Raw genomic sequence first — 461,373 nt, 5'->3', positions numbered from 1 at the left:
ACGATCAGGATGTCGCCGAGTTTGAGGATGGGAACGCGATCCATCAGCCCTCCACCGTCCGCACGGCGATGCGGGACGCCCCGCCCTTGACGAATTTGACGCCGCTCGCCCGCAGCGTGTGGGCCAGCGCGTCGGCGAGGGTGGCCTTGGTCACGATGTCACCGAACTCGATGCCCAGGGTGACGATGGTGTGGGCGATCTGCGGGCGGATACCGGAGATCACGCACTCGGCACCCATCAGCCGGGCCGCCACCACGGTCTTGAGCAGGTGCTGGGCGACCTCGGTGTCGACGGCGGGGACCCCCGTGATGTCGATGACCGCGTGCTCGGAGCCGGTGTCGACGAGCGTCTGGAGCAGCTTCTCCATCACGACCTGGGTCCTGGCGGAGTCGAGCGTGCCGACCAGCGGCACCGCGACGATGCCCTCCCAGAGCTTGACCACCGGGGTGGACAGCTCCAGCAGTTGCTCCGCCTGGTCAATGATGATCTTCTCCCTGGCCGCCGCGTAGCTCTCCATGGTGAAGAGGCCGAGGTCGTCGATTACCCGGGAGAACCAGATGAAACCACGAATGGCCTCGGGGGAACCGTCATCCTCGACGACCTCGTAGAGGGCCTCCTTCAGACCGAAGACCAGGGTCGCGGTCTCGGTCGGGGTGAACCCCTGGCGGGCACGGTCCCGGGAGAGTTCGGAGAGCAGGCCGCGCAGGTCACTGAGGTCTCCGGAGTCCCCGAAGGACTGACGCAGCGCCTGGGAGAGCTCGCGCAACTGATCGGCGAGCTTTCCGCTCTCCGCATGGTCCCCGATGGACGAACGGGCGATCTCAAGCCAGCGCTTGAAGACGCGTGCCTCGTGCTCCTGGAAAAGTTCTTCGATGCGACGCCGACCGGCGTCCGCGTGGACGGACAAGGCAACTCCCATGCGTACGACCTGAAGACAACTCGCACGAAAGGCTACATGGAACGTCCTGCTTACGACCTTTTTTGGGGGTTTGGTGGGCCGCTTGTGGTCAGATCTTCGAGGGAGAGCGACCAGGTTGGACGGCCTGTGCGTTGTATCACATCGCGCGGTCCCGAGAGGTCCTCGGACGTCATCCTGGGGCGTGTGCCCATCGAGGGCGGGGGGCGTGCCCACCGGGAGCGTTGGAGGCGAGGGTGTCGGAGCTCGCGGGTGACCGTGGGATCGCCGTCACGCCGCGGTGCAGGCCCGCGGGCAGGTGGGGCGGGTCGCCGGAAGGGCGCGGTTTGAGTCTTTCGAGTTCCAATCTAGAGTGGTGGCGAACCGCGTTTCAATGGCAGAACTTGCGCCCGACGGCCTGCGGTGGCTGCACTGTGAGAGTGCGAAAACGTACAAAAGCCTCAAAAGTTGCAGTGGTCGCCCAAGGTTTAGATTGCTACCATAAGGCAAATCTAGCGAGATGTTATGACGCAAGTTGCTCTGGTGACTACTGTTACGAGCGATGAAGAAGTAGTCTGAGCTGTGGAAAGTTGTTCGACGCCACGCGTGACCGTCGAGCCGGCGGGTGAGGTGCGGTCGCGGAGGGGCGGCGTTCTTCCCAATTAGCCTGTACAGCGGGCCGACTTGTGAAATAACGTAACTGAACTGAAATCGCCCGATCATGATCCCGGCGATACTGTCGCCGCACAACAGACACGCGGATGAGAGCAGGAGACCCCCGATGCCGTCCGGACTCACAGCGGGCTCGAAGGGTGCGGTGCTCGGCGCCGCGCGGAGCGGCCCGCCCCGTCCGGGTGCGGTCCTCCTCCAGGTGTCTTCCCCTGAACACAAGGCGGTGATGCGATGACGGTCCGCCTCCTGACCAACATCGGCCGGCTCTGGACCGGAAACGACGTGTTCAGCAACGCGGCGATTCTCGTCCACAACGACCGGATCGCCTGGGTCGGTCGCGCCGCGGATCTTCCGCAGAGCGTGCCCGGTGTCGTCGACGACATCGTCGACGTCGACCACGTCGAGAACCTGGGCGGCGCGCTGGTCACCCCCGGTCTGATCGACGCGCACACCCACCCGGTCTACGCGGGAAACCGCTACGCCGAGATGGCGATGCGCTCCAGCGGTTCCACCCCCTCCGCGATCACCGCGGCGGGCGGCGGCATCGGCTCCACCGTGACGGTCACCCGAGGCACCGACCCCTGGACGCTCTGCAACGGCGTCCGTGAGCGACTCCGTGAATGGCTGCTCAGCGGCACCACCACCATCGAGGCCAAGACCGGCTATCACCTCACCCGTGACGGTGAGCTGGCCGACGTGCGGCTCCTGCGCGAGCTGGAGAAAGAGCCGATGATGCCGCGGGTCCACGTGACCTTCATGGCCGCGCACGTCGTCCCGCCCGAATACTTCGGCCGCCAGCGCGACTACGTCGAGGCGGTGGGTTCCTGGTGCGCCGACGCCGCCGCGGCGGGAGCCGACGGTGTCGACGTCTACTGCGACGAGGGCCACTTCACCGCGGAGGAGGCCCGCTGGGTCCTCGCCTCCGGGCGCAACGTCGGCCTGCTGCCGCGCGTGCACGCCGGCGCCTACAGCCGACGCGGCGCCGTTCAGCTCGCCGCCGAACTCGGTTGCGCCTCCGCCGACCTGCTCCACCACACCACCGACGAGGACATCGCGATCCTGGCCCGCTACGGTGTCCCCGCCGTGGTCTGCCCCGGGACCGCCCTCCAGCGTGGCAGCCTGCCCCCGGTCCGCCGGATGCTCGCCCAGGGGGTCACCGTGGCTCTCGGCAGTGACCACAATCCGGGCCACTGCGGCATCACCTCGATGTCCCTGGTCATCAGCCTCGCCGTCGCGGCCTTCGGCATGAGTGTCGGCGACGCCCTCCGAGCCGCCACCCTCGGTGGCGCCACGGTCCTCGGCGCTCCCGACCGCGGTGTCCTCGCTCCCGGACGCCTGGCCGACATCGTCCAGTGGGACGCCGACCACGAGGGCGCCTTCGCCTGGTCCTTCGGCCTCAAGCCTCGCCGGGTCTGGCGCGGCGGCACCCCCGTCCAGTAGAGCCCTCCCTCCTCCGGCGGGTCCGCACTCGAAACCCTCACCCGCCGGGTCCCTCCTGGGCATCGACCCCGTCTCCTTCGCGTGATCTCCTCCACGTAGCCTCTGGACATGCCCGCACCGGTCGCCGTCATCACGGACTCCACCGCCTACCTCCCGCAGGAGGAGGTCTCCCGCCTGGGAGTCGTCGTGGTGCCCCTCCAGGTGGTCGTCGGCGGCAGGTCGTTCGACGACATGGCGTGGACCGACGGCGCGGGCGGCGAGGACGTGCTGGGGGAACGAGGCCGGGTGACGACCTCCAGGCCCGCCCCACGACGTTTCACCGATGTCTACCGCGAAGCGGCGGCCCGGGGCGCGAGCGGTATCGTCTCCGTCCACCTGTCGGCGGAGTTGTCCGGTACGGTCGAGGCCGCCCGCGCGGGAGCCGAGGACTCTCCCGTTCCCGTCGACGTCGTCGACAGCAGGTCCATCGCCATGGGTCTCGGATTCCCCGTCCTCGCGGCCGCGAGCGCCGCCGCGCGGGGCGCGCCCCGGACAGAGGTGGCGGACGTCGCCCGTCGCCGGGCGGAGTCGGCCCGCAGCCTCTTCTACGTCGACACCCTGGAGCATCTCCGCAGGGGAGGCCGGATCGGCGCCGCGGAGACCCTCCTCGGCTCGGCGCTGATGATCAAACCGATCCTGCACATATCCGGCGGGATGATCGTCCCGTTGGAGAAGGTCCGTACGGCGAGTCGTGCCATCTCCCGCCTCGAAGACCTCGCGGTCGAGGCCGCGGGCACGGGCCCGGTGGAGATCGCCGTCCAGCATCTCGGCGCACGGTCCCGCGCGGAAGCCCTGGCCGCACGCCTGCAGGGACGTATTTCCGCACTCACCGAGGTCGTCGTCGTCGAGGTCGGCTCGGTCATCGGCGCCCATGTCGGCCCCGGCATGCTGGGCATCACCGTCTCCTCTCGTGAGCCTCTGACGTCTTCGGGGCCCTGACGTCTCCGATTCGGAGCCGACGTCTCCGAATTCGTGACAGCGACAGCGGGGACACACGGGACACCCGCGGATGTCTCGCGCCCGTGACTCTCTGCGCTCGCACCTCTCTGCGCTCGCAGGTCTCCGGGCCTTCGGTGTCCCACACGCCGATCAGATGACCGGCGTCCACCCCCTCTGTCGCGCGATCTTCCGGTTATCCACAGAACCAGATTCGGTGAAAGTTCGCTCGCCGCCGCCACCGTAACGTCCTGCGGGTGCGGACCACAGGCCAGAACATCGAGCGGTTCCGAGCCGAGTCGCGGCTGAGGATCCTGACGGGGTGCGAATCATCCGCCCCCGACCCCCTGCTCTCGCCACGCCGTCCGGGCGGCATACCGCGCCGGGGCCGGCACGCTCGGCCCGGCGTTCATGACGGGATGGAGGATGTCGTCCACGACAGCCCCGCCTCGCGCTTGCGTTCGGCACCGATCCCCCCGTCCTTCGAGGCGCTTCGCAAGGTCGTGGCCATCCAGAGCCCCGCGCTCGTGCCCGGCCGTCCCGGGCCGCGTCTCCTGCTGCTTGTCGCCCTGATCGCCCTCGTCATGGGAGGCGTGTACGCCTGGCGGTCCCAACCGGAGCCCGAGCCCCTGGCACCACCTGTGCCGGTCTCCGGGCCACCGCTGTCGGCGCCCGCCATCGCTCCACGTCGGCAGTCCGCGCCGCTCACCGGACTCACCGTTCACGTGACGGGTAAGGTCCGGCGTCCCGGAGTGCTCACGTTGCCGGACGGTTCCCGGGTCGCCGACGCGGTCAAGGCAGCCGGGGGCATCCGTGGGGCGGCCGCCACGGGATCCCTCAACCTCGCGCGCAGGCTCGTCGACGGCGAACAGATCGTCGTCGGACCCTCCGGCGCGGCCGTCGTCGCGGCGGCGCCCAACCCGGTGAATCCCGTGGATCCCGCCACCGCCGTCGTCGACCTCAACACGGCCACCCCCGAGCAGCTTGAGCGGTTACCGGGCGTTGGTGAGGTGCTCGCCCGGCGCATCGCCGAATATCGCGACGCCCACGGTGGTTTCCGCACCGTCGAGGAGCTTCGCGACGTGAGCGGGATAGGCGACCGTAAGTACGCCGAGATGCGCGACAAGGTCCGTGTCTGACGCGCCGACGGCGAGGGAGGTCGTGACACGGCTCGTCACGGTCATCACGGCAGCCGGCTCCGGTGGCCCTCCTCGCCGCGATGTCGCCGCTCTTCGGAGTCTCGGGGGAGCGTGCGGACCGGAGGAGTCCATCGGCTCCGGCGGTCCCCGATGGTCCGCCGACCCCGGTCATTCCCGAGGTGCGGCAGGCTCGGGCGGGCAGGGAGGCCCGGAGGGTTCCGGCAAGGGGAGGCGCGCACATGCCGCTCAGCTGGTGCTGCCGGCGGCGGCCTCATGGATCACCGCCCTCGTCCTGCTGGGCTGCTCGGCTGTGACCGGTGCCGTGACGGCCGGTCTCATGGCCGCAGGTGCCCTGGCGATGGCCGTCCTGACCCGGCCACCGGGAGTGGCGGGCCGACGAAACGCGATGATCGCGGTCCTTGGGTGCGCGGCCGCGGTGGCGGGATCGGTGGCCTTCCGGGTGCACGCGGTCGGTACGGGGCCGGTCGCCGAGCTCGCGGGAGGAAACGCCCTGGCGGTGGCCGAGGTGGTGGTGACCGACGACCCGCGGGAGACGGGCAGGAGGGGAGGGCCTTCCCTCCGGGAGAGCTTCGTGGTGCCCGCCAGGGTCGAGTCGGTCGGTACGGGAGCGGGCAGGGTGGTGCTGCGGGCTCCGGTGGTGCTGTTCGTCTCGGGCGCCGAGTGGCGCTTCCTGCTGCCCAGCCAGCGAGTGGAGGTCACCGGTCGCTTCGGCCGGGCCGGCCCCGGAGAGTTGCTCGCGGCGGTGGTGCTGGTCAGAGGGGCACCGCGAGTGTTGAGCGGGCCGTCCTGGGAGCAGCGCGCGGCCGGGGCACTCAGGTCGGGATTGCGGGAGGCGGCCGACGTGTTGCCTCCGGCGCAGCGCGGACTGCTGCCCGGCCTGGTGGTCGGTGACGTGTCCCGGATGGACGAGCAGGTCAAGGCCGACTTCAAGGCGGCAGGCCTCAGCCATCTGCTCGCGGTCTCCGGCGCGAACCTCGCCGTCGTGGCGGGGGCGGCGGTCGCGCTGGCCAGAATGGCCGGGCTGCCCCTCGCGGCGCGGGCGGTGCTGGCGATGTCGGCCATGGTCGCCTTCGCGGTCGTCGCCCGGCCCTCGCCGAGCGTGCTCAGGGCACTCCTGATGGGTGGAGTCGCCGCCCTCGCCCTCGGCACGGGCCGCTCGCGTGACGGTGTCGCCGCCCTGTCGGTGACGGTCCTGGGGTTGATCTTCTTCGTTCCCGGTCTCGCGCGTTCCTACGGTTTCGCCCTGTCGGTCGCGGCCACCGCGGGCATCCTGGTCCTCGCTCCCGGCTGGCGCGACCGGCTCTCGGCCCGCATGCCCCGATGGCTCGCGGAGGCGACCGCGGTGGCCGCCGCGGCTCAGGCCGCTGTGACCCCCGTCCTGGTCCTGATGTCGGGGCAGCTCGCGCCGGTGGCGATTCCCGCCAACCTGCTCGCGGGACCGGCCGTCGCCCCCGCCACCCTGCTCGGCTTCGTGGTGGCCTTGATCGCCCCGCTGCACATGGGGCTCGCCCAGTTGCTGGTCCGGCCGGCGGGGCTGGCCACCGGATGGATCATCGAGGTGGCCGCGCACGCCGCCGGACTCCCGCTGGGCGTGATCCCGTGGCCGGGCGGCGTCACCGGCCTGCTCCTGCTGGCCGCCGCCGTCCCGCTCGCGGTGCTGGTGCTGCGACACCGGCGGTCACGCCTGATCGCCCTCGCGGCACTGGCCGGGCTGGTTCTCGCCGTGACGGTGGCCGTGCCGATCGTGGCACGCTGGCCGCCTCGCGGATGGTTGCTCCTGGCCTGTGACGTCGGTCAGGGAGACGCGTTGCTCGTCGCGGCGGGACCGGGGCGGGCCGTGGTGGTGGACGCGGGCCCCGACCCGGTGCGGATGGACCGCTGCCTGCGCTCCATGGGGATCAAAGAGGTGCCGCTGGTCATTCTCACCCATCCGCATCTCGACCATGTGGGAGGGCTCGACGGGGTCTTTCGCGGACGCGTCGTGGGGGCGGTGGTGGTGACCCCACACGATGCCGGAGGGCACGAGGGGAGGAGGCTGAGCGACGCCCTCGCCCGTCGCCATGTGGTCGAGTGGGCGGCGAGGCCCGGTGTGAGCTGGTGTTTCGGGCCTTCCGAACTCACCGTCATCGGCCCGGCGGCCGAAGCGCCCCCGCCCGGCGCGGGGGAGGGGGCGGCCGTCAACAACGCGAGCGTTGTGGTGCACGTCCGCTGGGCCGCGGGGGCGGCCCTGCTCAGCGGCGACATCGAGACCGAGGCCCAGGCGGAGTTGCTCCGGCGCGGTCTGCCGTCCGCCGAGATCCTCAAGGTTCCGCACCACGGATCGGGCAGGCACGACCCGGGCTTCCTCGCCGCCTCCGGTGTCCGCGCCGCTCTGATCAGCGTGGGGGCGGACAACGGCTACGGCCACCCCGCCCCGTCGACCCTGGCCGCGCTGCGCCGACTCGGCGCCCGCGTCTACCGAACGGATCTGTCGGGAGACCTCGCCGTGGTGGTCCGCGAGGGGGCTCTGGCCGTCATCGCGAGGGGGGCGGAGACTCGTTCGCGGGCGGCTCGGGGCGTCCGGGCCGAGGTGGGCAGGCTTCCGGGTCCGGTCGCGCCGGTGCGGATCAGTTCCCGCTCCCGGCCTGGCGGCGGAACTCGGTGTCCACATCGGCGGCGTAGACCGACCGGCTGCAGCGCGCGCAACGGTACATGATCGGGCCCTCGTCGAGGGATGTTCCGCAGCGAGGGCAGGCGTGCCGGCGAATGGTGGAGTTTGTCATGGTTCTCACCTCCTCTGGTGTTTCCCAGGGTGCCCGGTGGCACCTGCATTTCGATTGCGAACGGCTTGCCGACGGCCCAGCCGGTCACCGGGACGTGGCATGCTGCTCGACATGGCGGCAATCGATCCGGCACCTGTGATCCTCATCCTCGGCGACGAGGAACTCCTGGCCGACCGCGCGGTGAGCGAGGTGACCTCGGCGGCGAAGGCGGCCGATCCGACCGCCGAGGTGCACGACCTCCCCGGCTCGAAGATGGAGCTCGGGGAGCTCACCCGCATGACGTCGCCCTCGCTGTTCGGCGAGAGGTCCGTGGTGGTCGTCCGCTCGGCCCAGGACCTCGGCAAGGACGTCATCGCCGAGGTCGTCTCCTACGCGGCACACCCGGCGGACGAGACCGTGCTCGTCCTCGTCCATCCGGGAGGAGTGAAGGGCAAGGCCCTGGTCGACGGGGTCAAGAAGGCCGGTGCCCAGGTGGTCTCCGTCACCAAGGTGACCAAACCGGCCGAGCGTCTCGCGTTCGTCAAGGCGGAGCTGAAGCGGGCCGGGCGCACCATCGGGGCCGACGCCGCCTCCGCCCTCCTCGACGCCGTGGGCAACGACCTGCGCGAGCTGGCCGCCGCGTGCAGCCAGCTCGCCTTCGACACCCCCGGCAAGACGATCGACGAGGCCGCCGTCGCGCGCTACCACCGGGGCAGGGCCGAGGTGAGCGGTTTCACCGTGGCGGACTCGGCGGTCGAGGGGCGGCTGGGCGATGCCCTGGAGCAGCTGCGCTGGGCGCTCTCGACCGGTACGGCCCCGGTCCTGCTGGTGAGCGCGCTCGCCGGGGGCCTGCGCTCGCTGGCCAAGGTGGGAGGCGCTCCCCGCAATCTCCGGGGTGGTCAGCTCGCCAGCCATCTCGGCATGCCGCCCTGGAAGATCGACCGGGTCCAGCGGCAGCTGAACGGCTGGGGGCCCGAAGGGCTCGCCCGTGCCATCCAGGCGGCCGCCACAGCCGATGCGCAGGTGAAGGGCGGCGGGGCCGACCCCGCGTACGCGCTGGAGCACATGGTCCAGACCGTGGTCGCCAGTCGCACGGGGCGTTAGGCGGATACGGGGGAGAGGAGCCCCTCACGGGACCGCCGGGAACCGAAGCCGCCGGGGCGGGACGGCGGGAAACGCAGAAACGCCGCATCCCAAAGGGATGCGGCGTTCGCGGAACCTGGGACTACTTGGCGGCCGACAGGGCGGCGGTGCGCTGGGCGATCGCCGACTTGCGGTTGGCGGCCTGGTTCTTGTGGATCACGCCCTTGCTGGCAGCCTTGTCCAGCTGGCGGGAGGCGGCGCGCTGCAGCGCGACAGCCTCTTCGACGTTACCCTGGTCGGCGGCCTCGCGGAACTTGCGGATGGCCGTCTTCAGGGAAGACTTGACAGCCTTGTTGCGCAGCCGGGCCTTCTCGTTCTGCCGGTTGCGCTTGATCTGGGACTTGATGTTCGCCACGAAGAAGCCTCGGTGAATGTCGTTGGATGGGGCGCGCGGGCAGAGAGGGCGCGCCACACGCAGTTGACTAGGCTACCAACTGCCGTGGTCGACACTCAAATCGACAGGCCGGGCAGAGGGATGCCTGATCAGTCTAGCGTGTGGTCCCGATGGCTCGGGCCGGAATCCTCATGGCTTGAACCAGAACTTCTCGTACTCCGCCCAGTCCTCCTTGGTGGCGGCGAAGTCGACGTAGAGCGCCAGGCCGAACCGTTCGCGCGGCTTGCCGTACGAGGTCAGCGCCAGCCGGGCGCCCGTCGCCGCCTTCTCGACGCTCTCGGCCTCGTCGGCCCAGGAGACACCGTGGTCGTGATAGGCCGGGGCGCCGATCAGCACCGTCTTCTCCTCGGGGACGATCTCCAGCGCGAGCGAGGTCTGCCGTACGACGTAGCCGCCGTAGACGGTGGGGAAGGGGAGGTAGGAGTCGTAGGTCATGATCGCCACCTGGTCGGTGAGCTTCGCGACCTCGCGGAAGTAGGCGGGCGACCAGTACTTGTCGTGGCCGAGGGCCGCGCGGACGGCCGGCCGGACGAGCGGGAACGGCTCGATCTGCGGGGTCGAGGTGGAGAGCAGGCCGTCGCCCACGATCGCCCGGGTCTGGGTGAGCAGGTCGAGGAAGTCGGTGTCGCCGTCGCCGATCGGCTCGAAGTTGTAGTGGACGCCGTCGAAGCCGAGCTCCGTGATCGCACGGGCCCCCTCCAGCACGCGCTGCCTGGAGGCGGCGTCGTCGAGATCCAGGACGCCGTCGACCTTCTGGCCGAGCCAGGCGGACACCCTGACCTTGGGGAGTTCCTCGCGCCACCACTTCAGGAAGTCGGCCGCCTTCGGATACGCGCCGGCGGGCAGTGTCCCGTCCGAGTCGAACGGGCCGGAATGGACGTACACGTCCTTGATCCCGGTCTTTCGCAGCCGGGCGGCGAGGGTCCGCACGTCGTCGGCCGTCTTGCGGCCGTCGACCCACGCGTGGCCCAGCCACAGGGCGTCGTGGCCGGTCGTCTTCGCCCATGGGGCGGGTGTCCCGGTAAACTGCAGGGTGAGGATGGCCACGGCCACCCCTGGAAGCGCGAGGAGCAGGGCCGCCACCGTAGCGAGGAACCGCAGGCCGCGCCGTGCTCTGGTCCGGGCAATCACCCGGACATGTCACCATGGAAGACGGCTGGCATGCCAGCCGTATGATCGTCATCAATCTGTTGAAACGGATCCCGGTGCGCATTCAGCCTGGCCAGACCGACCCCGCTGTGCTCCGCAACTTCTGCATCATCGCGCATATCGACCATGGCAAGTCGACGCTCGCCGATCGCATGCTGCAGATCACCGGAGTGGTCGACGACCGTTCCATGCGTGCCCAGTATCTCGACCGCATGGACATCGAGCGCGAGCGCGGCATCACGATCAAGTCGCAGGCGGTCAGGCTTCCCTGGAAGGTCGGCGACACCGACTACGTCCTCAACATGATCGACACCCCCGGGCACGTCGACTTCACCTACGAGGTCTCCCGGTCGCTCCAGGCGTGCGAGGGCGCGATCCTGCTGGTCGACGCCGCGCAGGGCATCGAGGCGCAGACGCTGGCCAATCTCTACCTGGCGATGAACAACGACATGACGATCATCCCGGTGCTCAACAAGATCGACCTGCCCGCCGCCCAGCCGGAGAAGTACGCCGCGGAGATCGCCCACCTCATCGGCTGCGAGCCGGAGGACGTGCTGAGGGTCTCCGGCAAGACCGGCGTCGGCGTCCGCGAGCTGCTGGACCACGTGGTCTCGAACGTTCCGGCCCCGGTCGGCGACGCCGACGCGCCCGCCCGTGCGCTGATCTTCGACTCGGTGTACGACACCTACCGCGGCGTGATCACGTACGTCCGGGTGATGGACGGCCACCTGGGCAAGCGTGAGCGCATCCTGATGATGTCCACCACCGCGGCGCACGAGACGCTGGAGATCGGTGTCATCTCGCCCGAGCCGAAGATCGCCGACAAGGGGCTGGGCGTCGGCGAGGTGGGTTACCTGATCACCGGGGTGAAGGACGTCCGCCAGTCGCGGGTCGGCGACACGGTGACCTCCGTGACGCGTCCGGCCCTCCAGGCGCTCAGTGGTTACGAGCACCCCAAGCCCATGGTCTTCTCGGGTCTCTATCCGATCGACGGGGACGACTACCCCGACCTGCGCGAGGCCCTGGACAAGCTCCAGCTCAACGACGCCGCCCTGGACTACGAGCCGGAGACCTCCGCGGCGCTCGGCTTCGGATTCCGCTGCGGCTTCCTCGGCCTGCTCCACATGGAGATCGTCCGCGAGCGGCTGGAGCGCGAGTTCAACCTCTCGCTCATCTCGACCGCGCCCAACGTGGTCTATCGGGTGATCATGGAGGACGGCAAGGAGGTCGTCGTCACCAACCCCTCGGAGTTCCCCACCGGCAAGGTGGAGAAGGTCTTCGAGCCGATGGTCAAGACGACCGTGCTCGTCCCCTCGGAGTTCATCGGCGCGATCATGGAGCTCTGCCAGAACCGCCGGGGCAACCTGCAGGGCATGGACTACCTGTCCGAGGACCGCGTCGAGATCCGCTACACCATGCCGCTCGGTGAGATCATCTTCGACTTCTTCGACCAGCTCAAGTCCCGTACGCGCGGCTACGCCTCGCTGGACTACGAGCCCTCGGGCGAGCAGGAGTCGGATCTGGTCAAGGTCGACATCCTGCTCCAGGGCGAGGCCGTGGACGCCTTCAGCGCCATCGTCCACCGGGAGAAGTCGTACGCCTACGGGGTCGAGATGGCCAAGAAGCTGCGCGAGCTCATCCCCAGGCAGCAGTTCGAGGTGCCGATCCAGGCGGCGATCGGCGCCCGGGTCATCGCCCGTGAGAACATCCGCGCCATCCGCAAGGACGTCCTCGCCAAGTGCTACGGCGGCGACATCTCCAGAAAGCGCAAGCTGCTGGAGAAGCAGAAGGAGGGCAAGAAGCGGATGAAGATGGTCGGCCGGGTCGAGGTGCCTCAGGAGGCGTTCGTCGCCGCGCTGTCCACCGAGTCCTCCACGGACAAGGCCAAGAAATAGCTGAAACGTGCGGGCGAGGCCGCTGGTGACCCAGATCCTGCGGCCTCGCCCGGTATGAGGGGGATCGCTCAGCGCAGGACGCTGTGGAGCGCCGAGGTGAGCGACGCCCGGGTGTCGTCCTGGTCGATGGACCACATCATCGAGCCGCCGAGGCCCTTCAGGCGGATGTAGGCCGCCTTCTGCAGCAGCGTGGCCGGGTCGTCGTAGGACCAGAACTCGTTGCCGTCGTAGAGCCACACGGTCCCGGTCAGCAGGTCGCGGTGGCGCTTGCCCGGCTTCTTCACGAGGATCTTGTAGTCCTCGCTTCCGGCGGCGTAGGTGGCGGGAGCGGGGCCGGTGGCGGTGCCGTACAGGCCGTTCTTCCCGCCGGTGACGCCGGTCCAGCCCTGGCCGTACGCCGGTACGCCCACCACGAGCTTCTTGGCGGGTGCGCCGCGCGTGAGGTAGTCGCGGACCGTCTGGTCCACGCTGTACTTCACCGGGTGGGGGTCGCGCCGGTCGTTGAACAGGTTGCCGTTGTGGCCGGTGACGGTCTCCCACGAGCCGTGCAGGTCATAGCCCTGGATGGTGGCGAAGGTGAGCTGCTTGAAGACGTCGCGGACCTCGAAGCCCGCGTCGATCTTCGCGGCGGCGGCGGGCAGGAAGGCGGTCAGCTCGGTGCGCTGGTCGAACTGGTTCATCTGGCGGCGGATCTCGGCGACGAACAGGGTGAAGTTCCGCTTGTCCTCGGGGCGGATGATGTTGCCGACCTCCCCTGAGGAGCCGGGCCACTCCCAGTCGAGGTCGATGCCGTCGAACACACCGGCCCCGGTGCCGGGGGCGGTACCGGGCAGGTTGCCCTTCAGCCACAGGTCGATGCAGGAGGAGGCCAGCTTGGCGCGGCCCTGGGGGGTCAGCACCGCGTCGGAGAAGTACTTCGAGCCGGTCCAGCCGCCGAGGGAGATCAGGGCCTTGAGCCCGGGGTGCTTGGCCTTGAGCTTCTTCAGCTGGTTCAGGTTGCCGTTCAGCGCCTGCCCTTCGACGTCGGCGACGCCGTCCACGCTCTGCTCGGCGGGCACCGGGCGCTGCCAGTCGGCCCACGGGTCGGGGGAGTAGCAGGAGCCCTCGGCGTTGACGAAGCCGAAGGCGTAGTTGATGTGGGTGAGCTTGGCCGCGGCGCCGCTGGTGTCCATGTCCTTGACGTGGTAGTTGCGACCGTAGATGCCCCACTGGACGAAGTAGGCGACCCGCTTGTAGCGGTCACCGTGTCCCTGGAGTCCTTGAGATGCCTGAGCCTGGGCGGGGGCCGGCGCGGCCACCGCCACGAGACCCGCGGCGAGGGCTGTCGCGATCACTTTACGGAGGAGTCTCTGCACGGGCTTCTCCACTGCTTGGAATAGTAACTTATAGGAAACTTTCCTTTAAGTTTTCCCGGATCGTAGACCTGCGCGATCTGGCCGTCAACGGCCATCGGCGTTTTGACCGGTGGACGGCAGGACGCTTCGACTACCTTGGTAAGGCATGGAGCAGCAGGCGTTCTGCAACCGATGTGGCACCCCTGTGCGTGGGCTGTCGCGATGTCCCGGGTGTGGGGCGTCCACAGGGGGCCTGCCCTCGGCGAGCCGGTCCTCGCCGGCCGGGTTCCCGCCGCTCCAGGCCCCGTCGGCTCAGACGCCTTCGGTGCGGGCGGCCGGGGGCGTCCCTCCGGGCGGGAGCAGGATCCCGCCCGAAGAGTGGCGGCAGGATCCCGCCGACTGGCAGCAGCATCTTCCACCGGACGAGCGCCCCCGGCCGCCCGCGCCGGACGACCCGGCCCCGAGGGGCCGTGCCCGGTCGCCTCGCCAGGACCGCAAGGTCTGGCCCCCGCCTCCGCCGGCCGCGGTCCTCGCCGACGGCGGCGACTCCGGTCGATAGGCGAGGGCCGAGGCTCGAAGCCGACGGCCCTGGCTTCGAGCCGGTCGGTGTCCCTGAGCATCGGATCTTCGGCGTACCGGGCATCGCGGGGAAAGCGGCAGACTTGGGGCGTGCCATCCACACTTCCCGACGGGGATCCCGTACCCTCCTCCGGCGAGCTCCCGGAGAGCGCGCTCGCCGGACTCGGCGAGCGGCCCTTCGGCTTCTACGTCCACGTCCCCTTCTGCGTGACCCGGTGCGGTTACTGCGACTTCAACACCTACACGGCGTCCGAGCTCGGCCCCGGCGCCTCGCAGAAGGACTACGCGGACACCGCCGTCGAGGAGGTGCGGCGGGCGCGGGCCAACCTCGGCACCGCGCGTCTCCCGGTCGAGACCGTGTTCTTCGGCGGGGGAACCCCCACCCTGCTCCCCGCCGGGGATCTGGTACGGATCCTGAAGGCGATCGAGGAGGAGTTCGGGCTCGCCCCCGGCGCCGAGGTGAGCACCGAGGCCAACCCCGAGTCGGTGGATCCCGCCTACCTGGCGGAGCTGCGCGCGGGCGGGTTCAACCGGATGAGCTTCGGGATGCAGAGCGCCCGCGAGCACGTGCTCCAGGTGCTGGACCGCCGCCACACCCCCGGCCGCCCCGCGCGGGCGGTACGGGAGGCGAGGGAGGCGGGGTTCGACCACGTCAACCTCGACCTGATCTACAGCACGCCGGGGGAGAGCGACGACGACTGGCGCGCGTCGCTGGCCGCTGCGATCGAGGCGGGGCCGGACCACGTCTCCGCGTACTCGCTGATCGTCGAGGACGGAACGAAGCTGGCCGCCAGGATCAGGCGCGGCGAGCTCCCGATGCCCGACGACGACGTGGCCGCCGATCGTTACCTGATCGCCGACGCCATGCTGGCCGAGGCGGGGTTCGAGTGGTACGAGGTGTCCAACTGGGCGACCTCGGAGGCCGGGCGCTGCCGGCACAATCTGCTCTACTGGACCGGCGGCGACTGGTGGGGCGTCGGTCCCGGGGCGCACAGCCACGTCGGCGGCACTCGCTGGTGGAACGTGAAGCACCCCGCCGCCTACGCCCGGCGTCTGGCCGAGGGCACCTCGCCCGCGCACGCGCGCGAGGTGCTGGACCCTCAGGACCGGGCGGTGGAGCGGCTGATGCTGGAGCTGCGGCTAGCCCGGGGTTTCCCGCTCGGCGAGCTGGAACGCCCGCCCGTGGTCGCTCGCGCGCTCGCCGACGGCCTGCTGGAGGTGGAGCCGTTCAAGGCGGGCCGTGCGGTGCTCACCCTGCGCGGTCGTCTCCTGGCGGACGCCCTGGTCCGGGATCTCACCTGAGAGCTCCGGGGCACCGGCCGGTCCGCCGGGCGGGTCAGCCGACGAAGCGGATGTTTATCGGATAGCGGTAGGTCTCTCCCCGGTTGGCCGCCAGCGCGGCGACGATCGCCATGACGATCGATCCGACCCAGAGGAAGAACATCAGCAGGAAACCGATGAACACGAACGCCAGGACCCAGCAGACGGCGTAGGCGATCAGCACCGTGAGCTGGAAGTTGAGCGCCTCGGCGGCCTGGTCGCGCGCGTAGGGCGACTCGTCCTTCTTCGCCAGATAGAGCACCAGCGGCCCGACGAAGGAGGTGAGCAGGCCCAGCAGGTGGGCGAGCATCGCCATGGTGGTGTCGTCGCTGCCCGGTCGCGGGCCGTACGTTCCAGGGGGCGCCTGGTGGCCGTATCTCGGCGGGGGGCCATACGCCCCGTATTCGGGGTATCCGTGCTGGTAACCACCCGGGTAGCCGTCGGAGGCGTACGGGGAGGTGTACGGCGGGTAGCCCCCGTACCGCTGGTCCGGTTGCCCGTGGGATCCGTATTCCTGGCCCGGTGGGGGGTGACCCTGGCCGCCGGGCCCGTATCCCTGGTCCGGGGGCGGGGTGCTCTGCCCCGGCCAGGAGTGGTCCGGCGGAGGGTTGCCGACCCGCCGCGTCGGGTCGTCGGCCGATGGGCCTTCGGGGTTCTCGCTCATGTCCTCTCCTGATGGGTTGACGGCCTATCCGTCCTCGTCCGGAACCGTCACGAAGTCGATCAGCTCCTCGACGGGGCCGAGGAGCTCTGGCTCCAGATCGGCATATGTCGTGACCGATCCGAGAATGCGGCGCCATGCGGCGGCAGGCTCCACATTCCAGCCCAGCGCGGCGATGACACCCTCCTTCCAGGGCACCCCGCGGGGCACCGACGGCCAGGAGGGGATCCTGAGCACCTGCGGTCTGACCGCCTGCCAGACGTCCACGAACGGGTGCCCGACGATCAGTACGTGCGGTGAGGAGATCCGCGCGGCGATCCGGCTCTCCTTGGAACCGGGGACGAGGTGGTCGACGAGCACACCCAGCCGCCGCCCCGGCCCCGGGCCGAACTCATCGACGATCGAGGGCAGGTGGTCGACCCCCTCCAGATACTCCACGACCACGCCCTCGACCCGCAGGTCGTGCCCCCAGACCTTCTCCACGAGCGCGGCGTCGTGCACGCCCTCCACGTAGATCCGGCTCTCCATCGCGACCTGGGCCCGCAGGCCCTCGACCGCGATGGAACCCGACGCGCTCCGCCTCGGGCCGCGCGGCGCGGCGGCGGGTCGTACGAGGGTCACGACCCTGCCCTCCAGAAGGAAGGCGGCCGGCTCCAGCGGGAAGACCCGCCGGCGCCCGAAGCGGTCCTCCAGGGTGACGGCCTCCTTGTCGCAGGCCACCACGGCGCCACAGAAGCCGCCGTCGGCGTCCTCGACGACCAGGTCGAGCTCCGCGGGCACCTGGGGGATCGTCCCCCTGCGCGGGCGCCGCCAGTCTCCCGCCAGAACGTCACGCTCGTACATCACCGACCGCCACCCTCTCTCGCCGGGGATCAGGTGGGACGCTAGCAAACACCGGCGTCACCTGCCGTAGGGTCCCGGCTGTCCCCACTGCCCCATCGACGACGCGGCGGCGGCCTGGCGCTTGCGGGCGCCGCTGCGCTTCACCAGCACGACGATCGTCACGACGATGGCGAGCAGGATCCCGATACCGGGGATCAAGAACAGGGCGGCCACCCCGCCCACCAGCGAGTCGGCGGACAGTTCCCTGCCCACGCCGAAGGTCGTGCCGTCGGCGGGGTCGGCGGAGCACTGGACCTGGTAGTCGCCCGCCTGGTCCACGCCGACCCGCAGGCCCATCTCCCAGGTGACGCCGTCGGATCCCGCGACGGTCTGCTGGATGTCCGGCTTCTGCAGGCGGGGCGTGCTCGTACCGCCGGTGAGCGTGCACTCGAACTTGGTGGGCCCGCCGGTGGCGACGTAGATCGCCGGCTTGTCCGCCGGGTCGAGCGCGACCGTCGCGGTCTCGCCGGGGGCGAACGTCCGCGTCGGGGCCGCGTCGGTGACCGCGCCGAGGATGCCACCGGCGAAGCCGCCGATGCCGACGACGATGCTGACCAGGGCGAGCAACCAGACCCCGACGATCCACCCGATGCCAGGCTTGATCTTTCCGCTGGGAGGCGGTCCCTGCGGGGCGCCGTAACCGGGAGGGGCGTAACCGTACGAGGGGGGCTGCTGGCCGTACGGCTGCTGACCGTATTGCTGGCCGGGCTGCTGCTGGCCGTACTGCTGACCATACGGCTGCTGAGGGCCGCCGTGACCGGGGCCGCGGGAGGCGTCGCCCGGATAAGAACCGAAATCGTTGGACATGTGCAAATTGTGGTGGGTATCGCTTGGATCGCGATAGCAGTTGACTTGACAAAGGCTTGCCGTCATCATCCACCGCTTTCGCTTATCGCGCCTTCCGTGCGGGGGCCGTACACTTGGCACTCGGGAACACAGAGTGCCAAGCCTCGTGTTTCCCTCTGAACGCAGGCAGGGAGGTGACCACGTTGGTCGACGACCGCAAGCTCGCCGTGCTCCGCGCCATCGTCGAGGACTACGTGTCCACCAACGAACCGGTGGGGTCGAAGGCTCTCGCGGACCGGCACAACCTGGGGGTGTCCCCGGCGACGATCCGTAACGACATGGCGATGCTGGAGGAGCAGGGCTACATCGCCCAACCCCACACCAGCGCCGGCCGGGTGCCCACCGACAAGGGCTACCGGCTCTTCGTCGACAGGCTCTCGCAGGTGAAACCCCTGTCGAGCGCGGAACGCAAGGCCATCGAGAGTTTCCTCGCGGGCGCCGTGGACATCGACGACGTCGTCATGCGGACGGTGCGGCTGCTGGCCCAGCTCACCCGGCAGGTCGCCGTGGTGCAGTATCCGACGCTGACCCACTCGACGGTCAGGCACGTCGAGCTGGTGCCGCTGAGCGAGCGCCGGCTGATGTTCGTGCTGATCACCAACACCGGCAGGGTCGAGCAGCGCGTGATCGAGGTGCCCGACGTCATCGACGAGCAGCGCGTGGCACACCTGCGCGCGATGCTCAACGCCTCCCTCGACGGATGCGGGCTCACCAGCGTTCCCGACCGGGTCGCCGATCTGCCGGAGCGGTTGCCTGCGGAGGATCGACCGCTCGCGGCGACTATCCTGTCCGTACTGCTCGAGTCCCTGGTGGACAGGCATGATGAGAAGATCGTTTTTGCCGGGGCCGCCAACCTCGCGGGAGCCGACTTCACCGTCGGGCTCCGCGACGTGCTGGAGGCCCTGGAAGAGCAGGTCGTGCTCATGCGACTGCTCGGTGAGACCTCGGACCTTTCCGCGCTGACCGTGCGGATCGGCTCGGAGAACCCCTACACCGGACTCCAGGGCACATCCATCGTCGCCGCTGGATACGGTTCCGGGGACAAGCAACTCGCCCGGCTCGGTGTGCTGGGCCCGACGCGAATGGACTACCCGGTCACGATGGGCGCGGTGCGCGCGGTGGCACGCTACGTCAGCCAGATTCTGGCTGCATCATAAGAGGTCAACGAAAAGTGGCTAAGAGCGACTACTACGGCACCCTCGGGGTGCGCCGTGACGCCAGTGCGGAAGAGATCAAGAAGGCGTACCGCCGCCTGGCACGCGAGTTGCATCCCGACGTCAACCCCGATCCTGAGACTCAGGAGCGCTTCAAGGAGATCACACAGGCCTACGAGGTCCTGTCCGACTCCGGCAAGCGGCAGATGTACGACATGGGTGCCGACCCGTTCGCCGCGGGCGGCGGTGCGGGCGCCGGGGGCTTCGGCGCCGGCTTCCCGTTCAGCGACATCATGGACGCCTTCTTCGGCGCGGCCGGTGGAGGCGGTGGCCGAGGCCCCCGCTCCCGTGCCCGCCGCGGGCGCAACGCGACCATCAGGGTCGAGCTCGACCTGCGCGAGTCGGGCTTCGGCACCACCCGCGAGCTGGTCGTCGACACCGCCGTGGTCTGTGAGGTCTGCACGGGCTCAGGGGCCGCGGCCGGCACCCACCCCGACACCTGTGACATGTGTCACGGCCGGGGAGAGGTCTCCCAGGTCACCCGGTCCTTCCTCGGCCAGGTCATGACCTCCCGCCCCTGCCCCCAGTGCGGCGGCTTCGGATCGATCATCCGCAACCCCTGCCAGGAGTGCTCGGGTGACGGCCGGGTCCGCACCCGGCGGACCATCAAGGTCCGCATCCCGGCCGGTGTCGAGGACGGCACCCACATCCAGCTCGCCGGCGAAGGCGAGATCGGCCCGGGCGGGGGTCCGCCCGGAGACCTGTTCCTGGAGATCGTCGAGCGTCCCCACGAGATCTTCGAGAGGCGCGGCGACGACCTGCACTGCACCGTGCAGATCCCGATGACCGCGGCCGCGCTCGGCACCATCCTGACCATGGAGACGCTCGACGGCGCCGAGGAGCTCGACATCCGTCCCGGCACGCAGTCCGGGCAGACGATCCCCCTCTACGGGCGGGGCGTGCAACGGCTGAACGAGACGGGCCGAGGCGACCTGCTGATCCATGTGAACGTGGAGACCCCCGCCCGCCTCGACGCTGAGCAGGAGACCCTCCTGAAGGAGCTCGCCAGGCTCCGCGGCGAGGAGCGCCCGCCCGGTAAGTTCGCCCCCGGGCAGCAGAGCTTCTTCTCCCGCCTGCGGGACGCTTTCAATGGCCGCTGACCAGGTCTCAACGGCCGCTCCGCCCCGCTTCCGGTCGCGTCGTCACGGTCCGGCCCGCACCCTGCCCGGTGCAGGTTCCCGGCCGGGGCGTCGGGTCCGTCCCGAGGCATCGTCCCGGTCGCGTTGCCGGGGGCACCTCGGGGCGGTCCGCCCGGACGGCCCATGACCGTCCCGGTCTTCCTGGCGGACCCGGCCGACCTGGCCAGGCCGGAGTTCGTCTTCGGCGGTCCCGAAGGACGCCACGCGGCGGCCGTACGGCGGCTGCGGGCGGGTGAGCGGCTCGACCTGACCGACGGGGCGGGCTCCGTCGCCGAGTGTGTGGTGACCGAGGCGGGCAGAGACTCACTCCGGGTCGAGGTGCTGCGCCGCCACGACGTGCCCGTGCCGTCGCCGCGCCTGGTCGTGGTCCAGGGCCTGCCCAAGGGCGACCGGGGCGAGCTGGCCGTGGAGATGATGACCGAGGCGGGGGTCGACGTGATCGTCCCCTGGGCCGCGGCGAGGTGCGTCACCCAGTGGAAGGGCGAGCGGGCGGCCAAGGCGCTGGCCCGCTGGCGCTCCACGGCGCGCGAGGCGGGCAAGCAGTCGCGCCGCTTTCACCTGCCGGAGGTGACGGAGCTCGCGTCCACCGCGAAGGTGGCCAGCCTGTTGTCGGCGGCGGCGTTGGGCGTCGTACTGCACGAGGAGGCCGCCTCCCCGCTGTCCGGCCTGCCTCTCCCCGCGGGCGGCGACATCGTCGTGGTGGTCGGACCCGAGGGCGGGGTGTCGGGGGAGGAGATCGCCGCGTTCCGCGAGGCCAAGGCGGTGCCCGCGCTGCTCGGGCCGACGGTGCTGCGCACCTCGACGGCCGGCGTCGTCGCGGCGGCGGTGCTCCAGACGCGCAGTGGCCGCTGGTAGGGCGCCCCTGCCGACGCGCCACCGATCGCACGGCGACCACGGGGCCCGGGGGATCCGCGCCGTGAGGTCTCGGCAGCCGTGAGACAAAGAACCGGTCACGGCTCGCCGTGACCGGTTACCGCGCTAGTTCTGGATGGGGGCCGGAGCCAGGGTGTTCGCCTCCGTCGGCATGGGGGGCGACACGTCGCTCGAGGGGGCGCACTCGTCGGGCGAGCACGGGCTCTCCGAGGGGGCCGGTGGCCTCGATCGCGACGGCGTCGGGGTCGCCTCGATCTCCTCGCACTTGCTGATGATCCCGCTGGGCTCGACCTCAGGGCTGTCGGGGGGAGTGGGGCAGGTCGGCGTCGGCGTCGGCGCCGCCCGGGGCGTCGGCGCCGAGTCGGTCCTGGACGGCCGGGTGCTGGACGCCGCGCTCCTGGACGGTGTGGGCGTCGGCGGGAGCATGGTGGCGCCGGAGCCGCCCGACCTGTCGAGAGTCGGAAGCGGGGCGTGGGCGGACGGTGGCTGCGAGGAGGCCGCAGGGGGGCGCGAGGTGGCGGACCCGTCGACGGGAGGAGTCGACTCGGCGTACTTGACCCCTTCGGTGCTCACTTGAGGGATCACCTGTTCGCGGAACTGGGGAACCACCATGACGACGGTCGCCGCGACGAGGACCGCACCGGCGACGGAGGCTCCGGCACGCCACCACATCAGCCCGCGGAGTCCGCGCCGCTCGATGCGGCCGCGGATTATCTCCAGCCCGTCCGGGGAGGGAACGACCGAGTTCGCCTCCGCGCTGAGCGCGCGGCGAAGCAGCTCGCCGTACTCATCCGGGGAGTCGGTCATGACAGTTGCTCCAGTGAGGTTCGTAGGGCGGCCATGCCACGAGCCGTGTGGCTCTTGACCGCGCCTTTGCTGATGCCCATCGCGTGGGCGATCTGCGCCTCGGACAGGTCTCCGTAGTAACGCAGGACCAGGGCCTCCCGCTGGCGTGCGGGCAACCCGCGCAGCGCTTCGATGACGGCGGAACGCTCGAACTCGCCGATCGCGCCGTTCTCGGCGCTCGGCGCGTCGGGCATGCCCTTGGGCGCGTACTTCTCGACGACCGCTCGATGCCGAAGCACCGAACGTGATCGGTTGACGACCGACTGACGCAGGTAGGCCAGTGCCTTGTCGGTGTCGCGCAGTCGGCGCCAGGCGCCATGGATGGCGACGAACGCGTCCTGCACGACCTCCTCCGCGGTTGCCATATCGCGGACGAGCAAGACGGCGAGACGGACAAGAGACCGATAGTGCGCGCTGTAGAGCGCGGTAACGGCCATGTCGGCGTCCCATCCGACGGGCACCGCCCCGAGCGACCTGTCGGCCACGAGGGTCTCGGTGGTCACATCAGTGGGACGCTTGGCCTTCCCAGAGGGTTTACGCTCTTCCGGTTCATTAGGGGGCATGACCCAGTCGTGTCCTCGCCAGGCGGCCATATATTGCTGTGCGCAAAGGGCTGTCGTGGTTGAAGTTTTGCACACCCACCATATCCGGGCGGATCTTTGTTTGCGGACGGGAACCATCACCGATTCACAACGTCCTCAGCGGTATGGTGCCTGTCATGGTGAGCGAAGCCGACTGCCTGTTCTGCAGGATCGTGGCCAAGGAGATTCCCGCGGAGATCGTCTACGAGACCGATCACGCGCTGGCCTTCCGCGATGTCAATCCCCAGGCGCCGACCCACGTGCTGGTGATCCCCAAGGACCATTACCGGGACGCGGCGGCCCTCGCCGCGGCCGACCACGGCCTGGCCGACGAGGTGATCAAGGCCGCGCACGAGGTCGCCCTGCTGGAGGGGGTCGCCGAGTCGGGCTACCGGCTGGTGTTCAACACCGGGCCCGGTGCCGGCCAGACCGTCTTCCACGTGCACGGACACGTGATCGGCGGGCGGGGCCTGAAGTGGCCGCCCGGCTGAAAACCGGTAGGCGTGATCTTGACGATCGCGGATAGCATGGCGTTGAAGTTCCGCGCCTATATCTGGAGGCGAACAGGCCGTAAGGCCCGCTCATGTCCGAGACAAACGATTCCAGCAGAACGCCGCCGAGGTCCCGGGGTGCCAGCCGGACCCAGGCGAAGGTGGTTATTCCGGACGATCAGTCGATGGTCAGCCTGCTGGGCTCGCGCGACGAGTTGTTGCGCGTCATCGAGGGCGCCTTCCGCGCCGACATCCACGTCCGGGGCAACGAGATCACCGTCACCGGCAGCCCTGAGGAGAGCAGCACCGTGGTGCGGCTCTTCGAGGAGATGTCCGAACTCGTCCGCGGGGGCGCGCAGCTCACGGCCGACGCGGTCGAGCGCAGCATCGCGATGCTGCGGATGACCTCCGACAGGCCCGCCGAGGTGCTCTCCCTGGACATCATCTCCTCGCGGGGCCGGACCATCCGCCCGAAGACCGTGAACCAGAAGCGTTACGTCGACGCGATCGACAAGTTCACCATCGTCTTCGGCATCGGTCCGGCAGGCACGGGCAAGACCTACCTCGCCATGGCGAAGGCCGTGAAGGCCCTCCAGGAGAAGAAGGTCAACCGGATCATCCTCACCCGCCCCGCCGTCGAGGCGGGCGAGAGGCTGGGCTTCCTGCCGGGCACGCTCTACGAGAAGATCGACCCCTACCTGCGCCCGCTCTACGACGCGCTGCACGACATGCTCGACCCCGACTCGATCCCCAGGCTGATGGCCGCGGGCACGATCGAGGTCGCCCCCCTGGCCTACATGCGCGGCCGTACGCTCAACGACGCCTACATCATCCTGGACGAGGCGCAGAACACCTCGCCGGAGCAGATGAAGATGTTCCTGACGCGGCTGGGCTTCAACTCGAAGATCGTTGTCACCGGAGACGTCACCCAGGTCGACCTGCCGAACGGCACACAGAGCGGCCTCCGGGTCGTCCAGGACATCCTGGATGGCATCTCCGACATTCACTTCAGCCGCCTGACCAGCGCTGACGTGGTGCGGCATAAGCTGGTGGGAGACATCGTGGACGCGTACGGGCGCTACGACGAGACGCAGCGCCAGAGCAGCGCGGTGGAGCAGATCAAGGGCGTGGTCAAGCGTCCCCGAGGGAGATCATGAGAACGGCCGGTCGAGAGGCGATGAGCGTGGAGCGACTCCGGCGCGGAAAACCGATCGGGGCGCGGGGCACGAGCCGGCCGCGTGGCGAGCGGGGAGCGAGGAGCGCCCGATGAGCGTCGAGGTCAACAACGAGTCCGGTGTCGAGATCGACGAGGGGCTCATCGTCTCGCTCGCGGGGCACGTGCTGGAGCGGATGGGCATCAACCCGCTCGCCGAGCTGTCGATCCTGGTCGTCGACGAAGAGGCGATGTCGGTGCTGCACGAGCAGTGGATGGGCGAGCCCGGCCCCACCGACGTGCTCGCCTTCCCGATGGACGAGTTGCGCCCCGGGCCCGGCGCGGGGGCGAGGCAGGAGGGCGACGCGCCCACCGACCCGGCGCTCCTCGGTGACGTGGTGCTCTGCCCGCAGGTGGCCGCCAAGCAGGGGGCCGAGGCCGGGCACGGCACCGAGGCCGAGCTGGAGCTGCTGTGCACGCACGGCATCCTCCACCTGCTCGGATACGACCACGCCGAGCCTGAGGAGCACAAGGAGATGTTCGGCCTTCAGGGCGAGCTTCTGGAGTCGTGGCGGGAGGTGCGCCCCCAGCGGTGAACCTCGCCAACGGGTGGTTGTTCGCGGCCGTCGTCCTCGTCGTGGTCGGCGGGTTGATCGCCAGCGCGGAGACGGCCCTGACCCGCATCTCAAGGGTTCGCGCGGAGGAGTTCTGCCGCGAAGGCCGCCGGGGCGCAGAGCGCCTGCAGGCCATCGTCGCCGACCCGCCGCGCTACCTGAACCTCCTGCTCCTGCTCCGGCTGAGCTGCGAGCTGGTCGCCACGGTGATCGCCACGCTGCTCTTCATCGACTGGCTCGGCGACCGGGGCGGTGCCTACGCCGCCGCCGCGGCCGTCATGATCGTCATCAGCTACGTGATCGTCGGGGTCTCCCCGCGCACGCTGGGGCGTCAGCACGCGGAGCCGATCGCGCTCGCGAGCGCGCCCCTCGTCTACGGGCTGACCCGGATCTTCGGCCCCCTGCCCAAGCTGCTCATCCTGCTCGGCAACGCCGTGACGCCCGGCAAGGGCTTCCGCGAGGGGCCCTTCACCTCGGAGGCCGAGCTGCGCGACCTGGTCGACCTGGCCGAGGAGCGCAGGGTGATCGAGCCCGACGAGCGGGAGATGATCCACTCGGTCTTCGAGCTCGGTGACACCCTGGCCCGCGAGGTCATGGTGCCCCGCACCGACATGGTGTTCATCGAGCGCGGCAAGACGCTGAACCAGGCTCTGTCGCTCGCTCTGCGCAGCGGTTTCTCGCGGATCCCCGTGGTCGGTGAGAACGAGGACGACGTCATCGGTATCGCCTACCTCAAGGACATCGCGCGCCGGGTGCAGGACACCGGTGACGAGGGGCGTGCCGAGCCGGTGGAGTCCCTCATGCGTCCGGCCACCTACGTGCCGGAGAGCAAGCCGATCGACCAGCTTCTCCGTGAGATGCAGGCCCGCCAGATCCACCAGGCCATCGTCATCGACGAGTACGGCGGCACGGCCGGTCTGGTCACCATCGAGGACATTCTGGAGGAGATCGTCGGTGAGATCGCCGACGAGTACGACCAGGAGGCGCCCAGGGTGGAGCCGCTGGAGGGCGGCGCGGTCCGGGTGACCGCGAGGCTCCCGGTGAGCGACCTGGAGGACCTGTTCGGCATCGAGCTTGAGGTCGACGACGTCGAGACCGTCGGAGGGTTGCTGGCGCACGCGCTGGGCCGGGTGCCGATCGCCGGTTCCCACGCGGTGGTGGAGGGTCTCAGCCTGACGGCCGAGAGCCTCGCCGGGCGCCGCAACCGGATCGGCACGGTCCTCGTCACCAGGGCCGTTCCCGCCGAGCCCGACTCGGTCTCGGCCTCCGCCGACCAGTGAGGGGTCCCGGGCCGCCGCGGCGGCCCGGGGAGGCGCCCCATGCGTTTTGGGTGGGTTATCCGTTTACAAGCCATTCGCAAGCCTCTCGCAACCGGGACACGCGACTCTTCTCTCACGGCACCCGGTCGCGCGGGAGCCGGTGGGGAAGGTCCCGGTGCCCGGAGGGGTTCGCGGTGCGAGGGATCTACCTCAGGGGAGACAGGGTCACGCAGAGCTCCGAGGCTGTTCTGCGTGACTCGCGCAAGGGTGTTCTCGACCGTGAAGTGCGGTTGAGGGCACCCTTAGGCGTTTATTGAATGATTGCCGCTTTTGCCGATGGGGAAGAAAGCGGGTCGGTGGGGACAGGGATGCCTCGCACATGACATCGGGGGATTGGTCATGACACGGGGGATGAGTTTTGTCGTTTTTGTAGTGTTGTGTGGACTTTTATCGGGTGTTTTGGTCGGGTGCGGCGAGCAGGAAAAGGGCGGGGTGCCGGATCGCGCCGCAGAGCGGGACCGGCTGCGGGCGGTACTCGGCGAGGCGCGAGGGCTGCCTGACGGGTTCACGGCACGCCCGCGCGCCGGCTGGCGCGCCCCCTTCAAAGCCGTCGACGAGGACTGCAGACTCGTCCTCGACGCCGCCGGAGGCAGGCCGCCGAAGCGGGCGCTGGAAGCGCGGGCCGCCGTGACCTACCAGGGCGACGGGGTCGGGGAACTGGCCGGGTTCGGCCTGGCCTCCTACGACGGCGACGACGCCGCACTCCACTTCGGCGAGCTCGCCGAGGCGCTGGGCGGCTGCCCTGTCGTGCGCACGCCCATGGCGGGTCGCGGCACCGCCTTCAGGGTCTCCGACCTGGACCTGGATTTGAGCGGGGTCGGTGACGGGGTGCGGGCGAGGCGGTTGAACGGCAGGCTGGACGGATACCCGTACGAGATCCACCTGGTGTTCGCGCTCAGCGGTCACACCCTGATCTCGCTGGTGCACGCCGGGGTGAGGGAGGTCGACGCCGCGCGTACCGGGCAGCTCGCCCGCCTGCTGGTCGACGAGGCCGGCACGTGAAAGGGCACGCCGTACCGGCGGATGCGCCGGCAGGATGCGGCCCGCGGTTCGCCGGGAGAACCGGCCTCGCCCCGGCGGGGTTCGCCGGGAGAACCCCGCCGGGGCGAGGCCGGGTCGCGGTGAGGGGTGATGGCTGAATACCCTTGTGCCGTGAGTGACGCGACCCTCGATCCCGAGGACAAGAAGATCATCGTGCTGGCCCGTTCCGCCCGTGCCCGCAACGGCGCCGCGGAGGGGGCCGCCGTGCGGGACGAGACGGGCAGGACCTACTCGGCGACCAACGTGGCGCTGCCGTCACTGACCCTCTCCGCGCTCCAGGTCGCCGTGGCGATGGCTGTCTCCAGCGGAGCGGAGTCACTGGAGGCCGCCGCGCTGGTCACGGCGGGTGAAGGCCCCTCGGATGCCGACACGCGGGCGGTCCGCGATCTGGGCGGTGAGACCGTGCTCGTGGCCGGCCCCGACGGGACACCGCGTCAGAGCTGAGTCCGGTATCGGGGACAATGGTGGACGTGAGTTCCTCAGCTGCTGATTTCCATGCCGGTTTCGCCTGCTTCGTCGGCCGGCCCAACGTCGGCAAGTCCACGCTGATGAACGCGTTGGTCGGCACGAAGGTGGCGATCACCTCCTCCAAGCCCCAGACGACCCGCCGGGCCATCCGTGGCATCGTGCACCGCCCCGACTCCCAGCTCATCATCGTCGACACTCCCGGGCTGCACCGGCCCCGCACGCTCCTGGGCGAGCGGCTGGACAGCCTGGTGCTCTCCACCCTCACCGAGGTCGACGTGATCGGCTTCTGCGTGCCCGCCAACGAGCCCATCGGCAAGGGCGACCGGTTCATCGCGGAGAAGCTCGCGGGCATCAAGAAGACCCCGGTGGTCGCCGTGGTGACCAAGTGCGACCTGGCGACCCGCGAGCAGATCGCCGCGCAGCTGCTCGCGATCTCCCAGCTCGCCGACTTCGATGACATCGTCCCGGTCTCCGCGCAGTCGGGCGAGCAGCTCGACGTGCTCGCCGACGTGCTGGTCCGGCGCCTGCCACCGAGCCCGCCGCTGTACGAGGGAGGCCGGCTCACCGACGAGCCCGAGCAGGTGCTGGTGGGCGAGCTGATCCGCGAGGCGGCCCTGGAGGGCGTACGCGACGAGTTGCCGCACTCGATCGCGGTCGTCGTCGACGAGATGATGCCCAGGGAGGGCCGCGACGACCTGCTCGACATCTACGCGCACATGTTCGTCGAGCGTCCGTCACAGAAGGCCATCGTGATCGGGCACAAGGGCTCCCGGCTCAAGGACGTCGGCAGCCGTGCCCGCGGGCAGATCGAGGCGCTTCTCGGCACCCGCGTCTACCTCGACCTGCGCATCAGCGTCGCCAAGGACTGGCAGCGCGACCCCAAGCAGCTCCGCCGCCTGGGCTTCTACGACTGAGAGCGGCACCGAGGCACTTCGAACCCGGCGAGAGCACGACGGGTGCCGGTCCGTCTTTGAACGTTGACCGGGTATCACCACCTGATGACGGCCGGATCCGGTTTTTCCCGCAAGGTCGTTGTGACGGCCCGGTGGCTCCGCCTGCCGGGTCTCTACGAGCGAGGATTCGTCATCGTCGCCTCAAGGGCGGTCGCCTCCTCACCGTGCCCGAGCCGCCGCCGCAGCTCGACGGCGTCCCGGCCCAGCGCGGAGACCAGGGTGGCCGGGCCGGCGAGCGGAAGGACGGCCCAGCCGTCCCCCACCGTCGTCTCCGGCGCCCGTCCGGTGATCAGGGTGCTGCCCACGCAGCGGGCGTCACCGTAGACGGCGGAGCTGCCGTCGATCTCCGGATCGCCGACCACGAACTCCTGCCGCAACAGCGGCACCCCGCCGAGAACGGCGTCGAAGCGCGAGTGGCAACGCCCGGGCCGCTCGCCGTACCGGCCGAAGACGATCTCCTCGCGCCAGAACACCCGCGCGTCCTCGGCCAGGTCCAGCCGGACGGCCGTCCGGTGCAGGCAATCCGCCGCGAGCACCGTCGGTTCCGGCGCGAACCGCAGCGAGGCGCCCGCGCCGACCCTGGCCGTGATCGTCATCAGCGACTCGGCCCCCGTGAAACCGGGCAGCACCAGCGTGCTCGCCACCGACCGCACCTCAAGCGCGGTGCCCGGTGCCACCTCGATGTCGAGGGCGAGGTCGTCGCCGCCCAGCGGACCCGCGGCGGTGGACACCAGGTGCACCCGGCCCGGCGCGGTCGCCCGCACCGTGAGCGGCGGTCCGGAACGCATCGTGGCCAGGACGGTCCGGCCGCCGGAGTCCCGCCGGGTGACGATCTCCGCCCGTGCCCTCATCGACCGCCGCCCGGCCCGCCCGGGCTCGGGTCGTAGGGATCGTGCGGACCATGCGGTGGCGTTGTCGGCGGGTGCGGGAGCGGAGTCGGTGACGGACATGAGGTCAGACGCCGGAGTGTTCGTGGGCCCAGGACGAGACCAGGCCGGTGACCCATTCCGAGACCGCGTGCGCGCTCGGGTCCTCCCTGATCGAGGTGAACAGCACGGGCCTGCCCTCCCGTACGGCCGCCGCGTCGCGTGACATCACCGTGAGGTCCGCGCCGACCATCGGCGCCAGGTCGGTCTTGTTGACCACGAGCAGGTCGGCCGTCGTCACGCCGGGGCCGCCCTTGCGCGGGACCTTGTCGCCGCCCGACACGTCCAGGACGAAGATCTGCCGGTCGGCCAGGCCCCTGCTGAAGGTGGCGGTGAGGTTGTCCCCGCCACTCTCCACGATCACCAGATCGAGCGGGCCGAACCGCTCCTCCAGGCTCTCCACCGCGTCGAGGTTGGCCGCGATGTCGTCGCGGATGGCGGTGTGCGGGCAGCATCCGGTCTGGACGGCGACGATCCGCTCGGGATGGAGCACGCCCGCTCTGCGCAGGAAGTCGGCGTCCTCGGTGGTGTAGATGTCGTTGGTCACCACACCCAGGCGCATCGAGGGGCCGAGCGTCCGGCACAGGGCCGCGGTCAGCGCGGTCTTGCCGCTGCCGACCGGGCCTCCGATGCCCAGGCGTAATGCTCGTCCGTGAGGGTCGGCGGCGTGGTGGTGGTCGTCGTGGTTGGCGCCCATGGGGGTCACCGTCCTTCCAGATGGTCGTCAGGAGACGAAGAGCCTCAGATCTGCGCGGATGTGCTGTTCGGCGAGCAGGTCGAGCGCGGGGGCGGCGTGCGCGGGCAGTGACTCCCACGATTCCCGCGACTCCCATGACATCCCGGGCCCTCGGGACTTTCCGGTTTCTCCGGACTCCCGCGTCTTCTCGGGTTCTCGGGGTTTTCCGGCTCCCCAGGACTCCCGGGATCGGGACGCAGGCCCGGTGGGGACGGCGGCCGCGACCCTTTCCAGGGCCGGGGCGAGTTCGGCGAGCAGGCGGTGGACGGCCACCGGGTCGAGTCCCAGCAGCCGTACCGCCGCCGTGGCGGGTCCGGTGACGGAGGTGTAGGCCGCCGCGAGGGCGGCCTCGGCGGGGGAGCAGCCCGCCACCGCCGCCACCGCGCCGAGCGCGAGAGGGTGGTGGACCCCCGAGGTGACGGCCCCGGCCGGCGCGTCGAGCATCGGGGAGGGCCAGATTCTCCGCGAGGTGCGCAGCAGCAGCCTGCCCTGCGTGCGGCTCGCCTCCCGCTGGGCGGGCGAGGAGATCCTGGCGTCTGCCTCCGCGTCCAGCCGTACCCAGAGCGAACGGCTCGTCTCCGGATCCGGAGACGAGCCGTTCGCGGGCGTGAGAGCCGGACCGTTCGCGAGAGCGGCGCCGTCAGCCGGGGGGAGGCCGTTCGTCCGCGTGGGAACCTCCGCCGGAGGGCCGCCCGCCGGAGGCGAGAGGCTCGCGGAGAGGTGGGCCGTGCCGAGCTCGCAGGCCGCGGCGGCGAGGGCGGCCGTCACGAGACCCGCGGTGGCGAGGCGGCCCCGCAGAAAGGCGGCGAGGCCGGGAAGGTCGTGGATCGCACCGATCCTGACCGCCTCCTCGACGCCTCCGGAGTGACCGTGACCCCCGGCGGGCAACCGGGAGTCGGCCAGGAGCAGCAACGCGGCGTTCATGCGCTACGGGGCCTCACCTTCGCTTGGACGGGACAGCGGGGCGGTCGATCGGGAACCGGTCAGAACAGGAAGTAGCGCTGGGTCATGGGCAGGGTCTCGGCGGGGGCGGGTTCGATCACCTCGCCGTCGACGCTGACGGCGAAGGTGTCGGGATGGACGTCGATCCTGGGCATCGCGTCGTTGAGCGGCATGCTCTCCTTGCCCCTGCGACGCACGTCGGCGACAGGCAGCAGGCGCCTGCGTACGGCGAGCCGGTCGGCGAGGCCGTCCTCGATCGCGAGGGGGGCGACGAAGTGGACCGACGTGGCGGCGGCGGTGAGCGGGGCGGCACCGAACATCGGGCGCGGCATGACCGGCTGCGGTGTCGGGATGGAGGCGTTGGCGTCACCCATCTGGGCGTACGCGATGACACCACCCTTGACCACCAGGTCCGGTTTGACGCCGAAGAAGGCCGGATCCCACAGGACGAGGTCGGCCAGCTTGCCGACCTCCACCGAGCCGACCTCGCCGTCCAGGCCGTGGGCCACGGCCGGGCAGATCGTGTACTTGGCGACGTAGCGCCGGGCGCGGAGGTTGTCCGCGGGGCCGTCACCGGGAAGCGCGCCCCGGCGGCGCTTCATCACGTGCGCGGTCTGCCAGGTGCGGATGATCGTCTCGCCCACCCGGCCCATCGCCTGGGAGTCCGAGCCGATCATCGAGATCGCACCCATGTCGTGCAGGATGTCCTCGGCCGCCATCGTGGACGGCCGGATCCGGGACTCGGCGAACGCCAGGTCCTCGGGGATGGACGGGTTGAGGTGGTGGCAGACCATCAGCATGTCGAGGTGCTCGTCGAGCGTGTTGACGGTGTGCGGGCGGGTCGGGTTCGTCGAGGACGGCAGGATGTTGCCGTAGGAGGCGACTCGGATGATGTCCGGCGCGTGACCGCCGCCCGCCCCCTCGGTGTGGTACGCGTGGATCATCCGGTCGCCGATCGCCGCGAGCGTCGACTCCACGAACCCGGCCTCGTTGAGGGTGTCGGTGTGGATCGTGACCTGGGTGCCGGTGTCGTCGGCGACCGAGAGGCAGGCGTCGATCGCGGCGGGGGTGGTGCCCCAGTCCTCGTGCAGCTTGAACCCCGAGGCCCCGGCGCGGAGCTGTTCGAGCAGCCCTTCGCGGCTGACCGTGTTGCCCTTGCCGAGCAGCGCGACGTTGATCGGGTAGGAGTCGAGCGACTCCAGCATCCGCGCGAGATACCAGGTGCCGGTGACGGTGGTGGCCTTGGTGCCCTCGGCGGGTCCCGTGCCGCCGCCCACGATGGTGGTCACCCCCGCGGCGAGGGCCTCGTCGAGGATCTGCGGGCAGATCAGGTGGACGTGGGAGTCGATCGCCCCGGCGGTCAGGATCTTCCCGTTGCCCGCGAGGATCTCGGTCGAGGGGCCGATGACCAGGTCGGGGTGGACGCCGTCCATGGTGTCGGGGTTTCCCGCCTTGCCGATCGCGACGATGCGGCCGTCGCTGACCCCGATGTCGGCCTTCACCACGCCCCAGTGGTCGAGGATCACCGCGCCGGTGATCACCAGGTCGGGCGAACCCTCGGCCCTGGTGGTCCTGGCCTGGCCCATCGACTCCCTGATGACCTTGCCGCCACCGAAGACGGCCTCGTCACCCGCCCCGGAAGGGCCCATCGACAGGTCCTCGGTGACCTCGATGAGCAGGTCGGTGTCGGCCAGCCTGACCCGGTCGCCGGTGGTGGGGCCGTAGAGCGCGGCGTAGCGCGATCGTTCAATGAACACCGGGGCTCCCGTCGAGAGGTCCGGCCCACTCGGGGCGGAGGCCGGGGACGATCCGCAGTCCGCCGATCGGTACGAGGGTGACGTCGCGCTCCACACCGGGCTCGAACCGCACCGCCGTGCCGGCGGGGACGTCGAGCCGGGTGCCCCAGGCCGCCTCGCGGTCGAACTCCAGGCCGGGGTTGCAGGCGGCGAAGTGGTAGTGCGAGCCGACCTGGATCGGCCGGTCGGCGGTGTTGACGACGCGGACGGTGACGCGCTCGCGGCCCGGGTTGAGCGGGATGGGCGCGTCGCCGTACTGGATCTCACCGGGTGTCATCGGCGCTCACCGTTCCTGGGATGTGAGGGGCCGGTGGAAAGTCGTGGGCTCTCATGAGATCGGCCGGGGCTCACGGGATCGGGTGGTGGACGGTGACGAGTTTGGTGCCGTCGGGGAAGGTGGCCTCGATCTGGACCGACGACAGCATCTCGGGCACCCCCTCCATGACGTCGTCGCGGGAGAGCACCTTGCGGCCCGCGTCCATCAGCTCGGCGACGGTGCGCCCGTCTCTGGCGCCCTCCATGAGGAAGGACGCGATGATCGCGGTGGCCTCGGGGTGGTTGAGCCGGAGGCCCCGTGACCTGCGGTCGCGGGCGACACCGGCGGCGACGTGGATGAGCAGGCGTTCCTGCTCGTGTGGTGTGAGCCGCATTCCCGGACCATAGGAACCAGCGGTTTCCATGATGTTGCACGTCGATGTCGTGCTGGTTTCCAGGTGGTGCGGATCGTACGAACGGGGGAGAAGCGGCCATCGGTGTCCCCTTTCCTGCGGGTATACCGACGCGTTCCGAAGTGAATATCACGAAATTTGCTGATTTGTCAGGATAAAAAGTGGCGCGGTGTCCGCGCCGCCACGTCCTGTCACAGCGGTGAAATCCCGGTAAAGCGCAATTAACAACTGCGAACTAGTCGGGAAACCTCACTCAGTCACCTTGACGGCAGATAGCTCGGTGCGGGGGCCGTACCGGCAAGGAGGAAAGTCATTGAGGAACACAGTGTGGCGCTCCGGAGTCGTCGCCGTGGCGCTGGCCATGGCACTGACCGCATGTGGAGGCGAAGCCCCTGCGGACAAGAACGCGGCCAGTGCCGGTGGCGGTGAGGACGGCATCAAGGTCGGCATCCTGCACTCGCTCAGCGGGACCATGGCCATCAGCGAGGTGACCGTGCGGGACTCCGAGCTGCTCGCGATCGAGGAGATCAACGCCGCCGGAGGCGTACTCGGCAAGAAGCTGATCCCCGTCGTGGAGGACGGCGCGTCCGACTGGCCGACCTTCGCGGAGAAGGCCACCAAGCTCATCCGCCAGGACAAGGTGGCCACCACCTTCGGTGGATGGACCTCCGCCAGCCGCAAGGCGATGCTGCCGGTGTTCGAGCGGAGCAAGGCCCTGCTGTGGTATCCGGTCCAGTACGAGGGCCTGGAGAGCTCGCCCTACATCTTCTACACCGGCGCCACCACCAACCAGCAGATCATCCCTGGCCTGGACTACCTCAAGGAACAGGGCAAGAAGAAGATATTCCTGGTCGGCAGCGACTACGTCTTCCCCCGCACCGCCAACAAGATCATCAAGGCGTACGCGGCGGCGAACGGGATGGAGATCCTCGGCGAGGAGTACACCCCCCTCGGTCACACCGAGTACAGCACGCTGACCAACAAGGTCGTCCAGGCCAAACCGGACGCGGTCTTCAACACCCTCAACGGTGACAGCAACGTCGCCTTCTTCAAGCAGCTCAACAGTGCGGGGGTCACCGCCGAGAAGATGCCCGTCCTGTCGGTGAGCGTCGCCGAGGAGGAGGTCAAGGGCATCGGCGTCGACAACATCGCCGGCCACCCCGTCGCCTGGAACTACTACCAGACCACGGAGAACCCGGCGAACGAGAAGTTCGTCGCCGCGTTCAAGGCCAAGTACGGCGCCGACAAGGTGACCTCCGACCCGATGGAGGCCGGATACAACGCCGTCTACCTCTGGGCCGAGGCCGCCAAGAAGGCCGGAACCGTCGAGGTCGAAGCCGTCAAGAAGGCCGCCGGGGGCATCGCCCTGGAGCGCCCCGAGGGCCTGGTCACCATCGACGGCGAGAACCAGCACATGTACAAGACGGCGAGGATCGGAGTGATCCAGCCCGACGGCCTCATCAAGGAGGTCTGGAACTCCGGCGAACCGATCAAGCCCGACCCCTACCTCAAGGGCTACCCCTGGGCGAGCGGCCTGGCCAACGGCTGACCCCCTCTCAGACCGGCTCCGGACCGGGCCGTGACCAGATCACGGGCAGCACCGTGGCGCACCCACAATGCGGCACGGCCCGCTCCGGAGCCAGACACTTCTAGGAAGGGGATTCGGTGGAGGCCTTCCTCAACCAGCTCCCGATCGGCCTGTCCATCGGCGCCGTACTGCTCCTCATCGCCCTCGGCCTGACGTTCACGTTCGGCCAGATGGGCGTGATCAACATGGCCCACGGTGAGTTCATCATGGCGGGCGCGTACACCGCCTACCTGCTCCAGGACCTCACCGGCCGGATGGCCGTGATCGTCGCCCTGCCCGTCGCCTTCCTGGTCGCCGGGCTGATGGGGCTCATCCTCGAACGGACCGCGATCCGCCACTTCTACGGCCGCCCGCTCGACACCCTGCTGCTCACCTGGGGCGTGAGCCTCGTGCTGCAGCAGCTCGCCCGCGACCTGTTCGGGGCGCCCAACGTGCAGGTACAGGCACCCACCTGGCTGCAGGGCGGCATCGCGTCCCTGCCCTACAACCGGCTCTTCATCTTCGCCCTCGCCATCGTCACCGTCGTCGGCATCTGGGCCTACATGAACCGCACCGGCCAGGGGCGGCGGATGCAGGCGGTGATGCAGAACCGCCAGCTGGCCGCGGTCAGCGGCATCAACACCGCCCACGTGGACCAGCGCACCTTCTTCATCGGCTCCGGCCTGGCCGGGGTCGCCGGAGTGGCCCTCACCCTCATCGGCCCCGTCGGACCCGCCCTCGGCACCTACTACATCGTCGACGCCTTCCTCGTGGTCGTCGCCGGAGGCCTCGGCCAGCTGCGCGGCGCCGTCATCGCCGCCGCCGGCCTCGGCCTGCTCAACTCCTACGCCGAGTTCTGGAGCGACGCCAGCCTGGCGAAGGTGATCGTGTTCGCCGCGATCATCGCCTTCCTCCAGTTCCGGCCCCAGGGCCTGTTCGTACTCCGATCGAGGGCGCTGACATGAATCTCGCACGTCTCAGGGGGCCCGGGGTCTTCGCGGTGGTGGCCGTGCTCGCCCTCGTGGTCGCGCCGCTCCTGCTGGAGCCCTTCCGTCTCGGCCTGCTGGCCAAGTATCTCTGCTTCGCGATCATCGCCCTGGGCATCGGCCTGGCCTGGGGGCAGGGCGGCATGCTCACCCTGGGCCAGGGCGTGTTCTTCGGCCTCGGCGGCTATGCCATGGCGATGCACCTGAAACTGGTGGACGCCCAGGGCGACCTGCCCGACTTCATGGTGTGGAGCGGGGTCGAGCAGCTGCCCGCCCTGTGGAAACCGTTCGCGAACCCGGTGTTCGCGCTCGCCATGGTCGTCGTCGGGCCGATGGCGATCGCCACGGTGCTCGGCCTGCTGGTGTTCAGGCAGCGGGTGCGCGGCGCCTACTTCGCGATCCTCACCCAGGCGCTCGCCGCCGCGTTCGTCATCCTGCTCGTCGGCCAGCAGGGCCTGACCGGCGGCACCAACGGCCTGACCAACTTCTACGACCTGTTCGGCCAGGACCTGGCGGCCGACTCCACCCAGCGCGGGCTGTACTTCGCGGTCGCGATCGTCACGGGACTGCTCTATCTCGGTGCCCGCCAGCTGGTCAAAAGCCGCTTCGGGCGGCTGCTCGTCGCGATCAGGGACGGCGAGGACCGCGTCAGGTTCCTCGGCTACGACCCCGCCAGGATCAAGACCGTCACCTTCGCGCTCTCAGCGGGCATGGCCGGGCTCGCGGGGGCCCTGTTCGTGCCCGTGGTCGGCATCATCTCGCCCGCGCTGCTGGGAGTGGTCCCCTCCCTCGAACTCGTCGTCGCGGTCGCGGTGGGCGGCAGATTCGCGCTGGCCGGGGCGATCCTCGGCGCGGTCGTGATGGGGTACGCCAAGACGTCCTTCAGCGAGCAGTTCGCCGACGGCTGGCTCTACCTGCAGGGCGCGCTGTTCATCCTCGTCATGACCCTGGCCCCCAAGGGGATCCTCGGCGTGGCGGCGTCGGCGCGCGACGCCTGGGCGCGCAGGTCGAGACGTCGTACGGACCCGGAACCGCCGCCCGCGGACGCCCCCGGAGTGAGAGTCATGGAGGAGGTCGGATGAGCCCGATGATCGAGGTGCGCGGGCTGTCGGTGGTCTTCGACGGCTTCCGCGCCATCGACGGCATCGACCTCACCGTCGAGAAGGGGGAGCTGCGCTTCCTGATCGGCCCCAACGGGGCGGGGAAGACCACGCTCATCGACGTCATCACCGGCCTCACCCGCCCGACCACCGGCGAGGTCGTCTTCGACGGGAAAAGCCTGGTCGGGCAGCGCGAACACAAGATCGTACGGCTCGGCGTCGGGCGGACCTTCCAGACCTCGGTGGTCTTCGAGGAGCTGACTGTCCTGGAGAACCTCGACCTGGCCGCGTCGTTCCGCAGGCCGCTCTGGTCGCTGACCCGGCGCAGGCGGGGCATCTCAGACGCCGTCGCCGAGGCCCTGGAGACCACCGGCCTCAAAGAGCTGGCCGACCGGCCCGCGGGGGTGCTCTCCCACGGTCAGCGGCAGTGGCTGGAGATCGGCATGCTGCTCACCCAGAGTCCCAAGCTGCTCCTGCTGGACGAGCCGGTGGCCGGTATGTCCAAGGACGAGCGGGAGCGCACCGGCGAGCTTCTCACGTCCGTGGCGAACGACCACACGGTGATCGTGATCGAACATGACATGGAGTTCCTGCGCAGGTACGCCTCGCAGGTCACTGTCCTGCACGAGGGCAAGGTGCTGATCGAGGGGTCGGTCGACGAGGTTCGCGACGATCCGCGCGTGCAGGAGGTCTATATCGGAAGGAAACGCAGCGATGCTGTCGGTACAGGAACTTGACGCCGGGTACGGCAGGGCCCGGGTGCTGTTCGGAGTCTCCCTGGAGGTGGAGCCGGGGCAGCTGATGTGCGTGATGGGCCGCAACGGGGTCGGCAAGACCACCCTGCTCAACACGGTGATGGGCGTGCTGCCCGCCACCGCGGGATCGGTCACCTTCGAGGGCCGCGACGTGACCCGCATGCCGCCGCACGAGCGGGTCCGGCTCGGCATGGCGTACGTCCCCCAGGGGCACGAGACGTTCCCGCAGCTCAGCGTGCTCGGCAATCTGCAGGTCACGCTGGAGGCCGCCAAGGGGTCGCAGGAGGCGCTGGAGGAGGCCCTGGAGACCTTCCCGCGTCTGAAGCCGCTGCTCAAACGGCGCGCCGGATTCCTGTCCGGCGGGCAGCAACAGCAGCTCGCCATCGCCCGCGCCCTCGTCACCCGTCCCAAGCTGCTCATCCTCGACGAGCCCACCGAGGGCATCCAGCCGTCGATCGTCATCGAGATCGAGGAGGCGATCGAGCGGCTGCACGCCACGGGTCTGTCGGTTCTGCTGGTCGAGCAGTATCTGGATCTGGCGCTCCGCCTCGCCGACCGTTTCCTCATCCTCGACGCCGGGCACGTCGTCCACTCTGGCGCGGCCGAAGAACTGCGCGGGGAGGGAATTCACCGTCTTCTCGCCGTCTGATCCGCAGAAAATCCGAATCGGACTTCCAATATCAAGAAGGGCCCATTTGATCACTTCTTGATGAAGAGCCTCCCGCGGCGGGTGACGACGACATAATCTGCCCAGAAAAGCGGAGTCCGGGGGTGTCATGGCGAAGGAACCTGCGGACGGGGAGACGGGCCCGGAAAGGGCTCCCTCACCTCCCGAGAAGCAGCGCCGGTCTTCCCCGGGAGAGAGTGGCGGCTTGGCCGCGGGCTCGGGGGAGACCGGCCCTCCGGCCGTCGGCGAGCGCGAGACACCGCCCGGCGGGGCGATCGGCGAGCCGGACGGTGGTGCCTCCGGTGCCCCCGCCGCCCCCGGCTCGCGAGGCGACGAGGGACGCGACCGGCAGGGGCGTGATCCCGATGACCGCCACGACCGCGATCAGAGGTCTGATGACCGCTATGACCGTGACCGGCGGGGCGACGATCGGTATGAGCGTGACCGGCGGGGTGGTGATCCCGATGACCGCTATGACCGGGACCGCTGGAACGATGACGGGTACGGACGCGACCGGCGCGACGGCGGACGATATGAGCGCGGCCGGAGGTCCGACGACCGCTATGACCGTGACCGACGGGACGATGACGGGTACGGACGCGACCGGCGCTACGACGACCGCCACGATCGCGCTCCGCGATTCGACGACGCGGACGTCAAGGGCTTCCAGCCCGGGCCGCCGACCACCCCGGCCGGAGCGCCGGGGCCGCCCCGCAGGCGCCGTTTCCGACGTTTCCGGCTGGCCGCCTGGATCGCGCTGGTCCTCGCCGCGGTCGTGGTCGGGGTGTCCATCGCGTGGGTGAACGGGCCTCCCACCGAGGCCGAGCTGCGGGAGAAGGCGGGACTCCTCAACAAGGACAGACTGTTGATCGGGGTGAAGGAGGACACCCCCGGCATCGCCCTGCGGGAGCCGGGCGGGACCGGTTTCACCGGCTTCGACATCGACATCGCCTACATGATCGCGGCGGATCTGGGATTCCGGCCCGACCAGGTCGACTTCCTCGCCATCGAGACCGAGGACAGGGCGCGTATGCAGGCCCGCGACACGGACGACACGTTCGTCAAGGTCGACCTCGTGGTGGCGACCTTCAGCGTGACGCCGGAACGCAGGGCCGACCCCTCCGTCGGTTTCTCCACGCCCTACCTCTACACCGAGCAGTCGGTGGTGACCAGGGCCGACTACCCCGACGACAACGTCGCCTCGCTGGGTCAGCTTGAAGGCAGGAAGGTCTGCTCACTCGGCACCTCGACCTCCCTGGCCGAACTGAGGAAGGCGATCAAGACCGATCCCATCGCCGAGCTCCTGATCAGCAAGTGCGTGGACCGTCTGGCGGACGGTGTGCCGAGCGACAGGGCGGCCGAGGCGGTGACGACCGACGCGGCCCTGCTGGCCGGGTTCGTCGCACAGCCGGAGAGGAAGCTGCGCCACCACGACATCGCGCTGGAGAAGACGGAGATGTGGGCGGTCAACGCGGGTTCCAACCGCGCGCTGCGTACCCTGGTCGATCTCGCGCTCTACCGTTCCTACGCCGATCCGGGCAACAAGATGTGGGAGGAGGCGTACGAGAAGCACATCCGGCCGTTGCTGGCGGCCAACCCGGGGGTGGACGTGGCGCAGGCGCAGCAGCCGTGCGCGCTTCCCCCGGACGTACGCCGCTGGCCCTGGGAGCGGACCCTCCCCGTGCGGGATTGCCCCTCCGCGCCTTGAAGCCCAACGCGCGGTTGAGGGACGCGCCGAGGAACCAGGAGTGGTTCCTCACGCTGCTGCCGGTGTTCCCGATCGTCCTGCTGGTGATGCGGCTGTGGTACGCCAGCAGGCAGGACACCCAGACGCTGCTCCTGCTCGTGCAGACCATCAGCCCGCTGGGCCTGCTGAGCGCGGTCCTGCTGACCACGGTGTGGGTGCTGCCCGTCGTCGTGGTCGGGGGCAGGCTTCTCGGCACCCTCTACTGGATCAGCACCGGCCGCTTCTCGTGGCTGGTGCACAGCGCCCAGCGGCTGCCCGGCTGGGTCGTGGTCCTCGCCGTCGCGATGGGTGTGTGCACCTGGCAGCTGCGCTTCCTGCCGACGCTCGCGATGATGTCACTCGCCCTGCTCGGGCTGACCGTGCGCGAACGGTTCCCGGATCACGAGGAGCTGCGGACGACGTTCTGCTACGCGCTGCCGGTGATCGCCGCCGTGCTGTCGTACGTCATGCTGTGGCCGGCGATCGTCTCGGCGTTCACCGCGCGGGACGTGGCGACCGCGATCCTGCTCACGCTTCCCCCGGTGTTCGCGGCGCTGCTGACCGGTCCCGTGCCCGAGGCGCCGGCCAGGGTGCTGACCCACGGCATCGCGATCGGGATGGCGGTGTTCACACCGTTCCTGGTCGGCGTGGTCGTGATGAGGGCGCCGATCCTCCCGTTGATCGCCATACAGATCAGCGTGGAGAGTCCGACCGCGAAGAGGCCCGCCGAGGTGGTCGTGGGTTACATGGTCGCCAGCGACGACCAGATGACCACCGTCCTCAAGCGTGACGGTGCCGTGGAGTTCATCCAGAACGACAGGCTGCAGTCGAAGGTGCTCTGCCCCGATCCCGGTGAGGTGCCCAGGACGTGGGTGAACCTGCACGGCTGGTACGTCGAACAGAGTGTGATCTCCTGGCTCGCCCCGGCGTCGCAGCGGACTTCGGCGGACTCGCGCTGCGAGGGCCGTCCGGAGAAGGCGACCGGCCCGCTGCCACCGTCCTCCGACCGGTCCCCGGATCCGTCTCCACATCCGTCTCCGAGTACGGAGAAGTCTCCGACCCCCGCCAGGTCTCCGACTTCCGCCGAGTCTCCGTCCGTGACCGAGCCGCGCGCCGGGTGAGTGCGGCGGAGCGGCAGGGGCGGGCGAGCGGGAGTGACGGGTCAGCTCGCGGGGCGGCCGACGCACTCCCTGTGACGACTTTCCGGGTGAACGGTCACTGACGGTAGTCTTCGACCTCGTCGATCGGGCGGGGGGCCGCCGAGTCGGGGTCCTCGCCGAACTCGCGGAGCGCCCGGCGCTGCCTGAGCAGGTCCCAAGCCTGGTCGAGAGCCTCCTCCAGCTGCCTGATCCGGTTGTTCTCCTCGTGTGAGGAGATCGAGTGCGAGCCCAGCTTCGCCCGGAGCTCCCGCTCCTCGGCGATCAGCTCGTTGATGTGGGCGAGGATGTCGCCGTCCTTCATGGCCGTTCCCCCTGTCAGAGTATTTCTGGACTGTATCCGATCAGTGGATCGTCGCACCGGGGGAATCGGGCGGCCTCGCGCGGCGGCCGTCGTGGGCGGCGCCTCCCGTACGGACGGGATCTGGAAGATCTTCGAAGTCCCGCGATGTGAGACCGAGGCACGGGGATCCTGAGACGTCTGCTAACGTGCTAGGCATGCTGCGCGGTCTGCTTCTTAGCTGCCGCGACGAGGGCCTGTAGAGGCCGGCTCCCTCGTCGCGGAGCGAGCCATGCGCGTCGGCCACGATTGTTTTCCCAGTCGAGGAGCCTTGCATGTATCCGCAGCAGCAACCCAGTCCCATGCCCTTCACGCGTTACCAGTCCTTCGCGCCGATCCGGCTGGACGACCGCACCTGGCCCGGCAAGGTCATCGACCGAGCCCCCCGATGGTGTGCCGTCGACCTGCGTGACGGTAACCAGGCACTGATCGATCCCATGGACTCCCACCGCAAGCTCAAGATGTTCGAGCTGCTGGTGAAGATGGGATACAAGGAGATCGAGGTGGGCTTTCCCGCCGCCTCCCAGACCGACTTCGACTTCGTACGGCAGATCATCGAAGAGGACCTGATCCCCGACGACGTGGTGATCCAGGTCCTCACCCAGGCGCGGGCCGAGCTGATCGAGCGGACCTTCGAGTCGGTGCGCGGGGCCAAGCAGGCGATCGTCCACCTGTACAACTCCACCTCCACCCTCCAGCGGCGGGTCGTCTTCGGCCAGGACCGTGAGGGCATCACCGCGATCGCGGTCGAGGGCGCCAAGCTCTGCAAGAAGCTCGCCGCCCAGATGGACGACACGGAGATCTACTTCCAGTACTCCCCCGAGTCCTTCACCGGCACCGAGCTGGAGTACGCGGTGGAGGTCTGCGATGCCGTCAACGACGTCTGGCAGCCCACCCCCGACCGCAAGGTCATCATCAACCTGCCCGCCACCGTCGAGATGGCCACGCCCAACGTCTACGCCGACCAGATCGAGTGGATGCACCGCAATCTCGCCCACCGCGACTCGATCGTGCTGTCCCTGCACCCCCACAACGACCGAGGCACCGCCGTCGCCGCCGCCGAACTTGGCTACATGGCGGGGGCCGACCGGATCGAGGGCTGCCTGTTCGGCAACGGTGAGCGCACCGGCAACGTCTGCCTGGTCACGCTGGGCATGAACCTGTTCTCGCAGGGCGTCGACCCCGAGGTCGACATCTCCGACATCGACGAGATCCGCCGGGTCACCGAATACTGCAACCAGCTGCCCGTCCACCCGCGCCACCCATGGGGCGGCGAGCTCGTCTACACCGCCTTCTCCGGCTCCCACCAGGACGCCATCAAGAAAGGCTTCGAGCACCTGGAGCGTGACGCGGCCGCCGCGGGCGTTCCGGTCGAGGAGTTCACCTGGGCGGTCCCGTACCTGCCGATCGACCCCAAGGACATCGGCCGCACCTACGAGGCGGTCATCCGGGTCAACAGCCAGTCCGGCAAGGGCGGCGTCGCCTACATCATGAAGGCCGACCACCACCTGGACCTGCCGCGCCGCCTGCAGATCGAGTTCTCCCGCGCGGTCCAGGCCCACACCGACACCGTCGGCGGCGAGGTGAACGCCACCCGGATGTGGGAGGTCTTCACCGACGAATACCTGCCCAACCCGGCCAGCCCGTGGGGCCGTCTGGGTCTGCTGGCCCACCGCACCACCTCCAGGGGTGACGGCAAGGACGCCATCAGCGCCGATCTGCGCCTCGACGGTGAGATCCGCGAGGTCGAGGGGGTCGGCAACGGTCCCATCTCCGCCTTCTGCGACGCCCTGGCGAGGGTCGGCGTCCAGGTGCGCGTCCTCGACTACGCCGAGCACGCCATGAGCGCGGGGACCGACGCCAAGGCCGCCTCCTACATCGAGTGCGAGATCGCCGGCCGCACCCTGTGGGGTGTCGGCATCGACTCCAACACCACCACCGCCTCGCTCAAGGCCGTCATCTCCGCGGTCAACCGCGCCGGCCGTTAGCGAAGGACCGTACGGCACGATCTGCCGTAGGAGGTTTCGACAGAGGCCCACAAGGCATCGACGTCGCTCACCCGACCGCGCCCACCGCGAAATCCGCCCGGGCGCGGTCGAGTCGTCTCCGCTCGCCTTCCGGTGCCGGAGACGCTCGTGACCTCAGGGCGAAGACGGTGTCGCGGTCGTCCTGGGTGGCTCCGAACAGTTGGCCGTGTGTGGTGGGTGACTATCTGCCTTCATGGTGTTCGGGGGGCTTCAGGCGCACTGCCTCGGTACCACTGGCCTGAGCGGGCGACGGGGCCGGCTGTGGTTCTGGTGAATCGGCGGGCGAGGTGTTCGAAGGCGCCGGCGAGTTCGTCGGGGCCGACGATTTCGAAGTCGGCGTCGTAGCGGGCGATGGCTGCGGCAAGGCTGGGCCAGGACCAGGATCCGAGGGTGAGCCGGCAGCGGTAGGGGCCGATCTCCTCGACGACTCCGTCGCGGGTGTAGAGGGCCACGGTGGCGGCGGGCAGGTCGAGGATCACCGTGCCCTGGCAGGGCCAGTTGCCCGAGGAGTCGCCGGAGCCGCGGAACGTGCCGGTGACGAAGGCGGCGACGTCTCCTCCGGGCAGTACGCGTGGGGTGAACCGGGGCCCGTTGGGGGTGTGCGTGGTGATCCGGTCGGCGCGGAAGGTGCGCCAGTCGTCGCGGTCGAGGTCCCAGGCGATGAGGTACCAGCGTCCGTCCCAGGTGATGACGTGGTGGGGTTCGACGCGGCGCGGGGGTTCGTCCGCGGCCCCGGCGGCGTAGTCGAAGCGCAGGATCTCGCGGGCGTGGACGGCGGCGCTGACAGTCAGGAGTACGTCGCCGTCGACCGGGGCGGCCGGTCGGGTGGCAGGGGGTTCGACGGCGGTGACGCGCACCGCGTCGACGCGGTGCCGGAGCCGGGAGGGCATGACCTGCCGGATGGTGTTCAGTGCCCGTTCGGCGGGTTCGGCGAGGCCGCTGCCAGAGGTGGTGGCGGCGATCTGGAGGGCGATGGTGAGGGCGACGGCCTGTTCGTCGTCGAACAGCAGCGGGGGGAGGTCGGTGCCGGCGCCGAGCCGGTAGCCGCCGTCGGGACCCTTGACGGCGGCGATGGGGTAGCCGAGCTCGCGGAGCCGGTCGACATCGCGGCGCACGGTGCGCAGGCTGATGTCCAGGCGAGCGGCCAGCACCGTGCCGGACCAGTCCCGGCGGGTCTGCAGCAGCGACAGCAGGGCCAGCAGTCGGGCGGAAGTCTTCGGCATGAACCTGATTCTGTCCGAAGTAGGTGCCACATACTGTCACCTACCCCTGCGAATCTTCGTTTCGAGCCGGTCGGCCACCGCGACCCGGACACCCCTTTTTTCGCCGGTGCTCTCAAATGAGGCTTACCACCCCATACAGGCCGTACCGCGCCTGGAAAATCAACAAGGAGTCACCCACATGGCCATTTCCACCACCACCCACCTGAACTTCCGCGGCGACGCCCGCGCGGCGCTGGAGTTCTACCAGACCGTGTTCGGCGGCCACCTCACCACCATCACCTACGGCGACTTCGGCATGCCGAAGGACATGCCCGACGCCGACAAGATCGTCTTCGGCCAGGTCGCGGCCGACAACGGTTTCGCCGTCATGGCCTACGACGTGCCCGGCCAGGCACCGGCCGCCGCCGTGCCCGCCGCCACCACTCGTGAGCACGGCATGACGCTGACCGGCGAGCGGTTCTTCGTGTCCGTCCGCGGCGAAACCGCCGAGGAGGTCGGCGCGTTGTGGGACAGGCTCGCCGACGGCGCCGACCTCATCGAGAAGTACGGTCCCTCGCAGTGGGCGCCGGGCTTCGGGATGCTGACCGACCGCTTCGGCGTCACCTGGATCCTCGATGTCGCCGCCCCCTACGCCGGCTGACCACCGCACCCATCCGGTCCGAGTCCGGCCCGAGGCGGCCTTCCCGGGCCGCCTCGGACCACCCGGCCTTCAGCCCCGGGCCCCGGCCTTCGTCATCAGCCATCCCGCGGTCACCTCGGCGATCATCGGAAACCCACGCCCTCACCGCGGACGGTGCCATCTGCGGTGTGATCGATCATGCTCGCGGACCTTTGCCCCGAGCGGCCGTTCGGAGACGCCCTCGACCGGTGAATTCATGGCATTCCGTGGCGAGTCACTGCGAGACATCCCCGCGTTATCGACGTAGCCTCTTCGCAGCTCAGGGTACGACTCGCTCCCCCCGAATAAACCGAAAACGACTTATCGGTTATATGCGAAATTTGTATTTATCGGGGGAAACTATGCGATGTATTCTCGGCCTGGCCACCGCCGGGCTCGTCATCCTCAGCGGTACCGCCACCGCGGACACGCAGTCACCACCGAACCACATACCCGACCCGCCCGTGGCCCAGTCGGTCGCCGATCCGCCCCCGGTTCCGCCCAAGCCCATCGCGACCCCGCCCGTTCCGATGCCGCTCTGGCCCACTTCGATCCCGCGCCCGCCGTGGGGTCAGCCCATCCCGCCTCCGCCGATTCCGGCCCCGATGCCGCCCCGCCCGCCGTGGCCGACGGCCGGAGGCCCGTACGCCAAGCACCTCACGCTGACCGTCTCGCGCATAGGCAGGAAGCGGACCATCCGCCTCGGATGCGCGCCGCCCTACGGCATGCACCCCGAGGGAAGCCAGGCATGCTCGCTACTGCTCAGGGCGCAGGGCGACCCCGCACGCATCAGGCTGCCCTGGAGGGCCTGCCCGCAGTACTACGACCCCATCACCGTCACCGCGACAGGCACCTGGAACGGCCGCTTCATCAGATACCAGCGGACCTTCAGCAACCAGTGCGAGCTGCGCACCGCGACAGGGCCGATCTTCTCCTTCTGACACCCGTCCCGTGAAACACGCCGCTCCGGGCACGGGGCGGCGTCCGGGACACGGGAGGGCCCGCTGATCGGTGCCGGAGAGGATCGAGCGTGCCTGCCGTGGAACGGCGGGCCCGGTCCCCGGTCCCCGTTCCCGCGAAAGGCTCCTACGGCGGCGAGGGTGCCCACGTCGCCGTACGGGCCGTTCCCCCTCACGCGCCCTGAACCGGGGGAAGGACACAGGTCGGTGGCCTCATGACATGGGTCGACGATGCTCACGGCCAGGAGTGGATCCGCGACAGGACGGGGGAGACGGCGATGGGCGAGCGGCCCGGGAAAACCGTGCTGTCCTCCTCCCAGCGGGCGGCGATGCGAGATCTGCTCGCCGAGGACCGCGAGAGGACGGTGGCCCAGATCGCGGCGCTGATACGTGACTGGGACGACCTCGTCGAGGCGTCGGCGCTGGTGGGCAATGACGACGAGCACGACCCGGAGGGGGCGACGATCGCCTTCGAACGGTCCCATCTCCAGGCCCTGCTCGACAGGGCGCGAGCCCATCTCGACGATCTCGACGAGGTGGCGGGGCGACTTCGGCGGGGCACCTACGGCGTGTGCGACGACTGCGGGCGCCCCATCGCCCTGGAGCGCCTGAAGGCACGCCCGATCGCCAGGACCTGCATCGAGTGCGCGGCCCGCGGCCGATGAAGGCCCCCGGTGATGTCCAGACATTTCTGAACTAACCTGGGGGCGGCAATGCCCGCCGTCGCGTCTCGCGCGATCACCGGTCATGAGCCGTGCTCGCGCACGGCCACGACCGCGACCGCCCGGCCGCGATCCGTGCCCCCGCCCGGTCACCCGAGTGAGTCCGTGTCCCGGCACGATCACCGCGTGTGGCGCGCATCCGCCGCGTACGGCCTGGCGTGAGGCGTGGAGAGGGCACATCGTGACCAGAGGGTTGCTGAACTGGGCGGGCAACATCACCTACGGCGCCGCGCGGATCCACCGCCCCGGCGACGTCGAGGAGCTCCAGGAGGTGGTCGCGGGCAGCGCCGCCATCGGGGCGCTCGGCACCCGCCACTCCTTCAACGAGATCGCCGACCGTCCCGGCGGTGACCTCGTCTCGCTGGAGGGCCTGCCCGCCGCCTTCGAACTCGACCCGGAGCGGGGCACGGTCACGGTCGGCGGCGGGGTGCGCTACGGCGAGCTGAGCCGGTGGCTGTACGGCGAGGGCTACGCGCTGCCCAACCTCGGCTCCCTGCCGCACATCTCGGTCGCCGGCGCCTGCGCCACGGCCACGCACGGTTCCGGCGTCGCCAACGGCAACCTGGCCACCGCGGTCTCCGGCCTCGAACTCGTCACCGCGGACGGTGAGATCACCGTCCTCAGCCGCGAGAAGGACGGCGACCGCTTCGCCGGGGCGGTCGTCGGCCTCGGCGCGCTGGGCGTCGTCACCAGGGTCGTCCTCGATGTCGTCCCGGCCTTCGAGGTGCGGCAGTACGTCTACGAGAACCTGCCGTGGGCGCGTCTGGAGGAGCACTTCGAGGAGGTCCTCTCCGCCGCGTACAGCGTGAGCCTGTTCACCGGCTGGATCGGCCCCCGGATCGACCAGGTGTGGGTGAAGCGCCGCGAGGACGAGTCCGGTCCGTGGGAGGCGGCGCCGCGCTGGCTGGACGCCACGGCGGCCACGGCCGACCGGCACCCGCTGCCGGGGATCTCCGCCGTCAACTGCACCGCGCAGATGGGCGTCCCCGGCCCCTGGTACGACCGGCTGCCGCACTTCCGTCTGGACTTCACCCCGAGCAGCGGGGAGGAGCTCCAGTCGGAGTATCTGTTGCCGCGCCGCCACGCCCTCGCCGCGCTCCGCGCGCTGGACGCGGTCAGGGACGTCATCGCCCCCGTCCTGCAGATCTCGGAGATCCGTACCGTCGCGGCGGACGACCTGTGGCTGAGCACCGCCTACCGCGAGGACGTCGTCGCCGTCCACTTCACCTGGAAGAAGGACTGGCCCGCGGTGAGCCGGGTGCTCGCCGTGGTCGAGGAGTCGCTGGAGCCCTTTGAGGCCCGCCCACACTGGGGCAAACTCTTCCTCATGGGACCCGATCGCCTGAACTCCCTGTACGACCGGCTCCCGGACTTCCGGCGCCTGGCCGCCGACCTCGATCCCACGGGCAAGTTCCGTACCCCGTTCCTCGACGCCCGTGTCTTCGCTTCCTGACGGTTCCCAGCCTCAACCTTGATCCGGACATCAACTCACAAGCGGATCTTACGATCGGATCAGGGTAGTCAACTCCCATCACAGTGATAACAGTGCGATATCCACCGTTAGAGCTCGTGAATCCAGCGCTGGTGATGAGGGGGAGAGCATGGAACGCAATACGGTCGTGCGCGCGATGCACGATGTCGGGCTGGCCGCCTGGTTCGGGGGATCGTTGATGGGAGCGATCGGCCTCAACGGTGCCACCGCCGCGGTGAGCGACAGGAGCGAGCGCCTGCGGGTCGCGAACGCGGGATGGGGCAGGTGGGCGCCGGTCAGCGCGGCGAGCGTCGGCGCCTTTCTCGTCGGCTCGCTCGGTCTGCTGTCCGCCAACAGGCGGCGCGTGGCGTACCAGCGCGGGGTGGGGGCGAGCACCGCGGCCAAGGCCGTGCTGACCGCCGGGGCGCTCGCCGCGACCGCCTACACCGGGGTGCTCGGTGCCAAACTCGCGGACGCGGGCGACGTGCCGGTGGAAGGTGCCGTGAAACCGGAGAAGGAGACTCCGGAGGACGTCGCCAAGACACAACAGCAGCTGCGTCTCATGCAGTGGGTCGTCCCCGCCGTCACCGGGGTGCTCGTCGTGCTCACCTCCCTGCACGGAGAGCAGCAGCGGCCGGGCCAGGTCATCCGGGGAGCCGCGCGCAAGAAGTTCTCCCGGTAGAGGGCCTGCGGCCCTTCACACGGTCTCACGTGGACCGTCGTCCCACGGCCCCTCGGGGCCGTGGATCGCCGGGTGCCCGTCTGACCGACGCCAGGAAGACCCTGGAATTCAATACCTTGAGTACGGCGCGATCGCCCCTCTCTCTGCAACCTGGTGTGACATGTGACGACAAATAGCGTCCATGCCGAGGCCCTGCTGTGCGGGGTGAATTACCCGGCCAACTCGTGACGTATCAGACAGACAGCCCGAGGGTGCGGGCCTGACAGCGCATGGCGTGGTCGAAGGCCGACGCGGGATCGAGGATCGCGTTGTCGAACTGGCCGAACACCTCGAAGTTGATCCAGCCGAACAGGCCGGTCCAGGAGATCAGACCGCGGACGACCACGTCGTCGGGGACGTCGGGTATCAGTTCGCGCACGCGTGCGGCGTCCTCGTGGAAGGACGGCGGGACGGGCGGGTGGGTGGTGTCGGGCGGGTTCAGCGCTCCGGCGCGGTGGGCATCGGAGACGATCCGGCCGTAGACGGCGGTGTCGCGGACCGCGGCCGGGACGGTGTCCTGGGGGGCGCGGTAGCCGGGGACGGGTGAGCCGTACAGCAGGGCGTACTCGTGCGGGTGGGTGAGTGCCCAGTCCCGCACGGCGTGGCAGACCGCCATCCACCGCCTCCCGTGGTCTTCCGGCGGGACGGCCGCGTCGGCGTTCTCCACGGCCTCGCCGATGGCGTTGTAGCCGTCGATGATCAGGGTCGTGAGCAGGTCGTCCCTGGACGGGAAGTAGCGGTAGATCGCCGAGGAGGCCATGCCCATCTCGCGGGCGACGGCGCGCAGGGACAGGCCGCTCGCGCCGTCGACGGCGAGCTGCCTGCGGGCGACGTCGGTGATCTCGCGGGTCAGCTCGGCCCTGACCCTCTCGCGTGCGCTGAGGCTCGAACTCATGTCGCGACCATATCAGAGCACTGGCAAAAAACGAGAGCACTGCTCTTGACGAGCAGTGCTCTCTAGCGAGAGCATTGCTCTCAGAATGGAACGGGTAAGCCACCGCACAGGAAGAGGAATCATGGCCAAGCACGTCATCGCCGGAGCCGGACAGGTCGGCTCGGAGGTCGCCAGGCTGCTGACCGGGCAGGGGCACGAGGTCGTCCTCATCAGTCGCTCGGGCTCGGGCCCCGACCTGCCGGGTGTCCGCAGGGTCGCCGCCGACGTGAGCGACCGCGAGAAGCTGACCGCCCTGACCCGGGGCGCCGCCGTCCTCTACAACTGCGTCAACCCGCGCTACCACGAGTGGGCGCGCGACTGGCCGCCGCTCGCCGCGTCCCTGCTGGGAGCCGCCGAGACCACCGGCGCCGGATACGTCATCCTCGGCAACCTGTACGTCTACGCGGCGCCCGACCGGCCGATGAGGGAGAACGACCCCCTCGACCCGCCCAGCGCCAAGGGCGCGATCCGGGTGAAGGTGTGGCGGGACGCCCTGGCCGCGCACGAGGCGGGCCGGGTCAGGGTGACCGAGGTGCGCGGATCCGACTACTTCGGCCCCGGCTGCCTGGACCAGTCGCACCTCGGGGAGAGGTTCGTCCCCGCACTGCTCGCCGGCAGGACCGTCCGCTTCGCCGGAGACCCCGACCAGCCGCACAGCTGGACCTATGTGCCCGACGTCGCGCGGACCCTGGTCGCGGCGGGTGAGGGCGAGGACGCCTGGGGTCGCGCGTGGCACGTCCCCACGAACGAGCCGATGCCGGTGCGCGAGGTCGCCGAGCGCCTGTGCGCGCTCGCGGGAGTGCCCAACCCGGAGGTGAAGGCCCTGCCCCACTGGATGCTGCGCACCGGCGGGGTCTTCTCACCGATGCTCAGGGAGCTGGAGGAGTTGCGTTACCAGTTCGTCCGTCCCTTCGTCCTCGACTCCGACGTCTCCCAGGCGGCCCTCGGTCTCGCGCCGACCCCGATGGGCGAGGCGCTGGCCGCGACGCTCGCGTGGTGGCGCGGCCGCCTGGCCGTGGCGGCGTGACGGCGCGCCTTCGTACGCGGGGACGGGTGCCACGACGCTCTGAAGGCGGGCGCGGACCATCGGGCACACCCGGTACGCGGGACGGGGGAACGCCGGTTCCCGCCGCCGGGGAGGGCCGGTATGTCCGGGCCGGTGTGCGGCACGTCCCCGACGGTCTCAGGAATGCGGCGCGCGTGCCCGGTGGGCGTCGGCGACCCGGCCGACACCGATCACATGGGCGGCCTCGCGCAGGGTGATCCCGCACTCGGCGGAGACCGCCGCGGTCGTGTCGAACGCGTCCCGCACGATGCCGCGAAGCCTCGCGTCGACCTCGCGCGCGCTCCAGCGACGCGCCTGCATGTCCTGGAGCCACTCCAGGTAGGAGACGATCACACCTCCGGCGTTGGCCAGGATGTCGGGGACCACGGTGACGCCCGCGTCGGCGAGGACGCGGTCCGCACCGGGCGTGGTGGGGGAGCTGGCGCCCTCCACGACCAGGCCGGCCCTGATCCGGGTGGCGTTCTCCTCGGTGATCGCCCCCTGCATGGCGGCGGGGACGAGCACGTCCACGTCGAGCTCCAGCAGTTCCTCCGCCGGCAGTGCGTCCGCCCGGCGGTAGCCGCGTACCCCGCCGGTCTCCTCCGACCAGGCCCGCAGGTCGTCGATGTCCAGGCCGGAGCGGTCGATCACGGCCCCGGTGCGGTCGGAGACCGCGATCACGAGGCAGCCCGCGTCGGCGAGGTAGCGTGCGGCGGGGGCGCCGACCTTGCCGAAGCCCTGGATCGCGACGGTACGGCCCTCGGGGGAGCCGCCCAGAGCCCTGAGCGCGGCGATCCGCACGCCGCGGGCGGTCGCGGTCCCGGCCGTGTCGGGCACGCCGCCGGGGGAGACGGGGCCGCCGATCGTCACGCCGGGCACCGGGTAGCCCGCGTTCACCGAGTAGGTGTCCATGATCCAGGCCATGGTGCGCTCGTCGGTGCCGACGTCGGGGGCCGGGATGTCCCGCTCGGGACCGATGACGGGCAGGACCTCGTTGACGTAGCGCCGGGTGACCCGTTCCAGCTCGCGGGCGCTCAGCGAGGCCGGGTCCAGGGAGACGCCGCCCTTGGCGCCCCCGTAGGGGATGCCGGCCAGCGCGCACTTCCACGTCATGCCCATGGCCAGGGCGGTGACCTCGTGGACGTCGGTGCGGGGGTGGAAGCGGATGCCTCCCTTCGCCGGGCCGCGGGTAGTGTTGTGCTGCACCCGGAAACCCTGCACGACGTCCATCCGGCCGTCCTCGCGGCGGACCGGGACCGAGACGGTGAGCGAGCGGCGGGGGGTGGCGAGCATGGTGCGCAGGCTGTCGTCCAGGTCCAGCCGGTCCGCGGCCCGGTCGAGCTGGAAGAGCGCGGAGTCGAGGGCCTGTCGGCCGGGACTGACGGGAGCGGTGGCGGCCGGCGTCGTCGACGGCACCGTGAGCGTTCTCAAGGGATACCTCCGTACGGTGAGCGAAGCGCCCTTGCTCCGCTCGGGGCACATGGTCACGATCAGACTAGGCGCGGTTTTTTGCCCGCAGGGTCGGGCCGTGTTTCGTTCTCATGACTGATTCGCGGATCGGGTCGCGAGCCTGCGAGCAGGAGGTGTGTTGTTATCTGCCTGCTCCCCTGGGCAATCTGGGAGTAAAACATAGATTTTCCAGAATCCGGTCAGGATTCCTACCGTTGTGCAGCCGAGGGGATGAAAGTGCCGGAACTTGTGGTCGGGCCGATGTTGCGTTACGTGGACGAGACGAGCGCGTCGGTGTGGATGGAGACGAGCGAGCCGTGCGAGGTGACGGTCGAGGTCGGCGGCGTGCGCTCGGAGGCGAGGACGTTCACCGTCCACGGTCACCACTACGCGATCGTGGACGTGGAGGGCGGAGGCGCCTACGAGGTGCGCCTGGGCGGGGAGACCGTGTGGCCCCTGCCCGATCAGCCGCCGAGCCGCATCCGCCTGCTCGGCCCCGACGGTCCGAATCGCGTCATGTTCGGCTCCTGCCGGACCAGCGTGCCGCACGACCTCGTGTACACGATCTCCCACGGGGTGGACGTGCTGCGCGCGTACGGTGGCACGCTGCCCGAGACGCCCGACGAGCGCTGGCCCGACCTGCTGCTGCTGCTCGGTGACCAGGTCTACGCCGACGAGCCGTCCGCGGAGATGCTGGAGTTCATCGCGGGCCGCAGGGACACCGAGCCGAAGAAGGAGATCGCCGACTTCGAGGAGTACGCCGAGCTGTACCGCCTGGCGTGGACCGACCCGGAGATCCGCTGGCTCCTCTCCACGGTGCCCAGCGCGATGATCTTCGATGACCACGACCTGCGCGACGACTTCAACACCTCCATCTCCTGGCGTACGTCGATGGAGGAGGTGCCGTGGTGGCGGCACCGGGTGATCTCCGGGATCGGCGCCTACTGGGTCTACCAGCACCTGGGTAACCTGTCGCCGGCGGAACGCGCCTCGGACGAGCTGCTCAGCAAGGTGTGCGCGGCCGAGGGGGACGGCGCCGAGGTCCTCGACGCCTTCGCCGAGCACGCCTACGACGTTCCCGCCGACAGCCGGTGGAGTTACGCCCGCGACCTCGGCGACACTCGCCTGATCATGCTCGACTCCCGCTGCTCCCGCCAGCTCGACCCCGATGACCGGCGCATGATCGACCCGGTGGAGTGGGAGTGGCTCACCGAGCAGCTGCACAAGGGGGGCGCGAAGCGCTTCGTGATCGGCTCCTCGGTGCCGTTCCTGCTCCCCGCGGGCATCCACCACATCCAGAACTGGAACGAGGCCCTCGCCCAGGGGGCCTGGGGCAAGACCGTGGCGCGCTGGGCCGAGGCCCTGCGCCAGGCCGTCGACCTGGAGCACTGGGCGGCCTTCCGCCGCTCGTTCGAGGACCTGTCCAAGCTGCTGGCCGGGCTGGGAAAGCCGGTGATCATGCTCTCCGGCGACGTGCACTACTCCTACGTGGCCAAGGCGCGCGACCTTCCCGTCTACCAGCTGGTCTGCTCCCCGATCCGCAACCCGCTGAGCCGCACCCTCCGCCTGGCCAACATCGTCGCCCAGTTCGGCATCGCGAGCCTGGTCGGCCGCACACTCTCCCGCACGGCGAGGATTCCCAAGCCGCCCTTCAAGTGGCGGATCACCGACGGCCCGTGGTTCTCCAACGCGGTCGCGACCCTCTCCCTGGACACGGCCCCCACGTCGGTCCGCTGGGACACCGCCACGGGAACCGAGGTATCGGAGATCACCGTCGTGAAGCTGGAGGAGGGCTAGCGAAGCGCCCTCCGTTCCCCCGCGCTCCGAAGAGGGCCGGGGGCCGTCGCGATCTTCCGGCCGGGGGCCGGTCGGCGGACCGCGGCGCTCTTCTCGCGCGCCGGGAAGTATGTGAGGCGTGCTCACCTGGGCGGATGCGGAAATCGCTTACCGGGGGCCGCGGGCGTGCTCGTTTTGATCATAAAAAACGTTGACATCGAACGTCACTCGGTTTTACATAGTGATCATCAGCGCTGATTTGCCCCTTTTCTACCAGGTGACACAGCTTTGTGCTGCCGTCATCTCTTTTTCTGGTGAGGCGCATGTCAACGTTACGGGGCCTGGCGGCCGTACTGGCCGCCGGGGTTATCGCTACGGGGTCAACAGTTGCGATCGACGTTCATGGAGGGGCTCCGAGAGCCGTCGCCTCCTCGGCGGAGCCGGTGGCTCCGACGGATGAGCAGGCCGGCAGGATCGCCCGCGAGACGGGCCGCAGTACGGAAATCCTCGCCAAGCGAGGTGAGAGCAGGGAGGTCTTCGCCAATCCCGACGGTTCCTTCACCGCGGTGGAGCACCTTCGCCCTGTCAGGGTCCGGCAGGACAGTTCCTGGGTGGCGCCGGACGTCACCCTGATCCGCAGGCCCGACGGGTCCATCGGGCCCAAGGCCTCCACCGTCGACCTGACCCTCTCCGGGGGAGGGGACGAGCCCATGGTGCGGATGGCGCGCGCCGGCCGGGAGATGTCGCTGAAGTGGCCGGAAAAGCTGCCGGAGCCGGAACTGCAGGGCGACTCGGCCGTCTACCGCTCGGTGCTCAAGGACATCGACCTGGTCGTTCGGGCCGACACCGACGGGTTCGCGCACACGCTCGTCGTGAAGACCAGGGAGGCGGCGGAGAACGGAGCCCTCGCCCGGCTCGGCTTCGACCTGGGCGAAACCGAGCTGGCGGTGCGCGCCGAGCCGGACGGGCGACTGCGTGCCGTCGACACCGAGGGAGGGGGCGCGGTCTTCGAGGCCCCGTCGGCGATCATGTGGGATTCCGGCACGCAGGCCGGGAGCACGCCCGCAGAGTCGGCGCCCGCTGAGACGGCGAGGCGCACGACGGCCGAGCCGGAGGAGGACCTCGCCAGGGGCCCCGCCCCGACCTCGAAGGTGGCCGATGTCGGGACCGCCGTCGAGGACGGTTCGCTCACCCTCACCCCCGAGACCACGCTGCTGACCGCCCCCGACACACGGTTCCCCGTCTACATCGACCCGGTGTGGAAGACGGTCAAGGCGTCCGCCTGGGGATATGTCTCGCGTACCTACCCGAGCACGTCGTACTACAAGTTCAGCGGCAAGGCCGACTCCGGCATGGGCTACTGCTCGGGTGACGCCAGGTGCGCGCCCTCGGACGTGAAGCGCATCTTCTACCGGATGCCCACCAGCGCGTACGCGGGCAAGCACATCATCTCCGCGGAGTTCGTCGCCAAGGAGACCTGGTCCTACTCCTGCGACGGCCGTACCGTGCAGCTCTGGCGGACCAAGGGGTTCGTCGAGGGCTCGACCTGGAACTCCACCAAGGACAACTGGCTCGAACACCTCGCCACCCGGGACGTGGCGAAGGGCTGGTCCTCCGACTGCCCGGGTGGCGACGTGGAGTTCAACGCGACCGCGGCGGTGAAGGACGCTGCGGCGGGCAAGTGGTCGACCACCACGTTCGGACTCAGGGCCGGGTACGAGACCGACCCGAAGGGGTGGAAGCGGTTCGCCGACGACGCCTGGCTCCGGGTCAACTACAACACCCCGCCGCCGCAGCCGAAGATGTCCAACCTGACGATGGACCCGGGCGGCAAGTGCGTCTACTCCCCGGCCCCGGCGGTGCGGGTGCCCCCGACGCTCTCGGCGGTGCTGCACGACTCCGACTCCGCCGACGCCAAGAAGGTGTACGCCGAGTTCCAGGCCAGCTGGGACGGCGCGACGAAGTGGACCTCCGGCAGGATCGGCCCCAAGACCACCGGATCGACGTTCCAGGTCAAGATGCCCTCGACGATCCCCGAGAAGAAGACGATCGCCTGGTCGGTACGCACCTGGGACGGCTACCAGTACAGTCCGTGGAGCTACGCGGGCGACGCGACCGGCTGCTACTACACCTATGACAAGAGCGTGCCGGCCGCCCCCGCGCTGACCTCGACCGCCTACCCCAAATCGGATCCCGAGGACGAGCTGGACCCGTGGTACGACGGGGTGGGCCGCTACGGACGCTTCACCGCCACCTCCACCTCCACCGACGTCGTCAAGTACTGGTTCGGGATCAACGGCAACCCCACGCAGGCCAACGAGCGCAAGCCCGCCACCAACGGCGGGCCGGTGACGATCGACATCGCGCCCGAGCACGCGGGACTGAACTACGTCACGGTCCAGGCCTTCGACGCGGCCGGCAACGTCAGCGAGATCGGCCGTCACGCCTTCAGGGTCAAGACCGGGGCGCCGGCGAAGGCGGAGTGGCCGCTGGACGAGCCCATCGACTCCCCGCAGGTCACGGATGTCGGGGGAACCTTCCCCGCCACCGTCACCGGCGGCGTCACGCTGGGGGTGGACGGCGTCTCGAAGAGCGCCGCGCAGTTCAACGGCTCCACCGGGTACGCCAGGACGACGGCCCCGGTGGTGAACACCACCACGAGTTTCTCGGTGTCGGCGTGGGCGAGGCTCCCCGAGGTCAAACCCACCCACGCCGGAGTGATCGCCACCCAGGCGGGCACGGCTCGACCGGGCTTCGAGCTGTACTACTCCTCCTCCTACGACCGGTGGATCTTCAACAGGTTCAGCACCGACAGCACGAGCGCCACGATCGTGCGGGCGATAGGGGCCACCGCGCCGCAGGGCGGGGAGTGGGCGCACCTGGTCGGCGTGTACGACTCGGTCGCCAAGCACATCAGGCTCTACGTCAACGGCAAGCTCGCCTCGACCACCGCGTTCACCACGCCGTGGAACGCCACCGGACCGGTACAACTCGGCGCGAGCCTGTACAGCACGGTCCCGGACGCGTTCTTCCCCGGTGAGATCGACGACCTGCGGATCTTCGACCGGATCGTCACCGCGGAGGAGGTCGGCAACCTCTTCAGCCAGCACCCGGTGGTGAACGCCCGCTGGAAGCTGAACGACTCGGCCTCGGCGGTCCGGGCGAGCAAGGCGTACTGGAAGCTGGACGAGGCGGCGGGCGCGACCCGCGCCGAGGAGGTGGGCGGCGTCCACCCGGCGAGCAAGGTCGGCACCGTCACCTTCGGGACGACCGGGAAGTCCGGCAAGGCCGTCACCCTCAACGGCACGAACGGGTACCTGAAGACCACCGGGGCCGTGCTCGACACCACCAAGAGCTTCTCGGTGTCGGCGTGGGCGAGGCTCCCCGCCACCAAACCCACCCACGCGGGGATCATCGCCACCCAGACCGCGTCGGTGAAACCGGCGTTCGAGCTGTACTACTCCTCCTCCTACGACCGGTGGATCTTCAACCGTTTCAGCGCGAACAACGCCTCCGCCACGATCATCCGGGCGCAGTCCACCTCGGTGCCGCAGGGCGGGGTGTGGACGCATCTGACCGGGACCTACGACGCGGCGGCCAAGCAGATCAGGCTCTACGTCAACGGCAAGCTGGCCTCGACCACGGCGTTCACCACGCCGTGGAACGCCACCGGACCCGTGCAGCTGGGCGCGGGTTCCTACGACGGCGCGGCCGGGTCGTTCTTCCCCGGCGAGATCGACGACCTGCGGATCTTCGACCAGGTCGTCACCGACTCCGAGATCGCCACGCTGGCCTCGGGATCCCCGCTGACCATCGCGGCCGACGACGGCACCGCGGGCCGGCACGTCACCCTGTACGGCAACGCCCGCATCGACCAGGGCGCGGGCTGGGTCGGCACCCCGCCCGGCGCGCTGGTCCTGGACGGTGACGGCGACTACGCGGCCAGCGCCGGTCCCGTGGTGCGCACGGACGACAGCTTCACCGTCGCCGGCTGGGTGACCAGTGCGGGCCGTCCCGGCCGGCCGGCGACGGTCTTCAGCCAGGAGGGCGCGGTCAACAGCGCCTTCACCCTCCGCTACCGGCCGGACCCGGCGGATCCGGTCAACGCGGGCGGCTACCAGATCGAGATGCCGGACTCCGACGCCACCGGAGCCACCCGCCCCACCTCGGAGCACTCGGCCTTCCAGTCGGGCTTCGAGTGGGACCACGTGGCGATCGCCTACGACGCGCTCCAGGACGAGATGCGGCTCTACGTGAACGGGGAGCTGGAACAGACCGAGGAGCAGGTGTCGTGGCGGTTCAACGTGCTGGGCTTCAACGCCACGAAGGGATTGCAGCTCGGCCGGACCAAGGGCGACGGCGCCTGGGGCGAGTACTGGCCCGGCGTGATCGACGACGTGTGGGCCTTCCAGGGAGTCGCCACACAGGAGCAGATCCAGATGCTGGCCGCGGGCAACGAGCTCGACACCGAGACCGGCCCCTGACCTGAGGAACGGGATCGCGGGCCACGGCCCGCGATCCCCTTCCCATCCCCATTTCCCGAGGTGCCCCGGCCGCCGCGTACGGCGGCCGGTGGCCTGCGCCTGTGCGGAGGATTTTCATGAAGGGGTTATACGAATCGGGTACCCGGCGTTGGCTGGCCGTGTTCACGGCACTGGTCACCGCCGCGGGCCTGCTGGTGGCGCCACCGGCGCACGCCGGGGCCGGGCCGGACGGAGAGCGTCCCGAGGTCGAGAGCGCCGAGCGCGTGGTGCCCGGCAGGGCGGAGACGGTGAGGCCGCGCAAGCCCGACCCCGCGGCCGCCGAGCCAGACCCGGCCCCGGCGGGCTGGCCGGAGCCGGGAGTGACCGAGGCGAAGGTACCGGCGAGCGGGGAGGCGGTCCGCGCCGGGAAGCTGCCGGTCCGGGTACGAGCTCCCCAGTCGCGGGCCAGGGGGGCGGCGCCCCCCGTGGAGGAGGTGAAGGTCCAGGTCCTGGAACGGGCGGCGGCCCGGCGGGCCGGCGTGGACGGGGTCGTGCTGACCGTGGGCGGTCCCGGGACCGGCCAGGTCGGTGTCGAGCTGGACTACTCCGGGTTCGCCGGAGGTTTCGGCGGGTCCTACGGCAGCCGGCTGCGCCTGGTCCGGCTGCCGGCCTGCGCGCTGACCACCCCTGACGCGCCGCAGTGCCGTACCGGCACCGAGATCCCCTCGCGCAACGACACCGAGGCGAGAACGCTGTCGGCCGAGGTGACGGCCGCACCGCAGGCGACGGTGCTCGCCGCGGTGGCGGGGGAGTCCAGTGAGAAGGGCGACTACAAGGCGACGGCGCTGTCGGCCTCGTCGACCTGGGCGGTCTCCGAGCAGTCGGGCGACTTCGCCTGGTCGTACCCGATGCGGGTGCCGCCCGTCCCCGGTGAGCTCGCGCCCAAGGTGGAGATCGGCTACTCCTCGGGTGCGATGGACGGCCGCACGTCCAACACCAACAACCAGCCGTCCTGGGTGGGAGAGGGATTCGACTACTGGCCCGGCTACATCCAGCGTGGCTACAAGCCGTGTGCCGACGACGGGGCTCCCAAGGACCAGTGGGGCACCCCGCCGGGCGACCAGTGCTGGGCCTACGACAACGCCACGCTCAGCTGGAACGGCAAGGGCGGCGAGCTGGTCCAGGCCGCGGACGGCACCTGGCGGATGAAGAACGACGACGGCACGCGTATCGAGCGGGTCAAGGACACCGGGAAGGCCAACGGCGACAACGACGGCGAGTACTGGAAGCTGACCACCACCGAGGGCGTGCAGTACTTCTTCGGCATGAACCGCCTGCCCGGCTGGAGCACCGGCAAGGAGGAGACGAAGTCGACGTGGACCCACCCGGTCTTCGGCGACGACGCCGACGAGCCCTGTCACGGTTCCACGTTCGCCACCTCCTGGTGCCAGCAGGCCTACCGGTGGAACCTCGACTACGTCGTGGACCCACGGGGCAACGCCATCTCCTACTTCTACACGCAGGAGGGCAACCGCTACGGCCGCAACCTCAAGCCCGCCGACGACACCCCCTACGTGCGGGGCGGCTGGCTGGACCGGATCGACTACGGCCAGCGCGCCGCCACCCTGTTCTCGGCGAAGCCGTCGGCCAGGGTGGTCTTCGGCCTCTCGGAGCGCTGCCTGTCGGCGACCGCCGCCGACTGCGCGGAGGACAAGATCGGTGACCATCCGACCAGGTGGCCGGACGTGCCCTGGGACCTGAACTGCGCCGCGGGCACCGAGTGCAAGGGCACCAAGGGCACACTGGCGCCCACCTTCTGGTCACGCAAGCGGCTGACCAAGGTCACCACCCAGGTGCTGAAGGCGGACGGAGCCTACCGGGACGTCGACTCCTGGAAGCTGGACCACCTCTGGGGCGACGCCGACATCGACCGGGCCCTGCTGGTCAAGTCGATCCAGCACACCGGTCATGCGGCGTCCCCGGCCGTCACGCTGCCCCCGGTGACGTTCAACCACGTCCAGTTGCCGAACCGGGTCGACAAACTGGGCGACGACATCGCGCCGTTCGTCAAGTACAGGGTCGGGGCGATCTACGACGAGTCCGGTGGCCAGATCGACGTCAACTACTCCGACGCCGACTGCACGCTGTCCTCGCTGCCGACGCCGGAGACCAACACCCGGCGCTGCTTCCCGGTCAAGTGGACACCGGCCGGTTACGCCGACCCGATCCGGGACTGGTTCCACAAGTACGTGGTCACCCAGGTCGTGCAGAGCGACAGGACCGGCAAGGCGCCGGACATGCTCACCACCTACGAATACCTCGACGGCGCCGCCTGGCACTACGACGACGACGACGGCATGACCAAGGAGAAGTACAAGACCTGGTCGCAGTGGCGCGGTTACGGCCGGGTGCGGATCAAGACGGGAGGCTGGAACGACCTGCGCTCCCAGAGCGAGCGCCTGTTCCTGCGGGGCATGGACGGTGACCGGCTCGACGCCGACGGCGGCACCAAGAAGGTCTCCGTCGCCGACGGCGAGGGCGGAACGCACGTCGACCACGAGGCGCTGCAGGGTTTCGAGCTGAAGCGGACGGAGTACGAGGGGGTCGGCGGCGCGGTGGCCGTCAAGACGGTCAACACCCCGTGGCGCGAGCAGACCGCCAGCCGCACCAGGAGCTGGGGGACGGTCACCGCGAACCTGACGGACGTCGCCAAGAGCCACACCTGGACCGCGATGGACGGAGGGAAGTGGCGGGAGACCGAGATCGTGACCTCCTACGACCCCGACACGGGTCTCGCCACCCAGGTCGACGACAAGGGCGACCTGGCCACGGCGGCCGACGACCGGTGCGTCAGGACCACGTACGCGCAGGACAAGACCGCCTGGATGCTGAAGTTCCCCTCGCGGGTGGAGAGCCTCTCGGTGGCCTGCTCGGTCACGCCCGACCGGTCCAAACACGTGATCGAGGACGGGCGCTCCTTCTACGACGGCAAAGCCTTCGGCGCGGCGCCGGACAGGGGAGAGGTCACCAGGGTCGAGAAGATAGCGAGCCACAACGGCACCGCCGCGACGTACGTTCCCACCGAGATCTCCACCTACGACTCCTACGGCCGTGAGCTCACCACCAAGGACGCCGCGGGCAACGTCACCACCGTCGCCTACACCGACACCGCGGGCCTGGCCACGCTGGTGAAGACCACCGGGCCACCGGTCACCCCCGGCGACCCCGGTACGGCCCACGTCACGAGCGAGGAACTCGACCCGGCCTTCGGCTTCGAGACGGTCAAGGTGGACGCCGGAGGCAAGCGGACCGACCTGGAGTACGACGCGCTGGGCCGCCTGCTCAAGGTGTGGATGGCAGACCGCTCCAAGGCGGCCAAGCAGACACCGAACCTGGAGTTCAGCTACCGGGTTTCCGACGGTCAGATCATCGCGATCGGCACGAAACGGCTGACCGCCGAGGGCGGCCAGACCGAGCCCACCTACGAGCTGTACGACGGCAGGCTGCGGCTGCGTCAGACCCAGGACCCGGGGCCGGACGGCGGGCGGCTGATCTCCGACAAGCTCTACGACTCCCGGGGCAACGTCGCGCGCGAGTACGGGCAGTACTACTCGACCGGGGCGCCCTCGACCACCCTTTTCGGGGCCTTCGACGGCAACGTCGAGTCGCAGAAGGTCTTCGAGTTCGACGGCCGCAATCGGGTGACCGTCGAGCGGTTCCTCGTCGGCAACGGCGAGACCCAGGAGAAGTGGCGCACGATCACCTCGTACGCGGGAGGCCGGGTCACGGTCGACCCGCCGACCGGGGACACGCCGGTCACCACCTTCACCGACGCGCGCGACCACATCGTCGAGCTGCGCCAGTATCGGGGGGACTCGCCGACCGGCGACTTCGACCGGACCCGCTACACCTACACCCCGCTGGGCAAGCTCGCCACGGTCGAGGACGCGGCGGGCAACACCTGGACCCACCACTACGACCTGCGCGGCAGGGAGATCCGGGTGGACGACCCGGACAAGGGCACGACCAGGTCCACCTACGACGACCTGGACCGGGTGACCTCCACCGAGGACGCCAGGGGCGCCAAGCTGTTCACCACCTATGACGCGCTCGGCCGCAAGACCGAGGTCCGCGAGGGGTCCGCGACCGGCAACGTCCTGACGGCGTGGACCTACGACACGGTCCGCAAGGGGCAGCTCTCCAGCTCCACCAGGAACGCGGGCGGCCAGGCGTACACGACGACCGTCAACGCCTACGACAACCTGGACCGGGCGATCCGGACCACCATCACCGTCCCGGAGACCGAGAAGGAGCTGGGGGGCAGCTACCAGTTCGACACCCGCTACAAGCTGGACGGCACGGTGCAGTCCGCCACCTTCCCCGCCTCGGGGGGCCTGGCGGCCGAGACCGTCGTCTACTCCTACGACGAGCTGCGGCGGCCCACGGCCACCTCCGGTCTCACCTCCTACGTGACCAGGTCGATCCACAGCCTCACCGGCAAACCCGAGCAGTACGAGCTCTCCACCGGAGGCAAGAAGGTCTGGCTCACCAACTCCTACGAGTACGGCACACAGCGGCTGAAGTCGGCGCGGGTCGACCGTGAGGACGTCGCCGGTGTGGACCGCCACGCCACCTACACCTACGACGCGGCGGGCAACGTCACCGCGGTCTCCGACGTCTCCCGGTCCGGCACGGACACCCAGTGCTTCTCCTACGACCACCTGCGCAGGATGACCGAGGCGTGGACGCAGGGCACCCAGAGCTGCGCCACCACGCCCGCGGCGAACCTCGTCGGAGGGGTGGCACCGTACTGGCAGTCGTTCGGCTACGACGCGACGGGCAACAGGACGAAGGAGGTCGAGCACGGCGTCGGCGGGGCCGCCGACACCCAGCGTGTCTACGGCTACCCGGCCGCGGGGTCCCCGCAGCCGCACGCGCTGGCCTCGGTGACCCAGACCGGGGCCGCGGGTGCTCGCGTGGAGAGCTACGGCTACGACGCCACCGGCAACACGACCAGCCGTAAGATCGGCGCCGTCGACCAGAAGCTGGACTGGGACGTCGAGGGACGGCTGAGCAAGGTCACCGACGGGGCCAAGGTCACCTCCTATCTCTACGACGCCGACGGCAACCGGCTGATCCGCAGGGAGCCGACCGCCACGACCCTGTACCTGCCGGGCATGGAGCTCCGGCTGGACACCGCGACCGCGAAGGTCGCCGCGACCAGGTACTACGTCCACGACACGGTCGCGGTCGCGGTCAGGACCACGGCGGGGGTGACCTTCGTCGCCAACGACCACAACGGCACCGGTGAGCTCGCGGTCAACGCCGCGACCCAGGCGGTCTCCCAGCGCCGCTTCAAGCCCTTCGGCCAGCTTCGGGGGGCACCACCGGGGTCATGGCCCTCGGAGAAGGGGTTCGTCGGCGGCACCGTCGACTCCTCCACCGGCCTGACCCATCTGGGCGCCCGCGAGTACGACCCGGCGACCGGCCGCTTCATCAGCGTCGACCCGATCATCGACCCGCAGGACCCCCAGCAGATGAACGGGTACGCCTACGCGAACAACAACCCGGTCACCTTCACCGACCCGGACGGCAAGTTCTGGGGAAGCTGGATCGCCGCCCTGCTGGCGATCATCCGGGCGCTGGCGGCGCTGCTCAACGGCGGCGGTGGCGGCCACAAGGGCGGCGGCGGCAACGGTGGCGGTGGTGGTGGCGGTGCGCCGCACCGCCCGGCGCCGAGCGGCGGCGTGAGCACCTCCTACGGCAAAACCGTCAAGACCAACACCCTCAGCAGCGTCGATCCCCGCAAGTTCACCGCGCTCGGCTGGCTCGCCTACGGCTTCGGCGGCCCGTCCGACATGCTCAACACCTGGGGAACCAACGTCGCCGAGAAGGGGCGGGTGATGGGTGGCATCTACGCCCTCAAGGCGGCGAGCTACCCGCAGGGAAACTGGAAGTCCAGCTGGTTCTGGAACGGGCTGCGCAAGTGGTACGACGCCAAGTCGGTCAGGGTCGAGGCGCGCGGCATCAAGTGGGGCGGACGCCTGGCCAAGGCAGGGAAGTTCCTGGGCCGGTTCGGACTGGTGACCACCTTCGCCGACGGCGCGCTGACCCAGTGGAACTCCGACAAGGGAAAGGACATCAACAAGGGCGAGAAAGCCCTGCGAGCCGGTATCCGCGGCGCCGCGGTGGCCGGCGGCGCCTACGCGGGTGCCACCATCGGGGCCGCGGCGTGCAGCCCCGGAGTGGTCCTCGCGGCGGTCTGCGGTGCGGCCGGCGCCTACATCGGAGGTATGGTCGGCGGAGTCGTCGGTGACACCGCCATCGCCGCCTACGACAAGGCGCGAGATCCGGTGGTGAACACCGCCAAGTCCATCGGTTCCGGGATCAAGAAGGGATGGAACAAGCTCTTTGGATGAGACAGCCGTGCTGACGGGGTACCCGCACGCGCCGGTGTGGGCGGTGCTCGCCACCGCCCTCATGGCGGTCCTCGGGTTCGTCAACCATCGCCGGTTCCGTGGAGCGGACGCGCAGAGCGTGTGGGCCGAGCGCTACTTCGACGAGGCCAAGCCGAAGGAGTGGCGCAACCTGCCCTTCGCCCAGGTCCCGGGGGCGATCATGTTCTCCCTCTGGGCGGTGCTGCTGGCCTACACCTGGGTGTCCGGGCAGGAGATCCTCGACGCGCTCGTCGGGCTCGGCTTTCTCGGGTCCTTCGTCTTCGGCGGGATCGCCGTCAAGCGGCTCTACCGGCCTCCGGCCAAGGCGAGGCCGGCCTGGCTGGTGGCGGAGGAGGAACGGCGCAGACGGCTGGGCCTGACCACCCGCGACGGCTGGACCACCTAGGAGTTGCCTTCCGGTCCCCGCTGCTCGGGGACCGGGAGACGGAAACGTGAGGAGCCGGTGCGGCTCTCCCGTCCAGGACGGGAGAGCCGCACCGGCTCCGTCATGCCCGGGCTCGGCCGGGGTGGTTCACTTCGCCAGTTCGGCGAGGGCCGCGCCGAGCTGGTCGACCGCCCAGAGGAGGTCCTCCTCGGAGACGACGATCGGCGGGGCGAGGCGGATGGTCGAGCCGTGGGTGTCCTTGGCCAGCACGCCGTGGGCCATGAGCGCCTTGGAGACCTCACGCCCGCTCGCCAGCGACGGGTCGATGTCGACCCCCGCCCACAGGCCGCGCCCGCGCACGGTGACCACGCCGTGGCCGATCAGCCCGCGCAGCCTCTCGTGCATGACCTCGCCGAGCTCCCTGGCCCGCGCCTGGTACTCGCCGGTGCCGAGCATCTCGATGACCGCGTTCGCGACCGCGCAGGCGAGCGGGTTGCCACCGAAGGTGGAGCCGTGCTGCCCCGGCCTGATCACACCGAGCACGTCCTCGTTCGCGGTGATCGCCGAGACCGGGACGACGCCGCCGCCCAGGGCCTTGCCCAGCACGTAGATGTCGGGGACGACGCCCTCGTGGTCGCAGGCGAAGGTCTCGCCGGTACGGCCGAGACCCGACTGGATCTCGTCGGCGATCATCAGGATGTTCTCCGCGGTGCACAGCTCACGGACCTGGGTGAGGTAGCCGTCCGGCGGTACCAGCACCCCGGCCTCACCCTGGATGGGCTCGAGCAGCACCGCGACCGTGTTGGCGTCGACGGCCTCGCGGATCGCCTCGACGGAGCCGTACTTCACGATCCTGAAGCCGGGGGGGTAGGGGCCGAAGCCGCCCCGGGCGTCGGGGTCGGTGGAGAAACCGACGATCGTGGTGGTCCGGCCGTGGAAGTTGTCCTCCATCACGATGATGTTGGCCTGCTCGGCGGCCACGCCCTTGACCTCGTAGCCCCACTTGCGGGCCACCTTGATCGCGGTCTCCACGGCCTCGGCGCCGGTGTTCATCGGCAGGACCATGTCCTTGCCGGTGAGGTCGCCCAGCCCGGCGGCGAAGGAGGCGAACTGGTCGTGGAAGAAGGCGCGGCTGGTCAGGGTGAGCCGCGACAGCTGCTCCTGCGCCGCTGCGATGATCTTCGGGTTGCCGTGCCCGAAGTTCAGGGAGGAGTAGCCGGACAGGCAGTCGAGGAACCGCCTGCCCTCCACGTCGACGACCCAGGCGCCCCGTGCCTCGTGGATCACGATGGGCAGGGGGTGGTAGTTGTGCGCGCTGCGGCGCTCGCTCAGCTCGATGAACTCGTCGGTGCCGGTCATCCGATGATCCGCCCCTCCCCGATATGCCCGGTCCACCCGGTACGTCTGGTCTGTGGTTGTCATGCCCCGCCCTGTCCCCGGATCTCCAGCGTGCAGCACTTGGGGCCGCCGCCCGCCTTGCGAAGCTCCGACAGGTCCACCGCGATGACCTCGAAACCCCGGCGCTTGAGTTCGAGCTGCAGGTCGGCGGCCTCGGCGTTGATCACCACGTTGACGCCGTCGCTGACGGCGTTGAGGCCCAGCACGGCCGCGTCGTCCTCGTTCGCGATGACGGCCTCGGGGAAGAGGGTGCGGAGCACCTCCTGACTTCCAGGAGAGAAAGCCTCCGGGAAGTATGCCACGTTATGTCCGTTAAGCGGGAAGAGTGCGGTGTCCAGGTGGTAGAACCGGGGGTCCACCAGCTGCAGCGTCACCACCGGGCGGCCGAGGAACTCCTGGGCCTCCTTGTGCGCGGTGATGTCGGTACGGAACCCGGTCCCGGCCAGCACCAGGTGGTCGAGCGTGAGGAAGTCCCCCTCGCCCTCGTTGGTGAAGGCCGCCTCACGGACCCGCCGGTAGCCGTTGTCGACGAACCAGCGCAGGTACGCGGGCCCCTCGGCCGCGCGCTGCGGGTGGGTGAACCGCGCGCCGTACACACGGCCGTCCACGACCAGCGCGCCGTTGGCGGCGAAGACCATGTCCGGCAGGCCCTCCACCGGGTCGATGAGGCTGACGCGGTGCCCGAGCTCCTCGTAGACGCTCTTGAGCGCCTCCCACTGACGGATCGCCACCTCGCGGTCGGCCCCGGCCTCGGGGTGCATCCACGGGTTGATCGCGTACTCGACCGCGAAGTGGTCGGGCCGACACATGAGGTAGTGCCTGGTCATGGATAACCCCCGCGTGTGAAAGGTCGTGGTGACAGCCGCCCATCACGGTCCCGATGGCGGCGTCATCAGCCTAGGAAGCGCGTTCTCGCAGGCCAAGAGCCTGCTTTTGCGCGTCGGCGCGGGTTTCCCGCGTGCTTCAGGTCAGAAACGTCGATTCGTTGTGCGGGGCGATGAAGGGCTCGCTGCGCGAGGTCACCAGGGGTGCCTCGATCAGCCGGGAGAGCACGATGGAGCTCTTGGTCCGCACCACGAACGACTCGGAGGCGATCCGCTCGATCACCCTCTCCACGTGCCGCACGTCGGTGGCCCTGATGTGCAGCAGCGCGTCGGCCTCACCGGTGATGGTGCACGCCGAGACCACCTCCGGATGGCGGCCGATGGCCACCCCGATCTCCGACGGCGAGGTCTTGCCCGCGCAGAACAACTCCACGTAGGCCTCGGTGGTCCAGCCGAGCGCCGCGGGCTCCACCCGGGCGGTGAACCCGGTGATGGCGCCGGTCTCGCGCAGCCGGTCCACCCGGCGTTTCACCGCCGACGCCGACAGGCCGACCCGCTGCCCGATCTCCGCGTACGTGGCGCGGGCGTCCTCGACGAGCGCCCCGATGATGTCGCGATCCAGCCTGTCCAGTTCCACGAAGACCTGTATACCGCTTCGGACGGGCGCGGGTTCGCGACGGGCGCCGGTGGCCCGCGCCCGGAAGACACGAACGCCGCCGGACGGATGATCCGTCCGGCGGCGTTCGCCGTTCGTGCAGCCCCGATCAGTCCCGATCAGCCCTGATCGATCTTGATCAGGTCCGGTCGGACCGGGCCGGAGCAGCTCAGGTCTGGTCGGCCTCGCCGGTGGCCTGCTCCTGGGCCTCCTCGGGGGAGGTCTCCAGGTCGTCGCTCGCCTGCGCGGCGTTCGCCGTCTGCTTGTCCAGGCCGACCCAGCTCGTCACGCTCTCCACCGCGAACAACACACCGAGATAGAGCGTGAGCGCGGCCAGCACCCACGTCATCACGCCCAGCACGGCGCCGACGCTGATGATCAGCAGCCGGAGCTCCCAGCCGAGCCCCGCCCTGAACACCCAGGGGGCGGGCCAGATGCTCTGCCGCGTCCGGTACACCGTGTCGTAGGTGTGGTAGCCGATCACGTAGATCAGCACGTAGAGCAGCCACTTGGGCGCGTCGACCGCGAGGCCGACGAGGATGATCGTGAGGAACTCGGTCCCCCGGATCAGCGGCGGCGCGAGCCAGTCGAGCTTGCCGAGATGGTCGCGGGCCGCGGTGGGCAGCACCAGGACGATCATGACCAGTGCCGGGACGAGCAGGATCGGCCCCTCCACCAGTATCCCGGTCACGGCCATCGCGATGATCGCCAGCAGCGCGGCGAGCGTGGCGGGAACCGGGGGCAGCCCCGGCCCCACCTTGTCGCGGAGCAGCGTCACCAGCGGGCCGTCGTCGCGGTAGGCGAGCAGCCGCGCGGTCTGCACGCGCAACCGCTCCTCGTATGGATCCGGAACGGGGGTGGTCTGCGGCTGGGTGATCATGCGAGAGACCTCATCAGGCGTCCGGTGAGCGAGTAGGCGGCACCGATGCCGCCCCAGATGATCAGGGTGAGGAAGGTGATCCTGGCGTCGAACAGGGCGCTGACGATCGCGATGGCGGCGAAACGCTCGCCGATGGGGAACACGATCATCTTGCGGGCCCAGTGTACGGCGCGGTATCTGCCGGCCCTGCCCCACATCTTCAGCAGGCTGCGGATCCCGCCGGTCACCGCGTTCTTGCGCTCCTCCAGCGCCTGGCGCAGCCCGGTGTCGGCGCTCACCGTGAGCGGGACCGACGGCAGCGGCGACGGGGGCTTGCGCCGGTTCGCCGCGCCGTAGGAGAAGTCGAGGAGGTGCCTGATGGACTGCACGCCGAGCGCGATCAGCGCGAGCGTCCAGACGTCGCCTACCCCGGAGACCGCCGCGCCGACCGCCAGGCCCGCGAAGACCACGTATTCCTTGAACCGGTCGAATGTGGCGTCCAGCCACGCCCCGAGCACGCCGAACTTACGGGCGTATCGTGCGACCTGGCCGTCCACGCAGTCGAACACGAACGCGAAGTAGATCAGCACCCCGCCCGCGACCATCCCGGCCCGCTCACCGGTGGCGAAGCACAGCGCCGCCGCCACGCCCAGCGCGATGGAGATCAACGTGACCTGGTTGGGGGTGAGCCCTCGCCTCGCCGCCCATCGGGCGATGAACCGGGAGTAGGTGCTGACGAAGTACGTGGTGAAGAAGCCGTCGGCGCCCTTCACCGCGTTGTCCAGCCGCGCCCTGTCCTCGTTGAACGTGGACATCTCGGCCAGCGCCTCCGCGGCCTGCTCGGGAGTGGAGACCCGGCGGAAGAACAGGTCCCGGCGGCCGCGGATGCCGACGGAGACGCCCTTGCGCACCAGACCCAGCACCAGCAGCTGGACCAGGTCGTCCTCGGGCCCCAGCAGGTGGGCCATGTCGGCCAGCTCGCGGGCGGCCTCCGCCAGGACGGGCGCGTGCTTGTGGTGCAGGTGCAGCGGGCCGAGCAGGACCGAGTTGGGCCTGGTCACCCCGTGGAAGGCCGAGCCCACCGAGATGACCCGGGACCTGCGGGCGCGCACCCTGACGGGCAGGCCCTCCAGCGTCCGCGCGCCGATCTCCGGCAGCGCCTCCTCGATCGGGACGTCCGGGACGACGACGTCGCCGTTCTCGTCCTCCTCGCGCGGCTCCTTGGCGATCAGCGCGAGGGCTCCGCGCTTCGACTTGGTGATCTGGTAGATCAGCTCGTCGTGGATCAGCGAGTTGGCCGGAAGGAGAAGCAGGTTCTCGGTGGCGTTTTCGACCGCGTCGGCCACGGCGCGCAGGTCACCGGCGAGGTCGGAGGTCTCGACAAGGCTGCCGGGGAAGCCCCGGTGGGCGGCGGCGTCGCCCGAGCGGACGATGGTCACCGGCTCGGAGTCGAGTGAGGCGAGCTGGCCGTGCAGCTTGCCGATCACCGTGGGGCAGCCGGGAAGCGCGGGCAGGGGCAACGCGGCGGGCGTCACCTGGCCGGGAGCGGCATCGGGGCCGGGCGATGAGCCCAGCAGGACCACGCGGGGCATGGCACCCTTTCGTGCGGAGACGGTGTGAGGCGGTGTAACCGGGGGCGGCATTTCGCCAGGGGCCAAAGTTTAGTGAGTTTTAGGTGAACAACACGCACCAGTGATCTATCCGTGTCGTTTGATCATGGTTCCACCTCTGCCAAGTGGACCGTCCCACTAGACTGTGCGGGTGAGTCTGTACCGTGACGACGGCATCGTGCTGCGCACCCACAAGCTGGGAGAGGCCGACCGTATCGTCACCGTGCTGACCCGCCGGATGGGCAAGATCCGGGGCGTCGCCAAGGGGGTCCGGCGGACAACATCACGATTTGGCGGACGGCTCGAACCGTTCACCCACGTCGATCTCCAGCTCCACACCGGCCGCACGCTCGACATGATCACCCAGGCCGAGACCATCAGGCCGTACGGCGAGTCGCTCGTCTCCGACTACCCGCGCTACACGGCGGGCACCGCGATGCTGGAGACCGCCGACCGCCTGGTCATGGGGGAAAAAGAGCCGGCGCTGCGCCAGTTCCTGCTGCTCGTCGGCGGTCTGCGCACGCTCGGCTCAGGTGATCACGAGGCCAGGCTCGTCCTGGACGCCTACTTCCTGCGCTCCCTCGCGGTGGCCGGTTACGCCCCCGCCCTGGAGGCCTGCGCCCGCTGCAAGGCCGTCTCGGTACGGGCCTTCGCCATCGTGGCCGGTGGCGTCGTGTGCGGCGCCTGCCGCCCCGCGGGAGCGGCGGTGCCCGAGGGAGAGACGCTCGCTCTGATGGTGGCGCTGCTCAAGGGCGACTGGTCCACCGCGGACGCCTCCGTCGCCCGGCACCGCGCCGAGTGCAGCGGCCTGGTCGCCGCGTATCTCCAGTGGCACCTCGAACACGGCATACGCTCTCTTCGACACGTAGAAAGGGAGCACGCCACGTGAACGTCCGCCCACCCGTCCCGCATCCCTCCGGTGCCACCCCGCCTCCGATCCCGCGTGACCTCGTGCCCCGGCACGTGGCGATCGTGATGGACGGCAACGGACGGTGGGCCAAGCAGCGCGGCCTGCCCCGCACCGAGGGCCACAAGGCGGGTGAGGCGTCGCTCTTCGACGTGATCGAGGGCGCGATCGAGCTCGGCGTCCCCTACCTGTCGGCCTACGCCTTCTCCACGGAGAACTGGAAGCGCTCCCCTGACGAGGTCCGCTTCCTGATGGGTTTCAACCGCGACGTCATCCGCCGCCGCAGGGACCAGCTTCACGCGATGGGCGTGCGGGTCCGCTGGGCCGGTCGTCCGGGACGGCTGTGGAGGAGCGTCATCCAGGAGTTGCGCGACGCCGAGGAGATGACCAAGGACAACTCCACGCTGACCCTGCAGTTCTGCGTCAACTACGGAGGCCGGGCCGAGATCGTGGACGCCGCCCTGCGTCTCGCGCAGGACATCGCCGACGGACGGGTCAAGCCGGGCCGGGTGAAGGAGGAGACCTTCGCCCGCTATCTGGACGAGCCACAGATTCCCGATGTCGATCTGTTCGTGCGGTCCTCGGGGGAGCAGCGCATCTCCAACTTCCTGATCTGGCAGACGGCGTACGCCGAGATGGTCTTCCTCAACCGCCTCTGGCCCGACTTCGACCGCCGCGATCTGTGGGAGGCGTGCGAGACGTACGCCAAGCGCGACAGGAGATACGGAGGAGCGGTGCCGAACGTGGTCGCGCCCGCACGGGACACCTCGGATGGCGCCGCGGGATGAGGCGACACCGGCCCCGGCGTTGGTCGGCGCCGGCCGGCTCAGGCTGAGCTGCCTGGCCGGCGCCTCGGGCCTCGCGGGGCCGGCACCCCGGTCGTCAGGCCTTGACCTCGCGCAGACGACCGGTCTCCACCTCGTAGACGAAACCACGTACCGAGTCGGTGTGCGGGATGAAGGGGTCGTTCCTGATCCGGTGGAGCGACTGGACGACGTCCTCGTCGAGGTCGGTGAAGGCCTCGGCCGCCCACTCGGGCTTCACCCCGACCTCGGCCTGGATCTGCCGCTTGAAGTCGTCGTCGGTGAAGGTGAGCATGCCGCAGTCGGTGTGGTGGATGAGGATGATCTCCCTGGTGCCGAGCAGACGCTGGCTGATGGCCAGGCTGCGCCGCTCGTCGGCGGTCACCACGCCGCCCGCGTTGCGGATGATGTGCGCGTCACCCTCCGAGAGCCCGAGCAGGGCGTACGGATTGAGACGGGCGTCCATGCAGGCCAGCACGGCCACCCCGAGCGCGGGCGGCATGGGCAGGTGGCCCTTGCGGAAGGTCTCCGCGTAACGTTCCGCGTTGGCGAGCAGGTCGTCGGTGACGCTCATGAGCTCTCCTCGGGGGTAGGCGACATCACGTCATAACCTACCCGCATTACCTACTCAGTCAATAGGTATTAGCGGAGAGTGACATCAGGCTCGGCGTCTTGCGCGGTAGGCGGCGACGTGCATCCGGTTTCCACAGGTGCGGCTGTCGCAGTAGACCCGCGAGCGGTTGCGTGACTCGTCCACGAAGACGTGGTCGCAGTCGGGGGCCGAGCAGGTGCGCAGGCGCTCCCACTCGTCCTCGACGAGCAGGTGGGCGAGCGCGACCCCGATGTCGGCCGCGAGGTGGTCGTGGAGCGAGGCGTCCGGCGCGAAGTAGTGGACGTGCAGGGGGTGGCCGTCGTGCTCGGTCAGGCGCGGGGTGATGCGGGTCCCGCTCAGCAGGGTGTTCAGCCGGATGACCGCGGTGGGCTGGTCGGGGGCGGTGAAGACCTTGTGGAAGGATTCGCGCAGCGCGCGCACCTGGGCCAGGTCGGCGGCGTTCAGCTCGCCGATCCCGCTGACCTCCCAGCGTGCCACGAAGTCGCTGAGTTTCCGCAGGTCGGTCAGGGTGTCTTCGCCTCCGGTGGAGGGGGAGGTGTTGACCAGGTCGACCGCGGTGGCGAGTGAGTGCACCATGTCATGTCCGAATGGCATGTTGACTCCCGTATAAGCGATTGCAGCGTGAGGGCGCGTACGGCGGCTCGCCGTGTCGGAAGCGTATCTCTCCGGTGAACCTCCGGTGCCCTCTCGCGCACGCCCGTCGCGGCGGCGTGCCCCGTGTTATAAGGCATTCTATGCAATTATGTCCTGCTATTGCATGATATGTCCGATGGGTTAAGAATCGCTTTCCTCGCACGCGCGGCCTCCCGGGCCGTCCGCTCAGGCGCGGCTCGGCGTGCGCAGCGGTTTGGCGGCGGTGGAGCAGGAGGCGCAGGTGCCGAAGACCTCCACCGTGTGGGTGATCTCGGTGAAACCGTGCTCGGAGCCGATGGCCTCGGCCCACCGCTCCACCGCGGGCCCGGCCACCTCCACCGTACGGCCGCACCTGCGGCAGACCAGGTGGTGGTGGTGGTCGCCGCTGGCGCACGCCCGGTACACCGACTCGCCGTCGTCGGTTCTCAGCACGTCGACGTGGCCGGTGTCGGAGAGCGCCTGGAGCGCCCGGTAGACGGTGGTCAGTCCGATCTTGGCGCCTTCCGCGCGCATCTCCGCGTAGACGTCCTGCGCGCTGCGGAAACCCTCGCTCTGCCGGAGGATCGCGTGGACGGCATCACGCCTGTTGCTCATGACTGAACTCCTGAGATCGGCTTCGACGTACGAATCTACCGAGCCCGAGGGCGAGGACGAACCCCGCGAGAGCGACGACGACGATGATCGCGCCCGGTGGGACCTCGACGTAGAAGGAGGAGGTCAGACCACCGACCGTGGAGATCATTCCGAACAGCATGGAAAGAAGCATCGTGCTCACGAACCCCCGGGTGAGCTGCTGACTGGTCGCCACCGGCACCACCATCAACGCGCTCACCAGAAGCAATCCTACGACGCGCATGGCGATGACCACGGTGAGCGCGGCGGTCACCGCGATCAGCAGGCTGAGGAAGCGGACCGGCAGGCCGCCGGCCTTGGCGACCTCCTCGTCCTGGCACAGCACGTAGAGCTCCCGCCCGAAGACGGTCACCACACCGAGCACCGCCACCGCCAGCAGGCCGATCACCCACACGTCCTCGACGGTGACGCTGCTGATCGAGCCGAACAGGTAGGACATCAGCGTGGCGTTGCTGCCACCGGGAGCCAGTGAGATGAGCAGCACGCCTCCGGCGATACCGCCGTAGAACAGCAGCGCGAGCGCCACGTCCCCGCTGGTCCTGCCGCGCGCGCGAACCAGCTCGATCGCCACGGCGCCCAGGATCGAGACCACCACGGCCGTCAGCACCGGGGCGGTTCCCGTCAGGAAGCCCAGCGCCACCCCGGTCAGCGCGACGTGCCCGATGCCGTCACCCAGCAGGGCGAGGCGGCGCTGCACCATGAACGTGCCGATGGCGGGGGCGGCCAGGCCGACCAGGAGGGCGGCGATCAGTGCCCGCTGCATGAAGTCGAACCGCAGAAGCTCGATCACGGGATCGGCCTCCAGTCGAGCGGGCTCACGGGCTCCTCCTCGCCGTGCGGATGCACATGGTCGTGGCCGGGCAGCGCGTGCGTGCCGACCGCCCGGGGCGGCGGGCCGTCGTGGCACACGTACCCGTCCCTGAGGACCACCGCGCGGGTGATCAGGGGTTCCAGCGGGCCCAGCTCGTGCGCGACCAGCAGGACCGTCTTGCCCTGGTCGACGAGCGTGGACAGGGTCTCCGCGAGGAGCCGCTGGCTCTCGGCGTCGACGCCCGCGGTGGGCTCGTCCATGACGAAGGTGTCCGGCTCTCCGGCGAGGGCGCGGGCGATCAGCACCCGCTGCTGCTGCCCGCCGGACAGCGCCTGCACCGGGTCGGAGGCACGGTGGGCCATTCCGACGGACGCCAGGGCCCTGCCGGTCGCCTCGCGGTCGGCCGCACCGGTCGGCCGCAGGCGTCGCTGCCTCGCGATCCTGCCGGAGGCGACGACCTCGCGGATCGTGGTCGGCACGCCCCCGCCCACCGAGAGCCGCTGGGGCACGTAGCCGATCCGCCACCAGTCGCGGAACCGGGCGGGGGTTTTGTCGTACAGGAAGGTCTCGCCGCCGGACAGGGGGACGAGGCCGAGCAGGGCGCGGATGAGGGTGGACTTCCCCGATCCGTTCGCACCGAGCACCGCCACCGCCTCACCTGGCTCGACGGACAGGTCGATGCCGCGAAGCACCGGACGGCGGTCCAGGTTGACCTGGCCGCCGTTCATGGTGAAGACCGTTTTAGTGGATGTCACGTGTGACCTTTACGAGCAGCTGAGTGCTTCCTGGAGTGTGGAGAGGTTCTGGCGCATGGCGGACAGGTAGTCGCCGTTCGCCGGCTGGCTTTCCACGGGGTCGAGGACCGCGGTCTTCGCACCGACCTCCTGGGCGAGGATCTCCGCGACCTTCGGGCTGACGAGGGTTTCGGTGAAAATCGTAGTTACTTTCTCCTGCTTGGCCACTTTTGCCACTTCGGCGAGGCGGGCGGGAGAGGGCTCGGCATCGGGATCGAGGCCGCTGATACCGATCTGGTGCAGCTTGTAGCGATCGGCGAGATAGCTGAACGCGGCGTGGGCGGTGACGATCGCGTCCGAGGAACAGGTCGCCAGGCCCTTGGCCAGCTCCTGGTCCAGGGCGGTGAGTTCGGTGGCGGTGGCGGCGGCGCGGTCCCGGTAGCCCTGCGCGTGCGCGGGGTCGGCGGCGGCCAGCCTCTCGCCGAGCTTGGTGGCGACCGTCGCGAAGCGGGCCGGGTCGAGCCAGAGATGGGGGTCGTGGTCGACATCCCCGTGCTCGTGTCCCTCCTCGTCGTGGTGTTCCTCCTCCGCGGCCGCGGGAAGGGGGGTGATCGCGGTGGCCGCGTCGAAGGCCCGGTCGGCGGCGTGCTGCTCGACGGCCTCGTCCACCGCGGGCTGGATCCCCTTGATGTAGACGACGAGTCCCGTCTTCTCCAGCCCGCCCACCTGCACCGGGGACAGCTCCAGGTCGTGCGGCTCGACGCCGGGTTTGGTCAGGCCCGTGACGGCCGCGTCGGGGCCGCCCACCCGCTCGGCGAGCCACTGCAGGGGATACATGGCCGCGGTGACGGTGGGCTTCCCGTCCGCGGAATCACTTGAGGCCCCCCCGGGTGAGCCGCTGGCCGGACCGGCTTCCGTGCCGCAGGCGGCGGTGGCGGCGAGGAGGACGGCGGAGGCAGCCAGGCTGACATTACGTATGCGGATACGTCGGGAGGACTCGGACATCATGCCATCTAGTATGCGCGCAAATGAAAACGATTGTCAAAATCGAGCGCGAAGGAGTTCGCGGAAGGAGTCGGCACATGTCCCGGGGGAGTTGCCGCGCGACGGCCGAGAGGGCCACCTCCGGCAGGGAAGGACTCCGCTGCCCGACGTTGCCCGGCTCGTTTCGGATGCCCCCGCGTGTCCGGCACCGGATAACGATGCCGTACGTCGCGGCGGTAACCGGGAGAGGGGGCGGGGAACGGGGGTGACGGCCTCGGCGAGGTGCCGGCCAGGCCGTCCTGTACGCGTCCCGCCGTAGCCCCCTGCGAAGACCCTGGAGACCGAAGAGTTGGTAAGGGTTCCGGAAGAGGCGAAGGCGGCGTCAGAAGGCGCCGAAGCGGTCGGCGGCGAGCAGGATCAGGAAGGTGAGCAGCGCGACGCGCAGGAGACGCCCCCCGGCCCCCAGAGACGGCCACGACATGTAGGCGAGCCAGCCGACGAACCCGATCACCGGAAGCACGGCGAGACCGCCCCAGAAGGACGGCACCGCGAAACCGGCCAGCAGGAGGGCCACCAGGACCACGGGGACGATCCAGCGGGGGAGCTGGAACAGGAAGACCAGCGGGGCCGCGCTGTGCCGCTCGACCTTCCGCCTCAGCCCGGTCGCCCCCGGCGTGAAGAACTGCTCACCCGGGGGCAGCGGGCGCCTGCCCTGCCTGGGGCGGGGCTGTGCCAGCGGGTGTGCGGGCCGTTCCTCACGCTTTTCTGCCACGGGTCGAGCCTAACGCCACCACGCCCGCCATGACATGCCCCGCCCCCGACCTCTGCCCCCGCTCTTGGACCCGCTCACCATGCTCGGACCTCGGGCCCGCCGGCCGTGCTCGCCCCTCGAACCCCGGACGGATCTCGGGTTCCGGACCCGTCCACCGTGCGCGGCCCCGGGAAGCGTCCGCCGGGCCGGGAGCCGGCTCTGGCATGCTGGGCGGGTGCTTGCTCTCATCCGCTACTCGGTGCCATCCGGCCAGACCGAGGAGTTCACGCTCCGGGCCCACGAGATCGTCGACACCCTGGCCGGGCAGCCGGGCTACGTGAGCGGCCGGGTGTCGAGGTCGGTGGACGAGCCGGAGCTGTGGGCGCTGGTCAGCGAGTGGGAGGGCGCGGGCTTCTACCGCAGGGCGCTGGGCGCGGCGCGGATGGTGATGTATCCGCTGATGACACTCATGATCAACGAGCCGAGCGCGTTCGAGGACGTCGAGCGTCCCTGACCTTTCGCCCGGCGTCCAGGAGAGGCTTTGCCGGGGGCGAAGCGGGCGGCGTGGTTTATCCGCACGTCCCGTGAGCCCGTCTCCCCTAAGCTGGGGGCTCAATCAATTCCTCGCCGACCTCCAGCCGGATGGAGATTCTCCCTTATGGCACGCCGCACCGACATCATGGACACCATCGTCAGCCTCGCCAAACGGCGTGGTCTTGTGTATCCCTCCAGCGAGATCTACGGCGGCCTGCGCGCGTCGTGGGACTACGGTCCGCTGGGCGTGGAACTCAAGAACAACGTGAAGCGGCAGTGGTGGAAGACCGTGGTGCAGGGGCGTGACGACGTGGTCGGCCTCGACTCCTCGGTGATCCTCGCCCGAGAGGTGTGGCAGGCCAGTGGTCACGTGGAGACCTTCACGGATCCGTTGACCGAGTGCCAGTCGTGTCACAAGCGCTACCGGGCCGACCACCTCGAAGAGGCGTACGCCGAGAAGCACGGTAAGCAGCCGGCAGGAGGCCTCGCCGACATCGCCTGCCCCAACTGCGGCACCAAGGGCGCCTTCACCTCGCCGAAGCAGTTCAGCGGCCTGCTGAAGACCTACCTCGGCGCGGTCGAGGACGAGTCGGGCCTCGCCTACCTGCGTCCCGAGACCGCCCAGGGCATCTTCATCAACTACCTCAACGTGCAGCAGTCGGCGCGCAGGAAGATCCCGTTCGGCATCGGCCAGATCGGCAAGTCGTTCCGCAACGAGATCACCCCGGGCAACTTCATCTTCCGCACCCGCGAGTTCGAGCAGATGGAGATGGAGTTCTTCGTCAAGCCGGGCAGCGACGAGGAGTGGCACCAGTACTGGATCGACGAGCGCTTCCGCTGGTACACCGACCTGGGCATCAACAAGGACAACCTGCGCATCTACGAGCACCCGCAGGAGAAGCTCTCCCACTACTCCAAGCGGACCGTCGACATCGAGTACCGCTTCAACTTCACCGGCACCGAGTGGGGTGAGCTCGAGGGCATCGCCAACCGCACCGACTTCGACCTGACCGCGCACAGCAAGGCCTCCGGCACCGACCTGAGCTTCTTCGAGCAGGACACCGGTGAGCGCTACGTCCCGTACGTGATCGAGCCGGCCGCCGGTGTCGACCGCGCCACGCTCACCTTCCTGATCGACGCCTACACCGAGGACGAGGCGCCCAACGCCAAGGGCGTGATGGAGAAGCGCACGGTCATGCGCCTCGACCACCGGCTCGCGCCGGTCAAGGTCGCGGTGCTCCCGCTGTCGCGCAACGCCGACCTGTCGCCCAAGGCCAAGGATCTGGCGGCCCAGCTCCGCCGCCGGTGGAACGTCGAGTTCGACGACGCGGGGGCGATCGGCCGCCGCTACCGCCGCCAGGACGAGATCGGCACGCCGTTCTGCATCACCGTCGACTTCGACACCCTCGACGACCAGGCGGTGACCATCCGCGAGCGCGACTCGATGGCCCAGGAGCGCGTGGCTCTCGACCAGGTCGACTCCTACCTTCGTCAGCACCTCAACGACTAAGGCCCGCCCCACCCGACCGGTCACGGCCGGCGACCCCGTTCGCGGGGTCGCCGGCCGTTGTCGTTCCCGCGCGGCGCGGTTCTCCCCGCGAGGCTTCCCGGTGCGGCTCTCCTCCCGCTCGTCCCGCTTCTCCTCCCACTCGTCTCCCAACGGCCCGCCTCCGCCCTGGCGGCTCCCGGCAGGGGCTTTTCCCCAGGGTGAGCCGGGCGAAAGACGAGATAAAAAGCGGGCTTACGGCGGTTTTCGGGTCCTTTTGATGACATCAGGGTGATCGTTCGTTCAATGAAGGGGGAGAACGATGGCGCACGTATCACCCTGGAAAGCCGTCCCCGGGGTCGTGGCCCTCGCCGGGGTCGTCTTCCTGCTCACCGGAAGTGCCGCTCACGCCGACCCGCGACCCACGCATGACGCGGTCGAGTTGCGGCTGCTCGTCGACGACTGTCCCGCCTCGACCTCCGCGACCGCCCGGTGACCGGGTACGCGGAGCACGTGCGGGAGATCCCGTCCGGCATGGACGGCGGAGCGGACAGGGCGCCGGAGAGCACCGTGCTCGGGCGGGCGTTGTTCGAGGTCAAGCGGATGATCGTCGGACAGGACCGGATGGTCGAGCGCCTGCTCGTCGCGGTCCTCGCCAGGGGGCACTGCCTGCTGGAGGGGGTTCCCGGCATCGCCAAGACGCTGGCGGCCGAGACGCTCGCGGGCGTCGTGGGCGGCTCGTTCGCCCGGATCCAGTTCACTCCCGACCTGGTGCCCGCCGACATCGTCGGCACCCGTATCTACCGGCCGTCCACGGAGAGCTTCGACACCGAGCTGGGCCCCGTGATGGCCAACTTCGTGCTCGCCGACGAGATCAACAGGGCTCCGGCCAAGGTCCAGTCGGCGTTGCTCGAGGTGATGGCCGAGCGCCAGGTGAGCATCGGCGGTCGCACCCACCCGGTGCCCGCCCCGTTCCTGGTCCTGGCGACCCAGAACCCGATCGAGTCCGAGGGTGTCTACCACCTGCCGGAAGCCCAGCGGGACCGCTTCCTGATGAAGATCGACGTGGGATACCCGAGCGAGTCGGAGGAACTCGCGATCCTCTACCGGATGAGCATCGGCCGGCCGGTCTCCCGGCAGGTGCTCGATTCGGAGCGACTGCTTGAGCTCCAGAGGGCCGTGGACGACGTCTTCGTCCACCACGCCGTCGCCGAGTACGCGGTCCGGCTGGTGTACGCGACCCGGGAGCCCGCGCGGTTCGGGCTGGCGGACGTCGCACCGCTGCTGGCCTACGGCGCGAGCCCTCGGGCGACGCTCGGCCTGGTGGCCGCGGCCCGCGCGCTGGCGCTGCTGCGCGGCCGTGACTACGTCCTGCCCGAGGACGTCGCGGACCTGGCCGGCGACGTGATCGCGCATCGGCTGGTGCCGTCGTTCGACGCGCTGACCGACGACGTCCCCCCGCGCCGGATCGTGGACCGGGTGGTCACGGCGATCCCGATGCCCAGGATCGCCCCCGGGCAGGGAGAGGCGGCCTGATGCGGCACCTGCTGTCCGAGCGGGTGCTCAGGCGGCTGGAGCTGACGGTCGTCAGGCGTCTCGACGGGCTGCTCCAGGGAGATCACCGAGGGCTCACCCTCGGACCCGGTGGCGATCTCGCCGAGGCGAGACCGTACGCGCCAGGTGACGACGTGCGCCGGATGGACTGGAACGTCACCGCCCGTACGGCGGAGCCGCACGTACGCGACATGATCGCCGACCGTGAGCTGGAGACCTGGGTGTTGCTCGACGCCAGCGCCAGCATGGACTTCGGCACCGCGCTGATGGAGAAACGGGAACTCGCGCTCGCCGCCCTCGCGGCGATCGGTTTCCTCACCGAGCGGACGGGCAACCGCGTCGGGGCGCACATCCTGCACGGCGGCGAGGTTCGGCGGTTCCCCGCCAGGAGCGGGCGCCCGCATCTCATGGCGCTGCTCGGCGCGGTGTTCTCGCTGCCGCGCACCGAGCCGGGCACCCCGGCGCCGCGCCTCGGACCGGCCGCCGACGATCTCCGCCGCGTGGTGCGCCGCCGCGGGCTCGTGGTCGTCGTCTCGGACTTCCTCGACCCTCCGGAGACCTGGGAGAGGGCGTTGCGCCACATCGCGCTGCGCCACCAGCTCCTCGCGGTGGAGGTCGTGGATCCCCGGGAGCTGACGCTGCCCGACGTGGGGGTGCTCACCCTCGTCGACCCGGAGACCGGCCGCCGCAGGGAGGTCTCCACGGCCGGTGGTCGTCTGCGTGAGCGCTACGCCGAGGCCGCCGCGAGTCAGCGGGCGGCGATCGCGACCGCGCTGCGCCGCTCTGGAGCCGCGCACCTGCGGCTGGACACCGATCGGGACTGGGTCCGCGACCTGGTCTGTCATGTCGTGCTCCAGCGCCGCCTGGCGCGGGCCCGTGGCGCGAGTGGTTCGAACGGTGCGAGAGGTGGTGTGGCATGACCTTTCTGTCCCCTGTCTGGTTGTGGCTGCTGGTGCCCGCGCTGATGATCGCGGTTCTCTACGTGGTCATGTATCTGCGGCGCAGCCGCTACGCCCTGCGGTTCACGAATCTGGACCTGCTGGACAAGCTGGCGCCCAGGAGGCCCGGGTGGCGCAGGCACGTGCCCGCCACGGCGTTCATGGCGATGCTGGTGCTCCTCGTCGTCGGGTTCGCGCGGCCGACGGCCGAGGTGCGGGTCCCGAGAGAGGAGGCGACGATCGTCGTGGCGTTCGACGTCTCGGCGTCGATGCAGGCCACCGATGTGGCGCCCGACCGGTTCACCGCGGCGCGGGAGGCCGCGCGGCGGTTCGTCGAGGACCTGCCCTCCCGGTTCAACCTCGGCCTGGTCACCTTCTCGTCCTCGGCCTCGGTGAGCGTGCCGCCCACCGACGACAGGGCGGCGGTGCTGTCCGCGATCGACCGGCTCACCACGGACGCCGGTACGGCGATCGGCGAGGCGGTGTTCTCGTCCCTGGACGCGATCGACGCCCTGGAGGCCCAGGAACGGCCGCCCGCCCACATCGTGCTGATGTCCGACGGGTCGAGCACCATGGGGCGGTCACCGGAGTTGGCGGCACAGGAGGCGACCTCCAGGGGCGTGCCGGTCTCGACCATCGCGTACGGCACCTCCGAGGGCACGATCCAGCTGGGCGGCAGGGAGACCCTGGTGCCGGTGGACGGCCCCGCGCTGCGCGAGCTGGCGGAAGTCACCGGCGGGGGTTTCTACGAGGCGGCCTCCGGTGACGAGTTGCGGGCGGTCTACGACGACATCGGCAGCTCGGTGGGCTACCGGACCGAGCGGCAGGAGATCTGGCCGTGGTTCGTCGGGGTGGCCCTGCTGGGGGCGGTCGTGGCGGCCGGAACCTCCCTGTTCTGGTTCTCAAGGATCCTGTGAGGAGTCGGCCATGGTGACATCGCACGATCGGCTCTCGGGTCTCGGACGGCCTCGCGGACCGGGTTTCACACCGGGGGACCCGCCCCTGGCCGCGCCACCGGAGGAGCCGGGGCCGCGCCCCGGTCCGGCGGCCACCGCGCGGAAGGCGGGGGCCGCACGCGTCCTGGTCGCCGCGGCGCTCGTCGCCGCGGTCACCGGCGGCGCGGCGGGCGTCGCGGGGGCCCGGCTGGCGGGAGACGGGCAGGCGGCCCCGGCGGCGCTGCCCCGGTCCACCGCGGGCCCGGTCGGCTCGTCCGGCCCCGCGGGGGCCGCGGGCGGCCTCAGCGGTACGGCGGCCAAGGTGTTGCCGAGCGTCGTGTCGGTCGAGTCGGGGCGGGGCTCGGGATCGGGCTTCGTGATCGACGGCTCGGGGCACCTGCTCACCAACGCGCACGTCCTCACCGGTGGCGCGGGCGTCACCGTGGTGCTCAACGACGGGCGGCGCCTGCCCGCCACCGTCGTGGGCACCGACGCGGCGTACGACCTGGCGGTGCTCAGGGTGAACGACACCCGCGCTCTGGTCCCGGCGGAGCTGGGGAGGTCCGCGGACGTCGCGGTGGGCGATCAGGTGCTGGCCATCGGCTCCCCGCTGGGCCTGGCGGGTACGGTCACCGGCGGCATCGTCAGCGCTCTCGACCGCCAGGTGAGGCTGGGCGGGAACGGGAGCGGGGGCGGGCAGACCGCTCTGCAGACCGACGCCTCCATCAATCCCGGCAACTCCGGAGGCCCGCTGGTCAACGCCAGGGGCGAGGTGATCGGGATCAACACCGCGATCGCGACGCTCTCGCGGCGGGGGAGCGGGTCGATCGGCATCGGGTTCGCCATCCCGATCGACCGGGCGGCCCCCGTCGCCGAGCGGATCATCCGGGGGTGACGGGGTGACGGGGTGAACAGAGGTGGACGAAAGCGAAGGGAAGGAAATGCGAGGGAAGAGAAGCGCGGTATGGCGGTGGCATCCGCGTTTCCGGCCGCGCACGACCTAGGTTCGTACCATGCGACTGCTCGTTGTCGAAGATGAGGAAGATCTGGTCGACGCCCTGCGGGTGGGGCTCGTCCGGGCCGGATACGCGGTCGACGTCGCCTACGACGTGGCCCAGGCGCGGGAGAAGCTCCAGGTCAACTCGTACGACCTGGTCCTTCTCGACCTCAACCTGCCCGGAGGGGACGGTTTCGAGGTGTGCAGGGCGCTGCGCGGCACCGACCAGGGCCAGGCCGTGCGGATCATCATGGTGACCGCGCGGGACCGGCTGGACGACCGGGTCAGGGGGTTGGACGAGGGCGCCGACGACTACCTGGTCAAGCCGTTCGCCTTCCCCGAACTCCTGGCCCGCGTCCGCGCGCTGCTGCGCAGGGAGCCCGGCGGTGGGACGGCGATCCTGCAGGTGGGTTCGCTGCGGCTGGACACCTCCCGGGTGGAGGCCCACTCGGCCGGACGCGAGCTGGGACTCACCCCCAAGGAGTTCGGTGTCCTGCACTATCTGATGACCCGTCCCGGGCACGTCGTCTCCGCCGAGGAGCTTTTGGAACACGTCTGGGACGAGCACACCGACCCGTTCACCAACACCGTGCGGGTGACGGTGGGAAACCTGCGGCGCAAGCTCGGAGCCGACGCCGTGATCGAGACCGTGGTCAGCAAGGGCTATCGGCTGAGGGAGGACACGTGAGGTTCTCCTTCGTGCAGACGATCCGCTTCCGGCTCACCGTCCTCTACTCGAGCCTGCTGTTCCTGCTCTGTGCCCTGGTCATCGGCGTGCTGTACGTCGCCGTGGCCAGGAGCGCGGAGGAGCGGCCCTACACCGTCCAGCAGGCCAAGCTCTACAGCGTCGACACCGAGCGCTACGTGGGCAAGGCCCCCGTCGTCGAACTCGCCGAGGTGGAGAACGCGGTCAACCTGCTCACCCTGCGGACCCTGCGCGACTACTCGTTCCTCACCCTGGGCGGGCTCTTCCTGGTGAGCTTCGGCATCGGCTGGGTGCTGTCGGGCCGGGTGCTGCGTCCGGTGCGCTCGATCACCAGGGCCGCCGCCGAGATCCAGGGCACCGACCTGTCGCGGCGGATCCTGCTCACCGGTCCGAAGGACGAGCTCCGCGACCTCGCAGACACCGTCGACACCATGCTCGGCCGCCTTGAGGGCGCCTTCCTGGCGCAGCGGCAGCTGATCGACGACGCTTCCCACGAGCTGCGCAGCCCGCTGGCCATCATCCGGGCGAATGTGGACGCCGTCCTCGCCTCGCCCGACAGCACCGAGGAGGAGCGGATGCGGGCGGTGGCCATCGTGGACCGGGCCACCACCCGGATGACCCGCCTGGTCGAGGATCTGCTCGCGACCGCGCGCCGGTCCGCGCCCGCGCTCGCCGACGCCGAGGTGGACGTGGGTGCGCTCGCCGCCGAGGCGGCCGAGGAGTTCACCACGCTCGCCGCGGGACGCGGGCTGTCGATCCGCAAGGCGCTGCCCGCCGGACTGCGCGGGGTGGGGGACCACGACGCCCTGCGCCGGGCCGTGGGCAACCTGCTCTCCAACGCGGTACGGCTCGCGCCGGGCGGGAGCGAGGTCGTCGTGGCGGCAGGTCGTACCGGGGGCCGCAGGGAGGGCTGGATCTGGGTCGCGGTGCGCGACGCCGGCCCGGGGGTGCCCGAGGACGACCAGACGCGGGTGTTCGACCGTTTCTGGCGCGGCCAGACCAGCCGCCGCGACCGGCACAGCGGACTGGGCCTGGCGATCGTCCGCCAGATCGTGGAGTCGCACGGCGGGCACGTGCGGCTGTTCTCCCGGCTGGGCGAGGGGAGCGTGTTCGTGCTGTGGCTCCCGTCGGGAGAGGGCCCCGCGGAAGGCGATGTCCCCGACCTGAACCCTCTCGTGGAAGTGGGCCTGGCGGGTCGCTGAACCGGCCGTGAACGGGGTTGAATGCCGGAAAAATTGGTTTATACCAATTGGTGTAAACCAATTTCCCAGGTGATCGATATCCTTACGCATTTGGCCGTGATTTGAATTGGATTAGACCGGTGTACGTGCTCTGAGCTGCGATAATGCTGTTTCACGTGGTGGGTGCCGTTTCGTTGCCTTGTTCGTCGGTAGAGTCCGGATGGAGGCGGAACCAGACATCGTTCTGAAGTCGCAGAAGGAGCAACCGTGCCGAAGTACGTTTACGACTTCACCGAGGGCAACAAAGATCTCAGGGATCTGCTCGGCGGTAAGGGAGCGAACCTCGCCGAGATGACCAACCTCGGGCTGCCGGTTCCCCCCGGCTTCACCATCACCACCGAGGCGTGCCGGAGCTTCCTCGCGAACGGGACCCTGCCCGAGGGGATGCAGGAGGAGGTCTCCGCGCACCTGGCCGCCCTGGAGGCCGCGATGGGCCGCCGCCTCGGCCAGGCCGACGACCCGCTCCTGGTGAGCGTGCGCTCGGGGGCCGCCTTCTCCATGCCCGGCATGATGGAGACCGTTCTCAACATCGGGCTCAACGACGACTCGGTTCACGGACTGGTCAAGCAGGCGGGCGGCAACGAGCGCTTCGCCTGGGACTCCTACCGGCGCCTCATCCAGATGTTCGGCAAGACCGTCCAGGGCATCGACGGCGAACTCTTCGACGGCGCCCTGGAGGAGCTCAAGGACGGCCGCGACGACCTGGAGCTGGAGGCGGCCGACTTCAGGCGCCTGGTCGCGACGTACAAGGAGATCGTCTACGCCAAGACCGGCGAGGACTTCCCCGCCGACCCTCACCGGCAGATGCGCATGGCGGTGGAGGCCGTGTTCGCGTCGTGGAACGCCCCCCGCGCGGTGCTGTACCGCCGCCAGGAACGCATCCCCGCCGACCTGGGCACCGCGGTCAGCGTCTGCTCGATGGTCTTCGGCAACTGCGGCATGGACTCGGGCACCGGGGTGGCCTTCACCCGCGACCCCGGCAGCGGCCAGCAGGGCGTGTACGGCGACTACCTGCAGAACGCCCAGGGCGAGGACGTGGTCGCGGGCATCCGCAACACCATGCGGCTGCAGGAGCTGGAGAGCCTCGACAAGCCCGTCTACGACGAGCTCATGCGGACCATGGAGACGCTGGAGAACCACTACCGCGACCTGTGCGACATCGAGTTCACGGTCGAGCGCGGCAAGCTCTGGATGCTCCAGACCCGCGTGGGCAAGCGGACCCCGGGCGCCGCGTTCCGCATCGCCGTCCAGCTCGTCGACCAGGGCGTCATCGACCTGGACGAGGCCGTGACCCGCGTGTCCGGCGACCAGCTCGCCCAGCTCATGTTCCCCCGCTTCGCCGACGACGCCGGCACCAAGATGATCGCGAGGGGGATGAACGCCTCGCCGGGCGCGGCGGTCGGCAAGGCCGTCTTCTCCACGGCCAGGGCCGTCGAGCTCGCCGGGCGCGGAGAGGCCGTCATCCTGGTCCGCCGCGAGACCAACCCCGACGACCTCGCCGGGATGATCGCCGCCCAGGGCGTGCTGACGAGCCGCGGGGGCAAGACCTCGCACGCCGCCGTGGTCGCGAGGGGCATGGGCAGGACCTGCGTCTGCGGCGCCGAGGAGCTGGAGGTCTCAGCCAGGGACCGCACGTTCACCACGGCCTCCGGCCTCGTGGTCTCCGAGGGAGAGGTGATCTCCATCGACGGCACCAGCGGGGCCGTCTACCTCGGGGAGGTGCCCGTGGTCCCCTCCCCGGTCGTGGAGTACTTCGAGGGCTCGGGTGACCGGGGCGACGAGCTCGTCCGCGCCGTGCACCGGATCATGTCCCACGCCGACGAGGTACGCAGGATGGCCGTACGCGCCAACGCCGACACCGGCGAGGACTCCGCGAGGGCTCGCAGGTTCGGCGCCCAGGGCATCGGCCTCTGCCGCACCGAGCACATGTTCCTCGGCGACCGTCGAGCCCTGGTCGAGGACCTGGTGCTGGCCGTCTCCGACGAGGAGCGCGAGCGGGCGCTGGCCGCGCTGGAGCCGCTGCAGCGGGCGGACTTCACGGAGATCTTCCAGGCGATGGAAAGCATGCCCGTCACGATCCGCCTGATCGACCCGCCGCTGCACGAGTTCCTGCCCGACTACACCGAACTGTCGGTACGGGTCGCCCTCGCCGGTGACGCGGCGGAGGAGAAGGACCGCAAGCTCCTCGCCGCGCTCAAGCGGCTCCACGAGGAGAACCCGATGCTGGGCCTGCGCGGCGTGCGGCTCGGCCTGGTCATCCCCGGCGTGTTCGCCATGCAGGTCCGGGCGATCGCGGCGGCGGCCAAGGCGGTGCCGGGCAGCCGCCCGGAGATCATGATCCCGCTGGTGGCCGCCGTCCAGGAGCTGGAACACGTGCGGGACGAGGCGCGGCGGATCCTCGCGGAGGCCGAGGTCGAGGCGCTGATCGGCACGATGATCGAGGTGCCCCGCGCGGCGCTCACCGCCGGGCAGATCGCCGAGGCCGCCGAGTTCTTCTCGTTCGGCACCAACGACCTGACCCAGATGACGTGGGGCTTCTCCCGGGACGACGTCGAGGCCGCCTTCTTCTCCAAGTATCTGGAGCTGGGCGTCTTCGGGGTCTCCCCGTTCGAGACCCTGGACCGCGACGGCGTCGGCAGGCTCGTGGAGATCGCCGTCGAGCAGGGCCGCGCGACCCGGCCCGACCTGAAGCTGGGCATCTGCGGCGAGCACGGCGGTGACCCGGACTCGATCCACTTCTGCCACCAGGCCGGTCTCGACTACGTGTCCTGCTCGCCGTTCCGCATCCCGGTCGCCCGTCTGGAGGCCGCCCGAGCCACCCTGGTGTGCGAGGGCTCCGACACCCGCTGACCCTCGCGGTCGGCACCCTGACTTCGCGGGAAGTCGCCTCCGGCGCCGCCGGGGCGACTCTCCGCGGAGCCGGTCCCCGCGGCCCGTCCCACCCTCACCCGGGGCGGCCGCGGGGACCGGTACACCTCACGCCCGCGACGCCCGCGCTCCCGGCGGGCGGGAACGGTGGCCGCGGGTCGCGCTCCCTCGGTAGCGCTCCCGAAGGAGCGCGCGAACGGGCGGGGAACGGCGCCGCATACCCGATAACCTGGTGTTTTCTCGCCGTTCCGCATAGCAGGTGCCTTTCGCGGATAAAATCAGTGCACTTATGCATGGTTATGACGAGCACGATCAGGTCAGGTGGGTGCCGGAACCACCCGGCAACCCGGAAAGAAGCCCGTTCGAGCGCGATCGGGCGCGGGTGCTGCACAGCGCCGGGCTCCGGCGGCTGGCCGCCAAGACCCAGGTCGTCGGCCCGGGAGAGACCTTCGGCAGCGGCCAGCACATCCCCCGCACCCGGCTGACCCACTCCCTGGAGTGCGCGCAGATCGGCCGTGAGATGGGGGAGACCCTCGGCCGCGACCCGGACCTGGTGGAGACCGCGTGCCTCGCCCATGACCTCGGCCACCCGCCGTTCGGCCACAACGGGGAGACGGCGCTCAACGACCTCGCCGCGGGGTGCGGCGGCTTCGAGGGAAACGCGCAGAGCCTGCGCCTGCTGACCCGGCTGGAGGCGAAGGTCGTCACCGAGGACGGCCGCAGCGCCGGGCTCAACCTCACCAGGGCCTCCCTGGACGCCGCCGTCAAATACCCGTGGACCCGCGAGAGAAGCGCCAAGTACTGCGTCTACGACGACGACATGCCGGTCTTCGAATGGATCAGGGAGGGCGCTCCGGAGGGGCAGGTGAGTTTCGAGGCGCAGATCATGGACTGGGCCGACGACGTCGCCTACTCCGTGCACGACCTGGAGGACGCCCTGCACTCCGGCGGCGTGCTGCTGGAGGCGATGCGCGATCCGGCGGAGCGCCGCGAGGTCTGCGCGACCACCCGCGAGTGGTACGCCCCCGACGCCGAGCCGGGCGAGCTGGAGGACCTCTTCCACCGTCTCATCACCCAGCCGCTCTGGCCCCGTCACTTCGACAGCTCGTTCGCCGACCTCGCCGCGATCAAGGGGCTCACCAGCTCGCTCATCGGCCGCTTCTGCAGGTCCGCCGAGGTCGCCACCCGCGAGGCGTACGGACCGGCGGCCGGACGCTACAGCGCCGACCTGATCGTGCCCAGGGCCACCCGTCTGGAGTGCGCGCTGCTCAAGGGGGTCACGGCCCACTACGTGATGAGCAGCGACGCGCACAGCGCCAACCAGGTCAGGCAGCGCGAGCTGATCCACGACCTGGCCCACCACATCATGCTGGGCGCCCCGGGGACCCTGGAGCCCGCCTTCAGGCCCGCCTTCACCAGGGCCGCCGGTGACGCCGGCCGGCTTCGCGTGGTCGTCGACCAGATCGCCTCGCTCACCGACACCTCCGCGGTCGCCTGGCACCGCGCCCTCGCCGGCCGCTGACCGGGCCCTGTCGCGTTCCCGGCGCGCCTTCCGGCGACGGGGACGACCCTCCTTCGTCAGTGGCCGACTGTCAGGGGCCGACCGGTGGACGGGCGAGCCCGCCCTGTCACGTTCCCGGTGTCAGGTGCCGCCGTTCAACGGGATCTGCACCGGCTCCTGCGACGGCTCCGACCTCCTCTTGGTGGGCTTCTTCGTCGGCGTGGGCTGCGGTTTCGACGCGCACAGGGTGAAGCAGCGGGGAGCCGCCCCGGTCTGCTTCATCACGGCGAGCATCTCCTCCCTGGGGGAGAGCGTGGGATTGCCCTTCAGCCAGGCGTCCAGGTAGTCCCAGGGCTTGACCATGCCCCGGCGTACCCACCACATCGAGGGCGAGGTCTTCCAGGAGATCGCGAAGTAGAGGTTGCTCGCGGTCGAGCGGGCGTTGCCCGAGTTGCCGACCTGGCCCAGGACCTGACCGGCTCTGACGCGCAGTCCCGGCCGTACCCCCAGGGCGATCTTGTCCAGGTGGCCGCCGAGGTAGCGGACGCCGTCGTCGCCGATCACCGTGACGAACCGGCCCTCACGGTCGGCGCCGCGATCGGTGGAGGGTTTCCACCGGTTCTTGGTGTTGACCTCGTCGACCACGCCGTTCACCGGGGAGACGAACGAGCAGCCCTTGCCCGCCCAGATCGTGGTCTTGGGCAGAACCAGGAGCCTGCTCTCGTAGGTGACCGAGCAGCCCTTCACCGGGAAGACGTAGGTGTGCTCGGAGACCTTCGGCGGCGGAACCTGCACCGGGGAGTCGGCCTTGGGGCGGTCGACGGCCGTGGGAGGGGGAGCGGAGGTGGGAGTCGCCTGGGGCATGGTCGCGGTGACCGACGAGGCCGGCGCTCCGGCCGCGGACTCCGCTCCGGGGGTCGGGGCCGCAGTACCGATGCCCGCCACCCCGCCCGGCGGCGCACAGGCCGCGGTGACGAGCGCCGCGCCGGTCACGGCGGCCAATCGTGCTATATGCCCCGATCGCATGATCTCCACCCGCGTACATTATCGAGAATCCGCCTTTACCTTTGTAACCGACGTCCTGGTTGGTCAGGACCAATTCGGGAAAGTCATCGTTCCTCCTGTCCCTCCCGTCCCGGTGGTCCCCCTGGCCTGCCGGAAGATCGAAGCGGGAGCGGGCCCGGCTCCCCGCCCCGATCTGTCGGGAGGCCGGACTAGACTCGCGGCGTGGCAAGCCGGATCAGTGATGAGGACATCGCGCTCGTACGGGAGCGCTCGCCGATCGCCGACATCGTGGGTGAGCACATCCAGCTCCGCAACGCCGGCGGCGGCAACCTGAAGGGGCTCTGTCCCTTTCACGAGGAGAAGAGCCCGTCCTTCAACGTGACCCCCACCCGGGGTTACTGGTACTGCTTCGGTTGCGCCGAGGGCGGTGACGTCATCACCTTCGTCCGGCGCCTGGAGCACCTGTCGTTCGGCGAGGCGGTCGAGCGGCTCGCCAACCGGGCGGGCGTCCAGCTCCGCTACGAGCAGGGCGGCTACGTCCCCGGGCGCGAGCAGGGCGAGCGCATCCGCCTGATCGAGGCGCACCGGGCGGCGGCCGAGTTCTACGCCTCCAAGCTCTCGGCCCCCGACGCCGCGATCGGGCGCAGGTTCCTGTCGGAGCGCGGGTTCGAGCGGGTCGACGCCGAGCGTTTCGGCGTCGGATACGCCCCCGCCGAGTGGGAGGCCCTCTCACGGCACCTGATGGCGAAGGGCTTCACCACCGCGGAGCTGATCAAGGGCGGGCTGGCGAAGGAGGGGCGGCGTGGCCCGATCGACCGTTTCAGGGGACGGCTGGTCTGGCCTATCCGCGACATAACCGGAGACGTCATCGGTTTTGGCGCACGGAAATTGAACGATGCCGAAGACGGGCCGAAATACCTGAACACCCCGGAAAGCCCGCTTTACAAGAAGAGCGAGGTCCTCTACGGGGTAGACCTGGCCAAGCGCGAGATCTCCAAGCGCTCCCAGGCCGTGATCGTCGAAGGCTACACCGACGTGATGGCCTGTCACCTGTCGGGCGTGCCGACGGCGGTGGCCACCTGCGGCACCGCGTTCGGCGAGGAGCACATCAAGGTGCTCCGGCGGCTGCTGCTCGACCAGTCGGGGTCGCGGGGTGAGGTGATCTTCACTTTCGACGGCGACGCGGCCGGCCAGAAGGCGGCCCTGCGCGCCTTCGCCGACGAGCAGAAGTTCGTCACCCAGACCTTCGTCGCCGTGCAGGCCGACGGCCTCGACCCGTGCGATCTGCGCGTCAGGCAGGGCGACGCGGCCGTGCGCGACCTGATCGCCGGGCGCGAGCCGCTGTTCGCCTTCGCCATCCGCAGCGTGATCTCCCGCTACGACGGGAGCACCAACGAGGGGCGGCTCTCCGCCCTCGACGCCGCCGCCCCGATCGTGGCCGGCATCAAGGACAGGTCGCTGCGCCGGCTGTACGCCGTCGACCTCGACCGGTGGCTGGGCTTCAACAACGAGCAGTTCGTCCTCGACCGGATCGCCGAGGTCTCCGCGGCGGCCCAGCCGCGCGCCCAGCGCCCCGCGGGACCCCGCAAGGTCGCCGACCTCACCGACCCCGGGGTGCGGACCGAGGCGGAGGTGCTCCGGCTGGCCGTGCAGCGTCCCGCGCTGCTCGGCCCCGGCTTCGAGGCGCTGGGAGCGGAGGCGTTCACACTCGCCGAGCACACGGCCCTCTACCGGCTGATCGTCGACTCCGGCGGCACCGCCGCCGCGGGGCAGGGCGGACGCGAGTGGGTCGACCTGTTGCTGCGCGGGGCCGAAGACTCCCTGCGCGGGGTCGTCACCCGGTTCGCCGTCGAGGAGCTGCGGGCCGACCTGGCGAGCGAGGAGCGCTACGCCTCGGCGATGCTGGCGGCCCTGGAGCTCGTCTCGGTGACGCGGGCCATCGAGCGGCTCAAGTCGAGGATGGAGCGGACGAACCCGGTCGACGAGCAGCAGGAGTACAACCGGCTGTTCGGAGAGCTGGTCGCGCTGGAGCACCAGCGGCGCGTGCTCAGGGAGCGCGCGGCCGGGAGCTGACGGCCGGGAGCTGACGGCCGGGAGCCGATGGCCGGGAGCCGACGGCATAAATGGCATTAATATCCGCGCACTGATTACACCAAACCCGAATAAGGTCTCGATCCGATAATGATCGTCGCCTTACCTTCGGTGACAAAAATAGGTCTGCCATTTAGGGGACCCAATACAGCAGACTGTCTCCCGTGGGTGCATCGGTGCTGCCAAGTGGGCCGCCATCGGTAGACCAGGTGGCCGACCTCGTCACGAAGGGAAGAGAGCGCGGAAGCGTCACGGTCGATGACGTGGCCGCCGCTCTCGACAAGTCCGAGCTGCCGTCCGACGCGCTCGAACGCGTCGTCCGGATGCTCGCCGAGAACGGAGTGGAGGTTCTTGAGCCCCAGGGCGATGAGGAGCCCGCCCGGGCCGATGAGGAGGATGTCGGAAAAAGGGCCCCGACCAGCGATCTTGTCCGCATATACCTGCGGGAGATCGGTCGCGTCCCCCTGCTCACGGCAGAGGAGGAGGTGGAGCTCGCCAAGTCCATCGAGGCGGGCCTGTTCGCCGAGGACAAGCTGACCAGCGTCGTCTCACGCATGGTCTTCCCGGAGTTCAAGGAGCTCGCCTGGCAGGGCACGCGGGCCAAGCAGCGGCTGATCGAGGCCAATCTGCGGCTGGTCGTGTCAATCGCCAAAAGATATGTGGGACGCGGGATGCTGTTCCTGGATCTCATCCAGGAGGGCAACCTCGGGCTCATCCGGGCGGTCGAGAAATTCGACTACACCAAGGGCTACAAGTTCTCCACATACGCCACCTGGTGGATTCGCCAGGCGATCACCAGGGCCATCGCGGACCAGGCGCGCACCATTCGAATTCCGGTGCACATGGTCGAGACGATCAACAAGCTGGTACGGGTCCAGCGCCAGCTCCACCAGGATCTCGGCCGCGAGCCCGCGCCCGAGGAGATCGCCCTGGAGATGGACCTGCCGATCGACCGGGTGATCGAGATCCAGCGGATCGCCCAGGAGCCGGTCTCGCTCCAGTCGCCGATCGGCGAGGAGGACTCCGACCTCGGAGACTTCATCGAGGACGCCGACGCGGTCGTGCCGATGGAGGCCGCGGCCTTCATCATGCTGCAGGACCAGCTCGACGACATCCTCGCGACCCTCTCCGATCGCGAGCAGCGCATCATCCAGCTGCGCTTCGGGCTCGCGGACGGACATCCCCGCACGTTGGAGGAGGTCGGCAGGGAGTTCGGCGTGACGCGCGAGCGCATCCGGCAGATCGAGTCGAAGACCCTCGCCAAGCTCAGGCACCCGACGAGGGCGCAGATGCTTCGCGACTACCTCGACTGAGGAGCCACACGGCGCGGGCCCCGGGAACCTCCGTTCCCGGGGCCCGCGCCGTTCGGCCGACCTCACCACCGCGGCCGTCAGGGCGCCCTCTCTCCGGGCCGGTGCCGCTCTCGCCGATCACCTGGAGCTCGTTTTCCCGGGCAGAACCTTTCCGGTGGTCCGGTACCGGTCACCTGGAGTCCTCGCCCTCCCGAGGGAATCTTTCCGGTGGTCCGGCGCGGATCACCCGGTCTCCCCGCTTCCCCGGTTCGTGCCGGTGCGGTGGTCCGGCGCCGATCACCAGGGATTCCTGTCGTGGTGATCACTCCAAAAGCCCCGGTTTTCCGGGGCGTACGGCGTTCCTGTTCGGCGCATTCGGGGGGCCGGGCTGTTCTCCTGGGCGATACAGGCGCAGACTGGGCGGATGGAGTCGCGAGCGGCGGTCGACGACGCCGCGCTCGGGCGCGAGGCGTGGTCCGTGCTCGACGCGAACTGGACGGGGTCCGCGACCGTCCCCGCGCCCGGCCTCTACCCCCACCAGTGGAACTGGGACTCCACCTTCGTCGCGATCGGCCTGGCCCGCTGGGACACCCGCAGAGCGGGGACCGAGCTGATCAGCCTGCTGGCCGGGCAGTGGGCGACCGGAATGGTGCCGCACATCGTCTTCCATCCCGTCCACGCGGACGGATACTTCCCCGGCCCCTCGGTCTGGCGATCCCGGGAGCACCCGGCCTCCCCCCGCACCGTGTGCACCTCGGGGCTGACGCAGCCACCGCTGCACGCGCTCGCCCTGTGGTGGATATGGCGGCACGCGGCCGACCGCGACACGGCCGTGGCCCTGGTGCGGCGGCTCTATCCGATGCTGGTCGCCCAGCACGACTACCTCGCCACCCGCAGGGACCTCGGCGGGGGAGGGCTCGCCGCGATCGTGCACCCGTGGGAGTCGGGGATGGACGACAGCCCCGCCTGGGACGCGCCCCTGGAGGGGCTCCCCCCGGTCCGTCCCGCCTACCGGCGGCGCGAGGAACTCCCCGAGTGGCGTACCGACAGCCGCCACGACCGCTACATGGCGCTCGCCCTGGGCTGCCGGGACTCCGGCTACGACCCAGCCTATCTGCGGGACGAGCACCCGTTCGCGGTCGAGGACCCGATGTTCAACGGGATCTGGCTCGCCTCCTGCCAGGCCCTCACCGAGCTGGCCCCGGTGGCGGGCGCGGACGCGGGCCCGCACCGGGAGGCGGTGGAGCGGATCCGCGCGGCGCTGCTGGAACGCCTCTGGGACGGCGGGGTCTTCCGTGCCCGCGACCTGCGCGGCGACCGGCTCAGTCCCGTGTGCACGGTCGGCTGCTTCGGGCCGATGCTCGACGAGGGGATGCCCGGTGAACGGGTCGCGGATCTGGTGAGTGTGCTGGAGTCGGCCCGTTTCATGGGGGCCGCCGGATATCCGGTGCCGAGCTGCGAGATCCGCGCACCGCAGTTCGACCGGTCCTGCTACTGGCGCGGGCCGTCCTGGGTGAACACCAACTGGCTGCTGCGCCGGGCGGCGGCCGTGCACGGCCTGGAAGGGCTGGTGCGGGTGCTCGGCTCGGGCACCCTGCGCCTCGTACGGCAGGCGGGTTTTCGCGAGTGCTTCGACCCCTTCGACGGCAGCGGGCGCGGCAGCCGGGACTTCTCCTGGTCGGCGGCGCTCACCCTCGACCTGCTGGCGGATACCGTGGAACGGTGAAGCTCTTCAATCGCATGCCCCCCGAGGTCCGCGCGGCCGCCGTCCCCGGCGACCGGGTGCTCGCCTACGCGGAGGGCCCCGACGGCTACGTGATCGCCGCGGACAAGGCCCTCTACCTGGGCGGCGAGCGCGTGCCCTGGTTCCAGGTGGATCGCGGGGTGTGGGACGAGGAGGGGCTGACGGTCACCACCACCGACGGGCGCTCGCACCGGGCGCTGCTGCCCGAGCCGGGCCGGATCCCCGAGGCCGTGCGGGAGCGGGTGATCGCCTCGATCGTGGTCAACCACTACGTTCCGCTGGACGCGCGCGGGGGAGTGCGACTGGTGGCGAGGAAGGCCGACGCCGACCGGCTGATCTGGGAGTTCGTCTTCGACGTCGGCCTCGACCCGGACGATCCGGGCCTGCGTGCCCTCGCGGAGCAGGCGCTTGAGGAGACACGCCGAAGCTTCGGCGTCTGAGATATCGGCCTCCGGACACGCGAAAGGCCCCCGTAGGGGCCCTTCGCACCGGCGGGCCGTGCTCGGCCCGTGGCTGCCGACGGAGCGGCGGCAGGAAGATCAGTAGGGTGCGTTGGTCTTCTGGTTCTCCGGCCAGCCGGTGCCCGTGTCGTCGTGCTGGTCGCTGTGCCAGCCGTTGGTCGAGCGCAGGAACGGCAGCCGGTTCTTGGCCACGTCGCTCACCTTGGTCCTCGCCACATCCGTCGCCTGGGAGACCTTGGCGCCCATCAGGCCGGCCGTCTCCTGCACGGCGGGGTTGTCGGAGACGCGCTGGGCCAGCCGCTTGATCTGCTCGTAACGTTCCCGGCCGGCGCGGCTCCCCAGGATGTAGCCGACCGCGAATCCCACTCCGAGCATCAGTCGATAACGCATGTCCACCTCCACAAACATGTTCCGCGGACCCTGTCCTGTGATCACTCGCGGATCGCCTCGTCTCGCCCCTACCCCGGAGTATCGATGCGACACACACCCACGGAGTGCGCTAATCTATTCCTGCGCCGCAAGGAACGGGGGACACCCGGTCCGACCAGCGCGAAGCGCAATCCCGTGTAGCTCAATCGGCAGAGCAGCCGGCTGTTAACCGGCAGGTTATAGGTTCGAGTCCTATCGCGGGAGCCAGTTGAAAGGCCCCGGAAGCCCAGCTTCCGGGGCCTTTGCCGTCTTCTGTCCTGATTCAGTCAGCCTCCCGCGTTCCAGTTCGCCGGACAAACCACTGTGAATCCCAGAAAATAGGGAACGCCACGCCCGGCGCCGCCATGATCTTGGCGGGCGGACCGGTGCGCGGCTGCCGCGGACAACAGCGATCGCAGCGGGGAAGGGCCGCCGCGTCGAGGGCACCGCGCCGCCCGGAACGGTCGCCGTGCCCGTGAGCCACAATGGGTGGTTTTTCTGTGCTGACCTGGCGAAGGTCCCGGCGGAGCACGCCGGATTCGATGCGCGACGTCCCCGGTGTACTCGGGCCCGTGGGCATTTCCGACGGTGTTCCCGGCGGTGTCCCTGACGGTGTTTCCAGGGGCGTTCCCGAGGTGCCCCCGGTCGACGTGGCGGCGGCCGAGGATTACCTCAGGCTTTTCCACGCCGAGAACCCCGGGGCGGGAACCCTGCGGGAACGCCTGCGTGAGGTCCGGCAGGAGATCGCCGGGACCGGAACGTACACGCACACTCCCGGCGAGCTGATCTTCGGTGCCAGGGTGGCCTGGCGCAACAGCGGCAGGTGCATCGGGCGCCTGTACTGGCGCTCGCTGCGGGTGCGCGACCGGCGACACGTCACCACGGCCGAGGGGGTCGCCGTCGAGTGCGTGAACCACCTGCGGGACGCGGCGCCGAACCGCAGGATCCGCCCGACGATCACGGTGTTCCCTCCCGATCGGCCGGGGGCTCCGGGGCCGAGGATCTGGAACGAGCAGCTCATCCGCTACGCCGGATACGCGACGAAGGACGGTTCGGTCGTCGGCGATCCCCGCTACACCGATTTCACCGCGATGCTGCGCGAGCTGGGCTGGGCAGGGGGGCCGGGAAGTCCCTTCGACGTCCTCCCGCTGGCGATCTCGATGGGGGACGGGCCTCCGCTGCTGTCCACGATCCCCGGCGACGCCGTGCTGGAGGTCGCGCTCTCACACCCCGCCTATCCGTGGTTCGAGCAGCTGGGACTGCGCTGGCATGCGGTTCCGGTCATCTCGAACATGTGCCTGGAGATCGGCGGGATCTGTTACCGGGCGGCCCCGTTCAACGGCTGGTACATGGGGACCGAGATCGGCGCCCGCAACCTGGCCGACGCCGACCGCTACGACCTGATGCCGGTCATCGCCCGGCGGATGGGCCTGGACACCGAGAGCGACCGCTCACTCTGGCGGGACTACGCGCTGGTGGAGCTGAACGTGGCGGTCCTGCACTCCTTCGAGCGGGCCGGGGTGACGATGACCGACCACCACACCGAGTCCAGACATTTCCTGATGCATCTGGAACGCGAGGAGAAGGAAGGACGGGTCTGCCCAGCCGACTGGTCCTGGATCGTGCCCCCCATCTCGGCCTCGGCCACCCCGGTCTTCCACCGCTACTACGAGGACCGGCAGCTGTCACCGAACTTCGTCCACCATCCGGACTCCCTGGAGCGTGCACTCGGTCACCGGACTGCAACGGGGGGTTAATCCGGGGGAAACGTACCGGCGATGCACTTGCAGTGACCCACCTCATGGTGGGGCGCACCTAGGGTTCCGCCGCAGCCGACGCCGGATGTCACGACCGTGAGGTCGTACGGCGTCGGCGCGGGACTGGTCCGAGAGGTGCAGGCGGCCGCGTGGCCGTTCCACGGCGGGACAAAAGCCCGGGAGGCCGGCCGATCCCGGCTGCCCTCCGGCCGGGTTCCGAGCTGATCGGAGCTCCATGCACTGGCACCCGTCCGCATCCGACCCCGCCCGCCAGGGCCCCTCGTCCGCGGCACCCTCGGCGCCCGACAGGTACGGCCCCGAGGCTCGCTTCGCCGTCGACCGCGAGGCCGAACTGCCCACCACCAACTGGGAACGCGAGGTCGCCTGGGCCCTGGAGGTGGGCCTGCAGGGCGCCGACTCCATCGTCGACCGGCGCATCCCGACCTTCTCCCGAGGAGAACTCCCGCACTTCGCCGGGATCAACACCTTCCTCAAGGCCCCGTACGTCGAGGACGTGCGGCGCTGCGGGGAGTACGACGTGGCGATCCTGGGGGCGCCGTTCGACGGCGGCACCACCTACCGCTCGGGCACCCGCTTCGGACCGCAGGGCATCAGGAAGATCTCCGCCCTGTACGGCCCCTACAGCTTCGAGCTGGGGGTGGACCTGCGCGAGTCGATCACGATGGCCGATCTCGGGGACGTGTTCACCATCCCCGGCAACATCGAGAAGACCTTCGACCAGATCTCCAAGGCCGTCTCGCACGTCTACTCCAGCGGGGCCTTTCCCGTCGTCCTGGGCGGCGACCACTCCATCGGGTACCCGACCGTGCGCGGCGTGGCCGAGCACCTCTCGGGAAACCTCGGGATCATCCACTTCGACCGGCACGTGGACACCCAGGAGACCGACCTCGACGAGCGCATGCACACCACGCCGTGGTTCCACGCGACCGACATCCCCAACGTGCCGCCGCAGAACCTGGTGCAGATCGGCATCGGCGGCTGGCAGGCGCCCCGGCCGGGGGTGAAGGTCGGCCGCGAGCGCGGCACCACGATCATGACGGTCACCGACTGCGTGGACATGGGCATCGAGGCGGCGGCCGAGCGCGCGCTGGAGGTCGCCTGGAAGGACGCCGAGGCCGTGTGGCTCTCCTTCGACGTCGACTGCCTGGACGCCGCGTTCGTCCCCGGCACCGGCTGGCCGGAACCTGGCGGCTTCCTGCCGCGCGAGGTCCTGAAATTCATCCAGATCATCGCCGACGCGGCGCCGCTCGCCGGGATCGAGGTCGTGGAGTGCTCGCCGCCCTACGACAACGCGGAGATCACCTCGTTGATCGCCACCCGCGTCATCTGCGACACCCTCGGCTGCCTGGTCCGTTCCGGGCACCTGCCCACGAGGAAGGGAGCCTCCTGATGCTCCGCCGCCCGCCTCTCACCCTCCGCCGGTCTGTTTCGTCCAGGCCGCCCGGCCGGACCGGGTCGCTCGGGTCGTTTCGTTCGTCCCGCGCTCCGTTCTCGCTCCGCCTGCTCGTCTCGCTCTTCCTCCTCGCCGCCTGCGCGGCGTGCGCCTCCACCCCGGGCGGAGCCGCCGAGCCCGCCGCCTCCGGCGGCGAGAAGACCCTCACACTGGGCTTCTCCGCCTGGCCCGGCTGGTTCCCCTGGCAGGTCGCCCAGGAGAAGGGACTGTTCGCCAAGAACAACCTCGACGTCGAGCTGAAGTACTTCGACAGCTACACCGACAGCCTGACGGCGCTCGCCACCGGCAACGTCGACGCCAACAGCCAGACGCTCAACGACACCATCGCCTCGGTGTCCGGCGGGGCGAAGCAGACGATCGTGCTGGTCAACGACAACTCCACCGGCAACGACCAGATCATCGCCAGATCCGGCATCTCGACGGTGGCCGACCTGAAGGGCAAGACCGTCGCGGCCGAGCAGGGAACGGTCGACCACTACCTGCTGCTGCTCGCGCTGCGGAAGGCGGGGCTCACCGAGAAGGACGTCACCTTCAAGCCGCTGCCGACCGATGCCGCCGCCGCGGCCTTCAAGGCAGGCCAGGTGGACGCGGTCGGGGTCTTCGCACCCTTCACCACCACCGCGCTGGAACTGCCGGGTTCCACGGCCATCGCCACCTCCAAGGACTTCCCCGGCGCCATCCCCGACCACCTGGTGGTGGCCGCCTCGCTCGTCGCCGAACGGCCGCAGGAGGTGCAGGCACTGGTGAAGACCTGGTTCGAGACCCTGGAGTGGATCGCCGCCAACCGGGCCGACGCCACCGCGATCATGGCCAAGCGGGCGGGGGTGAGCGAGGCCGACTACACGAGCTACGACGCGGGGACCACGATCTTCTCCCTGGAGGACAACCTCGCCGCCTTCGAACCCGGCGACACCGGTGACCACCTCGACAACCAGGCGTCCCTGATCGCGAAGTTCCTCGTCGACTCGGGCCTGGCCGACACCGAGCCGTCGCTGGACGGTCTGTTCGAGCCGAAATTCGTCAGGAGCCTCAAACCGTGAGAGCCGTGGGAGCGGTGAGAGCCGTGCGGGCTGTCAGAGCGGTGAGAGCGATCAGAGCGGGAGCACCGACATGGAGACGCCGACATGGAGACAACGCCGGGTGACGACCGGCTGTGGCCGGGGCGGGTCCAGTTCGCCCTGCTCGCCACCCGGAAGGTCGAGGCCCTCATGAGCGCGCGGACCGTGGAGCCCGCCGCACCTCCCGACGAGGGACGGCGGGACTGGGAGCCGCTGCCCCGGCGCTCGGACCGTCCCGGACGGCTGAGAAGACGCACCCCCGGCTCCGGCACGTTCCTCGGGAAGGACCGATCCGGAGCGGGAGGTCCGTCCGTCCGGGCCCGCTGGGGCCTGCGGGCGGCCTCCGTGCTCGTCCCGCTCGCCCTCTGGGCGGCCGTCAGTACGGCAGGGCTCGTCGATCCCACCTTCCTGCCCTCCCCGCTGGCCGTCCTGGAGGCGTTCGCGGAGATGCTGGGCAGCGGGCAGCTGCTCGACGACACCCTCGCCAGTCTCGGCAGGGTCGGGGCCGGCTTCGGGCTGGCGGTGCTGATCTCGGTGCCGCTGGGCGTCGCGATGGGCACCTCGGCCGTGGCGCTGGCCCTGCTGGAACCGGCCGTCGGCCTGCTCCGCTACATGCCGGCCGCCGCTTTCATCCCCCTGCTCATCATCTGGCTCGGCCTCGGCGAACCCTCCAAGATCGCGATTCTCGTGCTGGGCGTGGTGTTCTTCAACACGCTGATGGTCGCCGACGCCGTACGGCGGGTGCCCGGTGAGCTGGGCCAGGCCGCGGCCACCCTCGGCGCCAGGCGCGGCGAGATCCTCAGGAAGGTGACCTGGCCGTACGCGCTCCCGGCGGTCGTGGACGCGGCGCGGATCAACGCCGCCGCCGCGTGGAACTTCGTGGTGGTGGCCGAGCTCATCGCCGCCGAGTCGGGGCTCGGCTACCGGATCGTCCGGGCGCAGCGGTTCCTGCAGACCGACAAGATCTTCGCGGTGCTCGTCGTGATCGGGGTCGTCGGCCTGCTGATCGACGTCGCGCTGCGCCTGCTGCGCGATCGCCTCGGGAGGTGGGTGGCGTGAGGTGCGTGCCGATCGGTGTCATGCCACGGGTTCCGGGTGACCGCTTCGGGAGGTGGACGGCATGACCCTTGTACTGCGCGGCGTGGCCAAGGACTACGGCGCCACGCGCGTCCTGGACGGCATCGACCTGTCGATGGAGCCAGGCGAGTTCGTGTGCGTGGTCGGGGCGAGCGGCTCGGGCAAGTCGACGCTGCTTTCTCTGATCGCCGGGCTCACCCCGGCGAGCGCGGGATCCATCTCGCTCGCCGGGGCGCCCGTCACCGGTCCCGGTCCCGAGCGCGGGCTGGTCTTCCAGTCGGGCGCGCTGTTCCCCTTCCTCACCGTCGCGGAGAACGTGGCCTTCGGGTTGCGACTGCTGCCGATCTCCAGGGCGGACCGGGAGCGGCGGGTCCGCTGGTACCTCGGCGAGGTGGGACTGTCGTCCCTGGCGGGCGCGCTGCCCCGGCAGCTGTCCGGCGGGCAGCGTCAGCGGGTGGCGATCGCGAGGGCGCTCGCGTGCGAGCCGGCCGTGCTGCTGCTCGACGAGCCGTTCGGGGCGCTGGACGTACAGACCAAGGAGGACATGCAACTCTTCCTGCGCCAGGTGTGGCGCGACACGGGCACGACCGTGCTGATGGTCACCCACGACGTGGAGGAGGCCGTCCTGCTCGCCCAGCGGGTGCTCGTCTTCGCCTGCGGTCCCGGCAGGGTCGCCGCCGAGGTGCCGATCGACCTGCCCGCCTACCGGGCGCTCACCGTCAAGCGCACCTCCTCCTTCCTCGGCCTGCGCGCCACGGTCGAGGATCTGGTCCGCTCGCACATGCTGACGCCGGAGAGGGAGAAGGTATAGAACGATATTCTGTGGCTCTCCGGGCGGGGAGCCCCCGGCGGACTGTCGAAGGGGATGCGCAATGGCCGATCCGGTGTTGTCGTCGATCGAGCGGGGCGTGCTGACGCTGACCCTCAACCGCCCGGACCGGCTCAACGCCTGGACCGACGAGATGGGCCGTCGCTACTTCGACGAGCTGGCCGAGGCCGAGAAGAACCCCGAGGTCCGGGTGATCGTGGTGACCGGCGCGGGGCGGGGATTCTGCGCCGGTGCGGACTTCCAGACGCTCACCGCCCTCCAGGACGGCTCCTACGCGGGGCGACCCGACCCGCGTCCCACCACCTTCCCGACCACGATCCGCAAACCGGTGATCGCCGCCGTCAACGGCGCCTGCGCCGGGCTCGGCATGGTCCACGCCCTGCTCTGCGACCTGGTCTTCACGGCCGCCGAGGCGAAGTGGACCACTGCCTTCGCCCGGCGCGGCCTCATCGCCGAGTACGGCATGTCGTGGATCCTGCCCCGCCTGGCCGGTCAGGCGAGGGCGATGGACCTGCTGCTTTCTGGCCGCACCTTCACTGGCGCCGAGGCGTACGAGCTGGGCCTGGCCGGCCGGTCGGTGCCGGGGGAGAGGCTGATGGAGGAGACGCTGGCCTACGCCCGCGAGCTCGCGACGCACAGCTCCCCGGCCTCGATGGCGGTGATCAAGCGTCAGGTCTGGGGTGACTGGCAGCAGAGCCTGGAGGCGTCGGAGTCGGCCGCGAAGCGCCTGATGGCCGACTCCTTCGCCCGGCCGGACTTCGTCGAGGGCGTCGCGAGCTTCGTCGAGCGCCGCGCCCCTGACTTCCCGCCGCTGTAGCCCGGCAGGCTCGTGGGCTCCGATGGCGTGTCCGGCGGCATTCGGCTCACCGGGCAGGAACGCCACCGGGTTTCCGGCGCGCACGGGGGCGTGACGTGGGCGGCCTCGGAGGGCGCGGGGTGTCGGTCACGGCGTGGGCGGTGTGCGGTCGCCGACGATCAGGTGGGTGGCTTTTCGGTGACGAGCACCGCGAGGCCGTCGAGGATGCGTTCCATGCCGAAGGCGAACTCGTCGTTCTCGCCGCCCGGCTTGTCGAAGACCCGGGCTTCGAGAAGCTCGTGGATCTCGGGGAAGCGCTGGGCGTCGGTGAGCCTGGCGAGTGACCTGCCGTAGCCGGACAACGCCTCCTCGTCGGTGACCTGGGAGGTGCGGTGGGCGTCCTGGAGGTCGGCGAGGAGCGCCACCTCGGTCCTGACGAAGCCGTTGACCAGCAGCAGCGCCGCGAGCTTCGTGTCCGCGTCCAGTCCGGTGCCGCGCAGGCAGCGCAGTCCGGTCTCCAGCCAGGCGACGTGGTTGGGCATGATTCCCGGCCCGGTGATGGGGATGCGCAGCGACCAGGGGTGTCGCTGCAGGGCGACGCGCATGGCGGCGCCCCATCGGTGGACGCCCTGACGCCAGTCGTCGCCCTGCTCGGGGAGCGGGGGAGGCGGGCCGAGCACCGCGTCCGTGATGAGCATGAGCAGGTCGCCCTTGGACGAGACGTAGCGGTAGAGCGCCATCGTGGAGACGTCCAGCTCGGCGGCGATCTTGCTCATCGAGACCGCGGCGAGCCCTTCCGCGGAGCCCACCCGCAGGGCGGCCTCCACGATGTGCTCCAGGCTCAGGCTGCGTTTGGGGCCCTTGCCGGGCCGCTCGCGCAGGCCCCAGGCGATCTCCACGCTCTCCGGCACTTCCATCGCGCTCCCGGGCTTGACCGTCCTTTTCTGTGAGTGTATACCTTACGCAATATCGTGTATGTCATAAACAGTAGAGCGTACGCCATACACAGGAGGGGCAGTGGATACAGCGATAGAGGCGGTCGGCCTCACCAAGTCCTACGGCAGGGTCGCCGTCCTGAAGGGCGTCGACCTGCGCGTCGCCAGGGGGAGCGTGTACGCGCTGCTCGGCTCCAACGGGGCGGGCAAGACGACGACCGTACGCACCCTGGCGACGCTGGTCGGGCCGGACGGGGGACGGGCCACGGTCGCCGGGTTCGACATCGTCCGCGACCGCCGCCGGGTGCGCCGCGCCATCAGCCTGACCGGCCAGCACGCGGCGGTCGACGAGTTGCTGACCGGCGAGGAGAACCTCCGGATGATGGGCCGCCTGTCCGGCCTGTCACGCGCGGGGGCCCGCCGCAGGGCGGCCGAGCTCCTGGAGCGGTTCGACCTGGTAGAGGCGGGAAAGCGGCGGGTCGGCACGTACTCGGGTGGTATGTGGCGACGCCTGGACCTGGCTGCCGGGCTCGTCGGCGCACCATCGGTGATCTTTCTCGACGAGCCGACGACCGGGCTCGACGTGCGGAGCAGGCAGGCGATGTGGGAGGTGATCACCCGCCTCGCCGACTCGGGGACGACGGTCTTCCTCACCACCCAGTACCTGGAGGAGGCCGACAGCCTCGCCGGCAGGATCGCGCTGCTCGACGGCGGGCGGGTGGTGGCGGAGGGCACCGCCGACGAGCTCAAGGCGAGGGTCGCCGCCTGGCGGCTGAACCTCGTACTGGCCGACGCCGGCTCGTTCGCCGAGGTGACGCGCCTGCTCGGTGCGCGTGCCGTGCACGCCGATCCCGCCAGGCTCACCGTCGAGGCGGCCACCGACGGGAGCGCCGCGCAGATCCGCGCCCTGCTGGACGAGGTGGATCCCGGGCGTTCCGCGGTCGAGAGGTTCACCGTGCGAGGCGCCACGCTCGACGACGCGTTCCTCGCCCTGACGGACAATCCGACGGACAAGGAGCGGGCCGGTGTCTGACCTCACGGTGATGGACGTCTCGACAATCGAGGAGCGGCGAGTGTCCGGTCCCGTGGTCGAGTGCGGGGGGCGGGCCGGTGTCTGAGCTCGTCGCCTGGCCGGTCATGACCGGCCGCGCCGTCCGCCTGTCGCTGCGCAACCTCGACGCGCTGATCACCTCGTTCCTGTTGCCCGTCATGATCATGCTGATGTTCGTCTACCTGTTCGGCGGCGCGATCCAGACCGGCACCGACTACGTCACCTACGCCGTCCCCGGCGTCCTCGTCATGTGCGCCTCCTACGGCGCCTCCCTGACCGCGGTCGCCGTCAGCCAGGACATGAGCCGGGGGATCGTCGACAGGTTCAGGTCGATGGACATCGGGGGGGCGGCGTTCCTGGGCGGGCACGTGGCCGCCAGCACCGTGCGCAACCTCACCTCGCTCGTCATCGTGTTCGTCGTCGCCTTCCTGCTCGGTTTCCGGGCGAACGCGGACCTGGCGGGCTGGGCCGCGGCGGCGGGCATCCTGGTGGTGTTCGTCCTGGCCGTCTCCGCGGTCTCCGCCGTGGTCGGCCTGCTGGCCAGGACGCCGGAGGCCGCGGGCGGCTTCACCTTCGCGGTGATGTTCCTGCCCTACCCGAGTAGCGCCTTCGTCCCGGTCCACACCATGCCCGCGTGGCTGCACGGGTTCGCGGAGAACCAGCCGGCCACGCCGATCATCGAGTCCGTGCGCGGCCTGCTGCTCGACACGCCCGTGGGGAGCGACCCGTGGAAGGCGCTGGCCTGGTGCGGCGGTTTCCTGCTGGTCTCGGCGCTGCTGTCCGGCAGGCTGTTCCGTAACCGCGCCTGAGGTGGCCGGAGGGGACGCGCTCAGCTGACCAGGGTGAGCCAGTGCGGCGCGTCCCCGAAGGGGGCGGTTCGGGTGGTGACCGCCTCCATCAGCCAGGCGGCCGAGGCACGGGCGTGCTCGACCACGTCGGGCGGGTAGGCGTACCTGACCCGGTGCTCCTCGAACTCGTCCTCGTCGTCCAGGAAGACCCGGCTCAGGCGGCCCTTCAGCAGGTTCTCGCGGACCCTGATCACGTCGAGGTCGAGGTCGATCATGGTGACCTGGCCGTCGCTCCACCGCGGCACCGTGGAGATGTCGCAGTAGATCTCGTGCTTGTGCGGTGCCGTGTTGAACGCGGCCGTCCACCAGGCGTCGCGAGGGAAGAGCATCACGAACGGATGAGGCCAGGCGACTGCGGGGCCGTCGCCCTTGTGGCCGACGGAGTTGGCCACGCAGCCCGTCCACACCCCGTGCTCGTCCTCGCCGAGCAGCAGGCCGCGGTGGTGCCAGTGCAGTGACCCGTCGTACTTGCGGTAGACCACGTTCACGCTCTCATAGGACATTCCCCGACATTAAGGCTTGACAGAGATCTATGTATTTCCTACCTTCTAAATAGGTTAAGAGTGTCAGTGCGAAGCCCCGGCTGGCTGACCGGCAACCCTCGCACCGCGGCGGGGTGCCCCCGGGGGAGACCAGGCGGCACGGTGGGCGTGCCGCAAGCGCGGACCCCCTCACCGGGGTCACCACGACATGTCCGGGAGCGCCAGATGCCGAAGAGCAGCACACTGAACCACGCGAGCCCCGTCGACCTCGACACCCACGGCCACTACCGGCCCGGTGGCAGGCCCGGCCTGCGCTACCCCTTCACCGGGCGGATCGGCACGACCGCCTTTCCCGCCGAGCCGGGGCGCTACCACCTCTACGTCGCGGCCGTCTGTCCGTACGCGCAGCGCGCCGCCATCGTGCGCTCCCTCAAGGGACTCCAGGACGTGGTCTCGCTCTCCTACGTCGACGACGAGCGCGACGGACGCGGGTGGGCCTTCCGTGAGCGGCGCGGGGCCGACCCGGTCAACGGCTTCACCACCCTGCGGCAGGCGTACGAGACGACCGAGCCCGGCTTCGACGGGCACGTCTCCGTACCGGTCCTGTGGGACAGGACGAGCGGCCGCATCGTCAGCAACAACTTCCCCGACATCACGATCGACCTCGCCACCCGGTTCGGCGGCGACCCAGAGGCCGACCTCTACCCCGAGGAGCTCAGGCCGGAGATCGACGAGCTCAACACGAGGATCTACGAGATCGTCAACACGGCGGCGGGCCGCGTGGCGTCGGCCACCACCGAGACCGCGTACACCGAGGCGCGCGCAGAGGTGATCGCCTTCCTGGACGAGCTGGACGACCGGCTGACCGACCGCAGGTACCTGTTCGGCTCGGGGATCACCGAGGCGGACGTACGGCTCTGGCCGACCCTGCTCCGCTTCGACCTGAGCGACAACCCGGCGGCCAGGATCAGCGAGCGCCCGCTGACCGCCTTCACCAACCTGTGGGCCTACGCCAGGGACCTGTACGCCCACCCCGCCTTCCGCGAGAACACCGACTTCACCGTCATCTCCCCCTTCCGCGGCGAGACCGACCCCTGGCGTGTCCCGGTCGAGCCGCTGTACGCCGACTGGGACGAGCCGCACCGCAGAGCCGCCGTATGAGCGCCTCGATCGCCGTCGTCGGCGCGGGACCGACGGGCACCTGCCTGGTGGAGCGGATCTGCGCCAACGCCGCCGACCTGCTCGGCTGGCCGTCGCTGGACGTCCACGTGATCGACCCCCACCCGCCGGGCGGCGGGCGCGTCTGGCGGCGCGACCAGCCGGACCTGCTCTGGATGAACTCCACCGCGGCCGACGTGACGCTCTTCACCGACGAGTCGGTGCGGTGCGAGGGACCGATCCGCCCTGGTCCCACGCTGGCCGAATGGCTCGGCGGAGACCCCGGCAGGTTCGCCACCCGCCCCGCGCAGAGCGGCTACCTCTCCCACGTCTTCCGCCACACGGTGGCGACCGCGCCGCGCGGCGTCCGGGTGCACGTGCACGCCACCCGCGCCGTCGACCTCGCCGACGTCCCCGGCGGCCAGGCGGTGAGGCTGGAGAACGGCGGGACGATCGAGGTCGACGCGGTGATCCTCGCCCAGGGACACGGCGACGTGACCCCGACGAGTGAGGAGGGCACGCTGGCCCGCCTCGCCACACGTACGGGGCTGCGCTATCTACCCACCGGCTACGCGGCGGACCTCGACCTGGACGGCATCCCCGCGAGGGAGCCGGTGATCGTACGGGGGATGGGGCTCGCCTTCGTCGACCTGATGGTGCTGCTCACCTCGGGCCGGGGCGGCCGGTTCGTCCGCGAGTACGACGGGGAGCTCGTCTACCTGCCCAGCGGGCAGGAGCCTCTCCTGCACGTGGGTTCGCGGCGCGGGGTGCCGTACCACTCCAAGACCGGCTACTCCTTCAAGGGCGCCCGCCCGCCGGTGCCGCGCTTCCTCACCCGCGAGGCGCTGGGCGAGGGACCGTGGGACTTCCGCAGGGACGTGTGGCCCCTGGTCGCCAAGGAACTGGCCTTCGCGTACTACCACGAGCTCATCACCGCCCACCCCAAGCGCGTCAAGCTGGGCTGGGAGGAGTTCGAGGAGGGCTTCGCGGCCGAGGAGTGGCGCAGCCTCGGGATGCGAAAGCTGATCCGCCAGGCCGTGCCCCGGCACCCGGACCGGCTCGACTTCGACCGGCTCGACCGGCCGCTGGACGGCATCCGGTTCGGCGACCACGCGGGCCTGCAGAAGTGGATGCACGGCTATCTCGCCGTCGACCTGGAACGGCGCTCCGACCCCACGCACAGCGCCGACCACGCCATGATCCTCGGACTGCTCTCCGTCTACGGCGTCCTCGCCGAGCTGGGCATCTCCGACCCGTGGTTCGGCGGCTTCTTCAGCTACGTCGCGAGCGGCCCGCCGGGACCCCGGCTGGAGGAGATGCGCGCCCTCGCCAGGGCCGGGGTGGTCACCTTCCTCGGCGCGAACCTCAAGGTCGACCACCATGAAGGACGCTGGCGGGCACAGAGCCCCACCGTGCCCGGCGGCGTCGCGGCCACCACCCTCGTCGAGGCCCGGCTGCCCGCGCCCAGCGTGAGCCGGGCCGTCGACCCGCTCATCAGCGCGCTCCGCGACCGCGGCGAGCTCGACGAGGAGTCGGGCCTGGTGAACGTGCGGACCGCGGACCGCCGCCTGCTCGACAGGTCAGGCAGCCCGCACCCCCGCAGATTCGCCCTCGGCCCCTGGGTCGTGGGCGGCAGGGCCACCGCCGGCTTCGCCAGGCCCCGCCTCAACGCCCCGCTCTTCCGCCACGCCGACGCCCTCGCCCGGATCGTGCTCTCCGAGGCCGCCGGAACCCAGATCAGACGGCACGTCGCGTGAACCACCCCGATCGCCATACCCGGCGTGTCGTCGAGCCGGCCGGACGCGCCGTACCGAACAACGCCGCACAACACGCCGTACAGAACAACGCCGTACAGAACGCCGTGCAGAAGCACGTCGCGGAGAAGCACGTCGTACAGAAGCGCAAGGAGAAGAACGTGAAGTTGCGATGGGGCGCCCTGACGCTCGCCGGAGTGCTGGCGCTCGCGGCGTGCGGAGCCGAGAGCGGGGCCCCGAGCGCGAAGGCCGGTGCGGACGGCGGTGGCGACGGAGGATCGCTCGTGTGGGCGGTGGAGACACAGCCGATCACCTTCAACCCGCACCAGTGGGGCCAGAACAAGGCCCGCCTCCTGGTCCACAACCAGTTCGACGCACTGATCGCCCGGGGCGTGAACGGTGAGTTCCTGCCCTGGCTGGCCACGTCCTGGAAGGTGTCGGAGGACGGCCTGACCTACACCTTCGAACTCCGCGACGACGTCACCTTCCACGACGGCGAGAAGTTCGACGCCGCCTCGGTGAAGGCGAACCTCGACCAGCTCGTCGCACCCGGCTACAACGCCGCGCTCAGCGCCATCCAACTGCGCAACTTCGAGAAGGCCGAGGCGACCGCGCCGTACACCCTGAAGGTCACGCTCAAGGCCCCCGACGGACTGTTCCTCGACTTCCTCTCCTCCCCGTACGCGGGCCAGGTCTCCCCGAAGTCGCTGAAGAACGCGAAGGACCTCAAGGCGGGCGGCGTCGACGTGGTCGGCACCGGGCCGTTCATCCTCGACCGGTTCACCCCCGGCCAGGAGGTCCACTACAAGCGCAACCCCGACTACAAATGGCCGCCCACCGGCGCCGCCCACCAGGGACCGGCGCACCTGGCCGAGATCACCTACCGCTTCCTGTCCGAGGCGGCGGTACGGGTCGGCGCGCTCACCTCCGGGCAGGTGCAGGTCATCGAGGGCGTGCCCGCCACCGAGATCGGCCTCATCAAGAGCGACCCCGAGCTGAAACTGGAGACCAGCCTCAACTCCGGAAGCGCGTTCTCCTACTACTTCAACGTCTCCCGCCCCCCGTTCGACGACAAGCGAGTCCGCGAGGCCTTCCGCGACGCCGTCGACGTGGACGCGGTGCTCAACTCCGTCTACCAGGGCACCGCCAAGCGAGCCTGGAGCGTCATCGGCCAGGGCAGCCCGCAGTTCTACGACCCCTCCCTGGAGAAGACCTTCGGCAACAACCCCGAACGGGCCAACCGGCTGCTCGACGAGGCGGGCTGGAAGGAACGCGACGCCGAGGGCTTCCGGGTCAAGGACGGCAAGCGGCTCACCGTACGCACCGTCAACGCCGCGCCGTTCGTCCGCGACCGCCGCGACGTCCTCGCCCAGGCCGTCCAGGCGGCCGTCAAGCAGAGCGCCGGGATCGACTTCCAGGTCAAGATCGTTGATCAGGGCACCGCGCAGAAGGCCGTCGAGGACAACGAGTACGAGGTCTTCGAGAACTCGCGCGGCGACACCGACGCCGGGGCGGCGCTCAACCTGATCCTGGCGAAGGACGCCGCGATCAACCGCACGAAGTTCGGGAGCGCCGAACTGGACAAGCTGCTCGCCGACGCGTCGGCCGCCTCCGACGTCGCCAAGCGCAAGGAGCTCTACGCGAAGGTGCAGAAGACCGTGATCACCGACGAGGCGCTTCTGCTCCCGCTCTACGTTCCCGCCGACCAGGTCGCCTACAGCGCCTCGGTCACCGGGATCACCTTCGAGCCGGTCTCCGGCACTCCCAACAGTGCTTACGACATCCGGATAGGGACGTGAGCACCCTTTCACTCACCCGGCGGCGGGGGCTGGCCGCCGCCGGGTGGCTCGGCCCGGTGGGCCGGCGGCTCGGAGCGGGCGTCGCCGTGCTCTGGGCCGCCGCCACCGCGGCCTACCTCGCCCTGCTGCTCGCCCCCGGCGACACGATCGACGTGCTCGTCGGCGACGGCATCGACACCCCCGAGCGGCGGGCGGAGATCATCGCCGAGTGGGGGCTGGACCGCTCCCCGCTCCAGCAGTACGGCGACTATCTGCTCCGCCTGCTCCAGGGAGACCTGGGCCGCTCCTACATCCTGCAGCGCGGCGTCGGCGACATCCTCGCCTCCCAGATCGGGCCGACGATCCGGCTCGCGCTCACCGCAGCCCTCCTCGGGGTCGTCCTCGCCCTGCTGCTCGCCCTGACCACCGCGGGCCGCCGCCCATGGCTCGGCGGCCTGGTCGGACTGTCGGAGCTGGTCATCGTCTCGGTCCCGCCGTTCCTCATCGGCATCCTGCTGCTCGCCGTCTTCTCCTTCACTCTCGGCTGGTTCCCCGTCTCCGGGGACAGAGGACTCGCCTCCCTGGTACTGCCAGGACTCGCGCTCGGGCTGCCGATCGCGGGGGTGCTCGGCCAGGTGCTCCGCGAAGGGCTGGAACGGGCACTTGAGGAGCCGTTCGCGGTGACCGCCCGCTCGCGCGGCATCACCGAGTGGCGGCTCGTCGCCCGGCACGCCCTGCGTCACGCGCTGCTCCCCGCCGTCACCCTCACCGGCTGGTTCGTCGGCTTCCTGCTCGGCGGAGCGATCATCGTGGAGGCCGTGTTCGGCCGACCCGGGCTCGGCCAGGTCACCGTCGGCGCGGTGAACAGCAAGGACATGCCGCTGGTGATGGCGGTCGTGCTGATATCCGCCCTCGCCTACGTGACGGTCAGCACGATCGTCGACCTCGCCTACCTCGCGATCGACCCCCGCCTGAGGAGGAGCCGATGACGACCCCGTCGCGCGAAGAGCCGGTGACGGTTCCACCGGCGGTTTCGCCGAGGTTGGAGTCGACGGTGGTCCCGCCGCGGGAGGCGCCCTCGCCGTACCACCCGAGGAGGAGCCGATGACGACGGTCACGGAGGTCCCGGGTGTCGCGACCGCCGCCCCGGCACCGGCCAGGCGCGGGTACGGCCTCAGCGCGCCGCTGGTCGCACCGCTGCTGTTCCTGGCGGTCGCCGCCGTCGCCGCCGTGGCACCGAGCCTGCTCACCGGTGTCGACCCGCTCGCCGCCGACCCGCTGCACGCGCTCGCCGGGCCGAGCGCCGAGCACTGGTTCGGCACCGACCACCTCGGCCGCGACGTGCTGTCGCGCGTCGTCCACGGCGCGGGACACTCGCTGAGCATCGGCGCCGCCGCCGTACTGCTCGCCGCGGGGGCCGGAACCCTGCTGGGCGTCCTGGCGGGACTGTCCCCCCGCTACGTCGACGAGCTGCTCAGCCGCCTGTTCGACGTCGTGGCGACCTTCCCTGAACTGCTGCTCGCCCTGCTGGTCATCGCGATCACCGGCCCCGGCACCGGCAACGTGATCCTCGCGATCGGCATCGCGCAGATCCCCAACTACGCCCGGGTGATCCGCGCCCAGACGTTCGTGGTGCGCCGCTCCGGCTACGTCGAACAGGCGGTCACCTTCGGCCTGGCCAGACCGATACTGGTCGCCCGCCACGTGCTGCCCAACGTGCTCGGACCCCTGCCGGTGCTCGCCACGATCGGCATGGGCACCGCCATCATCGCCACCTCGGGGCTCAGCTTCCTCGGCATGGGCCCGCAGCCCCCCAGCCCGGAGTGGGGCTCGATGCTGTCCGAGGCCCGCAACTACCTGCGCGTCGCCTGGTGGAGCGTGCTCTTCCCCGGCCTCGCCGTCACCGGAACCGTCATCAGCCTGACGCTCGTCGGGCGCCGCCTGCAGCGCCGTTTCGAGGGGAGAAACCGATGAGCCTCATCGACGTCGAGGACCTGCGGGTCGGCTTCCCCAAGGCCGGAGTACAGGCCGTACGGGGGGTGAGCCTCTCGATCGAGGCGGGCGAGTGCGTGGCGATCGTCGGGGAGTCCGGCTCGGGCAAGAGCGTGACGGCGAGGACCCTGGTCGGGCTGGCCGGACCCGGCGCCGAGGTCACCGCCTCCCGGTTCGTCGTGAACGGCGGGGACGCGCTCCGCTTCGGCGCCCGCGACTGGCGACGGCTGCGCGGCCGGTTCGCGGGGCTCGTGCTCCAGGACGCGCTCACCTCGCTCGACCCGCTCCGTACCGTCGGCGACGAGATCGCCGAGGTGCTCACTACCCACGACGTCGTCCCCCGCACCGCCCGGAAGGAAAGGGTGATCGAACTGCTGGAGGCGGTTGGGGTCCCCGAACCCGAGGTGCGGGCCCGGCAGTACGCCCACCAGCTGTCCGGAGGGCTGCGCCAGCGCGCCCTGATCGCCTCCGCGATCGCCGCGAGCCCGCCGTTGATCATCGCCGACGAGCCGACGACCGCGCTCGACGTCACCGTGCAGGCCCAGATCCTGCGGCTGCTCGCCGCCCGCAAGGCCGAGGGCACCGCACTGCTCATGATCAGCCACGACCTCGCCGTGGTCTCCGCCGTCGCCGACCGCGTACTGGTGATGAAGGACGGCGTGATCGTCGAGGAGGGGGCGACGGGACGCGTGCTGACCGAGCCCCGCCACGACTACACCAGACTGCTGCTCGCCGCCGTCCCCTCCGCGGTCTCGCGCGGCACCCGCCTGTCGGCCATCGCCTCCGGGGGAATCGCACTGCGCACCCCGCTGCCGGAGCGGACCGTCGACCACGCCGCGCCGATCCTGGCGGTCTCCGGGCTCTCGGCCGCGTACGGCTCGCGCACGGTGGTCGACGACGTCTCCTTCGAGGTCTACCCCGGCGAGACGCTCGGCATCGTGGGGGAGTCGGGGTCGGGCAAGACCACGGTCGCCCGGCTCGTCCTCGGACTGCTCGAACCCGCCTCGGGGGAGGTCCGGCTGGGCGGCGAGCCCTGGTCGGGGATCCGCGAGCGCGCCAGGCGTTCCCGCAGGTCCCGCATCCAGGTGATCTCCCAGAACCCGCTCGACTCCTTCGACCCCCGCTACACGGTCGGCCGCCTGGTCGCGGAACCCCTGCGCGGCGCCATCTTCGAACGCGACCCCTCGCGCGCTGTTCCTTTCCGGAACGGTTCCTCGCCCGGTGTCTCTTCCGGGGACGGCTTTCCTCGCGGTCGCTCTTCCCGGAACGGCTCAGCGCGCGGCGTTCCCACTGAGAACGGCTCCCCGCGTGGCGTTCCTTTCCGGCACGGCTCCTCGCGAGAGGCCCTCTTCGACCGGGTGACCCAACTGCTGAACCGGGTCGGCCTCCCGGCGGACATCGCCGACCGGCACCCCCGGCGCCTGTCCGGAGGCCAGCGCCAGCGGGTGGCCATCGCGAGAGCCCTCGCCACCCGCCCCGACGTGCTCGTCTGCGACGAGCCGGTCTCCGCGCTGGACGTGTCGATCCAGGCCCAGGTGCTCGACCTGCTCGCGGAGATCCAGGCCGCCGACGGGACCGCGCTGATCTTCATCTCCCACGACCTCGGGGTGGTCCACCACGTCGCCGACCGGGTACTGGTCATGCGCGGCGGGCGGGTCGTGGAGGAGGGGCACGTGGATGAGGTGTTCTTCCTGCCCCGGCACGACTACACCCGCGAACTGCTCGGCGCGGTGCCCAAGCTGGTGTCGACCGAGCCCTGACCCTCGGACCGCAGGTGCGGGGCAGGACCGGCACCCACCGCGAGCGGGGCGAACCCGACCGATGAAGGTCGCGGACGCCGGGGGCAGGAGCGGCACTCACCGTGAGCCGGGTAGAACCGGCACCCCGGGTGCGACAGGTGATCCGGTACGTCGAGACGGATCGGATCAGAGCAGCCGACGGGCACCCTGGGCCGGGGTCGCCGGGTAGATGTCCGGTGCGGTCCAGCCGCGCTCGGCGTAGGCCCCGGTCACCGACTCCCGTACCGACTCCGCCCGGTCGTCGGCGACCAGCGCGATCGCCGAGCCGCCGAACCCGCCCCCGGTCATCCGAGCCCCTCGTGCCCCGCCCCTGACCGCCGCCTCCACGGCCACGTCCAACTCGGCGCAGGACACCTCGAACTGGTCGCGCAGCGACAGGTGAGAGGCGTTCAGCAGCGCACCGATCTCCCGTACCGCCCCGGCGCGCAGCAGCCCGATCACCGCCTCCACCCGGTGGTTCTCGGTCACCACGTGCTGGGTGCGCCTGCGCTCGTCGCCGCTCAGCTTCGCGAGGGCGCCCGCCAGATCCGTGACATCGCGCAGCGCGTCGACCCCCAGGCGCTTGGCGGCGTTCTCGCAGTCCTTGCGGCGGCGGGCGTACTGCCCGTCGGCGAGTTCGTGGTGCACCCCGGTATTGATGATCAGCAGCTGCATGCCGTGGCTCGCCAGGTCGAACGGGATGCTCCTGGTCCCCAGGGTCCGGCAGTCCAGAAACAGCGCCTTCCCCTCCTCGCCGAGGGCGGAGGCCGCCTGGTCCATGATCCCGCACGGCATGCCCACGAAGTCGTTCTCGGCCTTCTGGGCGGCCAGGGCGATCTCCATCTTGGTGAGACCGAGCCCGTACAGCTCGTTCAGCGCCGTACCGATCACCACTTCCAGCGCCGCACTCGACGACAGACCCGCCCCTTGGGGGACGTCCCCGTCGATCACCACATCCGCCCCGCCGACCGGACGCCCCTGCCCTGACCCCTGTCCCTCGTCTGTTTCCCGCCCTTGCCCTCGTCCTTGCTTCCGCTCCGCCTCGCCGAGCGCCCAGAACACCCCGGCCGCGTAGCGTGCCCAGCCCTCGGCCTCGTCGGGCGTCGCCAGCGTCACCGGCTCACCCGCCTGCAGCGACCGCAGCCTGATCACCCCGTCCTCGCGCGGCGACACCGCGGCGGTCACCCCCCACGGCAGCGCGAACGGCAGGACGAACCCGTCGTTGTAGTCGGTGTGCTCCCCGATCAGGTTGACCCGCCCGGGAGCGTGCCACACCCCGGCCGGCTCCATGCCGTACGAGTCCCTGAAAGCCCCAACAACGCGCATGATCCAACACTCCTCAACACGGCTCACCCGTAGGGTATCGATTCCATCGGAGCCGGGTTCCGCGCTCGTTCCCGCCGAAGGTCACATCTTGAACCCGTCCCGCCCGGCAGATGTGCGAACAGCCGCCACGTTTGGTTGAATGCCGCGTACGGCGTGCGCGAGGGGCGGTAGCTCAGCCGGTTAGAGCAGGGGACTCATAATCCCTGGGTCGCGGGTTCGAGTCCCGCCCGCCCTACCCTCCGTGACCACCTGAAAAAGCGCCTCTGACCTGTGTGTTCGCACTCAGAGGGTCCGGCTGTCCACGGTGGCGGCGAACCGGTCCGGCTACCACGAAGCTCTCGAAGCGGCGAAAACCGACGCCGGCCTGCCGTTGGGAGGCGTTCGGCGCTGTGTGAACACGACGCAGATAGCGGCTCGCAGACGCCGGTGTAGCCGGGGTCCGTCGTTTTCGAGGTCGCCCGCACGGATTTTCACGCTCGGCTGCCCTCCTGCCCGAGCGCGATGAGACGTGTGCCGGGGAAGGAGCTATGAGCCGTCGTTGTCATCGCGCAGGGAATGGATCATGCTCTGCAGGATCCGGAACGCGTCTGACTGCTCGGTCTCGGTCATGCCGGCCAGCATTCTGACCTCGACGGACCGGACCGCTACGGTCGCCTTCTCGAGGCTCCGCCGGCCGCGAGGCGTGAGCCGTGTGGGAAGAACCTTTCCGACGGGTGCCTTCGCGGGCCTGGTCACGTGGCCCTCTCGTTCCAGGGTCTGGAGCAGCACGTTCATCGTCTGCCGTGTCACGAACGCGCCCCGTGCGAGCTCGGAGTTCGACAAGCCCGGTCGTTGAGCCAGCAGTTCGAGGCAGGAGTAGTGCGTCACGCTCATCCCGAGCGGCCGCAGTACCTCCTCCATGGCTGCGCGGAGCGTGCTCGACGCCTCTTTCAGCAGGTAGCCCAGTGACGTCTCCAGGTCGACGCCGACACCGTTTTGACTCATGTCAGCATTCTGACATAGATTAACCCGTGTCAGAATACTGACACGTAAAGAAGGAGCATCGTCATGCCCGTCACCGGCCCCGACTTCATCTCGCTCCAAGCGCGCGACCTCGACGCTTCGCGGGCGTTCTACGAGCGGTACCTCGGCCTCGTTCGCTCACAGGCCGGACCTCCGCACGCCGTCGTCTTCGAGACGAAGCCGATCGCGTTCGCACTCCGCGACGTCGTTCCCGGCACCGATCTCGCATCCGTCGCTCAGCCCGGCATCGGCGCCGCGATCTGGCTCCACGCCACAGACGTCCAGGCCATTCACGATGCTCTCGTCGCCGACGGTCACACCATCGTCTCCGCGCCGATCGACGGCCCCTTCGGCCGGACATTCACCTTCGCCGACCCCGACGGCTACCAGGTCACTCTCCACGACCGCGCCTGACAGGCCAAACGCCACCGGATGATCATCGGCCCCCGAAGGCCGCGGTCGCGCCCGAGGATCGAGAATCCGGGCGGTTGTGCGCTCACGGTGAGCGAGGTGGCCCATGCTTGATCATGCGTAACCTCGCCTATCCGTGAGTGTCCATGTTCACCTCTGGTTCGTACCCTCATCAGGTGATGATCGAGTCCCGCCCGCCCTACCCCTCATGGTCATGACAAGAGCATCCGTGGCCCGCACTTACGCGGTCCGAGGTGTTCTCTGATCGTTCGGCTGTCAACGGTCGTCGGCTTTCGGTGGTTGATCGCGCCGAATGAGTGCCGAAACTATCGGAATTCTGCCGAAACTTCTGAGCGGAACATAATGCACGTGACAGCGGCATTCCATGATCATACTCGAGGGTTGGTGCCCTCCATCCGGCGTGCGGTCGACCTCCTCACTGCGAAAGTTTCATCCTGTGAGGCAGAGGGTGGGCGCGAACCTTTCCCTGGCCAGCGCGCGTAAGCGCGTGCCTGGCAGGCTCGGCGTCCGAGGGCTGCGAAGCAAGTTACTTGACATCCGCAATCGGGTCGTATTTGCTCCCTTGCACTACACCCCCTACGGCGTGCAAGCGGCATACCGATGAGTTCTGGTGAACGTTAGCGCTCACAATTCGATTCCGGTTTAACAACTCCAGGAATTGGATGCCGCTGATGGAGAGGAACGCAGAACATGTCTTTATCGTCGGCCCGGTCCCTACAGCCAGAGGGAAGCGCAAATGTTGAAGCATAGGTCCATCCTCGGGGCCGTGGCGCTCGCGGCGGCTGTCGTCCTGATGACGGGGCACGCGGCGATGAGCAGCGGCAGCAGTGCAGGGAGCTCTGCGTCCGCCGCCGCATTCGCGGGAACCGCGGGATGTGGAAAGAACCCGACGCTGAGCAGCGGAACGCACACCATTCAGTCCAGCGGAAAGAATCGCAGCTTCATTCTGCGAATTCCCGCGAACTACAACAACAACAACCCCTATCGCCTGATCTTCGGCATCCACTGGCTGAACGGCACCATGAACGACGTCGACTCCGGTGGAAGCAGCGGGGCCTCCTGGTCCTACTACGGGCAGCGGCAGTTGTCGAACAACACCGCGATCTTCATCGCGCCGCAGGGCCTCAACAACGGCTGGGCCAACTCCAACGGCGAGGACGTCACCCTCTTCGACGACATCATGCGGCGGGTGGAGGCCGATCTCTGTGTCGACCCCTCGCTGCGCTTCGCCATGGGGTTCAGCTACGGCGGCGGCATGAGCTTCTCCCTCGCCTGTAGCCGCGCGAATGTCTTCCGCGCGGTCGCGGTGTTCGCCGGCGCGCAGCTCAGCGGATGCAGCGACGGTTCCCAGCCCATCGCGTACATGGGACTGCACGGCATCACCGACAGCGTCCTCAACATCTCGCAGGGGCGGGCGCTGCGGGACAGGTTCGTCCGCAACAACGGCTGTACCGCGCAGAACCCGCCTGAGCCGGGCTCGGGCAGCCGAGGGCACGTCGTCACCGCCTACTCGGGGTGCCGGGCCGGATACCCCGTCGTCTGGGCCGCGTACGACAACGGTCACACGCCCGCCCCGGTGGACGGGACCTACACCGAGAACGGCGCCCAAACCTGGACCAAGGGGGAGGTGTGGAAGTTCGTCTCCCAGTTCCAGAGCACCTCCACGCCCAACCCGACGCCCACCCCGACCGTCACCCCGACGGTGACGCCGACTCCCACCCCGACCCCCACGACCAGCTTCCGCCTGCGCAACGAGGGCGCCGGACGCTGTGTCGACTCGCCCAACAGCGCCAGCGCCAACGGCACCCAGTTGCAGATCTACGACTGCCACACCAACCCCAACCAGCTCTTCAGCCACGACTCCGGCAGACTCCAGACCCTCGGCAAGTGCCTGGACTCACCCACGAACGCCGGCTCCGGCACCCGCGTGCAACTGTGGGACTGCCACACCAACAGCAACCAGCAGTGGACCTTCAACTCCAACGGCACCGTGACCAGCGGCGCCAACAACCTCTGCCTCAACGTCACCGGCACCGGCAACACCTCCGCCGTGACCGTCGCCACGTGCAACGGCCAGGCCACCCAGAGATGGACCAGGGCATGACCACCCGCTAGCCGATGACGGACGTCGGGTCCAGGCGACTTCGCCTGGACCCGACGTGTTTTGAGTTTCCCTCCCAGGGCGGGCATCTCGTCTTATGGGACGTCGCGGGCGATCCGGTCACTCCTTCCGTCCGAGGAGCCGCGCGCCTCGCCGTATGTGATGTCCCTTTCCATTACAATCACGGCATTTACCAAATGCGCCCTTGAAAGTTGTGGAATGCGATTCTTTTGACCTGTTGCAGGTTTTACATCTCATGTATGGATGAAATGCACAGGAGATGAGATATCCGATGATCAGGAGGCCTGCGAGGATTATGAGGGGGTGTACGGCCGGTTCGGCGGCTGCTTCGCCGGGCGGAATGGCGGCGGGGAGAGTTGTGATTGGATGCACGCGATCAGATTTACATGGAAAAGAGCCTCGCATCAGGCGTTTCTGTGTGCGGGCCCTTCTGGATCGCGTATCCGGCATTGGTATGCCGATCTTTTTGTGCGGTCGGTACCTGTTGGGGGCGATTAGGCTCGGCCGCCATAATGATCACTCCCCCAGAGGCCGGTCTCGGACAGGGCGCGGTACCGGTCAGGGACGGTCGAGTGAGGGCGTGAAGGAGACGGGGCCGCCGGGGGTGCGGACGGTCACCCTTCCCTCGGAGAGGCTGATCTCCGGATCTTCGGCGCCGGGGACGATCAAGGTCAGCAGGGAGGCGGCGGGGGGAGAGAGCACCGTCACCGTGTCGGCCTTTTTGAGATAGCCGGTCGAGATCGCGCAGGGGCGCACCTCCTGGCCGCCGATCGGCCGGAGGGAGGGCATCGTGAGTTGCAGCAGCGTCACGCGCAGGCTCCCGTCGGCCAGCACCACCCTGCCGTCGCGGCTGGAGACGACCCTGAGCGAGGGGCCGAGGTGCCACAGGTTGCGCAGCGCCGACCCGGCGGGGACCGTGTCCAGTACGGCCATCAGATCGGTGCCGTGGCAGACCAGGACCGATCGTGTGCGCCGGACGCCGTACGCGTCGTCGGCGAGCGTGTAGGACTGGCGGGTGCGTTCCACGAACGAGTTCACGAGGCGGGTCGCCGTACCCTCGTGAAAGGTGGCGCCCACGACGACGGGAACGTTGTGCGCCTCGGGGGAGGTCGTCCACTCCCGGTAGGCCGTCCTCTCGTAGGAGTGGAAGCCCGCCTCCACCAGGATGTCCCGGCCGTGGGCGTGGTAGGTGACGCCCAGATGGTCCTCGTGGCCGTGCAGGCGGCGTCCGGGGCCGAACCTGATCGAGTAGTGGGCGGATCGCGGGTCGTCCCACGCCGTCCTGCCGAAGGCGTAGCCGCCGTCGAACACCTTCACCGTGTCCGTCTCGTGCGGGAAACCCTCCGGGCGTGTGTCGGCGGGGCTGTCACCGATCGGCACCAGACGGCCGTCGGGCTGGGTGGCGTGGCTGACGTACGCCTCCAGCGATGTCCGCCGCGCGGCGAGGCTCGCGGGGACCGCGGCCCCGCTCCTCCCGATCGCCTCCAGGGCCGCCCCCAGCCGCCGGTGAACGTAGAGGCCGTATCTCGGGGCCTGCTCGTGCAGCGCCCCCTGCGCGTCGATGGAGAGTTCCGCCGACTCGGTCATCCGCCGGACGGCCAGGTCCCTCCATCGTTCCCGCCGGAGACGGCAGCCGACCGCGAGCAGCGCGATGTCCTGGTCCAGACCGTGGTTGTGGCCCTGACGATAGAGCGCGGGGTCGGACAGGATCCCGCCGTGCTCGGCCAGGCTGTCGAACAGCCAGGTGGCGCGTACGTGCGCGCTGAGACAGACCAGCGCCGGTGCGCGCAGTGCGACCGGATGCTCGGCCCAGGCCCAGGGACTGACCCCGATCCCGCCGCGAGGGTTCTTCCTTACCCAGTCGCCGGCGATCTCCGTGGCGCGGGTGAGACACTCCTGCCTGCCCGACCGCTCGTACTCCCCGACCAGGCGGCCCATCCACCTCAGCGCGTGGAGGTTCAGCGCCCAGGAACGGTTGCCGTACGGGTCGGCGCGCCAGTCGATGTCCGAGCCCAGGTCGGCGGGGGGCAGGCCGACGAACGCGACCCGGCCCCGCATGACCTCGTCAACCTTGATCGCTGGGAACCACCCGGCAGGATAGACGACCGGGCCGTCCTAGGGCACGGGGGATGACGGGGCGGGACGCCTCGTGACCAGGCCGAGGGCCCTGCGGGCGCGCTGAAACACGTGATCGCTCCAAAGGGTGAGGTGCGGACGTCCTCACGAGCCCGCGAACGGTCGTACACCGGGATGGCCGGGCCGTTTCCGCGCAGCCCGAAGAGAACCGGTGAGCTGCGGGAGGGCCGGCGCAGCCTGAAGACGGCCGGTGGGTCAAGGAGACGTGACCGGTCGGGCGAGGCCCGGGACGTCCGGTTGGCTACGGAGATGTGGAGACGGTGACCGCCCCGGGGGCGTCCGGTGGGCTGGGGAGACGGTGATCGGGCGGGTTACGGGAGTGAGGGAGGGGCGGGTTTGTCGTCCGTCCAGCCCGCCTCCAGGACCACCTCGACCTCCTCCTCTCCGGGCCCGCCCGCATCGGTCGAGGACAGCACCCGGGAACTGGCGACATCGATGATCAGCGTCCGCTGGACGAGGGCGGGAGCGGTCGGGGAGGTCCGCACGGTGAAGGAGAACGCGGCACCCTTCCTGCCCCGCTCGTCCCGCGCCGTGCCCAGGTAGCGGACGTTCGGCAGCTCCGCCAGGGCACGATAGGCGGCCGCCCGCACCTCGGGCGACGACGGCTTGCTCCACAGCAGACCGCTGAGCGCGTCCGCCAGGACGCCGCTGTCCGAACCGCGCGGCGCACCTCGCACCATCGAGGAGATCCGGTCCTTCAGCGCGGCGGGGTCGGCCGGAAGCTCCCGGATCTGCTCGAAGGTCATGTCCCGACCGGCCACGCTGAAGGCCGTCCTGCCGGTGACGGGCTTGAGCAGGCCCTCACCTGGCGACGAGGACAGGGTTTCTCCTCCCGAAGAACTCCAGGACGGGGCCACGCCCGCCCACTCACTGGGAGACCCGTCGCGGCGCCACGCCTCGCTGTCGGCCGCGCTTCCCGGACGCGCCCCCAGCGTCCGCGAACCGGCCCAGATCCTGCCGTCCTCGGCGGCCCACTGCTCGGTGAGCCACGACTCCACCACCCGGTAGCGGTTCTGCCCCTTTCCCAGCGGCTCCGGGCGTGTCCTGCGGTGCGACTTTTTGACGCGCCAGTACGCTCCCGTCGTCGCGGGGTCCGCCTCCGCCCTGGTCGCCGCCGCGAGAAGGACCGACCGCCCGGAGATCTCGGGGGCCCGGTCCGCCGTCGTCGTCGGAACGAGCACGGCCACGATCAGGACCACGGTCATGGCGGTGGCGAGGCCGGTCAGCGCGACCGTCCACGGCAACCACCGGCGGCGCCGGGGTTCGGCCTGCAACCGCCCGAACACCCTGGCCTTGAGAAACGGGTCGGGCCGCGGCTCGCCGTACAGTTCGCGAACCTTCTCCAGCTCATCCACGATCGGTCTCCTCGGGTTCGAGCATGGGGTTGGTGCCACCCAGCGCGGCGCGCAGTTTTCTCCTGGCCCGGTTCAGGCGTGACCCGACGGTCCCGTACGGGATGCCGAGGGCACCGGAGATCTCCTCGTGGCTGAGCCCGGCCAGGGCCACCAGGAGGAGGACGTCGCGGTCTCGCCGGTGGAGCCCGGCCAGCGCCGTCGCCAGGCTCGGCCGCAGGCTCTCCGCGCTGACCCGCGCCGCGACCTGTTCCTCGTGTCCCGGCGAGTCGGGGTCCGGGCCGTGGCGCCCGAGCGCGCGTAGCGTGCGCACCTCGACGCGACGTTGTTTGCCGATGAGGTTGGTCGCGATCCCGTACAGCCAGGCCCGCACGCCGGCGCGCGACGGGTCGTAGAGCGCCCGCTTGCGGAACGCGGTGAGAAACGTCTCCGCCACGACGTCCTCCGCGCTGTCGGCGCCGAGTCGCTGCGCGACGTAGCGGTGGATCTCGTGGAAGTGGAGGTCGAAGATCGCGCTGAACCGCTCGGACTCGACGAGGGAGAGCCGGAGGACCTCGGCGTCGTCCGCTGGATGATCGGTCCAGGACATCGTGGTCACGATGGTCTTCCCGTCATGTGCAACCCTTCGGACGCGATCAGCGGTCATCCCTCATCACCCGATCCGTCGATCTGCTTTCACGTTCCCGACGCACGTTCCCGACGCACGTTCCCGACGTATGGTCCCGGCCCACGGACACGGACAACGGCCCCGATCAACGGTCACGGTTCTTCGGTCAGGCGGTGAGGTCTCGGCGGGGCCACTGCGGCGAGGGTGTCGCGCGGCGGTGGCCTGGGTACCCCGTTCAAGGGGAAAACCCCAGCTCACAGCGGTTTGATCAGCTGGGGAAGGACGTGGACGATGCCTCTGAGGCGGCCAGGTCACACCGGGCGTGGAAGCCGGGATCTGGAGATCAATCCGATCTTCAGCCGGGAGCCCCTGCGGGTCCCGCGCCACGCCATGCCGGCAGGGGAGATGGAGCCGGAGACGGCCTACCAGCTGGTTCACGACGAGCTGATGCTGGACGGCAACGCGCGGCTGAACCTCGCGACGTTCGTGAGCACCTGGGCGGAGCCGCAGGCACTGAGGCTGATGGCCGAGTGCGTCGAGAAGAACATGATCGACAAGGACGAGTATCCACAGACCGCGGAGCTGGAGACGCGGTGCGTGGACATCCTCGCCAGGCTCTGGCACGCAGAGGATCCTCATCGCGCGACGGGCTGCTCGACGACCGGGTCGAGCGAGGCGGCCATGCTGGGGGGCCTGGCGCTCAAGCGACGCTGGCGGCAGCGGCGCCGTGCGGAGGGCCGCCCAGACGACCGGCCCAATCTCGTCATGGGCGTCAACGTACAGATCTGCTGGGACAAGTTCGCCGACTACTTCGACATCGAACCCCGCTACGTGCCGATGGAGGGCGATCGATACCACCTGAGCCCGCAGACCGCCGTCGAGCGGTGCGACGAGAACACCATCGGGGTCGTGGCCATCCTGGGTTCGACCTACGACGGCAGCTACGAGCCCGTCGCCGACATCGCCGCGGCCCTGGACGACCTGCAGGCCCGCACCGGACTCGACGTGCCGATCCACGTGGACGGCGCCTCCGGCGCGATGATCGCGCCCTTCCTCGATCCGGACCTGCACTGGGACTTCCGGGTGCCACGGGTGGCGTCGATCAACACCTCCGGACACAAGTACGGGCTGGTGATGCCGGGGGTGGGCTGGGTGCTGTGGCGCGACTCCCAGGCGCTCCCCGACGATCTGGTCTTCCGCGTCAACTACCTCGGCGGGGACATGCCGACCTTCGCGCTGAACTTCTCCCGGCCGGGCGCCCAGGTGGTCGCGCAGTACTACAACTTCCTGCGGCTGGGCTTCGACGGCTACCGCCGGGTGCAGCGGACCTGCCGGGACGTGGCGACCCGCCTGGCCGGGGAGATCGCCGGGCTGGACCACTTCGAGCTGCTCACCGACGGCGGCGAGGCTCCGGTGTTCGCCTTCCGGGTACGTGAGGGAGTCGACGGCTTCACGGTCTTCGACGTCTCCGCCGCGCTGCGCGAGCGCGGCTGGCTGGTGCCCGCCTACACCTTTCCCGAGAACCGTACGGACCTGGCGGTACTGCGCGTCGTCGTCCGCAACGGCTTCAGCCACGACCTGGCCGATCTGTTGATGGAGGACCTGCGCAGGGTCCTGCCCCGCCTGGAGGCGCAAGGCGGGCACCGCACCGCCGATGACGCCGGAGGCTTCGCGCACGGCGCAGGGAAGAGACACCGACACCACGGCTGAGGGTGTGCGCAGGCGCTCGCGTCGGCCGGGGGAGGGCGGCGTGGGCGAAGGACGAATGAGAAGGAGACGGTGAGATGTGCCGTTTGTTCGGTCTGAGCAGCGCGCCTCGGCGTACGCGTGCCACCTTCTGGCTTTTGGACGCGCCGGACAGCCTCAGCGAGCAGAGCCACCGCGACCCCGACGGGACCGGTCTGGGGTACTTCGACGCCGACGGCACCCCGGAGGTGCACAAGGCGCCCATCGCCGCCTACCGGGACCGGTGTTTCGCCGAGGAGGCGAAGGAGGTGGAATCCACCACCTTCGTGGCCCACGTACGTTTCGCCTCCACCGGCGGCTTGGAGAGACGCAACACGCATCCCTTCCTGCAGGACGGGCGGCTCTTCGCGCACAACGGGGTGGTCGAGGGCCTGGACGACCTCGACGCGGAACTGGGCGAGGATCGAAAGCTCGTCAAGGGGGAGACCGACTCCGAACGCTTCTTCGCGCTGATCACCCGTGAGACCAGGGCGCACGGCGGCGACGTCGCCGCCGGTATCGAGGCCGCGGCCCGCTGGGTCGCCCAGCACCTGCCCATCTACGGCCTCAACCTGGTTCTCACCACCCCGCGGGATCTGTGGGCGCTGCGTTATCCCGACACCCACCGGTTGTACGTGCTCCAGCGTGCCGCGGGCGGGTGCCACGGTGGCCGGCACCTCGACCAGAGCGGCACCGACGGCCGTATCCGCGTCCGCTCCCGCGACCTCGTCGGCGCCCCCGCCTACGTGGTCGCGAGCGAGCACATGGACGACCATCCCGGATGGAGCCCGATGGAACCCGGCGAACTGCTCCACGTCGGACCGGATCTCGTCCCCACGCGCCGGATCGTCCTGCCCGAGGAGCCCGCGCACCAGCTGAGCCTCGCCGACCTGCGCCCCGAGGCCGCGACCTCGCAGCATCCCGACTGAGACCAAGACCGAGAGACCAAGACCGGGACCGACGCCGACGACACGGCGGCGGGTCCTTGTCGCGGGTCTTGCGTGTCGACGAAGAGCGCGTTCGCCGTTTTCCAGGGAAATCCTCCCGCGGACCGGTCCGCGGTGGCCGCCGGGTGCCCGGTCCCGGGCCTACCCGGCGGGCGGCCTCGCGCAGGACGAGCGCAGGACGAGTTGGGCGCCTACCCGGTAGGCCCGGCCCGCCCGCCCGGTGCGTACGGGAGCCGTCGACCGGTCGGTCCGTTCGATCTGCTGGAGCAGCAAGTTCATGGCGAGATCTCCGAGTTCACTCGCCCCGTTGTCGACGACGGTGATGGGCGGCTGCCACCAGCGCAACCAGGGGATGTCCTCGTAGCAGATCAGCGAGAGCTGCTCGGGAATGACGATGCCCGCGCCGACGAGGGTGGGCAGCATGCCGAACACGGCCTCGTGGTTCGCGGCGAACAGCGCCGTCATCTCCGGGTTGCGGCGCAGCAGCCGCTCCGTCGCCTGGGAGCCGAAGGCGGAGTCGAATGGCCCGCGTTCGACGAGTGACTCGTCGACCTGATGCCCGCGTTCCCTCAGCGCCTGCTCGTAGCCGGCGAACCTCTCCAGGCCGGAGTTGGCGCTCAGCAGGCCGCCGATGAAGCCGATCCGCTCGTGACCGAGATCGAGCAGGTGTGAGGTGGCCGCGTGGGCGCCCTCGCGGTCGGAGGCGAGCACCGACGGCGCGGCGCTCTCGGCGGCGGCGCGGATGACGTTGACGACTCCGATGCCCTCGGCGAGCAGCGCGTTGGCCATGGCTGTGTTCTTGCCTGTACCTATCATGATCAGCCCGTCCACCCCGTGTGCGGCGAGGGTCCGGAGGAAGGACTCCTCCCGCCGGGGGTCCGCGTCGGTGATGCAGAGCATCACCTGGTAGCCCTCGGCTGCGGCGCGACGCTGCACGACCTCGGCGATGGTGTGGAAGGACGCGTTGATGAGGTTGTTCAGCACCAGTCCCACGACATGAGACTGCTTGGAACGCAGTGCGCTGGCCGCGCGGTTGGGGCGGTAGCCCATCCGTTCCGCGATCTCCTTCACCGCCACCCGGGTCTCCGGGGCGATCAGCGGTGAGCCGCTGAGTGCGCGGGAAGCCGTGCTGCGTGACACCCCGGCCGCGGCGGCGACGTCCTTCAGCGTGATCGCCATCGTCCTTCTTTCTGGGATCGATCCCATCCGAGGGGAGATTTTGCCACAAGATCGTGGACTCTTGGTGCGGTGATGAGAAATTTGCCCAGGTTAAAAACAGTTTTCGGCCTTGACCTGAATCTCCCGAGTGCTGCAACCTAATGCAAGCGATCCCAAAAAATGACTACAACATTGATCTACGGGGGTTCCATGGACCGCGACGACGTCACCTGGCGCGGCTACTGGCCGGCCGCGCCCACCCCCTTCACCAGCGAAGGCGGGCTGGACGAGGACGCGTGGCGCGCGCTGCTCAGGCTCTACACCGCCCAGGGCGTGCACGGGGTCCTGGTCAACGGGAGCACCGGTGAGTGGTTCAGCCAGAGCGCGGCCGAACGCCGCAGGGTCGCCGAGATCGCGGTGTCCGAGCTCTCCGGCAGGGTCCCGGTGGTCGTTGGTGTCACGGCGTACACCGCCGAGGAGGCGATCGGGTTCGCGAGGCACGCCGCCGAGGCGGGCGCGGACGGCGTGCTCGCGACGCCCCCGCCGTACGTGCACCCGGGGCCCGAGGACATCCTCGCCTTCTACCGGGAGGTCAGCTCCGCGACGGAGCTGCCGTTCATGGTCTACAACTGGCCGCGCGGGGTGGCTGTCGATATCTCCGCCCACGCCGGTCTGATGTCCAGACTGGCCGACCTGGACAACGTGGTCGCCATCAAGGACAGCACCGGTGACTGGCTGCGGATGCTCGGCACCGTGGAGGAGGTGAGCGACCGGGTTCGGGTGTTCGGCAGCTTCCTGCACCGGCGTGGCCTAGCCGTGCTGCTTGAGCTGGGCGGGGACGGGAACATCGACGGCGGCGGCATGGGCGCCCCGTTCGCCGTCCCCTACTACGAGGCGGTCGCGGCGGGGGATCGCGAGGCGGCGCGCGGCTGGGTCGACCGGTACGCGGGGCTCTCCTCCCGGCTGATCAATCCCGACTACAGCGGCGTGTACGGCGCGCCCATCGCCCAGCTCAAGGCGGCCATGGCGATGCTCGGCCAGCCGGGCGGGCACGTCCGCCCGCCGCTCCTGCCGATCGCGGATCCGGAGAGGCTCGACGCGATCGGCGCCGTGCTGAAGGAGTCAGGCCTCGTCGAAGCCCTTTCCGGGGACGCCGGGGGCACCGCCTTGGGGCGGGCCGGGCGATGACGACGGAGCGGAACCGCACCGGTCGGCAGGCCGGCCCCGGCCGGGCTCCGCGAACGGAGATCGTCGTCGACGGCGATTCCGTGCGGGCCGTCGACGGCATCAGCCTCGCTGCGGTCCTCGTCGGCGAGCGGCGGTGGAGCCTGCGACGCAATCCGGTGGGCGGCGACCCGCGCGGCCCGTTCTGCGGGATGGGCGTGTGTTTCGAGTGCGAGGTGACCGTGGACGGGCGTCCGGGGGTCCGTGCCTGCATCACCAAGATCTATGCCGGAATGCGGGTCGAGACGGCCGCAGGGGGAGAGGTTCCGCATGACCGCTGAGCGCGGCACGGCCGTGTACGGCGAGGTCGTCGAACGGGATGTCGTGATCGTCGGCGGTGGTCCTGCGGGGCTCAGCGCCGCGGCCCGCCTCGCTTCCGCGGGGCTGGCCGTGACGATCCTCGACGAGCAGCCGGAATTGGGCGGGCAGTACTACCGGCGGCCCGCGCCCGCGGTGGCGAGGCACTGGGGCGACCATCGGCCCGAGGGCGGCCGGCTGATCGACCAGGTGCGCGCGGCCGGCGTCGAGTGCCGTACCGGCCATCTGGTCTGGGGCGTGGACGACGACGGGCGCACGCTGCTCGCCTCCGACGCCGCCGAACATCCGGTGCGGTTGCGCGCCCGCCGTCTCGTGCTGGCGACCGGCGCCTTCGAGCGGGTGTTTCCCTTCCCCGGCTGGCAGCTTCCCGGAGTGACCACCCCGGGCTTCGCCCAGCACCTGGCCGCGAGCGACCACACCACCATCGGGGACCGGGTCGTCCTGGCCGGTTCCGGGCCGTTCCTGCTGCCGGTCGCCTGCTCGCTGATCGAACTCGGCGTGAGCGTGGCGGGCATCGCCGAGGCGGGCAGGCCGTACCGGCCGAGCCTGCGGGCGCTGGGCACGCTCGGCCACCCCGCGCGACTGCGCGAACTGGCCTCCTACGCCGCGCGGCTGGCCCGCGCCCGGGTGCCGATCTGGCAGGAGACCGTCGTGCTCCGCGCCGACGGCCGCGACCGGGTCTCCTCGGTGACACTCGCCGCCGCGGCCAGGCCCACGCGCCCGGTCCGCACCGTCGAGGTGGACGCGCTCTGCGTCGGGTACGGCTTCCGTCCCCAGACCGACCTGGCCCGCATGCTGGGCTGCGAGGTGCGGATCGACGCGGCGAGCGGGGACGCGGTGCCGGTGACCGACGCGGCGGGACGCGCCTCCCGGGCCGACGTGTACGTGGTGGGCGAGGCGGCGGGGATCGGCGGGGTGCACGCGGCGAGGGCCAGAGGGCTCGCCGCCGCGCACGACATCCTGGCCCGTGAGACCCGTGTGACCGTGCCGGTGTCCGAGGCGCGGCGAGTGGTGTCGGCCAGGCGCCGTCTGGCACGTTTCACCGCGCTGACCGACTCCCTCTACCCGGACCCGGCGGCGCTGCTCGCCACGCTGGCGCCCGCGCTGCCCGCCGACACCATGGTCTGCCGCTGCGAGGCGGTCCGCGCGGAGGAGATCCGCACCACCGCCACGGGAAGCGCCGACGGCGACCTCAATGCGACCAAGGCCTGGACCCGCGCGGGAATGGGCCCCTGCCAGGGCCGGGAGTGCGGATTCGCGGTGGCGGGACTGGTCAGGTCCGTCGCGCCCGACCAGGGCGCGGGCGAATCACGGGTGCAGGTCTTCCCCTCCCGGTTGCCGGTGCGCCCCGTTCCTCTCACCACGCTGCTGGAGCTGGCCGGACCGGAATCGCAGAAAGGCGACGCATGAGCACGCGGACCGCGGACGCGGTGATCGTGGGAGCCGGGGTGCTCGGCGCCTCGGTGGCGAGCCACCTGGCCCGCAGCGGCCATCGGGTGCTCGTCCTCGAACGAGGTGCCCCGGGCAGGGAGGGCTCCGGCACCACCGCCGGCAATCTGCACATGCAGGCCGTGCACACCAGGCGCCCCGGTCAGAGGGTACCGCTGGACAGCGCGCGGTTCCTACCGCTGCAGCGTGCCGCGAGCGACCGCTGGGAGACGCTGGAGGAGGAGCTGGAGACCTCGGTGGAGGTCCGCCGCACCGGTGGCTTCACCGTCGCGGAGACCGAGGAGCAGTGCCAGGAACTGCGCGACAAGCACGAATGGGAGGCCGCAGCCGGGATACACACCGAGATCCTCGACGGGGACGCCGCGCGGGCCGCGCTTCCCCTTCTCGGACCGACGGTGGCCGCCGCCACCTGGTGTGACCTGGACGGCTACGCCAACCCGCTGAAGGTCACCCCCGCCTACCTGGACTCGGCGGCCAGACACGGCGGCCGGACCGTGGCGTTCGCGCCGGTCCGGCGGATCACTCGCAACGGCGACGGCTGGCGGGTGGTCGCCGGGCGAGGCGCCGCCGAGCAGGTGGTGGACACCCCCGTGGTGGTCGATGTCGCGGGGCCCTGGCTGGGGGAGATCGCGGCGCTGGCCGGTATCACGCTGCGGATGACACCCGTGGCGATCCAGATGCACGCCACCGTGCGCTCCTCGGCCACCATGTCCCACCTGGTCCAGCACATCGGCGAGGGACTGTCGGTGAAGCAGGTCGCCGCGGGCAACCTGCTGATCGGCGGCGGCTGGCCGGCCCTGCGCATGGACCTGGCCGGCCGGAGCGCCACCAGCCTGGACAGCCTGGTCGGCAACGTCGCGCTGGCGGTCCGGGTGCTGCCGTTCATCCGGGACCTGCGGCTGCTGCGGATGTGGGCCGGGCCGCTCGCGGCCACGCCCGACGAGATGCCGGTGATCGGCGAGGTACCCGGCGCCCCCGGGTTCTACGTGGCGGGAGGCACCTACGCCTTCAGCTTCGCCCCGCTGTGGGGGGAGACGCTGCGCTGCCTGATCGAGGGGAAGCCGCCGCCGGTCGACGTCTCCGACCTCGGTCCCGGCCGGCTGATGGAGCGGCGAAGTCAGGAAGACAACGGCCCAGAGCAGGAAAACCACCAGGACAGAAGGAGTAAGCGGTGCTGACATCACCTCGACTGCGGCCCACGTCGGAGCCCGAGACCCTCTGGTTGACCGGTGGGCACGTCGTGGACGTCCGATCGGGACGGATCCGCAGGAACGCCAACGTGCTCGTCGCGGCAGGCCGGATCGAGAAGATCACGACGGACGCCCCGCCCCCGGGAGCAGAGACCGTCGAGCTGGGCGGCAGGTACCTGATGCCCGGCCTGATCTCAGTGCACACCCACCTGTCGGTGCTCTACCCCTTCTCCGCCACCGACGAGTCGGAGAGCCCCGGGCTGAGCGCGCTGCGCGCGCTGTCCCGGGCACAGGACGCCCTCGTCGCGGGGGTCACCACGATCCGCTGCGTGCACGAGCAGAACCGCGCCGACCTGCTGGTGCGCACCGCCGCCGACCAGGGCTGGGTGGCCGCGCCGCGAATCGTCGGAGCGGGCCGGGCCATCTCCACCACCGGCGGCCACGGCAAGGGCGCCGACTGCTCCTACGCCGACGGGCACGACGGCTTCCTGCGCGCGGCCAGGCAGGAGCTGGACGCGGGCGCCGACCTGATCAAGATCTTCATCACCGGTGGCATCGCCCACCAGGGCGAGTCGTTCACCGGCGCGCAGATGACCGTCGAGGAGATGCGGGCCGTGGTCCGCGCCGCCGAGGAGCACGGCAGTTACGTGACCGCGCACGCCGGCGCCGGCTCGGCGATCCGCGAGGCGCTCGCCGCCGGAGTTCGCGGCTACGAGCACGCCTACGACCTGGACGACGACACGGCCAAGCTGATGGCGGACCGGCGGGTGTTCCTAACCCCGACCCTGTGCGTCACCCGCTGCCCCGACTGGATGGCCGAGCACAGCTTCACGCCCTGGCAGATCGAGCGGGCGGTGGAGGTCGGCCCCGGCCACCTGGACAGCATCCGGCGGGCGGTCGCGGCAGGCATCGCCGACCCGGACGACCCCGGCGCGCCCGGCATCACCATGCTCGCCGGTACCGACTACCCGCCGGGCGAGCCCATCGAGGACACCGTCGTGGCGGTCCGCGAGATGGAGTTCCTCACCGACGCGGGTCTCAGCCCTCTCCAGGCGGTACGGGCCGGCACGTCCGAGGCCGCGCGCCTGGTCGGCCTGGCCGGCCAGGCCGGCGCCGTCGAGGAAGGTTACCTCGCCGACCTGATCGTCACCGATCGCGATCCGCTGAGCGACGTCTCCGCGCTGCGCCGTATCCCCTTCGTCATGCAGGCCGGCCGGATCGTCCGCGACGACCTGCCGGTCGTCCCCGCCCCGCAGCAGGTCCCTGGAGGCGCCCTGTGAACTCCCCCGACACTCCGGCCGGCCGTACCCGCTTCGCCGTGGACATCGGCGGAACGTTCGTCGACGCGATCGCCTACGACGAGGAGACCGGAGAGATCCGGCTGCACAAGGCCTCGACCACCCCGGGCGCTCCCGCCCAGGGCGTCCTGGACGCGGTGGGGGGTCTCGCCACCCGGCTGGACGGGGTGGAGGCGTTCGTCCACGGCACCACGCTCGGCCTGAACGCGATCCTGCAGCGCCGCGGCGCGGACCTCGGCATCATCACCAACGAGGGCTTCAGGGACCTGCTGGAGATCGCCCGAGCCAACGTCCCCGGCCAGCACATGTACGACTTCTCCTACGCGCCGCCGCCGCCACTGGTGCCGCGCCGCCGGCGGATCGGCGTACCCTGCCGGATCGACGCGCAGGGCGACGTGGTGCAGGACCTGGACGAGGACGCCGTGCGCGAGGCAGGCCGGATCCTGGTCGAGGAGCAGGGACTGGCCTCGCTCGCCATCTGCTTCCTGCACTCCTACGCCAACCCCGAGCACGAGCGGCGGGCGGCGCGCATCCTGCGCGAGCTCTACCCGAACGTGTCGATCTCGGTCTCCACCGACATCACCCGCGAGTACCGCGAGTACGAGCGGACCAGCACCGTCACCCTGGACGCCTACATCCGGCCGGTGCTGAGCGACTACATCGGCACCCTGGAGGCGAGGCTGACCGAGGCGGGACTCACCCACCCGCTGCACATCATGCGCTCGGGCGGCGGCGCGATGACCGCGGAACTGGCCCGCCGCGCCCCGCTGATGACCGTGCTGTCCGGCCCCGCGGGGGGAGTGGTGGGCGCCTCCTTCCTGGCCCGCGAGCAGCGGCTGCCCAAGCTGATCTCCTTCGACGTCGGCGGCACCAGCGTGGACTGCTGCGTCATCGAGGAGGGCGAGCCGGGCGAGGTGCACGAGGCGGGCATCGACGGCTTCCCGCTGCTCATTCCGATCTTCGACATCCGTACCGTCGGCGCGGGCGGAGGCTCGATCGCCTGGATCGACGAGGGACTGCTCAAGGTCGGTCCGCACAGCGCGGGCGCCGTGCCGGGGCCGGTGGCCTACGGCGCGGGCGGTACCGAGCCGACCGTCACCGACGCCGCGCTGGTGCTCGGCTACCTGGACCCCGCCGCGTTCCTCGGCGGCGACATGAGCATCGACGCGGAGGCGGCCCGCGCCGCGGTCGAGGCCAAACTGGCCGTTCCCCTCGGGGTGAGCGTGGAGCAGGCCGCCGCGAGCGTCTTCCGGGTGCTGCTGGCCCGGATGGTCGGCGCGCTGCGCGAGATCACCGTGGAGCGGGCGCTGGATCCGCGCGAGTTCGCGCTGCTCGCCATCGGCGGCGCCGGACCGCTGCTCGGCCCGATGCTCGCCAGGGAGATGGGCATCGCCACCACGATCGTCCCGCAGGTGCCCGCCGCCTTCTCCGCCTTCGGCATGCTGATGTCCGACCTGGAGTACGAGTTCGCCGCCACCGTGCTGCGCTCCCTCAGCGACGAGAGCCTGGCCGTCCTGGAGAGCGAGTTCGCCGACCTGGAGGCGCAGGGCGACGAGGTGCTGTCCGCGCAGGGCATCAAGCCCGAGGACCGCACCCTCATCCGCAGGCTGGACATCCGCTACCACGGTCAGGAGCACAGCCTCGGCATCGACCTGCAGCCCGGTGACACCGCGGCGAGTGTGCTGGCCCGTTTCAACGCCCAGCACGAGGCGCGCTACGGCCACGCGATGGCCGACACCGGGCAGATCCTCACCCTGCGGGTGCGGGCGGTGGGACGGCTGGCCAAGCCGGCGCTGCGCGAGTGGGCGCCCGCAGGCCCCGGTGGGCCCGAGGCGGTCGGCGAGCGGCCCGCCTTCGACGTCGCCACCGGCGAGACCGCCGTGTTCCCGGTCTACGACCGGACGACTCTGGCGCCCGGCCACGAGGTGAGCGGCCCGGCGATCGTCGAGGAGGGCACCTCGACGACGGTGATCTTCGGTGATCAGCGGCTCACCGTCGACACCTACGGACAGCTGCTGGTGACCGGTACCGGAGGAACCCTGTGAACAGCCCTGAGCGTCTGGACGGCGCGACCGTCGAGGTGATCCGCAACTACCTGGTCTCGGTGGGCGAGCAGATGCGCCGCACCCTGGTGCGGGCGGCCTTCAACCCGGTGATCTACGAGGTGCTCGACTTCGGCATCTCGATCTACAACGCCGACCTGGACCTGACCGCCGAGGCCGCGGGGATCACCTCGTTCCTCGGCGCCAACGACCACGCCATCGTCAAGGGCGTGGAGTACGTCGGCCGGGAGAACTTCGCACCCGGCGACGTCTACCTGCTGAACTACCCGTACTGGAGCGGCGCGCACTCCTACGACGCGATGCTCTTCGCGCCGGTCTTCCGCGACGGGCACGAGGGCCCCGCGGCCTACCTCGCGGTGCGCGCGCACTGGATGGACCTCGGTGCCAAGTCCCCGGGCTACGTCCTGGACTCCACCGACATGCACCAGGAAGGACTCATCTTCCCCGGCACCAAGATCGTGAGCCGCGGTGAGGTGGTCCGCGACATCGTCGAGCTCATCCGGTTCAACTCCCGGCTGCCCGACCTGACCATCGGCGACTTCCACGCCCAGCTCGCCGCCCTGCGCACCGGCGAGAACCGGCTGGCGCAGGTCTGGGAGAAGTTCGGCGGCGAGACCGTCGACCAGGCCATCAGGCAGGTCATCGAACACGGTGATCGGGTCGCGCGCAAGGCATTGGCCGCGCTGCCCAACGGCACCTGGACGGCCTTCGACTACTGCGACGACGACGGCATCACCGAGGACCTGATCCGGATGGAGGTCAAGGTCACCATCGACGGCGACCGGATGGAGGTCGACTTCAACGGCTCCGACGGCGCGGTGGCCGGCCCGGTCAACCTGCCGATCGGCTCCACCGAGAGCCTGGGCAAGGCCATCTTCAAGGAGCTGACCACGCCCAGGGAGCCCTCCAACGCCGGACACTACCGGGCATTGGAGGTCAAGGCCGATCCCGGCAACTTCTTCCACGCCGTCTACCCGGCCGCGACCTTCACCCAGTGGAGCGCCATCGTCGCGTTCGAGCTGATCCACAAGGCACTGGCCCAGGTGATGGACTCGATCCCCGCCTCCTCCGGTGGTGACGAGCCGGGCTTCATGGCGCTCGGCCGTGACCCGCGCACCGGCGCGGACTTCGTGATCAGCAACAACGAGGGCATCGGCTGGGGGGCGCGCAAGGACCGCGACGGCGCGAACGCCCAGCAGCACCCCTCCCAGAGCGTCGTCAGGAACACCCCCGTCGAGGTGCTGGAGCACAAGTCCACCGTGTTCCACGAGCGACTAGAGCTGATTCCCGACTCCGGTGGCGCCGGCAGGTTCCGCGGCGGCGTCGGCGTGCTCAGGCAGGTCCGCTACCTCGCCGACGGCGAGGTGCTGTCGATGAAGAAGAAGAGCAAGACCAGGCCCTGGGCGCTGGACGGCGGCCAGGAGCCCGAGCCCAGCGAGATGGTGCTGTGGCCCGACACCGATCGGGCCAAGCGGGTCGGCATGTACAGGGCTGACATGAAGGCCGGCGACCGGTTCGTGAACCGGACCGCCGGAGGCGGTGGCTACGGCGACCCTCTCGACCGCGACCCGGCCGCGGTGGTGGCCGACGTACTCAACGGCTACGTCGGCGCCGAGGCCGCGGAGCAGTCCTATGGCGTGATCGTGGACGGCGACGGCTGGCGGCCCACGCCGGCCAGGGCCGCCCGACCCAAGAGCGAAGGGTAGACGAAAGTGCACCGACCCCCCGCCACCCCGGCGGCACGTGGCCGAAAGCGCAAGCTGGGCCTGACCTCCGTACTGCTCGTCGGCGCGCTGGCCCTCGCGGCCTGCGGCCAGAGCGGTTCGGGCGGCTCCGGCGCCTCCGGTGGCTCCGACCTCCGCAAGCAGACACTGATCATCGCGGAGAACGAGCCGCCGGCCACCTTCGACCCTGTCCAGGCCGACAACTCGACCGTCGACGAGGTGTCCATCCCCGCCTACGACACCCTGGTCAAGTACGGCAAGGGCGGCGTGCTCGACCCCGCCGTGGCCACCGAGTGGACGTTCTCCAAGGACGGCAAGACCCTCGACCTGACGCTCCGCGACGACGTGACCTTCCACGACGGCACCAAGCTCACCGCCGCCGACGTGAAGTACACGATGGACCGGATCACCAAACTCCAGATGGGCGTCGCGTCGCTGCTGACCGCCTACGACTCCGCCGAGGTCGTCGACGACACCCATCTGACGATCACGTTGAAGCAGGCCTACGCGCCGTTCCTGGGCGCGCTGTCGCGGGTCTACCTGCTCAACTCCAAGCTGGTGGAGGCCAACGCCGGCTCCGACGACGGCCGCCAGTGGCTGGCGGCCAACGGCGCGGGGTCCGGGCCGTACAAGCTGGTCGGTTACACCCCCAACCAGGAGGCCAAGTTCACCCGGCACGACGGCTACTGGGGTGGCTTCACCAACCAGGCCAAGGACGTGGTGATCCGCTACCTGCCACAGGCCGCGACCCAGAAGACGGCGCTGAGCAACGGTGACGTGGACATCGCGATGGACATCGACCCCAACGACTGGGCCGGTCTCGAAAGCGCCGGCTACGTGGTGGACAAGGCCGACACCAACGTGCAGCTCTACACCTTCTTCAAGATGAAGGACTCGCCGACGGCCGACAAGGCGCTGCGCGAGGCGATCACCTACGCCTACGACTACGACCAGCACCAGTCGGCCATCCTCAAGGGCGCGGGCAAGAAGGCCGTCGGAGTGCTGGCGGGCACCATGGCCTGCGCCGACCTCACGGTCGCGCAGGCGGGCTACGACCTGGAGAAGGCCAAGAGCATCCTGGACGCCGCGGGCCTGAAGAACGTCACGCTCACGATGAGCTACCTCAAGGCCACCGCCGAGATGGAACAGGCGGCCACGCTGCTCCAGTCCGACCTCGCCAAGATCGGGGTGAAGGTCGAACTGTCGGCGGTCACCTACCCGCAGTACGTCGAGATGCTCAAGAGCAACGAGACCACGCCCGACCTCGGCATGATCTACGGCTTCCCGCCCTACCCGGACCCCGACTCCGTGCTGCACCTGCAGTTCAACTCGAAGTTCATCAACAACGGGCAGAACAGCGGCGGCTACGACAACCCCAAGGTCGACAAGCTGGTCGAGGACGCTCAGAAGCTGACGGAGGAGGAGGCCCGCTGCGCTCTCTACAAGGAGGCCCAGCAGACCATCGCGGCCGATCACCCCTCGGTCAACATGTCCAACCCGCAGTACGTGACGGTTCACCGCGAAGGGCTCACCGGCTACGCCTATGACCCCGCGCACCACCAGACCGTGGACGTCTACCAGGTGCAGGTCGGCTGACCCGCCGGGCTCGGCGCGAACCTTCGCGCCGAGCCCGCCCATCATCGGAGATCACCACTGAGGGGAGGTACCCCATGGCTCGTTTCCTGCTACGGCGGCTCGTGACCAGCGTCGTCGTTCTGGCAGGCCTGGCCGTCGTCACCTTTCTGATGACCCAGGTACTGCCCGGCGACCCGGCCAGGACCGCCGCGGGGCGTAACGCGACCGCCGAACAGGTGGCACGGGTACGGATCGAGCTCGGCCTCGACCAGCCGCTGTGGCATCAGTTCACGGGGTATCTGGACCGGCTGCTCCACGGCGACCTGGGCATCTCGGTGTTCACCCAGCGGCCCGTGCTCGACGACATCTCGGCCATGCTGCCCTCCTCGGTGGAACTCGTGCTCGCCGCGATGGCGATCAACGTCGTGGTGGCGGTACCGCTGGGCGTGTACGCCGCCTACCGCCGAGGCGGGTCGGCCGACATCGCGGCCCGGCTCATCGCCCTGCTGGGCGCGGCGGTCCCGGTCTTCTGGCTGGGACTCATGCTTCAGCTCGTCTTCGCCGCGGAACTCAGGCTGCTGCCGCTGACCGGCCAGCTCGCCTTCGGCCAGGACGTGCCGAGGATCACCGGGATGACCTCGCTGGACGCGCTGCTCGGCGGGAACCTGGCCGCCTTCGGCGACGCCCTGCAACACCTGATACTCCCCGCCCTCACCCTGGCCGCCTCGTTCGTCGCGGTGGTGGCCCGCACGGTGCGTTCCTCGATGATCACCACGCTGGACTCCGACTACATCACGCTGGCCAGGGCGACCGGCGCCTCGGAACTCCGTGTGGTGGTACGGCACGGCCTGCGCAACGCCATGGTCCCGGCGAGCACGATTCTCGGCATGCAACTCGGCTGGATGCTCGGTTCCACGGTCCTGGTGGAATCCATCTTCGGCAGGACCGGCATCGGCGCCCAGGCGGTCGCCGCCGTCCTGCAGAGCGACCTCTACACCGTGATCGGCACGGTTCTCGTGATCGGAGTGGTCTTCGTGGTGGCGAACATCGCCGTGGACCTGGTCCAGCTCTGGCTCAACCCACGGCTGCGCAGGACGAAGCGCCGCACGGGCGAGCCGGCCGTACCCTCTCTCGCGGAGGTGAACGCGTGAGCGCCGGCGCCACGGCGCACGCCGGCACGCGCCGCCGTAGCCTGCCCCGCGTCCCGATCGTCGAGCGCGTCGCGGTGACGGTGGCCGTGGCGATGGTGGTCCTCGCCGTCATCGGGCCGTTGATCGCGCCGCACGACCCCTACGCGGTCGACCTGTCCAAGGCTCTGCTGCCCCCCTCGGGCGACCACTGGTTCGGCACCGACGCCAGCGGCCGTGACGTGCTCAGCCGGGTGCTGTCCGGCGCGCGGGTCACCCTGCCCGCCACGATGATCGTGATCGTCGCCGCGGCGCTGATCGGGACCGTGATCGGTACGGTCGCGGCCCTCGGCGGGAAGGTCGTCGACGAGGTGCTGATGCGAATCACCGACATCGGCCTCTCGCTCCCGTCGATCATCCTGGCCCTCGGCCTGGCCGCCGCGCTCGGCTCGGGCCTGCAGTCCGCGGTGATCGCCCTCTCCCTCACCTGGTGGCCCGGCTACGCGCGGCTGGTGCGCACGCTGGTCCGCGACGTCAAGGACGCCGAGTACGTCGACGCGGCCAGGATGCTCGGGGTCTCCAGAACCCGTCTCGTCTTCCGGCACATCCTGCCCAACGCGCTGAACACCCTGTACGTGCAGACCACGCTGGACGTCGCCGCGGTGATGCTGGTCATCTCCGGCCTGTCCTTCGTCGGCGTCGGCGCGCAGGTGCCGTCCGCCGAATGGGGTGCGATGATCGCCGCGGCGGCCAACAACCTCACCAACGGCTGGTGGGCGGTGGCCTTCCCCGGCCTCGCCATCATGCTGACCGCGATCTCCTTCAACCTGCTGGGCGACTGGTTGCGGGTGCGCAACGACCCGACGATCCGCGAGGGGGCCGGCCGATGAAGGACACACCACTGCTCGCCGTACGAGATCTGCGGGCGAGTTTTCCCGGGCCCGAGGGGCCGGTGGAGGTCGTGCACGGCGTCGACCTGGAACTGGCCCGCGGCGAGAAGGTCGCGCTGGTCGGCGAGTCGGGCTCCGGCAAGTCGGTCACCGCGCGTGCCGTGCTGCGGCTGGACGCCGACGCCACGCTGTCCGGGCGGATCGAGCTGGACGGCACCGACCTGCTGGCGCTGCCGCCGCGCCGGATGCGCGAGATCCGCGGTTCGGGGGTCGGCCTGGTCTTCCAGGACCCGCTCGCCTCGCTCAACCCGGTGATGACGATCGGCTGGCAGATCACGCAGCCGCTGGTCATCCGAGGGGTGTCCAAGAAGGTCGCCAGGCGGCGCGGTGTCGAGCTGCTCTCCAGGCTGGGTGTGCGCGACGCCGAGCAGCGCTTCGACGACTACCCTCACCAGTTCTCCGGCGGGATGCGGCAGCGGGTGGTGATCGCCATCGCGATCATCGCGGAACCCGCGCTGCTCATCGCCGACGAGCCGACCACCGCACTCGACGTGCGGGTCCAGGCACAGGTACTGCGGTTGCTGCACGAGCTGGCCGACGAGCGGGACATGGCGGTGCTGCTGATCACCCACGATCTGGGCATCGTGGCCGGGTTCGCCGAACGGGTGGTGGTGATGCGCCACGGCCTGGCGGTGGAGAGCGGCCCGGTCGAGGAGATCTACGCGGCGCCTCGGCACCCCTACACCAGGGCGCTGCTCGCGGCCGTGCCCAGGATCGGGGGAGACCTGTCCAGGCCGCTGGCCACCATCGGCTCCGCGGTGGAGACGGCCGAGGAGGGAACGGTGAGCCCGTCGTGAGCGAGCCCCTGCTGCGGGTGCGAAACCTGGTCAAGACGTTCGAGGGCAGGCGGGTGCTGGACGACGTCTCCTTCGACATGATGCCGGGCGAGGTGCTCGGCCTGGTGGGGGAGTCGGGCTCAGGAAAGTCCACCACCGCGCGGTGCGTGGCGCGGCTGACCCAACCCGACTCCGGCCAGGTGGAACTCGGCGGACGCGACGTGCTGGCGGCCGGACGCCGGGAACTGCGCTCCCTGCGCCGCGAGATGCAGATGGTGTTCCAGGACCCGTACTCGTCGCTGAACCCCCGGATGACCGTGGCCGAGCTGCTTGAGGAGCCACTCGCCGTGCACGGCCTCGAACCGGACCGGCGCCGGCGCAGGGAGCGCGCGGCGACCCTGCTGGAGACGGTGAGCATGTCCGCCGAGCACCTGGACCGCTACCCCAGGTCGTTTTCCGGAGGCCAGCGCCAGCGCATCGCCATCGCGAGAGCCCTCGCGGTCGAGCCCCGGCTGCTCATCTGCGACGAGCCGATCTCCTCCCTGGACGTCTCGGTCCAGGCCCAGGTGCTCAACCTGCTCCGGGACCTGCGGCTGCGGCTGAACCTGTCGATCCTGTTCATCGCGCACGACCTGGCGGTCGTCTACTACCTCTGCGACCGGATCGCGGTCCTGGAGCAGGGACGGCTCGCTGAGATCGGCACCCGGGAGCAGGTGTACGAGGCGCCGGAGCACCCTTACACCCGGTCGCTGCTGGCGGCCGTCCCGATCCCCGACCCCGCCGCCGAGCGTGCCCGCCGCGCGGCCGAACCCCAGTACTGAAGGAGGACCCGTGGAGAATCTGCGGATGTTCGTCAACGGCCAGGCGATGTCGGGCGGCAGCCTGAACACCGCGCTGAGCGGCGCGGTGTTCGTCGGACCCGTCGAGACCGCACCCCGCTACCGTTTCTACTCGGTACGCGACGAGTTCCCCGGCCTGTACCCGGTGACCTCCGACGGGCACGTCGTCCCCGGCGAGCTGTACGAGGTGAGCTACGAGATCCTGCGCGAGCATCTGCTGCCGAACGAGCCCGAGGAACTGGAGCTGAGCGTGATCGAGCTCTCCGACGGCAGCGGATCGCTCTCCATGCGGATGCGCGACGAGTCGCTGACCCTGCCGGGGGTCACCGACATCAGTACGGCCGGCGGCTGGCGCGCCTATCTCGCGTCCGGCCGGACGCAGGGCGCGACCGGATGAGAGACGCCGAGCTGGTCGTGCGGGGCGGCACGGTGGTCGAGGCGGGCTGGTCCGCCCCCGCCGACGTGTTCGTGGCGGACGGCGTCGTCGTCGCCCTGGCCGAGCCGGGCACACCCGCGCCGGGCGGCGCGGCCGAGGTCGACGCGACCGGGCGGCTGGTCATGCCGGGCGGGGTGGACCCGCACTGCCACGTCGGCTTCACCTCCGGCGACTTCACCTCACTCGACGACTACACCGCGTGCACGACGGCCGCGGTGTTCGGCGGCACCACCACGATCGTGGACTTCGCCATCCCACGGCCCGGCCAGGCACCCGCCGACGCGGCGTACGCCCAGCGGGCCAAGGCCGATCGGGGCCTGTGCGACAGCGCCCTGCACGCCTGCGTCGTGGAGTGGGACGAGAGCGTGCCCGACCAGCTCGGCGCGCTGGTCGCGGACGGCATGCCCACAGTGAAGATGTTCACCACCTACCGCGGTGAGACCATGGCGGGCGAGGACACCATCCTGCGGACCATGAGGACGCTGCGCGACCTGGGCGGCATGGTGGTGATCCACTGCGAGGCCAACCACATCGTCGAGGACACCCAGGAGCGGTGCGCGGCGAGTGGCAGGATCGGCGCCGAGCACATGGCCGCGACCCGTCCCGAACTGGCCGAGACCGCCTCGGTGGCCGAGGTGCTGGCCATCGCCGAGTCGCTGTCGGCACCGGTCTACTTCGTGCACCAGTCCACCGCCGAGGCGGTCGAGCTGGTGGCGGCGGCCAGGCGGCGCGGCGTGCCGGCGTTCACCGAGTCGGTCGCCCACCACCTGGTGCTGGACGACGGCAACTATGACGGTCCCGCCCCCGAGCGGTTCGTCTGCTGCCCGCCGCTCCGCTCCCGCCAGGCGGTCGACGCGCTGGGACGCCACCTGTTCACCGGGGAGATCACCACGATCGGCAGCGACCACTGCTGTTACGACGTGGCGCAGAAGGAGTCGCGGCGCACCGACGTGCGGGCCATGCCCAACGGCCTGCCCGGGGTGGAGACCCGGCTACCGGTGATCTTTTCTGAGTACGTCGCCGGGGCCGGGCTGCCCGCCACCCGGTTCGTCGAGCTGACCGCCGCCAATCCGGCCAGGACCAACGGCCTGTATCCGCGCAAGGGCACGCTGATGCCGGGCTCGGACGCCGACATCGCGATCTGGGATCCGGCCGCCCGGTGGCGGGTGAGCGCCGGCGACCTGCACATGGCGACGGACTACACGCCGTACGAGGGCATGACCCTCACCGGCAGGCCGCGGACCGTCCTGGTCGGCGGCCGGGTGGTGGTCCACGACGGCATCCTGGTCGACCCCGTCCCCCGAGGCCGGCACCTGTCCGCAGGGCCGATCTCGCTCACCCCCGCACTGGGGCGCACGACCCCGTGACGACGTCGAAATGCCCGACACAGGCGGTCCCACCGGCGTGAGCCTCGCCGACCCGCGCCCCGAGGCCGCGACCTCGCAGGCCGTCTGATCTCCGTACGGCCTGTGCCGGGGACCGGGTTTTCCAGCACAGGCGCGTGAGAGGCCCCTAGGTGATATCTGATAAATGATCACGGTGGATGCGGTTGGACCATCGTTCGTGGTGCGACGAGGTGAGCCGACCGACAAGGCCTTGGCAACGGATCGAGCCCCTGCTGCCCGCGACGGATGGCCGCTGTGAGCCGATCCGGCCGCGCCTGCCGGGCCGAAGACCCGACGTTATGCGATAATTCTGCAGGTCAGACGGCTTTCGACCTGCTCCCCCCTGGCTGGTGACGGAGGAGCAGGCATGGACATCACGCCCAAGGCGATGGTCATCCCCAAGGAGACCGACCACCTCGAACAGGGCAAGTACGGTCCCGTCTTCCCGCGCACCCCGGCGTGTTACGGGTTCACGATCATCGCCGACGTCAAGCCGGGGCGGGCTGAGGCGATCAGGAACCACGGTCACACGCTGGCCAAGGCGCTGGAGGCCGATCCGCATCTGCTGGCACCGCTGAAGCTGCACTATCTGCGCTGGGTGCTGTTCGACGACGACAGGCGCTTCATGTATCAGGGGATCTTCGACACCGATTTCGACAAGTACACCGAGGACGCCGTCGCGCTGTTCAGCCGGTCGGGGGTCAGCACGACCTTCGAGAACCTCGTGGGCTTCCCCGAGGACTGGAAGACCAACCCGGAGGCGTTCGTCAGGTTCGTCCGCGAGCACCACTGTCCCAGCTTCATCGAGTACGGGGAGTACCCCTACGTCACCGCAGACGAGATCAAGAAGGCGTTGCGGATCAAGGGCGCCCTGTCGGAGATGCTCGACCAGATGCAGTGAGGACCGGGGAGGCCGGGCCGGTGCCCGGTGTGTCCCGCTGCCGATCGGAGGCCAGATGAGCCAGCCCAGAACCGCCCGCGTCTACAACCAGAACCACGCATCGCGCCCCTACACCCCCGGCGGGCGGCGGGTGAGCATCTACGTGTCGTGGAGCTATCCGGCCGAGGCGGGCAGGAACACGGCCGAGCTCGACAACCGGTTCTCCACGATGACCGAGGTGCGGCGGGTGAACTGGCCGACCTATGAGGAGCCCCGCTGGTCTGATCCGCGGTGTTTCCAGCAGGGCATCGCCGGAGCGCTGGAGCTGTTCTTCTGGGGTTGGGCCCCCTTCCAGCAGTTCGTCGAGGAGAGCACCGGCCACCCCGTGCCGGTGTACCAGCGCATCGACCAGGCCGGTTTCCGCACCGTGCTGGACGAGCGGGTACTGGCCGACACCGACACCTTGTTCGTCTTCGGCCTGGACCACATGGTCACCGGGCAGGACGCCGAGCCCGGGGAGGTCGAGGCGCTGCGGGAGTTCCTGTCCCGGGAGGGAACCTGCCTGGTGCTGGGGCCGCACCACGACGTCGGAGCCTCCGACGATCTGGCCGTGCGCGACGCCGAATACCACCATCACGGTGATGCGCTGGTGCCCCGGCAGCAGCGTTTCGCCTGCTACGTCCGCGGCCTGATGGCCGGATTGGGCGTGCCGGTGGAAAACCGCTACGGGCTGCGGCCCGCCGTACAGGAAAACAAGAAGATCGCACCGCTGTCGATCAACCGGGACCTTGACACCAAGGGGTGGCTGGAGGGGGTGAGCACCTTCAACTTCCACATGCACCTGCCGCACTACGCCGTGACGACCGATGCGCCGGACGTCGTCCACGTGCTGGGCAGGCAGCCGATCGACCCCTCCAGGCCGCCGCACCCGTTCACCGAAGCCGGTAACACCGAGTTCAACATGTTCCTGTGGATGCCTCCCGGCGGACAGCGGGCCGGCGACGTGCTGCTGGCCGACTCCACGATCTTCAGTTCGCTGTTCGGCGGCGATGAGAGCCTGCGCACCTTCTGGAAGAACATCGTCGCGGCGAGGTAACGCCCGGGAAGGCAGGTGGCGGCCGTGACCGCACAGACCCACATCGCACCCGAACTCGACCTGCACGACATCCAGCGTGGGGTGCTCAGCCCCCGGCCGAGCCCGTACGCCGCGACCTACGTCCTGTTCCGCATCGATGAGCGCGCGCACGGGCGGGAGCTGATACGGCGCCTTGCCGCGGTGGTCACCTCGGCCGCCGACACCGTCAGCCCTCTGGGCGAGACCTGGGTCAGCGTCGCGCTCACCTATCACGGTCTGGCGGCACTGGGCGTGCCGCGGCAGTCGCTGGAGACCTTCGCCTGGGAGTTCCGCCAGGGCATGGCCGCCCGCGCCGAAGCGCTGGGCGACATCGGCGACAGCGCCCCGGAGAACTGGGAGAAGCCATTGGGCACGCCCGACGTCCACGTGGTGCTGGTGGCCCTCGCCCCCGACAGCGCCCGCCTGCGGGAGGCGATCGACCGGGCCCGCCCCGCCTACCACGCGCTGCCCGGCATCACCGCGATCTGGCGCCAGGACTGCCACGCGCTGCCCACCGAGACCGAACCGTTCGGCTACCGCGACGGCATCAGCCACCCGGCCGTCGAGGGCAGCGGCATTCCGGGCTCCAACACGCTGGAGGTCCCGCTCAAGGCGGGAGAGTTCATACTCGGCTACCCCGACGAGCTCGGCGGCGTCCAGACCCTCCGGCCCGAGGTGCTGGGACGCAACGGCAGCTACGCGGCCTTCCGTAAACTCCACCAGCGCGTCGGCGTCTTCCGCCGCTACCTGCGGGACAACGCCGCCGATCCGGCGGACGAGGAACTGCTGGCGGCGAAGATCATGGGGCGCTGGCGTAGCGGAGCGCCCCTCGCGCTCAGCCCGGAGCGCGACGATCCCACCCTCGACACCGACCCCTACCGCAACAGCTTCCTCTATCGGCAGGACGACCCGGCGGGCTTCATCACCCCCGGCGGCAGTCACATCCGCCGGGGCAACCCCCGCGACGCGGCGGTGGCGGGCGTGCCGCGGCTGCACCGGATGATCCGGCGCGGCACCGTCTACGGCCCGCCGCTGCCCGACGGCGTCCTGGAGGACGACGGGACCGACCGCGGCCTGATGTTCGCCTTCATCGGCGCGCACCTGGGACGGCAGTTCGAGTTCGTCCAGTCCGAATGGTTGAACGACGGCGTCTTCTTCGGCGGGGGCGACGCGCGTGACCCCGTCATCGGCTCCGGCGACTTCACCATCCCCCGCAGGCCGCTGCGGCGACGTTTGCAGGGTCTGCCGCGGTTCGTCGTCACGCGCGGCGGCGAGTACTGCTTTCTGCCCTCGCTGAGCGCCCTGCGCTGGCTCGGCGACCTCGAAGACTGATCAAAGAACCGGCAGAACAGACGGACGGCACCGCTTCGGGCAGGTCATCCGCGAAAGCCATCGAGGCGGGAGCATCATGGACGCGTTGCATCTGCTGCTCACCGCGATCACGGTGATCTTCATCGCGGCCACCATGTTCGCCGCAGGCCTGGGAACCACTCTGCCGGCGCTACGCGCGATCCTGACCGCCCCCCTGCTGCTGGTACTCGCACTGACGGCCAACCTGATCGCCGTCCCGTTGCTGGGCTGGGGTGTCGCCACCCTGTTCAGCCTGCCCACGGCGGCCTTCGTCGCGACGGTACTGATCGCCTCCTCCCCGGGCGGGCCGTTCGGGGCGAAGCTGGGCATGGTTCAAAAGGGAGACGTGGTCGCGGGCGCGGCGATGCAGGTGCTGCTGGCCGCCGTCGGCAGCCTCACCTTCGGTCCGACGGTCAACGTCGTCCTCACCGCGGCGAACGTCGGCGGGGGCGTCTCCCTGGACGTCGCCGCCCTGGTGCGGACCGTGGCCGTCCTGCAGCTCATCCCGTTCGCCGTCGGGCTGATCACGCGCCACTACGCGCCGGCCATGGCGCGCTCGTGGCATCCGGCCGCGGTGGCGGTGTCGAACGTGTCGTTCCTGATCGTGCTGGCGGGCATGCTGCTGGGCAACTGGCGAGACATCGCCGCGCTGACCGGTTCACGCACCCTGCTGGCGGGATTCGTCCTGGCCGTCACGGCCTTCGCCACGGGCTCGCTGCTGGCCACCGGCACACCGCAGCGCCGCAGCACCATGGGAGGCGTCACAGCGGTACGCAACGTCGGTCCGGCCCTGGCCGCCGTCGGTCTCGCCTTCGACGATTCACCGGCCGTGCTGGGGGCACTGGCCGCGTTTTTGCTCAGTGGCCTGGCCGTCTCCCTGCCGATCGCCGCGGTACTCGGCCGCCACCGGGCCGGCGACGTCGGCGGGTGAATCCTGCGCCATGCGTCGGCCCCTCGGGACCCTGGCTCCTGATAACGGCGGTTATCACAGGTCAGAACGGCTGATTCGCAGGTGGGCGTCGACCGAAGAGCAACCACGGAAAGTTGCTTGTCACTTGTCCGCGGACGAAGGATCGTCGCTGGAGCGCAGGACGCGGTCGACCTCTTCGAGGGAGACCGACAGCGAGGCGCCGGTACCCGCGCTGCGCCCCAGGAGGAGTTCGACCGCGCGACGCTGCTCCGGTGAGGCCCTGCCCAGGGTGACCGTACCGGTCAGGGGCTTTCCCTGTTCGAGGCGGCGGCGGGACCGGGTGATCTGGCCGGACGGGGCGCATGACACCTGCCGGTCATGGGTCACCGACCTCCCAGATGAGCATAAATACTCATCTGGGAGGAATATCGATATTTGCTGATTCCTTGTTTTGAAACAGATGATTTGCGTGGCCAGAATGCCTGTGGCCCCTGAAAATGGAGAGTCGAGGGGGGTGGTTTTTGATGTCCTTTGCTGGAGGATGGCGTTATGGCGAAAGGGTGGGACGTCAAGGTTGATATCCGTGGAAATGTTGACCTTGCATGGTGGGAACCAAATATTCGAGGTCATCGACTGTTCCCGCGTCCGCTGCTAATGTTTCGCTCGGCCGACGTATTAGCGCGACCGGCGATTTATGGCTAATGGCGTAATTCGCCTTACATCCGGCACCGCACGGCGGTTCGACACCTTCGCCGAGCGGGCGGACGTCATCGAGGTCGACGGGGTCGGCATGACCTTCACCAGGATGGAGTGGTGCCATGACGGATGTGACGGTCGTCGGGACCGGCGTGACCGGCTCCGCGATCGTACGGGCCTGCGTCGACTCCGGCCTGGAGGTCTCGGTCTGGAACCGTACGCCGGAACACTCGGCGAGACTCGCGGGAAGGGACGTTCACCTCCACGCGACGGTGGCCGAGGCGATCGAGACCTCCCCGATCGTGCTGCTGTGTCTTCTCAACTACGAGATCACCCACGCGGTCCTCGACGAGGCCGGGGCCGACCTCTCCGGAAAGCTCGTCGTCCAGAGCGCCGGAGGTGTTCCCGACGACGTCGCCCCCCTGCGCGAGCGGGTGGAGGCCGCCGGAGGCAGATATCTGGAGGCCGCGATCCTCAACTACCCGGACGCCATCGGCACCGAAGACTGCTTCACCGTCTACAGCGGGGCGGCCGAGGACTTCAAGAAACTGGCGGGCGTGACCGAGGCGCTGTCCGGCAAGCAGGTGCGCCTGGGCGCCGACCCCGTCTACGCCAAGGCATACCACGTCGTCTCCAGCGCCTTCCACTACGCGTTCCTCAGCGGTTTCCTCGAATGCTCGGCCATCGCGGAGAGCATCGGCGTCCCCCTCCACGAATTCGCGGAGTCCGTGCCGCTCTACGACCCCGCTTTCCGGAACACGATCTGCGTCGGACTCGGCCTCATCGCGCGCCGCGACTACACCTTCGAACAGGCCCCGCTCACCTCGCACCTGGACGTCCTCAACAACCTGGCGGGCATCGCGGAGCGGGCGGGGATCGACCAGTCCTACCTCGCGGTGATGCGCGAACGCGTGCTGAGGGCGATGGAGCAGGGCTACCGGCGCGAGCACGTGGCGGTGCTGACCGAACAGTTCCGTAGCCGCCGAGCGGCCGTCCATAACCGCTAAGGGGAAGCATGCACGGGTTCGAACCGGTTGACGGCAGGGCGAGACGCGGTTTCCCGAGGCCGGGCGCTCCCGGCCCCGGCCTTCCCGACCCGGCCGTCCCCGGTCCTGGAATCCCGGGTCCTGGAGGTCCTGCTCCCGGAGGTCCCGGTCCTGGAATCCCCGATCCCGGAGGCCCGGGTTCCGGAATCCCCGGTCCCGACCCGGGCCTTCCCGGCCCCGGTCCAGCGGGCCCGGAGCTCGGCCCTCGAAGGCCAGGTCGTCCCCGTCCGGGAGCTCCTGATCCCAGCGCTCCCGACCTCGGTATTCCGGGCTCCGGAGCCTCGGGTTCCGTTGCTCTCGGACCCGACCTCGACGTCCCGGGTTCCGGGACGTCGGATTCCGATGTCCTCGGACCCGATCTCGGTATCCCACGTTCGGGTGTCCCCGAATCAGGCGTTCCCGAGTGGGACATGCTCGAAAAGACCCTCCCGGCGAGCTCCCGCCTGTGGTTGCGCAGGCAGTGCCCGCTCGCCGAGCCTCGCCTGCGCCTCGTCTGTTTTCCCCACGCCGGAGGTGCCCCGACCGCTTACCAGGGGTGGCAGGACCTGTTGCCCACCGACATCGAGCTCTCCGCCGTGTGTTACCCCGGCAGGCAGAATCGCGTCGGCGAGCGACCGATCGACCGCATGGAACCTCTCGCCGACCAGGTGTGCCGGGCGCTGCTCCCTCTCGCGGATCGGCCGCTCGCCCTGTTCGGGCACGGTATGGGCGCCGTGGTCGCGTACGAGGTCGCGGTCAGGCTCGCCGGACAGTACCGGATCTCCCCGGTGGCGCTGCTGGTGTCGGCGCACGCGGCGCCGCACCTGTGCGCGGACGACGCGCGAAGGATCCCCGTGGGTGACCGTCAGCTCGCCCAGCGGGCCGCCGCCGCGGACCCGACGCTCCTGCGCTTTCCTGAGCTGATGGACCTGGCGATGATCGCGTTGCGGGCCGACCACGACCTCCTGCACGCCTACCGGCCCGCGTCCACCCCGCCGGTCACCGTTCCGATCACCGGCTACCTGGGGACGGGAGACCCGCGCGTGAGTCACGGGGAGATGCGCGCCTGGAGCCGCGTCGCGGCCTCCGGGTTCGAGCTGCGTACCTTTCCCGGGGATCACCGCCATCCGGAGGACGGGGAGGCGGCACTCGTCACCGACATCGCGGAGCGCCTCGCCGGCGTCGGGGGCGCGAGCGAGACGCTCCCCGAGGACTCGCCCGCTCCTCCCCGGAACGTGTGAGGTTCCCGGCACACTTCGCGCCCTTCCGGACCTCGACCCTGAACGGAGGGGGCGCGGCATCGTCACGGGTGGGGCGCATCCGACGCGGCCGACGTGATTCCACGTCCGCCGGTTACGCCGAAGCGCGTTCCCCCTGAGGCACGCCCGCCCCAGGCACGTCACCCTGAAAATTGTCGGTGCCCGTTGTCAGAGTCGGCAGGGTCAGCGGCAACGTTCCGACCTCGTCCCCCGGAGGTGCACGATGGCACGGCGACGAACACCCGCCAGGACGGCGCGACGGCGGGCTTCCGGCGGGCGAAGATCACGCCGGGGCAAGGACGACGGCGGCCCGTTCCTGTGGATGGTCGCGGCCATCGCCCTCGTCGTGGTCGGGATGTGGCTCGTCGACGTCGTCATCGCCAACTGGCCGCTGGTGATCGGTGGCACGATCGCGCTGATCGTGGCTCTGGCCGGGGCACTCCTGCTGCGTCATCGGGTGATCGAGGCCCGGGAGCGGGAATGGCTGGAGGTCAACGCGCGCCTCGAGATCGTCGACCGGATGACCGGTGACCGGTTCGAGGCCCTCGTCGAGGCTCTGTTGCGGCGAGAGGGCTTTCGCGGGGTGCGCAGGGTCGGCGGCAGCGGTGACGGCGGTGTCGACGTCGTCGCGACCGCGCCCGGCGGCGACCGCTTCGTCATCCAGTGCAAGCGCTGGGGCACCTCGGTCGGTTCACCCCAGATCCGTGACCTCCTCGGCGCGCTTCACGCCTACCCCGGTCATCGCGGTGTGCTCGTCACCTCCGCGACGTTCACGGCTCCTGCCAGGGAGTACGCGGCGGGCACCGACCTGACGCTGATCGACCGCGCGCTGCTCGCCGCCTGGTTCACCGGGTCCTTCACCCTCGCCCCGCCCGAGCGCCGCGCATTCGGTCGTTCCCCGCGGATTTTTCGGTCACTGTCAGACCGGTGAATCGCACTAGATTGCCGTCATGAGTGGTGGCACGTGGGCGGTGGAGGCGATCGCGAAGCTGGACGGCGAGAGGGAACGGACCTCTCCCACACCGCTGCGCCGGTTCCCGCTGCCCGCCGGATGGGAGGTGCGGCTGTGGCTGAAGGACGAGTCCGCGCAGCCGACGGGCAATCTCAAGCACCGGCTGGCGCGGGCGCTCTTCGCTCGGGCGATCACCGCGGGCCTGATCACGGAGGGCACCACCGTGGTGGAGGCCACCGGTGGCGCGATGGCCGTCGCGCAGGCGTACTTCGCCCGGCTGCTCGGCCTGCCGTATGTCGCCGTCATGCCGAAGAGGTCGTCCGGGGAGGGGGTCGAACGGCTGGGCGGGAGATGCCTGCACGTCGATCCGCCCCTCGCGATCTACGCGGAGGCCGCGAAGCTGGCCGAGCGGGTGGGCGGCCACTACCTGGACCACTACACCTCGGCGGCGGACGTCGACTGGCGCGGAGGGAGCCTGGCCGAAGAGCTGTTCGGGCAGTTGGAGGAGTGCCCGCGCTGGGTCGTGGTCGGCGCGGGCACCGGCGCCACCTCCGCGGCCGTCGGCCGCCACCTGCGCACCCATGACCTGCCGGGACGGCTGGCCGTGGTCGATCCCGAGAACTCCGCCTACTTCCCCGGCTGGGCGAGCGGCGCCGCCGACTACGGCACGGGCATGCCCTCCCGGATCGAGGGGATCGGCCGGCCACGCCTGGAGCCGGGGTTCGTCCCCGACCTCGTCGACCTGGTCGTCCCCGTACCGGACGCCGCGAGTGTGGCCGCGGCCCGCCGCGTCCGCAGGGACATCGGATCCCCGGTCGGCCCCGCCACCGGAACGAACCTGTGGGGCGCGCTGGAGATGGTCACAGGCATGCGCGCCCAGGGTGTCGGAGGTGACGTGGTGACCGTGCTCGGCGACGCCGATCCGCGCCATCTGCGAACGTGCCACGACGACACCTGGGCCGCGGACAGGGGGCTGGACTGGCGGCCGTACGCGGAGAGGTTGGAACGACTGCTCGACCACGGTGGGCCCTGGCGGCCGGATTCCACACCGGAGGCGACCCCGAAGTGATCAGGCCGGGCGGCGCTGGGATGGTAGAGCCGGGCGGTGCCGAGGTCGTCAGGCCAGGGCGCGGGGTGGTCAAGCCGTGATGCCAAGGTCGTCAGCTCAGGGCGCCGGGGTTGCCAGGCAGGGCGGTGCCGAGGAGGCGGGCGTGTTCGGGGTTCCGGGGATCACCGCTCCAGGAGTTCGACCGTGCCGCGCTCGCCGTCGACCCTGATCCGATCGCCGTCGCGCAGGCGCATGGTCGCATTGCCGGTGCCGACCACGGCCGGGATGCCGAGCTCGCGGGCGACGATCGAGGCGTGTGACAGCGGAGCACCCATGTCGGTCACCACGGCGGCGGCGCGGGGGAACATCGGGGTCCAGCCGATGTTGGTCAGCGTCGTCACGAGGATCTCGCCGGGCGCGAGCCTGCCGCCGTCCTCGGGACCGGCGATGACGCGGGCCACGCCCTCGACGACGCCCGGCGCCCCGGGGAAGCCGGTCACGGTGTCGCTCACCGGGGTGTCACCGCCCCTGGCGTCGAAGATGTCGCCGCGCCGGTCGGGATCGGCGGCCCAGCGTTCCGGATCGAAACGACCGATGATCAGCGTGGGGTAGGCGGGCAGGGCCGCGTACCGTTCGTACGTCGCTCGCCGGACCGCCACCTTCGCGGTCGGGGTGTCGTCGCCGCGCAGGACGGCGAGGATCTCCTGGATCGACAGGAAGAACAGGTCGTCGCCGTGGCCGGTGAGCTCACCGGCACGCAGGACGAAGGCACGCAACGCCCAGAAGGCGCGGACCACCTCCGAACGGGCCGATTCCCGGTCACGGACGATCGCGTTCCACCGCGCCACCCGCAGGCGCGTTTTCGCGACCTCGCGGGGGTGACGCTCCCCGAAACGCCTCCAGGCCGCCTCACGCGCCTCCCGCTGGTGGTCGAGCAGCGTACCGGCGTGCCCGTCGCTCTCGGAGATGGCCGCGAGCTGCGCGTCGATCCACCGCGGGTCCTCGCCGGGCCGGGGGATGGAGACCTCGAACTCGTGCGCGCCACGATGCCCGTAGAGGCGGGCGAAGGTCTCCCTGTCGATCTCCCGCGCGGCCAGCCTCTCCAGGCCGACGATCGTCCCGAGACTGGCGAGCTCCCCGTCGGCGTTGGCACCGGTGAGCATGGCCTCGGCATCGATCTCACCCACCAGCGCGCGCAGCCTGTCGCGGGTCATGACCAGGGCGGCGCCGCCCTGCCGCCCGGAGGCCTCCAGGATCTGGCAGGCCTCGACGAAGTACGGAAGCAGTTCCCTCTCCCACAGCCCGGCCAGCTCGCCGGTCGTCGCGGTGGCGGCGATCCGCTCGCGCAGCGCCTCGCAGCGCCGTCGCGCCGTGGCGAGGAAACCGGGCATCCTCCTGGTGTTGACCGCGACCCGCCTGCGCACGGTGAAGGCGAGCGGCAGCACGCTTCTGATGATCCGCAGGCGCGAGGCGGGCAGCAACGGTATGTCCAGGTCGCGCGGGAGCCTGCCGAAGACCTGCTCGATCGCGCCGAGCCTTCTCCGCATGCCCAGGGCGTGCGCCACCGAGAACGCGACGCTCAGGTTCATGTAGAAGCGTCCGCCGATGTTGCCGACCACGTCGAAGCCGGGCACCTTCGACGTCGACATCGCCTCCCCGATGAAGATCTGGACGAGTGACCAGGTGCACGGAGTCATCACGTCGGGGATGGCCTCGCCGAGGTTGGCGCCGGTCCACAGGTAGTCGCCGGTCAGGCTGTCGTTCCACTCCTCGACGGGCTGCCTGAGCCGGGTGATCGGGCGGGCCTGCACGACGAGGAACGTCTCCTCGCGCCTCACCCACTCCACGTCCATGGGCGTCCCGTACAGCTCCTCGATCCGCGTCGCGAGCCGCGCGAGCCGGGTGACCTCGGCGTGGGCGAGCACGGGCCGGTGGCGCAGGTTCTCGGGTACGGCCTCCTCGCGGGTGCCGCCGGGGGTGCGGACCGTCATCACGGTCTTGTCGCCGACGCGCTCCTCGACGATCTCGCCGCGCTCCTTGGAGACGACGACGGTGTCGGGGGTCACCTGCCCCCCGACGACGGCCTCGCCCAGTCCCCACGAGGCGTTGATCACGACCTGGTCCCGTGCGCCGGTGACCGGGTTCGCGGTGAACAGGACGCCCGCCGCGTCGGCGGCCACCAGTTCCTGGACCACCACCGCCAGCGCCACGTCGTCCTGGGGTACGCCGTTCGAGGCCCGGTAGGCGATGGCGCGCGCCGTCCACAGCGAGGCCCAGCAGCGTCGGACCGCGTCCAGCAGGCCGTCGCCCCGGACGTTGAGGTAGGTGTCCTGCTGCCCGGCGAACGACATGTCGGGCAGGTCCTCCGCGGTGGCCGACGAACGTACGGCGACCGGCACGTCCGCGCCGAGCCTCGCGTGGGCCGCGCGGATCTCGGCGGCGGTCTCCGCCGGGATCTCCCGCTCGGCGAACAGCGCCGCGATCCGCCGCGACGCCTGTTCGGCGGGCATGCCCGAGACGGCCTCCATGATCTGGTCGTTCAGCTCGTCGCGGGAGACGAAGTCGCGGTAGGCGTCCGTGGTGACGTGGAAGCCGTCGGGAACCGGGAGTCCCGCGCGGGCCATCCGGGCCAGCGAGGCTCCTTTGCCGCCCGCCAGCGCGAGATCGGCCGTTTCGCTGTCAAGGGGGAGGGTCTTCACCGCGCGTTCTCCTTGTTTTCCTCGTGCTCCTCGAACTGGTCGGTCTCCTCGAAGCCGAGGGAGACGCGAAGTTTCCGCCGCGCGGCCTCCAGGGCGGCGTCGACGTACTCCAGGGTGGCTCGCGTCACCGCTTGGGTGACGGCGGAGGCGGGGTCGGTGACGGTGCGGGAGACGGTGGCCTCCATCGCGTTGCCGCCGGCATCGGCGACCAGCTCCGCCAGCCGCTCGTCGGACGGCCGGTACCCGGCGGGCATCATCGGCGAGACGGTCAGGAACCCGTACAGGACGGAGACGAACGTGGTCACGTGTTCGGCGGGCGACAGGTCGCTCCGTAGCGCGCCGTGTTTCAGCAGCGTGCCGAGGTAGGTCTGAAAACCGCCGCCCAGTTCCGCCTCGGCCGTGCCGTCCCACTTCTGGCGGGTGAGCCTGCCCAGCACCTCCGAGTCGCCCAGGATGCTCGCGCGCATCAGGGGCCTGCCGAGGAGTTCCAGGGCGAGCAGCCTGAGCAGGTCGCGAAGCGTGGCCGGGCCGTCTACGACATGCCGTCGCACCTCGGTGATCATCTCGACCCGCTCACGGCGCAGCAGTGCGACGAACAACTCCTCGCGCGTCTTCCAGTGCAGGTAGATCGTGCCCTTGGCGACCCCGGCCCGCTTGGCGATGTCCTCGACGGTGGTCTTGTCGTACCCCCAGCGCAGGACGAGGCCGGCGGTGGCGTCCAGGATGCGGTGCGCCCGCGCGAGCCGCTGGGAGGCGTCCTGCGGAGGTCGCCCCACCCTTCTGGTCTCCGGTTTCATGGCCCCGTCATTTCCTAAAAGTTTGACCACATATCTGTATCTGGTCATTTAATTGATACCACGCCGCCAGGCGGGGGAGGAAGGCGGTGGGGGTCTCGGTAAGGACGGGGCCGAGCGAGGAGGAAGGCGCGGTGGCAGATTGTCGGGCAGGGAGTGAGAAGCGGTGACCGGTTGCCGGGAAGCGACACCTGGTCAATGGTGGGGACGGTTCCCACAGGTTGTCGGGAAGCGACAGCCGGTCAACGTTCGGGACGGTCCTCACGGGGGATACGGAGTTTGAACTCCCGACCCTCGCCTGAAGGACATCGCATGCTCAGGATCGGCAAGCTCACCCCCGCGGACCGTCCCCGCTGGGAAACCCTCTTCCGCGGCTACAACGACTTCTACGGGCGCACCCTCCCGCCCCAGCTGTACGACCGGGCCTGGGACGAGTTCCGGGAGGGTGTTCGTATGCACGCCCTCGGCGCGAAGCTCGACGGCGAGCTGGTCGGCATCGCGCACTTCCTCATCCACTCGAGCACCACGGCGCTGGACGTGTGCCATCTCCAGGACCTGTTCGTCGCGCCGCAGGCCAGGAGCGAGGGAGCGGGGCGGGCGCTGATCGAGGCGGTGACCGAGTGGGCGAGCGCCCGCGACTGCAGCCGGGTCTACTGGTCGACCAAGGAGACCGACACCGAGGCCCGGCGGCTCTACGACAAGGTCGCCGTGAACAGGGGTTTCATCCTCTACCAGATCGACCTCCAGCCGGAGGCGGGGCGACCGGGAGTCGCCCCTTGACTCGTCTGGCTCGTCTTTCCGCGCCGTGGATCGCCGGTCTCACGCCGAGCGGCGGTCCGCGCTGTCGGGCTGTTGCCGGTCACTGGCCTGCCGGAGTTCGGCGTTGATGCGCAGGGCCTCGGCGAGCTGGTCTTCCAGGATGATGATGCGGCAGGCGGCCTCCAGGGCGGTGCCCTGGTCGACCAGTTCGCGGGCGCGGCCGGCCAGGCGGAGCTGGTAGCGGGAGTAGCGGCGGTGACCGCCCTCGGAGCGCTGCGGCTCGATCAGTTTGGCGGTGCCCAGGCTGCGCAGGAACGCCGGGGTGACGCCGAGCATCTCGGCGGCCCGGCCCATGCTGTAGGCGGGATAGTCTTCGTCGTCGAACCGGTGAGCGGAGACCTCGCCCGGCGTGGCGGGGAGCTCGTCGGCCCTGCCCGCGGTGTCGGCCTTACCGGCCGTTTCAGCCTTATCGGCGGTGTCGCGAAGTCTGGGCTCCGCGCGTACGGCCGACGCCATCGGTGTTCGATCCATACAACCTTCCTGTAACGCCAACAGGGGTCCCGGCGCCATGATGCGCCGGGACCCGCGAGGTTCAACACCATCTATCGGCCCTGGGGCCAACCTGTTTCTTCCGCATTGGCCGCCCGCAGGGGGCGGGGATGCGGGGATCGCGTATGCGTGACCGTAGACCACCTTCCAATCTGTGGGACTGCGGTACCCGTGCGGCGAACATCAACCGGCGACGGGCGATCCTGATGGCGTTCAACACTCCTTTCGTTATCTGTCCTCTTCGAGCTCATGCATCACGTTTCGCAGCCGCGCGTCCACGGCCGGAACCCTTCGTCTACCGCTGGTCCCAGCACGTCCGACGGTGGTACTCGTTGCTGCGCGTCCACGGCCGGGGCCCTTCAACTGCTCGGTCCTGGCACGTCCGACGTTGGTGCTTGTTCACTGCGGCGGCTGCGTGTCCACGGCCGGGACCCTTCGTCTACCGCTGGTCCCAGCACGTCCGACGGTGGTACTCGTTCACTGCGGTGGCAGCGCGTCCACGGCCGGGACCCTTCTACTGCTCGGTCCTGGCACGTCCGACCTTCTGCCCGTCTTTCTTCGTCGTCCTGCGATGTCCACGCTCGTCCGGGCAGTTCGTCGTGATGCTTACGTACTGCTCTGCCCTCGTGGAACCGTTCCTTGCGATGTCAGGAACTCTAGCCTCACCCAACGCGAATGTCTACCTCGGCCACTACAGATTTTCGGTTCCATCAAAGCGAGGATTCGAGCCTCCGTGTCGAGAGCAGGGCGAACCCCCGGGCACTGACGTCCTCCGGGCCCTGACGGCGATGACCTCTGGACCCCGCACCGGCCGGTCACGGAGGAAACCGGTCCTTCGAGGTCAGCCGTGGAAGAAGTCGCCGAGGGCGGCGGCGAGAGCGTCCGGGGCCTCTTCCGCCATGTGGTGGCCGGAGTCGATGCCATGGCCGCGTACGTCGTCGGCCCAGTCCCGCCAGATCTCCAGCGGATCGCTGTACAGGTCTTCGAGGTCGTCGCGCAGCGACCACAGGGCCAGGGCGGGGCACCGCAGCCGTACACCGGCGGCCCGGTCGGCCTCCTCGTCGCGCAGGTCGACGGTGAGACCGGCCCGGTAGTCCTCCAGCATGGCCCGCACCACGTCGGGATTCCGGGTGGCCTCACGGAACTCGTCGTGGTTCTCCCGGCCCATGCTCTCCGGATCGCCGTGGTACCAGCTGTCGGGGTCGGCGTTGATGACGCGTTCCGGGGTGCCCGGCTGCGCGAAGAAGAACCAGTGCCACCACTGTGTCGCGAACTCCACGGTGATGCGGGACAGGTGCTCGCTGATGGGCAGGCAGTCCAGGAGCGCCACCCGGGACACCGCGTCCCGGTGGTCCAGCGCGAGGCGGAACGCGACGGCACCCCCTCGGTCGTGTCCGGCGAGAGCGAACCGTTCGTGTCCCAGTGAACGCATCACCGCCACCATGTCGTTCGCGACGGCGCGCTTGGAGTATCCGGAGTGGTCGGGGGTGGGGGCCGGACCGCGCGAGCGACCGTATCCCCGCAGATCGGGACAGACGACCGTGAAACCGCGCTCGACGAGCAGCGGCGCGACGCGATGCCAGGTCGCCGAGGTCCGGGGATGACCGTGCAGCAACAGCACCGGCGGGCCCTCCCCGCCGTACCGGGTGAGAATGGACGCTTCCTCGACCTGGACCGATGTTTCCTCGAAGCCTTCGAACATCGCCCCAGTATTTCCGAGGAGGGCGATCACAACCGTCTCAGGCGATCGGACCGGGGGAGGCGCCCGGTGCCCAGGGGTGATCTCCGCTGCGCCGCCGTCGGCCTCAAGGGAGGTCGCGCGCGGAGATCAGCGGATGTCTCCCTCCCACGTCGGGGCGGCCCCGCCGGCGGCGACGCCGAGGCGCGGCGCCTCGACGGTCTCGACCGTCGAGGCACGCCCCCCGGCTTTCTGGGAGATCGGCCGCTCGGGCGCGAGCTGGGCGAGGGCGAGCAGCAGGAGTTCGCCGCTGGAGCAGCCGAGGCGCTCGCCGCGCCCCAGCTCCACTACACGTCGCATGACCTCGTCGGGGGTGAAGCCCATCGCGGCGGCGACGCGTCGGGCGGCTTGCAGGAGTTCGTGGTCTCGGGGCACCATGACGTTGTTCTACCCGCTGCGGCGGTATCTGCCGGGGGCGGTGCCGCACTGGCGTTTGAACGCGTTGGCGAAGGCGAACTCCGAGGTGTAGCCGACCCTGGTCGCGACGGAGTGCAGCGGGGCGTCGGATTCGCGCAGGAGCCGCGCGGCGACGGTCATCCGCCACCAGGTCAGGTAGGTCAGCGGCGGCCGGCCGACCAGGGCGGTGAAGCGGCGGGCGAACGGCGCCCGGGACAGCCCCGCCTCGGCGGCGAGCGTCGCGACGGTCCACGGTCGCGCCGGGTCGCTGTGCATGGCCTGCAGCGCGGCGGTGGTGGCCGGGTCGTTGAGCGCCGCCGCCCAGCCGGTGGTTCCGGGGACCGGCCGTCGGTCGAGCCAGGCACGCAGGATGTGCAGCAGCAGCGTGTCGAGCAACGCGGGCACGATGGCGTCCGTACCGAGGCGGGGGCCCGCCACCTCGCCCGCGAGCAGGTCGACGGTGGAGCGCAGTTCGGGGTGTCGTCCGAGGTGCGCGGGAAGGTGGATGAGCTCGGGAAGATCGTTCAGCAGTGGATGGGTGCGGGCCGGGTCGAGGTGATACCCGCCGCAGAGCGTCACGGCGGCCGGAGCACCGGCGCCGTCGGGGGCGCCCACGGTGTCGGTGACGTAGCGCTGGAGGAGGCGGGGATCGCCCGGGTCGCAGGCGGGCGCGACCGGCGAGGTCGACGGGCTGTCGGCCAGCGTGTGCCCGCGCCCGTGGGGGCGGAACACCACATCCCCGGCGACCAGCTGCACGGCGTCGCCGTCCGGTCCGATGAGCCAGCACGGTCCCTGAAGGATCACCTGCAGGCCGATGGCCCCGGGGATGGGGGCGAACCGCTGCGCCCACGGGGCGTGCCAGGCCACCCGGGCCGAGCGCGGCTGTCCGGTCCGCATGACCGCGATCACATCGCTGAGCACGTCCATCCGGCGAGGATATCCCCACGAAGACGATCGATTATGAATGAGGGATCACCGAACATGGTTCGTCTCGTCGGCTGCCCGTAGCTTCGACTGTGTGAAAGCCATCCGAATCCACGAGTACGGTGACGCCTCCGTCATCCGCCGCGACGACATCCCCAGGCCGGTGCCCGGCCCGGGGGAGGTGCTGATCGACGTCGCCGCGACCTCCTTCAACCCGTCCGACATCGGCCTGCGCCGAGGGCTCCTGCGCTCGGTCTTCTCGCTCGACCTGCCGTACACGCTCGGCGGGGACGTCGCCGGTACGGTCGCCGAGGTCGGCGACGGCGTGCACACCCTCGCCGTCGGCGACCGGGTCGTCGGCCAGCTCGACGGTGGAGGCGCCGCGGCCGAGTACGTCACCGCCGCCGCGGACACCCTGGTCACGCCGCCGACCGGTGTCCCTCTCGCGCACGCCGCCGCCCTCCCCATCGCGGGCCTCACCGCGTGGCAGGCGGTGTTCGAGCACGCGGCCATCACCTCCGGGCAGCGGGTGCTCGTCAACGGCGCGGGCGGCGGCGTCGGAGGGTTCGCCGTCCAGCTCGCCAAGCACGCCGGGGCGTACGTCATCGCCACGGCCGGTCCTCGCAGCGCCGAGACGGTCCGCCGCCTCGGCGCGGACCGGATCGTCGACTACACGGCCACGCCCGTCGCCGAAGCGCTGGACGAACCGGTGGACGTGGTCCTGCACATCGTCGCGGCCGGCGCGAGGCCACTGGTGCCGCTGGTCCGGCCGGGCGGTCTCGTCGTGTCCGTCACCGTTCCGCTCAGGCTCCCCGCGGACTCCCCGGTGACCGCGAGGCACTTCGTGGCCCGCAACGACACGGGCGACCTCGCCGCCCTGGTCAAGCTCGTCGACGCGGGCGTCGTCCGTCTCGACATCTCCGAGACGCGCCCGCTCGCCGACCTGGCCGCGGTGCACCGCGACGCCGAGTCCGGCCGTACCCGCGGCAAGATCATCCTCGTTCCCTGAAGGAGTCCCCATGACCACCACGTCAACCTCCCCGGTGACCATGCGGCCACGCGTCGCCGCCCTCGCGGTCGGGGGTGCCGTCGGTGCCACGGCGCTGCTATGGGCCGTCGCCCAAATCCTGAACATCGATTTGCGCGTCGACCCCCGCAACGGCCAACCCCCCGGAGTCATCGGCCTGCCGTTCGCCGCCACCGTCACACTCGTCATCTCTGTGCTCGGCTGGGGCGCGCGTGCGCTGCTGGATCGGCTGACCCGCAGGGCGCCGGTCATCTGGGCCATGATCGCCGTCGTCCTGGTGCTGGTGTCGTTCCTGCCGCTGTTCGCGGTCGAGGCGACCGGCGGGACCAGGGCCATCCTGGCGCTGATGCACCTCGCCGTCGGCGCGGTGCTGATTCCGGTCTTCGGCCGTCGAACAGTGTGATCACCGTCGAGCCGCTCGCCGGCCGGAACCGGTGGTTCGGAACAGCCGCCAGGCCGTCCCCGCCATGGCCGGTCAGTCCGGCGGAGATTCCTCTTTTGCTGGAAATTAATGCTTATGTGAACTCTCCGGATGGCGCCTTCCGATCTTTGGTGTCCGAAGGGCCACGGCGATGGAGGAGATCCGGTTCCGTGGCCGGGCAACACGTACACTCGTAGTCATGACCGCTGCCCATGACTACGAGGACATGCACCACCTTGTCGACAGGCTTCCTCCGGCTGGGGTGCGGCGTCTGCGCGTGCTTGTGGAGTCCGATCCGGAGCTCGCCAGGTTTGTCGAGGATTCGGGCCCCGAAACCGTGCGAAGGGGACTGTCGTTCATCGGCCTGGGGGCCTCTGGGCGAGGTGATGTTTCCGAACGGCATGACGAGCTGCTTCGTGAAGGGTTAGATCGTCCTTCGTGACGGTTACCTTGCTGGATACCGGCGTTCTGTACGCTGCGATTGACCGATCCGATGCCCATCACGAGGTGGCCGCGCGGTTGCTTTCCACATTGCCCGATCGGCTTCTTCTCCCTGTGACCGTGCTGACCGAAACATCTTGGCATGTGGAGAAAAACCTCGGTGCGAAGAGTGAGGCCGCGTTCTTGGCGTCGGTAGCGCGAGGTGAACTCGAATTGGTGGATCTGACGGTTGAGGACATAGCGCGCACCGCGCAACTCGTCGAAACCTACGACGATCTGCGGCTGGGGCTGGTCGATGCCTCGGTGATCGCACTGGCGGAGCGATTGGAGATATCGAAGGTCGCCACCATCGACCGTCGCCATTTCACCGCTGTACGACCACGTCATGTCACGGCCTTGACTTTGTTGCCGGAGATCCTGTGATGTTTCCAGGGAAACCGATCGGCTTTCACTGAGGAACGTGTCGGGACTGCGGTCGATCACCCGGCGGACGAACTCCCCGACCAGCCAACGGACTTCGGGGACTCTCACTTCTATACGATGCTGACCGCCCTCAGGGGGCCTGTCTCCGAGGGCGGCCGCGGATCAGGACGCGCGCAACGCGGCGATGAACCATTCGAAGTCGGGAACCCTGGGCGGGAACGGCGGCCTGTCGTTCAGCACACCCACGAGCTGCCAGTACCGCTCCACCCGGCGGTCGGTGAACGTCTCCACCTGGTCGGCCAACCGGGCGCGGTCCGCGGCGGGCAGCCCCGGATCCACGATCAGATCCAGGATCGCCCTGCCCTCGGCAGACTCGGGGCCGATGCCGGCGGCCACCGCTCTCCCCGCCCGCTCGCCGACCTGGCCGCGGTGCACCGCGACGCCGAGTCCGGCCGTACCCGCGGCAAGATCATCCTCGTTCCCTGAGGGAATCCCGGTGACCGCGATCACCGGGTCCCGGCCGTCGGCGTGCGAGCCGGGGACTCCGGGCGTACGTCAGGCACGGTCTCCGAGCCGGAGTCTCAGCCGCCGGCCAGGGTGCGGCCGAGGAGGGGGAGCAGGCGGTCCCAGTGGCGCCGCAGCGCGGCGGGGTCGAAGACATCGGTGTCGGACATGGTGAAGCCGTGGAGGGCACCGGGGTAGACCTCGGTGGTGTAGGTGAGCCCCGCGGCATCCATGGCCTGGTTGAGCTCGCCGATGGCCTCGGGCGACATGTCGGTTTCCGCAAGGCCGAGGTGGATCTGGGCGGCGAGTTCGGGGACGAGGAGGTGCGGGCTGTCGGGCGCGTCGGTCACCAGCGGGCTGGGGTGGAATCCGGCGAAGGCGGCGACCTGGCCGGGGTGGGCCGCCGCGGTGCGCATCGCCAGGACGGCGCCCATGCAGTAGCCGACCACGGCGACCGGTCCGGCACCGACCTCCGGCCGGGTGGTGAGGAACTCGAGGTAGGCGTCGGCGTCGCGCAGGACACATTCGGTGGTGTGCGCCTGGGCGAGAGGCAGCAGCTGGGCGAAGAGCGCGGGCCGGACCTCCTTGCTGATGTGCTCCGGAAGTTCGACCACCGGTGCCGGGCCGTGCCGGTAGTAGAGGTTGGGGACGAGCACGTAGTACCCGTGGTCGGCCAGTTCGCGGGCCATCTCTCTCAGCACGGGCCGCACGCCGAAGATGTCCGTGTACATCAGCACGCCCGGGTGCCGTTCGCCGTTGTCGGGGAAGGCGGCCACGGCGTCGGCATGGCCGTCCGCGGTGGGAATCTGCACTGTCACGGTGGGCATGGCGGATCTTCCTTCCTTCGGCTGATGCCGGTGCACGACCTGGTGTCAGGTCTGTCGGGAGGTGAGGTTGACCGGAGATCAATCTAGCGATGATCCGCGATCACCGAGCGAACCGGTATCGACTCCCGAAACCGTACGAAGGGAGCCGTTGTTCATCGGCCCCGGGGGTTTCGGGGCGAGGTCTCCGAACGGCATGACGAGCCGCTTCGTGACCGGGAAACCGATTCGGCGCCTGCGGGTCACCGCCGGAGGGCCGTCGCGGGACGGTGAGCGGGGCCTACCGGGCCCGGAGTTCGAGTGCGTCGTGGACCGCGCCGAGGAGGGTGGCGGCTCTGTGGTCCGGTACGCCTTCCTGGAGACGGTTCATCACGTAACCGAAGGCGAGGCCGTTCGCCGGGTCGGCGAAGCCGAGCGATCCGCCGTAGCCGGAAAACCCGAAGGCGGTCGGGCTGTACCAGAAGGCGTCCGGCGTCGGCAGGCCGAAACCGGTGCCGATCCGGACGGGCACTCGCAGGACCCGGTCGATGCCGGCGACCTGTTCCGCGGTCGCCGCGGCCAGGGTGTCGGGCGTGAGGACGCGATGTCCGTCGACCTCGCCGATGAGCGCGGCGTAGAAACGGGCAAGCGAGCGGGCCGTGCAGATGCCGTTGGTCGAGGGCATCTCGGCGGCCTGCTCGGCGGGGTCGTCGTGGTCCGGCAGCGGCGTGATGACGGACATCGCCCGCCTGGTCAGCGACGTGGGGTCCGCGTACGCCGCCATCACCTCGCGTGCGGGCCCGGGAAGGGCGTCCAGGTCGATCCGGGTGAACGCGTCCAGATCGATCGGGTCGGCGACGATCCGGCTGACCCGGTGCGACTCGGTTTCCGGCAGCCCGATCCACAGGTCCAGGCCGAGCGGTGCGGCGATCTCCTCGGCGAGGAACGTGCCGAGGCTGCGGCCGGTCACCCGGCGGACGACCTCCCCGACCAGCCAGCCGTAGGTGTGCGCGTGGTAGCCGTGCGCGGTGCCCGGCTCCCAGGAGGGGCGCTGGGCGGCCAGGGCGGTCACCATCGGGTCCCAGGTGATCGCCTCGGCCGGGGTGATCGGGTGGTCGATCACGGGCAGTCCCGCCTGGTGGGTGAGCAGCCAGCGGACCGGGACGCGCTCCTTGCCGTTCGCCGCGAACTCCGGCCAGTACGCGGCGACGGGTGCGTCGAGGTCCAGTTCGCCCCGCTGGGCGAGCAGGTGCGCGCAGGCGGCGGTGACGCCCTTGGTGGTGGAGAACACGACCTGCACGGTGTCGCGCTCCCACGGGCGGCCGGTCTCGGGATCGGCGATCCCGCCCCACAGGTCCACGACCTTCCTGCCGTGCAGGTAGACGCCGACCGCGGCGCCCACCTCCTGTCCACCGGCCAGGTTGGCCGCGAACGCCTCGCGCACCCCTTCGAATCCCGGTGCGGTGCTCCCGCCGATTTCGGACATGCGTCATCGCCTCTCGTCTCGTTTGGGGTGTGTCGCCGGAAAGTGCTACCGGCGCCATTTCTCGATGAGCCAGGCACAGATCTCCGGCTCGGTCATCTCGGGAAACTCTTCGGTGAACGTGACGAGCGCGCGCATCGCCTCGTCCCGATCCAGGCCGCGTGCCGTCGCCGCCCTCAGATACTCCTGGCGTGCCGCTGAGGGGCGGCCTCCGCCCGCGCCGCGGCCCGGCAGGCCGTCACGCCACCGCGTGATCTCCTCCAGTCGGTCGGCCCGCCAGCCGGGAGCCCCGTCGACCTCGACGTCGGGCTCCGGAAAGGGGTGGCTCGAACCGCTCGGATAGCGGGAGCGCCATTTGTGCACCGCGTGTCGGCTCACCCCCAGCGCCTCGCCGATGCCGAGAACGCCGAGGAAGTGCTCGGTCATGGTGCACCAACTTGTCTGTCCGGCCTCCTTTACGGGTCTCATTACTACCACTCGCCGCCTCGCCCGAGGCGAAGCCCCACGTCCACGGGATGCGTAAAATATCGTCTCTGATAGAGACGATGTTATGGGAGAGTGGTAAACGTCGTCAACGACGAAGACGAGGTTCTTCCTCTCGTGGCGGACCGCCGTGAAGCCGTAGTGACGACCACGACGGCGAACCGGCCCGGGACCGGAAGCCGGGGACCCTCACCTCCGGACGGTGCCGGCCACCCTCGGAGCCCGTCTCCGAGGGCGGCTGCGGATCAGGACGCGCGCAACGCGGCGATGAACCATTCGAAGTCGGGAACCCTGGGCGGAAACGGCGGCCTGTCGTTCAGCACACCCACGAGCTGCCAGTACCGCTCCACCCGGCGGTCGGTGAACGTCTCCACCTGGTCGGCCAACCGGGCGCGGTCCGCGGCGGGCAGCCCCGGATCCACGATCAGATCCAGGATCGCCCTGCCCTCGGCAGACTCGGGGCCGATGCCGGCGGCCACCGCTCTCCCCGCGTGCTCAAAGACGAGGGCGGGGTCGTACGGCTGCGGCACCTCGTCGCCGGATGCTGTGGCACCGGCCACCGCCATCTGCCGTGCGCGCTCCTGGAAGCCGGCGTCGCCCAGGAGTTCGGCGAGCTCCAGCCACGCCTCGACCTGCTCCGGGGTGGGATCGTCCGGCAGCTCTGCGGGAACCTGGCGCATCGAGGCCGCGATGTGAGCCCCCGGCGCCTGCGGGTCGATGCCGTCGAACGTACGGTCGACGAAGTCGTCGATCATTCGCTGCCGCTCCTGAGCGGACAGGCGGATCAACCTGTGCATGAGTACCATCTCCTCGGTCGTGCGCTCCTGTTGGGTGATCGACCGCAGCACCGCCCGGCGCAACCGCAGGGAGCGGATCTGGGTGTCCACCGCCCGCATGTGCGCCCGCGCGACGTCGGCCACCGTGCACTGCCTGGTCAGGACCTTCTGAACGGTGTCGAGGTCCAGCCCCAGTTCGCGCAGCGTTCGCACCAGGTCAAGCCGGGCCACCGCCTCCATGTCGTACAGACGAAAACCGCCCGCCGACCGGCGCGTCGGCGGGATGACGTCGATGTCGGACCAGAAGCGGATCGTACGCACCGACAGGCCCGTGCAGTCGGCGAGCTGTCCGATGGTGAGCAGTTGGTCGCGGTCGTTCACCACAGCAGCATCAACCCTCCAGTCACTGGAGAGTCAAACCGATTACGGCGGTCCGCCGGACGGCGGAGTGGCGATAGACCAGGAGGAGGACGACGCACGCCGTGTCGTTGCCTAGCGTTCCCGTCCTCGCCCCGCCGGTCCAGGTGCGGGCCGGAACGCAAGGGAAGATCTCATGCCATCGCTCTCCAATCCACTCGGCTTCCGCAGATGGGCCGCAGGGGTGTGCCTCATCGTCGCGCCGCTCATCTACATCGCGGGCGTCGTCGCCGACCCGGCCCTGCGGCAGGGCGGTGACACCACCGGCGTCTACGGCAGGTATCCGGAACAGGTCTCGGTCAGCGCCTCGCTGCTGCACTGGAGCTGGGTGCTGCTGATCCCGGGAATCATCGGGATGATCCACCTCATCCGGCACCGGGGAGTCGTCTTCGGCCATCTCGCCGGTGGTCTCGCGCTCCTCGGCGTGGTGAACTTCTCCGGGCTGATGCTCGGGGACTTCTTCTACTCCCGGCTCGAACGCGCCCTGCCGCCCGCCGAGGGCGCGAAGCTCGCCGAACAGGCGTTCTCCGACCCCGGCGCCACCTTCGGGTTCCAGATCCCGGGCTTCCTCGGGCTGCTCGGCCTGTTCCTGCTCGGCCTGGTCCTGGCCTACGCCGGTCACGGGCCGTGGTGGGCCCCTTTCGCGATCATCGCGGGTATCTTCGGTGCCCCGGTCTTCCCGATCGGCACGGCCGTGGGCGGCCTGCTCTACCTGGCCGGTTCCGGCGCGATCGGGCTGCGGATGCTGCGGATGAGCGACGCGGAGTGGGCCGGGCGGGAAACGGCTCAGCCGGTCGCCACCGAGGCGTCCAGCGGAAACCGGGCGACCACCCGGTAACCGCCACCGGGCAGGGGGCCCGCGGACAACTCGCCGCCGTGCATCGCGGTCCGCTCACGCATCCCGATCAGACCGTGCCCACCGGAGTACCGTCCGTCCGAGCGCTGTCCGTCCGAATGCTGTCCGTCCGAGCGCTGTGCGTCCGAGTCGGGCACGTCGGCCGGGAAAGTGCCGTCGCCCGTGCCGTCGTCGGTGATCTCCAGATCCAGCCCGGTCGGCCCGTGGGCGACGACGACCTCGGCAGCGGCGGCGGGGGAGTGCTTCAGCACGTTCGTCAGAGCCTCCTGGATCACCCGGTAGGCGGAGAGCGCGAGTCCCGGCGGCAGGGGACGCGGCTCGCCGGTGATCCGGAGGCGTACGTCCAACCCGGCCTCCCTGACCTGCGTGACCAGCTCGTTCAGCCGCTCCAGGCTCGGCTGGGAGGCGCCGGGGTTCGGATCGCCGCTCCCGCGGAGCACTCCCAGCATGAGCTGGAGCTCCTCGATCGCCTCGCGACCCGCCTTCTCGACCCCGAGCAGCATGTCACGCTCCCGCCGGTGCTCCTCGCCGAGTCGCATCCGCACCCCGCCCGTGTGCAGGGTCATCACGCTCACGTTGTGCGAGACGACGTCGTGCAGCTCCCTCGCGATCCGGGTCCGCTCCTCCGCCACCGCCTGCCGGGCCCGCTCCTCCCGTTCCACCTCAAGGCGAACGGCGCGTTCCGCCAGCCGCAACGTCCGGTCGATCTGGCGGCGCAACAGGATGCCGCTCCCGTACGCCACCCCGATGAAGACGGCGCCGATCATGAATTCGGCGATGTCGTTGCGCTGGAACGTCTGCAGGCTCGCGTACGCCACCAGTACGCACGCCAGTCCCGCGAGCCCGCGGCGGCTGCGCAGCTCCGCGGCGCTCGCCACGGTGTGGACGAGGATGAGCGTCGAGTAGAAGTGCCAGGCGGCGTAGTAGCCGTCACCCGCCACCGTCCGTATGGTGAGGCCGATCGAGATGAGCGCGATGAGCAGGGTTGTGGGGAACCTACGCCGGAGCAGCAGTAGCGTCCCGGTGACGACCGCCCCCACCGCCAGCGGCACCGGGTCGCTGATCTGGCCGGGCTGGGAGCCCTGACGGCCGAAGGACTCGGCGAGGCCGGTGATCACCACGGCGAGGGAGAGCAGGAGATCCAGCCAGGTAGGCCGCCAGTCGCCGAGCAGTCTCCTCAGCACGGGCGGTCCTGCTGTCCCGGCCGCACGACCCCGGCCTCGTAGGCGAACACGACGGCCTGGATCCGGTCGCGCAGGCCGAGCTTGTGCAGCACCCGGGCGACGTGGGTTCTGATGGTCGCGTCGCCGACCTGGCACTCCCGTGCGATCTCAGGGTTGGACAGTCCTCGGGAGAGCAGGCGCAGCACCTCCAGTTCGCGCGGGGTGAGCGTGGCCAGCTCCGGCGGCGCGACCGGCTCGTGGTGCGCGGCGAACGAGGCGATGACCCGCATGGCGGCCGCCGGGTCGATGAGCGCCTCGCCGGCCGCCGCCACCCGTACCGCCTCGATGAGCTGCTCGGGGGGCGAGGACTTGAGCAGGAAGCCGTTCACTCCGGCGCGGAGCGAGGCATGCAGGTTCTCGTCGGTGTCGAAGGTGGTCAGCATGACGATCCGGGGCGGATGCGGGTCCGCGAGCAGTCGCCGGGCGGCGCTCAGGCCGTCCATTCGGGGCATCGCGATGTCCATCAGCAGCACGTCCGGTCGTAGCCGCCGGGTCACGGAGAGGGCTTCCAGCCCGTCGCCCGCCTCCCCGACGACCTCGATGTCCGTCGCGGCCTCCACGACGAAACGCAGCCCGGTGCGGATCATGGCCTGGTCGTCCGCGATGACCAGCCTGATCCTCGCGAGACCGGTCGTCGTGCCAGGCATGCACAGCATGCTACCCAGGCCGTCCACCCCCCGTCTCCGGACGGGGTACGGGCCGTCCGGCCGTCCGTCGTACGGCGGAGCGCGGATCCGTCACCCGGCGGACGGCAGCGGCTACCGCGTCTCGGCAGGGTTCGACCCGCCGGCGGAGGCGAGGCCGTGGCGGGACGACGTGAGGCGGAGGCAAGGTCAGGGCGGGACGAGGAGGGGACGGTGTGAGGCTGTGGCGAGGTCGGGTCGGGCCGACGGCGTACCGCGGCCGATCGCGGAACGCGCCGAGAGCCGGGGGATGGCTCCCGACACCTGGCCGCGAATGACGACCGGCCTTCATCGTGAAGTTAAATGCTGTTCATTTAGGCGTTATGCCACGTTCCTTCTTATGATCATCCGCTATGAAGACTGACGGTGGGAACAATCTCCGCAACCGGCTGCTCGGCTCGACCGCGTCACTGGGCCTGGGAGCCGGGGCCGTCGCCTGGCTTTCGCCGGAGGGAACGGAAGGAACCGGTCCGGCGAAGGTCGTGGAAGGCATCTCGGCCTCCGGCTACCGATCGGTGACCGAGGCGATGGCGAACGCGCCCACCTGGGCGAGTACGGCGATGGAGATAGCCAGCGAGGGCACCCTCGTCATCCTCGGCCTGATCCTCGTCTGGGTGTGGTGGACCGCCCTGCGCCGGGGCGACGCGCGCGGTGTCGCGGGAACCGTCATGATCGGTGTGGGCACCGTCACCGCCTACGCGATCAGCGAGACGGTGAAGCTGATGGTGGTCGAGGAACGCCCCTGCCGGGTGGTGCCGGGAGCCGCGGCGGCGATCGCGGAGTGCCCCGGCGTGGGGGACTGGTCGTTTCCGAGCAACCACGCCACCCTCGCCGCCGGACTCGCGGTCGGACTGGCCCTGCTCCGTCCCCGCCTCGCCGCGGTGACCCTGCCGCTGGCCGTGGCGGCGGCGCTGCTCCGGGTGATGGTGGGGGTCCACTACCCGCACGACGTGCTCGCCGGTGTGCTCCTCGCCGCGGCCGTGGTGACGGCGGTGCTTCTCACGTTCACACCGCCGGCGGTGCGGCTGGTGTCGCCGCTGCTGGAGCGTCTGGGCCGGAACGGCTCCGCCACCGGGGACGGGTACGCCGACAGTCCGATCGCTCCCGAGGACGGGTACGCCGATCGGCCGGTCGCTCCCATAGACAGGTACGCCGATCGCCGGGTCGCCCCCGTGGGCAGGCACCGCGCCGGCCCGAACCCCTGAGGTTCCCGGCGACACGGGCAGCCGGCTGGAGCCGAAGCCCTCCCCGCGCCGCGTCGGCCGGGGTTCGCGGGTCAGGACACCCGGGACGGCGTGGCGGTCCAGGTGTCGCAGGCGCCGGGGGAGACAGCCCGGTAGCCGCGTTCGAACCAGCGGACCCGGTTGACGCCGCTGCCGTGGGTGCGGTACTCGCCCTCGTCGCCGTTGGCGCGGATCGTCTCCGACAGTGCCTTCCAGTCCTGCTCGGTACGGGGCAGGGAGTCTCGTACGCTGCCCAGGAACACCCCCGACAGGCAGTCGGCCTGGAGTTCGTAGCGGCGGCGGAGTTCGAAATGGCGGGTGCGTTCGGCGCGGACGCGCCTTTCGAAATGCGTCCTGATGCCGGTGAGGCTCTGCAGGTGGTGGCCGTACTCGTGCGCCGCCACCTTGAAGGGGTACAGGTCGGTCCTGTCCTCGATCCACAGGCCGGTGAGCGGGAACACGAGCGTGGCCCGCTCCGTGCAGTAGAAGGCGTCCGCGCCGGTGGGCCACGCTATTCCGCAGACGCGCCGCTCGGGCTCGGAGTAGATGCGGATCGTGGGCGTACGGAAGCGCAGCCCGGCGCGGGCGAAATGAGCGGACCACGAGGTTCTCAGACACCTCGTGACCGCGGTGAGATACTCGCCCGGCCGCGGGATGCCCCTGTCGACGAGCGGTGGCTCCGGGCACGAGGTGGTCGCCAACCTCCCGGACTTCAGCAACGAGGGCTTGGGTGCGACAGTCCGCCCTGGAGACGAAGAGCCGGACGTGGCGGCCTGCTTCGACGGCTTCGCCGGCGTGGACTCGGGGGAGGCGGCCTGCGCGGCTCCGGCGGGCAGGACGGCAAGACACACGGCGGACAACAGGGTCACGTGTCGGAGAGGTCGCGGGGAACCGGCACGGAGCGGGAGGAAGCGCACGATCGGACAGCTTAGAACTCCCGGCTCAGAGCTCCCGACGTGGAATTCCCGACGCCCTTGCCGCCCACGCGGCTCAACGCGCCGGAGCACCGTCCCACCCTCGCGCCGTCAGGCTCACCTCGTCCGACGCCTGGCGGACGTTGCCCGGCGGCACACCGAAGGCCCGTTTGAAAGCCCGGCAGAACGCCGCCTCGGACTGGTAACCGAAGCGGCGGGCGACCACCGAGAGCGGCTCCGACGTGCGCCGAAGGTGCATGCGGGCCAGCTGCATGCGCCAGTGGGCGAGATAGCGCATGGCGGACTCACCGACCAGGTCGGTGAACCGCGCCGAGAAGGCCGAACGCGACATGCCGACCTCCCGCGCGAGCGAGGCGACGCTCCACTGCCGTTCGGGCGCGCGGTGGAGCAACGCGAGCGCCTGTCCCACCTGCTCGTCGCGCAGGGCGGCCAGCCAGCCCCGGTTCGCCTCGGGCGCCGAGTCGAGCCAGGAGCGGATCGCCTGGACGACGAGGATGTCGGCGAGCCGGGTGATGACGGTCTCCCCGCCCGGCCGCAGGGCGAGAGCCTCACGGGAGATGAGCCGGAGCGTGCTGCTGAGCCAGTTGGCGGTGTCCTCGTCCCAGGCGTCGATGTGCAGCACCTCGGGAAGCTGCGCGACGAGGCGCTGGGCGGCCACATGGTCGAAGTGCACGACGCCGTAGGTGGTGTGCGTGAGGTCCCCGCCGCCACCGTGGCGCATGATCTCGTAGCGCTCGCTGACCTGCTCGACCGGTATGTCGAAGAGCGGTTCGACGTCGGCTCCGGGATCGCTGCGCAACCGGTGTGGGATGCCGTGCGGGATCAGGGTGAGGCTGCCCTGCCGGAGCAGGCGCGGCTCGGCTCCGTCGACCTCCAGCAGGCAGTGGCCCGAGGTGACGACCAGCAGCGCCATCAACCCGTCGAGCGCCGGCACCTCGATCCCCCACGGCGCGGTGAGCTCGGCGCGACAGTACAGGGTGCCGGTGAGCCGGAGCAGGTGCAGGCTCTCGCCCAGCAGGTCGGAGGGAGCGGGGAACGGGCGGGGGACATTTGGCACAGATCTCATCATGCCTGATTGACCGTCCACAAACCTGGACGAACAGCAAAGGAGAGCGGACCTTTTTCTATTGTTGGTCCACGGGTGCCGCACAAAACTGGACTCACCGACAACCAAGGGAGCATCTGGACCATGCGTGGCACCTCCGTCACCCTCGTCATCGGCTCGACCGGCAAGACCGGCCGGCGAATCGTGCAACGGCTCGCCGAGCGCGGCCACCCGGTCAGGGGCGGCTCGCGCCACCTCGACCCACCCTTCGACTGGGAGCGGCCCGACACCTGGCGCCAGGCACTGCGCGGCGCCGAATCCGTCTACATCTCCTACTTCCCCGACCTCGCCGCCCCCGGCGCACCGGCCGCGATCGAGAAGCTGACCGCCTGCGCGGTCGACGAGGGCGTCCGGCGGCTGGTACTGCTTTCCGGCCGGGGCGAGGCCAACGCGCAGCACTGCGAGCGGATCGTCAGCGAGTCCGGTCTGAGCCACACGCTCATCCGCACGAGCTGGTTCTCGCAGAACTTCAGCGAGGGCAACCTGCGGGACTCGGTGCTCGACGGCGTGATCGCGCTGCCGGCCGGCGAGGTCGCGGAGCCGTTCGTCGACGTCGACGACATCGCCGACGTCGCGGTCGCCGCCCTCACCGACGACCGCCACTCCGGTCGGCTCTACGAGCTCACCGGGCCGCGCGCGCTCACCTTCCACGAGGCCGCGGCCGAGATCGCGAAGGCCGCTGACCGGCCGGTCGAGTACGTCGCCGTCTCACCGGAGGTGTTTCACGCCGCCGTGGCGCAGAGCGCCGGGCTCGACTACGCGGACCTGCTCACGGACCTGTGCAAGGAGGTGTTCGACGGGCGCAACGCCTCGGTGGCCCACGGCGTGCGTGAGGCACTCGGCCGCGAACCCCGCGACTTCACCGACTTCTGCCGTACGGCCGCCGCCTCCGGGACGTGGAGATGACGAGCCCGCCGCAGGACATGATGAGGATGCGGCACGCGAGACCGCTGAGACTCGTCCTGCTCGTGTCCGGCGCGGTGATGATCGGGATAGGCGCGGCCGTACTGTTCGTGCCCGCGGCCTTCCACGGCACCAACGGCATCGAGCTCGGGAGCGACGCCGGCCTGCTCAGCGAGATCAGGGCCGGGGGCGGCGCGCTGCTCGCGACCGGCGCACTGATCGCGCTCGGCGCGTTCGTCGCGCGGCTGGCCTTCACCGCCACACTCGCCGGTGCCGTGATGTACCTCTCCTACGGCCTGTCCCGCCTGCTGGGCATCACTCTGGACGGGATACCGGCGAGCGGGCTGGTGCTCGCGACCGCGTTGGAACTGGTCATCGGGCTGGCCTGCGTCTTCGTTCTCGTACGGTATCGCCATCGGGGCATCTCGGCCTGAGCCGATTGGCGCGCGACGGTCAGGGTGTCCGGCATGCGGGTCGATCGGTCGAGCCAGACCGTTCGACGCCATGTCTCCCTCAGGAGACCTCGGTCTCAAGTGTCCTTTCGAAGACGCCGTAGGCGTCGGCAGTGAACAGTACGAGCCGCAGATCGGTGACCTGCGTAGACGCGGCACGTACGGTGCCGATCGCGATGCGGGCGGCGTCGTCGACGGGCCAGCGGTAGACGCCGGTGGATATCGCGGGGAAGGCGACGCTGGTGGCACCCAGCTCGTCGGCGACCCGGAGGGACTCGCGGTAGCAGGAGGCGAGCAGGTGCGAGCGGTTCTCGGTGGCGGAGAAGACGGGGCCGACGGTGTGGATGACCCAGCGGGCCGGCAGCTCACCCGCGACGGTGGCCACGGCCTGACCGGTCGGCAGTCCCCCGCCGTAGTGCGAGGCGCGCAACTCACGGCAGGCGGCGAGGATCGCAGGGCCGCCACGCCGGTGAATGGCCCCGTCGACCCCGCCACCTCCCAGCAGCGAGGAGTTGGCGGCGTTGACGACGGCGTCGACGCGCTGCGCGGTGATGTCCCCCTGGACCAGCGTGATTCTCATGAGAACGAGTCTGTCAGCAGAGCCTCGACGCGGTTCGCCGCTCACGATGCGGCCACACCCAATGGAGTTGACGGCAGAGGCGTCGCCGGGATCTCCTGCTGCGGTGATCGACCAAGAAGAACCTGAACACCGGAGACCTCGTGGCCACCTTGGCGGTGACGAGGCGGTTTGACCTGACCGATGAGTAGTGGGCGCGGCTGGAGTCGTTGCTGCCTGCGCCGAGGAGGCCAGGGCGGCCGTCGAAGTGGACCAAGCGGCAGATTTGGGGGCGACGGCGTCTCGGCCCCTTGAAGACGAGGCGGAAGAGATGCGGCAAGCTCCTGGCCGACCTGTACGCCTGTCGCGGCTCCGAGACCGCCTGACGAGCCGCGAAAAGGACGAATGAGATGAAACGGGATTAACGGGACGCCGGGATGGTGTGCGACCTGAAAATTGCCGATGCATCTGAGAAAACCCCTAGCTATAGAGAGGAGATCATCTAGCGATAGCGTGGCGCTCAAACCAAACCTCGGGGGGCTTGGATGGTCCATAGCGAACTGCCGACACTGGGCGAACCTGGATGTCTAGGCCAGTTGAACCCGTTGATCCGCCAACTGCGAGACAGCGGCCCCATCGTCCGGGTTCGTACCCCGGTCGGCGATGAAGCGTGGCTGGTGACCCGGCTCGCCGAACTCAAGCAACTCCTGCTCGACGACCGACTCGGGACCACCCACCCGGACCCGCCGAACAGAGCACGGTACCTGGACAGCCCGATGCTGGACCTGGTCGTGTCGAACCAGGATCCGGCTGAGGCGCATCGTGCGCATCAGGCCCTCCGGTCGAATCTCACCCCGTATTTCTCGGCCAAGCGCATAGCCGGCATGCGGCCACGCGTCGGCGCCGTGGTCGACGAGTATCTCGACGCCGTACTCGCCAAGCAGCCGCCGATAGACATCCACACCGAGTTCTCGCTGCCGTTCTCCTATCAGATCCTGTGCGACCTGCTCGGCATAGCGGATCCAGCGGAATACCAGGTGGTGCTCGACCGGGTCAGCAGGGTGGGGGCGGGACTGGGCCAGGCGCAGGAGCTGTTCAGATACCTGAGCGAGGTTGCCAAGCGCAAACGCGTGCAACCGGGCGACGATCTGGCCTCGGCGCTGTGCCAATCCGGACTCCCCAACGACTTCGTCGGTGCGTTGCTGGCTTTTGTCACCATGTCGTACCAGGTGACTCCGCACAGCATCAGCGCGGCGATCGCGCTGTTCGCCATGAACCCGGACCAGCACAAGCTGGTGCTCGATGACCCGGAACTGCTGCCCGGCGCGGTGGGGGAGGCGGTGCGGATGAGCAAATTCGCCGAATCCGCGCTGCCCCGCTACGCCAGCGAGGACATCGAGATCGGCGGGGTCACGATCCGCGCCGGCGACCTCGTGTTGTGCGACCACGGCTCGACCGCGTTCGACGACCGGGTGTTCGAGGACCCGGAACGGTTCGACGTCACCCGATCGCCCAACCCTCACCTGGTGTTCAGCCACGGAATCACCTACTGCCTCGGTGCCCCACTGGCTCGGCTGGAAATCAGCGAGGTACTCGCCAGGCTTCTGCCCCGGCTGCCCACCATGCGCCTGGCGATCCCGGTCAGTGACATCCCGGTCTCCGGAGGGCTGAGCGAACGGAAACTCGGTGGTGGCATCGCCCAACTACCGATCACCTGGGATCCGCCGGTTCCCGTCGCGTAATGGGGGTGAGCGGAACTCGGTCAGCGAGGCCAGCCGGCCGGGTTCGAGCACGACTCGCGGGAGATTCCCGATCCGGTGTCAGGGAAGGTCCCGTAGCGCTCGTGGTGCAGATGGGCGAAGAAGTAACACATCCTCTCGCACTCGGCATCCAGCACCGCCTTCTTCGGATCCTCGGCCACCGCGGTGTAGAAGTCGCGGCCCATCGCGACGATGAAGCCACGCGCGTAGAGGAAACCGTCGTCGGAACCATCGGTGACCGCCTGGATGTCCGCGCGGTCGATGTCGTGGAGCTTCGCCTCGACCACCCGATCGAGATCCGTCAGCTCGTCCGCCGACAACCCCTCGCTGAGGGAGCCGAGGTTGCTCAGAAACTCCTTCAGGGCGGCTTCGACCACGACAAGCGGAGGCTTGCCGTGAAGGTCCTCGTCGAGGGCGGGCGTCCGATGTGTCAACTCCCGTCGCGCCTGATTGACCTCCACTCCCAGCGGTGCCCAGGCCGCCTCCACCAGGCCCCAGAAACCTTCATCAGTTTTCATGATCGTCGCCTTTCTCATATCGGTGCCGCTCACCCAACCAGAGAGCACCGACAGTCAGCCGCCGTCCGGGCGATGACCAGCGCGAAGGCCGCCGTGGCAACGCCGTCGGCGTCATCGCCCCAAAGGGAGGACACCTCCGCTGAGCTGTGCCTACTGTTAGCGCATGGTGCCCTTGCCGTTCTGTACGGCCATCGTGGAGTTGACCCAGGTCCAGGGGGAGTTCCTCTCCAGCCTCCCGTGCCCAGGACTCATCGTGGAGCCCTACATGCGGTGCTCTCTGGAGGCGGGACATCGCGGTCGGCACGTCACCCTGGCGCAGGGGTCGTCGGTCACGGACTGGTGGGCGACCTGGGACACCGAGGACATCCACGGGGAGCTCAAGGTGCTTCCGAACTGTCTGACCACAGAGCCGATCAGCGAGGACGCGTGCTGCCTGCCGGCCGAGCATGTGGGCAGACACAGCTTCGAATTCCTCTGACCGGCTCTTCCCGCCCTCCATGCAGTTCAGAAGTGACCCGACCCTGCGAAGCTCTTCGCTTCAGTCGTCACGAGTAAAGGCTGAACTCTGTCGCCCATGGTGTGCAGTCGATTCCAGGAAGTCACCGCTGTCGATGCGGAGGATTTCGGTCGACGCTGCGGCTGACCTTAAGTCCGCTTTCGCCTGAAATAGGCAGCGGTTCCGGCGGCGCCCGCATAGGCTTGTGGGGTGGCGCTTTCCGACCTTCGACGGGAGATGGTGCTCGCCGCCATCGACGAATGCGACAAGCTGGGCCGCGACGCCTTTCTCAGGGAGTACGGCTACCGGCCCGCCCTCGACTACTTCCTCGTGCATGACGGCAAGCGGTACGACTCCAAGGCGATCGCCGGAGTCGCGTACCGGGGAGTCGGCGGCAGGCCCCTGCGTCCTGACGAGTTCTCCGGTGGGAATGCGACCGTTGCCAAGGTGCTCGGCGGCCTGGGCTTCGAGGTGACGAAACCGGGGCAGACGGCCGAGGTGTCCTCTGTCGAAGACCTCTTACAGAAGGTCGACTCGCTCAAGCCGGCCGTTTCTCCCACGACCGGTGCGCGGAAACGGCACCGGCCGTTGACCCTGCTCTGGGCGATCGGCCGCGCGGCCCAGGGCAAGCCACGTCTGCGGCGCTGGGAGAGCACCCACCGCGAACTCGGGCGGCTCATCGAGGAGTTCGGTCTCGAAGAGGACCGGCCCACCCCGGAGTCTCCCGTGCTGTGGCTTCACCACCACGGTCTCTGGGACCTGCCCGGCCACGCCGACGTACCGGCTGCCAGTGATCGGCACGCGCAGCAGTGGATGAAAGAGCACCAGCCGGACAGTGGCCTGTTGCCATGGGCGTACGAGATCGTCACCGACCGGGAGGACGTTCGTGCCCAGATCGTCGTGAGGCTGCTTGGCGCGTACTTCCACGGCGTCGACCACAACAGGCTTCTCGCGCGGGTCGGACTCGACGCGGTGTCCCCTCCGGCCAGCCGTCGCGAGATGATCGTGGAGCGCATCATCCGCGACTCCCTGCTCTCCGAGCAGATCAAGGGCGCGCACGACTTCCACTGCCAGATCTGCGGCGACCGTCTCGCCCTCCACCGGGGCTTCTACGCCGAGGGAGCCCATATTCGCCCGCTCGGAAAGCCGCACAACGGCCCCGACGAACCCGGCAACCTGCTCTGCCTCTGCCCCAACCACCATGTTCTGCTGGATCGAGGGATGATCACCATCCAGGCGGACCTCACGGCGAAGGACACGGTCTCCGGCGCCTCGCTCGGCCGTCTCCGAGTCGTCCAGAACCACGAGATCAGCCAGGATCACCTCGACTACCACCGGCAGAACATCGCCAAGCAGAGCTGAGCCGAGGTTCTTCCCCGCTCAGCCGCCCCGCTAGGGTCTGCTGCGAAAGTCTCAAGCGGCGCCACAGTTGCGCGGGAGCCTTTCGCGATTCCTCCTATTGCGGTCGCATCAGGTCGAGGTCCTTGCCCCATGCGTCCAGCACCGCGCTGTGCCCCGCGCGCCGGGCCGCTGCCTCGACATGGGCGAAGAGGTGTCGTTGTAGGGGCACGTCGCCCGTTCCTGAGATGCGGTCCGCGGCGTCCAGCAGCATGCCGGTGTCCCAGCCGGGCAGCGGGTATCGAGCGAGTTCCCATTCCAGGTACTTGTTGTAGGGGCGGGGGCGGGGGCGACGGTCGAGGGCGAAGAGCAGTTCCAGCAGAAACCGGATGCTGTCGGCGGCGTCGAGGCGGGCGGCGAGCGAATGTCCGTCACGGTCGTTCTTGACGGAGCGGTAGAGGGAGTTGGCATAGGCGTCGAGCCATTCACCGGAGTTCCGGAATGCCTCATCGGCGTCGAGCCGTGCCTTGGCGGTCAGGATCTGGGCGATGCCTCCGTCGAGCCGGTCGAGCACGATCTTGGCGCGGGCGAGGGCGTAGCGCTCGAAGCCGGGCATGCCGGCCGCGCGGAACTCGGCGAGGGGAGCGATGACGAGGTCGAGTTCGGGAGTACGGTGGCCCGTAAACCGGGTGAGAGCCGTTGTCGCGTTGTCGGTGAGGACGACGTACAGGTCGTGGTCGGAGTGCTCGGTGGGCATGTCGTCATGGGCGCGGGAGCCCTTGAGGACGAGGCCGACGACGGCGGGGTCGGCGGTGGCGAGTTCGACGAACGCGTGGTAGGTGAGGGGCTGCTGCGTGAGCATCATGTGATCTCCGGTGGGATGGTGACGGGTATGCCTGCTGGGGCTGCCCCGCCTGGCGGGGGTCGCCCGCACCGTCCGCGGCGGCACTCGGCCGCCACTTGGAAGATCAACGCACGTGTGGACTCTATGGCCCAGGCTGTCCGAGGGGTATCGAATTCGGGGCGGCTCAGTTGGACCGATCAGAGGGTGGGGCTGGTGAGTTTCTTGGTGAATGCTCGGTTGATGGTCGGGTCGCGACCGTTGACGTAGCGGGCGGCGGGTTGGTAGCCGATGCCGGTGTAGAGGGCGAGGGCTGCGGTGTTGCGTACGCCGGTTTCCAGGATGGAGCGCTGTGCCCCATCCTGTGCGGCGTGGTGTTCGAGGGCGGTCAGGATGCGTTCGCCCAGGCCCAAGCCGCGTAGGCGTGGGACGGTGTACATCTTCTTGATCTCGATGGTGTGGGTGTGTTCGTCGAAGGTGCGGTAGCCGCCGCAGGTCACCGGGACGGTGTTGAGGTAGCCGACGAGGAACAGGCCGTGGGGTGGGGTGTAGGAGGCGGGGTCGGCTTCGTAGGGGTCGGCGTAGCCGTAGCGCTGTTGTTGGTCGTCGAAGAGTGCGCGGACCAGGTGGGTGGCGTCTGGGTGATCGTAGGGACGGGGCCGGATGAGGAAACGGGTGGCGATCATGTCTGGGCCAGTGCGGTGTCGAGGTGGGGGAGGAATGAAGCGACTGCCGGGGAGCGGCTGCGGCGGGCGAAGGCTGGGCGTAGGCGGCGTAGGTAGGTGAGTGCGCGGATCGACTGGACCTCGTCGAGTCGAGTGAGCGCGGCCTGGCCCGCGTCGACCGCCGCTTCCACGTCCCCGCGCAGTAGGTGGGCGTGGGTGAGGAAGGTGCAGTGCAAAAGGGCGGAGCGCGGGTAGTCGGGACGGGCACCGACTGTGGAGATCGGGGAGAGCAGACCGATGGCCTCGTCGAGCAGGGGTTTGCGGTAGACGGTCATCTGCTCGCCCAGGACGACGAGGGCCTGTCCGGTCTCAGCGGCCAGTTGCTCGGGCTCCAGGTAATAGAGGTAGGCCGGGGCGATGTCGGCTGAATCCAGCAGCTCCCTGGCCTTCTCTGAAGCTTCGCGGAATGCGGAGAGGTCTCCGGCGGCGGCTGCGGCGGTGGCGACGCGGCCGATGATCCGGGCTCGCGTGACGGCGTCAGCCGGACAGTAGCGTTCGGCCGACGAGGCGATGTGGACGGCTTCCTGGCCATGGCCGGCGAAGGCGGAGATGTAGGCGAGCATGCCGATGGCGTTCGCGGCCCGGCCCAGCTCGCCCAGCCCTCGGGCGACACGTTCGCTGAGCAGGAGATAGCGTTCGGCGGCGCCGGGGCGTTGGGCGTCGAAGTGGACCCAGCCGACGAGCTGGGCGAGGTCGGCGACGATGGTTAGGAGCTGCTGCCCGACTGCGGGCTCGTAATCGGCGCACTGGACCAGATCCAGGACATTACGCAGCTCACTGGTGATGTAGCGCAGGCTGAGCGCACCGCCGCCGTGCTGGTCGTCGAGCTTGCGTAGTGCTTCGACGTGCGCACCGATCAGTCGTACCTGGGATGGCAGGACCCGGTCGCGACCCGCGTTCCGGTGAGGTTGTGACACGGTCGCGTGCAGGCCGTCGAGTACGGCGGCGGCGAGGTCGGGGCCGGAGGCGGCGGCGACATCGGTGTGTTTCCCAGTGCTGAGACTCGTCAGGTCGTTGAGCGACTGGAGGATGTCCTCGACGTTCGCCGAGGGGCCGAGAGCGGAGACGGCGGGCAGAGGTGAGGGCTGCCGGGACGGCCAGAGCTGTTCGACCCGGATCGGGTGGCCGAGGTGTTCGGAGAGCACGATGGCCGCCACCGAGGGGATGGGGGCGTAGGGCTTGTAGCCGTGCCGAACCCAGGCATAAGGGGCGGTGGGATCGATACGCCGGTTGCCAAGGCCACGTCCTTGCAGCCAGGAGTTGATCGCGGCGGCGAGCTGGCGCGGGTTCATCTCGGCACGTTGCAGGATCTCGGCCAGCGCCGTGGGCGTGTGCGTCATCCGGGCCTCCCTGTCTCAGGCGAACGGTAGCCCGATGACTACGTGGTGTGAATGCCCCCGTGGTTCAGAGCGGCGAACCTTCACGACCTTCACGGGATGGCCGGGAGGTTCACGACCTTCACATCGCAAACATTGTCACTCTGCGTTGCGCTGCTGGTCCACTGGGTGACGGAAAGGCGGGGCGGCATCAGCCCGTCGACGAGACCCAGGAGGTACGGCGTGGCACCCTCGACCAGGCTCCACGACTACCGCGTGCTGGTGAAGACCCTGCGGCCGGGCTCCGCGGCCCATCGGGCCCGAGCCGTCGTCAGGCAGGTGCTCCAGGACGCGGGGTTCGACGGCGAGGAGCTCAGCGATGCCGAGAGCGCCGTCGCCGAACTGGCCGCCAACGCGGAGGAGCACGGCTGGCAGCCCTTCGAGCTACGGGTCGTCTTCGTGGACGGTGAGCCGTCCTGGTGCGAGGTCATCGACGCGGACCGGGACCTCGACGGTATCCTCGCCATCCTCGATCGGTTGAATGCCTGCAGTGAGGAACCCGATCTGGGCCTGCTCGCCGAGCGCGGCCGAGGGCTGCTGCTGGTGCACGCCCTGTCCAAGGGCCGCTGCCGGGCGTACGTGACCCGGATATGCGCCACCGGTGCCCCCGGCAAGGCCGTCGGGTTCGCGCTGCCCACCAAGACCGGCCCGCGTCCGAGCTCCCCCGTGCCGGACGACGGGCCGTCCCCGAAGGCCGGTGCCCACCTTCCCACGCAACCGTGGGCACCGGCCTTCCCCGACCACCACCTGCCCTCCTGATCCCGGGACCGGCGGTGATGACCAGGACTCACGCCGCCGGTCCCGGCTCCATGGAAGGCAGTGCGTCAAAAAAGGTCGCGTACCTGCCGAATGAACGTGAACCACTCGCCTGGCCCGGGGGTCTTGTATCCGCTGCGCTTCAAGGTCAGCTCCAAGGTCTTTCTGAGTGGGTGGGGCGACTGCATGATGGCCGCGTTCCGCTGCGCGAGTCTGAACATCTCCTGTTCCGTGGGGGTTCGGTTGCTCTTGCTGCCGTTGCACCCCGCGTGGGTGGGAGCGAGGTTCCAGATCGCGTCCAGGTCAGGTACCGTCCCTCTGCCGCCGGAGGGAAGGAGCCTCCTGAACGAGAAGGGGAACACATGGTCGACGGCGATGTCGTCGATGCCCAACGCGATGGGGTACGCGCAGATCAGGCAGAGGCCGCGTTGGAAGCCGATGACCGCGTCCGCGACGCCGGCGACCGATCGGCGGCGCTGCCGGTCGGTGATCTGCAGGGTGGTCAGGTCCACGGCGACACCCTCACGGATCAGGCTCTGACCGATCCCGGTGGCGAAGGACGTCTCCACGATGCTCCAGCGGGCTGACAACTCGCCCCGCAGGGTCGGGGCCTGCTCCGATTGGGCGATGTCGCGGAGTTCCTTGCTCAACCGGACGACCCGTTCGTGGGAGCGGCCGGTCACCTCGTAGAAGCGATGCGGTATCTCCGCTCCTTCGCCACGCAGGTTGTGGAACTTCTGCATCACCATCTCGGGCATGGACTTGATGGCCGCCGCCAGTAGTTCTTCGGTGGGACTCCCGAGTCTGAGCGACTCCGCTGCCTCTCGCTCGGCCACCGAGAGGAAATCCTTCTCTCCCCGTGCGCTCTTCTCGGGTCCTTGCGGGGCCTGGCCGAGATGTCGTACCAACTCCATCGCGTACGGCACCGCCAGGTCACGGAGCAGGATCTCCGACCGGTCTTCGGCGGCGGCCTCCAGGAGCGCGGAGCCGAGGGCGAACTTGTAGGTACGGCTGTTCGCCCCTATCAGTACGGCCATCCGCCACGAGGACCGCGCGCTCTGTTCCCAATGAGACAGATCCAGCCCCATATGACGACCGCCACCCTTGGTGTGTATTTGCCGAAATACACGCCATTTTCACCGCTCGTGCCGGGAAACGCGCACGACGGAGGAGATCGGTAGTCTCTGGGTTTTCCGAAGGAAGCCGTAGGTGCGCGAAGGAGTGCTCTGAGGTGGGGAAACTCGTGCGGGACAGGATTCCGGAGATCATTCGGGAGCACGGCAGGGAGCCGGTGGTGACCGTGCTCGGGGAGGACGACTACCGCGCGGCGCTGCTGGAGAAGCTGTTCGAGGAGGCGGCGGAGCTGCGCGAGGCACCGACGGGCGAGGTGGCGGAAGAGATCGCCGACGTGCTCGAAGTGCTGCGGGCCATCGCGAAGGTGCACGGGCACGAGTGGGCGGACATCGAGAAGGTCGCGGAGGTCAAGCGAGCTGAGCGGGGTGCCTTCCTCGAACGGCTCTACCTTGGCTGAGAGTGTCACCGAGCGGGCCTTCTGCTCTCAGGGGAGGATGAAGGTCGGCCCTATCGGGGCTCTGGCCGGAGCCGGCGGAGACCGGCATAACCAATTCCGGTAGTTCGGCCGACGGGGCGGCGAGAATGGCCGTCCTCGACGAGGAACAGCGCGTCGATGTCATAACCGGAGCCGTCCAGGCCGATTCCGATGACCGCCAAGGTCATCCGGCCTGCTCCGGCAGCGTGTCACTGATCACGATAAGCCCTGCTTGCGGGGGTGCCTTCCGGTCTGTCATCGGATGGCCAGGCGGAATCGATCGCCGAGGTCGGTGAGGCGTTCGACGGGTTCGTTGGCGAACACGATCCGCAGGTAGTGCCTTCCGCTGGGGCCCCAGCCGTCCATGGGGGTGGCTGCGACCTTCGCCCGGTCGAACAGGCGCTGGGACAGTTCGAGGGCGGTCAGCTCCAGGGGTCTGGTGTCGATGAGGAGTGACCAGCCGCCGTGCGGCCGGATGACAGGGTAGGCGGCGAGCTGGTCCAGGACCGTCTCGCAGCGCCGTTGCCATTCGGCGGTGGCGGCGGCGACATCGGCGTCGGCGTCGGGTGCGTCCAGTGCGGCGGCCACGGCTTCCTGGGCCAGGCCGACCTGGCAGACGACGTTGGTCAAGCCGACGAGGCGGATGTCGGCCATGATGGGGGCGGGGCCGACGACCCACCCGACGCGCCAGCCGATGAGCCGCAGCTCCTTGGAGGCCGAACCGACGGTGATGGTGCGCTGTACCAGGCCCTCGTGGGCTGCCGGGTGGCTGGGCGGGCGGCCGTCGAAGCGGATGCGTTCCATGGCCGCGTCGTAGATCAACCAAGCGTTGTGGCGTTCGCAGGCGTCAGCGAGGGCGGACCAGTGGTGGTCGTCCAGGACGAGGCCGGTCGGCATCGCCGGTCCCATCATCAGGACCGCCGCCGTGTTGGGGCCGACGGCGTCGGCGAGTCGTTCGGCGTCGATGGTCCAGCCGTCCGCGGTGGGCTGTGCGGGGACGAAGCGGGGGATGCCGCCGGCGAGCCGGATCCGATTGACCAGGCCGGCGTAGATGGGGTCGCACAGCACGACCTCCTGCCCGGGTTCCACGGTTGCGAGCAGCGTGTTGAGGATGCCGTTGAGCCCGCCGGCCACGCTGACGCACTCGGTGTCGGCGTCATAGTGGCGCCCTGAGATGCGCCCGACGTGCGCTGCGGCAGCCGTACGAAGGGAGCGATGCCCCTGGAACGGCAGATAGCTGTTGGCCGCGTCGTCGTCGACGGCGGCATGCGTGGCGGCGATGGCAACGGTGGGCGGACGCAGGTCGGTGTCGAGATTCTCCAGTCGCAAGAACTCCGGGTCGCCTGCGGCGTCGGCCGCGTCACCAACGGTGTCCACACCGATGCCCGGGATGTCACGCAGCCGCGTCACCGTCATGTCGCCTCCGAGTTCGACCACTTTACTGGTACAGACATATCACTATGCTGATACGCATGGATCTTACGCACGTAGTGGGGCAGAACGTGCACCGGCTGCGCACGGCGGCCGGGATGTCGCTGGCCGACCTGGCATCCGCCAGCGGCATCAGCAAGACCACGCTGCACGGCATCGAACAGGGCCAGGGCAACCCGACCCTGAGCACCCTGTGGGCCTTGGCCACCGAGCTGAAGGCATCCCTCGGCGAGTTGCTGGAAACGCCCGCCTCGGCGGTCGAGGTGGTACGCGCCGGTGACAGGCGGCCGCAGGTCGAGGGCGACGCGGTCAGCGCGCGCCTTCTCCACCGCATCAGGCTGCGCGGCACCGTGGAGGTCTACGACATCGCAATCGCGCAGAGCACCCAGCACTCCGAGGCTCACCTGCCCGGTGTCGAGGAATGCCTCGTGCTCACCCACGGACGCGTCACCGTCGGCCCCGCCGATTCCCCCACCGATCTGGCCGAAGGCGATTCGATCCGGTTCGATGCCGCTCGTTCGCACCTGTACCTAGGTCATGCCGTGCACAATCGCGCCGTCCTTCTCATGGTGCACCCGGAGAGCTGACCCGAGCATCGGCCGGCAAAAGCCACAAGAAGAGTCATCTTCACCGGCCCGCCGACGCATGATCGTTTTCCAGTCCTCGCCGTGAAAGGGCAGATACCCGCTTGGCACAGAACCGTCGAGTTGAACCCTGATGTCGATGTGCGGCATCGGCGAGAGCGTCGTTACCCGCTGAGCGGGATGGTGTAGAGGGTTCTGTCCTCGGCGAGCCATTGGTGGTCGATGAACCGGCCGCTCATGCGTCCGGCGAGGAAGAGGTAGGTCTCCAGGCAGGTTCGTTCGTGGTGTTCGGGTTCGACGACCCAGGATCCGGAGTGCGCGGCCCCGGGGGACTCGGGGCAGCCGACTTCCCGGAGGTAGGGCTCGACCATGGAGCCGGGTTCGGCGATGGTTCTCGATCGCTTCGGGAGGCTACGGCGGCTCATGAGAACGGAGGTTTCAGTCGGGTGGTGTCTCGCGTGCCCAGCGGGGTGGCTCTCGTCTGGCGGCCTCGATAGCCGCGCGGGTGGGACGGCCGACCGAATCGGGGACCCGGTCGAGCGGGACGCCGAGCGCCTCGGCCCAGAGGACGCGCCAGGAGAGCCGCCGGGCGGCTTTCCGTTCGGCGCGGTGACGGCGGCGGTCGGCCTCGCGGTGATGACGGCGGTCGGCCTCCGCTCGGGCGGCGGACTCGTCTCGCAGCCACGGCGGGGTTTTCCTGAGCAGCCTCGCGACGTGGTCGGCCGTCCAACGGCCGCCGGCCGGGCGGAGCCGCCGGATCACGTCGGCGGGTATGCCGAACAGTTCGGCCACGGACTCGTCGGACAGCCGGGAGGCCACTCGGGCGGCCTGGTCAACGGCGGCTCGCTCGGCTCGGCGCTGCCGGGAGGCTTCTTCGGCGGCACGCCGCTCCTCCGCTTGGACGGCTCGTCGCAACTCCACCTCCGCCCGTGCCCGTAGTAGCCAGGGAGGGGGTGAGGAGACCGCCTCGCGGAGGAGGGGGGCGAGCAGGTGGTCGCCGAACCGGGGCAGCTCGGCCGGGATCATCTCAACGGGCACGCCCAGCTCTCGTTCCGCGTCCTGGGGCGAGACCAGGAGGGACACGAGCCCCGCTGATCTCGGGGTGAGTTCGGCGAGCATCGCCTCCAACTCAGTACGAGGGAGGCGGGCGTCGCGCAGGATCTCGGTGAGTGGTGGGACGCGGGGGTCCGCCATGCGGTGAAGGGGGCGGAGCGGCCCCGGCCAGATCCCGGCGGCGTCCATCAGCGCAGCGGTCCACAGAAGGACCCGCACGCGGTCCGCGTCGAGGGCGGTTTTGATCGTCTCGATCTCCGCACGGGCCGCGACGGCGCGTTCGAGGTTCAGCTTGCGGGTCTGGGCGGCCTTTCTCGCGGCATCGGAACGGGAGACCGCTCGCGCGGCGGCGCGTAGCTCGGTGTCCGCGTGGACGTGGTCGGCCAGAGCGTCCACGTCGGCGGCGCGGTAGTAGCGGACGGTGAGGATCCGGCCGTACTTCCTGATCTCCTCGGTGGCCACCGGTGCCAGACCGGTAGCGGCGATGATCCGTTTGAAGCGGTCGGACGAGACACCGAGCCTGGCCGACGCCTCGGTGACGGTGCAGCGGCGCTCCGCGGCGAGTAGTTGCCGGAAGTGCTCGATGTCGGCTTCGGCCGCCCTGACGGAGACGGGGTCGAAAGTCCGGTCGGGAAGGCGCCGGAGCAGGCCTGTCGTGGCCGCGAGTTCGATCTCCCAGACGCTGAGCCCGAGCGTCTGCCGGACCGTGTTCCTGCCCAGGCCCTGTGCCATGGCTCCACCTCCCGTGTCGGACGTCAGTGTGCCGGGCCGCTACGACATTTCAGTGAGTCGTCATCCGAAAGCGAAGAGTGATTGAGGGGGTGGTGATTGTCGCGGACGTCGTCATCCCGTAGATCGTCACTATCGGTGACGGCGGTTTCGAACTTGGGGCGGGTCGTCGCCCTCGGTTTCACCGACGAGCGTCACAGGGACGGTGGGCTCACGTAGCTGTGCGGCACGACGGCCCGGCACAGTTCGGCTCCGGGCCGGGATTGCACGGCCGGGTCGGGTCTTCAGTCCCCCGCTCAGTGAGCGGCGATCGCGTCGAAGCGGGGTGCGTCAGCGGCGTGTCCCCAGCGGCGGCACTCCCAGGCCAGGCGCCGGGCGCGAAGCCGTAGCGCGACGGGGGTGCGGTCGGCGGGACGTGGGTGGCCCGCCGATCGGATTCCGTTTCCAAGGGGGGCGTCGGCGCGCAGGACCTCCTCGGCGGCCGAGGGGGAGTCGGTCAGCACCCGCAGGAGGGCGCGGCGTACGTAGCCGAAGTCGTCGTTGGGGCAGCGGGCGATGTGCTCCTCGGTCGCCGCGTGCGCGTCGTCCAGCCGATTCTGCGTCAGCAGCAGCTCGACACGCAGGCGGTGCAGCCACGCCCTGTCGTACCACCAGCCGTTTCGCGGGATCGCGTGCTCCACGGTGGTCAGGGCGTCGGTGATCCTGCCTTCCTCGCGCAGGAGCACGGCCCGCGCGAGCGCGAGGCGCGCCGCTTCGTGGTCGCCCTCGGCGCCGACCGCGTGGGCCTGGGCGAGGAGGTCGCGGGCGTCGTCGGTGCGGCGTTCGTAGAGGGCGAGGTAGGCGCGGCGGACCAGTCGCGGGACCTGCACCTCCGGCCTCTCGTCGCCGCCGACGAGCGGTGGCGGGAGGAGGCCGAGCAACCGCCGGTCGATGTTCCAGCCGGTCTCGTCGCGTACGGTGGCCTCGATCCGCTCGCTCAGCACCTCGCGCAGCGAAGCCTCCAGCCAGTCGTGGTACCACGCGCCGAACGACTCGGCCTGCGGGGCGAGTGCCTCGCCGACGCATGTCCAGTCGCCCCAGACCTGGCCCGCCGCGGGGCCGTTGACGACGAGGTGGGAGCGGTAGCCGCAGCCGTGCTCGGAGACCGGCAGCAGTCCCTCGAAGGCGGCTTTCATGGCCTCGTCGTAGCCTTCGTCGTCCGTGGGCGGCTCCCACTCCTCGGTGAAGGGGAACGGGCCGAACCGCGTCCAGGAGGCGTCCGGCTGCACCCCGTGGACCCCGTAGTACGGGCCGGCGCCGCCGTTGCCGAGCCGGGTCAGGAACGTGCGGTAGTCGGCGGGGAAGCGGACCCCGATCCGCGTCTCGACGTCCTCCAGTGTGGCCTCGTCGAGCGGTGGCTGGAACCGGTAGCGGTGCTCGCGGGCGCCGAAGAGGTCGAGGTCCGTGTCGTACTCGCGGAGCGCGTCGATGCCGCGCCGGATGACGTCCAGATCCACAGCGGCACCCTATCCGGCCCTCCTCCGGCGGAGGTTGCCGCCGCCGGTACGAACGGCGGCGATGGCCTTTTCTATGCGTCCCAACAGGGCTTCGCTCTCGCTCTCCGGGAGCAGCGCTGATAGTCCATGACGAGCAGGGCGGTGCGTGCGGGGTCGAGCGCGGGGATGGTGCTCATGCGAGTGTCCGCCTTTTCTGGGGAGTCTGGGCGGCGTCGTTGAGTTGGGGTGTGCGGTCGTTTCTGGGCAGCAGGAGCGAGGTCGTCAGGAGGAGGAGTCCGGCGATCGCGATCGCGGTGCGGGGGCCGGTGAAGCCGGCCAGCAGGCCCCACGCGCCGGTCATGGTCGCGATGGTGGCCTTACTCGTGATCGACCAGGCGGCCAGGGTGCGGGCGACCCGGTCCGGCGGGAGTTGCTGGAGCCGGTAGGTGGCGAAGACCGGGTTGAACACGCCCATGCAGGTGATCAGTCCGAGTTCGACGGTGACGACGAGGATGAGCCCGGTGGGGCCGGGGTGGACGAAGGCCAGTCCCAGTGGCCAGCACGCGCGCAGCGTCCCGGCGGTGAGCATGACCCTGTGGTGTCCGAACCTGGCGAGGAGCGGGCGGGCCAGTCGCGAGCCGATGAGGCCGCCGACGCAGGGGAGGCCGAAGGCGAGGCCGTACTGCCAGGGGGTGAAGGCGAGGTCGCCGAGCATGAGGACGGCGAGCAGCGGTGAGGCCGCCATGATCAGGCCGTTGACCAGGACGGTGTTGAAGAACAACGGGCGCAGCGCCGGGTCGGCGAGGATGTGGCGCCAGCCCTCCAGCAGGTCGCCGGCTCCGGGGCGGGAGGAGGCGGCGGTTCGCGCGGGGCGTGGCTCCTGCCCGCCGATGGCGCGGATCCCGGCGGCCGACAGCAGGAAGCTGACCGCGTTGGCCGCGACGCTCGTCACCGGGCCCACCAGCCCGATCGCGGCGGTACCGAGCGGTGGCCCGAGCGCGGTGGCGGTCCAGGTCGTCGCCTCCAGTCGCCCGTTCGCGACGAGCAGGTCCTCGGGGCGGACGAGCGCCTTCAGACACGCTCCGCTCGCGGCGGTGAAGGCGATGTCGGCGGCACCGACGACGACGGCCACGACCAGGAGTTGGGCGAGGCTCAGCCGGTCGAGCAGGTAGGCGGCGGGAACGCTCATCAGCGCCGCGCACCGGATCAGGTCCATCGCGATCATCACCGGCCGTTTGCGCCGGAACTCCACCCACGGCCCGAGCGGCACCGCGACCACCGCCCCGACCGCGAGTCCCGTCGCGGCCAGTGCCGACACCTCGGTAGGCCCCGCGTCCAGGGCGAGAATCGCGATCAGGGCGAACGCGTCGAACGCGAGCCATGTACCGAACGTGCTCGCCGCGTACGCGGCCCAGAACCATCCGAACCGCCGACCGGGCGACCTTCCCACCGCGCGCCTCGCCATCTTTTGAGAGCAACCATCTGTTGACTCGTGGGATCAAAGCGGGGAGCAATAGGGCAGGTCAAACAACCGTCTGGCCGGAACCGCACAACAGCCGGTTGTTGGATATGGTCAGCCGGGTGTTGGATTTCGATGCCGTGCGCACGTTCGTCGCCGTCGTGGACACCGGCCGGTTCCAGGACGCCGCCGCGGATCTGTCGATCACCCAGCAGGCCGTCTCCAAGCGCGTCGCCGGGCTGGAGAAGGACCTCGCGGTGCGGCTGTTCACCCGCACCGCGCGCGGCGCCAGGCTCACCATCGACGGGCAGGCGTTCCTGCCCCACGCCCGGGAGCTGCTGCGCGTCACCGAGCGCGCGGTCGCCTCCGTACGCCCCGGCAGCCGTCCGCTGCGCGTCGACGTGATCGCCTCGCGCGTCGCGGCTTCAGGCCTGATGCGGGCCTTCCACCGCGCGCATCCCGAGATCGAGCTCGACGTGGTGATGCTGTCCGATGTCGAGGCGGCCGTCGCCGCCCTCGCCTCCGGGGCGATCGACGCGTCCTTCCGCGCCGTCGCCATGCCCGGCCGGCCTCTCCCCGCGGGCATCGAGTCCGTCCGGGTGCTCGACGAGCCGCTCCAGCTCCTCACCGGGCCCGCCCACGCGCTGGCCGACGCCCGGTCGGTGACCGTCGCCCAGCTCGCCGGGCACCGGATCTGGATGCCCGGCATCGTCCCCGGGACCGAGTGGGCCGCCTACTACGACGACCTCGTCGCCGAGTTCGGCCTCACCATCGAGGCGACCGGCCCCAACTTCGGCTCCGACGCGCTCCTCGACACCATCGCCGACACCCCGGCCCTGGCCACCTTCATGGGCGAACACACCCGCCTGGTCTGGCCCACCGGCCACGGCCTGCGCCGTATCCCGGTGACCGACCCGACGCCCGTCTACCCGCACTCCCTCCTGTGGCACCACATCAACCCCCACCCGGCACTGGCCGCCCTCCGCGCCCACTTCGCCGCCACCACAGCCGGCCACGACACCGCCGAGACATGGACACCCGCCTGGGTGATTTCACGCTGAGACACAGCCACGTCTGTACCCATCGAGGCCGGCCACCCTCATCCCAGGCATGGAGATCATCCTCCTGCTCTCCGCCACGATTCGCCACGACGACCCGACACGCCCGCCCCGTACGGGCGCCACCCGGCGGGCTATACCGCGCGCGCTGCGCGGCGCATCTCAGACGGAGGGAAAACGGGTGGCCGGGGAAAGCGGCCCGCTTCTACGCTCGGTGGTCATGACCTTCGAGTGGGCTCCGCTGACCAAAGACGACCTTGAGGCGTGGGCGGAGTTGCTGGCGGCGATCGACGAGGTCGATCAGGTCGGGGGGAGGGTCGACGCGGACGACCTCGCCGAGGAGCTCGCCAACCCGCTGCTCGATCCGGTCGAGGGCACGCTGGCGGCGTGGGAGTCCGGCCGGCTGGTCGCGTACGGGATGACCATGAGCCGGGCCACGGCTCAACCGGTGCATCTGATGAGCCTGTGGGGCGGGGTGCGTCCGGAGTACCGGCGCCGGGGGCTGGGCAGGCACCTGCTGGAGTGGGCGATCGGCAACACGCCGGTGCTGCACGAGCGCCGATTTCCCGGGCAGCCGCTCGAACTCCATGTCGAGGTGGACAGCCGCAACGAGGGACTGCGGGCGTTGGTCGTCGGGGCCGGGATGAAGCCGGCCCGATGGTTCTACGGGATGAGCCTCGACCTGGGGGCCGAGCTGCCGGAGGTCTCGCCGCCGGACGGGCTCCGGATCGTCACCTACCGGGATGATCTGGAGGACGCGGTCCTCCAGGTGCGTAACCGCTCGTTCGTCGACCACTGGGGGAGCGTCCAGCACACGCCGGAGTCCTGGCGGAACAGCATCGTCGGGGTGAAGGTGTTCCGACCGGAGAGCTCCTTCGTCGCGCTGGACGCGGCGGGGGAGAGCGTGGGTGTGCTGCTCACCCATTATTTCGAGGCCGACACCGAGGCGACCGGGGTCCGCGAGGCATGGATTCAGATCATCGGCACCCTGCGTGAGTGGCGGGGCCGGGGGGTGGCGAGCGCGCTGCTCGCGCACGCGCTGCGCGAGTTCCGCGAGCAGGGGTACGACAAGGCCGGGCTGGGGGTGGACGCCGACAATCCGACCGGGGCCTTCGGCATCTACACCCGCGCCGGGTTCGGGATCGAACGTCGTTCGATCGAGTACACGCTTCCGCTGGGTCCGGCGGTGACGTGATCCGCATGCGGGCCTTTGCCGGTGTCCGCGTTTCCCGCCGCGGCCGCTGGGGCGGCCCCGTGAGCCGGGTGCGGGGCCTGGCACGTCCCGGCCGTCCTTTTCCGCCGGAACGGTGTGCGAGTCGGCGGTACATCTGTGACCGGCGGACGAGGCCGCCTAGCCTGGAGGTGTGCGTACCGATCCGGTGACGTTGTTCCTCTGTGGGGACGTCATGCTCGGCCGCGGCGTCGATCAGATCCTTCCTCATCCGGGTGACCCGACGCTGCGGGAGGAGCATGTCCAGGACGCCATGACCTACGTTGATCTCGCGGAGGCGGCGAACGGCCGGATTCCCCGGCCGGTCGGCTTCTCCTGGCCGTGGGGGGATGCCCTGCGGGTGCTGGCGGAGGCCGCGCCGGAGGTCCGGGTGGTGAACCTGGAGACGAGCGTCACCCGGAGCGACGACTTCGCGGCGGGGAAGGCCGTGAACTACCGGATGAGTCCGGCCAACCTTCCCTGCCTGGCGGTCGCCCGGCCCGATGCCTGCGTGCTGGCGAACAATCACGTCATGGACTTCGGCCGACGGGGGCTGGAGGAGACGCTCGACGTCCTCGCCAGGGCGGGGCTGCGGTCGGTGGGGGCCGGCCGGGAGGTGGGCGAGGCGAGGCGACCGGCGGTCGTTCCCGTGGCGGGGGGAGGGCGGGTCCTGGTCTTCGCCTGCGGGACGGAGTCCAGCGGTGTCCCGCCGGAATGGGCGGCGGCGCCGGACCGGGCCGGGGTCGATTTCGTGCCCGAGCTGTCGGAGGCCGCCGCGGCCGAGCTGGCCGACCGGGTACGGCGGGCCAGGCGTCCCGGTGACGTCGCGGTGGTCTCCATCCACTGGGGTTCCAACTGGGGCTACCACGTCCCTCGGAAGCAGACGCGCTTCGCGCACCGGCTGGTCGACGGCGGGATCGACGTGGTGCACGGGCACTCTTCGCACCATCCCCGGCCCGTCGAGGTCTACCGGGATCGGCTCATCCTGTACGGCTGCGGTGACCTCGTCGACGACTACGAGGGCATCCCCGGCTACGAGGAGTACCGGGACGATCTGCGGCTGCTGTACTTCGCGTCGGTGGAGCCCGGTTCGGGCCACCTGACCGGTCTGCGGATGGTGCCCCTGCGGGCCCGCCGGATGCGGCTCCAGCACGCCTCGGAGGAGGACTCCGAATGGCTGCGGGGGGTTCTCGACCGGATCAGCCGGAACTTCGGGTCACGCGTCGACCTCGAACCGGACGGCACGCTCGTGCTGCGGTGAACGTGAGCGAGACTTCGGGAGTGCCCCGGGTGCCCCGGGTACCTGGGGTGCCTGGGGTGCCTGGGGTGGTGCCTGGGGTGACCGTGGACGGTGTCCGGTCGTGCGGTCGTGCGGTCGGGACGGTCTCTGAGAACACGGAGGCGGGACGCCCCTGTGGGGACATCCCGCCGTTCACACGTGTCGGTTGTGGGGTCGGGGCGGCTTGGCCGCCCCGTTCGGCCCGTTGGTGGGGCCGCCCCGCCGGTCGAGTGGGTCAGTTGTGGTTGTGCTCGTACATGCCCCTCTCGGGGATGGTGCTGGAGACCACGGCCTCGTAGGTCTTGCCGCGGGGGTTGGGGCGGGGGTCGACGAGGCCGGCGCACTGGCCGCTGCCGGTGATCTGGTTGGCCACCCCGGCGTTGGACGGCGCGGGCGTGTTGCCGGTGCAGGCCAGCGCGCCGCGGACGCTGCTGCCCGCCATCACGAGCGCGTCGGCGGTGGTGTTGCCGTTCAGCACCGCCGCGCCCCTGAGCTCGGCGCCGGCGATGATCAGCCGGTTGGTGGTGCCGGAGATGGAGACCGCGCCGTTGACCTGTGCCTTGAGCAGGTGCACCTCGGCGGCGCCGGTCGCGGTGAGCGCTCCGTTGATCGTGCCGCCGGTCACCACCAGGGACGCGCCCGCCGAGACGGTCACCCCGCCGTTGATCCGGGCGTCGTTCAGGCAGGTGACGCCGGAGCGGACGGGGAGCGTGCCGTTCCTGGTGCCGGTGACCGTGGTGGTGCAGGCGGGCGGCGGCGCGAGGGTGGTGACCGTGAAGTTCTCGGCCGTACCGTAGTTGCCGCTGGGGTCGATCGAGCGGTACTCGACGGTGTGCCTGCCCCGGGGCAGCTTGCCGAAGGTGAGGCTGTCGATGACGGTGCCGCTCTCGCTGAACGTCCACGGCAGGTCGGCGGAGGTCGGCCAGCCGAAGTAGTTGAACCAGCCGTCGCCGTCCACCCGGGACTCGCTGACGACGTACCCGTCCTGGTCGTCGTCGCCGGTGAGCCTCATGGTGAAGGGGCCGTTGTAGACGTAGGTGTCACCGGAGGAGACCAGGGGCTCGGAGAGCCGGTAGCCGGTGGTGGGCGGCGTGTTGTCGACGGTCCAGGTTCGGCTGTCGCCGCCGGAGGTGGCGGTGAGGGTGTGGTTGCCGGGGGTGAGCGTGAGCTCTCCCAGGTCCAGGTCCCCGTCGTTGTCGTCGAGCCGCCTGCCGTCCAGCGTCCAGGTGACGGTCGGGACGTTGTCGTCGGGGTGGGTGGTCTCGACGTAGACGACCTCGTCGTGACCGACCGCCTGGTTGGTGGGCGTGGAGGAGAGCAGGCCGGGGCCGACGTCGGCGGGGACGGTGGTCACGGTGGTGTCCACCGTCCAGGTGCGGGTGGCGGTGAGGGCACCGGAGCGGATGGCCGGGTCTCGTACGAAGTCGGTCGGGTCGGTGACGGTCGCCTTGACCGTGTGGGTGCCGGCCGGCAGGTTCAGCGTGCGGAGGTCGAGGGTGGTGCGATCGCCCGCCAGGTCGGTGCCGTTGACGCTCCAGACGGTGGTCAGCGAGTGGCTGTTGGGGTGCAGCGGCTCCACCCAGAGCACCCGGTCGGCGCCGACCGGCGACGTGGCCGGCGTGCCGTCCTGGATGAGGCCGGTCTTGGCGGAGATCCTCTGGGTCATGATCTCGCGGCTGACCTGGTCGTAGTAGTAGCCGAGCGTTCTCATGATGGAGTGCTCGCTGGGCCGCCAGACCCCTGTGCCGAAGTACAGGCCGCCCTCGTGGCGGCCGATGGTGCCGCCGGCCTCGCTGGGTTCGCCCAGCCAGCGCCACCACTTCCTGCGCTGGTCGGCGATCTGCTGCTCGGTGAGCAGGGTGTGGTGCGCGGAGCTGGGTTCGGCTCCGGTGTAGGCGCCGCCCTCCACGCCGCGTGTGTAGTAGGTGTACTCGTCCTGCAGGCCGCCCAGCGAGTGGCCGATCTCGTGCGGCGCGATGAGGGCCGACATCGAGTTGTGGCCGGAGGAGGTGGCGTAGGCGCCGCCCGCCCCGCCGTAGGTGCCGCTGTTGCCCAGGGCCAGGATCTGCCGGTTGGCGCTGCTGGTCCCGGCCACCAGGTTGGCGTAGGTGTTGGCGGCCGAGTTGCTCATGGTGATCAGCCGCTGGACGCTGGAGGGGTTGCAGCCGCCCCAGAAGGCCATGCTCAGCGGGGTGTTCTTCCTCCCCGCGGACAGGTCGGGGTCGCAGCCGATGCCGGACTCGCCGGAGACGATGTCCACCCGGTAGACGTTGAAGTAGTTGCGGTAGGACTTGTACGGCTCGATGGACCACATCACGTTGAGCTGCTGGTCGGTGTCGGCGGCGAACGTGGACTGCTCGCCCGCGGTGTAGCCGTCACCCATGATGATCAGGTTGAACCGTTTGGCCGGGGCTCCGGTGACCTGGAGCGGCACCACGGTGGCACTGCCGACGGCGCCGTCGGAGGTGGCGCCGGCGGGTACGGCGGGCACGGTGAGCAGGGCGGCGGTCATCGAGACGGCCGCGAGGGCGGTGAGTGGCCTGGTGATACGCATGGGGGGTCAGCGCTTTCCGCGGGTGGGGAGCATGTCGTCGTGGGGGAGGGACTCCGACGCGCGACCGACGAAGAACCGGTGGCCGGTCGGCCGGGTCTCCGAGACCACGGTCAGCCCGGGGATGGCCGTGAGCTTGCCGAGGAGCTCGTCCTCGACCGCGGCGGTGGAGGACGCGGGGGTGGGGTCCGCCGCCGCGGGGGCGACGCCGACCATGCCGATCGATCCGGAGGTGAGGATCGCCGGCATGAGGGCACGAGGTACTTGCACGGATATATCTCCTTCTGACACACAAAGTGTCGAAGGAGGCTATCGATCATGTTTTGTCGGCGATAGTCCTAATTTTCGTAATTCTGGTGTTGTGGAAGGGGTGATGCCCCCGAAGCGGTGGCGCCGATCCCCTGAACACGGTGCTCCACAGCGGAGGCGCGGCTCTCCGGCCCCGGTCGCGTGTCGCGACCCCGTCGGGGACGCGCGGCCGGTCATGACCTCCGGCGACCGGCCGTCACCGGTGGCGGCGGCGGAGACGTCAGCGTCGGCGTTTCCCGCCGCGGCCGTTGGCACGGCCCCGTGAGCCGGGCGCCGGGCTGGGCACGAGCCGCAGCCGGGCGCTCCTGGCCAGCATCGGTTCGTACACCAGCACGCGCAACTCCTCCAGCGCCTCCCGCGCGGGATGCCCGGAATCCAGCACCTCCGCGACGAACTCCGGCGCGTCCCTGCCCGCCGACTCGCGGAGCTGCTCCACGATGGCCTCGGGACCGCCCAGCTCCAGCAGGATGATCATCCCCTCGGCGAGGAGCAGCGAGTGCTCGCGGGCGGTGAGATCCTCGGGGCCCAGCTCTCCCTCCTCCAGAAGGGCGGTGAGGACGAGGGATCCCAGCGCCGGGTCGTGCCGGAGTCTCGCCCGCATCGACCGGCCGTCGGGGAGCGACTCGGTCAGGGCGGAGAGCATGGCGGAGGCGCGGGTGCGGAAGGGACAGGCGCGGATGGCGTCCAGGAGCGGCTCGATGTCACCTCCGTGCGCCGCGAGCCAGCCTTCGAGCTCGGCGACCGCCGTCTCCTGGGTGTAGTGCTGGGCGATCACTCCCAGCAGCTCGCCCGCCTCGGCGTCCGCCAGCTCCCCGATCAGCGGGGCGTCCCGCCCGTCGGCGAGCAGCCGCTCACGGACGGCTCGGGTGCCCAGGGGCGTTAGCGATACCAGCGGGCCGGGCTCCGCGAGGCGCGTCAGGAGCCGGGCGCACGCCTCGGGCGGCAACGGCAGGTCGTCCTGGGTGAGCTCGCCGATCCCCTCGACGAAGCCGGGACGCAGGTCGCTGGAGTACAGCTCGTCGGGCACGCCGTGGCTCGCCTCGACGGCACCGAGGCGGGAGAGGACGTCGAACACCACCAGGAGATCCTCGTCGACCCGTCGGCGCCAGACGTCCTGGCGGGAGCCGTTCTCCGCGAAGTCGAGCAGGAAGTATTCCTGGCAGGCGAGCCACACGGTCTCCTGCAGCCGGGCGACGGGGATCGGGGCCGGCAGGCTGTACATCGTGTTCAGCACGTCGGGCAGCAGCTCGTCGAACGCCGTGACGAGCATCGAGAAGCCGACCCTCCCGGAGGCGGGCGCGCAGATCGCGGCGCCCAGCTCGAAGACCGCCTCGAACGCGCGCCGCCACAGCGCCTCCGGGTCGTGCAGCAGCGGGGCGGCCTTGGCCACCGGGACCAGGCGTCCTTTGAGCACCCGCACCAGGCCCGCCTTCTTCGCCCAGGCCAGCAGGAGGTCCAACCGGGGCGTCTCCGTGGAGCCGCGCGCCCACTGATCCCGTTCCCCGGTGCCGGGCAGGTGCGCCGGATCCCCCTCCCCGGTGTCCGTCGGCCGCGCCGGATCCCGTTCCCCGGTGCCCGGCAGCGCCTCCGGATTGCGCTTCTGCGCGTTCGGCGGCTCCGTCGCTTCGCGGGTGCCGGACGTGCGTGCCCGCTGATCCGGCTCCCCGATGTCCAGCAGCTCCGCCAGCTCGCGGGCGTCGGCCGCCCGCAGGTCTCCGGCCTTGGTGAGAGGACGCCCGTCCTTCCCCACCCAGCCGGTCAGGGCGGTCAGCTGCCGTACGATCTCGCTCCTCGCGGCGTCGGCGGCGAGCTCGGCGGCGGTGGGGAGGGCGATGGGACACTGGGAGAAGGCCCGGTCGTCGTCGGGTCCCGCGCCGCCGAACTCGGCCTGGAGAAGCGCTTCGACCACGTCGGCGTCGAACTGTATCCGGCCGCTGCTGACGTCGTGCTGGAAGCGGGCCATGTCCTCTTCGTCGTCGAGGACGAAGCCGTTGTCGAGGGCGGTCTGCGCCCAGAGTCTCCCGATACCCTGCCGGGCCGGGTCGGCGAGCGCCGCGGGAAACTCCGCCTCCGCCTCGGCCACGGCCGCCTCCAGCTCGGCGAGGGAGGCGCCCCGGGGGTCGCGCAGGCCGGACGCGGTGAGGTAGCGCAGGAGCGTGAGCAGGTTCTCCGGCGCGGAGGCGAGGGTCTCGCGCTCGGCCGCGAGGTGCCGGGGGATCCATTCCAGGAGGAAACGCCGCACCTGTCGCGTGTCCCAGTAGGCGAGCCGCCCGTCACGGCTGCGGTGGCGCGCGTCCAGGACCGCGGCGAGCATCGCCTCGTCGGCCCGCGTGCCGCGCTCGTCCGCCCAGGCGAGACAGCGACGGACCAGCAGGTCCTTCGCCGACTCGAACTCCTCGGCCTCCTCCGGATCGAAATGCGTCCGCACCGTGAACCCCCTACTCCCGTTGCCGTCGGCCTCCCGGTCGTGAAAGGACCGGGCTCGCGGCTTCGCGCCGTCGATCGTGCCATTATCGCCGACAGATCGTGATCTCGATGGTACGGAGAGTAAAGGTGCGGGTCGGTGGGCGTGCGCGGCGTCGTGGAAACGCAGGAGCCGTGTCGTGCCGGGGCGTGGCACAGTTGGCCCCATGCGTGTGGGCATCCTGGGTCCGCTGGAGGTGACGGCGGCCGGTGAGAGCGTCGAGATCGGGGGTGTCCGGCTCCGCGTGCTGCTGATCCGGCTGGCACTGGGAGCGGGGCGGGTCGTCACCGCCGACGAGCTGTCGGACGCGCTCTGGCCCCAGGAGCAGCCCGCCGACCGCGCGAACGCGGTACGGTCGCTCGTCGCCAGGCTGCGCCGCAGCCTGCCGGACGCCTCGGTGCTGCTGTCGGATCGCGGCGGTTACCGGCTCGACCTGCCGCCCGAGGCCGTCGACGCGCACCGGTTCGAGCGGCTGGCGCGGGCGGGGAGGCGCGCGCTGAACGGCGGGGACGCGCAGGCCGCCGGATCCCTGCTCGGTGAGGCGCTCGGGCTCTGGCGAGGTCCCGCGCTGGCGGACGCGGCCGGAGCCTCCTTCGCCACGGCGTACGCGGCCGGTCTGGAGGAGGCGCGGCTGGCCGCGATCGAGGACCGGGCGGAGGCGGACCTGGCGGCCGGGCGGCACGCTCACCTGGTGGCCGAACTCTCCGAGGCGGCGACCCGTCATCCGCTGAGAGAGCGGCTGCAGGGACTGCTGCTGCGGGCGCTGCACGCCCAGGGGCGTCAGGCCGAGGCGCTGGCCGGTTACGAGAGGATCAGGCTCCGTCTGGCGGAGGAACTGGGGGCCGACCCGGGGCCCGAGCTGCGGGAGATTCACCTCGCGCTGCTCCAGGAGGGCGAGGCGGAGCCCGCCCGCCGGCAGAAGGGCAACCTGCGGACCGCGCTGACCAGCTTCGTCGGGCGTACGGCCGAGGTGCGGCGGGTCGGCGCGTCGCTGGCGGAGGGGCGGCTGGTCACGCTGGTCGGTCCCGGCGGGGCGGGCAAGACCCGGCTCGCGACCACCGTCGCCGGAGGGCTCGCCGAGCGGTGGCCCGGTGGTGCCTGGCTGGTGGAACTCGCGGCGGTGACCGACACGGCCGACGTGCCCCAGGCGGTGTTCGGCGCGCTCGGCACCCGGGTGCTCGATCCCCAGGGGGTGCCCAGGGATACGACGAGCCGCCTGGTCGAGGCGCTCTCGCGCGCCGAGACCCTGATCGTGCTGGACAACTGCGAGCACCTGGTCGAGGCCGTGGCCCACCTGGCGGAAGACCTGCTGGGGCGCTGCCCCGGGCTACGGGTCCTCGCCACCAGCAGGGAACCCCTCGGGATACTCGGCGAGGTGCTGTGCCCGGTCACCCCGCTCGGGCTGCCCGAGCCGGACGCCTCGGTGCGGCAGGCGGTGACCAGCCCGGCGGTGCGGCTGCTCGCCGAGCGGGCCGCCGCTGTACGGCCCGGCTTCGCGGTCACCGAGGAGAACGTCGCGGCCGTGGTGGAGATCTGCCGGCGGCTGGACGGGTTGCCTCTCGCGATCGAGCTGGCCGCGGCGCGGATGCGTTCCCTGACCGCGCCGCAGGTGGCCGAGCGTCTCGGCGACAGGTTCCGGCTGCTGACCGGTGGCAGCCGTACCGCGCTGCCCCGCCATCGGACGTTGCGCGCGGTCGTCGACTGGAGCTGGGACCTGCTCGGTGACGAACGCCGGTTCGCCGAGCGGCTCGCGGTGTTTCCCGGCGGGATCTCGGTGGAGGCGGCCGAGCGGGTGTGCGCGGAGCCGGGTACGGCCCTGGACCTGCTCGGCGTGCTGGTGGACAGGTCGCTGCTGCAGGTGGTCGAGGCGCCGCAGCCGCGCTACCGCATGCTGGAGACGATCCGGGAGTACGGGCTGGAGCGGCTCGCGGAGAACGGGGAGGTCGCCCGGGTGCGGGCCGCGCACGCGGCGTACTTCCTGGACCTCGCCGAGACGGCCGAGCCCTTTCTGCGCGAGGAGCGGCAGCTGGTCTGGCTCGTCGTGCTGGAGACCGAGCACGACAACCTGCTCGCCGCCCTGCACTTCGCCGCCGACGCGGGCGACGCGGACACGGCGGTACGGCTGGCCGCCGCGCTGAGCACCTTCTGGATGATGCGCGAGAACCACGCGGAGGCCGTGGTCCGGCTCCGTCTCGCCCTCGACGTTCCCGGTGAGGTCTCCTCGGAGCGCCGGTCGGTCGCGACCGCCTTCCACCTGATCAACAGGATGCTCGCCGGTGAGCACGAGGGCGTGGAGGACGTCGTCGAGCGGTTCGGGGCGCTGGCCGAGGTCGTTGCTCCCGACACCGGGGATCCGTTCCTCGCCCTGATCGAACCCATCTTCGCGATCTTCACCGACGACGTCGTCCGGGGCGTGGCCGCGATCGAGCGACGGATGTCGCACCCCCACCCGTGGACCCGCGCGATGCTCTTCATGATCAGGTCGGCGCTCCTGGAGAACGAGGGGGACCAGGTGGGAAGGCGCCGCGACCTGCTCGCCGCCGCCGCCGGGTTCCGCGACCTGGGGGACCGCTGGGGGCTCGCCCAGGTGCTGAGCTCGCTGGCGGAGGCACACCTGGTCTTCGGTGACTTCGACGAGGCCGTCGAGACGATGGAGGAGGCGATCCGGTTGCTGGGGGAGCTCAACCCCGACGACCACGCCGTGCACCAGCGGATCACGCTCGCCGGCGCGCGGGCGCAGCAGGGCGACGTGGACCGGGCGCGTGCCGAACTTCTGGCGATGACGCGGCCAGGGGAGCGGCGGTGGTCACAGCGGAACATCGCGTTCGCCCATCTCGCGCTGGGTGACCTCGACCGTCGTGCGGGCGACCTGGTCGGGGCGGAGCGGCACTACGAGGCGGCGGTGACCGGCATCGAGGGCATCGGGTTCGTCGCCCCGCAGTTCCACGCGTTGGTCCTGCGGGCGATGGCGCATCTGGCGGTGGACCGCGGTGACCTCGTGGCCGCGGAACGGTGGGTCACCGAGGCGACCGACTGGGCGGTCGAGGGGAAGGACATGCCGGTCCTGGCCCACGTCGGCGTCGCCGCGGCGGCCCTGCGCGCCCGCGAGGGCGACCTGGCGGGGGCCGCGGAGACCCTCGGCGTCGCCGAGCGGCTCCGCGGCGCCCCCGACCGGTTCAACCTGGAGATCGCCGGGCTGGTCCGGCGGCTCAGGGACGAGCTGGGCGACGCCGCCTACGACGCCGCCCACGCGCGGGGCATGGCGCTCGACCGGACCGCCGCGCTCGATCAGGTACGGCGGCGGTAGGCGCGGACCGCGAGCGGCGCGAACACCGCGAGGAAGAGCACCGAGGACAGCAGCGTCCACATCACCGGGCCCGTCGCCGGCCCGCCCAGCATCAGGGCGCGCGAGGCGTCCATCGCGTGCGCGACCGGGTTGATCCCCACCCAGGTCTGCAGCCAGCCGGGCAGGGTCTCCTTCGGTGTGATCATGCTGGTGCCGAAGGTGAGCGGGAACAGCACCAGGAAGGCCGTCCCCTGCACCCCGCCCGGACTGCGCATGAGCATCCCGATCAGGACGAACGCCCAGCTCAGGCTGAACGCGAAGAAGACGGTGAGCAGGCATGCGGCGAGCGCGGAGAGCGGGTCGGTCTGGATACGGAACCCCAGCAGGAGGCCGCAGGCGAGCAGGGAGACGACGGCCACCAGATAGCGCGCCAGGTCGCCGAGCACCGAGCCGATCAGCGGTGCGGACCGGCCGATCGGCAGGCTGCGGAACCGGTCGAAGACCCCCTTGTCGATGTCGGTGTTGAGGTTCACCCCGGTGGCCATCCCGGCGAACATCACCGTCTGCACCAGGATGGCGGGAAGCAGGAACTGCAGGTAGTCCTGGGTGGAGCCGGCCACCGCCCCGCCGAGCAGATAGACGTAGATCAGCACGAAGACGATCGGCTGCAGCGTCACGTCGAGCAGTTGCTCGGGGGTGCGCAGCGTCTTGGTCAGGCTCCTCCTGCCGAGCGCGAGGCTGTGCCGTACCAGCCCGAAGGGCCGCTTCCTGAGTGGCGCCGGCGCCTGCGCGCGTTCCACGGTGAGGGTCATGCCGCGTTCTCCTCTTCCTCGGCGTGACGTCCGGTGAGCGTGAAGAAGACCTCGTCCAGGCTGGGCAGCCGGAGGCTGAGCTCGGTGACCGAGATCCGCTCCTGGTCGAGCCGCCGTACGACCTCGGTGAACGCGGTGTCGCTCTCGACCGGAACGGTGATCACGCCTCGGCCCGGTGATTCCGGGGTGCGGCCGACCACAGCGCCGACGAGCGCGGCGGCGTCCGCCAGCCGGGCCGGGTCCGCGGGCCGGACGAGGATCGTCTGCCCGCCCACGACGTGCTTGAGTTCGGCCGGGGTGCCGTTCGCGATGACCCGTCCGTGGTCGATGACCGAGATGTTGTCGGCGAGGGCGTCGGCCTCCTCCAGATACTGCGTGGTGAGCAGCACGGTGACCCCGTCGGCGGCCAGCGAGCGGATGACGCTCCACATGTCGTCACGTTTGGCCGGATCCAGACCGGTCGTCGGCTCGTCCAGATAGACGACGGAGGGGCGGCCGACGAGACCGGCGGCGAGGTCGAGGCGGCGACGCATGCCGCCCGAGTACGTCTTGGCCGCCCGCCCCGCCGCCTCGGCGAGCCCGAACTCCTTCAGCAGTTCCGCGGCCCTCGCCTTGGCCTCCCCGCGGCGCAGGTCGAGCAGTTCCCCGATGAGCACGAGGTTCTCCGTGCCGGTGAGGTCGTCGTCGACCGACGCGTACTGCCCGGTCAGGCCGATCAGGCGGCGCACCCGGGCGGCGTGCCGTACGACGTCGAGCCCGCCGACCGTGGCGTGTCCCTCGTCGGGTCTGAGCAGGGTGGCCAGCACGCGCACGGCGGTGGTCTTTCCCGCGCCGTTCGGCCCGAGTACGCCGAGGACCGTGCCCTGCGGGGCGGCCAGGTCGACTCCGGCGAGCGCGGTCGTCTTTCCGAAGCGTTTGACGAGTCCTCGCGTCTCGAAGGCGAGGGTCATGAGGTTCTTCCCGGTGGTGTCTTCACCCCACGCACACTGGAGGAGCCGCGTGTCGGCGACGGCACAGATCCGTGTCGGCGAGCCGGTCGGCATGACACGCGGGAGGCGCGTTCCTCGGACGGACCCGCGTCGGGGGCCGGTTTTCCGAGGTCGTCACCGGGTAACGCGTGGACATGCGCATCGGAAACACGGAGGTCAGGATCCTGGGCGGCTGGGCCGGCTGCCTGACCATGATCCTCGTCTCCGTGCTGCTCTCGATCCTCCTCACGGTCGTGCTGAACCTGTTTCTCCGCTGACCCGCCCGGCGTCCGTGGTGGACGTCGCGCCGGGTGATCCGCCGACCGGAGTCGGCGGGACCGTTCGCATCGGTGCTCCCCGCCTCGTGTGACACCTTTCATTCCTTTATCCCCGTGTTCTATAGTCTTTTAGAGTATTTCCTCATAGGACGGGGAGTGCGATGTCGTATCCGGAGGCTCGTTACCTGGACGAGGCGGGCGAGAGCAGCGGGGTGTTCAGGCCGGCGAGCGCGGGGCCGGATCTGGTGATCGGTGGCACGACGGTGCGCTATCTGGGCACCGGCGCCTCGACGAACGGGCAGTTCGGCCTGTACCGCTGGGACATGGGGCCAAAACCCTCCGGTCCGGCGCCCCACTTCCACCGGACGATCTCCGAGTCCTTCTTCGTGCTCTCGGGGACGGTACGGCTGTTCGACGGGAAGTCCTGGACCGACGCGACGGCGGGAGACTTCCTGTACGTCCCCGAGGGCGGGGTGCACAGCTTCCGCAACGAGTCCGGCGAACCGGCCTCGATGCTCCTGCTCTTCGCCCCGGGCGCGCCGCGCGAGGCGTACTTCGAGGAACTCGCCGAGATCGCGAGCAGCGGGCGCCGGCTCACCGACGAGGAGTGGACGGACGTCTACCTGCGCCACGACCAGTACATGGTCTGACGGCCATGACGGAGTTTCGCGAGGAGCCGATCTACCGGCAGCTGGCGCGGATCGGCAGGACGCTGGCCAGTCCCGTCCGGCTCAGGCTGCTCGACGTGCTCGACCAGCGGGAGCGCACCGTCGAGCAGCTGTCGGAGGCGGCCGACATCCCGCTGAAGAACACCTCGGCCCAGCTGCAGCAGCTGCGCGCCGCCCACCTGGTGACGAGCCGCAGGGACGGTACGCGGATCTACTACCGGCTCGCCAACGAGCGGGTCTCCCGGTTTCTGGGCGAGCTGCAGGACTTCGCCGCCGAAAGACTCGCCGACCTGCGTGAGGCGGTCTCCGAACACCTCGGCGAGGTCGCCGTCCTGGAGGCGGTGACCGCCGAGGAACTCGCCGGACGTCTCACCGACCCCGACATCGTGATCGTCGACGTCCGTTCGGCCGCCGACCACGCCCTCGGCCATGTGCCGGGGGCGGTCTCGGTTCCGCTGGCCGAGCTGCGGGACCGTCTCGACGAGCTGCCCGGGGACGTCGAGATCGTGGCCTACTGCGGCGGCCCCTACTGCGTGGTCTCCCCGGAGGCGGTGCGGCTGCTGCGCGACCACGGCTTCCGGGCACGCCCGCTGGACGGCGGACTCGCCCGCTGGCGTCGTACGGGCAACCGGCTGCAGACCGGTTCCCCCCTCTCGGGCCCGTGACGGATCCGGGGAACCGCGGGGGCGGCGATCCGAGGTCCTCACGGCGCGGAGACAGCGGTCGACAGGGGGAGCACGGCCTTCACGAGTGCGCCGCCGCCCGGTGCGGGGCCCATCACGCAGGTCCCGCCGAGTTCGCGGGCGCGCTCACGCATCGAGGCGAGACCGATCCCCGGACGGGGAGCCGGGGGCGGCCCGCTCCCGTCGTCGCGGACCCGGACCGTGAGGAAGGAGTCGTCACGCCGGAGCGAGATCGTCGCCGAGCGGGCCCCGGCGTGCCGGCGGACGTTGGTGAGCGCCTCCTGCGCGATGCGGTACGCGGCCACCTCGACGGCCGAGGGCAGGCCGGACAGGTCGCCCTCGGTCTCGACGATCACCGAGGGTCCGTTGTCCGCCAGTGCCCGCACGGCTCCGGCCAGGCCGAGCGCGTCCAGGGCGGGCGGGTACAGGCCGTGTACCAGCTCTCTGATCTCCTGGCCGACCGCGTCCATGCCGTCGCGCAGTTCCGCCAGCAGGCGGTCGGTCGAGGCGGGGGCGGTGCGCAGGCTGATCCTGGCCATGTTGACGACCATCGCCATCTCGGTCAGCGCGTGGCCGAGCCCGTCGTGCAGATCCCGGCACAGTCGGCGGCGCTCCTCTTCACGGACACGGGCCAGCACGGTCGTCGGCGTGCCCTCCTGATCGGTGACGGCGGTCACGGCAGCTGCCAGATGCCGGAGAGCGCCGCGGTCAGGAGCAGCGTCGCGCCGATCCCGAGCCAGAACCCACGCCGGGCCGAGTCGCGCAGCATCGCCAGCGCCGCCGCTCCCAGGCTCAGCGCCAGCAGGTAGACCGCGTGCCAGAGCGCCGACCCCTCGGCCTTCTGGAACGTCCACATGGGGGAGGTCCACAGCACGAACTCCACGAGGAAGCCGAGGAAACGCTCGGAGCCCTGATAGACGATGTAGTTGAAACCGACCAGTACGGACATGACCGCGAACGGCACGCCCTGGCGGGGTGCCCAGCGGGCGGTCGCGGTCCCCAGGAGCGTGGCTCCGAGCACGCACAGCGGTGCGGCGGCCATCTCCCACACCGTGGGAGCATGTCCCAGGTCCACCTGGAACATCTGGCAGAGGCGCAGCAGCACCGCCTGGAACAGGCAGGCCAGCACGAACGGCCCGAGGGCGGCCAGGCAGGCGGCGGCCGTACGGTGCGCGCGGTCGACCGGGGCGGTGGACAGCAACTCGTCCGTGCCCGCCCGGTGTGCCGCGGTACCGGTGAGGTTCGCGGCGAAGAACGCAGGTACGCCCCATATCATCACCATCTGAGCGGTGATCATCCTGAAGGAGTCCTGCGGCCACTCCCAGGTGTGGCCGAGCAGCCCCGCCGTCATCAGCGCGGGCCCGAGCAGGGTGAGCGGGTGGCGGAGCAGCCGCCGGAGCTCGGCGTAGGCCAGCGCGGGCACCGCGTGACGCGTGGTGGCGGGCCACCGGCCGGCGAGCGACGACGAGCCTGTCATGACAGTCCTTTCCGCGGCCGGACGGCCGGTCCGCGTGTCCGTACCCGGGGCGGCGCGCCTGCCCGGGCTGGTGTCCGTGCCGTCGTCCGTCCCCGGCCCGCGGGCCGGGGACGGGGATCGTGGTCGCAGGTCATGCCGTCGCCGCCGTCGCCTTGTCGCCGAGCAGCAGCAGGTAGCCGTCCTCCACGGTCGGTTCGGCCGGCCGGGCCCCCTCGGGAGCGGGCCCGATGTTGCGGAACAGTCCTTCACCGGTACGCCAGGAGAGCACCCCCGACTTCTCCGTGGACAGCCAGACCCTGCCCTCGGCCAGGGTCCGGAGCTGCTCGGGTGTGCCCTCGAACGCGCACCGTCCCGCCTTGAGCACGACCACCCGGTTGCACAGGGCGGAAACGTCCTCGGTCTGGTGGGTGGAGAGCACGACGGTGCGGTCCTGTCCGATGTGCGAGATCAGCTCGCGGAACCGGAGCCGCTGTTCGGCGTCCAGACCGACGGTCGGCTCGTCCAGCAGGATCAGCTCGGGGTCGCCGAGCAGCGCCTGCGCGATGCCCAGCCGCCGCCGCATCCCGCCCGACAGCGTCCGGATCCGCTTACCGCTCACGGAGGTCAGCCCGACCTCCTCGATCACCCGGCGCACCTCGTCGTGCCGTGCCCGCCGCTCCACCATCTCCTTCAGGATCGCCACGTAGTCGACGAACTCGAAGACGGTGAACCCTCGCTGGTATCCCGGCTCCTGCGGCAGGTACCCCAGCCGCCGCCGGATCTCCAGCAGGTCCCCGGCCGGGTTCCGGCCGAGCAGTCTCAGCTCGCCCCCGTCCGGTGCGAGCACCGTCGCCAGCATCCTGACGAGCGTGGTCTTGCCCGCGCCGTTCGGCCCGAGCAGGCCGGTCACTCCCTTGCCCACGGTGAAGGTGAGCCCGTCCAGGACCCGGTCGCGGCCGTAGGCCTTCACCAGGCCGACTGCCTCGATCATGAGAACTCCCTGCGGCGAAAGAAGAGAAGCGCGACGGACACGAAGGTGACGACCAGGTAGCCCACCTGGCCGACGCCGCCGAACATCGCCAGGCTCGGCTCGCGAAGGTTGACGGAGACGGCCACGACCAGCCAGGTCGCCGCCACGGCGGCCCCGCAGTGGCGCGGATCGAACCGGCTGGACAGGGCGAGGGTCAGCGAGGTCAGGGCGAGTGAGGGCAGCAGCCACGCGGCCGCGGTCCAGTCGTGGTCCAGCAGGCCGAGGCCCGTCACCAACGCCAGCGCCGACGAGGACGTCAGCACCGCGGCGGCGCGGATCAGCATCAGCCGGAACATCGAGTACGGAGCCGCCAGGCCGATCTCGTGGGCCGGATCACCGTCCCTGCCGAAGGCCACGGCGACCCCGGCGACCGGCAGGATCGGGGCCAGCGTGAGATAGACGAGCAGCCCCTGCCGCGTCATCTCTCCCGAGGCCAACGCGGCGAACAGGAGCGCCACGGCGCTGGCCGCGATCCACGGCAGGCGTAGCGAGTGGGCGGCGCCCAGCAGGCGGGCCGTGTGCTCGTGGACACCGATCGCCCGCAGCAGCCGCTCGAACGGTCCCGGCACGGGCGCGTCCACCGCGTCGGCCACCTCCGCCCAGACCCGGTCCAGCCGAGGGCGCGGTACCTGGGGCGCGAGCAGGCTCCGGCATTGATCGCAGGCCAGCAGGTGGGCCTCGACCGAGGCGGCCAGGGTCGGGTTCAGCTCCCCGTCGGCGTACCTGACGGCCAGGCCGTCGTCCATGTGCCAGGTGCTCATACCAGTTCCTCCCTCAGCAGTGCCTTCGCGCGCATCATCCGGGTCTTGACGGTCCCGGCGGGGATACCGAGCAGCCGCCCGGCCTCACGGGTGGTCAGGCCGTCCAGGACCGTCGCCTGGACCACCGCGCGCAGCTCGGGGGAGAGCCGGCCCATCGCCTGGCCGAGCTCGCCGTACTCGATGCCGAGCAGCACCTGCTCCTCGGCCGAGACCATGACCTGCTCGTAGGCGGGCAGTGGCACCGCCGGACGACGGCGGAGCTGGTCCAGCAGGCGGCGGATGCCGATGCCCCAGATCCACGCGGCCACCTCTCCCTTGCCCTTCCAGGTGCGTGCCGTGCGCCAGACGGCCACGAAGGTGTCCTGGAGCGCCTCGTCCACCAGCGCCGGATCGGCGCACCGCCGGGTGAGCCGGATGACGAGCCAGGGTGCGTGCCGGGCGTAAAGGACCTCCAGGGCCCGGCGGTCCCCGTCGGCGACGGCCTCGAGCAGTCGAGCGTCCGTCCAGCTCTCGTGCTCACTCATGGGAGCCCCTTCAACGGTGTCATGCCTCTCTGTCGCATCCGGCCGCTCCGGCGGTTCACGGTTTCGTGGTGTCCGGTGCCGTACGGGTTCGCCGTGTCCGGGGATCCGGGGGCTGTCGTGTTCGGCGGCCCCGGCGGTTCACCGCATGGAACGAACCGAATGCGGTGTTACGACCGACAAGTGAGGCATGAGAAGGAAAATACTATTTTCGCTGGTGGTGCTGTCCACGGTGTGCGCCACGGCGTCGTGCTCGCCGGGGGTGCCGCTCGACGGGCCCCCCGGCACCGGGAAGATCATCATCGACGCGGACATGGGCGAGCTGAACGACGACGCCCAGGCCATGTTCCTGCTGGCCGCCGCCGAAGGGGTGGAGGTGCTCGGGGTCACCACCGTGGGCGGCAACACCTGGCCGGAGGAGGGCACCGCGTACGCGCTGCGCCAGCTGGAGCTCATCGGCAGGGCCGACATCCCCGTGGTGACCGGCGAGAGCAATACGCCGGAGCCGAGGGACGACTACGACGGAGCCCTGGACCGGCCGCGACCGGCGTCCCACCGCGCGCTGGCCACTCCGCCGCACGGTGGCTACGCGACGACCCGGCCCGCGGCGGGCAGCGCCTCCGACTTCATCGCCGACCAGGTGCGGCGCCACCCCGGCGAGGTGACCGTCTTCGCGCTCGGCCCGGCCACCAACCTGGCACGCGCCGTACGGGAGCACCCCGACATGGTCCCCCTGGTCAGGGAGGTCGTCCATCTGGGAGCCGACACCGAGGGGGAGGAGTTCAACCGCTGGTTCGACCCCGAGGCGTCCCGGGTCGTGTTCGAGGCCCCGTTCCGGCGCGAACTGGTCGTCACACTGGAGGCGGCGCAGCGGCTCACCTTGGACAGGCGGACCTACGAGCGGGTGGTCGCGGGCGAGGAGACCCCGGTCAGGAGGCTCTTCAAGGAACTGCAGGGGCCGCTCTTCGCCGGTGACCCGGGACATCGGGCGTTCGTCTGGGACGCCGTGGCCGCGGCGGTCTTCCTCCGTCCCGAGATCGTCTCCGATTCGGACGGCCGCACCGTGCTGGAGGTGGACCCGGACCGGTTCTGGGACCTCTACGTCACGCGGATCGGCTCGGCCACCCCGTCGAGCTGAGGGGTTCGAGCCGCCGGGACGCCCGCCCCCTGACGTCCACCGGAAGGTTGGACGCGCCGTGGGCAGAGAGCGCGAGTGGAACTTTCACCTGACGGGGAACGTGCCGGAGCCAATCGGGCCTGGTGGCCCCATGGGGACCGTGGCGGCGGGCCGGGGGAGCTTGCGATGGGGAGGAACAGTTCTATGGTGCGAACTATGCGGGCGCTCCCCACCAATCCGCGACCGGAAGCGGTGTCAGCATGAGGCGTACGAGAGAACGTGGAGTGAGGCGGGTCATCGTGACGGTCCTGGCCGTCCTCGGCCTGGTCCTCGGGTCCGGAGCGGTCGCCGCTCCGGCGCGTGCCGACACGACGATCTGCGAGAAGGACGGCGCCACCGTCATCCAGAACGGGAAGTACTACGTCCAGAACAACAACTGGAGCGACGACACCGAGCAGTGCGTCAACGTCACGGACCTCGGTTTCTCGGTGACGGAGGCGAGCCACGACAGAGCGACCGACGGCGCGCCGGGCTCCTACCCGTCGATCTTCGCCGGTTGTCACCGCGGCCGGTGCACCTCCGGCAGCGGCCTGCCCATGCGGATCAGTGACAGCCGGTTCAACGGCATCCAGACCAGCGTCCACATGACCTATCCGAGCGGCGGCGTGTACAACGCGTCCTACGACATCTGGCTCGACCCGGCTCCCCGGACGGACGGCCAGAACACCGGTGCGGAGATCACGGTCTGGCTGAACCGGGTGGGGCCGATCCAGCCGATCGGCTCCCGAGTGGGTACGGTCAGCCTCGCCGGGGCGAGCTGGGAGGTCTGGTACGGCAACGTCGGCTGGAACGTGATCTCCTACGTCCGCTCCTCGGCGACCGCGTCGATCGGCTTCGCCGTCAGTACCTTCGTCGACGACGCGATCAGTCGCGGCCATGCCCAGCGGTCGTGGTATCTCACCAGCGTCCAGGCGGGCTTCGAGCCGTGGGTCGGCCAGACCGGCCTGGCGGTGAACAACTTCTCCTACGGCATCATCGCCGCCGGAAGCTGCTCGGCCACAGCCACCGTGTTGTACGGGGGGAACAACATATACACGGTCGATCCGGTCAGAGTGACCAACACCGGTCCCTCCACGATCCACGACTGGACCGTCACCGTCACGCTGCCGGCCGGGCACAGCCTCATCGGCTCCTGGGGTGCGACCGTGACCACCAAGGGGCAGACCGTCACCGCTCGCAACCTGAGCTACAACGGCTCCCTCGCGCCCGGGGCCAGTGCGAACTTCGGCTTCCAGGCCGTCCGCCCACCCGGCGTTTCCCAGTGGCCCTCGCCCTATGTCTGCACCACCCTTTCCTGACCTCGGCTCGGTTTCGCGCGCTGCCTCAAGGCGTGCTCGAACAGGTCGAGGAGGTTACCGGACCCGTCACCGGGCCATCCGGAGGATGTCTCGGGCCGGGAGGGCGTACGCCGCGACGAGGGCTAGCCGCGGTGCCTGCTCACCATTCCCGCCGCGAGGGGGGCGTTCGCGAAGTCACCGGCCGCCACGCGGGCGGCGACGGTGCGGCGGACGAGACGGTCGGCGAGGGAGGGGGCGTGTCTGCCGACCATCATCTCCACACGTCCCCGGACGGTGGTCACCACGTCGCGCGGGGCGCGGCGGGCGGTGACGGCGCGGACGATCGCGTCGACCACGCCCTCGACGGGCTCCGGCCGGGACACCGCGTCCAGGGAGAGCCCGGCCTGGCGCGTACTGTCGTGGATCGGGCTGCGGACCATGCTCGGGTAGACGGTCGTCACGCCGACGTGCGTGCCGACCTCCAGTCGGAGCGCGTCGGCGTAGGCGGCGAGGGCGCGCTTGGAGACGCCGTACGCCGCCGCCAGCGGCAGGGGCAGGACCGCCATCCGTGAGGCGATGAAGACCACCTGCCCGCGCGCACGCACCAGGTGGGGCATGACCGCCGCCGTCACCCGCCAGGCACCGAGCAGGTTCAGCCGCAGCTGCGCCTCCACCTCGTCGCCCGGGGCGAGTTCGGCCGGTGCCGGCCCGCCCCGGCCGGCATTGTTGACCAGCAGGTCGATGCCGCCCAGCAGGGCCGCCGCCTCGGCCACCGCCGCGTCGACGGATTCGGAGGAAGTGATGTCGCAGGCGATGATCGGGATGTCGGAGTCGTCGGGGCGGGCGATGTCCAGGCCGACCACGTGCGCGCCCTGGGCGGTGAACCGCGCGCTCATCGCCCTGCCGAAGGTGCCGGCCGCGCCGGTGACCAGGATCCGGCGCCCGGCGAGCGCGCGGGAGGGGGAGGCGCGCAGCTCGCGCCGCATGACGCGGAGATACTGGTCGACGTCGATTCGCATGTGGGGCCTGCGCTGCCCCCAACGCTCTCGGGCGGCGTCGAGTTCGGCGGAGGCGATCCTGCGCGCGGTCTCGGGGTCGGGCAGCCGGTGGGTTCCGGCGCGTACGGCGGCGAGGAGGCGGCCCTGCGCCTCGACGACGGGCAGTGCCGAACCGGTCGACTGCATCAGCCCGACGTAGCTGATCGAGTCGTCGCCGATGGGGAAGACGTGGCGGTAGAGCAGCGTGCTCGCCGGGTCGGGCGCCGTGCCGGTGCCGGTGGTGGTGCCGGCGGCGGTGGCGGCGGTGGCGGAGGTGTCGAGGAACGGGGTCACGGCCCGGTAGCCGGTGCACCAGACGATGTGGTCGACCTCGTCCACCTGCCCGTCGGTGAAATGGACCCGCGAGCCGTCCAGGCGCGCGATGCCCTGGCGCGCGAGCACCCTTCCCTCCGCGACCAGGCGGGGAACGGAGTCGCTCAGGGTGGGGTGGTCCTGAAGCACACCCTGGCGGGGAGCGGGCAGACGCGGCCCGGCGGGTTTCCTGTCGGCGACCCTGAGTACCGCCTGGGAGACCACCTGCCGCACCCGCCAGGGCAGGAGGGCCGCGAGGGCGCCGTTGAGCTGGTCGGAGGGCCGGCCCAGCAGCCGCTTGGGCAGCACCCAGACGCCTCGTCTCGCCGACAGCAGCACGGCGGACGCGTGGTCGGTCAGTTCGGCGGCGATGTCCATCGCGGAGTTGCCGGTGCCCACGACGAGCACGCGCCTGCCCGCCAGCTCGGCGGGGGTGACGTAGTCGTGCGCGTGCGACTCGGTGCCGGTGAACGTCCCCGGGTAGGGCGGTTCGGGCAGCCGGGGCTCGTGGTTGTGGCCGTTCGCCACCACCAGGTGCTCCACCGTCTCGCGGTACGGCCCGCCGGGACCGGTCAGCTCCAGCTCCCAGCCGTTCTCGGTGCGCCGGGCCGATTCCAGCGTCGTGCCGAAACGGAAGCGCTCGCCGACCCCGAAACGGTCGGCGTACGAGCGCAGGTATTCGAGCATCTGGGCGCGGGTCGGATAGTCGGGCCACTCGGCGGGCATCGGGAAGTCGGAGAACTCGGTGCGCGGCCTGCTCGTGTTGAGGCGCAGGCCCTCGTAGGACGCGGTGTCGGCCTCCAGCCGCCACAGGCCGCCGAGGGAGTTGGCGCGTTCGATGCCGAGGACGGGCAGACCGGCCTCGATGAGGGCCTTCGCCGCCGCTATGCCCGCCGCGCCGCCGCCGACGACGGCCGTCGTCCCCCGGCCGGGCACGCCGTCGCGGCCGGGGGGCACCTCTTGACCGGGTACGTCGTCAAGGGCGGTCACTCCTCGGCCGGTGACGCCTTCGCGGTCGGCGGTCACCCTCACGTCGTGGGTGCCTTCGCGGGTGGTGGCTGTCCCAGGGGCCGTCTCAGGCGCCGTCCCAGGGGCCGCTCCGGCCTCGCCGCCGACGGTCGTCTCCGTGCCCGGCATGTCGTCGGCGGTCGCTTCCCCTGCGCTCATCCGTCGCCTCCCATATTCCATCGGATGATGGAATATTAGCCGTCTGAGCCGCTGGCGCCAGGGGGTGCGTAGAGCCGGTCGACGAAACGGTGGGCGTAGGCGCGGAACTCGCGCCTCTCGCGATCGGCGGTCACGGCGTCGCCGCCGCGGGCGCTCAGGGCGGTCACGTGGCCGTGGGCCGCCCAGACCAGGCTGCGCACGGTGATGTGCGGCGTCGGCTCGACGACGAGACCGCGGGTGGCCGCCTCCAGCAGGGCGCACTCGATCTCCCCGTAGATCGGCAGCGAGTACGCCTCGTCCAGGGAGAGGTGGAGGGTGGGGTCCAGCCACCGCCGCAGCCACAGGAACGTGGTCTGGGGGTGGTCGTCGAGGAAGTCGACGAACGCGTCCACCAGGTCGTGCATCGCGTCCACGACGTCGCCCGGGCGTTCCGAGCGCACGGCGGCGAGGAAGGCGCGCACCGGCGGCGTGAGCGTCGCCTGCTCCAGCTCGAAGACGCGGGCGAAGCAGGCGTCGTACAGGGACGACTTCGAAGGGAAGTGGTGGTGCACGCTGGAGACGTCGATCCCGACCTGAGCGGCGATGTCGCGCATGGAGACGCCGTCGGCCCCGTGCCTGGCGAAGAGGGCGGTCGCCTCGGTGAGCACGCGGTCGCGCGTGGTGGGGGCCGAGCGGTCCCTGGGCGGGCGCCCCCTGCGGCGCGGCCGGGGCGCGGAGACGTCTTCCCCCCGCTCTCCGTCGCCCCCGTCTCCCCTGTTCTCCCCGTTCTCCGTGCTCTTCCTCATGCCGGACAGTCTGCCAGGACCGTCGGTCTTCGTAATCCATCACGAGATTGATTTCGCCGCCCGGGGATTCAGGCCAACGAGGACGCGGCGCCTTCCGGTATGACGGCGAGGGACCTGATCTGCTCGGGGGTGAGCGCGGTGCCGCGTTCGCGTTCCGCGGCGAAGCGCTCCTCACCCAGCGCGTCACGGACCCGCGCGGTGATCCGGTCGACGTCGCCGCTCTCCACGGAGGTGAGGGGCATGGGACCGGACGCGAGGGCCGCGGCGCCCGCGCCCAGGAGCCGGGCGGCCCGGTCGTGGAGTCCGGCGACGGCGAGCGCCCCGGCCAGGCCGTACACGGCGACCGTCATCTCCCTGGTCCCGTCGAACCTCGCCATCAGATCGAGGGCGACCAGGTGCATGTCGAGGGCCGCCGCCGCGTCACCGCGCCCCTCGGCGACGAAGCCGAGCTCGGTCATGATCATCGGAAGGTAGGGCGGCGGCTCCCCGGAGTCGGGAGGGGTGTGGTCCAGCACGTCGCGCAGGTGGGTCTCGGCGACGTCGAGGCGGCCGTCCCTGCGCGCGGCGAAGGCGAGACCCATCCGGGCGAAGGTCTGCCCGGCCCGGTGACCCTGCTCCAGGGTGAGCCGCAGCGACCTCTCGCTCCACTCCGCCGCCCGCGCGTAGTCGCCGCGCTGCAGTGCGATCCAGCCCAGCCAGCCCAGCCGCCCGGCGAGCTCCGTCCACAACCCGAGCTCCTCGGCGAGGCGCATGCCGTCACGCTGCAGCCGTTCGGCCCGGTCGAGGTCGCCGGTCATCTCGGCCAGCGCGCCGAGCCAGCCGCCGGACTCCAGCTGCCCCCAGCGCTCCCCGAGCTCGTCGAAGATCCGCGCGCTGCGCTCGCCGTCGCGTCCGAGCCCGTCCAGGTCACCGCGTACGTGGGCGAGTTTGGCCCGCAGGGCGAGGGCGGCGGCCGTTCCCCAGCGGTCACCGAGCGCCTCGAAGGCGGGGAGCGCCCGGTCCAGAAGGTCCGCGGCGGCGGACAGGTCACCGAGGTCGACCCCCGCGTAGGCGAGGATCCACCACGCCCTGGCACGCCCGCCGGGATCGTCCGCCTTCTCGTACGCCTCCAGGGCGGCCCCGCGAAGCCGCTCCCGGTCGGCGGCGGCGACGTCACCTCGGAGGAGCGCGATCACGGCCTTCCAGGTGAGAGCCTTGGCCCGGAGGGCGGCGAACGAGACGGCGGGGGGTCCGCAGGGGACGGCGAGTGCCGCCGCCAGGGATCGGTGGGCCTCGGTCAGCCGGCCGCGCAGGAACCAGTACCAGCCCATCGCGCCGACGAGGCGCAGCGCGCCCTCCGCGTCGCCGTTCCTGACGGCCGCGTTCAGCGCGGCGCGGATGTTCGCGGCGTCGGAGTCGAGACGCCGCAGCCAGCGCCGCTGGTCCGCCCGGTAGAGACGCGGCTCGGCCCGTTCGACCAGGTCGGTGTAGTGGCGCAGGTGCCGCAGCCGCACCCGCTCGTACTCCCCGGCCCGCTGGAGACGCTCGACGCAGTACGCCGCCACCGACTCCAGCAGCCGGTATCTCGGCCCGTCGGCACCGTCCACCATCACCACCAGCGACCGGTTCACCAGCCGTGCCACCAGGTCGAGTACGTCCGCGGCGGGGACGTCGTCATCCGCGCAGACGGCCTCGGCGGCCTCCAGGTCGCAGCCGTCCGCGTGTACGGCGAGGCGGCGCAGGACGGCGCGCTCGGCCCCGGTCAGCAGCTCCCAGCTCCAGTCGATCATCGCCGTCAGGGTCTGCTGGCGCGGTGGGACGCCCCGATGCCCGGTGGCCAGCAACCTGAAACGATCATCGAGGCGGGCGACAAGACCGTGCACCCCGAGGGCGGGGACCCTCGTCGCGGCCAGCTCAAGCGCGAGCGGGATGCCGTCCAGCCTGCGGCACAGCGCCGCGACCGCCGGAGCGGTGTCCGTGTCGAGGGTGAACCCCCTGGCCGCGGCGGACGCGCGTGCCACGAACAGCCGCACGGACCCGGTTCGTTCCAGCTCGGGGATGTCGTCGAAGGCCCGGCCGGGCACCTCCAGCGGTGGGACGCTCCAGACCACCTCGCCGGGCAGGGCGAGCGACTCCTGGCTGGTCGTGAGGATCCGCAGGCCGGGGGCGGCGCGCAGCAGCGATCCGGCCAGCTCGGCGACCGGCTCGACGACGTGCTCGCAGTTGTCCAGCACCAGCAGCAGCCTCCGGGGGCGCAGCGCCTCGGTGAGCCGGTCGGCAGCGGTCACCGGCCCCGCGCCACCCGCGGCGTCCTGGACGTCCAGCACCGTCATGATCGTCTCAGCCAGCCGGTGGACCACGTCCTCGTCGCCGGGACGGTCGAGCGCGGCGAGTTCGACCAGCCACACCCCGTCACGTACGAGGCCGGGAGCGACGGCGCCGGAGAGGGCCGTGCTGGAGGGGACGGTGCTGGAGGGGACGGTGCTGGAAGGGGCGTTGCCGGGAGCGACGGTTCCGGGAGCGGTGGTGACCGAGAAGGCGGTGCCGGGGGCGTGGGAGGCGGAGGGGGCGGTGCCGGAAGGACCCGGGGCGGTCAGATGTCTGGCGGTCTCGATCGCGAGGCGGGTCTTGCCCACGCCGCCGGGACCGGTGAGTGTCACCAGCCGTTCCGTCTCCAGCAGGGTGCGGATCTCGGCGACGGCCTCCTCCCTGCCGATCAGGTCGGTGAGCGGCGCGGGGAGATTGGTGCCCGGCCTGTCGGGGAGAGGGGCGGACGCGGCGAGCGCCGGGTCCTGGGTGAGGACGGCCCGGTGCAGGGTGACCAGGTCGGCGCCCGGATCCAGGCCCAGCTCGTCGGCGAGCAGGACGCGCAGCTCCTCGTAGCTGTCCAGCGCCTCGCTCTGCCGTCCTGAGCGGTACAGGGCACGCATGTGCGCGGCGCGCAGCCGCTCCCTGAACGGGTGGGCGGCGAGCAGGTCGCCGAGCTCTCCCGCGAGCCGGACGTGCTCGCCCAGCTCCAGCCGTGTCTCCGCGTGCTCCTCCTGCGCGGTGAGCCACCGTTCCAGCAGCCTCGTGATCGCGGGGCGTGCGAACGGCTCGTCGCCGAAGTCGGCGAACGCGGGGCCGCGCCACGACGCCAGCGCGTCGGACAGCAGCGCCGCCCTGACCCGTGGATCCCCCGCGAGGGCCGCCTCGTCGAGCAGGCGCAGGAAGTCGGCCACGTCGGTGTCGGCCCTCAGCACGTAGCCCGCCGGATGACGGACGACCAGGTCCCGGCAGCCGGGTTCGGCGTCCTCCAGCACCCTGCGCAGCTGCGAGACCTTGGCCGAGAGGGCGCCGGTCGGGTTGCCCGGCGGATCGTCGCCCCACAGGTCGTCGACCAGCCGGTCGGCGGGCACCGGGCGTCCCTCGTGCGCGAGGAGGTCGGCGAGCAGGGTCCGGACCTTCAGCCCGGGGATCGCCACCGGCTCGCCGGCGGTCGTCCACACGGCGAGCGGCCCAAGAACCCCAAAACGCATGAAGGCCACGATAACCCCGGGCGCTCATCGCTTTACCACTCGTCTTACGGCGGATTCCCGTGCTCCCCGGGTCGGCCGTAAAGCGGCGGGAGCTTTTCCGTAAAGGGGGTCGGACATGCTGAGGGCACATCGAACGGAGCGGGAGACGAGGGAGGTACGGAGATGCCGGAGGAGGGCAGGCTGCGACTGGCGGTCATCGTCGGGAGCACCCGCGACGGCCGGTTCGGGCCCACCGTGGCGGACTGGTTCACCTCCCGGGCCCGCAGGCGCGGAGACCTGGACGTCGACCTGATCGACCTGGCCGAGACCGGTCTGCCACAGACCCTCACCGACCAGGAGGAGCCCGCACCCGCGGAGGTGGCCGCTCTGGCGCCGAGGCTCGCCGACGCCGACGCCTTCGTCGTGGTCACCCCCGAGTACAACCGGAGCTTCCCCGCTCCGCTGAAGACCGCGATCGACTGGTACTACGAGGAGTGGCAGGCCAAGCCCGTCGCCTTCGTCGCCTACGGCAGGGACTCCGGTGGCCTGCACGCGGTCGACCAGCTCCGCCAGGTCTTCACCGAACTGCACGCCGTCGCCATCCGCGACGCCGTCATCCTTCCCCGCTACTGGGACCTCTTCGCGACCGACGGCACCTGGCCGAGGGCCGGCGCGGAGTGCAACAGCGCGGCGAAGAGCACGCTCGACCGGCTGACCTGGTGGGCCCGCGCCCTGCGCGACGCCCGAGCCAGGAGCCCGTACGTCCCCTGACCGTCCTCACATCCGACCTCGTCCAGCCCGGCTCCAACGGGCTTCATCCGGCGCGAACGACACGGAGAGAATCATGCGGAAGATCATTGCCATGACCCACACCACGGTCGACGGCTACATCGACAACCCCCACCTGTGGTCCATGCCGTACTCGAACGAGGAGTCGATGGCGTACGCCCTGAACCTCACCCTCGGCTGCGACACCCTGCTGCTGGGGCGGGTCACCTACGTGGGCATGGCCCAGGCGTGGCCCGGTATGAGCAACCCCTACGCCGACCACGTGAACGGCACCGAGAAGTACGTGGTCTCCTCGACCCTGGAGAAGGCCGAGTGGGCGAACTCGACCATCGTCCACGGCGACGACCTCATCGCCACGGTGACCGAACTGAAGAAGCGGGCCGGCGGGAACATCATGATCTGGGGCTGTGGCCGGCTCACCGACGCGCTCATGGAGAACGGCCTGCTCGACGAGTACCGGCTCCTGGTCTCGCCGGTCATCCTCGGCAAGGGGCAGCGGCTGTTCCGGGGGGAGGACGTCACGGCGACCCTGGAACTCGTCGACAGCACGACGTTCGACACCGGTCTTGTCGCCCTCGCCTACCGCCCGGTGAACGCGGCGGAAGGCCCGGCGAACGCGGGCTGAGCGACACGGCCGGAGTCCAGGAGTCCCGGAGGCGCACGCCGTCTCCGGGACTTCCGGGTTTTCCCGCGTTCTCCGGTTCGTTTCCGGTGCCGCCCGGATCACCGGAGGCCGGCCACGGGCCCCGTCCCGCACCGCCGCCGAGCAGCGGAGACCCTTCTCCGGGGGAGGGCGCCGCAGGCCGGGATCGCCCACGAGCCGATGAGATTCGACGGGACGAGAAGCCTCGGTTCGTCGCGGGATTTAGGACGTAGATCCATAAGTCGGAGAAGTCCCCTCATATAGTTGGGTGCCAATTGTCGGGCTCGGAATCGATGGCGAGGATCGTGAGCGTTCAGGAGGGGGCGGGGGCCGTGCTCGCCGGGCGGTACCGGCTGGACGAGCTGATCGGCCGTGGCGGTACGGGCGAGGTCTGGCGCGGGTACGACCTGCGCCCCGGCTGGGCGGTGGCGATCAAGATCCTGTCGCCGCAGGTCGCCGACGCCGCGGTGCGTGAGAGGTTCGCCGGGGAGGCGAGGACCGCCGCGCGCGTCGTCCATCCCAACGTGGTGACGGTGCTCGACATGGGTGAGCACGAGGGTCGGCCGTACCTGGTGATGGAGTCGCTGACCGGCCGGGATCTCGCCGCCGAGCTGGCCGAGCGGGGGCCGCTGAGCGTGTCCGAGACGTGCCACCTGGTCAGGCAGGCCGCGCTCGGGCTGGACGCCGCGCACCGGGCCGGGGTCGTGCACCGCGACGTCAAACCCGCGAACCTGCACCTGGGCACGGGGGGCGTGCTCAAGGTCGTCGACTTCGGCACCGCCAGGGTCGCGAGCGAGGCCGCGATGCGGCTGACCTCGGCGGGAAGCGTCATCGGCACGGCCGCCTACCTGTCTCCCGAGCAGATCCTCGGCACGCCGGGGAACACGGCCTCCGACCTGTACGCGCTCGGCTGCGTCTGTTACGAGCTGCTGTGCGGACGGCCCCCGTTCGTCGGCCCCGACGCGGAGGTGATCTCCCAGCACGTCCGCGACCGGCCGGATCCGCTCAGGCGCTACCGGCCCGATGTCCCGCCGGAGCTTGAGGGGCTGGTCATGGCCCTGCTGGAGAAGGATCCCGCCGCGCGGCCGACCGGGGGAGAGGTGATCCGCCAGGTCACCGCGACGGCCCACCACACGTCAGCCGTCCGCGACAGTGTCTCCCCGGTCTCCCCGGTCCCTGCGGCACCGACGGCACCGACGGCCACGTACGACATCGGGGCACCGATACCGGCACAGGCACCGATGCAGGCACCCGCGCCGACGAAGGTCACGCCGGGGCCGCCGGTCTCCGGGCCGGTGCCCGTGTCCGGTGGCATCTCCACGCTCACGCGGGGGCGGCTTTCCGGGCGGACCCTCGCGATCGCCCTGGGCGCGGTGGCCGTGCTGGTGGCGGCGACCGTCTGGGCGCTGACGCCGTCGGAGCCGACCGGGCAGGCGAGCACGGCCGGAGTGCCGTCCGAGACGCCCTCTCCCGAGCAGCCCACGCCGCCCGCGTCGCCGTCACCCACCCCCACACCGTCACCGTCCGTCTCGCGGAGCGCGGCGGCGCCGTCCCCGGATCCGGTCCTGTCACCGCCGGCGGGGACCGGATGGCAGGTGCAGCTGCCGATCCTCCACCGGGCGATCACCGAACAGGAGCTCCAGGGGAAGATCGACCCCAGGACGGCCCGCGAGATCCGTAAGAGGGTCACCAAAGCGGGCGAGGCCCTGTGGAAGGGCGATGAGCGTAAGGCGCGCGACGAACTGCGCAAGTTCGGCCGGGACCTGTCCGAGGCGCGCAGGAAGGGCAGGCTCGCCTCAGACGGACCGCTCTACGACTTCCTGCGCAAATCCGGGTTCGCCTTCCAGGAGGAGGGCCGGGAGCCGGGGCCACGTCATCGCGGCGGCGACAGTGACGACGAGAACGATGACGACCACGAGAACGAGGACTAGGCAGCCGGTACGTGGTCGAGATCGCCTCGGCCGCTCCTTCCCGTGTCCGGGTGAGACGGTCTCCGGCGCTACCGGCTGCCGGACCGGTGCGCCACTGTCCGGCCGGGTGCCGTGACGACGGTTCGCCGACGGGAAAGACCGGCGCGGGCGAAACCTTGTGATCTTGAATATCTGCAGGTGCAGGGAGCACGGAGATGTCCGTCGTTTCCGGGTACCGCTGAGGTATGACCGCTGAATCGAAGGATCCGCTGGCGGATCTCAACCCGTTCGACATATTCGACACCGAGGCCCGTCGCCTCGACCGTTTCTTCTCCGGGCTCGACGCGGAGGACTGGCAACGCCCCTCACGGCTGCCGGGCTGGTCGGTGCGCGACGTGCTCGGGCACCTGGCGGGGGAGGAGCTGTACAACCACGCCTGTCTGGACGACGACATCGACGGGTTCGCCGCGATGCTCGGGAGCGAGGGTGTGGAGGGCGGCTTCGACGCCTTCAACGCCTGGTGCGTGGAGCGCCGCCGTGACGTTCCGGTCGAGGAGGTGCTCCAGGAGTGGCGGCGCGAGAACGGGGAGACGCGCGAGCGGATGCGCGAACTCGGCCGTGACGCCCTGCTGCCGACCCTCGCGGGGCCGTACCCGGTGGGGTCGCAGACCTTCCACTACGACTCGGAGTACGCCACCCACGCCGACGACGTCGGCGCGCCCGTGGCGGAGGGCGAGGAGGACGAGCGGGTCTGGTGGCGGGTGAGGGTGGGCGCGTTCGCGCTCGCGGAGCAGGGGGCGACGGTCGAGGTCGAGCTGACCGCCGACGGGATCTGGGTGCACGCCTACGACGCGAGCGCGCAACTGGCGCCCGCGGCGTTCGTGGCGGCGACCGTCGGGCGCCTGCCGGACGGCCACCCCGTCGACCATCCTCTCGACCGCAGGCTCAGGGCCGCCCTGCGCTGTCTGGCCTGAGCTTTTCCGCTGTGCTTTCCGGCGCTCCTCGGTTCCGGGCGCTTTTCTGCGCGTCCGTCCGGCCGGTGATCCGCGGCCGGGACCTCAGTCGTCGGTCCTGTCCTCACCGCCCTTGCTGTCCTCGCTGCCCTTGCTGGTTCTGTCCTTGCGGCGCATCCGGTGCAGGGTGCCCGCGTGGGCGCGCTCCTCCGGGTGCGCGCGCACCCTGCGCAGGCTGGCGACGACGGTGACGAGCAGCACCAGGAAGATCACTCCGAGGGAGACCGGGGTCGGGACCTCGGGGAAGGACTTCGAGATGTCCTCGTGCAGGAACGACAGGATGAGCTTGAGGCCGATGAAGCCGAGGATGACCGCGAGGCCGATCGACAGGTAGACGAGGCGCTCCAGCAGCCCTTCGATCAGGAAGTACAGGGCACGCAGCCCCAGCAGCGCGAAGGCGTTGGCGGCGAAGACGATGAGCGGATGCCGGGTGACGCCGAAGACGGCGGGAATGGAGTCGAGCGCGAACAGCAGGTCGGTGCTTCCGATGGCGAGGAAGACCAGGAACAGCGGCGTGACCACCCGCCTGCCGTTCTCGCGGGCGACGAGCCTGCCGCCGTGCATGTCGTCGCTGACCGGCAGCACCTTGCCCGCGTGGCGGATCAGCGGGTTGTTCTCGACGTCGGGGTCCTGGTTGCGGTGCCGTACGAGCTGGATCGCCGTCCAGATCAGGAGCAGGCCGAAGACGAGGAACGTGAAGGAGAAGAGGGAGATGGCCGCCGCGCCGACCGCGATGAGGATGGCCCGCAGCACCAGCGCGGTGGCGATGCCGAAGAGCAGCACCTTCTGCTGGTGTTCCTCGGGCACCGAGAACCGCGCCATGATGATGACGAAGACGAAGAGGTTGTCGACGGAGAGGCTCTTCTCGACGATCCATCCGGCGAAGTACTCCGTCGCGAGTCCCGCCCCGGCCAGCCACAGCAGGACCAGGCCGAAGGCGATGGCGACGCCGATGTAGAAGATCGTCCAGGCGGCCGCCTCGCGCATGCCCACGACGTGCGGCCGGCGTGCCGCCACCACGAAGTCGAGGGTGAGCAGCGCCACCACCACTGCGATGACCGCGATCCACATGCCCAACGAGTCGATCGCCATCGCTGTCCCCTCTTACCGGTCGAGATCATTCGCCTTACCCAGGGCGGGGACCTCCACACCCGGTGATCATCGGCCGAATACGCCCTCGGCCCGCCGGGGTGTCCCGGCGGGCCGAGGGCGTATTCGGTGGGAGAGGGGGAGGGGTCAGCGGCCCGCGCCCGCGCGGCGCTTGGTCCACACGTCGAGGGCGACCGCGGCGAGCAGGACCAGGCCCTTGAAGAGCATCACCCGCTCGCTGGGCGCGCCGATGAGGGACATGCCGTTGTTGATCACGGCCATGATGAGACCGCCGGTGAGCGCGCCGACGACCTTGCCCACGCCACCCTGGACGGCGGCCCCGCCGATGAACGCGGCGGCGATGGCGTCCAGCTCGAAGCCGTTGCCCGCCGTCGGGCCCGCCTGGTTCAGGCGGCCGGCGAAGATGATGCCGGCGACCGCGGCGAGCACCCCCATGTTGACGAAGATCCAGAACGTGACGGACTTGACCTTGATGCCCGACAGGCTCGCCGCGTTCAGGTTGCCGCCGATGGCGTAGATGTGGCGGCCGAAGACGGCGCGGTTGGTCAGGAGCGTGTAGCCCAGGACGAGGAGCGCGAGGAGCACCAGCACCCAGGGCAGGTTCTTGAACCTGGCCAGCTGCACGATCACGACCATCACCACCGCGGAGGCGGCGCCGATCTTCAGGAAGAACAGGGGCAGCGCGTCGACCTTCTGCCGGTAGCCCAGCCGCGCCTGGCGGGCCCGCCACTGCGTACCGGCGATCCCGGCCACCACCGCCAGGCCGACGAGCAGCGTGATCAGGTCGGCGCCGTCGAGCGGGCCGAGGGGGATGTTGCCGAAGAAGCCGGGCACGAAGCCGTTGGCGAGGGTGCGTACCTCGTCGGGGAAGGGGCCGATGCCCTGGTTGCCGAGCACGGTGAGGGTGAGCGCCCTGAAGATCAACATTCCGGCGAGGGTGACGATGAACGCCGGGATGCCGAAGTAGGCGATCCAGTATCCCTGCCAGGCCCCGATCAGCGCGCCGGCGATCAGCGTGATGAGGATCGCGAGCGGCCACGCCACGTCCATGTCGACCATCAGCACGGCGGCGATGGCGCCGGTGAGCCCCACCACGGAACCCACGGACAGATCGATGTGCCCGGCGATGATGATCAGGATCATGCCGATCGCGAGGATGAGAACGTAGGAGTTCTGCACCATGATGTTCGAGATGTTCTGCGGGCTGAGCAGTCCACCGTCGGTCAGGATGGAGAACAGCAGGATGATCAGTGCGAAGGCGATGTAGATGCCGCTCTGCCGCAGGTTCATCGAGAAACGGCCGCCGGGTGCCTTCGCGGGCACCGACAACAGGTCGCCGCCCGATGGCGGTGCTCCGGTGTTTCCTGCGGGTTCGGCGACTCCGTGCGCCGGGACCTGGCCGCTGCTCATCGTGCTCCCTAATCCTTTTCCTTGGTCATGAACTGCATGAGCCGCTCAGGGGTGGCCTCCGCCCGCGAGACCTCACCGGTGATGCGACCGGCCGACATGGCGTAGATGCGGTCGCAGACGCCGAGCAGCTCGGGAAGCTCCGAGGAGATGACCAGGATGGCCTTTCCCTGGTCGGCGAGCTGGTTGATGATCGAGTAGATCTCGTACTTGGCACCCACGTCGATGCCCCGGGTGGGCTCGTCGAGGATGAGCACGTCGGCGTCGGTGAAGATCCATTTCGACAGCACCACCTTCTGCTGGTTGCCGCCGCTGAGCTTGCCGGTGACCGACAGCACGCTGGGAGCCTTGATGTTCATGCTCTCCCGGAAGCCGTCGGCGACCTGGTACTCCTTGTTGTCGTCGACCCAGCCGCGTTTCGCCAGCTTCCCCAGCGCCGCGGCCGAGACGTTCCGCTTGATGTCCTCGATCAGGTTGAGCCCGTACCGCTTGCGGTCCTCGGTGGCGTACGCGAGCCCGTGGCCGATCGCCTCGCCGACCGTGCGGAGCTGGATCTCCCGCCCGTTCTTGTAGACGCGGCCGGAGATGTCGACCCCGTAGCTGCGGCCGAACACGCTCATCGCGAGCTCGGTGCGCCCGGCGCCCATCAGCCCGGCGAGGCCGACGATCTCGCCGCGGCGCAGCGTGAGGCTCGCGCCGGAGACGACGACGCGGCCGTGCTGGCTGGGGCTGTGAACCGTCCAGTCCTCGATCCGCAGCGCCTCCTCGCCGATCTTCGGCTCGTGCGGAGGGAAGCGGTGCTCCAGGTCGCGGCCGACCATGCCCGAGATGATGCGGTCCTCGGTGACCCGGTCGTTCTTCATGTCCAGGGTCTCGATCGTCCGGCCGTCGCGCAGGATCGTGGTCGAGTCGGCGATCGCCTGGATCTCGTTCAGCTTGTGCGAGATGATCACCGAGGTGATGCCCTCGTCGCGCAGCCCGCGCAGCAGGTCGAGCAGGTGCGCGGAGTCCTCGTCGTTGAGCGAGGCGGTCGGCTCGTCGAGGATGAGCAGCCTGACCCGCTTGGACAGCGCCTTGGCGATCTCCACCAGCTGCTGTTTGCCGACGCCGATGTCCATCGAGAGCGTCACCGGGTTCTCCCGCAGCCCGACCCGCTCCAGCAGCTCGGCGGCCTCGGCGTTCGTCCGGTTCCAGTCGATCAGGCCGCGGGTGGTCCGCTCGTTGCCGAGGAAGATGTTCTCGGCGATCGAGAGGTAGGGGCTGAGCGCGAGCTCCTGGTGAATGATCACGATGCCGCGCTTCTCGCTGTCCCTGATGTCGGAGAAGCGGCACGGCTCGCCGTCGAAGAGGATCTCGCCCTCGTACGAGCCGTGCGGGTACACGCCGGACAGGACCTTCATCAGCGTCGACTTGCCGGCGCCGTTCTCCCCGCAGATCGCGTGTATCTCGCCTCTGCGTACCACCAGGTTGACGTCCTGCAGGGCTTTGACGCCCGGGAACGTCTTGGTGATCCCCCGCATCCGAAGTATGTCGTCGGTCATGCCGTCCGCCTCCGTACTGCCTTCCCGCTCCGTGTGCGCCCGGCCGGCGGCGGGTGGAGCGCCGCCGGCCGGGTGCCGTCCGTCATGACACCGGCACCGCTTACTTGAGCTGGTCCTCGGTGTAGTAGCCGGAGTCGACGAGGACCTGCTTGTAGTTGTCCTTGTAGACGATCACCGGCTCGAGCAGGTTCGACGGGACGACCTTGTTGCCGTTGTCGTAGTCCTCGGTGTTGTTGACCTCGGGCTTGCCGCCCTTGAGCACGGCGTCGGCCATCTCGACGGTCACCGCGGCGAGCTTACGGGTGTCCTTGTAGATCGTCGCGTACTGCTCGTCCCCGATGATCGACTTCACCGAGGCGACCTCGGCGTCCTGGCCGGTCACGATCGGGTAGGGCTGGCCGGAGGTGCCGTAGCCGCTGCTCTTGAGCGCCGACAGGATGCCGATGGACAGGCCGTCGTACGGGGAGAGCACGCCCTGGACCTTGGTGTCGCCGGAGTAGGCCTTGGTGATCAGGTCCTCCATGCGCTTCTGCGCGGTGGCCGGGTCCCAGCGCAGGATCGCGACGGTCTTGAAGTCGGTCTCCTTGCTCTTGACGACGAGGGTGCCCTTGTCGATGTACGGCTTCAGGGTGTCCATCGCGCCGTTGTAGAAGAAGGTGGCGTTGTTGTCGTCGGGGGAGCCGGCGAAGATCTCGATGTTGAACGGGCCCTTGGCGTCGCCCTCGGAGCCGTCCTCCTTCTGCAGCTTCAGGCCGACCAGCAGCGAGGTCGCCTGCTGCACGCCCACCTTGTAGTTGTCGAAGGTGGCGTAGTAGTCGACGTTCGGCGAGTTGCGGATGAGCCGGTCGTAGGCGATGACCGGGATCTTCTTGTCGGCGGCCTGCTGGAGCTGCGTGGTGATGGCGGTGCCGTCGATCGAGGCGATGATCAGCAGCTTGGCGCCCCTGGTGATCTGGTTCTCGATCTGGTTGACCTGGGTGGGAATGTCGTTCTCCGCGTACTGCAGGTCGACCTTGTAGCCCAGCTTCTCCAGGGCGCCCTTGACGTTGTCGCCGTCGTGGATCCAGCGCTCGGAGGACTTGGTGGGCATGGTGACGCCGACGAGGGTCTCGGCGGGCGCCGCGGAGGCTCCCGACGCTCCCTCGTCGACGGTCTTGACGCTGGAGCCACAGGCCGTCACTCCCATGGCGAGAGCCAGGCTCACCGCGGCGGTGGCCAGCTTCCCGAACTTCATCGATTACCTCCAGGGTGGGGTTCCGTGCCTCCGGTCCGGGGTGAGCCGGGGACACGGTGGGGCCGATTTGGCCGATGGGGCACAGCGAGGCGCGGTGCGTCCCGGGAGTAGCGGGTGCCGTGGCGGCACGCCCCGGATTCCGGCGTGCCGCCGGGGCGTGTTGTGTCCGAATCGGGTCCACGGCGACACCGGAGCCGGTCGGGAACCGGCCCGCTCCGGCGTCGGTGAGAGTGTTCGTGAACGTGTCCGTGGGCGTCGCCGCGGACACCGTCATGAGCATCGTGGTAAGCGTCGTGATGAGCAGCGTCGTAAGTACTGCCGTAGGTACCGGCGTAAGCGCTGTTGTGAGCGCTCACATCCGCGGCATGAGGCCACCGGATGGTCCCTTCGGCTGTGTGACGAGCAATCAAATGCCCGGGTCGGCCGACTGTCAACCCCCGGGCGGTCAGGAGTCCTCGCGTCATGGAGTCCTTCTCGCAGGAGATGTGAGCGTTAACAACAAGGTATGCGCCAGTTAAGGGCGTCATGACGGCAACGTCAAGTAGGTGTTAACGGATGATCTCCGAGTAATCAGAATGTAATCTCACGGGTGCTTGACGCGGGGTGTTGTTAGCGCTCACAGTCTGTCCCAAGCCACCATGAAGGAGCCGACCAAGTGAGTCCGAGCCTCGAACGCCGTCCGCCCGTGATGGCGGACGTCGCCACGAGGGCCGGTGTGTCGCACCAGACGGTCTCGCGCGTGCTCAACGACCACCCCAACGTCCGCGCCGAGACCCGCGAGCGGGTCCTGGCGGCGATCCGTGAGCTCGGCTACCGGCGCAACATGGTCGCCCGAGCCCTGGTCACCAGGCACACGCGCACCCTGGGCGTGGTCAGTTTCGACACGACCCTCTACGGGCCCGCGAGCACGGTCTACGGCATCGAACAGGCGGCCAGGGCGGCAGGTTACTTCGTCAGCATGGTCAGCCTCAAGACCATCGACACCGCGGGTGTGCGCGACGCGCTCGGCTATCTGGCCGAGCAGGCCGTCGACGGCATCGTGGTGGTCGCGCCCCAGCGCTCGGCGGCCCCCGCGCTGGCCGGCGCCCCCACCGACATCCCCGTCGTGGCCGTCGAGGGCAGCCACACCGGCGACGTGTCGGTGGTGAGCGTCGACCAGATCGAGGGCGCCCGCCTGGCCACCCGGCACCTGCTCGACCTCGGCCACGAGACCGTGTGGCACATCGCCGGCCCCTCGGACTGGCTGGAGGCCGACGGGCGGATCGAGGGCTGGCGCGAGGTGCTGAGCGCCGCGGGCCGCAAGGCCCCCGAGTTGCTGTCCGGAGACTGGAGCCCACGCTCCGGCTACGAGGCCGGGCTGCGCCTGGCGGGGACACCCGGCGTCACCGCCGTGTTCGTCGCCAACGACCAGATGGCGCTCGGGATGCTGCGGGCCTTCGCCGAGCTGGGCGTGCGGGTCCCCGAGCAGATCAGCGTCGTGGGGTTCGACGACATCCCCGAGTCGGAGTTCTTCACTCCGCCGCTCACCACGATCAGGCAGGACTTCGGGGCGGTCGGTAAATACAGCATCGAGGTCCTGCTCAGGCAGATGGAGGCGGGAGCGGAATGGTCCCAAGAGCGACATGTCGTCCCGCCACGGTTCGTGGCGAGGACCAGCACCGCGCCGTTCCGCGCCTAGGACCGCGTATCGTTTCGCACCGGTGGCCGCACCCGGGCGTGGTTCCGCGCCCGGATCCGCGACGCCCGGGTCCGTTCCGCCACGCCTGAGCCCCGTGGATCCGGCACGGTCCCCCGTACCTGAGAACCCCCCCGAGCGAGGTCCCGCCGTCCTGATGTCCTGGAGAGAATGTGAACGCTAACAACGACCGTTACGTGGTCGGTGTCGACTTCGGCACACTGTCGGGCCGCGCCGTGGTTGTACGGGTGAGCGACGGCGCCGAGATGGGCACCGCCGTGCACGAGTACGCCCACCGGGTGATCGAGGAGCGGCTGCCGGACACCGCCGTACGCCTGGGCCCCGACTGGGCGCTGCAGTCGCCGGAGGACTGGCGGGAGGTGCTCCGCCAGGCGGTGCCCAAGGCGGTGGCGGCGGCCGGGATCGCCCCGTCGCAGGTCATCGGCCTCGGGACCGACTTCACGGCCTGCACCATACTTCCCGCCACCGCCGAGGGCACCCCGCTGTGCGAGATCGACGGGTTCGCCTCCCGCCCTCACGCGTGGCCGAAGCTGTGGAAGCACCACTCGGCGCAGTCGCACGCCGACCGGATCAACGCCGTCGCCGCACGCAGGGGAGAGGCGTGGCTGCCCCGCTACGGCGGGAAGATCTCCTCGGAGTGGGCGTTCGCCAAGGGTCTGCAGGTGCTGGAGGAGGACCCGGAGATCTACGCCCGCGCGGAGCGCTGGATCGAGGCCGCCGACTGGATCGTCTGGCAGCTCACCGGCGTGGAGACGCGCAACGTGTGCACCGCCGGGTACAAGGCCGTCTACCAGGACGGGGCCTACCCGTCCGAGGAGTTCCTCGCCGAACTCAACCCCGGCTTCACCGGTTTCACCGCCAAGCTCGGCCAAAACCCGGCCCCCCTCGGAGGGCTCGCCGGACGGCTGGACGCCCGCGCCGCCGGGTGGACGAAGCTGCCCGAGGGCATCGCGATCTCGATCGGCAACGTCGACGCGCACGTCACGGCCGCCGCCGCCGACGCCGTGCGGCCCGGCCAGATGGTGGCCATCATGGGCACCTCCACCTGCCACGTCATGTCCTCCGACGCGCTCGCCGAGGTGCCGGGCATGTGCGGGGTGGTCCGCGACGGCATCGTGCCCGGACTGTGGGGGTACGAGGCGGGCCAGTCGGGTGTCGGCGACATCTTCGGGTGGTTCGTCGAGACCTCGGTGCCCGGCTCCTACGAGCGCGAGGCGGAACAGCGCGGCCTCAGCGTGCACGACCTCCTCACCGAGCTGGCCGCGGCGCAGCGGGTGGGACAGCACGGCCTGGTGGCGCTCGACTGGCACAACGGCAACCGCTCGGTGCTGGTCGACCACAACCTCTCCGCAGTGGTGGTGGGCCAGACGCTCGCCACGAAACCCGAGGACACCTACCGGGCGCTGATCGAGGCCACCGCGTTCGGCGCCCGCACGATCGTGGAGACCTTCGAGAGCTCCGGGGTGCCGGTGACCGAGTTCGTCGCCGCGGGGGGCCTGATCAAGAACCGCTTCCTGATGCAGGTCTACGCCGACGTGCTGCGCCGCCCGATCTCGCTGATCGGCTCCGAGCAGGGCTGCGCCCTGGGGTCCGCCATCCACGCGGCGGTCGCCGCCGGGGCCTACCCCGACATCACCTCCGCCTCGGCCGTGATGGGCAGCCGGGCCGAGGCCGCCTACATCCCCGACGCCGGTCGCGCGGACGCCTACGACCGTCTGTACGCCGAGTACCGCCGCCTGCACGACCACTTCGCCGACGGGAAGATGCTGCACGGCCTGCGGGCCCTGCGCTACGAGGCGAGCACACCGGCTGGCGAGAACGAGAAGAACACGTCGACGAACGAGGAGGACGCGTGACCGGGCGCGAGGAACAACCGATCGGGCAGTCCCCGCCCCCGTGCGCGGCCGGACGTCCGGTCCCATGGGCGGCCGGGTACCCGGCCGCGTGCGAAACGGCGGTGGCCCGATGAGCGCCGTCGTCAGGAAGCTGCGGGAGACGGTGGCGGCGCTCCACCAGGAGCTGGTCCGCTACAACCTGGTCGCCTGGACCGCGGGCAACGTCTCGGGCCGGGTCCCCGGCGAGAACCTGTTCGTCATCAAGCCGTCGGGGGTGACCTACGACGCACTCACCCCCGAGTCGATCGTGGTGTGCGACCTGGACGGCGAGCTGGTCGAGGGCGAGCTGTCACCGTCCAGCGACACCGCCGCGCACGCGTACGTCTACCGGGCGATGCCGCGGGTGGGCGGGGTGGTGCACACCCACTCCACGTACGCCTCCGCCTGGGCGGCGCGGGGTGAGTCCATCCCGTGCGTGCTGACGGCGATGGCGGACGAGTTCGGCGGGGAGATCCCGGTCGGGCCGTTCGCGCTGATCGGCGGGGACGACATCGGCAAGGGAATCGTCGCCACCCTGGAGGGCCACCGCTCCCCGGCGGTGCTGATGCGCAACCACGGCGTCTTCACCATCGGCGCGGACGCCCGCGCGGCCGTCAAGGCCGCGGTGATGTGCGAGGACGTCGCCCGTACCGTGCACGTGGCCCGCCAGCTGGGCGAGCCGCTGCCGATCGCGGCAGCAGACATCGACAGTTTGTACGACCGCTACCAGAACGTCTACGGGCAAAGGAGTCCGCGGTGACCCTTCACGAGCGTGAGATCTGGTTTCTCACCGGAAGCCAGGGCCTGTACGGCGAGGACACGCTGGCCCAGGTGGCGGAACAGTCCCGGAGCATCGCCGAGCGGCTCGACGACGCGCTGACGTTCCGGGTGGTGTGGAAGCCGGTGCTGACCGACGCCGCGTCGATCCACCGGGTCTGCCTGGAGGCGAACGCCTCGGACGCCTGCGTCGGGGTGATCGCCTGGATGCACACCTTCTCCCCGGCCAAGATGTGGATCGCCGGGCTGGACGCGCTGCGCACGCCGCTGCTGCACCTGCACACCCAGGCCAACGTGGCGCTGCCGTGGAGTTCCATCGACATGGACTTCATGAACCTCAACCAGGCCGCGCACGGCGACCGCGAGTTCGGCTACATCCAGGCCCGGCTGGGCGTGGCGCGCAAGACCGTCGCCGGACACGTGAGCGACCCGGCGGTGGCGGCGCGCATCGGCGCGTGGGCGCGGGCCGCGGCCGGACGCGCGGAGCTGAGCTCGCTGCGGCTGGCCCGCTTCGGCGACAACATGCGCGACGTGGCGGTCACCGAGGGTGACAAGGTGGAGGCGCAGCTGCGTTTCGGCGTCTCGGTCAACACCTACGGCGTCAACGACCTGGTCGCCGCCGTCGACGCCGCGGCGGACTCCGACGTGGACACCCTGATCACCGAGTACGAGGACACCTACAAGGTCGCCCCCGAGCTGCGCGCCGGAGGCGAGCGCAACGACTCGCTGCGCTATGCCGCCCGCATCGAGCTGGGGCTGCGCCACTTCCTCACCGAGGGAGGCTTCGGCGCGTTCACCACCAACTTCGAGGACCTCGGCGGGCTGCGGCAGCTGCCGGGGCTCGCCGTGCAGCGGCTGATGGCCGACGGCTACGGCTTCGGCGGCGAGGGCGACTGGAAGACCTCGGTGCTGGTGCGCACCCTGAAGGTGATGTCGGCCGGCCTCGAGGGCGGCACCTCCTTCATGGAGGACTACACCTACCATCTCACCCCCGGCCAGGAGGTGATCCTGGGCGCGCACATGCTGGAGGTCTGCCCGACGATCGCCGCGGGCGTGCCCTCGTGCGAGATCCACCCGCTGAGCATCGGCGGGCGCGAGGACCCGGTCCGGCTGGTCTTCGACGCGGAACCCGGACCCGCCGTGGTGATCGGTCTGTCCGACATGGGGGACCGGTTCAGGCTGGTGGCGAACGAGATCGACGTGGTCAACCCCGCCGAGCCGCTGCCCAGCCTGCCCGTCGCCCGCGCGGTGTGGAAGCCCCGTCCGAACCTGAGCACCTCGGCCGAGGCGTGGCTCACCGCGGGAGGCCCGCACCACACCGTGCTGTCGTCCGCCCTGACCACCGAGGAGCTCACCGACCTCTCCGACATGCTCGGCGTCGAGTTGCTGGTCATCGACGCCGACACCACCGCCCGCCAGTTCGCCAAGGAGATCCGCTGGAACCAGGCGTACTACCACCTGGCGCGCGGTTTCTGATCCGGAACCCCTCTCCTCCCGTTGCCGCCGGCTTCCGGTGCCCCCGCCGCTCGCGGGGGTGCCGGAAGCCGTTGTCGTCACGGCCGCCTTCGGAGGGGATCCGTTCCGGCGCACGGGGGGCATCCGGGCGCTACGGGCGAAGCCGGTGGCCGTCGTCCACCAGGCGGGAGAGCAGGCTGAGGGTGGCCGCGCCCGCCGCGACGCCGCTGAGCACGGAGAGCGGCCAGGCCGACCCGGCCACCAGTGCGAGCGCGCAGGCCAGCACGGCGATCACGACCGCGGTGGTCACGACGAGCAGTACAGGTACGGAGAACATCGACTCACTCCCGCAGGGGGTGTCACCGGGGTTCCGGCGACACGGCGGCCGAGACCCGGATCCGGCCGGATCCGCGCTCGCCCCTACAGGTCCTGCCCGTTCTGAGAGATGTAATCATGTCTGGCGGAGGCATGTGGTCCGCGCTGTGGCCGTCTCGTCGTCCCCGTGCGGGCTCTCCGGGCGGCGCGGCCCTGCCGACAGGGTAGGAAGCGTGGGTCACAGCCGAGCGTCGTTCGTGTGAAATTCAGTGAACACAGCCACTCCTCTCGGTCGCCAGATCTCCCAATTGGCTCTCTGAGCATGGGTTTTATCTGTGAACAAGCCTTACTCCCTTGTTCACGGAACTCAGGTCTGATAGAACAAACGGCACATGTAGGTCGAGTGGGTCGTCGCTGGAACGATCCGCTCATCTCGCGGCCTAACCCTCATGGCCCCTGGAGGACTGCGATGCCCGGTTTCTCTCACCCCCACGGTCCGGGATCCCCCGCGCTGTCCCGCCGCTCGATCCTGCAGCTCGGGGGTGGGGTCGCCCTCCTCTTCGCGACCGGGTGCGCCGCGGGCACCAAGGCGGGCGACCCCGCCCCCGCGGCGAGCACCGCTCCCGGCGAGAGCGGCGCCCCCGCCGCCAGGGCGTTGCGGATCGCGGTGGGCAGCTACCTGAGCAGCTGGGACCAGGACTTCGTCGGATTCGACCTGACCGCGCTGATGCTCTACAAGAACGTCTTCCCCTACATGATCGACTACGGGGTCACCTCGGTCGGCGACGGCCAGATCCTCGACACCGAGGCGATCGCCCCGACCTTCGCCGAGTCCTTCGAACCCGACGCCGACAACAAGGTCTGGACCCTCAAGCTGCGCCAGGGCGTCAAGTTCGCGAGCGGCAACGAGATGACCGCCAACGACGTCAAGTGGTCCAAGGACCGCGCCTTCGCCGCGAAGGCGAACGTCGCCGGGGTCTACCGGCTGATCGGGCTCACCAAGGCCGACCAGGTCGAGGTGGTCGACGACTACACCGTGAAGTTCACCCAGGCCTTCCCCAGCGCCCTCACCCGGCAGATCCAGGCCATCTCGCTGTACGTCTTCGACTCCGAAGAGGCGAAGAAGCACGCCACCGACGACGACCCCTGGGCCAAGGAGTGGTTCGCCAAGAACCCCCCGACCGGCGGCTACTTCAACGTGGAGAAGGCGGTCCAGGGGCAGGAGATCCTGCTCAGCGCCAACACCGGCTACCCCGGCACCGACGGCGCAAAGAGCCCGCAGATCAGGCTCACCGTGGTGCCCGCGGCCTCCAACCAGCGCCTCCAACTGCAGAACGGCGACATCGACATCGCCTTCGGGATCGGCCAGCGCGACATCAAGGACCTCAAGACCACCGAGGGCATCAAGGTCATCTCCGCGCCGAGCAACAACCAGCTCGCCATCCAGATGTCGGTGACCACCGCCCCCTTCGACGACCCCGCGGTGCGCAAGGCGCTCGCCCAGGCCGTCCCGTACGAGCAGATCATCGCCAACGTCTACGGCGGCGACGCGCGGCCCACCAAGAGCGTCGTCCCGCTGGACATGCCCGGCTACTCCGAGACCGGCTACCCCTACACCCACGACGTCGCCAAGGCCAAGGAGACGCTGACCGCGGCGGGCAAGACCTCGATCACCTCCGAGCTGGTCTTCCAGACCGACAACGAGGAGCAGCAGCAGATCGCCGTCCTCGTGCAGAGCGAGGCGAGGAAGGCGGGCATCGAGCTGAAGCTCACCCCGCTCGACCCCGCCACACTCGCCGAGCGCAGGGAGAAGAAGAACATCCCCCTGCAGATCACCCTGGGCCAGCTCTGGGTCAACGACGTGGAGTACATGCTCGGGACCAGCTTCACCAAGGGGGCGAACCTCAACTACTCCAACTACGTCAACGACGAGATCGAGAAGATCTTCGAGGAGTCCCACACCGTCGTCGACGAGGCCGAGCGCGCCAAGCTCTGGCTGCGCGTGCAGGAGATCATGGCCGAGGACGTGCCGTGGGTCGTCGTCTGCCAGCCCAACTTCAACCTCCCCGTCAGGGAAGAGGTGCAGGGATGGGTGCAGCCGATGGACGGTCTGGCCCGGCTGCGCTACCTGAACGTCACCGGGTGATTCATGCGTGTCCTCCGGTTCCTCCTCAGGCGGCTGCTCCAGCTCGTCCCGGTGCTCCTCGGGGTGGTCGTCGTGACCTTCCTCCTCGTCAGGGTCCTGCCGGGCGACCCGATCCGTACCATCCTCGGCCCCAACGCCACGGAGGCCGACGCCGCCGCCGCGCGGGCCAGGTTCGGGCTGGACCAGCCCTTGTGGCGGCAGTTCCTCGACTACGTCGGGGGACTGTTCACCGGTGACTTCGGCACCTCGATCCAGAGCGGCACCTCCGTGGGCGCCGAGATGGCCGTGCGTATCGGTCCCACCATGGAACTCGTCGTGATCGCGCTCACCGTGGCGCTGCTGCTGGCCACGGTGCTCGGCATCTGGTCGGCGCGGAACGTGGGCCGGTTCGGCGACCACACCGTCCGCGTCGCGGCGCTCATCGGCAACTCGGTGCCCGAGTTCTGGCTCGGCCTGGTGCTCGTCCTCGTCGGCTACAGCGTGCTGGGCTGGTTCCCCGCGCCCAGCGGCCGGGTGGACCCCGACACCGACCTCAGCCTGATCACCGGCGCCGACCTGCTCGACGCCGCGCTGACGGCGAACGGCCCCGCGTTCGTCTCCGCGCTGGAGCACCTCGCGCTGCCGGTCGCCACGCTGGTGATCGCCATCGTCGCGCCGCTGCTGCGCAGCGTCCGGGCCTCCGCGCTGGAGGTGCTCGCCTCCGAGGCGTACACGGCCGCCGCCGCGCACGGACTCAAGGACCGGCTGCTGCTCCGCGGCTACCTGGTACGGGCCGCGCTGGTGCGGCTCCCCGCGCTGGCGGCCCTGGTGTTCGGCTTCTCCATCGGCTCGACCGTCCTCGTGGAGTACGTCTTCTCCTGGCAGGGCTTCGGGCAGTGGGCGCTGCGCGGCCTGCTCTACCGGGACTACCCGGTGGTGCAGGCGTCGGTGCTCGTGATCGCGCTGTTCTACGTGGTGGTGTTCCTCATCGCCGACGTCGTCCACGCGATCCTCGACCCGAGAGTGAGGATCTGATGTCGCAGCGCGTCCGGGAGGTCGGCGGGGACCGCGGTTTCGCGTCGTCCCTGATCATCGCGGGCTCCGCCATCCTGGCGCTGGTCGCCGTGGCGGTCGTGTTCGCGCCGCTGCTCAGCGCGTGGGGCCCCGAGGAGATCGACCCCCTCGCGCCCCTCGCGGCGCCGGGCGGCGCCCACCTGCTGGGCACCGACCTCAACGGCATGGACGTGTGGAGCAGGGTCCTGCACGCCGCCAGGCTCGACGTCGGCATCGCGATCGCCGCGGTCGCCGTCGCCGTGGTCGCGGGCAGCCTCGTCGGCCTCGTCGCCGGATACCGGGGCGGCTGGCCGGACGACGTGCTGATGCGAGTGCTCGACGTCTTCCAGGCGTTCCCCACCTTCATCCTCGCTCTCGCGGTGGCCGCGCTGCTCGGCGGCGGGACCGCGAACCTGATCGCGGTGATCGCGCTGGTGAACGCGCCCGCGTACGCCCGGCTGGTGCGGGCCGAGGTGCGCTCGGTGCGGGAACTGCCGTTCGTGGAGGCGTCCCGCACCTCGGGCGCCTCCTTCTGGGGGGTGCTCTGGCGGCACGTCCTGCCCAACAGCCTCACCCCGGTGCGCGTCATCGCCCCGCTGAACTGCGGCTGGGCGATGCTCACGCTCGCCGGGCTGTCCTTCCTCGGGCTCGGCGTGCCGGTGCCCACCGCCGAGTGGGGCGCCATGATCAGCCTCGGTGCCGGAGACGTCGTCGCCGGCCGGTGGTGGACCTCGGTGCCGCCCGGTCTCTTCCTGCTGATCTGCGTCCTGGGCTTCAGCCTCCTCGGTGAGGGCCTGCAGGAACGCGCCGACTCCACGAGGAGGTGACGGACGATGACACTCCTGTCGATCGAGGACCTCTCCGTCGTGATCCACCGCCCAGGACGCCGGGTCGCCGCGCTGAGCGGGGTGAACCTGACCGTCGAGCCGGGCGAGGTGGTCGGCCTGGTCGGTGAGAGCGGCGGCGGCAAGAGCATGGTGGCCCGCTCGATCGTGGGCCTGCTGCCCGGCGGCTCCCGTACGACCGGGAGGGTCCTGTTCGAGGGCACCGACGTGCTGACGATGGGCGCCGCCGAGCTGGAGTCCTTCCGCGGGCACGGCGCCGCGATCTGCTTCCAGAACCCGCGCGGCGCGCTCAGTCCCACCAGGACCGTCGGCCGCCAGCTCGTCGACCGGCTCGTCACCCACCAGGCGCTCGCCCCCGCCCCCGCGAGGGAGGTCGCCGCCGAGCTGTTCGAGTCGGTCGGCATCCGCAGCCCGAGGCGCCGCCTGGACGCCTACCCGCACGAGCTCTCCGGCGGCATGGCGCAGCGCGTCATGATCTCACTCGCCACCGGCTGCGCCCCCGGCCTGCTCATCGCCGACGAGCCCACCACCGGGCTGGACGTCACCCTCACCAGGGAGATCCTCAACCGCTTCCGGCTCGCCGCGAACGCCGAGCGGCGCGGCGTGCTGCTCATCTCCCACGACCTCGCCTCCATCGCGGAGGTCTGCGACCGCGTCGTGGTGCTGTACGCGGGGACGGTGGTGGAGAGCGGTCCGGGACCGCAGGTGCTCGACGAGCCCGCCCACCCCTACACGCGGGCGCTGCTGCGCTCGGTGCCCGACATCGACGGGCGTGCGGTGATCGCCACCCCCGGTGCGATGCCGCTGCTCTCCGAGGAGCCCTCCTCCTGCCCGTTCGTGCCGCGCTGCGCGCACGCGACGGAGCTGTGCGTGGCGGAGCGTCCGTACGCCAGGACCCTCTCCTCCGACTGGAGCGCCGCCTGCTTCCACCCCCGCTCGGGGCCGCTCGCCGAGTCGTCCGAGTCGCTCACCGGGCACCTCGACCCCCCTTCCCCATCGCCCACGGAGCCGCCCGCCCGTACGGCCGCCGTCTCGACGGGGGAGGGGACCCGCCCCGCTGAGGGAACGTCCTCCGGCGCGGGAACGCGTTCGGGGAAGAGGACGCGCTCGGTTGAGAAGACGGACTCGGGAGAGTGGACGCGCCCCGAAGAAGGGACGGGCGGGGAGGTGCTGCGCGTCGAGGACGCGCACGTCGTCTACGGTTCCCGTTTCGGAGGCGGGGGCCACCACGCCCTGCGCGGGGTCAGCCTCAGCGTCGCCGCCGGTGAGACCCTGGGCGTCGTCGGGGAGAGCGGCTGCGGCAAGAGCACCCTGGCCAGGCTGATGCTCGGGCTGGTCGCCCCTTCCACGGGGAGGGTCGAGGTGGCCGGGCGGGTCCTGTCGGAGGTGCGCGGCCGGGAGCTGCGCCGCCTGCGCACCCGGGCACAGCTGGTCTTCCAGGACCCGGTGGGTTCGCTCAGCCCCCGGCGGACCGTGCAGGACGCGATCGGCGAGCCGCTGCGCGCCGCCGGGGTGCCCGCCGCCGAGCGCGTCTCACGCGTCGCCGCGGTCCTGGAACGCATGGAACTGGACCCGTCCATCCTGGGACGGCGCCCGCACGAGCTGTCCGGCGGGCAGGCGCAGCGCGTCGGCATCGCCCGCGCGCTCGTCGGCGACCCCGACCTGATCGTCTTCGACGAGCCCACCTCGGCGCTCGACGTCACCGTGCAGGCGCAGATCCTGAAGGTGATCGCCGAGGTGAGCGGCGACCGCTCGCGCGGCAGCGTCTTCATCTCCCACGACCTGGCCACCGTTCGAGGATTCTGCGACCGCGTCGTGGTTCTCTACCTGGGGCGGATCGTCGAGGAGGGGCCGGTGGAAGAGGTCTTCGGCAACCCCCTGCACCCCTACACCCGGGCGCTGCTGTCCAGCGCCCCGAGCCTCGGCGCCGGGTACGGCGGACCGCGGGTCGAACTGACCAAGGATCTGGAGGAGGCGGACGCCGCCGCGGGCTGTGCCCTCGCGCCGCGCTGCCCCTTCGCGACCGACGAGTGCCGGCAGCAGGAACAGGAACTCCGCCCGTACGGCGCGAGCCTGGTCGCCTGCCACCGCGCCGCCGAGATCCCCGCGCTGATCGAAAGGTGACACCCGCAATGCCCGACCCCAAGCACATCCGTCTGGCCGTCGACATCGGCGGCACCTTCGTCGACGCGATGGAGCTGGACACGCGCACCCACGAGGTGCGCTTCAGGAAGGCCTCGACGACCCCGGCGCGCCCCTGGGAGGGCGTGCTCGACGCGGTCACCGCGCTCGGCACCGACCTGTCGGAGGCGGAGCTGTTCATCCACGGCACCACCCTCGGGCTCAACGCCGTCCTGGAGCGGCGCGGCGAGCCCACCGGGATCATCACCAACGACGGCTTCCGCGACATCTTCCTCATCGGCCGGGGCAACGTGCCCTCCGACCACATGTACGACTTCCAGTACGAGCGGCCCGACAGCCTCGTGCTGCGACGCCACACCGCCGGGGTGCGGGGGCGGCTCGACCACCGGGGCCGGGTGGTCGAGGAACTCGACGCCGCCGGGGTGCGGGAGGCCGCCCGCGTCCTGGTCGAGGAGCGGGGAGTGGTGTCGATCGCCGTCTGCTTCCTGCACTCCTTCCTCGACCCCTCCCACGAGCGGGAGGCCGCCCGGATCATCCGCGAGGCGTACCCCCAGGTGACGGTCTCGGTCTCCACCGACATCGTGCGGGAGTACCGCGAGTACGAGCGGACCAGCACGACCGTCCTCGACGCCTACATCCGGCCGATCTTCGAGAGGTACGTGGACCGGCTGGAGCGCGGGCTCGCCGAGCGCGGCTTCGACGGGCGATTCCTGATCATGCGCTCCGGCGGCGGCTCCATGACGTCGGCCGTGGCCAAGACCTCCCCGACGCACACCGTGCTGTCGGGCCCGGCGGGCGGCATCGTGGGCGCGGCGCACATCGCCGCCGCCCTCGGTCGCCGGGACCTTCTCACCTTCGACATCGGCGGCACCTCGCTGGACGCGTGCGTGATCGAGCACGGGTCCCCGGTGGCCGCCTACGAGGCGCAGCTGGAGCACTTCCCGCTGCTGATCCCCACCTACGACATCCGCACGATCGGCGCCGGAGGGGGCTCGATCGCGTGGCTGGAGCGGGGATTGCTGAAGGTGGGGCCGCAGAGTGCGGGTGCCGACCCCGGCCCGGTGTGTTACGGCCGGGGCGGCACCCGTCCCACCGTCACGGACGCGGCGGTCGTCCTCGGCTACGTGGACCCGGACCGTTTCCTGGCCGGGACCATGGAGCTGCGGGCCGACGCCGCCCGCGCGGCGCTCGACGAGCAGGTGGCCGGGCCACTCGGGCTCAGCCCCGAGGCGGCGGCGGCGGGCGTCTTCGACGTGCTGCTCGCCAAGACCGTCGGCGCGGTCCGGCAGATCACGGTCGAGCGGGGACACGACCCCCGGGGCTTCTCGCTGCTCGCGTTCGGCGGGGCGGGGCCGCTGCTCGCCCCGCTGCTCGCGGCGGAGATGGGCATCGGCGAGGTCATCGTGCCGTTCGCGCCCTCCGGCTTCTCCGCCTGGGGCATGCTCAGCGCCGACATCGTCGACGACTTCTCCCGTACGGTGATGGCCACCCTGGACGACGCCGACCTCGACGGGCTGGAGACGGTGTTCAAGAGCGTCGAGGCCGAGGCGGTCGCCTCCCTGGAGGCGCAGCGGGTCCCGGCGGACCGCATGGTCCTTGAGCGCCAGTTCGAGCTGCGCTACCTGGGCCAGGAGCACTCGCTCATCGTCACCACGGGCCGCGACCTCGACCGCGACGCGATCAGGCGGGCGTTCGAGGAGACCCACGCGGCGCGGTACGGGCACGCGATGGACAACCGGGTGCAGATCCTCAACCTGCGGGTGCGCGGCATCGGCCGTACCGACCGGCCCGAACTGGTGACGCGCCCGCCAGGTGACGGCGACGCGAGCCGGGCGCTGCTCGCCCACAGGGACGCCTACGACTTCGGCACCCGCGCCACGGCGTCGTTCGCTGTCTACGACCGCGCGCTGCTTGAGCCGGGCGACGCGTTCGAAGGACCCGCCCTGGTCGACGAGGGCACCTCGACCACCGTGGTCCCCTCGGGGCAGCGGGTCGAGGTCGAGGAACACGGCTACCTGCTGGTACGGCTTGTGGAGGCGACGTCATGACGGAGCGGCTGGACGGTGCTCGATCGGACGGCGCCGGGGCGGACGGTGCTCGGCTGGACGGCGCCCGGCTGGACGGCGCGACCGCCGAGGTGGTGCGCAGTTACCTGCTCGCGGCGGCGGAGGAGATGCGGGCCACGCTGATCCGCACCTCCTTCAACCCGGTGATCTACGAGGTCCACGACTTCGGCATGTCGATGTACGACGCGGACCTGCGGCTGATCGCCGAGGCCACCGGACTCACCTTCTTCCTCGGCGCCAACGACTTCTCACTCCGTAAAGGGGTGGAGTATGTCGGGCGGGAGAATCTGCGTCCCGGTGACGTGGTGCTGTTGAACTATCCGTACTGGAACGCGGCACACGCGTATGACGCGACGCTTTTCTCGCCGGTTTTCATGGGCGAGGACCTGGTGGGTTTTTTGTGTGTGCGGGCTCACTGGATGGATCTGGGGGCGAAGGATCCGGGGTATGTGCTGGATTCCACGGATATGCATCAGGAGGGGATTATCTTTCCGGGGACGAAGGTGTTCTCGGAGGGGGTGGCGAATCGGGAGATCATTGAGTTGATCCGGTTCAATTCGCGGATGCCGGATCTGGTGATCGGTGATCTGAACGCGCAGGTCGCCGCGCTGCGCACCGGCGAGCGCCGTTTCCAGGAGATCCTGGAGAAGTTCGGCCGCCCCACCGTGGAGGCGGCGGTCCAGCGGATGGTCGAGGACGGGGAGGCGCGCACCCGCGCCGCCCTCGCCGAGCTGCCGCAGGGCTCGTGGACGGCGGTCGACTGGCTGGACGACGACGGGATCACCGAGGATCCGGTCCGCATGCAGGTCACCGTCACCGTCGCCGACGGCACCTTCACCGTCGACTTCGCCGGTTCCTCGCCCGCCACCGCAGGGCCCATCAACATGCCGTTCGGCGCGACCATCGCGATCTGCAAGGTCGTCCTGAAGGCGCTCACCTCGCCCGACGAGCCGTCCAACTTCGGCACGACCGTTCCTCTTGAGGTGCGGGCCGAACCGGGCACGCTCTTCCACGCCGTCTACCCGCAGCCGACGTTCACCCTGTGGACCGGCATCGTCGCGGTCGAACTCATCCTGAAGGCGCTGGCGCAGGGCATGCCGGAGCGGCTTCCCGCCTCTTCGGGGGGTGACGTGCCGGGGTTCATGATGGTCGGGATCCATCCGGAGACCGGGCAGATGTTCGCGGTCAGCAACAACGACCCGGTCGGCTGGGGCGCGACCCCGTCCCACGACGGTATGAACGCCGCCACCCACGTCTCGGGGAGCACCGGACGCATCACACCGATCGAGGTTCTGGAGGCCAGGACCGGGATGTTTTTCGAGCGGGTGGAGATGCGTGAGGACTCCGGCGGCGCGGGACGGTTCCGGGGTGGGGTGGGTTTGCGGCGTGACATTCGTTTCGTGGTGCCGGGGGAGTTCCTGTCGGTGATCAAGAAGACGCGGTCGCGGCCGTGGGCGCTGGAGGGCGGGCTGGAGCCCGAGCCCAACCAGGTGGTGGTCTTTCCCGGCACCGAGCGTGAGCATCGGGTGAGCACGAAGCGGACCAGGGTGGAGGTCGGCGACCGGATCACGTTGCTCACGGCCGGCGGCGGTGGGCACGGGGATCCGCGCGACCGCGATCCCGACCTGGTGCGCCGCGACGTCGCCGAGGGCTACGTCTCCCCCGAGGCCGCCCGCGAGACCTACGGGATCGACGATGTCTGAGCCCGCCGCCTCCACGCCGTCCGGCCCCGCCGTCCAGGGGGCCGCGGTCTCCGACCCGTCCGGCTCCGCCGTCCCAGGGACCGCGGTCTCCGGCCCTTCCGGCCCCGCGGCCCCGGAGTCCACCGGGCCCGCCGCCTCAGGAGGGCGAAGGGCCGGTCGCGCGGGCGGCGGCCTCGGCCCGGTGGACGGCGCGACGGTCGAGGTGGTGCGCAGCCACCTCTCCTCGGTCGCAGAGGAGATGCGGGCCACGCTCGTCCGTACCGCCTTCAACCCGGTGATCTACGAGGTGTTCGACTTCGGCATCTCCGTCTACGACGCGGATCTTCGTCTCGTTGCCGAGTCGACGGGGCTGAGCCGCTTTCTCGGCGCCAACGACTATTCCATCCGTAAGGGGGTGGAGTATGTCGGGCAGGAGAATCTGCGTCCCGGTGACGTGGTGTTGTTGAACTATCCGTACTGGAACGCGGCGCATTCTTACGACGCGACGTTGTTCTCTCCGGTGTTCGTGGATGCCGATCTGGTGGGTTTCCTGTGTGTGCGGGCTCACTGGATGGATCTGGGGGCGAAGGATCCGGGGTATGTGCTGGATTCCACGGATATGCATCAGGAGGGGATTATCTTTCCGGGGACGAAGGTGTTCTCGGAGGGGGTGGCGAATCGGGAGATCATTGAGTTGATCCGGTTCAATTCGCGGATGCCGGATCTGGTGATCGGTGATCTGAACGCGCAGGTCGCCGCGCTGCGCACCGGCGAGCGCCGCCTCCGCGAGCTGTACACCCGCTACGGCGGGGACGTCGTCGCCTCCGTCGTCGAGACCGTGATCGCCGCCGCCGCCGAGTCCGCCGCCGAGGCCGTCGCCGGCCTGCCGCAGGGCTCGTGGACGGCGGTCGACTGGCTGGACGACGACGGGATCACCGAGGATCCGGTCCGCATGCAGGTCACCGTCACCGTCGCCGACGGCACCTTCACCGTCGACTTCGCCGGATCGTCCGGCGCGACCGCGGGACCGGTCAACCTCCCGTTCGGCGCGACCATCGCGACCTGCCGGGTCGCGTTCAAGGCGATCACCACGCCGACAGAGCAGACCAACGCCGGGCACTTCGCCCCGCTGGAGGTGCGGGCCGAGCCCGGCACCCTCTTCCACGCCGCCTACCCGGCGGCGACCTTCACCCAGTGGACGGGGACGGTCGCCCTGGAGCTGATCTACAAGGCGCTGGCGCAGGGCATGCCGGAGCGGCTTCCCGCCTCTTCGGGGGGTGACGTGCCGGGGTTCATGATGGTCGGGATCCATCCGGAGACCGGGCAGATGTTCGCGGTCAGCAACAACGACCCGGTCGGCTGGGGCGCGACCCCGTCCCACGACGGTATGAACGCCGCCAACCACCTGTGCCAGACCCAGGCCCGCAACACCCCCGTCGAGGTTCTGGAGGCCAGGACCGGGATGTTCTTCGAGCGGGTGGAGATGCGTGAGGACTCCGGCGGCGCGGGACGGCTGCGGGGTGGGGTGGGGTTGCGGCGTGACATTCGTTTCGTGGTGCCGGGGGAGTTCCTGTCGGTGATCAAGAAGACGCGGTCGCGGCCGTGGGCGCTGGAGGGCGGGCTGGAGCCCGAGCCCAACCAGGTGGTGGTCTTTCCCGGCACCGAGCGTGAGCATCGGGTGAGCACGAAGCGGACCAGGGTGGAGGTCGGCGACCGGATCACGTTGCTCACGGCCGGCGGCGGTGGGCACGGGGATCCGCGCGAACGCGATCCCGACCTGGTGCGCCGCGACGTCGCCGAGGGCTACGTCTCCCCCGAAGCCGCCCGCGAGATCTATGGAGCCGAGGTCGTCCGATGAACGACATGGTCAACGACGTGGTCCTGGTCAACTGCACCGTCACCGACGCCCGCGCCGCCGGTTCGGGAGGTCGTACGGCGGGCGTCCCGTTCTCGGGCGACGCTGCCATCCGGCCGGCCCGGACGACGGACGGGCGGATCGCCGACACCGCGGTCCGGACGGCGGAGGGGGAGGGGCGGATCGCCGACGCCGCGGTGTGGATCCGGGGTGACAGGATCGCGGCCGTGGGTCCTCGCGAGCGGATCCTGGAGCGGACGGGCGACGCCCAACTGCTCGACCTGGACGGCGCGTACGTCACCCCCGGCCTGGTCAACATGCACACCCACCTGTCCCTGTCGCTCCCCGGCCAGGGAGGCGACAGCGTCAAGAACATGACGGCGCACGAGCTCGCCCTCTACATGGCCGACGGCGCCCGGCGCACCCTGCACTGCGGGGTGACCACGGTGAGGTGCGTGGCCGAGAAGGACCACGCCGACTTCGCACTGCGCCGGGCGATCGAGTCGGGCCGGGCGGCCGGCCCGCGCATCTTCACCGCCGGTCGCGCCCTGGTCTGCACCGGCGGCCACGGGCACGAGGGGAGCGACACGCTGGAGTGCGACGGCGCCGACGGGTTCCGGCGCGGGGTGCGCAGCCAGATCAAGGCGGGCGCCGACCTCATCAAGATCATGATCTCGGGCGGGATCGCCGGGGAACACGAGCAGATGGACACCCCGCAGCTGTTCTCCGACGAACTGGCGGCAGCGCTGCAGACCGCGCACGCCTGGGGCCGCAAGGTCACCGCGCACGCGGGTCCGGCGGCGGTGATCGCCGAGGCCGTCGAGATGGGCCTCGACTGCGTCGAGCACGGCTACCAGCTCACCCCCGAGGTCGCGAAGAGGATGGCCGAACGCGGCACGTCCCTGGTGCCGACGCTGCTCGTCACCCGCTGCAAGGAGTTCTTCGACGAGCTCGGGGTGCCGGAGTGGATGCAGTGCCGCTCGCTCGGCGCCGGCCCCCGCCACCTGGAGAGCTATGCCATCGCCCTCGACGCGGGGGTGGACGTCCTGCTGGGCAGCGACATGCCGCCGTTCTGGGACTTCGAGGGGACGAACGCCTCGGTACGCGAGCTGGAGTGCATGTCCGAAGGCGGTCTCGGCCCGGCCGGGGCACTGTACGCGGGCACGCTCGGCCCGATCCGCTGGCTCGGCGCCGAGGCCGACCTCGGCACCGTCGAGGTCGGCAAGTACGCGGACCTCATCGCGATGGACGCCGACCCGCTCGCGGGCACCTCGGCCTTCCGCGGGGTCCGCTGGGTGATGAAGGGCGGCCGGGTCGTCCGCGACGACCGGTCGGGATGGGAGAAGCCGTGAACCCCGACTCCGAGGTGAGCACCGACCCGATGGGAGAAGCCGTGAACCCCGGCTCCGAGGTGGACGCCGACCCGATGGGAGAAGTCGTGAACACCGGTTCCGGTGCGGACGCCGATCTGATCTCGGCCGGCATCGACGACATGTACGACGCGTTCCTCGCGGCCGACCGCCACCGCTTCGACGGGCACCTGCACGACGCGGTGACCACCTGGGAGACGCACCTGCCGGGACCGCTGAGGACCCGGCGGGAACTCGACGCCTACCGCGACGAGAGGGACGGCTCGGGTGCGCGTCCCCGCCTCGCCAGGCTGGAGGCCGAGGACAAGTGGATCGACGTGTGGGAAGACACCGGCGTCGCCCGCTATGTGCTGGTCGCCCAGCCGCCGGACGGACCCGTCCAGCGCAGCCGGGTGACCGACGTGCTGCGCCGTGTCGGCGGGGACTGGCTCATCGTGCACCATCACTCAGAACTGCTCACGCCGTGAACCGGCGGCTGGTCGCCTACGAGCACGGCGAGCCCGAGGAGGTCCTCTCCCTGGCGGAGGTGCCCGAGGAGCGCGCCCCCGGCGACGGCGAGGTGCGGATCGCGGTGCGGGCCGTCGGGCTGAACTACCTCGACGTCATGCTGTGCAGGGGCACCTACCCGGTACGCCCGGATCCGCCGATGACGCCCGGCGTCGAGGCCGCGGGAACGGTGGTCGCCGCCGGGGCGGGTGCCGAGCACCTGGAGGGCAGGGCGGTCCTCGCCTGCCCCACCCTGCCGCACGGGGCCCTCGGCGACGTCGTCACCGTCGACGCCGCCCTCGTCGTGCCCTACCCGGACGGGCTCGACCCCGTCACGGTCGCGGCCCTGCCCGTCACGTACCAGACCGCGTGGTTCGCGCTGCGCAGGGCCGGGCTCGCGGCGGGGGAGACGGTGCTCGTGCACGCGGGCGCGGGAGGTGTCGGCATCGCCGCCACCCAGCTCGCGCTCGCCTTCGGGGCGCGGGTGATCTGCACGGCGGGTGGCCCGGCCAAGACCGCGCTGTGCCGGGAGAACGGTGCGGCCGAGGCGATCGACTACCTGGAGGTCGACTTCGCCGCCTCGGTGATGGACCTGACGGACGGCCACGGCGCCGACGTCGTCGTCGACCCCGTCGGCGGCGATGTCCTCGCGCGCTCGCTGGACTGCCTCGCCTTCGAGGGGCGTCTGGTGGCCGTCGGTGCGGCCGGAGGATTTCCGCCGCCGGTCGACCCGATGGCGTTCGTCGCCGCCAACGCCTCCCTGGTCGGGGTGTCGTGGGGGTCGGCGTACCCGTGGCGGAGACCCGACGCGGTGCGGGACGCCTACGAGGAGCTGTTCGCCCTGCTCGACTCGGGCGCCGTACGGCCGCTCGTGTCGCGCGTGGTGAGCCTGGCGGACACCCCCGCGGCCCTGGCCGACCTGGCCGAACGCCGTACGACAGGAAAGATCATGGTCCGGACGGGCTGAGGGAGGAAGCGGCGTGAACGACATCAGTGGGAACAGCGGGGACGAGCAGGGCGACATGGAGCTGTACGACCTGCGGGTGGTGGTCGACCGCATCGAGGGCAGGTCCGTCTGCGGGATGGAGGTGGGCGACTGCTTCACCCTGGAGAACAGCGCCCACCTGCGGCTCCCCGACGGCGAGCACTTCTGCGTCTACGCGCTCGCCTCGGTGCTGCCGTTCCTCGCCGCCAAGCAGCGCGACCTCGCCGAGGGCGACTGGCTGGAGCGAGACACCCTGTTCACCTGCCCCGACCCGGAGGAGCGGCTGGTGATGCGGGTCGAGCGGACCGGGCGCCGCCGGATGAACTCCGCCGACCTGACCTGAGCCGACCTGACCTGAGAAGGACCCGCGATGACCGGCGTTCCGGAGGCATCCCCGAGGACCGCCGTGATCACGCGGCGATCCGCGACGACCGCAGACTGTGAGGAATCCGTGACGACCGCCACCGGGCAGGAGAGCCCCCGATGACCGCCGCCGAGATCGGCCTCGGCCTGCAGAGCGACAAGCGGGCCGGTGACTACGCGCGGCTCGCGCGCCGCGCCGAGGAGCACGGCTTCGACGTGCTGAGCGTGTTCGGCGACCTGATGTACCAGCCGCCGATCTTCCCCCTGCTGGAGATGGCCGCCGCCACCGGGCGGGTGCGGCTCGGCGCGGCCTGTCTCAACCCCTACTCCACGGCACCGTACGAGATCGCCGGGCAGCTCGCCGCCCTCGACCTCGCCTCGCACGGCCGCGCCTACCTCGGGCTGGCACGCGGCACCTGGCTCGGCGCGGTGGGCATCGCCCAGCCCAGGCCGCTCACCGCGCTGGCGGAGGCGGCGGAGGTGGTCTACCGGCTGCTCGCCGGTGACACCGGAGGGTACGAGGGGGAGATGTTCCGCCTCGCGCCGGGCACCGGGCTGCGCTACCCCGTACACCGGCCCCGGCCGCCGCTGCTGCTCGGCACGTGGGGGCCGAGGGGGGCGGCGCTGGCCGGACGGATCGCCGACGAGATCAAGGTGGGCGGCAGCGCGAACCCGGCGATGGTCGGGGTGATCCGCGAGCGGGTCGCGGCCGGGGCGGTGGCGGCCGGGCGCGATCCCGGCGCGATCGGGGTCGTCCTGGGCGCGGTGACCGTGGTGGACACCGACGGCGCCGCGGCCCGCGCCAAGGCGCGCGGCGAGGTCGCGATGTACCTCGCGGTGGTCGCCGACCTCGATCCGACCGTGGAGATCCCCGCCGACCTGCTCGACAGGGTGAAGACGTTGGTCGGGGAGGGCAGGGACACCGAGGCGGGGCGCCTCATCCCCGACGACCTGCTCGACCTGTTCGCCTTCTCCGGCACCCCCGAGCAGGTCGCCGCGCAGGCCCAGGCCCTCATCGACGCCGGCGCGCACCGGGTGGAGTTCGGCACCCCGCACGGTCTCAGCGATGACCGGGGCGTGGAGCTGCTCGGAGCCGAGGTGCTGCCGCTGCTGGACCGATCCCCCGCGGCGCGGGGCGGTGGCCCGGTGTGAGGCGCGACACCCTCCGGTGACGCTCCGTCATCTTGAAACCGGATGCCCCGAGAACCTTCCGTCCGGAAAGCGCACGGCCCGAATCGTCTCACTCTCCTGATTTTCACCTCAGTTCAGTATGGGTGAACATAAGAGAGGAGAAGGAGATGATGTGACGAGTGAACGCGCCGGGGGTCCGGCAACGGAGATGTCGGGCGTGACGGTCGAGGAGACCGGGGGCCTCGGCGATCCGCATGACACCGGCGGTGACGTGGACCGCACCTCGCACCGTGACCTGGGCGGACACGAAGGATCCGGTGGCCGTGGCGGCCTTGGGCAGGGCGGTCTGCCCGGTGAGCGGGAGGCGCTCGCCGCCGACGCCGAGTCCGCGCGACAGGCCGAGGCCGCCGGAAGGCCGGTGTGCCGCCGCGCGGAGTTCCTCGTCCCGCCCGCCCCCGCGACCTCCCGGCACCCCGAGCTCGCCTACTTCGCCGGCAACTCGCTCGGCCTTCAGCCCCGCGCCGCCCGCGCCGCGATCTCCGCCGAGCTGGACGACTGGGCCCTGCACGCGGTCGAGGGCCACCACCGCGCGGCGCACCCCTGGCTGCCTTACCACGCGGAGCTGCGCGAGGACGCTGCGGCGCTCGTGGGCGCGTTCCCCGACGAGACCGTGGTGATGAACTCCCTCACGGTCAACCTGCACCTGATGATGGCGACCTTCTACCGCCCGGCCGGTGAGCGCACCCGCATCGTGATCGAGGACCACGCCTTCTCCTCCGACAGTTACGCGGTGCGCAGCCAGGCCGTGCACCACGGCCTCGACCCCGACGAGACGGTGGTCCGGCTGCGCCCCCGCGAGGGCGAGGACTGCCTGCGCACCGCCGACATCGTGGACTACCTGGCCCGCGAGGGGCACCGGGTGGCGCTCGTGCTGCTGGGCGGGGTCAACTACCTGACCGGCGAGTTCCTCGACATCCCCGCCGTCACCGCGGCCGGGCACGCGGCCGGGTGCCGCGTCGGCTGGGACCTCGCGCACGCCGCGGGGAACGTGCCGCTCGCGCTGCACGACTGGGACGTGGACTTCGCGGCCTGGTGCTCGTACAAATACCTCAACTCGGGGCCCGGCGCCGTCGCCGGATGCTTCGTGCACCGGCGTCACGTGACCGATCCCACGCTGCCCCGGCTCGCCGGATGGTGGAGCACCGAGGAGGCGACCCGCTTCGAGATGCGGCCCGAGCTCGTCCCGGTACCCACCGCCGACGCCTGGCAGATCTCCAACCCGCCGATCCTCGCGATGGCCCCGGTGCGGGTCTCGCTGCGGATGTTCGCCGAGACGGGGATGGCGGCGCTGAGGGAGCGGAGCCTGGCGCTCACCGGCTACCTGGAACGGCTGCTCGCCGAGGTGGTCCGCGACCGCCCGCTGGAGATCGTCACGCCCGCCGACCCGGCCAGGCGCGGAGCCCAGCTCTCCCTGCGGGTGACCGGCGGCGTCCCCGGCGCCGACGGCGCTCTCGATGCCGCGGCTCTCGCCGACCGGCTGCACGAGGTCCACGGCGTCCTCGCCGACGTGCGGCGCCCCGACGTCATCCGGCTCGCCCCCGTGCCCCTGTACTCCACGTTCCACGACTGCTGGCGGGCCGCCGACGCGCTCGCCAGGGAGGTGAGCCCGAGATGAGGTCCCCCGGCGAGGTCGCCGTGGTCGGCGCGGGGCTGGTCGGCTGCCTGACGGCCTGTTACCTGGCCCGCCGAGGCTACGAGGTCACCCTGTACGAGCGCAGGCCCGACCCGCGCGAGGCCACGCCTGAGCGCGGGCGCTCGATCAACCTGGCGATCTCCGAACGGGGGATCGACGCGCTGCGCCGGATCGGGCTGGACGAGGCCGTGCTGAAGGCCGCGCTGCCGATGCCCGGCCGGATGATGCACGCCCCCGACGGCACGCTCAGCTTCCAGCCCTACAGCGCGGGAGGGCAGCGGGCGATCAACTCCATCAGCCGCTCCGAGCTCAACCGCACCCTGCTGGACGCCGCCCTCGGCATGCCGGGGGTCCGCGCGCTCTTCGAGCACCGGCTGACCGGACTCGACGTCGACTCGGGCCGGATGGACTTCGACACGCCTGGCGGTCCCGTCACCCGCACCGCCCAGGTCGTGCTCGCCGCCGACGGCGCCTACAGCGCGGTACGGGGACGGCTGCAGTTCCTGCCCGGCTTCGACTTCAGCCAGGAGTATCTCGACTACGGCTACAAGGAGCTGACGATCCCGGCGCGCGACGGCGGGTTCGCCCTCGACCCGGGCGCGCTGCACATCTGGCCGCGCGGCAAGGCGATGATGATCGCTCTGCCCAACCCGGACAGGTCCTTCACGTGCACGCTGTTCTGGCCCAAGTCGGGGCCGGGCAGCTTCGCCGAACTGGACACCGCGGAGCGCTTCGAGGAGTTCTTCGCCGCGAACTACGCCGACGCCCACGCCCTCATGCCCGACCTCGCCGACGACTACGCCCACAACCCGATCGGGCACCTGGTCACCATGCGGGCCCGCCCCTGGCACGTACGCGGCACAGGGGGAGCGGCGGTCGGCCTGCTCGGAGACGCGGCCCACGCGATCGTCCCCTTCTACGGCCAGGGCGCGAACTGCGGCTTCGAGGACTGCGTGGAGCTCGACCGCTGCCTGGAGGAGGCCGGCGACGACTTCCCCAGGGCCCTCGCCATGTACGGGGCCCGGCGCAAGGAGCACGCCGACACCATCGCCGAGCTCGCGCTGGAGAACTTCGTCGAGATGCGCGACAAGGTCGCCTCTCGGTCCTTCCTGCTGCGCAAACGCGTCGAGCACGGCCTGGAACGGCTGCTGCCCGGCGTCTACGTCTCCCGCTACGAGCTCGTCTCGTTCAGCACGGTGCCCTACGCCGAGATCCAGCGGCGCATCTCCCGCCAGCGCGGGGCGGTCGCCGCCGGGGCGCTCGGCGCGCTGGCCGCGATCGCACTGGCCACCCGCGCCCTGCGCCGCCGCTGACCGTCTTCGCGCCCGGGGGAGGGGTCAGAACAGCCGGGGGGTCACCACGGACACGACCGTGGTGACCCGGTCGGTGTCGTTGAACATGCTGTGCGGGACGGTCGACCTCAGGTGGACGCTGTCGCCCGGGTACAGCCGGTGCTCGACGCCGTCGACCTCGTACAGCAGCTCGCCCTCCAGCACGAAGGCGAACTCCTCCCCGGCGTGACCGTAGGAGTTCTCGCGTTTGCCGCCGGGCGCGATGTGCACCAGCAGCGGTTCGAGCACCAGGTTCGGGCCCCTCGCCGAGAGCATGCGGTAGGTCTGCTGGCCCGAGATGTATTCGGTGGCGGCCGTCGCCGAGCGGGTGAGCGTGAAGTGGCTCGGCAGATGGGAGACCGGGGCGCGCGTCTCCTGTGTCTCCTCCTCGGGCGGCACGTCGTTGAAGAACTCCGCCACGCTGCGGTCGAGCGCGGTGGCCACGCTGTTGAGCGCGGTCAGGCCGATGGAGGAGATCCCCCTCTCGACCTGCGAGAGGAACCCGATCGAGAGCCCGGAGTGGGTGGCGAGACCGCGTAGGGTCAGACCGCGCTCCTTACGGAACTGCCGCATCCGGGCTCCGACGGCGTCGTGGCGGTCCAGCTCCTCACCGCTGTGACGCTCCGATGTGCCCACCCGCGGCTCCCTCCGTCAAGCGGCGTGGCCGCCTGTTCGCTCTAGCTAAACATATTTCATAACAAGAGTCGTCGCGCGTCAAAAAGGAGTCGGAAATGGCAGACGGTGATGCCCGGCAGCGGGCCGCAGGGCCCTGGGCGCCGCAGGATCCGCAGGTGTTCCTGAGCGACGTCCCCGGTTCCTATCCGTGGCGCGTTCTTCATGAACGGCACCCCGCCCTGATCGAGAAGGTCCGCACCGCCACGCCGTACGACCTCGGGGTGAACCGGGCACTCGACCTGCTGCTGGAGGAGATCGAGGGGGTGATCGAGCCGCTTGAGGAGTCCGCGCACGACCGTGACCTGTGGGAGAGCTGGGACCGGGGCCATGTCGGGCGGCGGTGGGACGACGCGCCGTTCCTGTGGGCGGAGAGTTACTTCTACCGCAGGCTGCTGTCCGCGGTCGGCTACTTCGGGCCGGGCCCGTGGCGAGGCGTCGACCCGTTCGAGCCCTTCAAGCAGGCCGAGCTGCTCGGCGAGGCCGTCGACGAGGAGCTCGGCGAGCTCGACGCCCTGGCCGAACTGCCCTCCGCCGAGCGGGCCCAGGCGCTCGTTCTGCGGGCGCTGTGGGGGAACCGGGCCGACCTGGTGTTCCGGGTCGCGGCCGGCCCCGAGCTCGCCGGGCGGGAGTCCGGGCTCCTCGCCGACGACAGCGCGCTCCTGTGGTCACTCGTCGACGGCGGGGAGGCCGGTCGCGGAGGGCTCACGAGGATCTGCCTCGTCGCGGACAACGCCGGGAGCGAGCTGCTGCCCGACCTCGTCCTCATCGACCACCTGCTGCACACCAGGGGAGCGGAGGAGGTCGTCCTGCACGTCAAGCCCCTGCCGTACTACCTGTCCGACGCCACCCCCGCCGACGTCCTGGCCTGCCTGCGCCGGATGGCCGCCGCCGGCGGCGAGGCGGGAGAGGTGGCGGGGCGGCTGCGGGCGGCGCTCGGGTCGGGGAGGCTGCTCCTGCGGGCGTACGCCTTCTCCTGCGCGCCCCTGCCCTACCATGAGATGCCTTTCGGCATGCGGGAGGACTTCGCGTCCGCATCACTAACGATCATGAAGGGTGACCTGAACTACCGCCGCCTCGTCGGAGACAGGGCCTGGCCGCACACCACCCCGTTCGCCGAGGCCACCGCGTACTTCCCAGGCCCGGTCGTGGCGCTGCGCACCCTGAAGTCCGAGGTCGCCGTCGGCCTGGACGGTGACGTGGTCACGTCGCTGGAGGCCACGGGCGGTCCCTGGCTGACCACCGGTGCCCACGGCCTCATCCAGGCCAGGGCGTGAGCGGCCGGGTCAGCCGGAGCTGGGGATGATCGGGCCCTCGCTCGCCTGGACGAGGACGAAGCCCTCACCCCTGAACGCGAGCTGCAGAGCCTCGCCGCTGCCTCGCCCGATCAGGGCCCCCGCCTTCATCGTGCGGTTGACCCCCACGTGCAACCCCGCGCTCCAGCACACCGCGGACTGGCCGTCGGCGAAGGTCGGCGCCTGGGAGGTGTCGAGGAGCACGGGGGCGCCGTGCGCGGTGACCGCCACCCAGCCGGTGCCCTTGAGCGTGGTGTTGAACAGGCCGCCGGTGGCGACGCCCGCGCCCTGGACGCGTTGGATGTCCCAGGTGAGTTGCGGGTCGAAGGCGAGCAGGTTGGTGCCGTTGACGGTGAGCGCCTCGTCCTCCAGGTAGAACAGGTGCACGTCGGTGGCGTTGTCGGCGAAGAAGATCACGCCCTGCCCGCGGACGCGCATCAGCGGTGCGCCCTCCCCGCTCACCATCTTCTTCAGGAAGCGGCCGACGCTCCCCGCGCCCTCGTAGTCGAAGTCCATCTGTCCCTGGAAGGCGACCATCGATCCCTGCCGTGCCAGGACCTCTCCGTTCAGCCGCACCCGCAGCATCTTGGCGTTCTGCAGGGCGAAGTGGCCGGGGAACCGGTCCTGGTCAAGGTTTCCGAAGAACGAGCTGCGCACGGGAGATGCCTCTCAGCGTCGGGGACGTCGCATGGTGAACGGTCGCATGAGATTGACGAATCCGGCCGCGCGGGAGTTCCCTTCGGCGATTCCTCGGCGGCTCCTCAGTGGCTCCGTTTGAGCATCGCGTCCGCGAGCGCGTCGGCGGCCTCGCCGAGCCGGCGGCCCACCGCGTCGAGCCGCGAGAGCAGCTCGCGCCTGCGCAGGGTGTCCATGGTCAGCCGCTCGGCGAACAACTCGGCGAGCCGGGCCTGGTAGAGCTGGCGGACGCGACTGCACGCCTTGCGGGTGGCGAGCACGGCCCCGGTGACCGAGGCCGGGTCGTCGATCATCTTCAGTACGGCGCCCTCCAGCTCGTCGAGACCGTCGATCACCGCCCGCAGCGGCTCGACCGCGAACCGCACGTCCTGTGGCCCGAACAGGTCGATCTCGCGCACACAGTCGCGTAGCTGGTCCAGCACGTCGTCGATCGAACGGGAGAGCCTGAACAGGTCCTCCCTGTCGAGAGGGGTCGCCAGCACCCGCCGCAGGATCCGTACCAGCCGGGCTCTGGCCTCGTCCCCCTCGTGCTCCACGTCGGCCATCCGGGCCCGCGCCTTCGACCGTTCGATCTCGCCGTCCGCGACCGAGAGGGCGAGCACGGCTCCCGCCCGCGCGATGGCGACCTGCTCCCGCACCAGAGAGACGATCCGTCGCCCCGACCGGCCGCGCAGGTCGTCCCAGGCACGCGCGAACCTCCGGGTGCGGCCCTCGGTGCCGCTCACATCAGCCTCAGCGCGAGACCGCCGAGACAGCCCAGCGCCATCGACGACGGCAGCGTGACCAGCCATGCCGTACCCACGTTCACGACGCCCTGCCATCGCACTCTCCTCGTTCCCTCGCTCGTCGCCGCGCCGACCACCCCCGCGGTGATCGACTGGGTCATGCTCACCGGGCTTCCCAGGGCCGAACTGCCGAGGACGGCGCCGGTGGCCGCCGTCTCGGCGGAGACGATGTGCAGCGGGCGGGTGATGACCACCCCGCGGCCCAACCGGCCTCCGACGCGGATCAGGCTCGTCAGGGCACCGGCGAGGAAGAGCGCCACGAGGGCGGCCATCCACACCGGCGGGACCTCGACGGGCCCCACCCCGCCGAGCCCGTGACGGCTCACGCCGATCGCCACGCTCACCACCGCGATCATCTTCTGGCCGTCGTTCACCGCGTACGCCACGCACTGGGCCGAGTAGGCGAGCAGGTGGGTGGTGAACACCAGTCGCGGCATGCGGCGGTAGGACGGCACGTGGTGCGACAGGGCCCCCAGCAGATAGCCCAGGACCAGCCCGGCGAGGGGCGCGCAGGCCCCGATCGCCAGGACGGTGCCCAGTTCCCTCCACGACACGGAGAGCCCGGCGCCGAGTCCCGCGCCGCTGATGCCGCCGATCACCGCGAGGGTGAGGCTGGTCGGCAGGCCCCTGCCGGTCAGCATCGCGACCACCGCCACCGCGATCACCACTCCCACCAGGAACGCCGCCGCGCCGCCGCTCGTCCCGAGCCCGGCCAGCCGCTCGGTGAACGTGCGCGCGACCGCGACCCCCAGGAGGTACGGGACGGCGAAGAGCACGGCCACGAGGAGCACGGTGACCGCCCATCCGGGGGAGCGGGGGAACCTGAGCCCGAGACCGATGATGGTGGCCCCGTCGTTGGCCCCGCTGGCCAGCACGAAGAGGATCGCCACGACGGCGAACGCGAGGGTCCATCCCATCAGCGGTGATACCGCCGTTCGTGCCTCGCGCCCACGCCGCACCGGTCTCCCGGATGCCTCGCCGTCACGCCTCCCCCTCGCCCCCGGGAGCGCGGAGGGCACGGGCGGTGCGGAGGGCGGGGACGGCGAGGGGGTGCGCGCGGCCGGTGCCGCGGAGACGGTGGCGAGTCGGCCTTCCGAGAGGACGGAGGAGACCTGGGGATGGTCCGTGGCCACATCTCGGCGGACTCGCGCGCATTTATGCCCCTTCAATGAGAAAGCTTTAGTTTTAGGTTAACAGAGGGTAAACGAAGGGGGAATTGCCGCTGACGTACAGATGACATCCTGTCTTCGCCGATACGCGACCGGCGGGAAGTGGCCGGGCGGGACGCGCGGAGGCGGACGTCGCCGCGAGCGGGTACGGCGAGGTTGTTACGATCGGCCGGTGCCGAGGCGGGGAGGTGGAGGGTGGGCGAGCGCCCCTACGTGCTGCTGAGCTGCGCGATGTCCGTCGACGGATACATCGACGACGAGACGCCACGACGGCTCCTGCTCTCCAACGACGAGGACTTCGACCGGGTCGACGCGGTCCGCGCCACCTGCGACGCGATCCTGGTCGGAGCCGGCACCGTCCGCCGCGACGATCCGCGGCTCCTCGTCAGGTCGCGGGAGCGCGCGCTGGAGCGGGTCGCGCGCGGCCTGCCGCCGTCTCCCGCGAAGGTGACGCTCACCGCCACCGGAGACCTCGACCCGGGCGCCGCCTTCTTCACGGCCGGTGACGCGGAGAAGATCGTGTACGCCGCGCCGGCGGCGGTGGCGAAGCTCGACGGGCGTCTTGGCGGGGCCGCCGAGGTGGTCGACGCCGGTGCCCCGGGTGCCGACGGCGGCACGGACGGCACAGTCGGCACGATCGGCACGATCGGCACGGGCGGTACGGGCGGCACGGTCGACCTGGGCCGTGTCCTGGGTGACCTGTACGGGCGGGGGGTGCGCCGCCTGATGGTCGAGGGCGGTACCTCCGTGCACACCCGCTTCCTGCGGGAGGATCTCGTGGACGAACTCCACCTCGTCGTCGCCCCGTTCTTCGTCGGTGATCCGGCGGCCCCGCGTTTCGTCGGGGGCGGGGAGTTCCCCCGTGACCGCGATCGCAGAATGGACCTGGCGGAGGTCCGCAAGATGGGCGACGTCACTCTCCTGCGCTACCTGCTGACCTGAGACGCCGTCCATGGGGGAGACCGAGATGAGCGACCGCGAATGGCTGGAGCTGGCGTGCGACCTGGCGCGGTCGTGCCCGCCCTCGGAGACGGCCTTCTCGGTCGGCGCCGTGGTCGTCTCCGCCGACGGTGAGGAGATCTCCCGGGGCTACTCGCGGGAGAACGATCCGCACGTCCACGCGGAGGAGTCGGCGCTGGCCAAGATCTCCCCGGACGATCCCCGGCTGGCCGGCGCCACGGTCTACAGCAGTCTGGAGCCGTGCAGCGCGCGAGCCTCGCGTCCCAGGACCTGCACCCGGCTCATCCTGGACAGCGGCGTGCGGCGCGTGGTGATGGCGTGGCGCGAGCCGCTGGTCTTCGTCGACTGCCACGGGGCCGAGGAACTCGCGGCGGCCGGGGTGACCGTGCTGGAGATTCCCGAGCTGGCGGACCGGGCCCGCGAGCCCAACGCCCACCTCGTTCCCGGCTGAGGGGCTCTTCGCCCGGCTCTCCGGCCGATCGGCTCCTCGCTCGCCGCCTCCCGTGCCTGCCCCCGGGCCGTCTGGGCCGTCTGGGCCGTCCGGGCCGTCCGGGCCGTCCGGGCCGTCCGGGCCGTCCGGGCCGTCCGGGCCGTCCGGGCCGTCCGGGCCGTCCGGGCTCGCGGTGCTTCGTTACCCGGCCGATGGGCCGGGTAATCGCGGTAGTGATTACTTATAGTGATAAAAGTAATTGCATAATCCTCTTAACTGCGCTTATGTACGATTTTTCGGTTTGTGTAGTCGCTCCTCTCGGTAGTCAGTAGATATCGAACGAGAGGCCGAGCGCCATGGGATTTCTCGGTAAAAATGCGACATTTCGTGACTCATTGGCTGTTTTGTTGGTCAATGGGGAGATCACCCACGTCGTGACGCGACCGGGGGAGCGACGGTGACCGGCACCGTTCTCGTCGCCCGCCTGGACAAGGCGGGCGATGTTCTGCTGGCGGGACCCGCGATCCGCGCGGTGGCCGCGAGCGCGCGGGAGGTCGTGCTGCTGACCGGGCCGTACGGCCGGGCCGCCGCCGAACTGCTGCCCGGGGTGTCGAGAGTGGTGGAGTGGCGTACGCCATGGATCGATCCCGTCGCGCCGCCCGTGACCGGCACGCACGTCCTGAGGTTGCTGCGCGTCGTCCGTGACGTGGCTCCCGACCAGGCGCTCATCCTCACCTCGCACCACCGGTCTCCGCTGCCGCTGGCTCTGCTGCTCAGGCTGGCGGACACGCCGAGGATCGCCGCGATCTCCACCGACCATCCGGGCTCGCTGCTCGACGTGTGGCACGTCGTCGACGAGGAGGCGGACACGCCGGAGCCCGAGCGAATGCTCGGGCTGGCCGCGGCGACGGGATTCGAGCTCCCGGCGGGAGACGCGGGCGGCCTCGCCGTACGGCACCCGCTGCCCGATGTCGGCCACCTCACCGGGGCGCCGGGCTACGTGGTCCTGCACCCCGGCGTCTCGGCACCCGCCAGGGCGTGGCCGGAGGAGAACTGGGCGCGCGTGGTCCACGACCTGGTCCGCTCGGGTCGCAGGGTCGTCGTGACCGGCGACCGGGACGAGCGGGGACTCACCGCGCGGATCGCCTCCGGCGCCGGGCAGCACGGCCTGTCGCCGGGGCCCCTCTTCGCGGGCGACTGGATGAGCGAAGGCCCCACCCGCCTGCGCGGCTGGGAGGTGGACGAGCCCGCCTTCACGGCGGGCTGGGTCGACGGTGAGTCGGCCGCGACGGGTGGCCGGGGTCCGAACGGACCCCCGGGTCCGCGTGACGGGCGGCCCGGCGGCCACCCGGGCAGGTCCGTCGTCGACCTGGGCGGCAGGACGACCTACCCCGAGTTCGCCGCGGTGCTCGAAGGAGCGTGCGCGGTGGTCGTCGCCGACGAGGGACCCGCCCACCTCGCGGCGGCGGTCGGCACACCGGTCGTCGGACTGTTCGCCTCCGCCGGGCGCCGGGCGCCGTACGGGGTGCCGGCCGTGCTCCTCGGAGACCGGTGGACGCCCCGCGAGACGACGGGGGCCGCAGCCCGTCCGGTCGTCGGTCACCCGTGTCCGGCGTCGGTGCCGAGCGCGCGGGTCGTCGAGGCGGTCGAACACCTGACGTTTGTGAAAGAGGTCGTCACATGAGGATCGCCCCGACGTTCGCGAAAGAGGTCGTCACATGAGATTCCCCCCGGTACCGGACCATGCGCGTCCCTCTGATGCCGGCAGCGAGACCGGCGGTGACACCGCGAGGCGGAACGTCGCCCCGGAGGACGATCGGCCGGTCATGATCGTGCTGCGCGGGCTGGGACTGGGTGACCTGCTCACCGTCGTCCCCGCCCTGCGGGCTCTGCGGCGATCCCACCCCGGCCACCGGATCGTGCTGGCCGCGCCCGCCGCGCTGGCGCCCCTGGTGCCGTTGATCGGCGGGGTGGACGAGGTGTGCGACGTGTCGGGCCCCGGTCACGTGCCGCGCCTCGGGCGGCGCGTCGACGTCGCCGTCAACCTGTACGGCGGTGGCCGGCGAGGCATCGCCGCGCTGCACCGCACCGGCCCGGCGCGACTGCTGACCTACCGGCATCCCGCCTTCCCCGACGCGTACGGACCGGACTGGCCCGACGGCGTGCACGAGGTGCGGCGCTGGTGCGACCTGCTCGGCTGGTACGGCATCGAGGCCGATCCCGCCGATCTGGAGCTGGAGCGCCCTCTCCTCGCCGACGAGGGCTCGCGGCCGGTCGTCATCCACCCGGGAGCCGCGTACCCGGCCAGGCGCTGGCCGCCGGAGCGGTTCGCGCTCGTGGCCGCGGAACTGCGGGACAACGGGCACCAGGTCGTGGTCACGGGGAGCGAGCGGGAAAGGGACCTCGCCGAACGGGTGGCCCTGCTCGCGGGGCTGCCGTCCACGTCCGTGCTCGCCGGGCGTACCGGGTTGCTCGAACTGGCCGGGCTGGTGGCGAGGGCGCGGCTGGTGATCTGCGGCGACACCGGCGTGGCTCACCTGGCGGCCGCCTTCCTCACCCCCTCCGTGACGCTGTTCGGCCCCGTCTCGCCCGCGCTGTGGGGACCGCCGCCGGCGGGGCCGCACACCGTCCTGTGGGCGGGAGGTCTCGGCGATCCCTACGGGTACCGGCCCGATCCGGGACTGCTGGAGATCGGGGTCTGGGACGTCCTCGACGCCGCCGCGCGCCTGATGGAGGTGGGGGTGCGGTGAACGGACGGCGGGTGGTGGTGACCGGTGGCGCGGGATTCGTCGGGTCACACCTGTGTGAGCGGCTGCTGGGCGAGGGGGCGGAGGTGGTCTGCCTGGACAACTTCCTCACCGGTTCGCCGGCCAACGTCGGGCACCTGGTCGGGTTGCCCGCCTTCCGGCTGGTGGAGTGCGACGTCACGGGTTTCCTGCGGGTGCCCGGGGAGGTGGACCTGGTGTTGCACCTCGCCTCGGCGGCCTCGCCGGTGGACTATCTGCGCCATCCGATCGAGACGTTGAAGGCGGGCAGCCTGGGCACGCTGCACGCGCTGGGACTGGCCAGGAACAAGGGCGCCCGGCTCGTGCTCGCCTCCACCAGCGAGGTCTACGGAGATCCGCTGGAGCATCCGCAGCGCGAGACCTACTGGGGCAACGTCAACCCGGTGGGACCGCGCAGCGTCTACGACGAGGCCAAGCGGTTCGCCGAGGCGCTGACCACCGCGTACCGGACCTGTCACGGCACCGACACCGCGATCGTACGGATCTTCAACACCTACGGGCCGAGGATGCGCCCCTATGACGGCCGGGCCATTCCCACCTTCGTGCGCCAGGCGTTGCGCGGTGAGCCGATCACGGTGGCCGGCGACGGGGGGCAGACCCGGTCGGTGTGCTACGTCGACGACACCGTGGAGGGGATCCTGGCTCTGGCCCGCGGCGAGATGACCGGGCCGGTCAACATCGGCAATCCCACCGAGCTGAGCGTGCTGGCCCTCGCCGAGACGGTCCGTCACCTGACCGGCTCGGAGTCACCGATCCGCTTCGTCGGCCGCCCCGACGACGATCCGCAGATCCGCCGTCCCGACATCTCCCGCGCCGTCTCCGCGCTGGGGTGGCGGCCGAAAATCGACGTCATCGAGGGACTGCGCCGTACCATCGCCTGGTTCGCGCGGGAACTCAGCGCGTCGCAGGAGCTGATCCCCCGCTGAGAGCCCGCCTTTCCGCCGGAGCCGGGGCGGATCGGGAAAGCCCCCTACCCGCCGGGAAGCGGGGCAGGCGGGGTGGATCGCGCCCCTCTGCCCGCCGGGAAATCGCGGCTCCCTACCCGCCGGGAAGCGGGATGGGCGAGGTGGATCGCGAAGGCCGCACCGAGGATCGGTCAGACGGCGGGGACGGCGACGGAGCGGTCGACGCTGCCGGGGGCGAGCACGTGCTCGATGACCATGACGGCGGCGCCGATCACCCCCGCGCGGTCGCCCAGCTCGCTGGCGGTGATCGTCAGGTGCTGGGTGGCGAGGGGCAGCGACCGGCTGTAGATGACCTCGCGAAGCCCGGCGAGCACCTGCTCACCGGCCTCGGAGATGTCGCCGCCGACCACGATCACCGAGGGGTTGAAGAAGTTGACGATCGAGGCGAGCACGTCGCCGACCTCGCGGCCCGCCTGCCGGATGAGCTGCACGGCGTCGGTGTTGCCCGCGCGTACGAGGCGGACCACGTCGCGGCTGTCGTCGGCCTCCACCCCGTCCGCGGACAGCTTGGCGGCCATGGCGGCGCCGCTGGCGACGGCTTCCAGGCAGCCGATGTTGCCGCAGCGGCAGACGGTGTCCAGGGCCGAGGCCACCCGGATGTGCCCGATGTCGCCGGCCGCGCCCTGGGCGCCCCGGTGCAGACGGCGGTCGCTGATGATGCCGCAGCCGATGCCGGTGCCGATCTTGACGAAGATGAGGTGGTCGGCGCTGGGGCGGGCGGCCCAGTGCTCGCCCAACGCCATGATGTTCACGTCGTTGTCGACGAGGACGGGGGCGCCGAGGCGCGAGCCGAGCCACTCGGGAACGGGGAAACCATCCCAGCCGGGCATTATCGGCGGATTGACCGGGCGTCCCGAGCTGTGCTCGACCGGGCCGGGGAGGCCGACGCCGATGCCGCAGATCTCCTCCGGGCGGTGGCCGATCTCGGCGAGCATCTCCTCGAAGGTGCGCTGGAGCCAGCCGAGTGTCTCCTCGGGCCCGCGGTCTATCGGCACCTCGGCCGCGCGCTCGGCGAGGACCGTGGTGCCGAGGTCGGTGACCGCCACCCGGGCGTGGGTGGCGCCGAGGTCGGCGGAGAGGACGACGCGGGCGGTGCGGTTGAACGTGAAGGCGATGGCGGGGCGGCCCCCCGAGGAGATGGCCTCCTCGGTCGGGATGATCCACTGCTGGCTCAGCAACGCGTCGAGACGCTGGGCCAGGGTGGACCTGGCCAGCCCGGTGAGCTGGACCAGTTCGGCCCTCGTTCTGGCCTGACCGTCGCGCAGGATGTTGAGAAGCGCCCCCGCACCGGCGATCGAACCGTTCGCTTCGCTGAACATGCACACAGTCAACACCCCTTGTTTCCGCTGCGTCAAAGCGACTTAGGCGCTCGGCCTGCCTCATTATGCCAAATGGTGACATCCTTTTGCTTGACCATCGCCATAAGAGCGCTTTAGCATCCGGACACATGAAGGAAATCGGCCGGTTACCGACGAATCGATTACCATCCGGTGACGTCGGGACCGGATTTTCGGATGTGTTAGCCCTATCCCTGATATCCCAGGTGTCCCTGGCACCTAAGACGCGTTTTCCCGCCGCCGTATCTCGCGCGGGGACGGTAGCCTCATGATCCTGAGAATGCGTGGCATCGCCAAGAGTTTTCTCGGAGTCCGCGTACTGAGCGGGGTCGATCTGGAGGTCGCCGCCGGGGAGGTACACGCGGTCGTCGGAGAGAACGGCGCGGGAAAGTCCACGCTGATGAAGGTTCTCGCCGGGGTGCACGCCCCTGACGAGGGCAGCGTCGAGATCGACGGCACCGAGGTCTCCTTCGCCCACCCCGTCGAGGCACAGCGCGCCGGGGTGGCGATCATCTACCAGGAGTTCAACCTGCTGCCCGAGCGCAGCGTCGCCGAGAACGTCTTCCTGGGCCGCGAGCCCGTCCGGCGGGGGCTGGTCGACAGGGAGGCGATGGAGACAGCCACCGCCCGGCTGCTCCAGGAACTCGGTGAGACCTCCTTCACCCCCCGTGACCTGGTCCGTCACCTCTCCATCGCCCAGCAGCAGGTCGTGGAGATCGTCAAGGCGCTCTCCCAGGACGCCCGGATCATCGTGATGGACGAGCCCACGGCGGCACTCGCGGATCATGAGGTGGAACTGCTCTACCGGCTGGTGGCCCGCCTGCGGGAGCGGAAGATCGCCGTCCTCTACATCTCCCACCGGCTGCGGGAGGTCTTCGACCTGTCCAACCGGGTGACGGTGCTGAAGGACGGCACGCTGGTCAGGACCGCGGACACCGCCGAGATCACCTCCGACGAGCTGGTCCGGCTGATGGTCGGCCGCGACCTCGGCACCTACTTCCCCGACCGGGGCACGGAACCGGGAGAGGTACGGCTCAGCGTGCGCGGCGGAGGCAACGCCGTGCTCGACGGAATCGACCTCGAACTGCGCGAACGCGAGATCCTCGGCGTGGCCGGCCTGCAGGGGTCGGGCCGCACCGAACTGGCCAAGGCCCTGTTCGGCGCCGAGCCGTTCACGCGCGGCACGATGAGCCCGCTGCGGCCGGCGTCGGTGCGGCAGGCCGTGGCCGCCGGGATCGGCCTGGTGAACGAGGACCGCAAGGCCGAAGGGCTCGCGCTGCGCCAGTCCGTACGGGACAACGCCCTGCTGGTCTCCCGCTCGGTGCGCAGGATCGGCAACGGCGGCAGGATCGGCGGGACCGGCGGGACCGGTGTCCTCGAACTCCTGGAGGCGGTACGGCTCCACCCGCCCCGCCCCGAGCAGGAGGTCCGCTACCTGTCCGGCGGCAACCAGCAGAAGGTCGTGCTGGCCAAGTGGATGACCGTGGCGCCGAAGGTCCTGATCTTCGACGAGCCCACGCGCGGGGTCGACGTGGGTGCCAAGGCCGCCATCCACGACCTGATGCGCGGCCTGGCCGAGGACGGAATGGCGATCATGATGATCTCGTCCGAGCTTCCCGAGCTGATCGGCATGAGCGACCGCGTCGTCGTGATGCGCGACGGCCGCATCGCCGGTGCGCTGCCCGCCGGATCCTCGGAGGAGGCCGTGATGCGCCTGGCCGCCGGTGAGGTGACGTCGTGACCGGCCCTGGCAGGCCCGCGGCGGCGACCGGCACCGCCGCGCCCGCCGCCCCCGTCCCGCAGGAAGGGGAGAGAAGGCGCGCCCTGGCGGGCCGCATCGGCTCGACCCAGGTCATCTACCTCGCCCTGGCCGGGGTCATGCTCGTCGGATGGGTGCTGGTCGCCCTCGACGGGGGCGACTTCCTCACGCTGGAGACCATCGTCGGCATCCAGCAGCGCTCGGCCGCGCTGGGCATCGTCGCGGTGGGTCAGACGCTGGCGATCCTGGTCGGGTCTCTGGACCTGTCGGTGGCGTACCTGATCAGCCTCACCTCCCTCGTCGCGGCCGAGATCATGGCCGGGCAGGACGGCGGGATCGTCCCCGGCGTCGCGGCGGTGCTCGCGGTGAGCGCGCTGATCGGGCTGGTCAACGGCCTGGTCATCACCCGGCTGCACGTCCACGCCTTCATCGCGACCCTCGGAACGGCCCTCATCGTCAAGGGGATCGTGGACCACCTCTACGACGGTCCCGCGGGCAGCGTGCCCGAATCCTTCCAGCGGCTCGGCTACGACAGGATCGGACCGGTCCCCGTCTCCGCGCTGCTGTGGGCCGCCGTCGCGCTCGCCGTCTGGTTCCTGCTGCGCCGCACCAGGCTCGGGTACCGGATCTACGCGGTCGGCGGTGACGAGGAGGTGGCCAGGCTGTCCGGCGTACGGACCGGCAGGATCGTCGTCGCCGCGCACATCCTGTGCTCGGTCTGCGCGGGCGTCGCCGGGCTGCTGCTGGCGAGCAGGCTCGGCGCGGGCGCGCCCACGGTCGGCACCGACGGCGGCTACGACCTGGAGTCGATCGCCGCGGTGGTCCTCGGCGGTACGGCCCTGGCCGGAGGCAGGGGCGGGGTCGCCGGGACGGTCGGCGGGGTGTTGCTGCTCGCCGTGCTCGACAGCGTCTTCAACCAGCTGGAGGTCAACGCGTTCTTCAAGGACGTGGTCCGCGGCCTGGTGATCGTCGTCGCCGTGGCCGTCTACGCCCGCCGCGGCGCGAGGAGGCGATCCCGATGAGAGCCCTCAGGTCCATGGGGCCGATCCTCGCCGTGCTGGCGGTGCTGCTGGTGCTGATCGCGCTGGTGAACCCGTTCTTCCTGGAACCCGCCGGGTTCCTCGCCTTTCTCAAGAGAGCCGCACCGCTGGTCATCCTGGCCGCCGGGCAGTACTTCGTGATCGTCTCGGGGGAGTTCGACCTGTCGGTGGGGTCGCTCGTCACCGTGCAGGTCGTGGTGGCCGCCCGGCTGATCGACGGGCAGGAGCAGGCGACCTGGCCGGTGCTGGCCCTGCTGATCGTGATCGGGCTGCTGGTCGGGCTCGCCAACGGGGCCATCACCACCAAGCTGAGGGTGCCGTCGTTCATCACCACGCTCGGCATGATGCTCGTGCTGTCCGGCGCGGTGTTCCTGTGGACCGGTGGCGCCCCGCGCGGCGCGCTGTCGGAGACGTTCCGGATGTTCGGTCGCAGGGACCTCGGCCCGGTGCCCTGGTCGGTGCTCATTCTTCTCGTCGCGGGCGCCGCGGCGATCCTCCTCATGCGCTCCGACTTCGGCAAGCGGCTCATCGCCACCGGCGACAACGAACGCGCGGCAGGACTGTCCGGGGTGAGGGTCGACCGGACCAGGATCGCCGCCTTCGTCATCTCCGGCCTGGCCGCGGCCGTCGCGGGCATCCTGCTCGGCGGCTTCGCGGGCGTCTCGGCCCAGGTCGGGCAGGGCCTGGAGTTCCAGGCCATCACGGCCGTCGTCCTCGGTGGCGTCGCGCTCGGTGGCGGGCGCGGCTCCGTGGTCGCCGCGATGGCCGGGGCATTCACCCTCGAAGCGCTGTTCACCCTGCTCAACCTGTACGGGATCTCGGGGGCCCTGGAGTTCGCGGTCCAGGGCGTGATCATCATCGCCGCCGTCGCGGCGAGTTCCGTACGGCTTCCGTTCAGGCGCGCCCTACGCGTCTGAACGCCCCCCAGAGAAACAAGGAGAGCCTTCTTTGAACAGATCGATCACGGTGCTCGTCGCGGGTGTCTCCGCGATGTTGCTCGCCGCGGGATGCGCCAGTGACAAGCCGGTGACCTCAAGCGCGGCGCCGGAGAGCTCAGCGGCCGCCCCTTCCACCGCCGCGTCCTCCAACACCGGAGAGCAGTCGAAGTTCTTCGTCCAGGCCGACTACGACGCCCAGCTCGCCATGCGGGCCCAGAGCGCGGAGGGGCCAGCGGACAAGCCGTGGGAGCAGGCCATCGCCCCGGAGATGGTGGACACGGCCAAGTACAAGAAGGACGGTCCCTACAACCTGTGCTTCTCCAACGCGGCGGTGAACAACCCGTGGCGGCAGGTGGGCTGGAAGACCATGCAGGCCGAGGTGGCGCTGCACAAGGAGATCAAGAAGTTCACCGCCCTCGACGCGGAGGGCAAGGACGACAAGCAGATCTCCGACATCGCCGAGCTGGTCGGCAAGGGATGTGACGCTCTGATCGTCTCGCCCAACACCACCGCGACGCTCACCCCCGCGGTGACGGGCGCCTGCCCCAAGGTCCCGGTGATCGTCTTCGACCGAGGCGTGGAGACCGACTGCCCGGTGACGTTCATCAACCCCATCGGCGGTTACGCCTTCGGCGCCGACGGCGCCGAGTTCCTGGTGGAGAAGGTGCCGGCCGGGGGCAAGGTCCTCGCGCTGCGGATCCTGCCGGGCGTCGACGTGCTGGAGACCCGCTGGTCGGCGGCGAAGGTCACCTTCGACCAGAGCCAGCTCGACGTGGTCGGGGTGGAGTTCACCGACGGCGACGCGGCCAAGACCAAGAGCATCGTGAGCGACTACATCCAGCGGCACGGCAAGATCGACGGGGTGTGGATGGACGCGGGCGCGACCGCCGTGGCGGCCGTCGAGGCGTTCGAGGACGCCGGGGTCCCGGTGCCGGCGATCGTCGGCGAGGACCAGCAGGACTTCCTGCAGAAGTGGAAGAGCGGTGGCCTCACGGCCGTCGCACCGACCTACCCCACCTACCAGTGGCGCACCCCGATCATCGCCGCCCTGAAGATCCTCAAGGGTGAAGAGGTGCCCAAGACCTGGAAGCTGCCCCAGCCCAAGATCACTTCCGAGAACCTGGACACCTACCTGCAGCCCAACATGCCGCCGCTGCACTACGCGCTCTGCGGTTGCGAGAAGCTGCCGGACTTCCCCGCCGCCTGGGGCGGTAAGTAAGGCCGATCTCCCCGCGGGCCGGGCGATCCCCCGGCCAGGGCGGTGAGCAAGGCGGATCCACCGGGCTCCGGGCACCGCGAGACGGTGCCCGGAGCCCGGTGCCACGAGGCTCACGAAGGGCCCGCCAGACGAGTCCGCCGACGGGCTCGGAGACATCGAGTACGCGTTCAGCACGAAAAGGGGTTGCCGATGTTCCCCATCGGGGTCAACACGTGGGTATGGGTCTCGCCGCTGACGGACGAGGATCTCGCCCGGCTGGCGCCGAAGGTGGCCGACTGGGGGTTCGACGTGATCGAGCTACCGGTGGAGCAGGCCGGAGACTGGGATCCCGCGCGGGCGGCCGAACTGCTGGAGAGCCTCGGGCTGAAGGCCTCGGTGGTCCTCGTCATGCCACCGGGCAGGGAACTGGTCGGCGCCGACGCGGCGACGGTCGCCGACACCCAGGACTACCTGCGGCGATGCGTGGACGCCGCCGTGACGGTGGGCAGCCCGGTGATCGGCGGACCCGCCTACGCCTCGGTGGGGCGGACCTGGCGGATGTCGGAGGAGGAGCGCAAGAGCTGCTACGCCGAGCTGCGGGAGAACCTGACCCCGGTCGGCGCGTACGCGGCGGAACGCGGGGTGACGGTCGCCGTCGAACCGCTCAACCGCTACGAGACCAGCCTGGTCAACACCGTCGAGCAGGCCGTCGAGGCGGTCGGCGGGATCCCGGGAGTCGGCCTCGCGCTGGACGTCTATCACATGAACATCGAGGAGCGGGACCCGGCGGCGGCCGTACGGCTGGCCGGGGATCTCGTCGCGCACGTGCAGGTCTGCGCGAACGACCGGGGTGCGCCGGGGGCCGACCACATGGACTGGCCCGCCCTCGCCGACGCGTTGCGCGCCGTGGACTACCGGGGACCGCTCTGCATCGAGTCGTTCACCGCGCACAACCGGACGATCGCCACGGCCGCCTCGATCTGGCGCCCCCTCGCCGACACGCAGGACGACCTCGCGACCACGGGCCTGGCCTTCCTGCGCACCCTCTGACGGGCTCAGACCCCGCCTATCCCGGAGCCGTTCAGCGGCCGGTGTCGTCGTCCGTCACCGTGGAGTCCGCCGCCTCGGCCGCGTCCGTGCCGGGGGCGGCGGCGGGTGCCCGCCTGGGGCGCCTGAAGAAGGCGGCCACCGCGTAGGGGTCGACGGGGTCGGAGAGCAGGGCGAGCATCTCCTCCCCGCGTTCGGGATCGACCTTGAACGGGTGACCGAACACGTGCGGCCCCGTCCCGTCGCCCAGCACCCTGGTCAGCATCAGGTCGCCCGGTATCGCCTGCCCGGAGAGCAACTCGTCGACCAGCCTCACCCGCTCTCCGGTCCCGTCCCCGAGGGCGGCCACGGTGATCTCGTCCCCGGACACGTCGAGGACCTCCCACAGCCGCAGCGGCGTCCGCCGCCAGGACTCCAGCAGCTCCACCTCGTCGTCGCGCAGCCACTCGGCCCGCGCGTCCAGGAACTCGCCGACGACGTCGTTCTCGAACAGCGCCAGGTCCGCGAGGGCGGGCTCCGCCACCCGGACACTCAGCGCGATCAGATCCTCGATCAGCCGCCTGCGGGCCGGGCGGTAGGCGTACGTGAGCAGCTGCCGGAACAGGTGCGCGGCCCGCTCGGGCAGCGGAGCCCCGGGGGTGGTGCGGCACGCGGCGTACTCGGCCGCGTCGCGAACGGCCGGTGCCAGCTCGGGGGAGAGGGAGAGCACCTCGGAGATCAGCCCTGCAGCCTCGAACGAACGGCCCTCGCCCTCGGCAGACCTCGCGATCAGCAGCAGAGCGGCCGGCTCGGTGCGGGGCAGTGCCTCGACCAGTGCCGGGCCGAGCGGCTCGCGCTCCACCTCGTCGGCGACCCTCGCGAGCACCGCGTCCGACCGCGACAGGTAGGTGACGGCTTTGGAGAGGTCGGCGCCCTCCCCGTACGTGCGCAGCGCGCTGCGCACCAGGGCGAGCCTGATGATGTCCAGCGGGGCCAGGTCGGCGACCGACGCCGTGTCCCACGGGGCGCCCACGATGCCCACCCGGCCCTCGCGCAGCTCCAGCGAGGCGTTGAGCAGCAGCGGGGACAGCGGCGGCAGCGGGTCGGCGAAGGTCTCGGGGGCCTTCATCAGCAGCTCCAGGACCACGACGTCGACCGGCACGCCGGGACTGGGCTCCAGCCCTTCCGCGAAGGCGCGCAGCGCGTCGAGCGCCTGCTCGCCGAACTCCTGGACGACCCGCATCACCCGTTCGGCGGGGACGTCGTCCAACTCGGTGACCGACAGTTCCAGGGTGCCGCCGCGCAACCGCAGCGCGATCACCTGCTCTGGCTCCACCCCGGCGAGCCAGCCGTCGGGTCCGGTCAGGACGGGCTCGCCGGTGTCGAGCGAGGTCCGCACCCGGCCGCCGCCCGCCAGGGGCACTCCCGCACCGTCGGCCAGCCGTGCCCACAGCCGCAGGTCGTCGGAGGCGGGCAGCACCCCGCTCGCCAGCTCGGCCCGGGTGGCGAGGTGCGTCAGCACCGCGCCCTCGCTCAGCGTCAGAAGGTCGCTCATCCCCCCATTGTTCTCGACGCCCGGACGTGGAGAGGCCGCCCTCCCCGCCAGGAGCTCGCACAAGCTCGTGGCGGGGAAGGGCGGCGGGGACGGCCGGGCCGCGGGGGCGGCGGACCGGCCTGGTCTCTGGAACCCCTCGGGTGGGGGTGTCGTCAACGTAACGGGGTGCGCCTGAGGCGCGCCTCTATCAGATGCCCCCTACCGTCACGTTATGGCGAGGTGCCCAGCCGGGGGTTCTCGGTCAGCCACGCCGCGTATCGTCTGCTCCGTCCGATCGCGTCGGAATGCGCGGCCTTCGCGTGTTCGAGGATCGATGCCGCGACCGTGGCGCTCGCGGCCTCCGGGTGCCAGCCGAGCAGCTGCCGCCAGCGCAGCGGGGCCCCGGCGAGCGGTACCAGCTTCAGCCCTTCGGCGGGCTGGAAGGTCGCCTGACACAGCGCGGCGGCGCGTCCGACCTTGGCCAGGTGCATGCAGGTGGCCACGTCGGTCTCGTAGATGGTCTTGGGGGTGAAGCCGGCACGGGCGCAGGCCGTGGCGAAGCAGTCGCCGAAGCAGCTGTCGCCCGGGGTCACCGTCCACTGTTCGTCGGCCAGCTCCGCGAGCTCCACCTCCTTCCTGTCCACCAGCGGATGATCCTCGTTGAGCAGTACGAAGACCGGGTCGGTCCCCACGGTCGACCACACCACCGGCCCCTCCACCGGCGGAGGGCTCTCTCCGCAGGCGCCGATGAACGCGAAGTCGATCCGGCCCAGCATCACCATGGCGGTGAGCTCCTTCGCGGACCAGGAGGTGTGGGTGCTCACCGGGGTGGACGGCCAGGCGGTGGCGAGGCGGTCCACCAGACCGCCGAGTATCGGGCCGTGGGTGGCGCCCAGCCGGTAGCTGGGAAGGTCGGCGTTCGCGTTGGCGAATCGAAGTGCCTCCTCCTGGAGTTCGCGGGCCGCGGGCAGCAGCACCAGTGCACGTGACAGGACCAGCTGCCCCAGGGGCGTGGGCCTGGCGCCGTTGTGGTCGCGTTCGAAAAGAGCTCCCCCGAGAACCCGCTCTATCCGTTTGAGCTGCGCCGTCAGCGCGGGTTGGGCCAATCCGAGGTGGGTGGCGGCCTTGGTGACGCTGCCGGCCTGTGCCACCGCGCGCACGATCTTGAGGTGTCGGAGCTCGAGATCCATACCGGGAACGTAAGGCCGGGGCGTTATACCTGCAATGCAAACTTGTCATGAAATATGACTCAATTTTGTCGAATCGTTCCAAAAACGTTTTAGGCGCCTTAATTTGGGTATTTATGGATGGCCGTTAGCCTCTTTCCGGCCGTCTCGCTTTGAGGACAGCCGCCCCCGCCGGCCGGAGTCTGACAGCGGTGTCCGACATCCGAGATTCCAGGGACCGGAGTTGCGCCGAAGTTTCGGCTGTCGCAGACACCGATATCCAGCATCCGTATCCCCGCCCGCGGCCGAGGAACGCTGGGCGGCGGACGGCGCCGAGGTTATGATCCGCCGATGGACGTAGCGGCGCTCACCCCGGCGCGGGCCCGGAGTCACTTCAGGGAGGGGTTGCGAGTGCCCACCGCGGGGTGGTGCCGGGGCTGGACCCAGGCCAACCTGCTCGCCGTGCCCCGCGAACTCGCCTACGACCTGCTCCTGTTCGCCCAGCGCAACCCCGTCGCCTGCCCGGTCCTGGACGTCGGCGATCCCGGCGCGGTGAGCACCGTCCTGTTCGGCGGCGACCTTCGCACCGACCTGCCCGCCTACCGCGTCTACCAGGACGGCAGGGCCGTGGCCGACGTCGGCGACGTGCGCGACCTCTGGCGGAACGACCTGGTCGCCTTCCTGCTCGGCTGCAGCTTCACCTTCGAGGACGCGCTGCTCAGGGCCGGGGTTCCGGTACGGCACATCGAGACGGGGACGAACGTGCCCATGTATCTCACCTCGATCGCCTGCCGTCCCGCGGGATCGCTGGGCGGCCCGCTGGTCGTCTCGATGCGCCCCGTCCCGGCCTCCCTGGTTCCGGCCGCCGTACGGGTGACCGCGAGATATCCGGCCGTGCACGGGGCGCCGATCCATGTCGGCGCCCCCGAGGAGATCGGGATCGCCGACCTCGGCGTCCCCGACTTCGGCGATCCCGTCGAGGTGCGGGCGGGGGAGACCCCGGTCTTCTGGGCCTGCGGGGTGACGCCACAGGCGGCCGTCATGGCGAGCGGGGTGTCCTTCGCCATCGGCCATCTCCCGGGCCACATGGCGATCACCGACGCCAGGGACGACCGCTTCCAGGTCCCCTGAACGCCGCGCCCCGCGCCGCCGGGCGTTCAGGCGCGGGCGGTGTCCTCGGTGTTCTCAGTGTCCTCACCGCCCGCAGCGAGGCGGCGGGCGAGTCTTTCCAGCTGCGACGTGAGCGAGGGCGCGCCGGGGCGGTTGTCGATCTCGTCGTGGGGCACGACGGGTGGCTCGTCCACCCTGATCGCCCGCAGGTAGTCCTCGAAGCGGTCGAGCTTGCCCGCGTCCCTCGCGAGCCCTCTCGCCTCCAGCCGGGCCCGCAGCGCGGGGCCGTCCGAACGGATCCAGAGGAGACGCACGGGCGGGCCGCCCAGCCGCTCGACCCAGCGTTCCCACACCGTCGCGTCGTGCACCTGGGTGGTGAAGGGGCCCTCCAGCATCACCGGACAGCCGTGGGAACGGATCTGGCGGGCGACCTCTGTCAACCCCTCGTATTCATAACGCTTGATGTTCTGGTCGTACCAGCGGCCTTCGCGCTCCCCGTCGTCACGTCCGTGGGCGCGGAGGGTGGCCGCGACGAAACCGCCGTAGACGGTGTCCTTGTCGAGCAGCGCGGGAACCGGGTCGAGCAGCGCGAGCAGCGCCGCCGCCACGGTGGACTTCCCCGCCCCCGGTGGCCCGCTCACCACCCACAGCGGCGCCACCCCGCTCACCTTCCCTCCGCGGTGAATCCCACCGGGGGCACCGAGAGGGTCGCCGCACGTTCCGTCGCAGCCCTCGGTGGACCCCCGTGCACCCCGCGAGAGAACCTGTCGTAGGTCCGCCTCCGGCCGGTCACGATCTCAGTCCTTCCAGGCCCTGGCCACGCTCTCCTGGGCGGCGAGCGCCTGGGCGAGGCCGGCCTGGAAGGCGGGGCGCCACAGGGCCGGGTCGAGGGCGTTGGCGCCGAACACGGCGACCGACGCCTCGTCGGGGACGACGTGGGCGACGGTGGCCTCACCCAGTTCGGCGAGCTCGGCTTCGAGGCGGGACCTCGGTGAGACGTGCGCCAGCGGTTCCAGGAGGACCACGGCGGAGCTGCCCGCCGCCAGGTCGGCGTTCGTCGCCGAGCGGACCCCGCCGTCCATGTAGCGGCGCCCTCCGATCTCCACCGGAGGGAACACGCACGGGACCGCGCAGCTGGAGGCGACCGCCGCCACCAGTGGAGCCCCCGATTCGCGCTCCCAGACCACGAACTCGCCGGTCCCCGTGTCGACGGCGGTGATCAGCAGGCGGCGCTCCGGCCACTCCTTGACGGGCAGCCGGTTGCCGATCGTCTCGATCCTGGCGCCGGTGTCCCGCATCGCGAGGGCCATCTCGCCGACCCGGCGCCGGGCCTCCAGGGGCTCCAGGGACGGGTCGTAGAGCACGCCGAAGGCGGCCATCACCGCCTCCATGTCGACGGCGGAGGCGGTCGAGACGTTCGAGACCTCCGTGTCCGCCTGGACGCCGACCGCGCTTTCCAGGTCGGCCTCGGTGGCGACGAGCGTCCCGACCACCGATCCGGCGGAGGTGCCGATGATCAGGTCCGCCTCTCCCAGCTCGATGCCGGCCCGGCGCAGACCGGTGACGATCCCCGCCTCCCAGGCGATGCCCGCCACGCCTCCGCCACCCAGCACCAGTGTTCTCGTCATGCGCCATTCATACCTGATGGCTCTTCCCCGCAGAAGAAGCGCCCGAGGACGCGGAGTCAGACGTCACGGCCCCTCATGCCCTCCTGGGTGGGGTCGACGCCCCAGGAGATGATCCGCCGGGGATGGATGCGGATGATCTCCCGGCTCAGGTACGGGGAGGGCGGTTCGTGGTCCTCGACGGCCTCGGCCTCACCCCGGATCTCCACGCCCCGCACCCGCCAGGGGTCGGTGGAGGCGACGTCGTCGACCACGAAGGCCACCCGCGGATTCGTCCGGACGTTGTGGAATTTCCTGGTGGTGCCCATCGCGCGGCCGTAGATGTCGACGACGCCGGTCTCGGTGTCGACGCGGAAACCGGTCGGGCTGTTCTGCAGGGAACCGTCGGGGCCCGTGGTGGCCAGGCGGCCCAGGCGCTGCCCTTCGAGATAGGCGAGCTCCGCCTCCGTGAATGTCATGTACTCACTCTGTAACCTCAATGTTGATTGAGGTCAAGTTAGACTGGCGCATGCCCAACAATCCGGAGATGAGTGTCGGCCAGCTCTCCGCGCGCAGCGGGGTCGCGGTCTCCGCCCTGCACTTCTACGAGGCCAAGGGGCTGATCCGCAGCCGTCGCACCGCGGGTAACCAGCGCCGTTTCCCCCGTGACACGCTCCGCAGGATCGCCTTCATCAGGGTCTCCCAGCGCGTCGGGATCCCGCTCAGGACGATCCAGCAGGCGCTGTCGGCGCTTCCCGACGAGCGCACCCCCACCAGGGAGGACTGGGCGAGGCTCTCGACGGTGTGGCAGGACGAGCTCGACGACCGCATCAGGCAGCTCGAACGGCTCCGCCACGGTCTGACCGACTGCATCGCCTGCGGGTGCCTCTCCCTGGACCGCTGCGCGCTCGCCAACCCCGACGACGTGGCCGCCGCGAGAGGACCGGGCTCGCGCCTGATGCTCCCGCCCCGCCAGAGCTGCGCTCCCTGCGAGGTGTGACGAGGTCCGTCCCGTCGGCCGGGGACGCCCCGTGTCGCTCCCGCACGCGGCTCCGGTGTCGCGTTCTCGCACCGATCCCGCACCTCGGGCAAGGGGCGGCGGCGACGGGCGACAGGGCGCGCCCCGGCGGGAGCGCCGATGTCTCCCCGGGGGATTCGCCGTGGGTTTGTTAGTTGTCTAGTCAAACTATTGACGATCCGGGGTCCGGCATGTGAACCTCTGGGCGTTCATGCACGCGCATCATGGCGGTCGACGGTCAGGGTCCCGTCACCTGATCGTGCATGGCGGTTTGTCCGTTGCATTGCGAAGGGAAGCCGTACATGCGAAGAAGGCTGTTCAGCATGCTCGCCGCCGTGGCGGTGGCGTGCGCGTCGGTCGGCGCGGCCGTCGGGGGCGCCCAGGCGTCCGCGTCGGGGACCGCGGCGAAGACCGCGGTGAAGACGGTGGCGACCGGGACCGGTTCCGCGGCCGCCGCGGAGACGTACCAGTGGAAGAACGTGAGGATCGACGGCGGCGGGTTCGTGCCGGGGATCATCTTCAACCAGACCGAGAAAAACCTGATCTACGCCCGCACCGACATCGGCGGCGCGTACCGCTGGGAACAGGCGAGCAAGAGCTGGACCCCGCTGCTCGACTGGGTGGGCTGGGACAAGTGGGGCTACAACGGTGTGGTCAGCCTCGCCACCGACCCGGTGGAGACCAACCGTGTCTACGTCGCCGCCGGGATGTACACCAACAGCTGGGACCCCAACAACGGGGCCATCCTGCGCTCCGCCGACAAGGGCGCGACCTGGCAGGCCACACCGCTGCCCTTCAAACTCGGCGGCAACATGCCGGGCCGGGGGATGGGGGAGCGGCTCGCCGTCGACCCCAACAGGAACAGCGTCGTCTACCTCGGCGCGCCCGACGGCAACGGCCTGTGGCGCAGCACCGACAAGGGGGTGACCTGGGCCAAGGTCGCGAGCTTCCCCAACCCGGGAAACTACGCCCAGGACCCCTCCGATCCCAACGGCTACCTCAGCCACCGTCCCGGCGTGGTCTGGGTGACCTTCGACCCGACCTCGGGAACCGCGGGGAACACGACACAGAAGATCTACGTGGGCGTCGCGGACAAGGCGAACACCGTCTACAGCTCCTCGGACGGCGGGACCACCTGGAGCAGGGTCGCCGGACAGCCCACCGGCTACATGGCGCACAAGGGCGTGTTCGATCACGTCAGCCGCACGCTCTACATCGCCACCAGTGACACCGGCGGCCCGTACGACGGCTCCAAGGGCGACGTGTGGAAGCTCAACACCACCACCGGGGCCTGGACCCAGATCAGCCCGATCCCCTCCAGCTCGTCCGACAACTACTTCGGCTACAGCGGCCTCACGATCGACCGGCAGAACCCCGGCACGATCATGGTCGCGACCCAGATCTCCTGGTGGCCGGACGTGATCTTCTTCAGGTCCACCGACTCCGGCGCGACCTGGACCCGCGTCTGGGACTTCACCTCCTACCCGGACCGCAGCCTCCGCTACACGATGGACATCTCCTCCTCGCCGTGGCTGACCTTCGGGACCAACCCGCAGCCGCCGGAGACGACCCCCAAGCTCGGCTGGATGACGGAGTCGCTGGAGATCGACCCGTTCGACGGCAACCGGATGATGTACGGCACCGGCGCCACGGTGTACGGCACCGAGGACCTCAAGAAGTGGGACACCGGCGGCAAGTTCACCATCAAGCCCATGGTCAAGGGGCTTGAGGAGACCGCAGTCCTCGACCTGATCAGCCCGCCGACCGGCGCCCCGCTGGTCAGTGCCCTGGGTGACCTGGGAGGCTTCCGGCACACCAACCTCGACGCCGTACCGCCCATGCTGTTCACCTCGCCGGTCTTCACCTCGACGACCAGCCTCGACTACGCCGAGACCAACCCGTCGATCATGGTCCGCGCGGGCAACTTCACCGACGCCGACCGGCCGAACGACAGTCACGCCGCGTTCTCCACCGACGGTGGCGCCAACTGGTTCCAGGGCACCGAACCCGGTGGCATCAACGAGGGCGGCACGATCGCCGCGGCGGCGAACGGCTCCCGGTTCGTCTGGGCGCCCAAGGGTGTGGGCGTGCACTACTCGGTCGGCTACGGCAACACCTGGACCCCCTCCACCGGACTCCCGACGGGAGCCGTCGTCGAGTCCGACCGGGTGAACTCCAACAGGTTCTACGGCTTCAGCGGCGGAAAGTTCTACGCCAGCACCAACGGCGGCGTCTCCTTCACGGCCACCGCCGCGACCGGACTGCCCGCCGAGGGCAACGTCAAGTTCAAGGCCGTACCCGGCCGCGAGGGCGACATCTGGCTGACCGGACCCGCGAACAGCGCGGGCGCCGCCTCGGGCATCTGGCGCTCCACCAACGGCGGCGCGTCGTTCACCAAGTTGTCCGGCGTCACCGACGCCGTCAACATCGGCTTCGGTAAATCCGCCACCGCCGGTGGCTACCAGGCGCTGTACACCCTCGCCACGATCGGCGGCGTGACCGGCGTCTTCCGCTCCGACGACACCGGCGCGAGCTGGGTGCGGATCAACGACGACAAGCACCAGTACGGCAACGCGGGCGAGGCGATCACCGGCGACCCGCGCGTCTACGGCCGCGTCTACCTGGGCACCAACGGCCGGGGCATCCTGTACGCCGACAACGACGGGACCGTCCCGCCCCCTGACACCGTCCCGCCGACCAAGCCCGGTACTCCGGTGGCTTCGGCGATCACGTCGTCGGGTGCGACGTTGACCTGGACGGCCTCGACGGACGCCGTCGGGGTGAGTGGCTATGACGTCTACCGTGAGGCGGGGGCGACGGATGTCAAGGTGGGGTCGCCGACCTCGCCGTCGTTCGCGCTCACCGGGTTGACCGCCGACACGTCGTACACCTTCTACGTGATCGCCCGTGACGCGGCGGGCAACAGCTCGGACGCCTCCACCCCGGTGACCTTCAAGACCCTCGCCGGGCAGGTCGACACCGTCCCGCCGACCAGGCCGGGCACTCCGGTGGCTTCGGCGATCACGTCGTCGGGTGCGACGTTGACCTGGACGGCCTCGACGGACGCCGTCGGGGTGAGTGGCTATGACGTCTACCGTGAGGCGGGGGCGACGGATGTCAAGGTGGGGTCGCCGACCTCGCCGTCGTTCGCGCTCACCGGGTTGACCGCCGACACGTCGTACACCTTCTACGTGATCGCCCGTGACGCGGCGGGCAACAGCTCGGACGCCTCCACCCCGGTGACCTTCAAGACCCTCGCCGGACAGGTCGGCGGCGGCTGCACCGCGACCTACACGGTGTCCAACTCCTGGCCCGGTGGTTTCCAGGGCGAGGTGACCGTAAAGAACACCGGCACCTCGGCGACCACCGGCTGGACCGTGAAGTGGTCGTTCCCGAACGGTCAGACGATCACCCAGCTCTGGAGCGGCACCCACACCCAGACCGGTGCGGCCGTCACCGTGAAGAACGTGAGCTGGAACGGCGTCCTGGCCCCCGGGGCCTCCACCTCGTTCGGTTTCGGCGCCTCCTGGACCGGTACCAACGGGGTCCCCTCCACCGTCACCTGTACCGCCCCCTGACCGCCTCCCGCCCGCTCTCTCACCGTTTTTCCCGCAGAGGGCGGGCGGGGCCCACCCGGGAGGCGACCGAATGCCATCAGGTCGCCCCTCTCGCCCTTAAAAGGGCGAGAGGGGCGACCGTGGCGATCTCGGGACTCCCCCCTGAGGACCCCCGGCCCTCCCCCCTGAGGATGATCTGAGGACGTCGGCGGGGCCGGGTCGCCCAGCAGAGCCTATTGTGGAAGAAACCGACTGTGCTGGGGAGAACATGACGATCTCAGATGGGGTGCGCGAGCCTCACGGCGCGACCGGGCAGCCGTCTGAGACCGGCACCGGCGGCGGCGTACACGGAGAGACCGGACTCGGTGGCGTCCAGGGCGAGACCGCCATCGGCGGCGCCGGGAGTGACGGCCGGGTCGAGCTGGGCGACGCCGACGCGCTGAAAGACGCGGCGGCCGGGCGGTCCGGCATCCACGGCTGGCTCGACGGCGTCAGGTCCACCAGCGCGGGCCGTCTCACCCTGAAGATCGTCATCGGCGTGATCGGCACCGTACTGGTCGTCGGCGGACTGATCATGGTGCCCTTCCCCGGCCCCGGCTGGCTGGTCGTCTTCGCGGGGCTCGCGGTGCTGGCCACCGAGTTCCACTGGGCACACCGGCTGCTGGAGTTCGGCAAGCGGACCCTGTCGGCCTGGACGGCCTGGCTGGGCCGCCAGGGCTGGAGCGTCAAGATCCTGGTCGTCGCCGTCGCGGCGGTGACCGCCACCGCGATCGTCTACTACGGCCTCAAGCTCAGCCTCCACATCGACCTGATCGTCGAGGCCCAGAAGTTCCTCATCCGATAGCCGCCCTCGCTCCCGCCCGGCCCTTGCTCCGTTTCTTCTGGGCCCGCCGCGACGACGGCGTCCTGTCCGGCCCGCAGAGCTTTCCCCGGAATGTCCCGCCTCCGTGCCGTCACCCACGGCAACGGCGCCGGCGGCACTCTGACCGCCTATGACGCACGCTGTCCGGGAAACGGGACCGGCGCTCCCCGGAGTTTTACCCAGGCCCTTCCACCTCGTTATCTTTCGCGGATGTGACTCTTCGTAGTGTCTCCACGTCCGATCCGCAGAGACGAGTAAGGAGAGTGACGTTCGATGCGCGCCCTGTCCTCGATGTTGGTCCTGGCGGCCGCCGGAGCCGTCGCACTGACCGGCACCCCCGCCCACGCCGACGACGTCAACCTGGCCGCGAGGGTCCAGCCGGGCGAGGAGGTGTTCCTCACGCCCGAACTCGTCCCCGGAGCCCGGTACGGCGGAAACGTTCTGGTCAAGCTCGACGAGAACAGCGTGCCCGTCAAGGTGAAGATCGGTAACTGCCGCGGCAAATACGTCGGGTCGGTGCCGATCGCCGCGAACGACCACGCCGCGTACGTCGCCGCCACCACCACCCCGCCCGCCCAGTGCATCCGCTACCGGGTGAAGAACATGGGCAACCAGCCCGCGGCCATCACGGGCACCGGTTACTACTAAACCGGCCCTCCGGGGTGTGCGGGACGGAAACGGCGACCAAGGCCCTTCCCGTCCCGCACACCCCGCTTTTTCTGTTTCCGGCACCGACCCCCGCCCGCGACCGGCGCAGGGCGGCGAACCGATCGTCGGCTCTCGCCTCCACGACCGGCGCGGGGACGCGCTCGCGGTGTGCCGCCACGATCGCCACCCGGGTCCCGAAGGAAAGCGGGGAACGGTCTGAGGGGACGGCGTCCGTTCTCCTGTGACGGATCGTCCGCGGGGCACTCCTCGGGATCCGGGTTCATGAGCGATTCCGGCCCGCGATCAGGGCGGCGATTCCGGCCAGGATGCGGTCCAGGCCGAAGGTGAGGGCGTGTGCGGGGTCGGAGATCGCCTGGTGGGCCTCGCCCGCGGCCTGGCCGACCCGGGAGGCGACCGGGAAGCGGGTGCCGTCCATGATCTTGTCGAGCAGCGGGGCGTTGGACACCCACCACTCGACGTCGGTCATCCCGCTCTCCTCCTGGACCCGTGCCTGGTTGGCGGCCGTTCTGGCGGTGCTCTGCACGTGGCTGAGGACCAGGGCCAGGACGGAGTCCATCTCGACGTCCGTCAGGCCGACGCCGTCCAGCGGGCGTAGCTCGGCCTCGTACTTGAGCGAGGCGTTCGGTCCCAGGGTGGAGCGGGCGTCGATGACCTGCAGCATCCACGGGTTGCGCCGGTAGAGGTCCCAGTTGCGGGCGGCGACGAACTCCAGCGCGCCCCGCCACCCGCCCGGTTGCCGGGACGGGGCGTCCACGTCGTCGTAGAGCTCCCCGTACGCGGTGTCGACCATGAGGTCGACCAGCTCGCCCTTGCCGGGGACGTGGGTGTAGAGGGACATGGTCCCGACCCCCAGCCGCTCGGCGACCTGGCGCATCGAGACCGCTTCGAGCCCTTCGGCGTTGGCCAGCTCGACGGCCGCCAGGACGATCGAACGCACCGTCAGCCCCGAGCGCCCCGGCTTGCTGTGCGAGCCCCACAGCAGCGCCAGGCTGCGTGCCGGGTCGGCGTCGGAAGCTTTCTTCGCACTCACGGGAACAGTCTCCAGATTCTCGGCGTTGGGACCACCGTAGCCGAGCCGTACGGTGTACGGTACGGTCTACGTTCAAGGAGCGCGCAGATGTGGGGCGAACTGCCGGTGAGTGCCGGACGGGAAGACGGGTGCGAAGAGTGAAACCAGCAGACGCGAGGGCGGCCGGACGGGACGCGGCGGCGATCGCCGCCTACGACCTGCGAAAGAACTACGCGGGTGCCGCCGAGGGCACGGGTCTCAACGGATTCGACCTGGAGGTGGCGGCCGGAACGGTCTGCGGCCTGCTCGGTCCCAACGGCGCGGGCAAGACCACGGCGATCAGAATCCTGTCCACGCTGCTGCGCCCGGACTCGGGCCGGGCGAGCGTCGCGGGATTCGACGTCCGTACGCAGGCGCGGCAGGTGCGCGAGCGGATCGGGCTGGTCGGGCAGTACGCGGCGGTCGACGAGATCCTCAGCGGGCGGCAGAACCTCGTGATGTTCGGCAGGCTGAACCATCTGCCCGCGGCCGGGGCGCGGCGGCGGGCCGACGAGTTGCTGGAGCGGTTCTCACTGGCCGACACCGGGGCCAAGCCGGTCGGTGAGTATTCCGGCGGCATGCGCAGGCGGCTCGACCTGGCGGCGAGCCTCATCGTCTCGCCCCGGGTGCTGTTCGTGGACGAGCCCACCACCGGCCTCGACCCGGCCGCCCGCCAGGAGGTGTGGTCGGCCATCCGCGACCTGGTCGGCTCCGGCACGACCGTGCTGCTCACCACCCAGTATCTGGAGGAGGCGGACCGGCTGGCCGACCGGATCACCATGCTCGGCGCGGGCCGGGTCGTGACCGAGGGCACCCCGGAGGAGCTGAAGTCCGCCATCGGCGGCGACTGGCTCGACATCGTCCTCACCGACCCGGCGGACGTGGCCGCGACCGAGGCCCTCGCGGCGCGAGTCGCCTCCGGTGAGATCCACGTGGACGCCGAGTCGCGCCGGGTCAGCATCCCGGTCGCCGAGCGCACCCGGGCGCTCGTCACCATGGCCACCGCGCTCGGTGACGCCGGGATCGAGCCGGTCGACGTCACACTGCGCCGCCCCACGCTCGACGAGGTCTTCCTGCACCTCACGGGCGGCGCCGAGAGCACGACCGCCCACGCCGGGGCGTCCGCGTGAACACCGTGATCTCGCTCTCCCGCGAAAGGGACCGGACGGACATCGCCGCCGTGCGCCCCGGCGCGGGCGGTCACCGTTCCCGGTGGGCCCCCGCCGAGTACGACGATCCCGATGCGGAGGCATCCGCGTGAGTACCACGATTCCGACCCCCGATGCGGAGGCATCCACGTGAGCACGACGACCCCGACCACGCCCGCCGCCTCCCCGCTCGCCCGGTTCGGCTGGGCGCTGGCCGACTCCTGGACCATCACCCTGCGCGACCTGAGCCACTGGGGCCGTCGCCCGGGAACGGTCGCCGTCGGATGGCTCTTCCCGGTCCTGATGGTGCTGATGTTCGGCGGCCTGTTCGGCGGCGCCATCGGCGTCCCCGGCGGGGGCGGCTACTTCGACTTCCTGATCCCCGGCATGTTCGCGATGACGATGCTCTTCGGCCTGGAGAGCACGATGACGGCGGTCACCACCGACGCGGCCAAGGGCGTGACCGACAGGTTCCGTTCGATGCCGATGAGCGCCTCGGCGGTCGTGATGGGCCGCGGGATCGCCGACATGCTCAACTCGGTCGTCGGGCTGGCCGTCATGATCGGGGCCGGGCTGCTGCTCGGCTGGCGCGCCGGGGGAGGGGTGCCCGACGCGCTGGGCGCCGTGGGACTGCTCCTGCTGCTGCGCTTCGCCCTGATCTGGGTGGGCATCTACATCGGCCTCGTCGCGGGAGGACCGGAGGTGGTGACGTCGGTGCAGATCCTGGTCTGGCCGGTCGGCTTCCTGTCCAGCGTGTTCGTCGACCCCGCCACCATGCCCGGCTGGCTCGGCGCGATCGCGGAGTGGAACCCGCTCTCGGCCACCGCGACGGCCGCGAGACGGCTCTTCGACAACCCCGGCTGGGCGGGGGAGTCCTGGATCGTGCAGAACGCCACGCTCATGGCGGTGGTCTGGCCGCTGCTGCTGATCGCCGTCTTCCTGCCGTTGTCGGCGCGCAGGTTCCGCCGGCTCGGCGGCTGACGGGGCCGGCATCCGAGGCTGTCAGGTCTTTCGGCCGGGGAAAGTCCTGTTTCTTTATGGATCACAACATTTGCCGCCGGGAGAAGATGCTCCGCGTTTTACATCGCCGCTCCGCGTTTTACATCACGGTGACGGAATCCGTCGAGGACTGTAACTGACCGTAGTGAACCTGAGGGCATGAGTGAGACGGAACGGGAACGATCCGCCTCGGGGTGGACGCTCAACAGGGAACTGCTCAACGTCGGCGCGATCATCGTCGCCGCCGGTATAGCCCACCTCGTCATGGGGCTGATAGGGCACGAGAAGTACGGACCGTTCATGCTCGTGCTGCTCGGCGGGGTGCTCGTCGCGGCAGGGCTCGGTCATCGGTTCTACGAGCACCGGCGCCATCACGTTCCCGCGGTCATGGAGGTTCCCATGGTCATGGAGATGGAGTGCGTGAGGTGCGGGGAGGCGCCGGGCGGAGGGGCCTGACGCGGCGAAAGGCGATCCTGGGAAGGCGGAGGGAGACGAAGGCCTCCGCCTGGAGCGCCGACAGGCCGATCCGCGGAAGGTCCCGCGCCGAGGGATAGACGAGGAAGCGGGGTTTCCACAGCGGCTGGAACTTCGCGTTGAACCTGTACAGCGACTCGATCTGGAACCACCTGGACAGGAAGACCAGGACGCCGTACCAGAGACGGAGGATCGGGCCCGCACCCAGTCGCTCGCCCCTGGCGAGCGCGGCGCGGAACATCGCGAAATTGAGCGAGACCACGCTCACACCGAGGGCCGGGGCCGCCTGCAGGGCCTTGACGATGAGCAGGTCGTTGAGGCCCGGGTCGGCGTCGTGGTCACGGCGCATCAGGTCGAGGGAGATGCCGCGCTCGCCCCAGGGAACGAAGTGCAGGACGGCGCGGATGTCCTCACCCGGCTCTCTCCCGTCCTTCGCGGCACCCTTACCGTGCGCGCCGCCCGCGCCGGTCATGCGGCTCGCGCCGCCTTTGCCGCCCGCGCCGGTGGTGCCGCTCGCACCGTTCACGTCGCCCTGGCCGCCCCTGTCGCCGTCTCCGGCCTCCGCGCCGCCTGTGCCGTCCGTTCCGCCCTCGCCGTACTCGCGATCCCCGGAATCCCCGGAATCACTGCTCTTCGCGGTGTTTCCTGAGCCCTCGGTGCCATCGGGGGGCCTGTGCGCCGTGACGACGACGCATTCGGCGTCGGCGGGGTCACCGAACCGTCCGAGGGCCATGGAGAAGCCCCGCTCGGTGTCCGTGCCGCGCCAGAAGTCGGCGGCGTGCCGGATCCGGTCCTTCTCCGCCTCGGTGAGGTCCCCGACCCGCCGTACGAGACAGGTGTAGCCCGCGCGCTCCACCCGCTTCACCATCTGCCGGACGTTGCGCATCGCCCTGCCCTCGAGGGTGAAGCCGGCGACGTCGACGATCGCCTCGTCACCGATCTCCAGGGCGGACAGGCGGCCCTCTCTCGTCCAGACCTCGCCGCCCGTCTCGCTGCAACCGATCACGGCGGGCACCCAGGCGTGCCGTTCCGCCTCCTCCATGAACCGCCTGATCGCGCCCGGCCACGCCTCGACGTCCCCGATGGGATCGCCGCTGGCGAGCATGACCCCCGAGACCACCCGGTAGGCGATCACCGCCTTGCCCGTCGGGGAGAACACGACGCTCTTGTCGCGGCGCAGCGCGAAGTAGCCCAGCGAGTCGCGGGCGCCGTGTCCGGCGAGCAGCGCACGGACCGCGGCCTCCTGCTCGGGGCTCAGCTCGGCGACGGGCCTCTCGGGCCGCAGCGCGAGGTAGAGGGTCGTCACCGCGGTGAGCGCGCCGAGACCGAGGAGTGAGAAGTAGACCAGGTCGGCGGTCCGCTCCGAGGAGTATCCGACCGGGCCCTCCACCCCGACGAGGCCGAGCAGCACGTGCTGGAGTCGCTCTCCGGCGCTGGGATCACCGATGATCGTCCGGGGGTGGGCGTTGACCACGACCCAGCCGATGACGATGTCCAGGGCGCCCAGGGCGAGGAGGTTCCACAGCGCCCGCCGGCGGGTCCGGGGGTCGGAGAGGGCGTAGAACTCGCGCTGTCTGACCACGAGCAGGGCGACGACCAGCGTGCTGAGGAGGGCGGTGAAGGGGCGGTGCGAGTGCAGGAACTCGGTGAGGACGCTCAGTGGCAGGAGCACCATCACCGCCTGCCAGGCCCTTCTCTTCCTGCGCCGGAGGCCGTGGGCGAGCATGACGATGAGGATGCCCAGGACGAGCGAGGCGGCCTGGGCGAGCGAGGTGAACGTCCCCGGCAGGAGTCCGGTGAGCTCGCCGACCCGGCTTCTCCTGAACGAGGGCAGAACGGCCCTGAGGATGTCCAGGACGCCGATCGCCATCGCCGCGTAACCGGCCGCGGTGGGCACCCAGGAGCGGGGCGCACATGACCGATCCCTCATGGGAGGACATTAATCGGCGATACGGCTGCTAACTCCATGACAGGGCTCATCGTGGCCGAATCCAGCCCACTTCGTCCGGGCGACTTTGCGTTGCCCGCTCGCGTTCCCGGTTCGTCGCTCGCGCGTGTCCTCGATTTTCCGTCTCACGCGCTTCCAGTGTCTCCTCACCCCGCTCACCCTCTCCCACACCTCTTCTAACCGATTCGTTCTAGATCACGATCTTGAGGGCTTTCCGGCTTAGGATGCCGCCGTGTCCGTGACTCCTGGGATTTACAGAGTGGTTGGAAGCCTGGCGCTTCTGGTCTCGGTGCTCGTGCCGGTTCCGGCGGCCGCACACGCCGCCGCACCCGCCGCCGTGCCTCTCGCTGGGCCTCTCGCCGCGCCCGTCGACATCGTGCTGCCCGGCACCCGGGTCACCGTCAGGGAGGATTCCAAGGACGCGCTCAGAGTGACCTCCTACTCCTTCGGCAAGATGACCTACCTGCGAAGGGGCGCCGGATTCACCCGGCAGGCCGCCTACCAGGAGATCACGGTCGCGCCGAAGGCGACCAAGGCCCTCGCGGTGCCCGCCTCCTACCAGGAGGGCTACGACTCGGTCGTCCTGCTCGACCTCGCGGCCTCCAAGAGCACCAGGATCCGCACGGTGAAGAAGCCGCTCGTCGCGCACTACGTCCACTGGAACCGCAGGGGCGACAAGGCGGTGCTGACCGTCGAGAGAAAGAGCGGATCCGCGTGGGTGACCTCCGGCTTCGTGGTCGTCGACACGGTGGCGAAGACCGCCAAGAGCGTGACCGTGGCCAATGTCGACAAGGCCGCGAGGTTCCGCTGGAGCTCCGACGGTCTCGATGTCGTGGCCGAGTACGCGGGGGGCACCCGCTTCTACGGGCAGGACGGCGCGATCCGCCGCACCTTGGCCAAGACCGGCAGGCCCGCCGGTGGGGAGGACGCTTTCACCCCTTCGGGGCGGAGCCTGATGACCTGGTGCCCCTCCAGTTACACCGAGCACGTCTGCGTCTGGGACCGCACCTCGGGCAAGCTCGTGAACAAGGTGCCGGGCATCAAGCCGAAGGCCCTGTGGGGCTGGTGGGACGAGACGCACTTCATCGCGGTCGTCCCCTCCTCGGGCCACTACCAGGTGGTCCTGTCCACGCTGAAGGGCAAGGTGACGCGGGTCCTGGCGGCCTTCTCCGCCGACGACTGGTCCAACAAGCTCTATCTCGGCTACACCCGGCGGTGACCGGCGGCGTGTGAGACGCCCGCGCGCGGGTGCGGTGCGGGCGGTACCGCCGGAGGCGCGGGCCGTGTCATCGGGGTCACCGGAGACCCCGGAGGGCCGGGGAGGCGGGTGCCGTCGACGGCGCGGGCCGGTGTCGCCGGAGACGGCCGTCAGAGATACAGGCCGGTGCCGTTGTCGGTCTGCGGGGTGGCGATGGCGTGCAGGTCGCGCTCGCGCATCACCAGGTAGACCTGGCCGTGGACCTCGACCTCGTACTGCTCCTCGGGGTTGAACAGGACCTTGTCGCCGACCTTCACCGCGCGGACGTTCTGGCCCGCGCCGCAGACCTCACCCCAGACGAGGCGGTTGGCCATCTTCACCGTCGCGGGGATGACGATTCCGGCCGTGCTGCGGCGTTCCTCGGACTCCTGCTCGATCTTGACCATGACACGGTCGTGGAGCATCTGGATCTCGAATTTCGGGTCACCCACGAGACGAGTTTATGGGAATCGCGGGGGCGTGCTCGCTCGTCCGCGAACTCCGGTCCACCCGAGGCCCACATGTCCGGGTGATTCCGGCCGCGGGAGAAGCGGGAGAACCGGCGGGCGGCAAGACCGGTGACGAGATCATCGGGCCCAGTAGGATCCGGCGTTATGACGTCTCCTGAGCTCGTGAGCGGCTTTCTCGACTGGTATCTGGCGGCGAATCCCTCCTACGCCGCCCTCGCGGGCGCGCAGGGGTACGACAGGACTCTCGGTGACTTCACCGAGTCCGGCATCCTCGCCAGGGAGCGTGAGACGCGTCGATGGCTGGAGCGCCTCCAGCGGGTCCAGGCTCCCGAGAGCCCCGGAGGTCCCGCGGGCCCGGAGAGGCCGGAAAGGTCCGAGAGCTTCGAGGACGAGATCGACCGGGAGCTGGTCATGTCCATGCTGCGCGGCGAGATCGCGTACGAGACGTGGCCCCTCTGGCGGCGCGATCCTTCCGCCTACGTGGGGCCGATCTTCTCCTCGATGTTCGGGCCGTTCCTGCAGCGGCTGTCCCCCGAGGCCGAACTGGTGGACGCGGCCGTCGCGCGGCTGGCCGAGGTGCCGGACGTCATCGCCGCCTGCCGGGCGAATCTCGATCCCGCCCTGGCGGCTCCGCTGCTGGTCCAGCGAGGGCTGGGCCAGTCGCGGACCGCCCGGCGCTTCCTCACCGAGACGGTCCCCGGCCAGGTCGCCGACGAGGCCCTGCGCGCCCGGCTGGCCGCCGCGGCCGAACCCGCGGCGGCGGCCTTCGACGAGCTGGTGGGGTTCCTCGAAGGTTTCCGGGCGACCGGCACCTGGCGGATGGGGGAGGAGCTCTACTCCACCCTGCTGCGGGAGCGGGAGATGCTCGGCTACGGCGCCGGCGAGCTGCGCGACCGGGGACAGGCCGCCTACGACGAGCTGGACGCGCGGATGCGCGAGGTCGCGGCGAGGCTGGACGGCGGTTCCGGTGACTGGCACGCGGTCATCGCCGAACTCCAGGACGACCACGCGCCGACGCTGGAGGACATGCGGGCCGAGTACGAGGCCGAGACGGAGCGGGCCAGGAGGTTCGTCCGCGAGCGCGGCCTGGTGACCTTCGCGCGGGGCGAGGAGTGCAGGGTCGTCCCGTCGCCGGAGTTCCAGCGGCCCATCGTCGCCGTCGCCTCCTACATGTCGCCCCCGCCCCTGTCGACCTCCAGGATCGGGCACTTCTTCGTCCCGTACACCCCCGCGTCCTTCACCGAGGACCAGATCCGCCAGCGGCTCCGTACCAACGCCAGGGCGCAGATGCCCTCCATCGCCGTCCACGAGGCATATCCCGGCCACCATTGGCACCTGTCGTGGGTGGCGGACAACCCCCGGCGGGCCCGCAGGCTGTTTCGCACCCCGTACTTCGCCGAGGGCTGGGGCCTGTACGTCGAGAAGCTCATGCACGAGCAGGGGTACTTCACCACCCCGGCCCAGGAGCTCGCCCACCTCGACTTCAGGCTCTTCCGCGCGGCCCGCATCGTCGTCGACACCTCGCTGCACTGCGGCGACATGACGATCGAGCAGGCGGAGGAGTACATGACCACGAGATCGTCGCTCACCCCCGGCACGGCGAAGGGAGAGGTCGACCGCTACTGCGCGTGGCCCACCCAGGCGCCCTCCTACCTCACCGGCGCCCTGGAGATCGACCGCATCCGCGACGACTACCTGGCCGCGGGCCGCGGCGACCTGCGCGCCTTCCACGACACGCTGGCCGGTTCGGGCGGGCTCCCCCTCGGACTGGCCCGCCGGGTCGCGCTGGAGGGCTGAGCGAAGGGCTCAGGCGCGGGCGGGGGCACGGCGGCGGGTCTCGGGGACGATCAGCGGGGTGCCGCTCTGCGGATCCTCGATGATCTCGCAGCGCAGTTCGAAGACCTGCTCCACCAGCGCGGCCGTGATGATCGAGGAGGGGTCGCCCTCGGCGACGATCCGGCCGTCGCGCATCACGATCAGGTGGGTGGCGTAGCGGCAGGCCTGGTTCAGGTCGTGCAGTACGGCGACGAGGGTCCTGCCCCGCTCGTGCAGGTCGGCGCAGAGGTCGAGCACCTCGATCTGGTGGGCGATGTCCAGGAAGGTCGTCGGCTCGTCGAGCAGCAGGATCGGCGTCTCCTGGGCGAGCGCCATCGCGAGCCAGACCCGCTGGCGCTGGCCGCCGGAGAGCTCGTCCACGCAGCGCTCCGCCAGTTCGGTCACGTCGGTGGACTCCATCGCCGCCGCCACCGCGACCTCGTCCTCGCGGGACCACTGCCGCATCAGCCGCTGGTGCGGGTAGCGGCCCCTGCCCACCAGGTCGGCGACCGTGATGCCGTCGGGCACGATCGAGCTCTGCGGCAGCAGGCCCAGCCTGCGCGCCACCTCCTTGGACGGCAGCGAGGTGATCGCGGCCCCGTCCAGGTGGACCGTCCCCGCGCGGGGTTTGAGCATGCGGGCCAGGGCGCGCAGCATGGTGGACTTGCCGCACGCGTTGGGGCCGATGATCACGGTGAACGACCCGTCGGGGATCGTGACGTTCAGGTCGCTGGCCACCACGCGCTTGTCGTAGGAGAGCGTCAGGTCGGTGCCGTACAGTCTCAACGTCGTTCCCTCCGGAGTAGAAACACCAGGTATATCCCGCCGATCGCGGCGGTCATGATCCCGACCGGTAGCTGCACCGGTGCGAAGACGCGCTGTGCGGCCAGGTCGGCGCCGACCAGCAGGGTGGCGCCGGTCAGCGCCGAGGTGAGCAGGGTGACGCCGGGGGAGCGGGTGATCCGGCGGGCCAGTTGCGGCGCGGCCATCGCCACGAAGATCACGGGTCCGGCGGCGGCGACGGCGACCCCGCACAGCAGCACCGCGACGGCGATCGCCGTCGCGCGTACCGGCTCGACGCGGATGCCCGCGGCCTTGGCCGCGTCGTCGCCCATCTCCATCATCCGCAGCGGGCGAGACAGCCAGGCGCAGACGGGCAGGAGCACCGCCAGCGCGTACGCGACCGGGATCGCGTGCTCCCAGCCGCGTCCGCTGAGGCTGCCGGTGATCCACGCTCCCGCGGTGGCGGCGTCGTTGATGTCGGCGCGGGTGAGCATGTACCAGTCGGCGGAGACCAGCAGCGCGCCGATCCCGATGCCGACCAGGATCAGCCGGTAGCCCTGCACCCCGCGCCGGTAGGCGAGGGCGTAGACCACCAGTGCGGACAGGACGCACCCGGCGAGGGAGGCTCCGGCGATCTGCCAGGCGGTGCCGCCCAGGATGACGGCGGCGATGCCCCCGGTGGAGGCTCCGGCGGTGAAGCCGATGAAGTCGGGGCTGCCGAGCGGGTTGCGGGTGAGGCTCTGCAGGATGGCGCCGCTCAGCCCGAACGCGGCGCCGACCAGCAGGCCGGTCACCACGCGCGGCGCCCGCAGGCGGCTCACGATGAGTTCGGCGACCGGAGGCCCCTCACCGAACAGCGCGGCCACGATGTCGGGGATGGGAACGGTGAACTCGCCGGTGGACAGCGCGACGAGGCTGACGGCCAGTCCCAGGAGGGTGACGGCGGCCCCGGCGGCGAGGCCGCGCGGTGGGAGCCGCAGCGACCAGGAACCCAGGCGCAGGGCGGCGGGTGTCCGCGGTGAGCCGTTCGCGAGGTGGGAGGTCTCCGTGGCGGGTGCCGTCCGTGAGGTGACTCTCAGGAGAGGGTTCGTGCGGCGGGCCTTCGGGGTGTCCGTCCGCCGTGAGGTGATCTTCATAGCGCGGCGAGCCTCCGGCGGCGGGCGAGCAGGATGAACACCGGGGCGCCGACGACCGCGCACATGATGCCCACCTGCACCTCGCCGGGGGCGGCGACGACCCGGCCGAGGATGTCGGAGCCGAGCAGCACCACGGGGGCGAGCACGAGGGTGTAGGGCAGGACCCAGCGTTGGTCGGGGCCGGTGAGGGCGCGCACCGCGTGCGGCACGGCCAGGCCCACGAACCAGAGCGGTCCGGCGGCGGCGGTGGCGGCTCCGCACAGCAGGGTGACGGCGATCGCGGTGAGCCCGCGCGTGCGGGTCATGTTCACGCCGAGCGCGCGTCCCGCCTCGTCGCCGAGCGCGAGGGCGTTGAGCGGTTTGGCGAGCAGCAGTCCGAGCACCAGCCCGGCCGCGAGGAACGGGGCGAGCCGTATCGCGACGTCGCCGCTCACCCCGGCCAGTGAGCCGGTGAGCCAGAACCGCATCCGGTCGAAGGTCGCGTTGTCGCTCCGCAGGATCGCCGACGCGGCCGCGTTGAAGACCATGCCCAGTGCGACACCGGCGAGTGTGAGCCGTACCGGCCCGCCCCCCGAGCGCCCGGCGGAGCCGAGCGCGTAGGCGAGTGCGGCGGCGGCGGCCGCACCGGCGAACGCGAACCAGACGTAGAGGGAGGGGTCGCCCACCCCGAGCAGTCCGATCGCGACCGTCACCCCGAACATGGCGCCCTGGTTGACGCCGAGCAGTCCGGGGTCGGCGAGCGGGTTGCGGGTGAGGCTCTGCATCAGCGCCCCGGCCAGGCCGAGTGCCGCGCCCACGCCGATGCCGATCAGGGTCCTCGGTACGCGAAGTTCCCTGATGACCGTGTGGTCCGGGGACCCGTCGGGCGCGAGCAGCGCGTCCAGGACCGTGGACAGCGGGACCGAGCGCGATCCCACCGCGATACTGATCATCGCGAGCAGCACCAGCACGGCCAGTCCTGCGAGCAGCCCGGCCACGAGCGTCACCGGGCGCCTGCTCGGCCCTCCCGCTCGCCCGGGACGCGGCCCGTCCGGTTTCCCGGGCGTCTCGGACGCGGCCGTGGTCACACCGGCCCTGCTCACCAGGTACCCCTCTTCTTCGGTAATGCTTAGGCAAGGCTAATCTAACGTAGGAGTCAATTTAGGTAAGCCTATCCATTGGAGTGAGAAATGTCCCGACCTGTCCTGCCTCGGCGGGGGTTCATGGCCGCGGGCCTCGGTCTCGTGTTCGTCCTGGCCGCCTGCGGGAGCGGAACGGAGACGACCGCGGCGACGGGCGGCCCGTCGGCCGCGACCTCTCCCTCGGCGGGTCCCTGGACCTTCACCGACGACCGAGGCAAGAAGATCGATGTGCCCAGCCGCCCGGCCCGGGTCGTCGCCCAGGTCGGCGCCGCCGCGGCGCTGTGGGACTTCGGCGTCCGGCCGATCGCCGTCTTCGGGCCGCACCGGCTCAAGGACGGCACGAAGGATCCTCAGGTCGGTGCCGTCGACATCACCAAGGTCGAGTCCCTCGGCAACGTGTGGGACGAGTTCAACGTCGAGAAGTACATCTCCCTGCAGCCGGACCTGCTGGTCAGCGGCATGTACGCCAAGGACGCCCTCTGGTACGTGCCGGAGAAGTCCGCCGCCACCATCGAGCAGGTCGCCCCCACCCTCGGCGTCAGCCAGATGGACATGTCGGTACCCAAGATCATTGAGAGGTACGGGCAGGTCGCCGCCGCCCTCGGCGCGGATCTCGACGCCCCCGAGGTGGCCGAGGCCAAGGCCAGGTTCGACGCCGCCTCCGCCGCGATCGTCACCCCGGAGAACAAGGGCCTGAAGATCATGGTCATGGCGGGCGGGCCGGAGGCGATGTGGGTGGCCAACCCCGAGGCGCACGCGGACGTGCGCTACTTCAAGGAGCTCGGCCTGGACGTCGTGGTGCCGGAGAAGGTCGACGAAGGCGGCTACTGGCAGACCCTGAGCTGGGAGAACGCCGACACCTACCGGGCGGACGTGATCCTGGTGGACGCCCGCTCCCAGTCGATGCGGCCCGAGGAGATGAAGAAGAAGCCGACCTTCGCCGGGTTGCCCGCGGTCAAGGCGGGACAGGTCTACCAGTGGCACGCCGAGGAGCGCTACAGCTACCAGGGCTACGCCGACGTGCTGGAGCGGCTCAACGCCGACCTCGCCAAGGCGAAGAAGCTGTAGTCGGCACGCCCTCGCGAACCGACTCGTTCGGATCAGGCGTAGGTGCCGCGAACCTCCACGATGTCGGCCAGCGGGAACTCCAGGTAGTCGCCCGCCTCCTCGCACCACGCGTCGAGCACGCCGCTGCGCAGCTCGCCGTGGCTGATGGTGGCGGTCAGGCCGTCGGTCAGCGTGATCGCCGCCCGTACGCCACGGTCGACGACGAAGCCGAGCAGCGACTGCTGGGCGGTCGGCAGCCGGGAGGCCATGCGGCCGATGACCGCCCACGTCCTGCCGGCGGACTGGGACGCCTCGCCCTCGGCGACGAGCAGGCGCTGGGCGTGCTCGCGCGGATCGGGAGGCGGTTCCACCAGCGGGTACGAAGGCTGCTCCAACTCGGCCACCCTGCCCCCGGGAAGCAGGATGAGCCGCCCGTTCCGCGGCTCCTCGACGCGGGCCCTGCGGATGGTGATCTCACCGGTGTCCTCGATCGGCACCGGCGCGTAACCGTTCTCCCTCAGCGCCGCGAGGGTCTTGTCGGCGGGCTGCGAGCTGGCCAGCACGGTCGGGGCGAGCAGCCGCAGGCCCAACCGGCCCAGTCGCCGGTGCCCGGCGATCTCGGCGAGCAGCACCGGATCGGAGGCCTGTACGATGCAGGCGACCGTGGTCACGGTGACCTCGCCGTGCCGCCTGGCCACGTCGTGGACGAGGTAGTCGAGGGGCTGCGGCACCGCGCCCACCTCCGCCAGGTCCGCCAGCAGGCCCTCGGCGGTGTAACCGGAGTCCATGGCCCGGCGCACGCTGGCCGGGGTGAACCGCCACACCGAGGCCGCGCCTCGCGACTCGCGTTCGGCGGCCCGGTCGAGCAGTTCGGCGAGCTCACCGGCGGGCGGGCCGGTCACCACGGCGGTGAGATCGGCGCCGAAGAGGGCGCTGCGCCGCACACTGGCGAGCGCCCTGGTGGAGCACTCGACCAGTACGGGGTCGTTCTCCACGATGGGCGCCGAGTCGTCGATCTCGTCGCCGGGAAAGGCGTCGAGGCCGGCCATCGCCCGGCCGAGATCGGTGATCGTGTCGAGGGCGACCAGCCCGAGCACGCGGGCCTCCTCCAGCACGGCGGGGGCGCACTCGGCCAGCAGTGCCCGGTCCAGCAGCGGCGCGTGCCAGTGCGCGGACCTGACCAGCCCCGACAGGTCGGTGCAGGCGGTGTTGGCGGGCAGCCGGGCCAGCACGCCGAGCAGCGCCCGCCGGGCGCGGGCGACCATGGCCCCCGCCGGGTCGTCGCCGAGCACCGTGCCGTACTTGCCGTCGATCTTCCGCAGCGACGAACGCTCCATCCGCCACCACGCCGACAGCAGCACCCTGAGCCTGGCGGCGGCGTCGTCCAGCCGCCAGCGGTCGAACTTCTCCGTGGGCACCAGCCCTCCGGCGGGCTCGTCCCAGGCGAGCAGCCGGGCCACCGCGCACACCTCGAGCAGCAACCGGGTCTCGTCCTCGTCGCAGCCGGTGTCCTTGGCCACCCGCCGGACCTCGCGCACCCCGACCCCGCCCGCCTTGAGCAGCGGCAGCGGGAACTTCGCGGTGTTCTCCAACATGGCGGCACAGCGCTCCACCACGTGCGGTGCGGCGAGCGTCATCAGGTGGTCGACGGCCTCGGGGTCGACGGGGATGGTGGCGAGGTCGGGCGGGAGGGGGGTGAAGGGAGGGTGGTAGTCGGGGCCGCGCAGCGCGAGCGCCACCTCACGAGGCATCTCGGCCATGTTCCAGCTGGGCCGGAAGAGCAGGCCGTGGTCGGCCGCCCACTTCTCGGGAGATCCGGGCACCACGAACCTGCCGCCGTCCACGTCGCGGACCGGACCGTCCCAGGCGAACTCCTCCAGCAGCCCTCTCGTGCCGTCCGGGGCCTTCTCCAGCAGTGCGATGACCCGCTCCGGATCGGAGAGGATCTCGGTCACCCTGGTGACCGTGCGCCGCTTGGGACCCTGCGGAAGGCCGAGGGCCCTGGCCAGCGCGCGCAACGCGTCGGCGCTGACCGTCCAGGAGTTCAGGTAGTGGGGAATCGGGTCGCCGAGCCCGCAGGGCGCCGTCCACCACCGGGCGACCCCCTCGGCCACGCGGATGCGGCCCTCGGCGTCCGGCCACGCCAACGCGTGGTCGAACAGCAGGTCGAGCCAGGGGGCCACCTCGGCCTCGGGCACGCCCATGAACCGGGCCACCGTGTCAGGCCCGGCCTGCTCGCCGAGGGCGAGCGAGGCCTGCGCCACCTCCAGCGAGGGCAGCGGCAGGCCGCGCATGACCTCCATCACCGCGAAACCGTTGCCCAGCCGCTGCGCCAGGGTGTCCAGGCGGCGTGGCCACGGTGGGGCGATGGCGTCCAGCCGGTTGGCCAGAACTCGGGCGAGCCGTTCTTCGTCGAGGGTTTTCAACCAGCCGAGCAGGTGATCGTCCATCTCGCAGCTCTCTCAGGAATCTCGCGCGGGGACTCTCCGTGAGCCATAAACATCCACGGTAATGCAGAGGGCATCTCTGACGGCATCTACCGCGCAGAATGCGATGCGTTATAAAACTCTCCGCCCGGATCTGACCGGTCCCGGGGCCGCGAGACGGGAGAGGTGGCGGCCCCGGGACCGGTCGGCGCCTGTGAGAAGGGAAGAGGCGGCGCCGTCCGGGAGGGTCGGTAGAGGCTCGGGGGAGCGGAGAAGGTCGTCGGAGCCCCGGGAGAACCTCGGGCCCGGGGTGATCGGACCCGAGGGCGTTCGAGGGGCCCTCCGGGGAGAAGGGAGGAAAAAGGGGACTACGGGCGGTCGAAGGGATCCGGCTCTTCGCACGGGCCCGTCCGGAGGACGGCCCACACGATCTTGCCGTACGGAGCGAGCGGTGCCCAGCCCCATCGGAGACTCAGCGACTCGACGATGTGCAGTCCGAGGCCGCCGACGTCGAGGGGGCAGGGGTCACGGAGGGCGGGAAAGCCGGCCCCCGGGTCGTTGAGCGTGCAGGCGACCAGCCCGCCTCGCCGGAGCAGGGAGAGCCGGATCGGCTCCCTGGCGCGTGACTCGGCCAGCCTCAGACCGTGCCTGAAGGCGTTGGTCGCCAGCTCCGAGACCACCAGCTCCATGTTCTCGCCCAGTTCGGCGAGGTTCCAGCCGGTGAGGGTGCCTGTCGCGAAGCTGCGGGCGGAGTGGACGGACTCGGCCTGTGGTGGCAGGACGAATGTGGCGCTGGCCATGGCTACCGGGGACCTGGGAAGAAGATCACGCGCGGAATCGGGCCACCAGCCGGCGGGGGGCCACCAGTCGAGAGCCGTCCATGACGTTGACGCTCGGGGGGGCGCGGTTTGGGCGGACTGCACAGCCGTCATCATGGTGCAAACTCCCGTGCAGGTGCAAGAGCGAATGCACGTGCATAAGACCTGTGCAACCGCTACCGTTACCCCTGATTGGGTGATTACGGACGAAAGGGGATCTTGGTCATGGCCGAGGATTCTTTGGCCATGAAGTGACAGACTGTCGATCAGGAAAGCGAGCGAGGAGCACCACGTGTCCATGGATCCGCCCGGTACCGGTTCCACCGTTCGGCGAATCATGCTCGGCGCGAGCCTGCGCCGGTTGCGTGAGGAGAAGGGACTTGCCCGAGAGGTCGCGGGATTTCACATCCGTGCCTCGGAGTCCAAGATCAGCCGCATGGAGCTCGGCCGCGTCGGTTTCAAGACACGTGACGTGGAAGACCTGCTCACCCTGTACGGCGTGCTCGACGACGCAGAACGGCGCGGCCTGCTGGAGATGGTCCGCGAGGCGAACACCCCGGGCTGGTGGCACAAGTACGGCGACCTGTTGCCGAACTGGTTCACCACCTACGTGGGGCTGGAGGAGGCGACGAACATGATCCGCACCTACGAGGTGCAGTTCGTTCCCGGCCTGCTGCAGACGTCCGCCTACGCGCGCACCGTGATCCGGTTGGGCTACCCGGACGTGCCGGAGGCGGAGATCGAGCGTCGTGTGCATATGCGCATGCAGCGGCAGGATCGCCTGACGAGAAAAGACGGCCCCCGGTTGTGGGCGGTCATCGACGAGGCGGCCCTGAAGCGGCCCATCGGAGGTAAGGAGATCATGCGTGAACAACTCCAGCACCTGCTGGAAGTGTCCGCGCTTCCCAACATCACCCTTCAGGTGATGCCCTTCCGATTCGGCATGCACGCGGCCGAGGGTGGTGCGTTCAGCATCTTGCGGTTTCCCGAGTCCGACCTGTCGGACGTCGTCTATGTCGAGCAGCTCTGGGGTGCCCTCTACCTGGACAAACGTGAGGACATCGATCCATACCTCACGGCCATGGAGCAGTTGTGCGTGGAAAGCACCACGCCCGGGGGCACCGCCGAGATCCTCGGCGACCTTCTCAGAGAGATGTAAATGAAGCAGACCTACAACGGCATGCCCGCCACTGACCTTGCCGGGGCCAGCTGGCGCAAGAGCCGCTACAGCAACTCGACGGGTAACTGCGTCGAGCTGGCCGAACTGACGGATGGCAGCATCGCGGTCCGCAACTCGCGTTTTCCCGAGGGGCCTGCCCTGATCTACACACGGGACGAGATTCGCGCCCTGGTGCTCGGGGTGAAGGATGGGGAGTTCGACGGCTTAACGGTGTAACACCGTTTTTACATCGGGGCAGCCGGGTTAACCGCGACGCGCCGATGATGTAACCGGGGGAGTGGATCGGCACGGAAGAGTTTGAGATCACAGTGATTGGGGGCTCAAACCGTGCTCGACCAGATGACCTTGTATCCGGTGGCCGACGACGTGCTGTTCGCGCCAGGCGGTCGCGTCGTGATCCGCACTTACGGCGTCGCCTCGGCGGCCACAGGGGAAGGTGCGTCCACTCCGGTGTCCTACCGCACATGGGTCACCGGAGTGCGCGACCAGCCACGTTACTGGCGCTGGGGTCATTTCGAGGACGCCTGCCACGGTCATCGCAAGGTCCTCGAATGGTTGACCGGCCGCGGTCCCCAGCCCGTCGCCGCCGCCGCCTGACCGAGCCCTCCGTCTCCCGTACGACGTGACGGCGCCCGGCCCGGCGGTTTTTCGAGGTCAGACGGGGGCGTTCCAGGCGAGGATCACCGGCTCGCCGTGCTCGAAGCCGAGCCGGGAGTAGGTCCCGGTGTCCAGCCGGAAGAGCCGCCCGTCCTGCGGGGACAGCCTGAGCCAGCGGGCGCACAGCACCCGCAGGAAGTGCCCGTGGGCGACGAGGACCACGTCGCCCTCCACGGTCCCGGCGCGGGCGATCACCCGGTCGGCGCGGGCGCCCACCTGCTCCGCGCTCTCGCCGGGATGGCCGGCGTCGCCGGGAACGACGCCGTCACGCCACAGATACCAGCCGGGGCGGCCCTCACGGATCTTCGGGGTGGTGATGCCCTCGTAGCCGCCGTAGTCCCATTCCCACAGATCGGGCTCGATCTCGTAGTCCTTGATCCCGGCCAGCTCGGCGGTGTTCCTCGCACGACCGGCCGGGCTCACCAGGGCCAGGTCGAATGCCAGGCCCGCGATCAGCGGGGCGAGCGCCCGCGCCTGGTCCTCGCCCTTGGGGGTCAACGGCATGTCGGTGAGTCCGGTGTGCCGGCCGTCCCGGCTCCATTTGGTCTCGCCGTGTCGCAACAGAGTCATCTGATTCATGGTGCCCACCATCATGCCGGTACGGCCGATGCCGGTCGTCGGCGGCTCATGAACGGCTCACGGACGGCTCATGGACGGCTCATGGACTGAGTACGGACTGAGCACGGCATACCCCCGGAGCACGCGATGAGGGGGGAGAGAGCATGCGAAACTGGATTAGTGACGTTATCTGTAGGTCTGGTCGGCGCCGGACCATGGGCCGAGATGGTGCACGCACCGATGCTGGCGGCTGGTCCGAACACGCGTCTGGCGGGCGTGTGGGCCCGTCGCCCCGAGGCCGCGGCGAGGTTCGGCGCCCCGGTCTTCGAACGCATCGAGGAACTCTTCGACAACTGCGAGGCGGTCGCGTTCTCGGTGCCGCCCGCCGTACAGGCGGAGCTGGGGGTACGCGCCGCCAAGGCGGGCAAGGCGCTGCTGCTGGAGAAACCGCTCGCCGCCGACCTGGACGGGGCCCGGCGGCTGGCCGAGGCGGTCGCCGAGGCGGGAGTGGCCTCGCAGATGGTCCTCACCTGGCGTTACTCACCCGCCACCCGCGCCTTCCTTGCCAGGGTGTCGGCGATCGAGCCGTTCGGCGGGCGGGCGGCCAACGTCTCGGGGGCGATGCTCGGCGGGGCCTTCGCCACCTCCTGGCGTCTGGAGCGCGGCGCGATCCTCGACGTCGGGCCGCACATGATCGACATGCTGGACGCGGCGCTCGGCAGGGTCGTCGGGGTCCGGGCGCACGGCAACCCGCTGGGCTGGGTCGGCCTGCTGCTCGAGCACGAGACCGGCGCGGTGAGCGAGGCGTCGCTGTGCATGAGCGTGCCGGGTGAGAACCCGCCCTCCGAGGTGGAGATCTACGGGCGCCTCGGCAGGGAGTCCCTCGACGGCACCCGGCTGGGCTCCGACATCTTCTCCCTGATGCTCACCGAGTTCACGCGTACCGTACGGCGCGGCGGTGGTCACCCCCTGGACGCCGCGCACGGCCTGCGCCTGCAGGAGATCATCGCCGCCGCCGAGGAGCAGTTCGGCTGAGGGACGGCGGCGGTGAGTGGTTCGGCCGAGGTGGGACTCGGCTGAGGGTGGTTCGCCGAAGAGGCGAGGAACGGTTTGTCGCAGGGCGCGCGACGGAGAGGTTCGCCGGAGAACGGCTCGCCCGGAGGACGCGCGACGGAGAGGTTCACCGGAGAACGGCTCGCCCGGAGGACGCGTGTCGGAGAGGTTCGCCGGAGAGCGGTGCGCCGGAGGACGGGTGTCGAGGGCCTCGACACCCGGGGACCTTCGAAGGACGTTCTGGGGAATTGATACCGTTCGTCTGACGCGCAGCGTGAGCGAAGTCCGGTGTGAGTCCGGCGCTGTCCCGCAACTGTCATGACCCCGAGGGGTCGAGCCAGGTCGCCTCCGCCGCGTCGACGCAGACCCTCGTGGAAAAGGGTGACCCGTCTCTCCTGGGTCTCTCGGTTCCGGCAACTGAAAGGACCTCGTGTGAGGCCCGTACGCAGCGCCCTCGCCGGTGCCCTGTTCGCAGCACTGACCCTGGCCGGATGCGGCCAGAGCTCCCCGGCCCCGTCCCCGACCCTGTCCCCGACCGCCCCCGCGGCGGCCACTCCCGCGGCGGGCTTCCCCGTCACCGTCGAGGCGGGCAACGGCCCCGTCGTCGTCGCCAAGAGGCCCGAGCGGATCGTCTCGCTGTCGCCGAGCGCGACCGAGAGCCTGTTCGCGATCGGCGCCGGACCGCAGGTCGTGGCGGTGGACGACCAGTCCACCTATCCCGCCGAGGCGCCGAAGAGCGACCTGTCCGGTTTCAAGCCGAACGTGGAGGCGATCATCGCCAGGAAACCCGACCTCGTCGTGGTCGCCAACGACATCGGCGGCGTGGTGGCCGCGCTGGGCAAGGTCGGTGTCCCCGTCCTGCTGGAGCCCGCCGCGACCAAGTTCGACGAGGCATACGACCAGATCACCGACCTGGGGGACGCCACCGGCAACGGCGACAGGGCCGCCGAACTCGTCGCCGGGATGAGAAAGCGGCTCGACGAGATCACCGCCGCCGCACCGAAGGACGCGAAGCTCACCTACTACCACGAGCTGGACACCACCCCCTATTCAGTCACCTCCGACACCTTCCTCGGCCAGATCTACGGGCTGTTCGGCATGACGAACATCGCCGACAAGGCTCCCGACCCGGCCGGCGGCTACCCCAAGCTCTCCGCCGAGTTCGTCGCCCAGGCCGACCCCGATCTCGTCTTCCTGGCCGACACCAAGTGCTGTGCCCAGTCCAAGGAAACCCTCGCCAAGCGTCCCGGCTGGTCCAGGCTCTCCGCCATCAAGAACGACCGGGTCATCCCCCTCGACGACGACATCGCCTCCCGCTGGGGGCCGCGCGTCGTCGACCTCGCCGAGCAGATCGGCGACGCCGTTCAGAAGGTGTCGGCGGGCTGATCGGTGTCAGGAAGAAACGGCAGATGTCTCCTCCCCGCCTCGAAGGACGAGGGCCGCACCCCGGACCGTCGGTGAGTTCCGGCGACGCGACCTCCGGATCGTCGCCTTCGGCCGACACGGACCCCGGTGTCGAGGCGAACGCGGGCGCGGACGCCGGCATCGGTACAGCCACCGAGGCGAACGCCGACACCGACACCGGCATCGGTACAGCCACCGAGACGAACACGAACGCCGGCACCGGCACGAACGCCGGCACCGGCACGAACGCCGGCGCCGACGCGGTTCGGAAGGCCGATGCCCGGGGGAGGCAGGCGGCCAGGCTGCGCCCGCCGGTGGCGCTCGCGGCCGTGGCGGTGCTTCTGGTGAGCATGCTCGCCGGGCTGCTGGTCGGCGCGGCGGACATCGCGCCGACCAGCGTGATGCTCCAGCTGCTCGACTGGCTGCCGTTCGTCTCGGCGGACTCGGGACTCGCCCCGGTCGAGCTGGGCCTGCTGACCGAACTGCGGCTGCCCCGGGTCCTGCTCGCCGCGATCGTCGGCGGCCTGCTGGCCGTCGCGGGAGCCGGATACCAGGGCGTCTTCCGTAACCCGCTCGCCGATCCCTACCTGCTGGGGGCCGCGGCGGGCGCCGGTCTCACCACCACGGCGGCGATCGTCTTCACCGGTGGCGACGTCGAGGCGATCGGCATCCCCGCCGCGGCCTTCACCGGGGCCGTCGGCGGCGTGCTGCTCGCCTACGCGCTGGGCAGCGCGGCGGGCCGGGGCGGCGGCACCGCGACGCTGGTACTCGCGGGCGTCGCGGTCACCTCCTTCCTCACCGCCGTCCAGACGTTCCTGCAGCAGCTCAAGGTGGAGGAGCTCCAGCGCATCTACGCCTGGATCCTCGGCGACGTCGGCGGCGGCTGGGGCCAGGTCACCCTCGTCGTCCCGTACGCCGCCGTCTCCGTGGTGGTCATGCTGCTTCACGGCAGGCTTCTCGACGTTCTCTCGGTCGGCGACGACGAGGCGGTCACCCTCGGCCTGAACGCGACCCGCGTCCGCCTCGTCGTGCTGCTCGCCGCCTCCCTCGCCACCGCGGCGGCCGTCGCGGTGAGCGGGCTGATCGGCTTCGTCGGCATCGTCGTGCCGCACGTGGTCCGTCGCCTCGCCGGGTCGTCGTACCGGATCGTGCTGCCGATCTCGCTCATCGGCGGGGCCGCCTTCCTCGTCCTCGCCGACCTGATCGCCAGGACCGTACTCGCCCCCGCCGAGCTGCCCATCGGGGTGGTGACCGCGTTCGTCGGCGCACCGTTCTTCGTGGCTGTGCTGCGCGTGACCCGCAGGGTCGAGACATGAGGCGGCGCGTGCCCTGCGGGGGCGAGACCATGAGGCGCGTGCCCTGCGGGGGCGAGACCATGAGGCGCGTGCCCGGAACCGGGCCCATGGAGCCGTACGTGGTCCGGAAGAAGAAGGCGCGGCTTCGCCCGGACGGTGGGTGCGCGGCCGTGACCCGCGCGCCGCGCGAAGGGGAGACGCGGTGAGTCACCTGGTGGTGCGGGACCTGTCGGTGGTGCTGGATCGGCACCCGGTGCTGTCCGGCGTCGGGCTCGACGTACGGACCGGCGGATGGCTGGCCGTCATCGGGGCCAACGGCGCGGGCAAGTCCACTTTGCTGCGGGCCCTGGCGGGGGTGCTGCCCTTCGAGGGGGATGCGCTCGTCGACGACGTGCCGCTGCGGCGGCTCAAGGCCAGGGAGCGGGCCGGGCTGCTCGCCTACGCCCCGCAGTCCCCGGCGCTGCCGGCCGACATGACCGTGTTCGACTACGCCCTGCTCGGCCGCACCCCGTACATCCCCTACCTGGGCCGCGAGAGCCGGCACGACCGCGAGGTGACCGTCTCGGTGCTGGAGCGGCTGGACCTGTCGCCCCTCGCCGCCCGCCCGCTCGCCCGCCTGTCCGGTGGCGAGCGTCAGCGCGTCGTGCTCGCCAGGGCGCTGGTCCAGCAGGCCCGGGTGCTCCTGCTCGACGAGCCCACCACGGCCCTCGATCTGGGACACCAGCAGCAGGTGCTGGAACTCGTGGACCGGCTCAGGCTGGCCGACGGGCTCACCGTCGTCACGACGCTCCACGACCTGAGCCTGGCGGGTCAGTACGCCGACTCGATGATGCTGCTCTCCGGCGGACGGGTGGCCGCCTCGGGTGCCCCGGCCGAGGTGCTGACGGGCGAGCTGATCGGTGAGCACTTCGACGCCCGTGTGCGTGTCGCGGCGGGTCCCGGCGGCAGGCCCGAGGTCCATCTGGAGCGTCCTTGAGCGAGATGGGAAATCGTCCGGAGGCGTTCGTGAGCGGCTACGAGGTCCGGCCGGAGGTCCCGGAGCGGATCCGAGGTTCACGCGAAGCATCACCGGGACCCTCGCCGACACACGGAGCGTCTTCGGGACCCTTCCCGACACATGGAGCATCTCCGAGACAGTCGCCGACACATGGAGCGTCCCCGAGACTGAGCCATCGCGACGAGGACGGCGCGCGGCTCGCCTCGTTGCTGTGGGAGTTCGGGCCAGGATGGCGGGCGATCTCCTCGGCGATGGTCGGCGGCGGCATCGGCCCGGTCGCCTGGGTGCTCAACGCGCAGGTGGTCGCCGGATACTCGCGGATGGACCCGGTGGACCACCTCCTGGAGCTCGCTCCGCCCGGCCCCGGGGTCGGCATGCTCACCGCGGCCTCGGTCGAGCACTTCACCCGGGCCCACGACGGGGGAGCGGAGGTGGTGGCGACCGTCGGCCTGCGCGTCCCCACCTGGGCCGCCGCCCCCGAGGGCGCCGCCGACCCCGAACTGGCCCCCATGCTGCTGCCGGGAACGATCAACATCGTCGTCGCCGTCCCGGTCGCGATGAGCGACGCCGCCCTGGTCAACACGGTCATGACGGTGACCGAGGCGAAGACCCAGGCACTACTGGAGGCCGGTTTCCCCTGCACCGGCACCGCCTCCGACGCCGTCTGCGTGGTCGCCCCCGAGCGCGTTCCCGGGGGCCCGGAGGAGCTCTTCGGTGGTCCCCGCTCCACCTGGGGCGCCCGCGTAGCCCGCGCCGTCCACACCGCCGTCCGACAGGGCGCCCACCGATGGGCGAACCGTGATGCGCCGGCTACTTAAAGTAGGAGAATCGCGGGAAGTGACATGTGGGCGAGGGCGAGACTCCCGATACTGAGCGGGTGACCGCGATGGCGCCGAAAGGGCCGGGCCGCTTTGGGTGATCTTCGATCGGTATACGTTGTCGCGCCGGAGGGGCCGCCGGGATTAGACTTTGCGTAACTGTCCGCGACGGGGCGTGGGCGTGACGATAGGCCGTAAGACGGGATGGGCGAAGCGGGGTGGCGATGCCCTGCTCATGGCCTTTTACTGGTGATGGCGGAAAGAAAGTCAAGTCCTACGGGCCTGGACGGTTCACTTATTCACCCCCGTTTGCGACCCTGGTCCTATCCCCTGTAGGGAGTGGCGATGCGGCGGTTCGGTTCGGCGCTGGCGGTGCTCGGAGGGCTCTGTCTGGCGATCGCCGGGGTGGCTCCCGCCCTGGCTCATGAGCATCCCAGCGGGATCACCGACCTGGTGACCCCCGCGGTGGTCAGGATCGAGGCGACGGCGCGGGTCGACATCACGCTGCTCGACCACATCGGTGAGCTGGTCCACGTGGAGCGTTCCTACGAGGTGCCGATCGGCAGCGGCACCGGCACCGTGATCAACCCCGACGGGGGCATGGTCACCCTCACCCGGGTGGTCAGGACCGACCGCGACGTCCGGATCTACGCGGCCAACAAGATCTTCGCTGCGCACCACAAGGTCAAGATCCCCGAGGACTTCGAGCGGCACAGGCTCAAGGACGACCAGCTCGACCACCACCTGCAGGAGTGTTACCCGCCCAAGCAGCCCACCGCCACCTGCATCATCGACGTCACCACCGAGATCACGGTCTTCCCCAACATCTCTCCCCCCGACAAGGAGGGGTTCAAGGCGGAGATCGTCCGTGTCGGTGACAAGCCGGACAGTCCCGCGGTGCTGAGCCCCGTCGGCCGCGCGGACGGGAGCGCGGGCCTGCCCACCGCCCCGCTCGCCGCCGTGGTGCCCGCCAAGGAGGGCTCGCCGGTGGCGGTCGCCGGGTTCACCGGGCGGCCCGCAGCGAACCTGCCGGAGACCGTCGACATCGCCCACCTGCGGGCGGGCGGCGCGGGGGAGAGCGGCCGGCAGTTCAAGGACCCGGAGAACAAGGTCAACGAGCCGGAGAAGCTGGGAGCCCTGATCGACAAGGGCCTGCTCGGTGGTCCGGTGATCGAGGACAAGAAGGGCGAGGTCGTCGGACTGCTGATCGGCGGCGGCAAGGACGCCCGGATGATCGGCATCCGTGAGATCACCAAGGCCCTCGCCGAGGCGGACGTCACGCCCGCCCGGGGCTCGATCGACGCCGCCTTCGAGCAGGCGCTGACCCGCTTCCACACCCATTACTACGGCGACGCCGTCCCCGCCTTCCAGCGCGTGCTCGAGCTCTACCCCGGCCACATCGTGGCGGCGGCGCACCTGAAGACGTCGCAGGCCAAGCGGGGCACGGCGGAGGACGAGGCGACCAAGAGGGCGGCCGCCTCCACCGATCTGCCCAAGAGCACGCCCCTGTGGCCGTTCCTGGTCGGCGGTGGCCTGCTGGTGCTCGTCGTGCTGGTCATCGCGATCCTGCTCTGGCGCCGTGGGTCGCAGGATCCCGACCCCGAGCCCGAGCCGAGTCCGGCCGCCAAGACCGGGCCCACGGTCCCGGCCTCGCCACCGATACCGATACCGCCGCGACCGGCCTTCGACGAGCAGGCCGACTCCACGGTCGTCGTCGGCCGGTCCTTCCCGGCGCTGCCCAAGATCTCCTCCACCCCCGGTCAGCCGGTGCTGGTGGCACGCGATCCCGGCCACAACACGGCCCCGGGCTCCGGCACGGCACCGGGCACGAAACCCGGAGAGACGATGGTGCAGAAATACTGCACGGGTTGCGGAATGCGACTGGGCCCCGCCCACAGCTTCTGCGGCTACTGCGGCCAGCCGACCAAGACGTGATGTCCATGAACGACAGGGCGCTGATCGGCCGGGAAGTGGCCGGCTACCAGGTCGAGGACATCATCGGCAAGGGCGGCATGGCCGTGGTCTATCTCGCGATCGACCCCAGGCTCAACCGCAGGGTGGCACTGAAGATCCTCAATCCGCTTCTCGGTGAGGACGACAGGTTCCGCCAGCGCTTCGTGCTGGAGTCGCGCACGGTCGCGAGCATCGACCACCCCAACATCATCCCGATCTACGAGGCCGACAGCGCCGAGGACGGCACCCTCTACATCGCGATGCGTTACGTCGACGGCCCCGACCTGCGCAAGCTCTTCTACGACCGGGGGCCGATGCCGGTCAGCCAGGTCAGCCGGATCTTCGCCCAGGTGGCCGCCGCGCTCGACACCGCGCACGCCCACGACCTGGTCCACCGCGACGTCAAGCCCGCCAACATCCTGATCGCCGGTCACGCCGACGGCGACCACGCCTACCTCACCGACTTCGGCATCACCAAGCACCGCACCTCGATCTCCGGGCTGACCCAGACCAACCAGTTCATCGGCACCCCCCGCTACATGTCGCCCGAGCAGATCAACAAGGAGCACATCGACGGCCGCTGCGACCAGTACGGCCTGGCCTGCGTGGTCTACGAGGCCCTGTCGGGGCGGCTGCCCTTCCAGCGCGACAACGAGATCGCCCTGCTGTGGGCGCATCTCGCCGAGACGCCCACGCCGCTCACCACGCTCCGCCCCGAGCTGCCGCTCGAAGTCGACGGTGTGATGATGCGGGCCCTGGCCAAGTCGCCCGAGCAGCGCTACGACACCTGCGGCCAGTTCGTCGCCGAGCTGCGTGACGCGATCAGCGGCGCCGGGCAGCCGTACCAGCTCGCGCAGGCTCCCTCGGCGTCGTCGGCGGTGTCGCCGACAGTATCTCCGGCGGTGTCGTCGGCGGTGTCCGAGACGACCGAGGTGTCCGGGAAACGAAAAGGGCCCAAGGGACGCCCGTCCGGGGGGAAGGGCATCCTCATCGGCGCGGCCGTGGCGATCACGGCGATCGTCGCGCTGGTGGCGGTGCTCGCCACGTTCCTGCGCGGCGGCGACACCTGGGTGGCGTACCCGGGCTCCTCCGCGGTGCCGGTCGCCTTCCAGCACCCCGGGACCTGGACCCTTGAGCCGCACGCCGACGTGTTCGTGGTGGCTTCCCCGAAGGTGGAGCAGTTCCGCGCGCTGTTCGCCACACCCGTCACCGCCGACTGGGCCGCGGCGAACGAGATCATCAAGGACGCCCCGCAGGACGCCACCGGCCTGTACGCGCAGACCCTCGACACCCTCGACCCGCTCGGCGGCGCCAAGCAGCTGCAGGAGACCCTGCAGTCCTCGCTTCCCGGAACGGTCAGCGTCTTCTCCCAGGTCGTGCAGGTGAGCGTGGGTGGGCAGAACGCCGCGCGCCTGCAGGGGACGATCGCCGACCCACAGCGCGGCGGTCAGCTCGAATTCACCGGCTGGGTCGTCGAACGGCATGACGAGCCCGCCATCCTGATCTACTTCTGCGCGTCCGGCAGGTGCGATGACGCGGTCGCCAACAGGTTCGTGCGGAGTGTCTCGTTCCCGGCGTTCTGACCCGTTGACTTGTGTCCGACTTGTGAGCGGCTTGACCGGGCGTTTTGTCCTATGGGCAAGACGGTCGCCAGGCTTTAGTCTCCCCGCAGGGCGGCTCTCCTTCCCCTTCGGTACCGGTGCGTACGGGCCGTTCGATCGCTCGGCCCCGGAACGAGGTGTCCAGCCGCCCGCAAGGAGGAGAAGTGAACATCCGCGTCGTGATCGCCGACGACCAGGCGATGGTTCGCGCCGGGCTGAAGCTCGTCGTGGAGAGCGAGGTCGGGCTCGAGGTGGTCGGTGAGGCCGCCGACGGGATCGAGGCCCTCGCCGTGGCCCGCCGTACCAGGCCCGACATCGTGCTGATGGACATCTCGATGCCGCGCATGGACGGCATCACCGCCGCGAGGCAGTTGCTGGGCCAGCAGGACCCGCCGAAGGTCGTCATACTGACGACCTTCGACACCGACGAGAACCTCTACGCCGCGCTTCGGGCCGGGACGAGCGGGTTTCTGCTCAAGGTCTCGCCGCCCGAGCAGCTCGTGGAGGCGATCCGCGTCGTCGTCGCCGGGGACGCCCTGCTCGACCCGGCCGTCACCACCCGCGTCATCGCCTCCTTCGCCGGACGCCACGACCCCGCGCCTCCGCCGCAGCTGGCCGACCTCACCCCGCGCGAGCTGGAGGTGCTGCGCTTCCTGGCGCGCGGCCTGACCAACGCCGAGATCGCGGGGGAGCTCTTCGTCGGCGAGGCCACGGTCAAGACGCACGTGGCGCGGGTGCTGATGAAGCTTCACCTGCGCGACCGGGCTCAGGCGGTGGTGTTCGCGTACGAGTCGGGCGTGGTCCGGCCGGGGGCGGCGGTCGGGTAGTAGGAGATCCACTCCTCGCGGCTCATCCGGAGCATCTTGACGCCGAGATGCCCCAGCGCGACCGCGGGGGCGATCCACATCGGGATGGTCGCCGGACCGTACGGGACGACCAGCGAGGCGCCGTAGCCGATCAGGACGACGAGCGGCACCCACCAGTGCGCGAATCCGGCTCGCCAGACGCCGATCAGCAGGACGGGCAGGCCGAAGAGGGCGAAGAACAGCCAGGGCATCTGGAATCCGAAGACGACGCCGGGCAGGTTCAACATCTCGTCGAGGATCCGCTGCGTCTGCTCGGGGGTGTTGCGCTGCCCGAGCCACCACTCCACCGGGTCGGTCAGGAGCAGGCCCGACAGGCTGATGTAGCCGATGACGGTGAGCGGGCCGACGATGTGGCCGAAGACCACCGCGCGGCGGCGCATCACGTGCAGCAGGCCGAGGGCCGCGACGGCCATCAGCAGGTAGGACCAGTGGTACATCACCGACTGGACCTGGGCGAGGGCGGGGTTGTCCCCGAAGCTGACGGACTCGCGATCGTCCCCCCAGGTGCCGGGGTCGACGATGACGGCGATCGCCTGGAGCAGCGGGGCGACGATCAGCAGCACGCCTGAGGAGATGCGCCGGAAGTCGGCTGAGTCACGAAACATGGGCTTTTCCTGCCTGTGCGGGGCTTCTCTCACTCAGGAAGGTAGGAGGCCGATACGTGCCGGGGCGTCCCTCACCAGGCTGATCCGGGGTCCCTCTCGTGGGGTATTCAGCGGGTAATAAGGTCTCACAGTGGGGCGGTGGGAGTTGTGAGAACCGCCTCTCCCAAGGTCTGGCCCACAGTGCACGGACTTGCGACCAGAAAGATGAAGCGATGTTGCACGAGAAGCTTGAATCGATTTACGACAGCGTCCTGCGTCGCAACCCGGGGGAGATCGAGTTCCACCAGGCCGTTCGTGAGGTGCTGGAGAGCATCGGCCCGGTTCTCGGCAAGCACCCCGAATACGCCGAATCCAAGATCATTGAGCGGATCTGCGAGCCGGAACGGCAGATCATCTTCCGGGTGCCCTGGGAGGACGACCAGGGCGAGGTGCACATCAACCGCGGTTTCCGGGTCGAGTTCAACAGCGCGCTCGGCCCCTACAAGGGCGGCCTGCGCTTCCACCCCTCGGTCTACCTCGGCATCGTCAAGTTCCTCGGCTTCGAGCAGATCTTCAAGAACGGACTGACCGGCCTGCCGATCGGCGGCGGCAAGGGCGGCTCGGACTTCGACCCCAAGGGCCGCTCCCAGCGCGAGATCATGCGCTTCTGCCAGAGCTTCATGACCGAGCTCTACCGGCACATCGGCGAGTACACCGATGTCCCGGCAGGGGACATCGGCGTCGGTCAGCGCGAGGTCGGTTACCTGTTCGGTCAGTACAAGCGCATCACCAACCGGTACGAGTCCGCGGTGATCACCGGCAAGGGGCTCAGCTACGGCGGCGCGCAGGTCCGCACCGAGGCGACCGGGTACGGTTGCGCCTTCTTCGTCGAGGAGATGCTCAAGGCCCGCGGCACGTCCTTCGACGGCAAGCGCGTCGTCGTCTCCGGCTCCGGCAACGTCGCCGTCTACGCGATCGAGAAGGTACGGCAGCTCGGCGGCACGGTGGTCGCCTGTTCCGACTCCTCGGGGTACGTCATCGACGAGAAGGGCATCGACCTCGACCTGCTCAAGCAGGTCAAGCAGATCGAGCACCTGCGGATGGACGCCTACGCCCGGCGGCGCGGCGGCGGAGTGTCCTTCGTGGCGGGACGGAGTGTCTGGGAGGTGCCGTGCGAGGTGGCGATGCCGTCGGCCACCCAGAACGAGATCACCGGCAAGGACGCCGAGGTGCTGGTGCGCGGCGGCTGTATCGCGATCGGCGAGGGCGCCAACATGCCCACCACGCCGGAGGGCATCCGGATCTTCCAGGAGGCCGGTGTCTCCTTCGGCCCCGGCAAGGCCGCCAACGCCGGCGGTGTGGCCACCAGCGCGCTGGAGATGCAGCAGAACGCCAGCCGCGACTCGTGGACCTTCGAGTTCTCCGAGCGCCGCCTCCAGGAGATCATGCAGGACATCCACGGCCGCTGCCTGAAGACCGCCGAGGAGTACGGCATGCCGGGCAACTACGTGGCCGGTGCCAACATCGACGGCTTCAAGCGCGTCGCCGACGCGATGCTCGCCCTCGGCCTGATCTGAGGTCCGAGCCGGGACGTCTGCCGGCGACCGCCAAAGGCGTCGGTCACCGGCACACCGCTGCCGCCTCCCCTCGCGCTCCCGGGCGCCGAGCCCGCCTCCCCTGTCCGGGGACGCTCATCCGGCGAAGCCGTGAAGGGGGCGTCTAGGAGGCGAAGAGCCACTCCAGAGCGGTGAGGGACTTACCGGCGTACGCGTCCCGACCGGTTTCGAGGCCGTACGCCAGGTCCTCGAAGACGCTGCATCTGCCGTAGAAGACGGCGCGCTCACGCAGGGCGGCGGTGTCACCGGACCGGTAGCGGCCGAGGGCGGCGTCCAGGGCGGCGGGGCCGAGGTCGCGGTACAACAGGCCGAAGTCGTAGGCCGGGTCGACGATCGCGGCGTCGCTCCAGTCGATGACGCCGGTCACCGCGCCCGTGGCGGGGTCGACGAGAACGTGCTCGATCCCCAGGTCGTTGTGCGAGAAGACCGGGTCGCGGCCTGGGGCCGGAGGAGGGGTCTTCAGGAAGTCCCGCACCGCCCGGTGGTGGGCCTCGGGGATCTCCTCGGCGATCGCGGGATGGATCTCCGTCGCCTCGTCCAGCCATTCGGACGGCGGTGGGGCGTCCACCTCCACCAGCCCGGCCAGCCGATCCGCCGGAACGGCGTGCGCGGCGGCGAGCAGGCCGCCGAGCGTGGCGGCGACCGACGGGCCGTGGGCCAGCCGCTCCGGCAGGGGCAGGTCGAGCAGCGGCCGGCCGGGGAGCCTGCGGTAGGCGAGGCAGCCCCGTTCCGCGACCGTGAACTCCGGCTCGGGGACGGGCACCGGTGAGAGGCCGGCGACGGCGGCGAGCAGGCGGGCCTCACGCGCCACGAGTACAGCCCGCCGCGCCGGATCCGGCTCCTTGCTGAAACGTACGATCAACTCGCCGTTGACCTGGTACGCGACGTTGTCCTCGCCCTCGCCGAACGGTGTGACGGTCTCGACGCGGTAGCCGGGCAGGTGCTTGGCCACCGTGTCACGGACGTCGTCGGCGCGGTCGTGGTTCTGGCTCCCCATACCGCGACCCTACCGATCACACCGGAGGGCCGAGACGCCCGCTGATCACGTCCTCGACTCGCGCCGGAACACCTCAGGTGAACACGGCGGTCGTCAAGCCGGCTGATCCGGCGCTCGCAGGGAGCGTGGATCAGCCGGTCGACATGACGAGCGGGACACCTGTCAGGGGGTGGGCAGGCCGCTCTCCAGTCGGCACCCGTCGGTGGTCCGCGTGTTGTCACAGCGGTTGAGTTGGAGGCTGTCCACCACGTAGGCGAAGGACTGGCCGTTCGGGCTCACCACCGAGAGTTGCACGGTGGCCGCGCCGGCCGGTGCGATCGCCGAGACGTTGTGCTCCGCCCAGTCGGGTGTCAGGGCGTGGAGCGAGCTGTCACTGTTCGAGATCAGCGTGTTCGACGCGTTGTACCAGGAGAGCCGTAGCTTGACGCCGCCGGAGGTGGCGGTCGTCAGCCGGACGAAGAACTTGTACCGTTGCCCCGGCGTCACCTGGGGCCTGCGGGTGACCGACAGGATCCCCTCGGCCCACGACTGGACGTTCACGGTCAAGGACCGCCGGCCGTCGTAGTAGCGGGCCGACACCTGCTGGTCCGCTCCAGGTGGAGTGACCTGCATCCATCCGCCGCCGGAGACGGTGAAGCCCGTCGGGTACCCATGGGGCGCGTCTGCCTCGATCGTGCGTTCCTGCGCGGTCAGCAGGTCGTTGCTGTACCCGATGTCGCAGCAGAGCGGCGGGGTGAGCATCGACCAGGTGGCGAGGTTGGCCTTGCGAGGGTGCGGATAGGCGCTCGTGTAGAACGTGGCCGTGGTCTCGCTCGGGTCGTAGTAGTTGTTGAACTCCTGGTCCACCTGCCAGGTGTGCCACTGGGTGGACATGACGTCGGTGTCCTCGTGGAGGACCGTCTCGGTGACCTTGGCGTGGTCGACGTCGAACAGGTGGATGAACTCGTGCAGCATGGTCGCGCTGTCCCACTCGTCGGTCGCCGCGACGCACAGGAGTTCGCAGAAGGCCTGCGCCGTCCCGTCGAAGTCCTCGAACACCATGTAGGTACGGTTGGCGTGGTCGTAGCCCGCCGCCGCCAGGTCGTCCTCGACGACGTCCGCGGCGGTCTCGCCGCCGATCACGCCGTTCTCGATCTTCTCCGGCACCACGAGGGCGCGCGCGTAGTCCGCGTAGCTGCCGGTGCCGTAGCCGGTCCGGCAGCTCAGATTGACATGCTGGTCGTAGTTCGTGGACTCGTCCAGTGACCAGTCCACCCGGTCGACGATCTTGGCGATCCTCTCGACGAAGTCGTCGTAGCGGTTCCCGGACTCCTCGTGCCAGGCGTAGATCACCTGGACCGCGGGGATGCTCCCCGCGGCGTTCCTGGGGTCGGACAGCGTGGTGGCGCAGCCTCGCCGGGGAATGTCCGCGTCCGCCGGTTGGACGTAGGGAACATAAGGTTCGGAGCCGATGGGACTGAAATCGGCGTGTGCCGTATCCGCCATCAGGACGACAAGCGCGACTACGACCAGCGCGGACGTGAATCGCTTGAACCGTGCCAACAAAGGATTTCCCTCCAGGGGTTTACCGTGCCGTGAACCCGTAAACGCGAATGGCGGGTTCCCGAGAATTCCGGATGTGTTCTCGGTGGTATATCGGTAAGCGTTTTTCGGTCGGCGGCGCCGACCTCGAACGTGACCCTTCCGACTGGGCCGTGAAACGCGGCCGGGAACGGATCTCGCCGAGTTCGGGTTCCGCTCGATGTGATAGCAGCTCTGTGAGCAGCGGTGATGGCAGGGGAAGGGGTGGGGTCACCGGTCCGGCCGTCGAGCCCTCGGCTCGGCGACGAGGGTCGAGTGGGTCGGGTTCAGAGTTCGCTCATGTGACCGGTGGCCGGGTGCCGTCGGCCTTCACGAGCCTGGAATCCCATTCCGAAGAAATGTTTCCTGAATGTATGCGGTCGATGACCGCCTCACCTCTTCACCTTGGAATCATCGGACCAGGCAAAGGTAAACAGCACCTGTTTCGGCTCGATTTCACAATGACTCCCTGTTCTGTTACTGCTGGGCGTCATGGCGTCGGTTTCCGAAGTTGAAAAGGCGAAGGTCACGAAGGGGTGCGGTTACCGGCGGCGCGTTCGCCGTTGCTCACTCCGTCGCACGCGCGATCTCGCCGAGCCGGGGGCGGTGAGGATACAGGGCGCCGGGGCGGGGAGTTGTGCCGCTGATCGCCGCGCTCGCCGACCGGCCCTCGGCCGGGCGCTCACCGGCTGCCGCATGGGGGATCCGTCGCGTTCACTGTCGGCGGCGACCGGATGCCGGGTTCGGGAAAGCCGTCCGCGCGAGGGTGGTGCCGTCCGCGGGAGGTGGTGCCGTTCGCCGGAGGGTCGGCGGTGCGCCGGCCGGGGCAGGCCCTGTGTCCCAGGACCTGCCCCGGCCGGATGTGCGCTCAGCCCGCGCCGGGGACGACGGCGGTCCTCTCCTTGAAGTCGTAGCCGTGCTGGGTGGCGTTCTGTCGCAGGTTGTTGAAGGAGTCCTTGCCGGCCTGGAGGTCGGCCTCGGTGGCGGTGCCGTTCTTCAGCTTGGTGGTCAGGGCGCTGAAGCTGTCGGTGACCGCCTTGACCCCCTTGCACAGGGTCGGGTTGGCCAGGGCGAAGCGCCGGGCCACCTTCAGTTCGTGAAGAGTGAAGAGACCGGCGACGGCGGCCTTGGCGAAGGTCCGCTTCCGCTTCTCCGCTCCGGCCTTGAAGCCGCCGCTCTGCAGTGGTTGGTAGATGTAGCGGTAGAAGGCGCCCAGCGCGAGGCCCGCGTGCAGCGCGAAGCGGGTCTTGGCGAACCTCTTGGCGTTGACGCCGGTCGGGCACTCCTCCGCGGTGTACTCCTGGGCGCTGTCCTCCCCGGAGAGGTCGGCGGCGGGCGGGGCGCCCGCGGCGGGTGGAACGGCCGCGGATGTCGTGGCTACGGCGGTTTCCGGTTTCACGGCGGTGGACTGACCGCCGCCGCAGCCGCCGACGAGCAGTGTCACGGCCAGCAGTGCCGCTGCCGGAACGGCAACGGATCGGGCACTCCGTACAGGCATCTTCCCCCCCGGATGACGGTTACGGCGTCGCCTTTCACCCTCTTTGTACCCTTTGTAGCTGCTTAAACGCTTTCCGTAAGGCGATCGGCTCCTGTCGCGCCTCGGTGGCTCGGCTCCGGGCGGCCCTCCGGTGGCCCCCGCGGGGGCCGGGGTGACGTCGAGTCGCGCCTCGCTCCCCGGGGGTCCCGATCGCAAGTAATCACCTGTTTACTTGTGGTCGTTTTGGACGCGAAAAAACAGGGTGCAAATTCGCTTTCTTCGACTAAGGTCGCCAATGCCTTTATGTCGCCTTTAATGCGGACATCGCCCCCGATGCTCCGTAGGCGACACCTCGGTATCCCCTCGTACGAAAGGTGACCGGTGCGTTACCGTCTTGCGCCCATTGCGGTGGCTGCTGCTTTTTCCCTCCCGTTCATTTCCCTTTCCCCTTCCGTGCAGGCCCAGGTCAAGCCGTGCCACGGCAACGGCACGGACGGCGCGGTCCAGAGTCCCATCGAGATCGACCGTTCGGTGACGTGCCCGGGCGTCGGTCCCGCGATCGCCGTCCACTACCCGCACAGCGTCGACGGGACGCTCCTGTTCCAGGACAAGCCCCCGCTGGAGGAGGCGAGCGAGCACGACGACGTCAGGTTCGTCATCGGCACCGGCGGTACCCAGCCGTACATCACCTACGGCGGCCAGCGCTACAACCTGAACAACGTGCACTTTCACGGCCACGCCGAGCACAAGTTCGCCGGTCAGCCCTTCGCCCCGCTTGAGGCGCACTTCGTCCACGAGCGGGCGACCGGGCCGAAGGGGTACGTGGTCTTCTCGGTCCTCGTCGACGCCAGGACCTTCCACGGCCTGTCCCAGCACGACCGCCTGATCGCGTCGCCCCCCGCCCTCGGCGAGTCCAGGAGTCTGCACGGTGTCGACCTGAAGGCCATGCTGCCCGAGAGCCACGCCACCTACCGCTACACCGGCTCCCTCACGACGCCGGACGAGACCGGCACCTACTTCCAGCCGGTCAACTGGGTCGTCTTCAACCAGCACGCGAAGGCGCACCAGAACAACATTCAGTCGTACAGGTCCCTGTGGGGTCCGGAAGGCAATCACCGGGAAGTCCAGGAAAACATTCCGGAGCCCAATATTTACTCGTACCACTGATACCACGCCATTCCGGGCCCGCCCGGTCTCATGACGGTGACGACCACGCCGGCCGAGGTGTACCTCGGCCGGCGTGGTCGTCTCACATGCTTGGCGTGGGCGTACGCGAGGGTGATGGTTTGCAGTTCCCACCTGGAAGTTATTCGTCGAACTGATCGAGTCGGCTGATGATGGCATCGATGACTTCGGGGATCAGGTGTTCGGCGAGGAGGCGCCGGAACTCGGCCTCGCCGAGGGCCTCGCGCTGCTGTGCGAACCAGTAGAGGTTGACGGTTATCTCGGGTGCCTGGAGTTCAGCGTGGATGAGCAGGCTGCGCACGGTGAGGGCTACCGCCTCGGCGGCCCGGCCCGTCCGGGAGTACAGCGCACCGATCTGGCTGTAGGTGCTGGCCATGCCCGCGCGGTTGCCGAGGTCTTCGTTGATGGTCAGGGAGCGGTGGTAGTGCTCCAGCGCCCGCTCATACTCCCCCCGCTCCTGGGCGATCATGCCGAGCTGGTGATAGCCGCCGGCCATGCCCGCACGGTCGCCGAGGTCTTCGTTGATGGTCAGGGCTTGGTGGTAGTGCTCCAGCGCCCGCTCATACTCCCCCCGCTCCTGGGCGATCATGCCGAGCTGGTGATAGCCGCGGGCCATGCCCGCACGGTCGCCGAGCTCCTCTTTGATGGCCAGGGAGTGGCGGTAGTGCTCCAGCGCCCGCTCATACTCCCCCCGCAGTTCGGCGATCCTGCCGAGCTGGTGGTAGCCGCGGGCCATGCCCGCGCGGTTGCCGAGGTCTTCGTTGATGGTCAGGGAGCGGTGGTAGTGCTCCAGCGCCCGCTCATACTCCCCCCGCAGTTCGGCGATCCTGCCGAGCTGGTGGTAGGAGCTGGCCATGCCCGCACGATCGCCGAGGTCTTCGTCGATGGTCAGGGAGCGGTGGTAGTGCTCCAGTGCCCGCTCATACTCCCCCCGCTCCTGGGCGATCATGCCGAGCCGGTGCAGGTAGACAGCCTGGGCCCGGCTGCCGTCGGCGGCCCATGACAACGCCTCGTGGCACAACTGCTCCTCCCACCCCCACGCCCCCCAGGTATGCAACTGCTCACACACCCAGTTCGTCACGGTCAGGGCAGCGTCGAGATCACCCGCGGCGCGATGGTGGAAGCGCGCCTCCAGCAGCTCCGCCAGATCCTGCTGCGCGCTCTGCGGCCGGATCTGGACCCGCCACCGCCAAAACCGCGCCGCCGCCGCGTGCGCCTGCCCCACCTCACCCGCCCCCACCTGCGACGCGGCCAGGGTAGCCGCGGTCCAGCGATGCACCACGAACGACCGCTCCCCACCAGCGCCCTCCGATCCCTCACCCGGCGCCAGCAACCCCAACCCCGCCAACACCCCCAACGCCTCCTCCACCCCCGCAGGCTCGACCACCGGTGGCAACCGCATCCAGGCCACGTCCTGTCGCACCTGCTCCACCTCCTCCTCCGAAAGCCCCAGATCCTCCAGCCACGCCTGCGGATTCTTTGCCTGCGCCCGCCGTAGCAGCTCATCCAGCCGCTCCAGCCGCTCCAGCCGCTGCGGGTCTTGCGAGGCCGGGGTCGAGACCGGCCAGGCCACCCCCACCCGGTCCACCGCCACCCGAAACACCGACGCCCCCACCAACACCCGCCGGGAGAAATCGTCCAGCAACCCCACCAGCTCACCCAGCACCGTGTCATCCACCGCCAGCGTCACCGCCTCCGCCAACGCCGCGTCCAGCCCACCCGACCCAGCCACACGCAACCACTCAGCGGGATCGGGAACGTCCCCGCGATCTCTGAGGAGCTGTTCCAGGCGGCGGGTGATGTCCGGGAAGCGGGCCTGGCCACCTCGGAGCAGCGCGTCCAGATATTCCAGCGTGCGGGGGTGGCCGCCCACGTCGGCCCAGGCCCGCTCCCGATCCGCCGTCGCCAGCGCGTCCAGGCCGGGCAGACGCCACATCAACTTGCGGGCCTCGGCGAAGGACAGCGGGCCGAGATGATGGACATGCAGGAGGTCAAGGGCGTCGTCGGACAGCGGGAAGGGGTGGCGGCTGGTGACGAGGAGTTTCCCGACCCGGAGCCAGGCGGCGAGGAATTCGGGCAGGTCGGCGTCCACGAAGGAGAAGCCCGACGCGCGGTCGAGGTTGTCCTCGAAGTTGTCCAGCAGGAGGGTGACCGGGGGAGGGCCGATCCTCCTGGTCAGGGAAGCGCTGACCTCCGTGAGAGCCTGGGCCAGCGCGTCGAGCCGCACCTGCCAGGGGTATCTCGGCTCGCGCAGGGCCAGCCCGACATTGCGCAGGTCCTCGCCCTCCGCGCCGGTCCTGGAGGTGGCTGCCAGCAGCTTGTCGGCGACGGCCGTCAGGATCTGGTCGGGGCCGCCCCGGCCGACGCGGGAGACCACCAGACCGGCGTCGGCGCCGAGGGTGCCGATCAGCTCGGCGGCCAGGCTGCTCTTGCCGACCCCGCCGATGCCGTGCAGCAGCACCCCCGGACGGCCGCGCAGCGCGGCCCGCAGAGTACGGAGCTCCGAGCGGCGGCCGACGAAGTCCCCGACGGCCCTGACCACCACACCGGGATCGAGGGAGACGGCCTTCGGCGGTCTCAGGTTCACGTCCACGCCGTCGTTCACGTCGTACAGCGGCAGGGACGGGCCACGCAGGAACAGCGCCGGGGTGGCCCACTCGACCAGGTCCGCGTCCCGGTTGTCGCCCTTCCCGCGCCTCTCCTCCAGGTCCCGGCGGGCCTCGGACAACGCGGTCAGCACGTCGGGCTGGGGCCGTACGGCCAGCTCGCGGTAGAGGGCCCCGCTGAGCAGGGTCGCGTACCGGTCGGTCACCGGCGCGGTCATCGCCAGCACGGCCGGGACCCCGGCCGCCGACAGCCCGCGCGCCAGCCCGGTGAGCACCGCCTTGTCGTCCTCCCCGCCGGAGACGTCGTCGGTGGGGGAGACGCCGGCGGCGTCCGTACGGGGAACCGGGTGGCGGGCGTCGAGCGCGGTGGAGCAGCCGGAGAGCACGACCAGCGGAACACCGCGGTTCCGGGGAACAACCCCGGCCAGCCGGGCCGCCGACACCTTGTCGACCCCGCCGAGCTCGTCCTCCAGCAGCAGCGCGTCCGGTCCCGCGTGGCAGGAGATGTGCAGGACGTGGAAGCGCTCCTCCTTGAGTGCCCGTTCGATCGCGTCGAGGGTGCCCTCGTTGAGGATCCGCACGTGCGCCGCCGCGTGGCGCCGCGCCTCCTCGACCGAGTCGAGGATGACCCGCAGCTCCCCCTCCAGGTCGAGCAGCGGCCCGCTGCCGGGCCCCTCCGGGGAAGCGACCACGGCCAGAATCCGCAGCGGGGCGAGGATGCCGGTCGCCGTGGGACGGCCGGTCGCCGGGAGGTGGCGGAACAGCTCCACGCACGGGTGCAGCGCCAGCGGCCGGGTCTGCCCGGGCAGGACGACCGTCTCCCAGGGCAGCCCGGCGAGATCGTCGTCCACCTGGAGTCCGAGGCGGAGCGTCCGGTTCTCCGCCGCCGCCTCCTCGACCGCGACGGCCAGCGCCGCCCCCGCCTTCCCGGCGAGGAAGGTTTCCCCCAGCCCGGTCCCGGCCTCGCGCAGCCGGGCCTCCAGCACCGCTCCCGGCCGCCCCGCCGCGAGGACGTCCTTGGTGAGCAGCGCGCCCCCGCCCTGCCGGGCCCGGTCGAGCTGCCAGAGCCGTTCCTCCAGGGCGAGAGGGAGCGGTCCGGGCCGGTGAGCCGCCTCGCCCGCCGCCGCTTTGCTCGCCGTCCCCCGGTCCGTTGTCTCCTCGCCCGCCGTTTTCCGGTCGGCCGTCGTCCCGCCCGGCCGGAAGACGACCGCGTCCCTGCCGATTCTGAGCAGCGCGTCCCGTGCGCCTTCGAGCCCGTGCCCCCTGTAGGGGGCGAGCGGCGGCGCGGCGGGACGGTCGACGCCTAGGAGCCGTAGCAACTCCCGGTAGGGCCCGTCCTGGTCCTCGCCCCGGAAGTCGAGCGGCTTACGAGAAGCGGCGAATGGGCCCAGTGGAACGTCGTCGAGCAGCGCGGGGATGAACCTCCGGGCCTCCGCCTGCGAGACCAGCGCCGCGTACTTGGCGTCCGCCATCGGATCGCCCTCGATCGCCCGGCTGTAGACGAAGACGCAGTTCTTCGAGGCCCGAATCAGATCCTCGATCTTGCGGACGATGATGTCGCCGGGCAGGTAGTCCTCCAGTGCCGCCCGGAACCCGTCCTCCGACAACCGTGCCAGGACCTGCCTCGCCCATTCCAGGTCGGCCCGGGCGTGCACGATGAAGACGTCGTATGTCTCCTCCGCCGGTTCGCTCACCTGACCTCCACGGCCTCCACGGCAGCGTATTCTTCCGTTTACGGATAGTTGACCATTTACCGCTACTTCCGGCCATGGAAACGTTTCACGCCGTAGCCTGATCGCATGGATATCGCGGACCTGGCGGTCGCCGTTATCGGTGCCGTGGCGGGCATCGCGGGCGCCTACTTCGCCTGGCTTTCCGTACGAAAGAGATCCCCCGGAAAGCGCGCCCCCCGTCCCCTGATTTCCCCGGCGTCCTCTCCCGGGAGCAGTGGCAAAATGCCGACTTATGACGTTTTTGTCTCTTATTCGCATAATGACGCCGACATCGTCACCGACCTGGCCGAGCGGCTAAAGGGACACGGCATCGAGGTGGCCTACGACAAAGTCGTCGTCCGGCCCGGTTCGATCATCTTCCACGAGGTGGGGGAGGCGATCAGGAACTCGACGCATGGACTGCTCGTCATCAGTCCCGCGTCGATGGCGAGCGGCCCGGTGATGAACGAGTACTACACACTTCTCCAGCGGTCCATGTACGACGGGCGGCTGCTCATCCCGGTCCTCGTCGAAGACGTGAAGACCCAGGACCTGCCGGAGTTCGTGAAGATCCGCTTCTACAGCGACCTGCGCGGCGTCACCGGCGCGCTCTTCGACCAACGGGTGGACGAGATCGCGGAGGCCATCCGGAGAGCGCGGTGAGCGACGCCTACATCTCGCACGCCCCGCGGGACGCCGAGTGGGTCCGCTGGCTCGCCGACCGGCTGCGCGCGGAGGGCTTGGAGGTCACCTACGGGGAGGTGCTCAGGTCGCCCGGCGCGATCGTCGTCGAGGTGATAGAGAAGGCGATCCGGGACGCGGCCCACGGGATCCTGGTCCTCAGCCGGGCATCCCTGACCGACCCCTGGGTGCGCCAGGCGTACGCCTCGCTGGTCCGGCGCTCCGTCGAGGGCCGGCAGCGGCTCATCCCGGTGCTGATCGAGGATGTCGAGCTGCCGGAGTTCGCGGCCGACCGGTTCTGGGTGGACCTGTCCTCGGTCGACGGGCACGACCACGACCGGCGGCTGGACGAGCTGGTCCGGGCGCTGCGCGGGCAGGTGCCGGAGGTGGTGCCGGGTCCGGTGACACGGCCGGGCAGCGGGATCCGCCCGGAGAAGCCCCGGCGCTGCGTCCTCCGGATCTCACCGGACGAGGTCACCCTCCAGACCTCGTTGTACGAGGGCGCGGTGCCGATCTCGCGGCATGAGGACATGTCTCGGCCGAAGACGCGCGAGCCCGGAGGGCGGGACGCATCGGGCACGGCCGGGGACCGGCTCTCACCGGATGGGACGTCGCGCCAGGCGCGGGCGGCCCACTCCCCGGCCCAGACCTCGGTGCTGAACGAGCTGGTCTGGCGGCTGAGGTCGGCTCGCGAGCGCGGCGACCACATCACGCGCGGCCCCGACGGCTCCGGCGGGGTCGGGGCGTTGCTCGCCGAGTGCGGCAGGGAGCTCGGGCGCGCGTATCTCACCGGGGGCGCCGGGGAGGCGCTCGCCGCCGAGCTGGCCGGGGCGCACGCACTGGGAGCGACGCTCCGGCTCGGCCTGGAGGTCGCCGAGGAGTTGGCGGACCTGCCGTGGGAGACGCTGACCGTACCGGGGACGACCGAGCCGCTGGCGCTGCGTCCCCGCGTGCAGCTCTACCGGCGCGTTCCGGCCGGTACGGCTCCGGCCGTCGCGATCCCCGGCCCGCTGCGGATCCTGGTCGTGATGGCCGCCCCCGAGGGACCCGGGAGCGGGACGGTACTGGACCTGGAGGCGGAGCTCGCCAAGATCCTCGACTCGGTGGAACGTGCCCGCAGGGGTGGCCGGGGCCGTCCCGGAGCGTATGTGCGGATCCTCAACCAGGGGACGCTGGCGGGCATCAGGGAGGCGCTGCTCCAGGAGCGCTTCCACGTGCTGCACATCTCCTGCCACGCCGAGCCCGGGGCGCTGCTGCTGGAGGACGCGGCCGGGCGTGTCGACCGGGTGGGCACCGAACGCTTCGTCCGCGACGGGCTGCCCGCGGATCGCGGGGTGCCGTTGCTGGTGCTGTCCGGCTGCTCCACCGCCCTGGACGCCTCGGCGGACCATGCGTCTGACGACCTCGCGATGAGCGGGCTGGCGCGCGGGCTGACGGCGGCCGGGGTGCCCGGCGTGCTGGCGATGACCGCCTCGGTCACCGACCCGTACGCCACGGCCCTGGCGGGGTCGCTCTACTACGAGCTGGCGGTCCGCGACGTCCCCGAGGCGCTGCCCGCGTTCTGCGACGCGCGGCGACGGCTGGAGGAGGAACGACGGCGGCTGCCCGCGGGCAGCCTGGGCGCCTCGCTGGTGGAGTGGGCCACCCCCGCGCTGTTCCTGCGTGGCCCCTCGGTGTCGCTGTACGACCCGGCCGGGGGGTTCGAGGAGATCTCAGCCCCGGCAGAGCCGCAGTTCGCCGACGGGGTGCCGCTGCGCAAGGTCGGCGAGTTCGTCGGCCGCCGCTCGGAGATCCGCGCGGCCCTGACCGCCCTGCGCGGCGACGGGCCGGGCGTGCTGCTGCACGGCATCGGCGGGGTGGGCAAGAGTAGCCTGGCCGCCGAACTGCTGCGCGCGTCGGGGCCCGACGGGGGTCTCGTCGTATCAGCAGTCAGCCAGACCGGCCCCGACCAACTCCTTGAGGAGATCGGCCGCACCCTGCTGGCGGCCTTCACCGACGAGTCGATCCGCCATCTGGCCCTCACTGTGCGGGAGCCTCGGCACGAATGGAGCGACCGGCTCCAGGCACTCGGGCGGCTCCTGGCCCAGGTGCCGGTGACCCTGCTGCTCGACAACTTCGAGGACAACCTCACATACGACGGCACGCGGTGGGCGGTCGTCAACGAGGAACTGGCCGCGTTCCTGACCGCCTGGATCCGCCTTCGCGGCAGGCACAAGCTGCTGATCACCAGCCGCTATCCCTTCCCCCTCCCCAAACGCGCCGAACGCCGTCTGTACGTTCACCATCTCGGCCCGCTGTCCTTCGCCGAGGCCCGCAAGTTGATGTGGCGTCTGCCCGGCCTGGACGCGCTGGCGACGGCGGATCGGGAGCGGGCCTGGGCCGACGTGGGCGGCCACCCCCGCACGCTGGAATATCTGGACGCGCTGCTCCAGGGTGGTGAGGCCCGCTTCGACGACGTCCACGAACGCCTGGAGGATCTCCTCGACCGTCGCGGCATCCCCGATCCCGCTGAGTGGTTGCGTGTGGCTGGGTCGGGTGGTCTGGACGCGGCGTTGGCGGAGGCGGTGACGCTGGCGGTGGATGACACGGTGCTGGGTGAGCTGGTGGGGTTGCTGGACGATTTCTCCCGGCGGGTGTTGGTGGGGGCGTCGGTGTTTCGGGTGGCGGTGGACCGGGTGGGGGTGGCCTGGCCGGTCTCGGCCCCGGCCCCGGAGGACCCGGAGCGGCTGGAGCGGCTGGATGAGCTGGTGCGGCGGGCGCGGGGGAGGAATCTGCAGGCGTGGCTGGAGGATCTGGGGCTGTCGCAGGAGGAGGTGGAGCAGGCGCGACAGGACGTGGCCTGGATGCGGCTGCCACCGGTGATCGAGCCCGCGGGGGTGGAGGGGGCATTGGGGGTGTTGGCGGGGTTGGGGTTGCTGGCGCCGGGTGAGGGATCGGAGGGTGCCGGTGGGGAGCGGTCGTTCGTGGTGCATCGCTGGACCGCGGCCACCCTGGCCGCGTCGCGGGTGGGGGCGGGCGAGGTGGGGCAGGCGCACGCGGCGGCGGCGCGGTTTTGGCGCTGGCGGGTCCAGACCCGGCCGCAAAGCGCGCAGCAGAATCTGGCGGAGTTGCTGGAGGCGCGCTTTCATCACCGTGCCGCGGGTGATCTCGACGCTGCCCTGACCGTGACGGACTGGGTGTGTGAGCAGTTGCATACCTGGGGGGCGTGGGGGTGGGAGGAGCAGTTGTGCCACGAGACGTTGTCATGGGTCGCCGACGGCAGCCGGGCCCAGGCTGTCTACCTGCACCGGCTCGGCATGATCGCCCAGGAGCGGGGGGAGTATGAGCGGGCGCTGGAGTACTACCGCCGCTCCCTGACCATCGACGAAGACCTCGGCGACCGTGCGGGCATGGCCAGCGGCTACCACCAGCTCGGCAGGATCGCACAGGAGCGGGGGGAGTATGAGCGGGCGCTGGAGCACTACCGCCGCTCCCTGACCATCGACGAAGACCTCGGCAACCGCGCGGGCATGGCCAGCTCCTACCACCACCTCGGCATCATCGCCCAGGAGCGGGGGGAGTATGAGCAGGCGCTGGAGCACTACCACCGCTCCCTGACCATCAACGAAGACCTCGGCAACCGCGCGGGCATGGCCATCGGCTACCACCAGCTCGGCATCATCGCCCAGGAGCGGGGGGAGTATGAGCAGGCGCTGGAGTACTACCGCCGCTCCCTGACCATCGACGAAGACCTCGGCGACCGTGCGGGCATGGCCAGCAGCTACCACCAGCTCGGCAGGATCGCCCAGGAGCGGGGGGAGTATGAGCGGGCGCTGGAGCACTACCACCGCTCCCTGACCATCAACGAAGACCTCGGCAACCGCGCGGGCATGGCCAGCGGCTACAGCCAGATAGGTGTGCTGTACACCCAGACGGGCCGGGCGGCCGAGGCGGTGGCCCTCACCGTGCGCAGCCTGCTCATCCACGCTGAACTCCAGACACCTGAGATCGGCATCGACCTGCACTGGCTCGCACGACAGCGCGAGGCCCTCGGCGAGGCCGAGTTCCGGCGCCTCCTCGCCGAACACCTGATCCCCGAGGACATCGATACCGTCATCGGCCGGCTTGACCAGCCCGACGCCTGACCCCCGTCCCTCAAGGGCCTCGATCTTCTACGTCCCCTCCCCCATAAGGGATGCGTCGAAATGGGCATAGGTTGTGTATATTTTCCGTTAAACACTCATGCTTGAAGGAGGATTTATCGTGACGGCGTTCCCTCGCGTACTGTTCGACGAGGCACACAGCGAGTCGTGGACCATCCGGCGGGATGTGGCCGAGACGATGAATCCCGGCCACCCCGACGACAGCGGCTACGTCCGTGCGGCCGGGCTGTTGCGCGGGCTGGGCCACTCCGTGGACGCGCACGTCGAGGGCCCGCTCACCCCCGGCCTGCTGAGCGCGCGGGACGTGCTGGTGATCGCGCATCCCTCCGCCGACCGGTGGGAGCGCACCACCGGGCTGGGCAGCCCGGTCTTCCCGGTCGAGGAGCTCGACGCGATCGAGGAGTACGTCCGCGACGGCGGCGGGCTGGTCGTGCTGGCCGAGTACGAGCAGGAGAAGTACGGCAGCAACCTCACCGAGCTGCTCGCGCGCTTCGGCGTGGGCGTCGAGCACACCCTCGTCCGGGACCCCGGGAGCGCACACAACGGCGTGGCCTCCTGGGTCCTGGGCACCCCCCGGAACGCCTCGCACGACTCTCGAAGCGGCCAGGACCTGCTCGCCGGGGCCCGCCGCGCCTGCTTCTACCGGGCGGGGACGCTCACCGTCTCCGACCACGAGACCGTCCTGTTCGCCACGTCACCCACCGCGACCCCCGCGAACCGCCCGCTGGCGGTGGCCGTACGGCACGGGGAGGGCCGCGTCGTGGTCGTCGCCGACTCCGACCTGTTCGGTGACGACTCGATCGGCGACTACGACCACGCCGCACTCTGGGGCAACCTCGTCACCTGGGCAGCCCGCGTCCCCGCCGCCAAGAGCTCCGCTGTCCAGAACCCCGCTGTCCAGAGCTCCGCCGCCGAGGGTTCGGTCGTCGGGAGTGCCGAGGCCACGCAGGACGCTGAGGACGCTGAGGCCCGCGCCGAGTTCCAGGCGCTCAAGGATGCCGTCGAGGCGATCAGGCCGTTGCAGGCCAAGGACGGCTCGATCCAGGAGGAGAGCGACCGGGAGCGGGCCGCCGAGCTGGTCTCGAAGATCGTCGGACATGTCGAGCGGCTCGCGCCGCGCTTCCCGCACGACGCCGCCTACCTGGCCGCCGTCGTCGCCGACTTCGGCAAGTGGGTCGACCAGGGGCTGGGCGTCCCCGACTTCCTCGACGCGCTCGACGCCTTCCACCCCGACACCCAGCGGGTGGACGGGCTGGAGCACCTGGTCGTCTTCCCGATGTACACCCAGAACGGCACCACCTTCCGCCACATCGAGGCCGTGTGGATCCGGACGATCTGGCCCGAGTGGCTGGCCGAGCTGGAGCGGACCCGCTACGACAACCCGATGTTCGTGCCGATCGCCTTCGAGGACTTCACCTCCGGCTACGACACCAACTCCGCGGTGCTCTTCCCCGAGACCGTCGCGGTCCGTGAGACCCCGGCCCGCTTCACCTGGGGCGGGATCTTCGCCGACCGGGAGGCCGCGAGGTTCCGCGTGGTGAGCGGTGCCGCCGCGGCCACGCTGAAGCTCGCGCTGCCGCCGGACGCGGCCAGACTGATCGCGTCGCAGGAGCTGGCCCAGGACACCTTCGTGCTCTGGGACCTCATCCACGACCGGACCCACAGCCACGGCGACCTGCCGTTCGACCCCTTCATGATCAAGCAGCGCATGCCGTACTGGCTCTACTCCCTGGAGGAACTGCGCTGCGACCTGACCGCGTTCGGCGAGGCCGTGAAGCTGGAGCGCGAAGGCGTGCCGCACGCCCGCTACGTCCAGCTCGCGATCCTGTTCGACCGGCTGTTCCGCTTCCCGATCACCGGTAACCGGGTCCGCAACTACGACGGCCTGGGCGGGCAGTTGCTCTTCTCGTACCTGCACCGCAACGACGTCGTCCGCTGGACCGACAACCGGCTCAGCATCGACTGGGACCGTCTCGCCGAGGGGGTCGCGGACCTGCGGGGCGAGGTCGAGAAGCTCTACAGGGACGGCATCGACCGCTCCAAGCTCGCCCACTGGCTCGCCGCCCACCAGCTGGTCGCCACCTACGTCGCGCCGAACCCCGCCTCGGTCTGGGCCGGCGGGGCCGAGGCCCTGCCCGTGGAAGGATTTCCCAAGGCCGTGGTGGACGCGGTGCTGCCCGACGAGTTCCCGCTGAGCATGTTCTACGAGGCCCTGCGCCGTAAGCTCGGCGACGTCGTCGACTCCACGAAGGGGATCCGAGCATGATCATCCTTGTCACCGGTGCGGGCGGCCCCGCGGGCCGGGCCGTCGTCCGCAGGTTCACCGGCGAGGGCCACACGGTGATCGGCGTCGACAAGAGCGGCGCCGACGGGTGCCTCGCGGTCGACCTGCTCGACGCCGCCGCCGTGCAGAGGCTCGCGGCGGACGTGCGGGCGGAACACGGCAGGGTGGACGGGATCGTGCACCTGGTCGGCGGCTGGCGCGGGTCCAAGACCTTCGCCGAGACGTCGCTGGACGACTGGGAGCTCCTGCACGACCTGCTGATCCGTACCCTCCAGCACGTCACGCTCGCCTTCGAGCCGCTGCTCAAGGCGAGTGAGCGCGGCCGGTTCGCCATCGTCTCCGCCAAGGCGGCCGAGCGCCCCACCCAGGGCAACGCGGCGTACGGCACGGCGAAGGCCGCCTCCGAGGCCTGGACCCTCGCCTTCGCCGACGCCCTGGAGGGCACCGCCTCCACCGCGAACATCCTGGTCGTCAAGGCGCTCGTGCACGAGGGCATGCGCGCGGCGAGCCCCGAGCGGACCTTCCCCGGCTTCACCGACGTCGACGACCTCGCCGAGGCGATCGACGACCTGTGGAAGACCGACGCCAACGGCACCAGGATCGACCTCACCGTCGACGCGAGGCGGGACGGGGGGACCGCGTGACGGACGCCATCCGCAGGCACGACCCGCTGGTGAAGGGCTTCGCCAGCGACAACTACGCCGGGGTCCATCCCGAGATCCTCCAGGCGATCGCGCTCGCCAACGGGGGCCACCAGACCGCGTACGGCGACGACGTCTACACCGCCGCGCTCCAGGAGGTCTTCAAGAAGCACTTCGGCCCCGCCGCGCAGGCGTGGCCGATGTTCAACGGCACCGGGGCCAACGTGGTCGCGCTCCGTTCGATGACCGCCCACTGGGAGGCGGTGGTCTGCGCGGAGTCGGCGCACATCCACACCGACGAGGGCGGTGCCCCCGAACGGTCGGCGGGGCTCAAGCTGCTGCCGGTCGCCACCCCGGACGGCAAGCTCACCCCCGAGCTGATCGACAGGCAGGCGTGGGGCTTCGGCGACGAGCACCGGGCACAGCCCAAGGTGGTGTCGATCACGCAGACCACCGAGCTGGGCACGCTCTACACGCCCCAGGAGATCGGCGCGATCTGCGACCACGCCCACGACCTGGGCATGCTCGTCCACCTCGACGGCGCCCGCGCGACCAACGCCGCCGCCGCGCTGGACGTGCCGCTGCGCGCGTTCACCACCGACGTGGGCGTGGACGTGCTGTCCTTCGGTGGCACCAAGGCCGGCCTGATGTTCGGCGAGGCCGTCGTGGTGCTCAATCCCGACGCCGTGCGCGGCCTGCGCTACCTGCGCAAGAGCGCGATGCAGCTCGCCTCCAAGATGCGGTTCGTCGCGGTGCAGTTCGAGGCGCTGCTCGCGGGCGACCTGTGGCTGCGCAACGCCCGCAACGCCAACGCGATGGCCCGGCGGCTCGCCGACGCCGTGCGGGACGTGCCGGGAGTGGAGATCCCGCGCCCGGTGCAGGCCAACGCGGTCTTCGCCATCCTGCCGGCGGACGTGACCGAGCGTCTGCAGAAGCGCTTCCGGTTCTACACCTGGAACGAGGCCACCGGCGAGGTCCGCTGGATGACCGCGTTCGACACCACCGAGGCCGACGTGGACGCGTTCGCCGCCGCCGTGGCGCAGGAGCTACGTCCGCGCCAGGACCTGTCGTAAGGCGCGCCCTGAAGGCCCGGCGCGGGGACCCTTTTCAGGCCCCTTTCAGAGGGCCGAAACCCCCCGCCGGGCCTCAGTTCTTGTGACCCGTCTCGTGCTCGTACGCGGTCAGCTGCTGTTCGAGGGCCTTCATCAGCTCGAAGACCTGACTCGGGGGTATGCGGATCCGGCTCACGATCCGGGTCGGCACGCTCACGAAGTGCTGCCCGGAGGAGGGGTCGTTGGCCAGCTGGGGCGGCCTGGTGATCACCGCGAAGTCCAGGACGAAGCCATCCTGGGTGTGCCACACAGAGGCGAAGTTGGCGTACTGCCCCATTTCCACCTCGGCGGAGATGCTCACCTCCAGGCGGTTCTCCGGCTCGTCGTTCACCATTCTCTTTCCTCCGGCCAGGTTGGCTCCATGCTGCCCTGACCGGAAACCGGCCGCACAGGGACGCGCCGACGCCACTAAAGGATGGAAGGCAGCCGCTGGGCGCCGCGCTGCCGCAACATGTCGGTCATCAACTCGATCTCGCCCGTCTGACCGTCGACGATGTGCTGTGCCATGGTGGCCACCTCTTCACGGTCGGACAGTTTCAGCAGACCCTCGCCCATCTGCACGCCGCCCTCGTGATGACGGATCATGAGTTGGAGGAAGAGGACCTCCTGCTCCTTGCCTGTGGCCTCGCGGAGCTTTTTGAGCTCGTCCTCACTTGCCATACCGGGCATCGCGGCGGGCGCGTCCGGTGTTACAGCGTGACCGCCACCGTGCCCGGCCATCCACGCCATGGAGGGACGATCACCCGACTGGGTGAGGCCCCACTGCTGCAGCCAGCCCGTGAAGATGCCGCGCTGGGCCGTCTGCGTGACGATGATGTCGTAGGCCAGGCGCCGCAACGCGTCGTCCTGGCTGCCGTCCCTGGCGATGAAGGACATCTCGACGGCCTGGGCATGGTGAACGGCCATGTCGCGGGCGAAACCCGCCTCCGCCGAAGCGTCCGTCGGAGTGGCCGTCCTGCCCGTCGCGAGCAGCAACACGACCGCCGTGACCAGGCAGCCGAGCAGCACGCCGACCACCACGCCACCACGCCTGGACGTCGCGCCCTCTTTACCTGGGGTTTCCATTACCTGCCCAGCGTACCCACTGTCGGGAATCGTCGCTGTATCACGCGTTGTCATCCCCTTATTCTCCACATACGCCGGTAGGGCATAGGGTGACCCGAAGTTGTTTGCCGGCTGGAGGGTTGATGACCAAGGAAAAGGCGCAGGCGAGGCGCGAGCACCTCAACCGCATGCGCGATGAGCAGAGGCGCAAGGAGCGCAGGGCCGCGCTTCTCATGTGGGGTGCCGGAGGTGCCGTCGTCGTCCTGCTGGTCGCGGTCGTCGCCTACTACCTGGTCAACGAGCGGGCCGCGACCTCACTGGACAACGTCGCCACCGCGAAGTACACGGGCAGCCAGCACACCCAGACCAAGGTGACGTACAAGGAGAACCCGCCGATGGGCGGTGAGCACAACCCGGCCTGGCAGAACTGCGGCATCTACGAGCAGCCGATCAACAACGAGAACGCCGTCCACTCCATGGAGCACGGCGCCGTGTGGATCACCTACCAGCCGGATCTCCCCAAGGCCGAGGTGGACAAGCTGAGGGAACTGGCCTCCAAGGACTACATGCTCCTGAGCCCGTACCCCGGCCTGCCCTCCAAGATCGTGGCCAGCTCCTGGAACAACCAGCTCAAGCTGGACAGCGCGTCCGACGGTCGTCTGCCCAGGTTCATCACCAAGTACAAGAACGGCCGGGACACCCCCGAGCTCGGAGCGTCCTGCAGCGGAGGCGTGGGCACCACCACCGCCGAGGCGCCCATCCCGGAGACCGCGCCCAGTCAGCCGCCGGGCGCCCCCGACGGGTCCGCGGCTCCCAGCGACGCCCCGGCCACGGACGCTCCCGCGACCGATGCCCCGGCCACCGACGCCCCGGTTCCCAGCTCCACCCCGGCGCCCTGATCCGGCCGGTCGCGACGCCGGTGACGCCGTCCTGACGAGGCGCACCGGCCGCACCGGGCCCGCGACTAGGCCCGCAGCACCTGTTCCAGGGGCACCGCCTCCAGCCCGTGAGCCTCGGCCACGGGCCGGTTGGTCAGGTGCCCCTCGTGCGTGTTCAGGCCGGCGGCCAGCGCCGGATCTCTCCGAAGGGCCTCCCGCCAGCCCAGCTGGGCGATCGCGAGGGCGTAGGGGACGGTCACGTTGGTCAGCGCGTACGTCGAGGTGTGCGGCACCGCGCCCGGCATGTTGGCCACGCAGTAGAACACCGAGCCGTGCACCCGGTAGGTCGGGTCGGCGTGGGTGGTGGGCCGGGAGTCCTCGAAGCAACCGCCCTGGTCGATGGAGATGTCCACCAGGACCGACCCCGGCCTCATCCGTGAGACCAGCGCGTTGTCGACCAGCTTGGGAGCCCTCGCCCCCGGGATCAGCACCGCGCCGATGACCAGATCCGCGTTCAGCACCGCCCGTTCGATCTCGTACGTGGAGGAGGCGATGGTCCTGCAGTGGCCCTTGTAGATCATGTCCGCCTGGCGGAGCCTGTCGACGTCGCGGTCGAGCAGCAGCACCTCCGCCTGCATGCCGAGCGCGATGACCGCGGCGTTCATGCCGGAGACCCCGGCGCCGATCACGACCACGCTGGCCGGATGCACTCCCGACACCCCGCCCATCAGCACGCCGCGGCCGCCCCCGGGGCGCATCAGGTGGTACGCCCCCACCTGGGGGGCGAGCCGCCCGGCCACCTCCGACATGGGGGCGAGCAGCGGCAGGGAGCCGTTCGCGTTCTGCACGGTCTCGTAGGCGATGCCGGTGACCCCGGTCTCCAGCATGGCCCGGGTGCACGCCTGCGAGGCGGCCAGATGCAGGTAGGTGAAGAGCACCTGGCCCTTGCGCATCCGGTGGTACTCCTCGGAGATCGGCTCCTTGACCTTCAGTACCAACTCGCCCGCGGCCCACACCTCGTCGGCCGAGTCCAGGATGGTCGCGCCGACGCTCTGGAAGTCGGCGTCGGGAATGGAGGACCCCACCCCGGCGTCCTTCTCGACGAAGACCTCGTGGCCGTTCCTGATGAACTCGTGGGCCCCGGCGGGGGTGAGCGCCACGCGATATTCGTGGTTCTTGACCTCGCGGGGAACGGAGATTTTCACGGCTCCTCCAGGGTGGGCGCGTGTCCTCTACATTCACTGTGCGTTCCCCGAAAGAGAGTCATCACGCACAAGGCGGCAGGAATGGGGTCAGAGTTGATGACATTCCGTCAGCAATCGCCGACGTTCGGTTTCCCGAAGGGTGTCGTGACGTGCGGGGTTACCGGCTCCCCGCACCGGTCGGTAGGCTCGCCGCGAGCAGATGCGAGGAATACGGGGATATGACGATGGGGATGCACGCGGGGCAGGGTGAGCCGCCCGTACCGCAAGGGCCTCCAGGAGGGTCTGACGACCCTCCTGACGCGCCGTGGTCCTCGCCCGGCTCCTATGACGCCTTCACCCCACCGGGGCGTTCTGACGCCCCGTCCGGACGTCACGCCCGCGGTCCCGGCAAACCGGACGCCGGCCCCTCCGGCGCCTCGGACGGCTCCGACGGCCCGGACGGCCACACCGCCTTCGGCGCCCCAGGTCGCGGCGATCGGGGCCTCGGCGGCCCGGGTCCCGTTCCCGGTTCCGATCACGGTTCCGGCTTCGACGCCTTCGGCGGTTACGGCCGCGTCGGTCCTGACCGCGACGCCTTCGGCGGTCCCGGCAGGGGCGGCTCCGACGTCGACGCTCTCGGTGATCCTCGCCGAAGTGGTCCCGGCGGCGACGCTTTCGGTGGTTCCGGCGGTTCCGGCTTCGATGCTTTCGGTGGGCCTGGTCGGGGTGGTCCTGACGGCGACGCTTTCGGTGGTTCCGGCGGCTCCGACGTCGACGCTCTCGGTGATCCTCGCCGAAGTGGTCCCGGAGGCGACGTCTTCGGTGGTTCTGGCGGCTCCAATTTTGATGCTTTTGGTGCTAAAGGTTCTAGTTTCGACGCTTTTGGCGCCAGTGGGGTGAGGCCCGATGGTCCCGGTTTCGGCGACCCGGGTCCCGGCGGTGCGAGTTTCGGCGATCAAGGACCGAGCGGTCTCGGCTTCGAGAAGACGGTTCCCCTGGGGCAGGGCCCCGGCGATCCGGCGGACCCGATCGTGGAGGGGCCGGGCGGCCCGGTTCCCGAGGGGCCGGGCGGCCCCGGTTCCGACCTTCCGCCTCCCGCCGGAGGAAAGGAACTCCCCGCTCGAGGACCCGTGAGCCCGGGCCCCGGCGGGCCGATCCCGGGCACGCCGGGGACCGGCGAGAAGCGGGCCGGAGAGCCGCCGGAGGGGGCGCCCAGGGCGAGTCGCGCCACGACCGCGATCCTGGTGACCACCCTCGTCGTCGTCGTGCTGATCACCGGCGTGCTCGGCACCATCGCGGTGCTCATGACCCGCAACCCCGACATGCCGCTCGGTGGCACACCACCCAGGCGGCTGGCGAACCCCATTCACTTCGCCCCGGTGACCGAGGTGAGGCCCGGAGCCTGCACGGTCGCCGAGACCTATCCCGACGACCTCGGGCAGAACTGCTACTCGCTCGGCGCGGGGATCACCGTGAACGCGGTGAGGAAGATCGAGACGATCCAGGAGAAGAGCGGCGCCTACTCGGTCAGGATCGCGTTCGCACCCGCCTTCCGCGAGCAGATCAACGACCTGACCGCGGAGGCGGTGAACGCGGACGACCCGGTCAGGCAGCAGATCGCGATCGTCGTGGGACAGAAGGTGGTGGCGGCCCCCAAGGTCGCCCAGACGATCACCGACGACAGCCTGAGCATCGCGGGCTCCTTCACCAAGGAGCAGGCGGACGCGATGGTCGTCAAGCTGCTCGGCTCGGGCGACGTCGTCCCGCAGCCGTCGGACGTCCCGCAGCCGAACGGATCGGTCTTCACCCCGCCCGCCGACCCGGGCGCGACCCCTCCGGCGAACCAGCCCCTGACCCCTCAGGGAAACCAGAACCAGCCCGTGACCCCCACCGACAACCAGCCGGTGACCCCTCCGGCGAACACCAACGGAGACCCGGCCGCCACGAACCCCTCGGGAACCTCTGGAACCTCGGGGACCGGCCAGAACCGTCCGGCGAACACCACGGGAGCCACCTCGGGGAACACGTCCGCCGAGGGACTCGACCGCAAGTTCGCCACCTGCAAGGCCGCGAGGGAGAACGGGTACGGCCCCTACACCCGGGGTGTCCACGAGGAGTACCAGTGGTACATCGACGGGGACAATGACGGCGTCGCCTGCGAGTCGGGAGACGCCGGCTGAGATCGGCCGACGTCGGCCGATGCGGCCCTCTCCTCGACGGTCATCCCTCCAGGGCGATGTCGTGGGGGCGGATGGGCACCCGGGGCAGCCGCAGACCGGTGGCGGCCCGTACGGCGGCGGCCACCGCGGGAGTGGACGAGAGCGTGGGCGGCTCGCCCGCGCCGCGCAGCCCGTAAGGAGCGTTCGGGTCGGGATTCTCCATGATCGACAGCCGCATGGGCGGCATGTCGAGGATGGTGGGGATCAGGTAGTCGGTGAACGAGGGATTGAGCACCAGCCCGTCACGGACCTGGATCTCCTCCATGAGCGCCAGTCCCAGGCCCTGGGCCGAGCCGCCGTGGATCTGCCCCTCCAGTGCGAGCGGGTTCATGATCTTTCCCACGTCCTGCACGGCGGCCAGCTCGACCACCTTGACCAGGCCGAGCTCCACGTCCACGTCCACCACGGCCCGATGGACGCACAGGGCGAGTTGGGTGTGCGAGTCGCCCTGGCCGGTGAGCGGGTCCAGAGGGAAGGTGGGCCGGTGCCGGTACTCCCTCGTCTCCTCCACCGCACCGGCCCGCTCCAGCGCCTCCACGAGGGACGTCCCGTCGCTCGTCAGCTTCGCGAGTCGTTCCCGCACGGCCTCGCAGGCCGCCCTGACCGCGCCTCCGGTGACGTAGGACTGGCGCGAGGCGGACGAGGACCCGGCGGAACCGACCGAGGTGTCCGCCCCCGCGACCGTCACCGCGTCGATCCCCAGCTCGGTCCTGGCGATCTGCTCCTGGACCATCAGCAGGCCCTGCCCCACCTCGGCCGCCGCCGTGTGCACCAGGACGTGCGGCTCGCCGCCGATCAGCTCCACCCGCACCCTCGCGGTCGAGTAGTCGTCGAAGCCCTCGGAGAAGCAGATGTTCTTGATGCCCACGCCGTACCCGACACCGCGCCGCACCCCCTCGCCGCGCGTGGTCTGCGAGACGCCGCCCGGCAGGCTCCGCAGATCCGGTGAGTCCGTGGCCTCCGGCGCGGCGGGCAGCGGCATCGCGTCGAGCTCCCTGAGCATCTCGGCGAGCGGCGCGGGGGAGTCGATCACCTGTCCGGTGGCCAGCACCGACCCCTGGGAGACCGCGTTGCGCACCCTCACCTCGACCGGGGAGATCCCGCACGCCTCGGCGAGCCGGTCCATCTGCGACTCGTACGCGTAGCACGCCTGTACCGCGCCGAAGCCGCGCATCGCGCCGCAGGGCGGGTTGTTGGTGTAGACGCCGTAGGCGTCGATCCAGACGTTGTCCACCTCGTAAGGCCCCACCCCCAGGGAGGCCGCGTTGCCGACCACCGCGGGAGAGGTGGAACAGTAGGCGCCGCCGTCCAGCAGGATCTCCGCCCGCACGTACAGCAGCCTGCCGTCGTGGGTGGCGCCGTGCTCGTAGCGCATCCGGGCGGGGTGGCGGTGGACGTGGCCGTAGAAGGACTCCTCGCGGTTGTAGACGATCTTCACGGGGCGGCCGGTGCGCAGGGCCAGCATGCACGCGTGGACCTGCATGGACAGGTCCTCGCGCGCGCCGAACGCCCCGCCCACCCCGGCCAGGGAGAGCCGCACCTTCTCCTCGGGCAGCCCCAGGCACGGCGCGATCTGCTCCCGGTCGGAGTGCAGCCACTGCGTGGCGATGTACAGGTCCACCCCGCCGTCCTCGGCGGGTACGGCCAGGCCGGACTCGGGGCCGAGGAACGCCTGGTCCTGCATGCCGACCTCGTACTCGCCGGTGACGACCACCGGGGCCTCGAAGGTGGAGCCGACCCGGATCGGCTGGTGGCGCAGCACGTTGCCGCTCTCGTGGACCGAGGGGCAGGAGGCGTCGAAGGCGGCCCGGCGCGGGTCGGTGACGGCCTCGCGGACCTCGTAGTCCACCACGACGGCCTCGGCCGCCCGCCTGGCGCGCTCGGGGTGGTCGGCGGCGACCAGCGCGACCGGCTCGCCCTGGTAGCGGACCTGGTCGACGGCGAGCACCGGCTGGTCCCTGTGCTCCAGGCCGTAGAACTTCGCGCCGGGAACGTCCTCGTGGGTGAGCACCGCGTACACACCGGGCATGGCGAGCGCGGGGCCGATGTCGATCGAGCGGATCCACGCAGACGGATGCGGGCTGCGCAGGGTGACCCCCCAGATCATGTCCGCCAGGTACAGGTCGGAGGAGTAGGCGAACTCGCCCGTCACCTTCAGCGTCCCGTCGGGGCGCAGAACGCTCTCGCCGACGCCGCGATGCTGCCGCGTTTCGATGCCACTCATGTCAGCAGTACATCAGCCGGGTGCGGGGGAGGACATGGCAGGCACGACGGAACGCCGGGGGCGACCGTTGGCGACTCTTGCGGTTGCGCCCGGCACCCGGGCGCTGACCGGCCACGGCTCCTGCCGTCGAGCGGCCCGCGAAGCTCCCGGAACCACCCACGGGCGCATCCGTTGCCGTGTCACCGCCCTGGCCGGGACAGACGCCTAGCCCAGGGGCGTGACCGGCTCTTCCCGGGCCAGGACAGCCTCCTCCGTCAATGCCTGCTCCTCCACCTCCGCGTTCCCCCTCTCCCTGGCCGTCGCGAGGGAGCGCGCGAGGTAGGCCGAGGCCTGTTCCGTGTCGCCGAGGAGCCGGTGGGAGCGGGCCAGACCGAGCAGCAGGTACGGTTCGGCGACGCTCAGCCGCTCGGCGCGCGCGCAGCCGAGAGCGGCCTCGAAGGAGGCCTTGGCCGACACGGCGTCCCCCCTGCTGAGATGGGTCTCGCCGATCCTGTTGTGCACGGACGCCTCCTGGTACCGGTTGCCGTCCTTGCGGCACATGGTCAGGGCTTCGTCCAGCACCTCCAGCGCCTGCTCGAACCGGCGCAGGCCGTTGTATCCCGCTCCGAGCATGGTGAGCGCGTAGTGCTCGCCCGACCTGTGCTCGATCGCGTTCGCGATCTCCCGTTGTTTCCGGGCACAGTCGATGGTCTCCTCGTAGCGGCCCAGTTCGAGGTAGTTCATGGCGAGATTGCCCAGTGCTCTCTGCTCCCCGTGCGCGTCGGAGAGCCGGCGATACAGGATCAGCTGATGCCGGAGGTGGTGCACGGCCTCCGCCGGGCGGTTGGCCATGTTCAGCGCGAGACCCGCGAAGCCGTGGGCGTACGACTCGATGCTGTGATCGTCCAGCCGCCGGCCGATCGCGAGAGGCTGCGAGCTGATCTCGAGGAGCTGGCCGTGGAGACCGGTGTGGTGGAGGTGCCAGAACAGTGCGAAGACCAGGGCCACCCCGAGCCGGGCGGTTCGTTCCCGGGAGGCGGACATCGCCTGGGAGGCGGCGGACAGTAGGTTGGCCTGCTCCCGGTGCAGCCAGTCGCGGGCCTCCTCGCACGAGGTCAGTGGGAGGGGTGCGGCGCTGAGGTCGACGTCCGTCTGCGCCGGGCGCGGGTAGCGGCCCACCTTTATGGCCAGGCGGGTGGTTCCGACGTACGAGCTCAACGCCCGGTCCAGCATGGCGTCGCGGTCGGCTTCGGGCTCCTCGCTCGCGGCCTGCTCCTTGGCGAACAGCCGCACCAGGTCGTGCAGCCGGTATCTTCCCGGCTCGTCCATCTCCGCGAGGTGCGCGTCGACGAGCCGTTCCATGGCGTGCTCCGCCATCTCCACCGAGACGTCCAGCAGGGCGCCGACGATGTGCGCCGTCACGTCGGCCGTCTGCAGCACGCCGAGGGCGCGCAGCGCGCGGGCGGCCGTCCGGTCGAGGAACTGGTCGCTGCCGGCGAGCGTGTCGTAGCTGACGGCCAGGCTGGTCCGTACCGCGATATCGCCCGCCGCCAGTTCCCTTAGCCGGCGGTGCTCGTCGTTCAGCCGGTCCACCAGGTCGGCCACCTTCCAGCGGGGCCGGTTCGCCAGCCGGGCTCCGGCGATGCCGACGGCCAGCGGCAGGTCCGCGCACAGATCGATCAGGTGTCTTGTGGCCTGGACCTCCTGGGCGACCCGTTCGGCTCCGATCAGTTTCGCGAGCATCGCCGAGGACTCGGTCCGTCGCATCCCGGAGATCGGCACGCGGGCGCAGTCGTCGAGCAGGGTGAAGCTCTCCCGGCTGGTCGTCAGGATCGCGTTGCCCCTCGACACCGACAGCAGCGGGCGGATCTGGGCCAGGTCGGCGGCATCGTCGAGCACGATGAGCATCTGGCGGCCGTCGAGTTCGCCGCGCCAGCGTGCCGCGGCCTCCTCGACGTCGGCGGGGACGGTGTGCGGGGGCATGCCGAGGTCACGCAGGAACCTGGTGATCACCTCGATCGGTTCGAGTCGTTTCATGCCCGGGGTGGCCCCGCGCAGGTTCACGTACAGCTGCCCGTCGGGAAAGCGGTCGCGGACCAGGTGCGCGGCCCGGATGGCCAGGGTCGACTTACCGGATCCCGGCGCTCCGGTGATCGCGACGACATGGTGCGGCGGGGAGCCGTCCCAGGGGGAGAGCAGTGCTCTCAACCGCACGAGCTCCTCCGCACGCCCGACGAAATCCACGGGATCACGTGGCAACTGCCGGACCGTCGTCCTCTCCGCCGCCGTACGGTTCCCGGAGGGCCGGGTGTGCGTCGGCTTCGGGGTGAGGGAGGCCACCGGCAAGGGCAGGTCGGACAGAGGGGCGGCGCGCAGGATCAGCTCGTGGCACCTGCGGAGACTCTCGTGCGGCTCGACGCCCAGCTCCTCCGAGAGCAGGCGCCGGGTCTCCCGGTAGATCTTCAACGCCTCCGCCTGCCGGCCGCAGTGGTAGAGCGCGGCCATGTGCAGCTCTCGGAGCCGCTCGCGCAACGGGTGCTCCGCGGTCAGGGTGACAAGCCGGGTGGCGGCGTCCTGCGGGTGTCCGAGCAGGAGCAGCAGCTCCGCGTGCAGTTCCAGCGCCACCAGGTGCAGTTCTCCCAGTCTGCGCCGCTCGAACTCGGCGAACGGGCCGGGGATTCCGCTCAGACACGGCCCCCGCCACAGTTTCAGCGCGTCCCTCAGGAACCGCAGGGCCGTCTCGTGGGAGCCTTCGGCGTATGATCTCCGGGCCTGGTCGAGGTGTTCTTTGAACACTTCGGCGTCCACCTGCCCGGGTTCGAGCCGCAGAGCGTATCCGCCCGAGGTGGAGGCGAGCAGCCTCGAAGGTCTTCGTGAATCGCGGTCCGGCTCCAGTGTTCGCCGCAGTTTGGACACGTACGTGTAAACGCTCTGCTCCGCGGTCTTCGGCGGATCCGCCCCCCACACGCCGTCGATCAACTGGTCTTTCGTAACCGCCCGTCCGGTATTGGCGGCCAGGACGCAGAGAATCGCCTGCTGCCGGGGCTCTCCCAACTCAAGTTCGTCGGAGAGTCTACGGACGACCACCGAGCCCAGCATGCCGATGTGGAAATCCCCCGGCCGGGGGCCGTCATCCATCCTCACGATTTCGTCGGTCCTGCCCATTCGGATCCCCACATGCGGTCAAGCATGGCGTAGCGAATTCGCGGAAGCCAAGTCCAGCCGATGGGTTCGCGTCGAAGTGGAGGTCGCGTCATCCTCCGCCCGGATGCCGTAAGAACGCGGACGGCATGATTTCGATCACTTCCCGCGCATGCCCGATCGCATTTTGTATTCGAGATGGGACGTCCGGGAACCAGCCATGAATCAAGTCGGGCGATGGTCTCCGCATGTCCCCGGGAGTGTCCGCGAGAGCGATTCCGGGTGGTCGTGGCCAGAACGCCGGCCGAAACCATTCAGGCCACTCTGGGAGAGTCCTGAGAACGCGTGATCCACCGAGGCCGGAGGGATTCTCCAGGACTCTCGCGGTGGTCGGCGAGACATACCAGACCGGATTCGACGCGAACCTGACCGCCGCGCTCGTCTGCACCGACGATGAGAGGCCGCGCTCCGGAAACCACGACGGGCGCCTTCCGGGCACATGCCCGTTACCGGAAGACCAGGAAGCAGAACCTAGACGATTCCCGCTTTGGCGATGCGGATCCCCGCCTGGAGTCTGCTGTGCGCCCCGATCCGCCCCATCGCGTTGGCCATATGGCGGCGCACGGTGCGGGAGGTCAGCCCGAGCCGGCGGCCGATCACCTCGTCCGTCATGCCCTCCGCGGCCATTCGCAAGATGGTCTTCTCCTGCTCCGTGAGTGAGAACGGCGCCGTCCACCCCCGCGGACGCTGTTCGGCGCGTGACCAGACGTGCTCGAACAGGTCTCCCAGCAACGAGAGCAGCACGGGGGTGCGCACCACGGCCATCCGGGACGCGTGGCCCGTCAAGGCGATATGGTCGTCGATCACCATGAATCTCTCAGAGATCAGCGGGTCGACCCTCAGCTCCACGGACGCGGGGAAACCGGCTGTTTCGTACGGCGAATCGACCACGATCCTTGTTCGCACTCCCGGCGGGATGCCAGGGGAATCGAAAATCTGGAGAAACGTAGTGTTTCTTCCTGGTTCAGGAAGAAACACATCTATTGACCGTTTCGCGGATGAGCACAGGGTTTCGGCGTCTTGTCGGACCTGGGATCGCTCTCCCCCGGAGGGCGGGACCGGTAAGGAGTGGGTCATGTGCCCCTCGCGTTCGTCGTCCGGGCCGGCGGTGGCAGGGGTGCTCGGCAATGCCTTCTCGGGCCAGGCCCGAAGAGGCGAACTCCCGCCACCGGACTTCGCCGGATCATTCTGGGATTCTCGCCGTTTCACTGTCGCAGGTGATTCTAGAGATCACCTAGAGACGCTCGCGGGCACGTGCCGTGTGCGCCGGGGCGAGAGGCCGAACTCAAGAGAGGTCGAGGTGGGGGCGAGTCGCCCGCGCTCGCTGCTTTCCCCGAGGCTTTCCCGTGGGCGGATCATGCTCGTTTACTTTCCTGCGGGTCGTGCGCATTCCTGGTTTTCCGTGAGCCGAAACAGTCCGGGGCTTTCTTTGCGTCCGCCGCGAAATGGCCGTCCGTCTTCCCGGGCTTCGGCTGACCGCTTTAGGACATTGACTTGATGGTGGATTGTTTCAATATATTTTCAGGGTGACGACTGATTCCAAACGTGAAGGTGCCGAGGGGGTGCCCGGCGCAGGGGTTCGTGAGCCGACCGGCCTGCGGACCGGTCGGCGACGAAGAGCAAGCGGAACGACATGACGCCGATGAGAGTGGCCGAGCGGCCGTCATCTGCCCGGTCGGCCAGACTGGAGTGAGCCGTGACCTGCGATGAAGTCGTACGCGTGTGACGCGAGCCGAACACGGGTGTTCCTCCGGCCGGGATCCCCCGTGAAGAGCGATGATCTTCACGGGAGGGTTCGGATCCCGGCTCGGCCATGATCGGTGGCGCCGACTCCGGGGCGCGGGCGCCCCGGTGTTCAGATTCCCGTCCCGCTGGAGCGCGCATGACGGACGCCTGCGCGCTCACATCGGTGCGAGCACACCGAACCCGACGGGTGGACGGCTCACTGGCTGGAAGCTCTCCACGGAGGGCGGGGTGTGTCGTTCCTTGTCCTTCGGCCGGGCTGAGTCGTCGCTCAGTCCGGGTAGCTCCAGCCCAGGTAGGCCTGGGCGCTAGCCGTCTGCAAAGAATACTTGCCGGTGTCCTTTAGGGGGGCAGACGAATCAGCACTCGCGGTCGTAACATTGCCGGTGACGGCAAAAGTAGCCGTAAACAGCATGGCGAGGGCAGACAAGGCAAGACGTCGGCGCACGGGGAGACTCCTGTCGTAGGTTCTGCTGCTCAAATGATATCTTTCAAGGGGTAACGTGACCGGTCAAGACTTGGTGGGGCAGCGCATCAAAACCGCCCGTCGGCAACGGGGTCTTTCTCAGGCGCAGCTCGCTCATCCAGAGCTGTCGGACAGTTACGTCTCTCTCATCGAGAGTGGCAAGCGTACTCCGACCCCCGCGGTGCTGGAGCTTCTCGCGGAAAAACTCGACTGTTCCCTGACCTATCTGATCAACGGCGTCACCGCCGAGCAGATGCAGGAGATCGAGCTCGCGCTGAGCTACGCGCAGATGGCCCTGGACAACGGCGAGGTCGTCGAGGCCCGTAACCGTTACGCCGAGCTTCTCGCCGACAGCGGCCTGGCCGGCCTGCCCCAGCTGCGGCAGGACGTCGAGTACGGCCTCGCCCTCGCGACCGAGGCCTGCGGTGACCTGGAGGGGGCGATCGTCCTCTTCTGCGGGCTGCACGAGAGCGACACGACGGTCATGAGCCCCGATCGTCACATCGCGGTCGCCGTCGCGCTCTCGCGCTGCTACCGCGAGAAGGGAGACCTGGCCCAGGCGATCCAGGTCCCCGAGCAGATCCTCACCGGTGCGGTCAGGCCTGCCTGGACCGACAGCCTCATGAGGCTGGGCAGCCAGCTCTTCGCCGCGTACGTGGAGCGGGGTGACCTGCTGCGGGCCCGTCAGTTCGCCGCCGAGCTGATCGCCGCCGCCGAGCTCCTCGACACCCCGACGGCGCTCACCCTGGCGCACTGGGGCGCCGCGATCGCCGCCATCGAGACCGGTCACGCCGACGAGGCGGTCACGCACGCCGAGCGCGCCCTGGCCATCGAGTCCGAGTACGGTGACCCCCGCCGGCTGGCCCGGCTGCGTGGCGACTACGCCCAGGTCATGCTGATCGCCCGGCCCATGGAGGCCGAGGCCTGGCGCGATGTGCTGCTCAAGGTGGAGAAGGAGCTCACGGAGAGCTCCGCCGGCTCGATCACCAAGATGCGCTGCGCGATGAGCCTCGTCCGGGCGGAGCTGCTGCTCGCCCGCCCCGACCGGGCAGAGAAGCACATGAACTTCGTCTGCGGCCTGCTCGACGGCATGCCCAAGGCCCTGCAGGCGGAGGCGCGCCTGTTGCACGGCGAGACCCTCGCGGCGCTGGGCATGCAGGCCGAGGCGTCGCGGGAGCTGTCCGCCGGGGCCGAGTGCCTGGAGCAGGCGCCGGAGACCCGCTTCACCGCCCATGCCTGGCTGACCGCGGCCCGCGTCCTGGAGCGGATCGACGAGCCCGACCGGAGCGTCGACGCCTACAAGCGGGCGATGGCCTGCGTCGGGCTTTGAGCTCCTCCCCGGCTTGGAAACCGGAGATTCCCCCGTCGCGTCGCGGTCAAGCAGCGCGCGGGGGTCGGCGCGCGCCTTGGCGGGCACTCCCGGGCACGCCTTCACCCCCGACCTGAAGGCCGGAGCACTGCCCCGCATTTCGGTAGATCGAGACGGTGAGGGCGCCCTGCGGGGACGCGGATCGGACAGGGGGGTCGAGACCGCGCGGTCTCGTCGGTAGCCTTGTGGTTGCCATGAAGACTTCCCCTGTCGCGGTCGCCCTCGCGCTTCTCGCCGCCCTCGTTCTCGGCACGGCCTTCGCCTCGCCCGCCCTCGCCCATGACCGGCTCAAGAGCAGTGATCCGGCCAAGGGCGCGAAGGTCGAGAGCCTGGAGGAGGTGAAGCTGACGTTCAGTGCCTCGGTGCGCTTCCCGAACGTCGTCGTGCGCTCCGGCGACGAGACGTACCAGGACGGCAAGCCCGTCGCCGACGGCCCCGTGGTGACCCAGAAGGTCAAGGGAGATCTACCTCCCGGCGCGTACGTCATCGCCTACCGCGTCGTGTCCTCCGACGGCCACCCGATCGAGGGGGAGATCCCCTTCACCCTGCTCGGTTCCGCGGAGCCGTCCCCGTCGCCGTCCTCGGCGAGCCCGGAACCCGCGGAGAGCGCGGAGAGCACGGCCGCCGAGAGCACACCGGTCGCCACGCTCAGCCCGGCCGCCGCAGGGCGGTCGGAGGAATCCGGCTCCTCGGGAGGCGTCCCCGGCTGGATGTGGATCGTCGTCGGAGGCCTGACCGGCATCGGCATCGGCCTGTTCCTCAGCATGCGCGGCAGGAAGAAGACATGAGCAAAACCGCGCGGTCCGCGCAGGCGGCACAGGTCGAGGCGCCGGCGAACGGCCGGGTCGTGAAGCTCGCTCTGGCGGGCGCGGCGGCGGCCGTCGCCGCCCTGGTGATCGCCATGATCGCGGGAGGTGCCGCGAGCCCGCGCATCATTCCCGGCCTGCCCGACCAGGGTTCCTTCACCCGCTGGGGCCTGCCGCTGGCGAAGCTGACGATGGACGCGGCGGGCGTGCTCACCGTCGGCACGCTCCTGGCCGCCGCGTTCCTGCTTCCCAACGACAAGGGCCTGCTGGGCAAACCCGCCCTCGGCTACGTCAAGGCCGCCTCCTGGATCGCCCTCGTCTGGGCCGGGGCCGCCGCGGCCACGATGGTGTTCAGCCTCTCGGAGGCGCTCGGGCTGCCGGTGGCCGACGTGCTCGGCGGCGACGAGCTCACCAGCTTCGCCAGCCAGGTCTCCCAGGGCATCGCGCTCACCCTGGTCGTGCTGTTCTCGGTCGCGATCGCGCTCTTCGCCCGTGGGGCGATCACCGCCGGCGCGGCCGGCGGCCTGCTGGTCCTCGCCCTGGCCACCATGCTCCCGCCCGCCCTGACCGGCCACTCCGCCTCCTCGCCCAACCACGATCTGGCCACCACCGGCGTCGCAGTCCACCTGGTCGTCCTCGCCCTCTGGGTGGGCGGCCTCGGCGTGCTCTGCGCGCACGCGCTGCGCCGTCAGCCGCACCTGGAGATCGCCGCCGCACGCTTCTCGTCCCTCGCGCTGTGGTGCTTCGTCGGGGTGGGACTGTCCGGCCTGTTCAGCGTCCTGGCCAGGCTCAGCGCGATCTCCGAGCTGTTCACCTCCGCCTACGGCCTGCTGCTGCTCGCCAAGACGGCCGCGTTCGCACTGCTCGGCGCCGTCGGCTGGTGGCACCGCACCCGGACCCTGCCGTTGCTCGCGGCGGGCGGATCCGGCGCGTTCCTCCGCTTCGCCGGAGGCGAGATCGTCGTCATGTTCGCGGCCGTCGGCCTCGCCGTCGCGCTGTCCCGCACCGCACCGCCCCCGGCGATCCTGCCCGTCGACAGGGCCTTCGAGGTGCTCGGCTACACCATGCCGCCGGAGATCTCGCTCGCCAACCTGGCCTCGCTGTGGTGGTTCGACCTGTTCTCCGGCACGATCATCGCCCTGCTCGCCGGTCTCTACCTCGCCGGTGTCGTACGGCTCACCCGGCGCGGTGACGCCTGGTCCAAGGGGCGTACGGCCGCCTGGTTCACCGGTGTGCTGATCCTGCTGATCGCCACCCAGAGCGGTGTCGCCCGCTACGCCAAGGTGCTGTTCAGCGCGCACATGGCCGAGCACATGACGCTCTCGATGCTGGTGCCGATCTTCCTCGTGCTCGGTGCGCCCGTCACCCTCGCCCTGCGCGCGCTCAAGCCCGCCGCCCGCAGGGGCGACCGGGGGCCGCGGGAGTGGCTGACGACGATTCTGCACAGCAGGTTCGTCCGCTTCATCGCCCATCCGGCGATCGCCACCGCGATCTTCATCGTCTCCACCTACGCGCTGTACTTCACACCGCTGTTCGCCGCCGCGATGGAGGAGCACCTCGGTCACATCGTGATGACGGTGCACTTCCTGCTCAGCGGGACCCTGTTCTTCTGGGTGATCATCGGTGTCGATCCGGCCCCCTACCGGCTGCCGCACGTGGCCCGGCTCATCCTGCTGTTCGTGACCATGCCGTTCCACGCGTTCTTCGGCATCGCGCTGATGAGCATGAGCACCGTGCTCGCCTCCGACTGGTACGACCAGCTCGGCCGGACCTGGGGCGCGTCCGCGATCGAGGACCAGCAGACCGGCGGCGCCATCGCCTGGGCGTTCGGCGAGATCCCGACCCTCATCGTGCTTATCGCGCTCGCCTACCAGTGGTGGCGCCACGACGATCGCGGGGCCCGCCGCGCCGACCGCCGTGCCGACGCCGTCGCGGCCAGAGACGGTGGCAGTGGCGATGCCCAGCTCGACGCGTACAATGACTACCTGGCCAAACTCAACAGGCGAGACGGCGCGGAGTAGCCGGACAGCTACGGCCTTCTATCTTCGAGCCCCCTTAAGGACACCTCCCGGTAGCCTGTGTTTTCAGGGGGCTCGTGCTCACCGCAGCGGGTGCGGCGCTTCGTCATCGCGCGCCACGCCCATCCACATATCCGGTCGGGGGGCCGGGGGCTGCAATGTGCATCAGGAAGGTTGAGCAGTGTCCGAGGAAGTGCGCGTACGCGAGGGCCGAAGCCGAAGCCTCGCCCAAGCGCTCGAAGAGCAACTCACCGAGTGGGCCGAGCGCACCGGGATCGCCGTCGAGATCTGGGCGCTGCCCGCCCAGGACGTTCCGCCCAGGGTCGCGAGAGCCGTGCTGGCCGTGCTTGAGGAGGCGCTGGCCAATGCCGAGCGGCACAGCCGGGCCCGCGTCGTCTCCGTCGCCGTCACCTTCGGGCGCGGCGGCCTGCGTATGACGGTGAGTGACAACGGTGTCGGCTTCTTCGGAGAGGCCGCGGGCCGGGGCATCACCGCGATGCGCACCCGTTTCGAGCAGTTAGGCGGCACGCTCGGTGTCAACGGCGTTCCCGGCGAGGGGACCACCGTCACCGGAGTGGTGCCCCGCCAGGACTGACCGGGACATCGAGCGGGCGGATCCCCGATGGAGGCGTCGGCCCAGGGGGTCGCGTCGCTCCGGACCTTCGGCCCCTCGGACTTCAGGGACTCTCCGGCCTGAGACGCCGCCATGGAGCGGGCCGGGACTCAGGGGAGTGTCAGGATCTCGTGGCCGGTCTCGGTCACCAGGATGGTGTGCTCGAACTGGGCGGTCCGCATGCGGTCCTTGGTGACGGCGGTCCAGCCGTCGGGCCAGATCTCGTAGTCGATGGTGCCGAGCGTGAGCATGGGCTCGATCGTGAACGTCATGCCCGGCTCCAGCGTGACCGCGAGTGACGGGTCGTCGTAGTGGGGGACGATCAGGCCCGAGTGGAACGTGGTGCCGATGCCGTGCCCGGTGAAGTCGCGGACCACGCCGTAGCCGAACCGCTTGGCGTAGGCCTCGATCACGCGACCGGCCACGTTGAGCTGACGGCCGGGGGCGATGGCCTTGATGGCCCGGTTGGTGGCCTCGCGGGTGCGCTCGACGAGCAGGCGCGACTCCTCGTCCACGTCGCCGACGAGGAAGGTGGCGTCGGTGTCGCCGTGCACGCCGTCGATGAAGGCGGTGATGTCGACGTTGACGATGTCGCCGTCGCGCAGCACGGTGTCGTCGGGGATGCCGTGGCAGATCACCTCGTTGATCGAGGTGCACAGCGACTTGGGATATCCCCGGTAGCCGAGGGTGCTGGGATAGGCGCCGCGGTCGCAGAGGAACTCGTGACCGATCCGGTCGAGCTCGTCGGTGGTGACGCCGGGCGCCACGTGCCTGCCGACCTCTTCGAGTGCCTGGGCCGCCAGCTTGCCCGCGACCCGCATCCGCTCGATGATCTCGGGGGTCTTGACGTCGGGCTCGCCGGTCTTCGGGGTTTTCTTCCCGACGTACTCCGGCCGCCGGATGTGAGAGGGCACCTTGCGGATAGGGGAGATCCGCCCGGGCTGGAGCAGTGTCGTCATGGTCCCTCAGTCTAGTTGTGCTTCTCACTGGGCAGTATTGCCGCATGAGTGATCAATGGTGGTTCTGCCTGAGGCACATGGCCGTCGAACCCGACGAGGGATGCCCGAACAAGGACAGGATGGGGCCGTACCCGACACGCGAGGAAGCCGGCGCCGCGCTGAAGACCGCAGCCGACAGGAACGAGGAGTGGAAGGAGAGCGACCGCGCCTGGGACGGGGACGACTGAGGCCGTCGGCCGGTGCGGACCGTGGTCGTCGGGGCCGTCGCGGGGCCGTCGCGGTGCGCCGAGCCGCGGACCTAGTCGGCGACCTGAGGACCGCTGATCCGCTCCAGTAACCTCGCCAGGCGGTCGCGCAGGCCGGGACGGCGCCCGACCTCGCCCGCGGCCATGCTCACCAGGTGCTGGGCCCCGTCGAAGGAGAACGGCGCCCGCTCGGGAACCGTCAGCGCGTCGTGGGCCAGACCCGCCAGATCCGGGTCGCCGCCGTCCAGGGCGAGGATCGTCGTGCCGGTCCTGCGGGCGTCGCTCACCCGTTCCAGCAGCGCCTCGGGGGCGCGTTCCTCGGTCACCACGAACAGCGTCTCGCCCCGCCCCGCCCGCTCGATCCGCTCCAGACCGACCCGCAGGTGCGCGGGCGCTTCGGGGGCGGGCGCCCAGCGGACCAGTGTCGGGGCGAGCTGGGGCAGTCCGGAGAACCTCGCCTCGTCACTCAGGTGCGCGGTCAGGTGCCAGGGCTCCTCCTGGGGTGTACCGACCACCAGCAGCCCGCCGGGGGAGCGCGTCGCGCGAAGGGCGAGGCCCAGCTCGCGGGTCCGCTCGACCCAGCCGGTCGAGGCGAGGATTTCGCGCAGCAGTGTCACCGACCCGGCGTCCATCGCACCATCGTGCCCCACAGACCCCGCGCCGATCCTGGAAACGCGCCCCTGAGAAGATCGGGGCAGGCGATATGGTCGCTGGAGTCCGGTCTTAAGTGGCCGGGGGACGATAAGGAGCGCTGAGTGAGCATTGATATTCCGGACGTGAGCGGGATTTCGATCGGGATCCTGGGCGGAACCGGTGACCAGGGCAAGGGCCTGGCCCGGCGGTTCGCCCTCGCCGGGCACACCGTGCTGATCGGCTCGCGGAGCGCGGAACGGGCTCAGGCGGCGGCGGAGAGCATCGGCGGCTCTGTGCGTGGCTCGGTGCGTGGCGCGGACAACCCGGCCGTGGCGGCGGAGGCCGACGTGGTGATCGTGGCCACTCCCTGGGACGGGCACCGTGCCACGCTGGAGTCCCTTCGCTCCGAACTGGCAGGGAAGATCGTCATCGACTGCGTCAACCCGCTCGGCTTCGACAAGCAGGGGGCGTACATGCTCCCGGTCGAGGAGGGCAGCGCCGCCCAGCAGGCCGCGGCCATCCTGCCCGACAGCCGCGTGGTCGCCGCCTTCCACCACGTCTCGGCGGTCCTGCTGCTGGACCCCGAGGTCGAGGAGATCACCCTGGACGTGCTCGTGGTGGGTGACGACCGCGAGGCCACCGACACCGTCCAGGCGCTGGCGGGCCGGATCCCCGGGGTGCGCGGTGTGTACGCGGGCCGTCTGCGCAACGCCCACCAGGTCGAGGCGCTGACCGCGAACCTCATCTCGATCAACCGCCGCTACAAGGCTCACGCGGGTCTGCGCATCACCGACATCTGACGGTCGCTCATGGTCGCGGGAGCCGGGGACGGGGCGGGGTGCATGGGCTTCGTCCGGTGGCCGTTTGCCGAAATTCGACCCTCAAACCGGGCCAATCTTGCCTGATTGGATCTGACAAGTAGCTCGTTGGCCGGACATTCTTGACACATGACTGATTCTCGTCCGGAGAGGCGCATGACTGGTTTTCGTCCGGAGACCCGTACCGTCCACCTGCCCCAGCCGCCACTGAACGGCAGCCGTCCCATCGCGGTGCCGATCTACCAGACCTCCGGGTTCGTCTTCGACGATCCGGCCGTTTTCGCCGACGGGATGGGCCGTCCGGACGGAGCCTTCGTCTACGGGCGGCTGTCGAATCCGACGGTCCGCTCCCTTGAGGAGGCCGTCGCCGGACTGGAGGGCGGCGTCGGCGCCGTGGCCACCGGCTCCGGCATGGGCGCCATCAACTCCGTACTGCTCGGGTTGCTGAAGCCCGGCGACCACCTGATCGCGCAGAAGGCCCTCTACGGCGGCACCGCCGGGATGATCAACGATCTGGTGGGGCGGTTCCAGATCGAGGTCTCCTACGTGCCCGAGGACGACCCGGCGGCGTTGCGCGCGGCCGTGAGGCCCGAGACGAGGCTCGTCTATCTGGAGACCATCGCCAACCCGGTGACCCAGGTCGCCGACCTGCCGGGTATGTGCGCCGCGGCCCGCGAGGCCGGACTGATCTCCGTGGTCGACAACACCTTCGCCTCCCCGATCCTGTGCAGGCCGATAGAGCACGGCGCCGACATCGTGGTGCACTCCACGACGAAGTACCTGAGCGGTCACACCGACGTGCTCGGCGGGATCGCCGTCTTCGCCTCCGACGAGCTGTACCGCAAGGTATGGGCCTTCAACGTCAAGCTGGGCGCCAGCGCGGACCCGTTCGCCGCCTGGCTCACCCTGCGCGGCATCCAGACACTGCCGCTGCGGATGGAGCGCCACTGCTCCAACGCCCGCGAGCTGGCCACCCGCCTGAACGCCCATCCCGCCGTCTCCGTCGTGCACTGGCCGGGACTGCCCTCCCACCCCTCCCACGAGCTGGCGGCCAAGCTCCTGCCCGACTTCGGGGGAGTCTTCTCCTTCGACCTGGTCGGCGGGCGGGAGGCGGGGGAGCGGTTCATGAGCTCGGTGAAGCTGGCCCTGCTCGCCCCGTCCCTCGGTGGCGTCGAGACGCTCATCCTGCATCCCGCGACCACCTCCCACCACACCCTCGCGGCCGAGGAGCTCGCCAGGCACGGGGTCGGTGAGGGTACCGTGCGGGTGGCGGTCGGCATCGAGCACGTCGAGGACCTGTGGGCCGACTTCGAGCAGGCTCTTGCCTGAAACCGAGGGAAACCCGATCATCGAGGACTCCCGCACCGCGGCACGGGGCCGCTTTCTGATCGTTTCCGGGAGGGAGCACGTATGAGGGTGTCCGTCGGGGATGTGGAACGGGCCGCCGAGCGCATCGCGGGACATGTCCTGCGCACGCCGGTGGTCGAGGTGTCACCGGGGTTGTTCCTGAAGCTGGAGGGGCTTCAGCATTCGGGGTCGTTCAAGGCGCGGGGAGGCTTCAACCGCGCTCTCGCCTGCGGAGAGATCCCCGAGGCCGGGCTGATCGCGGCGAGCGGGGGCAACCACGGCCTGGCGGTGGCGTACGTGGCACGCAGCCTCGGCGTCCGGGCGGAGGTGTTCGTGCCGACGGTCTCCAGCCCGGTGAAGGTCGCCGGGCTGCGCGCGCTCGGCGCGAGGGTGACCCGGATCGGCGATGTCTACGCCGAGGCGTACGAGGCGTCGGTCAAGCGCGCGGCCGAGACAGGTGCCCTGGACATCCACGCCTACGACCAGGCCGAGGTGGTCGCGGGACAGGGCACGGTGGGCCTGGAGGTCCTGGAGCAGACCGGGGGAGTCGACACGGTGATCGTCGCGGTCGGCGGCGGTGGGCTCGTCGCCGGTATCACCGTCGCACTCGGTGGCCGTGCCCGCGTGATCACCGTCGAGCCCGAGCTCATCCCGACCCTGCACCGGGCGCTGGAGGCGGGCGGGCCGGTCGGCGTCGAGGTTTCCGGGGTGGGGGCCGACGCCCTGGGCGCGAGCCGGGCCGGCGAGATCGCCTACGAGATCACGAGCGCGGCGGGGGTACGGAGCCTTCTCGTCTCCGACGAGGCCATCGTCGAGGCGCGGCGCGAGCTGTGGCGGAGCCACAGGATCGCCGCCGAGCACGCGGGGGCCGCGGCGTACGCGGCCCTGCTGTCCGGCGTTTACTCCCCGGCCCCCGGCGAGCGGGTGGCCGTCGTCGTGTGCGGCGCCAACACCGATCCCGCCACGCTCGTCTGACAGTTCTGGCAGTGAGGGGGGAGGTGAACGCCTCCCGGTGAAGTCCGGCTCGTCGTCCGACCGACCGTGGTGTCTTCGGTGTCTTCGGCGGGGATCTGCCGACCTCGGCCGGGAGGCGTTCGTCCGCACTCACCGGACGCGGCGCGTGGACCACGCGAAGGAGCCGCCTCGGGACGGCCGAGGCGGCTCGGTGACCCCGGGTGTGACTTCGATGACACGGTCACCGGGCCGCGGGGCCCGGGGACCGTCAGCGGTAGCTGTGCTCGGCGGTGGGGAAGGCGCCGGTCGACACCTCGTCGGCGAAGCTGCGCACGGCCCTGTCCATCTCGTGGGCGAGGTCGAAGTACTTCTTGACGAACTTGGCGGGGCTCGCGGTCAGGCCCATCAGGTCCTGCCAGACGAGGACCTGCGCGTCGGTGCCGGGCCCGGCACCGATGCCGATCGTGGGGATCGACAGGGACGCGGTGACCCGCTCGGCCAGGTCCGTGGGCACGCATTCCAGGACCACGGAGAACGCGCCGGCGTACTCCAGGTCCTTGGCGTCGGCCATCAGCTCGTCGCCCGACTGGCCGCGGCCCTGTACGCGGTAACCGCCGAGGGCGTTCACCGACTGGGGGGTCAGACCCAGGTGGGCCATCACCGGGATGCCGGCCGAGACCAGGGCCTCGACCTGGGGGAGCACCCGTCGCCCGCCCTCAAGCTTGACGGCGTGGGCTCCCGCCTCCTTCATGAAGCGGGCGGCCGTCTCCAGGGCCTGCTGGGGAGAGGACTGGTAGGAGCCGAACGGCAGGTCGGCCACGACCATCGCCCGGGAGGAGCCGCGGACCACGGCCGCCGTCAGCGGCATGAGATCGTCCACGGAGACGGGCAGCGTCGAGTCGTACCCGTACACGACCATGGCGGCCGAGTCGCCGACGAGCAGCACGGGGATGCCGGCCTCGTCGAAGACCCTGGCGGTCATGGCGTCGTACGCGGTGACCATCGGCCACCGCTCGCCGCGCTCCTTGGCGGCGGCGACGTCGCGCACGGTGATCCTTCGTCCAGCCTGGCCGCCGTAGAGGGAGGTCGGCCGGTTGGAGACGGAAGAGGACATGGGACCCTCCAATGAAGTCTCGAGGCGCCCCAGTGGCGTCCCCGGACGGTTCCGATGATTGCACGCGTACGACAGGTGCAACAGCCCCGATCGGTCTGGTAATCCGGAGAGGTATGGGGGGAGTACGGCGTGTTCGTACGGTTGGTCCTGTGACACACTGTTATTTATCGTGACAGATCGTGTTTTTGTGGGGCTGTGTGGGTGATGGGTGGCGTACGTAAGGGAGGCCGGGGTGGCGCATGCCGCCCTTCGAGGGTGTGGGCGCGGTAATCCGGTGGCGGAAGCATCGGGGGTGTGCGGCACAATGCTCGCGGAGGTAAGTAATCACAATGGCTTTCGAACCTTACCGCCGCCTGCTGGCGATTCCGGGCGTGCGGTCGTTGCTGCTGGTCGGGATGGTCGCCCGCATCCCCTCGACCGCGATCGCCATCACGCTGACGATGCACGTCGTCGATCCCAGTGGGCTCGGCCTCGGGTTCGCCGCGGCGGGCCTGGTGACGATGGCGAGCACGGTGGGGATGGCGGTCGGTTCTCCGCTGGCCGGAAGGTTCGTCGACAGTCATGGCCTGCGCCCGGTGCTGGTGGTGACCACACTCGCCCAGCTCGCCTTCTGGTCCACCGCGTGGGCGATGCCGTTCCCCCTGCTGCTCGCGGCCGCGGTGCCCGCGGGCCTGCTCAGCCTCCCGGTGTTCAGCGTGATCAGGCAGTGTCTCGCGGCGCTGGTCCCGGTCGACCAGCGCAGGATGGGCTTCTCCCTCGACTCCATGATCGTTGAAGTCTCCTACATGACAGGTCCCGCCCTGGCTGTCGCGGGGGTGACCCTCCTTGGCAGCGTGCCCACCATGGGTATCGTCGCGGCCGGTCTGGTCGTCTCGGGGACGACGCTGATCGTGTTGAACCCGCCCGTCCGCTCGGACGAGGAGCTCCGGAGGCCGCAGGGGAGGATCCCCCGGCGCCGGTGGCTCACCCCGGGCATGCTCGGTCTGCTCGGCACGGTCGCCGCGGCGACCTTCGTGCTCGCCGCCACCGAGCTCTCCCTGGTCGCGACGATGCAGCGGGGCGGTGACACCGCGTGGATCGGGCTGGCGATCGGCCTGTGGTGCGCCTACTCGCTGATCGGCGGCTTCGTGTACGGGATGCTGCCCCGAGGGGTGTCGCCACTGGTCCTGATCGGTGCCATGGGCGCCCTCACCGTCCCTGTCGGGCTGGTCGGCGGCGACTGGCACTGGCTGGTCCTCGCCCTGCTGCCCGCCGGGGTGCTGTGCGCCCCCGCGCTCTCCTCCACGATCGAGACCGTGAGCCGCTGGGTGCCCGTCGGGGCCCGAGGTGAGGCGATGGGCCTGCACGGCACGGCGCTGCTGATCGGCGGGGGTGCCGCGGCGCCCATCGCGGGCGTGATCATCGACGGTTCCGGCCCCGGCTGGGCCTTCGCCGCCGCCGGGCTGGTCGGTGTGCTGATGGTGCTGGTCGCGCTGCCGTTCTGGCGGCGCACCGCGGCCGTGGTCGAGGATCCTGTGCCGATGGCCGCCTGACCTGGGTCACGACATTTCACGATAAATACGAAACGATACGGTTGCGTATCGTAAAAGCTGGCGCTACGGTGGTGTTTCGAAACTCAAGCGTATCGAATACGGGGCCTTTCGTGGAACAACAGCTCGGCCACCCGCGGCGGTGGCAGATCCTTGGGGTGCTGGTCTTCAGCCTCCTCGCGGTCGTGATCGACAACACCATCCTCAACGTCGCACTGAAGACGATCGCGGACCCCGAGGCAGGTCTGGGCGCCACCCAGAGCCAGCTGGAATGGGCGATCAACTCCTACACGCTCGTGTTCGCGGGCCTGCTGTTCACCTTCGGGGTGATCGGCGACCGCACCGGACGCAAGCGCATGCTCATGGTCGGCATGGTCCTCTTCGGGCTCGCCTCGCTGGCCAGCGCCTACGCTCAGGACCCCATGCAGCTGATCGTCGCCCGCGCTTTCATGGGCATCGGCGGGGCCGCGATCATGCCGGCCACGCTGGCGATCATCTCCAACGTCTTTCCCCCACGGGAGCGCGGCAAGGCGATCGGGATCTGGGCCGGCGGGGTGGGCCTGGCCGTGGCGATCGGCCCGATCACCGGTGGCCTGCTCATCGAGCACTTCTGGTGGGGCTCGGTCTTCCTGATCAACCTGCCGATCGTGCTGATCAGCATGGTGCTCATCAGCGTGGTGGTGCCCGAGTCGCGTGACCCCAAGCCCTCCAGGCTCGACCCGATCGGCGTGATCCTCTCCATCGTCGGCCTCGTCGCCGTCACCTACGGCATCATCCGGGGCGGGGAACTGGCCACGATCGCCAGCGCCGAGGTGCTCGTCCCCACGATCCTCGGCATCCTCGTGCTCGCCGCCTTCGTCTGGTACGAGCGTCGCATCGACCACCCGGCCTTCGACGTCGCCTATTTCCGCGACCCGCGCTTCGCCACCGCGGTCGGCATGATCGGCATCGTGTTCTTCGCGATGATGGGCGCGATGTTCTTCCTGGTCTTCTACCTGCAGATCGTGCTGGGCTTCAGCGCGCTGCAGGCGGGCGCCCTGATGATCCCCTTCGCCGCCGCGCAGCTGATCTTCGCGCCGCTGAGCCAGCAGATGGCCGCCCGCTTCGGCGGCAAGCTGAGCGCCACCGTCAGCATGGTCGTCGTGGCCGGCGCGCTCGCCTCGTACGCGCTGATGGACGAGCACACCCCGATCGTCCTGCTGGAGATCGTGTTCTTCGTCCAGGGTGCGGCGATGGCGAACATCATGCCCCCGGCGACCACCGCGATCATGGAGGCGCTCCCCAGGGAGAAGGCCGGCGTCGGCTCGGCCATGAGCAACACCGTCCGCCAGGTGGCCGGTGCGCTCGGCGTCGCGCTCCTCGGCTCGCTGCTCTCGGCCACCTACCGCGACCAGATCGCTCCGGCCCTGACCGATCTGCCCGACCAGCTCAAGCACATCGCGGGCGAGTCCCTGACCGGCACGCTCGGCGTGGCCCAGGGCCTCGGCGCCCAGGGTGCGGCGCTCATCGAGCCGGCCAAGCTCGCCTTCATCGAGGGCATGCACATCACCGCCCTCGTTTCCGCGGTCATCGCGCTGCTCGGAGCCCTGGTGGTGCTCAGGTGGCTGCCCGGCAAGTCCTCCGGAGCCGCCGTTCCCGACGGGATCAGCCCCGAGAAGGAACCGGCGGTAGTGTAGAGACGCCATGACGACCACCGACGAGTTTCAGGCAGCCGGAGCTCAGACGCCCCGCCCCGCGGGCCGTCCCCGCAGCGCCAGGGCGGAGAAGGCCATCATCGACGCGACCCTCGACCTGGTCGGGGAGAGCGCCGGCCTCTCCGAGCTGTCGATCGAGGCGATCGCCGCCCGCGCGGGGGTCGGCAAGACCACGATCTACCGGCGATGGTCGAACAAGGAAGACCTGCTCGTCGACGCGCTGTCGACCCTCAAGACGCCGCTGCCTCCGCTCGCGGGCGTCTCGGTCCGAGACGATCTCATCGTCTACGCGCGGGTGGTCCTGCGCGACGCGTGCGACGCGCGCAACCGCTGCGTGATGAACATCGCGATGAACGAGGCCGAACGGCACCCCCGCCTGGTGGAGCGGATCCACCGGGCGACCATCGAGCCGCGCAGGGCGGCGATCGCCGCCCTGCTGCGGCGCGGCGTCGCCACCGGCGAGCTGCGGGCCGACCTCGACGTCCCCATCGCGATGGCGAACCTGGCCGGCACCGTCATGTGGTACGTCCGCACCGAGGGGGGCGGCGAGGCCGCCGGGTCCTCCGACCTGGCCGAACGGATCGTCGACCACCTCCTGGCGGGCCTCGGCCCCTGAGGGTTCCCGTACGGGCCGCGCACGGTTCTCCCGCGGTTTTTTCCCGCCGGGCCCCTGCCCGGGTGTCAGACGGTGGGCTCGCGCCAGCGGTTGGTGATGGGCAGGCGGCGGTCGCGGCCGAAGTTCTTGGGGGTGATCTTCGGACCCGGAGGATACTGGCGGCGCTTGTACTCGGCCAGGTCGACCAGGCGGATCACCCTGGCGACCAGGGCCGGGTCGTGCCCTGCGGCGACGAGTTCGGCGGAGCCCATGTCCTTTTCGACGTAGTCGTCCAGCAGCCGGTCCAGGATCCCGTACTCCGGCAGGGAGTCGGTGTCGCGCTGGTCGGGGCGGAGCTCCGCGCTGGGCTCCTTCTCGATCGAGCTCTCCGGAATCGGCGGCACCGTGAAGGGGTGCAGGAACTCGCCCGACCGGCCCGCCTGGGCGTTGCGCCAGCGCGACAGCTCCCAGACGAAGGTCTTGAGCACGTCCTTGATGGGGGCGAAGCCGCCCGCGGAGTCGCCGTAGAGGGTGGAGTAGCCGGTGGCCAGCTCGCTCTTGTTGCCGGTGGTGAGGACGAGGTGGCCGTGCTCGTTGGACAGGCCCATCAGGATCATGCCGCGCACCCGGGCCTGGAGGTTCTCTGAGGCCAGGCCGGTGAGCTCGATCTCCTTCTCGAAGCCGCTCACGATCTCGGCGATCGGCACGGTCGTGGCGTTGATCCCCTGCCGGTCGACCAGCTCCTGGGCGTCGCTCACCGAGTGGTCGGAGGAGTAGCGGGAGGGCATCAGCACCACGTGCACCCGGTCGGGGCCGACGGCGTCGGAGGCGATCGTGGCGGTGAGCGCCGAGTCGATGCCGCCGGACAGGCCGAGGATCACCGACTGGAAGCCGTTCTTGGTGACGTAGTCGCGGACCGCGAGCACGAGCGCGGAGTAGACCTCGGCGGTGTCGTCGAGCTGCTCGGCGATCGTGGGGGTCTGCGGCTGGTACGGCTCGACGGGGCGGGCCGACAGCTCAAGCCGGTCCACCGTGATCACGGTGCCGTCCTCGGCGTCCATCTGGAAGGTGCCGAGACCTCCGTACCTGGCGTCGGGCAACTCCAGGTCCGTGATCAGCAGTTCCTCGGAGAACCGCGCCGCGCGCGCGACCAGTTCGCCGGAGGCGGAGACGACCAGTGAGTCTCCGTCGAAGACCAGCTCGTCCTGGCCGCCGACCTGGTTGACGTAGGCGAGGGCGCATCCGGCCTCGCGGGCGCGCCTGGCCACCAGCTCCAGGCGTACGTCGTCCTTCTCCTTCTCGTACGGGGAGGCGTTCGGTACCACCAGCAGCCCGGCTCCGGCCTCGGCCACCACCGCGACGGGGCCGCCCTCCTGCCAGAGGTCCTCGCAGACCGCGATCGCCACGTCGACACCGTGCAGCCGGAAGATCGGCAGCCGGTCGCCGCGGACGAAGTAGCGGTACTCGTCGAAGACGCCGTAGTTCGGCAGGTGGTGCTTGGCGGTCTTGACGACCACCCGGCCCCGGTGCAGCAGCGCGGCCGCGTCGAGCGGGGCGCCCTTGGGCTGGCCGACGCGCGGGGCGAGCTTCGCGCGGTCCACGTAGCCGACCACCACGGGGATCTCGCCGAGTCCCGCCTCCGCCAGTCGTCGCGCGGCCTCCTCGATCGCGGCGATCGACGCCTCCACGAACGAGGTGCGCAACACGAGGTCCTCGACGGGATATCCGGTCAGGAACATCTCGGTGAAGACGACCAGGTGCGCGCCTCGGTCTGCGGCGCGGCGGGTCCACTCGACGAGTTTGTCCGTGTTGGCGGCCAGGTCGCCGACAGCGGGATTGGACTGGGCCAGGGCGATACGGAGTTGAGCCACGTGGCCATCCTATGAGGGCGTGCCCGGAAGGTGCCCTTTGGGTGATCCCTGCTCGGTGACCGGCGGATGAGCGCGGACCTCCGCCGTGGGACCGTCCCGCGTTCCTCCGGCCCCGGCCTCGCCGACGCCCGGAGGGCTTTCGGCGAGGTCGTTCGCGACTCCGCGACGTCCACGGACGTTTCGACGAACATTCGGACCCGCCGGGCGAGGCCTTCCACAGGGTTTCGCGACCGGCCGTTCCTGTCTTTCCCGGGATCGCCAGGATCGTCCGGATCGCGCCGGGACCAATGGGATCACCGAGATGAGGAAAATCAGCGAGGTCGGGGGATCACCTGGACCGTCACGGCCGTGCTCGCCGCGCTTCGCCTTGAGCGCGGCGATGCCTGCCGATCACGGTCGAGAGCCGCGACGCCGTCCGTCGGTGACGGCGTTCTCAGTGCGTCTACCAGCAGAAGCGGGCGTATCCGGCGTCGTAGCCGTCCAGCCAGCCTCTGTCGTAGTCGCTGGGCGGCCCGGCGTAGCTCCGCGACCTGGTCCTGCGACAGTCCTGTGCGGCGGCCCGGTAACCGTTCCTGTATCCCCGCCAGTAGTCGCTCGGGTCTTCCGCGGACTCCCCGGAATCCACGGAATCCATCGAGTCCGCAGAATCCGATGTTTCCGCCGACGTGATCGGGTCCGTCATGCTCTCGTTCTGCGCGGTGTTCACCGTCACGGCCTGCTCGGGATCCGGCGCGGGCGAGGCATAGGAGAACGAGACGGGTCCGAGGGCGAGTGCCGCGAGAAGCGTTGGGCCGATCACCGTCAGCTGCCGCTTGCCGTACATGGTTTTCCCCTTTGTTCGGGCCGTGGGCGGAGTCCGCCCACGGCCATGATCTAGGGGGAAACATATAGGCCAGTCGTATCGGGCCAAAGGACCCGAGCTCTCTTTTCCTTATTTTCGGAGTAAGTTAAGAGGAGGCTGATTTTGCCTGGCTTTTATTTCCTGTGACAAATTTCCGGGAAATATGATTTCTTAATGCATTTACGCATTAATCGACTTGTGAGGCGCGAAGACGCGATGAGATCCGGGTGTCGTTCGTGACGTCGCGGGGGACCTGTCAGCTGAGGACCCAGAGCAGCCCGAAGTTCTTCGCGTCGGCGCGCTCGGCCATCCGCTGGATCTCCTTGCCCGAGCGGGAGAGGACCACGATCGTGTTGGCGGCCGTGCCCTTGACGCGGACCGCCAGACGCCCGTCGCGCAGGTAGCGCGCGCCAAGCAGCCGTCCCTTGACCGGGATGGCGACCTTCGCGCCGGTCCTGGTGTCGTAGATCGACGGGGTGAACGACAGGGGCCAGGAGCCGTCGCCACCCGGGGCGTTCGCGCCGATGGCGTTGACCACCACCCTGCGGCCGTCGGGTGACAGGCTCTCCACGTGGTTGGCGCGTTTGACACCCGGGACGAGGCCGGAGGTCCGCCGCCTGGTGTCCAGGAGGTGGACGCCGTCCGTGCCGCCCGCGTACCCGGCGAGGGTCCTGCCGTCGGCCGACCAGGTCAGATGGCAGGGGCCGGAGGTCTTCCCGGCGTTGAACCTGCCCCTGCCGTCGGGGCCGATCACGGCCACCGTCATCGCCTCGCCGGTGCCCTTCACCGGGTAGGCGATCCGCTTGCCGTCGGCGGACCAGGCGGGGGTGAGACACGGGCCGCCGTAGGCGGCGTTCTTGGCGATCACCCTGCCCATGCGGGGTCCGTTGGCCGATGTGACGCGCAACCTGTTCTTGTCGTCGATCCAGGCGATCCTCCGGCCGTCGGGCGCGACCGCGAACTGGCCGGCGAAGGCGCCGGCGCCGGCGGTCGGGCCGCCGCTGCTCCGGCCTCCCCGGTATGTCAGCACCTCGACTCCGCTTCCCCCGTAGCGGAAGTAGACGGCGCCCGAGATCGGGGCCGCGGTCGCGTTCGAGACCGCCTTGGGCGCGGTGCCCCCGGTGGATCGGGCGGCGTCGGTGTTCCCGGTGCTCGCGGTGGAGCCGGTCACCGCCCCGATGCCTCCGGTCGTCCCTCTGTTCTCACCGAGGGATCCGGCCGCTGCCCCGGCGCCCTCGGCGAGGGCGGGGGCGGTGACGACGGCCGTCAGGGCGAGTGCGAGGCCGGTGGCCAGGGCCCAGTGCTTCAAGGGGATCTCCTCGGGTGAATTACTCAACGGCTGGTTAGAGCCCCGAGAAGGCGAAAAGGTTTACACGCGGCCCGCCGCGATCGGAGTCGAGGGGATCGGCAGCACGGCCTCCACGACCGTTCCGCCCTCGGGCGCCGACTCGATCACGCAGGTGCCGCCCAGTTCGGCGGCCCGCTCGCGCATGGAGAGCAGTCCCACCCCCGTACGAGGTCCCGAGGGCAGTCCGCTTCCGTCGTCCTGGACACGGACCACGAGTGACTCACCGCGCCGCAGCGAGATCACCGCCGAACTGGCGCCCGCGTGCTTGCGGATGTTGGTGAGCCCTTCCTGCGCGATGCGGTACGCGGCCACCTCGGCCGCCGCGGGCAGATCCGACAGGTCGCCCTCGATCTCCACCGCCACCCGGGGGCCACCCTCCTGAGCGAGGGCACGCACGGCCCCCGCCAGGCCGAGTTCGTCGAGGGTGGGCGGGCGCAGGCCGTACACCAGTTCCCTGATCTCCCGGCTGACCGCGTCCATGCCGCTTCGCAGTTCGAGCAGGAGCCTGTCCGCCGAGGCGGGAGCGGTGCGCAGGCTGATCCTGGCCATGTTGATCGACATGGCCATCTCGGTCAGCGCGTGGCCGAGCCCGTCGTGCAGGTCCCTGCGCAGGCGGCGGCGCTCCTCCTCCCGGGCGGTGAGGATGCGTTCCCGGGAACGCTGCAGGTCGGCGGTCATCCGTACGGCGTGCGCCACGTCGGCGACGTACGGGACCGCCACCGCGACCAGGCGGTCGTTGTGTGCGGCGGCGAACCTGCGGGGGCCGGGGGAGCCGAGCAGCAGTCGCCCGACCGGCTCGCCGTGCCAGACCAGCGGCACCTCGCGCGGCGCCTCGCCGAGCGGGCCGACCTGGACCTGCCTGGAGCCGGGCCCGTAGACCTCGACGGTGACGCCGGTGACGCTCAGCCCGTCCTTGATCACGGCTGCGACGGCGGCGAGCGCGTTGGCGGGCTCGGTCTCGCGGACCTCTCTGGACAGGAGCGCGGCGAACGCCCGAGGGTCACCGCGAGTGCCGTACATGAGCCGGTCGACGAGGCGCCTGAGCCTGTGCCGGAGCGGATGGAAGACGATCCCGGCGAGCAGAGCCGCGATCAGGCCGCCGATCCGGTCGTATCCCGACAGCGCCAGCCCGGCGACCGCGCCGACCGCGTACATGGCGCTGACCGCGGCGATCAGCCCGGCGGCGACGAAGGCGCGGCTGACCACCGTGTCGATGCCGTAGAGCCGGTAGCGCAGCACCGAGAAGACGATGGCCCCCGGGATGAGCCCGGTCCAGATCGTCGCGGCCAGCCACCAGTCGGGTCCGGCGAGCAGGAAGGCGACGTAGACGGCGAACGCGAAGACCGGCCAGGCGATCTGGCGGCGCACCTCCGGGCCTGCCCGCCGGAAGCGCAGCACCATGGAGACGAGTGCGAGGACCGCGAGAGCCGAGATCAGTATGGAGGCCACCTCGCGCGCCACCGTGTTGTACGGGGCGAGGAGGTCCAGCGAGAGCGGGCTGGGAATGACCCGCGGCCAGGGGTAGAGCGCGGGGTCGGGGTCGGGGCGGGTGAGGTGCAGCAGCAACTGCGTCGCGAACACGACCACGCCGGCCGCCACCAGCGGCCGCCACCGCCGCGAGGGCAGCCGCCCGTCGGGGGAGTACAGCGGTAACAGGATCGCCAGCAGGAGCCCGCCGAGGGACTTCCCCGTGACCATGCTCATGCGGAGGTAGCCCGCGGACTCCATCTCGCCCGCCGCGGCGAAGGTGAACATCGCCGCCTCGGAGAACGTGTTGACGGCGCACATCAGGCCGCCCACGCACATCAGCCACGCCGTGACCGGGCGCGAGCGGTGTGCCAGCAGGAACGCGCCCACCACGGGGAACGTCAGCCCTGCCGCGAGGTCGGGAGTGGCGGGCACCGGTGGTCGCCACTCGTGCGGCAGGCCGAGGCCGAGCACGAAGCCGACGACGGAGAGCCCCACCGAGAGGATCGCCGCCGAGACGGCGGCGAGCCGAGCCGGGGAGCGCAGCAGAGCGCGCACCGGCGAGACGACGGGCCAGGTGGGGGCGTCCTCGGCCACGGTGACCGCGTCCACGACCGGCCTGGGCACACCTCCGGTGCCGTCGAGCGTCCGGCCCCGGTCGTGGTCGCGTGGCCGTGGTCGCATCGCTATCTGCCCACGTCGCCAGGGTTGACCAGCCCGGACTCGTACGCCGTGACGACGAGTTGGGCACGGTCGAACAGCCCGAGGTGGTCGAGCAGCCTGACCACCGACCGCGAGACCGACCCTTCGGGGACCGCGAGGGTCGCCGCGATCTGCCGGTTGGTCAGTCCTCGGGCGACCAGTTTCATCAGGTCGAGTTCGGCGTCGCCGAGACCGGCGAGGCCGGGTGGCGCAGACGGGTCGGTGCGGCCGGCGAAGGCCGCGATCAGGCGGGTGGTGACGGCGGGGTCGATCAGCGCGTCACCGGCCTGCGCGGCCCGCATCGCGGTGATGAGCTGCTCGGGCGCCGACGTTTTGAGGACGAATCCACTCACCCCGGCCCGCAGTGCCGCGTAGAGGTTGTCGTCCGTGCCGAAGGTGGTCATCATGATGACCTTCGGCGGCGCCTCGTCGGTCAGGATCCTCCGCGCCGCGGTCAGCCCGTCCAGCCTGGGCATCTGGATGTCCATCAGCACCAGGTCGGGAGAGGTCTCCTTGACGACCGCGATCGCCTGCTCGCCGTTCTCCGCCTCCCCGACCAGTTCGAAGCCCGGCTCGCTGTCGAGCACCACGCGCAGGCCGGTGCGGACCAGCGCCTGGTCGTCCACCACGACGACCCGCAGGCCCGGCGGTGCCGGTTTCCGTTCCACGGTGTGCGTCGCGGGCTTCGCGGCCCGCACGGCCTCGGCGGGCGGGTCGAGGTGGACGGCCTGGGCCAGCATGTCGGACTCCAGGCGCTGCAGAGGGGCGCCCAGGTCGAGGCCGAGCTCGTCACGGAGCAGCACCCTGGCACGCCGCAGCGCTCCCAGCGCGTCCCCCTGCCTGCCGTTGCGGTACAGGGCCAGTGCGAGCAGCCGCCAGGCCTCCTCACGCAGCGGGTGCGCCGAGGCGTGTGCCTCCAGGTCGGCGACCAGGGCGCCGGAGTGCCCCAGCAGGAGTCCCGCGTCGGCGCGGCGCTCGACCGCGATCAGCCGCAGTTCCTCCAGCCTGCCGGCCTCGCTCACGGCCCAGGACAGGTCGGAGAACTCGGCCAGGGCCGGGCCGCGCCAGAGCGCGAGGGCGGCCTCCAGGCGCTCCCACACCTGGGCGGGCGCGCCGCCCGCCTTGACCGCGTTCTCGAAACTCCAGGCGTCCACCTGGCCCGGCGAGGCGCGCAGCGCGTACCCCGGTGGGGCGGAGACCAGGACCTCGGCCTCCTCGCGGGGCGCGCGGCCGGGCTCCAGGGCGCGCCGCAACCGCGACACGTATCCCTGGATGGTCGAGAGGGCCTGGGCGGGAGGCTCGCCGGGCCACAGCTCGTCGATGAGCATGGTCACGGGGACGGCGCGGCCTCCGGCCACGAGGAGCCGGGCCAGCACCGCCATCTGGCGCTGGCCTCCGAGGTCGAGTGACGTCTCGCCGTGACGCGCCTGGAACGGTCCGAGAGCACGAAATGTCAGCATTGCAGGCGTAAGGGTAGGGCTACCTGGACCAACCTCATAGAGCAATACTCACCATCGTTCGCAAGCCGTAAGAAATCATCCGTGGTCAGATCTCCACATTCAAGTTCACCGGAAGTATCGCTTCGACCACGGTTCCCCCCTCGGGGGGCGTGGTGATCACGCATGTCCCGCCCAGTTCGGCGGCGCGCTCGCGCATCGACGCCAGCCCGACCCCCGAACGACGTCCGGAGGGCAGGCCGATCCCGTCGTCGCGCACCCGGACGCTCAGGTCGTCCTCGCCCCGTTCCAGCGATACTCGCACGGTCGCGGCCCCCGCGTGCCTGCGCGCGTTGGTCAGCGCCTCCTGCGCGATGCGGTACGCGGCGACCTCGGTCGCGGCGGGCAGTCCCGGCAGCTCGCCCCTCACCTCGACGGTGACGCCGGGGCCCGCCATCTCCGCCACGGCTCCGGCCAGGCCGAGATCGTCCAGCGCGGGCGGGCGCAGGCCGTACACCAGGTGCCTGATGTCTCCGGTGACGCTGTCCATGCCGGAGCGCAGCTCGGCGAGCATGCGTTCGGCCGTCTCAGGGGAGGTGCGCAGGGAGATCCTGGCCGCGTTGATGGCCATCGCCATCCCGCTGAGCGACTGGCCGAGACCGTCGTGCAGGTCGCGGCGGAGACGGCGGCGCTCCTCCTCGCGGGTGGTGACGATGCGCTCCCGGGAGCGCCGCAGCGCGCCGACCAGCCGGACCGCGTGGGCCGCGTCGGCGACGTACGGTGTGAGCGCGGCGATGACCCGTTCGTTGTGCGCGGCTGGCAGGCGCCGGGCCCCCGGCGGGCCGATGAGCAGACGTCCGACGGGCTCGCCGTGCCAGACCAGCCGGATGTCGCGCGTCACCTCCTCCAGCGTCCCCACCGTCACCTCCTCCGGCCAGCCGCCCTGGAAGCGCACGCCGGCGCCGGTGACCGCCAGGCCGTCGCGCAGCACGTCCAGGGCCGCGGACAGGCCGGCCTCGGGGGCGATGCGCTGGAGCCTGCGGCCGAGTCCGGCGGCCAGCGCCACCGGGTCGCCCCTGCCGCCGTACAGGAGGCGGTCGGCGCCACGCTGAAGCAGCCGTCGCATCGGATGGAAGAACACCCCCGCGCAGAGCGCGGCGACCAGGCCGCCGATCCGGTCCACATCCGACAGGAACAGGCTGGAGGCGGTGCCCACCGCCACGTAGACCCCGCCGATCACGCCGACGAGGCCCGCCCCGACCAGCGTCCTGGTGATGAGCGTGTCGATCCCGTAGAGGCGGTGCCGCAGCACCGAGAAGGTGATCGCGACCGGGACGAGCGGGATCGTGAACGACGTGAGCCACCACACCGGATTGCCGATCACCCAGGGGACGATGACGGTGGCGAGCGCGATCAGCGTCCAGAGGATCTGCCGACGCTCCTCGCGGCCGGCCCGCCGGAACCTCACGGCGAGCGAGGCGAAGGCGAGGATCATGATCGCGTTGGTGAGCATGTCCAGCGAGAACCGCAGAGGGTGGGGGCCGGAACTCGTGTACCGCTGCCCGGCGAGAGGCATGAGGTCCATGAGGAGCACGTCGGCGCACAGAACGGCGACGGAGACCCACACCAGCGCCCGCCAGCGCGGCGACGGCGGCCTCCCGTCCGGATAGAGCAGCGGCAGCAGCACGACCAGGAAGAGGATGGCCAGCTTCCAGCTCACCCCGGCGACCGTCCAGACCGCCTCCTGGGGGAGCAGCCGGTGCCCCGCGTCAAGGAGGGCGAGGTTGATCGTGAGACTGTTCAGCGCGGAGCACAGTCCGCCCAGGCAGAGCAGCCAGCCGATGACGAGCCGGGGCCGCTGGAACACCAGCAGCGCACCGAGGATGGGGAACGCGACGCCTGCCACGTCCTCGGGTGAGAACGGCAGCGGTGTGTAGGAGGGCTGCGGGAGCCGTGCCGTGACCCAGACGTTGACGCACACCATCGCCACGGACGCGGTGGCGATGAGGGTCGCCACGGACGCGGTGGCAGTGAGCGTCGCTATGGACGCGGTGGCGGTGAGCACCGCCGCCACCCTGCTCTGGACGGGCGTCACCGTCGGGACCACACGGTACAGCCCGCGCATGATGGTTTCGGCCCTTCATTTCGTGCTTAAAAGGACCTTAACCGGCGAAGACCGCAATTCAATCAACGAATACTCAACGCCGGTGGGCACCGTACGACGCCCGCGGGCCGCCGGCACCGAGGCCGGGACCGGGCGTGCGGGCTCGGCGGGCCCCCGGGCGGAACCGCCCGGGGGCGGCCGGTCAGGGTACGTCGTACCGGCTGGACTCCAGCAGCCATTCCAACTGGGCCCTCGGCGCCGTGAGGAACGCGCACGCGACCTTGCTGACGTCCCTGGCCTGGCCGGTCGAGAACCCGAACCGGTCGAACAGCGTCGGCAGCCGGCGCGCGGAGGTCCGCAGGTCCTCGGCGCGGGCGGCGATCCGGTCGTTCACCCAGGCGACGGCGTCGGCGTCGGAGAGCCCGAACGCGGTCGCGGCGACCGTCACGTAGTTGTGCACGTCACCGTTGGCCCGCTCCTTGTGGTGCGAGGCGACGTCGTTGCACCAGGCGGTGACGTCGTTGCAGGCGTCCACCAGCGTCCGCCAGGTCGTGCTCTCGCGCAGCCCCGCGGGCACCTCCACCCCCAGGCAGGGCTCCACCAGGTCGAACAGATAGGGACCCGCGGTGCCCCGCCGCAGCCGCGGGTACTCCGCGGGGGAGGGTACGCGGCCCGCGCACCGGTTCTCGGCCTCGGTACGGCAGGCCTCGCCCTGGGCCGCCAGCCCGGCCAGGAACCGGTGCCGCCAGCGGGTGCTCATCCGCTCGGTGGTGGCCTTCCACAGGTCGCCGAAGGCCAGCTCGACGGGCGAGGAGGCGTGGGCGGGGGAACGCGCGACGAGGTCGAGCCGCGCGAAGGTGTCCTTGACGATCTCGGTCGCGCGCCCGGCGGGTTTCTCGTCCCACTCGTCGTCGAAGTGGAACAGCCAGGTCAGCCATTTGGCGAACAGCAGCGCCGACTCCACGCCGAATCCGCAGAAGGCGCGGCCGGCCATCCGCTCGAATCCGGCGCCGGGGGGAGGTTCGAGCTCCACCGCGCGGGCCCAGACGGCGAGCTCGGCGCCGATCAGGTCGATCGAGGGGTGCATCGGGCACGGCGCCGACATCACCGGCACGAGCTCGGTGAGGGGCAGCAGCAGGGCCGCGGCCACCCCGGAGGACCTCGGCGGCCCGGCGGGTCTCCGCGGTCCGGCCGGTGGGACGGGGGAGGGAGGCGGGGAAAGGTGCGTCGAGGATGGCAAGGGCTGTGGGTGGGGTCGGGGGCGGGTCAGAGGATCGCCGAACGTCGGGATGAGGGCCACTAGAGCGGACCGAACAGCCAGTTGCCGACCACGTCGGGATCGGCGCTCGTGTAGAACTGCCGGGTCGCCTCGACCAGTTCGCCCACGGACACGACGCCGTCGCCGTCGCCGTCGAGCCGCTCGAAGGTGGCCCGCACGTCCTCGCGCGGGGTGCCGAACGCGGCCATCATGATCCAGAACTCGTCCGGCCCCACGGCCCCGTCCCCGTCGGTGTCGCACAGCCCCGCCAACGCCTCGGCCGCGGGCGCGAACACCGTGTCGAACCGGTCGCCCTCGACGAACGCCGAGGTCATGCCGGCGCGGAACTCCTCGGACGAGATCACGCCGTCACCGTCGGTGTCGATCTCCGCGGCGAGGGTCCGCCAGATCTCCTCGAAGCCCTGGGCGAGCCTGCTGCCGGCGTGGGAGGTCGGCGCCTCGCCGAAGCCGACGAGGATCCGGGCGCCGAGTCCGAGAAGGTCCTCGCGCTCGATCGATCCGTCGCCGTCGACGTCCATATGCCCGAAGGCACGGTCGAGCTTGTGGTTGAGGAGCGTGGTGCTCATCGCTTACTCCAGCATTACTCATCGAAGAAGAACGGTTACGCCAAGTGACGATAGCGAGGTGTTTCCAGCAGCCACTCCAGGTAGGCCCTCGGGATGGTCAAGAAAGCGCATGCCACCCGCGTCGCCTCGCGGCCGGCGGTGAAGCCCAGGTCGTGCCGCTCCACGAGCGCCGGGATCGCGCGGGCGGCCGTCCACAGCTCCTCCATGCGGGTGGCGACCCCGTCGATCTTCCACTCTTCCGCCCCGGAATTGGAGCGTTCCAGAGAAATGGCGCCCGTGTGGCCGGGTCCGGCCACCGCCTCCTCGCACCGGGCGGCCACCTCGCCGCTCACCTCGACGAGCGCCCGCCAGTGCGTGCTCCGCCACACCGGGGCGGGCACCTCCACCCCCAGGCAGGGCTCCACCAGGTCGAACAGGTAGCGGCCGAAGGCGTCCACGGGCGACCCCGTACGATCCCCGGCCGAGGTCGTCCCGGGGGAGAGGAGCGCCTCGCGCTGGGCGGCGAGCCCGGCCGTGAACCGCTCGCGCCAGGCGTCGCCCATCTCCGGCGCGCACGCCGTCCACAGACCGGAGAAGGCCCGCTCCAGCGGGGCCCGGCCCGGCTCGCCGCCCGCGGCCACGGCGAGGACCGGGGTGAGGGCCTCGGGAGCCCGGCGCAGGCACGACATCCAGGTCAGCCAGCGGGCGAGCCGCGTCACCGCGCCGGTTTCGCAACGGGCGAACGCCCGTCCGGCCAGCCGGGCGGCGGCGGGATCGGGGTCCAGGCCCGACGCGCGCGCCCAGTCGGAGGTCGCTGCCTCGACCAGGTGTATCGACGGGTGGACGGGGCAGGGCATCGCCAGCGCCGCGAGGCGTTCGGCGAGCCTGGCCGGTGGCGGGACCGCGTGCGGTGGTCGGTGGACCTCGGTACGCGTCATCGTCGTCTCCCCCCGGATCGGGTTCCCAGCGGCTCCGGTCGCACACTGTAAGAGGAGAGAGGGACGGGCGTGTGGAGGCGCGACGGTCCCTGTGCCACATCTCACCGTTCTTCCTCGTAACGTGTGCGAAACACTGAGAGGGCAAACTGGGAGACCACTAGGCGTGTTGCGGCACGTCGGCAATGAAGGAGAAGCCTTGGACCGCCAGCAGGAGTTCGTTCTCCGCACCCTTGAGGAGCGCGACATCCGGTTCATCCGGCTGTGGTTCACCGATGTGCTCGGGTTCCTGAAGTCGGTGGCCATCGCCCCGGCCGAGCTCGAAGGGGCCTTCGCCGAGGGCATCGGCTTCGACGGCTCGGCCATCGAGGGCTTCGCCCGGGTCTACGAGTCGGACATGCTCGCCAAGCCCGACCCGTCGACCTTCCAGATCCTTCCGTGGCGCAGCGAGACGCCGGGTGCGGCCCGGATGTTCTGCGACATCCTCATGCCGGACGGCTCGCCCTCGCACGCCGACCCGCGCTGGGTGCTCAAGCGCACCCTGGCGAAGGCCTCCGACATGGGCTTCAGCTTCTACACCCACCCGGAGATCGAGTTCTTCCTGTTGAAGAGCCGGCCGGAGGGCGCCGAGCGCCCCGAGCCGATCGACGGCGGCGGCTACTTCGACCACACCCCGCACAGCTCCGGCCACGACTTCCGGCGCAACGCGATCATGATGCTGGAGTCGATGGGCATCTCCGTCGAGTACAGCCACCACGAGGGCGGCCCCGGCCAGCAGGAGATCGACCTGCGCTACGCCGACGCGCTCACCACCGCCGACAACATCATGACCTTCCGCCTGGTGATGAAGGAGGTCGCGCTGGAGCAGGGCATCTGGGCGAGCTTCATGCCCAAGCCCTTCACCGAGTACCCCGGCTCGGGCATGCACACCCACATGTCGCTCTTCGAGGGCGACCGCAACGCCTTCTACGAGCCCGGTGCCGACTACCAGCTCTCCAAGATCGGCCGCTCCTTCATCGGTGGCCTGCTCACGCACGCCGCCGAGATCACCGCGGTCTGCAACCAGTGGGTCAACTCCTACAAGCGGCTGTGGGGCGGCGCCGAGGCGATCGCCGGAGCGGGCGGTGAGGCCCCGAGCTACGTCTCCTGGGGTCACAACAACCGCTCCGCCCTCGTCCGGGTGCCGATGTACAAGCCGCACAAGGGCGGCTCGACCCGCATCGAGTTCCGCTCGCTCGACTCCGCCTGCAACCCCTATCTCGCCTTCGCCGTGATCCTCGCGGCCGGGCTGAAGGGCATCGAGGAGGGTTACGAGATGCCCCCGGGTGCCGAGGACGACGTGTGGGCGCTCACCTCGGCCGAGCGCAGGGCGCTGGGCATCCAGCCGCTGCCCCAGTCGCTCGACGAGGCGATCGCGGTCATGGAGCGCAGCGAGCTCGTCGCCGAGACCCTCGGCGAGCACGTCTTCGACTACTTCCTGCGCAACAAGCGCGCCGAGTGGAACGAATACCGCAGGCAGGTCACCGAATTCGAGCTCGGCCGCTACCTGCCGGTCCTCTGACCGCGGTCACGATCTCACGGGCCCGGTGGGCCTCCGGGGCGTCCGCCGTGCCCGTGAGGCATGCGCCCGGGATGCCCGCCGTGGTCATCACGGCGGGCGATCCGGGAGCGCCCGCCGAACGTCATACCGGTGTTACTCGCGGCTAACGAGCGCGTCATCGAACCCGAGTTGGCTGTATGTACAAGCAGTCCGATAAAATCGGTCGGTCCAATTAACATGATTTATGAGGATCGATCGCCATAAAGGCGACAGGAGGTGCGGCATGACAATGACGTCCGAGCTGCAGACCGTGCTCACCGTTCCGGCGCGTTTCCGTGGTCCCGAGGGGTCCGCGAACGGCGGCTGGATCGCGGGCACGGTCTCGGAGGCGCTGCACGGCGCCCGGCACGACTCGGCCATCGAGGTCACGCTGCACGCACCCACGCCACTGGACACCGAGCTCTCCCTGCGCCACCTCGCCAACACCGCGACCCTCACCCACGGCGACAGGCTCCTCGTCGAGGCCGTCACGGTCGCCGAGGAGTTCGACGTCCCGGACTTCGTGCCCTTCACCGAGGCCGCGCGGGCCGAGGTCGGCTTCGCCGGTCTCGTCGAGCACGCCTTCCCCGGCTGCTTCGCGTGCGGCCTGCGCGCCCCCGGCGACGGCCTGCGGATCTTCCCGGGTCCCGTGCCCGGCACCGACCTGATCGCCGCCGGCTGGCGGGTCCCGATGACCATCACCGAGGCGGACGGCACCGTCCCCCACACGGTCGTCTGGGCCGCCCTCGACTGCCCCACCGGCTGGGCGCACTTCGGACCCGGCGAGTTCGCCCTGCTCGGTCGTCTGACCGTACGGATCCACCGCCGGGTCTACCCCGGAGGCATCTACTCCGTCGTGGCCCGCGCCACCGGCCGTGAGGGCCGCAAGCTCTTCGGCGAGAGCGCCGTCTACGAGGCCGACGGCACCCTGGTCGCCGCGGCCAAGGCCACCTGGATCACTCCCGCCAAGACCGGCTGACCCGGCCTCGGGCGACGCGGGTCGGCGCCGAGGGCTCAGCGGGAGAGGTGCTTGGCGACCAGCGAGGCGCAGCGGTCGTCGAAGAGGATCGTGTAGTGGTTGCAGTCGTCGATCACCTCGTCCTCCAGCGCGGGCAGCCACCCGGTCCACGCGGCCGCCAGCTCGTCGGGCATGAAGCCGACCGGCTGGTTCAGCAGTCCGCGCGGGGCGCGCAGCAGGGACAGGGGCGAGGTGATCGCGCGCAGCGCGGCGTCGACCGTCTCGCCCTCGGTGAGCATCCACCGGCCGTCCTCGCGGACCGGTTCCCGCCGCACCCGCGAGCGCACCGTGCCCTCTGTGCCCTCCGGCCCCGACGCGTCGTAGCGGACGTACTCCTCCGCCTCCTCGGTCCACGCGTCGGCGAAGGCGGGGTGGGCCTTGAAGAAGTCCACGTACGCGTCGGCGTCGGGGAAGGTCTGGTCCAGCCGGGCGATGGCCGGGCCGAGCGTGGCCTCCAGCACCGCGTCGGGGGCGGCGCCGGGGGGCAGCGGTCTCGGGAGTCCGCCGTCGACCAGCACCACCCTGGCGTAGTCGTGCCCCGCGGCGGCGAGGGCCGCGACGTAGGCGCCCATCGAGTGACCGGTGAGCACGATGTCGGACTCGGCGCCCACGGACCGGGCGACGAGGTTCACGTCCTCGGCGTGCCTGGCCAGGCCGTACGGGCCCGGGAGCCCGGCACTGTGGCCGCGGCCCCGCAGGTCCATCGCGACCAGCGACCACTCGGCGGGGAGCCTGCGGGCGACGCCGGCCCAGGCCATGAGCGAGGCGGTGATGCCGTGCACCGCCACGATCACGCGGGACCCGGTGCCGAACCGGGCGACGCGCAACGCGCCGCCGGGGACCTCGACATCACTCAGGACGGGATTCATCGGTTCTCCTTGCGCGTGGAGCCTCGCCTTCGGTTCCGGCGGGGCTGATGCCAAGGTGGCGGGTACTCGCGTCCGAGGTCAATGTCCCCGCCGAACACAGGGCCGACAGCACGGGCGGTGGTACGGGCTCGGCATACGGCCGGCGCACGGTCCACGTACGGGCGGCATGCGGTCCACATGCGGACGGCATGCGGTCCACATACGGGCGGCATGCGGTCCACATGCGGACGGCATGGGGGCGGCATGCGGTCCACGTACGGGCGGCAGGGAGCGCGGTGACCTCGCATCCCCCTGCCGCTGTGACCGTCTCGTGCCCATGTCAACCCATAATTACGGTATGAGGATCACCGTCATCGAGCACGAGGCCGACGCGGGGCTCGGGTTCCTCGCCGGATGGCTGTCCGAGGCCGGGGCCGTCTGCGAGGTCGTCCGGCCCTACCTGGGCGAGGCGGTGCCCGAGCGGATCACCGGGGGACTGATCGTCCTCGGTGGCGAGGCGGCGGCCTGGGAGGACGAGAGGTGTCCGTGGCTGCCCGCCACCCGCGACCTGATCCGCGTCTGCGTCGAGCGGGGCGTGCCGACCCTGGGGATCTGCCTGGGGGCACAGCTCATGGCGCTCGCCTGCGGCGGTGCCGTCGGGCGCGGGGAGCACGGACTCGAGGTCGGCGTGACCGAGGTCGTCCCTCTTCCCGCGGCCGGAACGGATCGGCTGTTCGCCGGTCTCGGCCCCTCGCTCGCCGTGCAGTACCACCGCGACGCGATCACGGAGCTTCCCCCGGGCGCGGTTCCGCTCGCCACCGGCGACCCGTACCCCAACCAGGCGTACCGGCTGGGGGAGAACGCCTGGGCGGTGCAGTTCCACCCCGAGGCCACCCCGGAGATCTTCGTCGACTGGACGGCCGGATCGGCCGAGACCCTGACCGGCCTGGGCCACTCGGTCGAGGAGCTGAACACGCGGGTGAAGGAGTCGAGGAACGACCTGGTCGGCGCGTGGAGACCTCTCGCCGAACGTTTCGCCGGCGTCGTCATCGCCGTCCAAACCGCGTGACTGCGCGATTACGTTCCGAATCCGCTAACGACGCCGCACAGTTTCAGGATTAACCTGTGCGGCGACGCTCCGAACGCTGGGATGCGGACCAGGGTGGGGACCCGGAAGCAGATGCACCGCCCCTCCCGGTTCGCCGGGGAAGCGAGGCCCATGCGAGTGTGGGAGCGTGCACCTTTGATCGCTCGGGGTAGGGATTGAGGAAGGGCACCCGTGCTTGTGATCGAGGACCATGGAGGGTCGGTGGAAACCGTGCCCCGGATGCAGACGACCGCCGGACGCCTGGCGAGACTCGGCTTCGCCGACGGTGCCAGGGCCGAGCGACTGCTCGACGAACTGGGACCGGAGGCCGTCGGCGACATCGACCTGCTGACCTCGCTGGTCGCCGCGGCCGATCCCGACCTGGCGCTCACCTCGCTGAACCGGCTGGCCGAACAGGATCCCAGCGTTCTTGGAGCGCTCCGGGCCGACCCCGGGATGCGCGAGCGGCTGATCGGCGTCTTCGGCGTCAGCGCCGCGCTCGGCGACCACGTCGTGAGGCACCCTGACCACTGGCGCACGCTCGGCGGGGCGTCGGCCGTGGAGCGTCCGACCGAGGATGAGCTCCGCTCCGAGCTGCTGCTCGCGGTCGGCGCCGAGCCGGACGAGCCCGAGCCGGTCGCCGTCGACGCCTCCACCGCCACCCTGTCTGCGCTGCGCGCCGCCTACCGGGGCCGCCTGCTCCATCTCGCCGCCCGCGACGTCACCGGGGTCGTCTCGCTCTCGGAGGTGACCGCCGAGCTGTCCGACCTGGCGGGGGCCGCGCTGGAGGCGGGGCTCGCCGTCGCCAGGTCCGAGCACCCTGAGGCGGGGGCGGTGAGACTGGCGGTCATCGGCATGGGCAAGTGCGGGGCGCGCGAGCTCAACTACATCAGCGACGTCGACGTCATCTTCGTGGCCGAGCCGCGCGAGGGATCCGACAGCTCCCTCGACGAGCACGAGGCGATCAAACTCGTCACCCGGCTCGCCCAGGGCATGATGCGCGCCTGCTCGACCAGCACGCCGGAGGGCGCGCTGTGGGAGGTCGACGCGGCGCTGCGCCCGGAGGGCAAGGCCGGGCCGCTGGTCCGCACCCTCGCCAGCCACCTCGCCTACTACCGGCGCTGGGCGAAGACCTGGGAGTTCCAGGCGCTGCTGAAGGCGAGGCCGGTCGCGGGCGACACCGCACTCGGCGAGCAGTACGTCGCCGCGATGAACGAGATGGTCTGGCAGGCCGCCACCCGTGACAAGTTCGTCGAGGACGTCCAGGCCATGCGCCGCCGGGTGGAGGCCCACGTCCGCAGCGGCGAGGCCGACCGTCAGCTGAAGCTCGGGCCCGGTGGGTTGCGCGACATCGAGTTCGCGGTGCAGCTGCTCCAGCTCGTCCACGGCCGCCTCGACCCGCTGCTGCGCCGCAGGGCCACGCTGCCCGCGCTCGGTGCCCTCTCCCGCGGCGGCTACGTGGGCAGGGACGACGCCAAGGCCCTCGCCGAGGCGTACACCTTCCTGCGCCAGGTCGAGCACCTGATCCAGCTGCACCGGCTCCGCCGCACGCACGTGGTGCCCGAGGGCAACGCCGACCTGCGCCGCCTCGGCCGGAGCCTGGGCATGACCGCCGACCCGGTGGGGGAGTTCACCACCAGGTGGCGGCGGCACGCCATGGAGGCGAGGCGCCTGCACGAGAAGCTGTTCTACCGGCCGCTGCTGCAGGCCGTGGCCCGGCTGCCCGAGTCGGAGGACCGGCTCTCCACGGCCGCGGCCAAGGCCCGCCTCGAAGCCCTCGGCTACGCCGACCCCGGCGGGGCGCTGCGCCACATCAGCGCGCTGACCACGGGCGTCTCCCGCCGCGCCGCGATCCAGCGGACCCTGCTGCCGGTCATGCTCGGCTGGTTCGCCGACGCCCCCGACCCCGACGCCGGCCTGCTCGGCTTCCGCCAGGTCTCGGACAAGCTCGGCTCCACCCCCTGGTACCTGCGGCTGCTCCGCGACGAGACCGCGGTGGCGTCGCGCCTGGCCAAGATGCTCGGTACCAGCCGCTACGTGACGGGCCTGCTGATGAACGCCCCCGAGTCGGTCGCGATGCTCGGCTCGGACACGGAACTCGCCCCCAGACCCGTCGAGGCGGTGCTGTCCGAGGCGCGGACCGTGGTTGCCCGCCACCCCGGGGACGCCGAGGGCGCGGTGGCGGCGGTCAGGGCGCTGCGCCGCAGGGAACTGCTCCGCACGGCCGTCGCCGACCTCTCCGGGATCATCGGCATCGAGGAGGTCGGCCAGACGCTGTCCGGGCTCAACGACGTGACGATCCAGGCCGCGCTGGACGCCGCCATCGACAAGGTCGAGATGGAGCGCCGCACCCCGCTGGGCACGAGGTTCGCGGTGATCGCGATGGGTCGCCTGGGCGGGATCGAGTCCTCCTACGGCAGCGACGCCGACGTGATGTTCGTCCACTCGCCGCGCGAGGGCGTGTCCGAGCGCGAGGCCACCGAGACGGCGTTCGAGGTGGCCAACGAGCTGCGCCGCCTGCTCGCCCTGCCCGCCCCCGACCCGCCGCTGCTCATCGACCCCGGCCTGCGTCCCGAAGGCAAGGCGGGGCCGCTGGTCCGTACCCTCGCCTCCTACGCCGCCTACTACGAGCGGTGGTCGTCGCCGTGGGAGTCGCAGGCGCTGCTGCGCGCCCGCTTCTCCGCGGGGGACGCCGAACTCGGTATCGGGCTGCTGCACCTGGCCGACCCGCTGCGCTACCCGGAGGGGGGCATCTCCGACGCCGCCGTGCTGGAGATCCGCAGGCTCAAGGCGAGGATGGAGGCCGAACGCCTCCCGCGCGGCGCCGACCCCGCCCTGCACACCAAGCTCGGTCCCGGCGGGCTGTCCGACGTGGAGTGGGTGGCCCAGCTCATCCAGCTCCGCCATGCGGGACAGCGGCCGTCGCTGCGCACCACCCGCACCCTTGAGGCGCTGAGCGCGGCGGTCACGGAGGGCCTGCTGGCCGAGGCCGACGAGGCCGTGCTCGCCGAGGCCTGGCGGTTCGCCTCGCGCATCCGCGACGCCATCGTCGCGGTGCGGGGACGCGCCTCCGACGCGATCCCGGTGGACGCCCGTGAGCGCACGCTCCTCGCCCGCGCGCTCGGCTACCCGCCCGACGGTACAGAGGACTTCGTGGACGACTACCGCCGCGCCACCCGCCGTGCCCGCCGGGTCGTGGAGCGCGTCTTCTACGAGGACTGATCCACCCGGTTCTCCGGGTCCTTCCGGTCCGGCTCCGGTCGGATCGGAAGGACTGGTCCCTCCGGGTGCCCTTTCCGAAGGCCGCTCTTCCCCGGCCCTCCCTGGCCTTTTCCGGAGGGCCGGTCTGTCCGGAGTCCCCAGGGGCCGGCGTGTTCGGTGCGGATCGGGGACCGGCCCGCACCGAAGGGGAGAACCGCTCGTTCGCGTGTTCCCCGATCACGAAAACCAACCTGTTTGAGTGATCGCGTTGCGCCGCCTGGGGCAGGCGTGTATCAACGGTCCGGGTGATCCATTTGATATCCGTTTACATTGATCTGGCCATCGGCCTGATCCTCGCCTTCCTGCTCCTGTCGCTCCTGGTGAGCGGGATCAACGAGGCCTTCGTCCGGCTGCTCGGGATCCGCAGCAAGTTCCTGTGGGCCTACCTCAGGGACACCCTGGACGGCTCGGAGGACGGCAGGTCGTGGATCCCGTCGAAGATCGCCGACGTCTTCGCGAAGCTGCCCTTCTCCAGGGACGATCCGCGCCCCGTGCACAGCTCCGACCCCGCGCCCTCGGTCGTCGAGCCGATGCGGGTCGACCCCGCGGCCGTCCTCGCCGCGGAGCAGGCCAGGGAGAAGGTCTCGGCGGAGATCGCCGAGGGGATCTCCCCGGGGGAGGCCACCGGGGAGGCGGGTACCGGATCCCCCGGCCCCTCCGACCCTTCTGGTTCGTCCGGCCTTTCGGCGGACGGGAGGTCGGAACCGTCGGTCGACATGACCGCGCGGCTGTACGAGCGGCTCCAGGAGATCGACCACCCCAAGGGCTCCCGTACCAGCATCGCCAACATCCCGCCCGCGCGGTTCTCCGGCGCGGTGATGGAGCTGGTCGCCGCCGAGGAGGGGGGGATCGACGGCCTGCTCGCGAAGCTGGAGGCGATCAACAGCCCTCTCGCGGGTCACCTCAAGGGAGTCTGGGAGGGCGCGCAGCGGGATCTGCCGAGGTTCCGCAAGGGGGTCGAGGACTGGTTCAACGGGGAGATGCAGCGCCTGTCCACGCTCTACGCCCGCTACGTCAAGTGGGTGGTCTTCGTGCTGGGAGTGGTCCTGACGCTGGCGTTCAGCATGGACGCGCTGGAGTACGGCAAGACCCTGCTGCGCGACAACGCCTACCGTGCGGGGGTGAGCGCCATCGCGGGCGGCGACGACGGCTACACGGCCCTCAAGGACAAGTGCGCGGGCAGCGAGGCCGGCCTCGCCGAGCCGTACCAGTGTGTGACCGAGTCCCTCAGCTCCCCGGCGCTGGTCAAGATCTTCGACCACGCGATCGTGAGCATCACGATCCCGCCCGACGGCTCCGCCGACCCGTCCTTCAACTGGAACGGCGAAGCCTGGTGGGACCGGCTCATCACCCTCGGGCACTGGCCCGGCTACCTGCTCACCATGGTCGCGCTGCTGTTCGGCGCCTCGTTCTGGTGGGACGTCCTGCGCCGCCTCACCGGCGTACGGGGCAGTCGTTCCTAGCCTCGGTCGTGCCGCTGTCCGACACTAGCGGAGCTCGGCCAGCAGAAGATCGACCTGGGGGAGCGGGTCGGGTCCGAACGGGCGGACCACGACGGTGCGGGCACCCGCCTCCCACAGTGACCTGACCTGGTCGGCCGCCTCCTCGGCGGAGCCCACCGCCATCACCACCTCGTCGGGGGCGACCTTCAGGAACCCGGCGGACCCCTCGGCCAGGGCGGTGACCGTCGCGGCGTCGTCGCCGATGTAGAGGTTGACGAAGACCACCATCTCGTGATCATCTTCACCGGTCAGCTTCAGGGCCTCCTCGATCTGCCGGGGGCCGACGCCCTCGGGCAGGATCGTGCCCTGCGCCACCCGTCCCGACAGCTCCAGCGAGCGGGGTCGCAGCACCCCGGCCAGCACCGGCGGCACGACGGCGGGAGGATGTACCAGACGCACCCCGTCGAGCCGCACCGCCCTGCCCTCCAGGGTGACCGTCCCACCGCGCAGCAGCTCGCGTACCGCCGTGATCGTCTCCTCGAGCAGCGCCAGCGGGGAGGGGGCGAGGGCACCCACCTGGCGCATCCAGTCCTGGACGCCGTGCCCGATGCCGGCCGCGAGCCGGCCGGGGTGCAGACGGGCCAGGTTGCCCAGTTCCATGGCGAGCAGTGCCGGGTTGCGCAGGGGAGCGGGGGTGATCCCGATGCCCACCCGCAGGCGCTCGGTGACGGCGAGCGCGGTGGCCGCGGACGAGATCGCCCCGGTCCAGCCGAGATCCTCCACCACCCAGACGTCGTCCACCTCGGCCGCGTCCAGATGGCGGCAGAAGGGGACGAGCGACTCGGGGGGAAGGTCGCGGTCGAACATGACACCCAGACGCATGTCTCTCCTACGGTCGATGTCTTTCCGGTGTGGAAGGCCGGGGATTCCGCCGTGCGGTTTTCACGGCAGCCCCCTTGTAGGGCATTCTCCTGTTTCCACGAGACCCTGCTGTTTTCCGGGCGCTCCGTTTTCTGGAGGGCGGCTCAGAGGGGTCCCGAGTAGCGGAAGTAGCCCGCGAGGTCGTCGAGGGCCGCGACGTGATCGACCCGAACCTCGGTCCCGGTCCTCCGCGCATTGATCATCTTGCCCTGTCCGACGTAGACGCCGACATGGTGGGTGCGGACCTTACGCTTGCCGACCTTGCCGTAGAAGACGAGGTCGCCCGGCTTGGCGACGGCGGCGGGGACCCTCTTGAGCCGCTTCACGTGGTCGTCGGTGTTGCCGGGTCCAAGGACGTCGCGCCCGTAGGCGAGGTGGTAGATCCAGCGGGTGAGACCGGAGCAGTCCAGGCCGAGGGTCCGGGTGGCCGGGCAGGGCTTGATCGCCCCCGTGTAGCCCCGGCAGGTGCCGAAGGAGGGGCCCGGCTCCTCGCCGTGACCACCGCCCCAGGAGTACGGGATCGCGCCGCCCCACCAGCCGGGTTGGTGTGATCCGGCCTCGATCGCGTACGCGATGGTGGTGATCCGGTTGAGGGCGGCCGGCAGGGTCGGTGTCGAGGCGCTCAGCAGCAGAAGCATTCCCAGCAGTGCGGCCGTCGCGGCCTGCCGCCGGTGCCCGAGAAGATCGCGAAGTCGGTGAGGACCGGCGTCTGTCACGTCACCTCGCCTGATTTATCCGCATAAGTCACGACCAGTCTGCCCAACAACCCGGCTTCGCGCGTCTCATGAGGGCTTCCGGAAGGCTCTTCGCCCGCTCACCTCCCCGGACGATCCGCGGACACCGGCCGGGGAGCGGCCGGCACACCGCGACCCGCGTGCCGGGCACGCGGGTCGCGGTGAGGTGGGCGGCGTCGTTCGCCGCCCCGGTATCGGTCTGTGCTGGTGGGCGTTGGCCGGTGTCGGTCAGTTGCCGTCCCCGTCGTTGTCGACACCGCCGTCGTCGTCCACGCCGCCGTCGTCGTCCACACCGGGTCCGGTCGTGTTGACCACATCAGGGCTGTCATCCCTGTCGTTGTCACCGTCGCCCCCGCAACCGCCGACCAGGCCGACGAGCGCCGTCATCGCCGCCGCGGCGATGGCCGCCTTCCGTATGGACTGAGCAAGCATGCGCAACCTCCAGATAGTGATCTCCAGCCGGACCCGTTCACCGCCCGGCCCCACCCCCTCTGTCCCATTTGTCGGCGATCTAACGGCGGCAGGGCACTCTCCTTGATCACGTTGAAGTCGCCCGGGAGGAAGGGGAGCGCTGCGAGGAAGGCCCGGAAGACGATCACGCCGATCCAGCCGTCTTCACTGTCTGAGTCGATCGCGTTCCGGTGGAATGAAAGTTTCACCCGGCACGCCATTAATACGGCTCTGCAGGGCTGATCTCCGACCTGCTGGCATGCCTGATCCATCCTTGAGAGAACTGCCATGGCGCAGGTTAACGCCGAGCCGAATCAGTGTCTCTAAATCACCTGTCTGGACGCCCGTAGACCCCGGCAATAATCTCCGAGTTGTGCTCCGCCGACATCATGAATAGAGGTGAGGTTGGAATTGACACATTTCACAGCACGTCGTGCGGCCGGCTCTGTCGTCATCGCCATCGCGACACTCATGGCAATCCTGGTGCCCGTCACCCCCGCGCACGCCACCTACGGTCCGGACCAGCCCGTGTCCGTCACGGTGACCTCGAACGCCGGCCCACCGCTCATGCTCGCCCAGCTGACCGGCACGGTGGCGTTCGACGACGGGAACACGAAGTTCAGGTACGCGCTCCAGCTGTGCTGGGGGAGTGGGTCCTACCCCAGCCCGAGCCTCTCCATCACCGTCAACGGCAGCACCCCCCTGTATCCGACCATGACGGGCACGGCGACCGCTCCCCCCGGATGCCAGCTGTACCTGTCCCTCTACAACGGTGAATACACCCACTCCACCACCCTGAGGAATATCACCGTTAATGTGACGGGCGGCTGGTTCTATCCCGGCAACAGTTACAACAGCCGTACCAAGTCCGTGACCTACGACAATCCTTACAACTGAGTCGCCGGAATACGGGTCGGCTTTCAGCGGAAGAGAGATCGTAGTCACTCGGATGGTCGCGCACTCTCGCCGACGACCTTTGGCGAGAGTGCGTTTGAACCGACGGATCCCAGGAGATGTGAACTCCTGACTTCCTGCCGGCAGAGGGCGGCCGGTCACCACCTCGCCGAGCTCCTCGGCCACGAGGACCTCGGGTTCACGGTGCGGACCCGCACACACTTCATGCCGTCGGGACGGGTGCGCAGCGAAAGGCCGCCGAACGCACCCTCGGCAGAGGGGCGGTCGGCGGCCTTTCATGGAAAGCCCGAGTGCCCTGGCGGCTCAACCGCCAGTTGTTCAACCAGGTTGGAAGCTCAGCGGCTCAGACGTCGTAGTAGAGCTCGAACTCGTGGGGGTGCGGGCGCAGGCGGATCGGGTCGATCTCGTTCTCGCGCTTGTAGGCGATCCAGGTCTCGATCAGGTCCGGCGTGAAGACGCCGCCCTCCAGGAGGTACTCGTGGTCGGCCTCCAGGGCCGCGAGCACGTCCGACAGGGTGCCGGGGACCTGCGGGATGTTACGGGCCTCCTCCGGGGGAAGCTCGTAGAGGTCCTTGTCGACCGGCTCGACCGGCTCGATCTTGTTGCGGATGCCGTCGATGCCCGCCATGAGCTGGGCGGCGAAGGCGAAGTAGGGGTTGCAGGAGGGGTCGGGGACCCGGAACTCGATGCGCTTGGCCTTCGGGTTGGAGCCCGTGATCGGGATGCGGATGCACGCCGAGCGGTTGCGCTGGGAGTAGACCAGGTTGACCGGGGCCTCGTAGCCGGGCACCAGGCGGTGGTAGGAGTTGACCGTCGGGTTGGTGAAGGCCAGCAGCGACGGGGCGTGCTTGAGCAGGCCGCCGATGTAGTAGCGGGCGGTGTCGGACAGGCCCGCGTAGCCGACCTCGTCGTAGAAGAGCGGCTCGCCGTCCTTCCAGAGCGACTGGTGGCAGTGCATGCCGGAGCCGTTGTCACCGAAGATCGGCTTGGGCATGAAGGTGACCGTGTGGCCGTGCTCCAGGGCCGTGCTCTTGACGATGTACTTGTACAGCATCATGGTGTCGGCGGCCTTGAGCAGCGTGTTGAAGCGGAAGTCGATCTCCGCCTGGCCGGCCGTGCCCACCTCGTGGTGCTGCATCTCGACGTCGATCCCGGCGTCGATGAGCTTGCGGACCATCTCCGAACGCAGGTCGGTGAAGTGGTCCATCGGCGGGACCGGGAAGTAGCCGCCCTTGAAGCGCGGCTTGTAACCGAGGTTGCCGCCGTCCTGGGCCTTGCCGCTGTTCCAGGCGCCCTCGATCGAGTCGATGTGGTAGTAGCTCGAGTGGGCGTTGGTCTCGAACCGGACGTCGTCGAAGATGTAGAACTCGGCCTCGGGGCCGAAGTAGATCGTGTCGGCGATGCCGGTGCCCTTGAGATACTCCTCCGCCTTGCGGGCGACGTTGCGCGGGTCGCGGCTGTAGGCCTCGCCCGTCAGCGGGTCGTGCACGAAGAAGTTGATGTTGAGCGTCTTGTGCTGCCTGAACGGGTCGAGCACGGCCGTGGACGGGTCGGGCAGCAGCAGCATGTCCGACTCGTGGATGGCCTGGAATCCGCGGATCGACGATCCGTCGAACATCAGGCCGTCGGTGAAGACGGCGGCTCCGAAGTTCTCCGAGGGGAACGTGAAGTGGTGCGTCGTCCCCGGCAGGTCGGTGAACCTGACATCAACGAACTGCACCCCTTCGTCCTTGATGAACTTCAGGACGTCGTCGGCGGAGTTGAACACGCGAACCTCCCATGGGACGGGCTAACAGGACCGAAAGTATGCCTGTGCCGTTACCGCCCCGTGTCTCGTTTGTTTCACCCGTGTTAAGCGAAAGTCGCCTCCACGCTAGTTCTCGGACCTCGCGTGGACGGGTATACGGAAGGTTTCCTTTGCCCGGTTTTGCCGGATTTTCACGTGTCCGACTTCAGAGGGCTGCACTCCTCGTTCGTCTCCTCCTCCTGTGAGTAGGCGTCCACGGCCTTCGCGCCGGCCTTCAGTGTCAGGTCGGCGGGCGAGTCCGGATAGAACGGGTGTACGAAGGTGTCGTCGACATCGCACCGCGCCGGGGCCACTCCTCCGCCGTTCCAGTCGACGATCCAGAGGCGCAGCCGATCGCCCACCCGCCACACGTCCAGTGTGCCGAGGTTGTGCGCGACGAGCCTGGTGAGGGTCTCCGGCCGGCCAGGCCGCTGGATCGCGTACACGAACAGGTAGTTGACCTTGATCCGGACGCGAACGAACCCGTCCTCCTTGAAGGTGGTGAACCGGGTTTTGCCGTTGACCTTGAAGGTCTCGCTGGCCAGTTCCGCGCTCTTCGGAGCCAGGCTGGTCACCCACCTCCGGCTCTCGTACCCCTTTTTCCCGTCAGGGCGCTTGAGTCCCTTGACGAAGGGCGCGCGCTGCTCGGGGTCCAGCAGCCGGATCAGCGCGTTCGGCCTGCCGCCCAGCAGCACCTTGCGGTCCAGGTGCGAGGCGATCAGGAGTTTTCTCGCGTGGCGAAGGGCCGTCGACACCTCTTTGCGGCTCAGCCCGCCGAGCGCCCGAGCCTTCGGCATGACCAACCCCTTGGCGCCGTCGGCGTAATCCTGGGCGGGGGAGCCGTGGAAGGGGGAGACGTCCGCCGCTTTCGCCTGCTCAGGGCTCTGGGCCGTCGGGGCGGTGCCGAAGTCCGCGAACCCCGCGAAGACCGAGGCGCGGACGCCCTCGACGACGTCGGGCCGGTAGACGACGAACCCCCCGGCCGCCGCCACCAGGACGGCGACGGCGATCGCCGCCCTCCGCCGCCTGCGGGCCCGCCTGAGACGGGGCTGCCGCGCCCACTCCTGTTCTGCGATCTTGGTCATCCGCTTGCGTTCCCGCGCGCTGATCTGGTCCGTGAGCGTCTTGAAACGCTGGTCGATGTCGTCGTTGTCAGGCACGGGGGGCTCCGGGGGGAAATGTGCTTGTTGAGATACCGACGCATATGATCCATGGCTTTCGCCTGGTTTCGCCAGTCGTTCCGGGCGAGTACGAGGGCGGTACCCGGGGCGGATACCGTTGGGACCATGAGCAGCAAGCAGCCGCGTTGGACCCAGACCTGGCTCGGTGGCGTCCGGTCGGCCGGAGTCGATCTCGGCTACCCGGGGGAGCGGCTCGGGATGCCCGAGGAGGGCAGCGGCGCGGTGGCCGGATTCGGCCGCAGGATCGGCGCCATCATGGTCGACTGGCTGATCTGCACCTGGGCCATCACCCAGGGGCTCCTGCGGATCGACGCCGCCGCGACGCCCTGGGTGCCGGTCCTGATCCTCGCCGTCGAATACCTCCTGCTGGTGGGCACCATGGGGATGACCTTCGGGATGCGCCTGTTCGGCATCCGGGTCGCCGCGCTCGGCGGCGGCGCCCCCGGGTTCGTCTCGGTGCTCGCGCGGACCTTCCTGCTCTGCCTCGCCGTGCCCGCCCTCGTCTGGGACCGCGACCAGCGAGGCCTGCACGACCGTGCGGCGAACACCGTGGTCGTACGCCTCTGAGCCGGCCCGCGCCCGGTTTCTTTCCCCCTTCTCCGCTCTCCCGTTCCCGGTGCTCGTCCTCGGCCCCCGGTGCGGGCCGAGACCGCCGATTCCTTTTCCGCCCGGCGGTCGTCATACCGTGGGCGCCCGCGCAGGGCGGGACGCCGTACGGGAGGTATGAGATCGTGAGCGGAGACGAGACAGGCCGGGAAAGGTCGGAGGACGCCGAGGTCCTGGCCGCCGCGCTGGCGGGTGACGAGCCGGCGTTCGGCGCGCTCGTCGAGAGATACCGGCGGGAACTGCGGGTGCACTGCTATCGGATGCTCGGCTCGTTCGAGGAGTCCGAGGACATGGTGCAGGAGACGTTCCTGCGCGCCTGGCGCAGGCGGGAGAGCTTCCAGGGGCGCTCGACGTTCAGGGCCTGGCTGTATCGGATCGCGACCAACGCGTGCCTGGACTTCCTCGATCGTCACCCGCGTCGCCCGCGCCCTCGCGAGGCGCCGGTGCTCGCCACTCCGGGCGTGCCGTCGCCGTCCTCGACCGAGGTCTTCTGGCTGCGTCCCTACCCGGACCGCCTCCTGGAGCCCGCCGCGCCCGCCGACGCCGAGCCGGACGCCGCCGTGGTCGCCAAGGAGACGATCGAGCTGGCGTTCATGGCCGCCATCCAGCACCTGCCTCCCCGGCAGCGGGTGGTACTGATCCTGCGCGACGTGCTCGGCTGGTCGGCGCAGGAGGCCGCCGCCCTGCTGGAGGTGAGCGTCGTCTCGGTGAAGAGCACCCTGCAGCGGGCCCGGTCGACGATGCGGGAGAACCTGCCCGCGCGACGGCTGGAATGGGCGCCGTCGTCGGATCCGACCGGTGAGGAACGCGCGGTGCTGCAGCGCTACATCGACGCCGTCGAGCAGGCCGATCCCGCCATCCTGGCCGGGGTGCTGCGCGCGGACGCGTGGCAGTCGATGCCGCCGGCGCCGATCTGGATCCTGGGCGGACCTTCGATCGTCGACACGTGGCGCCCCGCCATGATCGGCCCCGAGGCGTGGGGGGATTGGCGGGTCCTGCCCACCCGCGCCAACCGGCAGCCCGCCGCGGCGGCGTACGTCAGGCGTCCCGGCGAGTCCGAGTACCACGGCTCGTGGCTCGGGGTCCTGCGGGTCGAGGAAGGGCTGGTCACCCAGATCACGACCTTCGGCGCCGAGATCTTCCCGGCTTTCGACCTTCCCCCGACGTTGTGATGGGCGCCGGTGAGGACCCGGCGCCCATCCCGCCCGGAGGGTCCGGGTCGGCGTTCGACGTGCGCAGGGTCGTCGTCGCGCCCGGGGACTCGCACGTCCACGACGGGGACGAGTGGCGGGGGGCGATCGTCCTGCTGGAGCGAGGGCGGATCGAACTGGTCTGCTCCGACGGCGATCACCGGGTTTTCCTGCGCGGTGACGTGCTGTGGCTGGACGGGCTCACCGTGCGGGCCCTGCGCAACCCGGGGCGGGAGCCCGCCGTCCTGCTCGCGATCTCCCGGCGCTGATCTTCCTGCGCTGTTTCCCCTCCCGGTTTTCCGGCGCCGACCTCCCGTGACCGGGCGGCGCCGGACCTCGGAGCGAATTTCTCCTCCCGGACCGATTCCTTTCCCGGCCTCCCGCCGTCGTACAGGTCACACACCTCATCACGAAGGGCAGGACGATGAACGATATGCAGAAGCGGGTCCAGGAAGCGGCCGACAAGCTGGTGGAGTCCGGCGCCGAGCGGGGCCTGCAGGTCGCCGCGTACCGGCACGGCGAGCCGGTGGTCGACGTCGTCGCGGGCGTCGCCGATCCGGCCACCGGGCGTCCCGTCACGCCGGACACGCCGATCTGGAGCGCCTCGACCGGCAAGGGCGTCACCTCGACGGTGGTGCACGTGCTGGTGGAACGGGGCGTCCTCGGCTACGACACGCCGATCGTCGAGCTGTGGCCGGAGTTCGGTGCCCACGGCAAGGAGCGCGCGACCGTACGGCACGCCCTCACCCACTCGACGGGCGTGCCGGGCGTACCGGTGGCCACCACGCCGGAGGACCTGTGCGACTGGGAGGGGATGTGCGCGGTGATCGCCGACGCCAAGCCCTGGTGGGAGCCGGGCACCGGCAGCGGCTACCACCCCCAGTCGTTCGGCTACATCGTCGGAGAGATCGTCCGCCGGGCCACCGGCAGGCCGATCTCCCAGGTCCTGCGGGAGGAGGTCGCCGGACCGCTGGGCGTGGCCGACGAGCTGTTCTTCGGCGTCCCCGAATCCGAGCTGGGCAGGCTCGCCCGCCTGGAGGACGCCCCGAGCGACTTCGAGATGTCCCCGGAGATGTTCGCGGACATCCCGTTCTTCAGGGTCGTGGACGGCTACACGGCGGCGCCGATGGCGGCGATGCCCGACGCCGCTTTCGGCAACCGCGCCGACGTACTGACCTCCGACATCCCGGCGGGCGGCACCATGTCCGCCCGCGCCGTGGCCCGCATGTACGCCGCCCTGCTGGGCGAGGTGGACGGCGTCAGGCTCGTCTCGCGGGAACGACTCCGCGAGATCACCGCGGTGGAGTTCAGCGGGACGGACGAGATCACCGCCTTCCCGGCCACCCGGTCACTCGGATACGCCCTCGGCGCCACCGAGCTCCTCAACGGCCCCACCCTGTTCGGCATGGCGGGAAGCGGAGGGTCGGCCGCGTACGCCGACACGGCCACCGGGATCTCGGTCGCCGTGACCAAGAACCTCGTCTCCGCCGGGGATTTCACCACCTTCGACGTCCTCGGCGGACTCGTCATGGAACTCGGCGGCGACCGTTAGGGCGTCGCTCGGCGCGAGCGCGCCATCCCGCCGGCTGTTCAGGCGGGATGGCGCGCCTGGCGTGCGCAGGTGAAGATCGCGGTGCCGGGCAGGTGGCGGCCGCGCAGCGGACTCCAGCCACCCCACTCGCGGTCGTGACCCGGCGGCCACTCGGGCTCGACCAGCCCTCGCAGCGCCAGCCCTGAGGCGGTGATGAGCCCGACCCAGTCGGCCATCGTGCGGTGGTGCTCGACGTAGGAGGGCCGCCCGTCCTCGCCGATCTCCACGTAGGCGGAACGGTCGAAGTAGGAGCGGTCGGAGGTGAGCCCGGCGGGGCCGGGGTCGTCGGGGAAGGCCCAGCGGATCGGATGGCTCACCGAGAAGACCAGCAGGCCCCCGGGGCGCAGCACCCGGTGGACCTCGGCCAGCACGGCCCCGGCGTCCGCCACGAAGGGCAGCGCGCCGTACGCCGAGCAGGCCAGGTCGAACGTCCGGTCGGCGAAGGGCAGGACCTCGGCGTCCGCCTGGACCACCGGCAGCGCCGACCCGGCGTCCAGGTCGATCCGGCCGGAGTGCTGCAGTTGCCTGAAGGACAGGTCGAAGGCGGCCACCCTGGCGCCCTGCCCGGCCAGCCAGCGCCCGCACTGTCCGGCGCCGCAGCCGATCTCCAGCACGTCCTTGCCCGCGACGTCGCCCAGCAGGCGGGCGTCGGCCTCGTCCAGGCCCTCGGGGCCCCAGACGAACCCCGAGTCGCGCAGGAACTCCCCGTGCTCCGCCTGGTATTCGTCGGCGGAGGCGTCCCACCAGCCACGGTTGGCCCGGGAGGTGGCCGCGGCGTCCACCCGGTGGCGCCCCAACCCGGCGAGGCTCATCAGCGCATCTTCGGGCGGGGCATCTTCGCGCCGCGCGGCAGCGGGCCCTTGGGCATCGGCAGCGTCTGCGGGAGGGCCTTCAGCCGGTTGTTGATCTCGTACAGGGCGGGCTTCTTGAGATTGCGGGGCAGCTTCATCAGGTGGCGCTGCAGCTTGGCGAGCGGAACCTGCCCGTCGCCGTCACCGGACTGGATGTCGTAGACCGGGACGTCCAGCGCGACCCGCTGGACGCGCTTCTTCTCGGCGACCAGCATCTTCTGCACACGGCTGCCCGGCCCCTCGGAGACCAGGATGATGCCGGGGTAGCCGACCACGCGGTGCACGATGTCCTGGTCGCGGGTGACGGCGACGGCGGGGGTGACCTCCCAGTTGCCGCGCATGCCCTGCAGGATCGCGGCGGCGGCGCCGACCTGCCCGTGCAACATGGAGTACTGGGCCCTCTGGGCGAGCTGGCCGAACACCACCAGCCCGACGGTGAGGGCCAGCATGATCCCGATGAAGAGGAGATACCAGAACCAGCCCGTGACCAGGCCGATCACCACGCACAGCGCGAGCGTGCCCAGCGCCGACGCGTAGACGATCGGCATCCCCTTGGGATTGGCCTCCTTGATGATCTTCGCGATCATGCGGAGCTGCTTGATGCGCCCCGGGCGCTCTGAGTCTTCGGGCTTCTTGGCCATGTTCTGAAGGATACAAATCCAGGGGTCAAGAAGTGAAAACGTAATCTGCCGGACGCCGACTCGTGAAACCGGAAGGACCCCGCTCGCCGGCGGTTTCACGGGGTCGTCGCGACTCCTCGGATCGAGATGTCGCGACGACCCCGTGAACCCAAGGCCCGAGCGGGGTCCTTTCAGGTTTCACTGACCGGCCGAAGAGGGCTCAGACGTGCTGGCGAGCCTCGACGGCCTGCTTGTACAGGCGCCCCGCCCGGTAGGAGGAGCGGACCAGCGGCCCGGAGAGGACCCCCGCGAACCCGATCGCCTCCGCCTCCTTCTGGAGCTCCACGAACTCCTCGGGCTTCACCCAGCGCTCGACGGGGTGGTGGCGCGGGGTGGGCCGGAGGTACTGGGTCACGGTGAGCAGGTCGCACCCGGCCTCGTGCAGGTCGCGCATGGCCTGGACGATCTCCTCGCGCTCCTCGCCCATGCCGAGGATCAGGTTGGACTTGGTCACCAGGCCGGCCTGGCGGGCCTTGGTGATCACTCCCAGGGACCGGTCGTAGCGGAACGCGGGCCGGATGCGCTTGAAGATCCGCGGCACGGTCTCGATGTTGTGCGCGAACACCTCGGGCCTGGAGGAGAACACCTCCTCCAGCTGGGCCTGGTCGCCGTTGAAGTCGGGCACGAGCAGTTCGACGCCGCAGCCGGGCAGGAGGGCGTGGATCTGCCGCGCGGTCTCGGCGTACAGCCACGCGCCGCCGTCGGGCAGGTCGTCGCGGGCGACACCGGTCACGGTCGCGTAGTTGAGCCCCATCTGCCGCACCGAGTCGGCCACGCGGCGCGGCTCGTCGGTGTCGTACGCCTTGGGCTTGCCGGTGTCGATCTGGCAGAAGTCACACCGCCGGGTGCACTGGTCACCGCCGATGAGGAAGGTGGCCTCGCGGTCCTCCCAGCACTCGGAGATGTTGGGACACCCGGCCTCCTGACAGACCGTGTGCAGCCCTTCGCGTTTGACCAGCTCCCGGAGCTCGGTGTGGTTCGGGCCCGTCCTGAACTTGGTCTTGATCCAGTCGGGCTTCTTCTCGATGGGGGTCTCGGCGTTGCGGACCTCAAGGCGGAGGAGTTTCCGCCCGTCGGGGGCGACGGTCATGCGAGCTCCTTCGTCGGTCGAGGGACCGAGGTGGTGCATATCGAGGTGCTGTAAATGTCGTCACGCTCGCTCACCTCACCAGCTTATGTCCCGCCGTAAGCTGCGGCGGCCCCGGGGCGCGGCGCCCGGATCAGCGCCGGAAGAGGTCTTCCTCGAAAAGCTCGAAGGCCTGCGCGCCGAGCGCCTCCGCCAGGTGCTTCTCGGCGTACGGCAGGACCTCGTCGACCACGATCCGGCGGCCGGTCTCGGCCGACAGCGAGGAGACCCCGGCGTCGCCGATGCCGCACGGGACGATCCGGTTGTACCAGCTCGGGTCGTTGGAGCAGTTGAGCGCGAACCCGTGCATCGTGACGCCGCCGGAGACCCGGATGCCGATCGCCCCGACCTTCCTGTCCGGCAGGCCGTGCGAGGGGTCGCCGGCCACCCAGACGCCACCGCGCCCCTCCACCCGGCCCGCCTGGACCCCGAAGTCGGCGCAGACGTGCACCAGGGTCTCCTCGAGGAGCCGCACGTAGGCGTTCACGTCGAGGGAGCCGCCGAGCTTGACGATCGGATAGCCGACCAGCTGGCCGGGACCGTGCCAGGTGATCCGCCCACCCCGGTCGACCTCGACGACGGGGGTGCCGTCGGAGGGCCTCTCGTGCGGCGCGGTGCGTTTGCCCGCCGTGTAGACCGGCGCGTGTTCGAGCATCAGGCAGGTGTCGGGGATCTCCTCGGCCACCCGGCGCGCGTGGATGCGCCGCTGAAGCTCCCACGCCTGCTCGTAGGGGAAGTCAACGCCAAGACGGACGACTGCCAGGTCACTCACGCCTCAAGAGTAGTTGACCCGCCCGTGGTTAAGACGTGAGAAGCCGAGGCTCGATGCGGAACTCCTTGGCTCCACCCGCCCCGTCGTGCTCCACCTTGTAGGCGTAGGCGTCCGGATGGACGCTGACGGCCTGGATGAACTCGGTGCCCACGTAGTGCAGGGCGACGCCCTCGTCGGCCGCGTAGCCCTCGGGCAGTTCGCCGGAGGCCACCGCCTCGTGCAGCAGGCGCCGGCGCTGCGGCTCCGAGTTGTAGTGGACTCCGCAGGAGTATGGCAGCATGCCCAGGCCGTCGGACCACACCCGCAGCGTCGGCCCGAAGGAGTCGGTGTTGCCGCCCACGTGCCAGCAGAGCGCCCCGGCGCTCTGGCCCGCGAGGACCACGCCCGCCCGCCACGCCTCCTCGAAGATCTCGTCGAGGCCGTGCAGCCGCCACAGGGCCGCCAGGTTGGCCACGCTGCCGCCGCTGACATAGATGATGTCCTGGCTGAGCATCCACTCGCGCGGGTCCTCGACGTTGGGCATCGGGAACACGCTCAGATGACTCACCTCGGCGTCCCACGCGCCGAAGGCGCCGTACATCCGCAGCAGCCACTCCGCGTCGTCGCCGGTGGCGGTGGCGAGCAGGCCCAGGCGGGGCCGGTCCTGGCCGGTGAGGTCGAGGGCGTATCTGAGCAGCGGGCTCGCCTCCATGGTCCCCTGACGCGTGGAGAGGCGGAACGAGCCGCCTCCGATCGCGAGGATGTGCGACTGCCCGGGGCTGCCCATGTCTGTCTCCCAAGTGGTTTCATCGACCGGAACGCTGAAAACGGGGGTTTCAGATTACGGCGGCGAGTGCCTCGTCGAGGCGGGTATGCCGGAACGCGTAGCCGCTCTCCAGCAGGCGCCGCGGGAGCACCCGCTGACCGGTCAGCACCCCCTCCTCGGCGAACTCCCCGATGGCCGCGCGCAGCACGAACTCCGGCACGGCGAGCGGCATCGTGGGCCGGTGAAGGGCCGCGCCGAGAGCCTTGGTGAACTCGGCGTTGGTGACCGGCTCGGGTGCCGTCACGTTCACCGGTCCCGAGATCTCAGGATTTTTCAGGATGTGTTGTACGGCGAGGACCCAGTCGTCGATGGAGATCCACGACCAGTACTGCCGCCCCGATCCCAGCGGGGCGCCCAGCCCCATCCTGAAGACGGGAAGGATCCGCGACAGCATGCCACCCCGGCCGCTCAGCACCAGGCCGGTACGGAGTCTCACCACCCGGATGCCCGCCTCCTCGGCGGGCGCGGTCTCCGCCTCCCACGGCACCACGACCTCCTGGGCGAGGAACCCCTCGCCCGCGGGCGCCGTCTCGTCCACGGCCACGTCCCCGGTGTCGCCGTAGAAGCCGATCGCCGAACCGGACAGCAGCGCCGCGGGCTTCGCCCCCAGACCGGCGAGCGCGCCCGCCAGGGTCCTGGTCCCCTCGACCCGGCTGCGGATCAGCTCGCGCTTGTGGTCCTCGCTCCAGCGCCGGTCGCCGATGCCCGCCCCCGCGAGGTGGATCACCGCCTCCGCGCCCTCCAGCGCGGCCTGGTCGACGACCCCCTTCGCGGGGTTCCAGAAGGCCTCGTCGTCGCCTTCCGGCACTCGCCTGACCAGACGGACCACCCGGGCGCCGTCGTCCCGCAGAGCCTCGACCAGAGCCGTTCCCAGCAGCCCGGAGGACCCGGTCACGATGATCGTCATGTCGTCCAATGTAATCGACCTCCCCCAAGGGCTTCGGAAACCGGGCGTCCACCGGATTCGCGTCGCCCCGCCTTCCCGGCCGGTCCGCCGCCGGGGGAGAACGAGCCGGGCCGGCCCGCGAGATCGCGGACCGGCCCGGAAGGAGAGAACGGGTGACTAGCCGTGCAGGCCCAGCTGGTTCTCGAAACGGCCGTCCTCGAGACGACGCTTGATCGTCGTCAGGAAGCGGGCGGCGTCGGCGCCGTCGACCAGGCGGTGGTCGTAGCTGAGCGCCAGGTACATCATCGAGCGGACGGCGATGACCTCGCCCTCAGGGGTGTCCAGCACCACGGGACGCTTGACGACGGCACCGGTGCCCAGCATGCCGACCTGCGGCTGGTTGAGGATCGGCGTGTCGAACAGCGCGCCACGGCTGCCGGTGTTGGTCAGCGTGAACGTGCCGCCGGTGATCTCGTCCGGGCTCACCTTGTTGGTGCGGGTGCGCTCGGCGAGGTCGGCGATCTTACGGGCGAGCCCGGCGATGTTGAGGTCGCCGGCGTCCTTGATCACCGGGACGAGCAGGCCGCGCTCGGTGTCGGTCGCGAAACCGAGGTGCTCGGTGTCGAAGTACGTGACCTCGTTGGTCTCGCTGTTGATCGTGGCGTTCAGCTTGGGGTGCTGCTTGAGCGCCTCGATCGTGGCGAGGGCGAAGAACGGCGTGAAGGTGAGCTTGACGCCCTCGCGCCGCTGGAACTCGGCCTTCGCCTGCTCGCGCAGCCGCGCGATCTTCGTGACGTCGACCTCGACCACGCTGGTGAGCTGGGCCGAGACCTGCAGCGACTCGACCATGCGCTTGGCGATGGTCTGGCGAAGCCGCGACATCTTCTCGGTGCGCCCGCGCAGCGTGGTGTCCACCGCGACCGGCTCCGGCGCCTGCGGCGCGGACGGCTGGGCGGCGGCCTGCGGGGCGGCGGCCTGCGGCTGGGCCTGCTGCTGGGCAGCACTGGCCCGCTCGCGCTGCTCGCGGGCCGCCTCCAGGACGTCCTGCTTGCGGATGCGCCCGCCGACACCGGTGCCGGTGAGCGAGTCGAGGTCGACGCCGTGCTCGCCGGCGAGCTTGCGCACCAGCGGGGTGACGTACGGGCTGTCGCCCGACGGCTGCGCGGCGGGCTCGGACACCGCGATCGGGGACGGAGGCGCGGCCTGGGAGGGCTGGGTGGTCTGGGGAGCCTGCTGCGGGGCCGGGGCCGGGGCCTGCTGTGCCTGCGCGGGGGCCGGCTGCTGCTGCGGCGCGGGCTGCGGGATCGAGGAGGCCGGCTGCGCCTGCTGCTGCGGGGCGGGCTCAGGCTCAGGCTCGGGCTCGGGGGCCTTCTCCTGCGCGGGGGCCGCGCCCTCGGTGCCGTTCTCGTCGATGACGGCGAGCTCGGCGCCGACCTCGACGGTCTCGTCCTCGGCCACCACGATCTTCGTGAGGATGCCCGCGGCCGGGGACGGAATCTCGGTGTCGACCTTGTCGGTGGAGACTTCGAGGAGGGGCTCGTCGGCCTCGACGCGCTCGCCCTCCTTCTTCAGCCAGCGGGTGACGGTGCCCTCCGTGACGCTCTCACCGAGCTGGGGCATCTGTACGGACTTCGGCATAGGTTGTCTTCTCTCGCGTTCCGAGTGAGGGCTTGCGTTAGTTGTGGACGTGGAGCGGCTTGCCGGCGAGCGCCAGCATCGCCTCGCCGACGGCCTCGGACTGGGTGGGGTGCGCGTGGATGAGCTGCGCGACCTCGGAGGGCAGGGCCTCCCAGTTGTAGATCAGCTGTCCCTCGGTCACCAACTCGCCGATGCGGCGGCCGACCATGTGCACGCCGAGCACCGGGCCGTCCTTCTCCGCGATGATCTTGACCGCGCCCTGCGTCTGCAGGATCTGGCTCTTGGGGTTGCCCGCGAGGTCGTAGGTCATCTCGACGATCTCGTGACCGCGCTCCCTGGCCTGGGCGGAGGTGATGCCCACCGAGGCGACCTCGGGGTCGGAGTAGGTGATCCGGGGAACGCCGTCGTAGTCGATCGGCACGGGGTTCAGACCGGCGATGTGCTCGGCCACCAGGATGCCCTCGGCGAAGCCCGCGTGCGCGAGCTGAAGGGTCGGGATGAGGTCGCCGACCGCGTACACGCTCGGCACGCTGGTCTGGCAGAACTCGTTCACCGTGACGGTGCCGCGCTCGATCGCGATGCCCGCCTCCTCGAAGCCCATGCCCGCGGAGACCGCGCCGCGGCCGACCGCGACCAGCAGCAGCTCCGCGTCGAGGGTCTTGCCGTTGGCCAGGCTGACGACCACGCCGGTGTCGGTGGTCTTGACGCCCTCGAAGAAGACGCCCAGCTCCTGCTTGATGCCGCGGCGGCGGAAAGAGCGCTCCAGCAGCTTGGAGCTGGACTCCTCCTCCAGGGGCAGCAGGTGCGGCAGTCCCTCGACGATCGTCACCTCGGCGCCGAAGGAGCGCCAGACGCTGGCGAACTCCACGCCGATGACGCCGCCGCCCAGGACGACCACCGAGGTGGGCACCCGGTCGAGCTTGAGCGCGTGCTCGCTGGTGATGATCCGCTCGCCGTCGATCTCCAGGCCCGGCAGGGACCTGGGCGCGGAGCCGGTCGCCAGCACGATGTTGTGGCCCTCGTAGACCTCGGAGCCCACCGCGACCCGGTTCGGGCCCGCGAGACGGCCCTCACCTTCGATGATCGTGATGCCCTTGCTCTTGAGAAGGCCCTGCACGCCCTTCCAGGCGCGCGTGACGATCTTGTCCTTGAACGCGTGGACCGCGGGCACGTCGATGCCCTCGAATCGGGCCTTGACGCCGTAGGTCGCGCTTTCGCGAGTCTCGTCGGCGACCTCCGCGGAGTGCAGAAGCGCCTTGGTGGGAATGCACCCGCGATGCAGGCACGTACCGCCGATCTTGTCCTTCTCGATCAGCGCGACCGTCTTGCCCAGCTCGGCGGCCCGCAGAGCGCAGGCATACCCGCCGCTACCGCCACCTAGGACGACGATGTCGTAGGGGCCGCTGCCATCAGCCACAGGAAAGCTCCTTGTCGGATCGTAATACCGTCTTCACGGTCGCACCCCTCGTCGTGCCCTGGGTGGCCGCGTGGATCCTCGATCGCATCCACGCCGCCACCGGACCCGGCTCGGCGCCGCGCCGGTGCCCGCCCTCGGCCTGACCCCGGCAACCGCATCTTTTCATTTGTCCAGAGTTGCTTGTGACCCCGCTCGCGCGGAGTCGACGGTCAGCGCGAAGGCTCGCCCGCGTAACGCTCGGCCAGGCCGACGAGGGTCCGGGTGATCGCCCCGGTGCCGCCCTTCGGCGTGTAGCCGTGGGCCTCACCCTTGTTGAAGGAGGGGCCGGCCATGTCGATATGTGCCCAACGGACCCCGTCGGGCACGAATTCCCGCAGGAAGACGGCGGCCGTCAGCATCCCGCCGAAACGCTCGGGGTGCAGGTTGGCGATGTCGGCCACCGGGGAGTCGAGGCCCTTGCGCAGCTCCTCGGGCAGGGGCATGGGCCACACGGCCTCGCCCTGCTCGCCGGCCGTCGCGACGATCTCCGCGCGCAGGTCGTCGTCGTTGCCCATCACGCCCGCCGTCCGCCAGCCCAGCGCGACGATCTGCGCGCCGGTGAGCGTGGCGACGTCGACGATCACGTCGGGGTCGTCCTGCCCGGCGCGGGCGATGCCGTCGATGAGGACCAGACGGCCCTCGGCGTCGGTGTCGAGCACCTCGACGGTCTTGCCCGCGAAGCTGGTGAACACGTCGGAGGGACGCTGCGCGGTGCCGCTCGGCATGTTCTCCGCCAGGCAGAGGTAGCCGACCGCGTTCACCTTCAGGCCCAGCCTCGCGATCGCGAGGAGGGCGCCGAGGACCGCGCCCGCGCCGCTCATGTCCGACTTCATCCAGTCCATCGAGGCCGTCGGCTTGAGCGACAGGCCACCCGAGTCGAAGGTGATGCCCTTGCCGACGTACGCGAGCTTCTTGCCGGCCTCGGGGTGGCTGTAGGAGAGGCGGACCAGCCGGGGAGGGTTGGCCGATCCCTGGCCGACGGCGACGATGCCGCCGTAACCGCCCTCCTTGAGCGCTTTTTCGTCCAGGACCTCCACCGACAGGCCGGCCTCGGAGCCCACCCGCTCGGCGATCTCGGCGAAGCGGGCCGGCCACAGGCCCGACGGCGGGGTGTTGACCAGGTCGCGGACGAGGGAGACCGACTCGGCCAGGGTGCCGGCGCGCTCGATCGCGGCCTGGGCACCCTCGGCGTCGGTCACCACGGCCAGCTCCGACACCGGGGAGACCTGCTCCGCGGTGGTGCGGTACTTGGTGAAGGAGTAGGCGCCGAGAAGCCCGCCCAGGGCGACGGCGCCGGCGTGCTCGGCGCTCGCGGCGGGCAGGGCGAGCGTCACCCGGCCGGTGCCGGCCAGGGCGCGGACCGCGGTGCCCGCCGCGCGGCGCAGGACCTCGGCGTCGTAGCCGTCACCGGAACCGTCGTCGGGGGCCTCGGGGGCCTCGCCCAGGCCGACGACGACCAGCAGGGGCGCGGTCAGCGCGCCGAAGGTGGGGATCTTGGAGATCTCGCCGGGCTTACCCTTGGCCCCCACGCTCTCCAGCGTGGCGGCGAGTCTGCCACCGAGCGCCTGGTCGAGGCCTTCGGCCCCGGGAGCGGGAAGCAGGCCGTCAGGTCCGGTGTGGACGCCGACGACCAAGGCGTCGGTGTCGTACGAGACACCGTTGTCAGTTGGGGTAAGCCGCACAGTGGTCACGTATGCCGATGCTAGTCGGGCTGGGACGGTACGCATAAACGAGGGTTCATCCTACGAATCGTGGTCTCCGATGGTGCTACTCGGGGTGGCACCATTGAAGGTATTGGTGCTAATGTCGCTAGCATCATGTTGCTCACCTTGGATCTGAACGATCCCCGGCCCCTGCACGAGCAGGTCGCCGAGGCGATCAGGCGTGCCGTCGCCGAGGGGTCGTACGCCCCGGGAGACCGGCTCCCGCCGGCTCGCGACCTGGCCGCCGCGCTGGGTATCAACGCCAACACGGTGCTGCGCGCCCTGAGGGACCTGCGTGACGAGGGAGTGCTGGAGTTCCGCCGGGGTCGCGGCGTGACCGTGCTCAGCCGACCGAATCCGCGCAGCGTCATCGAGGAGAAGCTGCGCTCCCTGCTCGACGAGGCCGTCCAGTACGGCTACCGCCACGACGACGTCATCGAGCTCATCAGGGAACTGTCATGACCGGGCCGGGTGCCCGGTCCTTAGAAGAGAGGGCCGACGTGGGTCTGCGAGCCCGATTCCTGTCCATCGCCACCGCCTGGTTCGGGCTGGTAACCGTCGCGCTGATCGCGGCGCCGTTGGCGCTGCGGGACCGGCTGCCCGATCCGGTCGCCACCCACTGGGGGGCGTCCGGCGCGCCCGACAACTCGATGCCGTTCCTCGTGTCGCTGCTGTTCCAAGTGGGCCTGTGGACGCTGCTCGCGGGCGGCGCACTGGGGTTCGCGTTCGTCAACACCGCGATGTTCAGGCGCAGGACGAGCCGCATGGCGCTCGGCGCCGGGCTGGGAGGCGCCGGCCTGTTCTTCCCGGGGTTGCAGATCGTCACGCTGATGGCCAACCTAGACGCCCCTCATTGGAGGCAGGCCGACGACCTGGGGTGGGGCGCGCTGCTCGCGGTCGCGGGGCTGGTGCTGGGCGGCTGGCTCGGCGCGCTCGCCGCCCGCCCTGGGCCCGACGAGCGCCCTGAGCCGTCCGCCGTCCCCACCCGGCGGGTCCCGCTCCGCCCCGGCCAGCGCGCGGTGTGGGTCTCCTCGGTGAGCAGCGGCCCTCTCACCGCGCTCAGCGGCTCCGTGCTGGCCGTGGGAGGAGGGCTCGCCGTGCTCGCCCTGATCGGTGGCGACAGCGCGCTGTGGGTCCCCGCGACGATCACGTTCCTGGCGGGCCTGCTGGCACTGACCTTCAGCTCCGTGCGGGTGCAGATCACCGAGGAGGGTGTCGTGCTCTTCTACGGGCCGCTCCGCCTGCCCCGCAAGCACATCCCGATCGAGCGGGTGGAGCGGGCCTGGTCGGAGCGGCGATTCCCGTCCGACGTCGGAGGCTGGGGCATCAGGGGCCTGCCCGGGGCCGTGACGGTCATGATCCGCGGCGGGGAGTGCCTCGTGGTGGGTTACGTCTCCGGTGGCCGCTTCGCCGTCTCGATCGACGACGCGGAGAGCGGGGCCGCCCTGCTGAACACCCTCGTGGACCGGGCGGCCACCGGGCCGTCCGCCCGCTGACCTCCTGCCCTCCGTCCCGTCTTCTCTTCTTCGACCCTCTCCGACCTCCCCTGACCTTCGTCATTTGACGTCCTGTCCGCTGGGTGTCCTCTGGCCTTCGCCCGCTGCTCCGTCCTCCACCCATCCATTCATCCCGCTTCGTCCTTCGCACGTTCTTGTCCCCGCTCCCCGCGGTGTCCCGGCCCTCTCCTGCGGTCGTCTCCGCTGCTTTCCGCTCCTCCCGTTCCCCCGCGTTCAAGCCCCCGAAGGTGGTGTCATGCTTCGCCGATCCCCTGACCTATGGTTGTTTCTGCTCGTCGCGTTCGGCCTGTCCTGGTTGTTCGCCCTCCCTATCTGGCTCATGGACGCCTCGACCAGCGCGTCCGTGTTCATGGCGATGGGGGTGGCGATGATGTTCACCCCGACGCTCGCAGTCCTCGCCGTCCGGCTGCGCGACAGGCGCCGTGGAGACGTCACCACCAGGCGTGAGTGGGCCGTGCGAACCGGCCTGTCGGCGGGCGGGAGCCGGGGCCGCATGCTCGCACTGGTCGCACTCGCCTGGTTCGGCGTACCCGTGCTGGTCGTCGTCGCGACCGCGCTCAGCGTCGCCTTCGGCCTGCTCTCCGTCGACCTGCGGGAGTTCAGCCTGTTCCGCCAGAGTCTGGCGGCCGCGCCGGGCGGGCCGCCCCCGGTGGAGGTCGGAGTCCTGGTGATCGCGCAGCTCGTGTCGATGGTGCTGGTCGCCCCAGTGATCAACTCGATCGCGGCCTTCGGTGAGGAGTGGGGGTGGCGGGGGTGGCTGCTGCCGCGCCTGATGCCGCTCGGCACCTGGCGGGCCCTGCTGGTGTCCGGAGTGATCTGGGGGCTCTGGCACTTCCCGCTCACCCTGCGCGGATACAACTATCCCGAGCTGGGGGCGTGGGCCGCACCGATGTTCATCATCTTCTGCGTGGGCTTCGGAGCCCTGCTCAGCTGGCTCCGCCTCTATTCGGGAAGCGTCTGGCCCGCGGTCGTCGGGCACGGGTCACTGAACGCCTCCGCGGGCCTGGCGATAATCCTCGGTGACGCGGCAGACCCGCCGGTGTTCGTCTTCGCGGGGATCACGGGTCTGGTCGGCTCGGTGTTGCTGGCCGTGGTCTCGGCACTGCTGTTCAAATACCGTCCGGTCGAGCGACCGGCCCCGGCCACCGTCGCCGCGTGAGAGCCGGGCGAGTGTTGCCTCACGCTCTTCCTTCGTTCGGCCGACATCCGCTGGACGAGACCCGTTCGGTCGGCATCCGGTGGACGGGGCGAGAGCGGTCGCACGCTTTGTCCGGGCAGGAGAAGTCCGGGTGGAAGAAGGCGGTCAGTTCGTGAGGATCGTGCAGGCCAGCAGGGTCGTCGCGGTGGCGATCTCGACGAGGGCGCCGAGCACGTCGCCGGTGACGCCGCCGAGCCGCCGTACGGCCCTGCGCCGTACGGCCCAGGCCGCCAGCAGCCCCAGGAGCATGGCGAGGGGGAGACCCCAGGGGGCGAGGAACCGCCCCAGGCCCGTCACGGGAATCACATCGGTGATGCCCGTCAGGTCGCCGGCTTCCACGTAGGTGGTGTCCACGTAGGCGAAATAGCCGAATTCGCCGGAGGGCCCGGAAGTCCACGGGCTGAAGGCGTCGATGCCGTGGAGATAGACCAGCGCCGTCGTTCCCGCGAGCACCAGCGCGGTCACGACCACCGCGACGCTCCGCCGCACAGTGCCCGCGACCATCGCGCCGAGTCCGTCGGGGCGTGCCGGAGGGATGCCCGTGCGGCAGGCCCAGGTGAGGGCGAGTCGTCCGGCGGTGCAGGCCGCGACCAGGATGATCGCGGCCGCGCCCGCTCCGACATCGGTGATGGCCTCCTGTAGGGCCGCCACCTGGACCAGCAGGACGAGAATCAGCGTCACCACCCCGAAGGGGCCGATGTCCGACCGCTTCATGATCTCCAGCGCCCGCTCGGCGGGTTTGGCGCTGCCCAGCCCGTCGGCGAGGTCGGCCAGCCCGTCCAGGTGCAGCCCCCGGGTGAGCAGTGCCACGGTCGCCACGGCCAGCACCGACGCCGGAAGCGGCGTCATCCCCAGCCACAGGGAGATCGCCGACACCAGCCCGCCGCAGGCCCCGATCGCCGCGCCCACCAGCGGGGCCACCACCATCGCGATCCCCCCTGCCCGGCGGTCGACCATCCCGGGACGGACCGGGAACACGCTCAGAGTGCCGATCGCGAGGCGCACTCCGTCGATGAAGCCGGACGGGCCGTTCTCGGGCGGGGGCGAGGGCTGGGACATGACCGACGATCGTAGTTCTCGCGGCTCCCGGCGCGGTGCCCGCATCCGTTCACCGTTCTTGATGGGGCCCAGGGAGCGTGAGGGGGCAGAGCCGAGGGGTCAGAGGGGGAGGGGGAGGAGACGGCCGGAGACGACGAGGGTGACGTCCTCCGACTCCAGGGCGAGGCGTTGGTTCAGGCGGCCGAGGGTGTCACGGAACATCCGCCCGCCGGCGGTGTCGGGCACCAGGCCGAGACCGACCTCGTCGGAGACCGCGACGACCCGGGAGCGGGTCTGCCTCCAGGCCGCCACCAGGTCGTCGCACCGGGCGGCGACAGCCTCCAGGGCGCCGGAGGTGTCGCCGCCCGCTCCGCCCGGCCAGGCGTCGCACTCGTCGAAGACCGCGGCCACCCAGGTGCCGAGCCCGTCGATCAGCAGCGGGGCGTCGGCGGACCGCAGCACCTCGGACAGGCCGGTGGTCTCGGCGGTGTCCCAGTGGGCGGGCCTTCGGTCGCGATGCGCCCGGACTCGGCGCAGCCATTCGGGATCGCCGTCGCCGGACGGACCGGTCGCGACGTAGAGCACCTCGGGCTCGGCCGCCAGCCGCAGTTCGGCCTCCGCCGACTTGCCCGACCGGCTTCCCCCGAGCAGCAGGGTTCTCCTGGGCGGGGGAGTCGGAGCGGGAGGGGGCTCGCTCGTGTCGACGACCGTGCCGTCCGGTACGACGCGCACCCCCCACAGCGCGGCCCGCCGGGTCAGTTCCGTCTCCGTCGGCACCCGGTGGTCGACATCGACGGCCACCACGTGCGTCCGCTCACCGACCAGACCTCGCCGGCGCAGGTCCCCGAGCCGTTCCGGCCGGTCCAGTACGTCCAGCAGCACCAGGTCCAGCGTCCGCTCACCCCGCTCGTCATATGAGGACCCATCGTGTGGAGACTCGCCGTACGAGGGATGGGTGAATGCGGCATAGAGGACGCGCCGGCCATCGGAGGTGGTGACGGTGAGGCCGTCAGGACCGGGCGAGGCGCGGTAACCGGGCGGGAGCGGGCCGGACAGCGGCAGCCGTGCGGGACCGTTGGGCGGCATCGAACGGTTGGGTGTCATCGAGTCGCCGGGGGGCGTCGAACCGCCGAGTGCGGTCGGCCTGTCGGAGAGCGTAGAAGTGTCGGGCACTGCCGGGTCGCCGGGCGAGGGGGAGCCGTCGAGCGGCAGGGGGCCGTCCGCCGGCGCCGAGACGCCGAGTACCACGGAGGTGGCACGACGGCCCGGCGTGACACGGGCGCAGGAGGCACACCCGCAGTCCGGGGACGGCCACCCGCCAGGGCCCGCCGTGCCGGAGATCAGAACCTTCACACCCGGTCTCCTGTCGCGTTGAAAGGTTGGTCGAGAAACCGCGAGCCCTCGCCTCCGGGAGGAAGCGGTCGGCGTACCGGGGGAACGTCCCGGCGGTGAAGAGCGGTCATCGTGTTTCTCATCGGTTTGCGGGAGTAAGCCGTCCGGCAGGCACCCGGTGCCGGCCGCCGACAGGTGAACACTCCGGTGTCCTGGACCTCGGGTGCTGCCTTCAGCTGGAAGCCCCCGACTTCGGTCGTGAGAAGGAAATCAAGATCTCGCCTTCATGTCCGGGAGCGTCATGGAGAGGTAGGGTTCGCTGAGGCCGCCGAGGGGCACCGGCAGGACCTGCGAGAAGGAGCTGTGGCATGACGTGGCGCTGGCGTTACGAAGACGCGAACGGTGGCGAGGTGGTCGAGGGTGTTTCGCCCTCCGACACGTTCCCGAGCCAGGCGGACGCCGAGTCGTGGCTGGGTGAAAGCTGGCGTGAGCTGCTGGAGGCCGGGGTCGAGAGAGTCACCCTGATCGAAGGCGAACGTGTCGAGTACGAGGGAATGTCACTGCGCCCCGAATGAGCGCCCCGAATTCGGCGCACTGAATGACGTGGGTGAACGGAAACCCTTCGGCCCTCGTTGAAGAACGAGGGCCGAAGGGTTTTTGCCGCTAGGGGCGACGCTCGGGGCTCACGGTCTTGGCGGGGTCGCGCTCGACGACCGGGCCGAGGATGTCGTCGATCTTCTTCAGCACCTCGGACTCCAGCTTGACCCCGGAGGCCTTGACGTTGTCGCGGACCTGCTCGGGCCTGCTGGCTCCCACGATGGCCGAGGCCACGTTGGGGTTCTGCAACACCCAGGCGACCGCGAGCTGGGCCATGCTCAGGCCGAGGTCGGAGGCGATCGGTTCCAGCTGCTGGACGCGGGTGAGCACGTCGTCGTTGAGCATCCGGGCGATGAAGTTGCCCCCGGTGGGGTCGGTGGCACGTGAGCCGGCGGGGGGCGGCTGTCCCGGCCGGTACTTGCCGGTGAGCACGCCCTGGGCGATGGGGGAGAAGACGACCTGGCCGACGCCCTCCTTCTCGCTCAGCGGCACGATCTCGGTCTCGATGACCCGCCACAGCATGGAGTACTGGGGCTGGTTGGAGACCAGGCGGTCGAAGCCCATCTCGTCGGCGATCTTCAGTGCCCGGCCGATCTGGTCGGCGGTCCACTCGCTGACGCCGACGTAGAGGACCTTGCCCTGGCGTACGAGATCGTCGAAGGTCTTGAGGGTCTCCTCAAGCGGTGTCTCGTTGTCGAAGCGGTGCGCCTGGTACAGGTCGACGTAGTCGGTCTGCAGACGGCGCAGCGAGCCGTGCAGCGACTCGGTGATGTGCTTGCGCGAGAGCCCTCGGTCGTTGGGGCCGGGTCCGGTCGGCCAGTAGACCTTGGTGAAGATCTCCAGAGACTCGCGGCGGACTCCGGATAGGGCGCGGCCGAGCACCTCCTCCGCCTTGGTGCCCGCGTACACGTCGGCGGTGTCGAAGGTGGTGATCCCCTCGTCGAGTGCCGCCTGCACGCACTGCTTGGCGGCGTCCTCCTCTACCTGGGAACCGTGTGTGATCCAGTTGCCGTAGCTGATCTCGCTGACCATGAGACCGCTGCGGCCAAGGTGGCGGAATTCCATGGTTCGAGATTAGTAGGCGCCATGCTTCGCGATGATTCGGGATACCTTGCCGGATGTGTTGCGGTTGATCACTTCTCGGAAGGTACGGCTCGCGCTCGCCGTCGTGACGCTGGCGGCGGCCGTCGTGGCGGCCGCACGCCTGTGGCGGCGAGCCGAGGAGCGCCGAGCCGGCTTCCCACGCGGGGGAGATCGGGGCGTCTCCCCAGCGGGACCGCAGACCGCCTCCCGCGTGGAGGGGACGGAGTCCGGCTCTGCCGAGGGCCCGGCCCCCGGAGCGGAGCGCGCACCGAGATGGCCTCCCGCGCCGATCCTCGGCACCCCCACGGAGGAGGACCTCAGGCGGTACGCCGCCAGGCACCCCTCCGCCTTCCAGACCGCCGTCGAGCGGACGTTCGAGCGGAGGCGGACGCCGAGAGAGCCGCTGGACGAGGCCACCCGGCGCCTTCTGGTCCGCTGGGGAGCCGTGGGAGCGGGGCTGTGCCTGTTCGCCGCCGGCACGCAGGTCCTGGAGAGCGCGGTCTTCTCGAACGGAGTGGAGACCATGGAGGTGATCGAGGTCGGGGGTCGGCCCGGCGCGGACGGACGGTGTGGGCCGGGACCGGTCGACCAGGACGACTCGGTGGCGCGCTACGTCGAAGAGGGGGAGACGGGGACGGTCGTGATCGGCTCCGTATGCGGGCACCATTCGTGCGAGGGAGACCTGTGCGGCGAGGTGTCCAACCTGCGGGAACTCGCGGAGGCCGCCGAGAGGAGTCCGGGACCCACCTGGCCGTACAAGACCTCGCCCCCGTACGAGACGTACGAGACTTCGCCCCCGTACGAGAGTGTCGAGGCTCCCGACGCCGACTGCCGTCCGCGGGCGTCGAGTCCGCGGGTGCGGGCGCTCGATCCGAAGGTGACGAGGGCGGTGAACCGCGAGTGGCGTCGCATCGAGAGGTGGCTGGAGGCGAACGCACCCGCGACCCTTCGCACGCTGGGCGAACCCGCCCGCGCCCGTACGATCGCCGTCGCGGAGGCGCAGATGGGCCTGCGCTTCCCCGACGACCTGCGTGCCTCCCTGCTGCGGCACAACGGATCCTCCGTAGTGCCCGGCATCTCGCCGTTCGGGTTCCCGAACGCCTGGAACCTGGGGGTCCGCGGCATCCGCGACACCTGGCGGCGGCTGTGCGCGACGGACGGGGAGACAGGGGACGGGGCTGACACCGTGGCGCGGGCGGAGTGGTGGGACGGACGGATGATCCCGTTCGGTGCCGACGACAGCGGAGGCGGTTACCTGGTGATCGACTCTGTGGCGCGCGATGTCGGTGCCGTCCGTCACGAGGGCAGGACGAGCCTCCACATCCGGGGGCGTCCGGCTCCGTTCGTACTACGGCCTGCTGAGGGCGACGGCGCGCGCCCTGGAGACCGGCGGGTCCATCGGTCACTGGAAACCGGTCGTCACCGACGGCGAGCTGGGCTGGAACGTCGTCGAGGGCTGACATCGCCCGGGGGAGACGCCCTTCCGGCGGGAGAGAAGTGAAAAGTCCCGTCCCCTCATGAAGGGGACGGGACTCGGGGACGGATGTGCTCGGCCGCGGTGCTCCTCGGGTCGGGCTCCGCCGCCGTCAGTTCTTCGGCGGGACGGGCTTGCCGCCGGGCAGCACGGCGGGCGGCGGGAAGCGCAGCTTGCGGATCTGCAGCGCGCGCATGGCGGCGTAGAAGCCGACGCCCTTGAGGTTCTCGTTGGGGAACTTCTCGGCGGCGAGGTTCTTCACCTTCCAGGACACCCAGATCGAGGTGAGCAGCACGGTGACCATCATGAGCGGCCAGCCGACCGTGATCACCGCGGCGTAGATGTAACCGCGTACCTCGAGAGGGAACGGGATCCAGGTGAGCAGCAGGATGAGAAGGGAGAACGGCAGGAAGTACTGGCTGACGAGACGACGGGAGTCGACCCAGTCGCGCGCGAACTTCCTGACGGGGCCCTTGTCGCGGGCGGGAAAGTAGCGCTCGTCGCCGCGCAACATGCCCTCGCGCGCCTTGACGCGTTCGTTGGCCTGACGCTCGCGGAGGTTCTTGTAGGCCTCTTTGCGGTTTTGAGGGGCGTTCACCGGCTGCCGGCGACGGCCTTCGGCGTCCCGTCGCTTGGGTGTGGGACGCCCCTTGCCCGCAGGCTTAGGATCGTTAGCGGAGGCGGGGGAGTCGTCCGCGGTGGTCTGGGTACGTCGGAACACAACGTCAGCCTACCGGGACTGCAACTTAGTGACGCCCCCGCGCGTTATGCGTAGGGTGAACCCTATGGTGGCTCCGGTGCTTTTCGGTGGGGCTGGAATCACTTGGGGTGACCCGAAGCGCACTTGAAGAAGGGGACGGCCGACGCGCATGAGCGTGATGAAGAGACTTTCGCTGATCTTCAGGTCCAAGGCGAACAACGCGTTGGACAAGATGGAGGATCCTCGCGAAACCCTGGACTACTCATATCAGCGACAGCTGGAGCTGTTGCAGAAGGTGCGCCGGGGTGTGGCGGACGTCGCCACCTCGCGCAAGCGCGTGGAGCTCCAGATCAACCAGATCGAGGCGCAGGCGCGCAAGCTTGAGGAGCAGGGCCGTAAAGCGCTCGGGGTCGGCCGTGAGGACCTGGCCCGTGAGGCGCTGACCCGGCGCGGCAGCCTGCAGACCCAGATCGCCGACCTCCGCGTGCAGCACGACAACCTGCAGGCCGAGGAGGAGAAGCTCACCACGGCCTCTCACAGGCTGCAGGCCAAGGTCGACTCCTTCCGGACGAGGAAGGAGACGATCAAGGCGACCTACACCGCCGCCGAGGCGCAGACGCGGATCAACGAGGCCTTCTCCGGCATCTCCGAGGAGATGGGCGACGTCGGCCTGGCGATCCAGCGCGCCGAGGACAAGACCGCCTCCATGCAGGCCCGCGCGGGTGCCATCGACGAGCTGCTGGCCAGCGGCGCGCTCGACGACTTCAGCGGGCAGCGCGGCGACGACATCCAGGCCGAGCTCGACCGCATGGGCGGCGGGAACGACGTGGAGCTGGAGATCGCCCGGATGAAGGCCGAGCTGGGTCAGGGTCCCGCGCCGCAGGGCGCGATCACGCCCGGACCGGCTCAGCACCAGCAGCAGCCTCAGTACCAGCAGCAGCACCAGCAGCCTCAGCAGCAGCCGGAGTCCAACCAGACCCAGCAGCTGCGCCAGCCGGGGGAGGGCCTGTGATCGTCCGCATCATGGGGGAGGGGCAGATCGACATCGCCCCCGCCGACCTCGACGTGCTGAACGCGCTGGACGCCGAGCTGGAGGCCGCGATCGAGGCCGGCGAGGAGGATGCCTTCCGGGTGCGGCTGCACGCCCTGCTCGACAAGGTTCGTCACGTCGGCAAGGCACTGCCCGACGACAGCCTGGAGTCCTCGGAGCTGATTTTGCCTCCCGCTGACGCGTCCATGGACGAAGTGCGGGAGATGCTCGGCAACGAAGGACTGATCCCCGGTTAGATTGGGGATATGGCAAAAACCCGGTTTGCCCCGGACCGGGGCCTGACAAGGCGCATGGTGATCACCATGTTCCTGCTCGGACTGCTCTACGTGATCTTCGTGGCCGTGTTGATCGCGTTGGGCGTCCGGGCCGTCGTGGTGCTCGTGATCGCCGGTGGCATCCTGCTCGTGCAGTACTTCATGTCCGATCGCATCGCGCTGTTCGCGATGCACGGGCGTGTCGTCTCCCCGCAGGAGGCTCCCGAGTTGCACGGCATGATCGACAGGTTGTGCGCACTCGCCGACATGCCCAAGCCGCGGGTGGCGATCGCCGACTCGGACGTCCCGAACGCGTTCGCCACCGGCCGCAACCAGAAGAACTCCGTGGTCTGCGTGACCACGGGGTTGCTGCGGCGGGTCGACAGGGGCGAGCTCGAGGGCGTGCTGGCCCACGAGATGTCCCACGTGGCCCACCGCGACGTCGCGGTCATGACGATCGCGTCCTTCCTCGGCATCGTCGCCGGGCTCATGACCAGGGTCGCGCTCTACAGCGGCCTGGGCGGACGCGGGCGCGACGACAGAGGCGGCCTGCCGATCGGCCTCATCATCCTGCTCGTCTCGGCCCTGGTGTACGCGGTCAGCTTCCTGCTCACCCGCGCCCTGTCGCGCTACCGCGAACTGGCCGCCGACCGCGCGGGAGCGCTGCTCACCCAGCGTCCCTCCGCCCTGGCCAGCGCCCTCGTCAAGATCAGCGGTGAGATGGCCCGCATCCCGACGAGGGATCTGCGCGAGGCCGAGCCGTTCAACGCCTTCTTCTTCGCGCCGGCCCTGTCCGGCAAGGCGGGCCTGTCCGCCCTCTTCGCGACCCACCCGCCGCTGAACCAGCGCCTGGACCAGCTCAACAGGATCTCCGCCCAGCTCGGGCAGGGGGGATGACCGGACGCGCGGACAGGCGCGCCGTGCCGCGCGGGGACGAGACGGAGGAGTGATCGATGCGCTGGTGGAACGTGCTGATGGGGCGCAGTGAACCGGCCAAGGCCGACCTGGACGCGCTGTTCGCGCTGCCTTCGGCCGCGGTGACCCTGCAGGCCGCCACCGGCCTGGCGCCGACGGGCGTGGGGGCGGTCTGCTTCCGCTCGGCCGAGGGCGGGGCGTTCGCCGAGCTGGAGCGCGACATCACCCAGCTGCTGAACGCCGGAGGCGGCCCCCCGGTGGAGTTCTCGAAGGACTCCTTCGGCTACACGTGGCTGCTGGCGCGTCGTGATCCCGACATGCTCGGTGATCTCGTCACGGACCTGCACGCGGTCAACTCCTCCCTTGAGGCGGCGGGTTTCGGCCCCTCCCTGCTCTGCTCGCTCATCTCCTTCACCGACCCCGGCGGTCGCGGGCTCGCCCTGGTCTACCTCTACAAGCAGGGCACCTTCTACCCGTTCGCCCCGCTGCCCGCCGAGCATGGGACGGGGCAGACGCAGCGCAGGGACAACGCCCTGGAGCTGCAGGTACGCGGTGCGATCGGCGGCGAGCTGGAGATCGAGCCCGATCTCGGCCGATGGTTCCCCCTCTGGGGCGCGCCCGGCCTCTGAAGGCCCGCCACCATGTGCCCGCGAGGTACGCGCCTGGCCTGGAGGGTTCGCCACCCCCGGTGACGTGCCCGCGTGGCGCGGTGAAGTGTGCCCGGCCTCCGAGACGTTCGCCCTCCGGCGCCGTGCTCGTGCGCCCCGGCGAGGTGTGCCCGGTCTCGGGGAGGTTCTCCCGCGAGCCCCTTCCCGCAAGGCCATCCCGTGTGACCGGTGGGACGCATGGAGCGTGCCACACCGGCCCGTCCGGCTTGCGGTTTGATGTACGTCCTGTGACCCTTTGCCCCCACAATGGGACCGGAAATCATCACGGGAGAAGGGTGTGACCATGGCGGACCTCGTGTCCCTGCGGCCCGGGGATCCCGAGCGGGTGCGGGAGTATCGGCTCACCGCCCGGCTCGGTGAGGGAGGCCAGGGAACGGTCTACCTGGGCGTTTCCCCGACGGGAGCGCGTGTCGCGGTCAAATTGCTCCGCGCGGATCTCACGCAGGACGAGGAGGCGATGGAACGCTTCGTCCGCGAGGTCAGCACGACCCAGCGTGTCGCGCCCTTCTGCACCGCCGCGGTGATCGAGACGGGTGTCGACGAGCATCGCCCGTACATCGTCAGCGAGTACATCGACGGTCCGACGCTCGACGCGGTCGTGACCGGCGAGGGACCTCGTGAGGGCGCGGGCCTGCACCGCCTGGCGATCGGCACGGTCACCGCGCTCGTCGCGATCCACCAGGCGGGGATCGTGCACCGCGACTTCAAGCCTTCCAACGTGCTGCTCGCCTCCGACGGCCCCCGAGTGATCGACTTCGGTATCGCCAAGGCGCTCGACCGGACCTCCACGCTGACCGCGATGGCGATCGGAACCCCCTCGTACATGACCCCCGAGCAACTGGCGGGGGAGAACGCGGGCTCGCCCGCCGACATGTTCGCGTGGGGTTGCACGATGGTCTTCGCGGCCACCGGGCAGCCGCCGTTCGGCACGGACAGCCTTCCGGCGATCTTCAACCGGATCATGAACATGGAGCCGGAGCTGGGAGCGATCGCCGATCCGGCGCTGCGCGACCTGGTCGGGCAGTGCCTGTCCAAGGACCCCACCCAGCGCCCCACCGCGGGAGAGGCGCTGTTGAGGCTGCTCGGCCACGCCGGTGGTCCCGGTGACACGGGCGGTGCGACCGGCGCCGCCCTGCCCACCGCGCCGCGCGGCATCCTCGCCGAAGGATCGGCCGCCGCGGCGCAGCGGACCGGCCCCGGCGGACATCCGGGTGGAAACGATCCCGAGCACACCGCGTACGGGCAGCGGCGTCCGCAGGGCGAGGGGCAGCACTCGGGGCCGCAGCCTTATCCCCAGCAGAGCGGGCCCGGCGTGGGCTATCCGATGGGGAGTCCGCAGGGTGGCCCCGCCGGTCATGTCCCGCACCTCCAGCAGTCGAACCCGCACGGTCATGTGCCGAATCCCCAGCAGTCCGATCCGCGCGGCCAGGCCGCGTATCCCCAGCACCTTCAGCAGTCGGACCCACGTGGCCACGCCCAGCAGTCCGGGCCGCACGGTTACCCGCAGCAGGAGCCGCCCACCCGGCACTTCCCCGGCGGGTATCCCGGTCACGACGGCTACGCGGGCGGCTACCCCCCGCAGGGCCCCGGGCATCCGCAGCCCGGATATCCGGGACAGCCCGCACCTCAGTCCTACGGCGCTCCCGCGACCTTCCCCTCCTCCGCGGGTCCCCAGTACCAGAACCCCGGGCCGACGTACCCGGGCCGGTCGGCCCCCGAGCGGCGCGGGCGCAGGATGTGGCCGGCGATCGTGGGGGGTGTGCTGGTCACCGCGCTCGTGGCCGGGGGCGTCGTACTGGCGACGCGCGGCACCACGGAGACGCCGGGGGGCACACAGGCAGGTGTCACGAAGGGCGTGAGCACCCCCGCGCCCACCCCCACCGTCCCGACGGTGCCGCAGGACACGAGCACGATCAAGCTGCCCGGCAGCTCGATCACCCTCCACGAGAGCACGCAGGACCCGATCAAGCTGAGCTCCTACAGCCTGGAGTGGGACAAGACCCTCTACGTTCGTCGGCAGGGCACCGAACGGTTCGTCAAGAACGACAAGTACTTCCAGTACACGGTGAACGCCGCGGGCACCCAGGCGCTGGGCACCGACCGGATCTACGACACGGACAGCTACGCGATCGTCTCGGTCATCGATCATCGATCCGGTGCGGCGACCAGGATCAGGGTCACCAAGGCGCCGGTCTACCCGACGCTGCCGCAGTGGTCACCGGACGGCAAGCGCGGTCTGGTCACCCTGTATGAGGCGGTCGGCGACACCAGCAAGGAGTACGGCTTCGCGATCATCGACGTCGCCACGAAGAAGGCGAGGGTCGTCCGCGTGAAGGAGAAGGACGCCGGCACGTGGAGTTACTTCTGGAGGGGGGACGGCCGGGCCGTCGGCACCTGGGCGCTCACCGGCAAGACCCAGCGCATCCGCTTCTACGACACCCAGGGCACCGTGCTGCAGACCCTGCTGGACGTGGGCACCCCGATCACGGTCGAGGGCGACGACATCTCCCCGTCCGGCTCCTCCCTGCTGACGTACTGCAAGGAGAGTAAGAAGGAGATCTGCGTCTGGTCCACCGGCTCCGACGCACCCGCGAAGGTCAGGATCCCGTTCGAGACGGAACGGCTCATCGGCTGGTACGACGACGAGCACATCGCGGGCTGGCGGCGCAAGGGCTCCGGCTACGAGGCGGTGGTGTTCGACTTCAAGGGGAAGGCACAGCGGGTGCTGGCCACCAGCACCGACGCCAAGGAGTACGAGAAGCAGTTCATGCGCTTCACACGAGAGGGCTGACATGAGGGAGTGGACCCACGCCGAGCACACCGCGGCCGCCGCCGCGGAGATCACCCGGATGGCCGACGTGCTGCGCGGACGTGACCTGTCCGTTTCCGTGCTCACCTGTCCCGGCTGGGATCTGGCGAGGCTCACCGCCCACACCGGAGGCGTGCATCGGTGGGTGGCCGCCATGGTGCGGGACCTGGCCGAGAGGCGCTACGACCGCGACGGCATGGACATGGGCCTGCCCGCCGACCCGGCCGGATATGCCGCCTGGCTCGGCGAGGGCACCTCCTTCCTGCCCGAGGCGCTGCTGTCGCGGGATCCACAGGCGCCGATGTGGTCCTGGGGAGGGGAGCGGCGGGTGCGGTTCTGGTCGAGGCGGATGCTGTACGAGACCCTGGTGCACCGGGTGGACGCCGAGCTCGCGCTGGGCGTCCCGGTCGCGATCGACGAGCACGTGGCGGCCGACGGGGTCGAGGAGTTTCTCGACATCCTGCCGCATGTGAAGTGGAACCCGGACGTGGCCGAGATCAGGGGCGGTGGTGAGACGATCTCGCTGCAGGCCGACACCGGAGCCGGGTGGGTGATCACTCTCGACCCCGACCGCTTCCACTACCAGCGGTCCCTGCGACCGGGCACCGTGACCGTGCTCGCCGCCACGTCGGCCGACCTGCTCCAGGTCGTGTGGGGACGCCGCAGCCCCGACGACTACGCGATCGAGGGGGACGGCGGGCTGCTGGGCTGGTGGCGGGGGCTCGCCCGGATCTAGGCTCGCCCGGCTTCGCCGGCAGGTCCCCGACCCGTGGGGCGAAGGCAAAACAGCCGTCCGAGGTTCGGCCAAGACACGACAGGGAGCGCGCGGGGCTCGCCGCCGCGATCACGGTCCCGTGGTGTCATGACTCCATGATCAAGATGTCTCAGGCGATCACCTCGGCGGTGCTCGTCGCCACGGGACTGTTCTTCGCCGGTCTGTCCGGCGGCACCGCGCTCGCGGATTCCGATTCCTCCGCGGCGACCGTGGAGGGCGGCCGCCCTCACATCACGGTCGTGGGAGAGGGCAGCGTGTCCACCACCCCCGACATCATGCGACTGGACACCGGCGTCGAGGTGCGCCGTCCCACCCCCGGTGAGGCGTTCACCGCGGCCCGTGCCGCCGCCGCCGACCTGACGCAGGCACTGCTCACGGCCGGGGTCGCGCCGAAGGACCTGCGGACCGACGAGCTCACCCTCGCCCCCGAGTACAAGGACTACCCCACGATCTCCGGATACCGGGCCACGCAGGGCATCGAGGCGATAGTGCGCGACCTTGACAAGGCGGACGACGTGGTGGACGCGGCGGCCGCCGCCGGAGAGGCGGTCCGGTTCAACGGTGTCACCTTCGAGGTGTCCGACAACCGGGTGCCGCTCAGGCTGGCGCGCGATATCGCGTTCAGGGACGCGAAGAGCCGTGCCACGCAGTACGCCAGGCTCGCGGGCCGAGGGCTCGGCCGCGTCATGGAGATCACCGAGCAGAACGTCACCCCGCCGACGCCGTTCGTCGGCTTCGCCGCGGCGGTCGACAGGGCGTCGATCAGCCCCGGCACCAAGAACGTGTCCGTCAGCGTCAGGGTGGTCTACGAGCTCGAATAGGCCCCGCTCACGCGGTGCTCCCCCGACCCCGGGTACGCGACAGGTCCCCGGCACGCGACGGGCCCCGGCGGGTCACCACCCGCCGGGGCCCGTCCACTTGAGGTCCCTGAGGTCCCTGAGGTCCTTGAGGTCCCTGAGGTCGGGGTGGAGCCGCAGGGACCCCGAGCCCGGCAGGATCAGGGATCGAGACCTTCCCCGGCCGGGGCCTGGCCATGAGGTCAGGGCAGGGCGAGCATCCGGTCCAGGGCGACCCCGGCCCAGTGGGCGGTGTCGGCGTCCACGGTGATCTGGTTGACGACCTGACCGGAGGCGAGCGACTCCAGCGCCCACACCAGGTGCGGAAGGTCGATCCGGTTCATCGTCGAGCAGTAGCAGACCGTCCGGTCCAGGAACGTCACGTTCTTGTCGGGGAACATGGCGCCGAGCCGCTTGACCAGGTTCAGCTCGGTGCCCACCGCCCAGGAGGATCCGGCCGGAGCCTCCTCGATCTTCTTGATGATGTACTCGGTCGAACCGACGTGGTCGGCCTTGGTGACCACCTCGTGCCTGCACTCGGGGTGGACCAGCACGTTGACGCCGGGGATGCGGGCGCGGACGTCGTCCACACACTCGGGGCTGAAGCGGCCGTGCACCGAGCAGTGCCCCTTCCACAGGATCATCTTGGCGTTCTCGAACTGCTCGGCGGTGAGGCCGCCGTTCGGCCGGTGCGGGTTGTAGACGACGCAGTCCTCCAGCGACAGGCCCATCTCCAGCACCGCGGTGTTGCGGCCCAGGTGCTGGTCGGGGAGGAAGAGCACCTTCTCCCCGCGGGAGAAGGCCCACTCCAGGGCGCGCCTGGCGTTGGAGGAGGTGCACACGGCGCCGCCGTTGCGCCCGCAGAACGCCTTGATGTCGGCGCTGGAGTTCATGTAGGTGACGGGGACGGTGACCCCGGCGATCCCCGCGTCCTCCAGGGCCTCCCAGCACTCCTCGACCTGGTCGAAGGTGGCCATGTCGGCCATCGAGCATCCCGCCGCGAGGTCGGGCAGCACGACCTTCTGGGAGTCCGAGGTGAGGATGTCGGCGGATTCGGCCATGAAGTGCACACCGCAGAAGACGATGTACTCGGCGCCGGGCCGGGCCGCGGCCTCCTTCGCGAGTTTGAACGAGTCGCCGGTCACGTCGGCGAACTGGATGACCTCGTCACGCTGGTAGTGGTGGCCCAGCACGAAGACCCTGTCGCCGAGTGCCGCCTTCGCCCTCCTGGCGCGCTCGACGAGCGCCGGATCGGAAGCGGACGGCAGCTCGCCGGGACAGTCGACGCCGCGCTCGCTGTGCGGGTCGACCCCCCTGCCGAGGACGAAGAGCGGAAGCCCGGTCTCGGTGGTCGTCATGGCCACACCCCCTTATCGTCTAAGTGACGACTAATGATGACACACAGGATTGGGGCTTTATTCCGGGGGAGGGGTCTTTGTCCAAAGGTGGATGGTTCTGGCGGCTGAGGAATGTGTGCCGGGGGACGGGTGTTGGTAGCGTCTGAGAAGGACGTCAAAAACAGACAGCCGTTCCCGGGGAGCGGCCGACGCAGACGCGGGAGTCACCAACATGTCGGTTGAGAGCAGCGAGACCACGGCGCAGGGCCTGATCCTCAGTTCCGCGGCCGCGGCGAAGGTCAAGAGCCTGCTGGAGCAGCAGGGCGAGGAAGGTCTCCAGCTGCGCGTGGCCGTGCAGCCCGGCGGCTGTTCCGGCCTGCGCTACCAGCTCTTCTTCGACGACCGTTCGATGGACGGCGACGTCGTCTCCGACTTCGACGGCGTGAGCGTGGTCACCGACCGGATGAGCGCCCCCTACCTCGTGGGCGCCACCGTCGACTTCGTCGACACGATCGAGAAGCAGGGCTTCACGATCGACAACCCCAACGCCACCGGCTCGTGCGCCTGCGGCGACTCGTTCAACTAGGCGAGTTCTCCGCGAGGCGGGCGAGCGAGAACGCCCGGCCCCGCGAGGGTGACATCGGTCACCCTCGCGGGGCTTTCGCATGCGCGGCCGCGGTAGCACGCTGACACGAGCGGGACGCGAGCAAGGTCGCGTATTCTTGCGTGGCTCATCTTCCCGCGTGGACCAACCGCCCGCGTTTCCAGAGATGCTGACAACGAGGAGAAGAACCCCGTGCGCATCGCCGTCACCGGCTCAATCGCGACCGACCAACTGATGACCTTTCCCGGCCGCTTCAGTGACCAGCTCATCGCCGATCAGCTCCACCGGGTCTCCCTGTCGTTCCTCGTGGACGACCTGCAGGTCCGCCGCGGCGGCTGCGCGGCCAACATCGCGTTCGGAATGGGCTGCCTGGGCCTCAGGCCCGTCCTGGTCGGCGCGGTCGGCTCCGACTTCGCCGACTACCGCTCCTGGCTGGAGCGCCATGGCGTCGACTGCGACTCCATCCACGTCTCCGAGACGCACCACACCGCGCGCTTCCTGTGTACGACCGACGAGGATCACAACCAGATCGCCTCGTTCTACACCGGCGCGATGGCCGAGGCCCGCCTCATCGAGCTCGGTCCGGTGGCCCAGCGGATCGGTGGCCTGGACCTGGTGCTGATCAGCCCCAACGACCCCGAGGCGATGCTCAGGCACACCGCCGAGGCGCGCCAGCGCGCGATCCCGTTCGCGGCCGATCCCTCCCAGCAGCTCGCCCGTATGCCCGGGGAGCAGATCCGCGAGCTGGTCGACGGCGCCGCCTACCTGTTCGGCAACGACTACGAGAAGGGCATGATCGAGCAGAAGACCGGCTGGAGCGACGAGGAGATCCTCGGCCGGGTCGGCGTCCGCGTCACCACGCTCGGTCCCAAGGGCGTCGTCATCGACCGCGAGGGCGAGCCGTCCCTGCACGTCCCCTCGGCGCCCGAGCTCGGCAAGGTCGACCCCACCGGCGTGGGCGACGCCTTCCGTTCCGGCTTCCTCGCCGCCCTGGCCTGGGGGCTGTCCCTGGAGCGTTGCGGCCAGGTCGGCAACCTCACCGCCACCCACGTCCTGGAGCGTGTCGGCGGCCAGGAGTACGAGCTCGGCCAGAAGGTCTTCCTGGAGCGCCTCGCCGACGCCTACGGTGCCGACGCCGCGGCCGAGGTGGCCGCCTTCGTGAAGTGCCACCACGCCTGAGCCACCGCGCTGAGCCACCGAGCCTGACCACCAGGCCTGAGCCACCGGGCCTGTGACGCTCCTCCCGAGTCGCCACGGCCGTGACGGTCATCCCTGAGCCATCACGGCCGCGACGCCTCAGCTGAGCCGTTGCGCCACGGCGTCTCTTCGGACCCCATGTCTTTCCCGGGCACCGTGTTCGAGCCGCCGATCGGAGCACCGCCGGGCCGTCGCCCGGCGGTGGCCCCGGCCGGTGCCGCCGGTACGGCGGCCACCGTCAGGCACCTGTGTCGACCGGGTGCCGGTCAGGTGGCGGGTGTCAGAGATTCGCGTAGACGCGATGCACGAACTCGGCCATCTTGTCGTCGGGCAGCTTCCTCGCCAGATCGGCCTCGGTGATCATGCCGACGATGCGGCCGTCCTCGATCACCGGCAGCCTCCGGATCTGGTTCTCCTCCATCTTGGCGAGCGCCTCCTCGACGCTCGCGTCCGACGACACCCAGACCAGGCCGGTGGCGAGGTCTTCCGCGGTCGTCGTGGAGGGGTCGAGGCCGTGCGCCACGCACTTGACCACGATGTCGCGGTCGGTGATGATCCCCTTCAGCCGGTCGTCGCTGCCGCAGATGGGCAGGGCGCCCACGTTCATGTCCCGCATCATCTGCGCCGCCCGGTCGAGTGTCTCGTGCGCCTCGACGCACCTGACCCCGGTGTGCATCAGGTCTCTCGCCGTCTCACCGCTCATGTCGTCCCCCCGAACTGTTTGGGCGTGTTTTCGGGAGGGTCATACCCAATTTCGGGACATGTCAGTAATTGCGGCGCACGTGGATGGCCCAGCCGCCCTCGGGGAGTTCGTGGCTGCCCACGTGGTGGTGCGACTTCAACCGGCACCAGGCCGGGATGTCGGTGAAGGCGGCCGGGTCGTCGGCGAGGACCGCGACGATCCCCTCGCGCGGCACGTCGTTGATCTGGGCCGCGAGCATGATGATCGGGATCGGGCACTTCTTGCCCAGCGCGTCGATCGTGAGGGCCACAGGCTGCGCCGATCCCGCCGGGGTGGCCTGGCTGGAGGTCATCGCGTCTTCACTCCCCGAATGTTGATCAAAGCTTGACCCCCGCCTCCTCGCGGATCCTGCGCACCATGCCCGGCAGGACGGAGAGGAAGCGGTCGACATCCGCCGTCAAGGTGCCCCGGGGCAGCGAAACGCGGACGTTCCCGTGCGTGAGCACGCCCATGGCCTCCAAAACATGCGACGGACGAAGCGTACTCGCCGTGCAGGAACTGCCGGACGACACCGAGAACCCGGCCTTGTCCAGCTCGGTGAGCAATGCCTCACCTTCCACGTAAAGACACGAAAAGGTGACGATATGCGGTGCCCGAGCGACCGGATCACCGATGACCTCGACGTCGGGGACGAGCCGGGGCACCTCGGCCCTGACGCGATCCACCAGCGCCGAGAGCCTGGCCGACTCCACGGCCGACTCGGCCACCATGGCGCGCAGCGCGGCGGCCGCGGCGACGATCGCGGGGACGTTCTCGAACCCGGGGACCCGGCGGCGCTCGCGGTCGTCCTCGGGCAGCGGGGTACGCCACCGGGTGCCCTTGCGGACCACCAGCACGCCGACCCCGGCGGGCCCGCCCCACTTGTGCGCGCCGGCGGCGAGCACCGACCAGCCGGGGGGCGGCGGCATCCTGCCCACCGTCTGGGAGGCGTCCACCAGCAGGGGCACCCCCGCCTCCGCGCACGCCGCCGCCGCCTCGGCGACCGGCTGGAGCGTGCCGACCTCGTGGTTGGCGCTCTGCAGGCAGGCGAGCGCCGTGCCCTCGGCGCGGACCGCCTCGCCGAAGGCGTCGGGGTCGACCGCGCCGGTGATGCCGACGCCGACCGTCTCGACCGAGCCGCCGTCGCGCTCGTGGACGCCCGCCGCGTGCAGCACGCTGGAGTGCTCCACGGCCGAGGTGACCAGGCGGCGGCCCGTCCTGCGGCGTCCGTGCAGGGTGCCGAGGACGCCCAGGTGCACCGCCTGGGTGCCGGAGGTGGTGAAGGAGACCTCGTCGGGCCTGGCGCCCAGCGCCTCGGCCACCTCGACACGCGCCTGTTCCAGTAACATCCTTGCCCGGCGGGCGGCACCGTACAGTCTCGCGGGGTCGGCCCAGCCGACGTCGAGGGCCGCGATCAGAGCCTCGCGAGCCTGGGGGTGCAGCGGCTCCGTGGAGGCCGCGTCGAAGTACGCCACCTCTCAATCGTCGCACCACGCGCGGTGCGCACGGGGGCTGCGGGGGAGGGCGAGGGTGGTCCGCGCTAATGTGTCCCCCAGCGTGAAGCTGTGAACTACGAAATCTTGAACGTGAACAAACGACCGCCCAGGAGCGACTCCTGGGCTTCATCTGTGGGGTAGGCGATCCGTGAGTCCGACCCGCCGTTCTGCACGGCGTCCGTTGGCCCGCCGCCGGGTGCCGCGCGCTGCCGCTCTGGCACTGCTGCTGGTTTCCCTGACGGCGTGCAGTGCCGAAGACTGGTCCCGAGCCGGCTTGCCCGAGGGCGTCACCAAGCAGTCCGAAGCCGTCCAGAGTCTGTGGAACGGATCGTGGATCGCGGCCCTCGCCACCGGTGTGGTCGTGTGGGGCCTGATCCTGTGGTCCGTCGCCTTCCACCGTAAGAAGAAGAACTCCAAGGACGAGCTGCCGCCTCAGGTGCGGTACAACCTCCCGATCGAGATCCTCTACACGGTGGTGCCGATCATCATGGTCGGCGTCTTCTTCTTCTTCACCGCGCGCGACCAGAACTACATCACCAGCATGTCCGAGAAGCCCGACGTGACGGTCAAGGTCGAGGGCTTCCAGTGGAGCTGGCGTTTCACCACGGAGTACAACGGCAAGTCCGCCCAGGTGGTCGGCCAGCCCGCCCTCGACTACACCAAGGGCCCCGAGCTGGTGCTGCCGACCGGTAGTAAGGTCAGATTCGATCTTCACTCGCCGGACGTCATCCACTCCTTCTGGGTCCCGGCGTTCCACTTCAAGCTCGACGTGATCCCCGGGGTGAACAACAAGTTCGAGATCGACACCCTGGACAAGCCCGGCGTCTACGCCGGACGCTGCGCCGAGCTCTGCGGCGTCGACCACAGCCGGATGCTCTTCTCGGTGAAACTCGTCACCCCGGATGAGTTCGACCAGTACATCGCTAGCCAGGCGGGTGCCCAGTGACCGCACTTAACGAACCCCTCGTCCACTCCCCGGTGCCGCCGACCCGCAAGGGGTCGATCATCACGAAGTGGGCGTCGTCCACCGATCACAAGATCATCGGACACCTCTACCTGATCAGCTCGTTCATCTTCTTCATCATCGGCGGCGTGATGGCGCTGATCATGAGGGCGGAGCTGGCGCAGCCGGGTCTGCAGTTCACCAGCAACGAGCAGTTCAACCAGCTGTTCACCATGCACGGCACGATCATGCTGCTGATGTTCGCGACCCCGCTGTTCGCGGGCTTCGCCAACGAGCTCATGCCCCTGCAGATCGGCGCCCCCGACGTCGCGTTCCCGCGGCTGAACATGGTGAGCTACTGGCTCTTCACCTTCGGCAGCCTCATCGCCCTGTCGGGCTTCATCACCCCGGGCGGCGCGGCGAGCTTCGGCTGGTTCGCCTACACCCCGCTGTCGAACGCGATCAGCTCTCCCGGGATCGGCGGAGACCTGTGGATCGTGGGCCTCACCATCAGCGGTCTGGGCACGATCCTCGGCTCGGTGAACTTCATCACCACGATCATCTGCATGCGCGCGCCCGGCATGACGATGTTCCGCCTGCCGATGTTCACCTGGAACGTCCTGCTCACCTCGATCCTGGTGCTGATGGCCTTCCCGGTGCTGGCCGCCGCGCTGCTCGCGCTGGAGGCCGACCGCAAGCTCGGCACGCACATCTTCGCCCCCGAGACCGGCGGCGCGCTGCTCTGGCAGCACCTGTTCTGGTTCTTCGGGCATCCCGAGGTCTACATCATCGCGTTGCCCTTCTTCGGCATCGTGACCGAGATCCTGCCGGTCTTCAGCCGCAAGCCGCTGTTCGGCTACATCGGCCTGGTCGGTGCGACGATCGCGATCGCGGGTCTGTCGATCACCGTGTGGGCGCACCACATGTTCCCCACAGGGCAGGTGCTGCTGCCGTTCTTCTCCTTCATGACGTTCCTCATCGCGGTGCCCACCGGGGTGAAGTTCTTCAACTGGATCGGCACCATGTGGCGCGGCCATCTGTCGTTCGAGTCGCCGATGCTGTTCTCGGTCGGCTTCCTGGTGACGTTCCTGTTCGGTGGCCTGACCGGCGTCATCCTCGCCTCCCCGCCGCTGGACTTCCAGGTCTCCGACTCCTACTTCGTGGTCGCGCACTTCCACTACGTGGTCTTCGGCACCGTGGTGTTCGCGATGTTCGCGGGCTTCTACTTCTGGTGGCCCAAGTTCACCGGCAAGATGCTGAACGACACGATGGGCAAGATCCACTTCTGGACGCTGTTCATCGGTTTCCACACCACCTTCCTGGTGCAGCACTGGCTCGGCGCGCAGGGCTTCCCGCGCCGCTACGCCGACTACAGCCCGATCGACGGGTTCACCGATCTCAACATGATCTCGTCGGTGGGCGCGTTCCTGCTGGGCGCCTCCACGCTGCCGTTCCTGTACAACGTGTGGAAGACCCACAAGACCGCGCCGAAGGTCACCGTGGACGACCCGTGGGGTTACGGCAACTCCCTCGAATGGGCGACGTCCTGCCCGCCGCCGAGGCACAACTTCACCTCGCTGCCCCGCATCCGGTCCGAGCGCCCGGCGTTCGACCTCAAGCACCCGCACATCCCGGCCCGTGAGCTGGAGGAGAACCGATGAAGGTCCAGGGCTGGCTGTTCATCCTCTGCGGCGTCTTCTTCGCCGCCGTGGACGTCGTCTACTGGTACTGGTCGAAGGAGCCGGTCGGCACGACCGCGATGGCCATCTCGGTGGGCTTCGCGTTCATGATCGGTTACTACCTCATGTACACGGCCCGCCGCATCGGCGACCAGCCGGAGGACGACAAGCAGGGCGAGATCAGCGACGGCGCGGGGGAGCTCGGCTTCTTCAGCCCGCACAGCTGGTGGCCGCTCTTCGTCTGCCTCGCCGTCGCGCTCAGCGGGGTCGGCCTGGTCATCGGCTGGTGGCTGTTCCTGATCGGCGTCTTCGCGATCGTGATGAGCATGATCGGTTTCGTCTTCGAGTACTACCGGGGCAACTTCTCGCACTGACCCCGCGCTTCTCACCACAAACCGGGCGGGCCACGGAAAAACTTCCGTGGCCCGCTTTTTGGCGTTTATTGGACGCTCCAGGCGGTCGTCTTATGTGGCGAACCGCTTACTCCGGGTAATAACTGACTCAGTGGTTCAGTCCGGGACAGGGGAGTTCATGTGGGGCACGCGATCCGTGGTCGGAGCCAGGGAGCGGGACTGCTTGCCCTCGCACTGGTGACGGCCTCCTGCTCGGGAAACACCGCCGTACAGGGCGAGAAGGCGCCGCAGGCGTCACAGAACCCGGCCGCCGCGGCCGCGGCCGTCACCGTGGCCCCCCTCGACAGGGCCACGGGGGTCGCCACGGACACGCCCGTCCTGGTCGCGGCGCAGGGCGGCACCCTCAAGCAGGTCGCCGTGAAGGCCGTGAAGGGCGCCAAGGGCTCCCTGCCGGGCGTTCTCAGCGCCGACGGCACACAGTGGCGCAGCAGCGGCCTGGCGGCTCCTGGAGCCTCCTACGAGGTCTCCGTGACGGCCGTCAACCCGGAGGGCGCCGTCACCACCAAGACCTCCACCTTCTCCACGGTGAAGGGGAACGAGACCTTCACGATCGAGAGCTTCATGCCGGGCAGGGACTCGACCGGCCTCACCGTCGGCGTCGGCATGCCGGTGATGATCACCTTCGACCGGGACGTCACCGACCGCGTCTCCATCGAGCGCAACCTTCTCGTCCGCACCTCCAGGCCGGTCCTGGGCGCGTGGCACTGGTTCGACAACCGGAACGTGCACTTCCGCCCGAAGAACTTCTGGCCCTCGGGCACCAAGGTCAGGGTCGAGGCCCGCCTCGCGGGGGTGCGCGGCGGCGACGGCCTGTACGGGGCCGCGAACAAGGTCGTCAATTTCAAGATCGGCCGCTCGCAGATCACCCGGGGCACCATCCAGTCGCACAACCTCACGGTGAAACGCAACGGCAAGGTCGTCCGCGAGATGCCGATGAGCGCCGGGCAGGGCGGCGACTGGAAGTACCACACGACCAGCGGGGTGCATCTCGCCATGTCCAGGGAGAACGTCACCGTGATGACCTCCCCGGGCATCGGTCCCGGTTCCCCCGGCTACTACCAGCTGACCGTCTACGACACCGTCCGCATCTCCAACAGCGGCGAGTACATCCACAGCGCCCCGTGGTCGGTCGGTTCCCAGGGCAACTCCAACGTCAGCCACGGATGTGTCAACGTCAGCCCGAGCAACGCCAAGTGGTTCCTCGACAACACCCTGATCGGGGACCCGATCATCATCACCGGCTCGCCCCGCGTCCTGGAGCCCACCAACGGGTGGGGTCACTGGCAGGAGAGCTGGAAGGAATGGCTCAAGTGGAGCAGCCTCAAGCACTTCACCACCGACGACGTCTGACGGCCCGGGCACGAGAGCGCGAGCGCCCTGGGGCGAGGGGGCGACCCGGCCCTTGCCCCAAGACGTCCTGATATCCGTCGAGAGCACAAGGCTCGGGGGGTGTTCGGCCAGGGCCCGCGAGAGACCCCGAGAAGCCCTCTGAGGGCTTTCTGGAAGCATCGTGGCAGTTCGGGGCGTCTGCCTCTCCGGGGGCCGCCGTGCCCGAGGCGGCTCGAAGAGGCCCTGCCGTGTCGGTGTCCCTGGGGCCGGCGGAAAATCCGGCGGACACGGGCCCGACCACTGTTGCTCGATCCTCTAAGACGGGTGGATCCTCGCCACTACGGTTCGCGCTGGTTCCGGTACCGGGCATGGGTGCGGTTGGTCGAAGCGGAATATCAAGCCGAGTCGTGTTCGCGGCGCACCGTGATGTGCCCGGTCAGGTTCTCCCAGTTGCCGGACCCGATCGCGGCCTTCTCCTCGTGGGTGAAGGGCGCCTGTTCGAGGAACGAGCGGGCGACCCCGTTGGCGGTGTCGAGGAAGGGGAATCCGCCGGGGCGGGTCCCGAAGGTGTATGGATAGTCGGTCGAGTACATCATGCGCCCGGTTCCGACGACCTCCGACGTCCACCTCATGTAGCGCTCGCTGACCGTGCCGCTGCCGCAGACCCAGAAGTTCTGCGTGAAGTAGTCGGCGAGCGGGCGCTCCAGCTTGGCGTTGTGCGCCATGACCCCGGTGTGGTCGAGGTAGAACAGGACGACCTCGCCCCAGTGTCCTGCGATCACCTGCAATCCAGGGTGCCGGTCGAAAACGCCGGAGAAGATCATCCGTAGATACTGGACACCCAGGTCGTAGTACCAGCCCAGGCCTGCCGTCGCGAGCCCCATCCCGGTACCGCGCGTCAGCCCGACTCCGTCGTCGAAGCCCGAGTAGTAGGCATTGAGAACCTCGGGGACCGGAGTCTGGGGATGGAAGTGCAGCGGCACCCGCAGGCGCTCGGCCGTGGCGTACAGGTCATCGAACTCCGGGGCGTCGGCCAGTCTGTCTCCGGTGCGCCCGTACAGCATCGCACCGGGGAAGCCGAGCCGGGTCACCGCTCGTTCCAGTTCGGCCGCGGCGGCTTCGGGCGCCGCGGTGGGGATGGCGGCGAAGGCCTGGAACCGGTCGGGTCGCCCGGCGACGATCTCGGCCAGAGTGTCGTTGACCTCGCGGGCCACGCTGACGGCGGCTTCGGGCGCGAGATTGTGCACGCCCGGCGAGGCCAGGGACAGGACCGCGACATCGACGCCCTGGTCGTCCATGTCGGCGAGACGCGCCTGCCCGAAGTCCCGTAGCCGCCGCGCGAAGGGCTCGTCTCCGAAGCCGAGCTGCGGGATCGGCGGCACACCGGCCTTGGCCCACGCGTCGAGCAGCGGAGGCGGGGCGATGTGTTCCTCAAGCGCCACGATCTTTATCTTGTCCGGCATCTCGTACTCCTTCACCCTGCTGTTTCCGTTGGAATCATCAGAACAGTATCATTGGAACTATCGATGGAAACAGCATTGCGTTATCGTTGGAAAATGGCATCGAGTCCACAGGGTGGGGACGGCATGGACGCTGTCGAGTCCGACACCGCGGCCCTGGGCCGCGAGCAGCTCCGGCAGCGGATCGTCGAGGCTGCCGCCGGCCTGCTGGAGCGCGAGGGCCGCGACGCGGTCACCACCCGCGCGGTCGCGGTCGCGGCAGGAGTGCAACCACCGGCCATCTACCGCCTCTTCGGCGACAAGGACGGTCTGCTCGACGCGGTGGCCGAGTACGGTTTCGCCAGGTTTCTCAAGACCAAGCACATCGCCCAGGGTCCGCGGCATCCCGTGGATCCCGTGGAGGACCTGAGGGCCGGCTGGGACCTGGCGGTCGAGTTCGGCCTGGCCAATCCCGCGCTTTACACACTGATGTACAGCGAGCCCACGAAAGAGACATCGGCCGCCTTCAAGGCCGGCATGAAGACCCTGATGAGCCGTATCCGACGCCTCGCCGTCGGCGGTTGGCTCCGCGTCGACGAGGAACTCGCGGTCACACTCATCCACGCCACAGCGCGCGGTGCCGTGCTCACCTGGCTGACCCTGCCCGAGGACCGGCGCGACCCCGCCCTGCTGACCACTCTCCGGGAATCCATGATCGCTGCCGTGACCAACCGGGAGCCGGCCGTGCAGGAATCGGGACCGGCCGGCGCGGCCCGCGCGCTCCGCGCCGCGCTGCCCGAACAGACGACCCTCAGCAACGCGGAACGGCATCTGCTGACGGAGTGGCTCGATCGCCTTGCCGCCGACGGCTGAGACGTCGTTCCCAACAGGACGATCTTCAGGCGTGTCGGATCACCGGCACCGTGTCGGTCCTGACGCACAAAAGGTCCGTGGCCTCGTGGGGCCGCCCCACTCGGTCCGTCTCATCGGTCACGAAGTGATTTTGTGTGACAGCGGTGGCGGTGCGTGATTCTCGGAAACGCTCTTTTACAGGAGGAAGATCGAAGGAGGCGCCGCGGATGCCTGGCCGCCCGATCCGCCGGGCGGACGGCGACTCCACGACACCGCCCCGCGAACGGCGAAGGGCCCGGACACCGTGTGGTGTCCGGGCCCCTCTCGGGTGGCCGGGTGGTGCCGGCCGTGACGGATCAGCGGGTCAGGGACTTGTCCTCGCCGCCCTGGCCGACCGTCGCGTGCTCCTCGTGGCTCCCGTCGCCGATGGCGCCGTGACCCTCGCCGTGGCCGTGGCCGTCGTCCAGCGGGATCTTCTCGCCGCCGTACGCCGCGCTCATCTTGGCGCGGAGCCGGCCGAGCGGGCCGCGCATCCCCTTGGAGGGGATGTCGTCGCGACCCTTCGGACCCGCGCCGTCTCCGGAGACGATCGGGACCGCCTCCTTGCCCCGCATGTGGGCCTCGATCGCCTCGTGCGGCGGTACGTGGACCTCGATGTACTCGCCGTGGGGCAGCCGCTTGATCACACCGGACTCGACACCGTGGCCGATGATCGCCGCGTCGCTGCGCTGCAGGCCGAGGCAGATCCGGTAGGTGACGATGTAGGCGATCACGGGACCCGCGATGACCAGGAACCGGCCCGCGTAGGTCGTCCAGTTCAGCGAGATGTGGAAGAACGCGGAGATCTCGTCGTTGGCGCCCAGCAGCCACAGCACGCCGTAGAACGTGACCGCCGACATGCCGATCGCGGTGCGGTGCGGGTTGTTGCGGGGACGCTCCACGACGTGGTGCTCGCGGCGGTCCCCGGTGACCCACTGCTCGATGAACGGATACAGCGCCAGGCCCGTCATCACGATGCCCATCGGCACCAGGGCCGGGATGAGCACGCTCATCGCGATCGTGCCGCCCCCGGTGCCGAAGAGGTTGAGCTCCCAGGCGGGCATGAGGCGCAGCGAGCCTTCGAGGAAGCCCATGTAGAAGTCGGGCTGCGAGCCCGCCGAGATGTCGGCGGGGGTGTAGGGACCGTACAGCCAGATCGGGTTGATCTGGGCGAAGGTGCCCAGCAGCGCGATGACCCCGAAGGTGAACATGAAGTAGGCGCCGGCCTTGATCATGAAGGCCGGGTAGAACGGCGCGCCCACCACGTTCTCGTTGGTGCGGCCCTTGCCCGGCATCTGCGTGTGCTTCTGGACCCACATCAGGATCATGTGGGCCGAGATGAGCGCCAGCAGGATGGCCGGGATGAGCAGGATGTGGATCGAGTAGAAGCGGGCGATGACGTCCTCGCCCGGATACTCGCCGCCGAAGAGGAAGAACGTGAGCCAGGTGCCGATCAGCGGCAGCGAGATCGCCACACCCTCGGTGATCCGCAGACCGGCGCCGGAGAGCAGGTCGTCGGGGAGGGAGTAACCGGTCAGGCCCGCGAGCAGCGCCAGCGTCAGCAGCAGCACGCCGATCAGCCAGTTGAACTCACGGGGCTTGCGGTAGGCGCCGGTGAAGAACACCCGGAGCATGTGGACCATCATGCCGGCGATGAACAGCAGGGCCGCCCAGTGGTGCATCTGCCGCATCAGCAGACCGCCGCGTACGTCGAAGCTGATGCTCAGCGCCGAGGCGTACGCCTCGGACATGACGACGCCCTGCAGCGGACCGTAGGACCCGGTGTACTCGACGTGGCCCATGCCGGGCTTGAAGAAGAACGTCAGGAACGTGCCGGTCAGCAGCACGACGATGAACGAGTAGAGGGCGATCTCACCCAGCAGGAACGACCAGTGGTCGGGGAAGATCTTCCGGAGGTTGCGCCGGAGGAAGTTTCCCGCGCCGATGCGGTCGTCGACGTAGGTGCTCGCGCCCTCGATGGGCTTGGGAACGGTCTCCATGCTCATTACTGTTGGGCTCCGTTCTCACGGACCTCGGCCTCGGCGTCGCCGCGCTCCCAGAAGCTGGGGCCGACGGGGACCGGGAAGTCCGCCGTTGCGACGAGGTATCCCTCATTATCGACGTCGATCGGCAGCTGAGGCAGGGGCCGGGCGGCCGGGCCGAAGATGACCTTGGCGCCGTCGGCGGCGTCGAAGGTCGACTGGTGACACGGGCACAGGATGTGGTGGGTGGTCTGCTCGTACAGGGCCGCGGGGCAGCCGACGTGCGTGCAGATCTTGGAGTACGCCACGATCCCGTCGTGTGTCCAGTTCAGGTTAGTGCCTGATTTGAGCTCCTCGGGACGGAACTTGATCAGGATCAGTGTGGCCTTGGCCAGCGCGTTCAGGTCGTGCTCGTATCCCTCGGGCACCACGGAGAGGATGCCGCCCGGGGAGTTGAAGTCGGCGGCCCTGATGGGGGAGCCGCTTCCCTCGACGATGAGCTTGCGCTGCTTGCCGTCCTTGGTCTTCTCTCCCCAGACGGTGTGCCGGAGCTTGGCGGGGAAGTCCGAGTAGCTCGGGCCGAGGTCGCGCAGCAGGACCAGCGGGGCGAGACCGAGGGGGGCGGCGGCGAGCAGCAGGGTGCGGCGCAGCAGCGGGCGCTTGAGGATGCCGCTCTCGTTCGCGCCCTGCACGAAGGTCGTGCCCACGTAGGACCTGGTCCCGGAGTCGGAGGCCATCGGGTGGCGCTCCTGGATCAGGTTGTACTTGGGCATGACCATGCGGGCCCAGGTCGTCATGCCCGCGGCCAGCCCGAGCAGCGCGAGCGTGAGCGAGGCGCCCAGCGCGAGGTTGGAGACCTGCGTGGTCTCGAGGTCGCCGACCTGGAAGACCACGTACGACACCACGAAGCCGATGCCGCCCAGGAAGGCGACGAGGAAGCACAGGGCGGCGTATCGCTCGCCCTTCTTCGCGGTCGCCTCGTCCTGCGGGGTCACACCGGGAACCTGGACGGACTCAGCCCTCCTCGGCTCCTCATGGCCGAGAAGGGAGGTGCTCGCCGCCGGGGAGGGGGTGCCGATCACGCGCTTGGGCGCGCGCTCCTCCGGCTGCTCGATGTCGTGATTGTTGTCAGTCATTTGGCCTGTCGCCTCTTCGCGGTGATCCAGATGGCGGCCAGGGAGAGGAGGCTGAGGCCGACGATCCAGGCCACCAGACCCTCCGTGACCGGGCCGATGCGGCCGAGACCGGCGCCACCCGGGTTGGGCTCCTCACGCACGCCCACGATGTAGGCGATCATGTCCCGCTTCTGCTCGGGGGTGATGATGCTGTCGTTGAACACCGGCATCGCCTGCGGACCGGTGATCATCGCCTCGTAGATCTGCCTCTCGGTGGCCTCGTGCAGCGGCGGTGCGTACTTGCCCTGGGTCAGGGCGCCGCCGGAGCCGACGAAGTTGTGGCACTGGATGCAGTTCGCGCGAAACAGCTCGCCACCCCTGGCCTTGTCGCCCTTGGAGGCGTCGACCTGCTCGTCGGTCGGGATGGTCGGGCCACCGCCGAGTGACTGCACGTAGGCGGCGAGCTGCCGGACGGTGTCCTCGTTGACCCAGGGCGCCGGGGGCTTGCGCGGTGCCTGCGCGCCGGGGTTGGCCAGGGGCATGCGGCCGCTGCTGACCTGGAAGTCCACGGAGGCGGCGCCGACGCCGATCAGGGTCGGACCCTGGGCGGTGCCCTCGGCGTTGAGACCGTGGCAGCTGGAGCAGCTCTGCTCGAAGAGCTTCTTGCCCTCCGCCACGTCGTCGGCCCTGCCGGAAGCGATGGCGGCGTCGGCCTGCCGGCTCGGAGAGATCGAGAGCACGACGGTGTAGACACCGCCTATCAGGCCCAGGGCCAGGAGCAGGACGGCGTATCTCGCGAGGGGATGCCGCCGCCCAGCGGTGATCCTATTCACAGAGATCCCCGATTCCTTAGTGAATGCCATAGATGGTTACGAAAAGCCCGATCCAGACCACATCGACGAAGTGCCAGTAGTAGGACACGACGATCGCGCTGGTCGCCTGCTCACGGGTGAAGCGCTTCGCGGCGTACGTGCGTCCCAGCATGAACAGGAACGCGATCAGTCCACCCGTCACGTGCAGGCCGTGGAAGCCGGTGGTGAGGTAGAACACGGAGTCGTACGCGGAGTGCGACAGCGTGTGCCCCTCGTGGACCAGCTCGCTGTACTCGTACAGCTGGCCGGCCACGAACACGGAGCCCAGCACGAAGCTGACGATGTACCAGAAGCGCAGCTTGGCGACCTGGCCCTTCTCGGCCGCCCACACGCCCAGCTGGCAGGTCACACTGGACAGGACCAGGATGATCGTGTTGCCCAGGGCGAACGGGATGTTCAGATGGGCCTCGGGCCAGGGAAGTCCCTGGCCGATGCTCACCGACCGGATGGTGAAGTACATCGCGAACAGCGCCGCGAAGAACATGAGCTCGGAGGACAGCCAGACGATCGTCCCGACGCTGACCAGATCGGGCCGGCGGGACGAGTGTGCTGTCGTCGTCGTTGAAATTGCGGATGCTGTCGCCACGGGCAGCATTATTGCGGCTCTCCTGCTCGGGTCGCCGCACGACCCCCCGTTAGGGGGTGCATACGCCCCCTCAAAGTGGACGTATAGGGCAATTTCCTCGGGGCTGGCTCCGGCCTGGGTCTCCGGAGCGGCCGACCGGTAGCATCCCAGGTGACCATACATCGACGAGGGATAGTGAGCGCGACCGTGAGCACCGACGACAAGATGAGGGTTCTCGTCTACAGCGACGACGCGAGCACCCGCGAGAAGGTGCGGCAGGCGATCGGCCGCCGCCCCGCCGGAGACGTGCCCCTCGTGGAGATCGTGGAGTGCGCCACCCACGCCAAGGTCGTCCAGCACTTCGACTCCGGGGAGATCGACGTCGCAGTGCTCGACGCCGAGGCTCAGCCGGCCGGAGGCATGGGCGTGGCCCGCCAGGCCAAGGACGAGGTCCACGACTGCCCGCCGATCTGCCTGCTGATCGCCCGTCGCGACGACCGCTGGCTCGCCGAGTGGTCGCGCGCCGAGGCCGTCGTGCCGCAGCCGATCGACCCGGTCGTCCTCGCCGAGACCGTCGCCGACCTGATGCGCCGCCGCTCCTCCACCCGCCTGTCCGCCCGCTAGCCCCTCGGAACCCCCCTGGAGAGACCTCTGATGGACGCGCGCACCACCTGGCCCGCGCTGTTGTCCGCCCTGCTCGCGGGCGAGCACCTGACGGCCGACGAGACGGCCTGGGCGATGAACCAGATCATGTCGGGCTCCGCCACACCCGCCCAGATCGCGGGCTTCGCGGTGGCGCTGAGGGCGAAGGGCGAGACGGTCGCGGAGGTGACCGGCCTGGCGCGCACGATGCTGGAGCGGGCCACCCCGCTCTCGGTCACCGGTCCCGTCGTCGACGTGGTCGGCACCGGCGGCGACCGGGCACACACCGTCAACGTCTCGACCATGGCCGCGATCGTGGCCGCCGCGGCGGGGGCGAGGGTCGTCAAGCACGGCAACCGGGCCGCCTCCTCCTCCTGCGGGGCCGCCGACGTCCTGGAACACCTCGGGATCGTGCTCGACCTCGCCCCGGCCGACACCGCGAGGGTCGCCGTGGAGGCCGGGATCGCCTTCTGCTTCGCGCCGGTCTACCACCCGGCGCTGCGCTTCGCGGGCCCGCCGCGCAAGGAGCTCGGCATCCCCACGGTCTTCAACTTCCTCGGCCCGCTGACCAACCCGGCCAGGCCCGCGGCCCAGGCGATCGGCATCTTCGACGAGGGCATGCTCCCCGTCGTCGCGGGCGTCTTCGCCGAGCGCGGGGTCTCCGCCCTGGTCTTCAGGGGTGACGACGGGCTGGACGAGCTCACCATCGCGACGACCTCCACGGTCTGGGTGGTGCGCCAGGGCGCGATGGAGAAGGTGGTCTTCGACCCGGCCGCCCTCGACATCCCCAGGGCGGCGCCCGACGCGCTGCGCGGGGGGGATGTGGAGTTCAACGCCCAGGCCGTCCGCGACCTGGTCGGCGGCAAGACGGGACCGGTCCGTGACGCGGTGCTGCTGAACGCCGCCGCCGCGCTGGTCGCCCTCGACGGCACGGGCGAGGGCGCGGGCGCAGGTGACGACCTGAACGCCGCGCTGGCCGCGGGCTATGAGCGCGCGACGCGGGCCGTCGACTCCGGCGCCGCCGCCGAGACCCTCGATCGCTGGGTCGAGGTCAGCCGGGCGCTCGCGCCGTCCTGACCCTCGATCGGCAGGTCCTCCCCTCTTGGGCGGATGGAAGATCCGCCCAAGAGAGGATGTGTCGCCGAGGGGAGCCGTTCTAGATTGCGGCCATGTGGCGTGTTGACCCCCTGGACGAGCAGGTGCTCCCCATCGTGCTGTCGTGCGCGGCGCTCGCACTGGGCGTGGCCGTGGCGAGCCTGGTGTGGGAGCGCAGGCTCCTGCTGCTGAGGCTCAGGTCCTGGGAGGCCAGGTTCGCCGACCAGGGGGAGGCCCTGGCCGGTGCCCGGCTCGCGCAGCGGCGGGCACGCATCGCCCGCGAGCTGCACGACGTCGTCGCCCACGGGATCAGCATGATGACCCTCGGGGTGGGCGCCGGACGGATGATCATGGACAAGGATCCCGAGCGGGCCAGGCAGACCCTGCGGGTGGCCGAGGAGACGGGACGCCAGGCACTCGTCGAGCTCCAGCGCACCCTCTCGTTGCTCGACCTCGACGGCCCCTCGACCGGCAGGACGCCACAGCCCAGGCTGTCCGACCTTCGCGACCTGCTCGCCGAGGTCGGGGAGAAGGGCCTGCGGGTGGACGTGGTCGAGGACGGCAGGCCCGCCGAGGTCGGGCTCGCCCTCGAACTGGTGGCCTACCGCATCGTCCAGGAGGCGCTCGCCAACACCCTGAGGCACGCCGGTGCCCGTTCGGCCCGCGTCACCCTGCGCTGGCGGCCGGGTTTCCTCGACGTCCTGGTACGGGACGACGGCAGGACCGTCCCCTCGGCCGCCGCGGGGCACGGCCTGCTCGGCATGCGCGAGCGGGCCACCCTGTTCGGCGGGACGCTGGCGGCGGGGACCCTGCCCGGTGGTGGGTTCGAGGTGCGGGCGAGATTGCCCACCGCGGGCGAGGTGGGAGGCCGCACGGGTGGGGCGGACGAGGGGGACGTCACCGTCGTCGGGCCGCTCCGGGGATTCGCCGGGGTCGGCGAGGCGGACGAGGACGACACGGTCCCGGTCTCGCGCCCCGCCTCGGCCCGTACGGGGGAGGATGCCTCAAGCCCCGGCACGGGGTGAGGATGCCGCCGGGCCCGCTGCGCGTTCTGTCTCGGCCCGTACGGGTGGGGATGCCGCCTTCTCCGGTCCCGGCGGGAGGTGAGGGATCCGCCGGGCCCGCCCCACGCGCCGTTCCGCCCGTACGGACGAGGACGCGGCCGTCCGTGGGAGCCGGCATGAGCCGAGGATGCCGGGCCTGCGCTCCGGCTCGGCCCGTGCAGGCCGAGGTCATACCCCGGTGCTCGCCTACATCGTCTCCGTCAGTCGGACTCGCCGAGGCCGATCGAGAAGGCGGCGTCCAGGTCGTGCCGCGAGTAGGCGCGGAAGGCGACGTGGGTCTCGGTGTGCAGCACTCCGTCGACCTTGTTGATCCGGCCGGGGACGACCTCGGCGATCTCCTCGTAGGAGGTGACGCGGACCATGGCCATCAGGTCGTACTCCCCGGTTATGGAGTAGACCTCGCTCACCCCGTCGATCTCGGCGACCGTCTGGGCGACCTCGGGGATCCGGTCCACCTCGGCGTTGATGTGAACGATCGCGGTGACCACGAGCTTCCTCCTCGTTGAGTGCGGCTTGCCGCCTCAGAAGCTATCAGCGCGGCCGTCAGCGCAGCGGGCGGCCCTCACGTGCCCTGCGCGGCTCGGCCGTCTGGTAGGCGCGGTCGATGCGGGCCTTGAGCCGGCCCGCGCCGGAGACGGGCAGGCTCCAGGTGCCCTCCACCTGCACCAGCCGCACCCCCGGCGACTCCAGCCAGCGCAGGACGCACTCCGTCTCCTCCGCGCTGGCGGCGTGGACCGGCCCGGGCCCTCGCGCCACCGTCTCCGCGGTGGCGGTCAGCGCCTCGACGAACGGGGTGGGGTGGGCGCCCCTCGGCATCACCCCGGCCGAGGCGAGCCGCCCGTAGCGGACGACGTGGATCTCCCAGGCGCCGTCGGGCAGGGGGGCGGCGGCGACCATCTGGGAGATCGTGGTCAGCGATCGCAGCCGTTGCATGCGGGCCGAGGTGCGGACGTAGGAGGCGAGCCGGTCGCGGTCGGCCGCGGCCTCCTCGTAGCGCTGGTCCAGGGCGAGGCGCTCCATCCTGGCCTCGATCGCGGAGAAGACCGGGGCCGCGTCCAGCTCCATGGCCCGGCGGGCCGCCACGACGTGCACGGCGTACTCGTCCGGGCTCTGGCGGCCCTCGCACGGCGCCCCGCACCTCCCGATCTCGGCGAGGGCGCAGGCGGAACGCCTGGTGCGCGGGGTGATCCGTTCGGTGCACTGCCGCAGCGGGACCGTCTCGTGCAGGGCCGTGCGGGCGTCCTCGGCGGCGCGGACGCTGTTGAACGGGCCCAGGTAGGAGGCCGCGTCGTCCTTGACCTCGCGGACGACCGACAGGCGGGGGAACGGCTCGTCGGTCAGCTTGAGCCAGAACATCTTCTCGGGGAAGCGCGACCTGCGGTTGTAGCGGGGCTTGGCCGAGCCGATCAGCCGCAGCTCCCTCACCTCGGCCTCCAGCGAGGTCGCACAGCCGATGGTCCGCACCCTCGCGGCGATGCCGATCATCTCGCGGACGCGGGGCCTGGTCTCGCTCGCGGTGAAGTAACCGCGCACGCGGTTGCGCAGGTTGGTGCTCTTGCCGACGTAGAGCGGGTCGCCGCCCTCGTCCTCGAACACGTAGACGCCGGGACCCGCGGGAACCGCGTCGGCCAGGTGCCGCTTGCGACGCTGCTCGGGGGTGGGAGCGCGGACGAAGCCCTTGAGCTCCTCCAGCGTCCGCACCCCGAAGGAGCCCGCCCGCTCCAGCAGGGCGTGCAGCACGTCGACGGTGGCCTGCGCGTCGGCGAGCGCCCGGTGGCAGGGCTCGGTGCCGCTGAAGATCCTGGCCAGGGTGGCCAGCTTGCAGTTGGGCGCCTCGTCGCGGGTGAGCAGCTTGCGGGCGAGATCGACGGTGTCGACGACCTGGTGGGCCGGCGGGGGATACCCGTGCGCGGCGCAGGCCGCCTTGAGGAATCCGAGGTCGAACCCCGCGTTGTGCGCCACGAGGGTGGAACCCGTGGCGAACTCCAGGAAGGACGGCAGCACCGACTCGATCCTCGGCGCGGCCACCACCATGCTGTCGGTGATGCCCGTCAGCACCGAGATGAACGGCGGGATCGGCGAGCCGGGGTCGACCAGGGTGGCGAACTCGCCGAGCACCTCGCCGCCCCTGACCTTGACGGCGCCGATCTCGGTGATCGCGTGCTCGCCCGCGGAGACGCCGGTGGTCTCCAGGTCGAACACGACGAAGGTGACCTGGCTGAGCGGGGTGCCCAGCTCGTCGAGTGTTCCCTGTACGGCGTAGTCCACGATTCACGACCATAGAAGCCTCGACCGACATTTACCGCACCGGCCTCTTCCGCGCCCGGTGCGCGCCGGGCGCGGGGAGAGCCCGCGGCCTCCACGGATCCGCGAGGGCCTCCGACGGGCCTTCGATCGGGCTTCCGACGGGCTTTCGAGTGCCTTCACGAGTGCCTTCAGGGGGACTTTCACGGGTGTTCTCTCCGGGGCCTCAGCCCCAGTGGCTTCCGTCCAGCATCCGTTCGAGGGCGGCCCGGTGCATCACCAGGTCGTCGGGATCGCCCGGCATGACCCGCTCGCCGAAGTGGATCCTGCGGTGCTCGATGCGGGCCATGATGATGCCGTGCCTGAGGGCGGCGTACGTCTCGTAGAACTCCATGTCCCGAGGCTTGTATCCCGTTATTTCGTAGTACGTCTGGCAGACATCCTCGCGCCGCATGAAGTCCGGCATCCCCGGCAGTTCCATGAACTCGGTGATCTCCTGGAAGAAGGCGTGCAGGAAGATCATCCAGGAGATGTCCAGCTCACGGGGGCCGATCGCGGCCATCTCCCAGTCGAGCACCGCCACGGGGGTGAAGTCCTGGTACATCACGTTGCCGATACGGGCGTCACCCCAGTTCAGCACGTCGGGTCCGGGATCCGCCGGCCAGTGCTCCTCCAGCCAGGCGAACGCCCGCTCCAGCAGCGGCACGGGCATGGAGCCGTGCGCCCACTCGTAGTAGGCCCGCTGTTCCTCGACGTGCCTGCGCAACGCCGTTTCGCCCGTCCCCGGGCTCCGCAGGGGGCGTAGCTCCTCCGCGGTGAACCGGGCGTCGTGCAGCGTGGCCAGGATCTCGACGCTGCCGCGCTGCAGCCGGTCGCGGTCGGCGGGGGAGGCGTCCAGCAGCCGGCTCCCGAAGGTGTAGGGCATCACGTCCGGCGGTATGTCGCCGGTGAGCCGCTCCATCACGAAGAACGGGGCGCCCAGCGGGCCGGGGTCGGGCTCGTACCACAGGGTCCGGGGCGCGAGCACGCCCGCGCGCTCCCTCGCCAGCCGCATGACCTCGTACTGCCTGCCGAGGTCGTAGCCGGGGAAGACCGGGACGGCCTCGTCCGCCGGGGCCATCCGTGCGACGCACGGAAGGTCGTACCCGCCCTCGGCCGAGGTCCAGGAGGCGTCGAAGAACAGGGTCTCGCTGGACATGCCGTTGTTCAGGGGACGGGAAAGCGGAGAGATCGTGACCGGGCCTCCCACCCTCAGGGAGAGCCACGACCTCATCCGCTCGCGTAACTCCCCGAGGTCGCGGGTCGAGGTCCGTATCTTCTCGCTCCGCCGGTCGTGCTCGTTCGTCGGCTCATGCATCGCGCTCTCCCGGGTGGCGTACGTCACAAGGTGATCCGCACAGTCGTAACCCAGCAGCAAGCGCTTGTCCATAAAGCGTTCACGGCCTCGTCGATCACCGGCCCACGTACGGTCAGGTCGGGGTCACGGTGCGGTAGCCGTACCCTTGACGTGAAGACCGATCCGAGTAGGGGCCGTGATGAGTTCAGCCGGAGAGGGCCTGTCTCGTCCGTTACCCGAGCAGGTTCGCTTACACGTCGTGGAGCTGGCCGCCCAGATCCTCGGTTCGATGCCCGCGGCCTCGGTGCCACTGCCGCTGAAGGGGATCGCCAGGTTCGATCCCCGCAAGAGGGCCAGGCTGGGCGGCGCCCCGATCGCCGCGCAGCTGGAGGTCGACAAGAAGTTCCGTGAGCTGGTCGCGGAGACGCTGACCGCGGGCTGGCCCGAGCTGGTCGCGAGCCTGGCCGAGGGCACGGTCCCGCCGGCGGCCGAGCCCGTCATGGTGGCCGCCGCCGCATACCTGACCAGGCCGCCGGGCTGGGCGGACATGGTGGAGGCGGCCCGCGCCGAGCTGGAGAGGTCGGCCGTCGCGGCCGAGGGCTCCGCCCAGGAGCAGACGGTCTCCCGGCTGCGCGAGCAGCTGGCCGCCCAGAAGACCGCGGCCAAGGAGGAGTCCGAGCGGCTGCGCGAGCAGCTCAAGACCTCACGTTCGGAGGTCTCCGACCTGCGCCGCAGGCTGCACGAGGCCCGCGAGCGGACCAAGGCGGCCGAGGCGCGTGCCGCCGCGGCCCAGGAGGTGGCCGACGAGGCCAAGGCCGCCGCGCTCTCGGCGGGCAGCACCGTGGAGAGCGAGCTGCGCCGCCTGCGCGAGCGGCTCGCCGACGCCGAGCGGCAGCTGGAGTCGACGCGCAGGGCCGCGCGCGAGGGCCGCAGCGTGGAGGACACCAAGGTCCGGATGCTGCTCGACGCCCTGCAGGACGCCGCCGCCGGGCTGCGCAGGGAGCTCGCCCTGCCCTCGGGCATCCACCGTCCCGCCGACTCGGTCGCCTCGGTGGCGCCGGGCAGGCAGGGGGTCCAGGCGGTTCCCGCGCGGGCGCTCGCCGACGACGACCCCGCCCTGCTCGACCAGTTGCTCGCGCTGCCGCAGATCCATCTGATCGTCGACGGCTACAACGTGACCAAGGCCGGTTACGGAACGTTCACCCTGGCCGACCAGCGAAGCCGCCTTCTCACCGGTCTCGGCGCGCTCTACGCGCAGACCCGCACCGAGCTGACCTGCGTCTTCGACGGCGCCGAGCTGAACGGGCCGGTCCCGGTGTCGGCACCCAGGGGGGTGCGCGTGCTGTTCAGCGCCCCGAACCAGATCGCCGACGACCTGATCCGCCAGCTGGTCCGCGCCGAGCCCGCGGGACGCGCGATCGCGGTGGTCTCCTCGGATCGCGAGGTGGCCGAGTCGGTGCGCAGGATGGGCGCGAGGCCGGTGCCCTCGGTGCTTCTTCTCAGACGTCTGGGCCGCGCGTAAACCTTTTGAGGTCGTGGGGCATCGGATCACCCAGGAGGCTCGATTCGTTGACTTTCTCCCCACGGCTGAAGGCGGGGGTCTCCGTGCTGAAAGGGTCCAGATGAAGAAGATCATAACGCTCGCCCTCGCCGTCCTGGCCGCAGGGGCGACCGTCACCACCCCCGCGACGGCCGAGGCGGCCGCCATTCCCAGGGGTTTCCTGCTGTACGAGAAGGACGCGGCCAAGAAGGACAACGATCCCGAGACCAACTGGACGGTCGGCAACTCGGCGAAGGCCAGGCTCGCCGTCAACCCGTGCGACAGGCGCACACTGGCCGCGACCGGCCGCGTGGCCGCCCGGACGGTGACCTTCACCGGCGTGCCGGACTTCATGAAGGTCGAGCAGGTGATCCTGTACGGCTCACGGGCCTCGGCCGCCTCGGCCGTCGCCCAGGTGCGTGCCGCCCTGGTCAAGTGCGCGGCCAGGACCGACTCCGGCGCGAGTTACCGCTACGCCTCCTCGCGCCTGACCGGGCTCGGTGACGAGGCGCTGAGGATCTCCGGCCAGGTCTACTACGGCAGGAAGGCAGGGGTGGGCGGTGACCGGAGCGTGCTGGTCAGGAAGGGCAACGCCGTCCTGGTCTATCTCTGGGCGGGGGAGTACGACAAGCCGGGGAAGGGGGACTGGAGCGTCCAGTTGCGCGACGCCAGGAGGATGACCGCCAAGATCTGCGACATCGCCGCCTGCGGGTAGTGCGACCGGAGTACCGGCGGGGGTGCTTCCCGCGGCCGGGACACCACCTGTTCCCAGAGGGCGCTTCCCGCGGTGCCCCCCTGCGGCCGAGGTACCGCTCCTGACAGGGCCGTCTCCCGCGGCCGACGACGCCCTCCGGGGAGAAAACCGTCGGCCGCGGGTAAAGCGGTCACCTGCGAACAAGGAGCAAACCCGGTGAAAAGGTGAGTCAACCATTACTTCTTCTGTACTATTCGCCGCAGGTCTGGTGCAGTCGGGAGGCGTTGACGTGGCCGTGGCGGGTTTGCCGGTTGGACTGATTCGGATACCGGTGGCGGTAGGGCTCGCTCTCGCGTTGTTGACGATGCCGGTGAGCGGAGCGTCCGCCCAGCTGAGGCCGACCCCCGCCGAGGCGAAGAAGAAGCTGGAGAAGCTCAACGAGCAGGCCGACCAGATCGTCGAGAAGTACAACCAGGCCTCGGAGAAGTGGAAGCGGGCCAGGAAGAAGTACGGCGATCTGAACGCCGATCTGACCCGCCAGAACAAGCAGGTCGCCGGGCTGCGCAAGGAGCTCGTCTCGATGGCCGTCAGCAGCTACCAGGTCGGGTCGATCAACGGCTGGGAAGGCATGATCTACCAGTCCGACCCCGGTGCCCTGCTGAGCGGCCTGGCGGCCGCCGACCAGATGTCCACCTCCCGCGCCCAGTCGCTGAACGCCTTCGACGAGGCCACCAAGGCGCTGCGGATCGGCCGGGACGAGGCGAAGAAGGCCCTGGTCGACGCCGACAAGACGCGGGACGAGCTGGCCGAGGAGAAGGCCAAGGCCGAAAAGATGGTGAGGGCACAGACGAAGCTCCTGCGCGAGCTCAACGCCTTCAAGGTGGGCAACCCGCAGAGCACCGGGGTCCAGTACACCGGCTCAGCCTCGGGCAACGCCCGCGCCGCCCTGCAGTTCGCCTTCGCCCAGATCGGCAAGCCCTACCGGTACGGCGGCACGGGTCCCAGCGGCTGGGACTGCTCCGGTCTGGTCCAGAGCGCCTGGCGCAACGGGGGAGTCTCCCTTCCCCGGACGACCTGGGAGCAGTGGAGCTGGGGTGCGAGCCGCAAGGTCTCCCTGAGCGACCTCCAGCCCGGCGACCTCATCTTCAGCGAGGGCCTCGGCCACGTCAGCATGTACGCGGGCAACGGCCAGATCGTGCACGCCCCGCAGACGGGCGACGTCGTCAAGACCGTTCCGCTGTCGTCCTACGGCCGTCGCATCGTCGGAGCCGTCCGCCCCTGAGCGTTGCCCCCGCAGCGTTGCCCTGCAGCGTTGTCAGTGGCCGTCAGTGGCCGCCATGGCTCCCCGGTGGCGCCCGGTGCCCCAGGCGGTCCCCCGGTGCTCCCCTGTGGCTCAGCGGCCCCACGGCGGCTCCGTCCGCAGTGGCCTGCGAGGCGACGGCGCGGCTCCCGGCCGGGTGAGGTGCCGGGAAAAACCGGATGTGCCGGGCGCGGTGCTGCTGCGAGCATCGGAACATGATCAAACCATGGATACCCGACGAGCTCGCGTACGCCGGACCTGAGCACCTCGACGCCGCGTTCGTCGCCGGGTTCGACCGGAAGCAGGGCAGGCCCGACCCCGAAGAGGACCTCGCCGTGCTCGCGAGGCACGGCGTGGGGGAGAGCGCGACGGTGGTGGAGTTCGGCGCGGGGACCGGACAGTTCGCCCTGGCCGCGGCGCGGCGGTTCTCGCGGGTGGTGGCGGTGGACGTCTCCCCGGCGATGCACGACTTCCTGGCCGCCCGTGCCGCCGAGAACGGGCTCTCCGCCGTCGAGTGCGTGCGGGCGGGCTTCCTGTCCTACGAGCACACCGGGCCGCCCGCCGACGCGGTCTACACCCGCCACGCACTCCATCAGCTCCCCGACCTCTGGAAGGCCGTCGCGCTCGACCGCGTCGCGCGGATCGTACGGCCGGGGGGCGTCCTGCGCCTGCGTGACCTGATCTTCGACTTCCGGCCGGACGAGGCCGACGCCGTGTTCGGCCGCTGGCTCGACGGCGCGGCGGACGACCCCGCGCTCGGCTACACGCGCGAGGACTACGCCGAGCATCTGCGCACCGAGTACAGCACCTTCAGATGGCTGCTCGAACCGATGCTGGACGCCGCCGGCTTCGAGATCGTCGAGGCGGACTTCCAGCAGTCGATCTACGGGGCCTACACCTGTGTCAGGCGCTGAGAGCGTCCGGCCGACCGTCCGGGAACGGTCCATCATCAGTGGATCGCGATGAGTGTGACGAACATTACGAAACCGTGATTTGCCGGGCGTGATGCGAAGGATGTGACGAGGGTCATATCTCATTAGCATAAATGGCCATTAAGCAGGGATAACAGGAAGATCAAGAAGGGTGTCGGCTCTCCCGGATTTGGGGAATGCTTTGCCGAACGTTGGGGATCGGGGTAACTTCTGGCGTCGCGACGTGCAAGCCACGCCGTCGCGGCGAATGTCGGTCTTCGGGCCGGTTCCCTTATAAGAATCCAGCCGGCCGCCGTGCCCCCACCCGGGGGTGGAGATCATTACGGCGGCCCGCCGAATCCATGCAGCCAGGAGGCATGGAACCGGGGACCCAAAAGGCCCAGCACGCTGCGGCCAGGGGTGAATCGGCATGTTTATGCCGTAGGGCATCTTCCAAGCCCGAATCCGTCAGCTAACCCGGTAGGCATCAGTGGAAGCCCCAAGGAGAAATCCTGTCCAGCACCCTGCACAACCCTCGTCTGTCGCGCCTTTTCCGCCTTTCCCTCGGCGGTATCGCCCTCACGTTGACCGCCTCAGCCGGAGCGGTCACCCTCGGGCCCACGGCGGCGCAGGCGGCGGACGGTCCTCCCGAGATCCTGGTCAACAGTGCGGCCGGCGTCTCTGAGAAGACCGAAAGCACCACCAAGACCGTCACTCAGGCCTCGGCCACAGCCACGGCGAAGGCCAAGGCCACGGCGAAGGCCAAGGTGAAGGCCAAGGCCAAGATGAGCAAGGCGGCACGACAGAAGGTACGGGCCGGTAAGGCGGTCTCGACGGCCAAGAAGCAGATCGGCACCCCTTACCGCTGGGGAGCCTCCGGGCCCGGAGCGTTCGACTGCTCGGGGCTCGTCCGGTACGCCTGGAAGAAGGCGGGTGTGTCCCTCCCCAGGGTCACGCACAGCCAGTACAGGGCGATCAAGAAGAAGGTCTCGTGGAGCAAACTGCGCCCCGGTGACCTGATGTTCTTCAGCGGGAAGGGCCACGTCGGCATGTACGTCGGCAAGGGCAGGATGGTCCACTCGCCGAGCAGTGGCAAGACGGTTCGTGTCGTGAAGCTGGCGGGCTACTACAAGTCCTCCTTCGCCGGAGCGGCACGGCCCGGAGCCTGAGCCCGCGCTCGGGTGGGGGACCCGGGACCGCGTCGAGCGCGGCTCCCGAACTCCGAACCCGAGTGCCGGACCCGAGCACGGCGCCCGAGCGCCGGACCCGAGCACGGTGCCTGAGCACCGCGCCCGAGTACGGGAGCCCGAGCCCGCGTCCGGGCACACGCCGGAGGCGCGTCGAAAGCGCGTGCCGAAAGCACACGCCCGAGCACGGAAAAGCGGCCCCGGCCCTCCACCAGGAGGGCCGGGGCCGCTCCATGCCGGTCGAGATGCCGGTCAAGTACCATCGGCTCGTATGTCCGTCCCGAAAGGGCGCCGCGCCGTGCTCGCCGGGATGCTGGCGCTGATGAGCGCCGGTCCGTTCGCCGGGACGGGCCCCCTCCTGGCCGGAGCCGCCCCGCTCCTCCCGCACGGCCCGTACGATGCCCGGCGCCTCCTCCGGGACCCGGGCGACCTCCGCGACCTGTGGCCGGGTGCCGCCGTCACCGTCAGGGGCGAGCACTCCCTCGTGATCGGCCACGGCGTCCCCGACGCCGTCCTGCGGGATCTGGCGGCGAGGGCCGACCGCGCCCGCGCGACGATCGCGGAGATCTGGGGGCCGGTCCCCGCGGTGATCCTCTTTCCCGCCGACGACGCCGAGGCCGCGACGCTCGCCGGAGCCGGCAGCACCCGCGGCCTGGCCGCGATGGCGACCGCGGACCGGGTGATCGTCCTGCCCTCGGGATACGCCAGGCTCACCGAGACCGGCAGGGACGTGGTGATCACCCACGAGCTCGCCCACGTGGCCACCGGCGCGACCCGTGGTGGCCGGGTGCCGATGTGGCTGTCGGAGGGCTTCGCCGACTACGTGGGCTACCGCGACGCCGGGATCGCGGTGCGCACGGCCGCCGCCGAGCTGGCCGCCGAGGTGCGCGCGGGCGTCCTGCCCGAGCGTCTGCCGGGACCGGCCGACTTCGCCCCCGGTGCGCCGAGGCTCGCGCAGGCGTACGAGGAGGCGTGGCTCGCCTGCCGGTTCGTCGCGGAGCGCTTCGGGGAGAAGGCGCTGGTGAGGCTCTACGGTAGCGATGTCGGGAGCGCGCTCGGCCTGTCGCCGGCCGAGTTCACCGCATCCTGGCGCGACTACCTCGGGAAGGAACTCACGTGACGCTGAGCACGAAGGACGCGCCCTCGGGCGTGCGGTCGGCGGGATGGGCGACGGCCGGCCTGGGGGCGGTCACGCTGGCGGTCGTGGCGTTCACCACGCCCTGGAGCGTGCTGCCCGACGGAGCTCCGCCCGTCACCCCTGATCCGGCCCGCGACTTCACCGCCGAGCAGATCGCCAGGGCCGAGACGTTCGACGCGCTGGTCAGCCTTCCCGGCTACCTGTCGCTCGGCCTGACGCTGGTCGTGGCGGGGGTGCTGATCGCCACCCCGCTGGGCGCGCGGCTCGTCGACCGGCTGCCGGGGCCGTGGTGGCTGCGGACGCTGCTCGGCGTGCTGGCGCTGTCGGTGGCCGTGGCGATCCTGCGCTGGCCCCTGGGGATGTGGTCGGAGGGCTACCTGCGCGACTTCGGGCTGTCCACCCAGGCATGGCCCGCGTGGGCGGCGGACCGGGCCAAGAGCACCGGCATCGGCGCCGGGCTGACCGCGATCATGGTGGTGGCGGTGATCGGCCTGGCGCGACGCTACCGGCGCTGGTGGATCCCCGCGGCGGCCGGGGCGTTCGTCCTGACCGTCGCGGCCTCCTTCGCCTACCCGGTGCTCATCGAACCGGTCTTCAACGACTTCAGGCCGCTGGAGGCCGGGCCACTTCGCGACGACCTGCTCGCGATGGCCGACAGGGACGGCGTGCCGGTCGAGAACGTGCTCGTCGCCGACGCCTCCCGGCGGACCACCGCGCTCAACGCGTACGTCTCCGGATTCGGCGCGACCCGCAGGATCGTGGTCTACGACACGCTGCTGCGCGCGCCCGCCGACGAGGTCGAGCTGGTGGTCGCGCACGAGTTGGGCCACGCCAAGGCGGACGACGTGCTGTGGGGCACCCTCGTCGGCGGTCTGGGCGCGGCGTTCGGGGCGTGCCTGCTGTACGTGGTGACCTCGGCGGGAGGCGTGCGGCGCAGGGCCGGGGTCACCTCACTCGGCGACCCGAGGGCGGTGGGACTGGTGATGGGGGTGCTGAGCCTGGCCACGGTCCTGTCGGGGCCGGCCCAGAACCTGGTGAGCAGGCATATCGAGGCCCGCGCGGATCTGCACGCGCTGGACCTGACGAGGGATCCCGCGACGTTCGTGGCCATGCAGAAACGGCTGGCATTAACCAATATTTCGGATTTGTCGCCTGATTTCGTTGAGTATGTACTTTATGTATCGCATCCCACGGCACCGCAGCGCATCGCCATGGCACGTTCCTGGGCCGGGCTGAACGGCCTCCCCGAGCCGTGAGCCGCACGCTGGTCGTCACGAACGACTTCCCGCCCCGCGCGGGAGGGATCCAGTCGTTCGTGTACGGTCTCATCGCCCGACGCCCGCCCGGCTCGGTCGTCGTCTACGCGCCCCGGTGGACCGGCAGCGCGGCCTTCGACCTGCGCCAGCCGTATCCCGTCGTACGGCACCCCACCTCGCTGATGCTGCCCACGCCCGCCGTCGCCCGCCGGGCCGCCGAGCTGGTCGCCGAGTTCGGGTGCGACACCGTGGTCTTCGGGGCGGCGGCGCCGCTCGGGCTGATCGCGCCCAGGATGCGCGAGGCCGGGGCCCGCCGCGTCGTCATGGTCACCCACGGCCACGAGGCGGGCTGGACCGGGATCCCGGTCGGCCGCCAGGTGCTCGCCAGGATCGGGGCGAGCGCGGACGTGGTCACCTATCTGGGGGAGTACACCCGGCGCAGGCTGGCCGGGGTGATAGCCGAGGACAAGCTGGTACGGCTCGCTCCCGGCGTCGACACCGAGGTCTTCCACCCGGGGGCCGGGGGAGGGCGGGTGCGCGCGAGACTCGGCCTGGGAGAGCGGCCGGTGGTGGTCTGCCTGTCCAGGCTGGTGCCGCGCAAGGGGCAGGACACGCTCCTGCGGGCCTGGCCCGGCGTGCTCAGGGACGTGCCCGGCGCGGTGCTCCTCATCGTCGGCGGGGGCCCGTACCGCAGGACCCTGGAGCGGCTGGCCCGGCCGCTGGGCGGCTCGGTCAGGATGACCGGCCCCGTGTCCGAGGCCGAACTGCCCGGCTACCTCGCCGCGGGCGACGTGTTCGCGATGCCGTGCCGCACCCGACTGGGCGGCGTCGACGTGGAAGGGCTCGGCATCGTCTACCTGGAGGCCTCCGCGAGCGGCCTGCCCGTGGTGGCCGGCTCCTCGGGCGGCGCCCCCGACGCCGTACTGCGCGGGGAGACGGGCCTGGTCGTCGACGGCACCCGCCCGCGGGAGGTCGAGGCGGCCCTGATCGGCCTGCTCAAGGACGGGGCCGGGGCGCGTGCCATGGGGGAACGCGGGCGCGAGTGGGTGGCGCGCGAGTGGAGCTGGGACCTCGCGGCCTCCCGCTTCGCGCGCCTCCTGGAGCCGGCGGAGACCCCCTGACGGCAGAGGGGCTCCGCGAGGACCTGCCTCCTGGCCGTGCAGGGGCCGCTGAGACCTCTGGCGGTGGAGAGACACGAGGCCCCGGGGCCATGAAGGGATCCCGCTGAGACCTCTCGCGAGAGGTCTCAGATGGGCACCCGGCCGTAAGCGGGGCCGCGCGGACCTCTCAGCCGTAGAGGGATTCGACGGGGACCTCGCGTGAGAGGCCCCAGCGGGCATCCGGTTGTAAGCGGGGCCGTGAAGATCAGCCGTAGAGGGATTCGACCTGCTTGGCGAAGTCGCGCATCACGATATTGCGCTTGATCTTCAGGGTCGGGGTGAGGTGCCCGCTCTCCTCGTTGATGTCGAGGTCGAGGATGACGAACTTCTTGATCTGCTCGGCCTTGGAGACGGACCTGTTGGCGCCGTCCACCGCCTTCTGCACCTCGGCGACGATCGCCGGATCGGAGCTGAGGGTGGCGAGGTCAGCGCCGGTCCTGTCGTTGGCGGCCTTCCACTGCTCCAGGGCCTCGACGTCGAGCGTGATGAGCGCCGCGACGAACGGCCTGTCGTCGCCGACCACCATCGCCTGGCTGATCAGCGGGTGGGCCCGGATGTGGTCCTCCATCGGGGCCGGGGCGACGTTCTTGCCCGCGGCGGTGACGATGATCTCCTTCTTCCTGCCGGTGATGCGGAGATAGCCGTCCTTGTCGAGCTCGCCGATGTCGCCGGTGTGGAACCAGCCGTCCGCGTCGATCGCCTCCGCGGTGGCCGCCTCGTTGTTCCAGTAGCCCTTGAAGACGTGGCGGCCCTTGACGAGCACCTCGCCGTCGTCGCCGATGCCGATGGTGACGCCGGGGAACGGCTTGCCGACGGTGCCGATCTTGTTGGCTCCCGGCATGTTGACCGAGGACGGCGCGGAGGTCTCGGTGAGGCCCCAGCCCTCCAGGGTCTCGATGCCCACGCCGCGGAAGAAGTGGCCGAGCCGCTCGCCGAGGGCGGAACCGCCGGACACCGCCGTCGTCAGCCTGCCTCCGGTCGCGGCGCGGATCTTGCCGTAGACGAGCTTGTCGAACAGGGTGTGCTTGAGCCGAAGGCCCAGCCCCGCGCCACCCGCCGACTCGGCCCTGCTCCAGGCGACGGCGGTGTCGGCCGCGGCGTGGAAGATCTTCCCCTTGCCCTCGGCGGTCGCCTTCTGCTCGGCGCCGTTGTAGACCTTCTCGAACACACGGGGCACGCCCAGCAGGAACGTGGGCTTGAAGGCCTGCAGGTCGGGGGCGACGTTCTTCATGTTGGGGGTGTGCGCGAGGATCGTGGCCGTCTCGATCAGCACGATCTCGATGATGCGGGCGAAGACGTGCGCGAGCGGCAGGAAGAGCAGCGCCGCCCTCTCCTCCACGACGAACAGCCGCTCCAGCGGGCCTTTCGCGACGTTCCTCGCGGTGAACAGCAGGTTGTCGTGGGTGAGGCTGCAGCCCTTGGGCCTGCCGGTGGTCCCCGAGGTGTAGACGATGGTCGCCAGGTCGGCGATGCCGCGACTCGACCTGCGCTCCGCGAGCGTCTCGTCGGTGACCTCGGCGCCGAGCGCGGTGAGCTCCTCCAGGGCGCCGCCCTCGATACGCCAGATGTGCTTGAGGCCGGGCAGGCCGGACGCGTCCTCGCGGATCGTCTCCTCGTGCGACTCCAACTCGGCGAACACGGCCTTCGCGCCGCTGTCGGAGATGATCCAGGCGACCTGGTCGGCGGAGGAGGACTCGTAGATCGGCACGCCCACCGCGCCCGCGGTCCAGATCGCGTAGTCGATCACGGTCCACTCGTAGCGGGTGCGCGACATCAGGGCCACCCGGTCGCCGGGCTCCACCCCGGCCGCGATCAGGCCCTTGGCCACCCCGGCGACCTGGTCGCGGAACTCACGGGCGGTGACGGCGATCCAGTCGTCGCCGACCTTGCGCCGCAGGGTGACGACGTCGGGCTCCTCCTTCGCGCGGCGGAACACGGTGTCGGTGAGGTTGGCGGAGGCGGGGACATCCACCAGCACGGGGACGCTGTACTCGCGCACGGGTCACTCCTGGAGACGCACGATCGATGGGCTGTCTGGAAGTTATCGCGATAAGTTACGTGTGGGTAAATTCGTCACCCAGGCGTTATGAAGACTGATTTCACCGTAGCAAGTACCGTCGCAGCGGACCGTCGGCCGCGCCGTACGCCTTCACGCCGGGCTCACGCCCTGCGAGGTTCATCCCATATGGCCCTACTCGTTGGTGGTGAGGATGCCTGACATGCGGGTTCACGTCGTCAGTGACGTACACGGAAGAGCCGACGCGCTGGCCCGCGCGGGAGACGGCGCCGACGCGCTCATCTGCCTGGGCGACCTCATCCTGTTCGTCGACTATGAGGACCACTCCCAGGGCATCTTCGCCGAGCTCTTCGGGGCCGAGCGGGCGGGGGAGTTCATCGCGCTGCGTACGGCCAAGCGGTTCGAGGAGGCGCGGGCCATGTCCTCCGCGCTGTGGGCCTCGCTGGAGGGCGACCCGCGCGACCACATCGAGCGCTCCGTCCGGCGGCAGTACGGCGAGATCTTCGCCGCGATGCCGACCCCCGCGTACATCACCTACGGCAACGTGGACCTGCCGGTCTACTGGCCGGAGTACGTCAGGGAGGGGCACCGGGTGCTCGACGGCGAGACCGTGGAGATCGGGGGGCTGCGGTTCGGCTTCGTGGGGGGCGGGCTGCGCACCCAGTACCGGACCCCGTACGAGATCGACGACGAGGAGTTCGCCCGCAAGGTCGAGGCCGTCGGCGAGGTCGACGTGCTCTGCTGCCACATCCCTCCCGCGATCCCCGAACTGCTCTACGACGTGGTCGCCCGGCGCTTCGAGCGGGGCAGCGAGGCCACCCTGGAGATGATCAGACAGACCCAGCCGCGCTACGCCCTGTTCGGCCACGTCCACCAGCCCCTGGCCGCCCGCACCCGGATCGGCAGGACCGAATGCCTCAACGTGGGGCACTTCAGAAACAAAGGCGTCCCCTACGTGCTGGAGCTTTAGGCGATCCGGCGCCGGACGGGCGCCTCGGGGGCACGGCTTCCCGTCGTCGGGTTCCCGTCACCGGCCCGTCACCGTCCACCGCCGTCGTGGTGTCCCCGCCTGGCCACGCCCGGCCCCGCCGGGCGTACATCGGCGATCGTGAGGCAGTACGGTTGCCCCATGGCTGATCGCACCACCTCCAGCATCAAGATCGGCGCGGACCGGTCGACCATCATGACGGTCATCGCCGACTTCCCCTCGTACCCGGAGTGGGCCGGTCAGGTGAAGGCCGCGCGCCTCCTGTCCGCGGGGGAGGACGGCCGGCCCGCCACGGTCCGGTTCGTCCTCGACGCGGGTGTGATCAGCGACGAGTACACCCTCCGCTACACCTGGCACGGTGAGGAGTCCGTCGACTGGAGCATCGCCGAGGCCGGAAAGATGGTCTCCGGGCTCACCGGGAGCTATCGTCTTGCCGACGCGGGCAACGGCACCGAGGTGACGTACGAGCTCGCCGTGGATCTCAAGGTCCCGATGATCGGCATGATCAAGCGGAAGGCGGAGAAGGTCATCATCGACACCGCCCTGAAGGGGCTGAAGAAGCGCGTCGAGACCCCATGAGGGTGGGGGAGGCGCGGCACGGCGCGGAGCGCGGCTCCACGTCCTTCCGCCGGGAGGTGGCGTGAGCAGGGTCCTGCTCTTCACCGGCAAGGGCGGCGTCGGCAAGACGACCGCCGCCGCCGCGACGGCCACACTCGCCGCCCGGTCCGGGCTCAAGACCCTGGTGGTCTCCACCGACACCGCCCACTCGCTCGCCGACGCCCTCGGCGTGCGCGCGGGCGGGGAGCCCACGGAGATCGCGCCCGGTCTCTCCCTCTACCAGGTCGACACCCAGAAGGTGCTGGAACGCCAGTGGGGCGAGCTGCGCGACTACGCCAGGGGCGTCTTCGCCGAGCTCGGCCTCGACGAGGTGACCGCCGAGGAGATCACGGTGCTGCCCGGCGCCGAGGAGATCATCGCGCTCCTCGAACTGCGCGAGCAGGCGCGCACCGGTCTGTGGGACGTCATCGTCATCGACTGCGCCCCGACCGCCGAGACACTCCGGCTGCTCGCTCTGCCCGAGGCCCTCGACTGGCACGTGAACCGGCTGCTGCCCGTCGGCAGGCGGCTGCTCGGCGCCCTTTCCCCGCTGGTCCGCCGCCTGGCGCAGGTCAGCATGCCGGAAGACCACGTGATCGGCGCGGGCGAGCGGCTCCACCGGGGCCTGCTGGAGGTTCGCGAACTGCTCACCGGACCCGACGCGAGCGTCCGGCTGGTGCTCACCCCCGAGGCCGTCGTGCTCGCCGAGGCCCGGCGCACGCTGACCTCCCTCAGCCTGTACGGCTACCGGGTGGACGCGGTGGTCGCGAACCGTGTCTTCCCCGCGGAGGGCGCCGACCCGTGGCGGGAGAGATGGGTGCGAGCCCAGGCCCGCCACCTGGCCGAGGTCGAGGAGTCGTTCGCGCCGCTGCCCGTGCACATCGTGCCGTACCTGGAGGCCGAGCCCGTCGGCCTCGATGCCCTCATCACCGTCGCCGAGGCCATGTACGGCGAGAGCGACCCCTTCGCGCCGCCCTCCGTCGACCCGCCGCTGCGGATCACCGCCGACGGCGAGCTGTTCCTTGCCCTGCCGCTCGCGGACAAGGACGAGGTGGATCTGGCGCGCAAGGGCGACGAGCTGATCGTCAACGCCGGTTCCTACCGCCGTGTCCTGGCCCTGCCCGCCGCACTGGCCCGCAGGTCGGTGCGGGACGCCGCGCTCCGAGATGGGTTTCTCCGGGTACGGTTCGAATCGGGAGGGCCTGATGACCGATAACACGAATGACGCTGAGAAGACCCCGAAGCCGCGTGCGCCGAGGAAGCCGCGGAAGAGTGCCGCCGCGAAGCCGCCGCCCGAGGTCGGAGACATCGGGGGCGCCGGGAGTGCCGAGAGCACTGAGAGCACCGGGAGCACAGGAAACGTCGAGGCCGCTGGGGGCGGGGCCGCGGGCAAGGCTCAGAGGAGCCGCCGACCGGCGAAGACGACGGCCAGGAAGAGCCGGCCCGTAGAGCCGGTCGAGGAGTCCCCGCAGGGAGGACCTGCCGGGTCGTCCGAGCCCGTCGAGCCCGTCGAGCCCGTCGAGCCCGTTGTGCGGGCTGAGCCGGTGGAGGCCGTCGAGCGACAGCAGGACGCGGGGGAGCCCGTGCGGGCCGAGCGCGTCGAGAAGGTCGCGCGCCTGGAGGTGGTCGAGGTGGAGACCGTGGCCGAGGCCGCGCCCTCCGAGCGGCCCCCGGGCTCCGGCCAGGCTCCGGGTTCCGAGCAGGTCTCGCCCGCCGAGCAGGCCGAGCGCGACGCGCGCGCCGAGTGGTTCGAGCGCGCCGACCGGGCCAGGCGTGAGGAGCGGGCGGCCGGATGGACCCCTTGGTCCCGGCCGGGCGACCGCGCCGAGGCCACGAGCCGGGAGAAGGACACCGCCGCCGAAGAACGAGCGCGTGAGGAGCGGGCACGTGAGGAACGTGCGCGCGACGAGCGGGCGCGTGAGGAGCGGCGGGCACGGGAGGAGCGGTCCCAGGGGGGCAAGGACCCGCTGGGCACCGCCGCCGAGGAGGCGTTCAAACTCTTCGACACCCTGCAGCAGAAAGCCACCAGGGAACTGCGCAAGAATCTGATCAAGGGCACGATGACCGGGGTCGGCAGCGCGCTTTCCGGTGGCGGGCGCGGAAGAAGAGAGCGGGACGTGTGGGAGGAGGCGGTCTCGGAGCATGAGGAGTACATCTGCCGGGCCTGCCCCGTCTGCCGCGCGATGGCCGCGCAGCGTGAGTCGGGCGGCGGCGCCGTCACCGACCACCTCATGCAGGCGGGCACCGAGCTGTTCGCCGCCTTCAAGTCGGCCGTCGACGGACTCGGCAAGCCCGCGCCCGCACAGCGGGAGCGCGAGCGCGAGCGAGGAGACACCCCCGTGGAGCACATCGACCTGGGGTGAGCCCAGGGGGAGAGGATGAATGGACAATGGCGCTGACCATCGGTGTGGACATCGGCGGTACGAAGGTCGCGGCGGGAGTCGTCGACGAGGACGGCCTGATCATCGAGCATGCTCTGCGACCCACCCCGGCGGAGAATCCGGACCAGGTGGCCAACACGATCGGTGATGTGATCCTGGAGCTCTCCAAGGACCGGGAGATCGAGGCCGTCGGACTTGGCGCGGCCGGGTTCGTCGACGAGACCAGGTCCATTGTCCGCTTCGCCCCCAACCTCGCCTGGCGCGAGGAGGCGCTGCAGAAGAAGGTCTCCGACATGGTCGGCCTTCCCGTCGTGGTGGAGAACGACGCCAACGCGATGGCGTGGGGCGAGGCGAGGTTCGGCGCGGGACGCGGCGAGACCCACCTGGTGTGCGTGACCGTCGGCACCGGCATCGGCGGAGGCATCGTCTTCGACGGCTCCCTGTACCGGGGGCGCTGGGGCATGGGTGCCGAACTCGGCCACATGCAGGTGGTCCCCGACGGGCGCCTGTGCGGGTGTGGCAACCTCGGCTGCTGGGAGCGGTACGCGAGCGGCAGCGCCCTCGTGATGGAGGCCAAGCTGATCGCCGAGGCCGAGCCGGACCGGGCCGTCAAGCTCCTGGAGATCGCCGGAGGAACGCCCGACCAGATCGAGGGCCAGGAGGTCACCGAGGCGGCCAGGCAGGGCGACCCGGCCGCGCTCGCCGCGTTCTCCTCGATGGCCCGCTGGATCGGCCAGGGCCTGGCCGACCTCGCCGCCGTCCTCGACCCGGGCTGCTTCGTCCTCGGCGGCGGCGTCTCGCGCGCCGCGGACCTGTGGATCGACGAGACCCGCGAGTTCTTCAACACCCACCTGAGCGGACGGGGGCACCGCCCGCTGGCCGAGGTCCGCTGCGCCGAACTCGGCCCCTCGGCGGGCCTGGTGGGCGCCGCGGACCTCGCCCGCAGGCGCTGACGGCTTCCTCGCCATCCGTACCGGTCGCCCGCATGCCAATCGGAGCGGGCGACTGGTATGCCCTGCGGCGCGCGGTTATCCTCGCGGCACGCGTCGCGAATCGAGGTGGCCGGGTGCTCAGGATCGCCAGCTACAACGTGCGCTCCATGAAGGACGACGTCCCGGCGCTGGGACGGGTGGTCGCCGCGCTCCGCGCCGACGTGCTCTGCGTACAGGAGGCGCCCCGTTTTCTGTTCTGGCGTCGCAGGAGAAGGCGGCTCGCCTCATTCGGCGGGCTCGCCGTGGCCGCGGGCCGCCGCAGGGGCGGGGTCGCGGTGCTGACCGGCCCCGGGGTGCGGCTGCTGCACGGGGAGGGCCGTCTCCTGGAGTCCTTCTTTCCCCTGGAGCGGCGCGCCATCGCGATCGCCGTGGTGGAGTTGGGGGGACGGCGGGTCGCCGTCGGCTCCGTCCATCTGGATCTCGACGAGACCGCCCGGCGCCGCCACGCGGACGAGGCGGTGAGGTTGCTGAGGGCGGTGGCCGACCGGTTCGACGCGCTGCCGGTGCTGGCGGGAGACATCAACGAGCAGTCCGGTCAGCCGAGCTGGCGTCACCTCACCGAGCGGCTCACCGACTGCTACCCGGTCTCGCCGCGCGGCGACGGCTTCACCTTTCCCGCCAAAGGCCCGCACAAGCGGATCGACGCGATCTTCGCGGTGGAGGGCCTCTCGGTGGTCTCCTGCGGCGGGGCCGACGCGGACCCCGCCGACCTGGTGGCCGCCACCGACCACCTGCCGGTGATCGCCGAGCTTGACCACTCGCGCTCCGAGACCGGCCAACCGGCTCCGGTCACGGGTACCGGCTCCGGTACGGGTCCGGTGAGGTCACCCGATGTGGGCGGGCCGCCGGGCGCCACGCGGGGCGACCCCGATACGGGCCTTTCCGGGGAGCCGGACGCGGGTCTTCCCGGGGAGCCGGACGTGGGTCTTATGAGGGAGCCCGGATGACGAGTGGTTCCGTGCCAGGGAAAATTTCCGTGACGGGGGAAGGACGTCTTTCCAGATAGCGCCCGTCAAGTGAGGAGACCGGCACGCGGGGAGTGGATGAGCCCCGTACCATTTGAAACATGACCCGTCGCCTTCCGCGGCGTGCGCTGGTTCTCTGCGCGGGAGGCCTGCTCCTGCTGTCCTCGCAAGCGTTCCCAGCCCATGCCGACCCTGTCAGCCCGCCCGCGATCGAGGCGTGGCAGGCTCCGGTGAGCGCGGGCCTGAGCAGTGACGGGTCGCTGTCCGACGTGGTGGGCGTCTCGGCCACGAGCGTCTGGGCGGTCGGCCAGCAGAGTGTCTGGGACGTCTGGCAGAGCCGGGGCGCGATCACCCACTGGGACGGCTCCTCGTGGAGCGAGGTCGGCATCCGCAACGACCCGACCGGCGCCGGGCCGCTGCGCTCGGTCGCGGCGGCCTCGCCGACCGAGCTGTGGGCCGTCGGCGAGGGGCACGACGGCCTCCCCTACCTGGCGAGGGGAGACGGGGCGTCCTTCGACAGGGTCATCGTCGACAAGCTGCACGCCGGCGACTGGCTGGGCGGGGTGGCGGCCGTTCCGGGCCGGGTGGTCGCCGTCGGGCGGCGCGACAAGGTGCCCATGGTCGTGACCGGCACCGGCTCGAAGTGGAAGCTCA

At 70.3% G+C, this 461,373-nt stretch carries 402 protein-coding genes, 2 tRNA genes and 2 riboswitches (2 of these 406 cut by a window edge); of the genes, 242 read left to right on the top strand and 162 right to left on the bottom strand.

Annotated features, from left to right (window positions below; translation table 11 throughout):
• Both ACFY3V_RS04290 and ACFY3V_RS04285 read right to left on the bottom strand, forming a co-directional pair.
• On the bottom strand, positions 1-44 hold the start of the coding sequence (locus tag ACFY3V_RS04290) for an STAS domain-containing protein (protein ID WP_350944590.1). The gene continues 337 nt to the left of window position 1, outside the view; only the first 44 of its 381 coding nucleotides appear in the window; the start codon lies at positions 42-44; the stop codon falls past the left edge of the window.
• Complete coding sequence (locus ACFY3V_RS04285; protein ID WP_350944589.1) at positions 44-919, bottom strand: STAS domain-containing protein; 876 nt, start codon at positions 917-919, stop codon at positions 44-46. Before ACFY3V_RS04285 ends, ACFY3V_RS04290 begins: the two co-directional genes overlap by 1 nt.
• A gap of 879 nt (positions 920-1,798) precedes the next feature.
• Between ACFY3V_RS04285 and hutI the strand changes: the two genes are divergently transcribed.
• From hutI to holA, 5 genes are all read left to right on the top strand, one after another.
• A complete protein-coding gene (hutI, locus tag ACFY3V_RS04280; RefSeq protein ID WP_350944587.1) occupies positions 1,799-3,007 on the top strand; it encodes an imidazolonepropionase in 1,209 nt (402 codons plus the stop codon).
• A gap of 108 nt (positions 3,008-3,115) precedes the next feature.
• Positions 3,116-3,985, top strand: a complete 870-nt coding sequence (locus ACFY3V_RS04275) for a DegV family protein (RefSeq protein ID WP_362898444.1) — start codon at positions 3,116-3,118, stop codon at positions 3,983-3,985.
• A 416-nt stretch (positions 3,986-4,401) separates the two neighbouring features.
• Entirely contained in the window at positions 4,402-5,121 is a 720-nt protein-coding gene (locus tag ACFY3V_RS04270; protein ID WP_389769829.1) for a helix-hairpin-helix domain-containing protein, read from the top strand.
• A gap of 253 nt (positions 5,122-5,374) precedes the next feature.
• Complete coding sequence (locus ACFY3V_RS04265; RefSeq protein WP_389769826.1) at positions 5,375-7,837, top strand: ComEC/Rec2 family competence protein; 2,463 nt, start codon at positions 5,375-5,377, stop codon at positions 7,835-7,837.
• Positions 7,838-8,015: 178 nt separating this feature from the next.
• Positions 8,016-8,987, top strand: a complete 972-nt coding sequence (holA, locus tag ACFY3V_RS04260) for a DNA polymerase III subunit delta (RefSeq protein WP_350944580.1) — start codon at positions 8,016-8,018, stop codon at positions 8,985-8,987.
• Positions 8,988-9,108: 121 nt separating this feature from the next.
• Here the strand turns inward: holA and rpsT are convergent, their stop codons facing one another.
• Positions 9,109-9,381: a 30S ribosomal protein S20 gene (rpsT, locus tag ACFY3V_RS04255; protein ID WP_362501329.1), complete on the bottom strand. Its 273-nt coding sequence runs from the start codon at positions 9,379-9,381 to the stop codon at positions 9,109-9,111.
• Positions 9,382-9,549: 168 nt separating this feature from the next.
• Positions 9,550-10,551, bottom strand: a complete 1,002-nt coding sequence (locus ACFY3V_RS04250; RefSeq protein ID WP_350944577.1) for a hypothetical protein — start codon at positions 10,549-10,551, stop codon at positions 9,550-9,552.
• Positions 10,552-10,625: 74 nt separating this feature from the next.
• On the opposite strand from ACFY3V_RS04250, the gene lepA reads away from it, so the two are divergent.
• Positions 10,626-12,464, top strand: a complete 1,839-nt coding sequence (gene lepA, locus ACFY3V_RS04245) for a translation elongation factor 4 (protein ID WP_389769820.1) — start codon at positions 10,626-10,628, stop codon at positions 12,462-12,464.
• Positions 12,465-12,532: 68 nt separating this feature from the next.
• Here lepA and ACFY3V_RS04240 read toward each other — a convergent pair whose 3' ends face one another.
• The gene (locus ACFY3V_RS04240) at positions 12,533-13,819 is read right to left on the bottom strand and encodes a glycoside hydrolase family 18 protein (protein ID WP_389769817.1); all 1,287 of its coding nucleotides are present in this window, start codon (positions 13,817-13,819) and stop codon (positions 12,533-12,535) included.
• A gap of 648 nt (positions 13,820-14,467) precedes the next feature.
• Between ACFY3V_RS04240 and hemW the strand changes: the two genes are divergently transcribed.
• Positions 14,468-15,679 carry a radical SAM family heme chaperone HemW gene (hemW, locus tag ACFY3V_RS04235; RefSeq protein ID WP_389769813.1) on the top strand — a complete coding sequence of 404 codons (1,212 nt, stop codon included), beginning with the start codon at positions 14,468-14,470 and terminating at the stop codon, positions 15,677-15,679.
• A 34-nt stretch (positions 15,680-15,713) separates the two neighbouring features.
• Here the strand turns inward: hemW and ACFY3V_RS04230 are convergent, their stop codons facing one another.
• The 3 genes from ACFY3V_RS04230 to ACFY3V_RS04220 are packed head-to-tail and all read right to left on the bottom strand — an operon-like array spanning position 15,714 to position 18,047.
• Positions 15,714-16,361, bottom strand: coding sequence for a DUF4870 domain-containing protein (locus ACFY3V_RS04230; RefSeq protein WP_362898433.1), 648 nt, complete (start codon positions 16,359-16,361; stop codon positions 15,714-15,716).
• A 24-nt stretch (positions 16,362-16,385) separates the two neighbouring features.
• Positions 16,386-17,201 (bottom strand): DUF3097 domain-containing protein, encoded by an 816-nt coding sequence (locus ACFY3V_RS04225; RefSeq protein ID WP_362898432.1) that lies wholly within the window; start codon positions 17,199-17,201, stop codon positions 16,386-16,388.
• A 57-nt stretch (positions 17,202-17,258) separates the two neighbouring features.
• Positions 17,259-18,047: a hypothetical protein gene (locus ACFY3V_RS04220; RefSeq protein WP_350944567.1), complete on the bottom strand. Its 789-nt coding sequence runs from the start codon at positions 18,045-18,047 to the stop codon at positions 17,259-17,261.
• Between the two features lie 182 nt (positions 18,048-18,229).
• Between ACFY3V_RS04220 and hrcA the strand changes: the two genes are divergently transcribed.
• The 3 genes from hrcA (at position 18,230) to ACFY3V_RS04205 (ending at position 21,294) form a co-directional block, all read left to right on the top strand.
• Positions 18,230-19,243, top strand: coding sequence for a heat-inducible transcriptional repressor HrcA (gene hrcA / locus ACFY3V_RS04215; protein WP_362502214.1), 1,014 nt, complete (start codon positions 18,230-18,232; stop codon positions 19,241-19,243).
• Between the two features lie 14 nt (positions 19,244-19,257).
• Positions 19,258-20,400 (top strand): molecular chaperone DnaJ, encoded by a 1,143-nt coding sequence (dnaJ, locus tag ACFY3V_RS04210; protein WP_362898431.1) that lies wholly within the window; start codon positions 19,258-19,260, stop codon positions 20,398-20,400.
• Between the two features lie 162 nt (positions 20,401-20,562).
• Entirely contained in the window at positions 20,563-21,294 is a 732-nt protein-coding gene (locus ACFY3V_RS04205) for a 16S rRNA (uracil(1498)-N(3))-methyltransferase (RefSeq protein WP_389769808.1), read from the top strand.
• A gap of 123 nt (positions 21,295-21,417) precedes the next feature.
• On the opposite strand, the gene ACFY3V_RS04200 is transcribed toward ACFY3V_RS04205, so the two are convergent.
• Positions 21,418-22,119, bottom strand: coding sequence for a hypothetical protein (locus ACFY3V_RS04200; protein WP_362898428.1), 702 nt, complete (start codon positions 22,117-22,119; stop codon positions 21,418-21,420).
• The gene (locus ACFY3V_RS04195) at positions 22,116-22,595 is read right to left on the bottom strand and encodes a SigE family RNA polymerase sigma factor (protein WP_043655278.1); all 480 of its coding nucleotides are present in this window, start codon (positions 22,593-22,595) and stop codon (positions 22,116-22,118) included. The genes ACFY3V_RS04200 and ACFY3V_RS04195 overlap by 4 nt, the downstream gene beginning before the upstream one ends.
• A gap of 284 nt (positions 22,596-22,879) precedes the next feature.
• Between ACFY3V_RS04195 and ACFY3V_RS04190 the strand changes: the two genes are divergently transcribed.
• From ACFY3V_RS04190 to era, 7 genes are all read left to right on the top strand, one after another.
• Positions 22,880-23,230: a histidine triad nucleotide-binding protein gene (locus ACFY3V_RS04190; protein ID WP_389770234.1), complete on the top strand. Its 351-nt coding sequence runs from the start codon at positions 22,880-22,882 to the stop codon at positions 23,228-23,230.
• A gap of 92 nt (positions 23,231-23,322) precedes the next feature.
• Positions 23,323-24,387, top strand: a complete 1,065-nt coding sequence (locus ACFY3V_RS04185) for a PhoH family protein (protein ID WP_350944561.1) — start codon at positions 23,323-23,325, stop codon at positions 24,385-24,387.
• A 109-nt stretch (positions 24,388-24,496) separates the two neighbouring features.
• Positions 24,497-24,979 carry an rRNA maturation RNase YbeY gene (ybeY, locus tag ACFY3V_RS04180; RefSeq protein ID WP_344742683.1) on the top strand — a complete coding sequence of 161 codons (483 nt, stop codon included), beginning with the start codon at positions 24,497-24,499 and terminating at the stop codon, positions 24,977-24,979.
• Positions 24,976-26,277: a hemolysin family protein gene (locus ACFY3V_RS04175; RefSeq protein WP_350944557.1), complete on the top strand. Its 1,302-nt coding sequence runs from the start codon at positions 24,976-24,978 to the stop codon at positions 26,275-26,277. The genes ybeY and ACFY3V_RS04175 overlap by 4 nt, the downstream gene beginning before the upstream one ends.
• Before the next feature lie 471 nt (positions 26,278-26,748).
• Positions 26,749-27,318 carry a hypothetical protein gene (locus tag ACFY3V_RS04170; protein ID WP_389769802.1) on the top strand — a complete coding sequence of 190 codons (570 nt, stop codon included), beginning with the start codon at positions 26,749-26,751 and terminating at the stop codon, positions 27,316-27,318.
• Between the two features lie 129 nt (positions 27,319-27,447).
• Positions 27,448-27,801 carry a cytidine deaminase gene (locus tag ACFY3V_RS04165; RefSeq protein WP_350944553.1) on the top strand — a complete coding sequence of 118 codons (354 nt, stop codon included), beginning with the start codon at positions 27,448-27,450 and terminating at the stop codon, positions 27,799-27,801.
• Between the two features lie 17 nt (positions 27,802-27,818).
• Complete coding sequence (gene era / locus ACFY3V_RS04160) at positions 27,819-28,739, top strand: GTPase Era (protein WP_362898423.1); 921 nt, start codon at positions 27,819-27,821, stop codon at positions 28,737-28,739.
• Between the two features lie 152 nt (positions 28,740-28,891).
• Here era and ACFY3V_RS04155 read toward each other — a convergent pair whose 3' ends face one another.
• The 6 genes from ACFY3V_RS04155 to ACFY3V_RS04130 all read right to left on the bottom strand — a co-directional run bounded on the left by ACFY3V_RS04155 (position 28,892) and on the right by ACFY3V_RS04130 (position 33,828).
• Entirely contained in the window at positions 28,892-29,728 is an 837-nt protein-coding gene (locus ACFY3V_RS04155) for an urease accessory protein UreD (RefSeq protein WP_389769798.1), read from the bottom strand.
• A gap of 4 nt (positions 29,729-29,732) precedes the next feature.
• Positions 29,733-30,401, bottom strand: coding sequence for an urease accessory protein UreG (ureG, locus tag ACFY3V_RS04150; RefSeq protein WP_350944549.1), 669 nt, complete (start codon positions 30,399-30,401; stop codon positions 29,733-29,735).
• A gap of 27 nt (positions 30,402-30,428) precedes the next feature.
• Entirely contained in the window at positions 30,429-31,364 is a 936-nt protein-coding gene (locus ACFY3V_RS04145; protein ID WP_389769794.1) for an urease accessory protein UreF, read from the bottom strand.
• Positions 31,365-31,423: 59 nt separating this feature from the next.
• On the bottom strand, positions 31,424-33,139 hold the full coding sequence (locus ACFY3V_RS04140; protein ID WP_362898417.1) for an urease subunit alpha: 1,716 nt from the start codon (positions 33,137-33,139) through the stop codon (positions 31,424-31,426).
• Complete coding sequence (locus ACFY3V_RS04135; RefSeq protein ID WP_350944545.1) at positions 33,129-33,455, bottom strand: urease subunit beta; 327 nt, start codon at positions 33,453-33,455, stop codon at positions 33,129-33,131. The genes ACFY3V_RS04140 and ACFY3V_RS04135 overlap by 11 nt, the downstream gene beginning before the upstream one ends.
• Positions 33,456-33,525: 70 nt before the next feature.
• A complete protein-coding gene (locus ACFY3V_RS04130; RefSeq protein ID WP_350944544.1) occupies positions 33,526-33,828 on the bottom strand; it encodes an urease subunit gamma in 303 nt (100 codons plus the stop codon).
• Positions 33,829-34,207: 379 nt separating this feature from the next.
• Here ACFY3V_RS04130 and urtA point away from each other — a divergent pair, with 379 nt between their 5' ends.
• The 7 genes from urtA (at position 34,208) to ACFY3V_RS04095 (ending at position 41,768) form a co-directional block, all read left to right on the top strand.
• Positions 34,208-35,395, top strand: a complete 1,188-nt coding sequence (gene urtA / locus ACFY3V_RS04125; protein ID WP_350944843.1) for an urea ABC transporter substrate-binding protein — start codon at positions 34,208-34,210, stop codon at positions 35,393-35,395.
• A gap of 116 nt (positions 35,396-35,511) precedes the next feature.
• Positions 35,512-36,378 (top strand): urea ABC transporter permease subunit UrtB, encoded by an 867-nt coding sequence (gene urtB / locus ACFY3V_RS04120; RefSeq protein ID WP_350944542.1) that lies wholly within the window; start codon positions 35,512-35,514, stop codon positions 36,376-36,378.
• Positions 36,375-37,481 (top strand): urea ABC transporter permease subunit UrtC, encoded by a 1,107-nt coding sequence (gene urtC, locus ACFY3V_RS04115; protein WP_350944540.1) that lies wholly within the window; start codon positions 36,375-36,377, stop codon positions 37,479-37,481. Before urtB ends, urtC begins: the two co-directional genes overlap by 4 nt.
• On the top strand, positions 37,478-38,236 hold the full coding sequence (gene urtD / locus ACFY3V_RS04110; RefSeq protein WP_389769785.1) for an urea ABC transporter ATP-binding protein UrtD: 759 nt from the start codon (positions 37,478-37,480) through the stop codon (positions 38,234-38,236). Before urtC ends, urtD begins: the two co-directional genes overlap by 4 nt.
• Positions 38,214-38,903, top strand: coding sequence for an urea ABC transporter ATP-binding subunit UrtE (gene urtE / locus ACFY3V_RS04105; RefSeq protein WP_362898413.1), 690 nt, complete (start codon positions 38,214-38,216; stop codon positions 38,901-38,903). The genes urtD and urtE overlap by 23 nt, the downstream gene beginning before the upstream one ends.
• A 223-nt stretch (positions 38,904-39,126) precedes the next feature.
• Positions 39,127-40,629, top strand: coding sequence for a transporter substrate-binding domain-containing protein (locus ACFY3V_RS04100; RefSeq protein WP_389769781.1), 1,503 nt, complete (start codon positions 39,127-39,129; stop codon positions 40,627-40,629).
• Positions 40,626-41,768 (top strand): hypothetical protein, encoded by a 1,143-nt coding sequence (locus ACFY3V_RS04095; RefSeq protein WP_389769778.1) that lies wholly within the window; start codon positions 40,626-40,628, stop codon positions 41,766-41,768. The genes ACFY3V_RS04100 and ACFY3V_RS04095 overlap by 4 nt, the downstream gene beginning before the upstream one ends.
• 94 nt (positions 41,769-41,862) lie before the next feature.
• Here the strand turns inward: ACFY3V_RS04095 and ACFY3V_RS04090 are convergent, their stop codons facing one another.
• The gene (locus ACFY3V_RS04090; protein ID WP_389769775.1) at positions 41,863-42,108 is read right to left on the bottom strand and encodes a DUF2630 family protein; all 246 of its coding nucleotides are present in this window, start codon (positions 42,106-42,108) and stop codon (positions 41,863-41,865) included.
• Between the two features lie 311 nt (positions 42,109-42,419).
• Between ACFY3V_RS04090 and leuA the strand changes: the two genes are divergently transcribed.
• A complete protein-coding gene (gene leuA / locus ACFY3V_RS04085) occupies positions 42,420-44,132 on the top strand; it encodes a 2-isopropylmalate synthase (RefSeq protein ID WP_350944533.1) in 1,713 nt (570 codons plus the stop codon).
• Between the two features lie 230 nt (positions 44,133-44,362).
• Here leuA and ACFY3V_RS04080 read toward each other — a convergent pair whose 3' ends face one another.
• Positions 44,363-45,394 carry a helix-turn-helix transcriptional regulator gene (locus ACFY3V_RS04080; RefSeq protein ID WP_389769772.1) on the bottom strand — a complete coding sequence of 344 codons (1,032 nt, stop codon included), beginning with the start codon at positions 45,392-45,394 and terminating at the stop codon, positions 44,363-44,365.
• A 178-nt stretch (positions 45,395-45,572) separates the two neighbouring features.
• On the opposite strand from ACFY3V_RS04080, the gene ACFY3V_RS04075 reads away from it, so the two are divergent.
• From ACFY3V_RS04075 to ACFY3V_RS04055, 5 genes are all read left to right on the top strand, one after another.
• Positions 45,573-46,034, top strand: coding sequence for a VOC family protein (locus ACFY3V_RS04075; RefSeq protein ID WP_362898403.1), 462 nt, complete (start codon positions 45,573-45,575; stop codon positions 46,032-46,034).
• Positions 46,035-46,414: 380 nt separating this feature from the next.
• A complete protein-coding gene (locus tag ACFY3V_RS04070; protein WP_362898401.1) occupies positions 46,415-46,993 on the top strand; it encodes an SSI family serine proteinase inhibitor in 579 nt (192 codons plus the stop codon).
• Between the two features lie 233 nt (positions 46,994-47,226).
• Positions 47,227-47,676: a TraR/DksA family transcriptional regulator gene (locus tag ACFY3V_RS04065; protein WP_389769767.1), complete on the top strand. Its 450-nt coding sequence runs from the start codon at positions 47,227-47,229 to the stop codon at positions 47,674-47,676.
• 238 nt (positions 47,677-47,914) lie between these two features.
• On the top strand, positions 47,915-49,186 hold the full coding sequence (locus tag ACFY3V_RS04060) for an FAD-binding protein (RefSeq protein ID WP_362898397.1): 1,272 nt from the start codon (positions 47,915-47,917) through the stop codon (positions 49,184-49,186).
• Between the two features lie 148 nt (positions 49,187-49,334).
• Positions 49,335-49,886: a hypothetical protein gene (locus ACFY3V_RS04055; RefSeq protein WP_362898395.1), complete on the top strand. Its 552-nt coding sequence runs from the start codon at positions 49,335-49,337 to the stop codon at positions 49,884-49,886.
• A 232-nt stretch (positions 49,887-50,118) separates the two neighbouring features.
• Here the strand turns inward: ACFY3V_RS04055 and ACFY3V_RS04050 are convergent, their stop codons facing one another.
• Positions 50,119-50,820 carry a TetR/AcrR family transcriptional regulator gene (locus ACFY3V_RS04050; protein ID WP_362898393.1) on the bottom strand — a complete coding sequence of 234 codons (702 nt, stop codon included), beginning with the start codon at positions 50,818-50,820 and terminating at the stop codon, positions 50,119-50,121.
• A gap of 121 nt (positions 50,821-50,941) precedes the next feature.
• Between ACFY3V_RS04050 and ACFY3V_RS04045 the strand changes: the two genes are divergently transcribed.
• A complete protein-coding gene (locus ACFY3V_RS04045) occupies positions 50,942-51,886 on the top strand; it encodes an NAD-dependent epimerase/dehydratase family protein (RefSeq protein ID WP_389769763.1) in 945 nt (314 codons plus the stop codon).
• A gap of 156 nt (positions 51,887-52,042) precedes the next feature.
• Here the strand turns inward: ACFY3V_RS04045 and ACFY3V_RS04040 are convergent, their stop codons facing one another.
• Positions 52,043-53,335: a Glu/Leu/Phe/Val dehydrogenase gene (locus ACFY3V_RS04040; protein ID WP_389769760.1), complete on the bottom strand. Its 1,293-nt coding sequence runs from the start codon at positions 53,333-53,335 to the stop codon at positions 52,043-52,045.
• 255 nt (positions 53,336-53,590) lie between these two features.
• Between ACFY3V_RS04040 and ACFY3V_RS04035 the strand changes: the two genes are divergently transcribed.
• From ACFY3V_RS04035 to ACFY3V_RS04020, 4 genes are all read left to right on the top strand, one after another.
• Positions 53,591-55,150, top strand: coding sequence for an alkaline phosphatase D family protein (locus tag ACFY3V_RS04035; protein WP_362898387.1), 1,560 nt, complete (start codon positions 53,591-53,593; stop codon positions 55,148-55,150).
• A gap of 422 nt (positions 55,151-55,572) precedes the next feature.
• A complete protein-coding gene (locus tag ACFY3V_RS04030; protein WP_389769756.1) occupies positions 55,573-59,613 on the top strand; it encodes a LamG domain-containing protein in 4,041 nt (1,346 codons plus the stop codon).
• A gap of 116 nt (positions 59,614-59,729) precedes the next feature.
• The gene (locus ACFY3V_RS04025) at positions 59,730-66,011 is read left to right on the top strand and encodes an RHS repeat domain-containing protein (protein WP_389769754.1); all 6,282 of its coding nucleotides are present in this window, start codon (positions 59,730-59,732) and stop codon (positions 66,009-66,011) included.
• Positions 66,004-66,435: a hypothetical protein gene (locus ACFY3V_RS04020; protein ID WP_350944513.1), complete on the top strand. Its 432-nt coding sequence runs from the start codon at positions 66,004-66,006 to the stop codon at positions 66,433-66,435. The genes ACFY3V_RS04025 and ACFY3V_RS04020 overlap by 8 nt, the downstream gene beginning before the upstream one ends.
• A gap of 126 nt (positions 66,436-66,561) precedes the next feature.
• Here ACFY3V_RS04020 and rocD read toward each other — a convergent pair whose 3' ends face one another.
• The 5 genes from rocD to ACFY3V_RS03995 form a co-directional block, all read right to left on the bottom strand.
• The gene (rocD, locus tag ACFY3V_RS04015) at positions 66,562-67,773 is read right to left on the bottom strand and encodes an ornithine--oxo-acid transaminase (RefSeq protein WP_362898381.1); all 1,212 of its coding nucleotides are present in this window, start codon (positions 67,771-67,773) and stop codon (positions 66,562-66,564) included.
• 59 nt (positions 67,774-67,832) lie between these two features.
• Positions 67,833-68,639 (bottom strand): dimethylargininase, encoded by an 807-nt coding sequence (gene ddaH / locus ACFY3V_RS04010; RefSeq protein ID WP_389769749.1) that lies wholly within the window; start codon positions 68,637-68,639, stop codon positions 67,833-67,835.
• Between the two features lie 136 nt (positions 68,640-68,775).
• Positions 68,776-69,273, bottom strand: coding sequence for an Lrp/AsnC family transcriptional regulator (locus ACFY3V_RS04005; protein WP_350944510.1), 498 nt, complete (start codon positions 69,271-69,273; stop codon positions 68,776-68,778).
• A 187-nt stretch (positions 69,274-69,460) separates the two neighbouring features.
• Positions 69,461-70,171, bottom strand: a complete 711-nt coding sequence (locus tag ACFY3V_RS04000; RefSeq protein ID WP_362898378.1) for a DUF5941 domain-containing protein — start codon at positions 70,169-70,171, stop codon at positions 69,461-69,463.
• Positions 70,168-71,742: a CDP-alcohol phosphatidyltransferase family protein gene (locus ACFY3V_RS03995; protein WP_362898375.1), complete on the bottom strand. Its 1,575-nt coding sequence runs from the start codon at positions 71,740-71,742 to the stop codon at positions 70,168-70,170. The genes ACFY3V_RS04000 and ACFY3V_RS03995 overlap by 4 nt, the downstream gene beginning before the upstream one ends.
• 169 nt (positions 71,743-71,911) lie before the next feature.
• Between ACFY3V_RS03995 and recO the strand changes: the two genes are divergently transcribed.
• On the top strand, positions 71,912-72,649 hold the full coding sequence (recO, locus tag ACFY3V_RS03990; RefSeq protein WP_350944506.1) for a DNA repair protein RecO: 738 nt from the start codon (positions 71,912-71,914) through the stop codon (positions 72,647-72,649).
• Positions 72,646-73,455 carry an isoprenyl transferase gene (locus ACFY3V_RS03985; RefSeq protein WP_362898373.1) on the top strand — a complete coding sequence of 270 codons (810 nt, stop codon included), beginning with the start codon at positions 72,646-72,648 and terminating at the stop codon, positions 73,453-73,455. Before recO ends, ACFY3V_RS03985 begins: the two co-directional genes overlap by 4 nt.
• A 94-nt stretch (positions 73,456-73,549) precedes the next feature.
• Here ACFY3V_RS03985 and ACFY3V_RS03980 read toward each other — a convergent pair whose 3' ends face one another.
• The 7 genes from ACFY3V_RS03980 to ACFY3V_RS03950 all read right to left on the bottom strand — a co-directional run bounded on the left by ACFY3V_RS03980 (position 73,550) and on the right by ACFY3V_RS03950 (position 78,650).
• Entirely contained in the window at positions 73,550-74,044 is a 495-nt protein-coding gene (locus tag ACFY3V_RS03980; RefSeq protein ID WP_362898371.1) for a carbonic anhydrase, read from the bottom strand.
• 84 nt (positions 74,045-74,128) lie between these two features.
• On the bottom strand, positions 74,129-74,677 hold the full coding sequence (locus tag ACFY3V_RS03975) for a CGNR zinc finger domain-containing protein (protein ID WP_350944502.1): 549 nt from the start codon (positions 74,675-74,677) through the stop codon (positions 74,129-74,131).
• 225 nt (positions 74,678-74,902) lie between these two features.
• On the bottom strand, positions 74,903-75,310 hold the full coding sequence (locus ACFY3V_RS03970) for a transcriptional repressor (RefSeq protein WP_350944500.1): 408 nt from the start codon (positions 75,308-75,310) through the stop codon (positions 74,903-74,905).
• Positions 75,294-76,139, bottom strand: a complete 846-nt coding sequence (locus ACFY3V_RS03965; RefSeq protein ID WP_350944498.1) for a metal ABC transporter permease — start codon at positions 76,137-76,139, stop codon at positions 75,294-75,296. The genes ACFY3V_RS03970 and ACFY3V_RS03965 overlap by 17 nt, the downstream gene beginning before the upstream one ends.
• A complete protein-coding gene (locus ACFY3V_RS03960; RefSeq protein WP_389769740.1) occupies positions 76,136-76,915 on the bottom strand; it encodes a metal ABC transporter ATP-binding protein in 780 nt (259 codons plus the stop codon). Before ACFY3V_RS03960 ends, ACFY3V_RS03965 begins: the two co-directional genes overlap by 4 nt.
• Before the next feature lie 9 nt (positions 76,916-76,924).
• Positions 76,925-77,731, bottom strand: a complete 807-nt coding sequence (locus ACFY3V_RS03955; RefSeq protein WP_389769737.1) for a metal ABC transporter substrate-binding protein — start codon at positions 77,729-77,731, stop codon at positions 76,925-76,927.
• 529 nt (positions 77,732-78,260) lie between these two features.
• Positions 78,261-78,650 (bottom strand): DUF6703 family protein, encoded by a 390-nt coding sequence (locus ACFY3V_RS03950; RefSeq protein WP_350944494.1) that lies wholly within the window; start codon positions 78,648-78,650, stop codon positions 78,261-78,263.
• A 214-nt stretch (positions 78,651-78,864) separates the two neighbouring features.
• Here ACFY3V_RS03950 and ACFY3V_RS03945 point away from each other — a divergent pair, with 214 nt between their 5' ends.
• The 11 genes from ACFY3V_RS03945 (at position 78,865) to ACFY3V_RS03895 (ending at position 91,410) form a co-directional block, all read left to right on the top strand.
• Complete coding sequence (locus ACFY3V_RS03945; RefSeq protein ID WP_389769733.1) at positions 78,865-79,143, top strand: antibiotic biosynthesis monooxygenase family protein; 279 nt, start codon at positions 78,865-78,867, stop codon at positions 79,141-79,143.
• A gap of 144 nt (positions 79,144-79,287) precedes the next feature.
• On the top strand, positions 79,288-80,673 hold the full coding sequence (locus tag ACFY3V_RS03940) for a glycine--tRNA ligase (RefSeq protein WP_389769730.1): 1,386 nt from the start codon (positions 79,288-79,290) through the stop codon (positions 80,671-80,673).
• Positions 80,674-80,971: 298 nt separating this feature from the next.
• The gene (locus ACFY3V_RS03935; protein ID WP_350944488.1) at positions 80,972-81,145 is read left to right on the top strand and encodes a hypothetical protein; all 174 of its coding nucleotides are present in this window, start codon (positions 80,972-80,974) and stop codon (positions 81,143-81,145) included.
• A gap of 38 nt (positions 81,146-81,183) precedes the next feature.
• Complete coding sequence (locus tag ACFY3V_RS03930) at positions 81,184-82,185, top strand: AAA family ATPase (RefSeq protein ID WP_389770229.1); 1,002 nt, start codon at positions 81,184-81,186, stop codon at positions 82,183-82,185.
• Entirely contained in the window at positions 82,185-83,123 is a 939-nt protein-coding gene (locus ACFY3V_RS03925; protein WP_389769726.1) for a DUF58 domain-containing protein, read from the top strand. The genes ACFY3V_RS03930 and ACFY3V_RS03925 overlap by 1 nt, the downstream gene beginning before the upstream one ends.
• Positions 83,120-84,058 (top strand): VWA domain-containing protein, encoded by a 939-nt coding sequence (locus ACFY3V_RS03920; RefSeq protein ID WP_389769723.1) that lies wholly within the window; start codon positions 83,120-83,122, stop codon positions 84,056-84,058. Before ACFY3V_RS03925 ends, ACFY3V_RS03920 begins: the two co-directional genes overlap by 4 nt.
• Before the next feature lie 10 nt (positions 84,059-84,068).
• On the top strand, positions 84,069-84,971 hold the full coding sequence (locus ACFY3V_RS03915) for a trypsin-like peptidase domain-containing protein (RefSeq protein ID WP_350944482.1): 903 nt from the start codon (positions 84,069-84,071) through the stop codon (positions 84,969-84,971).
• Between the two features lie 118 nt (positions 84,972-85,089).
• Complete coding sequence (locus ACFY3V_RS03910; protein ID WP_350944480.1) at positions 85,090-85,761, top strand: response regulator transcription factor; 672 nt, start codon at positions 85,090-85,092, stop codon at positions 85,759-85,761.
• Positions 85,758-86,981, top strand: a complete 1,224-nt coding sequence (locus ACFY3V_RS03905; RefSeq protein WP_389769718.1) for a sensor histidine kinase — start codon at positions 85,758-85,760, stop codon at positions 86,979-86,981. Before ACFY3V_RS03910 ends, ACFY3V_RS03905 begins: the two co-directional genes overlap by 4 nt.
• A 246-nt stretch (positions 86,982-87,227) precedes the next feature.
• Positions 87,228-89,870 (top strand): pyruvate, phosphate dikinase, encoded by a 2,643-nt coding sequence (gene ppdK / locus ACFY3V_RS03900; protein WP_389769715.1) that lies wholly within the window; start codon positions 87,228-87,230, stop codon positions 89,868-89,870.
• A 307-nt stretch (positions 89,871-90,177) separates the two neighbouring features.
• A complete protein-coding gene (locus ACFY3V_RS03895; protein WP_350944476.1) occupies positions 90,178-91,410 on the top strand; it encodes a deoxyguanosinetriphosphate triphosphohydrolase in 1,233 nt (410 codons plus the stop codon).
• A gap of 120 nt (positions 91,411-91,530) precedes the next feature.
• On the opposite strand, the gene ACFY3V_RS03890 is transcribed toward ACFY3V_RS03895, so the two are convergent.
• Positions 91,531-92,415 carry a peptidoglycan DD-metalloendopeptidase family protein gene (locus tag ACFY3V_RS03890; RefSeq protein WP_350944836.1) on the bottom strand — a complete coding sequence of 295 codons (885 nt, stop codon included), beginning with the start codon at positions 92,413-92,415 and terminating at the stop codon, positions 91,531-91,533.
• Between the two features lie 201 nt (positions 92,416-92,616).
• Between ACFY3V_RS03890 and dnaG the strand changes: the two genes are divergently transcribed.
• The 4 genes from dnaG to ACFY3V_RS03870 all read left to right on the top strand — a co-directional run bounded on the left by dnaG (position 92,617) and on the right by ACFY3V_RS03870 (position 97,961).
• A complete protein-coding gene (gene dnaG / locus ACFY3V_RS03885) occupies positions 92,617-94,467 on the top strand; it encodes a DNA primase (RefSeq protein WP_350944474.1) in 1,851 nt (616 codons plus the stop codon).
• A 194-nt stretch (positions 94,468-94,661) separates the two neighbouring features.
• Positions 94,662-95,798 carry an RNA polymerase sigma factor RpoD gene (gene rpoD / locus ACFY3V_RS03880; protein ID WP_362898350.1) on the top strand — a complete coding sequence of 379 codons (1,137 nt, stop codon included), beginning with the start codon at positions 94,662-94,664 and terminating at the stop codon, positions 95,796-95,798.
• A 403-nt stretch (positions 95,799-96,201) separates the two neighbouring features.
• Complete coding sequence (locus ACFY3V_RS03875; protein WP_362898348.1) at positions 96,202-97,503, top strand: hypothetical protein; 1,302 nt, start codon at positions 96,202-96,204, stop codon at positions 97,501-97,503.
• The gene (locus ACFY3V_RS03870; RefSeq protein WP_389769709.1) at positions 97,500-97,961 is read left to right on the top strand and encodes a hypothetical protein; all 462 of its coding nucleotides are present in this window, start codon (positions 97,500-97,502) and stop codon (positions 97,959-97,961) included. Before ACFY3V_RS03875 ends, ACFY3V_RS03870 begins: the two co-directional genes overlap by 4 nt.
• A gap of 99 nt (positions 97,962-98,060) precedes the next feature.
• Here the strand turns inward: ACFY3V_RS03870 and ACFY3V_RS03865 are convergent, their stop codons facing one another.
• A complete protein-coding gene (locus ACFY3V_RS03865; RefSeq protein WP_362898346.1) occupies positions 98,061-98,372 on the bottom strand; it encodes a YtxH domain-containing protein in 312 nt (103 codons plus the stop codon).
• A gap of 170 nt (positions 98,373-98,542) precedes the next feature.
• Between ACFY3V_RS03865 and ACFY3V_RS03860 the strand changes: the two genes are divergently transcribed.
• The 7 genes from ACFY3V_RS03860 to ACFY3V_RS03830 all read left to right on the top strand — a co-directional run bounded on the left by ACFY3V_RS03860 (position 98,543) and on the right by ACFY3V_RS03830 (position 105,402).
• A tRNA-Asn gene (locus ACFY3V_RS03860) sits at positions 98,543-98,618 on the top strand.
• Positions 98,619-98,962: 344 nt separating this feature from the next.
• Entirely contained in the window at positions 98,963-100,147 is a 1,185-nt protein-coding gene (locus ACFY3V_RS03855) for a nitric oxide synthase oxygenase (protein ID WP_389769705.1), read from the top strand.
• A 235-nt stretch (positions 100,148-100,382) separates the two neighbouring features.
• Positions 100,383-101,558: an agmatinase family protein gene (locus tag ACFY3V_RS03850; protein WP_362898342.1), complete on the top strand. Its 1,176-nt coding sequence runs from the start codon at positions 100,383-100,385 to the stop codon at positions 101,556-101,558.
• Entirely contained in the window at positions 101,558-102,661 is a 1,104-nt protein-coding gene (locus ACFY3V_RS03845; RefSeq protein ID WP_389769701.1) for an ABC transporter substrate-binding protein, read from the top strand. The genes ACFY3V_RS03850 and ACFY3V_RS03845 overlap by 1 nt, the downstream gene beginning before the upstream one ends.
• 84 nt (positions 102,662-102,745) lie before the next feature.
• On the top strand, positions 102,746-103,738 hold the full coding sequence (locus ACFY3V_RS03840) for an ABC transporter permease (protein WP_362898338.1): 993 nt from the start codon (positions 102,746-102,748) through the stop codon (positions 103,736-103,738).
• Between the two features lie 61 nt (positions 103,739-103,799).
• Positions 103,800-104,567 (top strand): ABC transporter ATP-binding protein, encoded by a 768-nt coding sequence (locus tag ACFY3V_RS03835; RefSeq protein WP_362898336.1) that lies wholly within the window; start codon positions 103,800-103,802, stop codon positions 104,565-104,567.
• Between the two features lie 61 nt (positions 104,568-104,628).
• The gene (locus tag ACFY3V_RS03830; RefSeq protein ID WP_362898334.1) at positions 104,629-105,402 is read left to right on the top strand and encodes an enoyl-CoA hydratase-related protein; all 774 of its coding nucleotides are present in this window, start codon (positions 104,629-104,631) and stop codon (positions 105,400-105,402) included.
• A 158-nt stretch (positions 105,403-105,560) separates the two neighbouring features.
• Here ACFY3V_RS03830 and ACFY3V_RS03825 read toward each other — a convergent pair whose 3' ends face one another.
• Entirely contained in the window at positions 105,561-106,298 is a 738-nt protein-coding gene (locus ACFY3V_RS03825) for a TetR/AcrR family transcriptional regulator (protein ID WP_389769696.1), read from the bottom strand.
• A gap of 100 nt (positions 106,299-106,398) precedes the next feature.
• Here ACFY3V_RS03825 and ACFY3V_RS03820 point away from each other — a divergent pair, with 100 nt between their 5' ends.
• Positions 106,399-107,349, top strand: a complete 951-nt coding sequence (locus tag ACFY3V_RS03820; protein WP_389769693.1) for an ATP-binding cassette domain-containing protein — start codon at positions 106,399-106,401, stop codon at positions 107,347-107,349.
• A gap of 77 nt (positions 107,350-107,426) precedes the next feature.
• Positions 107,427-108,176 carry an ABC transporter permease gene (locus ACFY3V_RS03815; RefSeq protein WP_389769690.1) on the top strand — a complete coding sequence of 250 codons (750 nt, stop codon included), beginning with the start codon at positions 107,427-107,429 and terminating at the stop codon, positions 108,174-108,176.
• A 20-nt stretch (positions 108,177-108,196) separates the two neighbouring features.
• Here the strand turns inward: ACFY3V_RS03815 and ACFY3V_RS03810 are convergent, their stop codons facing one another.
• Positions 108,197-108,718 carry a DUF402 domain-containing protein gene (locus tag ACFY3V_RS03810; RefSeq protein WP_389769687.1) on the bottom strand — a complete coding sequence of 174 codons (522 nt, stop codon included), beginning with the start codon at positions 108,716-108,718 and terminating at the stop codon, positions 108,197-108,199.
• A 52-nt stretch (positions 108,719-108,770) separates the two neighbouring features.
• Positions 108,771-108,883, top strand: a riboswitch (SAM riboswitch).
• Between the two features lie 39 nt (positions 108,884-108,922).
• Between ACFY3V_RS03810 and ACFY3V_RS03805 the strand changes: the two genes are divergently transcribed.
• From ACFY3V_RS03805 to ACFY3V_RS03780, 6 genes are all read left to right on the top strand, one after another.
• On the top strand, positions 108,923-109,858 hold the full coding sequence (locus ACFY3V_RS03805; RefSeq protein ID WP_389769684.1) for a glutathione S-transferase C-terminal domain-containing protein: 936 nt from the start codon (positions 108,923-108,925) through the stop codon (positions 109,856-109,858).
• Positions 109,855-111,612, top strand: a complete 1,758-nt coding sequence (locus ACFY3V_RS03800) for an FAD/NAD(P)-binding protein (RefSeq protein WP_389769681.1) — start codon at positions 109,855-109,857, stop codon at positions 111,610-111,612. Before ACFY3V_RS03805 ends, ACFY3V_RS03800 begins: the two co-directional genes overlap by 4 nt.
• Positions 111,609-113,408, top strand: a complete 1,800-nt coding sequence (locus ACFY3V_RS03795) for an ABC transporter substrate-binding protein (protein WP_389769678.1) — start codon at positions 111,609-111,611, stop codon at positions 113,406-113,408. Before ACFY3V_RS03800 ends, ACFY3V_RS03795 begins: the two co-directional genes overlap by 4 nt.
• Positions 113,405-114,376, top strand: a complete 972-nt coding sequence (locus ACFY3V_RS03790; protein ID WP_362898318.1) for an ABC transporter permease — start codon at positions 113,405-113,407, stop codon at positions 114,374-114,376. The genes ACFY3V_RS03795 and ACFY3V_RS03790 overlap by 4 nt, the downstream gene beginning before the upstream one ends.
• Before the next feature lie 115 nt (positions 114,377-114,491).
• Positions 114,492-115,361, top strand: coding sequence for an ABC transporter permease (locus ACFY3V_RS03785; protein WP_362898316.1), 870 nt, complete (start codon positions 114,492-114,494; stop codon positions 115,359-115,361).
• A complete protein-coding gene (locus ACFY3V_RS03780; RefSeq protein ID WP_389769673.1) occupies positions 115,358-117,139 on the top strand; it encodes a dipeptide ABC transporter ATP-binding protein in 1,782 nt (593 codons plus the stop codon). Before ACFY3V_RS03785 ends, ACFY3V_RS03780 begins: the two co-directional genes overlap by 4 nt.
• A gap of 165 nt (positions 117,140-117,304) precedes the next feature.
• On the opposite strand, the gene galK is transcribed toward ACFY3V_RS03780, so the two are convergent.
• The gene (gene galK, locus ACFY3V_RS03775) at positions 117,305-118,483 is read right to left on the bottom strand and encodes a galactokinase (RefSeq protein WP_362898312.1); all 1,179 of its coding nucleotides are present in this window, start codon (positions 118,481-118,483) and stop codon (positions 117,305-117,307) included.
• Positions 118,484-118,644: 161 nt separating this feature from the next.
• Between galK and ACFY3V_RS03770 the strand changes: the two genes are divergently transcribed.
• Positions 118,645-118,718, top strand: a tRNA-Ile gene (locus ACFY3V_RS03770).
• A gap of 290 nt (positions 118,719-119,008) precedes the next feature.
• Here ACFY3V_RS03770 and ACFY3V_RS03765 read toward each other — a convergent pair.
• Complete coding sequence (locus tag ACFY3V_RS03765; protein WP_362902781.1) at positions 119,009-119,467, bottom strand: MarR family transcriptional regulator; 459 nt, start codon at positions 119,465-119,467, stop codon at positions 119,009-119,011.
• 63 nt (positions 119,468-119,530) lie between these two features.
• Here ACFY3V_RS03765 and ACFY3V_RS03760 point away from each other — a divergent pair, with 63 nt between their 5' ends.
• Together ACFY3V_RS03760 and ACFY3V_RS03755 are read left to right on the top strand one after the other, a co-directional pair.
• The gene (locus tag ACFY3V_RS03760; RefSeq protein WP_362902779.1) at positions 119,531-119,899 is read left to right on the top strand and encodes a VOC family protein; all 369 of its coding nucleotides are present in this window, start codon (positions 119,531-119,533) and stop codon (positions 119,897-119,899) included.
• 754 nt (positions 119,900-120,653) lie between these two features.
• Positions 120,654-122,021, top strand: coding sequence for a ricin-type beta-trefoil lectin domain protein (locus ACFY3V_RS03755; protein WP_350944404.1), 1,368 nt, complete (start codon positions 120,654-120,656; stop codon positions 122,019-122,021).
• Between the two features lie 576 nt (positions 122,022-122,597).
• Here ACFY3V_RS03755 and ACFY3V_RS03750 read toward each other — a convergent pair.
• The 3 genes from ACFY3V_RS03750 to ACFY3V_RS03740 all read right to left on the bottom strand — a co-directional run bounded on the left by ACFY3V_RS03750 (position 122,598) and on the right by ACFY3V_RS03740 (position 126,116).
• Positions 122,598-124,097, bottom strand: a complete 1,500-nt coding sequence (locus ACFY3V_RS03750) for a heparinase II/III family protein (RefSeq protein ID WP_389769667.1) — start codon at positions 124,095-124,097, stop codon at positions 122,598-122,600.
• A gap of 389 nt (positions 124,098-124,486) precedes the next feature.
• Entirely contained in the window at positions 124,487-125,530 is a 1,044-nt protein-coding gene (locus ACFY3V_RS03745; protein ID WP_362902775.1) for a CU044_5270 family protein, read from the bottom strand.
• Positions 125,523-126,116, bottom strand: coding sequence for an RNA polymerase sigma factor (locus ACFY3V_RS03740; RefSeq protein WP_362902773.1), 594 nt, complete (start codon positions 126,114-126,116; stop codon positions 125,523-125,525). The genes ACFY3V_RS03745 and ACFY3V_RS03740 overlap by 8 nt, the downstream gene beginning before the upstream one ends.
• Positions 126,117-126,425: 309 nt before the next feature.
• On the opposite strand from ACFY3V_RS03740, the gene ACFY3V_RS03735 reads away from it, so the two are divergent.
• Together ACFY3V_RS03735 and ACFY3V_RS03730 are read left to right on the top strand one after the other, a co-directional pair.
• The gene (locus tag ACFY3V_RS03735; RefSeq protein ID WP_362902771.1) at positions 126,426-127,844 is read left to right on the top strand and encodes a glutamate decarboxylase; all 1,419 of its coding nucleotides are present in this window, start codon (positions 126,426-126,428) and stop codon (positions 127,842-127,844) included.
• 74 nt (positions 127,845-127,918) lie between these two features.
• Positions 127,919-128,788, top strand: coding sequence for a class II glutamine amidotransferase (locus tag ACFY3V_RS03730; protein WP_362902769.1), 870 nt, complete (start codon positions 127,919-127,921; stop codon positions 128,786-128,788).
• Between the two features lie 159 nt (positions 128,789-128,947).
• On the opposite strand, the gene ACFY3V_RS03725 is transcribed toward ACFY3V_RS03730, so the two are convergent.
• Positions 128,948-129,985, bottom strand: coding sequence for a LacI family DNA-binding transcriptional regulator (locus ACFY3V_RS03725; protein WP_362902767.1), 1,038 nt, complete (start codon positions 129,983-129,985; stop codon positions 128,948-128,950).
• Between the two features lie 159 nt (positions 129,986-130,144).
• Between ACFY3V_RS03725 and ACFY3V_RS03720 the strand changes: the two genes are divergently transcribed.
• The 18 genes from ACFY3V_RS03720 to ACFY3V_RS03635 all read left to right on the top strand — a co-directional run bounded on the left by ACFY3V_RS03720 (position 130,145) and on the right by ACFY3V_RS03635 (position 150,593).
• Positions 130,145-131,152 carry a dihydrodipicolinate synthase family protein gene (locus ACFY3V_RS03720; protein ID WP_362902765.1) on the top strand — a complete coding sequence of 336 codons (1,008 nt, stop codon included), beginning with the start codon at positions 130,145-130,147 and terminating at the stop codon, positions 131,150-131,152.
• Positions 131,149-131,469 (top strand): (2Fe-2S)-binding protein, encoded by a 321-nt coding sequence (locus tag ACFY3V_RS03715; RefSeq protein ID WP_362902763.1) that lies wholly within the window; start codon positions 131,149-131,151, stop codon positions 131,467-131,469. The genes ACFY3V_RS03720 and ACFY3V_RS03715 overlap by 4 nt, the downstream gene beginning before the upstream one ends.
• Positions 131,459-132,916, top strand: coding sequence for an NAD(P)/FAD-dependent oxidoreductase (locus ACFY3V_RS03710; RefSeq protein ID WP_362902761.1), 1,458 nt, complete (start codon positions 131,459-131,461; stop codon positions 132,914-132,916). Before ACFY3V_RS03715 ends, ACFY3V_RS03710 begins: the two co-directional genes overlap by 11 nt.
• Entirely contained in the window at positions 132,913-134,133 is a 1,221-nt protein-coding gene (locus ACFY3V_RS03705) for an NAD(P)/FAD-dependent oxidoreductase (RefSeq protein WP_389769658.1), read from the top strand. The genes ACFY3V_RS03710 and ACFY3V_RS03705 overlap by 4 nt, the downstream gene beginning before the upstream one ends.
• On the top strand, positions 134,127-135,425 hold the full coding sequence (locus tag ACFY3V_RS03700) for an amidohydrolase family protein (protein ID WP_362902757.1): 1,299 nt from the start codon (positions 134,127-134,129) through the stop codon (positions 135,423-135,425). Before ACFY3V_RS03705 ends, ACFY3V_RS03700 begins: the two co-directional genes overlap by 7 nt.
• Positions 135,422-137,488 carry a hydantoinase/oxoprolinase family protein gene (locus tag ACFY3V_RS03695; RefSeq protein ID WP_362902755.1) on the top strand — a complete coding sequence of 689 codons (2,067 nt, stop codon included), beginning with the start codon at positions 135,422-135,424 and terminating at the stop codon, positions 137,486-137,488. The genes ACFY3V_RS03700 and ACFY3V_RS03695 overlap by 4 nt, the downstream gene beginning before the upstream one ends.
• Positions 137,485-139,212 (top strand): hydantoinase B/oxoprolinase family protein, encoded by a 1,728-nt coding sequence (locus tag ACFY3V_RS03690; RefSeq protein WP_362902753.1) that lies wholly within the window; start codon positions 137,485-137,487, stop codon positions 139,210-139,212. Before ACFY3V_RS03695 ends, ACFY3V_RS03690 begins: the two co-directional genes overlap by 4 nt.
• A gap of 6 nt (positions 139,213-139,218) precedes the next feature.
• Positions 139,219-140,826, top strand: a complete 1,608-nt coding sequence (locus ACFY3V_RS03685) for an ABC transporter substrate-binding protein (protein WP_389769651.1) — start codon at positions 139,219-139,221, stop codon at positions 140,824-140,826.
• Between the two features lie 74 nt (positions 140,827-140,900).
• Positions 140,901-141,956, top strand: coding sequence for an ABC transporter permease (locus tag ACFY3V_RS03680; RefSeq protein WP_389769646.1), 1,056 nt, complete (start codon positions 140,901-140,903; stop codon positions 141,954-141,956).
• Positions 141,953-142,822 carry an ABC transporter permease gene (locus ACFY3V_RS03675; protein WP_362902747.1) on the top strand — a complete coding sequence of 290 codons (870 nt, stop codon included), beginning with the start codon at positions 141,953-141,955 and terminating at the stop codon, positions 142,820-142,822. The genes ACFY3V_RS03680 and ACFY3V_RS03675 overlap by 4 nt, the downstream gene beginning before the upstream one ends.
• Positions 142,819-143,679, top strand: coding sequence for an ABC transporter ATP-binding protein (locus ACFY3V_RS03670; protein WP_389769641.1), 861 nt, complete (start codon positions 142,819-142,821; stop codon positions 143,677-143,679). The genes ACFY3V_RS03675 and ACFY3V_RS03670 overlap by 4 nt, the downstream gene beginning before the upstream one ends.
• Entirely contained in the window at positions 143,676-144,479 is an 804-nt protein-coding gene (locus tag ACFY3V_RS03665; protein WP_389769638.1) for an ATP-binding cassette domain-containing protein, read from the top strand. Before ACFY3V_RS03670 ends, ACFY3V_RS03665 begins: the two co-directional genes overlap by 4 nt.
• A 10-nt stretch (positions 144,480-144,489) precedes the next feature.
• The gene (locus ACFY3V_RS03660; RefSeq protein WP_389769635.1) at positions 144,490-144,894 is read left to right on the top strand and encodes a gamma-glutamylcyclotransferase; all 405 of its coding nucleotides are present in this window, start codon (positions 144,490-144,492) and stop codon (positions 144,892-144,894) included.
• Positions 144,891-146,300, top strand: coding sequence for a dihydropyrimidinase (hydA, locus tag ACFY3V_RS03655; RefSeq protein ID WP_389769630.1), 1,410 nt, complete (start codon positions 144,891-144,893; stop codon positions 146,298-146,300). The genes ACFY3V_RS03660 and hydA overlap by 4 nt, the downstream gene beginning before the upstream one ends.
• Positions 146,301-146,685: 385 nt before the next feature.
• Positions 146,686-147,219, top strand: a complete 534-nt coding sequence (locus tag ACFY3V_RS03650; RefSeq protein ID WP_389769626.1) for a hypothetical protein — start codon at positions 146,686-146,688, stop codon at positions 147,217-147,219.
• Positions 147,220-147,274: 55 nt separating this feature from the next.
• On the top strand, positions 147,275-148,294 hold the full coding sequence (locus ACFY3V_RS03645) for a hypothetical protein (RefSeq protein WP_362902735.1): 1,020 nt from the start codon (positions 147,275-147,277) through the stop codon (positions 148,292-148,294).
• A gap of 24 nt (positions 148,295-148,318) precedes the next feature.
• Positions 148,319-149,644, top strand: coding sequence for a Dyp-type peroxidase (locus ACFY3V_RS03640; protein ID WP_362902733.1), 1,326 nt, complete (start codon positions 148,319-148,321; stop codon positions 149,642-149,644).
• A 76-nt stretch (positions 149,645-149,720) separates the two neighbouring features.
• Positions 149,721-150,593 (top strand): bile acid:sodium symporter family protein, encoded by an 873-nt coding sequence (locus ACFY3V_RS03635; protein WP_389769621.1) that lies wholly within the window; start codon positions 149,721-149,723, stop codon positions 150,591-150,593.
• Positions 150,594-150,713: 120 nt separating this feature from the next.
• Here ACFY3V_RS03635 and ACFY3V_RS03630 read toward each other — a convergent pair whose 3' ends face one another.
• On the bottom strand, positions 150,714-150,959 hold the full coding sequence (locus ACFY3V_RS03630) for a TIGR02679 domain-containing protein (RefSeq protein WP_389769618.1): 246 nt from the start codon (positions 150,957-150,959) through the stop codon (positions 150,714-150,716).
• A 431-nt stretch (positions 150,960-151,390) separates the two neighbouring features.
• Here ACFY3V_RS03630 and ACFY3V_RS03625 point away from each other — a divergent pair, with 431 nt between their 5' ends.
• From ACFY3V_RS03625 to ACFY3V_RS03610, 4 genes are all read left to right on the top strand, one after another.
• Positions 151,391-152,275: an NAD(P)-binding domain-containing protein gene (locus tag ACFY3V_RS03625; RefSeq protein ID WP_350944371.1), complete on the top strand. Its 885-nt coding sequence runs from the start codon at positions 151,391-151,393 to the stop codon at positions 152,273-152,275.
• A gap of 449 nt (positions 152,276-152,724) precedes the next feature.
• On the top strand, positions 152,725-153,534 hold the full coding sequence (locus ACFY3V_RS03620; RefSeq protein WP_362902728.1) for a thioesterase domain-containing protein: 810 nt from the start codon (positions 152,725-152,727) through the stop codon (positions 153,532-153,534).
• 241 nt (positions 153,535-153,775) lie between these two features.
• Positions 153,776-154,483, top strand: coding sequence for a restriction endonuclease (locus ACFY3V_RS03615; protein ID WP_389769613.1), 708 nt, complete (start codon positions 153,776-153,778; stop codon positions 154,481-154,483).
• Between the two features lie 19 nt (positions 154,484-154,502).
• On the top strand, positions 154,503-155,573 hold the full coding sequence (locus ACFY3V_RS03610) for a PLP-dependent cysteine synthase family protein (protein ID WP_389769609.1): 1,071 nt from the start codon (positions 154,503-154,505) through the stop codon (positions 155,571-155,573).
• 161 nt (positions 155,574-155,734) lie between these two features.
• Here ACFY3V_RS03610 and ACFY3V_RS03605 read toward each other — a convergent pair whose 3' ends face one another.
• Together ACFY3V_RS03605 and ACFY3V_RS03600 are read right to left on the bottom strand one after the other, a co-directional pair.
• Entirely contained in the window at positions 155,735-158,251 is a 2,517-nt protein-coding gene (locus ACFY3V_RS03605) for a PEP/pyruvate-binding domain-containing protein (RefSeq protein WP_389769606.1), read from the bottom strand.
• Complete coding sequence (locus ACFY3V_RS03600) at positions 158,248-159,048, bottom strand: TetR/AcrR family transcriptional regulator (protein WP_389769603.1); 801 nt, start codon at positions 159,046-159,048, stop codon at positions 158,248-158,250. Before ACFY3V_RS03600 ends, ACFY3V_RS03605 begins: the two co-directional genes overlap by 4 nt.
• 309 nt (positions 159,049-159,357) lie before the next feature.
• Between ACFY3V_RS03600 and ACFY3V_RS03595 the strand changes: the two genes are divergently transcribed.
• Positions 159,358-159,825 (top strand): GNAT family N-acetyltransferase, encoded by a 468-nt coding sequence (locus ACFY3V_RS03595; RefSeq protein ID WP_362902718.1) that lies wholly within the window; start codon positions 159,358-159,360, stop codon positions 159,823-159,825.
• Between the two features lie 39 nt (positions 159,826-159,864).
• Here the strand turns inward: ACFY3V_RS03595 and ACFY3V_RS03590 are convergent, their stop codons facing one another.
• The 4 genes from ACFY3V_RS03590 to ACFY3V_RS03575 form a co-directional block, all read right to left on the bottom strand.
• Entirely contained in the window at positions 159,865-160,158 is a 294-nt protein-coding gene (locus tag ACFY3V_RS03590; protein WP_362902786.1) for a MerR family transcriptional regulator, read from the bottom strand.
• Between the two features lie 1,036 nt (positions 160,159-161,194).
• Positions 161,195-162,055 (bottom strand): alpha/beta hydrolase, encoded by an 861-nt coding sequence (locus ACFY3V_RS03585; RefSeq protein WP_362902716.1) that lies wholly within the window; start codon positions 162,053-162,055, stop codon positions 161,195-161,197.
• 126 nt (positions 162,056-162,181) lie between these two features.
• On the bottom strand, positions 162,182-162,469 hold the full coding sequence (locus ACFY3V_RS03580; protein ID WP_362902714.1) for a hypothetical protein: 288 nt from the start codon (positions 162,467-162,469) through the stop codon (positions 162,182-162,184).
• 9 nt (positions 162,470-162,478) lie between these two features.
• Positions 162,479-163,414, bottom strand: a complete 936-nt coding sequence (locus ACFY3V_RS03575) for an AraC family transcriptional regulator (RefSeq protein ID WP_362902712.1) — start codon at positions 163,412-163,414, stop codon at positions 162,479-162,481.
• A 91-nt stretch (positions 163,415-163,505) separates the two neighbouring features.
• Here ACFY3V_RS03575 and ACFY3V_RS03570 point away from each other — a divergent pair, with 91 nt between their 5' ends.
• From ACFY3V_RS03570 to ACFY3V_RS03555, 4 genes are all read left to right on the top strand, one after another.
• The gene (locus tag ACFY3V_RS03570) at positions 163,506-164,420 is read left to right on the top strand and encodes an NADP-dependent oxidoreductase (RefSeq protein ID WP_362902711.1); all 915 of its coding nucleotides are present in this window, start codon (positions 163,506-163,508) and stop codon (positions 164,418-164,420) included.
• A gap of 10 nt (positions 164,421-164,430) precedes the next feature.
• On the top strand, positions 164,431-164,841 hold the full coding sequence (locus ACFY3V_RS03565) for a DUF6069 family protein (protein ID WP_362902710.1): 411 nt from the start codon (positions 164,431-164,433) through the stop codon (positions 164,839-164,841).
• Positions 164,842-165,058: 217 nt separating this feature from the next.
• Positions 165,059-165,301: a hypothetical protein gene (locus ACFY3V_RS03560; protein ID WP_362902709.1), complete on the top strand. Its 243-nt coding sequence runs from the start codon at positions 165,059-165,061 to the stop codon at positions 165,299-165,301.
• On the top strand, positions 165,298-165,723 hold the full coding sequence (locus ACFY3V_RS03555; RefSeq protein WP_362902707.1) for a PIN domain-containing protein: 426 nt from the start codon (positions 165,298-165,300) through the stop codon (positions 165,721-165,723). Before ACFY3V_RS03560 ends, ACFY3V_RS03555 begins: the two co-directional genes overlap by 4 nt.
• A gap of 162 nt (positions 165,724-165,885) precedes the next feature.
• Here ACFY3V_RS03555 and ACFY3V_RS03550 read toward each other — a convergent pair whose 3' ends face one another.
• The 5 genes from ACFY3V_RS03550 to ACFY3V_RS03530 form a co-directional block, all read right to left on the bottom strand.
• Complete coding sequence (locus ACFY3V_RS03550) at positions 165,886-166,233, bottom strand: hypothetical protein (protein WP_362902705.1); 348 nt, start codon at positions 166,231-166,233, stop codon at positions 165,886-165,888.
• 71 nt (positions 166,234-166,304) lie between these two features.
• On the bottom strand, positions 166,305-167,054 hold the full coding sequence (locus ACFY3V_RS03545) for a dienelactone hydrolase family protein (RefSeq protein WP_389769592.1): 750 nt from the start codon (positions 167,052-167,054) through the stop codon (positions 166,305-166,307).
• A gap of 277 nt (positions 167,055-167,331) precedes the next feature.
• Positions 167,332-168,516 carry a serine hydrolase domain-containing protein gene (locus ACFY3V_RS03540; protein WP_389769588.1) on the bottom strand — a complete coding sequence of 395 codons (1,185 nt, stop codon included), beginning with the start codon at positions 168,514-168,516 and terminating at the stop codon, positions 167,332-167,334.
• A 45-nt stretch (positions 168,517-168,561) separates the two neighbouring features.
• The gene (locus tag ACFY3V_RS03535; protein WP_350944354.1) at positions 168,562-168,939 is read right to left on the bottom strand and encodes a hypothetical protein; all 378 of its coding nucleotides are present in this window, start codon (positions 168,937-168,939) and stop codon (positions 168,562-168,564) included.
• Positions 168,940-169,241: 302 nt separating this feature from the next.
• Positions 169,242-170,153, bottom strand: coding sequence for a MerR family transcriptional regulator (locus ACFY3V_RS03530; RefSeq protein WP_389769583.1), 912 nt, complete (start codon positions 170,151-170,153; stop codon positions 169,242-169,244).
• A 172-nt stretch (positions 170,154-170,325) separates the two neighbouring features.
• Here ACFY3V_RS03530 and ACFY3V_RS03525 point away from each other — a divergent pair, with 172 nt between their 5' ends.
• Positions 170,326-171,027 carry a hypothetical protein gene (locus tag ACFY3V_RS03525; RefSeq protein WP_389769580.1) on the top strand — a complete coding sequence of 234 codons (702 nt, stop codon included), beginning with the start codon at positions 170,326-170,328 and terminating at the stop codon, positions 171,025-171,027.
• On the opposite strand, the gene ACFY3V_RS03520 is transcribed toward ACFY3V_RS03525, so the two are convergent.
• A complete protein-coding gene (locus ACFY3V_RS03520) occupies positions 170,976-172,229 on the bottom strand; it encodes a sensor histidine kinase (protein WP_389769576.1) in 1,254 nt (417 codons plus the stop codon). The two genes, ACFY3V_RS03525 and ACFY3V_RS03520, sit on opposite strands and share 52 nt — an antisense overlap.
• Complete coding sequence (locus ACFY3V_RS03515) at positions 172,223-172,915, bottom strand: response regulator (protein WP_389769573.1); 693 nt, start codon at positions 172,913-172,915, stop codon at positions 172,223-172,225. The genes ACFY3V_RS03520 and ACFY3V_RS03515 overlap by 7 nt, the downstream gene beginning before the upstream one ends.
• Positions 172,916-173,304: 389 nt before the next feature.
• Here ACFY3V_RS03515 and ACFY3V_RS03510 point away from each other — a divergent pair, with 389 nt between their 5' ends.
• A complete protein-coding gene (locus ACFY3V_RS03510; protein WP_389769570.1) occupies positions 173,305-174,156 on the top strand; it encodes a phosphatase PAP2 family protein in 852 nt (283 codons plus the stop codon).
• Between the two features lie 71 nt (positions 174,157-174,227).
• On the opposite strand, the gene ACFY3V_RS03505 is transcribed toward ACFY3V_RS03510, so the two are convergent.
• Together ACFY3V_RS03505 and ACFY3V_RS03500 are read right to left on the bottom strand one after the other, a co-directional pair.
• The gene (locus ACFY3V_RS03505; protein WP_389769566.1) at positions 174,228-175,043 is read right to left on the bottom strand and encodes a neutral zinc metallopeptidase; all 816 of its coding nucleotides are present in this window, start codon (positions 175,041-175,043) and stop codon (positions 174,228-174,230) included.
• Positions 175,044-175,164: 121 nt separating this feature from the next.
• Complete coding sequence (locus tag ACFY3V_RS03500; RefSeq protein ID WP_362902687.1) at positions 175,165-176,166, bottom strand: AraC family transcriptional regulator; 1,002 nt, start codon at positions 176,164-176,166, stop codon at positions 175,165-175,167.
• A gap of 132 nt (positions 176,167-176,298) precedes the next feature.
• On the opposite strand from ACFY3V_RS03500, the gene ACFY3V_RS03495 reads away from it, so the two are divergent.
• Positions 176,299-177,120 (top strand): NAD(P)H-binding protein, encoded by an 822-nt coding sequence (locus ACFY3V_RS03495; RefSeq protein WP_389769562.1) that lies wholly within the window; start codon positions 176,299-176,301, stop codon positions 177,118-177,120.
• Positions 177,117-177,551, top strand: a complete 435-nt coding sequence (locus tag ACFY3V_RS03490; RefSeq protein ID WP_389769559.1) for a DUF4345 domain-containing protein — start codon at positions 177,117-177,119, stop codon at positions 177,549-177,551. The genes ACFY3V_RS03495 and ACFY3V_RS03490 overlap by 4 nt, the downstream gene beginning before the upstream one ends.
• Before the next feature lie 79 nt (positions 177,552-177,630).
• Here ACFY3V_RS03490 and ACFY3V_RS03485 read toward each other — a convergent pair whose 3' ends face one another.
• Complete coding sequence (locus ACFY3V_RS03485; RefSeq protein ID WP_389769556.1) at positions 177,631-178,149, bottom strand: O-acetyl-ADP-ribose deacetylase; 519 nt, start codon at positions 178,147-178,149, stop codon at positions 177,631-177,633.
• Between the two features lie 521 nt (positions 178,150-178,670).
• On the opposite strand from ACFY3V_RS03485, the gene ACFY3V_RS03480 reads away from it, so the two are divergent.
• Entirely contained in the window at positions 178,671-179,867 is a 1,197-nt protein-coding gene (locus ACFY3V_RS03480) for a cytochrome P450 (protein ID WP_389769553.1), read from the top strand.
• A 20-nt stretch (positions 179,868-179,887) separates the two neighbouring features.
• Here the strand turns inward: ACFY3V_RS03480 and ACFY3V_RS03475 are convergent, their stop codons facing one another.
• On the bottom strand, positions 179,888-180,403 hold the full coding sequence (locus ACFY3V_RS03475) for a DUF4240 domain-containing protein (protein WP_389769550.1): 516 nt from the start codon (positions 180,401-180,403) through the stop codon (positions 179,888-179,890).
• A 163-nt stretch (positions 180,404-180,566) separates the two neighbouring features.
• Here ACFY3V_RS03475 and ACFY3V_RS03470 point away from each other — a divergent pair, with 163 nt between their 5' ends.
• Together ACFY3V_RS03470 and ACFY3V_RS03465 are read left to right on the top strand one after the other, a co-directional pair.
• Positions 180,567-180,881: a hypothetical protein gene (locus tag ACFY3V_RS03470; protein WP_362902675.1), complete on the top strand. Its 315-nt coding sequence runs from the start codon at positions 180,567-180,569 to the stop codon at positions 180,879-180,881.
• A 228-nt stretch (positions 180,882-181,109) separates the two neighbouring features.
• Complete coding sequence (locus ACFY3V_RS03465) at positions 181,110-182,261, top strand: HNH endonuclease (protein ID WP_389769547.1); 1,152 nt, start codon at positions 181,110-181,112, stop codon at positions 182,259-182,261.
• Positions 182,262-182,355: 94 nt separating this feature from the next.
• Here the strand turns inward: ACFY3V_RS03465 and ACFY3V_RS03460 are convergent, their stop codons facing one another.
• The 3 genes from ACFY3V_RS03460 to ACFY3V_RS03450 all read right to left on the bottom strand — a co-directional run bounded on the left by ACFY3V_RS03460 (position 182,356) and on the right by ACFY3V_RS03450 (position 185,143).
• Complete coding sequence (locus ACFY3V_RS03460) at positions 182,356-183,102, bottom strand: hypothetical protein (RefSeq protein WP_389769544.1); 747 nt, start codon at positions 183,100-183,102, stop codon at positions 182,356-182,358.
• A gap of 176 nt (positions 183,103-183,278) precedes the next feature.
• Positions 183,279-183,764: a GNAT family N-acetyltransferase gene (locus ACFY3V_RS03455; protein WP_389769542.1), complete on the bottom strand. Its 486-nt coding sequence runs from the start codon at positions 183,762-183,764 to the stop codon at positions 183,279-183,281.
• Positions 183,761-185,143 (bottom strand): hypothetical protein, encoded by a 1,383-nt coding sequence (locus ACFY3V_RS03450; RefSeq protein WP_389769539.1) that lies wholly within the window; start codon positions 185,141-185,143, stop codon positions 183,761-183,763. The genes ACFY3V_RS03455 and ACFY3V_RS03450 overlap by 4 nt, the downstream gene beginning before the upstream one ends.
• A 219-nt stretch (positions 185,144-185,362) precedes the next feature.
• Here ACFY3V_RS03450 and ACFY3V_RS03445 point away from each other — a divergent pair, with 219 nt between their 5' ends.
• Positions 185,363-185,938 (top strand): ATP-binding protein, encoded by a 576-nt coding sequence (locus tag ACFY3V_RS03445; RefSeq protein ID WP_389769536.1) that lies wholly within the window; start codon positions 185,363-185,365, stop codon positions 185,936-185,938.
• 65 nt (positions 185,939-186,003) lie between these two features.
• On the opposite strand, the gene ACFY3V_RS03440 is transcribed toward ACFY3V_RS03445, so the two are convergent.
• Complete coding sequence (locus ACFY3V_RS03440; protein ID WP_389769533.1) at positions 186,004-186,972, bottom strand: hypothetical protein; 969 nt, start codon at positions 186,970-186,972, stop codon at positions 186,004-186,006.
• 194 nt (positions 186,973-187,166) lie between these two features.
• On the opposite strand from ACFY3V_RS03440, the gene ACFY3V_RS03435 reads away from it, so the two are divergent.
• Positions 187,167-187,466, top strand: coding sequence for a nucleoside triphosphate pyrophosphohydrolase (locus ACFY3V_RS03435; RefSeq protein ID WP_389769530.1), 300 nt, complete (start codon positions 187,167-187,169; stop codon positions 187,464-187,466).
• Between the two features lie 273 nt (positions 187,467-187,739).
• Here the strand turns inward: ACFY3V_RS03435 and ACFY3V_RS03430 are convergent, their stop codons facing one another.
• Positions 187,740-188,900: a pyridoxal phosphate-dependent aminotransferase gene (locus ACFY3V_RS03430; RefSeq protein WP_389769527.1), complete on the bottom strand. Its 1,161-nt coding sequence runs from the start codon at positions 188,898-188,900 to the stop codon at positions 187,740-187,742.
• Between the two features lie 56 nt (positions 188,901-188,956).
• Here ACFY3V_RS03430 and ACFY3V_RS03425 point away from each other — a divergent pair, with 56 nt between their 5' ends.
• Positions 188,957-189,502 (top strand): helix-turn-helix domain-containing protein, encoded by a 546-nt coding sequence (locus ACFY3V_RS03425; protein ID WP_389769524.1) that lies wholly within the window; start codon positions 188,957-188,959, stop codon positions 189,500-189,502.
• A gap of 161 nt (positions 189,503-189,663) precedes the next feature.
• Here ACFY3V_RS03425 and ACFY3V_RS03420 read toward each other — a convergent pair whose 3' ends face one another.
• The 4 genes from ACFY3V_RS03420 to ACFY3V_RS03405 form a co-directional block, all read right to left on the bottom strand.
• The gene (locus ACFY3V_RS03420; RefSeq protein WP_389769521.1) at positions 189,664-189,924 is read right to left on the bottom strand and encodes a hypothetical protein; all 261 of its coding nucleotides are present in this window, start codon (positions 189,922-189,924) and stop codon (positions 189,664-189,666) included.
• Between the two features lie 13 nt (positions 189,925-189,937).
• Positions 189,938-191,284 carry a hypothetical protein gene (locus ACFY3V_RS03415; protein ID WP_389769518.1) on the bottom strand — a complete coding sequence of 449 codons (1,347 nt, stop codon included), beginning with the start codon at positions 191,282-191,284 and terminating at the stop codon, positions 189,938-189,940.
• A 293-nt stretch (positions 191,285-191,577) separates the two neighbouring features.
• A complete protein-coding gene (locus ACFY3V_RS03410; protein WP_389769515.1) occupies positions 191,578-192,777 on the bottom strand; it encodes an SMI1/KNR4 family protein in 1,200 nt (399 codons plus the stop codon).
• 172 nt (positions 192,778-192,949) lie between these two features.
• Positions 192,950-194,221, bottom strand: coding sequence for an MFS transporter (locus ACFY3V_RS03405; RefSeq protein ID WP_389769512.1), 1,272 nt, complete (start codon positions 194,219-194,221; stop codon positions 192,950-192,952).
• Between the two features lie 119 nt (positions 194,222-194,340).
• Here ACFY3V_RS03405 and ACFY3V_RS03400 point away from each other — a divergent pair, with 119 nt between their 5' ends.
• The 3 genes from ACFY3V_RS03400 to ACFY3V_RS03390 all read left to right on the top strand — a co-directional run bounded on the left by ACFY3V_RS03400 (position 194,341) and on the right by ACFY3V_RS03390 (position 197,744).
• A complete protein-coding gene (locus tag ACFY3V_RS03400) occupies positions 194,341-195,276 on the top strand; it encodes a LysR family transcriptional regulator (protein ID WP_389770225.1) in 936 nt (311 codons plus the stop codon).
• A gap of 49 nt (positions 195,277-195,325) precedes the next feature.
• Positions 195,326-196,468 (top strand): GNAT family N-acetyltransferase, encoded by a 1,143-nt coding sequence (locus ACFY3V_RS03395; protein ID WP_389769509.1) that lies wholly within the window; start codon positions 195,326-195,328, stop codon positions 196,466-196,468.
• Between the two features lie 169 nt (positions 196,469-196,637).
• The gene (locus ACFY3V_RS03390) at positions 196,638-197,744 is read left to right on the top strand and encodes a CapA family protein (protein ID WP_389769506.1); all 1,107 of its coding nucleotides are present in this window, start codon (positions 196,638-196,640) and stop codon (positions 197,742-197,744) included.
• Between the two features lie 253 nt (positions 197,745-197,997).
• Here ACFY3V_RS03390 and ACFY3V_RS03385 read toward each other — a convergent pair whose 3' ends face one another.
• The 3 genes from ACFY3V_RS03385 to ACFY3V_RS03375 form a co-directional block, all read right to left on the bottom strand.
• Positions 197,998-200,316 (bottom strand): M64 family metallopeptidase, encoded by a 2,319-nt coding sequence (locus tag ACFY3V_RS03385; protein WP_362902635.1) that lies wholly within the window; start codon positions 200,314-200,316, stop codon positions 197,998-198,000.
• Positions 200,317-200,322: 6 nt separating this feature from the next.
• On the bottom strand, positions 200,323-200,583 hold the full coding sequence (locus ACFY3V_RS03380) for a hypothetical protein (RefSeq protein ID WP_389769503.1): 261 nt from the start codon (positions 200,581-200,583) through the stop codon (positions 200,323-200,325).
• Positions 200,584-200,842: 259 nt separating this feature from the next.
• Complete coding sequence (locus ACFY3V_RS03375; RefSeq protein WP_389769501.1) at positions 200,843-203,050, bottom strand: hypothetical protein; 2,208 nt, start codon at positions 203,048-203,050, stop codon at positions 200,843-200,845.
• Positions 203,051-203,252: 202 nt separating this feature from the next.
• Here ACFY3V_RS03375 and ACFY3V_RS03370 point away from each other — a divergent pair, with 202 nt between their 5' ends.
• Complete coding sequence (locus tag ACFY3V_RS03370) at positions 203,253-206,393, top strand: BTAD domain-containing putative transcriptional regulator (protein ID WP_389769499.1); 3,141 nt, start codon at positions 203,253-203,255, stop codon at positions 206,391-206,393.
• Here the strand turns inward: ACFY3V_RS03370 and ACFY3V_RS03365 are convergent.
• Together ACFY3V_RS03365 and ACFY3V_RS03360 are read right to left on the bottom strand one after the other, a co-directional pair.
• Entirely contained in the window at positions 206,375-207,184 is an 810-nt protein-coding gene (locus ACFY3V_RS03365; protein ID WP_389769496.1) for an ABC transporter permease, read from the bottom strand. The two genes, ACFY3V_RS03370 and ACFY3V_RS03365, sit on opposite strands and share 19 nt — an antisense overlap.
• Positions 207,181-208,134, bottom strand: a complete 954-nt coding sequence (locus tag ACFY3V_RS03360; protein WP_350944303.1) for an ATP-binding cassette domain-containing protein — start codon at positions 208,132-208,134, stop codon at positions 207,181-207,183. Before ACFY3V_RS03360 ends, ACFY3V_RS03365 begins: the two co-directional genes overlap by 4 nt.
• 173 nt (positions 208,135-208,307) lie before the next feature.
• Between ACFY3V_RS03360 and ACFY3V_RS03355 the strand changes: the two genes are divergently transcribed.
• The 3 genes from ACFY3V_RS03355 to ACFY3V_RS03345 all read left to right on the top strand — a co-directional run bounded on the left by ACFY3V_RS03355 (position 208,308) and on the right by ACFY3V_RS03345 (position 209,763).
• On the top strand, positions 208,308-208,430 hold the full coding sequence (locus ACFY3V_RS03355; protein WP_350944302.1) for a hypothetical protein: 123 nt from the start codon (positions 208,308-208,310) through the stop codon (positions 208,428-208,430).
• Between the two features lie 161 nt (positions 208,431-208,591).
• Complete coding sequence (locus tag ACFY3V_RS03350) at positions 208,592-209,080, top strand: cupin domain-containing protein (protein WP_350944300.1); 489 nt, start codon at positions 208,592-208,594, stop codon at positions 209,078-209,080.
• Between the two features lie 5 nt (positions 209,081-209,085).
• Positions 209,086-209,763 carry an ArsR/SmtB family transcription factor gene (locus tag ACFY3V_RS03345; protein WP_389769490.1) on the top strand — a complete coding sequence of 226 codons (678 nt, stop codon included), beginning with the start codon at positions 209,086-209,088 and terminating at the stop codon, positions 209,761-209,763.
• Positions 209,764-209,801: 38 nt separating this feature from the next.
• On the opposite strand, the gene ACFY3V_RS03340 is transcribed toward ACFY3V_RS03345, so the two are convergent.
• The 5 genes from ACFY3V_RS03340 to ACFY3V_RS03320 form a co-directional block, all read right to left on the bottom strand.
• Positions 209,802-210,458, bottom strand: coding sequence for a sensor histidine kinase (locus ACFY3V_RS03340; protein ID WP_362920423.1), 657 nt, complete (start codon positions 210,456-210,458; stop codon positions 209,802-209,804).
• Positions 210,455-211,258, bottom strand: coding sequence for a hypothetical protein (locus tag ACFY3V_RS03335; RefSeq protein WP_350944295.1), 804 nt, complete (start codon positions 211,256-211,258; stop codon positions 210,455-210,457). The genes ACFY3V_RS03340 and ACFY3V_RS03335 overlap by 4 nt, the downstream gene beginning before the upstream one ends.
• A 130-nt stretch (positions 211,259-211,388) precedes the next feature.
• A complete protein-coding gene (locus ACFY3V_RS03330; RefSeq protein ID WP_350944293.1) occupies positions 211,389-212,228 on the bottom strand; it encodes an ABC transporter ATP-binding protein in 840 nt (279 codons plus the stop codon).
• Complete coding sequence (locus ACFY3V_RS03325) at positions 212,225-213,028, bottom strand: zf-HC2 domain-containing protein (RefSeq protein ID WP_362902618.1); 804 nt, start codon at positions 213,026-213,028, stop codon at positions 212,225-212,227. The genes ACFY3V_RS03330 and ACFY3V_RS03325 overlap by 4 nt, the downstream gene beginning before the upstream one ends.
• Complete coding sequence (locus ACFY3V_RS03320) at positions 213,025-213,552, bottom strand: RNA polymerase sigma factor (protein ID WP_350944289.1); 528 nt, start codon at positions 213,550-213,552, stop codon at positions 213,025-213,027. The genes ACFY3V_RS03325 and ACFY3V_RS03320 overlap by 4 nt, the downstream gene beginning before the upstream one ends.
• Positions 213,553-213,739: 187 nt before the next feature.
• Here ACFY3V_RS03320 and ACFY3V_RS03315 point away from each other — a divergent pair, with 187 nt between their 5' ends.
• Together ACFY3V_RS03315 and ACFY3V_RS03310 are read left to right on the top strand one after the other, a co-directional pair.
• Positions 213,740-214,687 (top strand): nucleoside hydrolase, encoded by a 948-nt coding sequence (locus tag ACFY3V_RS03315; RefSeq protein ID WP_389769483.1) that lies wholly within the window; start codon positions 213,740-213,742, stop codon positions 214,685-214,687.
• A gap of 239 nt (positions 214,688-214,926) precedes the next feature.
• Entirely contained in the window at positions 214,927-216,024 is a 1,098-nt protein-coding gene (locus ACFY3V_RS03310; protein WP_362902612.1) for a cellulose binding domain-containing protein, read from the top strand.
• 122 nt (positions 216,025-216,146) lie between these two features.
• Here the strand turns inward: ACFY3V_RS03310 and ACFY3V_RS03305 are convergent, their stop codons facing one another.
• The 3 genes from ACFY3V_RS03305 to ACFY3V_RS03295 form a co-directional block, all read right to left on the bottom strand.
• On the bottom strand, positions 216,147-218,519 hold the full coding sequence (locus tag ACFY3V_RS03305) for an SDR family NAD(P)-dependent oxidoreductase (RefSeq protein WP_389769479.1): 2,373 nt from the start codon (positions 218,517-218,519) through the stop codon (positions 216,147-216,149).
• Positions 218,520-218,554: 35 nt separating this feature from the next.
• Positions 218,555-219,304 (bottom strand): TetR/AcrR family transcriptional regulator, encoded by a 750-nt coding sequence (locus ACFY3V_RS03300; RefSeq protein ID WP_389769476.1) that lies wholly within the window; start codon positions 219,302-219,304, stop codon positions 218,555-218,557.
• 68 nt (positions 219,305-219,372) lie between these two features.
• Positions 219,373-222,801: a BTAD domain-containing putative transcriptional regulator gene (locus ACFY3V_RS03295; RefSeq protein WP_389769473.1), complete on the bottom strand. Its 3,429-nt coding sequence runs from the start codon at positions 222,799-222,801 to the stop codon at positions 219,373-219,375.
• 162 nt (positions 222,802-222,963) lie between these two features.
• On the opposite strand from ACFY3V_RS03295, the gene ACFY3V_RS03290 reads away from it, so the two are divergent.
• The 4 genes from ACFY3V_RS03290 to ACFY3V_RS03275 all read left to right on the top strand — a co-directional run bounded on the left by ACFY3V_RS03290 (position 222,964) and on the right by ACFY3V_RS03275 (position 227,096).
• The gene (locus ACFY3V_RS03290; RefSeq protein WP_362902604.1) at positions 222,964-223,551 is read left to right on the top strand and encodes an NAD(P)H-dependent oxidoreductase; all 588 of its coding nucleotides are present in this window, start codon (positions 222,964-222,966) and stop codon (positions 223,549-223,551) included.
• A 73-nt stretch (positions 223,552-223,624) separates the two neighbouring features.
• On the top strand, positions 223,625-224,194 hold the full coding sequence (locus tag ACFY3V_RS03285) for a dihydrofolate reductase family protein (RefSeq protein WP_362902602.1): 570 nt from the start codon (positions 223,625-223,627) through the stop codon (positions 224,192-224,194).
• Between the two features lie 323 nt (positions 224,195-224,517).
• Positions 224,518-226,143: a serine/threonine-protein kinase gene (locus ACFY3V_RS03280; RefSeq protein WP_389769468.1), complete on the top strand. Its 1,626-nt coding sequence runs from the start codon at positions 224,518-224,520 to the stop codon at positions 226,141-226,143.
• A 224-nt stretch (positions 226,144-226,367) separates the two neighbouring features.
• Positions 226,368-227,096, top strand: coding sequence for a maleylpyruvate isomerase family mycothiol-dependent enzyme (locus tag ACFY3V_RS03275; RefSeq protein WP_362902598.1), 729 nt, complete (start codon positions 226,368-226,370; stop codon positions 227,094-227,096).
• Between the two features lie 84 nt (positions 227,097-227,180).
• Here the strand turns inward: ACFY3V_RS03275 and ACFY3V_RS03270 are convergent, their stop codons facing one another.
• The 4 genes from ACFY3V_RS03270 to chvE form a co-directional block, all read right to left on the bottom strand.
• Positions 227,181-228,227 (bottom strand): TerC family protein, encoded by a 1,047-nt coding sequence (locus ACFY3V_RS03270; RefSeq protein WP_389769463.1) that lies wholly within the window; start codon positions 228,225-228,227, stop codon positions 227,181-227,183.
• A gap of 144 nt (positions 228,228-228,371) precedes the next feature.
• On the bottom strand, positions 228,372-229,655 hold the full coding sequence (gene mmsB / locus ACFY3V_RS03265; protein ID WP_389769460.1) for a multiple monosaccharide ABC transporter permease: 1,284 nt from the start codon (positions 229,653-229,655) through the stop codon (positions 228,372-228,374).
• An 8-nt stretch (positions 229,656-229,663) separates the two neighbouring features.
• The gene (gene mmsA, locus ACFY3V_RS03260; RefSeq protein WP_350944271.1) at positions 229,664-231,193 is read right to left on the bottom strand and encodes a multiple monosaccharide ABC transporter ATP-binding protein; all 1,530 of its coding nucleotides are present in this window, start codon (positions 231,191-231,193) and stop codon (positions 229,664-229,666) included.
• Positions 231,194-231,293: 100 nt separating this feature from the next.
• Positions 231,294-232,427, bottom strand: a complete 1,134-nt coding sequence (gene chvE / locus ACFY3V_RS03255; protein WP_362902592.1) for a multiple monosaccharide ABC transporter substrate-binding protein — start codon at positions 232,425-232,427, stop codon at positions 231,294-231,296.
• A 688-nt stretch (positions 232,428-233,115) separates the two neighbouring features.
• On the opposite strand from chvE, the gene ACFY3V_RS03250 reads away from it, so the two are divergent.
• From ACFY3V_RS03250 to araA, 4 genes are all read left to right on the top strand, one after another.
• Positions 233,116-234,105, top strand: a complete 990-nt coding sequence (locus ACFY3V_RS03250) for a LacI family DNA-binding transcriptional regulator (protein WP_389770222.1) — start codon at positions 233,116-233,118, stop codon at positions 234,103-234,105.
• Between the two features lie 170 nt (positions 234,106-234,275).
• The gene (araB, locus tag ACFY3V_RS03245; protein WP_389769455.1) at positions 234,276-235,979 is read left to right on the top strand and encodes a ribulokinase; all 1,704 of its coding nucleotides are present in this window, start codon (positions 234,276-234,278) and stop codon (positions 235,977-235,979) included.
• Between the two features lie 109 nt (positions 235,980-236,088).
• Complete coding sequence (locus tag ACFY3V_RS03240) at positions 236,089-236,757, top strand: L-ribulose-5-phosphate 4-epimerase (protein ID WP_350944266.1); 669 nt, start codon at positions 236,089-236,091, stop codon at positions 236,755-236,757.
• Entirely contained in the window at positions 236,754-238,250 is a 1,497-nt protein-coding gene (gene araA / locus ACFY3V_RS03235) for an L-arabinose isomerase (RefSeq protein ID WP_362902588.1), read from the top strand. The genes ACFY3V_RS03240 and araA overlap by 4 nt, the downstream gene beginning before the upstream one ends.
• A gap of 130 nt (positions 238,251-238,380) precedes the next feature.
• On the opposite strand, the gene ACFY3V_RS03230 is transcribed toward araA, so the two are convergent.
• Positions 238,381-238,566: a hypothetical protein gene (locus ACFY3V_RS03230; protein ID WP_362902586.1), complete on the bottom strand. Its 186-nt coding sequence runs from the start codon at positions 238,564-238,566 to the stop codon at positions 238,381-238,383.
• Positions 238,567-239,013: 447 nt separating this feature from the next.
• On the opposite strand from ACFY3V_RS03230, the gene ACFY3V_RS03225 reads away from it, so the two are divergent.
• From ACFY3V_RS03225 to ACFY3V_RS03160, 14 genes are all read left to right on the top strand, one after another.
• Positions 239,014-240,690: an ABC transporter substrate-binding protein gene (locus ACFY3V_RS03225; protein ID WP_362902584.1), complete on the top strand. Its 1,677-nt coding sequence runs from the start codon at positions 239,014-239,016 to the stop codon at positions 240,688-240,690.
• A gap of 3 nt (positions 240,691-240,693) precedes the next feature.
• Positions 240,694-241,704, top strand: a complete 1,011-nt coding sequence (locus tag ACFY3V_RS03220; RefSeq protein ID WP_350947321.1) for an ABC transporter permease — start codon at positions 240,694-240,696, stop codon at positions 241,702-241,704.
• Positions 241,704-242,549: an ABC transporter permease gene (locus ACFY3V_RS03215; RefSeq protein ID WP_350947322.1), complete on the top strand. Its 846-nt coding sequence runs from the start codon at positions 241,704-241,706 to the stop codon at positions 242,547-242,549. The genes ACFY3V_RS03220 and ACFY3V_RS03215 overlap by 1 nt, the downstream gene beginning before the upstream one ends.
• A 6-nt stretch (positions 242,550-242,555) precedes the next feature.
• Positions 242,556-244,691 carry a dipeptide ABC transporter ATP-binding protein gene (locus ACFY3V_RS03210; RefSeq protein ID WP_389769448.1) on the top strand — a complete coding sequence of 712 codons (2,136 nt, stop codon included), beginning with the start codon at positions 242,556-242,558 and terminating at the stop codon, positions 244,689-244,691.
• Positions 244,692-244,699: 8 nt separating this feature from the next.
• Complete coding sequence (locus ACFY3V_RS03205; protein WP_362902579.1) at positions 244,700-246,757, top strand: hydantoinase/oxoprolinase family protein; 2,058 nt, start codon at positions 244,700-244,702, stop codon at positions 246,755-246,757.
• Positions 246,754-248,478, top strand: coding sequence for a hydantoinase B/oxoprolinase family protein (locus ACFY3V_RS03200; RefSeq protein WP_389769444.1), 1,725 nt, complete (start codon positions 246,754-246,756; stop codon positions 248,476-248,478). Before ACFY3V_RS03205 ends, ACFY3V_RS03200 begins: the two co-directional genes overlap by 4 nt.
• The gene (locus tag ACFY3V_RS03195; protein ID WP_389769441.1) at positions 248,471-250,315 is read left to right on the top strand and encodes a hydantoinase B/oxoprolinase family protein; all 1,845 of its coding nucleotides are present in this window, start codon (positions 248,471-248,473) and stop codon (positions 250,313-250,315) included. The genes ACFY3V_RS03200 and ACFY3V_RS03195 overlap by 8 nt, the downstream gene beginning before the upstream one ends.
• Entirely contained in the window at positions 250,312-251,664 is a 1,353-nt protein-coding gene (locus ACFY3V_RS03190; RefSeq protein WP_362902573.1) for an amidohydrolase family protein, read from the top strand. The genes ACFY3V_RS03195 and ACFY3V_RS03190 overlap by 4 nt, the downstream gene beginning before the upstream one ends.
• A complete protein-coding gene (locus tag ACFY3V_RS03185; protein ID WP_389769437.1) occupies positions 251,661-252,149 on the top strand; it encodes a DUF4440 domain-containing protein in 489 nt (162 codons plus the stop codon). The genes ACFY3V_RS03190 and ACFY3V_RS03185 overlap by 4 nt, the downstream gene beginning before the upstream one ends.
• On the top strand, positions 252,146-253,135 hold the full coding sequence (locus ACFY3V_RS03180; protein ID WP_389769434.1) for a zinc-binding dehydrogenase: 990 nt from the start codon (positions 252,146-252,148) through the stop codon (positions 253,133-253,135). The genes ACFY3V_RS03185 and ACFY3V_RS03180 overlap by 4 nt, the downstream gene beginning before the upstream one ends.
• A gap of 13 nt (positions 253,136-253,148) precedes the next feature.
• On the top strand, positions 253,149-253,496 hold the full coding sequence (locus tag ACFY3V_RS03175) for a TIGR04076 family protein (RefSeq protein WP_362902567.1): 348 nt from the start codon (positions 253,149-253,151) through the stop codon (positions 253,494-253,496).
• Between the two features lie 140 nt (positions 253,497-253,636).
• Positions 253,637-254,668: an LLM class flavin-dependent oxidoreductase gene (locus ACFY3V_RS03170; RefSeq protein ID WP_362902565.1), complete on the top strand. Its 1,032-nt coding sequence runs from the start codon at positions 253,637-253,639 to the stop codon at positions 254,666-254,668.
• Between the two features lie 151 nt (positions 254,669-254,819).
• The gene (kynU, locus tag ACFY3V_RS03165) at positions 254,820-256,322 is read left to right on the top strand and encodes a kynureninase (RefSeq protein ID WP_362902563.1); all 1,503 of its coding nucleotides are present in this window, start codon (positions 254,820-254,822) and stop codon (positions 256,320-256,322) included.
• Complete coding sequence (locus ACFY3V_RS03160; RefSeq protein WP_389769429.1) at positions 256,319-257,653, top strand: FAD-dependent oxidoreductase; 1,335 nt, start codon at positions 256,319-256,321, stop codon at positions 257,651-257,653. The genes kynU and ACFY3V_RS03160 overlap by 4 nt, the downstream gene beginning before the upstream one ends.
• A gap of 24 nt (positions 257,654-257,677) precedes the next feature.
• Here the strand turns inward: ACFY3V_RS03160 and ACFY3V_RS03155 are convergent, their stop codons facing one another.
• Positions 257,678-258,307, bottom strand: coding sequence for a cupin domain-containing protein (locus ACFY3V_RS03155; protein ID WP_350947333.1), 630 nt, complete (start codon positions 258,305-258,307; stop codon positions 257,678-257,680).
• Positions 258,308-258,402: 95 nt separating this feature from the next.
• Between ACFY3V_RS03155 and ACFY3V_RS03150 the strand changes: the two genes are divergently transcribed.
• Positions 258,403-259,620 (top strand): damage-control phosphatase ARMT1 family protein, encoded by a 1,218-nt coding sequence (locus tag ACFY3V_RS03150; protein ID WP_389769426.1) that lies wholly within the window; start codon positions 258,403-258,405, stop codon positions 259,618-259,620.
• Between the two features lie 9 nt (positions 259,621-259,629).
• On the opposite strand, the gene ACFY3V_RS03145 is transcribed toward ACFY3V_RS03150, so the two are convergent.
• From ACFY3V_RS03145 to ACFY3V_RS03135, 3 genes are all read right to left on the bottom strand, one after another.
• Complete coding sequence (locus tag ACFY3V_RS03145) at positions 259,630-260,295, bottom strand: AIM24 family protein (protein WP_362902557.1); 666 nt, start codon at positions 260,293-260,295, stop codon at positions 259,630-259,632.
• Positions 260,296-260,399: 104 nt separating this feature from the next.
• Positions 260,400-261,059, bottom strand: a complete 660-nt coding sequence (locus ACFY3V_RS03140; protein WP_350947336.1) for a DUF47 family protein — start codon at positions 261,057-261,059, stop codon at positions 260,400-260,402.
• On the bottom strand, positions 261,056-262,036 hold the full coding sequence (locus tag ACFY3V_RS03135; RefSeq protein ID WP_362902555.1) for an inorganic phosphate transporter: 981 nt from the start codon (positions 262,034-262,036) through the stop codon (positions 261,056-261,058). The genes ACFY3V_RS03140 and ACFY3V_RS03135 overlap by 4 nt, the downstream gene beginning before the upstream one ends.
• A 447-nt stretch (positions 262,037-262,483) precedes the next feature.
• On the opposite strand from ACFY3V_RS03135, the gene ACFY3V_RS03130 reads away from it, so the two are divergent.
• From ACFY3V_RS03130 to ACFY3V_RS03110, 5 genes are all read left to right on the top strand, one after another.
• Positions 262,484-263,230, top strand: a complete 747-nt coding sequence (locus ACFY3V_RS03130) for a RibD family protein (RefSeq protein WP_389769421.1) — start codon at positions 262,484-262,486, stop codon at positions 263,228-263,230.
• A 25-nt stretch (positions 263,231-263,255) separates the two neighbouring features.
• Positions 263,256-263,699, top strand: a complete 444-nt coding sequence (locus ACFY3V_RS03125) for a deaminase (RefSeq protein ID WP_350947339.1) — start codon at positions 263,256-263,258, stop codon at positions 263,697-263,699.
• Between the two features lie 436 nt (positions 263,700-264,135).
• Positions 264,136-265,362 (top strand): glycosyltransferase family 9 protein, encoded by a 1,227-nt coding sequence (locus ACFY3V_RS03120; protein WP_389769416.1) that lies wholly within the window; start codon positions 264,136-264,138, stop codon positions 265,360-265,362.
• Positions 265,363-265,396: 34 nt separating this feature from the next.
• Positions 265,397-266,428 (top strand): glycosyltransferase family 9 protein, encoded by a 1,032-nt coding sequence (locus ACFY3V_RS03115; protein WP_362902549.1) that lies wholly within the window; start codon positions 265,397-265,399, stop codon positions 266,426-266,428.
• Positions 266,425-267,390, top strand: coding sequence for a UDP-glucuronic acid decarboxylase family protein (locus ACFY3V_RS03110; protein ID WP_389769412.1), 966 nt, complete (start codon positions 266,425-266,427; stop codon positions 267,388-267,390). The genes ACFY3V_RS03115 and ACFY3V_RS03110 overlap by 4 nt, the downstream gene beginning before the upstream one ends.
• Positions 267,391-267,560: 170 nt before the next feature.
• On the opposite strand, the gene ACFY3V_RS03105 is transcribed toward ACFY3V_RS03110, so the two are convergent.
• On the bottom strand, positions 267,561-268,748 hold the full coding sequence (locus tag ACFY3V_RS03105; RefSeq protein WP_362902546.1) for an ROK family protein: 1,188 nt from the start codon (positions 268,746-268,748) through the stop codon (positions 267,561-267,563).
• A 286-nt stretch (positions 268,749-269,034) separates the two neighbouring features.
• Between ACFY3V_RS03105 and ACFY3V_RS03100 the strand changes: the two genes are divergently transcribed.
• The 5 genes from ACFY3V_RS03100 to ACFY3V_RS03080 all read left to right on the top strand — a co-directional run bounded on the left by ACFY3V_RS03100 (position 269,035) and on the right by ACFY3V_RS03080 (position 274,751).
• Positions 269,035-270,507, top strand: coding sequence for a sugar ABC transporter ATP-binding protein (locus ACFY3V_RS03100; RefSeq protein WP_389769408.1), 1,473 nt, complete (start codon positions 269,035-269,037; stop codon positions 270,505-270,507).
• Positions 270,504-271,547, top strand: coding sequence for an ABC transporter permease (locus tag ACFY3V_RS03095; protein WP_362902542.1), 1,044 nt, complete (start codon positions 270,504-270,506; stop codon positions 271,545-271,547). Before ACFY3V_RS03100 ends, ACFY3V_RS03095 begins: the two co-directional genes overlap by 4 nt.
• Positions 271,544-272,482 (top strand): ABC transporter permease, encoded by a 939-nt coding sequence (locus ACFY3V_RS03090; RefSeq protein WP_362925783.1) that lies wholly within the window; start codon positions 271,544-271,546, stop codon positions 272,480-272,482. The genes ACFY3V_RS03095 and ACFY3V_RS03090 overlap by 4 nt, the downstream gene beginning before the upstream one ends.
• A gap of 73 nt (positions 272,483-272,555) precedes the next feature.
• Positions 272,556-273,722, top strand: a complete 1,167-nt coding sequence (locus ACFY3V_RS03085) for a substrate-binding domain-containing protein (protein ID WP_389770219.1) — start codon at positions 272,556-272,558, stop codon at positions 273,720-273,722.
• A gap of 189 nt (positions 273,723-273,911) precedes the next feature.
• Positions 273,912-274,751, top strand: coding sequence for a sugar phosphate isomerase/epimerase family protein (locus ACFY3V_RS03080; RefSeq protein WP_389769404.1), 840 nt, complete (start codon positions 273,912-273,914; stop codon positions 274,749-274,751).
• Between the two features lie 31 nt (positions 274,752-274,782).
• On the opposite strand, the gene ACFY3V_RS03075 is transcribed toward ACFY3V_RS03080, so the two are convergent.
• Both ACFY3V_RS03075 and ACFY3V_RS03070 read right to left on the bottom strand, forming a co-directional pair.
• Complete coding sequence (locus ACFY3V_RS03075; RefSeq protein WP_362902536.1) at positions 274,783-276,282, bottom strand: hypothetical protein; 1,500 nt, start codon at positions 276,280-276,282, stop codon at positions 274,783-274,785.
• A 209-nt stretch (positions 276,283-276,491) separates the two neighbouring features.
• Positions 276,492-277,451, bottom strand: coding sequence for a LysR family transcriptional regulator (locus ACFY3V_RS03070; protein ID WP_362902534.1), 960 nt, complete (start codon positions 277,449-277,451; stop codon positions 276,492-276,494).
• A gap of 327 nt (positions 277,452-277,778) precedes the next feature.
• Here ACFY3V_RS03070 and ACFY3V_RS03065 point away from each other — a divergent pair, with 327 nt between their 5' ends.
• Positions 277,779-278,558: a putative hydro-lyase gene (locus ACFY3V_RS03065; protein ID WP_350947351.1), complete on the top strand. Its 780-nt coding sequence runs from the start codon at positions 277,779-277,781 to the stop codon at positions 278,556-278,558.
• Positions 278,559-278,584: 26 nt separating this feature from the next.
• Here the strand turns inward: ACFY3V_RS03065 and ACFY3V_RS03060 are convergent, their stop codons facing one another.
• The 3 genes from ACFY3V_RS03060 to ACFY3V_RS03050 all read right to left on the bottom strand — a co-directional run bounded on the left by ACFY3V_RS03060 (position 278,585) and on the right by ACFY3V_RS03050 (position 280,620).
• Positions 278,585-279,205: an AAA family ATPase gene (locus ACFY3V_RS03060; protein ID WP_389769400.1), complete on the bottom strand. Its 621-nt coding sequence runs from the start codon at positions 279,203-279,205 to the stop codon at positions 278,585-278,587.
• Positions 279,206-279,334: 129 nt separating this feature from the next.
• A complete protein-coding gene (locus ACFY3V_RS03055; protein WP_389769397.1) occupies positions 279,335-280,165 on the bottom strand; it encodes a patatin-like phospholipase family protein in 831 nt (276 codons plus the stop codon).
• 56 nt (positions 280,166-280,221) lie between these two features.
• On the bottom strand, positions 280,222-280,620 hold the full coding sequence (locus ACFY3V_RS03050; RefSeq protein ID WP_350947355.1) for a PPOX class F420-dependent oxidoreductase: 399 nt from the start codon (positions 280,618-280,620) through the stop codon (positions 280,222-280,224).
• 50 nt (positions 280,621-280,670) lie between these two features.
• Between ACFY3V_RS03050 and soxR the strand changes: the two genes are divergently transcribed.
• The 4 genes from soxR (at position 280,671) to ACFY3V_RS03030 (ending at position 286,226) form a co-directional block, all read left to right on the top strand.
• A complete protein-coding gene (gene soxR / locus ACFY3V_RS03045; protein WP_362902528.1) occupies positions 280,671-281,141 on the top strand; it encodes a redox-sensitive transcriptional activator SoxR in 471 nt (156 codons plus the stop codon).
• A 320-nt stretch (positions 281,142-281,461) separates the two neighbouring features.
• Complete coding sequence (locus ACFY3V_RS03040) at positions 281,462-284,737, top strand: cellulose binding domain-containing protein (protein ID WP_389769392.1); 3,276 nt, start codon at positions 281,462-281,464, stop codon at positions 284,735-284,737.
• 247 nt (positions 284,738-284,984) lie between these two features.
• Positions 284,985-285,560 (top strand): TIGR02611 family protein, encoded by a 576-nt coding sequence (locus ACFY3V_RS03035; RefSeq protein WP_389769389.1) that lies wholly within the window; start codon positions 284,985-284,987, stop codon positions 285,558-285,560.
• 291 nt (positions 285,561-285,851) lie between these two features.
• Positions 285,852-286,226 (top strand): hypothetical protein, encoded by a 375-nt coding sequence (locus tag ACFY3V_RS03030; RefSeq protein ID WP_362902522.1) that lies wholly within the window; start codon positions 285,852-285,854, stop codon positions 286,224-286,226.
• A gap of 280 nt (positions 286,227-286,506) precedes the next feature.
• On the opposite strand, the gene ACFY3V_RS03025 is transcribed toward ACFY3V_RS03030, so the two are convergent.
• Positions 286,507-287,277 (bottom strand): TetR/AcrR family transcriptional regulator, encoded by a 771-nt coding sequence (locus ACFY3V_RS03025; protein ID WP_350947361.1) that lies wholly within the window; start codon positions 287,275-287,277, stop codon positions 286,507-286,509.
• Between the two features lie 137 nt (positions 287,278-287,414).
• On the opposite strand from ACFY3V_RS03025, the gene ACFY3V_RS03020 reads away from it, so the two are divergent.
• The 4 genes from ACFY3V_RS03020 (at position 287,415) to ACFY3V_RS03005 (ending at position 289,898) form a co-directional block, all read left to right on the top strand.
• On the top strand, positions 287,415-288,425 hold the full coding sequence (locus ACFY3V_RS03020) for an ATP-binding cassette domain-containing protein (RefSeq protein WP_389769386.1): 1,011 nt from the start codon (positions 287,415-287,417) through the stop codon (positions 288,423-288,425).
• A complete protein-coding gene (locus ACFY3V_RS03015) occupies positions 288,422-288,556 on the top strand; it encodes a hypothetical protein (RefSeq protein ID WP_389769383.1) in 135 nt (44 codons plus the stop codon). Before ACFY3V_RS03020 ends, ACFY3V_RS03015 begins: the two co-directional genes overlap by 4 nt.
• 37 nt (positions 288,557-288,593) lie before the next feature.
• Positions 288,594-289,424 carry an ABC transporter permease gene (locus ACFY3V_RS03010; protein WP_362902516.1) on the top strand — a complete coding sequence of 277 codons (831 nt, stop codon included), beginning with the start codon at positions 288,594-288,596 and terminating at the stop codon, positions 289,422-289,424.
• Between the two features lie 177 nt (positions 289,425-289,601).
• The gene (locus tag ACFY3V_RS03005) at positions 289,602-289,898 is read left to right on the top strand and encodes a hypothetical protein (RefSeq protein ID WP_350947364.1); all 297 of its coding nucleotides are present in this window, start codon (positions 289,602-289,604) and stop codon (positions 289,896-289,898) included.
• Here the strand turns inward: ACFY3V_RS03005 and ACFY3V_RS03000 are convergent.
• Positions 289,846-291,846, bottom strand: a complete 2,001-nt coding sequence (locus tag ACFY3V_RS03000) for a phosphatidylglycerol lysyltransferase domain-containing protein (RefSeq protein ID WP_389769378.1) — start codon at positions 291,844-291,846, stop codon at positions 289,846-289,848. The genes ACFY3V_RS03005 and ACFY3V_RS03000 overlap by 53 nt on opposite strands.
• A 277-nt stretch (positions 291,847-292,123) precedes the next feature.
• Here ACFY3V_RS03000 and ACFY3V_RS02995 point away from each other — a divergent pair, with 277 nt between their 5' ends.
• Positions 292,124-293,083: a hypothetical protein gene (locus tag ACFY3V_RS02995; protein ID WP_389769375.1), complete on the top strand. Its 960-nt coding sequence runs from the start codon at positions 292,124-292,126 to the stop codon at positions 293,081-293,083.
• A gap of 149 nt (positions 293,084-293,232) precedes the next feature.
• On the opposite strand, the gene ACFY3V_RS02990 is transcribed toward ACFY3V_RS02995, so the two are convergent.
• On the bottom strand, positions 293,233-293,553 hold the full coding sequence (locus ACFY3V_RS02990; RefSeq protein ID WP_350947367.1) for a co-chaperone GroES: 321 nt from the start codon (positions 293,551-293,553) through the stop codon (positions 293,233-293,235).
• Positions 293,554-293,715: 162 nt separating this feature from the next.
• Here ACFY3V_RS02990 and ACFY3V_RS02985 point away from each other — a divergent pair, with 162 nt between their 5' ends.
• On the top strand, positions 293,716-295,368 hold the full coding sequence (locus tag ACFY3V_RS02985; protein WP_389769371.1) for a DUF885 domain-containing protein: 1,653 nt from the start codon (positions 293,716-293,718) through the stop codon (positions 295,366-295,368).
• A gap of 9 nt (positions 295,369-295,377) precedes the next feature.
• Here ACFY3V_RS02985 and ACFY3V_RS02980 read toward each other — a convergent pair whose 3' ends face one another.
• From ACFY3V_RS02980 to ACFY3V_RS02970, 3 genes are read right to left on the bottom strand one after another with little or no spacing between them, the layout of a single operon-like run.
• Positions 295,378-296,172, bottom strand: a complete 795-nt coding sequence (locus ACFY3V_RS02980) for an ABC transporter ATP-binding protein (RefSeq protein ID WP_350947369.1) — start codon at positions 296,170-296,172, stop codon at positions 295,378-295,380.
• Positions 296,169-297,305: an iron chelate uptake ABC transporter family permease subunit gene (locus ACFY3V_RS02975; protein WP_362902506.1), complete on the bottom strand. Its 1,137-nt coding sequence runs from the start codon at positions 297,303-297,305 to the stop codon at positions 296,169-296,171. The genes ACFY3V_RS02980 and ACFY3V_RS02975 overlap by 4 nt, the downstream gene beginning before the upstream one ends.
• The gene (locus ACFY3V_RS02970; protein ID WP_389769367.1) at positions 297,302-298,387 is read right to left on the bottom strand and encodes a FecCD family ABC transporter permease; all 1,086 of its coding nucleotides are present in this window, start codon (positions 298,385-298,387) and stop codon (positions 297,302-297,304) included. Before ACFY3V_RS02970 ends, ACFY3V_RS02975 begins: the two co-directional genes overlap by 4 nt.
• An 87-nt stretch (positions 298,388-298,474) precedes the next feature.
• Here ACFY3V_RS02970 and ACFY3V_RS02965 point away from each other — a divergent pair, with 87 nt between their 5' ends.
• Positions 298,475-299,494: an ABC transporter substrate-binding protein gene (locus tag ACFY3V_RS02965; RefSeq protein WP_362902502.1), complete on the top strand. Its 1,020-nt coding sequence runs from the start codon at positions 298,475-298,477 to the stop codon at positions 299,492-299,494.
• 32 nt (positions 299,495-299,526) lie between these two features.
• On the opposite strand, the gene ACFY3V_RS02960 is transcribed toward ACFY3V_RS02965, so the two are convergent.
• Both ACFY3V_RS02960 and ACFY3V_RS02955 read right to left on the bottom strand, forming a co-directional pair.
• Complete coding sequence (locus tag ACFY3V_RS02960; RefSeq protein WP_389769359.1) at positions 299,527-301,923, bottom strand: helicase-associated domain-containing protein; 2,397 nt, start codon at positions 301,921-301,923, stop codon at positions 299,527-299,529.
• A gap of 344 nt (positions 301,924-302,267) precedes the next feature.
• Positions 302,268-302,699 carry an ATP-binding protein gene (locus tag ACFY3V_RS02955; protein WP_362902499.1) on the bottom strand — a complete coding sequence of 144 codons (432 nt, stop codon included), beginning with the start codon at positions 302,697-302,699 and terminating at the stop codon, positions 302,268-302,270.
• A 316-nt stretch (positions 302,700-303,015) separates the two neighbouring features.
• Here ACFY3V_RS02955 and ACFY3V_RS02950 point away from each other — a divergent pair, with 316 nt between their 5' ends.
• The 3 genes from ACFY3V_RS02950 to ACFY3V_RS02940 all read left to right on the top strand — a co-directional run bounded on the left by ACFY3V_RS02950 (position 303,016) and on the right by ACFY3V_RS02940 (position 304,494).
• Positions 303,016-303,876, top strand: coding sequence for a helix-turn-helix domain-containing protein (locus tag ACFY3V_RS02950; protein ID WP_389770216.1), 861 nt, complete (start codon positions 303,016-303,018; stop codon positions 303,874-303,876).
• Positions 303,877-304,113 (top strand): DUF397 domain-containing protein, encoded by a 237-nt coding sequence (locus ACFY3V_RS02945; protein ID WP_350947375.1) that lies wholly within the window; start codon positions 303,877-303,879, stop codon positions 304,111-304,113. It begins immediately after the preceding gene.
• Between the two features lie 111 nt (positions 304,114-304,224).
• Positions 304,225-304,494 (top strand): hypothetical protein, encoded by a 270-nt coding sequence (locus tag ACFY3V_RS02940; protein WP_350947376.1) that lies wholly within the window; start codon positions 304,225-304,227, stop codon positions 304,492-304,494.
• Between the two features lie 57 nt (positions 304,495-304,551).
• On the opposite strand, the gene ACFY3V_RS02935 is transcribed toward ACFY3V_RS02940, so the two are convergent.
• Positions 304,552-305,133 carry a histidine phosphatase family protein gene (locus ACFY3V_RS02935; protein ID WP_389769355.1) on the bottom strand — a complete coding sequence of 194 codons (582 nt, stop codon included), beginning with the start codon at positions 305,131-305,133 and terminating at the stop codon, positions 304,552-304,554.
• A 126-nt stretch (positions 305,134-305,259) separates the two neighbouring features.
• Here ACFY3V_RS02935 and ACFY3V_RS02930 point away from each other — a divergent pair, with 126 nt between their 5' ends.
• The 8 genes from ACFY3V_RS02930 to ACFY3V_RS02895 all read left to right on the top strand — a co-directional run bounded on the left by ACFY3V_RS02930 (position 305,260) and on the right by ACFY3V_RS02895 (position 315,060).
• Positions 305,260-306,147, top strand: a complete 888-nt coding sequence (locus tag ACFY3V_RS02930) for a Gfo/Idh/MocA family oxidoreductase (protein ID WP_362902493.1) — start codon at positions 305,260-305,262, stop codon at positions 306,145-306,147.
• A 450-nt stretch (positions 306,148-306,597) separates the two neighbouring features.
• The gene (locus ACFY3V_RS02925) at positions 306,598-307,551 is read left to right on the top strand and encodes an ABC transporter substrate-binding protein (protein WP_389769351.1); all 954 of its coding nucleotides are present in this window, start codon (positions 306,598-306,600) and stop codon (positions 307,549-307,551) included.
• A gap of 368 nt (positions 307,552-307,919) precedes the next feature.
• Positions 307,920-308,885 (top strand): FecCD family ABC transporter permease, encoded by a 966-nt coding sequence (locus tag ACFY3V_RS02920; RefSeq protein WP_389770213.1) that lies wholly within the window; start codon positions 307,920-307,922, stop codon positions 308,883-308,885.
• A gap of 181 nt (positions 308,886-309,066) precedes the next feature.
• The gene (locus tag ACFY3V_RS02915) at positions 309,067-309,840 is read left to right on the top strand and encodes an ABC transporter ATP-binding protein (protein ID WP_362902487.1); all 774 of its coding nucleotides are present in this window, start codon (positions 309,067-309,069) and stop codon (positions 309,838-309,840) included.
• Between the two features lie 227 nt (positions 309,841-310,067).
• Positions 310,068-310,679, top strand: a complete 612-nt coding sequence (locus ACFY3V_RS02910; protein ID WP_389769349.1) for an adenosylcobinamide amidohydrolase — start codon at positions 310,068-310,070, stop codon at positions 310,677-310,679.
• Between the two features lie 345 nt (positions 310,680-311,024).
• On the top strand, positions 311,025-312,614 hold the full coding sequence (locus ACFY3V_RS02905) for a hypothetical protein (protein WP_389769346.1): 1,590 nt from the start codon (positions 311,025-311,027) through the stop codon (positions 312,612-312,614).
• Positions 312,614-314,215, top strand: coding sequence for a serine/threonine-protein kinase (locus ACFY3V_RS02900; RefSeq protein ID WP_389769343.1), 1,602 nt, complete (start codon positions 312,614-312,616; stop codon positions 314,213-314,215). Before ACFY3V_RS02905 ends, ACFY3V_RS02900 begins: the two co-directional genes overlap by 1 nt.
• Before the next feature lie 182 nt (positions 314,216-314,397).
• A complete protein-coding gene (locus tag ACFY3V_RS02895) occupies positions 314,398-315,060 on the top strand; it encodes a response regulator transcription factor (RefSeq protein ID WP_350947385.1) in 663 nt (220 codons plus the stop codon).
• Here the strand turns inward: ACFY3V_RS02895 and ACFY3V_RS02890 are convergent.
• Entirely contained in the window at positions 315,000-315,704 is a 705-nt protein-coding gene (locus ACFY3V_RS02890) for a hypothetical protein (protein ID WP_362902478.1), read from the bottom strand. The two genes, ACFY3V_RS02895 and ACFY3V_RS02890, sit on opposite strands and share 61 nt — an antisense overlap.
• A gap of 212 nt (positions 315,705-315,916) precedes the next feature.
• Here ACFY3V_RS02890 and gdhA point away from each other — a divergent pair, with 212 nt between their 5' ends.
• Complete coding sequence (gdhA, locus tag ACFY3V_RS02885; RefSeq protein WP_350947387.1) at positions 315,917-317,260, top strand: NADP-specific glutamate dehydrogenase; 1,344 nt, start codon at positions 315,917-315,919, stop codon at positions 317,258-317,260.
• Positions 317,261-317,402: 142 nt separating this feature from the next.
• Here the strand turns inward: gdhA and ACFY3V_RS02880 are convergent, their stop codons facing one another.
• From ACFY3V_RS02880 to ACFY3V_RS02870, 3 genes are all read right to left on the bottom strand, one after another.
• Positions 317,403-318,296: a phosphotransferase family protein gene (locus ACFY3V_RS02880; RefSeq protein ID WP_389769338.1), complete on the bottom strand. Its 894-nt coding sequence runs from the start codon at positions 318,294-318,296 to the stop codon at positions 317,403-317,405.
• 162 nt (positions 318,297-318,458) lie between these two features.
• Positions 318,459-319,838 carry a hypothetical protein gene (locus ACFY3V_RS02875; protein ID WP_362902474.1) on the bottom strand — a complete coding sequence of 460 codons (1,380 nt, stop codon included), beginning with the start codon at positions 319,836-319,838 and terminating at the stop codon, positions 318,459-318,461.
• Positions 319,839-320,724: 886 nt separating this feature from the next.
• On the bottom strand, positions 320,725-321,354 hold the full coding sequence (locus ACFY3V_RS02870; RefSeq protein ID WP_389769335.1) for a hypothetical protein: 630 nt from the start codon (positions 321,352-321,354) through the stop codon (positions 320,725-320,727).
• 432 nt (positions 321,355-321,786) lie between these two features.
• On the opposite strand from ACFY3V_RS02870, the gene ACFY3V_RS02865 reads away from it, so the two are divergent.
• Positions 321,787-322,500: a carbonic anhydrase family protein gene (locus ACFY3V_RS02865; protein ID WP_389769332.1), complete on the top strand. Its 714-nt coding sequence runs from the start codon at positions 321,787-321,789 to the stop codon at positions 322,498-322,500.
• 139 nt (positions 322,501-322,639) lie between these two features.
• On the opposite strand, the gene ACFY3V_RS02860 is transcribed toward ACFY3V_RS02865, so the two are convergent.
• On the bottom strand, positions 322,640-326,818 hold the full coding sequence (locus tag ACFY3V_RS02860) for a tetratricopeptide repeat protein (protein ID WP_389769329.1): 4,179 nt from the start codon (positions 326,816-326,818) through the stop codon (positions 322,640-322,642).
• Positions 326,819-327,079: 261 nt separating this feature from the next.
• On the opposite strand from ACFY3V_RS02860, the gene ACFY3V_RS02855 reads away from it, so the two are divergent.
• The 5 genes from ACFY3V_RS02855 to ACFY3V_RS02835 all read left to right on the top strand — a co-directional run bounded on the left by ACFY3V_RS02855 (position 327,080) and on the right by ACFY3V_RS02835 (position 335,657).
• Entirely contained in the window at positions 327,080-327,499 is a 420-nt protein-coding gene (locus tag ACFY3V_RS02855) for a toll/interleukin-1 receptor domain-containing protein (RefSeq protein ID WP_389769326.1), read from the top strand.
• Entirely contained in the window at positions 327,496-331,641 is a 4,146-nt protein-coding gene (locus tag ACFY3V_RS02850) for a tetratricopeptide repeat protein (protein ID WP_389769323.1), read from the top strand. The genes ACFY3V_RS02855 and ACFY3V_RS02850 overlap by 4 nt, the downstream gene beginning before the upstream one ends.
• A gap of 118 nt (positions 331,642-331,759) precedes the next feature.
• Positions 331,760-333,925 (top strand): DUF6421 family protein, encoded by a 2,166-nt coding sequence (locus tag ACFY3V_RS02845; RefSeq protein ID WP_389769320.1) that lies wholly within the window; start codon positions 331,760-331,762, stop codon positions 333,923-333,925.
• Positions 333,922-334,587, top strand: coding sequence for an SDR family NAD(P)-dependent oxidoreductase (locus ACFY3V_RS02840; RefSeq protein ID WP_362895808.1), 666 nt, complete (start codon positions 333,922-333,924; stop codon positions 334,585-334,587). Before ACFY3V_RS02845 ends, ACFY3V_RS02840 begins: the two co-directional genes overlap by 4 nt.
• Positions 334,584-335,657 carry a low specificity L-threonine aldolase gene (locus tag ACFY3V_RS02835; RefSeq protein WP_362895806.1) on the top strand — a complete coding sequence of 358 codons (1,074 nt, stop codon included), beginning with the start codon at positions 334,584-334,586 and terminating at the stop codon, positions 335,655-335,657. The genes ACFY3V_RS02840 and ACFY3V_RS02835 overlap by 4 nt, the downstream gene beginning before the upstream one ends.
• 73 nt (positions 335,658-335,730) lie before the next feature.
• Here the strand turns inward: ACFY3V_RS02835 and ACFY3V_RS02830 are convergent, their stop codons facing one another.
• On the bottom strand, positions 335,731-336,030 hold the full coding sequence (locus ACFY3V_RS02830; RefSeq protein ID WP_329092600.1) for a DUF3467 domain-containing protein: 300 nt from the start codon (positions 336,028-336,030) through the stop codon (positions 335,731-335,733).
• A 74-nt stretch (positions 336,031-336,104) separates the two neighbouring features.
• Positions 336,105-336,761 (bottom strand): DUF305 domain-containing protein, encoded by a 657-nt coding sequence (locus ACFY3V_RS02825; RefSeq protein WP_362895804.1) that lies wholly within the window; start codon positions 336,759-336,761, stop codon positions 336,105-336,107.
• A gap of 122 nt (positions 336,762-336,883) precedes the next feature.
• Between ACFY3V_RS02825 and ACFY3V_RS02820 the strand changes: the two genes are divergently transcribed.
• The gene (locus ACFY3V_RS02820; RefSeq protein ID WP_389769314.1) at positions 336,884-337,639 is read left to right on the top strand and encodes a DUF3105 domain-containing protein; all 756 of its coding nucleotides are present in this window, start codon (positions 336,884-336,886) and stop codon (positions 337,637-337,639) included.
• Between the two features lie 65 nt (positions 337,640-337,704).
• On the opposite strand, the gene ald is transcribed toward ACFY3V_RS02820, so the two are convergent.
• Together ald and ACFY3V_RS02810 are read right to left on the bottom strand one after the other, a co-directional pair.
• A complete protein-coding gene (gene ald / locus ACFY3V_RS02815; RefSeq protein WP_389769311.1) occupies positions 337,705-338,823 on the bottom strand; it encodes an alanine dehydrogenase in 1,119 nt (372 codons plus the stop codon).
• Positions 338,824-338,930: 107 nt separating this feature from the next.
• Positions 338,931-339,761, bottom strand: coding sequence for a hypothetical protein (locus ACFY3V_RS02810; RefSeq protein WP_389769308.1), 831 nt, complete (start codon positions 339,759-339,761; stop codon positions 338,931-338,933).
• A gap of 171 nt (positions 339,762-339,932) precedes the next feature.
• On the opposite strand from ACFY3V_RS02810, the gene ACFY3V_RS02805 reads away from it, so the two are divergent.
• Positions 339,933-340,982, top strand: a complete 1,050-nt coding sequence (locus ACFY3V_RS02805) for an excalibur calcium-binding domain-containing protein (protein ID WP_389769305.1) — start codon at positions 339,933-339,935, stop codon at positions 340,980-340,982.
• A 40-nt stretch (positions 340,983-341,022) separates the two neighbouring features.
• Here the strand turns inward: ACFY3V_RS02805 and ACFY3V_RS02800 are convergent, their stop codons facing one another.
• From ACFY3V_RS02800 to ACFY3V_RS02790, 3 genes are all read right to left on the bottom strand, one after another.
• Positions 341,023-343,245 carry a molybdopterin cofactor-binding domain-containing protein gene (locus ACFY3V_RS02800; RefSeq protein ID WP_389769302.1) on the bottom strand — a complete coding sequence of 741 codons (2,223 nt, stop codon included), beginning with the start codon at positions 343,243-343,245 and terminating at the stop codon, positions 341,023-341,025.
• A 204-nt stretch (positions 343,246-343,449) separates the two neighbouring features.
• Positions 343,450-346,362 carry a BTAD domain-containing putative transcriptional regulator gene (locus tag ACFY3V_RS02795; RefSeq protein ID WP_389770210.1) on the bottom strand — a complete coding sequence of 971 codons (2,913 nt, stop codon included), beginning with the start codon at positions 346,360-346,362 and terminating at the stop codon, positions 343,450-343,452.
• Between the two features lie 534 nt (positions 346,363-346,896).
• Entirely contained in the window at positions 346,897-347,316 is a 420-nt protein-coding gene (locus ACFY3V_RS02790; protein ID WP_389769299.1) for a LuxR C-terminal-related transcriptional regulator, read from the bottom strand.
• 1,355 nt (positions 347,317-348,671) lie between these two features.
• Between ACFY3V_RS02790 and ACFY3V_RS02785 the strand changes: the two genes are divergently transcribed.
• From ACFY3V_RS02785 to ACFY3V_RS02770, 4 genes are all read left to right on the top strand, one after another.
• A complete protein-coding gene (locus tag ACFY3V_RS02785; RefSeq protein WP_389769296.1) occupies positions 348,672-349,964 on the top strand; it encodes a helix-turn-helix domain-containing protein in 1,293 nt (430 codons plus the stop codon).
• A 233-nt stretch (positions 349,965-350,197) separates the two neighbouring features.
• Positions 350,198-350,791: a copper resistance protein CopC gene (locus tag ACFY3V_RS02780; protein ID WP_389769292.1), complete on the top strand. Its 594-nt coding sequence runs from the start codon at positions 350,198-350,200 to the stop codon at positions 350,789-350,791.
• Complete coding sequence (locus tag ACFY3V_RS02775; RefSeq protein ID WP_389769289.1) at positions 350,788-352,830, top strand: cytochrome c oxidase assembly protein; 2,043 nt, start codon at positions 350,788-350,790, stop codon at positions 352,828-352,830. The genes ACFY3V_RS02780 and ACFY3V_RS02775 overlap by 4 nt, the downstream gene beginning before the upstream one ends.
• A 178-nt stretch (positions 352,831-353,008) precedes the next feature.
• On the top strand, positions 353,009-353,422 hold the full coding sequence (locus ACFY3V_RS02770) for an ATP-binding protein (protein ID WP_362895782.1): 414 nt from the start codon (positions 353,009-353,011) through the stop codon (positions 353,420-353,422).
• A gap of 128 nt (positions 353,423-353,550) precedes the next feature.
• Here ACFY3V_RS02770 and map read toward each other — a convergent pair whose 3' ends face one another.
• Positions 353,551-354,399 (bottom strand): type I methionyl aminopeptidase, encoded by an 849-nt coding sequence (gene map, locus ACFY3V_RS02765; RefSeq protein WP_350947405.1) that lies wholly within the window; start codon positions 354,397-354,399, stop codon positions 353,551-353,553.
• A 44-nt stretch (positions 354,400-354,443) separates the two neighbouring features.
• Between map and ACFY3V_RS02760 the strand changes: the two genes are divergently transcribed.
• The gene (locus ACFY3V_RS02760; protein ID WP_389769284.1) at positions 354,444-354,626 is read left to right on the top strand and encodes a hypothetical protein; all 183 of its coding nucleotides are present in this window, start codon (positions 354,444-354,446) and stop codon (positions 354,624-354,626) included.
• Positions 354,627-354,697: 71 nt separating this feature from the next.
• On the opposite strand, the gene ACFY3V_RS02755 is transcribed toward ACFY3V_RS02760, so the two are convergent.
• Positions 354,698-355,276, bottom strand: coding sequence for a hypothetical protein (locus tag ACFY3V_RS02755; protein ID WP_350947407.1), 579 nt, complete (start codon positions 355,274-355,276; stop codon positions 354,698-354,700).
• 123 nt (positions 355,277-355,399) lie between these two features.
• Between ACFY3V_RS02755 and npdG the strand changes: the two genes are divergently transcribed.
• From npdG to ACFY3V_RS02740, 3 genes are all read left to right on the top strand, one after another.
• A complete protein-coding gene (gene npdG, locus ACFY3V_RS02750) occupies positions 355,400-356,077 on the top strand; it encodes an NADPH-dependent F420 reductase (RefSeq protein ID WP_389769276.1) in 678 nt (225 codons plus the stop codon).
• A gap of 174 nt (positions 356,078-356,251) precedes the next feature.
• Positions 356,252-357,424, top strand: a complete 1,173-nt coding sequence (locus tag ACFY3V_RS02745) for a trans-sulfuration enzyme family protein (RefSeq protein WP_389769273.1) — start codon at positions 356,252-356,254, stop codon at positions 357,422-357,424.
• Between the two features lie 81 nt (positions 357,425-357,505).
• Positions 357,506-358,417 carry a threonine/serine dehydratase gene (locus ACFY3V_RS02740; protein ID WP_389769270.1) on the top strand — a complete coding sequence of 304 codons (912 nt, stop codon included), beginning with the start codon at positions 357,506-357,508 and terminating at the stop codon, positions 358,415-358,417.
• A 247-nt stretch (positions 358,418-358,664) separates the two neighbouring features.
• Here the strand turns inward: ACFY3V_RS02740 and panB are convergent, their stop codons facing one another.
• A complete protein-coding gene (gene panB, locus ACFY3V_RS02735; RefSeq protein ID WP_389769267.1) occupies positions 358,665-359,510 on the bottom strand; it encodes a 3-methyl-2-oxobutanoate hydroxymethyltransferase in 846 nt (281 codons plus the stop codon).
• 329 nt (positions 359,511-359,839) lie between these two features.
• On the opposite strand from panB, the gene ACFY3V_RS02730 reads away from it, so the two are divergent.
• The 3 genes from ACFY3V_RS02730 to ACFY3V_RS02720 all read left to right on the top strand — a co-directional run bounded on the left by ACFY3V_RS02730 (position 359,840) and on the right by ACFY3V_RS02720 (position 363,349).
• Positions 359,840-361,042: an MFS transporter gene (locus tag ACFY3V_RS02730; RefSeq protein ID WP_389769264.1), complete on the top strand. Its 1,203-nt coding sequence runs from the start codon at positions 359,840-359,842 to the stop codon at positions 361,040-361,042.
• Positions 361,043-361,152: 110 nt separating this feature from the next.
• On the top strand, positions 361,153-362,715 hold the full coding sequence (locus ACFY3V_RS02725) for an MFS transporter (RefSeq protein WP_389769262.1): 1,563 nt from the start codon (positions 361,153-361,155) through the stop codon (positions 362,713-362,715).
• Between the two features lie 7 nt (positions 362,716-362,722).
• Positions 362,723-363,349 carry a TetR/AcrR family transcriptional regulator gene (locus ACFY3V_RS02720; RefSeq protein WP_389769259.1) on the top strand — a complete coding sequence of 209 codons (627 nt, stop codon included), beginning with the start codon at positions 362,723-362,725 and terminating at the stop codon, positions 363,347-363,349.
• A gap of 65 nt (positions 363,350-363,414) precedes the next feature.
• On the opposite strand, the gene ACFY3V_RS02715 is transcribed toward ACFY3V_RS02720, so the two are convergent.
• The 9 genes from ACFY3V_RS02715 to ACFY3V_RS02675 all read right to left on the bottom strand — a co-directional run bounded on the left by ACFY3V_RS02715 (position 363,415) and on the right by ACFY3V_RS02675 (position 375,859).
• Positions 363,415-365,199: an NAD+ synthase gene (locus ACFY3V_RS02715; RefSeq protein WP_389769257.1), complete on the bottom strand. Its 1,785-nt coding sequence runs from the start codon at positions 365,197-365,199 to the stop codon at positions 363,415-363,417.
• A 442-nt stretch (positions 365,200-365,641) separates the two neighbouring features.
• Positions 365,642-366,022: a hypothetical protein gene (locus tag ACFY3V_RS02710; protein ID WP_389769254.1), complete on the bottom strand. Its 381-nt coding sequence runs from the start codon at positions 366,020-366,022 to the stop codon at positions 365,642-365,644.
• 274 nt (positions 366,023-366,296) lie between these two features.
• Positions 366,297-367,349 (bottom strand): TolB family protein, encoded by a 1,053-nt coding sequence (locus ACFY3V_RS02705; RefSeq protein ID WP_389769252.1) that lies wholly within the window; start codon positions 367,347-367,349, stop codon positions 366,297-366,299.
• Positions 367,350-367,409: 60 nt separating this feature from the next.
• A complete protein-coding gene (locus ACFY3V_RS02700) occupies positions 367,410-369,539 on the bottom strand; it encodes a histidine kinase (RefSeq protein WP_389769249.1) in 2,130 nt (709 codons plus the stop codon).
• 2 nt (positions 369,540-369,541) lie between these two features.
• Entirely contained in the window at positions 369,542-371,017 is a 1,476-nt protein-coding gene (locus tag ACFY3V_RS02695; protein WP_389769246.1) for a BTAD domain-containing putative transcriptional regulator, read from the bottom strand.
• An 85-nt stretch (positions 371,018-371,102) separates the two neighbouring features.
• Entirely contained in the window at positions 371,103-373,088 is a 1,986-nt protein-coding gene (locus tag ACFY3V_RS02690; protein WP_389769243.1) for a sensor histidine kinase, read from the bottom strand.
• A gap of 211 nt (positions 373,089-373,299) precedes the next feature.
• Positions 373,300-374,247, bottom strand: coding sequence for a terpene synthase family protein (locus ACFY3V_RS02685; protein ID WP_389769240.1), 948 nt, complete (start codon positions 374,245-374,247; stop codon positions 373,300-373,302).
• 149 nt (positions 374,248-374,396) lie between these two features.
• Positions 374,397-374,942, bottom strand: coding sequence for an EF-hand domain-containing protein (locus tag ACFY3V_RS02680; protein ID WP_350947422.1), 546 nt, complete (start codon positions 374,940-374,942; stop codon positions 374,397-374,399).
• 35 nt (positions 374,943-374,977) lie between these two features.
• On the bottom strand, positions 374,978-375,859 hold the full coding sequence (locus ACFY3V_RS02675; protein ID WP_389769237.1) for a hypothetical protein: 882 nt from the start codon (positions 375,857-375,859) through the stop codon (positions 374,978-374,980).
• A 196-nt stretch (positions 375,860-376,055) separates the two neighbouring features.
• On the opposite strand from ACFY3V_RS02675, the gene glnA (ACFY3V_RS02670) reads away from it, so the two are divergent.
• Entirely contained in the window at positions 376,056-377,417 is a 1,362-nt protein-coding gene (gene glnA, locus ACFY3V_RS02670) for a type I glutamate--ammonia ligase (RefSeq protein WP_350947424.1), read from the top strand.
• A 262-nt stretch (positions 377,418-377,679) separates the two neighbouring features.
• On the top strand, positions 377,680-378,414 hold the full coding sequence (locus ACFY3V_RS02665) for a hotdog fold domain-containing protein (RefSeq protein ID WP_350947425.1): 735 nt from the start codon (positions 377,680-377,682) through the stop codon (positions 378,412-378,414).
• 35 nt (positions 378,415-378,449) lie between these two features.
• On the opposite strand, the gene ACFY3V_RS02660 is transcribed toward ACFY3V_RS02665, so the two are convergent.
• Positions 378,450-379,322 carry an alpha/beta hydrolase gene (locus tag ACFY3V_RS02660; protein ID WP_389769233.1) on the bottom strand — a complete coding sequence of 291 codons (873 nt, stop codon included), beginning with the start codon at positions 379,320-379,322 and terminating at the stop codon, positions 378,450-378,452.
• Positions 379,323-379,659: 337 nt separating this feature from the next.
• Between ACFY3V_RS02660 and ACFY3V_RS02655 the strand changes: the two genes are divergently transcribed.
• From ACFY3V_RS02655 to ACFY3V_RS02645, 3 genes are all read left to right on the top strand, one after another.
• Positions 379,660-380,370 carry a type 1 glutamine amidotransferase gene (locus ACFY3V_RS02655; RefSeq protein ID WP_389769230.1) on the top strand — a complete coding sequence of 237 codons (711 nt, stop codon included), beginning with the start codon at positions 379,660-379,662 and terminating at the stop codon, positions 380,368-380,370.
• 258 nt (positions 380,371-380,628) lie between these two features.
• On the top strand, positions 380,629-383,610 hold the full coding sequence (locus ACFY3V_RS02650; RefSeq protein ID WP_389770207.1) for a bifunctional [glutamine synthetase] adenylyltransferase/[glutamine synthetase]-adenylyl-L-tyrosine phosphorylase: 2,982 nt from the start codon (positions 380,629-380,631) through the stop codon (positions 383,608-383,610).
• Between the two features lie 284 nt (positions 383,611-383,894).
• Positions 383,895-385,112, top strand: coding sequence for a hypothetical protein (locus ACFY3V_RS02645; RefSeq protein ID WP_389769227.1), 1,218 nt, complete (start codon positions 383,895-383,897; stop codon positions 385,110-385,112).
• 24 nt (positions 385,113-385,136) lie between these two features.
• Here ACFY3V_RS02645 and ACFY3V_RS02640 read toward each other — a convergent pair whose 3' ends face one another.
• The 3 genes from ACFY3V_RS02640 to ACFY3V_RS02630 form a co-directional block, all read right to left on the bottom strand.
• Positions 385,137-385,973, bottom strand: coding sequence for an LLM class flavin-dependent oxidoreductase (locus ACFY3V_RS02640; protein ID WP_389769225.1), 837 nt, complete (start codon positions 385,971-385,973; stop codon positions 385,137-385,139).
• 143 nt (positions 385,974-386,116) lie between these two features.
• On the bottom strand, positions 386,117-386,728 hold the full coding sequence (locus ACFY3V_RS02635; protein WP_389769222.1) for a C40 family peptidase: 612 nt from the start codon (positions 386,726-386,728) through the stop codon (positions 386,117-386,119).
• Positions 386,729-386,974: 246 nt separating this feature from the next.
• Positions 386,975-387,178 carry a hypothetical protein gene (locus tag ACFY3V_RS02630; protein ID WP_389769220.1) on the bottom strand — a complete coding sequence of 68 codons (204 nt, stop codon included), beginning with the start codon at positions 387,176-387,178 and terminating at the stop codon, positions 386,975-386,977.
• A gap of 489 nt (positions 387,179-387,667) precedes the next feature.
• Between ACFY3V_RS02630 and ACFY3V_RS02625 the strand changes: the two genes are divergently transcribed.
• On the top strand, positions 387,668-388,093 hold the full coding sequence (locus tag ACFY3V_RS02625) for a hypothetical protein (RefSeq protein ID WP_389769217.1): 426 nt from the start codon (positions 387,668-387,670) through the stop codon (positions 388,091-388,093).
• Between the two features lie 361 nt (positions 388,094-388,454).
• On the opposite strand, the gene glnA (ACFY3V_RS02620) is transcribed toward ACFY3V_RS02625, so the two are convergent.
• A complete protein-coding gene (gene glnA, locus ACFY3V_RS02620; RefSeq protein ID WP_350947432.1) occupies positions 388,455-389,879 on the bottom strand; it encodes a type I glutamate--ammonia ligase in 1,425 nt (474 codons plus the stop codon).
• Positions 389,880-390,049: 170 nt separating this feature from the next.
• The gene (locus ACFY3V_RS02615; protein ID WP_389769213.1) at positions 390,050-391,057 is read right to left on the bottom strand and encodes a hypothetical protein; all 1,008 of its coding nucleotides are present in this window, start codon (positions 391,055-391,057) and stop codon (positions 390,050-390,052) included.
• Positions 391,058-391,183: 126 nt separating this feature from the next.
• Between ACFY3V_RS02615 and ACFY3V_RS02610 the strand changes: the two genes are divergently transcribed.
• The 4 genes from ACFY3V_RS02610 to ACFY3V_RS02595 all read left to right on the top strand — a co-directional run bounded on the left by ACFY3V_RS02610 (position 391,184) and on the right by ACFY3V_RS02595 (position 394,426).
• Positions 391,184-391,645 (top strand): RDD family protein, encoded by a 462-nt coding sequence (locus ACFY3V_RS02610; protein WP_350947434.1) that lies wholly within the window; start codon positions 391,184-391,186, stop codon positions 391,643-391,645.
• A gap of 164 nt (positions 391,646-391,809) precedes the next feature.
• Positions 391,810-392,856, top strand: coding sequence for an RNA polymerase subunit sigma-70 (locus ACFY3V_RS02605; RefSeq protein WP_362765161.1), 1,047 nt, complete (start codon positions 391,810-391,812; stop codon positions 392,854-392,856).
• Entirely contained in the window at positions 392,856-393,143 is a 288-nt protein-coding gene (locus ACFY3V_RS02600; protein ID WP_389769210.1) for a hypothetical protein, read from the top strand. The genes ACFY3V_RS02605 and ACFY3V_RS02600 overlap by 1 nt, the downstream gene beginning before the upstream one ends.
• A gap of 155 nt (positions 393,144-393,298) precedes the next feature.
• On the top strand, positions 393,299-394,426 hold the full coding sequence (locus ACFY3V_RS02595) for a serine hydrolase domain-containing protein (protein WP_389769207.1): 1,128 nt from the start codon (positions 393,299-393,301) through the stop codon (positions 394,424-394,426).
• 38 nt (positions 394,427-394,464) lie between these two features.
• Here the strand turns inward: ACFY3V_RS02595 and ACFY3V_RS02590 are convergent, their stop codons facing one another.
• The 8 genes from ACFY3V_RS02590 to lpdA all read right to left on the bottom strand — a co-directional run bounded on the left by ACFY3V_RS02590 (position 394,465) and on the right by lpdA (position 402,640).
• Positions 394,465-395,277: a class I SAM-dependent methyltransferase gene (locus tag ACFY3V_RS02590; protein WP_350947438.1), complete on the bottom strand. Its 813-nt coding sequence runs from the start codon at positions 395,275-395,277 to the stop codon at positions 394,465-394,467.
• On the bottom strand, positions 395,277-395,957 hold the full coding sequence (locus tag ACFY3V_RS02585) for a DUF4191 domain-containing protein (RefSeq protein WP_350947439.1): 681 nt from the start codon (positions 395,955-395,957) through the stop codon (positions 395,277-395,279). Before ACFY3V_RS02585 ends, ACFY3V_RS02590 begins: the two co-directional genes overlap by 1 nt.
• Positions 395,958-396,156: 199 nt before the next feature.
• Positions 396,157-397,086, bottom strand: coding sequence for a lipoyl synthase (gene lipA / locus ACFY3V_RS02580; RefSeq protein ID WP_350947440.1), 930 nt, complete (start codon positions 397,084-397,086; stop codon positions 396,157-396,159).
• Positions 397,087-397,216: 130 nt separating this feature from the next.
• Positions 397,217-397,894, bottom strand: coding sequence for a lipoyl(octanoyl) transferase LipB (gene lipB, locus ACFY3V_RS02575; RefSeq protein ID WP_350947441.1), 678 nt, complete (start codon positions 397,892-397,894; stop codon positions 397,217-397,219).
• 28 nt (positions 397,895-397,922) lie between these two features.
• Positions 397,923-398,660 (bottom strand): peptidase E, encoded by a 738-nt coding sequence (locus ACFY3V_RS02570; protein ID WP_350947442.1) that lies wholly within the window; start codon positions 398,658-398,660, stop codon positions 397,923-397,925.
• Positions 398,661-398,709: 49 nt separating this feature from the next.
• Entirely contained in the window at positions 398,710-399,606 is an 897-nt protein-coding gene (locus ACFY3V_RS02565) for a TIGR01777 family oxidoreductase (RefSeq protein ID WP_362895733.1), read from the bottom strand.
• A gap of 156 nt (positions 399,607-399,762) precedes the next feature.
• A complete protein-coding gene (gene sucB / locus ACFY3V_RS02560; RefSeq protein WP_389769201.1) occupies positions 399,763-401,223 on the bottom strand; it encodes a 2-oxoglutarate dehydrogenase, E2 component, dihydrolipoamide succinyltransferase in 1,461 nt (486 codons plus the stop codon).
• A gap of 37 nt (positions 401,224-401,260) precedes the next feature.
• Positions 401,261-402,640: a dihydrolipoyl dehydrogenase gene (gene lpdA / locus ACFY3V_RS02555; RefSeq protein WP_362895729.1), complete on the bottom strand. Its 1,380-nt coding sequence runs from the start codon at positions 402,638-402,640 to the stop codon at positions 401,261-401,263.
• 11 nt (positions 402,641-402,651) lie between these two features.
• On the opposite strand from lpdA, the gene ACFY3V_RS02550 reads away from it, so the two are divergent.
• Positions 402,652-402,783 (top strand): hypothetical protein, encoded by a 132-nt coding sequence (locus tag ACFY3V_RS02550; RefSeq protein ID WP_350947446.1) that lies wholly within the window; start codon positions 402,652-402,654, stop codon positions 402,781-402,783.
• 66 nt (positions 402,784-402,849) lie between these two features.
• On the opposite strand, the gene ACFY3V_RS02545 is transcribed toward ACFY3V_RS02550, so the two are convergent.
• Entirely contained in the window at positions 402,850-404,406 is a 1,557-nt protein-coding gene (locus tag ACFY3V_RS02545; protein WP_362895727.1) for a leucyl aminopeptidase, read from the bottom strand.
• Positions 404,407-404,496: 90 nt separating this feature from the next.
• Between ACFY3V_RS02545 and ACFY3V_RS02540 the strand changes: the two genes are divergently transcribed.
• From ACFY3V_RS02540 to ACFY3V_RS02530, 3 genes are all read left to right on the top strand, one after another.
• A complete protein-coding gene (locus ACFY3V_RS02540) occupies positions 404,497-404,844 on the top strand; it encodes a GntR family transcriptional regulator (RefSeq protein WP_350947448.1) in 348 nt (115 codons plus the stop codon).
• Positions 404,845-404,882: 38 nt separating this feature from the next.
• Entirely contained in the window at positions 404,883-405,878 is a 996-nt protein-coding gene (locus ACFY3V_RS02535; protein WP_389769196.1) for a DUF1648 domain-containing protein, read from the top strand.
• A gap of 256 nt (positions 405,879-406,134) precedes the next feature.
• Entirely contained in the window at positions 406,135-407,058 is a 924-nt protein-coding gene (locus ACFY3V_RS02530) for a CPBP family intramembrane glutamic endopeptidase (protein WP_362895723.1), read from the top strand.
• Between the two features lie 144 nt (positions 407,059-407,202).
• On the opposite strand, the gene ACFY3V_RS02525 is transcribed toward ACFY3V_RS02530, so the two are convergent.
• On the bottom strand, positions 407,203-408,156 hold the full coding sequence (locus ACFY3V_RS02525; RefSeq protein ID WP_389769193.1) for an adenosylcobinamide-GDP ribazoletransferase: 954 nt from the start codon (positions 408,154-408,156) through the stop codon (positions 407,203-407,205).
• 99 nt (positions 408,157-408,255) lie between these two features.
• On the bottom strand, positions 408,256-409,488 hold the full coding sequence (locus tag ACFY3V_RS02520; RefSeq protein ID WP_389769190.1) for a bifunctional adenosylcobinamide kinase/adenosylcobinamide-phosphate guanylyltransferase: 1,233 nt from the start codon (positions 409,486-409,488) through the stop codon (positions 408,256-408,258).
• Positions 409,489-409,835: 347 nt separating this feature from the next.
• Between ACFY3V_RS02520 and ACFY3V_RS02515 the strand changes: the two genes are divergently transcribed.
• Positions 409,836-410,042 (top strand): hypothetical protein, encoded by a 207-nt coding sequence (locus ACFY3V_RS02515; protein WP_350947453.1) that lies wholly within the window; start codon positions 409,836-409,838, stop codon positions 410,040-410,042.
• 88 nt (positions 410,043-410,130) lie between these two features.
• Here ACFY3V_RS02515 and ACFY3V_RS02510 read toward each other — a convergent pair whose 3' ends face one another.
• Positions 410,131-411,129: an aldo/keto reductase family protein gene (locus tag ACFY3V_RS02510; protein ID WP_350947454.1), complete on the bottom strand. Its 999-nt coding sequence runs from the start codon at positions 411,127-411,129 to the stop codon at positions 410,131-410,133.
• A gap of 64 nt (positions 411,130-411,193) precedes the next feature.
• Between ACFY3V_RS02510 and ACFY3V_RS02505 the strand changes: the two genes are divergently transcribed.
• Entirely contained in the window at positions 411,194-412,648 is a 1,455-nt protein-coding gene (locus tag ACFY3V_RS02505; RefSeq protein ID WP_389769186.1) for an SMI1/KNR4 family protein, read from the top strand.
• Positions 412,649-412,733: 85 nt separating this feature from the next.
• Here the strand turns inward: ACFY3V_RS02505 and ACFY3V_RS02500 are convergent, their stop codons facing one another.
• Entirely contained in the window at positions 412,734-413,342 is a 609-nt protein-coding gene (locus ACFY3V_RS02500) for a DUF3043 domain-containing protein (RefSeq protein WP_350947456.1), read from the bottom strand.
• Positions 413,343-413,490: 148 nt separating this feature from the next.
• Here ACFY3V_RS02500 and ACFY3V_RS02495 point away from each other — a divergent pair, with 148 nt between their 5' ends.
• The 7 genes from ACFY3V_RS02495 (at position 413,491) to ACFY3V_RS02465 (ending at position 420,614) form a co-directional block, all read left to right on the top strand.
• The gene (locus ACFY3V_RS02495; protein ID WP_389769183.1) at positions 413,491-414,333 is read left to right on the top strand and encodes a PspA/IM30 family protein; all 843 of its coding nucleotides are present in this window, start codon (positions 413,491-413,493) and stop codon (positions 414,331-414,333) included.
• The gene (locus ACFY3V_RS02490; RefSeq protein ID WP_362895714.1) at positions 414,330-414,608 is read left to right on the top strand and encodes a hypothetical protein; all 279 of its coding nucleotides are present in this window, start codon (positions 414,330-414,332) and stop codon (positions 414,606-414,608) included. The genes ACFY3V_RS02495 and ACFY3V_RS02490 overlap by 4 nt, the downstream gene beginning before the upstream one ends.
• A gap of 9 nt (positions 414,609-414,617) precedes the next feature.
• On the top strand, positions 414,618-415,523 hold the full coding sequence (gene htpX / locus ACFY3V_RS02485) for a zinc metalloprotease HtpX (protein WP_350947459.1): 906 nt from the start codon (positions 414,618-414,620) through the stop codon (positions 415,521-415,523).
• A gap of 56 nt (positions 415,524-415,579) precedes the next feature.
• A complete protein-coding gene (locus ACFY3V_RS02480) occupies positions 415,580-416,170 on the top strand; it encodes a hypothetical protein (RefSeq protein WP_389769180.1) in 591 nt (196 codons plus the stop codon).
• A gap of 322 nt (positions 416,171-416,492) precedes the next feature.
• Positions 416,493-419,000, top strand: coding sequence for a protein kinase (locus ACFY3V_RS02475; protein WP_389769177.1), 2,508 nt, complete (start codon positions 416,493-416,495; stop codon positions 418,998-419,000).
• A 1-nt stretch (position 419,001) separates the two neighbouring features.
• Positions 419,002-419,754, top strand: a complete 753-nt coding sequence (locus ACFY3V_RS02470) for a maleylpyruvate isomerase family mycothiol-dependent enzyme (RefSeq protein WP_362895710.1) — start codon at positions 419,002-419,004, stop codon at positions 419,752-419,754.
• A 134-nt stretch (positions 419,755-419,888) separates the two neighbouring features.
• Positions 419,889-420,614 carry an SIMPL domain-containing protein gene (locus ACFY3V_RS02465; RefSeq protein ID WP_362895708.1) on the top strand — a complete coding sequence of 242 codons (726 nt, stop codon included), beginning with the start codon at positions 419,889-419,891 and terminating at the stop codon, positions 420,612-420,614.
• A 218-nt stretch (positions 420,615-420,832) separates the two neighbouring features.
• Here the strand turns inward: ACFY3V_RS02465 and nadA are convergent, their stop codons facing one another.
• Positions 420,833-421,987, bottom strand: coding sequence for a quinolinate synthase NadA (gene nadA, locus ACFY3V_RS02460; protein ID WP_389769172.1), 1,155 nt, complete (start codon positions 421,985-421,987; stop codon positions 420,833-420,835).
• A gap of 211 nt (positions 421,988-422,198) precedes the next feature.
• On the opposite strand from nadA, the gene ACFY3V_RS02455 reads away from it, so the two are divergent.
• A complete protein-coding gene (locus ACFY3V_RS02455) occupies positions 422,199-422,552 on the top strand; it encodes an iron-sulfur cluster assembly accessory protein (RefSeq protein ID WP_030910261.1) in 354 nt (117 codons plus the stop codon).
• 210 nt (positions 422,553-422,762) lie between these two features.
• Positions 422,763-423,749, top strand: a complete 987-nt coding sequence (locus tag ACFY3V_RS02450) for a carbohydrate kinase family protein (RefSeq protein ID WP_350947465.1) — start codon at positions 422,763-422,765, stop codon at positions 423,747-423,749.
• Positions 423,750-424,047: 298 nt separating this feature from the next.
• Here the strand turns inward: ACFY3V_RS02450 and ACFY3V_RS02445 are convergent, their stop codons facing one another.
• The 3 genes from ACFY3V_RS02445 to ACFY3V_RS02435 all read right to left on the bottom strand — a co-directional run bounded on the left by ACFY3V_RS02445 (position 424,048) and on the right by ACFY3V_RS02435 (position 425,963).
• Positions 424,048-424,470, bottom strand: a complete 423-nt coding sequence (locus tag ACFY3V_RS02445; RefSeq protein WP_362502106.1) for a CBS domain-containing protein — start codon at positions 424,468-424,470, stop codon at positions 424,048-424,050.
• A gap of 61 nt (positions 424,471-424,531) precedes the next feature.
• A complete protein-coding gene (locus ACFY3V_RS02440) occupies positions 424,532-424,801 on the bottom strand; it encodes a sulfurtransferase TusA family protein (RefSeq protein ID WP_350947467.1) in 270 nt (89 codons plus the stop codon).
• Between the two features lie 25 nt (positions 424,802-424,826).
• Positions 424,827-425,963, bottom strand: coding sequence for an aminotransferase class V-fold PLP-dependent enzyme (locus ACFY3V_RS02435; protein WP_362895703.1), 1,137 nt, complete (start codon positions 425,961-425,963; stop codon positions 424,827-424,829).
• A 295-nt stretch (positions 425,964-426,258) separates the two neighbouring features.
• On the opposite strand from ACFY3V_RS02435, the gene coxB reads away from it, so the two are divergent.
• From coxB to ACFY3V_RS02415, 4 genes are all read left to right on the top strand, one after another.
• A complete protein-coding gene (gene coxB, locus ACFY3V_RS02430; protein ID WP_389769167.1) occupies positions 426,259-426,930 on the top strand; it encodes a cytochrome c oxidase subunit II in 672 nt (223 codons plus the stop codon).
• Positions 426,927-428,588: a cytochrome c oxidase subunit I gene (gene ctaD / locus ACFY3V_RS02425; protein WP_362895699.1), complete on the top strand. Its 1,662-nt coding sequence runs from the start codon at positions 426,927-426,929 to the stop codon at positions 428,586-428,588. The genes coxB and ctaD overlap by 4 nt, the downstream gene beginning before the upstream one ends.
• A complete protein-coding gene (locus tag ACFY3V_RS02420) occupies positions 428,585-428,980 on the top strand; it encodes a cytochrome c oxidase subunit 4 (protein ID WP_350947470.1) in 396 nt (131 codons plus the stop codon). Before ctaD ends, ACFY3V_RS02420 begins: the two co-directional genes overlap by 4 nt.
• 159 nt (positions 428,981-429,139) lie before the next feature.
• Positions 429,140-430,369: an Ig-like domain-containing protein gene (locus tag ACFY3V_RS02415; RefSeq protein ID WP_362895697.1), complete on the top strand. Its 1,230-nt coding sequence runs from the start codon at positions 429,140-429,142 to the stop codon at positions 430,367-430,369.
• A gap of 374 nt (positions 430,370-430,743) precedes the next feature.
• On the opposite strand, the gene ACFY3V_RS02410 is transcribed toward ACFY3V_RS02415, so the two are convergent.
• Complete coding sequence (locus ACFY3V_RS02410) at positions 430,744-431,811, bottom strand: amidohydrolase family protein (protein ID WP_362895695.1); 1,068 nt, start codon at positions 431,809-431,811, stop codon at positions 430,744-430,746.
• Between the two features lie 93 nt (positions 431,812-431,904).
• Here ACFY3V_RS02410 and ACFY3V_RS02405 point away from each other — a divergent pair, with 93 nt between their 5' ends.
• Positions 431,905-432,660: a TetR/AcrR family transcriptional regulator gene (locus ACFY3V_RS02405; RefSeq protein ID WP_389769161.1), complete on the top strand. Its 756-nt coding sequence runs from the start codon at positions 431,905-431,907 to the stop codon at positions 432,658-432,660.
• Positions 432,661-432,995: 335 nt separating this feature from the next.
• On the opposite strand, the gene ACFY3V_RS02400 is transcribed toward ACFY3V_RS02405, so the two are convergent.
• The 4 genes from ACFY3V_RS02400 to ACFY3V_RS02385 are packed head-to-tail and all read right to left on the bottom strand — an operon-like array spanning position 432,996 to position 437,242.
• A complete protein-coding gene (locus ACFY3V_RS02400) occupies positions 432,996-434,684 on the bottom strand; it encodes a cytochrome bc complex cytochrome b subunit (RefSeq protein WP_362895691.1) in 1,689 nt (562 codons plus the stop codon).
• Positions 434,684-435,796 carry a Rieske 2Fe-2S domain-containing protein gene (locus tag ACFY3V_RS02395; protein WP_389769158.1) on the bottom strand — a complete coding sequence of 371 codons (1,113 nt, stop codon included), beginning with the start codon at positions 435,794-435,796 and terminating at the stop codon, positions 434,684-434,686. The genes ACFY3V_RS02400 and ACFY3V_RS02395 overlap by 1 nt, the downstream gene beginning before the upstream one ends.
• The gene (locus ACFY3V_RS02390) at positions 435,793-436,608 is read right to left on the bottom strand and encodes a c-type cytochrome (RefSeq protein ID WP_350947474.1); all 816 of its coding nucleotides are present in this window, start codon (positions 436,606-436,608) and stop codon (positions 435,793-435,795) included. Before ACFY3V_RS02390 ends, ACFY3V_RS02395 begins: the two co-directional genes overlap by 4 nt.
• A gap of 16 nt (positions 436,609-436,624) precedes the next feature.
• Entirely contained in the window at positions 436,625-437,242 is a 618-nt protein-coding gene (locus ACFY3V_RS02385) for a heme-copper oxidase subunit III (RefSeq protein ID WP_350947475.1), read from the bottom strand.
• A 195-nt stretch (positions 437,243-437,437) separates the two neighbouring features.
• On the opposite strand from ACFY3V_RS02385, the gene ACFY3V_RS02380 reads away from it, so the two are divergent.
• The 3 genes from ACFY3V_RS02380 (at position 437,438) to ACFY3V_RS02370 (ending at position 439,974) form a co-directional block, all read left to right on the top strand.
• Positions 437,438-437,836: a hypothetical protein gene (locus ACFY3V_RS02380; protein WP_350947507.1), complete on the top strand. Its 399-nt coding sequence runs from the start codon at positions 437,438-437,440 to the stop codon at positions 437,834-437,836.
• Between the two features lie 30 nt (positions 437,837-437,866).
• Complete coding sequence (trpD, locus tag ACFY3V_RS02375; protein WP_350947476.1) at positions 437,867-438,931, top strand: anthranilate phosphoribosyltransferase; 1,065 nt, start codon at positions 437,867-437,869, stop codon at positions 438,929-438,931.
• A 92-nt stretch (positions 438,932-439,023) separates the two neighbouring features.
• Positions 439,024-439,974 carry a histidine kinase gene (locus ACFY3V_RS02370; RefSeq protein WP_362895684.1) on the top strand — a complete coding sequence of 317 codons (951 nt, stop codon included), beginning with the start codon at positions 439,024-439,026 and terminating at the stop codon, positions 439,972-439,974.
• 239 nt (positions 439,975-440,213) lie between these two features.
• On the opposite strand, the gene ACFY3V_RS02365 is transcribed toward ACFY3V_RS02370, so the two are convergent.
• The 3 genes from ACFY3V_RS02365 to ACFY3V_RS02355 all read right to left on the bottom strand — a co-directional run bounded on the left by ACFY3V_RS02365 (position 440,214) and on the right by ACFY3V_RS02355 (position 443,614).
• A complete protein-coding gene (locus ACFY3V_RS02365) occupies positions 440,214-440,501 on the bottom strand; it encodes an Lrp/AsnC ligand binding domain-containing protein (protein ID WP_350947478.1) in 288 nt (95 codons plus the stop codon).
• A 55-nt stretch (positions 440,502-440,556) separates the two neighbouring features.
• The gene (locus ACFY3V_RS02360; RefSeq protein WP_362895682.1) at positions 440,557-442,281 is read right to left on the bottom strand and encodes a DEDD exonuclease domain-containing protein; all 1,725 of its coding nucleotides are present in this window, start codon (positions 442,279-442,281) and stop codon (positions 440,557-440,559) included.
• Between the two features lie 202 nt (positions 442,282-442,483).
• Complete coding sequence (locus ACFY3V_RS02355) at positions 442,484-443,614, bottom strand: phosphotransferase family protein (RefSeq protein WP_362895680.1); 1,131 nt, start codon at positions 443,612-443,614, stop codon at positions 442,484-442,486.
• Positions 443,615-443,792: 178 nt separating this feature from the next.
• On the opposite strand from ACFY3V_RS02355, the gene ACFY3V_RS02350 reads away from it, so the two are divergent.
• From ACFY3V_RS02350 to ACFY3V_RS02315, 8 genes are all read left to right on the top strand, one after another.
• Positions 443,793-445,115, top strand: coding sequence for an NYN domain-containing protein (locus ACFY3V_RS02350; protein WP_350947481.1), 1,323 nt, complete (start codon positions 443,793-443,795; stop codon positions 445,113-445,115).
• Between the two features lie 100 nt (positions 445,116-445,215).
• Positions 445,216-445,848, top strand: a complete 633-nt coding sequence (locus ACFY3V_RS02345) for a hypothetical protein (RefSeq protein WP_362895678.1) — start codon at positions 445,216-445,218, stop codon at positions 445,846-445,848.
• A 310-nt stretch (positions 445,849-446,158) separates the two neighbouring features.
• Positions 446,159-447,109: an NlpC/P60 family protein gene (locus ACFY3V_RS02340; RefSeq protein ID WP_389769149.1), complete on the top strand. Its 951-nt coding sequence runs from the start codon at positions 446,159-446,161 to the stop codon at positions 447,107-447,109.
• 233 nt (positions 447,110-447,342) lie between these two features.
• Positions 447,343-448,041 (top strand): class I SAM-dependent methyltransferase, encoded by a 699-nt coding sequence (locus tag ACFY3V_RS02335; protein WP_362895676.1) that lies wholly within the window; start codon positions 447,343-447,345, stop codon positions 448,039-448,041.
• Positions 448,042-448,380: 339 nt separating this feature from the next.
• Positions 448,381-448,540, top strand: a riboswitch (cyclic di-AMP (ydaO/yuaA leader).
• Positions 448,541-448,622: 82 nt separating this feature from the next.
• A complete protein-coding gene (locus ACFY3V_RS02330) occupies positions 448,623-449,207 on the top strand; it encodes a C40 family peptidase (protein WP_362895674.1) in 585 nt (194 codons plus the stop codon).
• 289 nt (positions 449,208-449,496) lie between these two features.
• A complete protein-coding gene (locus ACFY3V_RS02325) occupies positions 449,497-450,345 on the top strand; it encodes a hypothetical protein (RefSeq protein ID WP_389769145.1) in 849 nt (282 codons plus the stop codon).
• On the top strand, positions 450,342-451,619 hold the full coding sequence (locus ACFY3V_RS02320) for a M48 family metallopeptidase (RefSeq protein ID WP_350947487.1): 1,278 nt from the start codon (positions 450,342-450,344) through the stop codon (positions 451,617-451,619). The genes ACFY3V_RS02325 and ACFY3V_RS02320 overlap by 4 nt, the downstream gene beginning before the upstream one ends.
• Entirely contained in the window at positions 451,616-452,740 is a 1,125-nt protein-coding gene (locus ACFY3V_RS02315) for a glycosyltransferase family 4 protein (RefSeq protein WP_362895670.1), read from the top strand. Before ACFY3V_RS02320 ends, ACFY3V_RS02315 begins: the two co-directional genes overlap by 4 nt.
• Before the next feature lie 244 nt (positions 452,741-452,984).
• On the opposite strand, the gene ACFY3V_RS02310 is transcribed toward ACFY3V_RS02315, so the two are convergent.
• Positions 452,985-454,778, bottom strand: a complete 1,794-nt coding sequence (locus tag ACFY3V_RS02310; RefSeq protein WP_389769142.1) for an AMP-dependent synthetase/ligase — start codon at positions 454,776-454,778, stop codon at positions 452,985-452,987.
• 220 nt (positions 454,779-454,998) lie between these two features.
• On the opposite strand from ACFY3V_RS02310, the gene ACFY3V_RS02305 reads away from it, so the two are divergent.
• From ACFY3V_RS02305 to ACFY3V_RS02275, 7 genes are all read left to right on the top strand, one after another.
• Positions 454,999-455,766 (top strand): metallophosphoesterase, encoded by a 768-nt coding sequence (locus ACFY3V_RS02305; RefSeq protein ID WP_362895666.1) that lies wholly within the window; start codon positions 454,999-455,001, stop codon positions 455,764-455,766.
• A 159-nt stretch (positions 455,767-455,925) separates the two neighbouring features.
• Positions 455,926-456,363 carry an SRPBCC family protein gene (locus tag ACFY3V_RS02300; protein WP_389769139.1) on the top strand — a complete coding sequence of 146 codons (438 nt, stop codon included), beginning with the start codon at positions 455,926-455,928 and terminating at the stop codon, positions 456,361-456,363.
• A 61-nt stretch (positions 456,364-456,424) separates the two neighbouring features.
• Positions 456,425-457,597 carry an ArsA family ATPase gene (locus tag ACFY3V_RS02295; RefSeq protein ID WP_362895664.1) on the top strand — a complete coding sequence of 391 codons (1,173 nt, stop codon included), beginning with the start codon at positions 456,425-456,427 and terminating at the stop codon, positions 457,595-457,597.
• A 313-nt stretch (positions 457,598-457,910) separates the two neighbouring features.
• The gene (locus ACFY3V_RS02290; protein ID WP_362895662.1) at positions 457,911-458,744 is read left to right on the top strand and encodes a hypothetical protein; all 834 of its coding nucleotides are present in this window, start codon (positions 457,911-457,913) and stop codon (positions 458,742-458,744) included.
• A gap of 26 nt (positions 458,745-458,770) precedes the next feature.
• Positions 458,771-459,715, top strand: coding sequence for an ROK family glucokinase (locus tag ACFY3V_RS02285; protein ID WP_350947494.1), 945 nt, complete (start codon positions 458,771-458,773; stop codon positions 459,713-459,715).
• Positions 459,716-459,747: 32 nt separating this feature from the next.
• The gene (locus tag ACFY3V_RS02280; RefSeq protein ID WP_389769134.1) at positions 459,748-460,701 is read left to right on the top strand and encodes an endonuclease/exonuclease/phosphatase family protein; all 954 of its coding nucleotides are present in this window, start codon (positions 459,748-459,750) and stop codon (positions 460,699-460,701) included.
• 119 nt (positions 460,702-460,820) lie between these two features.
• Positions 460,821-461,373: the 5' end (the start) of a hypothetical protein gene (locus ACFY3V_RS02275; protein ID WP_362895658.1), read on the top strand. The gene runs 590 nt beyond the window's last position; the window shows 553 of its 1,143 coding nt (coding positions 1-553); it begins with the start codon at positions 460,821-460,823; its stop codon lies off the right edge, out of view.

Origin of the sequence: Streptosporangium sp. NPDC000095 (assembly GCF_042899335.1) — a bacterium.
GTDB lineage: Bacteria > Actinomycetota > Actinomycetes > Streptosporangiales > Streptosporangiaceae > Streptosporangium.
The sequence above is the reverse complement of the archived record's forward strand: the minus strand, read 5'-3'. Positions and strand labels throughout refer to the sequence as shown.

Coding starts and splice junctions, on each gene's coding strand:
- ACFY3V_RS02470 (WP_362895710.1), top strand. CDS start 419,002: ATGAGGGAGTGGACCCACGCCGAGCACACCGCGGCCGCCGCCGCGGAG.
- sucB (WP_389769201.1), bottom strand. CDS start 401,223: ATGCCGAAGTCCGTACAGATGCCCCAGCTCGGTGAGAGCGTCACGGAG.
- ACFY3V_RS02530 (WP_362895723.1), top strand. CDS start 406,135: ATGCTTCGCCGATCCCCTGACCTATGGTTGTTTCTGCTCGTCGCGTTC.
- ACFY3V_RS03430 (WP_389769527.1), bottom strand. CDS start 188,900: ATGACGGTGACGCGGCTGCGTGACATCCCGGGCATCGGTGTGGACACC.
- ACFY3V_RS02515 (WP_350947453.1), top strand. CDS start 409,836: ATGACGTGGCGCTGGCGTTACGAAGACGCGAACGGTGGCGAGGTGGTC.
- ACFY3V_RS04225 (WP_362898432.1), bottom strand. CDS start 17,201: ATGTACGAGCGTGACGTTCTGGCGGGAGACTGGCGGCGCCCGCGCAGG.
- ACFY3V_RS03715 (WP_362902763.1), top strand. CDS start 131,149: ATGACGACGGAGCGGAACCGCACCGGTCGGCAGGCCGGCCCCGGCCGG.
- urtD (WP_389769785.1), top strand. CDS start 37,478: ATGAGCCCGATGATCGAGGTGCGCGGGCTGTCGGTGGTCTTCGACGGC.
- ACFY3V_RS02280 (WP_389769134.1), top strand. CDS start 459,748: ATGCCAATCGGAGCGGGCGACTGGTATGCCCTGCGGCGCGCGGTTATC.
- ACFY3V_RS02755 (WP_350947407.1), bottom strand. CDS start 355,276: ATGGACGCCGGGTCGGTGACACTGCTGCGCGAAATCCTCGCCTCGACC.
- ACFY3V_RS03705 (WP_389769658.1), top strand. CDS start 132,913: ATGAGCACGCGGACCGCGGACGCGGTGATCGTGGGAGCCGGGGTGCTC.
- lipA (WP_350947440.1), bottom strand. CDS start 397,086: ATGACCGTCGCCCCCGACGGGCGGAAACTCCTCCGCCTTGAGGTCCGC.
- mmsA (WP_350944271.1), bottom strand. CDS start 231,193: ATGACCGACGACATACTTCGGATGCGGGGGATCACCAAGACGTTCCCG.
- ACFY3V_RS03230 (WP_362902586.1), bottom strand. CDS start 238,566: ATGTTCTCCGTACCTGTACTGCTCGTCGTGACCACCGCGGTCGTGATC.
- ACFY3V_RS02630 (WP_389769220.1), bottom strand. CDS start 387,178: ATGCTTGCTCAGTCCATACGGAAGGCGGCCATCGCCGCGGCGGCGATG.
- ACFY3V_RS04205 (WP_389769808.1), top strand. CDS start 20,563: ATGACCGTCCCGGTCTTCCTGGCGGACCCGGCCGACCTGGCCAGGCCG.
- ACFY3V_RS02655 (WP_389769230.1), top strand. CDS start 379,660: ATGAGGATCACCGTCATCGAGCACGAGGCCGACGCGGGGCTCGGGTTC.
- ACFY3V_RS03330 (WP_350944293.1), bottom strand. CDS start 212,228: ATGATCGAGGCAGTCGGCCTGGTGAAGGCCTACGGCCGCGACCGGGTC.
- ACFY3V_RS03785 (WP_362898316.1), top strand. CDS start 114,492: ATGACGACGGTCACGGAGGTCCCGGGTGTCGCGACCGCCGCCCCGGCA.
- ACFY3V_RS03240 (WP_350944266.1), top strand. CDS start 236,089: ATGAGCGCCGTCGTCAGGAAGCTGCGGGAGACGGTGGCGGCGCTCCAC.
- ACFY3V_RS02760 (WP_389769284.1), top strand. CDS start 354,444: ATGAGTGATCAATGGTGGTTCTGCCTGAGGCACATGGCCGTCGAACCC.
- ACFY3V_RS02855 (WP_389769326.1), top strand. CDS start 327,080: ATGCCGACTTATGACGTTTTTGTCTCTTATTCGCATAATGACGCCGAC.
- ACFY3V_RS02825 (WP_362895804.1), bottom strand. CDS start 336,761: ATGGAAACCCCAGGTAAAGAGGGCGCGACGTCCAGGCGTGGTGGCGTG.
- ACFY3V_RS03490 (WP_389769559.1), top strand. CDS start 177,117: ATGACGAGCCCGCCGCAGGACATGATGAGGATGCGGCACGCGAGACCG.
- hydA (WP_389769630.1), top strand. CDS start 144,891: ATGAGAGACGCCGAGCTGGTCGTGCGGGGCGGCACGGTGGTCGAGGCG.
- ACFY3V_RS02665 (WP_350947425.1), top strand. CDS start 377,680: ATGACAATGACGTCCGAGCTGCAGACCGTGCTCACCGTTCCGGCGCGT.
- ACFY3V_RS03325 (WP_362902618.1), bottom strand. CDS start 213,028: ATGAGCACCTGGCACATGGACGACGGCCTGGCCGTCAGGTACGCCGAC.
- ACFY3V_RS02780 (WP_389769292.1), top strand. CDS start 350,198: ATGAAGACTTCCCCTGTCGCGGTCGCCCTCGCGCTTCTCGCCGCCCTC.
- ACFY3V_RS04145 (WP_389769794.1), bottom strand. CDS start 31,364: ATGAACGCCGCGTTGCTGCTCCTGGCCGACTCCCGGTTGCCCGCCGGG.
- ACFY3V_RS02795 (WP_389770210.1), bottom strand. CDS start 346,362: ATGGATGACGGCCCCCGGCCGGGGGATTTCCACATCGGCATGCTGGGC.
- ACFY3V_RS03320 (WP_350944289.1), bottom strand. CDS start 213,552: ATGAGTGAGCACGAGAGCTGGACGGACGCTCGACTGCTCGAGGCCGTC.
- ACFY3V_RS04090 (WP_389769775.1), bottom strand. CDS start 42,108: ATGAAGGACGGCGACATCCTCGCCCACATCAACGAGCTGATCGCCGAG.
- ybeY (WP_344742683.1), top strand. CDS start 24,497: ATGAGCGTCGAGGTCAACAACGAGTCCGGTGTCGAGATCGACGAGGGG.
- ACFY3V_RS02820 (WP_389769314.1), top strand. CDS start 336,884: ATGACCAAGGAAAAGGCGCAGGCGAGGCGCGAGCACCTCAACCGCATG.
- ACFY3V_RS03760 (WP_362902779.1), top strand. CDS start 119,531: ATGCCCGTCACCGGCCCCGACTTCATCTCGCTCCAAGCGCGCGACCTC.
- ACFY3V_RS03720 (WP_362902765.1), top strand. CDS start 130,145: ATGACTACAACATTGATCTACGGGGGTTCCATGGACCGCGACGACGTC.
- ACFY3V_RS03865 (WP_362898346.1), bottom strand. CDS start 98,372: ATGCGTTATCGACTGATGCTCGGAGTGGGATTCGCGGTCGGCTACATC.
- ACFY3V_RS04165 (WP_350944553.1), top strand. CDS start 27,448: ATGGCTGAATACCCTTGTGCCGTGAGTGACGCGACCCTCGATCCCGAG.
- ACFY3V_RS03135 (WP_362902555.1), bottom strand. CDS start 262,036: ATGGGATGGACCCTCGCGTTCGCCGTCGTGGCGATCCTCTTCGTGCTG.
- ACFY3V_RS03710 (WP_362902761.1), top strand. CDS start 131,459: ATGACCGCTGAGCGCGGCACGGCCGTGTACGGCGAGGTCGTCGAACGG.
- ACFY3V_RS03835 (WP_362898336.1), top strand. CDS start 103,800: ATGACCCTTGTACTGCGCGGCGTGGCCAAGGACTACGGCGCCACGCGC.
- urtE (WP_362898413.1), top strand. CDS start 38,214: ATGCTGTCGGTACAGGAACTTGACGCCGGGTACGGCAGGGCCCGGGTG.
- ACFY3V_RS03800 (WP_389769681.1), top strand. CDS start 109,855: ATGAGCGCCTCGATCGCCGTCGTCGGCGCGGGACCGACGGGCACCTGC.
- ureG (WP_350944549.1), bottom strand. CDS start 30,401: ATGGGCGCCAACCACGACGACCACCACCACGCCGCCGACCCTCACGGA.
- mmsB (WP_389769460.1), bottom strand. CDS start 229,655: ATGAGCAGCGGCCAGGTCCCGGCGCACGGAGTCGCCGAACCCGCAGGA.
- ACFY3V_RS02905 (WP_389769346.1), top strand. CDS start 311,025: ATGCGGCGGTTCGGTTCGGCGCTGGCGGTGCTCGGAGGGCTCTGTCTG.
- ACFY3V_RS03955 (WP_389769737.1), bottom strand. CDS start 77,731: ATGTATCCCCTGCAGTGGCTCGCCGAGCGGGTGGGCGGCCCCGACGCG.
- ACFY3V_RS03680 (WP_389769646.1), top strand. CDS start 140,901: ATGGCTCGTTTCCTGCTACGGCGGCTCGTGACCAGCGTCGTCGTTCTG.
- ACFY3V_RS03975 (WP_350944502.1), bottom strand. CDS start 74,677: ATGCCATTCGGACATGACATGGTGCACTCACTCGCCACCGCGGTCGAC.
- ACFY3V_RS03485 (WP_389769556.1), bottom strand. CDS start 178,149: ATGAGAATCACGCTGGTCCAGGGGGACATCACCGCGCAGCGCGTCGAC.
- ACFY3V_RS03205 (WP_362902579.1), top strand. CDS start 244,700: ATGCCCGACCCCAAGCACATCCGTCTGGCCGTCGACATCGGCGGCACC.
- ACFY3V_RS04200 (WP_362898428.1), bottom strand. CDS start 22,119: ATGACCGACTCCCCGGATGAGTACGGCGAGCTGCTTCGCCGCGCGCTC.
- ACFY3V_RS03495 (WP_389769562.1), top strand. CDS start 176,299: ATGCGTGGCACCTCCGTCACCCTCGTCATCGGCTCGACCGGCAAGACC.
- trpD (WP_350947476.1), top strand. CDS start 437,867: ATGGACGCGCGCACCACCTGGCCCGCGCTGTTGTCCGCCCTGCTCGCG.
- ACFY3V_RS04135 (WP_350944545.1), bottom strand. CDS start 33,455: ATGACACCCGGTGAGATCCAGTACGGCGACGCGCCCATCCCGCTCAAC.
- ACFY3V_RS02480 (WP_389769180.1), top strand. CDS start 415,580: ATGCGCTGGTGGAACGTGCTGATGGGGCGCAGTGAACCGGCCAAGGCC.
- ACFY3V_RS02900 (WP_389769343.1), top strand. CDS start 312,614: ATGTCCATGAACGACAGGGCGCTGATCGGCCGGGAAGTGGCCGGCTAC.
- ACFY3V_RS02370 (WP_362895684.1), top strand. CDS start 439,024: ATGTGGCGTGTTGACCCCCTGGACGAGCAGGTGCTCCCCATCGTGCTG.
- ACFY3V_RS03920 (WP_389769723.1), top strand. CDS start 83,120: ATGACCTTTCTGTCCCCTGTCTGGTTGTGGCTGCTGGTGCCCGCGCTG.
- ACFY3V_RS03925 (WP_389769726.1), top strand. CDS start 82,185: ATGCGGCACCTGCTGTCCGAGCGGGTGCTCAGGCGGCTGGAGCTGACG.
- ACFY3V_RS03090 (WP_362925783.1), top strand. CDS start 271,544: ATGAGAGCCCTCAGGTCCATGGGGCCGATCCTCGCCGTGCTGGCGGTG.
- ACFY3V_RS03620 (WP_362902728.1), top strand. CDS start 152,725: ATGCTCGAAAAGACCCTCCCGGCGAGCTCCCGCCTGTGGTTGCGCAGG.
- ACFY3V_RS03005 (WP_350947364.1), top strand. CDS start 289,602: ATGAGTGAGACGGAACGGGAACGATCCGCCTCGGGGTGGACGCTCAAC.
- panB (WP_389769267.1), bottom strand. CDS start 359,510: ATGTCCTCTTCCGTCTCCAACCGGCCGACCTCCCTCTACGGCGGCCAG.
- ACFY3V_RS03625 (WP_350944371.1), top strand. CDS start 151,391: ATGACGGATGTGACGGTCGTCGGGACCGGCGTGACCGGCTCCGCGATC.
- ACFY3V_RS03780 (WP_389769673.1), top strand. CDS start 115,358: ATGAGCCTCATCGACGTCGAGGACCTGCGGGTCGGCTTCCCCAAGGCC.
- ACFY3V_RS03040 (WP_389769392.1), top strand. CDS start 281,462: ATGCGAAGAAGGCTGTTCAGCATGCTCGCCGCCGTGGCGGTGGCGTGC.
- ACFY3V_RS03645 (WP_362902735.1), top strand. CDS start 147,275: ATGAGCCAGCCCAGAACCGCCCGCGTCTACAACCAGAACCACGCATCG.
- ACFY3V_RS03290 (WP_362902604.1), top strand. CDS start 222,964: ATGCCGGAGGAGGGCAGGCTGCGACTGGCGGTCATCGTCGGGAGCACC.
- ACFY3V_RS03050 (WP_350947355.1), bottom strand. CDS start 280,620: ATGACATTCACGGAGGCGGAGCTCGCCTATCTCGAAGGGCAGCGCCTG.
- ACFY3V_RS02935 (WP_389769355.1), bottom strand. CDS start 305,133: ATGAATCAGATGACTCTGTTGCGACACGGCGAGACCAAATGGAGCCGG.
- ACFY3V_RS02475 (WP_389769177.1), top strand. CDS start 416,493: ATGGCGGACCTCGTGTCCCTGCGGCCCGGGGATCCCGAGCGGGTGCGG.
- ACFY3V_RS02695 (WP_389769246.1), bottom strand. CDS start 371,017: ATGCTGACATTTCGTGCTCTCGGACCGTTCCAGGCGCGTCACGGCGAG.
- ACFY3V_RS04050 (WP_362898393.1), bottom strand. CDS start 50,820: ATGAGTTCGAGCCTCAGCGCACGCGAGAGGGTCAGGGCCGAGCTGACC.
- ACFY3V_RS03840 (WP_362898338.1), top strand. CDS start 102,746: ATGGAGACAACGCCGGGTGACGACCGGCTGTGGCCGGGGCGGGTCCAG.
- ACFY3V_RS03755 (WP_350944404.1), top strand. CDS start 120,654: ATGTTGAAGCATAGGTCCATCCTCGGGGCCGTGGCGCTCGCGGCGGCT.
- map (WP_350947405.1), bottom strand. CDS start 354,399: ATGACGACACTGCTCCAGCCCGGGCGGATCTCCCCTATCCGCAAGGTG.
- ACFY3V_RS02385 (WP_350947475.1), bottom strand. CDS start 437,242: ATGCTGCCCGTGGCGACAGCATCCGCAATTTCAACGACGACGACAGCA.
- ACFY3V_RS03315 (WP_389769483.1), top strand. CDS start 213,740: ATGAGAAGGAAAATACTATTTTCGCTGGTGGTGCTGTCCACGGTGTGC.
- ACFY3V_RS03170 (WP_362902565.1), top strand. CDS start 253,637: ATGACCGCCGCCGAGATCGGCCTCGGCCTGCAGAGCGACAAGCGGGCC.
- ACFY3V_RS02890 (WP_362902478.1), bottom strand. CDS start 315,704: ATGTTTCGTGACTCAGCCGACTTCCGGCGCATCTCCTCAGGCGTGCTG.
- ACFY3V_RS04065 (WP_389769767.1), top strand. CDS start 47,227: ATGACATGGGTCGACGATGCTCACGGCCAGGAGTGGATCCGCGACAGG.
- hutI (WP_350944587.1), top strand. CDS start 1,799: ATGACGGTCCGCCTCCTGACCAACATCGGCCGGCTCTGGACCGGAAAC.
- soxR (WP_362902528.1), top strand. CDS start 280,671: ATGCCCAACAATCCGGAGATGAGTGTCGGCCAGCTCTCCGCGCGCAGC.
- ACFY3V_RS03610 (WP_389769609.1), top strand. CDS start 154,503: ATGAGTGGTGGCACGTGGGCGGTGGAGGCGATCGCGAAGCTGGACGGC.
- ACFY3V_RS02395 (WP_389769158.1), bottom strand. CDS start 435,796: ATGACTGACAACAATCACGACATCGAGCAGCCGGAGGAGCGCGCGCCC.
- ACFY3V_RS02345 (WP_362895678.1), top strand. CDS start 445,216: ATGAAGAAGATCATAACGCTCGCCCTCGCCGTCCTGGCCGCAGGGGCG.
- ACFY3V_RS03910 (WP_350944480.1), top strand. CDS start 85,090: ATGCGACTGCTCGTTGTCGAAGATGAGGAAGATCTGGTCGACGCCCTG.
- ACFY3V_RS03730 (WP_362902769.1), top strand. CDS start 127,919: ATGTGCCGTTTGTTCGGTCTGAGCAGCGCGCCTCGGCGTACGCGTGCC.
- ACFY3V_RS03595 (WP_362902718.1), top strand. CDS start 159,358: ATGCTCAGGATCGGCAAGCTCACCCCCGCGGACCGTCCCCGCTGGGAA.
- ACFY3V_RS03365 (WP_389769496.1), bottom strand. CDS start 207,184: ATGACCCTCACCGTGGAACGCGCGCAGGCGCCGGCGCCACTCAGGAAG.
- ACFY3V_RS02650 (WP_389770207.1), top strand. CDS start 380,629: ATGCAGACGACCGCCGGACGCCTGGCGAGACTCGGCTTCGCCGACGGT.
- ACFY3V_RS02730 (WP_389769264.1), top strand. CDS start 359,840: ATGGCTTTCGAACCTTACCGCCGCCTGCTGGCGATTCCGGGCGTGCGG.
- ACFY3V_RS04130 (WP_350944544.1), bottom strand. CDS start 33,828: ATGCGGCTCACACCACACGAGCAGGAACGCCTGCTCATCCACGTCGCC.
- ACFY3V_RS03355 (WP_350944302.1), top strand. CDS start 208,308: ATGCGCATCGGAAACACGGAGGTCAGGATCCTGGGCGGCTGGGCCGGC.
- ACFY3V_RS02405 (WP_389769161.1), top strand. CDS start 431,905: ATGGCATCGAGTCCACAGGGTGGGGACGGCATGGACGCTGTCGAGTCC.
- ACFY3V_RS03970 (WP_350944500.1), bottom strand. CDS start 75,310: ATGAGCAACAGGCGTGATGCCGTCCACGCGATCCTCCGGCAGAGCGAG.
- ACFY3V_RS03440 (WP_389769533.1), bottom strand. CDS start 186,972: ATGGCCGTACTGATAGGGGCGAACAGCCGTACCTACAAGTTCGCCCTC.
- ACFY3V_RS02325 (WP_389769145.1), top strand. CDS start 449,497: ATGTCCGTCCCGAAAGGGCGCCGCGCCGTGCTCGCCGGGATGCTGGCG.
- ACFY3V_RS02960 (WP_389769359.1), bottom strand. CDS start 301,923: ATGGACGATCACCTGCTCGGCTGGTTGAAAACCCTCGACGAAGAACGG.
- ACFY3V_RS03035 (WP_389769389.1), top strand. CDS start 284,985: ATGACGATCTCAGATGGGGTGCGCGAGCCTCACGGCGCGACCGGGCAG.
- ACFY3V_RS03735 (WP_362902771.1), top strand. CDS start 126,426: ATGCCTCTGAGGCGGCCAGGTCACACCGGGCGTGGAAGCCGGGATCTG.
- ACFY3V_RS03100 (WP_389769408.1), top strand. CDS start 269,035: ATGATCCTGAGAATGCGTGGCATCGCCAAGAGTTTTCTCGGAGTCCGC.
- ACFY3V_RS02465 (WP_362895708.1), top strand. CDS start 419,889: ATGATCAAGATGTCTCAGGCGATCACCTCGGCGGTGCTCGTCGCCACG.
- ACFY3V_RS02595 (WP_389769207.1), top strand. CDS start 393,299: ATGAACGATATGCAGAAGCGGGTCCAGGAAGCGGCCGACAAGCTGGTG.
- ACFY3V_RS02710 (WP_389769254.1), bottom strand. CDS start 366,022: ATGTACGGCAAGCGGCAGCTGACGGTGATCGGCCCAACGCTTCTCGCG.
- ACFY3V_RS02570 (WP_350947442.1), bottom strand. CDS start 398,660: ATGGGCAGCCCCGGGCAGTCGCACATCCTCGCGATCGGAGGCGGCTCG.
- ACFY3V_RS03455 (WP_389769542.1), bottom strand. CDS start 183,764: ATGATCGCCACCCGTTTCCTCATCCGGCCCCGTCCCTACGATCACCCA.
- ACFY3V_RS03300 (WP_389769476.1), bottom strand. CDS start 219,304: ATGAGGAAGAGCACGGAGAACGGGGAGAACAGGGGAGACGGGGGCGAC.
- ACFY3V_RS03425 (WP_389769524.1), top strand. CDS start 188,957: ATGGATCTTACGCACGTAGTGGGGCAGAACGTGCACCGGCTGCGCACG.
- ACFY3V_RS03210 (WP_389769448.1), top strand. CDS start 242,556: ATGACACTCCTGTCGATCGAGGACCTCTCCGTCGTGATCCACCGCCCA.
- ACFY3V_RS02300 (WP_389769139.1), top strand. CDS start 455,926: ATGGCTGATCGCACCACCTCCAGCATCAAGATCGGCGCGGACCGGTCG.
- urtC (WP_350944540.1), top strand. CDS start 36,375: ATGAATCTCGCACGTCTCAGGGGGCCCGGGGTCTTCGCGGTGGTGGCC.
- ACFY3V_RS03285 (WP_362902602.1), top strand. CDS start 223,625: ATGCGGAAGATCATTGCCATGACCCACACCACGGTCGACGGCTACATC.
- ACFY3V_RS02350 (WP_350947481.1), top strand. CDS start 443,793: ATGAGTTCAGCCGGAGAGGGCCTGTCTCGTCCGTTACCCGAGCAGGTT.
- ACFY3V_RS02285 (WP_350947494.1), top strand. CDS start 458,771: ATGGCGCTGACCATCGGTGTGGACATCGGCGGTACGAAGGTCGCGGCG.
- ACFY3V_RS03115 (WP_362902549.1), top strand. CDS start 265,397: ATGAGATTCCCCCCGGTACCGGACCATGCGCGTCCCTCTGATGCCGGC.
- era (WP_362898423.1), top strand. CDS start 27,819: ATGGTGGACGTGAGTTCCTCAGCTGCTGATTTCCATGCCGGTTTCGCC.
- ACFY3V_RS03080 (WP_389769404.1), top strand. CDS start 273,912: ATGTTCCCCATCGGGGTCAACACGTGGGTATGGGTCTCGCCGCTGACG.
- ACFY3V_RS02525 (WP_389769193.1), bottom strand. CDS start 408,156: ATGTCCCAGCCCTCGCCCCCGCCCGAGAACGGCCCGTCCGGCTTCATC.
- ACFY3V_RS02625 (WP_389769217.1), top strand. CDS start 387,668: ATGGCAATCCTGGTGCCCGTCACCCCCGCGCACGCCACCTACGGTCCG.
- ACFY3V_RS03415 (WP_389769518.1), bottom strand. CDS start 191,284: ATGGCACAGGGCCTGGGCAGGAACACGGTCCGGCAGACGCTCGGGCTC.
- ACFY3V_RS03940 (WP_389769730.1), top strand. CDS start 79,288: ATGGCACGCCGCACCGACATCATGGACACCATCGTCAGCCTCGCCAAA.
- galK (WP_362898312.1), bottom strand. CDS start 118,483: ATGCGCGTTGTTGGGGCTTTCAGGGACTCGTACGGCATGGAGCCGGCC.
- ACFY3V_RS03535 (WP_350944354.1), bottom strand. CDS start 168,939: ATGACCGAGCACTTCCTCGGCGTTCTCGGCATCGGCGAGGCGCTGGGG.
- ACFY3V_RS02720 (WP_389769259.1), top strand. CDS start 362,723: ATGACGACCACCGACGAGTTTCAGGCAGCCGGAGCTCAGACGCCCCGC.
- ACFY3V_RS03160 (WP_389769429.1), top strand. CDS start 256,319: ATGAGGTCCCCCGGCGAGGTCGCCGTGGTCGGCGCGGGGCTGGTCGGC.
- ACFY3V_RS03585 (WP_362902716.1), bottom strand. CDS start 162,055: ATGTTCGAAGGCTTCGAGGAAACATCGGTCCAGGTCGAGGAAGCGTCC.
- ACFY3V_RS03510 (WP_389769570.1), top strand. CDS start 173,305: ATGAAGACTGACGGTGGGAACAATCTCCGCAACCGGCTGCTCGGCTCG.
- ACFY3V_RS03305 (WP_389769479.1), bottom strand. CDS start 218,519: ATGAGCGCAGGGGAAGCGACCGCCGACGACATGCCGGGCACGGAGACG.
- ACFY3V_RS04000 (WP_362898378.1), bottom strand. CDS start 70,171: ATGATCACCCAGCCGCAGACCACCCCCGTTCCGGATCCATACGAGGAG.
- ACFY3V_RS03250 (WP_389770222.1), top strand. CDS start 233,116: ATGGCGGACGTCGCCACGAGGGCCGGTGTGTCGCACCAGACGGTCTCG.
- ACFY3V_RS03105 (WP_362902546.1), bottom strand. CDS start 268,748: ATGTTCAGCGAAGCGAACGGTTCGATCGCCGGTGCGGGGGCGCTTCTC.
- ACFY3V_RS03225 (WP_362902584.1), top strand. CDS start 239,014: ATGCCCGGTTTCTCTCACCCCCACGGTCCGGGATCCCCCGCGCTGTCC.
- ACFY3V_RS03385 (WP_362902635.1), bottom strand. CDS start 200,316: ATGCGTATCACCAGGCCACTCACCGCCCTCGCGGCCGTCTCGATGACC.
- ACFY3V_RS02680 (WP_350947422.1), bottom strand. CDS start 374,942: ATGAGCACCACGCTCCTCAACCACAAGCTCGACCGTGCCTTCGGGCAT.
- ACFY3V_RS02455 (WP_030910261.1), top strand. CDS start 422,199: ATGTCGGTTGAGAGCAGCGAGACCACGGCGCAGGGCCTGATCCTCAGT.
- ACFY3V_RS03765 (WP_362902781.1), bottom strand. CDS start 119,467: ATGAGTCAAAACGGTGTCGGCGTCGACCTGGAGACGTCACTGGGCTAC.
- ACFY3V_RS04185 (WP_350944561.1), top strand. CDS start 23,323: ATGTCCGAGACAAACGATTCCAGCAGAACGCCGCCGAGGTCCCGGGGT.
- ACFY3V_RS03085 (WP_389770219.1), top strand. CDS start 272,556: ATGTTGCTCGCCGCGGGATGCGCCAGTGACAAGCCGGTGACCTCAAGC.
- ACFY3V_RS03125 (WP_350947339.1), top strand. CDS start 263,256: ATGAGCGACCGCGAATGGCTGGAGCTGGCGTGCGACCTGGCGCGGTCG.
- ACFY3V_RS02745 (WP_389769273.1), top strand. CDS start 356,252: ATGACTGGTTTTCGTCCGGAGACCCGTACCGTCCACCTGCCCCAGCCG.
- urtA (WP_350944843.1), top strand. CDS start 34,208: ATGGCACTGACCGCATGTGGAGGCGAAGCCCCTGCGGACAAGAACGCG.
- ACFY3V_RS04285 (WP_350944589.1), bottom strand. CDS start 919: ATGGGAGTTGCCTTGTCCGTCCACGCGGACGCCGGTCGGCGTCGCATC.
- holA (WP_350944580.1), top strand. CDS start 8,016: ATGGCGGCAATCGATCCGGCACCTGTGATCCTCATCCTCGGCGACGAG.
- ACFY3V_RS02355 (WP_362895680.1), bottom strand. CDS start 443,614: ATGCATGAGCCGACGAACGAGCACGACCGGCGGAGCGAGAAGATACGG.
- ACFY3V_RS02920 (WP_389770213.1), top strand. CDS start 307,920: ATGCTCGCCGGGCTGCTGGTCGGCGCGGCGGACATCGCGCCGACCAGC.
- ACFY3V_RS03370 (WP_389769499.1), top strand. CDS start 203,253: ATGCGTGTGGGCATCCTGGGTCCGCTGGAGGTGACGGCGGCCGGTGAG.
- ACFY3V_RS03540 (WP_389769588.1), bottom strand. CDS start 168,516: ATGTCCGAAATCGGCGGGAGCACCGCACCGGGATTCGAAGGGGTGCGC.
- ACFY3V_RS02700 (WP_389769249.1), bottom strand. CDS start 369,539: ATGCGACCACGGCCACGCGACCACGACCGGGGCCGGACGCTCGACGGC.
- ACFY3V_RS03890 (WP_350944836.1), bottom strand. CDS start 92,415: ATGCGATCGGGGCATATAGCACGATTGGCCGCCGTGACCGGCGCGGCG.
- ACFY3V_RS02305 (WP_362895666.1), top strand. CDS start 454,999: ATGCGGGTTCACGTCGTCAGTGACGTACACGGAAGAGCCGACGCGCTG.
- ACFY3V_RS03810 (WP_389769687.1), bottom strand. CDS start 108,718: ATGTCCTATGAGAGCGTGAACGTGGTCTACCGCAAGTACGACGGGTCA.
- ACFY3V_RS03070 (WP_362902534.1), bottom strand. CDS start 277,451: ATGGATCTCGAGCTCCGACACCTCAAGATCGTGCGCGCGGTGGCACAG.
- ACFY3V_RS03740 (WP_362902773.1), bottom strand. CDS start 126,116: ATGTCCTGGACCGATCATCCAGCGGACGACGCCGAGGTCCTCCGGCTC.
- ACFY3V_RS02660 (WP_389769233.1), bottom strand. CDS start 379,322: ATGAATCCCGTCCTGAGTGATGTCGAGGTCCCCGGCGGCGCGTTGCGC.
- ACFY3V_RS03200 (WP_389769444.1), top strand. CDS start 246,754: ATGACGGAGCGGCTGGACGGTGCTCGATCGGACGGCGCCGGGGCGGAC.
- ACFY3V_RS02420 (WP_350947470.1), top strand. CDS start 428,585: ATGAAGGTCCAGGGCTGGCTGTTCATCCTCTGCGGCGTCTTCTTCGCC.
- ACFY3V_RS02955 (WP_362902499.1), bottom strand. CDS start 302,699: ATGGCCAGCGCCACATTCGTCCTGCCACCACAGGCCGAGTCCGTCCAC.
- ACFY3V_RS03345 (WP_389769490.1), top strand. CDS start 209,086: ATGACGGAGTTTCGCGAGGAGCCGATCTACCGGCAGCTGGCGCGGATC.
- rocD (WP_362898381.1), bottom strand. CDS start 67,773: ATGACCGGCACCGACGAGTTCATCGAGCTGAGCGAGCGCCGCAGCGCG.
- ACFY3V_RS03895 (WP_350944476.1), top strand. CDS start 90,178: ATGCATGGTTATGACGAGCACGATCAGGTCAGGTGGGTGCCGGAACCA.
- ACFY3V_RS03825 (WP_389769696.1), bottom strand. CDS start 106,298: ATGGAAGTGCCGGAGAGCGTGGAGATCGCCTGGGGCCTGCGCGAGCGG.
- ACFY3V_RS03725 (WP_362902767.1), bottom strand. CDS start 129,985: ATGGCGATCACGCTGAAGGACGTCGCCGCCGCGGCCGGGGTGTCACGC.
- ACFY3V_RS03295 (WP_389769473.1), bottom strand. CDS start 222,801: ATGCGTTTTGGGGTTCTTGGGCCGCTCGCCGTGTGGACGACCGCCGGC.
- ACFY3V_RS02545 (WP_362895727.1), bottom strand. CDS start 404,406: ATGCGTACCGTCCCAGCCCGACTAGCATCGGCATACGTGACCACTGTG.
- ACFY3V_RS03030 (WP_362902522.1), top strand. CDS start 285,852: ATGCGCGCCCTGTCCTCGATGTTGGTCCTGGCGGCCGCCGGAGCCGTC.
- ACFY3V_RS03335 (WP_350944295.1), bottom strand. CDS start 211,258: ATGACAGGCTCGTCGTCGCTCGCCGGCCGGTGGCCCGCCACCACGCGT.
- ACFY3V_RS02440 (WP_350947467.1), bottom strand. CDS start 424,801: ATGACCTCCAGCCAGGCCACCCCGGCGGGATCGGCGCAGCCTGTGGCC.
- ACFY3V_RS02800 (WP_389769302.1), bottom strand. CDS start 343,245: ATGAGTGGCATCGAAACGCGGCAGCATCGCGGCGTCGGCGAGAGCGTT.
- ACFY3V_RS03850 (WP_362898342.1), top strand. CDS start 100,383: ATGCACTGGCACCCGTCCGCATCCGACCCCGCCCGCCAGGGCCCCTCG.
- ACFY3V_RS02775 (WP_389769289.1), top strand. CDS start 350,788: ATGAGCAAAACCGCGCGGTCCGCGCAGGCGGCACAGGTCGAGGCGCCG.
- ACFY3V_RS03915 (WP_350944482.1), top strand. CDS start 84,069: ATGGTGACATCGCACGATCGGCTCTCGGGTCTCGGACGGCCTCGCGGA.
- ACFY3V_RS02985 (WP_389769371.1), top strand. CDS start 293,716: ATGACGTCTCCTGAGCTCGTGAGCGGCTTTCTCGACTGGTATCTGGCG.
- ACFY3V_RS03150 (WP_389769426.1), top strand. CDS start 258,403: ATGGCAGACGGTGATGCCCGGCAGCGGGCCGCAGGGCCCTGGGCGCCG.
- ACFY3V_RS03995 (WP_362898375.1), bottom strand. CDS start 71,742: ATGCCCCGCGTGGTCCTGCTGGGCTCATCGCCCGGCCCCGATGCCGCT.
- ACFY3V_RS04070 (WP_362898401.1), top strand. CDS start 46,415: ATGCGATGTATTCTCGGCCTGGCCACCGCCGGGCTCGTCATCCTCAGC.
- ACFY3V_RS03525 (WP_389769580.1), top strand. CDS start 170,326: ATGCCATCGCTCTCCAATCCACTCGGCTTCCGCAGATGGGCCGCAGGG.
- nadA (WP_389769172.1), bottom strand. CDS start 421,987: ATGACGACCACCGAGACCGGGCTTCCGCTCTTCGTCCTCGGCAGGGGG.
- ACFY3V_RS03545 (WP_389769592.1), bottom strand. CDS start 167,054: ATGCCCACCGTGACAGTGCAGATTCCCACCGCGGACGGCCATGCCGAC.
- ACFY3V_RS03460 (WP_389769544.1), bottom strand. CDS start 183,102: ATGATGCTCACGCAGCAGCCCCTCACCTACCACGCGTTCGTCGAACTC.
- htpX (WP_350947459.1), top strand. CDS start 414,618: ATGGCAAAAACCCGGTTTGCCCCGGACCGGGGCCTGACAAGGCGCATG.
- ACFY3V_RS04155 (WP_389769798.1), bottom strand. CDS start 29,728: ATGTCCGTCACCGACTCCGCTCCCGCACCCGCCGACAACGCCACCGCA.
- ACFY3V_RS03395 (WP_389769509.1), top strand. CDS start 195,326: ATGGAGATCATCCTCCTGCTCTCCGCCACGATTCGCCACGACGACCCG.
- ACFY3V_RS03075 (WP_362902536.1), bottom strand. CDS start 276,282: ATGAGCGACCTTCTGACGCTGAGCGAGGGCGCGGTGCTGACGCACCTC.
- ACFY3V_RS03805 (WP_389769684.1), top strand. CDS start 108,923: ATGCCGAAGAGCAGCACACTGAACCACGCGAGCCCCGTCGACCTCGAC.
- ACFY3V_RS02840 (WP_362895808.1), top strand. CDS start 333,922: ATGATCATCCTTGTCACCGGTGCGGGCGGCCCCGCGGGCCGGGCCGTC.
- ACFY3V_RS03580 (WP_362902714.1), bottom strand. CDS start 162,469: ATGGTGCCCCGAGACCACGAACTCCTGCAAGCCGCCCGACGCGTCGCC.
- ACFY3V_RS03845 (WP_389769701.1), top strand. CDS start 101,558: ATGCTCCGCCGCCCGCCTCTCACCCTCCGCCGGTCTGTTTCGTCCAGG.
- ACFY3V_RS02600 (WP_389769210.1), top strand. CDS start 392,856: ATGGGCGCCGGTGAGGACCCGGCGCCCATCCCGCCCGGAGGGTCCGGG.
- ACFY3V_RS03930 (WP_389770229.1), top strand. CDS start 81,184: ATGGACGGCGGAGCGGACAGGGCGCCGGAGAGCACCGTGCTCGGGCGG.
- ACFY3V_RS02830 (WP_329092600.1), bottom strand. CDS start 336,030: ATGGTGAACGACGAGCCGGAGAACCGCCTGGAGGTGAGCATCTCCGCC.
- ACFY3V_RS04220 (WP_350944567.1), bottom strand. CDS start 18,047: ATGTCCAACGATTTCGGTTCTTATCCGGGCGACGCCTCCCGCGGCCCC.
- ACFY3V_RS03615 (WP_389769613.1), top strand. CDS start 153,776: ATGGCACGGCGACGAACACCCGCCAGGACGGCGCGACGGCGGGCTTCC.
- ACFY3V_RS03515 (WP_389769573.1), bottom strand. CDS start 172,915: ATGCCTGGCACGACGACCGGTCTCGCGAGGATCAGGCTGGTCATCGCG.
- ACFY3V_RS03590 (WP_362902786.1), bottom strand. CDS start 160,158: ATGGGCCGGGCCGCCGAGATGCTCGGCGTCACCCCGGCGTTCCTGCGC.
- ACFY3V_RS02870 (WP_389769335.1), bottom strand. CDS start 321,354: ATGCCTGTACGGAGTGCCCGATCCGTTGCCGTTCCGGCAGCGGCACTG.
- ACFY3V_RS02400 (WP_362895691.1), bottom strand. CDS start 434,684: ATGAGCATGGAGACCGTTCCCAAGCCCATCGAGGGCGCGAGCACCTAC.
- ACFY3V_RS02335 (WP_362895676.1), top strand. CDS start 447,343: ATGATCAAACCATGGATACCCGACGAGCTCGCGTACGCCGGACCTGAG.
- ACFY3V_RS03405 (WP_389769512.1), bottom strand. CDS start 194,221: ATGGCGAGGCGCGCGGTGGGAAGGTCGCCCGGTCGGCGGTTCGGATGG.
- ACFY3V_RS02965 (WP_362902502.1), top strand. CDS start 298,475: ATGTCCCGACCTGTCCTGCCTCGGCGGGGGTTCATGGCCGCGGGCCTC.
- ACFY3V_RS04075 (WP_362898403.1), top strand. CDS start 45,573: ATGGCCATTTCCACCACCACCCACCTGAACTTCCGCGGCGACGCCCGC.
- ACFY3V_RS04080 (WP_389769772.1), bottom strand. CDS start 45,394: ATGCCGAAGACTTCCGCCCGACTGCTGGCCCTGCTGTCGCTGCTGCAG.
- ACFY3V_RS04270 (WP_389769829.1), top strand. CDS start 4,402: ATGGAGGATGTCGTCCACGACAGCCCCGCCTCGCGCTTGCGTTCGGCA.
- ACFY3V_RS03065 (WP_350947351.1), top strand. CDS start 277,779: ATGGACGTAGCGGCGCTCACCCCGGCGCGGGCCCGGAGTCACTTCAGG.
- ACFY3V_RS03195 (WP_389769441.1), top strand. CDS start 248,471: ATGTCTGAGCCCGCCGCCTCCACGCCGTCCGGCCCCGCCGTCCAGGGG.
- ACFY3V_RS04195 (WP_043655278.1), bottom strand. CDS start 22,595: ATGGCCGTTACCGCGCTCTACAGCGCGCACTATCGGTCTCTTGTCCGT.
- ACFY3V_RS03600 (WP_389769603.1), bottom strand. CDS start 159,048: ATGAAACCGGAGACCAGAAGGGTGGGGCGACCTCCGCAGGACGCCTCC.
- ACFY3V_RS02445 (WP_362502106.1), bottom strand. CDS start 424,470: ATGAGCGGTGAGACGGCGAGAGACCTGATGCACACCGGGGTCAGGTGC.
- ACFY3V_RS03190 (WP_362902573.1), top strand. CDS start 250,312: ATGAACGACATGGTCAACGACGTGGTCCTGGTCAACTGCACCGTCACC.
- ACFY3V_RS03450 (WP_389769539.1), bottom strand. CDS start 185,143: ATGACGCACACGCCCACGGCGCTGGCCGAGATCCTGCAACGTGCCGAG.
- ACFY3V_RS04230 (WP_362898433.1), bottom strand. CDS start 16,361: ATGAGCGAGAACCCCGAAGGCCCATCGGCCGACGACCCGACGCGGCGG.
- gdhA (WP_350947387.1), top strand. CDS start 315,917: ATGTTGCACGAGAAGCTTGAATCGATTTACGACAGCGTCCTGCGTCGC.
- ACFY3V_RS03830 (WP_362898334.1), top strand. CDS start 104,629: ATGGCCGATCCGGTGTTGTCGTCGATCGAGCGGGGCGTGCTGACGCTG.
- chvE (WP_362902592.1), bottom strand. CDS start 232,427: ATGAAGTTCGGGAAGCTGGCCACCGCCGCGGTGAGCCTGGCTCTCGCC.
- ACFY3V_RS03875 (WP_362898348.1), top strand. CDS start 96,202: ATGGAGTCGCGAGCGGCGGTCGACGACGCCGCGCTCGGGCGCGAGGCG.
- ACFY3V_RS03215 (WP_350947322.1), top strand. CDS start 241,704: ATGTCGCAGCGCGTCCGGGAGGTCGGCGGGGACCGCGGTTTCGCGTCG.
- ACFY3V_RS02510 (WP_350947454.1), bottom strand. CDS start 411,129: ATGGAATTCCGCCACCTTGGCCGCAGCGGTCTCATGGTCAGCGAGATC.
- ACFY3V_RS02945 (WP_350947375.1), top strand. CDS start 303,877: ATGAAGCAGACCTACAACGGCATGCCCGCCACTGACCTTGCCGGGGCC.
- ACFY3V_RS03470 (WP_362902675.1), top strand. CDS start 180,567: ATGGTGCCCTTGCCGTTCTGTACGGCCATCGTGGAGTTGACCCAGGTC.
- ACFY3V_RS03000 (WP_389769378.1), bottom strand. CDS start 291,846: ATGAGGGATCGGTCATGTGCGCCCCGCTCCTGGGTGCCCACCGCGGCC.
- ACFY3V_RS02950 (WP_389770216.1), top strand. CDS start 303,016: ATGGATCCGCCCGGTACCGGTTCCACCGTTCGGCGAATCATGCTCGGC.
- ACFY3V_RS03575 (WP_362902712.1), bottom strand. CDS start 163,414: ATGGACGTGCTCAGCGATGTGATCGCGGTCATGCGGACCGGACAGCCG.
- ACFY3V_RS04055 (WP_362898395.1), top strand. CDS start 49,335: ATGGAACGCAATACGGTCGTGCGCGCGATGCACGATGTCGGGCTGGCC.
- ACFY3V_RS02640 (WP_389769225.1), bottom strand. CDS start 385,973: ATGCGTCTGGGTGTCATGTTCGACCGCGACCTTCCCCCCGAGTCGCTC.
- ACFY3V_RS04275 (WP_362898444.1), top strand. CDS start 3,116: ATGCCCGCACCGGTCGCCGTCATCACGGACTCCACCGCCTACCTCCCG.
- ACFY3V_RS03310 (WP_362902612.1), top strand. CDS start 214,927: ATGAGGCGTACGAGAGAACGTGGAGTGAGGCGGGTCATCGTGACGGTC.
- ACFY3V_RS03055 (WP_389769397.1), bottom strand. CDS start 280,165: ATGACGAGAACACTGGTGCTGGGTGGCGGAGGCGTGGCGGGCATCGCC.
- ACFY3V_RS02565 (WP_362895733.1), bottom strand. CDS start 399,606: ATGACGATCATCGTGACCGGGTCCTCCGGGCTGCTGGGAACGGCTCTG.
- ACFY3V_RS03275 (WP_362902598.1), top strand. CDS start 226,368: ATGACCGCTGAATCGAAGGATCCGCTGGCGGATCTCAACCCGTTCGAC.
- ACFY3V_RS03650 (WP_389769626.1), top strand. CDS start 146,686: ATGGACATCACGCCCAAGGCGATGGTCATCCCCAAGGAGACCGACCAC.
- ACFY3V_RS02585 (WP_350947439.1), bottom strand. CDS start 395,957: ATGGCCAAGAAGCCCGAAGACTCAGAGCGCCCGGGGCGCATCAAGCAG.
- ACFY3V_RS02740 (WP_389769270.1), top strand. CDS start 357,506: ATGAGGGTGTCCGTCGGGGATGTGGAACGGGCCGCCGAGCGCATCGCG.
- ACFY3V_RS04045 (WP_389769763.1), top strand. CDS start 50,942: ATGGCCAAGCACGTCATCGCCGGAGCCGGACAGGTCGGCTCGGAGGTC.
- ACFY3V_RS02930 (WP_362902493.1), top strand. CDS start 305,260: ATGAGGGGGGAGAGAGCATGCGAAACTGGATTAGTGACGTTATCTGTA.
- ACFY3V_RS03750 (WP_389769667.1), bottom strand. CDS start 124,097: ATGCGGGGCCGGGTCGCGTTCGTCGGCCTGCCCCCCGCCGACCTGGGC.
- ACFY3V_RS02380 (WP_350947507.1), top strand. CDS start 437,438: ATGAGGGTTCTCGTCTACAGCGACGACGCGAGCACCCGCGAGAAGGTG.
- ACFY3V_RS02675 (WP_389769237.1), bottom strand. CDS start 375,859: ATGACGCGTACCGAGGTCCACCGACCACCGCACGCGGTCCCGCCACCG.
- ACFY3V_RS02410 (WP_362895695.1), bottom strand. CDS start 431,811: ATGCCGGACAAGATAAAGATCGTGGCGCTTGAGGAACACATCGCCCCG.
- ACFY3V_RS03270 (WP_389769463.1), bottom strand. CDS start 228,227: ATGGCGATCGACTCGTTGGGCATGTGGATCGCGGTCATCGCAGTGGTG.
- ACFY3V_RS02590 (WP_350947438.1), bottom strand. CDS start 395,277: ATGAGCCTCGCCGGGTTGGGGCGCCACCGGGTGGACGCCGCGGCCACC.
- ACFY3V_RS03480 (WP_389769553.1), top strand. CDS start 178,671: ATGGTCCATAGCGAACTGCCGACACTGGGCGAACCTGGATGTCTAGGC.
- ACFY3V_RS02540 (WP_350947448.1), top strand. CDS start 404,497: ATGTTGCTCACCTTGGATCTGAACGATCCCCGGCCCCTGCACGAGCAG.
- ACFY3V_RS02495 (WP_389769183.1), top strand. CDS start 413,491: ATGAGCGTGATGAAGAGACTTTCGCTGATCTTCAGGTCCAAGGCGAAC.
- ACFY3V_RS03420 (WP_389769521.1), bottom strand. CDS start 189,924: ATGAGCCGCCGTAGCCTCCCGAAGCGATCGAGAACCATCGCCGAACCC.
- ACFY3V_RS04025 (WP_389769754.1), top strand. CDS start 59,730: ATGAAGGGGTTATACGAATCGGGTACCCGGCGTTGGCTGGCCGTGTTC.
- ACFY3V_RS03635 (WP_389769621.1), top strand. CDS start 149,721: ATGGACGCGTTGCATCTGCTGCTCACCGCGATCACGGTGATCTTCATC.
- ACFY3V_RS02610 (WP_350947434.1), top strand. CDS start 391,184: ATGAGCAGCAAGCAGCCGCGTTGGACCCAGACCTGGCTCGGTGGCGTC.
- ACFY3V_RS03360 (WP_350944303.1), bottom strand. CDS start 208,134: ATGACCCTCGCCTTCGAGACGCGAGGACTCGTCAAACGCTTCGGAAAG.
- ddaH (WP_389769749.1), bottom strand. CDS start 68,639: ATGACCAGGCACTACCTCATGTGTCGGCCCGACCACTTCGCGGTCGAG.
- ACFY3V_RS03475 (WP_389769550.1), bottom strand. CDS start 180,403: ATGAAAACTGATGAAGGTTTCTGGGGCCTGGTGGAGGCGGCCTGGGCA.
- ACFY3V_RS03565 (WP_362902710.1), top strand. CDS start 164,431: ATGACCACCACGTCAACCTCCCCGGTGACCATGCGGCCACGCGTCGCC.
- ACFY3V_RS03560 (WP_362902709.1), top strand. CDS start 165,059: ATGACCGCTGCCCATGACTACGAGGACATGCACCACCTTGTCGACAGG.
- ACFY3V_RS03350 (WP_350944300.1), top strand. CDS start 208,592: ATGTCGTATCCGGAGGCTCGTTACCTGGACGAGGCGGGCGAGAGCAGC.
- ACFY3V_RS03980 (WP_362898371.1), bottom strand. CDS start 74,044: ATGAGCGTCACCGACGACCTGCTCGCCAACGCGGAACGTTACGCGGAG.
- ACFY3V_RS03220 (WP_350947321.1), top strand. CDS start 240,694: ATGCGTGTCCTCCGGTTCCTCCTCAGGCGGCTGCTCCAGCTCGTCCCG.
- ACFY3V_RS02975 (WP_362902506.1), bottom strand. CDS start 297,305: ATGAAGATCACCTCACGGCGGACGGACACCCCGAAGGCCCGCCGCACG.
- ACFY3V_RS03935 (WP_350944488.1), top strand. CDS start 80,972: ATGGCGCACGTATCACCCTGGAAAGCCGTCCCCGGGGTCGTGGCCCTC.
- leuA (WP_350944533.1), top strand. CDS start 42,420: ATGTATCCGCAGCAGCAACCCAGTCCCATGCCCTTCACGCGTTACCAG.
- ACFY3V_RS02880 (WP_389769338.1), bottom strand. CDS start 318,296: ATGGGGAGCCAGAACCACGACCGCGCCGACGACGTCCGTGACACGGTG.
- ACFY3V_RS03670 (WP_389769641.1), top strand. CDS start 142,819: ATGAAGGACACACCACTGCTCGCCGTACGAGATCTGCGGGCGAGTTTT.